Here is a 461,373-nt window from a genome sequence, read left to right on the forward strand (position 1 = left end):
TCAAGCGCGAGGGCCACAAGTGGTTCGTCGTACTCACCGCCGAACAGGACCGGCCCCAACCGCTGCCCGCGACCGGCTCCGTGGCCGGGATCGATGTGGGCATCGCTCACTTCCTCGCCGACTCGAACGGCGCCTTCGTACCCAACCCGTGCCACGGCCGTCGTGGGGCCGCGAAACTTCAGGTGGCGCAGCAGGTCTTGGCCCGTTTCCCGCGCCGCAAGGCCAAAGACCGTACCGCCAACCACCGGCGCGCGGTGGACAAGGTCGCCCAGCTCCACGGCAAAGTCCGGCGTCAGCGGCTGGACCACGCGCACAAGACCGCGCTGAGTTTGGTCCGCGCACACGACTTCATCGCGCACGAAGACCTCAAGATCCGCAACATGAACAAGGCCCCCGCACCCCGGCCCGACCCCGGCCAGGCAGGCGCGTTCTTGGCCAACGGGGCCGCCGCGAAGGCCGGGCTCAACACGTCGATCCACGATGCCGGATGGGGGGTTTTCCTGACGATCTTGCACGCCAAGGCTGAAAGCGCCGGACGGGAAGTGATCGCAGTGGACCCCCGCAATACCTCCCGCACTTGCCCCGAATGCGGGCACACCGCGAAGGAGAACCGGCCCACACAGGAAAAATTCCACTGCCTCTCGTGCGGCCACACCGCGCACGCCGACACGGTAGGAGCTACCAACGTTCTACGGGCCGGGCTGGTCCGTCGCAACGCCAACCCGGCGTAACGAGAAGCCCCCGGCTTCAACCGGAGGAGGAGTCACGGCCAGTACGGTAGCGCTCGCCGTGTCGGCGCGGCGCGCCCACCAGGGGAGCCGGCGCCGCACCGGACGAGCGGGAACCGCTGGTTGCGTACGCGCTCGACCTGGTCGTCGGCCAGTCCACGACGTGAGCGAGGTGGCAGGCCGCGCGGTCGGGGCGACAGGCCGCGCCACGGGGGATGGCAGGCCCCTTAAGAGCGCGTAGGGCGCGGGATGGTTGCCGCGTCGCGTTGTTACCGTGGCCTATGGCCAGCGAATCTTCTGGGGCGGCGCGTCATCGCCGCGAGCAGCTCCGTGAGTTTTTGCGTACGCGGCGGGCGCGGCTCACGCCCGATGACGTCGGCATGGTGGCTGTGGGCAGGCGCCGGACGCCGGGGTTGCGGCGTGAGGAGGTCGCCGCGCTGGCCGGGGTGGGTATCTCTTGGTACACGTGGCTTGAGCAGGGTCGTGACATCAACGTCTCGACCGAGGTGCTCGATGCGATCAGCGGCGCGCTACGCCTGACCGAGCCGGAGCAGGCACACCTGTATCTGCTGGCAGGCCTCAATCCGCCGCTGGGCGGCGGGGCACGCGGCGCTGCGGTGGCCCCGGAGTTGCGGCATGTCCTCGATGCGTGGATGCCGCGGCCCGCAGTGCTTCAGGACCGGTACTGGAATCTGATGGTGGTCAATGACGCGGCGCGTACGGTGTTCGGTTATGGAGCCGGTGACCACAACTGCCTGGTCACGTTCTTCACCAATGCCCGATACCGCGGCATGCAGACCCACTGGGCGTCGGTCGCGCCCGTCGTCGTAGCGGCCTACCGAGCCGACGCGGCACACTTCCCCAGCGACCCCGAGTTCGACCGGGTGGTAGCCGAACTGAGCGCGGTGTGCCCTGAGTTCGTCGAGCTGTGGGCGCGCCACGATGTGAGCGCCCACATCCCCGCGGTGAAGGCCGTGCACCACCCCGAGGCCGGTGATCTTGTCTTCGACAAGACGACCCTGACCGTGGCCGACCGCAAGGACCTGCATCTGGTGCTGTACAACCCGCGGCCAGGCACCGGAACCGAGGATCGGCTCGAACGGCTGATGCGCGTCAGGCTCGCCGCCACGGCCTGAGCAGCCGCCGAACGTGGTGGTGCCACACCCTGGATAGGTGCGCCCTGTCCGTTTCACGCGCCGGTTGGCACGCTCAGTCGCATGACACACAGCACCCCCCGTATTTCCCGATTCGACGACAAGACCGCGCTGGTCACCGGCGGTACGAGCGGCATGGGACTGGCCGCCGCGCGGAGGTTGCTCACCGAGGGCGCGCAGGTGGTCATCACCGGCCGCGACACGGCCCGGCTGGACGCCGCGGTGACAGACCTGGCCGGTGGGGACCGCGTTCTCGCCGTACGCGCCGACGCGGCGAGCCTCACTGACCTCGATGCGCTGATGGACGCGGTCCGGGGCCGGTACGGGCGGCTCGACGTGGTGTTCGCCAACGCGGGCGTCGCGTCGTTCCAGCCGAACGCCGAGACCACCGAGGCCGAGTTCGACCGGGTGGTGGACATCAACTTCAAGGGGGTGTTCTTCACCCTGCAAAAGGCCACCCCGCTGCTGGCCGATCATGCGGCGGTCGTGATCAACGCGTCGTGGACGCTGCACCGCGGCCTGCCCGGCGCTTCTGTCTACTCGGCGACCAAGGCCGCGGTGCACAACCTGGCGCACACGCTCGCGGCGGAACTGGGGCCCAGGGGTATTCGTGTGAACTCCGTGAGCCCCGGCTACATCGAAACCCCGATGTTCCACGACGCCGTACCCGCCGCGGAGCAGCCGGCCATCGTCGCCGATGTGGCCGCCGGCCGTGTGGGTACCGCGGATGAGGTCGCCGCTGCGGTCGCGTTCCTCGCGTCCGGCGAAGCGTCGTACGTCAACGGGCAGGACCTGATCATCGATGGCGGCCTGGTTGCCGCCATCCCTGGTGCTACGGGCTAGCTGACGCCGGCTGGGGGCGGCGCAGGGCCGTGCCGAGGGAGGTCGGTTACGGCGAGGTGAGCGGCTCGGCCTCGTACGCCTGGTGCAGCAGTTCCAGGAAGGCCGGCGCTTCGGGCAGGGAAGCGTCGCCGAGCTGACGTACGGCCACACCAGGCGTCCAGGAGTTCATGACGACGGCGCCGGCCAGGGACGGCAGCTCGGCGGGCGTGATCTCCTGGGCGCGTTGCGGAACGCCGAGGCGATCCAACTGCCGGCGCACGATGCCCATCGTGGTGCCGCCCAGCATCTCGGCGAGCGGCCACACCACCGCGGTGCCGTCCCAAAAGGCCAGGTTCCAGATCGTCGCTTCGCTGAAGCGGCCCTGGCGGTCGAGGAAGGCGGCGTCGTCAAAGCCTGTCCCCTGGGCCTGACGTATGTAGTACGTCTTGGCCACCTCGCCGACGTGTTTCACGGTCGGAAGGATGCGTTCGTACTCGACCGTCGCCAGCGCCAGCGGGCCCTGTGGCCCGTATGCGGCAGGTCCCGTACGCACCAACACCTCGGGCCGCACGCCCGCTTCGGGCGCTGTGAACTCGCCTGCCGCGTGGTACATCGTGGCCGTCAGCGAGAGGTCGGGGGGACCGGCCTCCAACGCCGCTCGCAGGTGGGACAGGAGGCGGTCATCGGGCAGCGCCTGACCGAACAGTTCGTGTGAGGCGTACCGCAGTCGCTCCAGATGGAGATCGAGACCGCGGATCTGGCCGCCGCGTACCTGCATGGCCGTGAAGTGGGCGTAGCCCGCGAAGGCGAGCGGCGTTAGCTCCTCGGTGGTCGCGGGCTGACCGTTGCGGTGGACGACGAACGAGGTCATGTATCTCACTCCAGCAGTACGACATCGGGTGGGGGAGCAAAGGGCCGGCCCCGGCCATGGTGGCCAGTTGGCAGCCCCGCGTGGGGTTCGCTCTTGGAGGGACGTTAATCCCTGACATCGATGAGAGGGTCAAGTCCGGGCGGGGTACGGAGGCCGATGACCAGCGCACCGCCCGTGGGGCGCCGCCGTCGCGGCAGTACCGCCGAGCCAGCACCGTTGCGGCAGGGCGGGGCTACCGTCGTGTCATGGATGCGATAGTGCCGTTCCTGTTGATCGTCGGATTCTTCGCCGCCAGCCTGGGCTGCTGTGTGTGGTTGGCGGTGCATGTGCGGCGCCGCGGTACCGCTGGCGGGGCCATCAGCGCGGCCATGGCCTCGTACGACGAGGCGTTCAAGGTGACGTCGCACGAGTCGTACTACGAGATCCAGGCGCTCACCCAGCGCAAGGCGCCCCTTTTGTCGCCCGACGAGGAGTGGCGGACGGAGCGGGGCGCGGCCGGTCGGCTGGGCTCGCGGGACCGCCCGCTCGCGGTGCGGCCTCGCCGCCTGCGCCGCGGGCTTGGACGCCGCATCGCGCGCCTGGGCCGGCGCGGCCGTTGAGGGAGCGCGAGGGCGACAGCAGCCCCAGCGGCCGGGTATCGCGGCAGCAGCCCAGCAGCCCAGCAGCCCAGCAGCCCGTAGCAGTTCCTGGCAGTTCCTGTGGCCCTCAGCGATCGAGCAGGGCCAGGTCGAGACCGCGCAGGCGGGCGGGGTCGGCGATCACGTCATACGCGGTGACCTGGTCGTCCTGCACCGTGACGGCCACGGCGAGGAGCAACCTGCCGTGCGGGGCCACGACGATGCCCACGGCCCCGTTGATGAGAGCCGGCGCCCCGAACTTCGACTTTCGGCCGAAGGCCAGCGTGTGCTTCGCCACCGCCTGCGCGCCGCGGACCTCCGTCTGCGCGCCCGGTGGCAGGACGGCGGGGTCGGCCCTGCGTACGACGTCGGGGGCGAGCACGGCGAGGAGCCCGGCCATGTCGCCACTGCGTGCGGCGGCGAGGAACGCGTCGAGGACATGCCGGTGCCGGGCGAGCTCGGCAGCGGACACGACGGGGGTGCCCCGCACCTTGTGGCGGGCGCGGCTGGCGAGCTTCTTGGTGGCCGTTGGCGAGCGTTCCACGATGGGTGCCACCTGCTGAAACGGCACGGCGAACAGGTCATGGAGCACGAAGGCGATCCGTTCCGCCGGGGTCAGCGTGTCCAGGACCACGAGCAGCGCACGGCCCACCGAGTCGATCAGTAGCGCCTCGTGTTCGGGGTCGTCGCTGGGCCGGTTGTGAGCGCCGCCCTGGTCGTTGTCGGGGTGGTGGAGGTCGTCGGGGAGTTGCTGCCCGACCAGGTCTTCGCGCCGCGCCGCTCGGGCGCGCAGCATGTCGAGGCAGATGCGGGACACGACCGTCGTCAGCCAGCCGGCCAGGTTGGCGACCTCGCTGGTGTCCGTGCGGCTGAGCCGCAGCCAGGCTTCCTGAACGGCGTCGTCCGCGTCGCTGGACGAGCCGAGCATCCGATAGGCGATGGCACGCAGGTGACTGCGGTGTGGTTCGAATCGTTCCGCCAGCCGGCCCTGCTCGTCCATCGGTCACCTTTCGCTGTGCGGCCCCGTCACCTGGATGACGTACGCACTCAGGCCGAGGTGACACGAGCCTGCCGCAGGCTATGCGCCGGGCCGCCGACGAGGAGAGATTTGCCATGAGCACAGCCCTTTTGAGCGCACTCGATCAGCCATTGCTGCGGCGAGCGGACCTCGGGGGCCTGTCCCTGCCCAACCGGGTCGTGCTGGCCCCGATGACGCGGGCCAGGGCGGCCAATGCCGCTCTGGTGCCGACCGAGCTGCATGCCGCGTACTACGGCCAGCGGGCCGGTGCGGGGCTGATCATCACCGAGGGGACCTGGGTCAGCGAGCAGGCGATTGGCTTCGTCAACGTTCCCGGCATCTACAGCGAGGAGCAACTGCTCGCGTGGCGGCGGGTCACCGATCTGGTGCACGCCCTGGGCGGTCGCATCGTGCTCCAGCTCTGGCACACCGGTGCCGCCTCGCACCCCGACCACCACGGGGGTGCGCTGCCCGCGGGCCCCTCGGCGATCAATCCTCGGGTGCGAACATTCACCCCCGGCGGATTTCGGGAAACCGTCACTCCTCGCGCGATGACGCGGGCCGACATCGTCGCCACGGTTGCCGACTTCCGCGCCGCTGCCGAGCATGCCCACCGTGCGGGCTTCGACGGGGTCGAGGTCGGCGCCCTCGGCTCGTCCCTGATCGCGCAGTTCCTCAACCCGCGGATCAACGAGCGCTCGGATGAGTACGGCATCGATCGCACCGGCCGGCGGCGCCTGCTGTTGGAGATCATCGACGCGGTGGCCGAGCCGTGGGGCGGGCAGCGCGTCGGCGTTCGACTCTCGCCGTACTGGACCGAGGGCGACTACTTCACCGCGGCCGAGGCCGTCCTCGCCGACTACGACGAGCACGTGTCGGCGCTGGGTGACCACCCGGTGGCGTATCTGCATCTGCGCGGACGCGACGTCGCTATGCCGGACGACGCCCCCGATCTGGACGCGATCGCGCGCTACCGCCGACAGTTCGACGGCCCCCTGATCGCGAACAACGGCTTCGATCAGGCGACGGGGAACGCCATCATCGAGGCCGGCGTCGCCGACGCCGTGTCGTACGCCAGGCACTTCGTCGCCAACCCCGATCTCGTGACCCGGTTCGCGCTAGGGCGGGAGTTGACGGTCGGCGACCCGGACACCTACTACGGCGGCGGTGTCGGCGGCTATGTGGACTACCCGATGGGCGCTTGGGAAGACGCGGCCCGGTAGCGCGCCACGGCCGCGGGCGGCAGTTGCTGCGGGGGTGGGGTCAGGGGCGCGGCGGGGCCGGGTGAGGCCGTAGTGTGCGGGCCAGTTGGGCCGGGGTGGGTGGTGGTCGGGGCCGTCGCGGGTCGCTTTGGTTGTCGGTGCCACTGCGTACTCTTCGTTCATGCCTGAGCTTCAGCGTCTGCGCCCCGATCACGCCCCCGCCCTGCTTGCGTTCGAGCGCACCAATCGGGCCTACTTCGCCGCATCGATACCTGACCGAGGCGACGCGTACTTCGCCGAGTTCGAGGCCCGGCACCAGAGCCTGCTCGCGGAGCAAGCGACCGGGCTGATCCTTTTCCATGTGCTGGTGGAAAGCGATGGCGAGGTGGTGGGGAGGGTGAACTTGGTGGACGTGGCGGACGGTTCGGCCGAACTCGGCTACCGGATCGGCGAACGAGCCGCAGGCCGGGGCCTGGCCACCGCGGGCGTCCGACAGGTGTGCACCCTCGGCGCCACGGAGTACGGCCTGACCACGCTGCGGGCCGAGACGACGCTCGACAACGCGGGATCGCGCACCGTGCTCACCCGTACGGGATTTGTGCCAGTCGGCGAGATGACGTTGGACGGGCGCCCGGGCCTGCGCTTCGTACGGTATCTACGCGAGGAAGCCGCCGCGAACCCCGCGCCGTAACAGTGCGGAGGACAATGCGGCACAGCGCGCGGACCCGTGGTGAGGCGCGCTAAGGACACGGAGAGGGAGGGGCATCGCATGGAGAGTCCGCATCAGGGGCGTGGGCAGGAACCGGAGCATGAGCGGGCGCAGGGGGCCGAGCCACAGGAGGTGCAGCGGAGATTCGCTGCACTGACGACGGCCCATCTGGCCGACGCCTGCGTTCGCGCCCGCTTCCCGGTGCGCTGCGCACCGGCGGCCATGCAGGCTGTGGAGCCGGGGAGTCGGCTCGTGGGTCGGGTGCTGCCCGCCCGGCACGTCGGCAGCGTGGACGTCTTCTTGGAGGCGTTCGAAGCGGCGCGACCGGGCGATGTGCTGGTGGTGGACAACCGCGGGCGGATAGACGAGGCGTGCGTCGGTGACCTGGCGGTGCTTGAGGCACAGGCCGCCGGTGTCTCCGGGGTCGTGATCTGGGGGCTGCACCGCGACACGGCCGACATTCGGGCCATCGGACTGCCGGTCTTCAGCCTGGGCGCCATCTCCACCGGCCCGCTGAGCGTGGGGGACCGTCCGCAGGGTGCGCTGGAGTCGGCCACCGTGGGCGAATGGACGGTGGGGCCCGACGACCTGGTGCTCGGCGACGACGACGGGGTGCTGTTCGTGCCGGCCGAGCGTGCCGATGACCTCTTGACGCTCGCGGAGACGATCCGCGACACGGAGCGACGCCAGGCCGAACAGATCCGCGCCGGCGTTTCGCTGCGCGCCCAGGTGCAGTTCGACACCTACCTCGCGCAGCGCCGCCAGACGCCATCGCTGACCTTCCGCGAACACCTGCGAGCCGTCGGCGGCGCGATCGAGGAGTGAGCGCCTTCGCCTAGTGCGCGGGACCGTACAGCGGGCGAGTTCGCTGAGCGCGTGGGTCCGCGGGATGAACATGCGCAAGGGGTCAGCGTGTTCACCGAGCGGGGCGGCGCGTTCGAACGGTGAAGCGGCGCGTTGGGGGGTCGGGTGCCGGTTGCGTCACCGGGACGCTGCCGGGCCGGACCGTGTAGTTGGTGTTGGTGTTGGTGTTGGTGCTGGCGGGGGCGGGGGCGGGGGCGGGGGCTTGGGCGCGAGGGGGGCGTTGCCTGCTGCCGCCTGCCGCAGGGCCTGTCGGCAGGCACGAACGGCCGGGTGATGGCTGCTTCCACGGCGAACGGCCGTGAAGAGGCGGCGCGCTCGCTGGCCGCGAGGCAGCTCCCGTACCGGCACGGTCGGCTCCTGGTCGCTCCACACCAGATCGGGCAAGAGCGCGGCGGCGTGGCCCTGCTCCACGAGTCGCCGATGCAGCAGCAGGTCAGTGGACTCGTACCGTACGTCGGGCTCGAAGCCCGCAGTGCGACACAGGGTCAGGGCCCAGTGCCGGGCGGCCGTGCCACCCGGCTCCATCACCCAGGGGTGCCCTGCCAGCGAACGTAGCGCCGCCTGCGGGCCATCAGCGATATCCACGGGCCGCTGCGGCAGGGCGAGGCGCAGCGGATCGTCACACAGGTCCTCCTGCTCCACACCGTCGGGCCGGGGGTTGGGATTGCCTGGATATTCCTCGGCCACCACGATGTCGAAGTCGCGGGCGAGCAGCGCCGGCAGGGCCTTCTCCGGTTCCCGTTGGGTGATGTGCAGGCGCAGTCGCGGATGCGTGGCGCGCAGCAGCGTCAGCGCCGTTGGCACCAGGGCGAGGGCCGCGGTCTGGAAGGCCGCCACGCGGAGCGTGCCGGTGAGGTCGGTGAGCGAGGTGGCGATGTCTGCCTCGGCGCGCTCCAGGCGTTCGAGTACCGCCTCGGTGTGGGCCACGAGGATCTCGGCCTGTTCCGTGAGCCGCACGCGCCGCCCGACCGGTTCCAAAAGCGGCACGCCGACCTCCGCCTCCAACTGCGCGAGTTGTTGCGAGACGGATGAGGGGCTGTACGAGAGGGCCGCGGCGACGGCCGCGAGGGTACCTCGGTGCTTGAGCTCGCGCAGGAGCCGCAATCGGTGAAGATCAAACATCGGCCTGTCCTTCGGCGGTGTGGACGAGGCCCGCCGTTTGGTTGGTTTTCCTGATGGATATAGGTCGAAAACACTCGCTGGACCGAGGACAGGGCGCGGTCGCAGGCTGGTGGCATGTCTGAGACCTCCTCTTCCGAACCGGCCTTTGCCGATACATCGTCTTCGGGGACGCCCTCGGCTGATACGCCGCACGGCGCCTCGGCAGTTTCCCGTACGTCCGCATCCTGGCCACGCACATCGGGCGCCGGTACGGCCTCTTTCGGTGTGGCTGGTGCGGATATGGCTGGTTCGGATGTGGCGGGTTCCGGTACAGCGGGCTCCGGTACGGCGGGTTCGGGTGCGACGCCGTCGCGTTCGGCCGCCGCCCGCGCCCGGCCGCCCGGTGCTCCGCTTTGGTACGCGCGGCCCGCCGGCAGAGGGTGGAGCTGCGCACCCGCGCCCGCCGATGCGCGGGAGTTCCACGCCGCGCTGTCCGATTACGCACCCACCCGACTCGTCGAACTCCCGAGCCTGGCCGCGGAGTTGGGTGTCAGGCGGGTCTTCGTCAAGGATGAATCGTCCCGATTCGGGCTCCCCGCGTTCAAGGCGCTCGGCGCGTCCTGGGCGCTGCACCGGGTGCTCGCCGAGCGGGCCGCGGCGTCCGCGGCGGACGGCCAGGGGACGGGCCGGCGAGTGGCGGCCCAGTCCGGGACCGGAATTGGGGGCGGAAGCGAGACAAGAGCCGGGGTTGGAATCGGGGCCGCGGCCGGTGAGCCGGTCACGTTCGTCACCGCGACCGATGGCAACCACGGCCGGGCCGTGGCCCGCATCGCCCGCCTGCTGGGCCAGCGTGCCCATGTCTTCGTATCGCAGGGCGTGCACCCGGAGGCTGTGGTGGCCATCGCCGCCGAGGGAGCCCGCGTAACCCGGGTGGCTGGACCGTATGACCAGGCAGTACGAGAGGCGTCCGAGACCGCCGGGGCCGCCGCAGTACCCGAGACAGCACCCGCGGCAGTGGCAGCCGGTCCGGCCGGCGGGGACGGCGGGGCGAACGCAACCGGCGGGGCGAACGCAGCCGGCGGTGTGGGCCCAGATTGCGGCATGGCCGGAGCGGTAGGTGTGGGCGGTGGCGCGTCGCGCTCGGTCCTCGTACAGGACAGTGGGCGGCCCGGCTATGAGCGGATTCCTGGCTGGATCGTCGAGGGGTACTCCACGCTCTTCACCGAGATCGATGCCCAACTGTCCGCGGCCGGAGCCGATGGCCCGGACCTCGTCGCGGTGCCGGTCGGCGTCGGCTCGCTCGCGCAGGCCGCCGTCACGCACTACCGCGCTCGCCCGGTGGATGGTGCCGCGTCCCGCAACCCCCCGGCCGGTGCCGCTGCCTGCGCACTCCTTGCCGTCGAACCCGAGGCCGCGGCCTGCGTGTTGGAGAGCCTCCTCCAGGGCGAGCGGGCCAGCATCGAGACCGGACATACGGCCATGGCGGGCCTGAATTGCGGTACGCCCTCAAGCCTTGCCTGGCCCCTGCTGCGGGACGGGCTTGACGCTGCCGTCGCCATCACGGAAGCGGAGAGCGCCCGTGCGGCGCGTGACCTCGCCGCGCTCGGGGTGTCCTCCGGCCCGTGCGGCGCTGCCTCGCTCGCCGGCGTACGCGCCGCTCTCACCGGCGAGGGGGCCGCTGACCGCCGCACGGCGCTGGCCATCGGCCCCCTGGCAACCCTCGTCCTGCTGAACACCGAGGGCGCCGCCGCCAATCCGCACGGGCCGCAGCTCGGTACGTAAAGCGAGCGCGCTCGGGCCCTACCGCTCCAGCATCAGCAGCAGCTGGCCCGGCTCCAGGTGGTGGGTTGAGTCGGGCTGCGCTATGCGGTGGAAGCCGCAGCGCTCCAGTAGACGGACCGATGCGACGTTGCTCTCGAACGGGTCGGCGTACAGCGGCCGGGTGGGGACGAGATCGAGGAATTGGGTGAGGGCGCGGGTGCCGATGCCGCGGCCCCAGAACGAGCGGCCGAACCAGTAGCCGACAAGGCGATGGCCGCCGTCCTCCCACGACACGATGTTGCCCGCGTTCTCACCGTCCACGATGACCGTCTGGATGATCCCCGTGGGATCACCCAGCACTCTGTTCTCCCAGTGCGTCATGAACCGCTCGCGCTCCCGGGGCTTGAAAACGGCACGGCGGGCGGCCTCTTGGTCTTGCTCGTAAGCGAAGAAGACCTCAAGGTCGTCCCGCTCCACCGGACGGAGGCGTACCTCCTTGGCCCGAGTGACCACTCCGTCGCCTGGGGCCCCGGCTGGGGAGGTGTCTTCGCTGGTCATTTGGGGTCTCCTCGCGTCGATCGCCGCGGGGGCCATCCCCAGCGACTACCTGCCACCGAGTCTTGCACCACCCTCTGACATCGCCCCGGAACAGCAGCCTGCGGCAGCGCCCCAGCGCCCCAGCGCCCCCGGCGGGCCGAACGCCGCGCGTAGCCGCGACTCCTCCCCAGGCCCGACTCGTACCCCCCAGCCCTCGCCCCCCACCTCCCCCGGCCCCGGCCCGGCCCGGCCCCGGCCCGGCCCCGGCCCAGCCCCAGCCCCCGACCCAGCCCCCGCCACGACCCCCACTCCGGCCTCTACCTCCGCACCGCCGGGCGGATGTTGTGGTTGAGGCGGAACAGGTTCTGCGGGTCGTAGACCGCCTTGAGCGCGCGCAGCCGCTCGTAGTCGTCGGGCCGGTAGGCGCTGCGTACCAACTCCTCGGCCGCATCGGGACCCGCCTCGCCCGCGTGTTGCCCGCTGGGGCCCATGAACGCCAACGGGCGGCCTACGGTCGCCGGGGCCGCGACCGCGAGCAGGCTGCGGTGGATGGGGCGTACGACATCCGCGGTCAACGGGCCGCGCAGGGGCGACAGGACGCCCAGCAGGTACGCGGCATCGCGCAGGCCCACGGAGTTCGCCGCACCGGTGCGGCGGGTGAGCGCACCACCCAGGTGCCGTACCTCCACGATGCACGGCACGTCGCCCGACCCCGTCACCTCCACGATTGCGTCCAGTGTCTCCTGCGTCAGCTCACCGAGCAGCACGGTGTCCCCGTCGTACGGCATGGGGTTGGTCGGCTCCGCGAAGATGGAGGCGCACGCGGTGTACGGCATGTCCGCGAGGCTGTCCATCAGCCGTGGCCCGACCGCGCGCAGCGGCTCCACCAGGCGCTCACCCTCCTCGACCGAGCCCGTGTACGCGACCCGTACGTGCACCACAAGCCGGCCGCGCAACGGCGCCGGCACGGCCTCGATGTCGGGGGCGGGGAACAACGCGATGGACGACGTCAGCTCCTCGGGGAGGTCGGCCGTCCATGCGCGATAGGCGCGCAGAATGTCGGCGCCCTGGGTGGCCCCGTCGAAGTACAGGCCGCCGCCGTACAGCCTGGTCACCGGGATCAAGTCGATCTCCACGCGGGTGACCACACCGAAATTGTCCCGGCCGCCGAGCAGCGCCCAGAACAGGTCGGGCTCACTGTCGGCGGTGACCCGGCGCACCACCGCGTCCGGCGTGACCACCTCGATGGTGCGTACCCGGTCGGCGGCGTAGCCGTACTGCCTGGCGAGCAGGCTGATGCCGCCACCGAGGAGGTAGCCGACCACGCCGACATGGGGGGCTGAGCCGTTCAGTGGTGCGAGGCCGTGCTGCGCCGCCTGGGGAACGACCTCCTCCCACCGCACACCCGCCGCGACCCAGGCCGTTGCCGCCTCGGGGTCGATGCTGACGCCGCGCAGCCTGCGGGTGTTGATCAGGATTCCGCCCGCGCTGGCGATCGCCTGCCCGTGCCCGGTGGCCTGCACCGCCACCGGCAGCCCGCGGGCCGCGGCGAACGCCACCACGGCACACACATCGGCCGCGTCTGCCACCCCGGCGATCAGGGCGGGGCGATGCTGTACGGCGCTGTTGAAGGTGCCGCGCTCCGCGTCGTACCGCTGGTCAGCGGGCCGCAACACGGAGCCCTTGAGCACGGTGGCCAGGGCGTCGATCGCTGAGTCGAGCGATCCGCCCCCGTCTACCGCGCCGGCCGCGCTGCCGGCCGCTGCCGCACTCACCGCGTCGGTCGAAGCACTCCACTTCGCGTGGCGACCGAGCCAAGCCGCCAACTCTTCGTACGCGTCGGCACCTTCCGGCGCCGGGCGAACGGGCCCGAAGGGCGTAGGCGCGCCCCTGCGCTCAGGCGGCAGCATGCGGTGGGCGGCCTCCAGCGTGCAGCCGGCAAGTTCCTGATCGAGCTCGCGGCGGTCACCGATGGCCCGCGCCAGGTCCCACGCGTGAGCGACGGCGTCCAGCACCCCGGCCAGCAATACATCCCGTCCCGGCAACTCTCCCCACGGCACCCGCATGAGCGCATCCAGCGTCGTGTCATCGGCCCAGGCCGCGGTCAGTTGGGCGCGGGCCTGCGCGTACGCCGTGACCCAGCCGTCATCCGGCACGTCATCGATGGCGGTCTCCCATCGGCTGCCACCCGTCCGCTCGCCCATGGCGTCGGGCCCAGCCTCGGCCCGGGCGCCCGTGGCGGCAGCCGCGGCAGCCGCAGCCCCCATCTCCGCGAACGTCCGTGTTCCCGCCACGACATGGCGTACCAGTTCGCGTACGTCGAACTCGGAGCACGGCGTCGGGCCGGTCCACTGTTCCGGGCGTACGGCGTCGATCAGGGCGGCCAACTGGTCGGCGGCGCGCTCGTAGAAGGGGCGCGGGTCCGGCAGCACGTTCAGTTCGGTCACGGGGGCACTCCGTCCGGTCATACCAACAGTCATCTCTCGGTCGGCGAAGCGCTGGGGCGCGGCACAGGCCCGAACCCCGCGCACGGGGCTAGGGACGCGGATGCGCACCACGGCCGATGGCCGCCACGCGCTGTCGCTGATCTCATGACGGAGCCTCTCGTAAAAACTTGACACCTACCGTCAAGTTTTCCTGCGCCGGCCTGGGAAACTTCCCGCATGAAGTCGGACCGTCTGCTCTCGATCCTGCTGCTGCTCCAGACCCGCACCCGGGTCCCGGCGGCCGAGCTGGCCGACCGGCTTGAGGTATCGGTACGCACCATCTACCGCGACGTCGAGTCCCTGTCGGCCGCCGGCGTGCCCGTCTACGCGGAGCGCGGCAGACACGGCGGCATCGCCCTGCTCCCCGGTTACCGCACGGACGTCACCGGGCTCACCTCGCACGAGGCGCGGGCGCTGTTCGTCCTGACCGCGCCCGGCGCGCACAGCGCACTGGGTCTTGATGGCGCGCTCGGGTCCGCGCTGCGCAAGGTCATGGCCGCGCTCCCCGCACCGCACCGCCCCACCGCCGAGCTGACCAGCAGACGCATTCTCATCGACCCCGACCGCTGGATGACGGGGCCGCGCCCGGCCGTTGACCTCGACGTGCTGGAGACGGCCGTCTTCACCGACCGCAGACTGCGCATCCGCTATCGGCACAGTGGCGCGACGCGCCCCCGTGCGTACACCGTCGATCCGTACGGGCTCGTCGCCAAGGCGGGGACCTGGTACCTGGTGGCCGACCGGGGCGGCGAACCGCGGTTGTTCCGGGCGGACCGCATCGCGGCGGCGACCGTCACCGACGAGCCGGTGCGCCGCAGGGCGGGCACGGAACTGGCCGACGTCTGGGAGGCCCTGCGGCGCGAGGTGGAAGAGCGCCCGGTGGCGGTACGGGTGCGGGTACGGGTGCGGCGGTCCCGCCTTGACATGTTCGTACGGATCGTCGGCTCGCTGCTGTCCACCCGGGTGGAGTTGGTGCCGGAACCGGTACGCGAACCCGGAGCGGAGACGGAGCAGAACACGGAACGGGCCGCTCAGGAACGGGCCGCTCAGGAACGGTCCGTGCAGGAACCGGCTGATCAGGACAGGGAAGCGGGCGAGCAGGGGGAGGAGCGCGGCGGGAGCGAGGAGTGGGCCCTGGCAGAGATTGGTTACGCGGTGCTCGGCGCCACGCGGCAACTCCTCCAGTTCGGCGCGGACGTCGAGGTCATCGACCCACCCGAGGTCCGCGCGGAACTGGCCCACGCCGCCGCATTGATCGTGGCCCTGTACGCACCCACGGAGGAGCGGGCACCATAGGCCCGTCAGGGCGAGAGCCCCCGGAGCGCGTGGCTGGTTACGGCTTACGGTCATGGCTTACGGCTATGGCTTTACGGCTACGGCTACGGCGGGGCGGGCCCGGGTGAATGCGTGGCGGGTGTGGCGGGTGTGGCGGGCGTGACGGGTGCGGTGCCCGGTGACTTTGAGGTAAGCACCCACTTTTTTGTACGTACTTGTCGGGTGGAGTGGGGCGGGAGACGCTGAGGGGGCGCGCCGGGCAGGACCCTCACCACCGGCTCACCACACCGGAGGGCCGATGGTTTGCCGGGCGCGCGAAGGCGGGAGCTGACGCTGCATCAGCTCCGCTGCCGCCTCACGCCGACCCATCCCTTCGCACCCGAGGACCGTCCGTGTTCCGCCACCGCCGTACGGCGCGATCTCCGCGCACCACCATCTCCCGCGCCCCGACGCGCTCGCCGTAACGGCAGGCGCCCACTGGACGCTTGGCCCCGTCCGCACATCTGACCCGGACCAGGAGCCATGCCGGACCCGAATCGGATTGCCTGGCAGGGGCGCCGGCACACGCCGCTGATCAGGCCATCGAAGCAGGCACCGCCTGCTGCTCCGGCTGATGCCCTATCTGGTGCTCTGTCCGGTGATCCAGACACAACTCCGCCATCCGGCGGCTGCCCCAGGCGCCGAGCGGGCCCAGCGCGGCATTGAGCGCCGTGCCCGATTCGGTAAGCGAATACTCCACCTTGGGCGGAACCTCGTCGTACACCCGGCGGTGCACAACGCCGTCCGCCTCAAGCTCCCTGAGCTGTTGGGCGAGCACCTTTTCGCTGATGCCGGGCAGTAGCCGCTTGGTCTCGCCGAAGCGGCGCGGCTGGTCGTGCAGGGCCCACAGGATCAGGACCTTCCACTTGCCGTCGATGACGTCCACTGCGGCGTCGAGACCGCATACGTACGGTCGATTCTTCTTCGTCAGCAGTTGATCGCTCATACCCACCTCACCGTTGCCGTCATCTCCGCAACGCGCCGTGGGCCCGCGCTGTTCCAACCACCCCACCGGCAACCCCCTCAACCCGGCATCGCTTCCCTCTCTTCGCCCCTCTTCACTCCTCTTCTCCCCCTGTTCCCTGCTAGTCGCCATCTTCAGCGCTGCACCCCACTTCACTCCCAAGGAGCCTTCCCATGCCTTCGACCACTCCCTCGAACACCGCGGTGCCCGTGACCGTACTCGGACTCGGACCGATGGGGCGGGCGCTGGCCGCCGCCTTTGTACAGGGCGGCCACCCGACGACGGTGTGGAACCGCACCGCAGGCAAGGCCGATGAACTGGTCGCCCAAGGCGCCACGGCCGCGGCCTCGGCGGCGGAAGCGGTCGCCGCGAGCGAGCTGGTGATCATCTGCGTGATCGACTACGACGCCGTGGACAGCATCTTGGAGTCGGCGAGCGCCGCCATCAAGGGCCGCACGCTGGTGAACGTCACCGCCGACTCGCCCGAGCGAGCCCGTACCACCGCAGCATGGGCGGCTGAGCAGGGCGCCGACTACCTCGACGGCACGATCCTCACCCCGACCGTCACCATCGGCACGCCCAACGCGGTGTTCCTGTTCAGCGGCCCGGAGGCGCTGTATGAGCGGCACCGCGATGTGCTCGCGAGCCTGCGTGGCACCGCGACCTACCTCGGTACGGACTTCGGCCGCTCGGCCGCGTACGACGTGGCGCTGCTCGACTTCTTCTGGACCTCGGTGAGCGGGTTGATGCACGCGTTCGCGCTGGCCAAGAAGGAGAACATCGCGGCGCGCGAGCTGGCGCCGTTCGCCCTGGGCATCTTCAACATCCTGCCGCCGATCATGGAGTTGCTCGCGGGCAACGTGGACGACGGCATATACCCGGGCGAGGATTCCAACGTCGCATCGGTGGCGGCGGGCATCGACCACATCATCCACGCGGCCGAGGAGCGCAACATGGACACCGGTGTGCTGCGCGCCGCCCGGGCGGTGGCGCAGCGGGTCATCGATGAGGGCAACGGCACCGATGGCATCGAGCGGTTGGCCGAGGTGCTGAGCCGCCCGGCGAAGTAGCCGACCTCCCGTCAGGGGCCCGGCCGGTGCTCGGGAGGCCACCACGGTGCACGAACAGGGGCCCGACCGCGAAGGGTTCGACCGCCCGATGACGGGCGGCCGGGCCGGGCCCCCACCAGGCACCGAGCCCGGCCCGGGAATCCGCCCGGCCCGGGCGGGCGTTCCGCGAGAGCGGCGGGCCGCTGAGGGTGCGCGCCGCCCGACTCGTGTCGTAGCCGTGCACTAGGCCGCGTACGGCTGGTCCTCCTTGGCGTTGCGCAGCGCACGGCCCCACCACACGAGCTGGTCGAACAGGGCCTTGGCGGCGGCGTTGGGCCCCTCCGGGCTCTTAAGCTGGCCCTCTCCGTCGAAGAGGTTGCCCGCCATGGGGAAGCTGACCGTGTCGCGGATGGTGACCGCATGCAGCTCGGCGAAGACGCCCCGCAGGTGTTCCACGGCGCGCAGCCCGCCGGAGATCCCGCCGTAGGAGACGAATCCGACCGGCTTGGCGTGCCACTCCGCGTTGTGCCAGTCGATGGCGTTCTTCAGGGAGGCCGGGTAGCTGTGGTTGTACTCCGGAGTGATCACGATGAACGCGTCGGCGGCGGCGAGGCCGGGGGTCAGTTTCGCCAGCGCGGCGGCTGCCTGCGGGCCGGGTGCGGCACCGTAGGGGGGCATCTCGTTGGGCAGCGAAATTTCCGCGAGGTCGATGACGTTAACGTCCAAGTCGCCGTGCTGGCGTGCCTGTTCGGTGATCCAGTTGGCGACGACCGGCGCGAAGCGGCCACCGCGGGTACTGCCGACGATGATGGCCAGTTGGAGGGCGGTGCGAGACATGGCGGACTCCTTGAGGGGCGGGCGAGCGGTGGCGCCGTACGGGGATGCGGCTGTACGCGTGGGTCGGTACGGCGTGCATGACGTACGGCAGTGCGGCTTGCACGGCTGGGTTGACGGAGCTGAGCTGCCGCTCTCCCGAGCCGTTACGTAGAGCCTCTGACTTAAACAATGGTTGAAGTCAAGCTACGGTGGTCGGCATGACCCAACTTTCAAGGAAACGCTTTGAGCTGACGGTCGGCGAGCTGTCCGAACGCAGCGGCGTGCCCGCGTCCGCACTGCGCTTCTACGAGCGGCAGGGGCTCATCACCAGCCGCCGTACCAGCGGAAACCAGCGCCGGTTCAGCCGGGACACGCTGCGCAGGGTCGCCTTCGTGCGGGTCTCGCAGCGGGTCGGCATCCCGCTGGCGACGATCCGCAATGTGCTCGGTTTGCTCCCCGAGGAGCGCACACCGGACCGCGCGGACTGGGCGAATGTGTCCCAGTGCTGGCAGGAGGACCTGAACTCCCGCATCCGCCAGTTGGAGAAGCTGCGGGACCACCTCACCGACTGCATCGGCTGTGGCTGTCTGTCCATGGACCGCTGCGCCTTGGCCAACCCGTACGACCAGTTGGGCGCCGAGGGCAACGGCCCTCGCAGGCTCCTGGCGGAGGAGTGTGCCACGGACCCCGCCTCGACCGGCCCCGCCCCGGCCCCGATCGCCTCGGCTGCCCCAACCGCCTCGGCGCCGGCCGCGTGCGAGCCGGCCACCTGTGGAGAAGCCGCGCATGCGGCACTCGCCTGTTGCGAGCCCGCGCCCACGGCAGCCTCACCGGCGGCCACCATGCGGGAGGCGGCGGACCACGCCCGCGCGGCCTGCGAAGAGGCGGTCTGAGGAGGCCGCGGGGCGGGCGAGCGCAGGCAGGGAGCGGGGGAGGTACGAGCGGGCAGGTGCGAGCGGCTGCCCGCGGAAGGCCCGGCGGGCAGCCTCGGAAAACCAGGCCCGGGGCGGGCAGCCTCGGATGGCCAGATCTGATCAGATCTGATCAGATCGAATCTGATCAGATCAGGCCAGGTCCGCGCAGCTCAGAAGACGTCGGGGCACCAGGGGCGGCGTGCCGTACGGAAGAGGACGTCGGCCAGCGCCGCGGCACCAACGCGGTGTTCCTCGATACGGCCGATGCCGGTCAGTCGGGTCGCCGACTCGTCACCGAGCCAGAGCGTGCCCAACTCCCCGATGTCCATGGTGAGGTCGGCGTCGCGGGTGGTGGGCGCGCAGCTCGCGCCTGCGGGCCCGGCGTCCAGCGCGAAGCGCCCGCCGGCGAGACCGGCGGCGTCGTGCAGCTCAAGCACGAGGGAGCCCTCGACCGGGTACGTACGAGCCGCCAGCAAGCTGGGCACGTCCAGGGGGCGCACCCACATCCAGTCGGCGTGGGCCCTTATCTTGGCCGCCCGGGGATCGCCGAGCAGCAGCGGCAGCACGTCGTCAGGGGCCCGGTAGCCGCTGGCGATCCGGGCGACCCAGTCCACCGAGAACAGGAAGTGCCATAGCGCGCTCTCCGCCTCGGGTGACACGGTGAGCAGGGAGCGCACGGTGGCCGTGTTCTCCGGCAGCTTCGCCGTCCACAGATCGCCGGCGCTGTAGGAGACCAGCCCTTCCACGGTGCCGTCTGGTGCGCGGTAAAGCGCGTGGTACGGCTCCTGCCACGGGGCGTCGGGGTACCGCAGGTCGCCGGTTTCCAGCCGCCACATCCGCTCGTCGCGTGAGACCACGCCGTGCTGCCGGGCCCGCAATCGGTCGTGCAGCGCCGGGCCCACCGCGCGTATCTGGGCACCATCGACCATCTCGACCTGCCCACCGGCGTTCGCGATCTGCGCGAACCCGCCCTTGGCCGACCGCAGCGCGCGGTCACCGGGCCGGGCGTAGCTGGGGTTCAATCCGGCCCTGGCGATCTCCACTTCCCACTCGCTGACCCAGGTGGCGGGGCCAAATCCGTACCGCCCGTAAATGGGGTACTCCGCGGCGATCAGCGTGGCGACGGCGTCACCGCGCTCCTTCGCGTTGCGCAGGTCGCGGCCCATCATCTGGCTGAGCAGCCCGCGGCGGCGGTGGGTGGGAACGATGCTGACGTTGGTGACGGCGTTGGCCGCTACGGGGGCGCCGCCCACCGCGGTCAGCTCCTGCGAGAAGCTGCGGAAGCAGCCCACACACTGGTCGCCGTCGAAGGCGCCCTGCGTACGCTCCAGATCCAACCCCGGCCGTCGTAGCTCCACTTCCTCCTTGCTGACCGCGGGAGATGAGAGGAAGCCAATGTTGCGGGCGCGGAGCCAGTCGGGGAGCTCGGATTCGGTGATGGTGCGGATATCGATGGCCATGTGATCACGCTAGGTACCGCCGCCTTCGAGCGCACCGGGATTTTGCGGTGTCCCCACCCCGCAGCACCCACGCCAGCCCCTGCCTGCGCCGATTCGGGCCCCACCCCGCGGCTCAAAAGGCCGCGCGCACCTCGCCAACCCGCTCGCCACCGCCGAGCAGGGGCGCGTCCGCGATCCGCGCGAGGACCGGCGCGTCCACCCCCATCCGGGCCAGCGCGCGGGCCAGCACGGGGCCGAGCGCCCGTACCCCGCCGTCATCGAGCTTGAACGCCAGCGCTCGCCCGTCCGGCAGCGCCACCGCCTGCACCGCCTCGGCACCCATTTTGGACAGCGCCCCGGGCACCTCGCGCATCAGCCAGGTGTCCGGGCGGCGGGTGCCCGCCACGTACTCCGGGTGGGCCCGCATCGCGTCCGCGACCCGGCGTTCGGCCGTGCCGGGGGCCGCGAGAACGAAGGAACGGAAGGCACGGGCGAGACCGGTCAGCGAGATCGCCAGCAGCGGAGCCCCACAGCCATCGACGCCCACCCGCGCCACCTGCTCGCCGCTGGCGTCCTCCACCACCTGCTGCACGAGCTGCTGCAACGGGTGTTCCGGCGCCAGATACGTCTCCAGCGGCCATCCGTTCAGGGCACAGGCGGCGAGCATCGCGGTGTGCTTTCCGGAGCAGTTCATCGTGATCCGCTCCCTGCCGCGCCCTGAAGCCAGGTACGCCTCCGCCTCGATCGGGTCGAGCGGCAGGTCAGGCGGGGTCTGGAGGGCAGTGGCCGGCAGGTTGGCCTCGGCCAGCATGGTGTGCACCAGGTCCAGGTGGAACGCCTCGCCGGAGTGGCTGGCCGCGGCCAGGGCCAGCCGTTCGCCCGCCAGGTCAAGGCCGGCGCGCAGCACGGCCGCCGCCTGCATCGGCTTGTTGGAGGACCGCGGGAAGACCGGAGCGTCCGCATCGCCGAGCGCCCAGTCCACGGTGCCGTCCGCCGCGAGCACCACGAGGGAGCCACGGTGCCGGCCCTCGACGAAGCCGGAACGTACGACTTCAGCGAGGGCCGGGGGTATGCCGGGAGACGTGGTGCTCGCGGCGGTGGCGAAGGAGGTCATCGTCGGCCTTCCTACTTCCTACGAAGATGCGTACGGGGAAGCGTGACCTCCCCGGACGCTCACGGGAGTAGGTCGTCTACTTGTGCTTCCCCCTCACGGTACCTGCGGGTGATCTCGGTGCCGCAATCGTCCGCCGTCCGCTGGAGCTGCTGCCGCCGCCCGGAAACCCGCTGCTCATAGGCGATGAGCCGGCCCATCGCGCGGTCGAGCTCCTCGTCCGTACGGGCCTCCAAGTCCGATAGCTCGACCTCGGCCAGCGTGTCCTCGGCCAACTGTCGGTACTCGGCGCTGCGGGGCGTGCCCAGCGTGACGTGTCGGGCGGATGAGCGGTGCCGCGCTGGGCCGTCGGTCAGGATCTCCGAGAGCCGGTCCACGAGCGTCGCCCGGGGCGGGCCCGCGACGGGCGCGGCCCCTCGGGGCGAGGCGCGGCGGGTCAGCTCGGCACGGATGATGTCGATCCTGCCCTGGAGCAACCTGCGCACATAGCTGAGGTCTGCCTCCTCTGCCTGTGAGCTGCGGCGCAGCTCACGTAGCTCGGTCAGCCGCAACCCGTCCAGGGCCAGCACGGTGGCGGTCGCGTCCACCAGGTGCCCGGAGCGCTGGCTCGGCGGACGGGCCTGCGCTGCTTCCGCTGCCCGCACGAACCAGGCGTCCCGCGCCGGGTCGGCGACGGCCTGCACCGGATGTGACGGGAAGGCCGGGGGTTTTGGGGTCGCCGCCGTGGACGACGACCGGGCGATCGGTACGGGGCCGGGAGACTGTCCGGCGCCGGGTGTACTCATGCGTTTCCGTCCCCTCAAACGGTGCGCGAGCTGGTCGCGTTGTCCACATAACGCACCGCCTGCACGCATCGTGCCACTCTGTGCTGTCCGTCCGCAGCGGGTGGACACCTGAACAGCCCAGATGGCGGCAGGGCATCATGGTGCACATGCGTGCTGTGGTGCAGAGAGTCGATGGAGCAAGCGTCGCCGTTGGCGGCGAGACGGTCGGGGAGATCGTCGGCGAGGGACTGTGCGTCCTGATCGGCGTCACGCACGATGACACTCCTGCCAAGGCCGCGCAACTCGCCCGCAAGCTGTGGTCGGTGCGCATCCTCGAAGGTGAGAGGTCCTGCTCGGACTCGGGCGCTCCGCTCCTGGTGATCAGCCAGTTCACCCTCTACGGCGACGCCCGCAAGGGCCGCCGCCCCACCTGGAACGCCGCCGCGCCAGGAGAGGTCGCCGAACCCCTGGTCAACGAGGTCGTCGCGGCCCTACGGGCGCTGGGCGCCCAGGTGGAAACGGGCCGCTTCGGCGCGGACATGAAGGTGTCCTTGACGAACGACGGCCCGTTCACGGTGCTCGTAGAGGTCTGAGGCTGCGAGGCCCGAGGCCGCAGAGGCCGGGGAGCGCCGGCTCAGGCGCGTCCCCAACGACTCTGGTGGGGCCTGAGCCCAGCCGGCTGAGGCTGGGGTGGGCCGGACGGGCGGTCGTGGGCGCGCGGTACGTGCGTGGTACGCGACGCGGGCCGCATCTCGCCCGAAGCCAGCCCCCCACCCCACACCGCTAAAGCCACCCCTACGGCTCGACCACGACCTCCTGGGCCGCGGCCGTGGTATCGGCCAGGAGGTCCGCGTCTACGGGGACGTTTCGCTTGATGAGGGCCAGGGCGATGGGGCCCAGCTCGTGGTGGCGGGCTGAGGTGGTGATGAAGCCGAGTTGGCGGCTTTCGGGGCCTTCCGACGCGCGGCGGATCGGCGTTCCGTGGGGCGGGAGGTGCACCTCGCTGCCGTCCAGGTGGAGGAAGACCAGGCGGCGCGGCGGCTTCCCCAGGTTGTGGACACGGGCGACCGTCTCCTGGCCCCGGTAGCAACCCTTTTCCAGGTGGACCGCGGTGCCGAGCCAACCCAGTTCGTGGGGGATGGTGCGGTGGTCGGTCTCCAGGCCGAGCCGGGGGCGGTGGGCCTCCACGCGGAGCGCCTCGTAGGCGAGGATGCCGATCGCCGGGCCGTAGGCGTCGGCGGCGGCAGCGAGCTGGTCGCGCGGTAGGAACACGTCGCGGCCGTGCGCCGCCTCTCGTGCCATCGTGTCCGCCGGGATATCGACGATCGAGCCGGCGGGCAGGTGCACGACCGCGAACTCCTCGGTGCGGTCGTGGACTTCCACCCGGTAGAAGAACTTCATGCTCTCCAGGTAGGCGATCAGTTCGCCCTGGGTTCCCGGTTCCACATGGGCCCAGACCGTCGTCCCGTCGTCCACGAGATACAGCGCGTGCTCGATGTGGCCGTTTGCGGAGAGGATCAGTGACTCGGTGGCCTGGCCCACCGGGAGATCGCTGACGTGCTGGGTGAGCAGCAGGTGCAGCCAGCTCAGCCGGTCGTCACCGGTGACGGTGATGACGCCGCGGTGGGAGAGATCGACGAAGCCGGTGCCGTTGGCGAGTGCGCGCTGTTCGCGGAACAGATCGCCGTAGTGCCCGGCGACCCCTTCATCGAGGCCCTCCGCCGGTACGGCGCCGGGCAGCGACAGTAGCGGACTGGCGAATGATGGTCGCAGCATGACCCCAGCCTACGGCGCCTGCGCTGGCTCCTCGCCGGGTTCCCCCTGGCCGGTGCACTTCGCACACCGGCCAAAGATCGCGAAGTGCTTCAAATCGGTATCAAAGCCAAAGGTCTCCCGGAGCTGCCGGGCGAACGGCTCGGCGATCGTCTGATCGGCCTCCAGCACGTCCGTACAGTCTCGGCACACCAGATGCAGATGGTGGTGCCGCTCCGCAAGGTGGTAGGTGGGTGCGCGGGTTCCCAGGTGGGCGTGGCTGACCAGGCCGAGCTCCTCCAGCAGCTCCAGCGTCCGGTAGACGGTGGAAACGTTCACCCCGCTCGCGGTGCGACGCACCTCGGTGAGGATGTCGTCCGGAGTGGCGTGCTCCAAAGTGTCCACGGCCTCCAGGACGAGTTGGCGCTGCGGGGTCAGCCGGTAGCCGCGGGCCCGCAGGTCAGTCTTCCAGTCGGTTGTCGCCACGCCGCCAGTGTAGGTGTCTTAGGTCTCCCTTACCTCGGGTCGTGTCAACCGTGCCGTGCCTCGCGCAGGTATTCGGCCAACGCGGTGACCGCCGCCGCATTGCGTGGGCTCTCCACCAGATCCACGTAGTCGAGGACGAAGATCTGCTTGTTCTTGATCGCCGCCACGTCGGCCAGCGGCGGGTAGGACAGCAGGAACTTCTTCTTCTGCTCGGCGCTGACGTCCCCGTAGTTGTTGATCACGATCACATCGGGGTCGCGTTCGACGACCGTTTCCCAGCCGACCGTGACCCACGAGTCCTTGAGGTCCTTCATCACGTGGTCGCCGCCCGCCTTGGTGATGATGTCGTGCGGCCCGGCGAACGTCCCCGACGTCAACGGCTTGTCCTTCCCGTCGTCGTAGAGGAAGACCTTCGGCCGCTCCTTCGGCGCCTTCACCTGCGCGTCCGCGATCTGTTGCTGGTACGTCCGTACCAACTGCTCCGCTCGGTCCTCGACGTGGAAGATCTTCCCGAGCGTGCGCAGATCGGTGTAGAGCGCGTTGAGCGGCGACATCACGCCGCGCGCCTTGCCGTTGCCGTTGCGGCAGGACTCGGTGAGCAGGTACGAGCCGACGCCGAGCTTCTTCAGCGCGGCCGGAGTGAAGGCCTCCGACTCGCGGAAGCCGTAGTTCCATCCGGCGAACACCAGGTCCGCCTTGGCGTCGAGCACCAGCTCCCTGTTGATCTCCCGCTTGGACAGCCACGGCACCTTGTCGTACGCGTCCTTGTACGGCACGGCGTCCAGATCGCCCTTGTCATCGGGCATCACATAGCCGGCCATCCGGTCCTCAAGCCCGAGCGCGAACATGATCTCGGTGATGCCGACGTCGTTGGTGACCACGCGCTCGGGTGCCTTGTCGTACGTCGTCTTCGTGCCGCAGTTGGTGATGGTGACCGGATAGTGGCCGCCGCCCTGTTCCTTTCCGGCCGCGGTGCTGTCCTGATCTTGGCCCTTGTTCTCGTCGCGGCTGCCGTCATCGGAGACCTTGGCCCCACAGCCGGTGACGGTGAGCGCGAGGGCGAGGGCCGCGGCTATGGCGGCGGGGGCGCGGAAGGGGGATAGGCGCACGGGAGACATCCTCAGTGGGTGGGAGCGGCGGGGGCAGTGGGAGTGGTGGAGGCGAGGCGGGCCGCGTTCGGGGAGGCGCGGGGCGCGGGTGGTCGCGGGAGGCGGTCGAAGAGCAGTTGCAGGGCGCCGCTTTCTGGGTGCCGCACCCGGTGCGCGCGGACCTGGAAGATATCGGCGAGCAGTTCGGGGGTGAGCACGTCGTGCGGGGCGCCCGATGCGGCGATGCGGCCGTGCGCGATGACGTACAGCAGGTCACAGTGCAGGGCCGCCAGGTTCAGATCGTGCAACGCGGTGAGCACGGTCAGCCCGGCCGGCGCGCCAGCCGCGGCTGCCTCTGTCGCGGCTGTCTCTGCTGCTTCTGTCGTGCGGCTGCCGGTTGCCTTTGTCGCGCCGGTGGCGGCTGCTCTTGTCGCGCCCATAGCGGCTGCTTCTGTCGCGCCGATGGCGGTTGGTTCTGTCGCGCCGGGGGCTGCTGGTTCTGTCGCGCCGGTGGCTGCGACCTGTGCCGCCGCATCGGTGGCGGCGTTGCCGTGGTGCGGGGTTTCCGCGTCGGCCCGTAGCAGCGCGAGCACCTCAAGCTGCTGGGCGATGTCCAGGTGGTTGGTCGGCTCGTCCAGGATCAGGATGCGGGGCTGCTGGGCCAGCGCGCGGGCGATCAGGACCCGCTGCTTCTCACCACCGGAGAGGGTGAGGAAGCCCCGGCCAGCTAGATGGCCCGCGCTCACCCTGGCCAGCGCTGCCGCGCAAGCCCGCGCATCACCGTCCGACGCGCGCCCGGTCGCGCTCTGATGCGGCATCCGGCCCATCGCCACCACCTCGGAGACGGTGAAGTCGAACTCGCTGGACGACTCCTGCGGCAGCGCGGCCAGCCGCCGGGCGCCCTCGCGCGGACTCATCGCATGCAGGTCATCCCCGCCGAGCAGCACCGCCCCGGCGCTCGGCCGCAACGCCCGGTACGCACAGCGCAGCAGCGTGGACTTGCCACTGCCGTTGGGACCCACGAGGCCGACCACCTGGCCGCTGCCCACCCGCACGGTGGCGTCGGCGACCAGGCGCGCCCCGGCGATGTCCACGGAGAGGTTCTCGATGTCGATGCGCATCAGGCGCCTCCGCTGACGTGGGTGTGAGTGTGGGTGTGAGTGCGGGCGTGGGTGTGCGCGTGGTGGGAGCCGTGGGCGTGATGGGGGCCAGCGGTGCGGCAGGGGCCGGTGGCGCGGCAAGGGCCTGTTACGCAGCGAGGGCCTGCGGTGCGGCACAGGCTCTTCCGCATCAGGAACCTCCGAAGGTGTAGCCGCGGCGTCGCATCAGCAGCACGAAGCAGGGCACGCCGACGACGGCGGTGATGACGCCTACCGGCAGCTCCACGGGCGCAAGGAGCACCCGCGACAGGATGTCCACCCACACCAGGAGCACCGCGCCGAGCAGGGGCGCGACCGCGAGCACCCGCCGGTGATCGGCGCCGACCAGCATCCGTGCGAAGTGCGGCACCATCAGGCCGACGAAGCCGATAGCCCCGCTGACGGCAACCACCGCGCCGGTCACGGCCGCGGTGACCAAGAACAATTCGCCGCGCAGCCGCCGGGCGTCCACGCCCAGGGCCGCCGCGGTCTCGTCGCCCATCGCCAGCCCGTTCAGCCGGCGGGCCGACCACACCAGATGCGTCAGGCCAGCGGCCACGGCACAGGCGGCGATCGGCACCGAGTCCCAGCTCGCGCCGCCCAGGCTGCCCAGGAGCCACATCATCGCGGAGCGCGCCGCCTCGCCGCGCTCGGCGCTGGAGACCATCAGGGTGGTGAGGGCGGAGAAGCCGTAGTACATGGCCGTGCCGGTCAGCACCAGCCGCAGCGGGGTCAGCCCCTGCGGGGTGCGGGCCCCCGCGTACACCAAGGCCATCGACAGCAGCGCGGAGCCGAACGCGGCGGTGGAAAGCGCCCAGATCCCGAGGCTGCCAAAGAGCCCGAACAGCAGCACGGCGTTGGCGCCGACCGCCGCACCGGACGAGATGCCAAGGACGAACGGGTCGGCCAGCGCGTTACGCACCATCGCCTGCACGGCCACGCCGACCCCGGCGAGGCCCGCCCCGACCACCGCCGCGAGCACCACCCGCGGGAACCGCAGCTCCCACACGATGGTGTACGAGGCGACCTGGTCAGGCGCGATGGTGCCGCCGGTCAGCCCGGCGCGCAAAAACCGCAACACCTCGACCCAGGAGAGCCCGGCCGAGCCGAAGGCGACGCCGCACACCAGTGAGATGGGTAGTGCGACGGTGAGCACGATGATCAGCGGTATGAGTGGCACCCGGCGCTCGGGGCGCCGCGCGCCGGGCGCGTGGGGGCGGTCGCCCGCGCGGGGCGGGGCAGCATCGTCGGTCGTGGTCGCCACGGGCGGCTTCCCCTTCGCCTCGGGCCGCGACCGTACGGTGAGGGAGTGGCCCGGAGCATGGCGCCAGCCGGGGGCTTCCTCTCGCAGTCCGCGGCGAGTTGTTCAGGAACAGCGCCACCACGGGTGATCGGGCTCGCGGCGCCCCGCGTCCATGGGAAGGACCAGGGCTCCGCCTACCGTTGCGGGTCAGCGCCGGACTCTCACCGGACTTTCCCCGCGGGGCGCATATGCAGTTGTAACCGAAGGCCGAAGGCCGAGAACCGAAGACCGAGAACCGAAGAACTAGCGAACTGCGGAGCTGGGGAACGGCGGACAGCAGCGGGCTACTTGAAGAAGGCGATGCCGTCGTCCGGGAGGTCCTTGAGGTCCTTGGCCCATTCGCTGGGGTCCACGACCTTCTTCAGGTGCGCCGACATATACGGGCGCAGCGGCACCTCGGGGGTGGCCTTCTCGCCGACCCACATCAGGTCGCTCTTGACGTACCCGTACAGCCGCTTGCCGCCGGTGTAGGGACCCGCGGATGCGGTGCGCGCGATGGCGTCGGTGACCAGGTCGATCTGCGGCTTCTTGTTGGCCAGCTCGCCGTACCAGATTTCCACGACGCCCTGATCGCGGGTCATGACGACCTCGACCTTGCGGTTCTTGTCGATCCGCCAGTACCCGGACTCGGACTCCAACGGGCGGACCTTCTTGCCCTCGGCGTCCAGCTCCCAGGTGTGCGAGACGTACTCGATGAAGTCGCGGCCGTCGTGCGTAAAGGTCGCCTCCTGCCCGAAGTTGCACTTCTCGGAGCCGGGGAAGTCGTAAACGCCCGCGCCCTCCCAGTTGCCGAGGAGGAAGACGAGGGGTACGAGGTCCGGATGAAGGTCGGACGGGATCTCGATCATGGGCTCAGGCGATCTGTAGTGCGGACGGGAGACGGCGCGAGAGGCCCGCGCGTGCCGGGTGCGGCCGGGGACTTCCGGCGGGGACCGCGACTGCCGCGCGGACCGGGCGGGGACGGCGGGACCGTCAGCGCTGGCCCTGGTACAGCTTGAAGAGCGTGAGCCCCGCGAAGCCGGCGATGCACGCGGCCATCAAGGCCATCAGCACGGTGAAGACTGTCTCAAGCACGAGCGCGCTCCTCGGACACAGTGTGGTGTAACGGACCGGGCCCGAGTCTAGTCCGCGCCGTGCCGGGCGGCGCGGTGAGGTCCGCCGCCCTGCACGCTCGCCCGGTACGCCCCCTTGTCCGCCCACCGCGTAGGCCCCGGCCCGTGCGCCTGCCGCGTACGCCTGCCGCGTACGTCTGCTAGGTCCGTCGCCCAGTCCCGACGGTGCCGCGCAGCGGCCCGCATACAGTGAGCGCATGGCGAAGAAGCTCGTGATCAAGGTGACGGCTGGGGCGGACGCGCCCGAACGGTGCTCGCAGGCGTTCACGGTGGCAGCCGTCGCCGTGGCCAGCGGCGTCGAGGTCTCGCTGTGGCTGACCGGCGAGTCCTCGTGGTACGCGCTGCCGGGTCGGGCGGCCGAGTTCGAGCTGCCGCACGCGGCGCCGCTGCCCGACCTGATCGACGGCATCCTCAGCGGCGGTGGTGCGATCACGGTCTGTACGCAGTGCGCGGCTCGCCGCGACATCGAGGAGTCGGACCTGATCGAGGGCGTACGCATCGCCGGCGCGCAGCTCTTTGTGAGCGAGATCATGCCGGACGGCGTGCAGGCCCTGGTGTACTGACGACGTGCGGGCCCTCGTGTGCCGATCGGCCGGAAGGTGGCCGGCCGGGGAGTGGCTGTCCTCAAGGGTGATGCTTGCCGTCGAGCTCGTCCCACCACGCGTCGGACTGCTTGTCTCCGGTGCGCGCCCCGCGGCGGGATGACGCGGTGCCGCCAGTGCTGGTGCCGGTGTCTGTGCCGCCGCCCGGCCCGGAGTTCGGTGGGGGCGGCTGGTCGCAGGCCGCGTCACGGGCGGGGTCTGGCCAAAGGCTCAGGCCAGGGGTCGGGCCTGAGTGCGTAGCCGAGGGAGAATCCGGCGGGGCCTCCGCGGGAGAGCCCGATATGGGGTCACCGGGCCGGTCCGGTGGGTCTGGCCCCGGCTCGTCGAACCACCGCTCCTCCGGCCCGCGCCGGTTGGCCACGATCGCCGCGAACGGCGGTATCACCATGGCCACCACGCACATGCCGACCGCCACCGGTATCGACCACAGCCGTACTACGGACCATGCCAGGACGAAGAGCGTCAGGCATGCACCCATCATGAGGAAGTAGCCGCGTCGCCGCCGGGCGTACATGACTCCAGCGTACGACTGGCCAGCGGGCCGCACCTGGTGTGCGACCAGACTGGTGCGGGGTCACTTCCCCTCCCCGCACCGGACCGCGCCCGCGCGCTGCCCGCCCCGTGCGGGCAGCGCTGCGGCCACGCAGGTGCCGGCGTGGCGCCGTACCGCGTGCGCCGCAGATGCGCGCAGGGCCGCATCCCAGCCATAGGCGTCCAACCCCTGGGATGCGGCCCTGCGGCCGTGCCGGCGCGTAGCGTCAGACGGCGATGGCGACCTCCGCCAGGCCGCCCTGCTGGGCGACGACGGTGCGGTCGGCGGTCGCGCCCGGCACCAGCGCGCGCAGCGTCCAGGTGCCTTCGGCGGCGTAGAAGCGGAACTGTCCGGTCGCCGATGTGGGCACCTCGGCGGTGAACTCGCCGGTGCTGTCGAGCAGTCGGACGTAACCGGTGACGGGCTGGCCGTCGCGCGTCACGCTGCCCTGAATGGTGGTCTCACCAGGCTTGATGGTCGCCGCATCGGGGCCACCGGCCTTTGCTCCACACATGGATGTCTGTCCTTACGTCGGGAAGTTCGGGGGACCAGGAGCGCCAGCGGGGAGGGCGGCGCGCACCTGAAGAGAGGGCGAGGGGGTGAGGAGGGGCGGAGCCGGGTCAGGCGTTGGCGCCGAGCTCGATCGGCACGCCGACCAGCGAGCCGTACTCGGTCCACGAGCCGTCGTAGTTCTTGACGTTGGTCTGGCCCAGCAGCTCGTGCAGCACAAACCAGCTGTGCGCGGAGCGCTCACCGATACGGCAGTAGGCGATGGTGTCCTTGGCCAGGTCCACGCCCTCACCCTCGTACAGGGCCTTCAGTTCTTCGTCCGACTTGAACGTGCCATCGTCGTTCGCCGACTTCGACCACGGGATGTTGCGGGCGCTGGGCACGTGGCCGGGGCGCTGCGACTGCTCCTGCGGGAGGTGGGCCGGGGCGAGCAGCTTGCCGGAGAACTCGTCGGGCGAGCGTACGTCCACGAGATTGAGCGAGCCGATGGCGGCCACGACGTCATCGCGGAAGGCGCGGATCGAGCTGTCCTGCGGCTTGGCCTTGTACTGCGTGGCCGGGCGGTTCGGGACCTCGGCGACCAGGTCGCGCGAGTCCAGCTCCCACTTCTTGCGGCCACCGTCGAGCAGCTTGACGTCCTGGTGCCCGTACAGCTTGAAGTACCAGTAGGCGTACGACGCGAACCAGTTGTTGTTGCCGCCGTAGAGGACGACCGTGTCGTCGTTGGCGATGCCCTTGGCGGACAGCAGCTTCTCGAAGCCGGCCTGGTCCACGAAGTCGCGGCGCACCGGGTCCTGGAGGTCCGTCTTCCAGTCGATCCGGATGGCGTTTTTGATGTGGTTCTTGTCGTAGGCGGACGTGTCCTCGTCTACCTCGACAATGACCGTCTTCGAGTCGTCGATGTGGGACTGGACCCACTCGGCGTCCACCAGGACGTCGCTGCGGCTCATGCTGTTCTCCTCCGGGGCAGTTGCGGATGGTGCACGGTTACGCGGATGGCGCACCGGCAGGCGGCGACGGGGATGCGCGCGGCGCTGCACGGGGGGTGGATACGAGGCCTGGCCCCGCGTTCGGGCGGTGGGGCGAACCTGCGACACAGGCGCGGTGCGGACCCAGCGAACCTAGCGAAGGGGCTCGTTCAGCAAGGGCGACAGAGCATGGCGGCGACGCGGCACAGGTCTACTGCCCGCCGCTTCGTGAGATCCGCCTGTCGCTTCATGCATTCGATCGTAAGGACGGCGGGCTGACGTGTCACCGGCGTGTCAAATACTGAGACAAGAATGTCTGTCATGTGAGACAAGTGAGAGGTTGGACGAGTCCCACGGCCAGCGCGGCGGGGACTTTCCGTGCCGGGCATCTGCACTGCGGACGGCGACGTCTCAGTGGCTGGACGTGCGGGGTTGCCTCGCTGGTGGGGCAGCCTCTCGCCCCCCCGGGAGGGCGAGGGTCGGGCGAGGGCTACGGAAGTCGGTGCGTTCCTCAGCCCGTCAGCCCGTCAGCCCGTCAGCCCGTCAGCCCGTCAGCCTCTCAGCCTCTCAGCCCGTCAGCTCGACCGCGTGCCCCTCGGCCTCGACGTCGATCCCGTCCGGGGTCGTTTCGATCGTTTTCAGTTGCAGTCCGGTCGGGAGCCCATCCACCTTGCGGTCAATGTCGGTCCGCTGCCGTACCTTGCTCTCCCAGCCGGGCACGGTCCCGCCGGGGATCTTCTCGGCGCGCAGCCGGATGGTGTCGCCGTTGGCCACGGTCACCGTGCCGTACGCGCTGACCTTCACGCCGAGCAGTGCGCCGCTGATCTTCACCCGGCTCTTGCCCTCGGAGTCCTTGCCCGCGTAACTCACGGTGATGCCGGGGCCAGCCGCCTTGGAGAGGTCTTGGTAGCTGACATGCGCCTGTCCTGTCGCATGCTCTGCGATGGCGGAGGAGAAGTTGCTGGAGACCTTGACGTCACGCATCGTCGCGGACATCTCGCTGATGTGGATGACCCTGCCATTGTCCTGGCTGGTCAGCCCGTCGGACTTGACCTCGATCTCGTCGAACTTCTTGTCGAGCACCTGGGTCAAAAACGGAAAGCCCTTGATCGATACCTCGGGTGTACCGGTCAGGTTCTCCTTGCTCTTGATCTTCTTGGCCGCCTCGGACTCCACGACGTTGACCGCGATCCGATCGGCAGCCACCAGCAGTCCGCCGAGGATCACCAGGAGGATCAGGGTGATCCGCAGTCCGCGCCCCCGCCTGCGCCGCCGTGGGGGATGGGCCGGACGATCGTCGTAGTCGTCGGCGTAGCCGCCGCCGTAGCCGTAACCGTCCTGGCCGTTGTATCCGTCGTGCCCGTATCCGTTGCTCTGCCCACCGGGCCCCTGGTGATACGGCGCGCCGCCCGAGGCCCCTGCGCCGCCTCTGTTCGCCGCGTCAGTATGTGCCGCGTCCGACATGCTTCGTCCCCCAAGCTCTCGGTGAGGTCCATCCTGTGGTGGCGAGCCTAACCATAGAGGTCCGATATCGGCCGAACGCGCGAGCGTATCCGGTTGTTGCCCCTCTGCGGCCCGGCCATCAGCTGAGGGCTCGTCCGAGTACGTACACGGCCGGAGCCGCCGCCGTCAGCGGCAGCGCCACCCCGGCCGTGAGGTGCACGAACCGTGACGGGTAGTCGTAGCTCGCCACCCGCAGCCCGATCAGTGCACACGCCCCTGCTGCCAGCCCGAGCACCGCCCCGACCGCACCGAAGTCCGTGGCCTGCCCGGCGGCGAAGCCTGCGCCGGCCGATGCACCCAGCGCGAGCACGACCGAGACGATGCCCGGCAGGGGCAGCGCCCGCACCAGCGCCGCGACGCCGACACCGGCCGCGCCGATCACCACCGGGTCCGCCGCGGTGGCCAAGTGCCCGGCCGCGACCACGGCGAGCGCGGCTGAGGTGGCCGTGGCGGTCAGCCCGTACAACCGCTCATCGGGCGGGCTCAGGTTGCGCAGTTGCAGCACGATCACCAACAGCAGCCACCCACCGAGGGTGCCGAGCAACACGGTGGACGCCTGGTCGTGGTCGGTGACGAGTAGCCCGATGTCGGCCGCGACGCCGGCGAGGAAGGCGAGGGCGATGCCCTGCCGCGCGGGCCACATGCCGTTCAGCCGGAACCAGCCGGCCGCCGTCACCGCCTGCAAGAGCACCACGGCCACGGCGAGCGCGGGCTCCGCCAGCGGCGCGGTGATCGCGAGCAGCCCGGCGAGTACCGCGGTCAGCAGCGCGGGTTGCAGGCCGGGCCCGAGGATCTGTGGGCGGCCCTCCGCCCGTGCTCGTTCCGCGGCGGTCAGTGGTACATCGGACACCTCGGAGTCCCCTTCTTCGGGCCCTGCCCCGTTGCCGTTGCCGTCGCCGACATGGGTTTCAGCATGGGTTTGAGCATGGGTATGGGCGCCGGCATGCGGCGCGGGGGCTGCATGGGCACGGGTGGCCTCGCCGTGCGCGGCATGGCCGTAAGGCGCCTGGGGGCGCGGGGCGTTGCCGTATGGCGCGGTGCCGTACGCCGGGTCGCGTCGTGCCGCGTCGGCGTACGCCGGGTCGCCGTACGCCGGGTCGCCGTACGCCGGATCTCGCTGCGCAGCACTGCCGTACGCCCCACTGCCGTACGGCTCGGTGCCGTACGCGTTATGGCCGGTGCCGTGCCCGCCTCGCTGGCCCTCGCCCTGGTCGTACGCCCCGGCGCCGTACGGCTGCTGTTGCCAGGCGCCGCCGTCCGTACCCTGCTGGGCCGGTTGCTGCCACTGCTGCGCATGGCCGTCGTTTGCCGCGTAGTCGCTGGGCTGCGCGTAACCACTGGGCTGCGGGTAGCCGCCGGGCGCCGGGTGGGGCGCCGGTTGCTGGGGGGCGTGCGGGGCCTGGTGGGTCGGGGGGTGGGCTGAGGGGTGGGTCAGGGGGTAGGGCTGCGGCGGGTGCTGGGTGCGCTCGTCGTCGTACGAGGGCCAGACCGGTTCGGCCGGGTACGCCGCGTACCCGCCGTGCCCGGGGTCGGCGCCCGGGGCGCCGCGGTAGCCCTCGGCAGCGCCGGAGTCGCCATAGCCCGCGAAGCCGCTGTAGTTCCCGTCGTGCCCGTCCTGCCCGCCGTGCCCGTAGTCGCCGTGCGCGGCCGGTGGCTGCTGGGCGTACGGATCGGGGGCGTACGGGTCGGGAGCGTACGAGCCCGGGGTGGCGGGGCCGGCGGAGTAGGGGCCCTGGTCGCCGTGGTTCGGGTCGTACGCGGGGTTGGGTGCGGTGGGGGAGTGTCCGGCGTAGCCGCTGGCGGGATCGGCCGACGCGGCGGGTGCCGCGGGGTCCTGCGCAGCGTCGTACGGGGCCCCGTACGCGGTGGCCGGGTCGGCGAGCGAGGCCGGATCGTAGGCGTCGTAGGACGGGTACGGCTCGCCCGTCCGGCGCTGCTCTTCGTACGGCTCGCGCGGGTACTCGTCGCGCCGGTACTCGTCCTGCGGGTACTCGGCGTTCGGATAGGGGTCGTGCGGCTGATCGCTCATGCTCGGCGGGTCACCCTCCCGCGAACGGCGGGAGCACCTCGACCGTGCCGCCGTCCGCTAGTTGGACCGTGTGGTGGTCACGGGTGCCGACGGGGTCGCCATCGACCAGGAACGAACAGCGCAGCAGCACCCGAGCGAACTCCGGCTCCGTGCGGTGCCGGGCGCGGGCCGCGTCGAGCGCATCCGCGAGCGTGCGCGCGGCGTACGGCTCCTCCGCGGTGCCCGCCGCCGCCTTGGCCGCCGCCCAGTACCGAAGGGTGCCGGCGGGCGGGCCCACCGTGTCCGTTGCCGCCATGGGGCTCCCTTTGTCTCGGTCTTTCTCGGCTGTGCTCGGTCGGCTGTTCTCGCGGGTGCCCGCGTCGCCCACGCACCGTACGCGGGCAGGGGCCGCACGCTCGCCCGCGGGCGCGAGCCGCCCTCCATGATGACGCCTGTCAGCCACCGGCCCCGCCGCGCCCGTCCACCGGAGCCCCGCGCATCCGCCGTGCCGCGCCCACCTGCCGGCCCCGCGCATCCACCCGCCCCACTGAATCCAGGATGCGGGGCAAAGACCTGGCCCTGACCGGGTAAATCGAAAGCTCAGCGAGTGACACCTCGCATAGGGTGCGCGATGTGTTGGTCCGACTATTGCGGGCGTATCTGCGACCCTATGCGCGCCCGATCGCTGTGATCGTGGCGCTCCAGTTCATCCAGACTCTGGCGACTCTCTATCTGCCGACCCTGAACGCCGACATCATCGACGACGGTGTCGTCAAGGGGGACACCGACTACATCCTGCGCATCGGTGGCGTCATGCTCGTGGTGACGCTGCTCCAGATGGTCTGCGCGATCGGGGCCGTGTACTTCAGCGCCCGTACGGCGATGGCGCTCGGGCGCGATGTGCGCGCCGCCATCTTCGACCACGTGCAGTCCTTCTCCGCCCGCGAACTGGGCCACTTCGGCGCACCCTCGCTGATCACCCGAACCACCAACGACGTACAGCAGGTGCAGACGCTGTGCCTGATGACGTTCACGTTGATGGTGACCGTGCCGATCATGTGCTTCGGCGGCGTCGTGATGGCGCTCAACCAGGACGTGCCACTGTCCGCGCTGCTCTTGGTCATCGTGCCGGTCCTAGGCGTGATCGTGGTGCTGATCGTGCGCAGGCTGCGCCAGGTCTTCCGCGGTGTGCAGGAGAAGGTGGACACGGTGAACCGGGTGCTGCGCGAGCAGATCACCGGCATTCGGGTCATCCGGGCCTTCGTGCGCGACCGCTACGAGCAGGAACGGTTCGCTGACGCCAACACCGAGCTCATGGGCGTGTCGCTGCGCGCCGGCCAGTTGATGTCGCTGCTGTTCCCGGTCGTGCTCGTGGTCATCAACATCTCCAGCGTCGCCGTGGTCTGGTTCGGCGGCCAGCGCATCGACGACGGCGGCATGCAGATCGGCGCGCTGACCGCCTTCCTGTCCTACCTGATGCAGATCCTGACGGCCGTGATGATGGGCACCTTCATGCTCATGATGGTCCCGCGCGCCGAGGTGTGCGCCGAGCGCATACAGGAGGTGCTGACGACCGAGAGCAGCGTCGCCCCGTCGTCCGCGCCCGTCACCGCGCTGAGTCAGCGCGGAGAACTGGAGCTGCGCGACGTGGAGTTCCGCTACCCCGGCGCGGAGGAACCGGTGCTGCGCGACGTCTCGCTCACCGCGCGGCCCGGCCTCACGACCGCCGTCATCGGCAGCACCGGCAGCGGCAAGTCCACCCTGATCAACTTGATTCCCCGGCTGTTCGACGCGACCGGCGGCAGCGTGCTGATCGACGGCCACAACGTACGGGACCTCGACCCGGAGCAGACCGGGGCCCGTGTCGGCCTCGTACCGCAAAAGCCGTACCTGTTCAGCGGAACCGTGGCCTCCAACCTGCGGTACGGGAATCCGACCGCCACCGACGAGCAGTTGTGGCGGGCCCTGGAAATCGCGCAGGCCAGCGACTTCGTCGCGGCGATGGACAAGGGTCTGGAGGCCCCGATCGCCCAGGGCGGCGGCAATGTATCGGGCGGCCAGCGACAGCGTCTGGCCATCGCCCGTGCGCTGGTGCGCGAGCCGCGGATCTACCTCTTCGACGACTCGTTCTCCGCGCTCGACTACGCCACCGATGCCCGGCTGCGCGCCGCGCTCAGCCGGGAGACCGGCGATGCGACGGTGATCATCGTCGCGCAGCGGGTCAGCACCATTCGGGACGCTGACCAGATCGTCGTCCTGGACGAGGGCCGGGTCGTTGGCACCGGCACCCATTCCGAGCTGATGGCCTCGAACGAGACCTATCGGGAGATCGTGCTCTCCCAGCTCACCGAGCAGGAGGCGGCATGAGTTCCCCCGAGCCGGATTCCCGGCCCCCTGGTTCGGCGGACGGTGCCGGTGCCGGTGCCGGTGCCGCGGACGGTGCCGGCCCCGGGGCAGGACCCGGTGCCGATAACGGTGCCGATGCCGCGCCCAGCAAGGCCAAGGCCGCGCCCAGAGGCCCGGGGCCTGCTGTGGGGGCCGCGCGGTTCATGGGAGGCCAACCCGCCGAGCGGACCATGGACTTCCGCGGATCGACCCGCAGACTCCTTGCCGCGCTGCGGCCCGAGCGGCCCATCATCGCGCTGATCATGACCATGGCCGTCGCCTGCATCACCCTGAGCGTCATCGGCCCCAAGCTCCTCGGCGACGCCACCGACCTGATCTTCACCGGCGTCGTCGGCCGGCAACTCCCCGATGGGCTCAGCAAGGCGGAGGCCGTCCAGCGGATGCGGGACCACGGCGACGGCAAGGTCGCCGACGTCGTCGCCGCGATGGACGTCACCCCGGGGCAGGGCATCGACTTCGACGCGGTCGGCACGACCCTGCTGTGGGTACTGCTGATCTATGTGGTGGCCAGCGCCTGCTACTTCGTCCAGGCCAGGTTGGCTACGCATGTCGTCCAGCGCGCGGTGTTCCGCATGCGCGCCGATGTGGAGGAGAAGCTGGCGCGGCTGCCGCTGCGTTACTTCGACCAGCAGCCGCGCGGCGAGGTGCTCAGCCGCGCCACCAACGACATCGACAACGTCGGGCAGACCCTCCAGCAGACCTTCAGCCAGATCATTTCCTCGCTGCTGACGATCGTGGGCGTGCTCGCGATGATGTTCTGGATATCGCCCCTGCTCGCGCTGGTCGCACTCGTCACGGTGCCGATCTCGGTGCTCGTCGCGATTCGGATCGGCAAGCGCGCGCAGCCGGAGTTCGTACGCCAGTGGAAGACGACCGGCACCCTCAACGCACACGTCGAGGAGATGTACACAGGCCACTCGCTGGTCAAGGTCTTCGGACGGCAAAAGGAGTCCGCCGAAACCTTCCGCGAGGAGAACGAGCAGCTGTACGCGTCCAGCTTCCGCGCGCAGTTCATCTCCGGGATCATCCAGCCCGCGATGATGTTCATCGGCAACCTCAACTACGTCCTCGTCGCCGTCGTCGGCGGGCTCCGCGTCGCCAGCGGGTCCCTGTCGATCGGCGATGTGCAGGCATTCGTGCAGTATTCGCGGCAGTTCAGCCAGCCACTCGGCCAGCTGGCCAGCATGGCCAACCTGATTCAGTCGGGCGTCGCCTCCGTCGAACGGGTCTACGAACTCCTCGACGCGGACGAGCAAGAGCCCGATGTGCAGCGCACCGGGCCCGCCCCGCAGCACGTGCGCGGGCAGGTCGCCTTCGACCGGGTCTCCTTCCGCTACGAGAGCGACAAGCCGCTGATCGAGGACCTGTCCCTGTCGGTCAGCCCCGGCCAGACGGTCGCCATCGTCGGCCCGACCGGTGCGGGCAAGACCACCCTGGTCAATTTGCTGATGCGGTTCTACGAGGTCAGCGGCGGGCGGATCACCCTGGACGGCGTGGACATCGCCGCCATGCCCCGCGAGGAACTGCGCTCGCGGATCGGCATGGTGCTCCAGGACACCTGGCTGTTCGGCGGCACCATCGCGGAGAACATCGCCTACGGGGCGCCCGAGGGGCTGCCCATGGACAAGATCGTGGCGGCGGCGAAGGCGACCCATGTGGACCGTTTCGTACGGACCCTGCCCGATGGCTACGACACGGTGATCGACGAGGAGGGCGCGGGCGTCAGCGTCGGCGAGAAGCAACTCATCACCATCGCCCGGGCGTTCCTCGCCGAGCCCGCGATCCTGGTCCTCGACGAGGCGACCAGCTCCGTCGATACCAGGACCGAGGTCCTCATCCAGCAGGCGATGGCCTCCCTGCGCACGGGGCGTACGAGCTTCGTCATCGCGCATCGGCTCTCCACGATCCGGGACGCGGACTTGATCCTGGTGATGGAGGCGGGCGCGATCGTGGAGCAGGGCACGCACGCGTCACTGCTCGCGGCGGACGGAGCGTACGCCGGCTTGTACGCGGCCCAGTTCGCGGGCGCCCCCAGCGCCGACCCCGAACCAGCGTTCGGCGGCTGACCGATCGTCCGCAAGCGGGCGGCTCCTGGCCCGTGTCAGGAGTGGCCCACAGGGCCTTGCCTTGACGTGGGCGTCAACGTCTAGCGTCATGACCATGCGCATCGGCGAACTCGCGGAGCGGGCCGGGGTCAGTACCCGCACGCTGCGCTACTACGAGGCACGCGGCCTGTTGCCCACCCGGCGCGGGGACAACGGCTACCGCGTATACGGGGACGAGGACCTGCGGCTCGTGGAGCAGATCCGCACGCTCCAGGACTTCGGGTTCGGCCTGGAGGAGACCCGGCCCTTTGTGGAGTGCCTGCAAGCGGGGCACCCGGCCGGGGACTCCTGTCCCGCCTCGCTCGATGTGTACCGACACAAGCTCGCTGAACTCGATCAGCTCATGGACGAGTTGCGGGCGGTACGCGAGCAGGTGGGTGCGCAGTTGATGAGGGCCGAAGCACTGCTGCCGGGCGGACCCGAGCCGCGGTGCGAACTGAGGGGATGACGGATGATTCAGGCTGCGGGCGTGGCGGAGGTCACGGATGTGACCTTTGCGAACGAAGTGTTGACGGCGGACCTTCCGGTGTTGGTGGGATTCACCGCCGACTGGTGCCCACCGTGTCGCCAGATCGCGCCGGTGCTCAGCGCGATCGCCGCGGAGGAGAGCGACCGAATCAAGGTCGTGCAGCTCGATGTGAATAGCAGCCCAGCGACGACCGCCGCGTACGGCGTACTGGCGATGCCCACGCTCATGATCTTCCGCGCCGGCGAGCCGGTGGCGTCGATGGTGGGCGCCCGGCCCAAGCGCCGGCTGCTCCAGGAGATCGACGACGCGCTGTAGGGAGCGACGGCCGGTTGGTGGGCCTACGGGCCGACCAACCGGTGGTCCCGGGCCGCCGGCTGCCCTTGCCAGCGGCATGGCCGGCGGGCAAGGTAAGCGCGCACGCGCATCTGTGCGCCCCCCGCGCCTCCATCCGTTGCACGGCTGGAAATCGCCGTCCTTCCCGTACGTCTTCGGGTGCCTTCGTACCTCTCCGTACGCTTCGTAGGTCGGGGAGCGCGCTGCGTAGCGGCGCCGGATGGGCGCCTGAGCGGGGCGTTCGGCTGTTCGAGTGCCCCTCTGTGCGCGGGTTGCGCGGAGCCTACGAAGATCGCGTGCGACGTACCGTAGGCCGCGGACGGTGGCGCTCCAACCCCCGAATAAAGCCCAAATATCCGCTAAAAAACGCCCGGCGTCGCGCGCGGGAGCCCATGCCGTGAGACCGCGCGTCGCGGCCCGGAACGTGACCGAGGGAACAACGGAAGGTGCACATCCGGCCCGGCCGGCTGTCGATGGGTGGGCTATCCTGCTGTGCACAGGACCTGGGCAACGCAGCCCCCAGGTCCTTTTGTGCTTTCGGCCACGCACCCTCGCGGTCGATCGCCACCGTACGAAGCAGGGCCGCAAACTCCCCCAGGTCGCTCCTGGGAAGTGCCCCACGCAGGGACCGAGGAGGAACCGACGTCATGGGCAAGCGAAGCGAGCAGAACGACAGTACGAGCAGGGCGATGACCGGCGGCAACGAGGCAGGTGGTCGTGGATGAGTTCCCTCCTGCTCTTGACGAATGCGCTCCAGCCATCGGCCGAGGTGCTTCCCGCGCTCGGCCTATTGCTGCACGGCGTGCGGGTGGCGCCGGCCGAGGGGCCCGCGCTGGTGGACACCCCAGGCGCCGATGTGATCCTCATCGACGGGCGCCGTGACCTGCCCCAGGTGCGCAGCCTGTGCCAGCTTCTACGATCCACCGGGCCCGGTTGTCCGCTGCTGCTCGTGGTGACCGAGGGCGGGTTGGCGGCCGTCACCGCGGACTGGGGCGTGGACGATGTGCTCCTGGACACCGCAGGCCCGGCTGAGGTCGAAGCACGGCTGCGGCTGGCGATGGGCCGCCAGCAGATAGTGAGCGACGACAGTCCGATGGAGATCCGCAACGGCGATCTCTCGGTGGACGAGGCGACCTACAGCGCCAAGCTCAAGGGTCGGGTCCTCGACCTGACCTTCAAGGAGTTCGAGCTCCTGAAGTACCTGGCCCAGCACCCGGGGAGGGTCTTCACCCGGGCACAACTCCTCCAGGAGGTCTGGGGCTACGACTACTTCGGCGGCACCCGCACCGTGGACGTACACGTGCGGCGGCTGCGCGCGAAGCTCGGTCCCGAGCACGAGTCGCTGATCGGCACCGTACGGAACGTCGGCTACCGCTTCGTCGTCCCGGAGAAGGTCGAGCGCGCGGCCGAGGAGGCCAAGGCGAAGGCTAAGGCCAAGGTCACAGGTGGTTCAGGTGGTACGGGTGACATGCGTGGGGCCGCTGATGTGGGTGGGCCGAACTCGCGCGGCGACGCCTCCGGTCGTTCCCGCCCGGAAGACAGCACGAAAGCAGTGGTCGCACGCCCGGTAAACGGCTAGGGGGACCCGCGTAGACTGCCGCGCGTGGCCAAGGTGACGCGGGATGATGTAGCACGAGTTGCGGGGACGTCCACCGCGGTTGTCAGCTACGTCATCAACAACGGACCAAGGCCGGTTGCCCCGGCCACGCGCGAGCGGGTACTCGCCGCGATCAAGGAGCTCGGCTATCGGCCGGACCGGGTCGCGCAGGCGATGGCGTCGCGGCGCACGGACCTGATAGGGCTCATCCTGCCCGACGCCCGGCAGCCCTTCTTCGGCGAGATGGCCCACGCCGTCGAGCAGGCCGCGGCCGAGCGCGGAAAGATGGTCCTGGTCGGCAATTCCGACTACCTGGACGAGCGCGAGGTGCACTACCTCCGCGCCTTCCTCGGCATGCGGGTCTCCGGCCTGATCCTCATCAGCCAGGGCCTCAGCGAGAACGCGGCGGCCGAGATCGAGGCGTGGGACGCCCGCGTGGTGCTGATGCACGAGCGGCCCGAGGCGATCGATGACGTGGCAGTGGTCCTTGATGACGTGGGCGGTGCCCAACTGGCCGTGCGCCACCTCCTGGAGCACGGCTATCCGTACGTGGCCTGCATCGGCGGTACGGAGGAAACTCCTCCGGTCGGCGACCCGGTCACTGACCACGTCGAGGGCTGGCGCCGGGCGATGCTCGAATCGGGCCGCTCCACCGAAGGGCGCCTCTTCCAGGCCCCGTACAACCGCTACGACGCGTACGAGGTGGCCCTGAAGCTGCTGGCGGGCCCGGACCGGCCGCCCGCGGTGTTCTGCTCGACCGACGACCAGGCCATCGGTGTCCTACGCGCCGCGCGCGAGCTGCGCATCGATGTGCCGCAGGACTTGGCCGTCGCCGGGTTCGACAACGTGAAAGAGGCCGGGTTGACCGATCCGCCGCTCACCACGGTCGGCTCCGACCGGCCCGCGATGGCCCGCGCGGCGGTGGACCTGGTCCTGGACGACGGGCTGCGGGTGGCCGGCTCCCGGCGCGAACGGCTCAAGCAGTTTCCTTCGGCGCTGGTGGTACGGCGCTCCTGCGGCTGCGGCTAGGAAGCCGTTTCGGCGGGATGGATGCCGTTTCGGCGGGGTGGACGATCCGTCTCGTAGGGGGTGGGCGGCCCGGCGGCTCGGTTCGGCGGGGCGGAAGCCGTTTCGGCGAGGTGGATGATCCGTCTCGGTGGGGCGGGCGGCCCGGCGGGCTGGCTCGCCGGGTTGGCTTGCCGGGGTTTTATGGCGGGCTTACGAGGTTCTGTTGGCCTTCTCAGGCCGTCCTCAGAAAGTTCTCATGATCGGGCCGCACAGTCATAGGTATGACCGAGAACATCCGCCGCGACGGCGACCACGCAGGCTCCGCTCACTCAGCAGACTCCGCTCACCTCGCCGCCCCCGCGGCGGAGCACACGGCGTCGTATGGAACGTCGGGAGCGCAGGCCCCGGCCGCCACGCCGCCTCCTGGTCGCACGCCCCCGCCGCCCGCGCCGCCGGTATGGCCCGCTGAAGCGGAGACCGGTGGATACGGCAGCCCGTCCGGCAGCACGCAGGACGGGCGGGGCGGAGATACGTACGGCGGCTCGTACGGTGGCGCGGATGGCGGCTCGTTCGGCGGTGCCTACAGTGGCGCGGGCGGCGGTTCGCACGGTGTCGGTACGGGGGGCTATGCGGCGTTCGGTGCGGATGCTCCGCCCCCGCCGCTTGGCGCCCACGCGGCTGGTGGGGCTGCTGATGGCCCCGCCCGTCCTCGGGGGCGTCGTACCGGGGTGCTGATCGCGGCGGTCGCGCTGGTGTCGGCCGTCGTGGCGGGCGCGACCGGTGCGCTGGTCGGCAGCCGGCACGACGGGGGCTCAAGCAGCACGTCATCGGCCTCGGTCGTGGCCGCCGGCGCCACATCGGGGGCGAGCGGTGATGTGTCCGCCGTCGCCAAGGCCGTCAGCCCCAGCATCGTGGAGATCGCGGCGACCACGGCCCAGGGGCAGTCGCTGGGCTCCGGCGTCATCATCTCCGGCGACGGCGACATCGTCACCAATAACCACGTGGTAGCCGGCTCCGATGCCATCACCGTGACCCTCAGCGACGGCACGCGCAAGAAGGCGTCGGTGGTCGGCACGGATGGCTCCAAGGACCTGGCCCTGATCAAGCTGGAAAACGCCAGTGGACTGCGCGCCGCCAAGCTCGGTGACTCCAGCGCGGTCAAGGTGGGCGACCAGGTCGTGGCCATCGGCTCGCCCGAAGGCCTGACGGGCACGGTCACCAGCGGCATCGTCTCCGCGCTCGACCGCGAGGTAACGGTCGCCAACGCAGACGAGCAGGAACAGCAGGGGCAGCAGCCGGGACCGCAGAGCGACGGCGGCTGGCCGTTCGAGTTCGAGGGCCGCGAGTACAACGGTGACGTGGGCTCCTCCAAGACGACGTACAAGGCCATCCAGACGGACGCCTCGCTCAACCACGGCAACTCCGGTGGCGCGCTTATCAACATGCAGGGCGAGGTCATAGGCATCAACTCCTCCATCTCTTCGCCCGCTTCGGCGGCAGGTGGTTCCGGCGGCAGTGTCGGGCTCGGCTTTGCGATACCCAGCGACACGGTGAAGAAGGACCTGGGTTCCCTGCGGGGCGGCGGCACGAACGCGTAGCGCCGCGCCGTGCCGCGGTGCGCATGGTGTGGTCGGTGGCGCCGCGGTGCCGACGGTGGTGGTGCGGACCGCGGCTCCGCGGTCGGGTGGCGGGCCCGTGGTGGCGACGGGGCCTGGTGGCGGCTCGTGCGACGCTGAGGGGCGGCTACGGGCTGGCCGAGGCCCGCCGCCCGTAACCTGCCCGTCACCTCGTAGGCCATGGCGCGCAGCCCGCGCCCGTACCCCTGAAGGAAAGCGCCGATGAGTCCCGCCGAGCATGGTGAGCGTCCCGCCCGCATTCTGGTTGCCGATGACGAACCCGCTGTGCGGGAGGCGCTGCGGCGCAGCCTCATGTTCGAGGGGTACGAGGTCACCGAGGCCGTGGACGGCCTTGAGGCGCTGGAGAAGGCCGAGAGCTGCACGCCGGAGCTGATCGTGCTCGATGTGTTGATGCCCCGGATGGACGGGCTGACGGCGGCCAGACGGCTGCGCGCCGCCCAGGTGACCGTGCCGATATTGATGCTGACGGCGCGCGACACCGTGGGCGACCGGGTCACCGGGCTTGACGCGGGCGCCGACGACTACCTGGTCAAGCCGTTTGAGCTGGACGAACTGCTCGCCCGCATCCGCGCGCTGCTGCGCCGCAGCGCGTACGCCACGGCTGGTGGCGGAGCCGAGCCGAGCGCGGGTCAACTCTTGGAGTTCGGCGATCTGCGCATGGACCTGACGACGCGCGAGGTCACCCGGGGTGGCCGTCGAGTGGAGTTGACCAGGACCGAATTCACGCTCCTGGAGCTGTTCCTCGCCCACCCCCGCCAGGTGCTCACTCGGGAGCAAATCCTCAAGGCGGTATGGGGTTTCGACTTCGAACCGTCGTCTAACTCGCTCGATGTGTACGTGATGTACCTGCGCCGCAAGACCGAGGCAGGTGGCGAGCAGCGGTTGGTGCACACGGTGCGAGGCGTCGGCTATGTGCTGCGGGCCAACGACCATGCGTATGAACGTGGAGCCGCCGAGTGAACACCGCTGCCCCTCAGCCGAACGGCGACGGCGGCTCGCCCGCCTACCCGACCGGGCCGCCGGCCCCCGCGACCCCACCCGCTGGAATGGGCAGCACCGTCAGCACCGGCAGCCCCGCTGATACCGACAACTCCAGCAGCCCCACCGGAATCGAATGTCCCATTAGCCCCAGCAGCCCCAGCAGCTCCACTAGAACCGGCAGCACCGCGGCGCCGTTGGCCGGTGTCCGGCGCTCGTTGCGCTCGAAGCTGCCGCTGCGGTCCCGGCTCGCGCTGCTCACCGCCCTCGCGGTGGCCTTCGCCGTAGCCCTGTCCGCCGTGGCCTGCTGGGTGATCACACGGGAGCAATTGCGCGACGAACTCGACAAGTCGCTGCGGAACTACCGCGTCAACGTGCTGTACCTGCGCGACACGTTGCAGCAGTGTCCGCAGATCGAGACGGCGCCGAGCCGGGACGCCGGGCCCAGCGTGGCGTACGTACAGACCGTGAACGCCGACGCCGGCCGGTGCGTGGGCACGGGAGCCAAGCCGGTGCGGGTCAGCGACTCGGACGTCAACGTGGCACTCGGCCTGGAGAACGACGTGGTGCGCGATGGCCGCACCGATGGGGGCACGCCCGTACGGGTGCTCACCAAGTCCTACGTCATAGGCGACAGCGTCTTCGCCGTCTCCCTGTCCCGGCCGCTGACCGAGACCGACAGCGCCCTTGACACCCTGGCCCTGGTGCTTGCCGTGGTCGCCGGCATCGGCGTGCTCGGCGCGGCGACCGCGGGACTCGCCGTCGCCCGGGCCGGGCTGCGCCCCGTGGACCGGCTCACTGGCGCGGTCGAACACATCGCCCGTACGGAAGACCTGGCCACCACCATCCCGGTAGAGGGCCGGGACGAGATCGCCCGACTGTCGCGGTCGTTCAACTCGATGACCGCCGCGCTCGCCTCGTCCCGCGACCGGCAACAGCAGCTCATCGCGGACGCCGGGCACGAGCTGCGCACTCCGCTCACCTCGCTGCGCATGAACGTCGAACTCCTCGTCCGCAGCGAGGAGACGGGCCGCGCGCTGCCGCCCGACGACCGCCGGGAACTGCTGGCCAGCGTCAAGGCGCAGATGACGGAGTTGGCTGCGCTCATCGGCGACCTCCAGGAACTGTCCCGCCCCGACGCCCCGCCCGGCAGCGGCGCGCCCCGGATCGCGGCGCTGCACGAGGCGGCGAGCGCCGCGGTGGAGCGGGCCAGGCTCCGCGGCAAGGACCTGGCGATCACGGCCCGGCTGACCTCGTGGTACGTGCCCGCCGAGCCCTCCGCATTGGAGCGGGCCGTGATCAACCTGCTGGACAACGCGGTGAAGTTCAGCCCACCGGGCGGTGCCGTCGAGGTCACGCTCAGTGAAGGCGTCTTGACGGTACGGGATCATGGGCCTGGCATCCCGTCCGACGAACTCCCTCATGTCTTCGACCGCTTCTGGCGCTCCCCCTCGGCCCGCAGCCTGCCGGGCTCGGGCCTTGGCCTGTCGATCGTGGCCCGCACGGTGCAGCGATCCGGTGGGGAGGTCAGCCTGCGGGCGGCCGATGGCGGCGGAACCGTCGCCGTCGTACGGCTTCCGGGAGCGCCGCACCCGCCGCCGGAAGCGGAGCCGTCGCAGGGCGGCCCGGCGGGCGGGGGGCCCGCGTTCCGCGCGCCCGAGCCGTGATCGCTCACGCTAGCGGGGGCCGCTCTCGATGGTGACGCGACGGGCTGCTCCCCACGGTGCAGCGCAGCGCTAGCGGGGTGTGGGAGCGCGGGGAACCCGATCGCGGCATCCGGACAGGTACGAGGCGAGGGTGCCCACCGGCTTCCTCCCGGCCGTACCTGTCACCGCGCTCATCGACGGATACGGGCGGCAACTCATCGCGAAAGGTCACACGTTGACGTTGCCTACCATGGTTCATCGCGTACGCTCCGGGTTCGTTCTCGGAGCGGTACTGCTGGCCACCGCCACCGGGTCCGCCACCGCCACCGCTTCCCCGGCGCTCGCCACCGCCTCGTCCCCAACCCCGGCAATGGCCCAGGTTTCGGCTCAGGCCGACTCCCGCACTCAGGCTGGCCTTCGCACTCAGGCCGTCCCCCGTACCCAGGCCGTCCCCCGTACCCAGGCCGTCCCCCGTACCCAGGGCGGGCCGCAGGTGGGCCCGCTGGCCGCGCTCGCCGGTGGTCCGTCCGCCGCAACCGTACGAGCCGCCGCGTGGCAGGAGACGCCGGTGGCCAAGGAGTGGGCCACCGGCATTGGCCTGGCGCGGCCCGACGCGCACACCACTTGGGTGTCAGGGATGCGCCTTCAGCCCCGTGGGAACTCCCTCACCTTCCTCCCCACCCTGTGGGAACGCGACGACCGCCAGGGCACGAGCTGGAAGGAGCGGCCCACCGCGCCCGCGCCCGCGCCGTACGACGGCCGATGGAACGATATCGACGCCGCGTCAAGCAAGAACGCCGTCATGGTGGGGGACTACGCCGAAGACGAAAGCATCGGCGGCGTGCTGACCCAGCACTGGAATGGGCGGACGTGGAAGAACGCCGTTGCTCCGGTGCCGAAGGGCGCCTTTGGGGCCTGGTTGCTGTCCGCTGACGCCCGTACGGTGCGGGACGCCTGGGGCGTCGGCGGGGCCCAGGTTCCCACCGACGACCCGGACGACAGCCGAAACGTCGGGCTGATCGAACACTGGGACGGCAAGCGCTGGACGGCGGCGAAGCTGCCCGACGTGGGCGATGAGGAGGCCGGTTGGAGCTTCGACGATGTCACGGCTTTGGCCGCCGACGATGTGTGGGCAGTGGGATCGGCCTACAGCTCATCCGGCACGCGCCCGCTGCTGATGCACTACGACGGCAGGAACTGGAGCGAGGTCAGCGGGCCCAGCCTCGGTAGCGTACGCGCCGGCCTGGAGACCGTGGCTGTCGGTGCACGCGGCCAGGTGTGGGCGGGCGGTAAGGCTCAGGCGGCGGACGGCACCGAGTCGGGACTGCTCCTGCGCTATGACGGAAAGAAGTGGTCGACAGCGGCCCTGCCCGCTGGCACGGGACCGGTAACGGAGCTCACTGTCAACCGGGGCAACCTCGTACTGCTGGTGGAGAAGGGCGAGGGGGCCATCGACGCCCTGCGCGGCGGGAAGGACGGACGCTGGACATCGCTGGGTCTGCCGTCGTCACCTGGTGCTCCGCTCAGCGGCCTCAACATGCTGGCGTCCGGTAACACCATCGATGTGCTGGGCATCCGCCCGGAAGCGGTCGGCGGGACCTGGCGCCCGGTCACCCTGACCGCCACCGTGCCACCGGCATACGCCGCGCGCCCGCTTCGTGGTGTGTTCCGGGTGGGCCGACGATGAAGGTACGCGGGGTAGGGATGGCTGCATCAGGCCCCCGCACGGCGGCCCCATCGGACGCGCGTTTACCGGGAGTACGGCGCTGAGCTGGCATCCTTCCGACCCAACCCGGTCAGGCCCCGGCCGCGCAACAGCCCGTCAGCGGAGAGTGCGCCGGGCCCGGTGAAGACGAAGAGCAGGAAGCCCCAGCAGTAGATGGCCGCTTCCTCGCCGCCGTTTTGGATGGGCCACAGTCCGGTGGGCTGGTGCATGTCGAAGTAGCCGTAGGCCATCGACCCGGAGCAGATCAACGCCGCGATGCGAGTGCCGAGGCCCAGCATCAACAGCCCACCGCCGACGATTTGGATGGCTCCCGCTGGTCCCATGGGCCATTCGGTGAGCTCCGTTTTGCCCCCTGCTCCGCCGGGTGCCTCGGGGAGGTCGAAGAAGCCGGAGGCGCCGTGGCAGGCGAAGAGCAGCCCGAAGACGACGCGTGCGGCGGCGATGGCGTACGGGCCCATCGCGTCCCGGAGTTCGGCTGCCTGGCCCGCGATGCTGAAGCGGCCACTGCCCTGGCTGTGCCGGCCAAGGCGGTCGCGGCGAAAGAGCCGCGTGGTACCGGAGTCCTCCGGTGGGGTGGATAGCGAAGGGGGAGAGGACATGACGAACCTCCTTGGAGTTCGGACGGTGTTCGGCTGCGCGAGTGGCCGAGTGACACAGGGGGCCCGGCCACGAGTGAGACCGAACCGACTGGCCTCCACCCTCCTGGGACTCCGCTACACAGCGCGTCGTCCACCGGGCGGCTGCTGTCGTGCTTCGCAGGCAGTACGAAGGCGCGCGTAAACGGGTCCACGGGGCGCAGGCCCCGTGGGCCGCGTTCGCCGTGAGTGGTGCGGGAGCGGTGGCTGGCCAACCGGTGGGGAAGCGGGCCGGCGCGTATGGGTCGTGCGGGTACACAGCGCCACTGGCGCCGCTTGGCGCCACTCCGCGACAACTTGGCGCCGAGAAATATTCTGCCCTCTTACGCGCCGTTGACCTGCAACAACAGGCGTATCTGCCACCTCGAAATCCACACCAGGCGCCATGTGGCGCCAGGTGGGGCTTGCCAATGGCGCCACCATGGCGCCATTATTGCGTCATGGACCTCACGCCGTACGTCGAAACACTCCGCCGGGACCTGGCGGTGGCCGCTGCCGCCGGGGGTGACGAAGCCCGCGAACTCGCCGAGCGGTTGACCACGCCGCTGGAGTCGGCCGCCCGCCTGACCCTGCTCAATGTGCTGTCCGCGGCCATGGGCGAGATCACCCGTGACCTCGCCCCAGGATCGGTTGACGTACGACTGCGTGGCCTCGACCCCGACTTCGTGGTCGTGCTGCCGCAGCACGAGGGCCGCGCCGAGCCGCTCGACGCCCCGGCGCCCGCGCCGGCACCGACATCGGCACTGGCCCCGGCGCCTGCCGACACGGACGAAGGTGGCACCGCCCGCGTCAATTTGCGTCTGCCCACCCACCTCAAGACCCTCGCCGAAGAGGCTGCGGGCAACGAGGGCCTGTCGGTCAACGCATGGCTTGTGCGCGTCGTGTCTGCCGCGGTCAGCGCGGGCCCCGCCGCCGCTCCCCGCGCCCCCGAAAAAACCAGGGCCGGCGGCCAGGGCTTCACGGGCTGGGTGCGTTAACCAGCCCCTGGAAACGCCTTCATCCACACCACGTCCCACCAGCGGGGACGCCACGAACATTCATGAAGACCCACGAGGACGGGACAGCCATGCCTTCTTTCGAGACTCCCCAGCCGATTTTGGTCAACGCTCACGTGGACGCGGGATCTATTCGGTTCGTCGCGGCTGACCGCACCGACACCGTCGTGGACGTAGCTCCCCGCGACCCGAAGAAGGACCAGGACGTGCGGGCCGCCGAGCAGACCGACGTCACATACTCGGGCGGCAAGCTGCACATCAAGACGCCCAAGCCCAACCTTTTCGGGCGCACCGGCACCGCCGACATCACCGTCGAACTGCCCACTGCCTCCCGGGTGGAGGCGACCGGCGCGTGGGCCGAGGTGCGTGGTGACGGACGCCTCGGCGAGGTCCGCGTGAAGACCTCGTCGGGCGACGTCCGCTTCGACACAACCGGCCCGCTGCACCTGACCGCGTCCCACGGGTCCATCTCCGTGGACCGTATCGAGGGCTCCGCCGAGATCACCACCAGCTCCGGCAGCATGCGTGTCGGCACGGTCACGGGCGACGCCGTCTTGAAGAACTCACACGGCACCACCAGCGTCAGCGACGCCACCGGCGACCTACGGGTCAGCGGCGCCAACGGCGACATCATCATCGAGCGCGCCCGGGCCTCCGTCGCGGCCACCACCGCGCACGGCACGCTGCGTGTTGGTGAAGTCGCCCGCGGGACCGTCCGGTTGGAGACCTCCTACGGTGCCATCGACGTAGGCGTGCGCGAGGGGACCGCCGCCTGGCTCGACGTCAGTTCGGGCTTCGGGAGCGTACACAACTCGCTGGCCGCGTCCGATGGCCCGCAGAAGTCCGAGGACACCGTCGAGGTCCGCGCCCGTACGCGCTACGGAAACATCGACGTCCGCCGCGCCCGCGCCTGAAAGCCCACCTTCCACCCCAGTCCAGCCTTCGAACGGGAGGGCCCCATGCCTTCATCTGTCATGCCCACGTCCAGTCTCGGCGCCGGCCAGGAGCCGCCCGTCGCCGTCTCCACCATCGGCCTGCGCAAGTCCTACGGCGACAAGCTCGTCCTCGACGGGATCGACCTGCGCATCCCGACTGGCACGGTCTTCGCACTGCTCGGCCCGAACGGCGCAGGCAAGACCACCGTCGTCAAGATCCTCTCCACCCTCATCACTGCCGACGCCGCCTCCGGCGACATCCGCGTCGGCGGCCACGACCTGGCCGCCGATCCGCAGGCCGTGCGCGCCGCGATCGGTGTCACCGGGCAGTTCTCCGCCGTCGATGGCCTGATCACCGGCGAGGAGAACATGCTCCTCATGGCGGATCTGCACCACCTGTCCAAGCGCGAGGGCCGCCGCACCGCCGCCGAACTCCTGGAGCGGTTCGACCTGGTGGAGGCCGCATCAAGGCCCGCCTCCACCTACTCCGGCGGCATGAAGCGCCGCCTGGACATCGCCATGACGCTGGTCGGCAACCCAAGGATCATCTTCCTGGACGAGCCGACCACCGGCCTCGACCCGCGCAGCCGCCACAACATGTGGCAAATTATCCGCGAGTTGGTCTCCGGCGGCGTCACCGTCTTCCTCACCACCCAGTACCTGGACGAGGCCGACGAACTCGCCGACCGCATCGCAGTCCTCAACGACGGGAAGATCGCCGCCGAAGGGACCGCCGATGAGCTGAAGCGACTCATCCCGGGCGGACATATACGGCTGCGCTTCGACGACCCGTCCGCGTACCAGTCCGCCGCCGTCGCCCTGCGCGAGGTGACCTTGACCCAAGCTCTCAGCGCCGCCCGACCAGGGGGCGCCTTCAACGACGACGCCCTGTCGCTACAGATACCAAGCGACGGCAGCCAGCGCGAGCTGCGCTCCATCCTCGACTGGCTGGACGCGGCCGGCATCGAGGCGGACGAGCTGACCGTGCATACCCCCGACCTTGACGATGTGTTCTTCGCCCTGACCGGCGACACCACCGTCCCCCACCAGTCCAAGGAGACCGTCCGATGAGCTCCCTGCCCCTCGCCGTACGCGACTCGGCCACGATGCTCCGCCGCAACCTCCTGCACGCGCGGCGGTACCCGTCCCTCACCCTGAACCTGCTGCTCACGCCGATCATGCTGCTGTTGCTCTTCGTCTACATCTTCGGCGACGTGATGAGCGCGGGCATCGGCGACGGCGCGGACCGCTCCGACTACATCGCCTATCTCGTCCCGGGCATCTTGCTCATGACCATCGGCGGCACTGTGGTCGGGACCGCGGTGTCTGTCTCCAACGACATGACCGAGGGCATCATCGCCCGCTTCCGCACCATGGCGATCCACCGCGGTTCGGTGCTCGTGGGGCATGTCGTCGGCAGCGTCCTCCAGGCAATGTTGAGCGTGGTCTTGGTAGGCGTCGTCGCCGTGGCCATCGGCTTCCGGTCCACGGATGCGGGCGTCTTGGAGTGGCTGGCGGCATTCGGGCTGCTGGTGCTCTTCGCCATGGCGCTCACCTGGGTCGCGGTCGGCATGGGCCTGATCAGCCCCAATGCCGAGGCCGCCAGCAACAACGCGCTGCCGATGATCCTGCTGCCGCTCCTGTCCAGCGCCTTCGTCCCGGTGGACGCGATGCCGGGCTGGTTCCAGCCGATCGCCGAGTACCAGCCGTTCACCCCGGCCATCGAGACGCTACGCGGCCTGCTGCTCGGCACCGAGATAGGCAACAACGGGTGGCTCGCGGTCACCTGGTGCCTCGGCCTCGCGGTGCTCGGCTACTTCTGGTCGGTCTCGAAGTTCAACCGCGACCCGAGGTAACGATCATGACGACGCGGTAGCCCCCGCGACTCGTCCCGCCCCAGGGCGCGTACTCCGACACCGCGTCGGCCTACGCCGCCCTGTCGGCGTGCTCGGCCCCTCCGACGAGCCCAGGTCCGGCTGCGGACATCGTCGGCCGGAACTCGCGTCGCGCCCACAGCCGTTCGGCCAGTGTGAGCAACCGCGCCGCGGATCGCATACCAGGGGAGCGATTCGGCCCGGGCCGGACTATCCGCAGTGGAACGGCCCGATGGCGGGCTACCAGTGCGCGGGCCGCGTAAGCCCCGGCGGCAGCACCGTGCGCTCGTCGCCATGCGCCGCGTTGAGCTGGGCCTGCGTGAGGAAGATCGCCCCGGTGAGATCGGCCCCGCCGAGCTTGGCATCGCGCATATCGGCGCCGATCAGGTCGGCCGCCCGCAGATCGGCACCGCTGAGATCGGCGGCGATGAGCAGCGCCCCACGCAGATTCGCGCCCCGCAGCTTGGCTCCCGTCAACCGCGCCCCAACGAGATCGGCGCCGCGGTGGTTCCTCTTGCGGCCGGGGACCTCGTTACGTACGAGCTCGCTGGTACGCAGCAGCAAGGTGTTCACGGACTGACGCAGCGCGGGAACGTCCAGCTCGGCAAGGGCCTCGGCCTCAGCACGGGTAAGCCGCTCGGTCCGGTCAAGGGCCTCCCGCAGTTCGCCGCGCAGCGAGCGTGCGGGCGTAAGGCCCAACGCCTCGGTCAGATACCAGAGCAACTCATGCAACTGCCGCATCACCGGAAACACGCTGAACATCTGCTGCGCGGTCTCCGGAGCCTGCCGCCAGTCCCGTCCGCCAAAGGTGACCTGGGACACCTGTTGCCCCGCGCCAAAGCAATCGAAGACCGTACAGCCGGAAAAGCCCTGGCCACGCAGGTTCGCATGGATGCCGCAGCGGAAATCGGAGCGCAGATGCGTACAGGGTTGCCCCGCGGCCTTGTCCTTCGCGAAGTCGGTAGAAGCGGCGAAGGGAAGGGCGACGCAACACAGCCCGAAGCAGTTCCCACAGTCGGCCCGCAGGGCACTGCCAGCCCCACCCGAAGCGCCAGCCTCCGCCGGTTCGGCGGAAACGCCATGGCGCCCCGAGTCGCCGGGGGCGGACGGTGCGTCGTGCTGCTGTGACAACGTGGGTGCTCTCCTACCAGGAACGTCTGGTGCGCCCTAGCCCGCTAGACGGGAAGCGGCCCGCTGGGTGGGCCGCATCGATCGGGCAGTGCCTATTGTCCCCCGCGCCGACGTGGCGGCCGACCCACGGGTGGCGTCAGTCGGTCCATCGCCTCCAGAAGCGCGGCGGCCCGCCCGCGATCCCGGCGGCTGCCGGAACCTCGGGCGAAATGATCGCGTGGGTAGCCAGCGCCGTGGCCGTGCGGGAGAAGTGACGTTCCCGGAATCGTCGTAGTGGCCACGACCTCTCCGTCGCGGGCGTTCATAGCGGCTGCGAAGGCTGCGAAGGCTGGGGTGTTCGACGCGCTCGTTCCCATCGGGTGGGGAGGGGCGGTGTGCCTGGCGTGCCGCCTCCGTGAGGTAGCGATGATGACTGCTCCCTAGCGGGACCGCTTCGAGCGCTGTGGTTCTGGGTGGGCGTCAGCGCGGGGGGACGTCGATGGTTACCCCTGAGCTCGCTGAGGCTGTTTATTTCGCAGTTCAAGGCGGACGGGTTCATCCGCCTTTCCTGGTCCGCCGGATAGCCGACCGCGCAATGCTTTTGCAGGCGGTGCGCTGGCAAGGGAGACTCATAAACAGTTAATCACTCTTTACGATCAACCGATCTTTAGGGGCTGCCCCGGGCTTGTTTGGTGCGCTGCCTCGTTGTGCGTGCTCCCTCGCGCCGTTGTGGTGACGGCGCTTTCCGCTGTGCAATCAAACCGGTCGCCTCGACCGTTGGTGACCTGCGGGCAAGGTTCCGAGGGGGGACATGGTAGACGGCATCCGCATGGCTCTCGCCGCCGTGTGCGGTCTGTGTTGGACCGTGGCATATGTGCTTGCGATTCGGGTGGGCGTTCGAGATAAGACCTATGCCATTCCGGTCGTGGCACTGGCGATGAACATCTGCTGGGAATTCCAGTTCGTCTTCTTCCGGTCCTCCGACCATATGTCCGGCAGCAACTCGAACGTAGACGAAGCTGAAATCCTCATCGGCGTGGTGTGGCTCATTATTGACTGTGGGTTGCTCTATACCGTCCTGCGCTTCGGCCCCAGTGAATTCCCCTACCTACAGCCGCGCGTGTTCTACGCTGGCTTTATCGGCGTGCTGGGCCTGGCATATGCGGGGATCGAAATCCTGTCCCGGGAGTTCGACGACGGGGACGTGGTCCTCACCAGCTTCGGCATGAACGTGGCCATGTCCGGGCTATTCCTGGCGATGCTGGCCTCCCGTAGATCCAGTCACGGCCAGTCGATGGGTATCGCCGTTGCGAAGCTGGTCGGCACCGCGGCCACCTGCCTGGCCTGGTTCTTCGATACCTCGGTCTACCCGGGCCCGTGGCTGCCCTACTGCACGGTGGCCTGCGTGTCGCTGGACATCGCGTATGTGCTGGCACTCGCCACCGTTATGCGTAAGGAGAAAGAGCGCGGTCGGAGTACCGGCAACCAGTTTGAGCGCAGGGACCTCGAAAGGAACGCTTCGCTGTGACGAATACGCACCCTCCGGCGGTCGTGCCCAAGTTCATCGCCGAACCCTTGACGGAGAACTGCCGAACCGTCTGCTCTAGAGGCGAACACGTCCTCATCGGGGTATCTCCAGGAAACAGTTATTTCAGCCCGCAAAGACTCACCGAACTGCTGAGTTGGGCCGCTTCGCTGTTCCGGCGAATCGACGTCATGATCCCTGACTCCGCTCAAGTACATACCTGGCTGGCGCTCGGTTACGCGGCCAACCGAGCGCGGCGCAAGGCTTATGGAGAGGGGTCACGTCTCTTCAACCGGGCCACCCGTGCTTGGGAGGCTGTCGAAGCACCCGGGGTGGCATTGCAACTGCACCGACTGTCTGAGATTGAGACCAGGCCTGCATACCAGGCCCTGCTGCGAGAGAGCGAAGAGGCCATCGCGGGCGACACCGACACACGCGAGAGCTACGGTCAGGCGGTGCGGCAGGTGTTGCGGAATCATCTACACGGAGCCGAGCCCACGGCCGCGCAGACCGAGCAGGCCGCGCGGTATCTGATCGCCGAAACGCCCTTTCTGATCAATACGCCCAAGATCATCGGCGTGGAGAGCTCCACCGCGGTCTATCAGCACCGAGTGGCGTTCATTGACCGCATCTACGCCGGAAAAACCTCCCTGTACAAGGCCGACCAGCAGGCGTTCGTCGTCGCCCGGCCCGCGGCATGACGCCAGCGCAGGAACTAGACGCGGCGGACGTACGCGATCCGCGCCTGCGCGAGGCGTACGCCCTGTGCGAGACGATCCTCCAACACGACAACCACGCCTCACACACCTGGATGCGGGGCCAACTCCAGCCGGGGAGTCGCCCCTACTGGGACGCTATGATCGCCTTCTGTGGGTACGCCGACGATCTGGCCGATGCGCTGGACGTCCCCTTGGCCGAACGGATTCGGCGCTACGACGCGTTCACTCACACGTTCTTCCGCATGCTGCACAACGCGAGCGTCCCCGTGCCCCGATCCGGTCCCGATGAGGCCCACGCCGAAGGTGAACGGGCATACCTCGTCTCGCTGGCCTTCTGCGACTTCGTCCACACGTGGCACCTGAGCGAGGCGGGCATCCGACAGGCAAGCCAGGCCCTGCGGACGGACATGAGCACGGAAGCGTACGACACGCTGACCGCGTTGGAGCGCTACATGCACGGCGTCAGTGGCGAGCCCGCACGCTGGCTCGCCGCTCTGCTCGGGCCACGCGGGCAGACCCCGGGCGATGGCGCCGCGAACGCGGCGACGGCTTGGAGCTTCGGCCTGCAAACGCTCGACTTCGTCCTCGACCTTGAGGAGGACGTGCGATTGGGCAAGCTCTACGTTCCCCTCGACGATCTGCGTCAGTGCGGCCTCCAGCGCGCCGACATGGAACGGGCGGTCGCCGCTCGCGAGTCCCCGCAGGCCCTGCGTGATGTGGTCGCGTGTCAACTGGTCCGAGTACGCCGCTACTTCACCGCCGCTGAGCGGTGGATGGACAGCACCCGCCCGCTGGGATGGGAGGCCATTCGGGAATCCCTCATCGAGGGCTGGGCGACCGTTGATCGCATAGCACGCAGCGGTCACGACATCTTCGCCGTGACTGCGGAGCCGACGTAGCAACCGCGCCCATCCCCTCCGCAACACCTGCCACTGCGCCCCCGGCACGCCTCCCCCGGGGGCGCAGTGCTGTCTCGCTAGGCAATCCCTACACCCCGCCCGAGCCCGCCCCCGCTCCATCCCCGTAAGTCACCGTAAGTCCGTGCATGTTCCTGTACGTCCCGCCCTCGCCCGTGACCCGCGCTCTGCTATGACCCGTATTCGTACGGTGTCGTCGTGCTCAAGTGGGTGAAGCCCAGCCTGGCCAGGATGGGGCGGCTGTCGTCGGATGCGTCAACCTGGAGATAGCGGTAGCCGCGCTCGGCGGCCAGGCGGGCGCGGTGCGCGATCAGGGCGCGGTAAATGCCTCGGCCGCGCCAGGCGGCCACGGTGCCACCGCCCCACAGGCCGGCGAAATCGGTGCCGGGGTAGAACTCCATGCGCGCCGCGCATACCGGCTCATCGCCGGCCATGACGAGGAAGGCGGCCATCGCGTCGGTGCCGGCTGCCAGTTGTTCGAGGATGCGGTTGCCGAGGCGGGTCGCGTCCGTCCCGAACGCCTGCTCGTGGACCTTCGCCATGAGGTGCACATCGGCCGCGTCGCGTACAGGGCGCAGTACGACGCCGTCCGGCAGCCGGGCGTCGGTCGGTAGCGCGCCGATCTCCGCCACCATCAGCGCCTCCGCGGGTTCGGCTGTGAAACCCGCCGCTACCAGCCGCTTCGCGAGATCGGCCGGTTCGTCGTGCGCGTACAGCTTCCACTCGAAGGCGTGGCCAAGGGCACCGAAGTGCCGCACCTGCTCCGCGATGGCCGCGTCGGCGGAGTGCTGGTCGAGCCGCGACCAGAGCACGCCGTTCCAGCCATCGGCGGTGCTGGTCTGCCGTACGACGTCACCCACTCGCTCGACCCGGGCCCCGGGGCCATCGGGCGGCACGCTCTCCCTAAGCTGCCGGTCGAACTCCGCCAGCATGCGGGCGCGCCCCACCGCGCGGTCCTCGGGGGCCGCCTCCGGCGCGGGGTTCGTACTGTTGGGCGCGCCGTGCTGAGCAGGGTGCGCCTTACCGTGATCCATGCGGCACACTCCAGCACCGGCCACCGCGTTTAGCAACGGCGTTTCCTGCGAGGCGAGGCGAGGCAGAGCAGGGCGGGGCAGGGCGAGGAGGGGCAGGAGCAGGTACGGAGCCGCCCGGATAATTCGCGGGAGGTCGCCGGTTGCCCTCTGTTACGGTCTTCGGCATGAAGCGCGCTGCCAGCACGACGACGCCGGAGAGTGTCCCGGCGCGCTGACCGTTGTTGTGAGTCAAAGCCCCGGGGCGAGTGCCCCGGGGCTTCGCCGTGGGGTGTCCCGGCCGGTGGCCGGGGCGGTCACTCGCCCGATGACCTGCGAGGAGCCCCCCGTGCATGATCACCGCAAGCTCGGCCGCGAGCTGAACCTCTTTGACACCGATCCGCTGATCGGCGCCGGGTTGCCGTACTGGCTGCCCGATGGCGCGACCGTACGGCACGCTCTGGAGGAGTACATCCGCGGTGCCGAACGGCGGGCGGGCTACCGGCACGTGTACTCGCCGGTGCTCGGCAAGCGGGAGCTGTACGAGATCTCCGGCCACTGGTCGCACTACAGCGACCACATGTTCCCGCCGATGGACGTCGGCGGTGAGCAGATCGTGCTGCGGCCGAGCTTGTGCCCGCACCATGCGCTGATCTACCGATCGCGCTCCCACAGCTATCGTGAACTACCGCTGCGAATGGCCGAGTTGGGTGGCATGTACCGCTCGGAGCTGTCCGGTGTGCTCGGTGGACTCACCCGGGTCCGCGCCATCCACCTCAACGACGCGCACATCTTCTGCACCCTGGACCAGGTGGCCGACGAGGCGCAGGCGGCCCTGTCGATGATCCGCCGCGCGTACGAGGTGCTCGGCATCACCGCGACCCGATACCGCCTCTCCCTCCCCGGCCCTGGCGGGAAGTACGTCGCTGCGCCGGAGCTGTGGCAGCGGGCCACCGCCCTGTTGCGCGATGTGCTCGACCGTTCGGGTCTGCCGTACGAGCAGGCCCCGGGGGAGGCCGCGTTCTACGGGCCCAAGATCGATGTCCAGATCTCCGATGGAGCCGGCCGCGAATCGACCCTGTCCACCGTCCAGGTCGACTTCCACCAGCCCGAACAATTCGATGTGCACTACATCGGCGCGGACGGTGGCAAGCACCGACCGGTCATGGTGCACCGCAGCATCATCGGCAGTGTCGAGCGGGCCGTGGCCCATCTCATCGAGGAGCACGGCGGCGCGTTCCCCGCCTGGCTCGCTCCCACCCAATTGGTCATTCTTCCGATCTCCGAGGGCGAGATGCCGCATGCCGCAGCATTCGCCCAGCGGTGTACCGACCGCGGACTACGGGCCGACATCGCGGGTCCTGAACGCGGCACCTTGGGCGCCCGCATTCGAGAGGCCCGACTGGTGCCGTACCAAGCCGTCATCGGCGCGAGAGAAGCTGCCCATGACCACGTTGCCCTGCGCCTACGGGATGGCCGGCGCCTTGACCCGCAGCCCGCTGCCGAGGCCATGGCCAGCATGGTCGCCCGTGTCGAGGCGTACAGCACCGGGCTATGGGAAGGGTGACCGGCGCGCAACCGCACCGCACAGCGCATCGGCGCGCACCGCACCGCACCGCACAGCACAGCGCATCGGTGCGTAACGCGCCGCACCTACCGCGCGACCAGCCCCACCGCACCGTGGCGCCACCGCACCTCCACGTAACGAAGGGCCCGTATCCGCCGGTTGCGGACGCGGGCCCTTCGCGTAACGCGGGCCCTTCGCGTAACGGCGGCGCACGGTGGGGACTTCGCGCTGCCGCGCGCCCCTTCCCGCCACCGCGTGCGTTACTTCATCACTTCACGATCGTGATGCGGTCCGTCTTCGGCGGGGCAAGTGGCGCGTCTGGCTTGGAGTGCGCCCCCAGGTAGGCCGTGAAAACGTCCAGGTCGGAGGGCCCGACCAGCTTGTTCTTGCCCTCCTTCAGCACCGGGAAGCCATCGCCGCCGCCGGCGAGGAACTCGTTCACAGCGACCCGGTAGGTCTTCTTCGGGTCGATCGGCTCACCGTTCAACCGGACCGAGTCCGCGGCGATCCGATCCGCTCCGGCCTTGGTGAGGTCGAGCGTGTACGAAAGGCCCTTGGATACGTGGAGAATCCTCGGCTGCTTCTCGTTGACGCCACTGACCTGCTGCCGCAGCACGGTCAAGACCTGCTCACCGGTCAGGTCGAGCACGTTGGTCATGTTGGTGAACGGCTGCACGGTAAACGCCTCGCCGTACGTCACCACCCCATCGCCCTCGCCGCCCGACGCCTTGTGCGCCAGGTCGGAGCGGACGCCGCCCGGGTTCATGAAGGCAAGCTGTGCACCGCCCTTGTCGGCCGGGGCGAGCGCTTCGACCTGCGCGTCACTGATGACGTTGCCCAGCGGCGTCTCGTACGCGTTGAAACCGCGGCCCGGGATATCGGCCGAGATATAGCCCACCGGCCGGTTGGCGACCGGCGCGGCCAGCTTGTTCCAACGCTTGATCAGCGCCGTCATGTCCTTGGCCCGCGGCTGCTCCCGGTCCACCACATGGTTGGCGGACTCAACGCTGGTGCGCACGATGTCGCGGGTGCGGCGGTCGTACGTCAGTGTCGTGTCGGTGTACAGCCGGCCGAAGGACGCGGCGGAGGTGACGGTGCGCGGCACGCCCGCCGGGTCCGGGATGGTGCACGCGTACGCCTGGTGGGTGTGACCGGTGACCAGCGCGTCCACCTGCGGGCTCACGTTCTTGGCGATCTCCACGATCGAACCCGAGATGCCGTCACCGGGGCCGGGGCTGTTGCAGTCGTAGTTGTACGAGCCGGAGGCGGGCAGGCCGCCTTCGTGGATGAGCGCGACGACCGACTTCACGCCCTTGCGGTTGAGCTCCCGGGTGTACTTGTTGATCGTCTCGACCTCGTCGTGGAACTTCAGCCCCTTGACGCCTTCCGCCGTGACGATGTCCGGGGTGCCTTCGAGGGTCACTCCAATGAAGCCGATCTGCACGCCCTTGTGCTTCCACACGGTGTACGGCTTGAGGACGGGCTTGCCGGTCTTCTCGCTGGTCACGTTGGCCGCGAGGTAGGGGAAGTCCGCGCCGGGGAACCGCTTGCCCTCCTCGTAGCAGCCGTCCTTCGGGTGGCAGCCGCCGTTCTGCATTCGGGCCAGTTCCTCGGCCCCCTCGTCGAACTCGTGGTTGCCGACCGCCGAGACGTCCAGGCCCAGCTTGTTCATCGCCTCGATGGACGGCTCGTCGTGGAACAGGCCCGACAGCATCGGGCTCGCGCCGATCATGTCGCCACCTGCCGCGGTCACCGAGTGCCGGTGGCCCTTGCGCGCCTTACGCAGCGAGGTGGCCAGATACTCGACACCGCCCGCCGGAATCGCCTTGGTGGTGCCGTCCGGCAGGGTCTGGGTGACGTTGCCCGACGAGCCCTGCGGGGGTTCGAGGTTGCCGTGCAGGTCGTTGAAAGAGAGCAACTGGACATCCACGGTCCGGCCCGTCGCGTCCCGATCGGAGCCGCGCGCGGTGCTCTCGGACTCGGCGCCCGCGGGCAGAGCGGCCGTGAGCAGGCCCGCCGCCGCGGCCAGGACCGCCGCCGTGGCGGTCAGTCTGCGCGCCGCGCGACGCCGTTGAGGTATGGCTGCTGACATGGGCTTCCCTTCGCAAACTGCGGTGCACCCGCGGTGCGGCCCACGTGCCGCGTACGGGCCGTGCACCGCGCATGGTCGGGGCGCAGCTTACGGTTGACGCGCGTAGCACGTCAGGAGGGTTGGGGTGACGAGCTGGTTGCCCTTCGCTGTACGAGCAGGCCCATGCGCCTTCTCTGTACGAGCATGCCGATGTGCCTTCGCTGTACGAGCAGGCCCACGGCAGGCACCGGCCGGCGCCGCGGGACAGCGGCCAGCACCAGCCGGCCCCGCAGGCACCGGCAGACCAACGGGGGAGGTCACGGCGCACGCTGTGACCACCCGCGGGACGCCAAGTCGTAGGCTCAGCGCATGACTGACGTAGGGCATGAGCCGGGCCAGGCGCGGCGGATCGACATCGTGGACGAGTTGACGCCCGATGTGGCGAGCGAGGTACTTGAGCTCATCGCGGAGGCGGCCAGGGCCGATGGGCAGCCTGCGGTTTCGGAGCAGGGCAGATTGCGGCTACGGAGCGGCAGCCGTACGGGCGTACGGCACCTGGTGCTGCGCGAGGAGCCCGACGCGCTGGCCGGTTACGCCCAACTGGAGGACACCGATCCGGTGGAGGCCCCGGCCGCCGAACTCGTGGTGCGCCCCGGTTGGCGCGGCCTTGGGCACGGCAGGGCGCTGGGCCATGCGCTGCTCGGCGAGTCGGGCAAGCGGCTGCGGGTGTGGGCCCACGGCGGGCACGCCGCCGCCCGCCATCTGGCCCAGGTGCTCGGCCTCTCGCTCTTTCGTGAGCTGCGCCAGCTCCGCCGCCCGCTCGGCGAGCGGGCCGCCGCGGAGATCGCCGAGCCGACGCTGCCGCCGGGCGTGCGCGTGCGGACCTTCCGGCCAGGTGAGGACGATGCGGCCTGGCTCGCGGTGAACGCCGCGGCCTTCGCCCATCACCCAGAACAGGGCTCCTTGGCCCAGCGCGACCTGGACGACCGCAAGGGCGAGGAGTGGTTCGACCCAGCAGGCTTCTTCCTCGCCGAACGTGACGGCCGCCTGGTCGGCTTCCACTGGACGAAGGTGCACCGCGAGGAGGGCCTTGGTGAGGTGTACGTGGTCGGTGTGCACCCCGATGAGCAGGGCAGCGGCCTCGGCAAGGCACTGACCGCGATCGGCCTGCGGCACCTGGCGGGTTGCGAACTGCCGACCGCAATGCTGTACGTGGATGCGGACAATGTGGCGGCCGTGACGGTGTACGAGCGGCTTGGCTTCACCACGTACGAGACGGACCTGATGTACCGCACGGAGACCTGAGCCCCGGCCACCATTTCCCGGCCGTCACTTGCCGGCCTTCCCTTGCCGGTAGTCATCCCCGGCCGGCACTTCGCGGTAGTCGTTTCCCGGCCGTCACTCCGCGGCCGTCACGCCCCGGTCTCCGCTAGGCGTACGAAGTACGCACGCGCCAGGCGCCCGGGGAGCGAACCCGTCAGCCGCACACCCGTACAGCGAACGAGCGAGCCCGCTCAGCGTACGGAGTGCGACAAAACAAGCCCCGGGCCCCGGGGGCGCCACGGCGCGCGAGCCCGGGGCGTCGGGGGCGCCCGGGCACGGGCTGGAGCCGGCCGGAGGGGCTGGAGCGGAACTCGGAAGAGCGGCACGGCCACCCTGGCGAAGGGACCCGCTTGCCTGACAGCCATGTGCCCGTTACCGGCGATTCAATGTCGCTTGCGAACATCGCTGAATGCAGCCCGCTGTGCCCAATGCCCCGAACCGGAGGCTTCACGGAGTTCCGCCTCCGTCTTCTTCCGCCGCGCCCATGGGGCTCACCGCGCGGGAGAATAGGGACATGCAGCAGTCTTCCGGGGAACCTGCCCCGTATCCCCATGAATCCAGTGCCCACGACCAGTCCCGGCCGCAGGCCCGGGGGACGGCCGAGGAGACCTCTATGCGCGGTACGGATGGGCCGTCGGTGCGTAACGCACGCGGCGCCCGCGGTAAGAGCGGCGCACAGCCCGCTCGGAAAACGGACCCGAACACGGCACCCGACACCAGTACCGGTATCGGCACCGGTATTGACACTGACATCGGCACCGCTACTGACATCGGCACCGGCACCGGTATTGACGCTGACACCGGCACCGAGACCGACGCCGGTACGGAAACCGGTGCCGAAACCGGCGCAACCCCACCAGGCGCCGCCGGCCCGCACGCCATCACTCCCCACGCAGTACCTCTGACCGAGGGAGCACTGGCCATCCACGGTACGCGCGATACCGACCACGACGGACGCCCCGCTTCCCAACCCACCATCGGTTCGATAGCGGCCCACCGCCCGCACGCGGTGGGCGTCCCGCCGGTGCCGGAGCTGGAGCCGGACATCGATGCCGACCTCGACGCGTACGAGGCGCAAGACGGGGACGAGCTCCCCCAGGGCCGGTTCCTGGACCGGGAGCGAAGCTGGCTGGCCTTCAACGAGCGGGTGCTGGAACTCGCCGAGGACCCCGCGACGCCGCTGCTTGAGCGGGCGAACTTCCTCGCGATCTTCGCCAGCAACCTGGACGAGTTCTTCATGGTCCGCGTCGCTGGCCTCAAGCGCCGCATCCACACCGGCGTGGCCACTCGTTCCGCCTCCGGCCTCCAGCCGCGCGAGGTGCTGGAACTGATCTGGCACCGCACCCGCGAGCTCATGGCCCGGCATGCTGCCTGCTACCAGACGGACGTGGGCCCCGCACTCGCCGACGAGGGGATTCACCTCGTCCGCTGGCGCGAGTTGACCGAGAAGGAGCAGGAGCGGCTCACCGCGCTCTTCAAGCAGCAGATCTTCCCCGTGCTCACCCCACTGGCGGTGGACCCGGCGCACCCCTTCCCGTACATCTCCGGCCTCTCGCTCAACCTGGCCGTCGTCGTGCGCAACCCGATCAGCGGTCATGACCACTTCGCCCGGGTGAAGGTGCCGCCGCTGCTCAATCGATTCCTCGAAGCATCGCCGCAGCGCTACGTGCCGCTGGAGGACGTCATCGCGGCGCACCTGGAGGACCTGTTCCCCGGCATGGACGTGCTCGCGCACCACATGTTCCGGGTGACGCGCAACGAAGACCTTGAGGTCGAGGAGGACGACACCGAGAACCTGCTCCAGGCCCTGGAGAAGGAGCTCATGCGGCGCCGCTTCGGACCGCCGGTGCGCCTTGAGGTCGAGGAGACCATCGCCCCGTACGTGCGCGATCTGCTGGTGCGGGAACTCAAGGTCTCCGAGGCCGAGGTGTATCCGCTGCCGGGGCCGCTCGATCTGACCGGGCTGTTCGGGATCGGTGCGCTGGATCGGCCCGAGCTGAAGTACCGGAAGTTCGTGGCCGGGACGCACCGCGACCTCGCCGAGGTCGAGTCGGCCTCGGCGCCCGACATCTTCGCGGCGCTGCGCGAGCGTGACGTACTGCTGCACCACCCGTACGACTCGTTCTCCACCTCCGTACAGGCATTCCTCGAACAGGCCGCTGGCGATCCCGACGTGCTGGCCATCAAGCAGACCCTGTATCGGACCTCCGGTGACTCACCGATCGTGGATGCGCTGATCGACGCGGCCGAGGCCGGCAAGCAGGTGCTCGTTCTCGTCGAGCTCAAGGCGCGCTTCGACGAGCAGGCCAACATCAAATGGGCCCGCAAGCTAGAGGAAGCGGGTTGCCACGTCGTCTACGGACTTGTCGGCCTCAAGACGCACTGCAAGCTGTCGCTCGTCGTGCGCCAGGAGGGCGAAGCACTCGTCCGCTACTCGCACGTCGGCACCGGCAACTACCACCCCAAGACGGCGCGCCTGTACGAGGACTTGGGGCTGCTGACCGCCAATACCGACGTCGGCGCCGACCTCTCCGACCTCTTCAACCGGCTCTCCGGTTACTCCCTGATCGAGGACTACCGACGGCTTTTGGTCGCTCCGAAGTCGCTGCGGGACGGGTTGATCAAGCGGATCGCCAAGGAAGTGGCGAACCACCGGGCGGGTCGGCCCGCGTACGTCCGCATCAAGGTCAACTCGATGGTGGACGAAGCCATCATCGACGCGCTCTACCGGGCCTCGCGCGCGGGCGTGACGGTGGATGTGTGGGTGCGCGGCATCTGTGCGCTGCGCCCTGGCGTCGCCGGACTCTCGGAGAACATACGGGTGCGTAGTGTGCTCGGCCGGTTCCTGGAGCACTCCCGTGTGTTCATCTTCGGGAACGGTGGCGAGCCCGAAGTCTGGCTCGGTAGCGCCGACATGATGCACCGCAATCTGGACCGGCGGATCGAGGCGCTGGTCAGCATCATCGACCCGGCCCACCGGGCCTCGCTCGACCGGCTTTTGGAGACCGGAACAAAGGACTCCACAGCATCCTGGCATCTGGGCCCGAGCGGCGATTGGACCCGGCACGCCGTTGATGCTGACGATCGGTCGCTGCGGAACGTTCAGGAGATGCTCATCGACGCCCGGAGGCGCCGGCGTGGTTCAACAGCGACATGACCTGGCGGTCGAGGTTACGGGGGCCAGGCAGGGTCCCGTCACCGGTACCGCCTCCGGTACCAGGGGACACGAAATGACGGACTACGCCATGGGTTCAGCGGCCACCAGCAGCGGCCAGGGCCGGGTGACGGTGACGACGACGGCGACAGCGGGCGAGGTGCTCTCCCGCTATCTGCACGCGCAGGCGGGGGACTTCCTACGAAGTCTGCGGCTGCACCGCGAGAGCGGCTCCGACGCGGAGGAAGCGGTGGAGGCGGCCCGGCTGCTGCGCCAGTCCGCGCGGCGGATCAGCGGTGTGCTGTACACCTACCGCTCGTTGACCGACCCGGCCTGGGCCGACCAGCTCAGGGCCGAACTGGCCTGGCTGTCGGGGGTGCTGGCGCGCGAGCACGCGTACGCGGCCCGGCTGGCCCGGTTGCGCGGCGCCCTGCACCGGCTCTCCGGGGCCCCGGTGCCGGAGCAGCCCATCGACGCGCTGAACGGCCCGCCGTTTGGCGCGGGCGGCGCGGGGAACGCGGGCGGCGCGGGCAGTGCTAACGGTGCGGGCGGTGCGGGTACGGGTGCCGGCAGTGGAATCGGCGGCACCGGTTCCGCCGCCGATCGGATGCAGCCGCGCGGCACGGACAACGGCATCGGCGGCCCCGGAGCGGGCTCGGGGGAGGCCGCCGGCGGCCGAGCCGGGCGCGGCGCCCGCGCCCATGGCGCATCGGCAGCGGGCGGCGCATCCGCCGTCTCGGCGAAGCTTCCCGGGGACGGTACGAGCGGCCGTTCGGTCCGGGCCGGCCGGCTCGGCGAACAGCGCCCCCGCGACTCGTCGGCCACGCGCAACGGCCGCGATGGCAGAGACGGCCGCGATGGCCGGGACAGCCGGGACGGGCGTGATGGCCGGGACGGGCGCGCCGCCGATGTGGCGTCCCCGCGGGACGGCGGCGCGGATCGCCCGAGTTCGTCCCGCGGCGGCGCCGACCGTATGGCGCCCCGCAGCAGCGCAGACCGCACCGGGACCACTCGCTCCGCCGGGCGTGGCGCGGGCCTTTCCACCGGCGGTACGGGCGCTGCGGGCGGAGCCGTTGGCGCCGGCGGCCCGACCGGCTCGCGAGGCAACGCCGAGCGCGAGGACACCCGCGCGGGCGCCCTCACCGTGGGCGCGGCCCGCGCGGGCGCGCTCCTCGAACGCCAACTCACGCTCGCCAGAACCCGCGCCCACACGGCGGCACTCCAAGCCCTTGGCTCCTCCCGCTTCCACGCGGTGGCCGACGCGGTAGCGCTTCTCGCCTCCGAGGTCCCGCTAAACCCGGCCACCTCCGAACAGCCCGCAGACATGACGCTGCCGCCCCTCGCGGAGCAGGCCAACCGACGCCTGAGCGAGGCCATCGACGCCCTGCCGCTGAGCCGCGCCGGGCACCCGTACAACGCCGATGCACTGACCCACGGCCTGGCCGCGACTCCCACCGCCGACGCCCCACCGGCAAGCGAGGCCCAGGACACCCCGTGGCACCAGGTCCGCAGGCTGGTACGCATCGGCCGCTACGCACTCGAAGTCCTAGCCGAGCACCAGCCGCTCGCCGCCGGCCCCACCGAGACCGAACCCACCCTGGCGGTACGCCTCCTAGCGGCAAGCCAGGCCCTGGAACGGCATCGCGACGCCGCCGAGGCAGCCGCGGCTGCCGCCGCCGCGGCCCGCACCCCACGCATCGCCCCCGCCACCGCGTACGCCCTCGGCATCCTGCACGCCGACCAGCGCCACGAGGTGGAGGCGGCCCGCTACGCCTTCGGCCGCATCTGGCAGCGAGCGGCGCCACCGACGTGACCGCGGCCACCGACGTGACCGCGCCCCAAGGTCATACGTCGCGGAACAACGCGCTCCGCAAGCTGCCGACGCCGCAGCGCTAGCGCTCGGACGACAGCCCGCCCTTGCCATGAGGGCGGGCTGTCGGTCTGCGGTGGTTTTCTGTGCGCGTAGTGCCTCGCTGACATGCTGTACTGCGCCTCCGTGGCGGCGTGATCGTCAAGGGCTCGTACCGTTTTCGCCGTATGGGAAGCGACGGCAGCCCGGGGCGCTCACCAAAGCGGCGCTCAGAACGGTAGGGCTTTCGCACCACCTCGTAGGACGAGGTCCTGGGTTTGCCGAACCTGGGCGGCGGCTTCAGGACCGCGACCCACGATAGCCAGGGCCCGAGCACGCGTTACGGCGAGAAGACTTTCCGTCGCCGGATCTACTAGGCCGCGAACGCGTGCCCATGCAGCCTCCGCTAGGTCCAGCGTGTGTTCGGGCTGCCGGATATCCATCCCGTTGTGCGCGAGGATGCGCAGGATGAAGGCACCGTGGATATCGTCGCCAGCCTCTCGTGTCAGTGCGAGAGCCTGGAGGTAGTAGCACTGGGCGAGTCCGTGCTCACCGGTTATCTCTGGTTATCAAGTCTCTGGGCTGGTCATGGCCTTGTTCGACGTGCAGGGACGTTAGGCATGTCGCTAGACGATGGGCTCCCGGTTGTTGTGAAGCGAAGGCAGCCCGGCTGCTCTGGCCGAGGCTGCCGGGACTGCGTGCCGACGATTGTTCAGGGACGGTTGAGTGCGCGGACGGTCCAGCCGGCTTTGCGCCAGGTGTCGGCGTCGAGGGTGCCGCGGCCGTCGATGACCTTCGGGGTGGCGGTGCGGTGGGCGAGGCGGTGGGGGGCGATGTGAGTGAACTGTGGCCACTCGGTCAGGTGCAGGAGGAGGTCGGCGTCCTGGACTGCGGCGATCGGGTCGTCGGTGTAGTCGAGTTCGGGGTGGGTCTTGCGGGCGTTGTCGAGGGCCTTGGGGTCGGTGACGGTGACGATGACGCCGAGTTCGTGGAGTTTGTGGGCGACGGCGAGGGCGGGTGAGTCGCGGATGTCGTCGGTGTTGGGCTTGAAGGCGGCGCCCCAGATGGTGATCCGCTTGCCCATGAGGTTGCCGCCGAGCTGTTCGCGGGCGAGGTCGACCATGCGTTCGCGTTGCCGGTTGTTGATCGCGTCGACCTCGCGGAGGAATGTCAGGGCCTGGTCGGCGCCGAGCTCACCGGCACGGGCCATGAAGCCGCGGATGTCCTTGGGGAGGCAGCCGCCGCCGAACCCGAGACCAGGCCGCATGCCACGGTGGCCGATGCGTGCGTCGTGGCCGAGGATGTCGGCGAGCTGGCCGACGTCGGCGCCCGCTGCCGCACAGACTTCGGCCATCGCGTTGATAAACGAGATCTTCGTGGCGAGGAAGGAGTTCGCGGAGGCTTTCGCGAGTTCGGCGGTGGCCCAGTCGGTGACGATCGTCGGTGTCCCGGCCTCGATGATCTTCCCGAAGCACTGCCGCAGGACGGCTTCGGCCCAGGAGCGCTCGGACTCGAAGCCAAGGACGAGCCGGTCGGGGCGGAGGGTGTCCTCGATGGCGAACGACTCGCGCAGGAACTCCGGGTTCCAGGCGACCTCGACCTCATCGCCCGCCGGAGCGAACTCCTTCAGGATCTTAACGACGCGGGGCGCGGTGCCGACCGGGACGGTCGACTTGACCGCGACAACGGCCGGGCTCTTCAGCCGGGGTGCGAGCTGGCGGACCGCGGAGAACAGATGGGTGAGGTCGTAGGCGTCCTCTCCGGCTCGCTGCGGGGTGCCGACGCCGATGAAGTGCAGTGCGCCGTGGGCGGCGGCTTCCGCGTAGGAGGTGGTGAACTTCAGCCGTCCTGTCGCGGTGTGCTTGGCCAGCAGGACGTCGAGGTCGCGTTCGAAGAACGGGGCCTTGCCGGAGTTGAGGGCGTGGACCTTATCCATGTCGGCGTCCATGCCGATCACGTCGTGTCCGAGTTCGGCCATGCAGGCCGCGTGGGTGGCGCCGAGGTAGCCACAGCCGATGACGGTGAGCTTCACGAGCGGGTGTTCCCTTCGGGTGGGGCCGCCTGCGCGGCCCCACCCCTCACCGCCCGGAAACGCCGGGGTGATCAGGCGGGCCGGGCGGCCAGATAGCGGTTGATCCCGTCCCGGATGAACAGCGGGATCGTGAGGATGTCGAGGTGTTCGGGGGCGAAGAACTGGAGCTTGACGCCCTCGGCGAGAGGCAGCTGTGTCTCGTCGCCGTCCCAGGTTCCACAGAAGAACGTGATGAGCTGGCCGGAGCCGTAGATATCGCGGATCTCGAAGAGTTCGGCGAGGTCGGCGACGGTCAGGCCGGCTTCTTCGTCGAGCTCACGGATGACCGCGGCGGCCGGAGTCTCGCCGTCATCCGCGCCGCCTCCCAGCAAACTCCAGTGGCCGGGCCAGGCGATGACGCCCGGTAGGTCGTCACGCAGGTGCAGAAGGAGTTCACCGCGCCGGTTGGCGATGACCGCGACCGCTCCGCGGGCGGTGGACGACTGTGGGGAGGTGGTGGTGTCGGATTGCATCCGACCACCGTAGTAACGGAGTTGAAGATCATGCGGCAGCCCTCACCGACGGGGCGCGAAACCAGGCGGCTGCCATCAGGGCCTGCATCCGGGTGCGGTCGAACCGGCCGCTGGGCTTCAGCCCGCCCTCCAGCAACGGCCGCCAGGCCGCCGGGGCGTCCGTGAGGGCGATGCGGATCTGGTCGTCGGCCCAGGTGGCGAGGGGTCCGTTGAGCCAGGCGGGGACGGGACTGGCGAAGCCGAGCTTGTCCCGGCTGCCCCAGACCTCCCGCGGCAGCCCCAGGGCCTTCGCGGCGTCCCGCAGAATCCGCTTGCCCTCGGCCGGGTCACAGATCTTGTGCTCGGCCGGCAGCCGGTAGGCCAGCTCGACCAGGTCGCGGGCGAGGTAGGGCGACCGGCGTTCGAGGCCGAAAGCGGAGGCGAGCTTGTCGCTGGTCATCACCAGTGGCCGCCAGGCCGTGGCCAGGTCGGCCAGCGTCAGCGCGCGGGCCAGATCCCCGCCGGCTCGCTGCATCGCACTGCCGACGAGGTCGCGAATCCGCCCCTCGGGGTCGGGGCCGCGCAGGATGAGCCGGGTGACCGCCTCCGCCGAATCCAGGCTCTGCCCGGCGGTGTGCATCAGCTTCGCGGCCAACGGCCGGTATGCCTCCAGCCCTGCGGCCAGGACGTCGTCGGGGCCGAAGAGGACGAGTGCGTGACGGACATAGCCCATCAGCAACTCGTCCGGTCCCAGACCGCCGGCGACGACCTTCAGGCCGAGGTCGGAGGCTTTGCGGTAGGCCATGTACTCCGAGAATGTCGAAGCGTTGCCCATCGGATAGTCCAGAGCGGCGACCATGTGCGGCAGCACCGTCGTGAAGTCCGCGGAGTCGGGCTCGACCACCACGAGCTCGGCGCCGATGTCGCGGGCGACCGTGGCGGCGATCTTGGATTCGTCGAGGCGGTCCTGGCCGGGATAGCGGACGGTGATGCAGACCGGCGGACGCATCAGGTAGGCCAGCGCCGAGGAGTCCAGGCCGCCCGACAACAACAGGGCGAACTCGCCTGACGGGGCCCGCAGCGGGACCTGCTCGGCCAGTACGACCGAGAACCGGGCCAGGGCCTCCGTGTAGGTCCCCTCGAACGGCTGACGGTTCTCCAGCGACCACCAGGTGTGCTGGTCGAGGGAGCCGGTGGCGGTGTCGAAGGCCATCAGGGTGGCGGGGGCCAGCAGCTGGATGCCCTGGAAGGGGGTGTCCGCGCCGGTCGGGGTCTCGATGGAGACCATCTCGGGCCGCAGGACCAGCGGGGCACTGCCGTAGCCGGACAGGGTGGTGACCTCGGAGGCGAACGCGAGCCGGCCGCCATCCAGGCGCCAGTAGAGGGGCTTCTCGCCGAGCCGGTCCCGGGCGAGGAACAGCTTGCCGACGCGCGGGTCATAGACGGCGAGGGCGAACATGCCGTCCAGCCCGTTCAGGCAGGACGGGCCGATCTTCGCCCAGGCCCGCAGCAGGAAGTGGGCATCCGACTCGCGTGCGGCCAAAGGGATGCCCCAGGCTTTTGCCTGCTGGTGGAAGTTGTAGATCTCGCCGTTGAACGCCAACAGCACCCCGGTGGGGCGGTCGAGATAGGGGCCGGGCATGGCCTGCGGGTCCACGATCAGCAACGTGTTCATCGCCAGCACCGCCCGCCCGTCGATCGAGGCGGCGTGCACCGTGCCGTCCGGTCCTCGATGAGCCTGTGAAATGCCCATCGCGCCGACCGTGCTTTCGTGCCGGGAGGCGTCGCCTCCGGCCAGTCCTGCGATTCCGCACATCTGGTTCACCCCCGAGGGTGGTTGGGATGCCTTGGCGGCGGCCACCGCCGGAAGGAGACCGGTTTCGGTTCCGGCGCCGGCCTGGGCTCACATCACAGCCGCCCGCGAGGAGCGGGGGGAGGGCTCGCAGGGGGGCTTACAACTCGCAAAGACGGTTCACGGCCGGCGGCGGAGGAATATCGTTACTGACCCAACACGCGGACCCCGTACGACTCCTCGTCCACAGTCGAGTACGGATCTCTCGTGCTCCACCAAGTGCGGACGTACCTACTCAACTGCTTGTTCGAGCCGTGCGTGGTCTGGTCACTGGCAAAGGGGAGAGTCGTGGCATCGACCACTCGCCGGACCCATCCGCCCAATGCGGACCTGGCCCGGCTCATCGAAGCCAGCGGAGCGAGCCACAAATCCCTGGCGCTGCGCGTCAACCAACTCGCACACGCTGCCGGGATAGAGACTGACTATTCGCACACGTCCGTGGCGAACTGGTGCAAGCGGGGGATGACACCGAAATGGCCGGTCCCCAAGCTGTTGTCGCAGGCCATCAGCGAGAGGCTCGGCCGGCCCGTCAACCTCGGCGAGATCGGTATGGGCGAGGCGGAGACAATCGACGCGAATGTGGGGTTGGATTTTCCGCGAGACCCCGCCGACGCCGTCCGCGTCGCCACTTCGTTCTGGAGCTCCGTGAACCGCCGAGATTTCCTGGCCGGCTCCGGCTTCGCCGCGTCCGCCTTCACCACCCCCGTCACCAGATGGCTCGTCACCCCCGCCGACGAGACCGCCGACCACGCTGGCGGGAAGCAGGTCGGGCGGGCCGACCTCGACGAGCTGCGTGACGCGGCCGACGACGCGAGGCGGTGGGACTCCAAATACGGCGGTGGGAACTGGAAGGCGAACTCCGTCACCGACTGCCTCGACCACCGTGCGGGCCCGCTTCTGCGGGGCAGTTTCTCCGACGGCATCGGCCGCGAACTCTTCAGCGTGACTGCTGAGTTGTCGAGGTTGGCCGGGTGGACGGCGTTCGACGTTGGCGAGCACGACGCCGCCCAGCGGCACTTCATCCAAGCCCTCCGCCTCGCCCGGGCAGGCGGTGACGTGCAGCTGGGCTGCTATGTGCTGACCACCATGGCCATGCAGACCCTGATGCGCGGGTTTGCGTCCGAGGCCGTCGATATGGTCCAAGGTGCCTTCAACCGGGCGAAGGGCCATGCCGTCCCGAGGGTGCTGGCGTTCACCAAGCTGATCGAGGCCCGCGCTCACGCCCGCGAGAACGACCCCAGGGCCGCCTCACGGGCCCTGAAAGCCTCCGAGGACATCCTGGGTCAGGCGAAGGACGACAGCGGTGACGAGCCCGCGTGGATCGACTTCTATCACCATGCCCGCCTCTCCGCGGATGCCGCCGAGGTCTTCCGCGACCTGAAGAACCCCAAGGCCGCCCTGGCCTGGAACCAGCAGGCCACCGCGATGCCGACCGGGGTGTTCACCCGTTCCGTCGGCATGCGACTCGCCATCGTCGGAACCGCCCACCTCCAGGCCAGAAACCTGGATCATGGTTTGGAGCTGGGCAACCGCAGCGTTGACATCCTCGCCCGTGTCCAGTCGAGCCGGGCCAAGGACTACGTGCGCGAGTTCACCACCGCCCTCGCGCCCTGGCGGCGCGAACCGGCCGTCCGTGACTTCATCCGCCGCACCCGCACCGAACTCGGCGTCGCCGCCTGAGTGGGAATCCGAAACCTGCGGCGGCTGTCAGGCTGTCCGGTTGGTGTCCCGCATCATGTTCCGCAGCGCGGCGCGGCCCGCGATGACACCGTCCTGCGACTCGGCTGGCGGTCCGCAGGTGGTCGCGCTCGGCTAGCACCGCGGTCAGGGTCTCTTCGCGCTGCCGGAGCTGGTCGTCAGCTCGTTGATACGGGCGATGAGGTCGGCGGCTCCGGCCTGGTCGGCCTGCTGGCCGAGCCCGCGTTGCACGGCGGCTTCGAGGTGGTCCCGGTCCTCGCGAACACTTATGACGCGGTGCGAAGACGGCGAACGGACACAAGAGGCAGACCCAGGGTCGAGCGGGGCAAGGTGTGCTTGCCGGGCCGTGCTGGCCCGAGAGGGGGTCGGCGCATGCCGCGACGAAGACATCGCGCTGACCTCCGGTGAGTTCGGCGATAGCCGCGTCGTCGAGTTCAAGCTCCTTCACCAGCTGCGGAAAACTCCCGGCGAACCCGCCACCCGGCCACCCCCTCCGCCGGCCGCCCCCGCCACCAGCCCCGCCCCCCGGCATCACCCCGGCGCCAGTGCCTCCCAGCGGACCGTGATCTCGCCCTGTCGCCAGCGGGTGGGGCCATCGGTGAGGGGCCAGTCGGTGGCGAGTAGGCGTACGGAACGTAGCCATCGCTGCCGCGCGCTCAGCGCTCCGTACGGTGCCATTGCCGCCCACGCGCGGTCGAAGTCGCGGAGGAAGGCGTGCACGGGTTCGCCCGGGACATTGCGGTGAATCAGTGCCTTTGGGAGCCGTTCTGCCAGGTCAGAGGGGCGTTGTAGGGATGCGAGCCGGGTTGCGAAGGTGATCGTGTGAGGACCGGTGGGGCCGAGCGCCACCCAGACGTGGCGTCGCCCGATCTCATCGCAGGTCCCCTCCACGAGCAGCCCACCGGGCGCCAGCCGTGCGCACAACCGCGCCCACACGGCCGCGACCTCGGCCTCCTCGTACTGCCGCAGCACGTTCGCCGCTCGGATCAGCACCGGCGCCCGCCCATCGGCGCCGGGCAGCGGGACCTCGAACCCGCCGTGTGCGAAGCGCAGCCCCGCCCGTTCGTACGGTCTGGCCGCTGCCACCCGCGCCGGGTCGATCTCGACGCCCACCACCTCGGCGTCTGTCCGGACCGTACGCAACCGACTCAGCAACTCCACGGCGGTCCACGGCGCGGCCCCATAGCCCAGGTCAACCGCCACCGGATCATCCGTACGCCGCAGCTCCCGCCCATGGATGGCCACGATCCAGCGGTCCATGCGCCGTAGCCGATTGGGGTTGGTGGTGCCCCGGGTGACCGTCCCCAAAGGGCGGTGCGGGGTACGGGGCGGCATGGGCCTGAGCCTATCTACCGCCGCGCCGGACCGTGGCGTGGGCCACCGCGGTAGGCGCCGGTAGGCGCCTTCGAGAAAGTCCGCACGTAACATCTTGGCAAAGCGGAAATGGGAGCCACACATTCCGCTGTTGCACTCCTGCGGAGGACCTCACGCCGTCTAAGGAGGCCACGCGCGGTGAGTCAGCACGTATCCCGGCAAGGCTCCCGGTCACCGTTCCCCAAGCCACGCGGTGGCCTATTGGGCAGGGCGGCGGCGGCCCGGCGACCGCGAACACTGGGGCGCGCCATGCCGCGCCGGATCGCGATGCTCAGCGTCCACACCTCGCCGCTCCACCAGCCGGGCACCGGCGATGCGGGCGGCATGAACGTGTACATCGTCGAATTGGCCAAGCGGCTGGCGGCGATCAATATCGAGGTGGAGATCTTCACCCGGGCCACCACCGGCGCCCTCCCGCCCGCCGTCGAACTGGCCCCCGGCGTTCTCGTACGCCATGTGGACGCGGGCCCGTACGAGGGTCTTGCCAAGGAAGAGCTGCCCGCGCAGCTGTGCGCCTTCACCCACGGCGTGATGCAGGCTTGGGCGGGCCAGCGCCCCGGCTATTACGACCTGGTGCACTCCCACTACTGGCTCTCCGGCCACGTCGGCTGGCTCGCCGCCGAACGCTGGGGCACGCCCCTCGTGCACGCGATGCACACCATGGCCAAGGTCAAGAACGCCGCCCTCGCCGCCGGCGACACCCCCGAACCCGCCGCCCGAGTCATCGGCGAAACGCAGATCGTACGGGCCGCCGACCGGCTCATCGCGAATACCGCCGAGGAGGCGGGCGAGCTGATACGGCACTACGAGTCGGACCCGGACAAGGTCGCCGTGGTCCACCCTGGCGTCAACCTCGATCGCTTCCGCCCGGCCCCGCCCCACACCCTCACCGCCCCGGACGCGGCCTCGCCCGACCTGGTGCCCGAGGTTCGGACGGGTGGGACCGGGGCCAGCCGCGTTTCCTCCGCCCGGCTGTCCCGCCCACGCACGCTGCCGCAACCCTCCTCGCTGGTCCCACCGGGCCCGTCCAGCGCGCTGCCCCCGCCGGACCTGAGCCTCGCCGCCGTGGCTGCCAGCCGGGCCGCCGCCCGGGCCCGGCTCGGGCTGCCGCAGCACGCGCTGATCCCGCTGTTCGCCGGCCGCATCCAGCCCCTCAAGGCCCCTGACGTCGTACTTCGGGCCGTGGCCCATCTGCTCACCGAACAGCCGTCGCTCCGCGACCGCGTCGTGCTGCCGGTCGTCGGCGGCCCGAGTGGAAGCGGCCTTGCCAAACCGGAGGGCCTACAGAAGTTGGCCGCCCGCCTAGGCATCGCCGACCTGGTCCGCTTCCGTCCGCCGGTTGGCCAAGACCAGCTCGCTGACTGGTATCGGGCGGCATCCGTGCTGGTCATGCCCTCGTACAGCGAGTCGTTCGGGTTGGTCGCGGTCGAGGCGCAGGCGTGCGGTACGCCGGTGATCGCGGCGGCCGTGGGGGGTCTGCCCGTCGCCGTACGGGACGGCGTCAGCGGATTCCTGATCGACGGCCACAATCCCGCCGACTACTCGCGGGCGCTGCGCCGCTTCGCCGCGGACCCGAACCTCGCGACGACGATGGGCGCGTCCGCCGCCCGGCACGCCCAGTCCTTCGGCTGGGACACGGCCGCCGCCGCGACGGCGGATGTCTACGGGGCGGCACTGCACGAGCGGCGCGGTCGCCTACGATCTACGCATGGGTAACCACGCGGAAGCCGGCCCGGTCAACGACGCGGAAGCCGTCATCGAGCGCACTCTCCGCGATGCGGAGCTGTCGTGGGAACGGGCATCCGACGGCGCGTACGTCGTCACGCTGCCCGGCACCCGCAAGCTGTCCACCACCTGCTCGCTACGGGTCGGCAAGCACTCGCTATCCGTCAACGCCTTCGTCGTCCGGCACCCCGACGAGAACGACGCGGCGGTGCACCGCTGGCTCCTGGAGCGCAACACCCGTCTGTACGGGGTGAGTTACGCCATCGACAAGCTCGGTGACATCTACCTGGTCGGCCGCCTCCCGCTGGCAGCGATCACCCCGGACGAGCTCGATCGCCTGCTGGGCACGGTCCTGGAAAACGCAGACGGCAGCTTCAACACCCTGCTTGAGCTCGGCTTCGCATCGGCGATCCGCAAGGAGTACGCCTGGCGCACGGCGCGGGGCGAGCCGACCCGTAATCTCGCGGCCTTCGCCCACCTGACCGGCGAGCCATCACGCCGCACACCGGATGCGCCCGAGCGGGATGCGCCCGAGCCGGACATTCCCCAGTCAGACAGCCCCCAGTCGGACGCCCTCCAGCCGGACGCCTCGGAGGCTGGCCAGCCGAAGGCGGAAGATCCGCGGCCGTGAGGCGGCTGGAAGGCCACCGTCCGTCCTTCCGTCCGTACGACGGCCATGTGGAACATCGCCGTCCGGAGCCGGTTGAGGGGGCGCGCGCCGTACCGACGCCCCCACGAGCGGAACTCTCAGACGTCGGCCGCCGGAGCCGCCGGAGTGACCGAGGCCGGTGTGGCAGCAGGGGCCGACGTTGCGGCCGGGGCCAGCATGCCCTCAGCCTCCGCGGCGGTCGGCGAACCGTCAGCAGGGCCCGCCTCCGGAGCCGCCGCTGTTGCCATGTACACATCGGACGTCGGAAGCCCGCGCATCAGCAGCCAGTACCCGAGCGCCGCGATCGTGCCGACCAGCGCGCAGCCGGCCCACAGCCATTCGGCGCCGTACTGGTCGATGACGTGACCCGCCATCAGCGGGGCGGTCAGCGCCGCCAGCGCCCATGACAGCGTGTACATGCCCTGGTAGCGACCCCGGCCGTGAGTTGGCGACAGCCGGACGACCAGGCTCATCTGGGTGGGGGAGTTGACTATTTCGGCGAGCGTCCAGACGCAGACGGTCAGTGCGTACACGCCCAGCGACCCGGCGAACGCGGTGAGCCCGAAGCCGTACCCGGCGAGCAGCGCGGAGATGATCAACAGCCGTTGTGGATCGCGGTGTTCGATGTATCGGGTGACCGGAATCTGTAGGGCCACGATCAGTAGGCCGTTGACGCCGATCGCGATGCCGAAGTCCGCGCTGGAGAAGCCGTCCGCGCCCATGGCCACCGGCAGCGCCACGTAACCCTGTTGGAAGATCAGCGCGAGCAGGAAGGACAGTCCGACGACGCCCATGAAGCGGCCGTCGCGCAGGACCGCGCCGAGCCCGGGCTCTGGCTCGGCCGCCGCGCCCGAGGCGTCGTACACCCGCACCGGCTTGGACTCGGGCAGCTTCATGAACACCACGATCGCGCAGATCAGAGTCATCACGGCCTCGCCGATGAAGCCGGCTCGGTAGCTGTACTCGGCGATGAAGCCTGCGCCCATGGCGGAGAAGGCGAAGCCTAGGTTGATGGCCCAGTAGTTGAGTGCGAAGGCCCGTACGCGATCTTCGGGACGCACGATGTCGGCCATCATGGCCTGCACGGCGGGGCGCGAGGCGTTGCTGGCCATGCCTACGACAAAGGCCACCGCCGCGATGGCGATCGGATGTGTCATGAAGCCAAGTACGGCTATTGACACGGCGGTTGACAACTGCGCGATCAGCATGGTGGGCCGTCGTCCGAGCCGGTCGGCCATCACACCGGCGCCCAGCGAGGACACCACGGAGCCAAGCCCGTGCAGGGCGGCGACCAGACCGGCGAAGGTGGCCGAGTAGCCGCGCTCCAGGGTCAGATACAGAGCCATGAACGTGGCGACGAAGCCGCCGAGCCGGTTCACCAGGGTGCTGGTCCACAGCCACCAAAACTCCCGGGGCAATCCCGACACGCTCTCGCGCACGGCCCGTCTCATCGTGGCAACGGACATGGCTTTCCCCCGGGATATGCGAACGACCCATGTAAGAGTCTCTAGCGGCATGTGTAGATTACGTCTCGACGGTTCCGGGCTGCTAGTCATTTGGCGGAAACCGTCAACTGTTGCGCTGGTCACGCGCCTAAACGGCTGGTGCTCCGACTGCTCGTACGGGCGTCTTGCGTCGGTCCATCGGCGTCCCCACCGTTGCCCCGACCGGTGCCCGATGCGCAGGCAGAACGGCGGCCCGAACAGCGGCCCGGGCGGCGGGCCGGCAGCCGCCGGCGGTCTATTACGCTCGGGGGCATGGCCGACGCACCGTACAAGCTGATCCTCCTCCGCCACGGCGAGAGCGAGTGGAACGCGAAGAACCTGTTCACCGGCTGGGTGGACGTCAACCTCACCGACAAGGGCGAGAAGGAGGCGATCCGCGGCGGCGAGCTGCTGAAGGATGCCGACCTGCTGCCCGACGTGGTCCACACCTCGCTCCAAAAGCGCGCGATCCGCACCGCGCAGCTCGCCCTGGAGACCGCCGATCGGCTCTGGATTCCCGTGCACCGCTCCTGGCGACTGAACGAGCGGCACTACGGCGCGCTCCAAGGCAAGGACAAGGCCCAGACCCTCGCCGAGTTCGGCGAGGAGCAGTTCATGCTGTGGCGCCGCTCGTACGACACCCCGCCGCCCCCACTGGAGGACGGCGCCGAGTTCTCGCAGAGCGGCGACCCGCGCTACGCCGACATCCCGAGCGAGCTGCGCCCGCGCACCGAGTGCCTGAAGGACGTCGTCATCCGCATGATGCCGTACTGGTACGACGGCATCCTCCCCGACCTCCTGACCGGCCGCACCGTCCTGGTGGCCGCCCACGGCAACAGCCTCCGCGCCCTGGTCAAGCACCTGGACGGCATCTCCGACACGGACATCGCGGGCCTGAACATCCCCACCGGCATCCCCCTCTCCTACGAGTTGGACGCCGACTTCCGCCCCCTCAACCCCGGCGGCACCTACCTCGACCCGCAGGCCGCGAAGGCCGCCATCGAGGCGGTCAAGAACCAGGGCAAGAAGAAGTAACCCTCGCTCGAACGGCCCTCCACCTGCGTTTTCCCTCAGGCGGGGGGCCGTTCGCCGAACCGGCCCTGAGCGCGGGCACCAACAATGCGCCGACGTGCCCCGCCGACGTGCCCAGTCAACGCTCACGCCCAACTCATCGGCCGTCGAGGTCGCTGCGAGTAAATACAGCTAGCGCGGAACTGCTAGGGCCAGACACGTCGCACTGGTCCGCTGGGGTGTGGCCTAACTCGCTGAGTCTGGCTCAGCGGAGGACAACTCCAAGAGAAGATGGCTGCGATGCTCTCGCCCGCCGGGGGACCGGGCCGTAAGGGTATGTACGTCCGCGATTACCTGCCGCTGTGCATACGTGGCGATAAGCGGGGGCACGTCATTCTTCTCCGTGCGAATAACGACGACGCGCCCATCAGCCATCTCTAGCTCAATGACGCCCCGCAGTTTGCTGCCTCCGACTACGGTCCCGGTCAGCCGATCGCTGCTGTCTTCGACCTGGGCTGATTCCAGCGCCTTGCGGCAGTTAGCCGCGCTCGCTGTGGTGAGGCGCGAAACACGGTGCTCTGTCACCTGGGACTGCCAGGTGAGCGTGACACTGGTGCCCGTGGACGCAAGCACGTCTGAGAGTTCCGACAGATGGTTGATTGCACGGCGTCCAAGCGGCAATGCTGCTGACCACGCCACCCCACCCGCACCGTTCCGCACACCCCCTCGCGCCCCCAACCACACTCCTCAAAACCGCCCCGCCACCCGCCCCGCCACGGCAAAGGCCCCGACCGGGTGCCGGACGCTGTGGGGCCGGGTGTCGGTCGGGGCCGTGGCGCAGGTGGTGGCCTTCGGTTCGGTGCTAGTCGTTAGCCGTTAGCTGCAACCGCCGGAGCAACTGCACGGGCCGCCGGACTGGCAGCCGCACTGGCAACTGGAGCCACACCCGCAGTTTCCGAGCACCGGGCGGGCCGGAGTCGGGACGGTCGGCTGTTCCGTCGGTGTCGGGTTCGGCGTCTCTGGCATGGAATTCCTCCTCGGAGGCGTACCGCAGGACCTCCAGTGGACCCCCCAGGGGGCGAGGTACGGAACGGCGTGTAACCGGCGCATAGGCGCATCACCGTCGGTACGCCGCTAAAGCGCGTACGCCCCCTTATGACACGACGAAAGCAGCGCCCCTGCGCCCCGCTCTCCAAGTACCACTGCGGCCCCCCAGCTTTCCAGAGCGCCCCTGCACCCCCCACTCTCCAGGGCGCCCCCGGCCCTCTAGGTGCTCCCGCGCCACTGCGGCGCCCCCGCGCTCTTACTCCCCGTCCACCGACGTTGCCGGCGTCAGCTCGTCCGCGTGCTCGCCGGTGACCAGGTACACCACGCGCTTGGCCACGGACACCGCGTGATCCGCGAAGCGCTCGTAGTAGCGGCCGAGCAGGGTCACGTCCACGGCCGTCTCGATGCCGTGCTTCCAGCGGTCGTCCATCAGGTGCTGGAAGAGCGTGCGGTGCAGCATGTCTATGGCGTCGTCGTCCTGCTCAAGCTGGAGCGCCAGGTCCACATCCTTGGTAATGATCACCTCGGCGGCCTTGGCCATCAGGCGCTGTGCGAGCTGGCCCATCTCCAAGATGGTGGCGGCCAGATCCCGGGGCACCGGCGACTCCGGGAAACGCAGCCGGGCGAGCTTCGCGACGTGCTGCGCGAGGTCGCCCGCGCGCTCCAGGTCGGCACTCATCCGCAAGCTGGTCACCACGATCCGCAGATCGGTGGCGACCGGCTGCTGACGCGCGAGCAGAGCTATCGCTCGCGCCTCAAGGTCGTGGTGGAGGTCGTCAACCTTCGCGTCGGCGGCGATAACGCTCTCCGCGAGCTTGAGGTCAGCGTCGAGCATCGCCGTGGTGGCCCGGCCGATGGCCGAGCCGACGAGCCGGGCCATCTCGACCAATCCTTCACCGATCGAATCAAGCTCCTCGTGGTACGCGTCCCGCATCACTGACCTTCTCTCGCTGGGGGTCCCGTAGGGCTGTCAGCCCCACGTTCCCACGGTGTGGCCGAAACGCGTCCGGTTCCGGCCTCTCGAGTAAACCCGTCCCGACCTGCGGGTGAACTCTCGGCAACCCCCATGGTCCGGGCGGTGTCGAGCAGAACGGCCTCGGGCGTCGATAGTGAACCAATCAAGGCTCCACGGTGAACTCTCGGTAACGTCTGATCGCGGTGACCCCCATTCGGCTGTGGAGGGGTCTCGACAGGCGCCTAACCTGGAGACATGAACGTGGACGCGGCAATCGCCGCAGTGGCAGCGATCGCCGGGCTCTGTACCGGTGTCATCGCCATGCTGGCGTTCCGCTGGAGTGAGCGCGACCAGGCGAAGCCCACGCGCTCCTCACTCCACACCGACGCTGTGCTGCCGCCCGGTGTGGACACCGTGCTTTCCGTACTGCGGTCATCCGCGGTCGTCCTCGACGAGGAAGATGCGGTGGTCAAGGCCAGCTCGGCGGCGTACGCACTCGGTCTGGTGCGCGGCGGAAAGCTCGCGGTCGAACCGATGCTGCTCATGGCTCGTGACACCCGCCGCGACGGTGAGATACGCCAAGTGGAGCTCGATCTGCCACGCCGCGGTACGGGCCGGGGCGAGGCCCTGGCGGTGTCCGCGCGGGTCGCCCCGCTCGGCTCCCGCCTGGTGTTGCTCCTGGTCGAGGACCTCACCGAGGCCCGCCGCATCGAGGCCGTACGGCGTGACTTCGTCGCCAACGTCAGCCATGAGCTCAAGACTCCAGTCGGCGCCCTGTCGCTGCTCTCCGAGGCCGTGATGGACGCCTCGGAGGACCCGGAGGCCGTCACCCGCTTCGCGGGCCGGATGCAGATCGAGGCCACCCGGCTGACCAGCCTCGTCCAGGAGCTGATCGATCTCTCCCGGGTGCAGAACGACGACCCGCTGGAGGACGCCGAGCCGGTCCGGGTGGACGAACTCGTCGCCGAGGCGATCGACCGCTGCCGCCACCAGGCGGGCACCAAGCAGATCACCATGGCCGCCGGCGGCACCGCCGAACTGCATGTCTGGGGAAATCGAGGTCAGCTTGCCGCAGCCCTTGGCAACCTCGTGGAAAACGCGGTGAACTACAGCCCGGCACGTACCCGTGTCGGCATCGCTGCTCGGCGGATCGCGGCACCCGGCGGCGATCTCATCGAGGTGTCCATCACCGACCAGGGCATCGGCATTTCCGAGAAGGACCGCGAACGGATCTTCGAGAGGTTCTACCGAGTGGACCCGGCGCGCTCGCGCGCCACCGGCGGGACCGGCCTCGGCCTCGCCATCGTCAAGCATGTGGCCGCCTCGCACGGCGGGGAGGTCACGGTGTGGAGCGCTGAGGGCCAGGGCTCCACCTTCACCCTCAAGCTCCCGGAAGCCGGTGGCGTACGCGACCGAGTCGAGGCCGCTGCCGCCTCCGGACGGCGCAAGGGCGGCAACTCCTTGATTGAGCCGGACGACCTCGACGACGAGGACCCCGACCGTTCCTATGAGACCTTCACCAATGAACCCCCTCCCGTCGCCCACCACCCGTAGCTGGAAGGCGCTTCGCGCCCCTGAGTTCGCCCCGGAGGTCCTTCCGTGACCCGAGTGCTCGTTGTCGAGGACGAGGAATCGTTCAGCGACGCTTTGTCGTACATGCTCCGCAAGGAGGGTTTTGAGGTCGCCATCGCGACAACGGGCCCGGAAGGGTTGGACGAGTTCGAGCGCAACGGTGCCGATTTGGTGCTGCTCGACCTGATGCTGCCCGGTCTGCCCGGCACGGAGGTCTGTCGCCAGTTGCGCGGGCGCTCCAACGTCCCGGTCATCATGGTGACCGCCAAGGACAGCGAGATCGACAAGGTGGTCGGCCTGGAAATAGGAGCCGACGACTATGTGACCAAGCCGTTCTCGTCGCGGGAACTGGTGGCCCGCATCCGCGCGGTGCTCCGCCGCCGTGGCGAGCCGGAGGAGGTCGCCCCGGCCGCCCTGGAGGCGGGCCCGGTACGGATGGACGTGGACCGGCACGTGGTCACCGTCTCCGGCGGCAAGGTGGAGCTGCCGCTCAAGGAGTTCGACCTGCTGGAGATGCTGCTGCGCAATGCGGGCCGGGTGCTGACCCGCATGCAGCTCATCGACCGCGTCTGGGGCGCCGACTACGTGGGCGACACCAAGACGCTCGACGTTCACGTGAAGCGGCTGCGCGCCAAGATCGAGCCCGACCCGGGAGCGCCCCGTTACCTCGTGACGGTGCGTGGCCTCGGCTACAAGTTCGAGCCGTAAGCCATCCCGCAGCCCCGCAGCCACGCCGCACCCAGGGGCCCCGCCCAGCTCTACGCCGCGAGGGCGACCCCCGACGATCGGGGATCGCCCTCGCGGCGTATGCGGTGATGAACCCCCGGCAGCGGGCGGTGACAGCGTGCGGTCGCGTGAAGGGAAGCTGCTGGATTCGTTCTCCGCGGGAGCGGGTCTACGCCGGAGCCGGTTGGTGCCGGCCTCAGTGGCGTACGGGATCGGCTCGGCCCGCCTCGGCCGCTAACCGGTGCCGAGCCCTAGCCGGGGTGCTGCGGCGGCTGCTGGCCCCAGCTCGGCCTACCTCGACCGGCAAGAGCCTCTTCTACGGCGAGGAGCCCCGGCCTGCTGGCACAGGCGAGGGCTCCCTACTGGCTGGGGCCCCTACCGGAGCCCCACGGCTCAGTGGCCCGGCGGGACGGGCTCGCCGCCCTGCTCGCCTGTGTTGTTGGCGTTGGCTGTGTTATCGGTGTTGTCAGCGTTAGCGGCGTTGCCGCCGCCACCCGTGCCAGTCTCCGCGCCCGACGTGGTCGGGGAGCCGCCGGCGGGCGTCTCGTCGCCTTCGTCGGACGCGTCGGGGGGCCCGTCCACGGAGGACGACTGCTTGTCGGAAGGATTGTCCCCAGGGTTGTCCGACGGCTTGCCAGACTTATCCGGCTTGCCAGACTTGTCGGGCTTGGCGGTCGGGCTCGGCTTGGGGCTCGGGCCCCACTGTGCGTACTCGCCCTTGGCCGGGACGACGAAGGCGCGCATCTCCACGTCACCTGTCTTGCTGAAATCGAAGACGACCCTCTGGGCGTCACCCAGCTTGGCCGCCTCGTGGCCACCGACGATCTCGGCGGACGCGTTGCCCTTACCCCCCAGGGTCAACGAGCCGCCCTTCGGGACGACAACGGTCTTCGACCCCTTGGCCGGGGCGAGCTTGACCTCGGTGTTCTTGCCCTCGATCCGGATGGCGTTCAGCACCTGGTCGGAGGAACCCTCGTTGAAGATCTTGGCGGTGAGGGCGGCGGGGCCCTCGTCGTCCAGCTCCGGCGGAGTGATGACCGTAGCGTTCTGAATCTTGATGTGGCCAACGGTCTTCGCGGCGTTGTCCGGCTTGACCTTCATCGTCTGCGAGTCGTTCCCGGCCGCACAGGCGGAGAGTGGGGCGATCGAGAGCGCGAGGGCGGTGGCGGCGAGGACGCCGCGTCGAAGGCTGCTGCTCACGGCGGCGGCATCTCCTAGAACGAGCTTCGGCGGCCGAACGGTCTGCCCGGTCGCAAGGGACGGCAAGGGCGGCGGTGGGCTGCCCGCAAAGGATCTATCAGCGCGCTTAGGTTACCGACCCGCCGTCGAGAGCACGCACCCGACCCGCCTCCGACCCATCTCCGACGCGGCTCCACAGCGCCGCGGCGCTGTGGCTGCGTCGCGCTGTGGGGCTGCGCAGTGCTGTACGGGGCTGTACGGGGCTGTACGGGGGTTACGCGGGGCGCGCCACCAGCCCGCAGCCCTCCGCGCGGCCCCCGTTCGGCGAACACGCCCGTGAACAGTGTCTGAACACGTACCTGGTGAGCCGCTCGCAATCGCTACCGCGCGCTCTTCGACGAATATCGGCCGATGCCGGTGCGGGCAAATATCGGCGAGGAATGCACGCGATCCGTACGGCCTCGTGAATTGATCACGAAGGTGATCAACTCTGGCCTGATCAATTCGCGAAAACGGTCCGGAGTGGCCACGGCGGGCCCGAACGGAGTAGCGGAACTCGCACGCCTGGACTCCGGCAAACCGGGACGTACGGTCGGTCGCGCGGGGTTGTCGGGGTAGGTAACGTGCACGTTTCGCCTTGCCCGAACAGTGGCTCCCACCTGCGAATTCCTACTTCCAGAGGGCGCTCGAAGCACGTTCCGAGTGCTGTTGTCAAGCCCTGAGATATGCCCTGACCTGCGAAAACGCCATTCAGAACGGGACGTTCCCGTGTTACTCTGGATAGCCACGGAAGGGGTACCTGTCACATGACGTTCAAGGTTGGCGACACCGTGGTCTATCCCCATCACGGGGCCGCGCTGATCGAGGCTATCGAAACTCGCCAGATCAAAGGCGTGGACAAGACCTACTTGGTGCTGAAGGTCGCTCAAGGCGACTTGACGGTTCGTGTGCCAGCGGACAATGCGGAGTTCGTCGGTGTACGCGATGTGGTCGGCCAAGACGGGCTGGAGCGGGTCTTCGAGGTGCTGCGCGCACCGTATGCCGAAGAGCCTACGAACTGGTCCCGTCGTTACAAGGCAAACCTGGAGAAGCTCGCGTCCGGCGATGTGATCAAGGTCGCCGAGGTTGTGCGTGACCTGTGGCGTCGTGAGCGTGAGCGCGGCCTTTCCGCCGGAGAAAAGCGGATGCTCGCCAAGGCTCGGCAGATTTTGGTGAGCGAGCTCGCCCTCGCGGAAAACACCAACGAAGACAAGGCAGAGGCCCTGCTCGACGAAGTCCTCGCCTCCTGAAGTATTTTCGCGGACCCATGAACACGGGACCGTTGTCGTTGGCCCTGACGTTCTGACGGACGTACACATGCCGCAGTGCCCGAGTGGCGGTCGCGTCCCGATGACGCGGTCCCTGCCGCCGGGCGCTGCGGCATCTGTGACGGCGGGCATTGCCTGATGCCCGTGGGGCGACGCCTGTAGTGGCGTGTGTGGAGTGGCAGTGGCGATGCGGCATAGCCACCGCGCTGGCGGCTCGCTCGCGCCCTGGGGTGGGCTGTTATGGACATACCGTCATCCGCGCGGATGCGGGGCCTGACGCGCTGACCAGGCTGCTCGCTCGATTCGGTATGTGATCCGTAGTGCTGGTCGTGCACGGCACCGTATGAGCACGCCTGGACGGATACGCATGCGGATGCACCGACCCGAGCCGTGAGACCTGCGCGGTCAGGCGGTGGTGGGGGGCGGGCAACTGGCAAGTTCTTGCGCTTCGCTTCGACGCACTGCGTGCTGTTACATCACGGTGTGCAGCGATTGGTGTGCCGGGCTCGGGCACTGGCTCGACCAGTCGTCACGGAAGGGGCTGATCGGGCCATCGCGCCCGGCACGCTCTGGCCATACCCAACTCGGCCGAGGAAGCAAACCTGAACGCCATCGCAATGTCCGCATCAGACCGCGCCGAACCCCCCGGTGAGCGCCCTGTGCGCACCGCAGCCGTCATTCCCGCGGCCGGCCGCGGGGTCAGGCTTGGCCCCGGCGCTCCCAAGGCGCTGCGCGCCCTGAACGGCACTCCCATGCTGGTCCACGCCGTGCGTGCGATGGCTGCCTCCCGGGCCGTCTCGCTCGTCGTCGTGGTCGCCCCCTCGGACGGTGCCGCCGAGGTTCGCCGACTACTCGACACGTATCCGCTGGCCGGAACCGTGGCGGACAAGACAGAGGTCCTGGTCGTCCCTGGTGGTGAGACGCGCCAGGAGTCCGTGCGGCTCGGCCTCGTCGCGCTGCCCGATGACATCACCGTCGTACTCGTCCACGACGCGGCCCGCCCGCTGGTACCGGTGGATGTCGTGGACACGGTGGCCGCCGTCGTACGAGGCGGGGCGCCCGCCGTCGTACCGGCGCTGCCGCTCGCGGACACCGTCAAGCAGGTCGAGCCGCGCACCGGCGGCGAGCCGGAACCGGTCGTCGGCACTCCGGAGCGGGCCAAGCTGCGTGCGGTGCAGACCCCGCAAGGCTTCGACCGGGCCACGCTCGTCGAGGCCCATGAGCGGATCGCCCTTGAGGGTGAGGGCGCCACCGACGACGCGGGCATGGTCGAGCGCATGGGCCGAAGCGTCGTCGTGGTCCTGGGGCACGAGGAGGCGTTCAAGGTGACCCGACCGCTGGATATGGTCCTGGCCGAGGCGGTACTCGCGCGCAGGAGGGCCAACGATGGCTTCTGACATGGTGCTGCCCCAGGTCGGCATCGGCAGCGACACCCACGCCTTCGAAGAGGGCCGCGAACTGTGGTGCGCGGGCCTGCTCTGGGAGGGCGAGGGTTCCGGGCTGGCGGGCCACTCCGACGCGGACGTCGTCGCCCACGCGGCGTGCAACGCGCTCTTCTCCGCGGCCGGGCTCGGTGACCTTGGCGCCCACTTCGGCACCGGCCGCCCCGAGTGGGCCGGTGCGGCAGGACTGACCCTGCTCACCGAGGCCGCCCGGATCGTCCGCGCGGCGGGCTTCACCATCGGCAACGTCGCCGTCCAGGTGATCGGCCCGCGTCCGAAGATCGGCAAGCGCCGGGACGAGGCCCAGAAGGTGCTCTCGGCCGCGGCCGGCGCACCGGTCTCGGTCTCCGGGGCCACTACGGACGGCCTTGGCTTCCCCGGCCGCGGCGAGGGTATTACGGCGATCGCGACGGCCCTCGTCGTCCGCCACTGACCTCTACGGACGTGCCCCCGGCCCCGGCTCCTGTGCTCGGCCTTGCCTCGGCCCCCTGGCCCGCCTTCGGCCGCTCCTGCGTGGGCCCGGGGCCTTGGCGGCGTAAGCCCACGGGGCCGGGAACATCCCGTGGCGTACGCATGGAGCGCGCTGCTCCGCAAGGGCCATGGGCGCGCGGGGAATGCGCGTCGGGGTGCGGGCGTTGGGTACTCATCGAGGAACGTGTTAGCCCCTTGATCAACTGCCGCTAGCTGCCAGTGATCGCCGTGACGGAAGGACCCGACGTGTCAGCCGCGCTCTCCGATGACCTCAAGCGTCTCCTCGACACTCCAGTCTTCGTAACCATCGCGACCATCCAGCCTGATGGGAGCCCGCAGCTCTCGGTCGTCTGGGTCAAGCGGGACGGCGACGACCTGCTGATCTCCACCGCGGTCGGCCGCCGCAAGGAGAAGAACCTGGCTGCTGACCCGCGCGTGACGGTGCTGGTCAACCCGGCGGACGCGCCGTACACCTACGCGGAGATCCGCGGCACCGCGACCGTCACCACCGAGGGCGCCCAGGAGCTGATCGACGAGTTGTCGCGTAAGTACACAGGCAAGGACTATGCGGAGTTCAACCCGCGTGCGGGGGAGGACAACGAGCGAGTTGTCATTCGCGTGACACCCCGGAAGGTCGTCGGCGGGGTCTGAGCAGTCAGCGGCGCCTTTTTCCGCGCGCCAGAAACGTTATTGACGCTGGTCCCGAGGCGACCGGCGTGGGCTGAGTGTCACGCTTGTGTTTCCCTGCTGTCCGCGGGGTCGCGGTGCACCACCCTGTTCCGACTACCCTTGGAGCGTGACCATTCGCCTGTACGACACCAGCGCCCGGCAGACACGTGACTTCACCCCGCTTACACCGGGCTGTGTCTCGATCTACCTCTGTGGTGCAACCGTGCAGGCCGCACCGCACATTGGGCACATCAGGTCGGGGCTCAACTTCGACATCATGCGCCGTTGGTTCAGCTACCGCGGCTATGAGGTGACGTTCGTGCGCAACGTCACCGACATCGACGACAAGATCCTCGTGAAGGCCGCCGACAGCGGCGAGCCGTGGTGGTCCATCGGCTATCGCAACGAGCGTGCGTTCAACGATGCGTACGAGGCACTCGGCTGCCTGCCGCCCACCTACGAGCCGCGCGCCACCGGGCACATCCCGGAGATGATCGAGATGATGCGCGGCCTCATCGAGCGCGGCCACGCCTACGCCGTGGAGGGCAACGTCTACTTCGACGTACGGTCCCTCGCCGGGTATCTGCGGCTGTCCAACCAGGAGTTGGACAATGTGCCGAACGCGGGCGACGCGGGCGATGGCAAGCGAGACGGCCGCGACTTCGCGATGTGGAAGGCGGCCAAGCCAGGCGAGCCGAGCTGGGAGACGCCGTGGGGCCGAGGCCGGCCCGGCTGGCACCTGGAGTGCTCGGCCATGGCCCACAAGTACCTGGGCAGCCACTTCGACATTCACGGCGGCGGCATCGACCTAATCTTCCCGCACCACGAGAACGAGATCGCGCAGGCCGTGGCGTACGGCGATGACTTCGCCGCGTACTGGGCGCACAACGCCTGGGTGACCATGAGCGGCGAGAAGATGAGCAAGTCGCTCGGCAACTCGGTGCTCGTGTCCGAGATGGTCAAGCGCTGGCGCCCGATCGTGCTCCGCTACTACCTGGGCACCCCGCACTACCGGTCGATGATCGAGTACAGCGAGGAGGCACTGCGCGAGGCCGAGTCCGCGTTCGCGCGGATCGAGGGCTTCGTTCAGCGCGTGGTGGAGAAGGCCGGACCGGTCGAGCCCGCCACCGAGGTGCCGCTCGCCTTCGCCGAGGCGTTGGATGACGACCTCGGTGTCCCGCAGGCACTCGCGATCATCCACACCACCGTCCGACAGGGAAACTCCGCGCTGACGGCCGACGACAAGGAGTCGGCGGTCGCCCGGCTGGCCGAGGTGCGGGCCATGCTGGGGGTGCTGGGCCTTGACCCGCTGGACGAGCACTGGTGCGACGACGGCGAGCGCGGTGATGACCTGCATGGGGTGGTGGACTCGCTGGTACGCCTCGTACTGGAGCAGCGGCAGGCGGCGCGCGCCCGTAAGGATTACGGGACGGCGGACGCCATCAGAGACCAGCTGCAGCAGTCCGGACTGGTGATTGAGGACACGCCGGCCGGTCCGCGCTGGGAGCTGGGACCCCGCTGACCTGGAGTGGAGCGCCCACCCCGCAATCGCTCATGGTGCCGCCCGGCGCGCCGGGCGGCACACTTTCCGTAGTATGGACTTTTTTGCTAAGCAGTATGGGCTGAGCAGTGAGCAGTAAGAGACAGGTGACCCATGGCCGGTAACAGCCAGCGCAGGAACCGCCGTACCGCCAACAAGAAGGGTGCCGTCGTCGGCAGCGGCGGCAAGCGGCGCCGGAGCCTGGAAGGCAGGGGCCCGACGCCGCCCGCCGAGATGCGTAAGGGGCACGCCAAGCAGCGCGTCGCCAACGCCAAGACGCGCCAAGCGGCCAAGCGGCCCGCGCCGCGCCGCGGCGGCCCCAAGGGCACCAACGAGTTGGTCGTCGGCCGCAATCCGGTTGCCGAGGCGCTGCGCGAGGGCGTGCCAGCGAACACGCTGTACGTGCAGCAGTTCATCGACAACGACGAGCGGGTGCGCGAGGCGCTCCAGCTCGCGGCCGAGCGCGGCGGCATCAACCTGATGGAGGCGCCGCGCCCCGAGCTCGACCGCATGACGAACGGACTCAACCACCAGGGCCTGGTGCTCCAAGTACCGCCGTACGACTACGCGCACCCCGAGGACCTGGCCGGCGCGGCCTTCGACGCGGGCCAGGACCCGCTGATCGTCGCCCTCGACGGAGTCACCGACCCGCGTAACCTCGGCGCCGTCGTCCGCTCCGTCTGCGCCTTCGGCGGGCACGGTGTGGTAGTGCCCGAGCGGCGCGCGGCGGGGATGACCGCGGGGGCGTGGAAGACCTCGGCGGGCACGGCCGCGCGTACGCCGGTCGCCCGCGCCACCAATTTGACGCGCGCGCTGGAGGGCTACCAAAAGGCCGGCATCACGGTCATTGGCCTGGCCGCGGATGGCGAGGCGGAGCTCGGGGACGTACAGGCGCTGGACGGCCCGGTCGTCATCGTCATCGGCAGCGAGGGCAAGGGCCTGTCGCGACTGGTGAGCGAGACCTGTGACATGCGGGTACGCATCGCCATGCCGGGCGGCGCGGAGTCGCTGAACGCCGGTGTCGCAGCGGGCGTGGTCCTGTACGAGGCGGCCCGGCGCCGCGCCTGAGCTTGACCAGGCGCATTGGGCGGGCCCTGCATCTTGGCCCGGTACGGGGTGGCGCGGCTGACTCCTTTCCTGATACGGGGCGGGGCGGCCGGCCGCCACCTGCCAGTCAGTAGGCAGCCGACGCCCGTAGGGCATCGCCGTACCGAGCCGGCCCGTTGGCCGTCCAGAGGGCGTTGGCGTGGCCGTACACAGGGCGTCAGCGTCGGGGTACGGCAGTGCCCGGCACGCCGCTGAGCTGCGGCCATGTGGGCTAGCGGGAGTTGGAGATCATGGCTTGACGGGCCTCGGACAGTCCGGCGCAGTCAAGGCAGTGTCTTAACCGCGGGTCACTCGGTTAGATGAGCGTGGACACCAGAACACCCCGCACACCTCCGGGGGGACGCTCACCGGGATTTGACGACGAGCCGCGCCTGAACATGGCGAAGGTGCTGAGCGACCCCGCACAGGTCACCGCCGCGCACGCGAGTTTCCGCGTGCAGCTCGCCACCCCCGTCAGGAGCAGGGCACTAGCGGAGACGGCGCAGATCCCCGTGCTCGCCGGAGCTGGTGCAGGTCCAGAGGCCCGCGGCGGTCGGCGTCGCCCCCCGGTGGTGTGGAGCGGGCGTACGAGTCCGGGCGATGGCGCGGCCCAACTCCTCCAGGCCGTACGGCAATCCGAGGCCAGCCTGGCCGCTACGGCCGCGGCCAGTGCGGCCGGCACGGTACGCACCGCGGGCGGAGCGGTGGCCCGCCCCGGGCACGACGGGCCGGGCAGCGGTTCCGGCGGTGATGCGGGCGCCACTCAGGTACTGCCGCGTATCACCGCCCAAGACGCTCAATCCGCCACGCAAGCCCTGGTCATCGGGCCGCGCACGCCGCACGGCACGGGCGAGGCCCCGCCCGGCGGCCCGCGGTACACGCACGGCTGGTCCGAGGGCGGCTCGGCTGTCGAAGGGCCGGGCGACGGCAGCGACACCGGCGAACACACCACTGTGATGGGCACCATGGGCGCATTCGGCGACGGCACTGGCCGGGCCGATGGCGACGGCACACACTGGCCGACCGCCGGCTACCCCGCGGTCGATGAACAGGACACCGACCCGGATACGGTCCGGGCGGCGTACCGTACCGACGAGGCCGAACAGCCGCGCAAGCGCCGTAACACCGACTCCGTACGGCACGCGTACTACCCCGGGCGCCGGATGAACCTAGGCGTCGTGCTGCTCCCGCTGCGCGTCTTCCTTGGCTTCATCTCGATCTACGCGGGCATGGGCAAGCTCTGCGACCCGGTGTACTTCGACGGCGGCAAGCGCGGGTCCATGGTGATCTGGCTACAGTCACTGCACCCGTGGGCCGTGGCATCGCCGTTGCGGAACTTCGCACTTGAGCACCCGGTAGGCGCCGGGCTGACCATTGCGTTTCTTCAGGTCGTGGTCGGTGTCCTCACCGTATGCGGGCTCTGGCAGCGGGTCGCGGCGGCGTTCGGGGCGCTGTTGTCGGCCGCGCTGCTGGTGACGGTGAGTTGGCGGACCGTACCAGCGTACGACGCGCCCGACATCATCTACCTGGCCGCTTGGAGCCCGCTGATCATCGCCGGAGCACCGGTCTACTCGATGGATGCCCGGCTGGCAGGAGAGGCGTGGCGGCGGCTCGGGCCCCGGGTCGGGGTTCGCGACCTGCGGCGCCGGGTGTTGCGCCGGGGCTCGGTGCTGGCGTCGGTGATCATCGGCCTGACGTTGCTGGTTGGCTCGATGCTGGGCGGGGCCGTGCGCTCCTCCGACACCGTGCGGGTGCCTGGCCCCAGCGACCCGCCGATCAACCATCTGCCGGGCGAGCGGTTGCCGGGCACCTCCGGCGAGAGCGCACGACCGGATACGCGGGCCCCGGAGAGCGGCCGAACCGGTTCGCCGTCCGTGGACGACCGGGTCCCCGATCCGCCCACCTCGGCTCCCAGCGCTGGGAGCACACCGGGCGCCACCGGGCAGGAAGCGCCACCCGGAAGCATGGACGCAGGCCCCAGCCAGCCCCAGACACAACAACAGGGCCAGGTCAGCGGCGGTCAGAGCAGCAGCCAGACCTCGGGGGTACAGACCGCCCCGCAGGCACCGCAGCAGCCACCGCAGTCGGCACCACAGCAACAGCGGCAGGCCCCGCCGCCCGAAAGCGACAGCGAAAGCGAGAGCGAGACCAGCGGCGGCGGCACGGGCGGCAATACGGTACGCGAGGGTGCGCTGGGCGGCCTGTTCGGCTGAGCGGGGCGCTCGGCGCTCTGCCGCGCCTCCCGATCTGCTGCCCCGCTGGCTCCCCTGTCTCCTTGGCTCTCCTGGGCCACTGGCTCGCTGAGAAGGGGCGGGGCGGCAACGGTGGGCTGCGGGCCGTGGCTCTCTTCCGTCAGCTGGTCCCGGTGGTCCCGGTGGTCCCGCCGCCTGTGGCGAGTTCCTTTGCGGCCTCGGTGAGGTCCTTGGCGGTGTCGATGGCCCGCCAGTACGCGCCGTGTGGGAGCGGATAGCCGGCGAGGCGGCGCTCTCGGGCGAGACGGGGGAAGGTGGTGCGCTCGTGGTCGCCACGGTCCGGCAGCAGGTCGGCGAAGTCGGCGGAGAACACGTAGACGCCGGCGTTGATGAGATACGGCGACGGCGGTGCCTCGATGAAGTCGAGCACATGGCCGAACTCGTCGGTCTCCACCGCACCCCAGGGGATGCGCGGCCTGGCCAGGGCGAGCGTGGCCGCCGCGTCGCGCTCATGGTGCAGGCCCGCCATCTCGCGCAGCGAGAACCGAGTCCAGATGTCGCCGTTGGTCGCGTACCAGGGTTGATCGGGGTGGGGGAGGGAAGCGGCGGCGTACTTCAGGCCACCGCCCCGGCCCAGGGGTTCGCTCTCGACGACCGTGGTGACGCGTAGCGGGAGATCCGCGCTGGCCAGCCAGGACTGGAGCACCTCGGCGAGGTGGCCACAGGAGACGACGGCGTCGGTGACGCCCTCGGTGGCCAGCCAGGCGAGCTGGTGGCCGATGATCGGGGTGCCGGTGCCGGGGATTTCGACCATCGGCTTGGGGCGGTCGTCGGTGTACGGACGCAGCCGTGAGCCCTGGCCGCCGGCGAGGACGACGGCTTGGGTGGGAGCGATGAAGTCCGCGGCGGGGCGCGGACGGCGCTCGGACGACGGCGCGGCCACGTTCCCGTAGGTCGCGCTCGCAGAGGAAGCGGGAGCGGCCTGGGACGTACTGCTGGGCGCCGCACCGGGCCGCCCCGTGCTGGGCGCAGCACCAGACGCGGCCCCGGAAGCGGGCCAAGACCCGGACGTGGGTGGGCCCGCGGAGGCGCGAGCTGAAGCGGCCGGCGCAGCGCAAGCGGAGATAACTGCTGACGCGGGCACGCTACGCGCCGCGGGCAACGGTGCTGACGGGCCGTGGCCTGGGAGCGGCGCCAACGGCCCGTGGCCAGCGGCGGGTACGGCGAGGGTTGCGCCCGGTGCAAGGTCAGTGGACGCGGAAGAGGAACGGGATGGGTTGGACGAACGGGATGGGCGGGATGGCGCGGAGGGTGCAGAGGATGTCGTGGGGTGAGCAGGTGTTGTGGGGTGAGCAGGTGTCGTGGGGCGAGCAGGTGTCGTGAGGTGGGCAGGTGTTGTGGGGTGGGCAGGTGTTGTGGGGTGGGCGGGGTCTTCGGTCATGGTCCGCACGATAAGTGCTGGCCGACGCGGACGCCGACCAGATGCCGGACCTCAGTTGGCGTGGGCGACGCCGGACGCGAAAGAGGTGTCGCAGACAGGCCGGGAGAAGGCGTGCGCGCGGTGGGCGGCGCCGCCGTACTTGGTGACAGCGGCGCGGCCGAGCGCTCGGGCGATGGACGCGCAGTGCCGGGCGAGCGAGGGCCGTTCGGTGGTCGCCTCCTGGAGATGGGTCAGGGCGACGTTGGGGTCCTTCTCCTGGAGCTCGGCCAGCAGTTGATCGCGCAGCACCTCATGCGGGGCGCGGTGGCTGGCACGGGTGGAGGCGTCTCCGGACGAGGCGGTGAGCACCGAGCCGTCGGACTTGTTCCCGGCCCACGGGACGGCGGTCACCGCGAGGGAGCCGGAGAGGATGAGAACGACGGGAAGGACGAAGGCGAGAGTTCTGCCGATACGGCGGGCGGCCTGGTTCATGCCCGCGATCGTAGCGAGGGGTGATGATTTGGCGACATTTAGTCACCCTGTTGAGGGATGGTATGGCGCCTGCATTCGGTTTAGGTGTTGACGTACACGGCTCGAAATGCCCGGTATGTCAGGGTATTTCACGTGACGACGCCGCGCATCCATGGTGCGGCGGATGCGCGGCGCGTCGGGTTCAGACGTCGGCGTGCCCGTGTCTCCTGTGTCTCCCGTAGCTCCCGTGCCGTCTGTGGCTCCTGTGCCCTCGCGGGCTCCCGCGCCGTCTGAGGCTGCTCCCGTACGAGAACCCGATCCCGTACGAGAATCCGCCGTACGGGGACATGTCGTACGAGATGTCCCCGTACGAGCTGCCCCGTACGTCATGGTGCGGTGACCACGTGCAGTGACCACGTGCGGGGCCGGGAAGGCTGCGGGGCCGGGCCAGGCTTTGCGCGGTGAGGAGAGCGGCCGGTCGGGCCGAGTGCGGCCTTGGGGCGGGCTAGTTGGTGAGGCGCTCGCCGGTGGAGGTGGCGAAGACGTGGGTCTCGCCCGCGCGCGGGATGACGTGGACCAGGGAACCCTTCTCCGGCACCTGGCGGCCGTTGACGCGTACGACCAGGTCCTTGACGGAGCCACCGACGTCGGCGGAGCCGTAGACGTAGCCGTCGGCGCCGAGTTCCTCGACGACGTTGACCGTGACCGGCAGGCCGGCCGGCGCGTCGCTGGTGGCCTTGGTGAGGGTCTTGGCGGCGGCGCTGTTCTGTTCCACGACGTCGAAGTGCTCCGGGCGGACGCCAACGGTGACGGTCGTGTCACCCTTGTCGGCGGCGATCGCGAGGGCCGCGCGGCTGACGGGGACGACGCTGTTGCCGAACTTGACGCCGCCGTCGGTGATCGGGACCTCGATCAGGTTCATGGCGGGGGAGCCGATGAAGCCCGCGACGAAGAGGTTGACCGGACGGTCGTACATGTTGCGCGGAGAGTCCACCTGCTGGAGCAGTCCGTCCTTGAGCACCGCCACCCGGTCGCCCATGGTCATGGCCTCGACCTGGTCGTGGGTGACGTAGACGGTGGTGATTCCGAGACGGCGCTGAAGGCTCGCGATCTGGGTACGGGTCTGGACGCGGAGCTTGGCGTCGAGGTTGGAGAGCGGCTCGTCCATGAGGAAGACCTGCGGCTCACGTACGATCGCTCGACCCATTGCGACACGCTGGCGCTGACCACCGGAGAGGGCCTTGGGCTTGCGGCCCAGGTACTCGGTGAGGTCCAGGATCTTCGCCGCGTCCTCGACCTTCTGCCGGATCTCGCTCTTGTTGACGCCGGCGATCTTGAGGGCGAAGCCCATGTTGTCGGCGACGGACATGTGCGGGTAGAGCGCGTAGTTCTGGAACACCATGGCGATGTCCCGGTCCTTCGGCGGAAGGTGGGTGACGTCGCGCTCGCCGATGCGGATGGCACCGCCGTTGACGTCCTCAAGACCCGCGAGCATCCGCAGCGAGGTGGACTTGCCGCAGCCGGAGGGCCCGACGAGGACGAGGAACTCGCCGTCCTCGATCGCGACGTCCAACTGATCGACGGCGGGCTTGTCCTGCCCCGGGTAGACCCGCGTTGCCTTGTCGTACGTGACCGTAGCCATGGTGCGTTTCCCTTCACCGGCAGGAACGTGCCGGACGATCCGAGTAAAGGTGAGCCGAACCTTCCGCACACCGATGAGGCGGGGAAGGGGTCTAGTCCACTGACCAGACTTGCCGTGACGGTACCTGGCCAGGGGCTCCGTGTCAGTAGCCGCCGTCCTGCGAAATCATGGAGGCGGCGCGCGCTTGGCCGGGTGCGGCTTACGGAGGAGCGCGGGGCGGTGGCGGGTTTGGGGTGGCGGGGGGTTCGGGCTACGGGGCGCGGGCTCGGGGGCGCGTGCCCGGGGCGTGCGGGTCGCGGGCGTTCTCGCTCCGGGGTGGGGGCTCCGGAAGTTCGGACTCTGGGGCGTGCGGGCCCGGGGCGTTCTGGGCAAGGGATATTCGATCGGGTCACGTCTCGGGCGCGGGTACACTTCTGGAGACGCGCCGACTTAGCTCAGTTGGTAGAGCACCGCTCTTGTAAAGCGAAGGTCGTCGGTTCGAATCCGACAGTCGGCTCTGTGCGCTGACCAGCGCGAAACGCCCCGGACCTGGGTTGGTCCGGGGCGTTTGACGTGCGTTGACATCCACGATTGACATCAACGCGGGTGAACGGCCCTGGTCAGGCGTGGTCGTCAGGGCGACCGGGGCGGCGCTTCAACAGCCGGTCCATGTGGTTGATGGCCTCGCGCTGCGTGTCCTGTGTGACGTGCGTGTACACGTCCATGGTCATGCTGATCTGGCTGTGGCCAAGGATTTCCATCAGCACGCGGGGCGCCACCCCGGCGGCGGTGAGCAGGGTCGCGCACCCGTGCCGGGCGTCGTGCAGCCGGATCGGGCGGAGGCCGGCGGTGGCGGTGAGCCGGGAGAACGAACGGTTGAGGTTGCGGGGCTCCACCGGGCGACCCGTACGCGTGGTGAAGACCAGCCCGGCCGGGTCCGGCTTCCGGCCGTACTTCGCCGCGTCGGCGGCCTGCCGCAACCGGTGCCAGCGCAGGGCGGCCAGGCAGATGAGCGGCAGCGGCACCGGGCGGGCCTTCCCTGTCTTGGTGGTGCCCTGGTGCAGCTCGCCGCCGATGCGCTGCACCTGGTTGCTGACCCGGATGAACCGCTGGTCCAGGTCCACGTCCGACCAGCGCAGCCCCAGTACCTCACCACGCCGCAGACCCATGGCGATGGCGAGCACGAACGCCGCGTACAGCGGGTCGCGGCGGGCGGCTTCGAGGAACGTCAGCGTCTCGTCCAGCGTCCACGGCGTCAGGTCCCGGCTGATCACTTTCGGTGCCTCCACGAGAGCTGCGACATTGCGCGTGACGAGTTCTTCCCGGCAGGCCGAGGTGAGCGCGGTCCGGAGGACGCGATGGGCTTCCTTGGCCGTCGCCGCGCTCCTCCTGCGGGTCACCTCGGCCAGGAACGTGCGGACCTGTCGCGGCCCTAGAGTCTCCAGCCGCTTGGCCCCGAGTAGGGGCACCAGGTACAGCCGGACGTGCATGGCGTACTTGCTGTACGTGGAGCGCTTGCGGTTGGGCCTGATGACGTGATCCAGCCAGTACGGCAGCCATTCGGCGAGCTTGGCGGACCGGGTGGGTACGGGGATGCCGTTGGCGGCCTTGTCGAGCAGTGCGCGGCGCTTGGCGTCGCATTCGGCCCAGGTCTTGCCGTAGGCGAACTTTCGGGCGCGAGTGCCGTCCGGTTGGGGGACGTAGACGGCGGCCTGGTAGCGGCCGTCCTTGCGCTTGGTGATGGTGCCCGCGCCGTTGGGGTTGCGCTTGCGCTGGGGTGGCATCAGGCGGCCTTCCCGATCTGGTGGTCGATGAAGTCGCGCAGCGCTCGGGCGGGGACGCGGCGGGCGCGGCCGATGGTGAGCGAGGGCAGGCGCCGCGAGCGGATCAGGTCGTAGACGGTGGAGCGACCGAGCCGGAGCCGTGCCATGACCTCCGGGATGGTCAGCAGTTCGTCAGCCATGGGTGGGCTCTCCTTCCGTTCCGGGGGCGGGGGCGAGGGTGGTGGTTAACCATTCCTCGGTGGGGGTGAGGCCGGTTCCGGCGTAGGTCCAGTGGGCGAGGACGAGGGTGGTGTGTTCGTCGTTGTCGGGGGCCGGTGGGTGGGGTTGGGCTTGGGCGCGGCGCCAGGCGGTGCGGGTGTCGCGGAGGGCTGTGAGGGTGGTGGAGTAGTGGCGGGACTTGGTGGAGAAGTGGCCGCGGAAGCCGAGCATGTGGGCCCAGGCGCGCAGGCGGAGGTGTTCGAGGTCCTTGCGGGCGTCGAGGGCCCAGGCGGTGCGGATCAGGCGTTCGGTGTGGGGGCTGAGGTTGTGTCGGGCGAGTTCGGCGAGGAACCTCAGCGGTCGGTCGAGAGTGCCCGTCGCTGTCTCGGCGCCCTTGGTGGCGTATTTGGCGATGTACGCGGCGACCGCGCGGTCCGTGAGGGCCGTGCCGCCGTCGAAGTCCGGGCCGTGGATGGGCCGTACGTCGAGCTGGTCGCCGAAGGCGAAGGTGTGTTCGCGGCCGTTGACGGTCGGGCCGGTGACGCGTGCCTTGGTGGCAGCGGCGTGGATGGCGTCGGTGAGCAGCTCGACGGTTGCCCAGGGTGGGGGTGGGGTGTGGCCGCCGGTGGGACCGTCGAGGCGGATGACGGCGTGGAAGTGGACGGCGCCGCGCTTTTGGTACTCGGCGACCTTGGCGAAGGACAGTCGGGCGTGGTGGCGCAGGGCGCGTTGGGTGAGCGCGGCGCGCTTGGCGATCTCGCGGCGCAGGTAGATGGAGAAGCGCCGCCACAGGGGCCCGGCGTGCGCGTTCCACAGGATCGCGGCTTCGTAGTCGTAGCGGTCCGGGTCGAGTGGGGCGCCTAGTTGGGCGTCGTCCTGGTCGTGGCGGGTGCCGCAGCGGCAGGGACGGGTGGTGCCTGCCGGGCCTTTGGGACGGTTGTGGACGGGGCCGAAGCCGGGGGCGGTGAAGGTGGCGAAGACGCGGGGGTGGGTGGCGACGGTGTCGGGGGTGCCCTTGCCGCCGCGTAGTCCTGCGGTGATCAGGTGGAAGGTGTCGCGGCGGTAGGTCTCGGCGCAGGTGGGGCAGCGGGTGGTGCGGCGGTTGTTGCAGCGGGTCAGGAGGTGGCCGGCGGGCAGGTCGGCGGAGTGGAGGTGGCGGAGGACGTTGCCTATCTCGCCGGTTGTGGTGTTGAGGTGGTGTTCGGTGCGGTGGCCGTCGAGGCGGATGGGGTGGGTGCAGCCGCCGAGGCTGGAGAGTTGGCGGAGTAGGGCGGGCAGGGTGCCGTGGGCGGCCAGGTGGCTGAGTTCTGGCAGCGGTGGTGGGGTGGTGCGGGTGATGATGGCTGTCTCCTCTTGTGGCTTCGGTCGTGAGGGGGGTTGGTTGCCGGGGCGGCGGATGCTTGGCGGTATCGAGGCCGCCCCGGCAGTCGTGGGAGTTGGTTGGGGCTCAGCGGTGGCGGTGGTGCTGGCCGGTGAGCAGGGTGCGGATGACGACGGCGGCCAGGGCCACGGACACGGCCGCGATGGCGACGGCGGCCAGCAGCGCGGTCAGCACGATGCCGATGGTCACCACGGCGGCGACCGTTCCGGCGCCGACGCTGAGTGAGGGTGCGATGCGGCGGGCCGGTGAGGGCGGGGCGGGTTGCTGGCAGGAGCAGGCCGGGGCGCGGTCGCGTCGGGTTGCGTGGTCGATCGCGTACGAGGTGGGCGACGCGGGAGGCTGCGGGTACTTCGGACGGAACATGGAGATCACCTCTCAGCTACTCGTCTAGTCATGTGTGCCGTTGACGACATCCACGCCGGAGCGCGTGCCGTCCTCGATGGAGGGGGCGAGCATGGTCTTGGAGAGCCAGAAGCCGAACAGGGCGATGACGACGGCGACCCAGAGGCGGACGCCCAGGAATTTGATCGCGGCCCAGACGATGACTCCGAGGATGAAGACCAGGGGCAAGCTGACGGTCACGGGCGGAACCTTTCAGCGGGACTTTCAGCGGATGGGGCAGCGGTGGGTGCGGGCGGCGAGTTCGGCGGCGGCGCGGCTGTCGTAGTCGGCGCAGAAGTCGCAGCGCGGGGCGGTGCAGGCCACGGTGTGCTTTTCTCGGCCGCGCTGGTCGTAGGCGGTGCCGACGCGTACGGGGCCGATGCGGGTGACGTTGCGGAAGCGGCGGGGCATGGTCAGTTCTCCTGACGCGGGGTCGGGCCGGGGAAGTGGCGGAGGATGCGGGCCGCCTCGGTGGGGTTGGCGGTGTGGTCGGCTGCCTCCTCGGCGAGGAGCCGGGCCAGGGCCGGGCGGCCGGAGTCGGCCATCTCGCGGGCGCCGTTGAGGAGTTCGGCGGTGGTGAGGTGGTGTCCGGTCATGGTTCGGGTGTCCCTTCAGGTGAGGTGAGCGGCGATGGCGTCGGCCAGGGGCGCGGGGACGCCGAGACGGGCGCGCAGGGTGTCGGGGTCGATGGGTGATCCGGTACGGGCGAGGTGATCGTCGGCGAGCTTGCGGGCGTGGGTGACCAGCGCGGCGGGGACGCGGGGCGCGGGCAACGGGTCGGCGACCGGGGGCGGGGCGAGGGCTGGCGACGATGGTTCGGCCACCGGTTCGGTGTCCGTGGGGACGGCTGCGGGTTCGGCTCGTGCAGAGGGTTCGGCCACCGCGGGTTGTGCGGTGGTGTGGGCCAGCAGCGTTCCGCCGAGGAAGGCGACGGCGGGCCACCCGGCGACGAGGATGCGGAGCCAGGCCGGTACGTCGCCGAGGTCGAGGAGGCCGGCGGTGGCGATGTTGGCGCCCAGTGATGCGGCCAGGGCGATGAGGAACCAGCACCAGCCCGCTGTCTTGGCCGGGCCCGAGCCCGTACGCAGGCGTCGCCAGGCCGCTACCAAGAGCAGGTCCACGGAGACGGGGTAGGCCCAGGCTTTCCACCCGTGTTGACCGGCCGCCGAGGCGAGGTCGTGCAGGTGGGCGAAGGACAGCGCGGCGGCGATGACCGCTTGCACGAGCACCGCGTCAATCCGCGCCAGGTGAGCTCGCACGGGCAGTCTCCTTCCGGGATGCGGGCATGGCGGGGGTAGGGAGGTGGCGTACGGAGCGGTTACGCCAACCGGCAGCGGGTGTGGATCAGTCGGCGGCGGGGCGCGGCTTGAGCAGCGGTACCGGAGTACTCGCGGGCGGTGCGGCGATATGCGGCCGGGAGGCTTTGAGCGCGGGCAGGTCGGGCGCCAGGTGGGCGAAGTCGCGGCAGGTGGCGGCGGCTTTCGCGAGGGAGAGATAGGGCGTGCGGATGCGGGTCCAGCCGCCGGAGGTGTCTCCGGCGACGGCCAGGCCCGGCATGTCGGGGGCGATGGAGCAGGCCGCGCCGACCGCTTCGGGGGCGATGTCGCCCAGCGCCATCTTGGCCGAGGCTTCGTCGTTGACGCGGTGGCAGACGCGGCCGGTCAACTGGGCCCGCAGCATCGTCGCGCCCTTGCCCAGCTCGGCGCCGAAGCGCTGCCCGCACACCTCCAGGTAGATGCCCGCCGCGCGGCCGAGTTGGGCGAGGCGGATGAGCTGGGTGACCATCTCGTCCCGGCGTTCCTCGTCCTTGCGGGAGGCGACGAGGAAGAGTTCCGCCACCTCGTCCACCAGCAGCACCACCGGAACGGGCCGCTCCTCCTCCGGCAGGCCCCACACATCGGAGGTGATCTCCTCATCCGGGGTGGTGGGGGCGATGCTCTGCCGGGCCTTGATCAGGTCGTAGCGGTCCTCCATCAGGTTGATCAGCGCGGGCAGCAAGTCGCCAGCCTGTGCCGGGTCGGTGGCCAGCGCGGACAGACGCGGGGCGAACGGGGCCAGCTCAACGCCGCGCTTGCAGTCGATGCCGACCAGCGCGACCGGTTGCCGGGCCAGGCCGGATATCAGATGGCGCAGGAACATCGACTTGCCCGACAGCGTCGCGCCGAGCGTGAGCCCGTGCGGAACGGCCCGGTAGTCCCGTACGAAGGGCGTCGCGTCCTCCCGCAACGCCACCGGCACCGACAGCAAGCCGTCGTCAACCTCGCGCGGCATGCGGACCTTGCGCAGTACGTCGTAGCCGACCAGCCGCAACTCCACCACGCCCGGCTTGAGCGTGGAGACGTAGACGGCGTGCACGCCCCAGGCGTGGCGCAGCCGTTCGGCGGAGGCGGCGACGTCCGCCGGTTCCTGGCCCGGTGCCAGGCGCAGCCGCAACCGTAAACCGGTCGTGGACGGGTGGAGCATGCCCCGCCGGGGCGGGACAGGCCGCACCTCGCGGCGGGTGAGCGTGTGCGTGGCCCAGGCACGCAGCCGCGATGGCGGTACGGCCAGCCCGCAGGCGTCCATGACTGATCCGTATGTGCTCATCACTCGGGCGGCGGAGAGCGGCAGGCCGAGCGTGGACCAGTACGCGGCCGGGTGCTTGGCCCGGAGGTAGGCGGCGCCGCCTACCGTCGCGGCCACCGGTCCGCCCACCTCCATCAGCGTCGTCACGTCAGCCATGGGACTCAGGCCGCCTCGTGCGTGCTCAGGGCGGCGGCGGGGGCGATGGCGTCGGCCCTGAAGGCGATCCCGTGCCGCTGCTGCCCGTTGAACACGCTCTCCCACGGCCGGGCGACCAGCCCGATCAGCGTCACGGGCGCACCGAGCGCCAGCCCATCCGTGACCCCGCTCTCCGGCACGGTGACCTGCACCAGGGACGACTCCCCGCCCGCGATGTAGACCACGCCGAGCTTCACCAGCGCCTCACCGCTGACCGCGTCCTTGGCGATCTCACCGGTCTGCCGATCCTTCACCTTCGGTTCCGGTGCCTCGGTCAGCAAGATCGTGGCACCGGACGTCTCGACTCGAATGGAACGCACCTGGTTTCTCCTCTGTCTCGCACGCAATCGCGGGCATCTAGTTGTCTAGATGAGTGGCGGTTTTGAGCCGGCGAATGCCGGGCCCGCGAACCACTGTGCCACACGACTTACCCACTCGTCTATACGAGTATGCGTGATTGGGTGTACGAGTCAGAAGGGGCGGGCGAGGCCGCCACGGGGCGTCAGGTGGCGGGCAGTTGGTAGGCCAGGACGTAGGCGTCCGCCGCCATCACGGTGTCGCACACCTCCACCGCTCGCCCATCGACGTCGTACGCGGTCCGCACCAGGTGAATCACCGGGACGCCGGAGGCCAGCCGGAGGGTGCGCACCTCGGCCGGGGTGGGCATGCGGGCGCGGATCTCCTCGTCGAAGTGGTCCAGGCGATGGCCCATCTCCTCCAGGCGGGCATAGATGCCGCCAGGGCCGGGGTTCGGCTGAGCGATGGGAGTGTTACGGGCCAGGTCCAGCGGCAGATAGGAGGTGGCGAACTCCACCGGCCGGCCATCGAGCAGATACCGCCGACGGCGGGCCAACACCTTGCGGGGCGAGCCGAGCCGGGCGGAGATGTCGGGTGAGGGGCGTTCCTCCTTCACCTCCAGGCCGTCCACCTCTGGGCGACTGCCCGCGGCTTCCGCCTCCACCGTGAACGCCGATTTGCCCTGGTCACGGTGGCGCCGGGCGAACCGGTCGGAAGCCAGCCGCCGCACCGGGGGCCGAGGCCGGACGTAGACGCCCTTGCCGTGCTCGGACACGGCCAGCCCTTCTTGCTGGAGCAGGGAAAGGGCGTTGCGGACAGTCATCCGCGAGACGCCGAAGTGTTCCACCAGCTCCGTTTCCGAAGGCAGCTTGTCGCCCTCCCGGAAACGGCCCTTGTCGATGGCTTCGCGAAGCTGGTCGGCGATCTGCCGGAAGACCGCGCGGTCACTGGTCGGGTCCAGCGCGCCCAGAAGGCCCGAGGCGAGAGGAGGCATGATGCGTACTCCTTTAGGTATCTAGACGAGCGGCTGACCCGTGTTGCTACGGTGGAGAGCCTAGTCAGCCGAGAGGGCAGAGCAACGTGAGCCTTGAGCGCCCGCACTCCGTGAGCGTCGCCGGAGTCATCGTGGACGACGCGAGTCGCGCCCTGCTGATCAAGCGGCGGGACAACGGTAAGTGGGAACCGCCCGGCGGCGTGCTCGAACGCGAAGAAACGATCTCCGACGCACTGCAACGCGAAGTCCTCGAAGAGACCGGCATCAAGATCGCACTCCCGGCGACCTTGACCGGCATCTACAAGAACATGACCGGACTGATCGTTTCTCTGGTCTTCCGGTGCGAGGCGATCGACGGCGCTCCGACCACCGGAGCGGAGACCCGAGCCCTGCGCTGGGCCACCCGCGAAGAGGTAGCCGAGCTGGCTGACGAGGCGTACGCGATCCGCGTCCTTGACGCACTCGACAACGCTTCCCCGCCAGCCGTCCGCGCCCACGACGGCATACGACTCATCTAGCACGAACCCACCGCATATGGCCGCCCACCAGCATGGAGGAACTTGTATGGACGAGTATATGAGTGAACCGCGAGTGTGGGGCCGTATCTGCCCAGGTTCACGAGAAGAGGTCACCCACGCCCGCCAATGGACCCGGGACATACTGCGCGGCCACCCCTGCGCTGACGACGCCGTACTCATCGTCAGCGAACTCACCACCAACGCCCTCACCCACACCGACAGCGGCACCCACCTCGGCGTCTTCCACATCACTCTCACGCTCACATGCCACCGGGTCAGCATCTCGGTCACCGACACCGGCGGAGGCACCACACCGCCCCACCGCGCGAAGGCACCCGCAGGAGCCACCCACGGCCGCGGACTGGACATCGTCGCCATCCTGGCCCGCCACTTCCACGTCACCGGCAACCAGAACGGCCGCACCGTCACCGCCGAACTATCCGCACCCATCCCAGGCGAACGCGGCGGCGACCACACGCCCACGACACACGAGGCGACCCGATGACAACGAACCCCACCCCACACAACGACGGCGAGCAGGACGAACTGCACCGCTACGAGCTCACCGTCTCCATGAACTGGGTCATCCGCACCTGCCAGGACATCATCCGCAACCACAGTCACCGAACGTTCTGGACACCGACCGGAAGCGCCGAAGGAGCAGCATCCACAGACCACTTGATCCGCTCAGCCCGCGAGGACGTACTCAGCAGACTCCAAGCCCACCTGGACGGGGCGCAGGCCATCCTGGCCGCCATCGAACACGAACGCGCCAAGCGCCACCCGGAGCCGCGGAGGGATGAGTAACAACCTTCTCTACAGGTTCAAGGCGCCACGCAAGCGCGGCGCACGCGGCCCGGCTCCCCGGGCCGCCGCTCCTGTCTGCGCCCCGCTCCAGCCCGGTCCACCAGGCCGCGCGACAGCGGCGAGCGCTTTGGGCTGAGGAGACGAGGTCCGTTGTGGCTGGGGGTCGGCTCCACGGCTTTACCCACCTCCCCGATTCGGGTCCCGCGTCGGGCAAGGCCAGGGGGCCACTCGTTCAAATTCCGGGCAGGTCCACAGCCTGCCCGAGTTGCCGGCCAGCGTACGGCCCCCTGACCATGCCCGACCCCAAACCGGGCAGGACACCGGCCAAAGCCGCTCCGCCGACCTCGCGAGCGTGCACCTTCTGGAGCCTCAGTCTTGAGTGCTAATGCGTGGCGTTGACTCCATGACCAGGCCCGGCAGCGCGACAATGGCGATCAAGCCAGCAGGCGCGGTCAACCACCACCACGCGCCCCCGTTGACGGCAGCTGCCGCGATCAAACCGCCTGCGATGAGAAGCATAACGATGGCCAAGGCGACGCTGAATGGATCGTGGTTACGGCTGTCTTCAGCGATCATCTTTCTGATGGTCTCATCGATGTGCCGCGTCAGCTCGTCTTTCATGGTGCTGCTATCCGGAAGGGCGGCGAGGAGTTCGGCATCATGCTTAGCTCGTTCCCGGCTCCGCAGTTCCCTCTTCCTCGCCTGCCAGAGGCCACCGAAGATGGTAAGGACCGCGATTACAAGCGAGACGATCAACTCTGCCGACATGGGCCGCTCCTTCGTGTCTCTTTGCACAAAGTGCGTAGTGATCACGGCGACAGGAGGCGACCGCCGCGCAGCCAACCACGCGGCCCCCGACCTCCTGCCGCGGGCCACTCGCACGTGGTGTTTATGTCTTCGCCCGTGTGTTCTCGGGGCGACACCTTCCTGGAGGCCGTGGAAGTGGACCGACTGTCCACAGGGCCCTTTGGAGCCCTGTCTGCATCCTGGAGTTGTTGGCTGCTGACATCCGCACCTGACATCAACGAGGCCGGACGGCGGCGCACGTTAACGCACCATCCTGACCGCAGTGGCAGCAGCCTACGATGTCCAGCCGTCCCCGTGATCGAACTTGTAAAGCGAAGGTCGTCGGTTCGAATCCGACAGTCGGCTCTGTGCGCGGTTGCGTCGTTGAGCTGCGCTAACGCCCCGGACCGGGTTGGTCCGGGGCGTTTTTGTGGTCAGGTGGGTGGTGGGTCAGCTCGGCCAGGGGCTTCGCGCTGGGGGTTATGCAGGCTGGGGGATGTAGGCCATGCCGTGTGCGCCGGGCTCGGCGCGCTTGGTGACTTCTAGCTGGCCGACGTTGCGCAGCGACTCCAGGTCGATGATGTCCACCGTGGAGGAGACGACGCAGGCAACGTAGCCGAACCGGCCGTCTGCCGATGACGTGATGGTCAGCGGCAAGTGTCCGACCTCGACGCTGCCCAGCCGGTCATGGCTGTCCGCCGCGAACACGGTGAGCCGTCCCGGGGCGTGTCGGCCGAGTGGGGACTCGGGCGTGGTCTCCATGCGGGGCTCCCCGACGAGCAGCCTGCTGGTGGTTGCGTCGGCACCGGCGTCGGCACCGGCGCCGGTGGTGTGGACGGGGATGGCGATGTGGTCGGTGGGGAGGGTGTCGGTGATGGACATCGTCGCCGTGTCGATGACGCGAATGCCGGTGGTCGTCGGCCGCGGGCTGGGTCCGGCGGGGTTGCTTGGCTCGTCGGGCTTGCCGCCGAACGCTGCGTACGGTGCGGCGACGAATACCTTCGATCCATCGGCCGAGACCGCGAGGCCCTCGCTGCCCGGCACCTCGACCTTGGCGGTGAGCGTGCCTCGGTTGAGGTCGACAACGGAGACAAAGGGCGCCTCCTTGTTGCTGGCGTAACCCGTTGTGCCTGTGGGGTCGATGACGAACCAGTGTGGGCCGGGGGCGTCGGTGTCGATGCGCCCGATGGGGCGGCGGGTCGTGGTGTCCACGACCACGACGCCGCCGGGACGGTGGTCGGAGCCTTCGACGCTGACGTAGAGGCGGCCGTGTGCGGCGTCCAGCGCGAGGCCGTGCGGACCGTGTTCGGGGGCGAGGTCGATGACCTCCACGATGCTGCGGGTGGCGGGGTCGATGACGGTGAGTTCGCTGCGTCGGCCGCTGTTGGCGTGGTAGTAGCCCGAGTGGTAGGTGGTGGCGCACCACAGGAGGCGCTGGGTGGGGTCGAAACACAGTTCGTGGGGTTCGGCGGGCACCTCGATGGTGCCGAGGTGCCGGTCGGTACCGGCGTCGAAGAACGACACGGTGGGCCCGCTTTGGCTGACCACCGCCAGGACGTCGCCTTCCAGATGGGCACGGACGGACTGCTGCACGGTCTACTCCCGGTGATGTGGGTGTCCCGCTCTTACGCCGGACAGGACCACTCTCGAAGCCGCACCACCCTGCAAGCAATGCAAAGATAGGCATGGTGTTGTTGCGCTGAGTGGAATAACGGTGCCGGTGTCGGGGAGCGCCCATGGATCTGAATCTGCTACGGGCGTTGGACGCCCTGCTCCAGGAGAACAGCGTTACCCGGGCCGCCGAGCGGCTCGGCACCTCGCCCGCCGCAGCCAGTCGCATGCTGGCGAAGCTTCGCCGGGCCGCGGGTGACCCTCTCCTCGTACGGGCTGGACAGGAGATGGTTCCCACCCCGCGGGCCCTGGAGTTGCGGGACGAGGTCAGCGCGCTCCTCCTGCGCTCCGACGCGCTGTTTGTCCCCTCGGCCTCGTTCGACGTGGCGGGGCTTCACCGTACGTTCACCATCCAAGCGAGTGACCTGTTGCTCACGGGTCTCGCCGCGACGCTGATTGACCACATTCACGCCGAAGCACCGCACGTCAACGTGGTCTTCCTGGCCGAGACGATGGAGGGCGGGCCCGCTCTGCGACAGGGCCACGCCGACCTTGAGTTGGGCGTGCTTGGCCATCTCGATCCCGAGACCCGGGAGGAGACGTTGACGCGGATGCGGATCTTGGCTGTTGCGCGCCAAGGGCATCCCCTGTTTGACGCCCCCATCGACGCGCGCCGCTTCGCCGAGGCCGACCATGTCGGGATCTCCCGGCTTGGCAAGCGCCATGGGCCGATCGACACCGCCCTCGCTCAGCAGGGGTTGCGGCGGCGCGTGTCCGTCGTGGTGCCCAGCTACACCAGCGCCATGCTGCTGGCAGCGAACAGCGATCTCGTCTCGCTGACGCTGGGCGAGTGGTTGGTCGAGACGATCACCGCTCTCGGCCTGTGCACCTTTCCCATTCCGCTGGCTCTTCCCGTGGTCGAGATTGGCATGGCCTGGCACCCGCGGAACACCGCCGACCATGCCCACCGATGGTTCCGCGACCACGTCAGGGCCGTGGTTCTTGGGTCGATGGATGGCGGTATGTGAGGGAGAGCTGACGGCCGAGGTGCGAGCCTTGGCTGGTTGCTGGTTGCTGGTTGCTGGTTGCTGGTTGCTGGTTGCTGGTTGCTGGTTGCTGGTTGCCCGTTGCCCGTTGCCCGTTGCTCATTGCTCATGGAGCGGGCCGCATGGGGCGAGCGGGTCAGGTGGGGCGGGAGAAGTTGGTGGGAGGCGGTGGAAAACCGTTCGCTGGGGTGCGTGAGCGCATGCCACGCTGCCGATGACCTGTCGGTCGTTGCCGGTTGCCGGTCGTCGTGGGTTGCGCGGGCGTCTAGCTCGTTGGTCGTCCGTCTGCCTCCGGTGGTCTTCCATTTCGCTGACCGTTCGCCGTGTTTTTTTGCCTGGTTTTCCCTAGATTGCCTGTATCGCGAGGAGTTCGTCGTGGCCCGTGCCGTCACCCTCATCCGTTCGTCGTCGCTCTCGGACGTCGCCGAGTACGCGTACGCCGCCACCGCTCCCGCCAACGCGCGGCTGATCTTTCTCGCCGGCGCTTGCCCGCTCCACGCGGACGGAAGTACGGCAGCGGTGGGGGACTTCGCGGGCCAGGCGGCCAAGGCCCTGGAGAATCTGCGGGTCGCGCTCAAGGACGCGGGCGCGACGCTTACGGATGTGATCAGTACGCGGGTGCTCGTCGCCTCCGACCGGCAGGCCGACCTGGTGGCAGCCTGGGGAGTGGTCAGGGATGGGTTCGGTGACCACGATGTGCCCAGCACGCTGATGGGCGTCACCGTCCTCGGTTACGACGACCAACTCGTGGAGATCGAGGCCGTGGCCGCCGTGCTCGACTGACGCGGTGCCGGGATGAAGCAGTGCTGGGATGAAGCGGTGCTGGCGTGGCGCGGTGGCTGCCTTGATGCGCGCCGGCGAGCAGGTTCTTATGGCTCACGGGTCCGCTGCTCGGCATCGCCGTCGTCTTCGTCGTAGCTGAGGGCTCTCACCGGCTCGCCGAGCAGGTGCCCGGCGATCGGCACCGTTGTCTCTCACTTCATCTCTTCGTCGCTGACTGTCGTCGTGTTGCCGGTCGTCTCGTACGGCTCGTACGCGTGGTGACGTACGCCACAAAATCCGCCCGCAACTCAGGAATCCATGCTCATACGGGCCGAAACCCTTCACCGCGCAGGCGTTCGGTACCCCGTGGCGGTCCATCCATATCGTTTTCCGAGGGTCGAAGACCCGTCGTTTCCTGCTGGGTGAGGCGATGGCTCATTGGCGGAAGATCACCGTCCGTGGTGGGCGCACCGGGAGCGTGCCGGAGGAATCGCCATCCGTGCTGGTCGCGGACGGTAGCGGCGGCGTGCGGCGGTATGGCTTGACGCCGGGGAGTGATGGGTGTGGGCGCCCTCGTTCATGGCTCCCCGGTGGTGGTCAAACTTGGCTGAAAACCATTCGGCACTGTTCCCTCACTCCGCGTCAGGCACTAGCCATAAGAAGGGCGGGATTTGCCTGCCCTCGTGAGAGACGAGGTGTCATGACCGGTGCACGAGTGGATGAGAATGACGGACTGAGAGGAAAGGCCCGCTTTGACGAGATCTACAATTTGCCTGATCCCCGAGGGTACTTTCGGACGTTGAGGCCACTCGCCTACCAGATTCCACAGCATGCGCAAGAGGTCTTTCAGCAACTACTGGCCGCACGCGTCCTGGCCGATGCGTCCGCCGGGCAACCCGCCGAGCGTCCGCCGACCGTGGTGGACCTGTGCTGCTCGTACGGCATCAATGCCGCGCTGCTGAACCACAAGGTGACTCTGGACGAGCTCTACGAGCGCTATACCGACCCCCAGATAGCCGACCTCACTACGGCACAACTCATCGCTAAAGACCGGGAGTTCTTTGCCGAGCGACGGTTGCCGGACGCTGCGCGGGTGGTTGGTCTTGATGCGGCGGGCCGGGCCGTGACGTACGCCCGTACCGCCGGGCTCCTTGATGAGGCGTTCGGTGAGGACCTGGAGCGTTCGGACCCGGGGCCCGCCCTGCGGCGCGCCGTGTCCCGCGCGCAACTGATCACGGTCACCGGCGGCATCGGGTACGTCACCAGCCGCACCGTTTCCCGATTGGTCGAGGCGGCCGAGGAGTCGGTGTGGGTGGCGGCGTTCGTGCTACGCGGCGTGCCGTACGCGCCGGTGGCGGAGGCGCTGCGCGAGCTCGGGCTCGTCACCGAGACCGCGGGTGCCGAACGCACTTTCCTCCAGCGACGGTTTGCCGATGTCGCGGAGCGGCGGCATGCGATCGCCGCTGTCGTGGCGGCGGGCGGTGACCCGAGTGGCAAGGAGGACGATGGGTATTACCACGCGCAGTTGTACGTATCGCGGCCAGCTGCGCACGCGGCTGCGTACCCGTTGGAGGACTTCGTCGGAGACGGCGGCGCCTCACCCAGGTGAGCCAAATCCCCGCCTCTGCCGCCTCTGCCGGCTTTGTCTGCGCCTGACGCACCTGCTTCTGCCCTGCCCACACCTGTCCAATCTTCACTTGACCGGGCCACACCTGGCCGGATGGCTACCTGACCAGGCCGAGTCCGACCAGGTCGGGTCCTCAAGACCGAGCCCGACAGTCCGGGCTCGTACGCACCACACCTGACCGCACCACACACCTGACCGCACCCGACCAGACCTGACCGCACCCGATCACTCCCGCCTCGCTGTTCGCTGCGGGTTACTCGTTCCGCCGGCCCCCGCTCGTCTCGACCTAGCGGCCCTGCTCGGCCTGTGCCGTCCCGTCGCGCTCTGTCAGGAGTCGGCGGGGCTGGCCGGGGCTGGTGCCTTGGCTGGCGCGTCTGGTGGGGCTTGTGGGGCCGCTGGGGCGGGGGTGGAGCCCGTCAGCCCCACAGAGCCCGTCAGCCCCACACGGTGCGGGCGATGGCCGCGCCGGCGAAGGCGGCGCCGAGGCCGGCGAGCAGTGTGGCGGCGACATTCGCGGCGGCGATACGCCGATGTCCGGTCTCCGCGAGCCGCAACGTCTCGTACGAGAAGGTGGAGTACGTGCTGAGCGCCCCGCACAGTCCCGTACCGAGCAGCGCTTGGAGCCGTGAATCGGCCGCACCCGCCGCCACGGCGCCGGTAACCAGGCCGAGCAGCAGACTGCCCACCACGTTGACCAGGAACGTCCCCCAGGGGATGACGGTGGTGTACCGGGCGCGCACTTGTTGGTCGGTCAGATAGCGCAGGGGTGCGCCCACCGCCGCGCCGATCATGACGAGAAGCCAGGTCATGCCGCTGATCGCCGCCCTCTGAGCGCCCGGTCGGTGGCTGCCACCGCGCACCACACGGCGATCAGGGCCGCTAGCGGGGTGAGCGCCAGGTAGCCGACGGCGGTGCTGGTCTTGCCGTCGTGGATGAGTCGCTCCACGTCCACGGCGTACGTGGAGAAGGTGGTGAAGCCGCCGAGCACGCCGGTGGCGGCGAAGGGCCGCACGAGCGCGGGTGCCTTCCATGCCTCCTGGAGGACGACGAGGAAGACGCCGATCAGCGCGCAGCCGATCACGTTCACGCTCAGGGTCGTCCAGGGAAAGCCGCCACGCGATGTCGGCCAGGCCAGCGCGGCCCCGTATCGGGCGGATGCCCCCACCACGCCCCCGGCGGCGACCACGGCGAGCACTTCCCACCGGGTACCTGCCCGGGGCCGCCCGAGGAAAGGGGGCAGGGGAGCGGGCTCGCCGGCAGTCTGCGCCCCATGTGGGGCGTCCGGCGGGGCCGTGTCCTCGGCTGGCCTGGTTGCGCCATCGTCGGGCGGGGGCGGTGGTGGGGTGGGTGGCCCGCCCAGCGGGGGGTGGCGGGGGTCGTGCACGGGCTGTCTCCTCCTCATCGGGCCGAGCGCCGTGGGCCCGGGGGACGGTGGGCCCGTCGCCGGGGTGGTTCATCCCGGGTCGGACTCGCCCGGGTCTGCCACCAGCAGCACCCACCAGAGCATGTGCCACTCAGCTGTGGCTCTAGCGTGGAGATACCGTGGCGCCGGCCGTGCGCGGGCGCGCCGAACGGGCGCGGGGAAGCATTTCGCGCCACCGGACTGCGCATGCTCGGGCAAGGCCGAGTAAGAATTCCGTAACTGACACTTACTTGCCAATCTGGCAGTGCAGCTGTCCACAAGCGGACAGTCCAGAGGTCAAAGATCACTTAGCGTAGTGATGCGTGTGTGTCATGTGGATGTTGGGGCGTCTCGTGGCACACGTTTCGGCCGTCAGCGGCAGGTTGCTGACAGGCGCGTTGCGCCTTCGGGGCGGTGCCGTGACGGACCCGGTACACAAGGGCGTCTTTGCCATTTCTTTGCCTTTTGGTGTGCGTTGACTGGGTCGCGGCCAGCGAACTAATCTCGCGGCGCAGTGGGTGGGTTTTCCCCGTCACGAAAGTAGTCCCGCTCCTGGCTGAGTTCATGGCTGCGTTCATGGGCGAGTTCATGGGTGAGTTCATGAAGAACGAGTGGCGCACAGGTGGACGCGAAGGCGGATTGGATCACGCAGCCCGTCATTGCACTTTCAATCATCCGGTATCTACTGTCACTGCGGCTGATTTGATCAGCCTGCGTGTTCGAAGCGTTCTCGACGCGTCTCGACGCGTTCGAATGAGTGCCGCGCCGCGCATCGCATGGGGGAGTCATGGCAGAACTGGCGACGATGTCACAGAGCACGGATACGAGCCCATATACGAGCCCGCTCGAAAGCCCACCGCCAAGCCCACAGCCACATCAGCAGCCACATCCGCAGCCGAACTTGTATGCGGGCCCGCAGCCCATCCGGTCGGCAGGCCCGCACTTGAGTGTCGCCAACAGAGCGCGTGGCGGCTCGTACGCGCACCCCACCAGTGGCCTGCTGCCCCACCCGCCCCCGGCGCTCCATCCGGGTTCGCAGGGGGACCCGATCTCGGGTGTGCACAGGCGGTTGACCGTCATCCCGGACGCGGGCTGTGCGGCCCACTCGGGCGCGGCTGTGCGCAGCGGGGCAGCGACGGAAGCGGGCCCCGGGTCCGCGGCGGCGGCCAGCGAGGCGGAACGGGAGGTCGCTGGTGCCGCGTACGCGCATCCCGCGGACGCACCGCGCCGCCTGGAAGGCGTTTCGCGTGACCGTGCCGACCGGGTGCGTGGCAACCGACTCCGGGCCGACCTGTCCGTCCTCGACGGCGGTGCTGACGGCCGCCACGAGGGCTTGAGGGAAAAGAGGGGCAAGCAGTCCGACCGGCTTGTTGGTGGCCGGTGGGATATCGACCGCCGCGATGGCGACCGATCCGCTGGCCCGGACGCCGTGGAGGTCGCGCTGCGGCAGGTCTGCGAGCTGATCGAGTCGGCCGTTTCGATACACCGGCGCAGCGCTGATCAGCCCACTCCGGTGGTGGTCGCCAACGATGGACCCGTCGTACGGCACACCGTCGAGCAACTGCTCGCCGGCGCCCAGCACAGTGTGAGCGTCACCGTGTCGAGTTGCCCGGAGCGGGCCCAGCTCATCGCTCCGTTGTTGGACCAACTCGCCATCGCCAGCGAGCGGGGCGTCACGGTGCGCATGCTGTGTGCCGCGGACTCGCTGGATTCGCTGGGCATCACGGCGGCGGTGCGGCGCGGTTTGGTGAGCCATGAGGTACGCGTCGAGACCGGTGACCTACAAAGCGGGGTGATGGTGGACGGCAGGACCGCGTTCGTCCGCTCGGGCCCCGAGCGGACGGAGCGCTACGCCTCGGTGATCGAGGACCCCGCGTCCGTGCGCGTCCTTGACCTGATGTTCGCCGCCGCCTGGCGCACCGCGATGCCGGTCGCCGAACACCTGCGACTGGCCGAGCGGCTGCGCTCCGATTCGGTGCGCAAGATTCTCGACCGGCTGCGCGCCGGGCGTACGGATGACGTCGCGGCCAGGGAGATCCAGGTGTCGCTGCGTACGTATCGCCGTCATGTTGCCGCGATCATGCGGGATGTGGGGGCCAACTCCCGTTTTCAGGCGGGCGTGCGGGCCTACGAACTCGGGCTGCTCGGCCCGGCGTGATGAAGGTGTGCCACCGGTTGCCGCTGGGGGATGGCGAGGCTGGTGTTCGCGCCCGCCTACCTGTCCGCAGCATTGGGTGTGTTCGCGTACGTCTACCCGTACGCGAACCTGGGCCTGTTCATGGTCGCCGGCCCATACGTAGATTTCGGGGTATTCGGGTGCGCATACCCGGACACCCATGTATATCGGTAGGAAAACCCGTATGCGTACGGGAGGCTGCTCGCCGCGGGTGCGTACGCGGAGAAAAAACCGTCGGTCCTTCGCATTAACGAGCGAAACTCACGGGTTCAATTCACGGGGGTGAATGAGTTGAGGGAATTCGCACATGCCGTACCCGGCGCCAGCCCACAGCCGGAAGAAGGCGACCTGGCGCAGGAACTGCTCGCAGTGCGGGCACTTGTCGAGTCCACGGTGATGAAGCACCGTGAACGGCAGTCACGCAATGCCTGGTTGGCGGCGGTCAGCGCCCAGGACAATGAAATTCTGGTGACCGCGAAGAAACTGATTGATGAGGCGCAAGAAAGCATCGATATTGTGCTGGCCACCGACTCGGCACCATCGCATGTGCTGTACTCGGCGCTCGGTGACTGGATGGTGTCGGCGTCCGTTGGTGTGCGAGGCATCGGTGCAGGTGGAGCGGTAGACACGGCGGCCGGGAGCGACGGCGCCGAGGTGGCGGGCCTGGCCCCCGCCGGCAGCGCCGGCGCCGAATCGGAGGCCATGGCCGGTTCTCGCGCCTTGCCGGGGGCCGACACCGGGCCGGGGGGCGGGCCCGCGCCGGGCTCGGGGCGGCGCGCGGTGCGCACCCGGCTGCTGTGCACCCCCAGCGCGCTCGACTGGCAGTTCATCCAGCGGCACTCCGGGGGACCCATGCCACTGGAGGTCCGAGTGGCCAGGATTCCGCTGCTCGCGGCCGTCCTCGTGGATGGTAAAGCGGCTTTGGTCTGCGCGGATTCAGCGGTCGGCCGGCGTGCTTCGACCATCAGGGACCCGGGGGTCACCGAGGCCCTGCGGACCCTCTTCGCCGGCATCTGGCGCAAGTCGCTCGCGGCATCGGAGCGCCTGGACGTCGGTGACCGAGGCCGCAAGGAGATGCTCCAACAGATCCTGGAATGGCTCCGGCTCGGCGTCACCGACGAAGTGGCCGCGCGCGAGCTGTCGGTCTCGGTCCGTACGTACCGACGTTACGTCGCCGAAATGATGTCCCTGCTAGGCGCCGACTCCCGCTTCCAAGCGGGCGTGCGAGCGGCCGAGTTGGGGCTGCTACCAGCGGCTTCTACTCAGGACATCCGCTGAACAGGGCCACGGCGCGACCTTGGAGGGAAGTGGCGAGGCCGGCCGGGGGGCCGGTTGAGGTGTCGATGGGGCGCTCTCGAAGAGGGGGTTGCGGGGTCGTGTGGAAGAAGCCGATACAGACAAACCGCGCTGAGGTTGAGCGGAAGCCAAAATGAGCGAAAGACAAACTATTGCTGGGTGCCACGTGCGGCTGGCAGCTTCCTGTAGTGGTCATTGCGGGCGTTCGAGCCGGACGGATAGACATGTCAGTGGGAATTGGAATCCGTACCGGCTTAAGGGTGCGGAATCTCACCGGTGGCCACTCCTCCCGGAGCGCCAGCGGTGTCGGAGGTTCGGCAGTCTTCCCCCGGTCACGTCGAACCTCCGCCCGTTAACGCTCGACATCCGCAACGAAGCCGTGGTTGTGGGCGGTCCTGGCATACCGCGGGACCGGTCCGATGAGGAGACACACGCATGACGACGACTAGTCCCGAGAAGGCACTGTCCGCTGAGCAGACGCTGAGCGGGGTCGGTGTCCTCGACAAGGCCTCGCTGCTCCTTGGGGTCCTGGAAGCCGGTCCGGCCTCATTAACGAGGCTGGTGGCCGACACCGGCTTGAAGCGCCCAACAGCCCACCGGCTGGTACTCGCCCTGGAACGGCTGCGGTTGCTGGCCCGAGACAAGCACGGGCGGTTCATCCTGGGGCCGCGACTGGGGTTGATGGCCGTGCAGGCGTGCCAGGACCGGTTGTTGACGGTGGCCAACCCGGTCCTTTCCGAACTGCGCGACCTGACCGGGGCGAACGCCCGCCTCTACCGCCGCAGGGGTAACTTGCGTATCTGCGTGGCAGCGGCTCCGGCCCCCTCGTACGACTCGACAGGCCCCTACGACTCGGTGCCCGTTGGCGCGGCCTTCCCGATGAACGCAGGGCCCACCTCGCAGGTGTTGCTCGCCTGGGAGGAGCCCGAGGTGCTGCACGAGATGCTGCGGGGTTCGCGGTTCACCGCCGCCACCCTCTCCAGCGTCCGGCGGCAGGGGTGGGCGCAGAGCATCGACATCCGCAAGCGCGAGGGCGCGGAGGTGGCGGCTCCGGTATACGGGCCGGGCGGGCGGGTGGTCGCCGCGCTCTCCGCGTACTGGCCGGGCGGCAGAATGCCGAACAACGCTGGGCGCATGCATGTGAGCGAATTGGTGGACGCGGCGGTACGGATCGGGCGCGGCTTTCCCGAGTAGGGCTCGGCTGCTCGGGGAAGCCGACCGGCTTCCCCGACGCATCCGTGTTCATCCCTCCTTCTCGCTTGCCATCTCGCGACCGGAGGCGGCCTGCGCGATCATGAGGGGGCTCGGTACCCGTCGTCGAGCAGCCGCCCGGAGGAGAGATATGGCCGTCACCGCTGACCAGCCCGCGCCCATCACCCGCGAGGACTACGCCGCCCGAATGGCCCGAGCCGCCCGGGCGGCGCTTGACGCAGGTCTCGCCGGGCTGATCGTCACGCCGGGGCCCGACCTCGCCCACCTGTGCGGCTACCACGTTTCGGCCACCACCGAGCGGCTGACCGCCCTGGTCATCACCCCGGATCGGGCGCCGCAACTGCTGGTGCCCACGCTGGAGCGGCCGGACGCCGCGGCGGCGACCGGTGCCGGGGCGGTCGAGTTGATCAGTTGGACGGACGGCGACGACCCGTATGCAGCGACGGGCGAGCTGTTGAACCCGCGGGGACGTTACGGCGTCGCCGACTCGGCCTGGGCGCTGCACCTGCTAGCCCTCCAACGCACCCTCCCCGACACGACGTACAGCTCCCTCACCGAGGTGCTGCCGATGCTGCGTGCGGTCAAGGACGCACACGAGGTGCAGCGGCTCGCCGCGGCGGGTGCCGCGGCGGACGCCACGTACGAAAAGATCACCAAGGTGCGCTTCGCCGGCCGCAGGGAGTGTGACATCGCCGCCGACCTGGCCGACCTGCTGCGCGAACACGGGCATCGTCAGGTGGACTTCACCATCGTCGGCTCGGGCCCCAACAGCGCCAGCCCGCACCATGAGGCGGGCGAGCGGATCATCGAGGACGGTGACATGGTCGTCCTCGACTTCGGTGGCCTCAAGGACGGTTACGGCTCCGACACCAGCCGCACCGTGCACGTCGGCGAGCCGACGTCGGAGGAGCGCAAGGTGCACGGGATAGTCCTTGAGGCGCAGCAGGCGGCGTTCGACGCGGTACGGCCCGGGGTCGCCTGCCAGGAGATCGACCGAGTGGCGCGCCGGGTGATCACCGAGGCCGGGTACGGCGAATACTTCATCCACCGCGTCGGCCACGGCATCGGCGTCACCACCCACGAGCCGCCGTACATGGTGGAGGGCGAGCATCTGCCGCTGGTGCCGGGCATGTGTTTCTCGATCGAGCCGGGCATCTACCTCCGCGGGCGCTTCGGCGTCCGCATCGAGGACATCGTGACCTGCACGGACACCGGGGGCCGACGGTTGAACAACACCTCGCGCGAGCTTCGCTTGGTGAACTGACCTGCGGCGAACGGAACTGGCCTGCGGTGTAGGGGGTTTGTGCTGGGACGGGATCGCGCTGGCGTGGCTGGTGTTGCCGTAGGTCTGGCGCGTACGCGGCATCGGTCCCACCGGTTACGGGTGGGGCCGATGCCGCGGCGGTAGCCAGGCGCGGGGGCGTTACGGGATCAGCACGACCTTGCCCATGGTGCCGCGGGTCTCGATCGCGTGGTGTGCCGCCGCGGCCTGCGCGAGTGGGAAACGGTGCACGGTCGGGACCAGCTTGCCTGCCACGGCCTGCGCCATGGACTCCTCCTCCAACTTCCGCATCCCCGCCATGCCACCTATCCGGTCGAGCATCGGCTTGCCGACGACCTGCTGCGAGGTGATGCCGCGGCGCTTCAGGTCCTCGTCGGTCAGCTCCAGCGGGCCGTCCGCGGCCCAGCCGTAGACGATGTGATGCCCGCCTGGTCCGAGCAGGTCAACCGCGCCGAGCCCCAGTTCGCCGCCTACGGCGTCGAAGACGACGGTGGCAGCGCGATCGCCGATGGCGGCACGGGCGCGCTCGGTCCAGCCGGCGGCGGTGTAGTCGAGGGCGATGTCCGCGCCCAACTCCCGTACGTGCGCGACCTTGGCTGGCCCGCCCGCGAGGCCCACGACGGTGGCGCCTGCGTTCTTCGCGTACTGCACGAGGAGCGAGCCGATGCCACCGGCAGCCGCCGTGACGATCACCAGGTCATCGGCGGTGAGCTCGGCGAAGCGCAGGATGCCCATGGTCGTACGGCCGGTGCCGATCATGGCGATGGCGTGGTCAGTGGGCAACGCGTCGGGGAGTTGGTGCAGCTTCTCGACGGCGACGACGGCGAGTTCGGCGTAGCCGCCGGGCACCAACCCCAGGTGCGCCACCACCCGCCGGCCGAGCCACGCGCCGTCCACGCCCGCACCGAGCTTGTCGATGGTGCCGGCGACCTCACGCCCGGGGATCGTGGGCAACTCCGGCAGGTCGTAGGGGATCTTGGGATCGCCCGAGCGGAAGGTGGTGTCGATGACGTGTACCCCGGCCGCCGCGACCTTGATGCGGACCTGGCCCGGGGCGGGCTCGGGGTCGTCCGTCCGCTCGTACGTGAGGTTCTCGGCCGGCCCGAAGGCGTGCAGACGAATGGCGTGCATGGCGATCTCCATCGGTAAGGGCCCTGGGGGCCGCGTCATGCGACCAGCGTCCAACTTCAACCATTGTTGAAGTCAACCTAGGTTGGCCGGTTGGCCTGTTTGGCTGGCCGGCTGGTTGGCCGGTTGGCCCGTTCGGCTGCCTGGCCGGCTGGCTGACGGAGATCTCCGAGGTGTGGGTGAACCGGTGCCGTGGCTGAGGGGCGATGTCAGACCCTCGGTGCACGATGGGGTGTGCCGGAGTGATGGGCGGCGCGGATGGGACGGGGAGAGGGGTGCGAAAGGTGCGAGTGGTGGAGCGGGCGCAGCGGCGGGCCGGTGGGACGGGTGGGACGGGTGCGGGAGGGCACCGGAAGGCGAGCGGCGGGGCGCGGGAGCCGCGGCGCCCCACGGTGTCGCTCCCTGCCCTGGCGCCTTACGCGGAAGGTGAGTTGGAGCCGGAGGGCGATTACGACGGGTGGGAGTTCGCGGATCTCGATCTACGAGACCAGGCGGCGCGCGGCGCCCGGTTCCTGGATTGCGCCATACGCCGCTGTGCGCTGGACGAGACGATGCTCAGCAGCGCCCGGTTCATCGACAGCGTCCTTGAGGGTGTGCACGGAGTGGGCACGGACCTGTCGGCGGCCTCGCTGCGCGATGTGGAGCTGACGGACGCCCGGCTGGGGGGCACCCAGATGCACGGTGCCTCGCTGGAACGAGTCCTGGTGCGCGGCGGCAAGATTGACTATGTGAACATGCGCCGCGCCAAGCTCAAGGACGTCACCTTCGATGGCTGTGTGCTGGTGGACGCCGACTTTGGCAACGCCACGTTGGAACGGGTCTCCTTCGCGAACTGTGTGCTGCGCCAAGTGGACTTCAGCGCGGCCCGGATGAAGGAGGTGGACCTGCGCGGCGTCACCGAACTCGGCATCGCGCGCGGTCTGGACGCCCTGGCCGGCGCCGTCATCAGCTCGCCGCAACTCCTCGAACTGGCCCCGGCGTTCGCCTCACAGTTTGGAGTCCAGGTCGAGGACTAGCAGGACGGCCCGGAGGGATGAGACAGCAGGGGCCGGGGCGGGCCGGGGTGAGGGGAGGCGAGGGGAGGGGCAAAGCCAGGCCGAGCGAGGGCGGCGGGGCTGGGGCAGCTGGGCGGAGAGGGCGGCGCGGATCGCAGGGGCGGGTGGTGCGCAAAGGGCGGTGCTGAAGGGGGCGGCGCGCAGGGGAATCACGTGCGGGGGAAGCGGCCCTGCACGTCCCAGACCACGGGGTTGTCGGCCAGTCCCTCGTGCATGTCCGCCAGATCCGCGATCAGGTCGTGCAGAAAGTCGCGGGCCTCGCGGCGTAGCGCCCGATGGTTGAAGTTCAGCGGTGGCTCTTCGGGCGGCACCCAGTCAGCGGTGACGTCCACCCAGCCAAAGCGGCGTTCGAAGAGCAACCGATCGCTGGACTCGGTGAAGTCCAGCTCGGCGTGGATCGGCCGGGCGGACCGGTTGCCGCGCGGATCGCGGTCGAGCTGCTCCACGATGTCGCACAGTGCCCACGCGAAGTCGAAGACCGGCACCCATCCCCAGGCTGTGGACAACTCCCGATCCGCCTTGGTGTCGGCGAGGTAGACATCACCGGAGAACAGGTCGTGCCGCAGCGCGTACGCATCGGCGGTGCGGTAGTCCGTCTGCGGCGGGTCGGGAAAGCGATGGGAGAGGGAGTAGCCGAGGTCGATCACGTTGTTTATGGTGTCACGGGTACGGCATGCGCTCCGCGGCACGTCGCCGCCTCGCCCGCCCCGTAGCCGCCGGCCGGTTCACCGGCCTAACTCCGCTGGCCTTACTTCGCTGGCCTTATTCGGCCGGCTCGCACTCGGCAGGCTCTCACTCCTTGAGTCTCGGGACGCCTTCTTGCCAGCCGCCGGCTCCGCTCTCCACTGGGTGCCTCTGCTGACCCCCTGAGTGGTCCCGGAACCCCCCCCCGCCCTGTGTGATCCCGGGCCCCCGGGGCTCACGGGTCTCAGCGGGCCCTCGGAAGCCCGCGGTCTGTATGGCCTCACCTCTCGCGCACGTCGTCGCGGTCCACCGCCGATGCGTTTCTGGCGCACGTCATCCCAGCCCATGCGGCACTCCCGTCGATCGCGATCCCCGCGGTCGGCGGCTCGCACAGCAAGCGGACCAGGCGAGCCCGGGGCGTTGGCCGGACGCGTACGTAGCAGGTCGGGAGGCTCGAAGCGCCCACCGCTCGGACGCGCGTTGGTGGCGGACCGGTGCGTCACCGGGAGGGAAGCGCGATGACACCGGGCCATCGGTGGTGGACGGCCAGGCGGCCGGATGGTGAAGAACTGGACGACGGCGAAGGTGAGCGCGCGGGCGCGGGAGGAGCGCGAGGTGCCGCGTATCCGGCGCGTCGGTGGGTGCTCGTCTCGGTGGCCCTCGCGGTCTTCTGCGTACAGCTGGACGCGTTTGCGCTGAACCTGGCGCTGCCTCGGATCGGCGCTGACCTAGGGGCCGACCTAGGGGCCGACCTAGGGGCCGATCTAGGGGCCGGTCTCGGGGCCGGAACAGCAACCGGTACGGATGGCACGCGGTGGGTGGTGAGCGGCTATCTGTTGGCGGCGGGCTCGCTGATGATGGGGGCCGGGCGGCTGGGCGATCTGCTGGGGCGGCGGCGGATGGTGCTGCTTGGTCTCGCGTTGTTCGCGGTGGCGTCGGCGGGGTGCGCGCTCGCGCTCACGTTGCCGATGCTCGTGGCGGCCCGGGTGGCGCAGGGCGCCGGTGGTGCGCTGCTCATGCCGTGCGCCCTGGCGTGGCTGACCAGCGCCTATCCGGCGGAGTTGCGCGGGCGCGCCACGGGGTGGGCTCTTGGCCTCGGTGGCGTCGCCACGGCGTGCGGCCCGTTCGTGGGCGGAGCCCTGACGCAGGCCGTGTCATGGCGGGCGATCTTCTGGCTCAATGTGCCGCTGGCCGGATGTGCTGCTCTCGCCGCGCTGGCCGCGCCCGGCGGGAGCAGCGGCGGAGGCGGAAGAGGCGTACGCCACCGTAGGAGCTGGCGAGGTGGGTGGGGCCGATGGGGCCGGCAGAGACAGCGGGGCAGCCGGTCCGGCCGGGGTCCGCACGACCGCCGGGCCAGCCGAGACCTGCCAGGCCGCCGGGGCGGTGTTGGCCCGCGGGGGCGGCTGGACTGGCCCGGGCTGGTGACGGGTACTACCGCGCTCGCCGGGTTAGCGCTGCTCGCCGACCGGGGCCAGGCATGGGGGTGGCTGTCGGGCGCGAGTGTGGCGACGCTCGTGGGGTGCGGGGCGGCGCTGGCCGCCTTCGTACGGAGGGAGTACACGGCCCTGGACCCGCTGGTGGACCTGGCGCTGTTCCGTAACGGTCGCTATGTGGCGCTGACTGGTTCCGGGGCGGTGGCCAACGCCGCGACGGTGGTGTTTCTCTTTGTCGTCCCGCTGACGTTGCAGGGGCCGTGGGGGCTGTCGGCGGGGGCGGCGGGCGGTGCGTTCCTCGCTCCCGCGACGGCGATGGCGGTGGCGGGTGTGGTCGCGGGGCGGGTACGGCCGCCGCTGGCGGTTGCGGTCATGGCCGGGTGCCTGGCCGCGGGGGCGGTGACGCTCTGCGCGGTGGCGGTGGCCGGCACCCTGCCGCTGTACCTGCTCGCGGCCACGGCCACCGGCGCGACCCTGGGCCTGGCCAACGCGTTGACGCTCACCGCCACCCAGGCGGTCATTCATCCCGACCGAGCGGGCGAAGCGTCCGGGATCACCAAGACGGTGATCACCGTGGCGGCGGGCGTCGGCGTGGTGCTGGCCGGCCCGGCGGCAAGCCAGGCGGCGGCGGATCGGGCCCTGTTGTTGGCGGCGGTGGCCTGCGGAGTGGCCTGTGGCGTGTTGTTGGCCTGGCGCTGTGTCCTGCCCAACCGCGGCTAGTAACGCCGCGGCTAGCGTCGCCGCGAGGCCGCGTCCCGCCTGCGGGGCGAGCGGGGCGATGGAGGGAGTGCCTCGCTCCGCCCTGCGACGTAACGTGCCCTCATCGCTGAAACCGTTACTGCGGCACAGTGACTATTACTGCGTGACGCTCACCGCGGGAGGGTGACTTCGCTGCGAGGGGCCAGCTGGTCGTCCTCGGGCAGGCCGCCGTCATCGACCGGCTCGGGACGGAGCCGGCCCATCGGCGCCGCGGCCTGGGCGACTTCGTGATGCGTACCCTCATCGACGACGCGGTAGCGCAGGGCGCGACCCTCGGCGTCCTGGGCGCAACCGATGACGGGCGCGCGCTGTACCAGACGCTGGGCTGGAAGCGGCACGCCCCGCTCGCGGCGTGCGTCTACCGCCCGTAGCCCGGCCGTTGAGCCTGTGGTCTCGCCTGTTTGGCGGCGATGGGCTGGCAGTGAAGACGTCCGCTGGGCGGCGTCGAGCCCCCGCAGGTTCGCCTTACGCGGGAAGTCCGGCCCCTGGCCTCTGTTCCGGCCCTGCCCCTTGCCACGGCCCCTGTCCCTGGGCGATCAAGCCCGTGACCTCGGGCAAGCGGAAGCCCCGCCGGTTGCGAGAGGCAACCGGCGGGGCGTCCTGGCCGGGGTGACTGGCTGCCACGATCACTGGCTGGCTGCCAGGATCACTGGCTGGAGAGCGCTGCTAGACCAGTGGGGGTCAGCCCACGGCGTTGCTCGGAGTGCGGAACTTCTTCGGGAAGACCTGGTCGCAATTTTTGACGGTGCCTGTGGCATCCGACCACTTGCCGGTCACCCACTGCTCCTTGCCGCGGAGCTTGTACCAGACGACGTCGCTCTCGATGTTCTGGGCGCGGACCTTACAGTCGATTCCGAACTGCGCCTTGTTGCTGAGCACGCCGACCGGGCTGGAGTCGATGCTCGGGTACATCCGCACGACGAGCTCCTTGCCGCTGATGGTGTTGACCGTCCCGTACGGCTTCGCCGGGGCCGCGGCCTTGGCCGGGCTCGCGGCCTGGGCCGACGTCGCACTCATCCCGAATGCCACACCGCCCGCCGCCACGCCGAGGGCCAGGGCTGCTGCCGTCGCACGTGCGCGGCGCGTCCTTGTGGTCATCTCACTCAACTCCTTATGTCGCGTGCCCGGCCCGGTGGGCGCTGGGGCACAAGAGTGGGGATTACATAAGCGAGGACGCGACGACTTGGGGGAAAGGTTCTGGTATGTCCAGATTTTTTTGTATTTTTCTCTCCGAAGTCGAGTACGACCGGGAACGACAAGCACGGGCCCGCCGGGGGAGCCTCCCCAACGGACCCGCGTGCGGTGCTCTGGCCTTCGCTCGTGACGCCCGGCCGCAGCGGGCGCGCCGCCCGCTGCGGCGACACGGGTCCGCTCAGCCGGCGTGCGCCTGCCCCGCGCGGTGCGGCTCAGTGGCCGCGCGCTAGCCACTCCTCCAGGTGCGGGGCCTCCGCGCCGATCGTCGTGGAGTCGCCGTGGCCGGTCCGTACCACCGTCTCGGGCGGCAGCGTGAGGAGCCGGTCGCGGATCGAGGCGATGATCGTCGGGAACGAGGAGTACGAGCGGCCGGTGGCGCCGGGCCCGCCCTGGAACAGGGTGTCGCCCGAGAACAGCGTCCCCACGCCCGGCACCCCGTCCTCGTCCGGTGCCCCCGCCGTCAGCGTCGGCGCGTACAGACAGACCGCGCCCGGCGAGTGCCCGGGGGTGTGCAGCACCCGCAGCTGCGTACCGGCGACGGTGAGTACGTCGCCCTCGGCGAGTTGGCCGTCCGGCGCGCGGTCTGGGTGCCGCATCCGCCACAGTGCCTCGTCCTCCGAGTGCAGCAGGATGGGCGCGCCTGTGGCGTCGGCGACCTCGGGCGCGGCGTCGATGTGGTCGTCGTGGCCGTGCGTGCACACGATGCCGAGCAACCGCCGGTCACCGATCGCCGCGAGGATGGCGTGCGCGTCGTGCGCGGCGTCGATGACGAACACCTCGCTGTCGTCGCCGACCAGCCAGACGTTGTTATCCACCTCCCAGACGCCGCCGTCCAACGAGAACGTGCCGGAGGTGACCAGGTGATCGATACGGGCGTACGCGGTCACAGGATCACCACCGAACGCAGCACCTCGCCGCGATGCATCTTCGCGAACGCTTCCTCAATGCCGTCAAGTTCGATCGTCTCGCTGACGAACGCGTCGAGGTCGAGCCTCCCCTGCCGGTAGAGGTCGATGAGCATCGGGAAGTCCCGGGACGGCAGGCAGTCGCCGTACCAGGACGACTTGAGGGCGCCGCCGCGGCCGAACACGTCAAGGAGCGGCAACTCCAGCTTCATCTCCGGGGTGGGCACGCCGACCAGCACGACGGTGCCGGCCAGGTCGCGCGCGTAGAACGCCTGTTGGTACGTCTCCGGGCGGCCGACCGCGTCAATGACGACATCAGCGCCGTTGCCGTCCGTAAGACCGCGCACGCTCTCCACGACGTCCGCCGTCCGACCGTTGATGGTGTGCGTGGCGCCCAGCGTGCGGGCCTGCTTCAGCTTGCGGTCGTCCAGGTCCACCGCGATGATCTTCGCGGCCCCGGCCAGTTGCGCGCCCGCGACGGCCGCCATTCCGACACCGCCACAGCCGATGACGGCAACCGAGTCGCCCCGGCCGACGTTGCCGGTGTTGATGGCGGCGCCGAGGCCCGCCATGACGCCACAGCCGAGCAGTCCCGCGGCGGCCGGCGAGGCGGTCGGGTCCACCTTGGTGCACTGGCCCGCCGCGACCAGCGTCTTCTCGGCGAACGCCCCGATGCCGAGCGCGGGCGTCAGCTCGACACCGGCCGCTGGGCCCTCGCCGATGGTCATCTTCTGCGTGGCGTTGTGCGTGGCGAAGCAGTACCACGGGCGGCCCCGCTTGCAGGCCCGACACTGGCCGCACACCGCTCGCCAGTTGAGGATGACGAAGTCGCCGGGCGCCACGTCGGTGACCCCGTCGCCGACCGACTCCACTACCCCGGCCGCCTCGTGCCCGAGGAGGAAGGGGAAGTCGTCGTTGATGCCGCCCTCGCGGTAGTGCAGGTCCGTATGGCACACCCCGCACGCCTGGACCTGTACGACTGCCTCCCCCGGCCCCGGGTCGGGCACCACAATGGTCTCCACCCGGACCGGTTGGCCCTTGCCCGGGGCCACGACGCCGCGCACCTGCTGTGCCATGCGAGCTACCTCTCTCTACGTATCGCGCCTGCCCGGTTCCACCTCCGCGCTGCGCGGCCTCCACTCTCGTACCTGGGGCCCCCACCGTCCAACCGACGCGGCCCACGACCTGCGCCGGGACCGGCCTGGCAGGGGCGGGGCTCAGGGCGGCGCGTCGTCGCGCACCCGGCCTGGTGAATCGCCGGTCGCGTCGCCAATCGAGTCGCCGGTTGCGACGTCGGCCGCGTCGTCCGTTGATTCGTTGGCCGATTCGGCCGTGGGGCAGTCGGTCGCGGTGCAGCCGGCCGTTGCGCAGTCGTCCATCGGGTACGTGGTCAGCCGCTCACCTCGGCAGGCGGCGATGCGTAGGGCCCGATCCGACGACTGCACGAGTTCGTCCACGGCGAAACGAAGCTGATCCACCGATGGGGTGCCGCGCAGCATCGTCCTGGCGTCCTCGGCCACCGACGCCACCTGATCGAGCGCGCCGTCCTCCATGGTCTGCATGAGGCAGGCCAAGGCCCCTCGCTCATCGTCACTGGCCAAATAGCACGAATGGCCATGAGGCCCCACGTACCGCCTAGGGTGCTGCCACGCTGTGTTTCCCAACAGGGCAGCCACTCCCTGCCTCTGCTCGCCTTCATGGCTCACGGGCCGCGCCCTCTCATCCCGGGAAGTCCGCACACACCAAGGCAGTTGCCCATATCCCGACGAGGACCGCAACCACCAGGGTGGCCACCCGGGCACGGGGAGTGGCACTCCGGGCCCTACATACCGGTGCCTTTCCGGCCATCTGACGGCGGAAGCCCCCGGATCGCTCCGGGGGCTTCTCACTTCATACGGTTCAGGCCACTTGCGCAGCCATGGACTCGTACGGCATAGGCAGCGACGCGTACTTAGACGGTGACGCCGAAGTCCTGCGCGATGCCCGTGAGGCCGGACGCGTAGCCCTGGCCCACGGCGCGGAACTTCCACTCGGCGCCGTTGCGGTAGAGCTCACCGAAGACCATGGCGGTCTCGGTCGCGGCGTCCTCGCTCAGGTCGTAGCGGGCGAGCTCGGTGCCGCCAGCCTGGTTGAGGATGCGGATGTACGCGTTACGCACCTGGCCGAAGTTCTGGCTGCGGCTCTCGGCGTCGTAGATGGAGACCGGGAAGACGATCTTCTCGACGTCGGCGGGCAGGCCCGCCAGGTTGACGTTGATCTGCTCGTCGTCGCCCTCGCCCTGGCCGGTGACATTGTCACCGGTGTGCACGATCGACTGGTCCGGCGTCGCCTTGTTGTTGAAGAAGACGAAGTGCTGGTCCGAGTAGACCTTGCCGGCCGGGTTCACAGCGATCGCACTGGCGTCCAGGTCGAAGTCCTGGCCGGTGGTGGTGCGGACGTCCCAGCCGAGGCCGACCGTGACGGCGGTCAGGCCCGGTGCCTCCTTGGTGAGCGAGACGTTGCCGCCCTTGGACAGGCTTACAGCCATGGGGTGTCCCTTTCGTGTACGGGTTGGTGATCGGGCTTCGTGTTGACCACGAAGCTACCGTCACCCCTCACAACGCCATGAGGGGACCATGAGGTTCCAGCCCGCTTTACTTTCTTTGCCAAACGCTGGCGGTGTGGAACATGGCCTTCCGTTCACCGGCGGGGGCGGGCCGTTGCTGGGTGGACGTACGGATCGGCAGTCCGGGCCGAAATGCGGGTGACGGGGGCGCGTCAACGCGGGACCATGGGGACATGTCCGGGCCCTATGTCATCCGTGGTTCGGTCTCCTTGCCGGAGGCCGAGCTGATGTGGCGTTTCTCCAGGTCCTCCGGGCCCGGAGGACAGCACGTCAATACCAGCGACAGCCAGGTGGAGCTGCGGTTCGACCTGGCTGCGACCGAGGCGCTGCCGCCGGTGTGGAAGGAGCGCGCGCTGGAGCGGCTGGCCGCACGGCTGGTGAACGGCGTCGTGTCGGTGCGCGCCTCGGAGCACCGCTCCCAGTGGCGTAACCGCGAGACCGCCGCGGTCCGGCTCGCCTCCCTCCTCGCGGAGGCCACCGCGCCGCCACCCAGGCCCCGGCGACCCACGCGGATTCCTCGGGGCATCAACGAACGGCGGCTGCGCCAGAAGAAGCAGCGCAGCGATACGAAGCGCGGCCGTTCCGGGGACGGCTGGCAGTGAGCGGGCGCCTCCCGACGACAGGCGGCGGGGCACGGTGGGGTGAGATGCCGGGGGGCGTCAGGGAGCCACCCACTTCCACCATTGGTTGCGGATGCGCTCATCGCACGGGAGTTGCACGACAAGCCGCTCCACCGCGGCATCTCCCTGCACCGCCAGGCAGACATCGCCGGTATGGCGATTGCGGATCATAAAACGCCCGCTGCCCTTGTCGCCGAAATCCACGTACCATTCTTGGTCCGACCACTTCTGGCATGCGAACAACCGTGCGTCCTGGCCGATCCTGCCGGTCACACACTTACCGCGGCTGCCATGAACGTTGCGCAGCGCGTAGCTCGTTCGCGCGCCTGATTCGAAAGCCCAATTCTGATCGTTCCAGTTCTGGTCGGGATTCGCGCACGTCGTCGCGATGACCGGTTGCTCGTTGGCCTTGCCGCGCGCGGCTATGCAAGTTGGTTGTACTCATTGCGAATTGCCGCTGTTTTACCGCGCAAGGATGCGTCGCGCTGTCCACCCGCCCGGCCGGGCGGCTTGGACGTATGCCACGACGGGCCTTTCGCAGACGGTGCGTTGGGGGCGCTCGGGGCGTTCGGGGCGTTTGATGGGTCCGATGCGGAGGGCGATGTCTGCCGCTGTACGGGGTCGGGGCGCGGCGTACGGCGAGGAGCCTCACCACCACCACCGCGGCGGCGACGGTCGCGAGCAGCAGCCGGCGCTGCTTCGTGCGACCGGCCGGTGATCTTGGCGTCGGAGTGGTAGTCGCTCCAGCTCGTTTTTCCTGTGTGGTATCGCTCGGCGAGCTCCCGCACCGTACGGCCTTTGCATGAGCTCGCGTAAGAAGGCGGCCAGTTCGTTGGCCTGCGTGGTTCGCCCCCCGGAGCGCCTTGCGGGCGTCCCGGTTATGCCACCGTCATCCCCCTCATTGTCCGCGGACAATCCTCTTGTCCGCGGCTCAACAGGCTTCTCCCACCGTACTGTTGACGTCTCGTCAGGTCATCCTGCACCGTGAGTTTCCAGCGCTCCCCAAGCAACCGTGCGGACCTCATGCCGGAAACCGCCGACGCCGCGGACGGCTCTGCGGGGGGTTCGGGCGCTCAGGTATCGGAAGACGACCCGAAGGAAGCGCACATGATCGGTGCCGTGGCACGGGGCTTCACGCCCAAGTACGTCTTCGGGCAGTACCCGGGGTCGATTCAAGCGGCACACGCCCTGCGCGGGGTGATCTTGCTCGCCATCACGGTTTTCGCGGGACGGCTCGCGCTCCCCGACGCTGATCGGACCATGTGGCATGTCTCGGTCACCGTGGTCATCGTCGCCATCGTGCTGCCGCTGGCCTGCACCGTCCTGGTCATCGCGGCCGGGCAGGATCGCCGGGGATGGACGATGCGGTGCGCGCTGCGGCCGTTGGGCGCGCTGATTCGCGTCTCGGTGCTGCTCGGCCTGCTCTGGTGGCTCGCCGCGCACCTGGAATCCGGCAGCGGCGGTGGGCTGATCCTGCGCTACCTCGGGGCCCTGGCCCTGGCGGTGTGTTGCCTCATCGCCTTGACCCTCGTCTACTTCCACCACTTCAACGCGGTGGATGGCCACCCACTTCTCCCCGCGCTGATCGGCCCGTGGCCCGTCGTGGTGCTCGCGTACATGGACGCGGATGGCACGTTCCTGGCCTGGCTGCCCGCGCTGCTCACCACGGGTGTCTCGCTGTGGGAGATTACCTGGCTGTCCCGGGTCGGCATCACGTTCACCAGCGGTGCCCCCGATCTCGCCAGCGCGCCCGAGAGCGTTTGATACCGCCGCACTGAGGGGGCCGCGTCGCTGAGAAGTGCGGGAGTGCGGGGGCGTGCGGCGAGGGACGCGGGGCGTGCGGTTCAGCCCAGTTGCCGGTACCGGCCGCGGAAGTACAGCAGTGGCCCACCCTGCGTGCCCTGGGTCGCCGCCGTCAAAACGCGCGCCACCACCAAGGTATGGTCGCCCGCCGTCACGCGCTGCTCCGTGCGGCACTCCAACGTTGCCAGCGCCCCGCCGACCAGCGGTGCGCCGGAGGCCTCGCCGCGGGTGTACGCGATGTCGTCGAACAGCAGCCGGTCGCTGATCCGGCCCTTCATCGCGAAGCGGCCCGCGATGTGCCGCTGGCTCTCCGAGAGGAGCGACACCGCCCACAGCGGTTGTCGCTCCAGCACGTCGTCCATCCGCGACTCGTTGCGAACGCTCACCATCACCAGCGGCGGCTCAAGCGAGACCGACAGAAACGCCGTCGCCGTCATCCCGACGTCCTCGCCGCGTGGGCCGTCCTCCTCGTCGTACGCCGTCACCAACACCACACCGGCGGCCAGCCGCGACAGCGCGGTCCGGAACTTATCGTCACTCACCCCTCCAGCATGGGGGACAGCCGCCCCCGGCTCTGCTGGAGCCGCGGCGCCTGGGGCGCCTGGGGCGCCGGGGGCGTCGGGGACATCAAGGGGTGAGCCCGGAGCGGATGAGGTGCGAGAAGAGACCGATGTTTGCCACACGTCTTCGACGCTAACCGGCCGGCCCGACACACCGCATCGGGCTCTCGGCTGAGAGCGGCCCTAGGTCGTTGGGCGGAGCTCAGCCGAATACGTACCGATATTCGATTCAGCCTCTCGGCTTAAACGTAATCCCATTCCGGATTTGCTTTCAGGAAATATCGCGGTAGCGCGGAAGGCGCCGAGTATGGCCTTTATCACCAACGCGACCACGCGCTGTGACATGAGTCACAACGGGCAGTAATTGTTGACCCTGTGTACCGAGTGGACAGCTCGCTGTGATTCAGTGACCGTGGCAGTGAAGAGGACGACGAGAAATTCTGGAGTTGCTGTCGAGGCCTCGGGGGAGAGCGATCGATGGAGACCGAGTCGGAGCCGTACATCCGTCTTGCGACCCTGCGGCAGCTACATCAAGTGGTCGCCGAACTGAACACCGCGCGCAGCCTGGCAGAAACCCTGCAAACCGTCGCCGACGGAGTGACCCAGGGGCTTGGCTATGAGCTGTCGGCCGTGAATCTCGTCCGGCCCGATGGCGATCTGATGGTCGCGGCGGTGAGTGGCAGCCCCGGAGCCGAGGCCCTCATGTCGGGCCGGATCGGCTCCCGGGAGTCCTGGGAGCGGCGGCTGACCATGGGCGAGCGTTGGGGTGATTTGCGGTTCATCCCGTACACCGAGGGCTGGGTGCTCGACGACGACGACGTCCCGCAGTGGCACGTCGCCGGGCCGGCCCCGCGCTTCCCCGACGAGTGGCACCCCATGGACCGGCTCTTCGCGCCGATGCACGCAACGGGATCGACCCACGGCGAACTGCTCGGCGTGATCTCCGTGGACAAGCCCCGCAACGGCCGCCGCCCCGGCGCCTGGGGCCGCGAGGCGCTACAGATGTACGCGTTCCACTCGGCCATCGCCATCGGCAACGCCCGGCTGCGCGCCAACATGCAGCGCGCCCTGGTCCGGCTCGAACGCGACCAGCAGGCGCTGCGGGCCAGCGAAGAGAGCTTTCGGCAGGCATTCGAGTACGCGCCCAGCGGCATGGCCATCGCGGAGATGGGCGGCGACCAGCACGGGCGGCTGCTGCGCACCAACGACGCACTGTGTCGGCTGCTCGGCCGCTCGGCCACCGCGCTGCGCCGCTACTCCTTCTCCGACATCGTGCACCCCGAGGACATGGGGACCCTGCTGCGTACCTCGGCCGAGGGAGGCCGCGCCGAGCTGCGGCTGGCCCGGCGGGACGGGACGTACATGTGGGTATCGCTGCGAAACTCGGTGGTCGCGGACGCTGCCATCGGGCCGCGCTTCCTGCTCACGCACGTCGAGGACATCGAGGAGCGCAAGCGGCATGAGTTCCAGCTCGCGCACCGCGCCAGCCACGACTCGCTGACCGGGCTGCCCAACAGCGCCGAGCTGCGCTCCCGGCTCAGCGCCCGCCTTTGCGGTCGCCCGCCGCAGCCCGCCTACATGGGCGCGGACGCCGCGGGGCCCGGCCTGGACGGCGCGCATCCTGCGGGTGCGGCCATCAAGGGTGCGGCGTTGGTCGGGGGCATCGAGCCGGACGCGTACGTGCAGGGCTTTGGCCTCGATGGGTTCGACGGCACCTCGGTGGACCTCGGCGACCTGGGTGCCTTGGTCGGCCTGGCGGGGACCGAGTCGTTGGGGGGCCTCCCCGGTGGGGCCGATGCCAGCCTGTTCGATCACCACGTGCACACCTTCGCGCCCGCCGAAGGCGAAGAAGACGATGGCACCAAGGGGCTCGCGGTGCTCTTCTGCGACCTCGACGGCTTCAAGTCGATCAACGACAGGTTCGGCCACCACACCGGTGACGCCGTGCTCATCGAGGTGGCTCGCAGGCTCTCCCACGGCGTACGGGACGGAGACACGGTGGCCCGGCTCGGCGGCGACGAGTTCGTGGTCCTAGCCGATGGACTAGGCCGGGCCGATGCGCAGGATCTCGCCGTACGGTTGCGGAATGCGATCATTCCGCCGATTCGTTTTGAGGGCCGAGCGGTACGGGTAGGCGCGAGTTTCGGCATTAGTTGGGCCGCCTGCGGGATGTCGGCCGAAGAAGTGCTGCAATCCGCTGACCAGCGAATGTATGTGGAAAAGCGGTCGCGTTCGAAGGCGAATCGGCGCGCTGGATAGCGCGGGCGCAGTCTGCGGGCAGTGCCGGGGCGGTGCTGGCCTGGTGCCGGGATAGCGTCGGAGATGGCGTGGAATGGCGCCCGGCCTTGAGGGAAGGGGCATGACCGGCCGCGCGTGAGTTGCGGGGCGGGGTAGGCTGCGCCGGTCGGCACAGCCGCCGAGAATGAATCGATTGTGAACATTGGCCATCTGGACAGCGCACGGCTATTTCGGCCGCCCCGGCCCTGATAAGAGCTGTTCTGGCACCTTGAGTGCCGCAGCGCGGATGACCATCAGGGAAGAAGTGGGAGTGACCAGGGGATGACGGCCGGCAATAACGGCTCTGGGGCGCAGCAGGACGACGACCCGTTCGCCTATCTGTACCGCCAAGAGGGCGGCGACGAGGGCGCGGGCCAGGGCACCTCAGCCACGCCACGCACGGGCGGTTACGGCTATCCCGGACCGCAGCAGCCAGGCGTTCCCCGTACCTCCTACAACCATGTTCGGGCGGTCGGTGAGCGGCAGTACGGGCAGCACCAGCAGCAGCCCCCCGCCCAACAGGGCGGCTACGGGTATCCGCCGCAAGCTTCCCAGCAGCAGGGTGGCTATGGCTACCCGCAGCACAACGCCCACTACACCGCCCCCGAGGCGCTGCCCCAGCAGACTCGGCAGCGGGTGCACGCGGGCCAGGCGCCCGGCGGTGTTCCGCCCCGCCAGCCCGCTCCCGGGTACGGCGGTCACGGTGGGCCCGCGGGGCACGGCGGTGGCGGTGGTGGTGGTGGCGGCCGGGGGCCCAACAGCAAGGGCCTGTTGATCGGTGCCATAGCCGTGGTCGCGGTCGTCATCGTCGGCATCTTGGTGGCGATCATCTCCAACAGCGCGGGCAAGGACGACAAGGCCGACCCCGCGAAGGACGACCGGCCAACGGCGGCCCAGAGCGTCAAGCCCAGCGATACGCCAAAGCCCGCCAAGAAACCGACCAAACTGCCCACCGAGGACGCGTCGGTGATGCGGCTTGAGGGCGGCACGACCCTCGCCACGGACATCCCGGGGGCGGAGGCCAAGGGCGGTACGTACGTCGCGGGCATCAGCACGCCGGGCGCTTCCGCCACCTGGAACGTGGACGTGGAGAAGGCGGGCCAGTACCGGCTGTACGTCAGCTACGGGGTGCCCGGTGAAGATCAGGACCTCGCCCTCACGGTGAACAGCAAGCAGGACCCGCGCCCCCTCAACATGGAGAACTTCGCACACGCGAAGAAGGGCGACTGGGCCAAGGGCTGGACCCACACCTACTCCATCGTCAACCTGAACAAGGGGACGAACACGGTGCGGCTGTCCTGCGAGACCGGAAACAAGTGCAACGTCAACCTCGACCAAGTGTGGCTGACCCAACGCCAGGGCTGAGCCGCTAGGCGGCGCCGAGTTCCCCACTCGGCGCCGGCACGGCGATCGGCCCGCTACCCGGCCACGACCGCCAGGAAGCGCGCCACCGTCTCGGCCATCGCGTCCCGGGCCGGGCCCACGTACTTGCGTGGGTCCACCATCGTGGCATTGGCCGCCAGCTCATCGCGTACCGCGCCGGTGAAAGCCGTGTTCAGGGCCGTGCCCACATTGATCTTCACCATGCCCGCCGCGACGGCGCGACGGATCTCCGCGTCCGGCACGCCCGATGACCCGTGCAGCACCAGCGGCACCGACACCGCGTCCCGCAGCCTGGAGATCAGCTCGTGGTCGAGTGCGGCCGTGCGCTCGGTCATGGCGTGCGAGCTGCCGACCGCCACGGCCAGGGCGTCCACGCCGGTGTCCGCCACGTACGCCGCGGCCTCCGCGGGATCGGTGCGTACCCCAGGGGTGTGTGCGTCCAGGGGCGCCTCGCCCTCCTTGCCGCCGACCTTGCCGAGCTCGGCTTCCACCCAGATGTCCCGTTCGTGACCCCAGCGCACGGCGTCGGCGGTGGCTCGCACGTTCTCCTCGTACGACAGCTTCGACGCGTCGAACATCACCGAGCTGAACCCTTCGGGGTGCGCCGCGTACAGCAGTTCGGTGCTCTCCACGTGGTCCAGGTGGAGCGAGAGCGGGGCGGTGGAGGCGCGGGCCACGGCGGCAGCGGCGGCGGCGATCGGGGCGAGCCGCCCGCCGTGGAACCGCACGGCGTTCTCCGACACCTGGAGGATCGCGGGTGCGCCCGCGGCCTCGGCGCCGGCGGCTATCGCCTCGGCGTGTTCCAGCGAGATGACGTTGAACGCGGCGAGCGCGCGACCCGTGACGCACGCCTGCGCGACGAGTTCACCAGTGCTGACGAGTGGCATGTGGTCCTCTGTCCCGGGCCGGGCACGGCCCATCGTTCTCGCGTCGGATGGCCGCGGCGCCCGCGCGGTTGCGCGGGCCCTAGCGACCGGCCCCGCGGCCGAGCGGTGTTCTCGCGCCGGGCAGCGGCCCGGCGTGTCGTGCACGCGACTGCGGCGCCGTTGCCGATCGCGGAACTGAAGGGTGCGGGGCGGGCCCCGCGTGGGAGCGCGTTGTGCCGGGTCACGCCGCTGCCGGGTGCGGGCTGACGCGGACCTGGGGGAGGAGCTGCGCATAGGTGGCCTCGTCGTACTCGCCGGCCACCGGCGCGCGCACCGTCGCGGCCGACAGCGCTACCGCGCGGGCCAGCCGATCCGGCCACGGCAGCCCCTCCGCGAGGCCGGAGAGCAGCCCGGCCACGGCCGAGTCGCCGGCGCCGGTCGGGTTGCCCGCGATGCGGCTCGGCGGGGCCGCGCGCCAGGCGCCGTCCGGCGTGATGGCCAGCAGCCCCTCGGGGCCGAGCGAGGCGGCGACCGCGTGCGCGCCGCGGCGTCTGGCCTCGCGCGCGGCGCGTACCGGCTCGGTGGAACCGGTCAGCGCGGCCAACTCGTCGGCGTTCGGCTTGATGACGTCGGGCCGGGCGGCGATGCCGCGGCGCAGCGGCTCGCCGCTGGTGTCCAGGAGGACGGGAACGTGCGCGCCGTGCGCCGCGCGTATCAACTGGGCGTACGCGCCGACCGGCACCCCTGGTGGCAGGCTGCCGCACAGTGCGACGGCCGCGGCGCCATCGAGCAACTCCGCGTACCGGTCCGCGAATGCCGCCCACTCGGCGGCGGAGACCAGCGGGCCCGGCTCATTGAGCTGGGTCGTGTCCCCGGTGGACGCGTCCACGACACCCACCGTGCGCCGGGTGGTGCCCGCGATGGGCACGAACGCGTCCGCTACTCCCGGGTACGAGCCGAGTTGGTCGCGCAGCGCGGCGCCGGTCGCCCCGCCGATCAGGCCGGTGGCGACCGTGTCGTGGCCGAGCGTGGCCAGCACCCTTGCGACGTTCAGACCCTTGCCGCCCGGCCGTTCGATGGCTTCGGTGATCCGATGGCTGTGGTGAGCGCGCAGGCGCGGCACGCGGTAGGTGATGTCGAGGGCAGCGTTGAGCGTCACGGTCAGGATCACTGCGGGCTCCCCCTCCCCGTTGGTGGTGGTCGTGCCGGTGCCCTGAGCGGTGCTGGCGGCCGGGTGGCGTCCGCTGTCCGGGGGCCCGGAAGGCGGTCTTGCTCGCCGGGCCCGTGCTGCGTGGTGTGACGCTCGGAGCGGTTGGCTTACTGGCAGCGATCATGCCAAAGGTGGAGCGGTTGGCCCACCCCTGTGGGCCAACCGCGATGATCTGTCGGCTTATGGGCCGTTGTTGGCGGATTCCGCTGTGGTGCGTGGGCGGGATGGTGCCCATGAGCCCGGCCCCGGCTCGTACGAGAGGCGTACGGGCCGGGGCCGGGTTCACGCGTCCGCGGCCGGGGGGTGGTCGGCCGGGGCGGGGCGGGGCTCAGCCCGTTTGCGGCCGTACGACCCACTCACCTCGGCGCATCACGCCCACCAGCGCGAACTGCTCATCGAGCACCACCAGGTCCGCGTCCTTGCCCGGCTCAAGGGAGCCGGTGCGCTCAGCGAGGCCAAGCACGCGGGCGGGGGTGGTGGACAGGGCGCGTACCGTCTGCTCGACGGACAGCTCATCGACGGTGACCGCGCGCCGGAACACCTGGTCGAGGGTGAGCGTGGAGCCCGCGATGGAGCCCGCTGTGGGGCCGTCGCTGATGCGCGCCACCCCCTCCTTGACCTCGACCTGCATCGGGCCCAGCGGGTAGGTGCCGTCCGCCATGCCGGCCGCGCCCATCGCGTCGGTGATGAACGCGACGCGGTCGGCGCCCGCGCTGCGGAAGGCCAACTCCAAGGTGGCCGGGTGCAGATGGGTGCCGTCGTTGATCAGCTCGACGGTGATCCGCTCGTCCTCCAGGAGGGCGGCCACCGGGCCCGGCGCGCGATGCAGCAGCGAGGGCATCGCGTTGAAGAGGTGGGTCGCCACGCTCGCACCGGCGGCGATGGCCTCGTGCGTCGCGTCGTACGTCGAGTCCGTGTGCCCCACGGCCGCGATGACCCCACAGTCCACGAGCAGCCGCACCGAGTCCAGGCCGCCGGGCAGCTCCGGAGCCAGCGTCATCATCTTCGCCGTGCCGCGCGCCGCGTCGATCAGCTTGCGCACATCGGCCGGGTCCGGGTCGCGCAGCAGCGTCGGCTCGTGTGCCCCGCAGCGGTGCGGCGAGATGAACGGGCCCTCGAAGTGGACGCCGGCCAACTCGCCCTGCTGGACCAGCTCGGACAGGGTCTGTGCCTGCTGGGCGAGCTCGTCCAGGTCGCCGGTGACGGTGGAGGCGAGCATGGTGGTGCTGCCATGCCGCCGGTGCGTGTCGATGACCCGTAGCGCCTCGTCCGCGGTGCCGGACGAGAACGAGGCGCCTCCGCCGCCGTGCACATGCATGTCCACGAAGCCGGGCACGATCCAGTGCCCGGTCAGGTCGAGGTGGCGCGCGCCATCGGCTGCCGGCGTGCCCTGGGCGGCTGCCCCTGGCCCGGCGTCCGGGGCCACCGTGCCAGGGCTGGCCGCCCCGGCGGTGACGATGCGGTCGCCCTCGACCGTCACCACTGCGGACTCGACGACTCCGGTCGGCAGGACGACGCGGGCGCCCGCGAGAACTGTTCGTTCGGCCATCAGGCGGATACCTCCGTAGCGAGAAGATCCCAGGCGAGCAGACCCGCGCCCAGGCAACCGGCGGTGTCCCCGAGGGCCGCCGGGACGATATCGGGGAGCTGTTGGAACGTGACCCGCTCGGCCACCGCCGCGCGCAGCGGCACGAACAGCGTGTCGCGGGCCTCGGCGAGCCCGCCGCCGATGATCAGCAGACGCGGGTCGAGCAGGGTGATGGCGACGACGAGCCCATCGGCGAGCGCGTCCACGGCGTCCTGCCACACCGCGAGCGCGCGCGGGTCGCGCGACTCGACGGCCTTCGCGCAGTCGGCGGCGTCCGCCTCCGGATCGCCCACGGCCGCCGCCCATGCGCGGCTGACCGCGGAGGCGGAGGCGAGAGTCTCCAGGCAGCCGCGTTGGCGGCAGCCGCAGATCGGGCCGCCGGGGCGCACCACGATGTGCCCGATCTCGCCGGCGTAGCCGTGCGCTCCGGACTCGACGCGGCCGTCAATGCCAATCGCCCCGGCGATGCCGGTGCCCAGCGGTATGAACAGGAAGCGGTCCGTGCCCTCACCTGCGCCGATGCGCCCCTCGGCGAGGCCGCCGGTGCGCACGTCGTGGCCCAGGGCGACCGGTATGCCGTCGAGGCGCTCGGAGAGCAGGGCGCGCATCGGCACGTCGCGCCAGCCCAGGTTGGCCGCGTACACCGCGATCCCGTCCGCGTCGTTGACGATGCCGGGCACGGCGACGCCGGCCGCCGCAGCGCACTCGCCGTACTGCTCGCTGCCGATCGCGCGGAGCTCGGCCGCGAAATCAAGGATTCCGGCTACTACGGCGTCGGGTCCGCGCTCGCGTTCCGTTGGCCGCCGGGCGGTGTGCAGCAGCTCGCCCGCCGCCCCGACCAGGGCGGCCTTCATTCCGGTGCCGCCCACATCCAGGGCGATGACGTGTTTCACGCGGGCTAGTCTCGCGCGCTTTCCCACTAGAGGTCTAGGCCACTTCCCGATCGCGGAGTGTCGCGTTGCGGTTACTCGGGTTCGCTCGGGGCTTATCCGAGGCTTATCCGGGGCTTGTTCGGACCTCCGTGAGACTCCCTGTGTGGCGAGCGGGGTCGCCGTCGGGGCCGGCCGCTGCGCTGCGTAGTCGTGTCGTGGCGGGCGCGGGGGCGCGTGTGGCGGCACACGAGGGACGCGGAGGTGGGGCGGCCGGTTGTGAGACCGCACACGGTGGCGGGGCAGGGCGCCGGAATGGCCCGTGTATCACCCCGTATGGACTTGCGTGATGGTCGGTTATGCGGCGGGTGCGCCCGGTCGGCGAGCGGGGTCGTGCTTACGCTGAACGGGTCCTGGCGGTATCACTTCGCAGCCGTACATCGTGGGCGCCCTAGCTGATGCAGATGACACCCAGGTGACTACAGGTGATACCGAAGCGAGACCAGGTGTGGTGTAGACCTTAGAGGGGGCGGCGGGGGAGACTCGCAACTCGTGTCGGAGAGTGACACTCCGGCAGATTCCGGCGGATGTTGAGAGCGCGAGGGTGGGTACTGGTTGTGCAGCGGCGGCGGTTCTTGAGTCTGACAGCGGCAGGGGCTGCGACAGCGACGATGGCCCCTACGCTCACCGCCTGTGGCAGCGGCTCGGGCTCAGATGATGTGCGGCTCAAACTGGTCGCGGCCGACTACGGCGACACCAGCGCCAACAGCTCCCTGAACTACTGGGGCGACCTGGCCCGCGCGTTCGAGACGAAGAACAGCGGCATCAAGATCGACGTCAGTGTTTACGCCTGGGCCGAGATCGATAAAAAGGTCGCCGAGATGATCGAGGCCGGCGACACCCCGGACCTGGTCCAGTTCGGCACCTACGCGGACTTCGCCGCCGCCGGCAAGCTCTACCGAGCCGACCAACTCCTGTCCATCCCCACCCAAGCCTCGTTCGTCTCCTCCATCGCGCACGCGGGCGAGGTGAAGCGCGTGCAGTACGCCATGCCCTTCGCCGCCAGCTCCCGGCTGCTCTTCTACAACAAGAAGCTCTTCGACCAGGCGGGCATCTTCGAGCCACCCACCGACTGGGACGAACTCCAGGCCGCGGCCGGCAAGCTCAAGGAAGCCGGGGTGAAGATCCCGTACGCGCTGCCGCTGGGCCGCGAGGAGGCCCAGGCCGAAACCCTGATGTGGCTGCTCAGCGGCGGCGGTGGCTACACCGATGGCAACAGCAGCTACACGCTCGACTCGCAGGAGAACGTCGAGACCCTGGAGTGGCTGCGCGACGAACTGGTCGGCAAGGGCCTCATCGGGCCGCGCCCACCGGGCCGGGTCAACCGCCAGGACGCCTTCAACGCCTTCACTCGCGGCGAGGTCGGCATGCTCAACGGCCACCCGACGCTGATGCAGCAGGCCACCGGGCACCGCATCGACTACCGCGTCGCGCCGCTGCCCGGGCGCAACGGCCCATCCCAGTCCACCATGGGCGTGGCCGACTGGATGATGGCCTTCAAGGAGAACGGCCACCGCGAGCAGATAGGTCGCTTCCTCGACTTCGTCTACAGCGAGCGCAACGTCGTGGGATTCGCCGGAAAGTACCGGCTGCCCCCGGTGACCGTGCAGGCCTCAGCGGCCATGCGCCGCGATGACAAGTACAAGGACCTGTGGCAGTTCCTCGACGGTCTGGACACCGCGCAGTTTTACCCCTTCGACAAGACCTCTTGGACCAAGGTGTACGAGTCCATCCGCGAAAAGGTGGGCGACATGGTCATGAAGGGCAGCGACCCGGCGACGGTGCTCGGCGAGATCCAGCGCCAGGCCGAAGCCACGGAGAACGCGGCGCGTTAGGTTGGGCAGCGTGACACAGCCCGCCGAGCCCGACCCCACCTCGAACGGCTCCCCCTCCGATTCCGGCCCCCTCTCGAACGACCCGGCTGGCTCCGCCACGGTGGACTCCGCCGCGGACGGCTCGGCTGCGGATGGCGGCGGTGGTGCCGCCGCCACGCATGGGCTTTCCGAGCGGGATCTGGCCGTGCTGGCCGCGGAGCGGCGCGGCTGGCCGGGGCCCGGCGCAAAGGAGCGGGCGATTCGGGAGCGGCTCGGCATCTCGCCCACCCGCTACTACCAGCTGCTCAACGCCCTGCTCGACGACCCGCGCGCCCTGCGGCACGACCCTGTGACGGTCAACCGCCTCCGCCGCATACGCGAAGCCCGCCGCGCGCGTCGCTGACGGCCCTGCGGTCCCATCGGCGCTGCCGGCCCTATCGGCTGTGGTGGCTGTGGTGGCTGTGGTGGCTGTGGTGGCTGTGTTGGTCGTGTTGGTCGTGTTGCGCCCATCAGTCCCACCGGCAGTCCCACGAGCGGCCCCGTTTGCAGCCCCACTGGCCGGCTCGCCCCGCGCCAGCCGGCCGGTATCCGCCGTTTCGCCGCACCGGCTCCGGCGTGGCCGGCCGGCCCCGGTATGGTCGCCGCATGGGCATCCCCGTCCCCTCCACCGCCGCGGGCCGCGATGGCCTCGCCGCGCTCCTTGAGCGACCCGAACGGGCCGTCATCGCACTCGACTTCGACGGCACGCTCGCCGAGATCGTGCCCGACCCGGATCAGGCCCGCGCCCACCCCGCCGCCGTGCCCGCGCTGGCCGCGATCGCGCCGCTGGTCGGCACGGTCCTCGTCCTCACCGGCCGCCCGGCCGGGGTCGCGGTCCGCTACGGCGGCTTCGCCGACGTGCCAGGGCTTGAACACCTCGTCGTACTCGGCCACTACGGCGCCGAGCGTTGGGACGCGGCCAGCGGCGCACTACACACCCCCGAGCCCCATCCGGGCGTGGCCGCCGCGCGGGCCGAGCTGCCCGACGTACTTCGCGCGACCGTTGCCGCGCAGGGCGCCTCGCTGGAGGACAAGGGGCGCGCCATCGCCGTCCACACCCGCCGGGCCACCGATCCGCAGGCAGCGTTCGATGCGCTCCGCGCGCCCCTGCACGCGCTCGCCGCCCGGCACGCACTCATCGTGGAACCAGGCCGCCTCGTGCTAGAGCTGCGCCCGCCCGGCATGGACAAGGGCGTGGCGCTCGCACAGTTCGTACGGGATGTGAACGCGGAGACCGTGTTGTACGCGGGCGATGACCTGGGCGACCTCGCGGCCTTCGGGACCGTGGAACAGCGCAGGTCAAACGGCCAGCCGGGGCTTTTGGTGTGCAGTGGGAGCGCGGAGGTCACCGAGTTGGCGGACCGGGCCGACCTGGTGGTGGAAGGCCCGCGCGGCGTGATCGACCTGCTGTCGGCCCTGGCGGGCGCACTGCGCTGACCCGCGCGGGCGTCTCGCGTCGCGCGGGCGCCGCGCGCCCCGGCGCCTTCGGCCAGCCTTGGCGTTGGTCAGCCGCGGCCCCCAGCCGGAGCCGGGGGCCGCGCGAGCTAGCCGCCCAGCGCCCGCAACTGGGCCAGGAACCATGCCTGGGGTGGCAGGGCCGTGGCCGCTGCCGCCAGCCGCTTTGTACGCTCGGCGCGCTCGCCCCGGTCCATCAGCAGTGCCTCGTGCAGCGCGCGTGCCGTCGCCTCGATGTCGTACGGGTTGACCGTCAGTGCGTCATCGGCCAGTTCGGCGTATGCCCCGGCCTCCCGCGAAAGGACCAGCACACAGCCCTCTTCCGAGACGACCGGAACCTCCTTGGCCACCAGGTTCATGCCGTCCCTGATCGGGTTGACCAGCGCCACATCGGCGATCCGATACGCGGCGAGGGAGCGCGCGAAGTCGTCCTTGACGTGCAGCACCATCGGCTGCCAGCCCGCCGTTGCGAACGTGTCGTTGATCTGGTCGGCGACCCGCTGCACCTCCGCGGTGTACTCCCGGTACACCGCGAGGTCCTGCCGCGAGGGGTAGGCGAAGGCGACGTGCACGACCCGCTCGCGCCACTCGGGATGGTCCGTGAGCAGTCGCCGGTAGGCGTGGAGGCCGCGCACGATGTTCTTGGACAACTCCGTACGGTCCACGCGGACGATGACCTTCCGCCTACCAGCGGCCTCCGCACCGCTGTTCGGTCCGCCGCTGTTCGGTTGGCCGCCTGTCGTGGGTTGGCCGTCGATCTGCTCGCGAAGCGCGCTACGGCGTTCCTCGACATCATCGGCCCACGACCGGCTACGGAGAAACTCCGCGTCCGCGCCCAGACCGTGCACCCCAAGCCGCGTCGTCCGCCCGTCCAGGGTGACGGCGAACTCGCCCGTCTCCTCATGCCGCGTGACGCGCGCGCCGAGCACCCGTACGCAGCAATCCGCGAACGCCTCGGCCCAGCGTGCGGTCAAGAACCCCGCGCGGTCGCCGCCGAGAATGCCGCGCAACACGGCCTCGGCGATGTCATCCGGCAGTAGCCGGTAGTAGTCCGGCGGGGCCCACGGCGTGTGTGAGAAGTGGCCAATGCGCAGGTCGGGGCGGCGCTCGCGGAGCAGCGCGGGGACCAGCGTCAGGTGGTAGTCCTGCACCAGGACGATCGCGCCCGGCGCCGCCTCGCGTGCGAGCGCGTCAGCGAACGCGGCGTTGTACGTCTCGTAGGCGGCCCACTCCCGTCGAAACGCGTCATCAAAAACAGGCTCAAAAGGCGTCTGGTACAGCAGATGGTGGATGAACCACAGCACGGAGTTGGCGACGCCGTTGTACGCGGCGGCGAAGACCTCCGGCTCGATGTCCAGCATCCGAACCCGCTGGCCACCGCTGTCGGCGGTGTCGAGCAGCGCACCGGCCTGACCGCCGGGGTTCGGGTCGCCCTGGCGGTGTGCGGTCGGTGGTTGGCTGCGGGCCGCGGCCTGCCGGACCGCTTCGCGGTCGCCGTCGCCGAGTGCGGCGCAGACCCACACCGCGTTCGCGTCGGCGCCGATCGCGGAGAGGCCGGAGACCAGCCCGCCGCCGCCGCGCTTGGCGGTCAAGGCGGGTGGCTTGTCGGGGGCGCCGGCTTCCGGTGTTCGCAAGGGCGAACGCGCTGACGGCGACGCCAGCGCATAGGAAACGGGACCGCGGTTCGACGCGACCAGGACCTGGGCGCCAGGCGCTGGGTCAGCACCTGGCACGCGGTCGGCGGCGTCCTGCTCAGAGTGCGCGGAGACCATGTCGCGAGCCTAGCCAGTGCCGGAACCGATCAAACGTACGGACGCGTCACATTCCACCCGCTCGGACCGCTCCCGCTGCGCTGCCTTCGGGTTGCACGCTGATGCCGCGGATGGCGTCGGTTACGCCGCCCAGCGCTCCGCGTACTCCTGGATTTCGATCATCGGGGGCCGCTCCTCGGTGTCCACGGTGTGGGTGCGGGGCTCGAAGCCACCGTCCGCGCCGCGCGCGAACTGGGTGAGTCGCGGACGGATCAAGTGGCCCCGAGTGAGCCGGAGTTGGGCCGTACGGTAGATCGCCGCCGCCATCCGGCCGAGCGCCTGGCCGTCCTGGTGGCGATGCTTGCGTACGCCGACGTCCACCTGTGCGAGCGCATCGAGCCCCACCGTGTGCAGGGCGTCCACCAGCAGGCCGAGTTCCACGCCGTAGCCGACCGGAAACGGCAGCCGCTCAAGGAGCGCACGGCGCGCCGCGTACTCGCCGCCCAGTGGCTGGACGAAGCCGGCGAGCTGGGGCCAGTGGAGGTTGAGCAGTGGCCGCGCGACCAGCTCGGTCACCCGGCCGCCCTGTCCGATGGGCCCGATCCCGCCCACCGCGCTGTCACTCGCGGCAGCGGCAGCGGCACCATTCGTACTAGCTACCGCACCGGCACCGTCTACACCGGCACCGGCACCGTTTTCGGGTGGGCTGCCGCTGTCCAGCGGGTACAGCGGTCGGTCGTACATCGCCTTCACCAACTGTGTCTCCGGGTGCGTCAGCAGCGGGCCGACGATCCCCGAGACGAAGGCGGAGGAGAAATCTCGCAGGTCAGCGTCCACAAAGCACACGATGTCGCCGCTGGTGGCCAGGAGTGACCGCCACAGCACCTCGCCCTTGCCCGGCACGGCCGGTATCCGAGGAAGCAGGCTGTCGCGGTGCACCACGCGCGCCCCCGCGGCGCCGGCGACCGCGGCCGTACGGTCCGTCGAGCCGGAGTCGAGCACCACCAGCTCATCGACCAGCGGCGCGGCCAGCATCAGGTCCCGGCGGATGGCGGCGACGATGGCACCGACCGTCGCCTCCTCGTTGAGCGCGGGCAGCACCACGCTGACGCTGTTCCCGCCGGCTCGCTTCGCCGCGAGGAGTTGGTCGAGCGACGGTCGGTCGGCAGCGGACCAAGACCGGCTGCTCAGCCAGCGCTCCACCTCTTCCAGCACCTGCGTGACTCCTTTGCGCGCCGAGCGGCGCTCGATGTTACGTTCATCTCGTGGTTCGGACGCCCCTCTCGGGCGTCCCAACCTTCAGTTACAGTCTTGAACAACGCGGATGGCCCTCGCATGCCGGGGTCATCTCGCAAACAAACGCCTGGCTCCAAGGAGCCGGTGCCATACCGCTCATCCAGAGGGGCAGAGGGATACGGCCCGTTGAAGCCCCGGCAACCCTCCAGCCGGTTTCTCGCTCCGCGAGGCTCCCGGTGGGGAAGGTGCCAATTCCGTCTCGTGGCGAAATGCGTCGCGGGGAAGATGAGGAGAAAGGGCCTCGCCTCCATGGCTGTGCAAGTCACTGAAAGCCCCAAGGGCACCGCTGTTCCCACCGCCCCGGTCACGCCCGCCGCGTCGGGTCCGGTGGATCTTGGTCCCGCCGCCGCCCTGTCCTGCCGCGAGTGCGGTCAGCGCTTTGACCTCGGACCGATCTTCGCCTGTGCGGAGTGTTTCGGGCCGCTGGAGGTGGCGTACGACCTGCCGACCGGCGACCCGCATGCGTTGCGCCAGCGCATCGAGGCCGGCCCGAACAACATCTGGCGGTACGCCCCGCTGCTGCCGGTGCCCGCGGACGTTGCGGCCAAGCCCAACCTGAACCCCGGCCTCACCAAGCTCGTCCAAGCCGACCGGCTCGCCCGTGAGCTCGGCGTCACCGGCGGCCTGTACGTCAAGGACGACTCGGGCAACCCCACGCACTCCTTCAAGGACCGGGTCGTGGCCATCGCCGTCGAGGCGGCCCGCGCCTTCGGCTTCACCACCCTGTCCTGCTCGTCAACTGGCAACCTGGCCGGCGCGGTTGGCGCCGCAGCCGCCCGGGCGGGCTTTCGCTCCTGCGTGTTCATCCCGCATGACCTGGAGGCGGGCAAGGTCGTCATGGCCGCGGTCTACGGTGGCGAACTGGTCGGCATCGAGGGCACGTACGACGACGTCAACCGGTTCTGTAGCGAGCTGATCGGCGACCCGCTGGGCGAGGGCTGGGGCTTCGTCAACGTCAATCTGCGCCCGTACTACGGCGAGGGCTCCAAGACGCTCGCGTACGAGATCTGCGAACAGCTCGGTTGGGAGATCCCGGACCAGATCGTCATTCCGGTCGCCTCCGGATCGCAGCTCACGAAGATCGACAAGGGTCTGAAGGAGCTGATCAAGCTCGGCCTGGTCGAGGACAAGCCGTACAAGATCTTCGGCGCGCAGGCCGAGGGCTGCTCGCCGGTCTCCCGCGCCTTCAAGGACGGGCATGATGTCGTACGGCCGGTGAAGCCCGACACCATCGCCAAGTCGCTGGCCATCGGAAATCCGGCTGACGGCCCGTATGTGCTGGACATCGCGCGGCGTACCGGGGGAGCGGTCGAGGACGTCAACGACGAGCAGGTGGTCGAGGCGATCAAGCTCCTGGCCCGTACGGAAGGCATTTTCGCGGAGACGGCGGGCGGGGTGACGGTCGGCGTCACGCGAAAGCTCATCGAGTCCGGGCAGCTCGACCCGACCCTGACGACCGTCGTCCTCAACACCGGTGATGGCTTGAAGACGCTGGACGCCGTGGCACCCACGACGGGGCCCACGGCGACGATCAAGCCGAGCATCGACGCGTTTCGCGCGGCGGGCCTGGCGAGCTGACGTCAGCCACTGGCGCCACCGCAAGCGCCTGAGTAGCAAGCGATCAGTACGCGACAGCAAGCTTCCACCCCAGCTCTTTCATGAAGGTGATACCCCCTATGAGCGTCAACGTTCGCATTCCGACCATTCTGCGCACCTACACCGGCGGCAAGGCCGAGGTCAGCGCCGAGGGTGCGACCCTCGGCGAGGTGCTGGCGGACCTGGAGAAGAGCCACCAGGGCATCGCCGCGCGGGTGCTTGACGATGAGGGAAAGCTGCGCCGCTTTGTCAACGTGTACGTCAACGATGACGATGTGCGCTTCGACAACGGGCTTGAGACGGCGACGCCTGACGGTGCCGGCATTTCGATCATTCCGGCGGTCGCCGGAGGCTGACCGGTTCGTTCCGCTTCGCCAGATGGCTGAATTGCCCCGTCCGCAGGAAATTCGGACGGGGCAATTCCGCTTTAAGAACCGGGATACAGTTGGGCTTGATCCCCCCTCGCTTCCCACGGGCATGTGCGCCGAGCGCATAGTGGGAACCCGTCAAAATGCGCGTGAAATGTGGACATGATTTGTCGGGTTGATCCCGCCATGTCCGGCCCGACTTGACCAGCAATCACCGGAAATCTCCCTGTGGCGCCTATGAGGCATGCCCAGAATTCTCGTCCGATTGACCTGTTGCTCTGGGCATCTGGGCAGATACATTCAGCGGCGGTCAACGCGTTCCGGCGCACGCCCCTCGGGGTTCCCCATGCCGAAGGTAAGGGGTTTCTCGTGGGGTGAGGTCTGACCCGGGTCCGCGGAGTGCGGTCCTGCGCAAGGGCCAGCAATAGGGGAGTTAGGAATGGCTCAGGGCACCGTCAAGTGGTTCAACGCGGAGAAGGGGTACGGCTTCATCGCGGTCGACGGTGGTGCGGACGTGTTCGTCCACTACAGCGCGATCCAGATGGACGGTTACCGCACCCTTGAGGAAGGCCAGCGGGTCGAGTTCGAGATCTCGCAGGGCCAGAAGGGACCGCAGGCGGACATGGTCCGTGTGGCCGGCTGAGCGCCGACCGACTGCGCGCGAATGAAGGGCCCGCACCCTCGGCAGGGGGGTGCGGGCCCTTCGCGTGTCCGGTCGGTGGCTGCCGTGGACTCGTGGCGGGCTGGGGCGTAAGTGGGAGAAGGCTGGTGTGCCGGCATGTAAGGGCAGGTGCCAGGGTCGTGGCCGGCACGCATACGGCTGGAGCACGGCGAGGGCCGCGCTGGGACGCGACAAGGGCCGCGCTGGGACGCGGCAAGGGCCGCGCTGGGGAGGGGCGGGGGATGTGCGGGCCCTGCGGGGGCGTCGAGAGGTTCCTGGCCGCCCGGTGGCTGCGTCTCGGCGTTTCCTCGCATTGCGAGTGCGTACGGCGATGTACCGGGAGATGCGGGTGACGTAGAACTCCAGCGTCGGCAGCACCGCCGCCCCCTCCCGACTCGCTGACGCTCCTGCGGAGCGGCCCCGCGCCCCCTCTGTTACCGCTTCTGTCACCGCTAGGGGAGCCCCCGCCCGACCACCGCCCCTCATCGATACACCTGCGGAGCGGCCCCGGTTTTGTGCGTCCCCGACCACCGCCCCTCATCGACGCTCCTGCGGAGCGGCCCCGGATTCGTGCGTCCCCGACCACCCCCCCCTCATCGACGCTCCTGCGGAGCGGCCTTGCACTCTCGGGGGTCGAGTGCTAATTATTGGCGTTAGCACTCTGATGTCGAGAGTGACAGCAGGACCGGGTCGGTGAGGCCCGCAGGCCAAGCGGGGCAAGGAACCGCATGGCAGGCAGGCCGTCCGTCGCGGGCGCCGCGCGCGGTCCGGAGTATCCACCCTCCCCCAGCCACAGGCCGGGGGGACCCCCAGTCCTGGGAGGACCACTTCACATGGCCAAGATCATCGCGTTCGACGAGGAGGCACGGCGCGGTCTCGAGCGCGGGATGAACCAGCTCGCCGACGCCGTCCGGGTCACCCTCGGTCCCAAGGGCCGTAACGTCGTCCTTGAGAAGAAGTGGGGCGCGCCCACGATCACCAACGATGGTGTGTCCATCGCCAAGGAGATCGAGCTCGAAGACCCGTTTGAGAAGATCGGTGCTGAGCTGGTCAAGGAGGTCGCGAAGAAGACGGACGACGTCGCCGGTGACGGCACGACGACCGCGACTGTCCTGGCCCAGGCCCTGGTCAAGGAGGGCCTGCGGAACGTCGCCGCGGGTGCCAACCCGATGGCCCTCAAGCGCGGCATCGAGCGTGCCGTCGAGGCCGTTTCCGCTCAGCTTCTTGAGCAGGCCAAGGACGTGGAGACCAAGGAGCAGATCGCTTCCACTGCTTCCATCTCCGCCGCCGACACCCAGATCGGCGAGCTCATCGCCGAGGCGATGGACAAGGTCGGCAAGGAAGGCGTCATCACCGTTGAGGAGTCGCAGACCTTCGGCCTTGAGCTTGAGCTCACCGAGGGCATGCGCTTCGACAAGGGCTACATCTCCGCGTACTTCGCGACGGACATGGAGCGTATGGAGTCGTCCCTGGACGACCCGTACATCCTGATCGTCAACTCCAAGATCTCCGCGGTGAAGGACCTCCTTCCGCTGCTGGAGAAGGTCATGCAGTCCGGCAAGCCGCTGCTGATCATCGCGGAGGACGTCGAGGGCGAGGCGCTTTCCACGCTCGTCGTCAACAAGATTCGCGGCACCTTCAAGTCCGTTGCCGTCAAGGCCCCGGGCTTCGGCGACCGTCGTAAGGCCATGCTCGGCGACATTGCCATCCTCACCGGTGGCACGGTCATCTCCGAGGAGGTCGGCCTCAAGCTGGAGAACGCCGGTCTCGACCTGCTGGGTCGCGCCCGCAAGGTCGTCATCACCAAGGACGAGACCACCATCGTCGATGGTTCTGGCGAGAGCGACCAGGTCCAGGGCCGCGTCAACCAGATCCGCGCCGAGATTGAGAACTCGGACTCGGACTACGACCGCGAGAAGCTTCAGGAGCGCCTGGCGAAGCTGGCCGGCGGCGTGGCCGTCATCAAGGCCGGTGCCGCCACCGAGGTTGAGCTCAAGGAGCGTAAGCACCGCATCGAGGACGCGGTGCGTAACGCCAAGGCCGCCGTCGAGGAGGGCATTGTCGCCGGTGGCGGCGTCGCCCTGCTCCAGGCTGCCTCGGTCTTCGACAAGCTGGAGCTTGAGGGCGACGAGGCCACCGGTGCCCAGGCTGTGCGCCTGGCCCTGGAGGCCCCGCTCAAGCAGATCGCGGTCAACGCCGGCCTTGAGGGCGGCGTCGTGGTGGAGAAGGTACGCAACCTGACCCCGGGCCACGGCCTGAACGCTGCGACCGGCGAGTACGTTGACCTCGTCGCCGAGGGCATCATCGACCCGGCCAAGGTGACGCGCTCCGCGTTGCAGAACGCCGCGTCGATCGCCGCGCTGTTCCTCACCACCGAGGCCGTCATCGCTGACAAGCCGGAGAAGGCCGCTGCGGGCGGCGCTCCGGGCGGCATGCCGGGCGGTGACATGGACTTCTGATCCGCTCGCGGATCGGCTGTTCCTACGAACGAGGGCGGCACCCCCAGTGGGTGCCGCCCTCGGGCGCGTTCTGGCACGTTGTGCCGCATGCTGCGTGGGGGTGCGTGGGCGCGGGGGTACGCGGGGTGCGCCGGTGCGTAACGAGGCATTTGCGCGGGGGCCGCGGGCCGGGTGCGTATCAGGTGGTACGTGCGGCGCTGAGGGCCGCGCGGAGGTGGCCGTCAGCGGCGGTGAGTAGGCGATCGGCCGTTGGGGGGTCCACGTCCGTGAGCAGGGTGAGGATGGCGTTCTTCACCTCGCCGTCCGTGGCTGCCAGGGCCACCTCGATCGCCTCCTGCGGAGCGCCGGTGGCCAGCGCGACGATGCGGCGCGAGCGGGCCCGCAGCTTGTCGTTCGATGCGCGCACGTCCACCATCAGGTTTCCGTAGGTCTTACCCAGCCGGATCATGGTGATCGTCGAGATCATGTTGAGTACGAGCTTTTGCGCCGTGCCCGCCTTCAGCCGGGTGGAGCCGGTGAGCAGTTCGGGACCGACGACGACCTCGATGCCGTGCTCGGCCGCCGCCGCCAGCGCCGAGCCCGCGTTGCACGACAGGCCCACGGTCAGCGCGCCGCGGGCGCGGGCGTGCTCGACGGCGCCGATGGCGTACGGCGTACGCCCCGATGCCGAGACGCCGACGACGCAGTCCCGGTCGGCCAGCTCCAGTGCACGCAAGTCATCGGCGGCCAACTCCTTACTGTCCTCGGCGCCCTCCACCGAGGTCACCATCGCGGCGGGGCCGCCCGCGATCAGGCCGATGACCTCCTCCGGTCGCGTGTTGAAGGTTGGCGGGCACTCGCTCGCGTCCAAGACGCCGAGGCGGCCCGCGGTGCCCGCGCCCGCGTAGATCAGGCGGCCTCCACCGGCCATGCGGGCGGCGATGGCGTCGATTGCCGCCGCCACGCGCGGAAGCTGACCGGCGATGGCGGTGGGAACGGTGGTGTCCTCGCCGTTCATCAGTCGGGCGATGGCGAGCGTGTCGAGCTGATCGATCTCCGCGAGTTCGGGCCGGAACGCCTCGGTGGTGAGGATGTCGAGCTGGGCTCGAAGTTGCTCGGATGGGTGCCGGTGCTTGTGCTGTTGTTCCTGTTGTTCTCGTTGTTTCTGTTGCTCTGGTTGCTCTGGTTGCTCTGGTTGCTCTGGTTGTTGTGGCTGTTGTGGCTGTTGTGGCTGTTCGGGTTGTCCGTCGTCGGCGCTCGTGTTCATGGCGGCGATCTCTCTTGGTGCGGGTGCGGGTGCGGGTCCAGGGGTGGCGGTTGCGGCGGTTGCGGGGGCGGGTGCCGTGGGTGGGCGACGGTTCAGCGGGCCGGGCGGGGGTTGTGGCGATGGGCCAGTGCCTCGTACGAAGCAGACAGCGCCGGGGCCGCCGTTTCGTAAGTGTGCTGCGCTACGCCGATGAACAGGCAGTCCACCACGAGGAGTTGGCTCGTACGGCTGGACATCGCCGCCGGTCGCAGCTCGCTCTCGCGGGCGGTGGACGTGGTCAGCACCAGATCCGCGTACTGCGTGACTTCGCCGTCCGGATGGCCGGTGATCGCCACCGTCGTCGCACCCCGGTCGAAGGCCGTACGCAGGGGCTCGATGACGTCGGTGGTGCGTCCGGAGTGGGTGATGGCGATGGCCACGTCTCCCGGTCGCAACTGCACAGCGTTGGTGACGGCGAGATGGGGGTCCGTGTGGGCGTGCGCGATGAGTCCGATGCGCAGCAACTTCTGGGCCAGGTCCTGGCCTACCAGGCTGGAGGCACCGACGCCGTACACATCGGTGCGTCGGGCGGCGACCAGCGCCGCCACGGCCGCATCGAGCTGACCGGTGTCCAAGGTGGCGGCGGTGTCCGCCAGGCACTGCTGTTCTTCCTGCGCCAGCTTGGCCACGACGTCGGCAATCGGGTCATCGACCGTGATGTCGGCGGTTACGGCGGGTGCGTGGCCGGCCGCCTGATGGGCGGCGAGCGCGGCGAGGGCCAGACGCAGATCGCGGTAGCCGGGGTAGCCGAGGAGGCGTGAGGCGCGCACCACGGTGGCCTCGCTGGTGCCGGTGCGCTCCGCGAGGCCCGTGACGGTGAGCGCGGCGCAGCCGGCGGGGTCGGCGGCGACCGTTTCGGCGACCCGTTGCATGGAGCGGGTCATGGACGGAGCCAGGGTGCGCACCTTGGCCATCAGGGCGGCCGGAGCCGGGGGCGTGGCAACGCCGGGGACACCGTAGAAAGTTTCCTTCAGCTTGCTGCTCACCCTGTGAAAGGTATTTTCAGCCGTGGCGGGCGTCAACCCTCGGTGAGCCTGACAATGGGGGTATGGAGCTCGAAAAGACACTGCACATGGCGCGGGCACTGGTGCTCGCGGACCTGTCGGCGGGAGATGTGGCGCGCGCGGACGTGGTCTCGCTCGTGGAGGACGCGGTGGCGCACCGGCGGTGGTGGGTGGAGCAGTGGCCGCAGGGAGCGCAGTTCGTGACGGGCCTGGTGGCCCAGGACGTACAAGACGCACTGCTCGAACGGTACGGGCGGTGGCCGCTGTGTCCGGTGTGCGTGGGAGAGGGCGACCCGCACGCGCTGGAGGTGGAGCCCGAGTTGGGCGCCGACCCGCACTGGGTGTGCGCGAAGACCGCCGTTGCGGTGGCCCGGGTGGGGACGCTCGGCGCGGTCGGGGCGGCCGGTGGCGGCGGTGGAAGCAGCGGAAGCGGTGGCGGCGGTGGCGGCGGCCAGGGTCGCGGGCACGAGAGTGAGAGCGAGCACTGATGGCCGTGTATATCGACCCACCGGTCTGGCCTGGCCACGGGCGCATGTGGTCACACCTGGTGAGCGATGTCTCGTACGAGGAACTGCACGCCTTCGCCGAGCGCATCGAAGCCCCGCGTCGCAGCTTCGACCAGGACCATTACGACGTGCCCTCCGCCAGCTACGCGCTCGCGGTGGAACTCGGTGCGATCGAGGTGGGCAGCAAGGAACTCGTCCAGCGGCTCACGCAGGCGGGGCTGCGGCGGCCCCGGCAGACGGCGGGTGACTCGACGACGCAGAGCGACGACAGCTTGGGTGGCCCGGGATCGGCGGGCGGGGCCGCCCCGTAGATCACCCGTCAATCACCCGTGCGTCACCCCCGGGGCCGCGGGGGTGGGCCGGCGCCGGGGCCGGGCGCGCAGCGGGTGGTGAGTCAAACACGGCGATTCAGGCGACGGATCAGGCGACGGATCAGGCGGCGAATCGGGCGGCGAATCGGGCGGCGAACCGGGCGATGGATCAGTCGACGGATCAGGTGGTCGCGCAGGACTCCCGCGCTTCGGCCTGGGCTTGGGTCGGGACGCTGTCGTGCGGCGATGAGCCGGCCACCACGAGCGTGGTGGGCGCCGGGGCCGGAGTCTGCTGGTGGATGCGGGAGGCGATGGCCGTCATGCCGACCGCGAGCGCGGCCAGCGCGGCGGCGGTCCAGGCGACGGCCGGATAGCCCCAGCCCGCGCCGATGACCAGGCCGCCCAGCCAGGGGCCGAGCGTGTTGCCGATGTTGAAAGCGGAGGTCGTGGTGGCCCCGGCGAGGTTCGGCGCGGCGCCCGCGACGTTGAACATCCGGGCATTGAGCGCGGGCGCGGTGGTGAAGGCCGTGACGCCGAGGAGCAGGGCCAGGGTGACGACGGCGATGGGCTGGTGGGCGGTGAGCGCGAGGACCGTGAGCACGATGGTGGAGGCCGTGATGCCGGCGTAGATGGTGCCGAAGAGGTGCGCGTCCGCTATGCGTCCGCCGATGGCGGTGCCCACCAGGGCGCCGACGCCGAACAGGCCAAGGACGTAGGGCACCCAGCTCTCCTTCATGCCGGCCGTCTCGGTGAGTAGCGGCGCGAGGTAGGAGAAGAGCGCGAAGACGGCGGCGCCGTTCAGCGCCGTGGTGATGAGGGCCAGCCAGACCTGCCGGTCGCGGTAGATGAGCAGTTCCCTGCGCAGCGAGGGCCGGTCGGCGCCGGTGGCGGGCTTGGTACTCGGGACCAGTGCAATGACGCCGACGAGCCCGAGCACGGAGAGCCCGGCCACCGCCCAAAAGGCGGAGCGCCAGCCCGCGTGCTGGCCGAGGAAGGCCCCGGCGGGGACGCCCGCGATGTTGGCGACGCTCAGCCCGCCGACCATCACGGCCATCGCCCGCGCCCGCGCGGTAATGGGCACCAGCGAGACGGCCACCGCGGCGCCCACCGCCCAGAACCCGGCGCAGGCGAGCGCGCTGATCACCCGGGAGACGAACAACACGTTGTACGAGGGGGCGACGGCGCCGGCTACCTGGCCGAGGCCGAAGATGGTGAGCAGGGCGATCAGGGTCGTACGGCGGGGCAGCCGCAGCGTCGCGGCGGCGAGCACCGGCGCACCGACGACCATGCCGACCGCGAATGCGGAGACCAGCAGTCCGGCCTTGGGAATGGAGACGCCCAGGTCACGGGCGAGCGGTTGGAGCAGCCCGGACAACATGAACTCGGAAGTACCAAGTGCAAATACGGACAAACCCAACACATAGACCGCAATCGGCATCCGCTGGGTGGTGGCGGGGGAGTCCGTGCTGGTGGGTGTGGGGGTGCGCGGAGAAGTGGGATGAGTGGGGGCGGGCATGACAGGCATGAACAGATCTATGGCACCTGACATTCCCGCTGTGCGGCAGCTACCTGGCGTTCTTCGCTTCGACGTGCCGCCGCCCTGGATCTGTGACGCGCGGCCGACCGGGCGGCGGTGCTGCCGTGGAGCCGGCGGGGCGGGTTACGCGGAGAGGAGGTCGAGTTCGGTGGCGAGGTTGCGGCGGGCTAGGTGCTCCCAGCGGCCGTACCCGGTGGGGGTCTTGAACAGCCGCTCCAGCGCGAGGAGTTGACGCAGTACGTCGGCGCGCCCGGCGCGGAACGTGTCATCGGGGACGAAGGCGTACTCCTCGCGAATCGCCGCCGCGTAGGCCGCGTACTCCCGGGGCCCTGCGGCCAAGATGGCGAGATCCGCGTCGCATAGCGTCGCGCCGTTGTGGTCTCCCTCACCCGCATCGTGGCTGATGGTCAGCCGCACGAGCCGGGCCACCTCAGCGGTCTTGGCCTCCGATACGCCGGCCTCCGACAGTGCGCGCTCGGCGAGCCGGGCGCTGCGCTCCTCGTTGGTGGAGCGGTTCGGGAGATAGACGGCGTCATGGAACCAGGCGGCGAGCCGTACCGCGGCGGGGTCATCGGCGTGATGGGCCAGTTCATCGACGCGATCGAGTACGTGGATGAGGTGGTCGATGGTGTGGTACCGCCGCTGCGGCTCGGCCCAGCGGGCGAGGAGGTTGCGGGCGTATGGAAGCGGGCTGGGGTGGCACGCGCCGTCGCGTGCGCTGTTGAGCAGGTGCGTCCAGTGCGAGAGGAGCGCGTCGGTTCCGCGATGCGCGGGCGCCGCCGGAGCGCGCGCGGCGGGAGAGTCAGGATCGCTGGGCTCGGTGAGGCCGGTTTGCTCCGTGGGATCGACAGGCCGGCTGGGCTCGGTGGGGTCAACGGGAGCGGTGGGGTCGGTGCGTCCGGCGCGTCCGATGGGGGACGTATCGGAGTGAGGCGGGCGCTCTGGGCCGGTCGGGTGGGATGGAGAGACGGGCATAAGCCAATTGTGAGGTACACCTTCCGGTCCTGGCCGGGCGTATGGCAGGCTTCGCTATATGTCTAGACCAATTCTTGAGGTGATCGCCCTCGGCGTGGACGACGCGGTCGCGGCCGAGGCCGGAGGGGCTGACCGTCTCGAACTGGTCACCGACATGGCGGCCGATGGGCTGACTCCCACGCTTGCCGCATTCGGTGCAATCCGGGCCGCTGTCGGCATCCCGCTACGGGTGATGTTGCGGGCCGAGGACGGCTTCGCGGCAGGCGGGGCGACCGAGGTGGCCGCGCTCTGCGCGAGCGCGCGGGCGCTGCGGGCGGAAGGGGCGGAAGAGTTCGTCTTCGGCTTCCTCAACGACGCCGGCCAGCCGGACCTCGCGACCGTACGCGCCCTGGCCGAGGCCATCGAGGGCGCGCCATGGACCTTTCACCGCGCCATCGACCGGGCCGCCGACCGCGACCTAGCCCGAAAGCGTCTGGCCGGGTTGCCCGGCCTCGACACGTACCTAACGGCGGGAGCCGCAGCGGGCGTGGACGCCGGGCTGCCGACCCTCCAGGGCGAGGCGGCGCGCGGTGCGACGGGCGAACCCGGGTACGCATCGCGCATCCTCGTCGGCGGCGGCCTGCGCCTCGACCACCTGCCCGCACTGCGCGCGGCGGGCATCGACGCCTTCCACATCGGCGGCGCGGCCCGCCCGCGAGGCTGGGCCGGGCCGGTGAACGCGGAGGCGGTCGCCGAGTGGCGGGTGGCGCTGGATGCGCCGGTGGGCGTCGCTGGCTGAATGACGCTGAGCGACCGCGCGCCGGGCCGCCGCGGCCGAAGCGGACCATTGCGGCGCCGCCTACACACGCCGGCCCGGCCGCGACCGGGCTGGGCCGAAGTCGCTTCGCTATCAGCCGTACCAGTGCTCCATCAATTCGCACACGGCATGCAGCAGCACGGCCTTCCGAGGAGCGTCCGCATTGCTGCTGGATATGTGCTCGTGCAGGGCCTCAAGTCGGGCGAGAGCGTGCACATCGCCCTCCTGCATTTCATCGACCGACGACGGTGAGACGACGGCGAAATACGCACGCAAAAGCGCGCGAGTTGCTGCGTCGCTTTGCGTTTCGGCGGCCTCAGCTCGTCGCCGCCGAGCCATAGCCAGTCGGAGCTCCCCGATGTCACACGCGCGCACTCTTCGCGCCCTTCGGCGTTCCGGTAGCTCCCCACGGCCACGCACGAGCCGCTGAGCGAGAAGCGAGGAATGTGAGTCACGATGTTCTCGTGCAGTGTGACGGTGACCGCGTCGGTAAGGTGAAGGCGCACCCGCACTCCCAAAGGGAAATGGGGTTGACTGCTGGGGTCAATGGGAGTGGCTGGGGGGGCATTCTGAGTGGTTCCAGCGAAGTAGCGGATCGATGCGCGGGCGGCCGGACCCGCAAGGCGCAGCCACGATGTGTGTGATCAGTGGATTCCGGCGCGTCGTCATCACAGGACTCGCTCGATCTCGGTGAGCCAGCGCTCACACGTTTGCCTGTTGCCCTGAATAGAATAGTTCGGGCGTAGAAATCTCGAAGAGAAGCTGAATGAGGAGATCGTCGAGTTCCTGCATCTCTCCTTCGCCCCTTACCCCGGATGCGATAAGACCAGTTCTAGGCGGAATTGCTCGCCTGTGCGTACGGTCACAGCGGCCCCGCCTGCGAAGGCGATGCGCGTGCCGACCAGCTCGGAGTGTTGATTGTAGGCGGGCGCCACTTTCCGGAACCTCCCCAATGCCGAGGGTATAGCGTCGAGTTCCAGCGCGGACCAGCTCTGAGGTGGGTAACACCATCCCGGAAGGTCTGGCCAGCTCCCTTCCTCGATTCTCAGGGTCCAGTCCGTACCCGAGGTGAGAACCACAGAGCCGCCGTCCGGGAGGATTAACTCCAGTGCCTCCCATGACGCTTCAGCCTTCCGGGGCATAGCGGATTCCGACGAGCCTCATGGCGCTGAGGGTGCGCAGTCTCGTGACACGAGCGCTGGTTTCCCCGGCCTCCCGGCGAGCGTGTGGGGGGTCTCCCGTCATCGCATTCCCGTGATCGCGCTTCGCATACGCGCCATGCCTGACTCGCTGCACGCCAGGATCACCTGGAACCTCGCTACAGCACTGCCGTCAGGTCGCTCGGCATAGGCCCAGCGCTGCCCAGTCCGTGCCAAGATGTTGAGGATATCGGGCAGCGTTTCGGGTTCTTCGCACAGTATTTCTTGCGCTTCCTCGATGACGATCACGTAGTGATCCGCGGGCAGCCAGGTGAGGTCGCTTAGGCAGTCGTCAAACGCAGGGAGATTCCAACCGAAGTAGTCCGGCAGCTTGAACTCGTCCCAGAACTGCTGGAACAGTCCGTCCAGGTCTCTCATCTTGCGGCCGTTCAGCCAAGCGGTGAAGGTGAGGCCGGGTAGCGGAAGAAGGTCGCGGATCGATGCGTGGGCATCTGGGCCGGTGAGGCGGAGCCACGCTTCCGCACTCACCCGGGACGTGGTGGATGCGCCTGCTTGCCGTGCATCAGGGCGTTGTTTCATCATCCCACCCACACGTCAGAGCCTGTATCGCGTCATCGATCTCGACGCCTCGGTAACCGGTCCGATAAAAGATTTCCCGCTCGCCCAGGGCGGCAACCGTATATCTCAGGAGAGTGGGCCACAGGAGAGCCAGACGCCGCGGAAGCAGCGCGACGTGCTCGGTCGGTGGAGATGCCGACTGCTGCCCCGATCATCTGAGGCGAGTGTCAACGTAGCGTTTCCGCTTCCGCACGGTGCGGACCTTGGGGGCGTGCGAGGCCAACGCGCTCGCCGCACCGGTGAACCGTCGCGGGCGGCCGAGCGCGCCGTGAGGACTACGCCGCCGACTCCCGGCCCGCCTCCCCGCGTGTCAGTTCCGCCGGCAACGGCCGCGCGTGGACGATGGTCAGGCCCGATACGGCACGGGTCAGCGCGACGTAGAGGCGGCGCAGGCCGGTGCGGTGGGCGGGCACGGGCGGCTCCTCCGTAACAGGGCCCGCGGCCTGCGATGCGGCCTGTTGGGCGGCATCATCCGCGCCCCAGCCTGCCGCCTGCTCGGCGGCATCGCCCGCGCCGCCGGCCCGGTGCGGTGTCGCTCGTGGCTGGGCCGTGAGGAGGGGTTCGCCGTCCACCACGGCGGCCGGTTCGTCCAGCACGACGTAGTCGTATTCAAGGCCCTTGGCCAACGTCGCGGGGACCAGCGTCAGTCGGGAGTCGGCCGAGGTCTCCTCGCCGGGGGACAGATGGCTGAGCCCAGCCGCCGCCAGGGCTGCCACCAGCGCCGGGATGCGGGCCTCGGCCGCGATCAAGCCGACCGAGCCCTCCCGCGTCAGGGCCTCCTGGCAGGCGGCGACCACCTCCGCGTCCAGCGCGACAGCCACCTCCGCGTCCAGCGCGACAGCCACCTCCGCATCGAGCGCGGCCCCCGCCCCGCCGACCGGGCGGAACTCCAGGGAGCCGGGCGCCTCTCGTACCGAGGTTGCCTCCGCAAGCCCGGGGGCGATCGACGGGAGGAGCCGGGACGCGTACGCGATGACCTCACGCGGTACGCGGAAGCCGCGCGTCAACTCTTCCACCCTGGCGTCCTCCTTGCCCAGGTGGCGCAGTGCCTCCGGCCAACTGCCGGTCGCCCAGGGCGTCGTGCCCTGCGCGATGTCGCCCAGCACCGTCGCCGAGCCCGTCGTGCAGCGGCGGCCCACCGCGCGGTACTGCATGGGGGACAGGTCCTGTGCCTCGTCGAGCACCACATGGCCGAGCGAGGGGGTGCGCTCGATCAGGTCGGCGGCCTCATCGATCAGTACGGCGTCGGCGGCCGACCACTTCGCCGACTTGGGGCCGCGCGCCGGCTTCTCCCAGAGCAGCGTGCGCTGCTCGGCTTCGGTGAGGATGCCCGCCGCGTACTCGGCCAGCGCCTCCGCGTCGGACAGCAACCGCAGCACCAGCTTCGCCGGGTCCACCAGCGGCCAGATCTCCTTCACCGCAGCCTTCACGGCCGCGTTACGGGCCACCGCGTCCTGCACCCGGTCATCCGGGGCCTCGCCCGCCTCCTCCATCCGTACCAGTACGGCGTGTGCCACCCGCTGTGGAAGGGCCGCGCGGGCGGCGCCGTATCGGATGTCGCGCTCCAACAACTGCCGTACGATTTCCTGCACTTCGTACGCCGGCACGCGCCACCGCCGCGACCCCCGCACCACCACCACCGGTTCCTGAGGCATCCGCACCCCCGCTCGCAGCGCGCGCCGCAGCACATCGGCCATCCGTGCGTCACCCTTGATGCGGGCCCGCTCGGCGCTGTCCGTGCCGCGCACCTCCACATGCGCCACCAGATCGGCCACCGTCGCCTGCTTGACCTGGAGTTCACCGAGCGCGGGCAACACCTGCTCGATGTAGTGCAGGAAGGATTGGTTGGGGCCGATGACCAGGGTGCCGGTGCGGGCGAGCCGCTCGCGGTGGGCGTAAAGGAGGTACGCGACACGGTGCAGGCCCACGGCGGTCTTTCCGGTGCCGGGCGCGCCCTGGACGCACACCGTGCCGCCGATCCCGGCCCTGACCAGCTCGTCCTGTTCCGGCTGGATCGTCGCGACGATGTCGCGCATCGGCCCGACGCGGGGCCGCTCGATCTCGGACTGGAGGAGTCTGCTGGTCTGTTCGCCGGCGGGCGCGGCCGGCCCGGTGAGCGGCTCGTCCTCGTACGCGGTCAACTCGCCGCCCGTGTACCCGAAGCGCCGCCGTAGCAGCACATCCATCGGCCTCTTCGGGGACGCCTGGTAGAAGGGTTGCGAGATGGGTGCCCGCCAGTCGATGACCATGGGCTCGCCGTCCGCGTCATGCACATGCCGGCGCCCGATGTAGAAGCGGTCGCCGCCGGCGTCGCCCTCGTCACCGGCCAGCGCGGCCTCGGTGGGCGGCGCGGTGGAACCCGTAGGGGTGTCGGCGGCGGTGTGGTGGGCGTGCTCGTAGTCGAGGCGGCCGAAGAACAACGGGGTGTCGGTGAGGTCGGCGAGCGCCTTGATCCGCACCTCTATGGTGTGCCGCAGTGCCTCGGCGTTGACCCAGTTGGCCGTGGTGTCGGCGATGTCGAGCGACTCCGCGTCCGCCCGCATGGCGCGCAGCGCGGACCGGGACGCCGCCAGATGCGCCTGCTCCCGAGCGAGCGGGCCCCCGCCATCGGCCGCGGCGTCCGCGATGTGGGGGCGCTTTGGTGGGGAGACCGGTGTATCGGCGCTGGTGCGGGGCGGTGCGGTGGGTTTGGGGGCATGCGACGACACGGTGTTGCCTCCGGCTGTGTACAGGGGCGTACGACGGCGCGCGCGAGCGCACGTCGGCGTACGACGCCTATGCGCGTGAGTGAGCGAAGGGCCGACCGGTTTCCGTCCGGACGGCGGCGCTCCCTGGCGGAGAGGGAGGCGGGGGAACCCCGGTGAGGCCGGGAAGAGCGAGAGTTTAGCCAGCGGGACGACGGGAAGCTAACGGTTTTTCGCCCGCACGCGGCGCGGGGTTCATGCTGCGGCGATGTTGGGCCGTTACGAAACGGACTACGAAACGCACTGCGAAATGGACTACGAAGCGGACGGGGAGCGGGAGCGCGTTCTCAGGGTCGGACTCCTCCTCCCGTAGGGGATGCCATGAGCCTGGAGGCGGAGGGCGGCCCGTCGTTGTTTACTCCGGCAGGCCGATGCCCGGCCGCCCTGCGGAATCGATGATGGAGTACATGAGCCCCGCGACGATGACCTCCGCACCGCACGCCACCTGTGCCACTTCCGCCACTCCCGCTACCCCAGCCGTTTCCGGCCGCACGACCAGCGGCTACGGTTCAACCGCGCTCCCCGCCGAGGCCGCAGCCTGTGCCGCGGCCTCCGCCCCGCGCTCCGGCACCGACTCCCCGGCCCGCCGCCCCCTGGGCGCCGCCCTGCACGCGGTGAAGGTCTTCACGACCGCCGCGTTCAGCGTGGCCGTCATGGGCGACTACGAGGACGCCGGCGTACGCAGGAGGTAGCCGGCGCCGCACACCCCCAACCCCACGTGCCTCGTACGACCTTGCCCGCGTGCACGACACTCATCCCACGTGCCGTACGACCTAGCCCGCGTGCACGACACTCACCCCACGCGTCTCACACGTCCTCGCCCGCGAGCAGCTCGGTCGCATCGATGATCCGGTACGCGTAGCCCTGCTCCGCCAGAAAGCGCTGACGGTGCGCGGCGAAGTCCTGATCGACCGTGTCGCGGGCGACCACCGAGTAAAACCTGGCCTCGTGCCCGTCCGCCTTCGGCCGCAGCACCCGACCGAGCCGCTGGGCCTCCTCCTGCCGTGACCCGAACGTGCCCGACACCTGGATGGCGACCGTCGCCTCTGGCAGGTCGATGGAGAAGTTCGCCACCTTCGACACGACGAGGACGGACAACTCGCCCGCCCGGAAGGCGTCGAACAGCCGTTCCCGCTGCGCGTTGGTCGTCTCGCCCTTGATCACCGGTGCGTTGAGATGCTCGCCCAACTCGTCCAGCTGGTCGATGTACTGCCCGATGACCAGCGTCTGCTCCCCCCGGTGCTTGTTGACCAGGGCCTCGGTAACACGCCGTTTGGATGCGGTAGTTGCGCAGTAGCGGTACTTCTCCTCCGGCTCAGCGGTCGCGTAGGTGAGCCGTTCGCTGTCGGTCAGGTTGACGCGCACCTCGACGCAGTCGGCAGGCGCGATGTAGCCCTGCGCCTCAATTTCCTTCCACGGGGCGTCGAACCGCTTGGGCCCGATCAGCGAGAACACGTCCGACTCGCGGCCGTCCTCCCGTACGAGCGTTGCCGTCAGGCCGAGCCGGCGCCGGGCCTGGAGGTCCGCGGTGAACTTGAAGACCGGCGCGGGCAGCAGGTGCACCTCGTCGTAGATGATCAGTCCCCAGTCGCGGGAGTCGAAGAGTTCCAGGTGCGGGTAGATGCCCTTCCGCTTGGTCGTCAGCACCTGATACGTGGCGATCGTGACCGGCCGGATTTCCTTCCTCGTACCGCTGTACTCACCGACCTCTTCCTCGGTCAGCGAGGTGCGCCGCACCAGTTCGTGCTTCCACTGCCGGGCAGAGACGGTGTTGGTGACCAAGATCAACGTGGTCGCCTGGGCCTGCGCCATCGCACCCGCGCCGACCAGCGTCTTGCCCGCCCCACATGGCAGCACCACCACGCCGGAACCGCCGTGCCAAAAGCCCTCCACGGCCTGCTTCTGGTACGGGCGCAGCGCCCAGTCCTGCTCGTCGAGCGCGATCCGGTGGGCCTCCCCGTCCACGTAACCGGCGAGATCCTCGGCGGGCCAGCCCAGCTTCAGCAGCGTCTGCTTGATCTGGCCGCGCTCGGAGGGGTGCACCACGACGGAGTCCGCGTCGAGGCGCGCCCCGACCAGCGGCTGAACCTTCTTCGAGCGGAGGATCTCCTCCAGGACCGGCCGGTCGGTGCTCTCCAGAACCAGGCCGTGCGTGGGGTGCTTGAGCAACCGCAGCCGCCCGTAGCGGGCCATCGTCTCGGCGACATCCACGAGCAGGGCATGCGGCACGGGGTAGCGGGAGAATTCGACGAGCGCGTCCACCACCTGCTCGGCGTCGTGGCCCGCCGCTCTGGCGTTCCACAGCCCGAGCGGGGTCACCCGATAGGTGTGAATGTGCTCCGGCGCACGCTCCAGCTCCGCGAACGGGGCGATCGCCCGACGGCAGGCGTCCGCCTGGTCGTGATCCACCTCCAGGAGGAGTGTCTTGTCGCTTTGGACGATGAGAGGTCCGTTCACGCGCCTCGCCCTTTCCACTAATGACCGGCTGGCAACGACAGCCGCCCGAGCTTCGGGCCGCGGCGGCCAAACCCCCAGTGTCGCGCATCGGGCGCCGATACCGGGTGGGCCTTGTCACAGCCGGCATCGGGGAGGTACGCGAGCGCAGCACGGAGCACCGCGGTCGCCGTACGAAGAGGCTGGTGGGAGCCGTGCGCCGAGGTGGGCGGGCGGTGGCCGAAGAGGCTGGGCCGCGCTGGTCAGAGGGAGTCGTCGGCCAGTTCGGCGACGCCCGTGATGCGGTGTAGCGGATAGGTGCGGACCTCGTCGGCGGTGTGGTCGTACCCGGTGACGAATCCGCCCTCGACGCGCACCGGCGCGATGACCCGCTGGGACGCGGCGCCGTCCACATTGACGTAACCGATCCAGACAGCCGACCCGGTGAGCACCGCCGCCTGCATGGTGGCCAGGGTTTCGGCCGATGTGGTGCGGGGGAGCCGGCCCGGCCCGACGCCCCCCGCCGCGGCGGAACCGGCCGCCACCCCGGTGGCGGCCTCGGCGTCCGCGCCCGCCGTGGGGTCTTCCTCGTCCGGTGCCTGTTCCGCGCCCGGCACCGCGGTGCTGGGCTTGTGCGCGGCCGTCGCTGCCAGGTCTCCGGCCCGGATCGCCCGTACCGCCGCGTTCAGCAACCTGTCGTCCGGCACCGGCGGGCCGTCAGGCACGGGGGTGGGCGCGGTACGGGGCGGAGTGCGGTACGCATCGGCGCGCGTCACCATCACATCGCCCTCGGCGGACTCGGCCGCCGGCGCGTACCCCATCTCGCGCAGCCGCTCCAGCAGGACGTCCGGCGCCGCCTGGGCGGCCAGCACGGTCGGCGCGAGGCGGCGCAGCCGTAGGCCCGAGGAACGGCGGTCGGCCAGAATCTCGGCGAGCAGCGCGTCATCGTCACACCGGACATACGCGGAAGCCGCACCGACCCGCAACTGACCGTGCCGGCGCGCCACATCGTCGATCAGATACGTGAGCGGCTGCGGAATCGACGTACGGGAGTGCTCGGCCAAGAAGGCGTGCAGGTCGGCCGCCGCGCGGCCGGTGTCAAGGGCGCGGCGCACAGAGGCGGGCGTGAAGCGGTAGACCGTCGCGCCGCCCTTGGACTCAACGTCGGCGAGGACACCAAGCAGGTCAGCGAGGTGGCGTTCGAGCGGCCCGGGCGCCACGGCCGTCAGGTCGGCCTGGAGCAGCACATGGTTGAGCGGCTGCGGGAGCAGTGGCGCCAGCAGCCGGGCGGCGGCTGCGCCGGCAGCGGCCAACTCGGCGGCGGACGGCGCGGGGAGCGAAGGCGCGGGCAGCCAGCCTGCCTCGGAGCCCTGGCCTGCCTGGGCGCCTATGCCTGTCGTGGTGGCCTTGCTCGCCGGGGAGCCCAGGCCCGGCTCGGTGGCCTTGCCCTTTCCGGCGGTCTTGCCCGTTTTGGTGGCCTTGCTCGTACCGGTGGCCTCGTTCGTCTCGGTGGCTTGGTTCATCTCGGTGCCCGGGCCGGGAGCCTGGGCGGCCGTGGAGCCGAGCAGGGCGCGACCGTGCGAGGCGAGTGCGCCGCGGCCCGTGACGCCGAGCGTTTCGGCCTCGGTCAGCGTCCAGCGGGCGAGCCGGGAGCGGAGATCATCGTCGGGGCCGGCGGCGCCATCGGCCGCGCCGCGCAGCGGGCGCTCCCAGCGCAGCCGGTTCAGCAACACATCGGTCGGCACCGAGGCCCCGGCCGGCAGCGCGGCGAGCAAGCCAAGGGCACGGCGCCGCACCTCGGGCGCCGCGCCCCGGTCCAGGTCGGGGCCGAGCGCCGAGAGCGTACGACCCTTCGCGTCCCGGACCCCGACCAGCCCCGGCGCCCGGGTGGCCGTCAACCAGGCCGTGGCCAGCCGCGCCCACCGCTGCTCGGCGGACAGCCGCAGCCACTCGTCGTACGCGGGCGTCGGCGCGAACCGCTCGTCCGCCTCACCGTCCGAAGCCAGCAACCCCGCGGCGTACGCCAACTCGATCCAGAAGGCGGCCATCGACTCCGTCACATCGAGCGCCGCGGCGGTCCGCTTGAAATCGCGCACGCTCAGCCCGCCCGCGCGCAACACCGCCGGGCCACCGGCCTGCCACTCCTTGAGCAACTCCTCCACGGTCGCCAGCGCGGTGAACGCTTGCCCGGCGGCTGCGGCATCCACAGCCTGTGGACGGCGTTCGGTCAGCGGAACGAGCTGCGGAACGAGCGGCTCCACCGTGCGATGGGCCCGCCCACCGCGCAGCTGTAGCGCGACCTCGCGGGGCAGGACGACATTGCGCGGCCCCGCGGGCAACAGCAACCCACGCGCCAACAACCAGCGCAAATGCGGCGCGGGCCCGGCCTGCTCGGCAGCCCTGGTCCGCTCCCGTACGTCCCCCACCGCCTGCCCACCCGCCACGCGTTCCGCATCCGTGTCCGGCGCGGCGCCTGCCGACTCCGCCGTCGCGGCGGACACGGCACCGTACGGCGGGCCCCACAGCAGCCTGCGCAGGGCGGTCAGGGCCTCCGGCGGGGCCTGGTCGAGGAGCGCCGCCATCCGGGCGCGGTCGGTGAACAGGCGGGTCAACGCGGCGACAGCCGTCACCGGATCATGCGTGGGCGGCAAACCTGCCGCCGCGATGACCTCTTGCAACCGCCCAGGCGACATGCCCGCCGTCGCCTCCGCGACAGTGGGCCCAAGCCCGGTCGGCGAGGGCCGGGTCGCGGAGGGGGCCAGCAGCTCACGGGCGGTACGGATCAGGCGAAGCCGGTCATCGCCGCCCCAGAGCAGGGCCTGCTGGCGCAGCGTGGCCACCGCACGCGGCAGCGCGGCATGGATATCCGCCACCGAGGCAGCGGCGACGCCTTCACCGGCGCCCACGTCGGAGGCAGGGACGGCCCACGAGGCCGTATCGGTACCGGCGTGAGTCGCCGCGTTCATGGCCGTGGGCTCCGCGCCCGCGGCCGGACCGGCGTCCACCACCGCATCGGGGTCGCCCGTCATGAGGATGCACAGCGTCTCGTACGGGCACGGATCGGGCGCCACCGCCAACGCCTCGGCAACTTGAAGCGCAAAGCGGTCAAGCCGTTCCACCGCCCGCACGACCGACGCCCGGGTACCGGCCCGAGTGGCGAGCTGGGTGAGGTCGTTCGGCACCGGATTGAGAAGGTCAGGACGGGCCCGCAGCAGCGTCGCGAGCGCGCCATCAGGGCGTACCCGCAACTCCTCAGCGAGCGTGCGGGGCGCCCCGCGGTTGCTGCCGCTGCTGCCGCCGCTGCGCCCGTTCTCTCGGGTCATCCGCGCCGCCCGATCCCGCGAGGTGGTCATTCGGACCACGGTACCGGCTCACCGCCCCACACCCCCATGCGTCGTGCCAAGCCGCTGGGGGCGGCTTGGCACGGGTGGGGGCGGGGGCTGGGGGGCGGGGGCTGTCGCGGGGGCTCGGGGGGTGTGGGTGGTGTGGGTCCGGGGTATCCCCGCACGCGCGGGGGGCATACGTGGACGAAAGCGCCCAAGACAGCCACATGGGGACCATTCCCCCGCATGCGAGGGGACCATCCGTGCGTTCGGCATACGCCACGACATCCGCTGGGTCCACCCCCGCGTGCGCGGGGACCATCGATACCCGCGGAAGCTGAGGACACCTGCCGGGGGACCACCCCCGCGTGCGCGGGGACCATGGTGAGTGATGCGGCGTCATCGTGAGGGTCGGGGGACCACCCCCGCGTGCGCGGGGACCATCACGTACGACGAGGACGGCGAGGTCCTGGACGAGGGACCACCCCCGCGTGCGCGGGGACCATACGTGGAGAACGGGCGCGGGCGCCGACAGGCGAGGACCACCCCCGCGTGCGCGGGGACCATGGCCGTCCGCCAAGATGAGACGGGGCCACGCAGGGACCACCCCCGCGTGCGCGGGGACCATGGCGAAGCAGGCAAGCGACACCTACGACCTGCAGGACCACCCCCGCGTGCGCGGGGACCATGGTCCAGGCTGGGGAGAGCGGCTGCGCGTGTCGGGACCACCCCCGCGTGCGCGGGGACCATAGTTCGTGACCTGCGGGTTTACGGCGCGGGAAGCCGGTTTTTACTCACTTCCGCGGATTCCGGCATAGCGCTCGTACGGCGCATATCTATCACGGTCCTCCCGTCAGATCGCTCCGATGGAGAATCTACCGCTCACGCCTCGCCCTCAACGCGTCACCCGCACATGGCGCCCTGAGGTCAGCGCTCGGGCCCTGCCTCGTATGGAACGGGCCAGGTGCGAGAGTTAGGCGCGGCGTCGTCCCCCGATGCGGGCAGTGTTGGTGGTGGCCTGTTGGGCGCAGGTTGGGTGCATCAAATACTCGCTGCCGTCTGTGTCGATGCCGGGGGCGGCTTGGTCGCGGTAGACGGGGCCTCCGCATACGCAGCGGATGGAAGCTGGCCGAGCAGTCACTCCCACCCATCCAGTCCGGTTAGCACTCGCCCCAGCAGCATCGAACCGACCGTGTGATCCCGGGGCCGGGGTTCGCCGGCCTCCAGTAATGAGTCGCTGGTTGGCTGGACGCCCACCTCGGCCCAGACGATCTTCCCCGGCCGGGCCTTCGGGCGGTAGTAACCCCAACGAATGGCCATGGCCTCTGTGAGGAGCAGACCTCGGCCGCCCGTCGCGGTGCTGTCCGGCTCACGACGGACAGGCGGGCGGGGGTCCCCGTCGCTGACCAGGATGAGCACACTCGATCCGACCAGGTGGAGCCTGACAGAGATCATTCCGGTGTTGCATCGGGAGGCCGCGGCCGAGCCAGTCGCTGGGCGGGCATGCTCCACCGCATTCGTCGCGAGTTCGGAGATAAGGAGCCTGGCTGTTTCAACGACGTCGCCCTCCGGCCTCCATCGGCGCAGAACATCGACCGTGTGACGCCGAGCCCAGGCGGCCGTACTCGGCGCAGTGGCGAGGGTGAGATCGCTGACGAGCTGGTGGCCCTGATTCACGGGAGTGCCTCCCGGTGGGGACGACTGGATAGGGGTGTGTGCCTGTGGGCGGGCGCGGACCGCTGCAGGGTTGGGTGATATCCCCTGCGTTGCGCCCACCACCCGAGACGAGCACCAGATCGCTACTTCGTCGCGATGACGTAGACGCTGCCCCATCGGCGCTTGGGGTTGGCCAGAGCAGGGTCGAAGGTCCAGGGCTCGACGGTCGTGAAACCCGCCTCGGTGAAGATCTGGACCAGCTTTTCGTGGTCGTAGGCCCACAGGTGCGGGGTGTACCTGAGGTCGTCGTCCTGGTCGCGGAAGAGCAGGTTGACGAGGTCGAGATAGGTGTTGATGTCTCCGAGGCAGTCCCGTTTGCTGTACCAGCGGCTGATCATCTCGTCGGCCTCGCGCAGTGGCCCGGGGTACTGGTTCAGGACGAACCCGGCGTCGGGGACGCCGGTGATGATCCGGCCACCCGGTGCGAGTACCCGGTGGGCCTCGCGGACGTAGTTCTTGGCAGAGCGGGGGTAGTCGATGTGCTCCAAGAAATGCTCGGAGAAGATCAGGTTCACCGTGCCGTCGTGCAGAGGGATGCCTTCGCGGATGTCCCAGAGGAGATCGGCCGGCGGGACGAGGTCGATGTTGTAGTAGCCGTCGGCGAGGTGGGCTCCGCCGCCGATCTGGACGCGGGCGGGCTTCTCGTCGATACGGCCGCTGGGCCAGGCACGCTGGCTGGCATGGTGGTAGCGGTGGAGAACAAGCTCCTTGGCCGCCGCGCGCAAGGTGCGGGCCAGACCGTGGGTCGTCGTGGGTTCGGCCAGGACGGTGGCGATCTGCTCGCCGAGGAGGTCGGTGGAGGGCATCGAGATGTAGCTCATCGCGGGGTCTCCTACGCGTGAGGCTGTTCAGGGGCGGGGAATGTGTCCGCAGAGGGTGGCGCTGGTCAGGCAGCGCTGGGGGCCGGTGCGGCCCACTGGTTGTTGCGCATCAGGGTGTACTTGATGTCCACCAGCCGCGGGGCGATCGTCAGCGAGAGCTGCTCGGTCGGGTGGAGGCGGCCAGCATCGTCCTGCTCGGCCCTCCATACGCGGTAGTCGAGGTTGGGGTAGGCGGGATTGATGCCGACCTCGCCTTTGGGCATCGTGCCGTTGAAGGGCACGACGATGTCCATGTGGTTCCAGTAGTTCCAGGCTTGCAGCGCCTTGTACTGGTCGAAGTAGAAGTAGAAGTCTGGATAGCGGCCGAAGGTGCGCAGTTCCCGGTGGATGAGATGGCCGAGGAGAGGCCCGAGCGGGGTGGCCAGGTCGTCGAATTCCCAGCGTGTCCGGTGCCAGCCATCGGGTGCCTCGCCGGGGGCGAGTAGCCGGGCGGCGACGAGGTAGCTGATCCGCTCGACCAAGTAGGTGCTCGCGTGGTCCGCGTCGATGGTCGGGTCGACCTGATGCAGGAGCACGGCGAGCTGCTCAGGGCGGGGACGGAACTCCGCCAGATCGAACTTCCCCGCCATGGCGGGGAAGGAGGCGAAGAGCATTTCCTTGTAGAGCCAGTTGTTGAGCTCTCCGAGTTCGGCCAGCCGCTGTGTATGCCGTGACGTCGAGTGGAGCATCAGGTACTCCGCTACCGCCTCGAAGTACAGGTAGCCGAGGATCGGCAGGCGCGGGATGGTCTCGTCGAGCTGCCGGAAGAACGGCTCGGGGGCGACGCGCGTCCCCTGGTAGGCCACGGAGGCGGCTGTGGCGAGGAAGGCAGCCGAGTTCTTGACGCGGCTGACGACGGTCTCGCGCAGGTGGTGGCGTTCGGTCTTGCTCAGCAGGTATTCGAGGTGGCTGTAGATCTGCAGGTGAATGAGGCCCAGCCGCAGATAGTCCACTCCGGCGAGTCCTTGGTACGCCTGCGGCGGCGGATCGACCTCGAAGATGAGAGGGGTGGGGACGCGGTCGGTGACGCCGAGCTTGGCCAGGAAGGCCGGCGCCTCCTTGGTGAGGACGTAGGAGGCCAGGTTGTGCATGCGGAAGCCCTGGCCGGTCTCGGTGAGCGGTGCGCAGTAGATGCTTCCGACGAGGCAGCCGCCGGACGGGTACAGCACTCCCTGTCGGCTGATCTCCTCCAGGGCGTGTGTGACATGGAGCAGGTGCAGTTTGCCCTTGCCGCTGAGGGCGTCGAAGAGGGCGTTCTGGCGGAGCAGCCCGCCGTTGGGCGTCTGCTCGGCCAGCCGCTCGTCCCAGGCTTCGGTCTGCGCCGCCAGCGGATCGCTGATGTGCGCCGGGCTGGGGACGAGCGCGGAGCCGAAGAAAGCGTGAGCGTCGGCCCACAGGTGATAGGCGTCGAGGAAGTCCACAGGTCACACCAGCCCTGTTTCCGCCAGCGCGTACCGGACGGACTCGGTTCCGCTGGCACCGGCCAGGTGTGCCGTTTCGGAGATGACCACGAGATCGAAGGCCAGGGCCCTGAACCGCTCGAAGGCAGGTACCCGTACGTGCCGGGCGTTGGGCCACCAGGTGAGCTTCGGCAGGCGGTAGCGGTCGAGAGCGTCGGCGGCCTTGACCACGTCGCAGATACGCTCGGTGCGCTGGTGGTCGGTCCGATCGTCGGCGCTGAAGGCGTCGTACGGCACATCGTGCAGCCGGACGGCCGTGGCCGCCCGCACGATCCGGCTCGGCACGGCGGTGAGGCCGAAGTGGCCCCACACCGTGTCCGCGTTCGCCGCCAGCCACAGGGCGGCACGGGCACCGTGGCCGCGGTCGTCCTTGTCATGCAGCCGCTGCCAGTCATGGACAGCGGCGGCCACCACCGCGGTAGCGGTGTCTTCGTCGTCCAAGCCCTGTTCCTCGGCCAGCAGGGTGGCGAGCGTTGTCACCCGCATGCTGTGTCTGACGCCGTGGATCGATTCGTACACATGCGGCTCGGCCAGCCACCTGGCCGGTAACGCTGCCTGCCGAAGGAGTTCCTTCGAGGCCGGCCGAAGGGTGATGCTTGGTACCGAGCTGAGGTCGGGACGATTTTCCCTGATCCAGTCGATGGTCGCCCGGTCCATGTACTGGTGGAGCGGCAGTCGGTCCTGGGCCGCCAGGTCGATCAGGCTTGCGGTCGCTGAGGTCGTGCTCATCTGTGCCCACCCCCTTTGGTGGTCTACCGCTGTGACGTGCTCCTACCGGAGAGGCGCTGCCTGCTGCTCCCGCTCCTTGCGCTCCTTCTCGGTGGCCTCGAAGGCAGCTGTGAAATCGGCCAGCTCCTGCTCGGTCATCAGCGCCACGCCCAGCTCGGCGGCGACATCGGCAATCCGCGCCGCTGCCTCGGTACGGGCCGCGTCCGGCGCGCCGTCGTCCAGCAGCACCTCGAACTCGGCGTGGTACCCCCATGCTTCGCTCCACTTGACCGCGATCTCCACCCCGCTGAAGCGGAAGTTGTGGCGCAGATTGAACGCCTCGTGCATCGCGGTATCGAATCCGAGCGCGTTGAACACCTTCACCGCCGCAGCCACGTCGGCGGGCGCGATGGCGAATTCGGTCTCCTCGAAGGCAGCGCCCTGGCCGATCCTGCTCCCCTTGAGGGTGATCTTGGCGGTCCCGGCGGCGGTGTTGTCAGTGACCTTCAAGAGCTGGTCGGGGAGGACATAGAAGTGAATGTGCTTGTCGTCCTGCCCAAGATCCTCGCCGCCCTCTTCGAGGCGGGCGACGAGTCGGTCGTGGACTTCCTTGTCGAAGCGGGCGCGCATCTCGATCTCGACTGCCATGGGGCGTTTTCTCCTCGGTTCGGGCATGGAGGTGCCGGCCGAATCGGGGCCCAGTGGCCCGCTCGGTTTCGACGGCGCGTGTGGAATCGGTGACCAGGGAGGGTGACGCGGCCGTCCGGCACCGCAGCCGCATCACCCGAGGTGGATCATCGGACGGGTCAGGTCAGGTCGCCGAAGCGGCCCTTCACCACACCCGAGTGCAGGTAGGTCGGCAGCGGGACTCCTCCCACGGACGTCCGGGTCGCGGCCACCTGCTCCTCCGTCTCGCTGGGGAAACCCTTCAGCAGCCGGAGGCACTGCTCCACCCATTCACGGGAGGCGGGCCAGTCACCCAGGTCGCGATGGCGGACCGCCAACGCGTACGAGGTCTCGACCGCCGCCCACCGATCGGTGGCCAGCTCACGCTGGAAGATCGACTCCAGCTCCTCGGCGGAGGCCGGGCGGGTCTGGTTGGTCATGGTGCCCTCTCGAATCAGACGGTTTTACCCCAGGAGTGATCAACGCGCAGGCGCCCCCGCGGTGACGCCGTGAACCACCGCTAGTAGGTGTAGATCTCGGCCAGCGTCCGATAGTCCTGCAGTTCTTCCTTCTCGAACCACAGCTCGACTTCCTGCTTCGCCTCATCCCGGTTGCCGGAGGCATGCACGAGGTTGGCCACGGCCTTTCCGGACGCGATGCTGGCCGCAGAGCTGTAGTGGGAGAAGTCGCCGCGCACCGTGCCGGCCGGAGCCTGGTTCGGATACGTACTGCCGACGATCTTCCGCACGGTGGCAATAGCGTCGAACCCTTCCAGCACCAGGGCAATGACCGGCCCCTGCTGCATGAACGTCGAGGTGACGCTGTAGACCTCCGAGCCCAGCCGCTCTTCGAGGTCGAAGTAGTGGCGCCGGGTGAACTCCGCGTCCATCTGCTTCATCTTGACGCCGACGACCTTCAGGGCCGCGTCTTCGAAGCGCGAGATGATCCTGCCGGCCAGGCCGCGCACCAGCGCGTCGGGCTTGAGCAGGACGAGCGTGCGCTCGGCGGTCTGTGCTTGATCCTCGGCCATTTGTTCCCTTTCGCCTTACTGGCAAGCTGACATGACGGACGCTCAGCCGTCATGTGCCGAGGTTACCGGCGCAGAACCGGCGGCTCGGGCGGCCGGTCGTTCCCCCGAACTGACGAAGCGGGGGAACGCTGTTGGACAGCACCGAAGGGATGGCGTACGAGCCAAGTTCTCCGTCTTCCCTATCCGCTGTTGAACCTCACCTAAGATCTCCCTGGGCTCGTTCAGCACCTGTACCTACTCCGCGCGTGGCCGCTTCAGGCACCGGGACGGTCCACCGGATGGCACCGCGCACTCGATGGCATTGATTCTCCCCAGGCGCTGTCGGTACGACCATGAAGTGCCAGTGCAGTGACAGTGCATCTTCGGCGCGCGAGTCCCGCACCGAGTGCAACGGCGCCGGAGGGGCGAAGGTGGACGTGATCAAGGTGTGGAACGGTCACTACGCCTGTCAGCTGCAGTCCGCTCTACGTCTCACCAATGAACAGTTCGCCGCCCAGCTCGGTGTAGCCGTCAGAACGGTCGCCACCTGGCACTCCGATCCAGCCGTCGTGCCCCGCAGAGAAATGCAGCAGCTTCTCGACACGGTCCACGAGCAGGCCCCGCCGCCGGCCAGACGGCGCTTCTCGCTGCTGGTCGCAGGCAGGAGCGACGGGGGCGGTGCGGGGACGGCCGGCGCTCAAGCGCTTCGTGTCGCCATCGCTGTGGTCACCCGCGAGGACAGCGTCCTGCTGGTCTGCCGCCGGGACGATGATGCGACCGGCATCACCTGGCAGTTTCCGGCCGGTGTGATCAAGCCCGGGGCGAAGGCCGAGACGGCCACCGTGCGGGAAACGCTGGATGAGACCGGTGTCCACTGCGCGATCAGGCAGCAGCTCGGAACCCGGCTGCACCCCGTGACCGGCGTGCTCTGCGAGTACTTCCTGTGCGAGTACCTCGCAGGTGAAGCCACCAACAGCGACACCGTCGAGAACATCGATGTGATGTGGGTGCCCAGAAAGTCGGTGACCCGCTTTATCCCCGTCGATACGATCTTCCCACCCATCTTGGCCATCCTGGAGGAGCAGACGTGACACAGCAGAACGCTGACGAGCGGCCCGGGATCGCCGCGGCCATCGTCGTACACGACAGCCGAGTGCTGATGGTGCGGCGTCGGGTCAGCGAGGGCCAACTCTCCTGGCAGTTCCCCGCCGGGGAGATCGAGCCCGGTGAATCGCGCGAGAACGCCGCTGTACGGGAGACCCACGAGGAGACCGGGCTGAAGGTGAACGCTCTCAAGCTGCTCGGCGAGCGCGTCCACCCGGCGACCGGCCGACTGATGTCCTACACCGCCTGTGAAGTGGTCAGCGGCACCGCACACGTCGCTGACGCCGAAGAGCTGGACGAACTCGCCTGGGTCGCCCACGCCGACATTCCCCAGTACGTCCCGTACGGACTGTTCGAACCGGTCCAGCAGCACCTGGACGCCACACTGGCCTGACCTCGCCACCAGCCCATCGTGCATCAGTAGGCCGGAAGCGGCTGAATCGGCGGAGCCTTGCACTGTGTCGCTTCAGCCGCTTCTTCTGGGCTTGGCACCCAACTGCAGGAGCGGGCCTATCGATGCCTGTGGTGCAGGTCTTGAGGGCTAGCGGACCGTCCGACCGGTCGTGAGGTAGGTCGGGAGGTGGCCGGGCCGCCGATTACGGGCAGGTTGGTCGCGTCGGCGGGCAGGTCGTCGGCGCGTCGCAGGCGCCAGACGAGAACTTCGCTGCTGGGTTCGGCTGTGCCGAGTTCGCGGTGGGCTGCGGATTCCGTGAGCAGGGTGGTGGGGTCGTGGCCAGGGGCCTCGGCGTCGGCGAGGGTCGCGGCGAGAGCGGTGCTCGAATCGGACCACCCCCGCATGCGCGGGGACCATATAAGTTAAGCAAAACGAATTAAGGAAATGATGGGACCACCCCCGCATGCGCGGGGACCATTCCGACGCGTGCGCTTGGGCTTTTCCTCATCGAGGACCACCCCCGCATGCGCGGGGACCATAGTTCGTGACCTGCGGCTTTAGAGCGCGGGAAGCCGGTTTTTACTCACTTCCGCGGATTCCGGCATAGCGCTCGTACGGCGCATATCTATCACGGGCCTCCCGTCAGATCGCTCCGATGGAGAATCTACCGCTCACGCCGCGCCCTCAACGCGTCACCCGCGCATGGCACGCCTGGGGTCAGCGCTCGGGCCCTGCCTCGTATGGAACGGGCCAGGCGCGAGAGTTAGGCGCGGCGTCGTCCCCCGACCCGGGCGGTGTTGGTGGCGGTGGCCTGTTGGGCGCAGGCCGGGTGCATCAGGTATTCGCTGCCGTCGGTTTCGGTGCCGGGGGTGGCTTCGTCGCGGTAGACGGGGCCGCCGCATACGCAGCGGATGGGGAGGGGGCCGCAGGTGGTGAGGGTTGCGGGGGCGAGGTCTCCCGCCAGAGTGATCGCGCACGCGAGGTAGCGCGGGCTGCCCTGCGCCCCCGCGGGGCGAACCCAGTGGGGGCCGGGGCCGGCGGTGCGGTCGGTGTGTGGGATCAACGCCTGTCCGCTGGTGGCGACTTGAACGTAGCGGGTGAGGCGGGCGTAGGACCAGGGTGAGCGCTTGGCGTGTCCTACGGGGATGAGCCAAGTGCAGTGACCGGTTTCGGGGTTGGCGATCATGGCGTCGCAAAACGTGTCGCGTAGCAGGTGCATGCCCGTGGTGAGGGGGGCTTGTACGAGGTCGAAGTGGTGGCCGATGGGTAGGAGGGAGTGCCCGGTGCCGGGTGGTGGTGTCCACGCGTACGTCATGGGTGGCTCCAGGCACGTTCGTCGGCGGTGGGTCCGATGTCTTCGGCGGGGGTGATCAGCCATCCGAAGGTCACGTTGGCGGTGTAGTGCAGGTGGCGGCCGCCGGGATGGTCGATGGCTGCGTGGGTGCGGCACCAGCGTTGGGCTTGGCTGTGTTGGCCGGTTGGGCCTTGGTCGGATTCGGGTTGGGGGGATCGTTCGCCGCAGGCGGTGCAGGTGGCGCGTACGGCGTAGGGCGCGCCGTGGGGGTCGGGGCCGATGGTCATGTCTACGAACCGGTAGGTGCTGCGGGTCATCGCGTGGCTCCCCGGGGGGTGCGGGCGCAGGTAGGTCCGACACCCTGGGAACTACTCGGTAGCGGGCCGTTCCCGCAGGTCACAAAGGGTCTGACATGGCAACCGCCACCCTCACGCGCACCGATGGGCAACGCTCGCTCCCCACAAAGACCATGGAAACGAACACTCCGGGCGTGTGCCCGTGCCATGGCCGCCCGTGGGTGGACCTGTTGCTACGTAAATCCAAGATCGTGCGCGAGGGTGAGCGCGCGTTGTCCATCCGTGCGCAGGAAGAACGGGGCCGCGCATGGGCCGACGAACACGGTTACTGTGTTCGGAAGGTCTGGAAAGAGAACCTGTCCGCGTGGTCCGACGTACGGCGACCCAAGTACGACGCTGCCATGTCGGCCGTCCTCGCGGGCGAGGTTCCCGCGCTGTGGTGCTACGCGCTCGACAGGTTCAGCCGCAAGGGTGCGGAAGCGGTGGTGCCGATCCTCGGTAAGGCTCGCGTGATCTTCGATTACGAGCGTCTTGACTCGATGGACGAGCGCGACCGCCGATGGATCATCGACCGTGCCGAGAACGCCCGCGAATACTCGCAGCGTCTTTCCCACAACGTTCGCGTAACCAAGGATCGGCAGCGCAACGAGGGTCGTTGGCTCGGGAGGGCACCGTTCGGCCTGGTCGCCCATCGGGAAACTCGCCGCCTCTCCCCGAACCGCACGCCGTACACGTGCCTCATCAAGGGCCGCCGGGAACTCACTCCGTGGGAAGTGGTGACCCGGATTTTCAAGGAGATAGCGGGGGGCACGTCCTTGCATGCTCTTGCCCGGAAGCTGAACGAGGAAGGCATCCGGTCGAGCACGGGCAAGTTTTGGCGTGCGGACAGTATCCGGGCAATTGTCGTCCACCCCGTTTACGAGGGTTGGTTGACTGTCGCCCCGGGTGGAAGGTCGCACAAACGATCCGTGCACTACATCAACGACCAGGGCGAAAAGGTGCGCTGTGTTGATGCTGCCGAGTTGCCCGAGATGATTCCGGCGGACGTGGCTGCCCGTGCCCGTCGCGTGATGAGCGGGAATCAGATCATAGACAGCACCAGAATTGAGGGTCGGGCCGTTCACGCGCTTAGCGGGAAGATGCGGTGCGCGTCGTGCACCGGTGCCATGGTCATAGGCGGTACGTCGTACAACTGTCAGTTTCGTAGGGCTGGTGGTGCCTGCCCTGGTCCCGCGTCGGCATGGCGGGAAGCAATAGAGCGGTACGTGGTGGACGCGTGGTCGGCGCGGCTGCACTCGGCCGAGGATGACGACCCGCTGTTGCTCGCCGTTGCCGAGCGGTGGCAAGCTCTGTCCCGCCCCGACGAAAGCGAAGAGATCAAGGAAGCGCGCGCCGAACTCAAGGCCGCGCAACTCAAGCTCGACAAGTTCCACGCGGACGACGCAGCCGACTTCTACGAGGGCCGGTCCGCGCGGTACCGCATCCCCCACAAGGTCGCTGCGGAAAAGCGGCTCGACGCTGCCGAGAAGCGCGTGAAGGAACTGGCCGGCGGGGGGCGCGTAGACATCACGTTCCTGATCGAGGGACACGCGGCCAAGACATGGCACAACGCGGACCCGCAGCTACGGCGGGACTTGCTCGGCCTCGCCATCGACACCGTGATCGTGACCAAATCCCCCGGACAGGGGAAGCCGTTCAAGGGTGAGGAGCGCGTGTCCATCGTGTGGGCGGCCCCCGAGACAGACGAGTACGAGCAAGCGGCATAGCGCCGTACGGCCCGAGGAAGCCCCGGTTGGTCCCCGTGACCGCCGGGGCTTTCTGCTGCCCGCACACGGGCGCGTGGGGCCCTCGCCGGCTCGCCCTCGGGCGAGGCCGCTGCACAGCGGTGGTGCGAAGAGTGTTGAAGTGACGATTTTTTGCACTTTTTTAGAACCCTAAGAAAAACCTAGAGAGAAAAGAGATTGGGGTCTCTGGCGACACCGCGTCACGGCGAGGGGCACGGGCAACCCTCGCTCCCCACAGAAAGTAGGAAGCGGAAATGCCCCGCTCGCTCTCAGCGGCTCCGGGCAACCTTCGCTCCCCACAGTAAGTAGAGGGGGAAACGGTCGAACTCACCGCACGGTGACTACGGACTCCCTTCCGCTACTTCCGAGAGCGGGATTACCGCGCGCCCACCCAACACGGGGAACCTGGCGGACTGAGTGCCTGACTCTCGGAACAAGCGTTGCCCGTGGACCACTCGCCCCCGTTGTTCGGGTGGCCGCGAGGGTCGTAGGGCAGCGCGTGCGGGGACCGCACCGCCCACCAGTAACCGCCCCTCGCGGGCGCTGAACGGGGTTGTAAGACCGTGCGGTCCCCAAGTCGTCCCGACGTTCGCCCATGAGCGCCAGGACGACGACCAAGCCCGCTGACCCAACGGCTAGAGGTGCGCGGTACCGGCCCCCTCGCGGGGAGATCCGTACGCAATCCGCAGAGTTCCCCGGTTCGAGTCCGGGGGCGGGCACAACGACGAACACCACAGAGGGGGCGCGCATGCGCTGTATCGACTGCACCGAGCCCGCCACGCACCGCGGACGCTGCAAGACCCATCACGAGGCGTACGAGGGACGTCCCAACGTCCGTTCCCGACGAGCACGGGGCCGACGACGGGCGAACCGTATAGACGCTGCCGCGAGGCTCCGCCGGCGGGTGGACGAGCGGGGCTCCGCGTGGTGCGACTGGTGCTTGGGTGATTACCCCGTGGACGGGGTGGACGTGGACCATGTGCGCCCGCTGTCCCTCGGCGGGGAGGACATTGACGGCAACGTGCAGGTGTTGTGCCACGGGTGCCACCAGCTCAAGACGAGTGCGGAGTTCCGGGCGGTAGGTGCTGGAACGTAGGAAGCACGTCTACAAACGTATTAGTCCGCGGGGGCATATGAGGTTGGCACATCAGCCACCATTTCCATACTACGGCGCCAAGGGCAAACTAGCGCCCTGGATTGTCTCGCACATCCCGGAACACAAAGCGTACGTCGAACCCTTCTGTGGGTCTGCCGCGGTTTTGCTTGCTAAGGAGCGCTGCCGGACGGAGGTTTTGAACGATGCGAACGGCGATGTGGTGACGTTTTGGCGTGTGTTGCGCGATCAGCCCGACGCGCTTGTTGAGGTTCTGCAAAGGACTCCCTATGCGCGGGACGAATACAAGGCGTCTCTTACCTCTTACGGTGGCCTGCCAGAGTTGGAGCGAGCACGCAGGTTCTTCGTTCGCTGTTGTATGGCGTTCAATGCCTCAACCCGGAAGGTCGGGTTTTCGTCTTCCGCACCTGGCCGGACGGGTAAGGCACAGACGTTTGCAGCGCGTATTGACACGAGGTTGATGGAGGTTGCGGAGCGCGTCAGGGGTGTGGAGATAGAAAATGTTGATGCCTTGCGATTGGTGGACAGATGGCGCCAACCGGATACCGTTCTCTATCTGGACCCGCCGTACCTAGCATCCACACGCAAGAGTAAGCGCGATTACGCAACTGAGAGCAACACGGACGAGTTTCATGCATCCATGCTGCACACCGTGGCAGACTTCCCGGGAACAGTTTTGATTTCTGGTTATATGGGCGGTCCGTACGAGTCTCTGGGGTGGCGTTGTGAGCGTCGTGAGGTACCGGCGCACGTCTCGAACGCCGCGGGTGCACGACGAGTTGAGTGTTTGTGGATCAATCGCTGATAACTGCGTCATCGGTTCGTCCACCAGGTGAGTCCCGACCCCCATCGCGGTGGTCACCGCAACGAGCCATCCGGGAACGCGCTGGAGCGACTGTGCGTGCTGCTACCTAGCCGTTGCCGTAGGTGGTAGAGCCGTCCGGCTTCCATGGTTCGCGCTGCAAGCCCCGGTAGTTCATGTCGAGATGGCGTGCCCATCGTGTGAGTTCGGTCCATGCTGCGTCAGCCTCGCGTGACCATTCGGCGGGCGCGTTTTCCACGATGTCGAGCGCCATGGCGACCCGCTGTTCTGCCGTGCCGAGCTGGTCCCGAACGCCCTCGGGCAGCATGTCCCCGCGGGCGTCGAGCATGGCGCGCAACCGTGCGCAGCACTGCGTCAGATGGTCACGGATGGCAGCGACGTTTTCGCGGGTGGGCCGGGGCGGTACGCACTGATCGAGGAACAGTCCTGCGGCAAGGTCGCACCAGTAGTGCGCTTCCCTGTGCAGCTCACTGCGCTTGGAGTCCGACAGGCCCGAGTAATACGGGGGCGGGTGCTCGCCGGCCGCTTTAGCGTTCACGCGCTCTTGCCTGGCCCACTGTTTCACCAGTCCTGTCACGTCTGCCTGTGTGTAGTCCGCTGCTGTCATATCTACCCCCCTTGGTGGCTTGGTCCCAGGCTTGCTGACTTACGCGCTTTCGTCTGCGCCGCAGGGACAGAAGCCGTGTTGCGCGGGCCACACTCGTTCACCTCTGCGTGAGCCACGCTGTGAGCCCGCTTCCTGTGGCCGTGGCGAGTGCTGCCACGAGCCATCCGGGGACGCGTTGAATCGTCAAGTGCAGTCCTGCACAACGGAGTTCAAAAGCGGCTGAGGGCTTGGCCTTGGTGCGGTTGTCTGCCATGCCCCTATCCGACAGGCGGTGCCGTCAGTGCTACAAGCGTTCCCAGAGGCGGAAGTGGGTAAAGTGCGTAAAGATCATTTACAGCCACATGGTCTCGCCTCTTGCGGCGCTGACCCCCATGCCCCGTAGACCCCGGCCCCCGTGCTCTGTCCCCGGGTGTCCCGAGCTGACTGCCCGTGGTGGCCGCTGTGCCGCGCACGAGCGTGAGGCGAACGCCGACCGTGCGTCGCGCGGTGGAGCCGTCTACACGACCCGTTGGCAGCGCATCCGGCGCGCGTACCTGTACGCCAACCCGTGGTGCGTGCTGTGTGGTCAGCCGGCGAACGTCGCCGACCATTTCCCTTTGTCCCGACGAGAGATGATCGCGCGGGGCGAGGTGAACCCGGACGCGGCGAAGCACCTTCGGCCGTTGTGTATCGGGTGTCACAACCGCGAGACCGCGCGCAATCAGCCGGGCGGGTTCGCTGCTGAGGCTCGTTCGCGCCGTGAGGCGTCCGAGCGTCCGCCGTTCTGACCAGGGGGGTACTCCCGCCCCCGCCGCTGGCTGAGCGGCAGGGAGGCAAAAAACTCGCATGGCTCATTGGGCCGTTTCGGTGGAGGTGACTTAGCGTGGCAATTCCCGGGCAGAAACCCAAGCCCCACATTCAAGCGGTCCGCGAGGGCACGTTCCGCCCCGACCGCAATTGCGAGGGTGCGACGTTCGCCCCGCTCTCCCCTGTCGAGCCCGATTGGGCCGAGCTATTTCCGGGGGACGCGTCGGACGACGTGCGGGGGAAAGCGGCTGACGTGTGGGCGAGGACGGTTCCCGCCCTGGTGTTCTCCGCTGGTCTCACCGACCCGCAGCGAGAGACAGCTATCGAGTATTGCGTGACGGTCGCCCGACTCTGGCAGGCCGAGCGCGAGTTGAGCCGTTCCGGCCTGGTGGTTGAGACGGAGCGCGGGAACGTGAAATCCCCGTGGGTGACGATTGCTGGTCAGTACCGAAGTCACTTCCGGTCGTTGGTCGGTGAACTCGGGCTCAGTCCCGCGTCAGCCACCCGGATTACCCCGCCGGAAAGCGGGGGCGACGATGACGGAGTCTTTGACTGACGGGCTGCCGGTCCCGTATGACGCGCTGCTAGAACTCGGGGTGACACCCGAGGAGATATCCGCGGCGCTCGCCTCGCGGCCCCTGGTGGTCGCTGCGCAAGCTGCGGCAGCTCCGGGCGCCTACTTCGATGTGTCTGCCGCTCGGCGTGCCATCGACGCTATCCAGTCGTTCAAGCACACCAAGGGTCGGTGGGGGCGGTCACGACTACGGCTCGACCCTTGGCAAATCGTGTGGGTTATCGCCCCGGTTTTCGGGTGGCTCGCCCATGACCCCGAGTTGGGGCGCGCGGTGCGGATCATCCGCTCGGCGTGGATTGAAGTACCGCGTAAGAACGGAAAGTCAACTCTTTCATCGGGTATCGGGTTGGTGCTGCTGCTTGCCGACCGCGAGATAGGCGCCGAGGTATACGCGGCTGCTGGCAGCCTGCCACAGGCCGAACGCGTCTTTGATGACGCTAAGCGTATGGCGTTGACTTCCCGCGCCGTACGGGGCCGCGTAGAGGTCTTGCGAGGTCTTATACGCGTTCCTCGTACGGGCGGTATTTTTCGCGCGCTGTCCAAAATCGCCGAGACCGCGCATGGGCTGAACGTTTCCGGCGCGATCGTTGATGAAGTTCACGTGCATAAGCGGCGTGACCTGGTGGACGCGATCGAGACAGGAACGGGCGCACGTGACCAACCCTTGGTCGTATTCATCACGACGGCTGATGAGGGCGTGGAAGGGTCCATCTACGACGAGAAACACACGTATACGCGGCGGTGTGCGGACGGCATTGTGTCCGACCCTGGTCATTACGGGGTCATCTGGGCTGCCGAAGAATCAGACGACCCTTTCAGCGAGGCGACATGGCGTAAGGCCAATCCCGGATTGGGTGCGTCGCCCTCGCTGGCCTACATGCGCCGTGAGGCGAACAAGGCGAAGTCCACGCCGAGCTATTTCCCTACGTTCTGCCGGTTGTCTCTCAACAGGCGTATGCGGGCCGCTAGTCGGTGGCTGACGCTCACGCTGTGGGATGCGAACAACGGGCCGGTCAATGACAAGGCGTTCCGCTATCGGCGGGCATGGGGCGGGGTGGACCTGTCCGCGGTGTCCGACCTTTCGGCGTGGGTTCTGGTGGTCGAGTCCCGGAAACCCGGGGTCGAGCTGGAAGTGATATCGCGCTTTTGGCTGCCCGAGGAACGCATAGACGAGCTAGAGGCACAGCTACAGGTCCCGCTTAAACAGTGGGCGGACGACGGGCTGTTGACGCTCACCGAGGGCGACGCAATCGACTACGGGGCGATTGAGAAACAGATCATTGCGGACTGTCGTCGGCTCGACGTACAGCGAATCTCTTACGACCGCATGTTTGCCGGGCAGCTCGTCCAGCGCATCGAACAGAAAACCCGCGGCGTGGACGTGGTGCCCGTCGCGCAGACCTATCTAGGAATGAGCCCCGGCAGCAAGGAACTTGAAAGGCTGCTCCGCGAGAGCCGAATACACCACGGCGGAAACCCGATCCTCCGTTGGAATGCAAGTGTGGTCGAGGTATACCGGGACGGCAACGACAACTTGCGCCCCGTGAAACCTGACCGCGGGAAGTCGAGCGCCCGTATTGACGGTATCGCCGCTGTGGTCATGGCGCTTGACGGGTATGTCCGCCGACCGCTTAAGCGTGCCCGTGCGGCGAGCGCTTAGCACAAGGGGGGAAGCATGGCGGAAACACCGCTACAGATGACGGAACGGCTGCACGGGAAGCTACAGCGCCGCAGGCACCAGGCCAAGAAATGGAGCGACGCGTACGAGGGGGAACGCCCGCTGTTGTTCACGTCGCCGGAATTCAGCACGCAGACCGGCGGACTCTTTGACGATTTCTCCGACAACTGGTGCGCCGTGGTGCCCGATGCGACCGTTGAACGGCTCATGCCGATTGGTTTCCGTCTGGAAGACGGGTCCATAGACAAGGATGCCGGTAAGGCGTGGAAGCGCTCAGAATCCGATGTTGAGATCGGTCTTGCGCTGCTGGAAGCGCTGATTACAGGGCGCTCTTACGCCCTGGTCTGGAACAACGCCGATGGCAGTTGAGATCACCTTTCAACACGCCGGAAGCGCGATAGTCGAGTACGTCCCTGGTCGTCGCCGGCTCCGTAAGGCGGGGCTCATGACGTGGCGAGACTGGGATACGGAGTTCGCAACCCTTTTCACGCCGACCATGGTTTACCGGTGGCAGCGTCCGACCCGCGAGGGCGGAAGGTGGACCGGCCGCACTGCGGGACTTGCCCGGGGCGAGCCGAGCCACATTCCGAATCCGCTCAAGGTGGTGCCGCTGGTTGAGTTGCCGAACCGCTCGCGGTTGCACGGTAAGCCACGGTCCGAGATTGCGACGGTCCTTCCGCTACAGGATGCGGTCAATACGCTGTGGGCTCACCTCATGACCGCATCGGACGGTCTGGCCCTTCCGGCCCGTGCGGTGCTCGGAATGGACCGGCCCGTCCGCGAAATCGTGGACCCCGAGTCGGGGGAAGTCGTCGGCGAGGAGGATCTACCGCTAGACCGTTTCCGGTCGGACCGTCTGCTGTGGCTTGAGAAACAGGGCGCGCAGATTGCCGAGTTCTCCGCCGCTGATCTTGAGAACTATCTCAAGGTTATTGAGGTGGCGGTGCAGCACATCGCCGCGCAGACCCGCACCCCGCCAAGCTATCTAGCGGGGCAGCTCGTCAATGTGAGCCCTGACGGGTTCGCCGCATCGGAAGCGGGGCTGATTGCCAAAGTGTCCGAGATGCAACGGCACTTCGGATCGGCGCTGCGCGAAATTATGCGCCTTGAGGCCATAGCGCAGGGCGAGGCTCGGCGCGCGGAATCGCTTGCGCTCGGCTCCGTGGTGTGGAGAGACCCGCAGTTCCGCAGCGATGCGCAATACTCCGATGCGCTGGTGAAGTTGAAAAGTATCGGTGTGCCGGATGAGGCTCTGTGGGAACGCATACCCGGGGTGACCCCGGATGAGATCGGACGTTGGAAGACCATGCGTACGGATGCCGCGGGTGCAATCCTCGGCGGGGACATGTCCGGGCTGTTCGGCGTGAAGCCCGACCAGGCCGAGGACGACGACCAGGCCGACGAACCCGAGGACGCCGAGGGGGCCGCCTAGTGTCCCGTATGGCGGAGTTGGCGGCCGAGCGGTACACCCAAGTCCAGGACATTTCCCGGGCCGTTGTGGAGGCGATACAGGGGCTTTGGAAGGACGTTCCCGCCGACCGCATTCTGTCCGCCATGCAGGGCGAGGCGGGGCGGACAATCCTCGCCGCGGTGACCGCCGGACAGCTCTCCGCCGTACAGGGTGCCCAACTGTTCGTCGGTGCGTCCATGGCGGCCCAAGGTGCCATTGCGGCCCCGCTCGGCACGCTCGACACCGCGGCCCTGGTCGGCATCGCTGCGGACGGCCGGCCCCTCGCCTCACTGCTGCAACTGCCCGCCATTACCACGGCTCGGGCTCTAGCAGCCGGCGAGAGCGCCGAACTCGCGGCGGCCCGTGGGCTTACCCAAATGGCCATGATGGCAGCGACACAGATAGCCGACGCGTCCCGTACGGCTACGTCCATCGGCATGGCAGCACATCCGCGCTGTATCTCGTATGTCCGCGTTGTGCGGCTGCCCGCGTGCGCTCGGTGCATCATCCTGGCGGGCCGTCAATACATCTATTCCACGGGCTTCAAACGGCATCCCCGCTGTGACTGCGGAATGGAGCCGATGACCGATGCCGAGTGGAAAGCGAGCAAGTCCCCCGAGGACTTGTTCCGTGAGATGAGTCCCGCCGAACAGCGGAAGCGGCTCGGGGAAGCGGGCGTCATGGCCCTTGAGCGCGGGGCGGACCTCGGGCAGATCATCAACGCCCGCCGAGGAATGGCAACCGCGGTAACCGGTCGGGGCCCGATGCGCGTCACGACCGAGGGCACCACCAAACGCGGTATCGGGGCCAAGGCCATGGGTGCCGCGTTCGAGAAAGTCTCGGGCCAAAAGTACGCACGGGCCCGCGAGGCGCGGCTAACGCCAGAGACCATTTTCAAACTCGCGGGAGAGAACCGCGAGCACCAAATAGCGATGCTCAAGAAACACGGATACATCGTGTGAACCAGGGGGACCACCTATGGCAAACGACCCGCAGAACACCCCGGACAACGGCCCCGAGGACAAGCCCGAGGGTGCGCCCGGTACGGCTACCGGCAGCGAGCGCCAGGGCGAGGCGGGCAAGGGGCCCGAGGGCGACCAGGCCGACGCGGCGAAGACCGCCGAGACTGCCCGAGCGGCTGCCGAGAAGCGCGCCACCGACGCGGAAGCGGAAGCGGCTCGGCTCCGCCGCTCGAACGCGGCGACCCGGGGCACCGACCTTGACGCCATGCGCGCGGAGATCCGGCAGAAGTTCACGGAACAGCTCGTCCGCGCCGAGCTGCGCGCCGCTGCTGCGGGCAAGCTCCGTGATCCCGCGGACGCCCTCGCGCTGCTGGACGTGTCCTCGCTCGCCGGCTCCGGGGGCGATATCGACGCTGCCGCGGTGGCTGCTGCCGTGGACCAGCTCGTCAAGGACAAGCCCTATCTTGCGGTCGCAGAGACCGACCCCGCGCGGTCGTGGGGTGACGTGGGCGCGGGTCCGCGTGAGACCGCCGAGCCCGAGCCGGCAACCCCGCTTGACCGTCTGCGCCGCGCGTACGACGCGTAAGGAACCATTCCGCAGAGACGTTCCGGCAACCCATTCCAGGGGACGCATCTAAATAGGTGCCGTCCCCTTTTTCATGCCCAAAATCAGGGGGAATTCAACACATGGCACTGACTCTTCCCGAGGCTGCCAAGCTCAGCACGACCGATCTTCAGCGGGGCGTTATCGAAACGTTCGTGCAGGAGTCGAGCATTCTTGACCGGCTGCCGCTGCTGACCATCGAGGGAAATTCCTACGCGTACAACGAGGAAGCCACGCTGCCGGGCGTCCAGTTCCGTTCCGTGAATGAGGCTTACGCCGAGAGTACGGGCACCGTGAACCAGAAGTCCGAAAGCCTGGTAATCCTCGGTGGCGACGCGGACGTTGACAAGTTCATCGTTAAGACCCGCGGCAACCTGAATGATCAGCGCGCCATTCAGACGCGCATGAAGGTCAAAGCCGCTGCGTATAAGTTCCAGGACGCGTTTTTCAATGGCGACGTTGCGGCCGAGCCCAAGGGCTTTGACGGTTTGCGTAAGCGGCTCACCGGTAACCAGGTGGTTTCCGCGGGCACCAACGGCGCCCCGATTGTGGGTACCGATGGCAAGGACTCGCACGCGTTCTTCGACCTGCTCGACGCGCTCGTTGCACAGGTCCCGGGCCTGACCAACGCGAATGGCGCTCTGTACGCCAACCGCGCGGTTATCGCAAAGATCAAGTCCGCGGCTCGCCGGATCGGCGGTTACGAGATGGTCCGCGAGGCCCTTACCGGAAAGTACGTCGCCACCTACAACGGCATTCCGCTGCTCGACCCGGGGCAGACTGCCGCGGGCGCTGACATTCTCCCGCAGACCGAGACGCAGGGAACGGCCGTTGACGCGTCGTCCATTTACGCCGTGCGTTTTGGTCAGGCCGAGGACGACCGCGCGGTGACCGGGCTCACCAACGGCGGTATTCAGGTTACGGATCTCGGCGAGCTGGAATCCAAGCCCTCTTACCGCACCCGCATTGAGTTCTATACCGGCCTCGCTGTTTTCGGTGGCCGTGGTGCTGCCCGCCTCAACGGCGTTCTCGCCAAGTAAGGGAAGGGGACGGAATGCCACCGCGCAAGCGGGCAGCGTCCGCCCCGAAGATTCCGCACACAAATTCCTGCGGTGCCCCGGAACGGGTCGAGAGCTTTCCGGTTCTCGATTCCTCCGGGGCCCCGCGGACCGTGGCGCGGTGTCTGGCGTGCGGCGCTCAGACAGTCACATAGCAAGGGGAGGTAACGCGCATGGCACTCCCCGCATTGGCCACGGTGGACGAGCTTGCGGCGTGGATGCAGCGCGAGCGGGACGAGCTGCCCGAGGGGGCCGCCCTGGTGCTCGACACCGCGTCCGCCATCGTCCGCAGCGAGGCACGGCAGCGCTTCACCCGAGGGACGAGCACCGTTGCTCTCTCTCCTCGGGGACAAGGGGTCGCGCTGCCCCAACGTCCAGTTGTAGCGGTTGAGTTGGTCCGCGCGGGTGGTCGAGTGCTGCGGCCGGACGAGTACCGGTTGTGGCGTGATGATCTGTGGCTACGTGCCCTCGGGTTCGGGCCCGTGGTCGTCACGTACACCCACGGCTACACCGAGGTTCCCGCGACCGTGCGCGCCATCGTGCTCACGCTCGCCGGCCGAGTGCTGACCAACCCGTCCGATCTTCGGCAAGAGTCGGTCGGCTCGGTGTCGGTGACCTACGCGGCCGAGACCATCGGCGCGAGCCTCGCCCCCATCGAGCGGGACCAACTCGCCCGGTACCGCCCTCGCGCTGTTGTCGTGCAGCTCGGGAAGCGGGGCCCCTGGTGACGCTCCACTACACACAGACGGTCGTGATCGTGCGGGCCCCGTTCGTGGCGGACCGGTACGGCAACGAGACCGCCGAGCGGGATTGGTCGAGCGCCACCAGGACGACCGTCCGCCGCGTATCGGTCCAGCCGGACACGTCCACCGAGGACGACGGAGACCGCCCTGCGGTGACCACGGGCCTACGGCTGACCACGCGCCGCGGGGTCGATATCGACCTGATACCGGGCGACCGCGTGGTTGCCGTGGGCCGGCTGTTGGAGACCGACGGATATGTTGCGCGGTGGGTCGTCGGGGGGCGACTGCACCACGCCGAAGCACGGTTGAAGGAGGTGAACGGATGAGATTTCGACCCAACCGCAGCGGCATTAACTCGCTCATGAAAAACCCGGAAGTCGGACGGGAAGTCGAGCGCATCGCGGGGCGCATCGCTGCGAGTGCAGAGGGCGACGGGGGCGACTACCGGACCGACTCGGCTCTAGGTGCCCGACGTTGGCGCGCGGCTGTGATCGGCAATTACAACAAGCACAACGACGCCGAGGGCACACGTAGCGCGCTGCTGCGCGGAATGGACGGCGCCTAATGGCCCGTCCGCTGGTGCTCATGCCGGACGCGGTGGCGGTGGTGACGGGCTATCTCCGGGGCGCTCTCAAGGCCCGTGGTCGGCCCGTCCCTGTCGTCTCCCGCGTCCCTACTCCGCGGCCCCCGGTATTCGTCCGGGTGCAGCGCATCGGGGGCACGCAGCAGACCCCCGTTTCCGACCGTCCTCGGCTTGATATTCACTGCTGGGCCGAGAGCGAGTCCGCGGCTCATGATCTCGCGGCGCTCTCCCGCGCACTGCTCGGTGACATTCCCGGGGTGCGCGACGGAGTGACCGTTTACCGGGTGTCGGAAGTCGGGGGCCCGATGTGGCTGCCCGACGACCAGACCAGCGCCCCGCGCTTTGCGTTCGCCGTGGAAATCCACATGCGTGGACGGGCGCTCTAAACACCACTTTCATTTACTACGGGGGACACCCATGTCTCTAAACGCCAACGCCGTAAGGGTGGCGGTCACTGGTGCTGCCTATGTGGCACCGCCAAAGGCAACGCTACCGACTGACGCCGGAGCCCCTTGGGACGCAGCGTTCACGGATATCGGTTGGATCTCGGATGACGGGATTACCGAAGCCAACTCGGCGGACACCACGGAAATCAAGGGATGGCAGGGCGGCGCTACCGTCCGGAAGGTCATTTCGTCCAGCGAAATGTCTTTCTCCTTTACCGCCATCGAGACGAGTAAGACCGTCCTTGAGCTGTACCACAAGGGCGCAAAGGTGGCGACGACTTCCGGCAAGTCGGTGCTTGCCATTAAGGCCCCGGGCCCGGACCGTCGCACGTTCGGTTTCGACGTGATCGACGGCAACAGCCATATCCGCATTGTGGTGCCGGACGGCGAGGTCACCGAGACCGGAGACATTACCTACAAGGGCGACGAGGCGGTTTCTTACGAGCTGACCATTACCGCCTATCCGGGTGCTGACGGAACGGTCGCAATCAAGTACAGCGATGACCCCGCGTGGGGCACAACTCCCGCCGCGTAAACCCGCGTAAAAACGTACCGTCTATATCAGTAAGAGGCACAGCACATGGGTAATGCATTCGACCTTGACGTGTGGGTCAAGGAAGCCCGAAAGGAACCTTTCCGGTTCACCCTTGCCGGTCTGGTGTTCACGATGCCCGCAGCCGGCGAGCTGGATAAGGCCATTCTCAAGGCCGTGAACGTGGACAACCCGAGCGCCACGGATATTGAGACCCTGCTTAAGCACGGGCTCGGAGACCAGTGGAAGCAGTTTGACGACGTTCCGGCCCCGCTCGCTGCGCTCGGTGAGCTTTTCCGGCAGTGGCAGAAGCACGAGGGTACGCCGCTGGGGGAATCCTCGGCCTCTGCCGACTCCTGAATGAGTACGGCGAGGCCATAGAAGCGGATATGCAGCGGTATTACGGTACCGATCTGCGCGACCTGTTCCGGCCCGGATCGGGCCTTACGTGGCGCCGTTTGCGAGCCCTGGTGACGGGTCTTCCGGCCGACTCTGCATTGGGTCGGGCGATTGCCGGCCCGGATTCCGTGTGGACGCTGGAAACGCAGCTACTCGCAGCGGTGCATGACCGCTTGAGCGAGGGCAATTGGCAGCGCGGGAACGCGGGCTCGAAATCGCCGAGTAGGCGCCCGCAACCCATTCCCCGCCCGGGTGTCCGTACGGACCGGATCGGCGGGACACGCCGCGACGTCCGCGAGGTCGCTACCTACCTTGCGCGGTTGCAGCCGGGGAACGGGGGGTGATCCGGTATGGCTGTTGAAGTGGGAATGGGCTATGTGTCCATCGTCCCGGAGGTGGAAGGCTTTGCCGGTGAACTGCAAAGGCAGGTAACCGGCCCGGCACAAGCCGCCGGAAATGAAGGTGGGCAGGCAGCCGGCGAGGGCTTCACCGGGAAAATGGGTGGAGTCCTAAAAGGCGGGCTTGCTGCTATTGGTCTCGCTGCTGCGGCGGTCCTGACCAAGGGTTTCATGGATGCTCTCGACCAGGGAGCCATCAACGGCAAGATCCAAGCACAGCTAGGAACGACCCCCGATGAAGCGGCCCGATACGGAAAAGCCGCAGGACAGCTTTACGCCCACGGAGTCACGGATTCGGTAGAGGAAGCGGCCGATGCGATATCCGGTGTCATGCGCTCGGGTATTCTCCCGCCGGACGCCACCAACAAACAGATCGAGTCCATAGCCGGAAAGGTCACCGACCTTTCGAAAACGTTTGAACTCGACCTAGGCCAGACTAGCAATGCCGTTGGGCAAATGCTCAAAAATGGGCTTGCCAAGGACGGTACAGAAGCACTCGATATTTTGACCGCCGGCATGCAAAAGATGGGTCCGCGCGCCGATGACATGGCGGACACCATGAACGAGTATTCCACGAAGTTTCGGGATCTCGGATTGTCCGCGGCGGACGCTATGGGACTCATGTCTCAAGGTATGCAGGCAGGTGCCCGGGATACGGATACTGTCGCCGACGCTTTGAAGGAATTTCAGATCAGGGCGACGGACGGCAGCAAATCTAGCAAAGAGGCGTATGAGGCTATCGGCCTCAATGCTGAAGCGATGACCAAGAAGATTGCCGCGGGTGGTCCTGGTGCCCGTGAAGGGCTGCAACAGGTTCTTGACGGGCTCAAGTCCATGAAGGACCCTGCCGAGCGCAGCGCCGCAAGCGTCGGACTTTTTGGCACGAAAAGCGAGGACCTCGGCCGGGCCTTGTATGCGCTCGACCCGAAGACTGCTGTAAAGGCCCTTGGGGACACCGCCGGGGCAGCCGAAAAAATGGGCGACGCGCTGCACAACCATGCGGGTGCCAGGATTGAGCAGTTCAAGCGCGGGCTTGAAGTTGGGGTGACCAACTTCATGGGTGGCAGGGTGATACCCGCGCTTATGTCGTTTGGTAGCTTCATTGGCACGACATTCGGACCCGCGCTGAGTGTCGGTAAAGACCTGGTGACCGGTTTTTACGGATCTTTCGCCAGTTCGACAGGCGGGTCCGCCATCGATGTGTTCGGGCAGTCGCTTGCCGTCGTTGGGGGGACGCTGAAAGCCGCGTTCCTACCTGGTTTGCAGTCGCTCGCGTCACTGGTACAGACGACCGTTCTTCCAGCCTTTCAGGGGCTCGGCAGTGTGCTCATGAACCAGTTCGTTCCGGCACTCATGACGCTCTATACCGCCGTGGTCAGTGCCGTGGCGCCCATTTTGGCGTCTCTCGGCCGCATTCTCCTTGAGGTCATTTGGCCAGCCATGATGCGGGTGTATGCGGCGGTAGCCGAGAACATGCAGCCCATCTTGTCGGCCCTTGCCCAGTTCATCGGTTCGCGGGTGGCTCCGGTAGTGCAGTCGCTCGGGAGCCGACTATCCGACGTGGTGACCAAAGCGCGTCCCCTGATTGAGGTGGTGGCGTCTTTGGTGGCGTGGCTCGCCCGGCTTGCCGCGGACGTGCTCGGAGTGGTCGTGCCCGTACTCATCCGGTTGGCGGGTCCGGTGTTCTCTGCGCTATTCGGGGCTCTCGGCACCGTGATTGGGTGGATCGGTACCCTGATTGGGTGGCTGAGTAAGGGCGCGACGAGCGTACGCGGGATGGCGAATGCGGTCACAGGCTTCACGGGATCGGCGCGCGTCAAGTTCGGTGAGTTCATTGACTGGATGCGCGGTCTACCGGGGCGGGTGACATCGGCTGTTGGAAACTTCCGATCCCTTCTCAGAGGGAAGGGCGCAGACCTTGCGCGGGGCATCCTAGATGGAATCCGGTCAATGGGTGGCTGGCTCGCCAGCGAACTCAAATCTTGGGCGAAGTCGGCCATTCCCGGGCCTATTGCGGATGCGCTCGGTATCAACTCGCCATCGACGGTCATGCGCGATGAGGTAGGCCGATGGCTGCCCCCGGGCGTGGTGGATGGAATCGACGCTGAGCAGTCCACGTTGGATGCACGTATTCAGTCGATGGTGACCATGCCGTCTTTCGACCCTGCACGACTGGCCGGGCCCGTGCGATCACCGACGATATCCGCTGCCCGGGACGCGACGGTTGCTGCGCTGCTGCGGGCCTTGGATGCCGAGCGGGCGCGGGAAATCGTCCTCCGTATCGGTGAGACGGACATAGCCCGCGCCGTTGCGTCCGGGCAGCGTCAACTGGCAAGGAGGTAAGGGTAGTTGGGTATGTGGATTGGGCGCCCTGGATCACTGCGTGAGATCACGGACGGCGCGTCATCGTTCGACCGAAGTCCTGACCTCAACGTGAGTGAGTTCCGCTCTCTAGCGGGGGGTGTCACCACGTGGGCGCCGCTCGTTGCCCCTCGCCGGCTCAAGCTCGCATGGGATGCGATGCAGCGAGACGACGTGCGGCACCTCGATCGCCTCGCGCGTCGGCTGGACCAGCTCGGGCCCGTTGCTGTGCTGGACCCGCTCGCGGGGAATCTGCTAGGCGGTGGGCAGGCTGCCGGGCTCGGTAACCCCGCGCGGTGGGCGGTCACCTCGGCATCCGGATCAAGCGACCTCATTTTGTACGGCGGTGACTACGGCGAGCACGTCCCCAACACCGTGTCAGTGGAAGCAATCCCCCCGTCGAACGGGCCGGACCTGTTCTTTCAACATCCGACGTGGACGGGCTACCCGGTGGCCCCGGGCACTGCGGTGACCTGGTGGGTGCCAGGACTGCTCGCCGCGGGCGCGGCACTTTCACAGCTTCGTATCGAGTGGTACGACGTGGCGAACTCACTGCTGTCCGCGGCGGCGACGAATACCCCGCTGGTGCCAATGGTGCACACCGTGCCAGCCGGGGCCGCGTATGCCCGCCCCGCCGTGCGGTTCTCCGCGAAAGGCATGTGGGTCATGGGGGAATCCGTGCTCGCCCTCGGCGACGTGTCCGCCGCACTGCTGGCCGGTGACCGCCCGACCGGCGAGGGCTGTCCCAGCTACAGCATCACGCGGTACAGCCATGCGGCCATGGCCGGGGACGGCGCGTTCCGGGACATCGGCCTGGAACTGGTGGAGGTGAGCGGACCATGAACGCAGGCGACCCAGCCCTGTCTTCTGCTTCGGCAGCCGGCGAGCGGTACGCCACTCACACCACCAGACTCGGCGGCCGGGATGTGTCAACTCAGGTAGAGAGCTGGTCACTTGAGCGCGCCTACGCCACCGACCTACCGGACGCCATGCGGGCTTTCAACGGGTCCACCAGTGCCCAACTGGACGTGACCGTGACCGGGACCGGGGGCCGCTCGGCGCCTGCCCTATACGGGCCGTGGGCCCCGCGCTCGTCCGGTGATGTGGCCCGTCCGGGGCAATCGGTCGTGGCGGGGTGGGGCATCAACGGCGGGGTCGTTGACGCGTTCCGCGGCACGGTGCGCAACCGCTCTGCCCAGTCCGGTACCGACCTGGTGCGGGTCTCCGCGCTGGACGGTGCCGAGCGGGTCCGGCAGCCCGCCGCGCTTCCGCGCCCGGACGGTGCGCTGTCCGATCGCAACGGCAAGTGGACCGGGGCAGCGTCGCCGGTATGGGTGGTGGACCACCTGCTACGAGGCGCGGGAATTCACACCGCCCCGCCCCCGCGAGCGGGCAGCATCCTTTATGCCTCGCTGCATGGCGGTGCTGCCGCGAACGTCGGATATCTGGAAGGGATGAACGGGGATAGCGGCTTTTGGCAGAAAACGGATGCCCCGTTTGAGAGCGCGTTGGAGGGCGGTTTCAGCTCTCCGACAACCATCACATACATTCCGGCGCTGCTGCCGGTCAACCGGCGCTCGGATGGACTTTGGTTCGAGTTCTGGGCCAACACGGACGCCAACCTGTTCAGTGAACAGACCGTTAGAATCCAAACCGAATGGCTCGCGGGTGCCACCCCGCATTACGTCGCCATGGACGTCAACTTCACCACGGCCAAGCTCACCGCGTGGTCCGGGACCAACATCGACCCGACGAAGAACCAGGCGTTGCAATGGACGTGGGACAAACTCACGACCCGCGGCACATTCCATATCGGCTGGTGGTTCACCTGGTCCACCACGGGAGTTCCCACGCTCGCCCCGGTCATCACGCAGGCAGGTTCCGTGATGAGCCCGGACTTTTTGTCAAACGGCACATTCGGCACGGTTCCCGCGGCAGCCGGCGCGCTCTACTCCGTGAGCTTCGCGGTGCAAAACATGCGCACCGAGTGTTACCAGGTGTCGCAGATGACCGCGAAGCCGTCGAACCTCGCCGCGGCGACGCAAGACGGGACATGGAAGCGCACGGCGGCATTGGACATGCCCGTACTTCCGATGCGGGCTATCCCTGCGGTGAGCGGGTCCGCATGGGATGTGATCACCGAGATAGCCCGCGCGACCCTCGCAACAGCCGAGTTCGACTCGGACGGGTTCTTTCGCTGGCGCAATCACACCAGGTGGGCCACTGTCCCGACAGTTCCCGATGTGGTGGTGACTTCCGCACGCGAACTCGGTTCGCTCACGATGACCGAGGAAATCGACGCGTGCCGGAACCACTGCACTGTCAAATGGTCGAACTGGTCACGCGTAGAAGCAGACGGCATTACCGAGGTCCAGGAGTACCCGTCACCGGTCGCCATTGCCGCCGGGGCGACCCTTACGCGGACACTGCTGGTCGATGTGGACATGTACGACCCGCGCGCCCCCAAAACGGCGTACTCGGCGGACACCGGTTCCCCGAACCGGCTGGTCATCCGGGCTGGGTCCGCTGCATCGTCCGCCACGGTGGCCGGGGCCGTGGAGATCAGCGTTCGCCGTAACGGTGGGGCAGTCACGATCACCATGCGGAATCGGTCGGCGAGCACGGTCTATTACCACGGTGTTTCGCTTATCGCCCTGGTGCACGCTGCCCGGCATGACCCGGTTCCCTCGCTGTGGTCGGCGCGGGACACGGTAAGCCAGTCCTATTACGGCGTGCAGGTTTACGAGCACGACGCGAAAGTATGGGTGCAGGACACCACGTCGGCAAGCACACTCGCGGTAGCGCTTCGGGAAGCCGGGGTGTATCCGCCCCCGCTGTTGCAGTCCGTGGAAATCCTGCCCGATCCCCGAATTCGCCTCGGCGACGTGGTGCGGGTGGTGGACAGCACAGGGGCTCAACTGGACACACTGGCTTGGGTCATTGGCAACAAGGCCCAAGGGAGCGGCGGGAAGATCACGCAAACGCTCACCCTCCGAGGCACGAAAGCCAACGGCGTACCAAAGGATTCGGGACTGACACCCGATCCGCCCACGCGTCCGAACGCGCCCCTACCGACCTAAGCCTAGGGGGGACATGGAAGACGAGCGGGGCGACCCGTTGGGCGTCCGTATCGGCGCCCGTGAAATCTATGACGAGGTTGTTGGGCTCCGCGGTGACGTTCAGCGGCTCGGACAACAGGGGGAAAACGTGGACGAGACGCTAGAGGATCACGAGTCGCGTATTCGCGGGCTTGAGAGCGAGCGGGGCAAGTTCGTCTTGCCCGTCGCGCTGATTACCGCGGTGGCGACCGTCGTTGCGGCGGGACTGACCGTCGCACGCCTCGCCGGCTAGAGATCCGACCAGAACCACCAGCCCCGTTCCGGGCTTACCGGACGGGGCTTTTTCATGCCTGAAACCAGGGGGATTCAATGTCAGGTGTTGACGCCATGCTGTCCGCTGCTGCTGCGGACGTTGGCTATAAGGAGGGCCCGAGCAACAAGACCAAGCACGGTGCTTGGTACGGGCTGGACTACAACCCGTGGTGCGACATGGCGGTGAGCTACTGGGCGCACAAGAGCGGTAACGCTGCGGTCGTCGGGCGGTTCGCCTACTGCCCGAGCCACGTGAATTGGTTCCGTGCGCGGGGCCAGTGGGTGAGTAAGAATGCGCCCGCAAAGCGCGGGGACATTGTGTTCTATTCGTGGGACGGCGGACCGGTCGCCGATCACGTCGGCATCGTCACCGAGGACGCCCCGGCGGGCGGGACGCTGCGCACCATCGAGGGCAACACGTCCGCGGGCAACGCGGGCAGTCAGGGCAACGGCGACGGCTGCTATCGGCGCACCAGGTCCCGGGCGTCCGTCCTCGGGTTCGGCCGCCCCGCCTACCCGGGCAGCTGGAACGGGGGCAGCTCGTCCCCCTCGCGGGCCCGGGTGACCATCGGCGGTCTGTCGTACGGCTACGGGGCCAAGGGTGCCCACGTGACCCGGGTGGGTCAGGCCCTGGTAAAGCGCGGGTTCGGCAAGCACTACGCCGAGGGCCCGGGGCCCCTGTGGTCCGACGCGGACACGCTCAACTATCGGGACTTTCAGCGGTCGTTGGGCTACCGCGGAGCCGACGCGGACGGGGTGCCCGGACCGACCAGTCTTACGCGGCTGCTCGGCTCGACCGGCAAGCCCGCCGCCCTCGCGCCCTTCCCCGGGGCCGCGTGGTTCAAGAAGAACCCGCGGAGCCCGCTCGTGACCGCCATGGGTCGCCGCCTAGTCGCCGAGGGGTGCGGCCGGTACGTGTCCGGCCCGGGGCCGCAGTGGACCGACGCGGACCGCAAGAGCTACGCCGCGTGGCAGCGAAAGCGCGGGTTCTCCGGGGCCGACGCGGACGGCTGGCCCGGCAAGACCACGTGGGACGCGCTCAAGGTCCCGGCGGTCTGACCACGGCCCGTAACAGCGGTCCCCCTCGGCGGGGACCAGCTCGGGAACGCAAACGCGGACCCGTTCACACTCAGCAACTTTCAGGGGCAACACCCATGCAGTTCATCAAGACCCATCCGGCCCGTATCTACGCCGTTGCGGTCGCCGCTCTGGCCCTGGTCGCCCACTACGTCCCCGAGCTGCCGAGCGCGCTCGTCCTCGGCCTGGTCGCCGCGGTGCTCGGTACCGGTGAGGCGGTGCAGCGCGCCGAGGACCGTAAGACCGCCGAGACCGCATCGGCCGGCGAGGGCGGCCCGCTCGACGAGCGCCAGGGCGACGACCAGGCCGACGCCGACGAGCTGTCCGCGTGAGCTATCGGCACGTCGCACTCATGGGCCGGGCGGGGGCAGGGAAGGACACCGCCGCCGCTCGGCTCGTGAGCCGGTACCAGTTCGTTCGGGTGGCGTTCGCGGACCCGCTCAAGGACTCCGCCCTAGGGCTGGACCCGATCGTTGGGGCCGAGAGCACGTCTTACGGCTCGCTCCCGATCCGGCTGTCTGACGTGGTGCGCCGGTACGGGTGGGACCGCGCGAAGAACAGCTATCCCGAGGTACGGCGCACCTTGCAGAACCTCGGCGAGACCGTCCGCACGGACGACCCGGATTTCTGGCTCCGTATGGCGCTGGACAAGGTGCGCACCGCCGACCGGAGGTCCCTGTCCGTCGTCGTCTCGGACGTGCGCTACGCCAACGAGGCGGACGCGCTGCGGTGCGCGGGGGCCCTCATGGTCCGCATCGAGCGGCCCGAGGCGACTGCCGGGGGCGAGGCCGCGCGGCACGTCTCCGAGCTGGACCTAGACGCGTACCCGGCGGACGTGACGATCCCGAACACAGGCACGGTCGCCGACCTTGACGCCCTGGTGGACGCGCTCGCGGTCCGCCGCTGACCAGCGGGTGACGGGGTGGTGAAAGTGCCCCCTGTCTTTCTTTCTCTCGGTTTTTTCTTGTTCACCAAAAAAGTAAGGCTATTTCGTCACCTCATCACCCCTCGCCCCGCTGGTCGCACCCAAGCACAGCAATACGAGAGGGAACCAATGCCCGGAGCTATCCGGACGATTCAGCGCGGGGGCTCACGGTGGTACGTGGACCCGGTAACCGCGATCAAATACCCGGGCGTGACAAGCGTGGTCGCCATGCTGCCCAAGCCTTTCCTTGTCTGGTGGGCTGCCCGGATGACCGCCGAAACCGCGGTTGCCAACCTTCCAGCTGTGGCGTCGATTGCCGAGCGGGACGCGACCGGGGCAATTGATTACCTGCGTAATGCTCACAGCCGCTATACCCGTCTGCGGGCGAAGGTCGGCAGTGATGCCCACGACCTCTTTGAGCGCATGATCCGAGGAGAGATGGTCGGGCGGGTTCATCCCGACCTAGAGCCGTACCGCGGAGGATTCGCCGAATTCCTTGACGTGGTGCGCCCCGAGTTGGTCCGCGCGGAAGACATTGCGTGGTCCGACTCGCACGAGTACGCGGGCAGCTTTGACGCGATCCTGCGGGTTCGGCTCGGCGAGGACGGAAAGCCCGACCACGTGTCCGGCGAGTGGCACACGCTGATTGTCGATTGGAAGACGAGCAAGAGCACGTATCCCGATGTGGCGTTGCAGATGAGCGCTTACGCGCACGCCGACAAGATCGTTGCCCCTGACGGGACTTCCGAGCCGATGCCGGCATTCGACGGGGCCGCCGTTCTCCACATTACCCCGGAAGGTTGGGCGTTCAAGCACGTTCGCATCGACCGCGAGGTTTTCGACACCTTCCTGACGCTGCGGCGCGTTTTCACGTGGGACCGAGAAACGTCTAAGTCCGTGATCGGCCGAGCAATCGCCGAGAGCGCCCGCCGACTCATCACCGGTACGCAGCGGCGCGCATAGGCAACAGCACTAGCGGGCGGAGTCGCATTCCAGCGGCCCGCCCTTTTTCATGCCCAAAACCAGGGGGATTCACAGCATGGCGCTGCGTATTTTCGAGACTGACCCGGACGCGATGCCGAAGGGCACGTTTTCTGATGACACCGTTGGCCGCTTCCACTCGGGCCGGTCCGTCAACGGCATCCCGGAAGCACTTCCGGAATGGAAGGTGACGACCGGTGACCCGGAGGTTGCCGCGGCTATTGCTCAGCTCATGGGCGGGCAGCCGGAAGAGACCGAATCGCCAAACGAAAACTTCATCGAGATCATGACCGCCGCGAAGCGCGTAAAGGTCGTCCTGTCTGGCTCGGGCGCGATTACGTCGGACATGAAGCTGTGGAACGGCAACGTTCTCATTCACCACTGTGACGGGGTGGAATTCCTTTCCCCGGAGTCGGATAAGGGAATTGAGTGTGGCTGCCCCCGGCTGATGGAGGACCGGAAGGCTAACGCCAAGTCCAAGCGTGGCCCGTCACCCTCGATTCAGGTCATGTTCCGGCTCGCCGAGGATTACGACCTTGGCCTTTTCCGTTTCCAGACTTCCTCTTGGAAGCTCGCCGAGATGTTGCACGAGATCAGTAACGCCCTGGACAAGGTGGGCGGCGAAGCTCTCGCAGATCTGTTCATTGAGCTGGTGGAGTATACGACCAAGAAGGGCCGGGATGTGTCCTACTTCAAGCCGGTTATCAAGGTTGTGAAGTCTTGGAACGATGCCGTGGCAGGCGCGTAATGGGAAAGCGCGGCGTGGTCACGGATTACAGCGGAGACGAAATCTATCGCGGGGACCTGGTGGCCTACGCGGCGCGGCAGGGAAACCGTGTACGAATGGCGGACGCCATCGTTGACAAGGTGACTGCGCGACTCGTTGACGGCCGTTTGCGCGCCATGCTGCGCGTCATGCCGACTGGTATGGAGTCCGGATTCACCAAGCGTCGTTCGCTCCGGAAGGAATGGATTTCCGCTGAACACGTCCGGCTGATCGTGCCGGATGTGGCCGGCGAACGCAGCTAACACGAGCGACCAGGCAAATGGGCCGGGCGACCGAAACGGGTTGTCCGGCCCTTTGCTGTGTGGGGGACGCATGACTCTAAAAATAACCGCCGAGTACGCACCACCACTCGGGGATGTGCGCGAACTTTCCGAGGGTGACGAACTGACTTTGTGCGACGGGTGGCGACAGCGCCCGGATTGGGTGCGCTATCTCTCTGCGGCAGCTCATGCCATGGGCCGTGGATGCACTGTCCGGCAGGGGGCCGACCTTGGCTAACCCGAACAAGGTCAGGGGTACCGCGTGGGAATCCGCGGTGCGCAACTTCCTTAACGCCTATTTGGACCTGGTGGACGACGAGGGGCTATTCCTGGACCCCTTCGACGGGCTGAACGTCCGCCGACCCGCACAAGAGGGCTCGCGGGATATCGGAGACGTCCACGCCGTGCCGTTCATCCTCGAATGCAAGGACGTGATGAACCCGGCTGTCCCGACGTGGCTACGACAAGCCACCGCGGAAGCCGTCAACGCGGGATTCCCGTACGGGGTCGTCGTGCACAAGCGGCGCGGGCTCGGCGTCCGTGCGGGACGTGTGCATTTTGACGTACGGACGTGGACCCGGACACGTACAGCCCTCGGCTTGTCCAGCCGACACATGGTCGAGCGGTACGGGTTCACGACCACCGTGCGCGGTCTCGACGCGGACCGCTGGTACCTGACGACGAACGTCGAACGGTTCGCCGCGCTGCTGTCCGACGTGCGGGCAGGGGTGAGCCGTCGTGCTGCTCTCTGATCTGCTCGCCCGGTTCGACCAGGTGGCGGACGAGCCGGACGGCGGGTACTCAGCACTGTGTCCAGGCCACGCAGACAGCCGGCCAAGTCTGCGCCTGTGGCGGGGCGAAGACCTGAAATTGCGGCTCACGTGCCGGGCGGGGTGCGAGACAGCCGACGTGATCCGCGCGGCTCGGCTGTCCTGGTCCGATCTATTCGACGTGTCCGGCCCCGGCAACACGGTCTCCGCCGAGCGTCCCGAGCTGGTGCCCGCGCGACTGGTCGCAGGTCTCGCCGCGTACATCGACCGCACGTCGGCAGCGCTCGGTAACTACGCGTCCGAGTGTGCCGGAAAGGCTCGGGCCTACCTCACCGACCGGTTCGGCCTCGATGTGGAGACCGCCGCGGAACTCGGTATCGGCGTGGACCCCGGCGACCAGGCCGAAGACTTCCCTTATCTCTCCCGGCAGTACCGCGCGCATCTCCGTGTGACGGTCCCGCTGTACGGATGGGACGGAGCCGCGCGAGGACTTCAGGGCCGGGACCTATCGGGCGACTGTCCGGCACGGTGGCTGTCCCTGGTCAACCCCCGCAAGCACCGGTGGAGCCCGTACGGCGTCTTTCGCGGGGCGGGCGGGTACGGCACGGTTCTGGTCTGCGAGGGACCAGGGGACGCGCTCACGGCCGTTGCGTGCGGCTATGACGCCGTGGCGATTCGCGGGGCTTCCCTCGCAGGTTCGCCCGAACTGGTTGCCGAGCTGGCCGAGGGTCTGCGAAGTTCGCTCGTCATCCTCGCCGGAGACAACGACGTAGCCGGGGCCGGGTTCTCCGCCCGCCTCGCCGCGGGTCTCGCCGAGCACGGCGTTACCGCGTTCGCGCTCGAACTGCCCCGCGTCGGGTGGGACTTGACCGATTGGCGCGAGGACGACCCCGAGCGGTTCGCGGCCGAGCTTCACCGCGCGGTCAAGGCTGCCCGACCCGCACTCGCACCTGCCGAAGCTCAAGAAGCAGCGCGGGCAACAGAGTTGGCGACCCGTACGGGTGCCGATTCGGTGTCCCGGGACCAGGGCAGCGAGGCCGCGCGCATCCTGTCGGACCTGGTGGGCCAGTACGGCGAGAGCGACGCAATGAACGCTCACGCGCTGGTCGCGTTCACCAACGGCACGATCCGGCACGCTTCGGGACTTGGGTTCTACACATGGAACGGCCGAATATGGGTCCGAAGTGACATGCGGGTCCGGCAGGAAATCCACCGCATGGGGGCCGCTCTCGTCCTTGCAGGCCAAAATCAGTTGGCGCGCGGGTTCACCATGACCAGCCGGATTGACGCACTGCTTACCGAGCTTTGCTCCGTGCCGAGCGTGTCCATTAAGGCCACGAATTTTGACGACCGCCCCGACCTGCTGAACTTCAAGAACGGGACCGTGGATCTCCGCACGGGTCTTATACGCCCGCACGACCAGGCCGACCTACTGACGTACGGGCTCGATATCAACTACGATCCCAACGCGACGTGCCCCCGATGGGAAGCATTCCTGGGCGAGATCTTCCCCGGCATGCCGGACATGCCCGCGTACATGCAACGGCTGGTCGGATACGGCATTACCGGACACACCACCGAACAGTCATTTGGTGTGCTATGGGGCAAGGGCGCCAACGGCAAGAGCGTGCTCGTGGAAACCCTTACATCGGTGTTCCGGGCGATTGCCCGAACGACCCCATTTAACACGTTCGAGGAACGCAAGAGCAGCGGCATCCCCAACGATATTGCGGCACTCCGCGGGGCACGACTCGTCATGGCATCCGAAGGCGAGTCCGGAAAGCCTATGTCTGAATCAATCCTTAAGCGAGTAACCGGTAAGGACATGATCTCAGCAAGATTCCTCCGACAGGAATTCTTCGAGTTCCGACCGTCGTTCCTGCTGCTGTTGGCGACCAACCATAAGCCGAAATTCAAGTCGCAGGACGAGGGCCTTTGGCGACGCGTCAAATTGATCCCGTTCAAGCGCTGGTTTTCCCCTGCGGAGCGAGACCCCGCGCTAGATAGAAAACTGCTCGCTGAGGCCGAGGGAATCGCCGCGTGGGCGGTGCGCGGGTCGGTGACCTGGTATCGCGAGGGACTGAGAGACCCGCAGGTCATCGTAGGTGCGTCACAGGAGTACCGCGAGACCTCGGACCCGCTCGCGGGTTTCCTGCCAGGCGTTCTCGCATGGGCCGACGACTTGGTGACCATGAGTGGAAACGATTGCTTCAACACGTATTTGCAATGGTGCGAGGAAGAGAACTTGCCCGGTAGGGAACGGTGGACGCGGCAGGCTTTTTATTCGGCCATGGAGGAACGCGGCGCCACTAAAAAGCGCACCAACAAGGGTATTTCCCTCGGTGGTTTGCGCCTTGCCGACGAGAGCCCCGAACAGACCGGCCCGGGAATCTTCGGCACGTAGCCCAAACACACGCGGGGCCGTTCACCTGGAACAGGGTGGGCGGCCCCCTTTTTTTGGCTTTCGGGGGAAAGTGTGATCGAACTACGGCATGACGTAGCCGGCGACCTGGTGACCGTCCATGTGCCCGAAACAACGGAAGACCTAGCCGAGTTCTGGAAATGGCTCTACCGTGCACGGGAGCGGGGCCCTGTCGCCATCGACACCGAGACCACAGGGTTGGACGTATTCAGCCCCGTGTTTCGGCTCCGCACAGTTCAGTTCGGCGACGCGTCCGACGCGTGGGTGATCCTGTACGAGCGGGGCGGATATCACGCCTCTTACGCCCGTGACGCGCTAATCCGGCTCCGGGGAATCCTGATTCACAACGCGTCGTTTGACTGGCTCGTCCTCGGACAGAGCGCGGGCATTTCGCTGGAAGACCTCGCGCCGTGGACGACAGACACCCGCATACTTGCGGCGCTCTGCGATCCGAGGCAGCCCCAAGAGGGTGGAACAGGAACCGCGCTCAAGCCCCTATCGGCGAAATGGGTGGACCCCGCGGCCCCGGATACTCAGGGCGGGCTTACCAAGGTTTTCAACTCACTCGGATTCACCAAAGAGACCGGATGGGCCGGAATCCCGCTGACCAATCCCACATTTTTGCTCTATGCCGGCCTCGACGTGGTCCTGACGGCTCGGCTCGCCCCGATGCTGCGGCGGGAACTCGCGCGCCTGGACGTGCGCCCCGAGCTGGTCACGTACGAGCACGAGATAGCGAGGCTCTGCGCGGTCATGCAGCGCACGGGGCTGCTGGTGGACCAGGACTACGCGGCCCCGCTCGCCCGCCGGCTCGCCGAGGAAGCCGAAAAGCACGGGGCCATTGCTGCCCGCTACGGGGTCACCTCGGTTGGCAGCCCCGCACAGGTAGCGGAAGCCCTCGCGGCCATGGGCGAGCCCCTGACCGACCGGACCAACGCGGGCGCGCTCAAGGTGGACAAGCACGTCCTGTTGCCCCTCGCGGACCTTGACCGAGACTGGCAGCGCATCGGGGCCCGCACGCCAAACCCGTTGGCCTACGCGGTACTTCGGGCCAAAAGGGCGGCGAAGTGGGGCGGGACGTACGCCGAACGGTTCATGACCAAGCTGTCCGCCGCGGGACGGCTGCACGCCACGATTTCGCCGCTCGCCGCGAGGACAGGCCGTATGTCCGTCACGGACGGGCTGCACCAGCTCCCGTCATCCGATCACGTGATCCGCCGCGCGATCCTCGCCGAGCCCGGACACGTCATGGTGTCCACGGATTTTCAAGCCGTGGAAATGCGGGTTCTGGCCGCCCTCGCCAAGGTGCGCCGTATGACCGAAGGTTTCGTCAACGGTGGCGACGAGTTCGACATTCACGCCTATACGGCGAAGCTCATCAAAGGCGGCAAGGCCACCCCGCGAGACAGAAAGGTATTCAAAGGCGCGGGATTCGGAAAGGTTTATGGGGGTGGTATTCAAACCATCGCGAGGCAGACCGGGGCTACCGAAGCGGAGATTGCGCAAGCGGTAGCCGCGTACGACCGAGCTTTCCCGGAGATCAAACGCGCGTCCTCGCGGTGGCAGCGGCAGGCTTACCAGAACGGCATGGTTTTCATCTCGGCGACCGGCCGCCGGCTCCCGCTGGATCGCGACCGAAGTTACGCCGTGGTCAACTACGCATGCCAATCAGCGGCACGGGATGTTCTTGGGCAAGCCATGCTGAATATCGAAGCAGCCGGATTGCTCGAATACTGTCGCCTCCCGATTCACGATGAGCTTTTGGCGTCGGTGCCGAAACGGGAAGCCGCGGATATCGCCCGAGAAATTGAGCGATGCATGACGATGGATCTCTATGGTGTGCCCATTGTGGCCCATGCCGAGATAGGCGGACGCTCATGGGGCTCGCTGTATGGGGCCGACTACTAGTCACAGTCCGTCCCGCCGACTGCTCTAACCGTTACGCACAGCATTCGCGGAAGGGCCTTTTACTTAGACCCACAAGAGGCCACGCGAGTTGCACGGCCGCGGGTTACGGCTGCGTCCCGCTCGGTGATCATTCTCCTCCCACAGGATGACGCCGCCGCATCTGATCGCGCTGCGCATACTGCGTCTGCTGTATGCCCGAGTCAACAGCGTGACGCTGCGCGACGCTTTATGTCAACACAGTGCGCAACCATGCCCGACCTGTTGGTCTATCACCCTAAATAATCAGTAATACACGCATTGCCGTTCGCTGTTGGCCTTTCTAAATTCGACGCCACGCAGCGATAAAGGCAATGCGCAAGCCCCGTCCTGCTAACCCGGGACGGGGCATTTCTATGCCCTTTTCTAATGCGCATTGACCAGGGCGACGGGCCCTTTGTGGACCCCGTGCGCTCCGTTCCGGGCAACCTCCGCTCCCCACAAGGAGCAGAGCCCCAACCAGCGGAGCGATGCCCCCATGACGTACCTGTCCACCAAAATTATTTCCGCCGCCAAGCAAAATGACATCGACGCGGTGAGCGCCGTAATAGCAGAAACGGAAAAGCTCGTCAGTCAGCGGGCCCACGGCTACGCGACGGGAGCCGGCCGAACAGATCACCACTTGGCCGAAGATCTCGCGCAAGCAGGGCGCATAACCGTCTGGAAGTGCCTTTCAACGTTCAAGGGCGAGACAGGCGCAAAGTTCATGGCCTACATAGAACGCGAACTGCACACCACAATGCGGGACCTCCGACAGCAGACCCTTAACCCCGGGGTCAGCGAACAGACCGCGAAGGATTTCGAACTTGCCCTGGCCCTCGCACTCGGCGACCCGTACGACGCGGTACGCGTCGCGACAACCGAGGAAATGGGACCGCGCAAGATGAGCCCCGGGCGGGCACATGCGGCGCTGCTCTCCTGGCTCGGCGTGGACTCTCTCGACCGCCCCCACGGTGTGGACGAGCACGGCGACGACATGACCATGGGGGACGTGGTGGCAGCAGTGGCGAGCGTCCCCGCCGATCTGCTCGACACGCGCGACTACGAGACCACCAGGTGCACGGTGATTCGAGACCAAGTCCACTGCGCGCTAGGTGCGTTGGGGGAACGGCAGCGTCACGTACTCAAGGCAAGCCACGGCATATCACCGGTTGCCGACTACAGCGAACGCCCGGATGTGGAACTTGCCGAGGACATGGGCGTCACCGTCAAGGCAGTGAAGGAAGCGCGCGCCAAGGGGCAGAAACGATTCTCCGAGCTGTACCGGGCGGGCGCACGCACATGGTGACCCTGACGACCAGCGACGGCGGAACCGTCGAAATCACGCAGTGCGGGGCCCTGGTGGACATCCACGTCCGGGGCGCCGAAGGGCGGACCGTCGCCACCGTGACCCGCCGGGCAGGCGAAGCTGCCGCGTTGCTGAACGGGTGGCGGACGCCTCGCGATCCCCAGACGGACGGCCGGTAGCAATCCGGGCAATCGACGCATGTGAGTCCGATCACGTGTTCAGGCCACTGGCCGGAAACGTGTGGTACACGTAGTTCCACAGTTCACAACTGCCTGAAAGATCAAAAAATATGCGCATGCCATATTCGAACCCACGTACTATTGTAGTCGAATGATCACACACCGCGTTCTGCATGTGCGGACCACCGTGATCGTGCCAGGGAGCACGATCGGCGACGGTTGGTCCCCTTGCCCCGAACTGCCCGAGACGTTCGGAGACGACCGCGTGCCCTGTGGCGTGCTCGGCCTACTCGTCGGCTCACATGCCGGCATCGCGTCCCGACTCCTGCGCGGACACCACGGGTTCCGGCTGCTCGCCCGCGATGGCCGCGGCAGCATCCGCGCGTTCGTCGAGTGGATTCGGGACGCGGACACGGGCCTATGGGAGCCGGTATCTGACCCGTGGACCGCCTGCACCCATGAGCAACCTGAGACGTGCGTGGGGTCTGACGCGCACTTACGTGCCCACTACCGCATAGCGGCATAAGCACACCAGTAACCCGCACGCAAGGAAGCGCACCATGCAAGACCCACGCCCCAAGTCACCGCGCATAGACCTGTACGTCGTAGTCGCCAGCACCATGGATGCCGCACCGATCTGGATATCACCGCGGGCAATCGGACTGGACATTCCCGACCCCGCCACCTGGACGGACGCCTACACCTGCGCAGAACTGCGACAAGCCATGCTGGCGCTCGGGGCTACCTTCATGCGACTGACAACACCGCAGGAAGCCCCGCGTTTCCGGGTCATCGCTCGCGGCCCCGGCGACCTCGTAGAGCACATGTACGGCATGGGCTGCTGGCAAACCAAGGGCAGTATCTGGGTGTCCAGCGGCGTTCCGTGGACCCGCTGCGACCGGCTCCGCGAGCCCCGCCACATCTGCCCGAACAACGTGCTCCCGCACGTGCTGTAGGCAACAAACAGCCCCGTCACTCTCTAACGAGTGGCGGGGCTCTTTGCGTGTTGGCGGGTCAGGCGCCGAACTCGCCCGCCTTGATGCCGGCGACGAACGCCGACCAGGCCGCCGCGTCGAACGCGAGGGCGGGGCCGTGCGGGTCCTTGCTGTCACGGACGGGGACGGCGCTCGGCACACCAACGCCCATTTCGATGCAGTCGCCGTTGCTCGCACCGCTGTAGCTGCTCTTGCGCCACGTCGTCACCCGCAGACGCGCATCGTCACTGGTCATCGCTGAAACTCCTCCGCCGTCATCTCCAACAGACTCATCGACTCGTCCGCCGACAGGGCATCTCCCAAGGCCAAAGCATATGCAGCCCGGCAGTCATCGACCACCCCCGGCTCGTCTAGCAACCGTCCCGTCCGCAGACCTTCGACGTACGCAACCCCGGGGTCATCTGAGAAGTCCAAGAGGACGAGCATGCTTTCCAACAACGCGTGCGCGCCCCGGTCGAAGGGGAGCACGTGAACTCGCACACGACCTCGGCGACCGAGATCGGCGATGTGTTGAAGCTGCTCCGCCATGACGGCCCTACTCCCCACTTGTCGGCGGATCACGGCTTCATCCAGCATGGCCCACACGATCGGCCCATCTGGCTCTCTGATCAGGCTGGCGCGCTGTATCCGGTCGTCCACAAGCTTTTCGATTGCACGGGGGTCGGGATTGGCGCTTCCTGCCCGATAGACGGCGCGGGCGTACTCCGTCGTTTGGAGAAGCCCCGGGACTAGCGTGATCCCGTGCAACCTGATAAGGGTGGCTTCCCCTTCCAGCTCAGCTGCCGCGTTGAAGTGGTCCGCGAAGCGCGACTCGACCAGGTCGCGACGCATCCGATAGAAGAGCCCGTCAGTCCCCAGCACCTCATCAAGTCGCCGCGCATCTTCCGCTCGGGGTCGTCGTCGCCCTGCCTCCCAATGGGCGATCATCTGGGCCGAGATAAAGATGCGCTCAGCCAGGCTTTCCTGCGTGAACCCCTTCGCCTCGCGACGTCGTGCCAGCTCCTTACCGTAGAACTCCTGTGGAGACAGCCCCGCATCTGCTGCCGCCGCCGTCGTGGCTGAGCTCACATCAACACCCTCTCCCTACACCGCTACTTGGAGAGCCGGACCCCCCTGTATGAGCCAAAGATACCGGCAACGCTGTAGGGGAACGATCACACTTGGTGATCACAGGCGCGGCGAGGGGTGCCGGCAATGGAACACGCGATGAGCATGAAGATCTACCGCAAGCGCCCCGGTGAGGATGCGCCTAGGGACTGTCGAGCGACGGTGGTCACCATCAACTCCGACGACGTGGACGCTCAGTGGCTCGATGATCAATACCCGTTCCGGTGGCCGGAGTGCCGGTGCCCCGACTGTCGCCGTGAGGGGAGCTGACTGTGGAGAAACCTAATCACTGGCCCCCCGCGCCCGAACCGGCAGACATGAAGTTGACCCAACTCGTTGCCAAAGTTGACCAGTTGGAGACCAGGGTGGGTCTCTGCGACGCGGACAGCGAGCACACAGCCGCCCCGGCACAGACGATCCCGGGCGCCCCTCACGTCCGCGTGAGTCTGATGGTGTGGAAACCGCTGGACCCCGAGGCCCCCGATGACACGACCCGCGGTTTGCCGCAGGTCCTACTGACCCGCGAGGGTGCGACCTCATGGCAGGTGCCGGGCGTCATCCTGCGCCCCGGCGAGCTGCTGTTATCCGCGGCAGCGCGGGCTGCGTACGCGGTCGGGCTGGAACTGCCGAACTACCAGCGCGTACTTGCCACCGACTTTCGCCCCGAGCGCATGACGTTGGTCGTGGACGGCGGGTGGGTCTCGGGTGTGGATGCGCGGATAGCGGACGGCGAACTGAGCCCGTGCCGTTGTCACGCCGTGCCGCACAGCAGGCGGTGGGCCGCCCGGACGGAACTGGGCGACGTGATGACGCGCGCCCTGTGTGCCGCGGTGACCATCCCGCCAGGGAAGGAGAGCCGCTGATGATCCCCTTGCCGCGCCGCTGGAAGACCCACACCCACGGATACGCCGCGTTCTGTCTTGGGGATGGTGACGAGTGCGAAGCCGAGGCGGACGAGAGGCTGACCATCGCCGAGGTAGACGTGTGGATGGCCACCCACCGAGCCCACAGCGGACACGCCCGTTTTCACGTATCCGCCTTCGGTACTGCTGACCTTTGCGAGGACCAACCGCCGCTCCGCCTGCCCACCGCCGCCCCCGCGTTGCGCCTTTTGGTAACCGCTGCGCTGACACAGATGAACCACTTGTGGACCCGCCACTACACACACGCCCTCGCACGCTTGAACAAGCAGGCGTCATGACAGGTAGGCAACTGATCCGGCAGGTGGTAGATGTGCGCCTAGCGCGTGCCGGGGACTGCATCACCCTCGGTGAGCTGGTGCGGACCATCCAAAAGGTGCGGCGGACTGAGACCGGGACCACGCTCGTACTCCGAGACGGGTCCGTGACCCTCCTGCACGGCGTGCGGATCACGGTGCAACGGGGTGGCAGTTGGCCGTGATGACGTTGCAGTGCACAGCCGTCGGCATCGCTAATGTCCCTGACGCCGGGACCGCTTATCTCTGCGAGTTGGGCGAGTTACACGATGATGACCATGCCTCTCTCGTCCACGACCTAGACCCCTGGGGTGCCGTTTACTACCGCTGGTCAGAGAGCGGCTACCGCTTCGAGGCCCATCGGTGGTGCGCAGTTGTCGGAGGGCCTGGCGAGCACGCGTGCTCCTTCTATGTGACCCACCGCGGCCCCCACCAGTGGGCAGTCACGGACCCCACCGATGAGGCTGCACGCGCCGCAGCCGAAGAGGAGTTGTTCGAGCGGTGGCCGCACCTGTTTCAGCGTAAGCCGGCATCGGACTAGCGCCCGCCCCCGCCATCTTCCGATCACCCCCGCAGTGTTCATGGGGCGTGGATGACCCCGAGTGTGACGCGATTACGGCGACTACCCACTAGCCCCCGTCCGGCCGCCCTTTGGAACGACCGGTGGCAGTCGGACGGGTCCAAGTACCGCCCAACGACATGGGAGGAACACAGCATGACGACGCTCATTGAGCCCCCGACCCGCGAACCGGTTGCCGGAATCCAGTCCCTTGAACTGGAGATCACGGGTAAATGCCAACTCACGTGCACACACTGCCTGTCTGAGTCCAGCCCCCAAGCGTCCCATGGCACCATGTCGCCCGAGGACTGGCGAGCGGTCATCATCGACGCTGCCGGACTCGGCATCCGTACCATCCAGCTCATCGGGGGTGAGCCGACCGTTCACCCGCAGTGGCGCGGGTTCGCCGAACTCGGGCTCTCGCTCGGGCTCCGCGTGGAGATTTACAGCAACCTGTTTCACGTCGCCCCCGACTGGTGGGACCTGTTCGCCCGCCAGGGGGTGACGCTCGCGACGAGCTACTACAGCGACGAGCCCGCCGAACACGACAAGATCACCGGGCGTCAGGGTAGCTACGTCCGGACCCGGTGCAACATCCGGGGAGCGGTCAACCGTGGCGTCACGCTGCGGGCCGGAATCGTGGACATCCTGCCGGGCCAGCGCGTAGCCCAAGCGCGTGCCGAGTTGGAATCCATGGGGGTCCAGCGCATCAACACGGACCGGGTGCGTGCGGTTGGGCGTGCGGCACTGCCCGGGTGGAAACCGACTCTCGATGAGATGTGCGGGCGGTGCACCCGCGGACGGGCTGCCGTTCTGCCCAACGGTGATCTCGCCGGCTGCGTGCTCTCGCGCGACTTCCCGGCGGGCAACGTGCGGGAAACGCGACTCGCTGACCTACTCGGCGGGGAGCATTGGGCACAGCTCGCCGCGAGTGTCCCGCTTCCGGTAAGGAACGCGTGCACGCCCGACGACTCCGGAGACTGCGACCCGGCGAACACGCCATCATGCGACCCGCAGTGACCCGCACTCACAGAAAGGTTGCCGCATGAATTGGCAACAGCACGCGGTACGTCTCGCCGACCAGGTAACCGACCCGGATTCTCGGTGGCGCGCGCCAGTAGCAGCGACACCCCGCCATGACCTCGTGCCCCGCTGGTGGGAACGGGACGGAAACGGAGGGTGGCACTTGCGGGACGGGGCCGGCGACCACACACGGTGGATGGAAGCCGCGTACGCGGATCGCTCCCTGATCACACGCGTCGGTCCGCACCACGCCGACCACGCAAAGCCCGGCGACCAGCCCCAAGGAATGACCACATCTTCCGCCACGCTGCCGAGCCTGGTCGTGCGGATGCTTCGACATGGGCGGCTCGGGGACGGGCTTTCGTTCCTCGATCTGGGCACCGGAGCGGGCGGGCTCACCGCCTATGCGGCACAACGCATAGGAGACCGAAACGTGACCAGCCTGGACGTGGACCCCTACTTGACCAGTGCGGCAGGTGAACGGCTCGCACGGCTCGGGCTGCACCCCACATTCGTCACAGCGGACGCAACGGATCACGTGCCCGGCACGTACGACCGGATCGTTTCCACGGTCGGGCTGCCCGCCGGCCCCGGGCTCGCCCCCGTTGTAGCCGCACTGGCACTGGGCGGAAGGATCGCAACCACCATCGGGCGTACCTGCCTGATCCTCACGGGGTGGAAGCGCTCAAACGGTGACGTGGTGGGAGTTGTCGAGCGCGATACCGCCGGGTTCATGCTCACGCGCTCGGGCGACGACTACCCGCCGGCCCTCACCGAGCTGTTCGCCCTCGCACGGAGCGCGGAAGGCGACGACCGCAGTACGGGCAGCTATCCCGTGGTGGACATGCCGAACGCGTGGGAACTGGCTTCCATGCTCCAAGTCACCGCCCCGGGGGTGGAGTTGGGCTACGCCGAGGAAAGTGGAACCCGCACCGCCTACATGGTTCACGCGGACGGATCATGGGCCCGAGCATCTGCCAAGGGAACCACCCTGCCGGAAGTCCACCAGGGCGGACCGCAACGACTGTGGACGGCGCTAGAGCGCATCCGTGACCGCCTGAACGCGGAAGGGCTGCTGCCGCTGCTCGGAGCGCGATTGCGCATCACACCGGACGGTGTCTGCCATCTCTCCCGTGGGAACTGGCGTGGCGCTCTAGGCGACCGATAAGCCCCGTCCGCCCGTCCGGCACCCGTGAGCCGGCGGGCGGGCGGTTCCCCCGACCGGATACGCACACCTCGAAGCCCCCGCCCCTTCTCCGCTGGACGGACCGCGGGGTCGGGGTGGGCCAATTTCAATGCGGCCCCGGCACATCCCATGCCCCTCACTACGCACGCGAGGCAGCCGAGCCGGGGCCCGCGTAGCAGGCAAGGCACTGCCCCTCAATCGGCATTACCCGACTCGGTGGGCTCGCACCGCTCGCGGACGAATGTCCCGCGCTGCGGAAGCGTATAGACGTACCCCTCATCTCGTAGATAGCTCACGGCATGCCGAGCCGTGTTACGAGCTACCCCGTACATCTGCATAAGCGCGGATTCGCTCGGCACCCGCCGATTCACGGCCAAGTTGCCGTTCTCTATGTCCGCGATCAGGTCCGCGGCAATCTGCCGATACGGCGGGTCGGGGGACTCGTAGTCGATCACGCTCGTCGGCATGGGCCGAGCCTAGACGCCCGCGTACGTCCCAACCCGTCCGAGCACGTCTGAGAACGTATCTAGACGTACCTATAGGAGATGACTAGCGTTGCCAACGAAAGCGCCCCGACAGACCGCGTAGGACCGGTCCGCCGAGGCTCGCCGAAACAGCTTTCAAGGAGCTGAAACGACTATGCGAGACCTTATATCCCGCGCCCTTATATGGGTGCTGCGGCTACTGCTGCCCGCCCGGGGGCGACACACAGCACTCCACGCGCCCGCCTCCGAGCCGGTGACCCTGCCCCCCGTCATCTGCGCCCCGACAACCCCGATCCCCGTTCACGTCCTCGCTCGCTCGATTCCGTCGCCGTGGCGCCACCGCGTCGGGCCATGGCTACTCGTGCGGGAAGCAGGCCAAATCCGGGAACGCCGCCGCGCCGTCGAGTTCGCCACGCTCGGCCAAGATCACCCGTACACCTACCCCGGCGCCCCCTTCCCGAGGTCGGCGTTCACAGACTGGGTGAGCGCATGACCGCCGAGAGTCCATCCAGCACGCCGCAGAACGGGCGCAGCGCCACCTGCCTACGGTGCAAGCGCCTCACGTACGCGCCGATAGAAGTTCGCTACACCGAGCGAGCAAGCGGCCCCGGGGTGGCCCTGTACGCCTGCCCTGACTGCGCACCGCGCTATGTGCCCAGCCCGAGCCCAGACGACGAGATAGGCACCATCTAACACCCCACAGACAGGCAAGAGCCCCGTTCGGCCACGTGCCGGGCGGGGCCCTTTCTTGCGCTGACCTGGTCTTTTCTAAGTTGACAGGGTGTAGGGTCTACTCAGGTGGGGTGGACGGTGAGCTGACTTGTTACGGGGTCGTTGGGGTGGCGGCGGCCGGTGATCTTTACCGCTGTTGCGCGGTCTACTTCCTGGTCGCATAGGGGGCATAGGAGCGTGAGGGCTTCGGGTCCGTGGGTGTGGATGACGGCCGGGGCGAGGAAGGAAGCCAGGAGGTAGGGGTGGGCCAGGTAGTGGCCGGACCAGTTGTGGGGGATGCGCCAGTGCAACCCGGCGCCGAATCGGCGGTGGGCGGGTGGTACGCCGACGTAGTGTTCGGCCGGTTCGCCGGTGATGAGGGTGACGTGGGGGCGTAACCGTTGCCAGGAGGTGAGGGTGGCGCGTGGGGCCGTGCCTTTGGGCGTGAGCCAGTAGACGCAGTCGCGGACCGGGTCCATGATCGCGGCGCTGTTGTCCTCGCCGCCGTCCAAGAACTCCAATGCCCACTCGGCGACCGCTGTGCTGGTGCGGATGGCGTCCCATTCGCGGCCTGCGGGCAGCATCATCACTTCATCGCAGGGCGGGGGAAACCATGTGCTGCTCGATGCCGTCATGCCACACCCCCAGTAGCCTGATTGGTCTGTCCAGCGCGGGTGGTGGTGATGGCGTCGGCGAGGTGGCTCGCGTCGGTGAGTAGGCGCTTGGGGGTGGGCTTGACTCGCCACCACACCAGGTCGGTTCGGGTCATGCCGGGTACGAAGACGTACGAGCTGTCGTCACCGGAGATGGTGATGTTGTCGTCGTCGTACAGGTGTTGGAGGGCTGGTGCGTTCGGCTCGGTCAGCCAGGTCATCTGGCGGCCGATGTCCTCTTGGATGACCGCACCGCTCGCTTCGCCGAGGTGGGCGAGGACGCGGTTGCCGAGGTAGGTGGACAGGGTCAGCGTGTGCCAACCGAGGTCACCGACCCTGGACCAGTGCACCCCGCCACCGGACGGAATCCAGTCATGGGGCGGGACGGTGGACGTGCTGATTTCGGTGGGCATGATCGCTCCAGTAACAGGCGCTGTTCGGTGCGGGCGTTTCCCCACGCCCGTAAGCAGCCCCTCGCGAACGATGTATCCGCGTAACGAAGTTGGGGCGTTCTCTGACCGTAGGGCCGCAAAACGCCTGGAGCGGGGACAGGGCGTCCCCCCTGATTTAGGGGGACGCCCTGTCCCTTTTCCTGTCCACCGTGTGGGTTACTCGCTGGGCTGTGAAACCGTGTCGGCCAGGCTCCGGGCGACGCCTGCGAGTGGGCCGGTGATGGTGCGGGCCAGGTCAGTAGCCAAGGCTCGCCCGGACGGCACAAACCGCACGGCTTCCGGCGATGTTTCGTGCGCGAGGCGCAGGTACTGCAAAGCGGACGGCAGCTCGCGCCGGGCACGCTCGGCCTTCGCTGCGTCGAGATACAGCCGAGAGCGACGTTCCGTCGAGGGAATGCTCATCGGGTCTGTGACGTCTTCCAGGCGCCGCAGTGCGGTGCCCGGTGTCCGTAGCTGTGCGCCGAGTGTCACAGCGTGGACCGCCACGTTGCCACTGCCGAACACGGTCCAGGGATGCGCGTACCCGCGCGGCAGCGTCTTGGCTACGCGGGCCGCCTCATCGTGCTCATGCCATGCCTCCCCCTCCCGGGCGTCCTCCGCCGCGGTGACCGCAGCATGCAGGCACAAGGCGCCGTACATCGCCCGAGTCTGGTCGTCACCAGTCTCCAGCAGGTCGCGCAGCCCGGAGGCGGCGCTCCGTGCCATGCGCAGGGCCTCGTCAGTGTGTCCCTGCGCCCGCAACCCGTGGCCCACCACCCACGCCGCGCCTGCCAGGGTGAGGGGGTCGTCCGCCTGTTCAGCCCACATACGCGCCCGGTCCACAATGATCCAGTACAGCTCTGGTTCCGTGGTGTACGCCGCGTACTGCTGGGCCAGTGCGTATGTGGCGGTGAGCGTCGCTGCTACCTGACGGCGCTGGGGGCTGTCGTCGCGCACGGTGCGTTCGAGGGCGTGTCCAGTAGTGATCAGGCTGGGCAGGATTTTCGAGATTTCCGTACGCTGCCGCCTGGCCCGGTGCCAGATCTCCCAGCCCAGTTGGACGCGTCCGGCGTACTCGGCGGGGCTGATGTCGCCAAGTGCGGCGTCGGTGTCGGCGGAAAACGCGCCGAGGGGAGCCTCAACTATCGCGCGCCGAAGTGCTAGCACGCCTGGGTGAGTCACCTTGCCGCCGTCGAGCACCGGTACGGACGCCCCGCCCGTGAGTTGCGCGAGATCCTGGCATCCCAGCGCGCGGGCCAGGCGCAGGAGAAGCACCAGCGATCGTAAGTCGCGCTCGCCTCGCTCAATCTTCTTCACCCAGTCGGGCCCGCGACCCACGAGTCCGCCCAGAGCGGTGCGTGTCAGGTTGCGGCGTTCACGGAGGTCGCGGACACGCTCACCAAAGGTCATGTCTGCGGTCATTTCTGCATGAAAGTCCGGCACTTGAGCCCCCTTTTCCAGGGATATACCCGCCAGGGTAATGATTCCATGAGAGGCATGGGGTGAGTCCTCAGCGTGGTGCGAGGGCCCAGACGAAGAGGGCCGAGCCAAGCAGTCCGACCAGCCCCGCATGCGCGGGGACCACAGCCCGACCGATCACGGGGCGGTGCACAGCGCGGGACCACCCCCGCACGCGCGGGGGCCACGAGGAGCGGCCGGATGCGCGCGACGCACCGGAGGGACCACCCCCGCACGCGCGGGGACCACCTCGCGACGAAGGACAAGCTCGCGGCGCAAAAGGGACCACCCCCGCACGCGCGGGGACCACGTCGGAAGCTACATTCGAAACCTGATTTTCGTGGGACCACCCCCGCACGCGCGGGGACCACAGTTCGCCACCTGCGACGTTACCGCGCCATAGCCCAGTTTTTACCCACTTCCGCGAACTCCGACATACTGCCCCACCGCGACATACCGCCCCGCCCCCTCCCGCGCTCAGCGTCAACGTCGCGCCCATGTGCGCTCGCTCGCCTTACGCCTGCGCCCATGCTCCCACCCGTCTACCCGCCCGGGGCCCCGCAGGTAAGCGCGGCCCACTATGCGGGAGTTGTCGGGCTGCGGCCCGCCGCCGCTCTGCCGCAAGAAATGACGCGCGGCGCGCGGGCCAGCCCAGCCGAAGCCCCGCCGCATGCGCGCCGAAGCCCGCCCCAGGCGGAAAACGGGCTAGCTCAGAGGTGCGGCTGAGCCGCCGGAGAGCGGATAGAACGGTAACGTCGGAACCGTCCGGGGCGCCAACATTGCGAGTTCGCTGGGGTTTTGGTGGGGATCGAGAGCGATCAGCTCGTTTATGACTATCTGGGCAAGGTCGGCGACCTCGCCCAGCGGCAAGGGCTGCTGTCCGGTGACCGGGTGCGGCTCGTTTCTGAGGTGCGGGCCGATATCGACCGGCGTCGTGCCGTCGCGCCGGGTGGTGACAGTCCCGCCGCCGTGAAGAAGCTGCTTGCGAAGATCGGTACCCCGGCGGAGGTGGTCGCGGCGGCCGGTGGTCGGTCTGCTGGGGCCGCTGGAGCCGCCCCGAGCGAGGGAGCGGGCGCGGACGTCGGCCCGGCGCAGGGTTCCGGTTCGGGGTACGCGGGTGTGGGGCATGCCGCCGACAGTGGCAGCGGGCGCGCCGGGGGTGAGGCCAGCCCCGACCGCGGTGGGCTCGCCGGGCTCTCCTCGGTGGCCGATCAGGCGGCGCGCGCCGCTCGGGAGAAGCTGTCCCGGCTCACCGAGCGCGGGTCCCTGACTGGTGGCCTGACCAGCGGCCTGACCGGCAGGTTCACCTCCTCGCCGCGCCGCGACGCGGGCGGCTCGCCCGGGCAGACCGTACGGCCGGCGACCCCTGACCCGTGGGCCGAGCAGCCCACGGAACAAGGGCGCGAGGGGCGGCGCGGGCCTGGACTGCGCAAGACGAGGCCCGGCGAAGCCAGCAAGACAGACGGGGCTAACGCGGCGGGTAGGGCCAGCGAGGCGGACGGTGCGGGGCGGGGCGGGTTCGCCGCGTCGCCGCGGGTGCCCGCGCCGCGGCCACCGGTTCGGCCGCCCAACGCCGCCTCGCCGCCGCATCTCGCGGGTGAGGACGAGTTGGGCCCGCGCCAGTCAGCCCCTGACTGGTGGCGTACGGAACCGGGGCCGCTGGACATCAGCCCGTTCGACGGCAGCGGGCCCTTCGCGCCGCAGGGGGCCGGGGCCGGTTACATGGACGGCTTCGTCGGCGGTATTGAGCTGCCCGAGCTCCTTCATCCCCCCACCGACCCGGGCCGACAGCCCGTCGAAAAGGTCCCCGCCGAGGACGAGGACGCCGAAACGGTCGAAGGCGCGGATGACGGCGCGGCGGTCGATGAGGGGGGCGGCAAGCGCCGTGGGCTGGTGCGGCGGATGCTGCTGCCGCGGCGTGGCGGCGGCGCGAAGGCGAAGGGTGACAGCGGTGCGGGCGGCGGTTCGGTTGCCTGGCTGCCGGTGGTGGCCGCGCTTTCCCTGGTCGGTGGTGCCGCGTTCGGTAGCTGGATCGCGCTCGGAGTGGGCTGGGTGCTCGCGTACAACACCCGCAGCCTCTCCCGTAACGAGGCGAAGTTCGCCGCGATCGGCGTTCCCAGCCTCGCGGTGTTCGGCGGCCTCGTGTGGCTGTGGGGGCGCTCCGAGGGGCGGTGGGGTGCGGCCATCGCGGAGGGCGGCATGGATGACGCCCTTGACGGTACGACCCCGGGCGTCATCCGGGCCGCGGCGATCGGGTCGGCGCTGTATCTGGTGTGGCGCGCTCGACGGCGACCGGTCGGGTGACTTCGAACCCCACGGTTTCAGATCCCAGGGCTTCCCCGACCCCGAAGCACCAGGCACCAGGCACCCCGGTACGGGTACTCGCGGGCCTGCGGTTAGGTGACGCTCAGTGCGGGCGGCGTGCCACGGCAGAATATCGGCCATGCCCTCGAACCCGCACCAGCGCCGGCAGCCCGCCCCGCGGCCGTCCCCACCCTCCCAGCCGAGCCCGCGGCAGCCCACCGAGCAGCGGACGAATCCGCAACCGAATCCGCAGCCTCAGAGCCCGCAGCCCCAGAGCTCGCAACCCCCCAGCTCGCAACAGCAAAGCCCGCAACAGCAAAGCCCGCAACAGCGAAGCCCGCAGACCCCCAGCCCGCAACAGCACAGCCCGCAGCCGCGCCCAGGCGGCCCCGTTCCGGTCCTCACAGTCGGCTTTGACCTTGATATGACGCTCATCGACTCCCGCCCCGGGATCAAGGCGGCCTATGCGGCGCTGGCCGCGGAGACCGGCACGTTCATCGATGCGGACCTCGCCATCACCCGGCTTGGCCCGCCGCTCGAACAGGAGCTTGCGCACTGGTTCCCCGACGACCAGATTCAGCCAGTCGGCGACCGCTACCGCGAGCTCTATCCCGCCCACGCCATCGGCCCTACCCCGGCACTGCCGGGCGCCCACGAAGCCATTGCCGCGGTCCAGCAGTACGGCCCCGGCGGCGGCGCGGGTGCGGGCGCCAGTGGCGTCGCTGTCGGCGGTCGGGCGATCGTCGTCACGGCCAAGCACGAGCCCAACGCCAAGCTGCATCTGGAACACCTCGGCATCCGGCCCGACGCCGTCATCGGCTGGCTGTGGGCCGAGGCCAAGGCGGAGGCGCTGCATGAGTACGGCGCCAGCGTGTACGTCGGTGACCACATCGGAGACGTACGCGGCGCCCACACCGCCGGGGCGCTCGCGGTCGCGGTCGCAACCGGCCCTTGCGACGCGGACGAGCTGCGCGAGGCCGGGGCCGATGTGGTGCTCGCGGACCTGACTGAATTTCCCGCTTGGTGGCGTGGTTACGTGGCTGACCTGGCCTGACGTCGCTGTGCGGCGATCGACGACAGCAGGCCGCCGGTCGCGATCAGGAAGCCGACGCCCATCAGCATCGACACGAAGTAGGCGGGCGTCGGCAGGCGGTCGAGCCCGAGCAGCAGCGGGGTCACTGTGGCCAGTGTGCCCACCGCGCCGACCAGGAAGACGATGGCGCCGATGCGGACCAGGAGATCCCCAGTTCGGGAAGTTTCATTACTCACACGACCAGGGTAGGTCCCCTACCTGCGACGGCGGGACCCTGTCGGGTCATTACGGAGCAGGAACGACCCGGGTACGTCTTGTCACCAGGCTCCGGACCATTAGCCTTGGTGACGGCGGGTCTTGCGACCCGCTGTAGTGCTATCCAGAGCTGTTTTCCGTAGTTTCCCGACGAGTTACGAGGACGAGGACAGACGTGCCTACCGGCAAGGTCAAATGGTTCAACAGTGAGAAGGGCTTCGGCTTTCTCTCCCGTGACGATGGCGGTGACGTCTTCGTTCACTCGTCGGTGCTCCCAGAGGGCGTAGAAGCGCTGAAGCCAGGACAGCGCGTCGAGTTCGGGGTTGTCGCCGGAAACCGTGGTGACCAGGCACTTTCGGTGACTATCCTCGACCCCACGCCCTCCGTGGCAGCGGCCCAGCGGCGCAAGCCCGATGAGTTGGCCTCCATCGTTCAAGACTTGACGACATTCCTAGAGAACGTCACTCAGCAACTTGAACGCGGTCGCTACCCCGACAAGGCCCAGGGCCACACGATTGCGGGCATGCTGCGCGCGGTGGCAGATCAGCTCGACGTATAGGCAGATCGACAGGTAGGCGAGCAGCACTCATCGAGCCGGCTCCACGCGAGCAGCACTTATTGAGCCGGTTTCGCGCGAGCAGCGTTCATCGGACTGGCTCTCGAGCGAGCCCGTCCTTTCTCGGGCCCGGCGGCTGACCACAGCACGCCGGGCCCGTGCCGGGTCGCGGACCGGGCGCAGTGTTATTCGGAGAATCTTTCTCGTTTCTCGGCCATCGTCAGTGCGAGCACCCTTCGGTTAGATGGGTGGATGAACGCCCAGCCATCGGAGCTCCCGCGAGCCGCCCCGGCACGTCCGTCAGGCGGCCCGGCCCGCTCGTCAGCCTCCCCGGTCCGTCCGCCAGCCGGCCCGGCTCATCCGTCAGCAGCCTCGAAGGAGTGGCTGATCCCGTTGCGTCGGGAGCCGCGGCAACGCCGTAGCCGCGAGAAGGTGGACCGGATCTTGGACGCCGCCGTGGCGCTGGTGGTGCACGAGGGGTACGCGGCGGCCACCACCACCCGGATCGCTGAGCGGGCCGGGGTCGGCCTGGCCACGTTGTACGGCTTCTTCGCTGACCGTAGGGCGGTCTTCCGGGCGGCATCGGCCCGCAACCTCGATGTGTTCCTGACCCGGCTTGAGCGGTTGATGGAGGGCGCCGGATTCGCGCACTGGTGGGAGGCGGCGGCGGCCGGTTTCGACGAGTACGTACGGATGTCGCGGGCCGACGTCGGGTTCCGGATGGTGCTCTTCGGGGATGTGGCCGACGACCGGCTGTTAGCTGAGGGGCGACGCAATGACGAGGTGGTGGCCGACCGGCTGGCCGAGCTGGTCGGCGAGCAATTCGGGGTCGCCGTGGACGAGCGGCTGCGCACCGCGTTGCTGATGGCCGTTGCCGCGGGGGACGCCCTGGTCAAGCTCGCCTTTGAACGCGACCCAGACCAAGGTGATCCGGCCGTACTCGCCGAGGCGCGCCGCGTGGTGCAGGGCATCTTCGAGCGCGGCGCGAGGACCGGGGCGGCGGGCCCCGCGGCACACCCTGCGTGAGCCCCTGCGGCCAACCGCCCCCGGCCAGCCGCCCTCGGCCAACCGCCCGGCCGAGAAACGCCGGGACGCGGGGGAGTCAGGGGGCTGGATGCCCGATGGCGGAAAGTGGAGAAGGTTTTCAGGTTTCCCCTGACGCCATATTGACCCGGGAGTAACCACGGTCTCATTCTGGGCCGCAAGCGCCGGCCGGCGGTCCTTCCGGCCGTACGGGATTACCACCTCACCCCTCACAGTCAGGCACCGCGTATGTCCTTACGCACGTTGTGTCCGTCGTTCGGCCTGCGCCCTCGCGGCCCTCAAACCGGCCCCATGCGCAGCCGCCGCCATTCCCGGGCGATTGCCCGTAACGCGACCGTACGAGCCGTAATCGGTGGGCTGGTTGCCGCGCTCGTGGCCGCTACCGGCCTCGCGGCGGTCGGGCCAGCGGCGGCGGATGCGGCGCGGACGGAGCGCGGCCAGGCAACGCAGCAACAAGCCGCCGCTGACCGGGGATACCGGGTCGGCGTGGGCATCGCCGACATCACCGGAGAGGCCGCCGAGGTCGGCATGATGGGGTATGCCCGGCTGGATCAGCAGACCTCCGGCATCCACACCCGGCAATGGGCGCGCGCCTTCGTGGTGGAGCAACCGGGCGGTCAGCGCGCCGTGTTCGTCAGCGCCGACGCCGGGATGATCATGCAGGGCGTGCACCAGGAGGTGCTGCGCAGGCTCGCCGAACGCTTCGGCCCGCGCTACACCGAGAGCAATGTGACCCTCTCCGCGACGCACACGCACGCGGGCCCCGGTGGTCACTCGCACCACGTGCTCTACAACCTCACCACACTCGGCTATCAGAAGAAGACCTACGAGGCCATCGTCTCGGGCATCGTCGCCTCCATCGTCTCCGCCGACGCCCACAGCGCCCCAGGCACCGTGAAGATCGCGACCGGCGATCTGCACGACGCCAACGTCAATCGGTCGGCGGAGGCCTTCCGCCGCAACCCGGCCGCCGAACGGGCCCGCTTCCCCGGCGAGGTGGACACCCGGATGACCGTGCTCCGCTTCGAGCACGGCGGCCGGCCGATCGGCATGCTGAGCTGGTTTCCCACCCACGCCACATCCATGACCCCCGAGAACACGCTGATCAGCGCGGACAACAAGGGCTATGCCGCGTACCGCGTCGAACACGACGCCTACGGCGTGGACGCGGACGAGCGCGGACGGTTCGTCGCCGCGTTCGCGCAGACCAACGCCGGGGACATGTCGCCGAACCTGCGTGACGGCGGCGCACACGGCCCGACCGACGACGAGTTCGAGAACACGAAGATCATCGGGAAGCGGCAGGCCGATAAGGCACTGGAACTCTTCAACGGCGCCACGGAGGAGTTGCGCGGTCCCATCGACCATCGGCAGCGCTACGTGGACTTCTCCGCCGTGGATGTCGCGGGCGGCTACACCCCGGACGGCCAGCCGCACCGCACCTGCCAGGCGGCGCTGGGCCAGGCGTTCACGGCCGGCGCCGAGGACGGCCCCGGGCCCGACCTTGTGGAGGAGGGCGATCTCAGGGCCAACCCGCTGGTGGTCGGCCTCGGCGCGGTGCTCAATCCCGCGCCCGCGGAACTGCGCCGGTGCCAGGCGCCTAAGCCGGTCTTCTTGGCGACCGGGGCGCAACACCCGTCCTGGACGCCGCAGATCCTGCCCGTACAGATCGTGCGCATCGGACAGCTCACCCTCACGGCAGCCCCGGCCGAGTTCACCATTGCCGCGGGCCACCGGGTCACCGACACGGTCGCCGCGGAACTGGGCGCCGGCTCCGCGCGGCACACGGTCTTCGCGGGCTACTCCAACGCGTACAGCCAGTACGTCACCACGCCACAGGAGTACGACGCCCAGCACTACGAGGGCGCCTCCACCCACTTCGGCCGCTACACCCTGCCCGCGTATCAGCAGGAGTTCGCAAAGCTGGCGAGGGCGCTGCGAGACGGGGAAGCGACACCGAGCACGGTGCGCCCACCATGGCAGGGTGACCGCCAACTCGGCTTCCAGCCCGGCGTGGTGCTGGACACCCCGCCCGCGGGCAAGGCGTTCGGCGACGTACGTGACCAGCCGGCCGACAGCTACCGGCGCGGCGAGCGCGCCACCGCCACCTTCTACACCGGCCACCCCAAGAACGACCTGCATACCGAGGGCACCTTCCTTGAGGTGCAGCGCCGCGACGCCGCGGCCGACGCTGGCTGGCGCACGGTGGCCACCGACAACGACTGGTCCACCGTGTACCGCTGGAAACGTGCGTATCTGGCCGTCTCCACCGCCCAGTTGAGCTGGGACATCCCGAAGGACGCAGCGTCAGGCGAGTACCGCATCACGCACCACGGCGACGCCCGCTCACTCGGCGGCGACATCAGCCCCTTCACGGGCACGTCCCGAACGTTCACCGTCCACTAACCGCGCTCCCTGGCCACGTCGCTGACCGGCCTGCCCAGGTGGCCATCTGACCGGCCGCCGTCCGCACGAGAGTCGTGGTGGACGGAGGGGCCAGCCGCGGGGCGGGACTCCTGGCAGGGGGTCTCCCGCCCCGCGGCTTTTTCGCGGACCGTGACGCCCCGTGAGGCGCTGTGAGGCACCGCGAGGTGTGGGACACCGTGACGCCCCGTGAGACACCGTGACGCCCCGCGGGGCACCGCCGTCAGACGAAGTCGAGCGCACCGGGGGGCAGCGCGGGCACCAGGCCATCGGCCGCGGCCCGGGTGAGTAGCCCGCGGACGGCGGCGTAGCCGTCCTCGCCGAGGTCGGCGGTGAACTCGTTGACGTACAGGCCGATGTGCTGATCGGCGACGGCCGGGTCCATCTCCTGCGCGTGCGCCAGCACATACGGACGGGCGGCCAGCGGGTCATCCCAGGCCATCCGTACCGAGGTGCGCGCCGCTGCGGCCAGCGCCCGCAGCCGCTCGGGGCCCAGTGCGCGCTTGGCGATGATCGCGCCGAGCGGGATCGGCAGCCCGGTGGTGGCCTCCCAGTGCTCGCCCATGTCGGCGAGGCAGTGCAGTCCGTAGTTCTGGTACGTGAACCGCGCCTCGTGGATGACCAGGCCCGCGTCCACCGAGCCGTCCCGCACAGCGGGCATGATCTCGTGGAACGGCAACACCTTGATCTCGCCCACGCCCCCGGGCACCTCGGCGGCGGCCCACAGCCGGAACAGCAGGTACGCGGTGGAGCGCTCGCTCGGCACCGCGACCGTACGGCCGGCCAGGTCAGCGGCGCGCGCTGGTCCACCGGTGAGCACCAGGGGCCCGCAGCCACGGCCGAGCGCCCCGCCGCACGGCAGGAGCGCGTACTGGTCGAGCACCCAGGGGAGTACCGCGTACGACACCTTCAGTACGTCGAACTCACCGCGCTCGGCCATGCCGTTGGTGATGTCGATATCGGCGAAGGTCACATCGAGCGCGGGCGCGTCCGGGACGCGGCCGTGGGCCCACGCGTCGAAGACGAAGGTGTCGTTCGGGCAGGGCGAGTACGCGATCCGCAACGGGCCGTCGTCGCCGCGCTGGCCGCCCTCGCTGCGGTGGCTGTGTTCGAAGCGTGCGAAGCGTGCGAAGCGTGCAGAGCGTTCGGTGCCTTCGAAGCGTTTGGTGCCATCGAAACCTTCGCTGGTCACGGGGTCCTCCTCGCGCGGGGAGTGGCTACGGGGGCCGCGTTCGGCGGGCGTGCGGGGGCCGGCGGCAGGCACAGCAGGCACATCGGGCGTGGCGGGCGCGTCGCGCGCCGCCCGCGCTTCCGCCCTGTAGGGCGGTGTCCGCGCGAGCGCGGCGAAGGCTTCCGCGAGGGCGTCCAGCGCTTCGCCGATGCGCCAGGCGGGCCGATCGCGCGGGCCGACCGCGTTGGAGACGGCACGGACCTCCAGCGCGGGCACTCCGTAGGCGGTGGCCGCCTCCGCGACGCCGAAACCCTCCATCGCCTCGGCCACCGCGCGGGGGTGGCGGGTGAGGAGTTGGGCGGCGCGGGCGGCGGTCCCGGTGACGGTCGAGACGGTGAGTACGGTCCCGCAGACGGCCCCCATCGCCTCGGCGAGGGTCTGTACGAGATGCGGCGGCGGTACGTGCTCGACGGTGCCGAAGCCGAGCTCGGTAACGGCGGCGAACCCTTCGGGAGTGTCCGCCCCCAGGTCGGCGGCGACGATCGCGTCCGCGACGACCACGGTCGCCAGCCCAACGCTGGCCCCGGCCGCCGGCACCTCGGCTGCCGGCACCGCGGGCGAAGACCCCGCGGGCGAAGCCGACGTGCCGGACGCAGCCTGGTGCGTAAGGAAACCGCCGCCGATGCCCGCCGAGATGACGAGGTCGTACGGGGCGCCCTCGGCGATCGCGGTGGCCAGGGCGCTGCCGGTGGCGGCGGCCGATGCGGCCGGGCCGACTCCGGCCGCGATGACATCGGCCGTCAGCGCGTCCAGGGTCAGCGCGTCGGCGGCCCGCGGCATCGGAAGGGCCAGTCGGTGCCGCGTATAGCGGGGGGCGCCGGGCAGGGAGCGCTCGACGCCTTCGAAGGCGCCGGCCTCCCGAATGCCCCGCACCACCGCGTCACTTTCGGCCGAAACTGCGGTCACGATTAGCGCGCGCATGTGCTCACGCCCCTTGGTCGGTGCGATATGCGGGAGGTGTGGGGGTGCTGCTGGCGGTGCTGGTGCTGGTGGTGCTGGTGCTGGCAGTACGAAAAGGCTCTGCGGTCGGCAGTGGGGGGAAGAGGACCGCCGGGGAGGCGGGTAGCCGGGGCAGTCGTCCGGCGGGCAGCCGGCCTGCGGTTACTTCTCGCGCTCAAGCTCGAAGTGCCACATCGCCTTGGGGCCGTCCTTCTTCGTCAGCTCCACGACGGCGATGGTGACCTTCTTGCTCATACCGAGCGACTCGCCAGTTTGCGGGTTCTTTTGCTCGAAGAGGGTGTCACTGTCGAAGCTGCGGTAGTTGTCCTCGCTCGGTTCCTTCATGATCGGGTTGGACGAGACCATCACCCAGCCGGATTCGGCGATCTCCGGTTCCACGCCGATGCGCACCTTCTCGCCAGGCGCGACCTTGATCGACTTACCCGTCTTCTTCGACAGGCAGCCCTTGAGCTCCTTCTCGCTCAGCGGGTCACCGTCGCCGTTGCAGCCCTTGGTGGCCTCGGTGTGCACCGAGTCCGTGCCCACGGTCACGGTCGCGAGCGGGGTCGGCTTGTCACAGGCGGCAAGGGTGATCAGCCCGAGAGATACGGCACCGACGGCGGCGGCGACGCGGCGGCCCTTGCGCCAGGACGACATCGAAGCGCGGCTCCGCCGCGTGGCAGTGGTCATGCTGGCAGGCTATCGGGCGGGGTGGATCAGGCCACGCGCGGGTGCGGCGTGCCGCGCCTGGCTGACGCCAGTAGCCCCGGCACGGTGCCGAGCCAGCCCAGCGTAAGGAAGCAGCCCGCCGCCGCCATGCCGATGACGCCGTTGAGCGGCAGCAGGATGCCGATTGCGCCACCGGCGACCCAGGACATTTGGAGCGCGGTCTCGGAACGGGCGAACGCCGAGGTGCGGACGTTCTCCGGTACGTCCCGCTGGATCAACGCGTCTAGCGACAGCTTGCCCAGCGCTTGCGAGAGGCCTGCGATGGCGGCGAGCGCGGCCACGGCGACCTGGCTGAAGAGCACGGCGGCGGTGATCGCCGTGCCGAGCGCGGTGGTCAGCACGGCGGCGATGATCAGCTCGGGGCCGCGGGTCCGCAGCCCGGCGCCGATCGCCGTGCCGCACGCATTGCCCGCACCGGCCGAGACCGCCACGATGCCCAGCGACAGTTCGGGGCTAAGGCCGCCCAGCGGATGCTCGCGCAGCATGAACGCCAGGAAGAGGGTCAGAAAGCCGGAGAGCATGCGCAGCGTCGCATTGGCGGGCAGCGCATGCAGGACGGACGAGCCAACGGTGCGCAGCCCCGGCCGCCTGCCCTGCGCCCCGCCGCCGTTACCCGTGCCGCTGGTGCTGGTGCTGCCGCTGTTGCTGTTGCTGTTGCTGCTGCTGCCGCCGCCGCGGACGGCGATCTCCTGACCGGTCGAAGGGCCCGCACTGAGGCCGCTCTTGCTGGCGCTGCCTTCGATGAGGCTGCCCTTGGTGAGGCTGACTTCGCTGAGGCTGACCTCGGCGGGAACGGGAACGGACTCAGCGTCATCGGACCCGGCGTGGGCGGACGCCGCGTCACCGGTCCCCGCATCACCGGACCCCGTGTCACCGGGTTCTACGAGTGCTGGCCCGGGACGGTCGTACGCGTCGGCGGCATCCTCCCCGGCCGCACCCTCAGCCTCCGTCGCCTCCTTCGCGGTCCGCTCGGCTTCGCCGGCCGGGCTGGGGGCGCCCGGGCTCGGGGTGGCGTCCGGGGCCGTCGTCAGGTCCGTACCCGCGTCGCGTCCCGCACTCGGCTCGTGCTCGCGTCCTGGCCCTGGCACGGGTACCGGAACTAGCGCCGAGACCGAGCTATGGCGTGCTGCCACCTTCGCGACCGCGCCCCGGGGGAGGGCGGCCGATGCGGTGCGGTGCGGCGAGCGCTCGGAATCGGCTGCGGCAACGCCATCGGAGTCATCAGAACTAGTAGACCTGCTGGGACCAGCAGAACTAGCAGAACCACCAGAACCATCAGAATCACGGGAGTCGCCCGAGACATGCGGACTGTCCGAGTCATGGGAAGCGCCGGAGAGGTGTGCGGGCTCATGGCCGTGCGGCAGCAGGTGGGGCGGGCGCGGCAACAGGTGGGCGGTTGCCTCGCCCTTCGCCGAGTCCACCTTGTGCGGCAGGGTGAAGCACAAAATCGTGCCCGTCGTGAAGACGGCACACGCTCCGTACAGCGGCCACGCGGGCCCAATCTGGTGCAATCCGGCGCCGATGGGCGCGGCGAGACCGGTGGCGAGCAGCCCACCGAGCGTCACCCGCGAATTGGCCTTGACCAGCGAGAAGCGCAGGGGCAGCAGCCGGGGCACGACGGCGGACCGTACGACTCCGTACGCCTTGGACGCCACCAGCACGCCGAGCGCCGCCGGATAGAGCTCAAGGCCACCGCCCGAGACCGCGTCCGCCATCGTCAGCGCGAGGAGCGCTCTGGTCAGCATCGCGCTGGCCATCGCGGCGCGACGGCCGTGCGGAATGCGGTCGAGCAGCGGTCCGATCACGGGGGCTAGCAGGGCGAAGGGCGCCATGGTGATGGCGAGGTAGAGCGCGACCCGGCCGCGGGCCTCGTCGGTGGGTACGGAGAAGAAGACGGTTGAGGCGAGGGCGACGGTGATCATCATGTCGCCCGCGGAATTCACGGCGTGCAGTTCGATCAGCTTGCCGAGTCCTGACTCCCCGGCGCCCTGCGCGTGGGTAGCCCGACGCACGCCGCGTGCCGTGCTAGCGAACGGGCGGCGTAGCGCGTGGCCGAATGAGCGCCTCGATCTTCCGATCGGGCCGCTTTCGGCGAACCTTGTGCCTCTCACCACGACATCGTCTACCCAACATGGGCGTGCTACGCGACTTTCCGCCGCTTCTCCTCCGCGTTTCCCTCACACTCCGGGCCATGCACGGGGCCGCGGCCTGGGGCTGCGGCGTTCGGGCGAGGGGTATGGGGGGCTTACGGCGCATGCGTGACGGGGTACGCGGTACGGGTTAACCGGGTATGGGTGAGGGGCCCTTCGACGTTGTGGATGGCAGTGCGGGATGTGAGGGGCGGTGGTCGGGTATGGGGGCTGGGAGCGGCGGAATCAGTGGTTTTGAAGGTGCGTGGCCACGGGGCGGGCGAAAAGGTGCGGCCCGTGACCCAAGATGTGACCGCGAAAAATTCTGGGACCGGGAAGTGACCGCGAAAGCGAGGAAAGAAGGAGCGCGGTGGGTGGCACCTGCGCGGCCCAGGGCCAGCGCAGCAGCCGTAGCGGCCAGCGAAATGGCCGCAAGGGCGGCTGGGGGAGCGGCCGGGAGAGCGGTCCCGAAAGGGTGCTCTGCGGGCGGGAATCGGGGTGGCGAAACGTCGCGGCGCCGAGGCGGGGTGGGGAGGGTGCGTCTCGACAAGGTAGCGTGCCTAACGCGCCACTGGCGGTCGTTCTTGGCCACGCACCGGGTCACCGTCCCGCAGAATGGGACGTACTGGGTGCGCCCGAGGCCGTTCGGGCGCGGACGTCGAATGCGGTCCTCCGGTCCGCTCCGTCCGCTATTCCGGCCGCTGGGCTGGCGCGCTCGTGAGACGGCGTAGGAGAGAATCGATTCTTGTGAGTGCTGCGATGCGAAGCCGTACCCCGGACCGCTTGTGCGCCGATGCGGTCGATCTTGCCCGTGTGGCGGCGGAGGAGACGGCGCTCCCGGGACTCGTCGGGGAGCACGTTGCCACCGTTGCCGACGGGGACCGTGTGGTCACCCATTTCTTTGAGTGCGCGGAACCCGGCTACCGGGGCTGGCGCTGGGCGGTGACCGTCGCCCGCGCGTCCCGCGCCAAGCTCGTCACGCTCGATGAGGCCGTGCTGCTGCCCGGGCCCGAGGCGCTGCTCGCGCCGGAGTGGGTGCCCTGGAGCGAGCGGCTGCGCCCGGGCGACATGGGCCCTGGCGATCTGCTGCCGACCGAGGCGGACGATCTGCGCCTTGAGCCCGGCTTCACCGGCGAGGACAATCCGCCACCGAACTCCATCCTCGCGGACGAGGAGTCGCCCGTGCGCGCCATCGGTGACGCGGGCCGTGCTGGGCGTCCGGTGCTCTCCGGCGAGCTGGCTCAGCTCGCGGATGCCGAGGACGCGGACGTCACACCGGGTTCCCCGGCGGTGCAGCCCCCGGTCGTGGTCCCGGGCGCCGGTGGCTTGGTCGAGCCCGAAGCGGTGGACGCTGGCACGGAACTGCCCGTAACCGGCACGATCGCCGCGGTCGCCCAGGAACTGGGCTTGGGGCGCGCCCGAGTGCTCTCTCGTTACGGCCTGCACGTGGCCGCGGACCGTTGGGAGGAGTCGTACGGGGCGAAGACCCCGATGGCCCAGGCAGCCCCCGCTTCCTGCGTGACCTGTGGATTTTTGACGCCGCTCGCGGGATCGCTGCGGCAGGCGTTCGGGGTGTGCGCGAACGAGTTCAGCCCCGCGGACGGCCGGGTGGTCTCCCTTTCGTACGGCTGCGGTGGCCACTCCGAGGCGGCCGTCATGCCGAAGCCGCCCCGCCCGGCCCTGCCCGTCATCGACGAGACGGTTGTCGATCCGCTGACCCTGCGGCCCGATCGGACGGGCGGCTCGGTCGAACCGGACGGCCCGGCGGAGGAACTGGGTCATTCCTGACCCGCGCCCCCTGGCGCCGCTCTAGCCGGAGCCTGGTGCTCTAGCCCGAACCTGGTGCTCTAGTCCGAGCTGGGTGCGCTAGCCCGAGCTGGGTGCTCAACCTTGAGCTCGGCGCCGCTCCAGCGCGGGCGAGCCCTGGTTGCGGCCAGGTCGCTCCTTTGGCGTCGGCCGGCCCGTGTGTGTTTCCCGCGCCACCCGTAAGTGTTTCGCGTGCGACCTGTGCAGTTCACTGGGAGGGCGGGGGGAGTCCGGGGCCGCCGCCGGTTGACGGTACGTTCACCGAAGGACGCATCACCGCGGGCATGCCGCACGCACGGAGCGGGCGGGCCGCCAGCGGATCGGGACAGGGGAGACGACACGTGAGCAGCAGTACGGCGATGGTGCGCGGCGCGACGGGCGATGCCGACCCGTTCGGTACCGGGCGGCTGCGGCGCGGCGTACTGGACGCATGGTCCGCGTCGCCCGCTCGGTTCCGGGAGGACGCCAACGCTGAGGAGGACCTCGCGCTTGGCGGCTACCGTGACCGCCTCATCATCGAACTCGCGCAAAACGCCGCCGACGCCGCCGCCCGCGCCCAGGTGCCAGGGCGGCTACGGCTCACCCTGCACGGCCCCGAAACGACCTCCGACCCACGCGCCGGCGAGAGCGCAGGCCCTGCCGGCCCGACGCTCGCCGTAGCCAACAACGGTGTGCCGCTCGACGCTGCCGGTGCCGAGTCCCTGTCCACCCTGCGCGCCTCAGCCAAGCGCGACAGCCACCCCGCTACCGGCGCTTCCACCCATACCGAAAGCGGCGCCCATGCCGCAGCCGCCGCCGTACCAGCGGAGTTGGCCGTGGGCCGGTTCGGTGTCGGCTTCGCCGCGGTGCTCGCGGTCAGCGACGAACCCGCCATCGTGAGCCGCACCGGCGGGGTGCGCTGGTCGCTCGCCGAGGCGCGCGAGTTGGCGCACCAGGCGGCCGAAGCGAGCCCCGGGCTCGCCGACGAACTGCGCCGCCGCGATGGCCATGTGCCGCTGCTACGGCTGCCGCTGCCCGCCGAGGGCCAGGCCCCGGAGGGCTACGACAGCGTGGTGGTGCTACCGCTGCGCGACGGCGCCGCCGAGGACCTCACCCGCCGGCTGCTCGCTGCCATCGACGCCTCGCTGCTGCTCACCCTGCCCGGGCTCGCCGAGGTCGTCGTGGAGACCCCGGAGGGCGTACGGACGCTGCGGCGGCGCCAGGACGGCCCGTACGTGGTGATTGAGGACAGTGCGCACGAGAGCGGCGCGACGCGCTGGCGCGTGGCCCGCGCCGGGGGCCCGCTGACCGCCGACCTCCTCGCCGACCGCCCGCTCGAAGAGCGGCTGCGCCCCGCGTGGTCGGTGACCTGGGCGGTGCCGGTGGACGCGGACGGCGCGCCGGTACGCATCGACGGCGGCCCCGCCGCGGCGCTGTCCGGTCTTGGCGCCGGCTCGCTGGAGGCCGCCGGTACGCAGCGCAGCGGAGAGGCCGCCCGTGGTGGCGTGGCTCCCGTGGTGCACGCGCCGACGCCCACGGACGAGCCCATGGGGCTGCCCGCGCTGCTCATCGCCTCCTTCCCGTTGGAGCCCACCCGCCGCCGGGTCGCGCCGGGTCCGCTCACCGACTTTTTGGTGGCTCGCGCGGCCGACGCGTACGCCACGCTGCTTCGCGACTGGCACCCGGTGACCGTTGGCACCATCGACCTGGTCCCCGGGCCACTCGGCAAGGGTGAACTTGACGGCGCGCTGCGCCGCCTGGTCCTCGACCTGCTGCCGCGGGTCCCCTTCCTGCCCAGTGCGCACGCGGCGTACGGGGCTGGCCAGGGCACGGACGACGAGGCCGGGCTGGACGACGTAGCGGCTGCGGCCGACGCCGACCCGTACGGCATCGCGCCCGTCGATGAGGCGCCCGCCGTGCTGCGGCCGATGGACGCGGAGCTCTTGGAGGGCGCGGGCGCCGAGGCGGTACGGGTGCTCGCCGAGCTGTTCCCGCAGTTGCTGCCCGCCGGGCTTGAGCGGCGGGCCGAGCTGCGCGCGCTGGGGGTGAACCGGGTGCCGCTCGGCGAGATGATCGACCGACTCGCGGGCGCGGAACGCCGGCCCACCTGGTGGCGACGGTTGTACGACGCGCTGTCGGGCACCGATCCTGACCTGCTCACCGGCCTGCCGGTGCCGCTCGCCGGCGGCGCCCCGCAAGGGGCCGTCACCGGTCGTAGGCACGGCATGGACAGCGGGGCGGTACGGACCACGATCGGCCCCCGCCAGGTCCTGCTGCCGCTGCCGGACGACATCGCTCTCGGGGACACTGCGCTGGGGGGCACTGCTCTCGGGGACACCGCTTACGGGAACACTGCTTCCGGGAACACTGCTTTCGGAAACACGACTCCCGGAGGCACCGCTCTCGGGGACACCGCTTCCGGAGACACATCCCCCGGCTCCACCGCCGCGCGGCATCACCGCACGCTCGCCCGGCTCGGTCTGAAGGTCGCGCACCCCGATGCGGTCCATCCGCTGTTGGAGAAGCTGGGCGCGACCCCGGCCACGCCGCGGGCCGTGTTGACCACGCCGCAGGTGCGGGCCGCCGTCGCGGGTTCGCTCGATGCCGCCGACGACTTCGATGCGTACCTGGACGAGGACGCCATCGGCGGGCCGCCGGACAGCGACGCGCTGGCCGAGACGGTGCTCGCCCTGGTGCGGGACGCGCGGCTCGTGCCCGGGGACGAGCCCTGGCTCGCCGCCCTCGCGCTGCCCGACGAGGACGGCGAACTGGCGCTCGCCGGCGATCTGGTGGTACCTGGCAGTGACTTCGAGCAGGTCATCCGCGAGGGCGAACTGGCTGCCTGCGATGCGGAGTTGGCCGAGCGGTGGGGCGAGGAGACGCTGGCCGCGGTGGGCGTGCTCGCCAGCTTTACGCTCGTACGGGCCACCGATATCGTGCTGGACCCGGACGAACTGGAGCCCAGGGACAGCGACTTCCCCGAGTCCGACGACGTGGGCGTACTGGACGCGGTGGACGTGTGGTGCGAGGACCTGCTCGACGCGCTGCCGCAGACGTCCGTACCGCCGGTGGCCGCCGAGGTCATGGCCGTACGCGATCTCGACCTGGTGGACGACGACGCCTGGCCACTGGCGCTCGCGATGCTTTCCCAGCCGCCGCTGCGGGACGCGCTGACCACGCCGGTACGGGTGCTACTGCCCGGCGGGACCACGGAGACGGTGCGGCCGTATACGGCGTGGTGGCTGCGCGACCATCCGGTACTCGACGGCCGGCGCCCGGCCGGGCTGCGCGCCGCCGGCGGTGATCCGCTGCTCGCCGGCCTGTACGAGGCGGCGGACACGGCCGATGTGGACGCGCAGGTGCTGCGGGCCCTTGGCGTACGCACCTCGGCCGCGGCCCTGCTCGACGAGCCCGGCGGAGCGGCCGAACTCCTGGCCCGCCTCGCCGACGAGGCGAGCTCCGTCGGCCCGGCCCAACTGCGCGGCCTCTACGGAGCACTGGCCCGCCTCACACCGGATGAGGTCACCCTGCCGGATGAACTGCGCGCGGTGACGTACGGGCTCGCCACGGAAGCGGCCCGGGGCGAGAGTGATGCCGGTGCGGAGGCCGGGGCGGGTGCGGAGCTCGGTGCCGGGTACGCCGTGGAGGTGGTGGACGCCGCGGACGCGCTGGTCGCCGATGCACCGGACCTGATGCCGCTCGCCGTCGCCGAGTCCCAGCCCCTGCTGCCGGTGCCCCCCGGCCAGGCCGCCGACCTCGCTGAGCTGCTCCAGGTGCGGCGGCTGAGCGAGGCACACCCCGCGCCGGTCGTCTCGCACGGCGAGCCGCACGAGGTCGCCGCAGCGGTGCGGGAGCTGCTGCCCGGAGCGCCGCTGTTCTACATCGAGCACGAGGAACTGCTGGTCGCGGTGGGAGCCGGCGTCGGAACCGGCGTCGGGCAGACCAGCCCCGGTCATGGCAGCGAAAACGGCTCAGGACCCGCATCCGGCCCGAACGTGCGCCACTTCGAACTGGACTGGCGCTACGTGGACGGCACCCTGCACGCGGCCACGGTCGAGGGCGTGGCCGCGGGCCTGTCCTGGGCGGCGGGCCAGTGGGAACGCCGCTTCGAGGTCGCCGCCCTCTTGGAGGACCCCACCCGCACCGAGGAACTGGCCCAGTCCCGCTGGTTCGACGGCACCGCTTAACGGTTTCCGCCTGGCGGCTTCGATCTGGTGGGTGTGGTGGGTGTGGTGGGTGTGGTGGGTGCGGTGGGTTTGGTGGGTTCGGTCTGGTGGGGCCCGCCTGCTGGGCCGGCTCGGAGTAGGGCCGGCCCGTGGCGACACTGGCGGTATATGCGTGGCGCCCGGCCCCACCGCGCCCCGTCAGGAGACCTTGCGCGCGACGCCCGCGAAGAGGGACACCTCCGCGTCGATGACCTCCGTCAACGGTTGGTCGATCTCCGACTTCCACGCCGAAATCATCGTGACGCCGGGCTCCACCAGCTCCAGACCGTCGAAGAAGCGGGTCACCTGGTCCTGGGTGCGGCCGACGACCGTGATGCCGCTGCTGCGGTAGAGCTCGGTGACGCGCGCGGTGGTGACCGGATCGTCGTCGGGCGCGCCGTGCGAGAGCGCGAGGTAGCTGCCCGGCGCGAGCTGGTCCACGAGATGGGCGACCAGCTCGTACGGGCCCTTCTCGTCCGGCACGAAGTGCAGCAGCGCGTTGAGGGAGAGGGCCACGGGCTGACTCAGGTCGATCGTGTCGTGCAACACCGGCGCGTCGAAAATCGTCTCAGGGCGCAGCACATCGGCGTGCAGATACGCCGCACGGCCCGCTGGCGCGCTGCGCAGCAGGGCATCGGCGTAGGTGAGGACGATCGGGTCGTGGTCGGCGTACACCACCCGGCTGTCCGGGGCGACACGTTGCGCGATCTGGTGCAGATTGGGTTCCGTGGGCACTCCGGTGCCGATGTCGAGGAACTGTCGGATGCCTGCCTCGGCCGCAAGCCAGTGCGTTGAGCGGTGCATGAACGAACGGTTGGCGCGCGCCCAGACCTTGGCGCGCGGCCAGACCGCGAGGACCTTCTCGGCGGCCAGCGCATCCACCTCGTAATGCGTCTTGCCGCCGAGGAAGTAGTCGTACATCCGGGCCGAGTGCGGCTTGCTGGTATCGATGTCCTCGGCTCGGAAGATGTATCCCGCCATGCCGTGTGTTCCCCCATCGGTCACGCCGCCCCGTAACGGCCGCGTGGAGCGCGGAGTTGGGGCGGCTGAGCTGCTGTCGGCCCAGCGTACGTGCCCGGTTTCTGGCCACGCGCCGCCGACCCCCGGCGCTGGTTCCCGCCGCAGGCCACCCGTACCGGCAGCCGAACTCCGCCTCACGCGAGCAAGTAACTCGTGTGACTACAGAAACAGTTGTGGCCAGTTGGTGAAATACGTACAGTTGTTCCCGTCTGACTCCGTCATGTCATGGGACGCGACGGAGCCTCTTTTCATCCCATGGGGGATTCATGCGCAAACGCGCCACTTTTGTCGTGCTCGCCGCCGCCAGTGCCACCGCGCTGGCGGGTCTGTCCGCTACGTCGGCGCATGCTGCTGGCAGTGGTGACACGAAGGTCACCAAGGTGGTGGTCAACGGCGGCAAGAACGTCGTTATCGGCACCAGCGGCGCCAAGAAGTTCACCGTGGTGATCACGGCCCAGGACAACTCGGGCATCGAAGAGGCGGACATCAACATCGCTGGCCCGTCCGCCGGCTTCTTCCAGCCCGTCAGCAAGGTCAAGTGCACGGCCGGGACCACCGTCACCTGCACCGCCAACTTCACGGTGGACTCCAAGGTTGACCTGTACACCAACGCGCTGGCCGGCACCTGGTACGTGGACGCGACGGTGATCGCCAACGACAGCGACTACTTCATGTCCGACAAGGCCGCTTCCTTCAAGCTTCAGCGGTGGTCGAAGCTGACGGTCAACGCTTCGCCCGAGCCGGTGAAGAAGGGCAAGACCCTCACCGTCACCGGCAAGCTGACGCGCGCACACTGGGATGTGTTCGGCGACCACAAGTGGGTTGCCCACGGTGGCCAGTCGGCCAAGCTGGAGTTCCGTAAGAAGGGTGCCAAGACCTTCGCGGCCGTCAAGACCATCAAGACCGCCAAGAACGGCGACCTGAAGACTACGGTCAAGGCGTCGGTGGACGGCGACTGGCGCTGGAACTACGCCGGCAACACCTCGCATGGCGCGGTGGCGTCCGGCGTGGACTTCGTCGATGTGAAGTAACGTCGGCACGTAGTAGTTGGTCGGGCCCGTGCCGCATACAGCGGCGCGGGCCCGCTGGCGTAGCTGACATGTGGTGCGGCCCGCGTTGCGTGGCAACAGGCCGCGTTACGTGGGGAAGCGTCGTCCTACCCAGCGCCAGGACACCTCAAGCAGCGCCGAAGCGGCCACCGCGATGCCGACCGCAGTCCAGGGCATCGAGGTGCCCACCAGCTTCAGCGCGAAGAAGTCCTGGAGCCACGGCGTCACGACCACGACCACGAACCCGAGCGCCATCGTCAGCACCAAGCCGACGCGCCACCAGGTGTACGGCCGGGCGACGATCGCGAGGACCCACATCGAGATCAGGAACAGCGCCAGCGTCGCCGCGCTCGTCTCGGCGTCACGCGCGCCTTCGCCGGTGTAGACGTGCCGCGCGACGAGGTACGTAACGAACGTCGCCACGCCCGCGATGATGCCCGCCGGAAGCGAGTACCGCATCACGCGCCGCACGAAGTTCGGCCGTGCACGCTCCGTGTTGGGCGCCAGCGCCAGGAAGAACGCCGGCACGCCGATGGTCAGCGTGGACAGCAGCGTCAGATGTCGGGGCAGGAACGGGTACGAGACCTGTGAGCAGACCACGAGCAGCGCGAGCAGCACCGAGTACACGGTCTTGACCAGGAAGAGGTTGGCGACCCGCTCGATGTTGCCGATCACCCGGCGGCCCTCGGCGACCACCGAAGGCAGCGTCGAGAAGCTGTTGTTGAGCAGGACGATCTGCGCCACCGCGCGCGTGGCCTCGGACCCCGAACCCATCGAGACGCCGATATCGGCGTCCTTGAGCGCCAGCACATCGTTGACGCCGTCACCGGTCATCGCGACGTTGTGGCCGCGTGATTGCAGCGCGCCCACCATGTCCCGCTTCTGCTGTGGGGTGACCCGTCCGAACACCGCGCCGTCCTCAAGCGCGGTGGCCATCTCTTCGCGGTCGGTGGGCAGCCGGCGGGCGTCCACGGTGTGTTCGGCGCCCGGCAGCCCGAGCTTGCTCGCCACGGCGCCGACCGACACGGCGTTGTCGCCGGAGATGACCTTGGCGGCGACGTCCTGCTCCGCGAAGTACCGCAGGGTGTCGGCCGCGTCCGGGCGCAGTCGCTGTTCGAGGACGACCAGCGCGGTGGGGTGCACGCCGTGGGCGACCTCGGCGTCGCTCAGTTCCTTGTCCGTACGAGCCAGCAGCAGCACCCGCAGCCCCTGGGTGTTGAGGTCCTCGATATCCGCGAGCACCGGGTCGCCGTCCGGCAGCAGCACATCGGGGGCGCCAAGGAGCCAGGTGCTGGCCTTGCCGTCCGGGTCGTTCAGGGCCGCGCCGCTGTACTTGCGGGCAGAGGAGAAGGGCAGCGATTCGGTGCAGCGCCAGTCGGCACGGCCCGGGTAGCCGTCGATGATCGCTTGCAGGCTGGCGTTGGGGCGTGGGTCCGACGCGCCGAGCGCGCTCAGGGTCTGCCGTACGTACGCCTCGTCCACGGCCCCGCTGCCGCTGCTGCGGTCGGCGCCGTTGCCCTGGCGAGCGTCGGTGTTCAACAGCCGTAGCTCGGTGACGTCCATGCCACCCTCGGTGAGGGTGCCGGTCTTGTCCAGGCATACGACATCGACTCGGGCCAGACCCTCGATCGCGGGCAGCTCCTGCACGAGGCACTGCTTGCGGCCGAGCCGGATGACGCCGATCGCGAAGGCGACCGAGGTGAGCAACACCAGCCCCTCGGGCACCATCGGCACGATGCCGCCGACCATCCGGCGCACGGCCTCGCGCCAGTCGTTCTTCTCGACCACGCTCTGGCTGATGACCAGGCCGATGGCAGTCGGGATCATCATCCAGGTCACGTACTTCAGGATCTGGCTGATGCCGCTGCGCAACTCGGAGTGAACGAGCGTGAACCGCGACGCCTCCTCGGCGAGCTGTACCGCGTACGCCTCGCGCCCCACCTTGGTAGCCGTGAACGCGCCGCCGCCCGCGACCACGAAGGACCCGGACATCACCGGGTCGCCCGGCTTCTTGAGGACCGGGTCGGCCTCGCCGGTCAGCAGCGACTCATCGATCTCCAGGCCGTCCGCCTCGACGACCTCGCCATCCACCACGCACTTGTCGCCGGGGCCGAGCTCCACCAGATCGCCGAGCACGATCTCGGCGGTGGGAATCTCGGCGGCGACCCCGTCCCGGCGCACCGTTGGCCTGGCCTCACCGATGACGGCCAGGCTGTCCAGGGTCTTCTTGGCGCGCAGTTCCTGGATGATGCCGATCGCGGTGTTGGCGACGATCACGAAGCCGAACAGCGCGTCCTGGATGGGCGCGACGGCCAGCATGATCACGAAGAGCACGCCGATGATCGCGTTGAACCGGGTGAAGACGTTGGCGCGAACGATCTCAGCGGTGGAGCGCGAGGAGCGCACGGGTACGTCGTTGACCTCGCCCCGGCTCACCCGCTCCGCGACCTCGGCCGCGCTCAGTCCCGGGTGGTCGGACGCACGTGCCGCCGTGTCGGTGGAAGCGCAGGCCGCGTCGCCTTCCGGATCAGGTCCCTCGACTGCGGTCTCAGCCCGATACGTCATGACACGACGGTACGGGGGGAAGGCGAGACGCACCCCTCGAATCCACGGGGAAGAGTGGTGGCAGTTATCTCAGCGAGCGCGGCAACCCCAGGGGCGTTTGCTGCGTCCGGCCGACTCACGAAGCCGCCCTTTTCGGTCAGCCCTCGCGGCCCAGCGAGCCGGCTCTGTCGGACTTGTTTGTGGCTGTGTCTGGCGCTGCTGTATCCGGCGCTGCGGCATCGGCCGCGGAGGCCGCCCGGCGAATCGCTTCGTCACGCCCGCGTACGTACCAGATGCCGATCAGCCCGAGTCCGCCGCCCGCAAGGCAGGTCCAGACCCACCACAGATGGCCGTTGTCGTCGAACCAGCCGTAGAAGGGGAGCTGAGCCAGGAAGAGGACGAACCATACGACCGTGCCGCCGGTGATCGTGGCGACGACATTGCCCTCCAGAGGCTCGGGCGCCTCGTGCAGTGGTGTCCACTTCTTCATGTCTGCCAGCCTAGTCCGTCGCCCGCAGCCAGGAGCAATGCGGCCCGCAGGCCAGCGGCGACGCGGGGGCGGCGCGACCGCGAGAGATGGTCAGCAGTTCCCGGGGCTCTATCGGTCTACGCGCGGAGATAGCAATATTTCTCTTGTTTGTTCATACTGCAACGGTCCGGTTTCGTCCGGTCTTGTTCGTAGGAACATCCACATTGCTGGCCCGTAGGGTGTCGCCGTTCACGTCCCCGGCACTCGTCGGGCCCGATGGCGGGGCGGCGACAGCTCACCCCGCTCCCGGGCCCACACCTCCCCATCCCCGCCTCCCCCCAGGCCCGTACGACTGAGGTCCCGCATGTCTCCCTCGGCCACCGCTGCGGCTGACGCCAAGCAGCCGCCCCCACCCGAGCCGAAGAACGCGATCGACCGCTTCTTCCAGATCTCCCAGCGGGGCTCCACCGTCTCCCGCGAGCTGCGCGGCGGTCTGGCGACCTTCTTCGCGATGGCGTACATCATCGTGCTGAACCCGATCATCCTCGGCTCAAGTCACGACAAGTACGAGCACTACCTGGACAACGCGGAACTCGTCACCGCCACCGCGCTGATGGCGGGGCTCAGCACGCTGCTGATGGGCGTCATCGGGAACGTCCCGATCGCCATCGCGGCGGGCCTTGGCATCAATGCCGTCGTCTCGCTCCAGCTCGCACCGAAGATGAGCTGGCCCGACGCGATGGGCATGGTGGTGCTTGCGGGCCTGGTGCTCATGATCCTCGTCGCCTCCGGACTGCGGCAGCGCGTCATGGACGCCATCCCCGGCGGGCTGCGGCGCGCCATCGCCATCGGCATCGGCCTGTTCATCTCGCTGATCGGCCTGGTGGACTCCGGCTTCATCACGCGCAATCCGGACAAGGCGGATACCACCGTTCCGCTGGGCCTCGGCATCGAGGGCAAGCTCCAGGGCTGGCCGGTGCTGATCTTCGTGCTCGGCCTCGCGCTGACCTTCATCCTCGTCGTACGCAAGACGCGGGGCGCGATCCTCATCGGCATCACCGTGATGGCCTTTGTCGCGATCATCATCAACGCGATCGTGGACATTCCCGACAAGAGTTGGGGCCTGGGCGTGCCAACGGTGCCGGACAAGGTGGTGGACGCCCCTGACTTCGGGTTGATCGGCGAGATCAGCCTCTTCGGCGGCTTCCACGAGGTAGGCATCCTCACCGGCTGTCTGTTCGTCTTCACCGTTTTGCTGTCTGGCTTCTTCGACGCGATGGGCACCATCATCGGCGTCGGCGAGGAGGCCGGGCTGACCGACGAGAAGGGTCAGCTGCCCGGCATGGGCCGCATCTTGATGGTGGACGGCATCGCCGTCGCGGGTGGCGGCTTCGGTTCGGCCTCGGCCAACACCTGTTTCGTGGAGTCCACGGCGGGCGTCGGCGAGGGCGCGCGGACGGGCCTGGCCAACATCGTGACCGGTGGCCTCTTCCTGCTCGCCCTGGTCTTCACGCCCCTGGCCAAGGTGATCCCCTCGCAGGCGGCGACGCCCGCGCTGCTCGTCGTCGGCTTCCTGATCATGGCGGCCAACGTCAAGGAGATCGACTGGAACGATGTCACCATCGCCGTCCCGGCCTTCCTGACGATGATCGCGATGCCCTTCACGTACAGCATCACCAACGGCATCGGCATCGGCGTGCTGGCCTTCATCGTGCTGCGCGTCGCGACCCAGCGATTCCGCGAGATTCCCTGGCTGCTCAACGTCGTCGGCGTGTGCTTCCTGGTGTACTTCCTGCTCGATCCGATCGAGCAGGCGCTCGGTGTGAAGTAGCGCGCCGGTGGTCCACGCATGCTGCGTACACCGCGCACGCCCGGCCCGTACGCCTGGGTAGGTCGCGCCCGCCCCACTCGTACGTCGCACACGCCGCGTACGTCGCACGCGCGACGTACGCGGCGTACGTCAGTGAGGTCGGGCCCCCGACGGGGTACTCGGCTCGTCGTAAAAGGCGGCTGTCTCATCGACGGAGGCGTGGAAACGTTCGTCGAAGTCATCGCGGATGAGTGTCCTGACGACGTAGTCCTGGACACTCATGCCGCGTTTTCCGGCATGCTGCCTGATCCGGTCCAGCAGTTCCCCGTCGATTCGCAGGCTGAGCACCTTTGATCCCATGCGGACCAGCGTCGCGGTGGGACGGGTGGTGATCGTTCGGTTTTTGGCGCGAGACCACTCGTATGGGTGATTAAAACGGGAAACGCTTTTCGGGTTTCATTAGGTAGCGTAATGAGTTAGGCTAAGTACATGCCTGATCTGACCGGCGGCGACGCTGCCGCCGTGAACTCACTGCGATCCGCCGTGATGCGCCTTTCCCGACGCCTCAAGCACCATCCCCTCGTCGCCGAAGGCGGTCGCGGAGGACGGGTGGATGAGTCGCTCAGTCCCACCGAGATGTCGGTGCTCGGCACCCTGGCCCGCTGTGGCTCGGCGACGCCGGGCGAGCTGGCCCGCAAGGAGCATGTGCAGCCGCCGTCGATGACGCGCATCGTGGCGTTGCTCGAAGCCAAGGGCCTGGTCAGGCTGGAGCCGCACGCGGAGGACCGCCGCCAAAAAGTGGTCTCTCAAACGGAGCGAGCCGAGGCCATGCTCGACGAGAGCCGCCGCAAGCGCAATGCGTGGCTGGCCGAGTTGGCCGGACAACTCGATGAAGAGGAGTGGGCCGCGCTGCGCGCCGCCGCACCCGTACTGGAGAAGCTCGCCCATCTGTGACGTCCGCCCGCGACGTGCGGGCCCGTGTCCGCACGCCGCGCCTGGTTACTCGCACCGTAGAGCCGCGCCGATGGCGCGCGGACGAGAACTGGGCCGCCGCCCGCGGCGGCCTCGAACCGAAAGGAGGCGAAGCCGCTTTGAGTACGGGACCCGGAGCAAACTCCGCACCCGCACCAAAATCGCCCACAACGAAACCCACACCGACGCGCGGCACCACCTTCAGCTCGCTGAAAAACCGTAACTACCGGCTCTTCGCCACCGGCGCCGTCGTCTCCAACACCGGCACCTGGATGTCCCGCATCACGCAGGACTGGTTGGTGCTCCAGCTCACCGGCTCCGCCACCGCGGTCGGCATCACCACGGCACTCCAGTTCCTGCCGATGCTGCTGTTTGGTCTGTACGGCGGCGTCATCGCCGACCGCTACCCGAAGCGGCGCATCCTGCTCTTCACTCAGGCCGCGCTCGGGCTGTGCGGGCTCGGGCTCGCCACGCTGACCCTCAGCGGCCACGTCCAGGTCTGGCACGTCTACCTCATCGCGTTCCTGCTCGGCCTGGTCACCGTGGTGGACACCCCCGCCCGGCAGGCGTTCGTCATGGAGATGGTCGGCCCCAAGGACCTGCGCAATGCCGTCAGCCTGAACTCGGCCAACTTCCAGTCCGCCCGACTCGTCGGGCCTGCCGTGGCCGGTGTGCTGATCACCGCCGTGGGCAGCGGCTGGGCATTCCTGCTCAACGGCCTTTCCTTCGCGGCGCCGCTCATCGGCCTGCTGATGATGCGGACCAGCGAACTGCACCACATCGATCGACCACCGCGCGGCAAGGGGCAGTTGCGGGAGGGCCTGCGGTACGTCGCGGGGCGGCCCGAACTGATCTGGCCCATCGTCCTGGTCGGCTTCATCGGCACGTTCGGCTTCAACTTCCCCATCTGGCTCACCGCCTTCGTGGACGACGTCTTCCACGCCGGACCCGGTACGTACGGCCTGCTCAACAGCCTGATGGCCATCGGCTCGCTCGCTGGCGCCCTGCTCGCTGCCCGGCGCGTCACCTCGCGGATGCGCATGATGGTGGGCGCGGCGCTGCTGTTCGGCATCCTGGAGATCGTTGCGGCGCTCACCCCGTCGTTTTGGGCCTTCGCCGTGCTGATGGTGCCGATCGGCATCTTCGGCCTGACCTTCAACGTCACGGCGAACTCCAGCGTCCAACTCGCGACCGACCCCGCAATGCGGGGCCGCGTGATGAGCCTGTACATGATGGTCTTCGTCGGCGGCACCCCGATAGGCGGTCCGATCGTCGGCTGGGTCACCGATACCTACGGCGCCAGGACCGGCTTTGTGGCCGGTGGCGTGGTCTCCGCCCTCGCGGCGGTGGTCGTGGGCCTGGTCCTCGCCCGCGTCGGCGGTCTGCGCCTACGGGTGGACCTACGACGCGGCCAACAGCATCTACGGTTCGAGCCCAAAAAAGCGGCGAACGGCGCGGGATGCCCTGCGGACGGCGCCGCTTCCACGGCGGTGGCCACGCGTGAGGAAACCGTCGCGGACGGCTCGGCCGACCAGGACGCCGGCGGCTCGGGCGGTCACAGCTCTGAGGACTCAGCCGGCCAGGGCGCTGCGGGTGCTGTCGGCACCGCCGACCCGAGTCCTGATGGCCCGACCAGGCGCCCGCTCGCCGATTCCGCGTCCGCTCGGCCTCGCCCGTGAGCGAAGCTGACCGGATGAGACTCTTCGCAGCCGTACTGCCCCCGCCAGCGGCCACCGTGGAACTCGCCGCCGCCGTCGCCCCGTTGCACGCTCTGCCCGGTGCGGACCAGCTGACGTGGACCGGACGTGCGGGCTGGCACTTCACGCTCGCCTTCTACGGCGAGGTGGAGCCGGAGACGCTGCCCGAGCTGTACACGCGGCTCGGGCGCGCCGCGCACCGTAACGGCGCGTTCCAGCTGCGCCTCAAGGGCGGCGGCACCTTCAGCAACCGGGTGCTGTGGGCAGGCGCGTCCGGCGGCCTGCCCCCGATGCGCCGGCTGGCCGAATCGGCCGCGGCGGCGGGCCGCCGCGCAGGCGTCAGCATGGAGCAGCACCGCGTGTATACCCCGCACCTGACCATCGCCCGCAACCGCACCGACATCGACCTGGCACCGTACGCCGCGGCTTTGGCCACCTTCGAGGGCCAAGCATGGCGCGCCGGGGAGCTCAGCCTGGTCCGCAGCAACCCCCCGCAACCGGGCGTGCCCGGCGCCCGCCCCCGCTACGACACGCTCACGTCCTGGCCACTGGGGGAGTGACCGGGGGCGGCGAGGCGCCCGGCCCTGAGCATGAGCCGGGCCGGCCCATGAGGCCCGAGCTCGGACGGGCCCCATGGCCCCCCGAGCCGGGGGCACGGCGGCCCGGCTGCGCCCGCGCGGGGCGCTGCGGCTAACCTCGGGGCGTGGACCCGAAGACTCGAAGCCTGATCGTGAGCGGTGCGTTCATCGTGATCCTCATCGTGGTGGCGGTGGCCGCGCTGCTGGACTGATCTTCGCCATCCTGCCTGCGCAGCCCCCGCCCCACTCGCCCCGACCGGCCGGCCGGTCGGGGCTCGCCTGGTGCTACTTCCAGTGGATCTTGACTGGGCCTTCGGGAAGCTTGTCGGCGCCGGAGCAGTGGAGCGGGCCACGGGCCAGCTCACGGGCGGCGGTCGCGACGAAGGCGGCCAGCTTGTCGTCATGTTCGGTGGGCTGGGCGTCTTGGTCGCTGATGCTCAGCTCTGACCGCCTGGTCAGGGAGGATCCTGCCACGATGAGCATGCGGTCGCTTGGTTTGATTTTGACACATGGGACGTACAGCAGAATGGCGTGGCTGGACGACATGTATCCGTAGGCGTCGCCTAAAGAGACGGGAACGCCGCTCTTTTGCATCACGTCGCGTGGATAAATATATCCGGGGATGTAGAGATATGACAGATTTACGTCCTCGCCTCCGGCGGTGAGTTCGCAGTATCCGCGTTTGTGAATTACCTCAAAAGATTCCGTTTCCTCTTTGAACGATTCCCCCTTTTGCGGGAGTAGATCAGCAACGACGGCCCCGGAGACTCGTCCCAAGCACACCTTGTTCGGGACCTTGACGGCTTCGTCGTGTGACGAGTGGTCAGTAGTGGCCCACCAGATTCCCGTGCCTATCAGAAGTAGTGCCGCGATCGCGGGGAATAGGCGTTCGCGGAAGTTCCATAGCGGATTGAGTCGCGATGTCGATTGGCGCATTGACGTTCCGTCCATCGGTGTGGCTCGACTCGTTCGTTGGTCCACGGTGGTGAAGAATGGCCGGTCGGTTCCCGCCAGGTTTGTCTATCGGTTCCAATGAATCTTCGTGGGCCCTGCGGGCAGCTCGTCGGCGTAGGGACAGCGGAACCAGTTGCGGGCTAGCTCTCGGGATACGTTGGCGCTGAGGGTGGCTAGTTTGAGGTCGGTCTTGGCGGGTTTGGTTCCCTTTTTGCTGGCGGCTTTTTCTTGATTCGTCATTGATGAGCTAACCTTGACGACCAGTCGTTGCGTTTTTGCTACGACAACGCATGGTACGTGGAGGTGCATGGCGTGTGTATCTGACAGGTATCCATAGGCTTTCCCCAGGGATATGGGAATTCCTTCGGCTTCCACGCGCCAGCGCGGATATTCCATGCGTCGAAAAAGGGTGATGGAGATGCTGACTCTTTCTCCGCCAGCTTTTAGGGTGCAGTGTCCGACCATGCGTGTAACTCTGAACGAAGGCGCACGCTCTTCGAACTTCTTCCCTGTGGTCGGTAGTAGGGGGGCCACTGCCTGCCCCGAAATGTAGTTATTGCAGACTTTCGACGGAATGGTGATGGTGTCATCGGGTGCCGGATCGGTAGCGGCCCACCAGATTCCCGTGCCTATCAAGAGTAGAGCCGAGGCGGCAGCGATCGCACGGCCAACAGGCGATGTGAGTATCCACAGTGAGTGCGGCTTGGTAGGCGTCATCGGGTCTTCCCGTCCGAGTAGCCGCTGTTGATCGCGCGATAGACGTCGTCGGCCGCTCCGGCTCCGGGGGTGCCGGGCTCCGTGGAGATCCCTTGCTGCTTCGCGGCGTCGAAAACGGCTTGCTTGGCAGCCTGCGCGGACAGTTCACGCTGACTGTCCAGGTAGTTGTCTTTGTTCTCCTCAATCTGCTGGGCGGCCTCCTCCGAGTCCCTGTGGTAATACTTGAAGACTGCTTCTTGGGCATCTTCGGCCAGCCATGAATAAATATCCCCGGCCACTGGTATATGGTTCGCTGCCATTTCTGATAGGCGACTGGTCCACTTGGCGGCATCATCGAGTTTCTCGTTGTACTCCTCTATCTTTTTCACGCTGTCGTCAGCTGCCGCGATGGCATTGGCCTGGCCCTCCGCGGTAGCGCCCGCAATGATTCCCCCAGGGTTAGCAGCTCGCTGAGTTACATCACCAAGATCCTGCTCCCCGGGTTCGGCCATCGCCACCCGGATCGCCTCTGTGGTGACGGCCTGCTGAGCGTGGGTGATGGCGCCGTAAGCCTCGGGACTTTCGGCGGTCGCCTGTAGGAATTCCTTGAGATAGCCCTCTTCGCAGTCTTGAGGATCGAGGCGAACGCCGCGCTGCTCGAAATAGCCGCTGGCGTCGCCGCCGGCCATGATCCGCTGGATGTCGTACATGTACTCAGCGGACATGTTGCCCAAGCTCGGAGCGATCGCCTCCAGGTCACCGCCTGTCGTGATGAGTCCGGTGTTGCCTCCGAAGTGGTTGATCACATCCGTGTAGACCTTTACCTGCTCCCGCGTATGCGCCTGAATCGGCCCCTCATCCCCGTAAGGCCGTCCCGACGTCGCCGATTCCAAGGCGTGGCCGAAAGCCTCTTTGCCGGGGACACGGCTCTTGTCGTCGGGGTCGTCGTGGCCGCCCGCCTTGTCGGATGGCCACTCACGGGCGTGCTTGCCGTCATCGTCGCCGAGGAAGTATTCGAGGTTGCCGAGCCGCTTCAGGCCGCTGTCGCCGCCGCCCGTGGAGCCGTTGAAGAATGCGGTGGACGCGTCGGGGCTGCGGGCGAAGGCATCCATGAGACCGGCCATGGGGTCCCATCCGGGGCCACCCTTACCGGTGAGGTTGAGGCCGAAGTCGTGGTCACCGTTCTGCGGGTCAGGTGTGGGCCAATCGCCGCCCTTTCGCTCAAGGGCGATCATGTCCTCGGCGATGGGCTTCAGGAAGCTCTTGTCGTAGGTGCCGTGCCGCAGCAGGGAGCCGAGCGCCTGGTAACCGACGGGGTCCGAGCGGTTGAGCCCTAGGTCCAGCTGTTGGGTGCCCGCCTTCTTCAGGTCGGCGATCCACGCCTTGCCCAGGTAGGTGCGGTCTTCGCGGAAAGAGGTGAGGGGGTTGTCCTTGCCGGTGGGCGGGTCGGTGGCGGTCGCCAGGGCCAGGCCCATGTTCTTTTGGATGCTTTGGGCCAGCTTCAGCCGCGTCTTGTCGTCGCCCAATGACGCGTTGATGGCCATCAGCGCCTCGAACCGCAGCGCGTCCTTCGCGCCCATGTCGCGGTAGAGCCCGATGGCGAATGCCGGGGATTTCGCGTTGTCTGTCATGAGTTGCCCGAACTCAGCCAATTCAGTGGTGCTGAGCTCCTTGCCGTCCTGGTGCAACTTCAGGCTCTTCTTCGCGAGTTGGACCGTTCGCTCGCGCTGCGCGTCGTCGAGTGAGTCGTACTTCGCGTGGCCGAAGTTGTGGCTGTCGCTGCCGTGGATCTTCCCCAGGGCGCGGGCTGCCGAGCCCTCGATCTCGTCGGCTTGCGCGATGAGCTGGTTGAGCTGGTTTTCCAAGCTGTTCCGATAGGAGATTTGCTGCGGCGTGGGCGTGGCCTCATTGCCGCGTGCTCGTGCGAAGACACAGGCCACCGTGCCGTCTGCGCGGCCCGCTACCCGGATCTCGTGGCTCTTGGCATCCACGTCCACGACCTTTTTCAGGGCCCGCTGCACCTGCACCAGGTCCTTATGGGAATCGCGCAGAATGCTCCAGACGCTCCTGGCCTGTGTGTGTGCGTCGCTGAATTCTTCGCCGGTGGTGCGGATGAACGGCCGGGTGACACCGGCGTTCACGCCTTCCCAGCGGGCCCCGTCGGACTGTTTCACCATGCCGTCCATCGCATCGGTGGCCAGCTTGGCGAGTTGGTCCACCATCTCTTTCCAGTCGTCGGCCGCCGCGCCGAGGCTGGATAAGGAGACGTGGTAGAGGCCGTCGAAAGTCAGTTGTCCCATGGTGCGGTCACCTCACGCGTTCTCGTGCCCGTGCCCGTGCCCGGTTCCGTGCCCGGTCCCGGTTCTGTTTCCCTTTCCCGGTTTTGGCCCGTTTCCAGTCCCGTTAGCGGTAGTACCGGGATATCTCGGATACGGATGTGGCACTGCCGTCGCGGTGCGACATGGTGGCGGCGATTTTCTCGTCCTCGTGGGTGTGGGACTTCTTCGAGTAGTCGAGGTGGTTGGAGATGTGCGCGCACGCTTGGAGCAACGTTTTGACCTGGTCGTCCCAGGTTGTCGCCGTGGTGGTCAGGGCATCGCCCATGGTGAAGCCGTGCGCCGAAAGGGTGCTGGCCGCCTTGACCGTCGAGCCGTCTCCCGCGGCACCTCGGGTGATGTCGCCGGCCTTCTTGAGCCTGCTGTGGAGCTGGAAGGCCTCGTGGCCGACCTTGCCTAAATCTTCCTGATAGACGACCAACCGGTCCGCATCACCGCCGGATGTGCCGCCGTCCGCGCTGTTGAGCCGCGTCCCTGTGGCCGCCTCGCTGCGAATTTGGCCCCACTCTTGCTGGAACGACATGCTTCCCCCACTTCCCCCGAGTTTTTCAACTCGCTTACGTGTCCGAGCGATTACGGTGCGGAAGATTAGCAGGGTGACGTGTCGTGTCAGGGGTGCGAGGGGTCAGGATGCGCCACGGGGCGGGTCCGCGATCAGTCGCTCGGACCCGCCCCGTACGCAATCGGCCAGGCCAGTGGCCAGGCACTCGGTGGTTACCAGGCAAACGCCTCCGGCGAGGGGCCCGGGCCCGGGAAGATCTCGTCCAGGCCGGACAACACCTCGTCGCTCAGCTCAAGTTCCACCGCCCGCAATGCGGAGGCGAGTTGATCGGCGGTGCGGGGCCCGACGATCGGTCCGGTGACGCCAGGGCGAGTGAGCAGCCAGGCCAGGGCCGCCTCGCCGGGCTCGATGCCGTGCTTGGCCAACAGGTCCTCGTACGCCTGGACTTGATCGCGTACGGAGGTGGTGGCGAGCGCGTCCGCGGCACGGCCCGACGCGGTGCGTGCCGCGCCGCCCTCGTTCTCCTTACGGATCGCGCCGCCGAGCAGCCCGCCGTGCAGCGGCGACCACGGGATGACCCCGAGCCCGTACTCCTGCGCCGCGGGAATGACCTCCATCTCGGCGCGGCGCTCGGCTAGGTTGTACAGGCACTGTTCGCTGACCAGACCGAGCGAACCGCGCCGCCGGGCGGCCTCATTGGCCTGGGCGATGTGCCAACCGGCGTGGTTGGACGAACCGGCGTACAGGATCTTGCCCTGTTGTACGAGGACGTCGATGGCCTGCCAGATCTCGTCCCACGGCGCCGCGCGATCTACATGGTGGAACTGGTACAGATCGATGTAATCGGTACGTAGGCGGCGCAGGCTGGCCTCGACGGAGCGCCGGATGTTCACGGCGGAAAGCTTGTCGTGGTTGGGCCAGGGCGTGCCGTCATCGGCGGCCATATTGGCGTACACCTTGGTGGCCAGCACCACCTTGTCGCGTCGCCCGTCGCCCTGGTCGAACCAGGACCCGATGATTTCCTCCGTGCGCCCCTTTTTGAGGCCCCAACCGTAGGCGTTCGCGGTGTCGAAGAAATTGACGCCCGCGCCGAGCGCGGTGTCCATGATGGCGTGGCTGTCCGCCTCATTGGTCTGCGGGCCGAAGTTCATGGTGCCGAGCACCAGGCGGCTGACCTTGAGGCCGGTGCGGCCGAGCTGTGTGTACTTCATGCCAACCAGCCAACGCCTTGGAGCGGGCTCCAAGCAAGAGCACCCTGCCGATGGGGCTGCGCGCCGCCTGTGGGGCCGGTGTGTTCCGGGAGCGTAAGCCGGTCACGACCGCGACTGGGCGCCTCGTGTACTGGCGGCCAGGCCGGGCCAGGCCAGCCCCGCTCGTGGCAGGGGCGTCCTTGCCCCGGAGCAAGGACGCCCGCGCGCTCGCAGTGGGGTCGCAGGTGCCGTTACGCGTCGTTCTCCGGCCTGTCCTCGATGCGCCGCCGTGGGTCGATGGCGGTCAGGTCGAGCTCTACCGGGAAGGGCACGGCCACCTTCAACCGCTCGTGGTAGATCCCGGTCACGGCGTACGACCGCCGCGCGGGCTCCAACTCGTAGACGTAGACGACCGGCAGGCCGCGGGCCTCCTCGACCCGCCAGAAGTGTGGGATGCCGGCCGCGGCGTACTTCAGCGGCTTGGACTCCCGATCCCTGGCCTCGGAGTCCGCGGACACCACCTCTACGGCCAAGATCACGTCCTCGGGTTCGTAGCTGGTCTGGTTCAGGCCGGTATCCGCCTCGGCCCGTACGACAAGGACGTCGGGCTCCGGGCGGTCGCGGGGCCCGAGCCTGACCGTCATCTCCCGGCAGACCTCAAGGTCGGGCGGTGCTGTGAGCAAGAAGCAGTGCTCCAGTAGGCGCATGACTCGCATGTGAAACTTGGTCTGCGGGCTCACGAAAACAAGGCTCCCGTCAATCAGCTCCGTGTGCGGAGGCAGGTTGGGAAGCCGGTCCAGATCGTCGGCGGTGTACCCGCCCACGGGCGGGCGTGGCCACTCGGGCTGAGGCGCGACACTCATCATCAGTGCTCCCATGTTCGGGATTGTTGCCGACTACCTCAGCGTACCCAGATCATTCGCCGGGTTCTCATTCCTTTGGGGCGTTTACGGCGCGCGTGATTGACGATTGGCGATTGGCGACGGGGTGACGAGCTCGCTGGCTCGGGCCGCGTACAAGCGGATGCACGTCGGGTCGCCGCTCGCCGGGATGGCAGGCTTACGCCCATGGGTTCGCTTGCTCGCCTGGTCACCTGCGCTGTCGCTGCCGCGCTGTCGGTACTTCCCGCCGCTTCACTGGGGTCCGCCGGCCCCGCCGCTTCCGCACGCGCTCATGGGGACGCGCACGCCGAAGGGGGCAGGGCCGCGTACGCCGGTGGGCCGGTGCCCGCCTCGGTGGCGGCCCGCACCAATGTGTCTGCCCAGGCCGGGGGCGAGGTGGCGTCGTTCACCATCCAAGACCCGAGGATCACCGAGTCCAGCGGGCTGGCCGCGAGCCGGGCGCATCCGGGCGTCTACTGGACGCACAACGACAGCGACGACGGCCCCTACGTATACGCCGTGGACGCGAAGAGCGGCCGTACCGTCGCCACCGTGACGTTGCGCGGCATTGGCGATCCGCGCGATGTGGAGGCCATATCCGTTGGGCCCGATGGCACGGTCTACGTCGCGGACATCGGCGACAACCTGGGCGGCACCTGGCCGAAGGTGTGGATTTATGCGTTCCCCGAGCCCAAGCGGCTCGCGGACACCACCGTGACCGCGAAGCAGTACACCGTGCAGTACGACGGCGGCCCGCGGGACGCGGAGGCGATGATGGTGCACCCCACGACGGGGCGGGTCTACATCGTCAGCAAACACAAGCAAGACGGCGGTCTCTACGCGGGACCCCAGCGGTTGTCCACCACCGGCACCAACACCTTCAAGCGGATCGGGGGCGTGGACCAGTGGGTGACGGACGGCGCCTTCTCGCCCGATGGCGAGCAGTTGGTGCTGCGGAGCTATTTCGACGTCGCGCTGTACACATGGCGGGGCGGCAAGCCGAAGAAGCTCGGTGAGCCTGATCTCCCGATCCAGCAGCAGGGCGAGTCGGTGACCTACACCCTGGACGGTGGCACGCTCATGTACGGCACCGAGGGCGAGCACAGCCGCGTATCGGCGGAACGGCTCGATGACGACCTGGTGTCGGATGGGACGCGTAGGCAGCGGGAGAAGGACGAGCGGGCGAGCGGCGGCAAGGGCTCGGGCGCCGACTCGAAGGATGCGGACGCGAACACGGACAACTACTACCTCGGCGGCCTGATCCTCGTGGTGTGCACGGCCATCGGCATAGGCGGTCGCCGGTTGCTTCGCAGCCGGTGACTCGGCCTCTCGCGCAGTGCGGCGGGGGGCTGGGACGAGCGGGGCGAGGGGCAGGGCCGCCAGGCCCTGCCCCTCGTCCGGCCTTGCTCGCCTCGCTGCCGGTTACAGCTTGTCGATCACGTAATCCACGCACGCCGTCAGGGCCTCGACGTCCGCCGGAGCCACGGACGGGAACATGGCCACCCGAAGCTGGTTGCGGCCCAGCTTGCGGTACGGCTCGGTGTCCACGATCCCGTTCGCGCGCAGCACCTTGGCGACGGCCGCGGCGTCCACGGTGTCGGCGAAGTCGATGGTCCCGACGACCTGCGAGCGCTGCGCCGGGTCGGTGACGAACGGCGTCGCGTACGAGGACTTCTCCGCCCAGTCGTACAGCCGCGACGAGGAGTCAGCGGTGCGCTGGACGGCCCAGTCAAGACCGCCCTGCCCGTTGATCCAGTCGAGTTGGTCGGCGAGCAGGAAGAGGGTGGCGAGCGCCGGGGTGTTGTACGTCTGGTTCTTCAGCGAGTTGTCGATCGCGGTCGGCAGCGAGAAGAACTCCGGTACGTACCGCCCCGAGCCGTGCACTCGCGCGGCGCGTTCCAGGGCCGCTGGCGAGAACGCCGCCAGCCATAGGCCGCCGTCCGCCGCGAACGACTTCTGCGGGGCGAAGTAGTACACATCCGTCTCGGTGATGCTGACCGGGAGGCCACCCGCGCCGGAGGTCGCGTCCACCAGGACGAGCGATCCCTCGTCGGCGCCCGTGACTCGGCGCAATGGGGCCGCCACGCCGGTCGAGGTCTCGTTGTGAGTGAAGGCGTAGACATCCACGCCGCTCTCGGCGACCGGCTCCGGGTGAGTGCCCGGGGCCGAGTTGATCACCGTTGGCTCGTCCAGCCACGGGGCGAGCTGTGCGGCCTTCGCGAACTTCGCGGAGAACTCACCAAAGGTGAGGTGCTGCGACCTGCGCTCGATGAGGCCGTGCGTTGCGATGTCCCAAAAGGCGGTGGTGCCGCCGTTGCCGAGGACGACCTCGTAACCGTCCGGAAGGGAGAACAGCGCGCGCACGCCCTCGCGGACCCGGCCCACCAGGTCCTTGACCGGTGGTTGCCGATGCGAAGTGCCAAGCAGCGAGGTGCCGGTGGCAGCCAGGGCGCTGAGCGCCTCCGTGCGCACCTTGGAGGGGCCCGAGCCGAAGCGTCCATCGGCGGGCTTGATGTCAGCGGGAATCTGGAGATCAGCCACGGGTCGAAGCCTAGTCCGTTTCGCCCGGCGCTTCCGGTGGCGTCCACCGGATGAGACCGAAAGACGACGGATGAGACGGGACCGGCACGGATGAGACCGGGCGAGTGCGGAATGGGCCGCAGGTACGCCCCCGCCCCCGGTGGTACGCGGGTAGGCGCGCGGGAAACGCTGCCCCTGTGGACGGGGGAGTTGTCGCGTCCGGGCGCCGTGGAGGCTGCGGAGATGGCGCTTTGGCCGGTCCTAGTTCAGCAAGGGGCCGGACGGTCCGCGGGCCGGGATACTGAGGCGTCTCGGCCCGCGGCCGTGAGCTGAATGACCAGGTGGCACAGTGCAGGGCTCGACGTCACTCACGGATACGCTACGGGCTCATCGCGCCGGACCAGCGTGCTCCTGTCAACGAGTCATCGCCGCCTCAGCGGAACTCGTGGACCACCTGAATCTCGCCGACCATGTGGGCATTGAAGTCGTCGAGCTCCTCGGCCGGAACCCAGAGCTCAAGTATCGTCTGACCGCCCGCTTGCTGGATGGGATACCGGCTCAAGAACTCCGACTCGACCTCGAAGCGAGTGACGAAGCCGGCGCCATCGTGCCTCACGTTCCAGTCCCGCGCGATCCTGATCGCGTAGTCCTCGTTGAGGACCGGATAGAAGATCGGCTGCTCGGGCAGCCTAGGCGGCCATGCACGCCAGTGCAGCTCCCGCACCAGATCCAGCTCCTTGGGGCCGGTGGGGCGCCACAAGGTCGTCGTTGCTTGCTGGCTGGTCATGCGCATCGCTCTCTGACGTAGGCCGCTGGCACGGCGGGTCGGGAGACCGGACGTTACTGGCAGCGCGAACTCGGCAGCTACGGAGTTTCCGCACCCGAATCTCGTTCGTCCCCCGCGTCCAACGCGGGTCGCCTGTCCTCAGTGTCCTCAGTGTCCTCAGTGTCCTCGGCGGTTCGGCCGGGGCCACACGTCCGCTCGGGACGGCGGCCACGGCCGCGTGCGGGTTCACTCCTCGCCGGGGACCTTGCCCGTGCTCACCGCGATGCGGTTCCACGCGTTGATGGTGAAGATGACGCCGATGAGATGCGCCAACTCGGCCTCGTCGAAGTGCTCGGCGGCTCGCGCGTACACCTCGTTCGAGACGCCGTTGGGCAGCAGCGTCACCGCCTCGGTCAGCGCCAGTGCCGCCTGCTCCTGCGCGGTGAAGAAGGTGGCCGCCTCCTGCCACGCGCTGACCAGGTTGAGGCGCTCCTCGCTCTCACCCCTCTTACGGGCCTGCCTGGTGTGCATCAGTAGGCAGTACGCGCAGTGGTTGAGCTGGGAGGCGCGGATCTGGACCAGTTCGGCGAGGGTGGGATCAAGTCCCTCCTTGGCTGCGGCGGTCAGCTCTGCCATGGCCTTGGCGACCTTCGGGGCCGCCGTCGCGAGGTCTAGCCGTGCAGTGGGTTCTGTGGTCATCTCTTCACCCTAGGAGGGCAGCTGGCCGCGTGGCGGGTGCACCGCCCTGAGTCGTGCCGGCACCTTCCGGTCGTAGCGGGCTCATCGTCGTCATCGCCCTCGATCGTCCTCGATCGCCACGCTGCCGGGGCCGGTTCGGCCGATGGCCTCAGACCGGCCAGGAGTCGGCCGGGTCATCCACCCATGCGCTGTGGCCCTCCGCCGTCACGGTGAGCCCGAAGCGGTCATAGCCGGGCTTTCCCCTCCCCTCCCACCAGCGATAAGCCGACTCGGCCTCATCCCAAAGGCGGCGGGGTCCGGATTGCCACACCTGTGCTTCGGCTCCGTCCGCGAACATGACGCACGCCCATGAGCGGTCCGTGCGTCCGTAGAACCACACCGGTCGCGTACCGTCGCGCTTTTCGGCCACGACATGCACACACTCGCGGAGCTTGAGCCCCAGGGCGAACCGCTGGACGCTGAACCGTTCCCCCAGGAACTCGCTTTCCGTCAGCGCGGTTGACGTCTTGTCGCGGTCGCTCGCGCTGCCGCTGACGTACGCGGAATGCACGACGGGCGGCAGGCGTTGGGCTCGCGCCTTCATGAACTCCACCGGGCCAGTGAACGCCCCCGTGGCGCTCTGCCCATCGTGGGCGACGGTCAACCTGGCTACGGCGTCAGCGTTGCCGTAGTGAGTTCCCCACGGGGCCACGATGACCGCGCCCGGACGGCTTTGCTCAACCCACGCGAAGGGAACGCTCCGGAAGCCGCAGGTGGCGATGATCCGGTCGTAAGGCGCCCCTTCCGCGTAGCCCTTGAGCCCGTCGCGATGGATGACCGGGACCGCAAGCCCGAACCCCTTGAGCGCCGCCCGTGCCGCTGCCGCGACGGCGGAATCCAGCTCCACCGTCACGACGTTCTCCACCCCCAACCGGTGGGCCAGTAAAGCGGCGTTCCACCCGGTGCCGGTGCCGATTTCCAAGACGCGGTCGCCGGGCCGTACGTCCAGCTCGTTGAGCATCCGGAAGACGACGGATGGCATGGAAGCCGACGACGTGGAGACTGTGCCCGGTTCGAGGCCGGAATGTTGGCCGTCGTCCCATTGCGTGACCACGGGAACGTCTGCGTCCGCATACGCGTACCAGGTGTCCGGAGCTGCCGACCGCGCAACGGGAACGCTCTGCCCCGTCTGCATGTCGAAGGGCCACATGAGAGCTGGCAGAAACGAGGCACGGGGAACCGCTGCGAAGGAGGCGGCCCAATCCGCAGCGAGCACGCCTCCAGACAGCAACATGCGCCCCAACTCCTCGCGGCCGGGGCGCTCCTGGTGGGCGTCAGTCATCACAGCTCAAGCGGCCTTGGGCGGATTGGGGACGCCGGGGCCACCGTCCGGAGTAGGAGGAGGCGGCGGGGGCGCGGGCTCGCCTGGCAAACCGTCTCCGCCGTTGGACTCAATGATGCTGATCACTGTTTCCCTCTCGCCGGGCTCCCTGTGAACCGTTCGACCGACCGACCCGTCTGAAAGCGCAACGCGCACGCCGGTTCTCGGCTCAGTGGATGGCCATCCGTAGGTCTACTCCCGTGCGAGTGCGCGCGTCCACCGGGCCTCACTTGGGCCATCGGATGTGAGCGGCTTCCAGGCCAACAGACGACGTACGGCCCGACGCGGACTCCCCACCCGACGCACCACCCGACGCACCGTCCGGTGCGAGCCCGGACCCCACCCGACGCCCGAAACGACGCTCGGCGGGGCGTCGGACCGGGTCGAATAGGGGTCCGGTACAGTGGCGCGCTCCAGCAGTGGACGGACGAGGAGGTGAGCCCCATTACCGCTGTGTCAGGTCGGGTGCTCCCCACTCGCGAATGTGCGGTCCGTCGGGCATAGATGGACCCAGGGAGCCCCATCAGGCGTCCCGAGAGGTTCTCATGCCGGTTTCTTCTTCTCCCTTGTCCCCGTCTCTTTCTCGTTCCACCCTCGTCAGCAGGCTGCGAGCCGCTGGTTGCGTGTTCGCCGAGGACGAGGCGCGGCTGCTGTTCTCCACGGCCCGTACCCCGGACGAGCTCGATGCCATGATGCGACGGCGCGTCGCCGGGTTGCCGTTGGAGCACGTGCTCGGCTGGGCCGAGTTCTGCGGGTTGCGGATCGCCGTTGACCCCGAGGTCTTCGTCCCCCGGCGCCGTACCGAATTCCTCGTCCGGCAGGCCATCGCCCACGCCCACGCCCGCGCCCGCGCCTTGCGTGCCGCCGAGGCCCTGCCCAGCGCCGGGGCCGTGGTCGCCGCTGGCCGCACCGTCGTGGTGGACCTGTGCTGCGGCACGGGTGCGGTGGGTGCCGCGCTCGTCGCCGCGCTGGGGCCCGACGTTGAGCTGTACGCCGCTGACGTGGACCCCGTAGCGGTGCGCTGCGCCAGCCGTAACGTCTCTTCGTTCGGCGGCCGGGTCTACGTGGGCGACCTGTTCGCACCGCTGCCCGGTGCGCTGCGCGGGCGGATCGAGGTACTGGCCGCCAATGTCCCCTACGTACCCACCGGCGCGGTCGGGTTGCTGCCATCGGAGGCGCGTGAGTACGAGCCGCTGGTGGCGCTGGACGGCGGCGCGGACGGGCTCGACGTGCTGCGCCGCGTGGCCGCCGCCGCGCCAAACTGGTTGGCGCCCGGTGGTTGTGTGCTGGTCGAGACGAGCGAGGGGCAGGCCGCGGAGGCCGTGGCCGCGTTCGTACGCGCGGGGCTGACGGCGCGCGTGGCGACGTCGGACGAATTGACTGCCACGGTGGTCATCGGCACCCGAGCAGGGCCCGCGTAGGCGCGCCGCCCACGGGCGGCGGCTCCCGTGCGCCGCGCCCATGTTCCGGGGCACGCGGCGTTGGCCGGGGGGACCGTGCAGCGTCACCCCCGGCAAGAAGTCGGGGTCAGAAACCCGTGGGTTGATCTATGGCGGACACGCGCCGGCGTGCACGCTGGGGGCATGGCGCAGACGAGGAGAGAACCGGACGGGGACGGAGCCGGCGAGCGGCGGCCGGGCGGAGCCGGGGGCGAAGGCGCGGGCTGCGGAGGGAGCCAGGGCGCGGGCCGGGGCGGCGAACGGGGCACCGATGGGGCCCATGAGCTCGCGCGGGCGCTGCGCGCCGCCATGCGGGGTGAGGTGGCGTTCGACGCCACCGCCCGCGCGCTGACGACGATGGACGCGTCGAACTACCGCCGCGTCCCGCTGGCCGTCGTCGCCCCACGCGATGCCGACGACATCGCCGCGGCCCTGGCCGTCTGCCGCGAGCACGCCGTGCCCGTGGTGCCGCGCGGTGGCGGCACCTCGATCGCCGGACAGGCCACCGGCACCGGCGTGGTGCTGGACCTGACCCGGCATCTGAACCGCGTCATTCGCCTGGACCCCGAGGCCCGCACCGCCGTCGTCCAACCCGGCGTCATCTGCGATGACCTGCGGTCGGCCGCCGCCGCGCACGGGCTCACCTTCGGGCCCGACCCGTCCACCCACAGCCGCTGCACCATCGGCGGCATGATCGGCAACAACTCCTGCGGCTCGCACTCGGTGGCCTGGGGGACCACCGCCGACAATGTGCGGGAGCTTGAGGTGCTGCTGTACGGGGGCGAGCGGGTACGGCTCGGCCAGGGCAGCTTGGGCGCGCTACCCACCCGGCTACGCGACGGGCTGCGTGCCCTGGTGGACGGGGATCTGGCGCTGCTGCGGACGGGCTTTCCCGAGCTGCCGCGCCGTATCTCCGGATACGCGCTCGATGAGCTGCTCCCGGAAAAGGGCATCGACTTGGCGCGCGCCTTCACCGGCAGTGAAGGCACGCTGGGCGTGGCCTGCGAGGCGACGGTGCGCCTGGTGGCGGCGCCGCGGGCGCGGGCGTTGGCGATCCTGGGGTACGCCGAGGAGAGCAGTGCGGCCGACGCCGCGCACACGCTCCTTCCGTACGGTCCGCTGACCGTTGAAGGGATGGCGAGTGACCTGGTTGGGCCGCTCGCCGCCGCCTCCCTGCCCAGGGGCGGCGCCTGGCTGTTCGTCGAGGTCGGCGGGGACGACCCGAAGCAGGCCCGCGCGCACGCCGAAGCGCTGGCCCGTGGCGCTGCCGGGGCCTGCACCGGCACCGCCGTCATCACCGACCCCGCCCACCAGCGCAGCCTGTGGCGCATCAGGGAGGACGCCTCCGGCACGGCGACCCGCATGCCCGATGGCAGCGAGGCATGGCCCGGCTGGGAGGACTGCGCCGTGCCACCCGCCCAACTCGGCCGCTATCTCCGTGACTTCCGGTCCTTGCTCGCAGAGCACGGGCTCCGCGGCACCCCGTACGGGCACTTCGGCGACGGCTGCATTCACGTACGGATCGACTTCGACCTGCTGACCGCGCCTGGCATCGCCCGCTTCCGGCACTTCTCACAGGACCTCGCCCATCTCGTCGTCGCACACGGCGGCTCGCTCTCCGGCGAACACGGCGACGGGCAGGCGCGCGCCGAGTTGCTGCCGACGATGTACGGGCCGCGGCTGGTCGCCCTCTTCGAGCGCTTCAAGGACCTGTGGGACCCGGCCGGTGGCATGAACCCGGGCATGCTGACCCGACCGCACCGGATGGATGAGAACCTGCGGTTCGCGGTGCTGCCCAGTCGCCCGGTGGACGTGGCGTTCGGCTATCCGGAAGACGGCGGGGACTTCTCGGCCGCGGTGCGGCGCTGCGTGGGCGTCGCGAAATGCCGGGACACGAGCGTGTCGGGGTCCGCGGTGATGTGCCCCTCGTACCGGGCCACCGGCGAGGAGCAGCACTCGACCCGGGGCCGGGCCAGGCTGCTGCACGAGATGTTGGCGGGCGAGGTCATCGAGGACGGTTGGCGCTCCACCGAGGTGCGCGACGCCCTCGATCTGTGTCTGTCCTGCAAGGGCTGCCGCAGCGACTGCCCGGTGGGCGTGGACATGGCCACGTACAAGGCGGAGTTCCTGCACCACCACTACGCGGGGCGGCTGCGACCGGCCGCGCACTACGCCATGGGTTGGCTGCCGCTGTGGCTGCGGGGCGCGGCCACGCTACGGCTGGCCCCTGCGGCCAATGCGGCGTCCCGCGTCGCGCTACTCGCCGCGCTGGTCAAGCGGATGGGCGGCATCGCACCGGAGCGCAGTATTCCGGAGGTCGCCCCCGTGCCGTTCACCCGCTGGTGGCGGGAACGGGCGCGGCAGCGGGCGCGTACGGGGGCGGTTACGGATACGGGGGCGGTTACGGATACGGGCGCGCGCCGGTCCGAGGCGACCGTGGTGCTGTGGCCCGACACCTTCACCAACCACCTCTCCGCATCCGTTGGTCGGGCCGCCGTCGCGGTACTGGAGGACGCGGGGCTACGGGTCGTGGTGCCACCTGGTGGTGGCGGTGGTTCGCTGTGTTGCGGGCTGACCTGGGTTTCCACCGGCCAGCTCGACCGGGCCAAGAAGGTGATGCGTCGCACCCTGGACATCGTCACCCCGGCCCTGGAAGCGGGGCTGCCGCTGGTGGTTCTGGAACCGAGTTGCGCGGCGACGCTGTGTAGCGACCTGCCCGAACTGCTGGGTCCCGATGAGCCCCGCGCAGCCCAACTTGCTTCTGCTGTACGCACGTTCGCGCAAGCCCTCGATCAGTACGCCCCCGACTGGCAGCCGCCGCGCGTGGATCGGCCCGTCGTCGGACAGACCCACTGCCATCAGCACGCGGTGCTCGGCGATGCGGCCGAGCGCACGCTACGCGAGCGGGCCGGGCTGACCGGCGAACTCAGCGGCGGTTGTTGTGGCCTCGCCGGCAACTTCGGTTTCGAGGTCGGGCATTACGAGGTCTCGGTGGCCTGCGCCGAGGAGGCGCTGTTGCCCTCCGTACGGGAGCGGCCGGGCGATGCTGAGGTGCTGGCAGACGGCTTCTCCTGCCGTACGCAGCTTCAGCAACTCGCCGGGCAGCGGGGACGACACCTGGCCGAGGTGCTGGCGGAGGCATTGGCCGAGGGGCGGGGAACCGCACCACGGTAAGGGGCGGAGTCGTGTCGGTGGGGCGCTCACGCAGCGGGGGCGTGGGGACGCGGCGCTCGCGCAGCGGGGGGTGCTGGCGGAGTAGCCGAAGGGTGCTGCTGAGTCGGCAAGTTGGCCGGATGAGGTGGTGGCCATCGTCTCCGCCGGTGGGCAGTTGACTTCAACCAGGGTTGAACTTTCAGGATGGTGAACCCCCGCACCCCGTGCCCCGCGGCCCCACCCGAATGCGCAACCGGTGGCACACCGTCCTGACGACGAGGAGACCGGCGATGACCGCAGACGTAAACGCAGACGTGAACACAGGTGCAGACGCAGGTACAGACGTAAGCGCAGGCACAGGCACGGGCGGGGCGCCGACTCAGGCGAAGGGGACCGGCTCCGGCTCTGATTCCCGGTACGCCCTGCCGGACGTCACCAGGCTCGATGCCGAGTTGGTCACCTTCAGCACCTGGGGGGTGGGTACGCCCGAGCGGCAGCGTGCGGCCGTGGAGGCCATTGCCGCCACCTGGCAGCGGTTGCCGTGGCCGACCCCCGACTTGCTCAGCTACACCGTCTACACCGCCACCGATGGCGAGACGCTGGCGCACTTCGCGCAGTGGACGAACGAGGCGGCACGCGCCGCGTATGTCAGCGCCGGGCAGCAGGTACCGCACGCGAAGGAGATCGACGCCGCGGTGCCTGGCATCGAGCGCAGCGGGGTCACCCCGTACCGCCGCTACCGCAGCGCGTTCACACCCGAAGCGGACGGCGTGGGCGCCCCGGTGCCGGGGTGTGTCATCGCCGTATCGATCGAGTTCGACGGCCCGGACGAGGAACGGCTGCGCCGCTGGGTGGACGGTTGGTTCCATGGCGACGAGGCCGAACTCGATGATGCCTTCAATGGCCTGCTTGCCGCGCACTTCCATGTGAGCACCGATGGCACTCGGGTGCTCAACTACGCGGAGTGGGTGAGCGAACAGGCGCACATCGATGCCCTCGCCGGCGTCCACGATACGCACACCGAGAGCCCGGAAGAGTCGGCGGAAGACGACCAGTGGCGAAGTCAGTTGACCTTCCCCGGCCTCAAGGCGACGGGGTTCAAGCGGTACCACCTGAGTTGGAGCGGGACGCCCCAACGGTGACTGGGGTACGCGGCGGCTGAGGCCGACCCGGGGAGCGGACCCAGTCCCCGGATCGGCCCGAGCCCGTCCCCCTGTACCCCCGTCCCCCTGTACCCCCGTCCCCGGGCTCAAGCCGGTTGGCGCGCGACCGGTGGCCGGTCACCGGTCACGGTCACCGGGCACCGTTTGTGCGCTCCATGTCTCCCGCGTGAGCTCGTACTCGACGTCGCCGTGCTCGGCGCCCTCCAGGTACTCCGGCCACTCCACGAAGAACGTACGCACCAGTGACAAGCCGGTCTTTTCCAGCACCCGCCGGGAGCCGGCGTTCACGGTCATGGTGGTGGCCACCACCCGGTCCAGGTTCAGTTCCGTGAAGCCCCGGCGCACCAGCGCTCGTGCGCCCTCGGTCGCGTAACCGTGGCCCCATACGGCGTGGCGCAGCCGGTAGCCGAGTTCGGTGCCACCTGTGAGTCCGACGCTGGAGGCCGGCCGCAGCGAGACCCAGCCCAAGAAGACCCCGCTCTCCCGCTCCTCCGCAACGAACCGGCCCATGCCGTTCGGTAGTTGCCCGTACTCCTGCAAAATCTCGGGCAGGATCTCCTGCGTGATGACGCTGCGTGGCTCCGGATCGTCGATGTAGCGCATGACCTCTGGGTCACCGTGCAGGGCGGCGAGATCGTCGGCGTCGGCTTCGGTGAAGCGGCGCAGCCGCATGCGGGCAGTCTCCATGGCGTTCACGCCCTGATTCGAGCACCGCAGCCCAGCCGCCGACAACTGGGTTTTCCTCAGCGCCGCCAACCGAGTTGCTGCCGAAGCGCCGCCGACCGCCGCGCTCCCCGCGCCCCTGCCGTGTGGCGCGCCCGCCTGGCCCCGTTGCGGCATGCCACGACGCGGCATGCGTACGGGCCGAGCCCGGCGGTCAATCGCCGAGTCCGGCCCGTACGCCATCACTTGTGCACGGCGGTAAGCCCGTACGCCATCACGTACGCACAGCGGCACGCCCGTGACCGCACGCCGATGACGGCACGTCCGTGGTTATGCCGTCACTCGCTCGCGCTCCGACTCCGCTGCCCCTTTTGCGGCCTCTTTGGATGCCGTGGGAGTCCCTTTCGGTGAGGTTTCTTCCGGTGGGGTGCCGGCGTGCTCGGCGCTCGTGGTCTGCGAGTGGTCCGGTCGCGCGCCGGTCACCTGCGTGCCTGCCGCTATCCGGACGGGGACTGTTCCCTCGTCGTTGTGCCGCTCGGCCCAACTCGTCAGAGCCGTGCTGCACGCGTGGTCGAGGTGGCGCAGGCCCGACAGGTCGAGCTCGATCGGGCGGTCCTTGGGCAGCGCCTCCAGGGTGTCGAGCATCTTCGGGAGCCGGAGGAAGGTCGCGTTGCCGGACAGGGTGACGCGGATCGTGCCGCTGGGTGTGTCGGTGGACGTGGTGTGGATGTGGGAGGTCTCCCACGCCGTCTTGATCACGGACAGGGCCAGTCCGATCAGCACGCCCTCGAACATGTTGACCGTGACGATCGCCACCGCCGTGACGCCAAGGATGATCGCCTCGCCCCGATGCTCACGCCACATGGGGCCCAGATGTCCCAGGGGCAGCAGCTTCCACCCCGCGTGCACCAGGACGCCGGCGAGCGCCGCGATGGGGATCAGGCCAAGTACCGCGGGCAGCAGGGCGGCGAACAGCAGCAGCCACACGCCGTGCAGCACCCGGGACGCCTTGGTGACGGCCCCGGCCTGGACGTTGGTGGCGCTGCGTACGATGACGGCCGTCATCGGCAGGGCGCCGAGCGCACCACAGACCGCGTTGCCCGCGCCCTGCGCCATCAGCTCCTTGTCGTAGTCGGTCCGCGGACCGTCGTGCAGTCGGTCCACCGCCGCCGCGCTGAACAGGCTCTCGGCGGACGCGATGAGCATGAACGCCACGATCGTGCCCAGCATCCCGATCTGTGCCAGGTCACCGAAGTCGCCCGCGCCCGGTACGTTCACCGAGTCGGCCAGACCCTGCACCTTCACCTTGGCGATCGGCAGGTTCGCCAGCGCGGTCACGCCGGTTGCGAGCAGAACGGCGGCCAGCGCGCCGGGCACCACGCGCACCTTGGCGGGCAGATACGGCCAGCCGACCAGGACCGCGACCACGGCGGCGCCGACCGCGAAGGCCGTCAACGCGTCACTGCTTCCGGCGATGTCGCCGACCAGCCCCGGCAGCCCGGTGATCTTCTCGATGCCGGTCTTGGGGGCGGAGAGGTCGCCCATCGCGTACAACTGGCCGGCGATGATGACCAGGCCGATGCCGGCGAGCATGCCTTCCACGACGGAGACCGAGATGGCGCGGAACCATCGGCCGCAGCCCAGCGCCCCGAGCGCCAGTTGCAGCAACCCGGCCGCCAGCACGATGACACCGAGCGCGCCGAGCCCGTAGGTCTCGACCGCTTCGTAGACGAGCACGGTCAGCCCCGCGGCAGGGCCGCTGACCTGGAGGCTGCTGCCGGGGAGCAGCCCGGTGAGAATGCCGCCGACGATGCCGGTGATCAGCCCTACTTCGGCTGGGACGCCGGAGGCGACCGCGACGCCGACGCAGAGCGGCAGGGCGACGAGAAAGACGACGAGGGAAGCGGCGAAGTCACGCCGCAGGGTGAGGGCAGTGGGGCGCATGGTGTCCTCGCGATGCGGTGGGTCGTGGCTCGGGAGTTGGGAATGGGACGTTGTGCTTGGACCTGTTGGAGCAGCGGGACCGGTCAGGTCAGCGGGGCCGATCGGGTCGGTGGGGCGGTCGGGAGGCCCAGTTGAGTCAGTGGCTGCCATCGGGGGCTCACAGGGGGAGGAAGTCGTCGATGGCAGGTTGGTGCGCGAGCACGGCGCCCGTGTGCACCTCGTAGAACCAGCCATGCAGCGTGAGCTCGCCCGCTGCCATGCGGCGCGTGACGCAGGGGTAGCCGCGTAGCCGCTCAAGCTGGGCCCGTACGTGGGCCTGCACCGGGCGGGCGACCTCCGGGCCGTGGTCGCCGGGCTCCAGCGGACCGTCGGGGCCGGTTGGTGAGGCCGCGGCGTGCGCGAGCCAGCCGGAGACCGCGGGAACGGCGGCCAGGTCGTCGCCGCGTACGAGTGCTCCCACTGCGCCGCAGTGCGAGTGGCCGCACACGATGATGTCCGCGACGCGCAGCACCTCCACCGCGTACTCGATGGTGGCGGTCTCGCCACTGGGGCGCTCGGGGCGGTACTCGGGCACGATGTTGCCCGCCGTACGGAGTTCGAAGAGCCCGCCCGGACGGGCGCCGGTGATGAGCGACGGGATGACCCGGGAGTCGGAGCAGGTGATGAACAGCGCCTCCGGCGACTGTCCGGCGGCCAGCGGGGCCAGGTGTTCGCCGCGCTGCTTGAGTTGGTCCTGGAAGGTACGGGCGTGGTCGATGAGGGATTTCATGTCAGTTGCCTCCTGCGCTGGTATGAGGGTGCGCATCGGTACGAACTGGCGGGTGGTCACACACGGGGGAGCCCGAGACGGGCCGTCCCCAAGCGAGCGATGACGCGGCCGAAGACGGGGCCGAAGACGACGGCCGAAGACGGCTGTCTCACACGACGGCCGCATGCGACTGCCGGACACGACGGCCATACATGGCGGACGAAAGGGAGCAGTCCGAGCAAGACCATCGAGGTGAAGGCCGAAGGTTGGTGCCATCCTTGCTGGTCGCTACCGCGCCCGGGATGGGGCGTGAGGTGCCACTGGAGGCACGCGGTGGCATGCCCGTGGCGCGCGCGGCGCACGAAGGTCTCGCTGCTCGGGAGGTGGTTCGGGAGGTGATTCGGGCGGCCGGGCCGACGACGAGGAAACAGAAGGAAGCAGCCGAGCCGCCGTCCCTACCCGGGGCAACGCGTGATCGCTGTACGGGCCCTAGGTGGCCCGAGTGATGCGTGCGGGTGTGCGCCGGATGAACGCCGGGTCAGGCCGGTCCGTACGCTTGCGCCGGTCCGGTGGTCTGACGCTGTTGTCTAGCAGCGAAAGACTTGCAGCATGGTCGGCAGCACCGCACTGTGCTGTCTGCGCTGCCCCAGGGATGGGCAGTTGGGCCCACCTGTTCCCCGTGCGTCAAAGGGGAGGTCAATCGTGGCCAGGGGCGTCGAGCCGCCGTGCCGCATCTTCAGCGGCGAGCTCTGCGTGGTGCCGTGTCGGCCACCTGCGGAGGACCTGGCGGGCAACTCTTCTTGCCGCGAAACCTCCTCGCACAGCTTCGGGGCTTCCACGGTCACCCCCGCGCTCGCGCTCTGCGGAGCCGAGGGCACGCTCTCGGCTGCCTGGGCGGTGGGAGCACCCAACAGCACGACTAGCAGCGTGCTGGCGACCATGGCCGCCAGTGCGCCGCGTGCTGCCCAGATTCGTCCCACTGCTTCGCCCTTAACTGAGATCAGGTGATCTGTCGGAAACCACCGGCTTGGTAAGGGGTGGCCCCGGCTCTCGCCCAGGACGATCAGCGTATAGCGCGACAGTCGAGAGCGCGGGGACGCTGAGGTAAACGTCATGTTTCCGAGGTGGGGAGAAAAACCCGGAATACGCACGCGTAGAGCGCTGGTGACCTGCGCTTATGGCATCGGGCGTAGATCAACATGCGTACATATCGGGTCAGTTGGCGCGTAACCGCTTGGGTGCGGTAGGGCGTAAGTGGGCCGTGACGTCGCTCACCTGGCGTTATTCGGCCATGCAATTCGCCCGAATCTTTTCGCACGGCTTCATTTAGGGGGCGGCAGGGGGAGTGGTAGGGGGCGTGTGGTGTTCACCGTTTGCTCCGGTCGGGTGAACCTGACGATCTGAAAATAATGCAATCACGCTTGCTTGTTTCTTTTGGTGCTGCCACGCTCGTTCTCGCCGGGGGACTCACGCCCCGCGGCGCACGCCGTACTGCGGGCCGTCACGGCGCGCAGGGCGGGCCCCTCCCGCTGCCGGTACGGACCGCTGCCGGTACGAACCCCGTTGCCGGTACGAACCCGCCGCCCGCACGGGCCGATGCCGAAGCCGTGACGAGGAGAGCGCACCGTGGCCGATACTGCAGCCCTACTCGACGATCTACGCGCCGAGGGCGACGCCCTGGACGCGCTGGTCGCCGGGCTCGATTCCGACCAGTGGGCCAGGCCCACGCCCGCGGCGGGTTGGACCATCGCGCACCAGATCGCCCACCTGGCCTGGACCGATGACCGCGCGACCGAGGCTGCTACCGCGCCCGAGGCGTTCGCGCGGGAGGTCGAGAAGTCCCGCGCGGAGCCGGAGCGCTTCGTAGCCGCGGGCGCCGAACAAGGCGCGGCCGAGCCGCCTGCCGCGCTCCTCGCCCGCTGGCGCGCCGGCCGGGCCGCGCTGCTCGACCTGCTCGCCGCGCAGCCGGAGGGGGTGAAACTCCCCTGGTACGGGCCGCCGATGGGGGCCGCCTCGATGGCAACCGCCCGGCTGATGGAGACCTGGGCGCACGGCCAGGACGTGGCGGACGCGCTCGACGTGTGGCGCGCACCCACCGCACGGCTGCGGCATGTGGCCCATATCGGCGTACGAGCCCGCGACTATGCCTATCTCGTACGCCAACTCCCCCAACCAGTCGAGGAGTTCCGCGTCGAACTGGTCGCCCCCGGCGGCACCCTGTGGACCTACGGGCCCCCCGGCGCCGCCCAGCGCGTCACCGGGCGCGCCCTGGACTTCTGCCTGCTCGTCACCCAGCGGGCGCACCGCGACGACCTGGCGCTACGGGCCGAAGGGCCCGACGCGCGGCGCTGGTTGGAGATCGCCCAGGCGTTCGCGGGCCCACCGGGCGCGGGCCGCCCCGCCGGGCAGCGTGCGGCAGCGGCGACAGCCGGCGGCAGCGGCGGCAGCAGCGACAGGGCGGTGGGGCAGCCGACATGGCCCAGCGCGGACCAGCCGCCAGCACCGGACGCGACCCAGCCAGCGGGCCGAATGGCGCACGAGCCAGCGCTTCCACCAACGACCCAGCCAGCGGATCGGATGCCGAGCCCCGCGGCCACGCGGCCAGATGGTCAGGAAGGTGCCGGCGCATGAGCGCGAGGGCAGTGTGGGAGCCGGCGCAAGAGTCGGCGCACGGCGGGGGCAGGCCGCGGGTGGCGGCACCGCTGCGGATCGGGAACGCCTCGGGGTTCTACGGCGACCGCTTCGACGCCCTGCGCGAGATGCTGACCGGTGGCCCGCTGGACGTGCTGACCGGGGACTACCTGGCCGAGCTCACCATGCTCATCCTCGGCAGGGACCGGTTGAAGGACCCCTCGCGCGGTTACGCCAAGACCTTTCTGCGGCAGTTGGAGGAGGGGCTTGGGCTCGCGATCGAGCACGGCGTACGCCTCGTCACGAACGCGGGCGGCCTCCATCCGGCCGCGCTCGCCGATGCCATACGCGAACTCGCCGACCGGGTCGGGGTGCCGGTGCGCGTTGCCCATGTGGAGGGCGATGACGTGCTGGCCCGCGCGCAGCGCGAGGGCTGGGGCGAGGGCGCACTCACGGCTAACGCCTACCTCGGCGGCGCGGGCATCGCCGCCGGTCTACGCGGTGGCGCCGACGTCGTGGTCACCGGCAGGGTCACCGATGCCGCGCTGGTCAGCGGTCCGGCCGCCGCCCACTTCGGCTGGGCCGACGACGACTGGGACACGCTGGCCGGGGCCGTGGTCGCCGGCCACGTGCTGGAGTGCGGCGCACAGGCCACCGGCGGCAACTACGCGTTCTTCACCGAGCACATCGCCGTGCCCGCACCCGGAGCCGTGCCCGCATCCGGAGCCGTGTCCGCGCCCACACCCGCACCCCCGTGCGGCCCGCGCCGCGCGCGCAGCGGCCCGTACCGCCCCGGCTTCCCGCTCGCCGAGATCCACGCAGATGGCTCCTGCGTGATCACCAAGCACCCGGGCACGGGCGGCGCCGTCACCACCGAGACCGTCACGGCGCAACTCCTGTACGAGACGCAGGGCGCGCGCTACGCCGGACCCGACGTCACCGCCCGGCTCGACACGCTGCGCCTCGCACAGGACGGGCCCGACCGGGTGCGAATCACGGGCGTGCGCGGCGAGGCGCCGCCGCCCGACCTCAAGGTGGGGCTGACCCGGTTGGGCGGCTGGCGTAACGAGGTCGTGTTCGTGCTGACCGGCCTCGACATCGAGGCCAAGGCCTCCCTCCTACGGGAGCAGATCGAGGACGCGCTCGCCGGACAGCGGCCCGCCGATGTGCGGTGGACCCTGGCCCGTACCGACCGCGCCGACGCCGCCGTACAAGAGGAGGCCAGCGCGCTGCTGCGGCTCGTGGTGCGCGACCCGCAGCCGGACTCGGTGGGGCGGGCGCTGAGCGGGGCGGCCGTCGAGCTGGCCCTCGCCAGCTATCCCGGCTTCCAGGTGAGCGCCCCGCCCGCCAAGGGCGCCCCGTACGGCGTCTTCGAGGCCGCGTTCCTGCCCGCCGACAGCGTCGAGCACACCACCGTGTTGCCCGATGGGCAGCGGCTGGCGATCATCCCGCCCGCGCTGACCCGGGCCCTGGCCGACGTCGAACAGCCGCCGCTACCCGAGCCGTTGCCGGCCGGGCTGCCCACCCGGCGGGCCCCGCTCGGGCTGATCGTCGGCGCCCGCAGCGGCGACAAGGGTGGCAGCGCCAACGTCGGGTTGTGGGCGCGCACCGATGACGCCTGGCGCTGGCTGGCCCATGAGCTGACCGTCGAGCGGCTGCGTGCCCTGCTGCCCGAGACGGCCACACTGCCGATCACCCGACACGTACTGCCCGAGCTGCGCGCGCTCAACTTCCTCATCGACGGGCTGCTCGGTGAGGGCGTCGCCGCGCAGGCCCGGTTCGATCCCCAGGCCAAGGCCGTAGGCGAGTGGCTGCGCGCACGGCAACTGGACATACCGGAGGTGTTGTTGTGACCGTCCTCGCGTCGGCGCTCGATGTGATGAGCGCCGAGTACGCCGCCAACAAGGAGGCGATGCTCGGCAAGCTCGCCGACGTCGAAACCGAACACGCCAAGGCGATCGCCGGCGGCGGCGAAAAGTACATCGCCAGGCACCGGGGGCGCGGCAAGTTGCTGGCCCGCGAGCGTATCGAGCTGCTCACCGACCCCGACACACCGTTCCTGGAGCTGTCCCCGCTGGCGGCCTGGGGCAGCGACTACGCCATCGGCGCCGCGCTGGTCACCGGCATCGGCGTCATCGAGGGCGTCGAGTGCCTGATCACCGCCAACGACGCGACCGTACGCGGCGGTGCCAGCAACCCCTGGACGCTCAAGAAGGCGCTGCGCGCCAACGAGATCGCCCGCGCCAACCGGCTGCCGTGCGTGGCGCTCGTCGAATCGGGCGGCGCCGATCTGCCCAGCCAAAAGGAGATCTTCATCCCCGGTGGTGCCCTGTTCCGGGACATCACCCAGTTGTCAGCGGCCGGCATCCCCACCCTTGCCGTGGTGTTCGGGAACTCGACGGCCGGCGGCGCGTACGTCCCCGGCATGTCCGACCACACCATCATGGTCAAGGAGCGGGCAAAGGTCTTCCTCGGCGGCCCGCCGCTGGTCAAGATGGCCACCGGCGAGGAGAGCGACGACGAGTCGCTGGGCGGCGCCGAGATGCACGCCCGCACCTCCGGGCTCGCCGACTACTTCGCGCTGGACGAACTGGACGCGTTGCGCCAGGCCCGGCGCGTCGTCGCCCGCCTCAACTGGTCCAAGGCGCACGCCGATCCGCCACCCGCGGCCCCACCGAAGTACGACGAAAACGAACTCCTCGGCATCGTCCCCGGCGACCTGAAGGTCCCCTTCGACCCGCGCGAGGTCATCGCCCGGGTCGTGGACGGCTCGGACTTCGACGAGTTCAAGCCGCTGTACGGGCCGAGCCTGGCCACCGGCTGGGCCACGCTGCACGGCTATCCGATCGGCATCCTCGCCAATGCGCAGGGCGTGCTGTTCTCGGCCGAGTCACAAAAGGCCGCCCAGTTCATCCAGCTCGCCAACCAGCGCGACATCCCGCTGGTCTTCCTGCACAACACCACCGGTTACATGGTCGGCAAGGAGTACGAGCAGGGCGGCATCATCAAGCACGGCGCGATGATGATCAACGCGGTGTCCAACTCCACGGTCCCGCACCTGTCCGTCCTGATGGGCGCCTCCTACGGCGCCGGCCACTACGGCATGTGCGGCCGGGCGTACGACCCCCGCTTCCTGTTCGCCTGGCCCAGCGCCAAGTCCGCCGTGATGGGCCCGCAGCAGCTCGCGGGCGTGCTGTCGATCGTCGCCCGCGCATCGGCCGCAGCCAAGGGCCAGCCCTACGACGACGAGGGCGACGCCGCGCTGCGCACCATGGTGGAGCAGCAGATCGAGTCCGAATCGCTGCCGATGTTCTTGTCCGGGCGGCTGTACGACGACGGCGTCATCGACCCCCGCGACACCCGCACCGTCCTCGGCATGTGCCTGTCGGCCATCCACAACGCGCCGGTCGAAGGCGCGCGTGGCGGCTTCGGCGTCTTCCGGATGTGAGGCACCAGTGACCGGATCTGAGGCATCAGTGATCAGCACCCTGCTCGTCGCCAACCGCGGTGAAATCGCCCGCCGCATCTTCCGCACCTGCCGCGAACTCGGCATCGCCACCGTCGCGGTCTACTCCGACGCGGACGCCGACGCACCCCACACCCGCGAGGCGGACGCGGCCTTCCACCTGCCGGGCAACGCCCCAGCGGATACGTACCTACGCGGCGACCTCCTCGTAGCAGCCGCCCTGACCTGCGGTGCGGACGCCGTCCATCCTGGCTACGGCTTCCTCTCCGAGAACCCCGACTTCGCCCGCGCCGTCACCGACGCCGGGCTGATCTGGGTCGGCCCACCCCCCGCGGCCATCGCGTCGATGGCCTCCAAGACCCGGGCCAAGGAGATCATGGCGGACGCCGGCGTACCGCTCCTCGCGCCCGTGAGGGCCGAGGACGCCACCGCCGCTGACCTGCCGCTCCTGGTCAAGGCGGCGGCCGGTGGCGGCGGGCGCGGCATGCGGCTCGTACGCGAACTCTCCAACCTGCCAAGCGCGCTGGCCGCCGCCAGCACCGAGGCGGCCTCGGCCTTCGGGGACGGCGAGGTGTTCGCCGAGCCGTACGTGGAGAACGGGCGCCATGTCGAGGTGCAGATCCTCGCGGACGCGCACGGCACGGTGTGGGTGCTCGGCACCCGCGACTGCTCGCTCCAGCGCCGCCACCAAAAGGTCATCGAGGAGGCCCCGGCGCCCGCGCTCCCGGCCGCACTGCGCGCCGCGCTGCACACGGCCGCCACCGAGGCGGCCGAGGCGATCGGCTACCAGGGCGCGGGCACGGTCGAGTTCCTGGTCGCACCCGGCGGCCGGGGCTACTTCCTGGAGATGAACACCCGCCTCCAGGTGGAACACCCGGTCACCGAGTGCGTTTACGGCATCGATCTGGTGGCCCTGCAACTCCGGGTAGCCGAGGGCCATGCGCTGCCCGCCGCACCCCCGGAGCCCACCGGGCATGCGGTGGAGGCCCGGCTGTACGCGGAGGACCCTGCCCGTGACTGGCAACCGCAGACGGGCGTGCTGCACCGGCTTGAGGTGGCCGGGGCGGGGGTGCCGGAACTGTCGGGGCCACTGGTGCCGGCGGGGCTGTCGGGGCTGTCGGGACTGCGCGTTGACTCGGGGTTCGGCGCCGGGGACACCATCGGCATCCATTACGATCCGATGCTCGCCAAGGTCATCGCCTGGGCCCCCACCCGCGCTGAGGCCATTCGCCGTCTCGCCCACGCCCTGGAACGCTCCCGGGTACACGGCCCGGTCACCAACCGCGAGCTGCTCGTACGGTCCCTGCGGCACCCCGAATTCATCGCCGCCCAGCTGGACACCGGCTTCTACGAGCGCCACCTCGACGCGCTGACCGCGGCCCCGGACGACAACGAGACGCGAGTGGCCGCGCTCGCCGCGGCGCTGGCCGACGCCTGCGGGCGCTCCCGCTTCGGCGGCTGGCGCAACGTCCCCTCCCAGCCGCAGACCAAGACCTACCGCCTGGAGCCGGACGGCACGGAACACGAGATCCGCTACCGGCACACCCGCGACGGCCTCACCGCCGATGGACTGCCCGACGTCCACTGCCTCTCGGCGACCCGAAGCCTGGTCGTGCTCGAAGTGGGCGGCGTGCGGCGGCAGTTCGCTGTTTTCGCGTACGAGGACGGCTCGGTGTACGTGGACGTGCCGCGGCTGCCGGGCGGGGCCACACAGGGACCGGGCTCGGGCTCGGACCCCGGGGCGGGCCCGAGCCGGGGCGCGGGCGGCCGGGCTCCTTCGTGCGCCTCGTACACCTCGTACACCGCGTACACCTCGTACGTCTCGTATGCCCTCACCCCCCTCCCGCGCTTCCCCGACCCCACCGCCCGTACCGAGCCGGGGTCGCTGCTCGCGCCCATGCCGGGCACGGTCATCCGGCTCGCCAATGCCGCCGTGGGCGACGCCGTGCAGGCCGGGCAGCCCCTGCTGTGGCTGGAGGCGATGAAGATGGAACACAAGATCATCGCCCCCGCCTCCGGAACCTTGGCGGCGCTGCCCGTCGCCCCGGGCCAGCAGGTAGAGGTGGGCGCACTCCTCGCCGTCGTATCCGACTGACCCCGGCCCCACCGCACCCCGCACACCCCGCACCCCGCACCCCGCACACCCCGCACACCCCACACCCCGGGCCCCAACCCCACCTGAACCCGTACCGAGGAGGACTTCGTCCCATGAGCAACGCCCTGATCGAATCCGAAGAGCACCGCGCGCTGCGTGCGGCCGTGGCCGCCTTGGGCGCCCGCTATGGCCGCTCGTACATGGAAACCGTCGTCCGCGAGGGCAAGCACACCGACGAGTTGTGGGCCGAGGCCGGCAAGCTCGGTTACCTCGGCGTCAATCTGCCCGAAGAGTACGGCGGCGGAGGCGGCGGCATAGCCGAGCTGTCAATCGTCCTCGAAGAGTTGGGCGCAGCAGGCTGCCCGCTGCTCCTCATGGTCGTCTCGCCCGCCATCTGCGGCACCGTCATCGCCCGCTTCGGCACCGAAGACCAAAAGCGGACGTGGCTTCCGGGCCTGGCCGATGGCTCCCGCAAGATGGCCTTCGGCATCACCGAGCCCGACGCGGGCTCCAACTCGCACCGCATCACCACCACCGCACGCAGGGACGGTGACGACTGGTTGCTGACCGGCCGCAAGGTCTTCATCTCGGGCGTGGACATCGCCGACGCGACCATGATCGTCGGCCGTACCGAGGACTCCCGCACCGGCAAGCTCAAGCCCTGCTTGTTCATCGTCCCGCGCGAGGCCCCGGGGTTCGGGTACCGGCAGATCCCGATGGAGGTCTCGGCGCCGGAGAAGCAGTTCGAGCTGACCATCGACGAGGTGCGGCTGCCCGCCGACGCGCTCGTCGGCGACGAGGACGCCGGCCTCCTTCAACTCTTCGCCGGGCTCAACCCCGAGCGCATCATGACCGCGGCCTTTGGCCTCGGTATGGCGCGTTACGCACTGACCACGGCCGTCGATTACGCCACCACACGGCAGGTGTGGAAGACCCCAATCGGCGCCCACCAGGCCATCGCCCACCCGCTGGCCCAATCACACATCGAGCTGGAACTGGCCCGGCTGATGATGCAGAAAGCGGCCTTCCTCTACGATGCGGGCGACGACATGGGGGCTGGGGAGGCGGCCAATATGGCGAAGTACGCGGCAGGGGAGGCGACCGTAAAGGCCGTCGATCAGGCCGTGCACACGCTCGGCGGCAACGGCCTCGCGACGGAGTACGGGCTCGCCTCGCTGATCACCGGCGCGCGGGTGGCGCGCATCGCACCGGTCAGCCGAGAGATGATCCTGAACTTCGTCTCCCACACCACGCTTGGCCTCCCCAAGTCGTACTGATCGACCACGCGCGTACGGGCCCTCCCGGCACGCCGCGGGTGTGCCGGGAGGGCCCGACAGACGAGGAAGGAGGCCGGCGTACCGATGAGCAACGCGCCTGACCAGCGAAACAAGAAGGACCAGCGGGACACGGGGAACCAGCCGAGCCAGGGGGACTCAGCGGCGCCGGCCAGCGAGCAGCCCGAGCCCCCAGCGCCGCAGCCCCTCGTACACCCCGAGCCCCTCGTACGGCGCGGGCACGATCGTGGCATCGCCACGCTCACCCTTGACTCGCCGCACAACCGCAACGCCCTGTCGGCCCGCCTGGTGACCGAACTCCTCGCGGGGCTGCGGGCCGCCGCCGCTGACCCGAACACCCGGGCGGTGCTGCTGAGCCACACCGGCAACACGTTCTGCGCGGGCGCCGACCTGAGCGAGGCGGTATCTGCCGGGGGCACCGGGCCTGCCGGGGGCGCTGCGCCTGTGGGGGCCGCTGTGCCCGCTGGGTCCGCTGGGGGAGCCGTGCCCGCTGGGGGTGCCGCAGCCGACGCAGCCGTCCCCGTAGCGGGCCCGCTCGGCCTCGCCCACCTGATGCGCACCATCGTGGAACTGCCGGTGCCGGTGGTCGCCCGGGTCACCGGACACGTACGGGCCGGCGGCCTCGGGTTGCTGGGCGCGTGTGACATCTCGGCGGCGGGCGACGCGGCGAGCTTCGCTTTCACCGAGGCCAGGCTGGGCCTGGCGCCCGCCGTCATCTCCATGCCACTGCTGCCCCGACTCGACCCACGGGCGGCGGGCCGCTACTACCTCACCGGCGAGCGGTTCGACGCGGCGGAGGCGGCCCGAATCGGCCTGGTGACCCTGGCCGGCGACCCGGACCAGGTCCTTGCGCCGGTCCTGGACGGACTGCGGCGCGGTTCCCCGCAAGGGCTCGCCGAGTCCAAGCGCCTGGCGACCGCCGAGGTGGTACGGGCCTTCGACCGGGACACCGCGGCGCTGGCGCGGCAGTCGGCGCGGCTCTTCGGCTCGGCCGAGGCCCGCGAAGGGATGACCGCGTTCCTGGAACGCCGCGACCCGGCGTGGGCGGTCGCCGCCACGGCCCACGAACCCGCCACACCGCAGACACCACCGGCAGCGTCCGCCACACCGCCGGCGCCGCCGCACGCTGCACCGCCGGCAGCGTCCGCCACATCACCGGCGGCGCCCGCATCGCAGCCGACAGCCTCCGTACCGCAGGCGTCGGTTTCCGCAACCACCGCGGAGGAATCCCGTTGACCACTCGCCCCGCCCTGCGCGACCCGAAGCAGGACCGTAGCCGCGCCACCCGGCAGCGGTTGCTTGAGGCCGCCGTTTCCTGCCTGGCCGAACACGGCTGGGCGGGCTCGACGGTGTCGGTGGTCGCCGAGCGTGCGGGTGTGTCGCGCGGCGCCGCGCAGCACCACTTCCCCACCCGCGAGGACCTGTTCACGGCGGCCGTCGAGCATGTGGCCGAGGAGCGCTCGGCGGCGCTGCGCGCGTTGCTGGCCCACGCCATGAACTCCCCGGACCGCGACGGCCCCGAGCGCACCCATGCCGTCGTGGACGCCCTGATCAGCCTCTATACGGGGCCGCTGTTCCGGGCCGCGCTCCAACTGTGGGTAGCGGCATCCAACGAGCCACAACTGGGCTTCCGAGTCACGGCACTTGAGGCGCGCATCGGCCGCGAGAGCCACCGGATGGCGGTGGAGCTGCTGGGCGCGGACGAGGGCGTTCCGGGCGTACGGGAGACCGTGCAGGGCCTCCTCGACATGGCCCGGGGCTTGGGCCTGGCCAACCTCCTGACGGACGACGCCTCCCGCCGCGAGCGCGTCGTCACCCAGTGGGCCCGGCTGATCCACGAGGTGCTGACGCGGAGTTGAGCGGCGGGCCGCAATCACGGCAACGCGCCGGTAGGCCGCCATGTCGTCTCCACCACGGCACGGCACGGCACGGCGCCCGGCACCGTCACAGGAACGGTGATCCTCCCGCCTGACGTGCGGGCCACCCGGCACGGCCACCCAGCGCCGCCGCGGAGCGGGCACCACGCACGACGGACGAAGCGAGCGGGCGTCACGCACGGCGTACGAAGCCAGTAGGGTGCGCGAGGTGAACAGTGCACCCCAACTCGCCAGTACCTTCCGCCTGATCGTCACCGGAGGAGGCACCGGGGGCCATACCTACCCCGCGCTCACCGCGATCCGCACGCTGCAAGAGCGCCTTTCGGCCGATGGCAGAGCTCTCGACGTCCTGTGGATCGGTACGGCTGCGGGCCTGGAGGCCCGTGTCGCCCCGGCCGAAGGGATCGCGTTCGCCACCGTCGCCACGGGCAAGATCCGCCGGTCCAGCAACCCGCTGAAGATGTTGTCCGCGGCCAACATGAAGGACATGGCACGCGTCCCGCTCGGCGTGGTGCAGGCGAGGAAGCTGGTTGCCGACTTCCGGCCTGACGTCGTACTCGCCACCGGTGGCTACGTCGCCGTACCCGCAGGGCTCGCCGCCCGGATGTGCCGGCGCCCGCTGGTGCTGCACGAGCAGACGGTGCGCTTGGGCCTGGCCAACCGGAAGTTGGCCGGCTCGGCGACGCGGATCGCGGTGTCGTCGGAGTCCTCGCTGCCGCTGCTGCCGGAGGCGGTGCGCGGCCTCGCGGTGGTCACCGGGAACCCGGTGCGCCCGCAGGTGCTGACCGGGCACGCGGACAAGGCAATCGACGCGCTGGGGCTGCACGGCTTCGACCGCCGGCTGCCAACGGTGTACGTCACCGGCGGCGCCCAGGGTGCCCAGCAGATCAACGGCGTCGTCAGCGAAGCGCTGGCGTGGCTGCTGGAGCGCGCGAACGTGATCCACCAGTGCGGCGGGGACAAGGTCGAGGGCCTACGCGAGCACGCGGCCGTACTGCCGCAGGCGCTCCGTAACCGGTACTACCTGACGGGATTCGTCGGGCCGGAGCTGCCCGACGTCCTGGCGCTCGCCGACGTCGTGGTCTCCCGTAGCGGGGCCGGCACGCTCGCCGAGCTGACCGCGCTGGGAAAGCCCGCGGTGTTCATCCCGCTCGCCACATCGGCCGGCAACGAACAGGCGCACAACGCCCGCCACCTGGAGGAGGCCGGCGCCGCCGTCGCCCTGCTCGGTGACGTCACCGCCGACCGGCTGAAAGACGCGCTCGGCCCACTGCTCACCGACGCCGCGCGACGGGAGGCGATGGCGCTACGGGCCCGTGCGCATGGGCGACCCGACGCGGCGGACAGACTCGTGGACGTGATCCTGTCCGCAGCCTCCGACTGACCGCCTGCCCCGTCCGTTACGGGCGCCGTTGGCCGATGCGGGGTGACCCGCGGGGTGTCGGAGCCTGCCGCGCCGCGATGTGCGGACGGCTACGACGTCCGCACATCCGCCCGTTCGCCCGTCCGCTGGGGGCGTGCCGCGCCAACTGGCGGGTTTTCCTGATGTACGCGTCCGGGCGCGCCCGGTATCATCGCGGACACTGTCAGTGATGTGGTGAACACCGGAGGCAGCAGTGGCCCGCGCATGGGAAGCCGACCCGTCTGCGTTATTCGTCAAGCGCCTCGGTAAGTCGGCGGCGGAGCTGGGCAACTCCAAGGATCACGACGAGTGCCCGGACATCTGGCAGCTCAGCAACGGTGACGTTGCTGTGATCGGCCGCGATCTCACCGCGCACTACCGGTCGTGCCTGCCGGCCGAGGTGAAACTGGGGCCGGACGAGCGGTTGGTCGTCATCCCGGGCAACATGCTGAGTGCGGCGAAGGCGGACATCCCTCATGCCTGATCTCCTTGCTCCTGGCCTTCCGGACAAGCTAGGTGAGCGGCTCACACGCGAGGACTACAAGCGGGACTTCCGGGAGCAGCGCGCGGCGATCCGCGAGGGAGAGTCCTGGAAGCTGGAGCGGTTGCAGCACTTCGAGGAGACGAACGACGACAGCCGGGAGGCACTGCGTCAGGGGGACTGGCCAGCAGTGTTGCGGCTGTTCGAGGCCGACCGTGACGCCTTGCTTCGAAGGGCCAGGGACGAAGCGTCGCAGGGGACGGTCTTTCATCGCATTCGTGTGGTGGAGGAGCCGCTGACGCCGTATGTGCAGTGGGAGCTGCACTGGCTACGACTGAGCGCGGAATGCGGGCATTCCGTTCGCGTCCTGCCCGCTGCCGCGGTCGCTGCCGCGGAGGGAGATGCGCTGCTGCCGGAGTTGATTCTTCTGGACAGTCGGGTTCTCTACCGTGTGCTGTACACCGCTGCCGGTCAACCGAACGGGGCGCTCCGCTTCACTGATCCCCACACCGTGCGGAACTGGGCCGCGCATCTGCCGGACCTGTACGCGGCTGCGGAGGACATCCAGCCGTACTTCGACCGTGCCGTGGCCAACCTGCCTCCGCCACCTGCGGCTTGACAGGGCGCATCGATCGACGTGCCTACAGAGGGCGACAAGCGCCCCGGAGACTCGCAGAACGACCTCTCCGGGTCGTCTCGCGATGTCGTACAGGCCGGAAGCGTCAGTGGCGACATCCACTTTCATCAGGTCGCCGCCTCGGGGCCATCGGGGCCCGTCCCACGCCAGCTCCCAGCCGACCTGAACACCTTCGTCAACCGCTCCGACGAACTGGGACAGCTGAACGCGGTGCTTGCCGACCGGAATGGCGGGCGCATCGTCGTCTCCGTCCACGTGGTGGCCGGCACGGCGGGCGCGGGCAAAACCTCGCTGGTCCTGCACTGGGCGCACCAGGTCAAGGACCAGTTCCCCGACGGCCAGCTCTTCGTCAACCTCCGCGGGTACGATCCCGGAGAACCAGTCACAGCCGCGCAGGCACTTCAGCGCTTCCTGCGGGCCCTGGGCGTGGCCCCGGCCGAGGTTCCCCAGGACGTGGACGACGCAGCAGCGATGTATCGCTCACTGATCGCCGACCGCCGCGTCATGATCTTCCTGGACAATGCGGCCACAGTCGGCCAGGTCCGGCCGTTGCTCCCCGGCGGTGGAGACAGCCTCGTGGTGGTCACCAGCCGCAGCCGCCTAGCGGGTCTCTCGGTGCGTGACGGCGCCCGCAGGATCACCCTTGGCACACTTCCGGAGCCGGAGGCAGTCGCTCTGCTGCGCGCGGTCACGAGGGGCTATCGACCCGAGGAAGACGGCGATCAACTGGTGGAACTGGCGCGCCTGTGCGCCCGTCTGCCGCTTGCCCTGCGGATCGCCGCCGAACGGGCCGCCAGTCACCCGCACATGCGACTTGACGATCTCATCAGCGATCTGCGTGATGAATCCGCCCTCTGGGACGCCCTCAGTACCGGAATCGATGACGAGGCCGAAGCCATCCGTACGGTCTTCACCTGGTCCTACCGCGCTCTACCCACGCACTCGGCCCGCCTCTTCCGCCTCCTTGGCCTGCACCCTGGAGCGGCGTTCAGCCTCCCCGCTGCCGCGGCCCTCGGCGAAGCCACACCCAGCCGAACACGCCAGCTACTCGACGATCTGGTCGGTGCCCACCTGCTTGAGCAGACTGCCCCGGACCGGTTTCAGTTCCACGACCTCCTACGCGCGTACGCGACCGATCTCGCGCAGGCAGAGGAGTTGTCCGACCAAAGGCAAGCCGCGCGACGACGCGTCCTGAGCTGGTACCTCCACACCGCCGACGCCGCCCAGACGTGGCTCTATCCGTCAGAGGACCACCTGCCACTGCCTGGACCCTTGCCGCAAGTGACGCCCCTCGTTTTCACCGACTACAACGCCGCCGCCGACTGGTCCGAACGAGAACAAGGCAACTTCCTCCCTGTCGTGCGCGCCGCCGCGCGAGACGGAATGGACGAGACGGCTTGGCAGTTGGCCACCATCCTGTGGTTCGCACGTCCCGCCTCCTCGTCGGAGCGGGACTGGCTGGAAGTGGGCCGAGTCGGATTGGAGGCAGCGACGAGACGAGAAGACCAAAGAGCACAGACTCGTCTGCTCATCAACATGGGTATCGCGCACAGGGCTCTGAACAATTTCTCCGAGGGCTTGGACGCTTTGGAGCGGGCCGTCACGTTGGCTCACAGCTCGCAGAGCCGGTTCGACGAGGCCCAAGCCCTCAACCTCATAGGACTGATCTATCTACGACAGCGCGAACTCGACCTGGCAGAGGCGCATTTCGGTCGGGCCATGTTCGCCTTCCGAGACCTGGCACATGTTCAACGAGCCGCCACCGCACTGTCCAACATCGCCAGCACTCGCCTGAGCGCCGGCCGCTTGCCTGAGGCTGCCTCGGTCATCGACGAGGCGCTTGCCGCACACCGGGCCCTGGCCGATCGTGGTGGTGAAGGCAACCTCCTTCGGATCGCAGCCGCCCTGCGACTCGAAGAAGGCGACGCGGATGCTGCCCGGCGATCCATCGACCAGGCTCTCGACATCGCGCTCGCCCTCCGCGACCACACCAGGGAAGGCTTCTGGCTCCTCACCCTCGGTGACATCCAGCGCACCACCGCCGACTACGGCGACGCCCTGACCTCCTACCAGCGCTCCGCCATGCTCCACCGACGCCTTGGCGACCGCAGCCGCGAGGCGCTGGCCTGGCGCGGCACGGGCCAGACGTATGCCGCGATGGACCGCCACGGCGAGGCCACCGCCTTCCACCGCCAGGCCATGGCCGTTCACCGCGACCTAGGGGACACCTGGCAACTCGCCCTGGAACTCGACCACCTGGCCGCAGCCGCTCACCCGGAGGACTCGGGGACTGCCCGTGGCCACTGGAGCGAGGCCCTGACCCACCTGACCCCCTACACCGACCCCCGGGCCACGTCCCTCCGCTCCCGCATCCAGGGGTTGCTGACCCAAGCTGCCGGTTGACGGCGTCGCTGCTCTACCGCACCAATGGGGCTTGTACGTGCGTGAGGGGGGCTGGAGGGCGTACGGGCAAGCGGCCCCCCCACCCCTCCCAATCGACAGAGGTAGGGCCCGTGCACCGCCCTCACATCACTCACGCCGCGGAGCGCTCGGTGAGGGGGCGGCGCCGCAAGGCGGTCTCGGCCAGTGTTCGCGGGGGGAATGAGGCCATGGGGTTGTACAGGTTCGTCCCGGGCGGCACGATTTTGTCGATCCGGTCGAGGGCCGCATCGTCCAAGGTGAGCGCGGCGCCCTTGAGTAGCCCCTCCAACTGCTCCATGGTCCGCGGTCCGATGATGGCCGAGGTGACGGCGGGATGGGCCACGGTGAAGGCCACGGCGAGCTGCGGAAGGGTACAGCCGATGCTCGTCGCGAGTTCGACGAGCTGTTCTACGGCGTCGAGCTTGGCGGTGGTCGCGGCGAGCTCGGGATCGAACAGAGCCGGTCGGAGCGCGGCGCGGCCGACGCCCAGGTCGATCGGCTGGCCCTTGCGGTGCTTGCCGGTGAGGAACCCGAAGGCGAGGGGACTCCAGACCAGTACCCCCATCCCGTAGCGCTCGCAGACGGGCAGGAGCGAGGTTTCGATCCCGCGGGCCAGAATCGAGTAGGGCGGCTGGCCGGTACGGAAGCGTCCGAGGCTGCGACGCTCGGAGGCGTGGTGCGCCTCGACGATCTCGGCGGCCTGGTAGTTCGAGCAACCGAAGGCGCGGATCTTCCCCTGGCGCACGAGGTCGCTGAGTACCGAGAGCGTCTCCTCGATGTCAGTGGAGTGGTCGGGGAAGTGGACCTGGTAGAGGTCGATCCAGTCAGTGTTCAGGCGCCGGAGGCTGTCCTCGACCGCCGTGAGGACCCAACGCCGTGAGTTACCACGGCGGTTGCGGCCCTCGCCCATCTGAAAGTGGACCTTGGTGGCGAGTACGACGTCGTCGCGGCGTTCCCGCAGCGCCTTTCCGACGATCTCCTCGGACTCGCCCTGTCCGTACATGTCGGCGGTGTCTATGAAGTTGATTCCCTGGTCGAGGGCCGCGTGGATGATGCGGACACAGTCGTCGTGATCGGGGTTGCAGCCGTCCTGGAACATCATGGTTCCAAGACAGTGGACGCTGACCTCGATACCGGTTTTGCCCAGAGTGCGATATCGCATGGTGATGCCCCTTACTCGTTCAACTCAACACGCAGAGCGACAGAAGAGCCGGTCGCACGAGGGACCCTAGAATCTAGACCCGGCTCTAGATCAACCCCGTTACCCTGACCGGCATGGTGGAGAGCGCAATGAGCCTGAGCATCGGACAGGTCGCCGAACGCACCGGCTTGAGCGTCCACGCGCTGCGCTTCTACGAGCGTGAGGGCCTCTTCGTCAATCCCGTGCGACGCGGACCCAGCGGGCGCCGCATCTATAGCGAGGACGACGTCGATTGGCTGACCGTCTGCATCATCCTCCGCGCATCAGGCATGCCCCTGCCCGTGCTCAGCCGCTACGCCGACCTCGTCAGAGAGGGCGCCGGTACCGAGGAAGAACGCCTCACCCTCATGCGTGAGCACCAAGCACGTGTCACCACCCAGATCGGCAGGCTCACCGAGTCCCTGGACCTGATCAGGTTCAAGGTCGCGGTGTACGAGGACCTCGTGGACCAAGGCGCCGCCGCCCACCAATGTCACGCCCCTTCCCCTGCGGCGGGCGAAGAAGGCACGCCACTGCTTCGTCAGGAAGCAGTGGTCGAGTGACTGGCGGGCGTTGGCCAGTTACGCCGCATGGTTACGCGTCGAAGTTCCCGGCCTTTACGTCGGCCACGAACGCTGCCCAGGCTGGCGTGTCGAAGGCCAGGGCGGGGCCGTGGGGGTTCTTGCTGTCGCGGACGGGGATGGTGCCGTACGTGGCGAGGTTGGCCGCGACCTCGACGCATTCGCCGCCGTTGCTGGAGTAGCTGGACTTGGTCCAGCGGGGTTCGGTCATCACGGGGTGCCCTCTCGTCGGTTCCGGGTCAGGGTCACGGACGAGGGCTGGGAGCGCGCGTGCCTCGGCCTGTGACTGAGGTTAGGCCGCCGGTGGGGGTGTCGCGGAAGTGGTCTACCGGCCCAACTGGTCGCGTATGCGCGCGCGGTCCGGCGCGTACGGGCAAGCGAAAGCCCCCGCCTGTCTCAAACCGAGAGCGACGGGGGCCTGTTGCGCCGCATGGTTACGCGTCGAAGTTCCCGGCCTTTACGCCGGCAACGAACGCCGACCAGGCCGCCGTGTCGAAGGCCAGGGCGGGGCCCTGCGGGTCCTTGCTGTCGCGGACGGGGACGGTGCCGTGTGCGGCGAGGTTGGCGGCGACCTCAACGCAGTTGCCGCCGTTGTCGCTGTAGGAGGACTTGATCCAGCGGGGGGTGTCGGTCGTCACGAAGCGCCCTTTCGTACCTGGTTGATCATGGCCACAGATTCGGCCTGCGACAGGCATTCGGCCTGTAGCCGATGGTAGTCCGCCAGTGCGGCCAGCACGAAGCCGCTTTCGCGCTCCAGGTGTCCTTGAGCGTGGGACTCCATGTACGCGACCATGCTCCGGTCCGACAGTGTCAGCAGGTTGATCGGCAGGTTGAACGGTCGCCGCTCACCGATGATGTACGGGGCGATCTGGAGCATGGAGTTCGGCAACGCGGCGAATCTCACCAGGCGCTCAAGTTGCTCGCTCATCACCTCGTCGCCTGCGACTGGACGACGAATGCAGCTCTCGTCCATCACCACCATCATCGTAGGCGGACGGTTCCGTACGAGCGCCGCTTGTCGCTCTGCCAGGAATGAGACGCGCTCGGTGGCGTGTTCGGGCGTGATGGTGCCCCGTCGCACGTGACCGTTCGCCAGCGCGCTCGCGTACCCGGGTGTCTGAAGTAAGCCCGGAATGATCCCGATCTCGAACAGCCGGATCTCGACCGCGCGTCCCTCCAAGCCGATGTACTCCGGAAACCCTTCCAGCAGCGCCCCATGCCGGATGTCGCGCCACTCGCGCTCGAACGACTCGGCGGTGTGGGCCACGCCGAAAGCACTATCGGCTTTGCGCGAGAACGGAAGGGTCGGCGGTTTCCTCGCAGTTTCCACAGCCGAAATATGCTGGCTGGAACATTCCAAGCGCTCGGCGAACTGCTCCTGCGTCCAGCCGCGATTCTCCCGCATCCTTCGCACGCGGGCCCCGAAGGCCGCTCGCGGGCTGCTCTCGGGGTTCAGTTCCTTGCGGTTGACCATGACCGCCCCATTCCTTCCTTCGCTTCGGATTACTTGAAGGGTTACTCAGCGTGGGCCACGCTGATGCCCCCCGGTAGTGATGTCGCTACGGAGAGGAGCGGTTCCTCTATGTCTTCCACCCCTGCCCCCACACCGCCCGATGCCAAGCTGGCCGCGCTGCTCGCCCAGCACGACCGCGCGGCCCGGGAAGCCCCGCAGTCAGCCGTGCGGCCAAACCCGCAGGCACCCCCGCAGCCCAAGATGCAGCCAAACATGCAGGCCAACTCCCTAGCGGACGAGCTCCGTTCGTGCGTGAAGTGCCGCGCCACTCGGATGGTTGCCGAACAGGCGAAGGCGCTCCGAAGCACCATTCAGCACCGTATGGCCATCGAGGCCCTGCATGTCCACCGGAGTCGCGAACACCCCCCGAACGAGGGTGATTTCGCGTGATCACGCACCTGATCTTCGAAGGCACGCACCGTGTCGTCGTGCGCGGCGTCGCACTCCGCTTCTTCCGATGGACCGACGACGCCTGGGCGCCGGTCACCGACACCGAGTTCCAACAGGCCTACGAGATTGCCCTCTTCGACCCGCAGGCACTGGCTAAGGACGTACTGCGCCCCAACGCGCGACGCGTCGAGCGAGCAACCACTGAAGGCTGGTTCTGGTGGGACGGGGGCCACTCGGCCGGGCTGTGCACCTTCGACGACAGGAGCCCCGCGGAATGCGCCGGAATGACCCTGATCATGGACGAGGCGAGCCCCTGATGCCCAACCAAGTCTGGGTCCACCTGCTGGTGTGGCATCCCGCCGACCCGTCCAACCCGCTCGACGTCAGCCAGTCCTGGCCCCGCGTCCTCCAGGTCGTCAAGGACGGCGCGATCGGGCCCCCGGGCGTCACCCTCCAACCGGGCGAGGCAATTCCGTACGCTGTCGGCCGCGTTGCCACAGCTCTGGGGCTCCAGTCTCCGGAACCGCCCCGACTGCTCGCCGTAGACCAACAACCGGCCGAACATGGCCTGTTGGAGCAGGTGGCCATGGTGTTCGACGGTGGCTGGCTGGCCGTGGACCCGCCGCCTCGCGGAAACTGCGGACGGTCCCACACGGTGTGGACGCCCATGCACGAGGTCGGCCGCGTCGCCCTGGTCCACGCGTTCCGCGGCCTGCGGGCCGGTGGGTGCACGTCAACGGTGCTGTGGCGCGGGGACATGCCCACCGGGCGCGGCGGCAGAACCCGGCCGCACCCCAGGTCAGCGCCGAGCCCGGGCTGGGGGCTGGGGCCGGGGCCGGGCCAGGTGTGAACCGGGACCGGGGACCGGGCACGCGGCCTTTGGACGCCCCGGACTCAGACCGGAACGACCCGGCCCCCGGACCCGAACGATGCACCCGCACCCGCACCCGTACCCCAACGCGCGGCCCCGCTGGGCCACCCGCTCACAGCCCGGCGAGCGTGATCTCCACCGTCTCCAGGAATGCGTCCCGGTCGTCGCTCGCCTGCGCCAGCACTCGTAGCCCGTAGTACGTGCTCTGCACCTGCCGGGCCAGGGCTCGCGCGCTGCGATCGGAGCGGATCTCCCCGGTGCCCTGCCCGAGCGTCAGCACGGCACACAACTCGTCTTCTACGCGGGCGAAGTTGTGCCGTACCTCGTCCCTGATCTCCGGGTCGAACGCGGCCACCTCGACGGCGGAGTTGACGGCGAAGCAGCCGCGCGGCTCATCGGGGGCGAGGTCGGCGTCGATGGCCTGGAGCATCAGGGCGCGCAGCCGAGCCCGTACGGGCCCTGGCTGCTGGAGTACCTCGACCTGGCGCGCGGTGGCGGTCTCGCAGTATCGGTGCAGCGCGCGTACGTAGAGCTGCTGCTTGCCGCCGAAGGTGTTGTACAGGCTCGACGGGCCGAGCCCGGTGCGCTGGCTCAGCTCGCGGGTCGAGGTGGCCTCGTACCCGTTGCGCCAAAACGTCTCCATCGCCGCGTCAACGACACGTCCCTCGTCGAACCCACGTGGCCTGGCCATGACCTCACGTTAAGGGTTGTGGAGCGGCCGTACAAAACATGTAGGTACGGTCCCTGCTCGGGCGGTCGGGCATCGGTCAGGTACCCGTGTGGGTCAGCGCGGCGCGGCGCGGGCCCCCGGCGGGGGTGCTGCCGGTGTCGCCTGGGACCGGGGGAGAGGTGACCGCCGGTGCCGGGGTACGGCCGCTCAGCCGCCACGCCCAGAGCGTGGCGAGGCATCCGGTGGCGGCCAGCGCGACACCCACCCAGGCCACCGAGGCGAAGCCGTGCCCGGTGCTGATGACCAGGCCGCCCAGCATCGGGGCCAGCGTGTTGCCGACGTTGAACGCGGCCGTGTTGGTGGCGCCGACCAGCGTCGGGGCCTCGGGCGCCAGGGCGTACACGCGCGCCTGGAGAGCCGGGTTGGTGACCCAGGCGACGAAACCGAGGAAGAAGACGAGGACGACGGTGACCGCCGTATGCCGCGCCGTGAGCGCGATCAGCGCCGAGACGATCATGAGTCCCACCAGCCCCCAAAGAAGGGTGCGCAGCGGATGCGTCTGCGCCCACCGGCTGCCGAGCGTGATGCCAAGCAGCCCGCCGACACCGAACAGCGCCAACACGCCGGGCACCCAGGCATCGGCGAGCCCGCTCACCTCGGTCAGCACGGATGCCAGATAGCTGAAGGTGACGATGACCGCGCCGAAGGTGAACGCGGTGATCGCGTACGAGAGCCAGAGGTGTGGCCGTTTCATGCCGCGCAGTTCGGCCCGCGCCGAGCGCGGCGGTTCGCCGTCCGCCCGGCCGCCCGGGATGGCGAAGGCCGTCCACAGCAGGCTGACCATGGTCGCCGCCGCCACCGCCCAGAACGCGGCGCGCCACCCCGCGTACTGGCTCAGCAAGGTGCCCGCCGGCACACCGACGATGGTGGCCAGGGTCAGCCCTCCGGCGACGGTGGCGACGGCCTTGCCGGTGGAGCCCGGCGGTACCAGGCTCACCGCCGTGGCCAGCGCGACGCCGAAGCACCCGGCGTAGACGAGGGCGCTGATCACGCGGGTGGCGAACAGCAGCTCGTAAGTCGTCGCCATGGCGCCCACGATGTGCGCGAGGACGAAGACGCCCTGGAGGGCGACCAGGGCGGTGCGGCGGGGCCAGCGGAGCGTGGTGATCGCCAGCAGGGGCGCGCCGATGACCATGCCGACGGCGAAGGCGGAGATCAGCAGTCCGGCAGCGGGGATGGAGACGCCCAGGTCATCGGCCAGGTCGGGAAGGAGTCCGGAGAGCATGAACTCCGAAGTTCCCTGAGTGAATATGCCAAAGCCGAGGACGTAGACGGATAGTGGCATGGCGGGTCCTTTGGTGGGTCCGATACGAGGTGGGAGCGGCGGCCTGAGTTGTGGAGCGTGCGCTTCAAAAGGTGGGTGCGAGGGTGCGCCGCCCGTGCGCCGGTTCGGACCTTAACATGTTCTGTAGCGTGCGCTTCAAAATCCCTGGGTCGGGATGCGCCGCTCCTGGACGTACAGCGGCGGACCCCGCCCGTGGCCCAGCGCACGGCGGGCGCCGGCCACGCAAAGGGCGGCGCACCAGCAGGTGCACCGCCCGGGCGTAAGGCCGTGGCGCCGTGGCGCCGTAACGCGGGGCGCCGTAACGCGCAGCGCCGAAGCGCCGTCGCGAAATGGCTCAGCGCGAGATGTCGGCGTATCCGACGATGTCGCGCGGGCTGCGCGAGCTGGGTCCCGTGTAGAGCGCCGAGGGCCGGACCAGCCGCCCGGTGCGCTTCTGTTCCAGGATGTGCGCGCTCCATCCGGCCGTACGGGCACAGGTGAACATCGAGGTGAACATGTGCGCCGGAACCTCCGCGAAGTCCAGGACGATCGCGGCCCAGAACTCGACGTTGGTGGCTAGCACCCGGTCGGGCCGGCGCGCGTGCAGTTCTTCAAGCGCGGCCTTCTCCAGCGCCTCGGCCACCTCGAAGCGGGGTGCGCCCAGCTCCCTGGCCGTGCGGCGCAGGACGCGGGCGCGCGGGTCCTCGGCGCGGTAGACCCGGTGCCCGAAGCCCATCAGCCGCTCGCCGCGGTCGAGCGCGCCCTTGACGTACGCGGTCGCGTCGCCGGTGCGCTCGATCTCTTCAATCATGCCGAGCACGCGGGAAGGGGCACCGCCGTGCAGCGGGCCCGACATGGCGCCCACCGCGCCGGAGAGCGCCGCGGCGACGTCGGAGCCGGTGGAGGCGATGACGCGAGCGGTGAAGGTGGAGGCGTTCATGCCGTGCTCGGCGGCCGACGTCCAGTACGCGTCCACGGCGGCGACATGCTTGGGGTCGGGCTCGCCGCGCCAGCGCTTCATGAAGCGCTCCACAACGGTCTCGGCCTTGTCGATCTCCTTCTGCGGCACCATCGGCAGGCCCTGGCCGCGTGCCGACTGCGCCACGTACGACAGCGCCATCACGGCCGCGCGCGCCAGGTCGTCGCGGGCCTGCGCCTCGTCAATGTCCAGGAGTGGTTTAAGGCCCCACACCGGCGCCAACATGGCCAGCGCGGACTGCACATCGACGCGGATATCACCGGAGTGGACCGGGATCGGGAACGGCTCGGCGGGCGGCAGCCCGGGATTGAACGCACCGTCCACCAGCAGGCCCCACACGTTCCCGAAGGAGACTTGCCCCACCAGGTCTTCAATGTCCACGCCGCGATAGCGGAGGGCGCCGCCTTCCTTGTCGGGCTCGGCGATCTCTGTTTCGAACGCGACGACTCCTTCAAGTCCGGGTACGAAGTCGGACATCAGGCGGCTCCTCTGGTGTGGTGGACAACGCGGCTTGTGACCAAATTGTCATTGTTTCAACATGTAGGAGAGCCGGGACGACTCCTCGGCCGCTCGGCGCGGCTCGCGGTCCGTATCGGCTGCCCCTGGCAGTGGCCCCGAGCGACCTGGTGGTCACCCAGTCGTGCGCGGAGTCAGGCCAGGAAGGTGTGTGGTGCGGCTCTGTGCGGAACCGGACACGATAGCTGGTGGTATCCGGAGGCCACAGTGGGCCAGTCGATGATTTTGGCGGGTTCGTCACCTGCGGGGAAGCGTGAGAAGAGGCACACTCCCCCCTTCCACCCGGGAGGGTTACGCGGACGCGAGCCGGGGCAGCGTCAAGGGGCGTTCCGGGGATGCTGCAAGATATGCGCGTGTCCCATGCCGACCCGCAGCAGCAGCGTGTACATGACCCCGCCGACATGCGCGAGCAGTACCGCGGCGCGGGGCTCTCGGAAACCGACCTCGCGACCACCCCCTTTGCCCAGTTCACCCGCTGGTTCGAGGAGGCGGTGACCAGCGGACTGCACGAGCCGAACGCGATGGTCGTCTCCACCGTCGATGCGGCGGGGAGCCCGCACTCTCGTACGGTCCTACTGAAGGGCTACGACGAACGCGGCTTCGTCTTCTTCACCAACTACCGCTCTCGCAAGGGCCGCGAACTAGCCGCCAACCCCGCCATCTCCCTGCTGTTCCCGTGGCACTCGCTGGCCCGGCAGGTCATCATCACCGGCGTCGCGGAGCGCACCGGGCGGGACGAGACGGCGGCGTACTTCCGTACCCGGCCACACGGCTCCCAACTGGGCACCTGGGCGAGCAGACAATCCGAGGTGATCGGCTCCCGCGCCGAACTCGACCGGATGTACGCCGAACTCGCCGACCGCTACCCGCCCGACGAACAGGTTCCGGTCCCCACGGAATGGGGCGGCTTTCGCGTCATCCCCCACACGGTGGAGTTCTGGCAGGGCCGCGCCAATCGCCTCCACGACCGTCTGTGCTACCTCCGCGACGCCGCCCAACCCTTCACGGCACCCGGTGAATCCGTCGCGACACCTGCTGAACCCGCCGATGCCGTCGCCCGCGCCAACTCCTGGCGTACGGAACGGCTTTGCCCGTAGCGATTCTTCCGTAACGGTGCTGCCGTAACGGCGCTCCCGTAACAGCTCTCGCGTAACGGTTCTCCACAGCGCCGAGCTGGCCGGGTCGGGCGCGCGCCGAGCGGGCTCGGCCACCCGGCGGGACGCCAAGACGAGAGAGCCCGACCATCCGCGGGACACAAAAAAGCGACCCGCGAGTCGCTTCCCGGTGCGCCTGGTGACGCACCGGGGCCGGTCGGACGAACCGGCGACTCGCGGGTCGGGTGACTGCTCGGGATTGGCCAGCCGCACACAGCTCTCGCGTGCGCGTCCGGCATTGCGCTGCTTCCCCCACCGCGCTCTGCGCAGCGAAGGCGGGGGGAAGACGGATGCGACAGCGGACGACTAGCCCGCAGTCACCTCACGCGTCCGGATCTTGTACATCGGCCGAACCACCTCCCTTCTCGTGTGCTCCACAGCTTAGGAACCGTCCCTGCGCCCTCACAACCGAATTTCCGGCAGGCAACGATTTCGCCGAAGGTGGTGTGGTGCGCGTCACGTTCGAGTTCAATATCTGGTCGTGCGGCAGTCGTGCCCCGGTCGTGCGGTACGTAGCGTGCCGCGCCCGCCACGCGCGTCGTTCGGCTTAAGCAGCCACGTCCAGCAGGGGGTGTCCGGTGACCGCTTCGCAACGTTCCGACCCCGCTCGTCCCTCGGACTCTTCGGGCTCATCCGGCCCCTTGAGATCCTCGGGTTCCCCACACGCGTCCGACTCCGCCGACGATCCACAGGCCAGTTCCGCCACCAGTTCACCCGGCGCCGCGGGGGCCGAAACCGCCGACCAGGCCCAGAGCGCGACCGATCGCGACGACTCCGACCTACTCGCCGCGCTGCTCGACGGCATGGACGCCGCCCTGTGCGCGTTCGACGCGGCCGGCGTCGTCACCCACTGGAACCGCGAGGCCGAGCGCATCCTCGGCTGGTCGGCCGTCGAGGCGATCGGCCGGCGCGGCCTGGCGGACTGGGCGGTACGGGCGGCCGACGCCCACGACGTGCAGTCGCGACTCTTCGGCGCCATGCACGCACCGGGCCGCCAGGTGCACGAGTTCGCGCTGCTCACCAAGGACGGCGGCCGGGTCCTGGTGCGTACCCAGTCTGCCGCCGTACCGGGCCCCGGTGGCGCGGTCGTCGGGGTGTACTGCGCCTTCAGCGAGGTACACACCCAAATCGACCTGGAACGGTCGATCGCGCTGAGCGAGGCCCTCTTCGAGGACGCGTCGTGGGGCGTAGTGCTGATGGACGCCGACCTGCGCCCCGCCGTCGTCAACCGGCACGCGGCGCGCTCGCTGCGCACAGGGCGCACGGCGCCGCTCGGCCGCCCGCTGGGGGAACTACTCGACCAGGGCATAGAGGAGGTGGAAAGCGCCTTCCAACACGTGCTGGCGGAGGGGCCGCCGCCCGCGCCGACCGAGATCTGGGTGACCGTACGCGGCGAAGGCGCCGACCTCGGGCAGCCGCCGACGCGCCGCTGTTGGCGCAGCGGTTTCCTCCGCCTGGCGTCGCCGCTGGCCGAGGAGCCGGTGCCACTCGGCGTGGCCTGGATCTTCCGTGATGTGACGGAGACGAAGCGGGCCGAGCAGGAGAGCGCCCGGATGCGCTTTCGGAGCAACCAACTGCACCGTGCCGCCCGCGCCGCGGCCGAGAGTGAGGACCCGGTTGAGGCGGCCACGGTCTATCTGGACTTCGCCCTGGCAGGCTTCGCCGATCACGCGCTGATCGACCTCGTACGCGAGCCGTCCCCCGCGTCCCACGGCACATCACGGGAGGCGGCCGACGGCGCGGGGGAGGCCGGGCCGGTAGCCGGGCACGAGGGGGCCGGGCCAGCGGCCGAAGCGGACGCACCGCCTACGCCCACCGTGCTGGTGCGGGCGGTGGCGGCGCCGGCCGGGGCAGCCACGGGAGCGGGGCCCGCCATTCCGGTCGGCACCGCGGACGGCATCCCGGTCGCGTACCCGATGGGCCATCCCGCGCTCCAGGCCGCAGACCGCTGCGGCTCCGTACGCGCCAGCGCGGGTCGTACGGACGAGGAGGGCAGCACCCAGTGGGCCCAGGCCCGCAAGTGGCCCGCTGGCACGGTGCACGGCCTGTGCGCGGTACTCCGCAGCCGGGGCCGCACGCTGGGCGTGGCGTCCTTCCTCCGCGGATCGAACCGGCGGGCGTTCGACCGCACGGACGCGGCGTACGCGGAGGACGTGGCCGTCCGCGTCGCAGCGGCGATCGACCTGGCCCAGCATGTGCGGTAGCTGCGCCGGGGCGGGGGTGGGGCGGGGTGGGGATGGAGCGGGCGCCGAGGCGGGCCGGGCCGGGTGAGCGCCAGGGGGCGGGCCGGTTAGCGCCGGTACCGGTTAGCGCTGGTACTGATTAGCGCTCGTACCGGTCAGTGCCGGTAGAAGACGCGGTCCGCGTACTCGGTCATCACGCGCCCGTTCCACTCGTGGCCGCCGTCCACATTGCCCGAGCGCAGCATCGGTGGATCGATGCCCCGGGCGGCCAGTTCCACGGCGGCCGAGGCCATCACCGCCTGCATCAGGGCGCTGGTCACCACCGTGGATGCCGGGGCGAAGGGCGCCGCGACGCCGTCCGCGGTCAACTCCGCGTCACCGATGGAGATCTTGCTGTCCAGCACAAGATCGCAGTGGTCCTTGAGGAACGTTCCCGACGTGTGCCGGGACTTGGTCTCCGTCGCATACGCGACCGACGTCACGCCGATCACCTTGAGCCCCAGCGCCCGCGCGTTCAACGCCATCTCCACGGGCAGCGAGTTGCGCCCGGAGAGCGAGATGATCACCAGCAGATCGCCGGCGACCGCCGGGCTGGTGTCGAGCACCGCGCCCGCCAACCCGTCCACCCGCTCAAGGGCGCTGCCGAGCGTCGCGGGCATGACATCGACGCCGACGACGCCCGGAACCTTGAGCAGATTCATCAGCGCAAGGCTCCCGGCGCGGTACACGACGTCCTGGGCGGGCAGCGAAGAGTGCCCCGCACCGAAGGCGAACAGCCGGCCGCCCGCCTGCACGGTGTCGGCGATCAGCGTGCCCGCCTCGGCGATATGGCCGGCCTCCTCGTCTCGGACCGTGCGCAGCAGGGCGATGGCGGCGTCGAAGTACCGCTCGGTCAGATCGGCGGGGACTGACCGCGTGCTCTCGCTCATCGACGAGGGGCCCTTTCCGTCGTTTTTCTCTCGTTATTCGGCTGTTGTCGCTGTAGTGCGCGCACGGCCGCGCACTCTTTTCCCACATCTGTTGGGGTGCGGCGGAAGTGCGTGGCGCGGATCACGTTGCGGTCTGGACCAGCGCCCTGTCAATACACGGAACGCGGTGGAATCAAGCTTCTGCAAGCCAGCGGCGCTCGGTTGTCAGTGGGATGCGTCAGAATTGAGTCCAGGGCCACCGCACGACACATCGAGGGGCACGCACATGTCCGGTTTGATCGATACGACGGAGATGTATCTCCGCACCATCCTGGAGCTCGAAGAAGAGGGTGTGGTCCCTATGCGCGCCCGGATTGCGGAGCGGCTCGATCAGAGCGGCCCCACGGTCAGCCAGACGGTGGCGCGCATGGAGCGCGACGGCCTGGTGACGGTGGCCGGTGACCGTCATTTGGAGCTGACCGAAGAAGGCCGCCGCCTGGCCACCCGCGTCATGCGCAAGCACCGGCTCGCCGAGTGCCTGCTCGTTGACGTCATCGGCCTGGAATGGGAGCAGGTGCACGCCGAGGCGTGTCGCTGGGAGCACGTGATGAGCGAGGCGGTGGAGCGCCGCGTACTGGAGCTGTTGCATCACCCCACCGAGTCGCCTTACGGCAACCCCATCCCGGGTCTGGAAGAGCTGGGCGAAAAGACCGAGGTCGATCCGTTCCTGGACTCCGGCATGGTGAGCCTGCTGGAGCTGGAGCCGGGTGCGGAGGGCAAGACCGTGGTCGTGCGCCGGATCGGTGAGCCGATCCAGATGGACTCCCAGCTCATGTACACGCTGCGGCGGGCCGGAGTGCAGCCCGGCGCGGTGGTGAGCGTGACGGAGTCGGCCGGCGGCGTGCTGGTCGGCAGCAGCGGCGAGGCAGCCGAACTGGCATCCGCCGTCGCCTCGCATGTCTTCGTCGCCAAGCGCTAGGACCCCCGTCGAGCACCTAGGCCCGGGTCCCCAGGCATAAGACCTGGGGCGACCTTCACGCGCACAGGGCGCCGGCCCCCGCATCGGGGGCCGGCGCCCTGTTGGCGTGGTGCGGGACCGCGCGGAGCGCGTGGACCGCGTGGACCGCGTGAGGTAACACCGGGACGATCACCCTTCGCCCGTCTGCGGCCCCTTCGCCAGGTCCCGCACCGCCCGCTCCAGTCGCTTCTGCCGAGTCTCCGGCGTCGTGGCCTGGAGCAGCGGCAGCATCACGAGGTAGCGGGTGGTCCGGTCGAGTGCGTCGAACGCCGCACGCGCCGCCGGGTCGCCGGCAAGCGCCGCAGCGAGGTCGTCCGGGACGACAGCTGTCGCTTGCGATGCGTACGCGCGATCCCAGCGGCCGTCCTCCTTGGCCCGTTGCACCTCGGCGAGGCCGGGCTCTCGCATCCGGCCCGCCGCCGTCAGCGCCGCGACCTTCTCGACATTCACTCGCGACCACAGGCCCCTCGGTCGCCGTGGCCCGTACTTCTGTAGGTAATACCGGTCGTCCAGGCCCCGACGCTGCCCGGAGATCCAGCCCCAGCACAGCCCCACATCGACCAGTTCGTCATCCGTGACCGACGCGATCCCCGACGTCTTCTTCGCAACCTTGACCCACACGCCCTCGCGGTGGGTGTGGTGCTCGGCCAACCAGTTCTCAAAGGCCGCCGCATCCGAGAACGCGACGACTTCCACCCCGTTGGACTCCTCCATGAGGCCAGGCTAGCCCGGCCATGTCCCGCGGGGAACCGTCTCGGTCACAGCACGAACGGCCAGCCAGCTGCGCGTGGGCGCGCTGCTTGACCTCGGCGACGACGAGGGGGCCAACTCCTCACCGCCGAGGGGCGCGGTTTGGCGCCGAGGGCCTGGCTGGGCAACGAGGAGTGCGGCTCAGCAACGACGAGTTCGGCTCGCCGCCGAGGGGCCTGACTCGGCAACGAGGGGCCCGCTTGGCGAATGAGGGCCCGGTTCCGTGTACGGGGGCCACCTACCGAACGTATCCATGCGGCGCCTGTGCGCCGGCTGTGTCGGCTGCCTACGGCAACGAGCCCTCCCCGTAGCGGAGTTAACGGAAACCGAGCGCTCACGCCCGCGCCGTGCAACGCTGTCGCTGACGCATATGCGCGGAGTTGCGTTGAGAAACGGGGGTGTAGGAGGGGTGTGGGACACGCGGGTCCATTCCGGGTGTCTCCCCAGAGCTGGGGAGGGAGACCGATGGGCCTGTCGAGAACGCAGGGCACGCAGAAAACACAGCGCACGCAGAGAACGCAGAGAACACAGGGCACGCAGAGAGCGGGCGCGCCAACGCTGAACGGCGTGCGGCCGATGGCCGGTAAGGGCGAGCGGCCGATGGTCGGCAACGGTGTGCGGCCGATGGCCGGTGACGGCGTGTGGCCGATGAGCAGCGGGTATCAGACGTACGTCACACGAGTGTGTTGCCACCGGCGCGCGATCACCACCACCCAACGCGAGCGGCGGTCCGCACGCCGCGGGCCGGGCAGCGCCGTAAGTGCCGCGCGAGGCGGGCGAGGCGCGCGAGGCGCACAGTGCAAGGGCCCCAGCGGCCTGAGCTGCCGCCGGGGCCCTGCTTCCCCAACCCCCCGTGGCGACCTGGAGCCCCGAGCTCTCAAGGTCGGCCGAGGCGGACTCCCTTCCCCGAGCAGTCCGCCCCCGTGTAGCTGTCTCCCCCCGGCGACGGCGAACAATCCTCAAGGCCAGTCACTCGAACGAGGGGCGTTACCGCAGATAGCTACTTGTTCGAATATGAGTTCGATACGGTGGAGCTGCTCTAGGGAGGAATGGAGGTGCCAGGACACATGGTGCGGCGCACGGACGTGACCGGGGCCCATGGCGTGCGACTTGCCGCTTGGGAGTTCGCCGACCCGCCAAAGGCGGGCAGTGGCCAAGCCGGCGAGCAGGACCCGGGAGTGTTGTTATTGCACGGGCTGATGGGCCGCGCCGCGCACTGGGCGGAGTCCGCCCGTTGGCTCGCCACCCGGTACCGCGCCGTAGCGCTCGACCAACGGGGGCACGGCCGCAGCGAGAAACCCTCGGACGGTCCGTACACGCGCCAGGCGTACGTGGACGATGCCGAGGCCGCCATCGAGCAGCTCGGTCTCGCCCCGGTCACCCTCATCGGGCACTCCATGGGTGCCCTGACCGCCTGGCAGCTCGCCGCCCGCCGCCCCGACCTCGTGCGGGCGCTGGTCATCTGCGACATGCGCGCCTCGGCGCTCGGCGCCGCTTCGCAGCACGAGTGGTCGGAGTGGTTCAAGTCCTGGCCGGTCCCCTTCGCCACGCTGGCCGATGTCCGCAAGTGGTTCGGCGAGGACGACCCCTCGCTAGAGCGTCCCCGCCCGGCCCGCGGCGACTTCTTCGCCGAGGTGATGGCCGAGCGTGCAGACGGCTGGCGCCCCGTCTTCTCCCGGCGCCAGATGCTCATGGCCCGTGAGACCTGGGTGCACGACGCTCACTGGGAGGAACTCGCCCTCGTGCAGTGCCCGACGCTGGTCGTGCGCGGCCTGGATGGCGAACTGGGCCGCGCGGAGGCCCAAGAAATGGTCCGAGTGCTGCCGCGCGGCATATATGCGGAGGTGCCGGACGCCAGTCACCTCGTCCACTACGACCAACCCGAGGGCTGGCGGCGCGTGGTTGAGCCGTTCTTGGAGACGGCGCTGCCGGCCTGACGCGGCAGCCCCGCCCGGAAGCACGGCGACCCACCGGGGGACACGACGTATCGGCACAGGAGGCGCCGCGCCAGGCATAACCGGACGAGAGATGAGAACTGGTGCATACCGCGCGAGCGTTGGACGGTCGTGTGGCCGATCTCATCGCGGCTGGCTGAGCAGGCGCTTGCCCCCGCAGGAGACGTCTCAGATCATCGACCGCATGTACCGTGAGCGGCCTTCGAAGGTCTGGACCCTGATATGCCTCACTATCTACGTCGTAGGCGTCGCATGGATGGGAGTGGACTCGGCCCCCGATGACCTTGGCCCGTGGCTGGCGGTCTCCGCGCTCTTCCTGCTCCTGCTGTTCGCCTTCATCAGCGTGCCGATCTCCAAGTTCTTCTACAACCGCATCGACATCGCAGGCGGAACGCTGCGCGTCGGCCGCGAGCGCTTCGCCCTAACGGAGCTTGACCCGGCATCGGTCACCGCCGCCCTCCAGGCGGCAAGGCCCTCGGCCGGGCAGCAATTCGCCACGTCGATGAACACCACCGACGCCCCGCTCCCTGGCCTGCGCGCCGGCCAGGGAGCACCCCGCCTGGTAGGCGGCGGCTGGGCCGTTCCCATGGGCATGGACAGCGTCACCATCACCACCCGGCGCGGCGAATCACTGAACATCCCCACCCGCGACCGGGAGGCGTTCTTGACGGCCCTGGAGCGGGCCCTCACGGCAGGACACCCGGCGTAACTCGCCTCACCTGCTACGCACGCGCTGCGCGCAGCCCCCGGCCCACCTGTCCGCTCAGCAGATAGCCTCAAGAACTGACGAGCGAGATCGGCCGAGCGGCGCCGATGGGGAGGAAGGCAGCCATGCGTGTCCTGGTGACGGCTGTACGGGCGGGGGCCGATCCCCAGGACGTGGTGATCACGGCGGATGACGCGGCTACGGCCGCGGATGTTGCCGAGGTGCTGACGGCGGCGCTTGGCTCGGGGCGCCCGCAGGGCCGAGATGCGCTGCCTGGCCGCCCCCTGCCTGTTGAGTGGACCACTGATGCCCCAACCCGCAGCGCGGACCGCGGCTCTCGCGGCACAGCGACGCTGTGGGTGGACGGCCATCGGTGCGCACCCGGAGATGACGCCAGCACGGTGCTCCGAGACGGCATGCGGGTCTCGGTCGATGACACCATCGGGCCGCTGATGCGCACCGGCGAGCCGGCCGGACGATACGAGTTGCGCGTAGCAGGCGGGCCCGGCGCTGGACGGGTGGTGCGGCTGGCCGCGGGAGTGGCGACCATCGGCTCACACACCACATGCACGCTAGCCATCGCAGACCCTTTCCTGCCGCCCGCAGCGGCCCGGATCACGGTGCACGCTGACGGTCAGGTTCGCGTCACACCACATCCCGAAGCCCAACTGTCCCTGGACGACGAGCCGTTGGCGGCCGAGCGGGAGTGGCCGTGCGGTGGCCTGCTCAGGGCGGGCGACTCACTGTTCGTCCTCGATGAGCCGGCCGAACCGGACGCCCACCTGTCCGCGACCGGTGAAGGCGGCCTCGCGTACAACAGGCCCCCGCGGCTGTCGCCGCTGCGCCCGCGTGCCCGGCTCGTGGTACCCGCCAGGCCCGGCAAGGCAGAAACGTCTCGCTTCCAGATCTTGTCCTCGCTCGTCCCGCTTGTCTTCGGCTTGGCCATGTACTTCATGACCAAGCAGGTCTACATGCTGCTGTTCTGCCTCATGAGCCCGATGATGATGGTGGGGCAGTGGGTGAGCGACGTGCGGTACGGACGTAAGCAACACCGCAAGTCCATGAAGCAGTACCGGGCCGAAATAGCCGAGCACGCCGTGCGGGTCCGCGAGGTCGGAAAGCAGGACCAGCGCAACCGCCGCATCGCGTCCCCCGACCCCGCGGAGGTCCTGCTCTTCGCCACGGGGCCACGGCGCCGGCTGTGGGAGCGCCGGATCACGGACCCCGACGCCATGCGGTTGCGGCTGGGTGTGGCGGACCTTCCCGCGGACATCGAACTCGTCATGGCGCGCGGCGGCAGCTACGAGGAAGAGGAACAGCCGGAGCCGCCCCAACTCACCGATGTGCCCGTGCCACTGCCGTACGCGGAACTCGGCGTCGTAGGCGTTGCCGGCGAGCGTGAACGCGTGCTGAGCACGGCACGCTGGCTCGCTGTGCAGGCCGCTGCGCTGCACAGCCCACGTGATCTGTCGTTGGTCGTGCTTGCCGACACGGCGGCGGCCGGGGCCGCCTGGAGCTGGGCACACTGGCTGCCGCACACGGCGCCCCAACTAGGGCAGGACTGTGTCGCGTTGCTCGGATCGGACTCGGAAGCGGTCGCGCGGCGCGTCAACGAGCTACTCAATGAGCTGGAGCGCAGAAAAGCGGCCAGCCAGCACCACAGTGCGATGGGCGCGCTGCGCCCCGACCCCTACGTACTGGTGGTCTTGGACGGCGCCAGGCTGCTGCGACGGATGCCAGGCGTGCCCCAACTCCTCCAGGAAGGCCCACGGCACGGCATCTTCGCGCTGTGCCTCGACGCCGATGAGCGGCTACTCCCAGAGGAGTGCAGCACCGCTATCTGTTGGTCACCGGAGTCCCCCACGCGTGCGTATTTGCGCGGCTCCGGTCTTGAATCGATCGGTCCGGTACTCGTGGACCAGGTGGCGCTTGACTGGTGCGAGTTGGTGGCACGCTCGCTCGCGCCAGTACGGGACGTCAGCCGCGACGACGCCGACAGCGCGCTACCCACCGCCGCCCGACTGCTGTCCCTGCTCGGCATGCCGGACCCCACCGGCGCGGACATCGAGCGCATTTGGCGCGCCGGCGGCTCCACCACGGAAGCCCCCATCGGCATCGCCGCAGACGGCCCCTTCACACTCGATATCCGGCGGGACGGGCCACACGCCCTGGTCGCGGGAACCACCGGCGCCGGTAAGTCCGAACTGCTCCAGACGATCATCGCCTCGCTCGCCGTCGCCAACCGCCCGGACGCCCTCAACTACGTACTGATCGACTACAAGGGCGGCAGCGCCTTCATGGACTGCGCCCGGCTGCCGCACACCGTCGGCATGGTCAGCGACCTCGACGCGCACCTGACGGAACGCGCACTGGCCTCGCTCGCCGCCGAACTCCACCGGCGCGAAGAGATCCTGTTCAACACCGGCACCAAGGACATCGAGGACTACAACGACACCCGCAAGCTCCAACCGGAGCTTGAGCCGATGCCCCGCCTCGTGCTGATCATCGACGAGTTCGCCTCACTCGTCGCCGAACTGCCGGACTTCATCGCGGGCCTGGTGGACATCGCCCGCCGCGGCCGTTCACTGGGCGTGCATCTGGTCTTGGCCACCCAGCGCCCGGCCGGCGTGGTCAGCGCCGACATCCGCGCCAACACCAACCTGCGGATCGCGCTGCGCGTGACGGACGGTTCCGAATCCTCCGACGTCATCGACGCACCCGATGCGGGCGCCATCTCCAAATCGACACCTGGCCGCGCATACGTCCGCTCCGGAGCGCAGTCGCTCGTCGGCGTGCAGTCCGCGCGCATCGGCGGACGACGGCCGAGCACCGGTCAGCTCGGGCCCAAGGCCACGCTGACGCCCCTCGCGCCGTCCGCTTACGGCCGGCCGTTGCCCAAGCGCGCCGAGGCAGCCGACGACGGCACGATGGTCACCGACCTCGCCGTGCTCGTCGATGCGGTACGCGCGGGAGCCCAGGCGATGGACTTTGCAGCGCCCCGTAGCCCCTGGTTGCCGCCGCTGCCCGATCTCGTGAGCCTGGCCGAGTTGCCCGAGCCCCACGCGGGAAAGGCGGGCCAGGACGTACGCCCCGCCCCCTTCGGCCTCACCGACCTGCCCGCCTCCCAGGCCCGCGCGGCGTTCGCACTCGACCTCGTTGACGGCGAACACACGCTCCTCGTGGGAGGCCCGCGCTCCGGTCGTTCGACGGCGTTGCGCACCCTCGCCGGGTCGCTGGCCCGCGGCACGTCCCCGACCGATGTCCATGTGTACGCCGTCGATTGTGGCTCCAACGCGCTCCTCCCGCTGGTGGCCCTGCCACACGTGGGCGCCGTCGTCACGCGCGATCAGCCCGACCGGGTACGCCGACTCATCGACCGCCTACTCGCGGAGATCTCCAGGCGACAGCAGATGCTGGCCGTGCAGGGCGCCTCCAGCGCGGCCGAGCAACGCGCCTCGGCCCCGGCGGAGGAACGGCTGCCGTGGATGGTCGTTCTCCTGGACGCCTGGGAAGGCTTCACTGCGGCGTTCGAGGGCTACAACTACGGGCAACTCATCGAAGCCATGCAGCGCATTTTCCGCGAAGGGTCCGCTGTTGGCGTGCGCGTGGTGATGACGTCGGACCGCAGCGGTCTCACCGGTCAAGTGGCGTCCGTCTTCGGCGAACGCATGGTGCTGCGCCTCGCTGACCCCAGCGACTACTCCACGGCCGGCTTCCGGGCCAAGGACGTCCCCAAGCACATGCCGCCAGGCCGCGCGCTTCGGCTGGCCGACAACGGTGTACAAGAAACCCAACTGGGCCTGCTCGACCCGGACCCGTCAGGCCAAGCACAGGTCGCGGCGCTGCGCCGACTCGGTGCGGAGGCCCGGGAGCGGCAACCCCAACAAGCGAGGTCGCTGCGGCCCATGCGGGTGGATGCTCTGCCCACCCGCATCTCCACTCCGGACATGCTCGCACTGGACCCCGACCACGTTGCTCCCTCCCCGTTGTGGACCCTGCTCGGGGTCGGTGGCGATGAGCTTCAACCCATCGGTGTGGACCTACGCGAGACAGGGCCCGGCGTCGTCATCGCCGGACCTCCGAAGTCAGGCCGCTCGACCATGCTGCTCGGAGCGGCGCGTGCGCTTTTGCGGGCGGGGACGCCAGTGGTGCTCATCACCCCGCGTCGATCGCCGCTACGGGAACTGGAGGGTGCGGCCGGCGTGTTGGGGATGCTCGGCGTCGATGGCAAGGAAGAGGACCTTCAGGCTCTGATCAGTAAGGCGGAGGGGCCGTATGTCGTCCTCATCGATGACGCCGAACTGCTGTATGACGAGCCGCTGGACGAGGCGTTGGAAGCGGTCCTTCGTAGTGGCATGGACGGAGACCACGGACTGGTCGCGGCCGGCACCACGGACACCTTGTCATCCCAATATCGGGGGTTCGTGACCGAAGCGCGAAAGACGCGCAGCGGCGTCCTTTTGACGCCACAAAGCTCCTCGGACGGCGAGCTGTTCAACATTCGGCTGCCTGCTAATAGCGGCACTGGCTCTCCCGGCAGCGGTTTGCTGATTCGAGGCGGCGGAATGATGCCAATTCAGGGAGTTATCGACTAGCAACTGCCAGGTGCAGTGACGTAACAAAAAACTGGGGCGTCCACCTGTTGGGTGGACGCCCCCAGCCTCTTCATTCGCAGCACGGCCGCGCAGTACGAGGCTCAGGTCGCGCGCTCGATGTTGTCGTGACTCGTCCTGGCCGACTTGCTGGCGCTGTGCAACGTCTCGACGAACTTGTCGAACGTCGGCTTCACGTTGCCCCATTCGTCTCGGAAGCTGTTCGCCTTGGGGCCCTTCCAGTAGCTCTCGCTACCGGTCGTCTTGGTGTTCAGCGCTTTGACGAGGGCGGCGAGCTCTCCGGCCTTCTTGTCGAAGTCCTCGTACAGCGACTTGAGCTTCTCAAGACTTGCGCCGCGGTCCATGTCACCGGACATAGCGTTCCTCCCCGTATGGCAGCGGCAAACGGACGTCCCGTCTGCACGTCTGGGACGCTACCGCACGGCCCTTCGATCGTGTAGCTGGCACAGACCCTTGTAACGGACCTGATGCAATGCCAACGCAGGCCAACGGCAACCGGCGACGTATCGGGCCATGGGGCTATGCTGAGAGCGTCATGTGATAGGGGGCAGAGAGTCATGGCCGATCCGGAAATTGAAAAGCTCACGCAGCGGGCAACACAGCTTCGGTCGCTAGCTGACCACATTGACTCACTGGTCACGAGGCCCAAGACGCAGAGCACTACGCAGATGAAGAAGTGGGCCGGGCCCAACGCCGAGAAAGTGCGCGGCGATCTGAAGTCGTGGCATACGAAGTGCACCGCAGTCGCGACCAAACTGCGCCAAATGGCGACTGACTGTGACAAGACAGCTGAAGAAGCGAAGAAGCCGAAAGACAAGTAAGCCAGCCTGGTTGCTGAGTTCACGGGGAGAAACTGAGAGAAATGCCTTCTTATGACAGTTCGAGAGCGCGTCTCCGCCTGGCGGACCGGCATGTGGCCGTTTTTGCGCATCTGGTAGACGGCGAGACTCCGCCCGATGAACTGTGGGACTCGCTGACAGAGCTCCAGGCGATCGGGCTGGTGGGGGCGGAGGGCGAGCTCGCCCCCTTGCTCAAGGAACTTCTCACCACGCTCGCTTCTCCCATTCTGCTGCTATCAGTGGAGATCACCGGGGAACACGGCACGGTGAGCCACGGCATCGTCGTCGGACAGGAAGCCGTCATCGCGCACGAGGGCTGGCCCGGAGACGAGGAGTCCGAATACCTCTCCATTGATGCGAATACGATCGTTTGGGAGCTCTCCCGAATGGTCAACTTGCACCGCGGTGAGCCCGAGGAGTTCGAGACCTCCCGCATCGAAACCACGATGGGCGCACTCGACGCAGCCTTCAGCGCACTCGATGAAGCACAGGGCGATGAGGAAGCGGCAACCGAGCTGACGCGTAAGGCGCTGAGCGAGGTGGGTGGCCTCAAGGGTGCCGAACTGGCCACGCTGAGCGACCTTGTCTTGGGCATGAACGCGATGTGGCGCATCACCTCTGCCTGGGACGGCCAGCACGAGGGAGAGCGCTCTGCGATGGTCCGCGCCCTTGCGGTCTGGGACTGCGGTCCGCTGGGCTATTGGGTCAGGGAAAAGCCGGCGGAGCCCATCGTGGAGGGCCAGGTCGGGCCTGACAGTGAACTGCACCTGGTACGGGTGACACCCGGAAACGTATGGGAACGGATCACCGATCTCCTGCCGGACAAGCATGAGTTGATCAACGAGTCGTAGCGGTCTCTTTCCGCTTGCCCCCCCGGCAACCGCGGTTAAGAGCCGCCCCCATCGGTTTGCCGCTGCAAGAAGTTGAGCGGGGCCATCACCATCGCGCCGCCGAGCGTTAGCGACGAGGTATCCACCGCCTCGAAGATGATGGCAATGGCCAGGTCCACAGGGTCTGCGGGGCCTTGGACCTGGCCGGCTGTCACCAGTCCCTTATGCGGGTCATCGACACGGCGACCAGGGCCCACGGTGATCTTTACTCCCGTGCGGCACAATTCCGCTTCTTTGCCGACGCCCGCGGACGTATAGGTGTGTGAGCGGTCGCCCTGCGTGAGACGCAGGGCTCGCGCACTCCTGCGCAAGCCCCGCGCGTTGTAGCTGAGTTCGACTGGCTCGCCACCGACGAACATATGGGCCTTGTGCAGAGTAGGCATTCCCGGCCCCGATCCACGGAACAGGACATCGGGGAAACCGTCACCGTAGAGACGGGCCTGCCCGATCTTCTCCTTCGGTGACACCGTCCGCTCGTAGTGCACCGTCACCACGCCGAAATCGCCGACGGGTCCGGTCCATCCGTCATGTGCGGGATGGGTGAACGGCAGCAGCTCGAAGGAGTATTCCGACACGTCGATGCCTCTCAAGCAGTATGCGGCGTAAGGGACGGGATGGCTGTTCGGTTCCTGCCTCAGAACCATTTCTTCGGATTGAGCTTCTTCCCCACGCTCTTCGCCTTGTTGACGGCTCCGGAGCCAAACTCCTTCGCCTTGTTGCCGGTCCAACTCGCGGCCGTGGAAGCGCCGCCCTTGATGTCATCCCAGTGCTCGACTACCTTGGCGCCTCCATACACGAGGCCGGTGCCCAAGGCCAACCCGATCGTCACCGGGTTGGGTGCCACCATGGCCGCGGTGAGAGAACCGTTGAAGCCCACCTCGGCAACGTCCGCGATGTAACCGGCGCCTTCTTTCCGGCTGTCGAACTTCTTCCGTGGGTCCTGGGACGCCACATTGGCAAGGCTGTACACGGTCGAGACGGCGCCTCCGACGACCCCCGCTCCGCGGAGGAAGCCCGCCGTCTTGCCTGCCGTGGAGAGGCCGACACGCCATGGGCTGCTCGTGCCCGGGGATAACCGCAGGGCCTGCGCGAAATGCTCGGCGTTCTTCGCCTTCGTAAAGACATGCAGCAAGTTCGCCTGCCCCGCACGCACGACAGGCTGCCCCGAATGCGTAACGCCCCCGTAGATCTTGGCGAGTTCGTCGGAGCCGACCAGGAAGTTGATGCCCCGGTTGACGCTCATCCCCCGCCAGGTGGCATTCATAAAGCCGCGACTGCGAAGGGAATCGAACCCGGTGCCCCACAGGTCGCCGCGCAGGCCCCCCGTCAGCGGGATGCTACTGAGCTGCTGGTACCGGGCGCTTCTCGTGGCCGCCCACGCACCCAACTGCCCCGGGAGCCAACTCCCGGGCGCCGCGAGCGAACGTATCTTCGGCGACCACTGTTCTAGCTTTTGCCCGGCGGTCACCAACTTGCTGCTGTTCCTATTCTTCAGCATCTCGGCAAGCGAGGTCTTCACCGTCGCGCCCCAGCCCTGCTTGAACGAGTTCCCGCCCACGGTCTGGACGAAAGAGGTGCCCTGAAAGGACACCACTCCGGCCACCGTGGTGAAGGTCGCCACGTCACCGCCGAGCCTGATCAAGCTGGCCAAGGTCTCCTCGTGCGGCATCAGGCCAGGGATCTTGCTCATGACATGGGCTTCGAGGCGTGCGACCCAGTCGGTCAACGACTCTTCTGGCTGCCGTTGGAACTCGTCAGCCTTCGGGTCATCGCTCTTGGCGACAGAGCTCGCGAGCAAGAGCGTGCCGGGCGCGATAGGGCCCTCGTAGTTCTTGAGATCCTCCGGCGTGAAGCCCGCTGCCAGCACGCCGGCCTCCGGGTCCCCATCCTCAAGGCGAGCGAACGCGGCCCGCTTGCGTAGATCCGGAGCGGTGTCGGTGACCCAATTATTCAAGGGCTTGAGCGCTGCCAACTCGCCAGTGACGTTCAGCGTTGCCGCACGGGTGAACGCCTCTTTGAGCTGATCCGCCAAGCCGCCCGTGCCGTCGATGAGCTTAGCGAGTTGTTCCAGGTCCCCCGGATTGACATTGCGCACGCCTTCCCCCTTAGCGTCCCCGACTAGCGGGTGCCCGCGCCCGGCACGAGCACTTCAGGATACGACGTGCCAGTTTTTAGCCACCGACAAACGACCAAGGGGTGATCACGTATGCACCAAGGGATGGAAAGTTGGGCAAATGCATCCCAGGGGATCAATAGGTGCACGGCGCGCCGGATGAGATGTGCCGGGGGTGGCGTCATTGGTCACCGCTGCTGTGCGGCGCTGCCATCCGCGACGAGTAGCTGATCGGTGTCTGGGAGCAAGTCGGTGATCGCACGCCAAAGCCCCTTGGCGGACGTGCGGCGCACGCACAGTTCGGAGTGCTGGTTAATCGCGCCCTCCGCAATGGGTTCTGCCGGCGCCGTACGCACCCAGTAACCTTCGATGCCGCAATCCCATACTGCCAGCGCGGCAATGTGCGGGCTCGCGTCGCCGTGGGTCTGGTCTCCAGGCCATACGACGGTCATGCGCCACATCGCATTGAGCTGGGCCAGGATCTCGGCGAGCCGCACCGGGGCGCCGCAAGCCGCGGCGACGTCCGCGTAATCTTCGCGCTCGTGAGCCGCCTTAGTCTCGAACCGTTCCAGGAGCGCGTCAAGCGGCCCCATCATTGAGGAGATCTGCTCGTCGGCGTCAGGGAATTCACATGCCTCGGTGTGCAGGTCCACCATTCTGGCGAGCTCCCACACGAGCATCGAGGCTTCGACGGGAGCGTATTCCGACTCCTCTTCGTCGGGCCATCCCTCATGTGAAAAAGCGAACTGGTCGCCTACGACGACACCACTGGAAACGGTGCCCTGTGGGCCGCTGATTTCCAGGCGCACGATCACACGCGGCGACATGAGTGTCGATATGAGCGGGTAGAGTTCCCCGTCGATGGTTCCCTCATCGTGGACAATTCCCGCTGACCGAAGTTCGGTCAGGGGCTGGGAGAGCGTCGGGGGAAGTTCTTCTTCTGCTACGAGGAGTCCAAGAGCACTGATATGTGCGTCCGACAAGCGGAGCCGACGACGTCCGGCATCGATGGAGGGCATGCACGATCTCCGATGGCGTTGTGGTGAACTGTGGTGCGGGTGTCCTTAGGGTCGCGACGCGACTGCTGGCTACATCACGATGAGATTTCATTCATGAAGCGTCCAATGGAAAAGAAAAAGGCGCCTGGCCAGGATAGGTCCCTGGTGTACACGCCTTCCAGCAGCAGGGCGATGCCGATGTCTGTGGCGTCCACCGTGCCGTTGGCCATGCCCCGTATGGTGCGCGGATTCTTCCAAGTTGAGCGCGTCATTTGCACACTAGCGCGGTCGCGAGTGAGGGTGTGTTTGCGCTTGCCGCCGGTTTGAGCATATAGATATTCTCGGCCCGCTACGGTGATATGCAGTGTGCGGGCCTTGCGAGTGAGCCCGCCGGATCGCCGGGAGAGTTTGGCGGGGTCGCCGGCGAAAGTGAATTCTACATCGGTAAGAGTGGGGCGACCGTTGTGCTGTGCCGCAGAGTAGGCGGCGATGTGGGTTCCGTTTCTCGCCGCTGACGCCACGACGCGTGACTGCACGACGTCTGTGGGCTCCTGCGGATATTTCATCTCGAAGGTCCCCAAGCCGCCGACGTCACCCGACCACGAGAAAACTTGCTTGCTGAGCATGATTTTATTTGTTGAACCAGTGCGCATAAGCTCGAATGGGAATGACGTCATGGCCGTTCTCTCCTTTTTATGCATGAAGATCCGATCAGTCGAACGGATTGACGGCACTGCCGAACTTCTTTGCTCCGCCCACGGCCTTGTCCATCCCATCGGAGACCTTGTCCTTGGCCCACTTTCCTGCATCCTCGACCTTACCGGGGCACTCCGCAACGGTATCCCAGCTTCGATCACCAAGGCGGTACCGTAGACGCCTTAGATTCCATTCATAAAGCGTCCGATGGAATAGAGAAAGGCGCCTGGCCAGGATAGGTCCCTGGTGTACACGCCTTCCAGTAGCAGGGCGATGCCGATGTCTGTGGCGTCCACCGTGCCGTTGGCCACGCCCCGTATGGTGCGCGGATTCTTCCAAGTTGAGCGCGTCATTTGCACACTAGCGCGGTCGCGAGTGAGGGTGTGTTTGCGCTTGCCGCCGGTTTGAGCATATAGATATTCTCGGCCCGCTACGGTGATATGTAGTGTGCGGGCCTTGCGAGTGAGCCCGCCGGATCGCCGGGAGAGTTTGGCGGGGTCGCCGGCGAAAGTGAATTCTACATCGGTAAGAGTGGGGCGACCGTTGTGCTGTGCCGCCGAGTAGGCGGCGATGTGGGTTCCGTTTCTCGTCGCTGACGCCACGACGCGTGACTGTACGACGTCTGTGGGCTCCTGCGGATATTTCATTTCGAAGGTCCCCAAGCCGCCGACGTCGCCCGACCACGAGAAAACCTGTTTGCGGAGCACGAATTGATTTGTTGAACCAGTGCGCACAAGCTCGAATGGGAATGACGTCATGGCCGTTCTCTCCTCTTTGTGCATGAAGGCCCGATCAGTCGAACGGATTGACGGCACTGCCGAACTTTTTTGCTCCGCCCACGGCCTTGTCCATCCCATCGGAGACCTTGTCCTTGGTCCACTTTCCTGCATCCTCGACCTTACCGGGGAACTTCTTGACGGTATCCCAGTTATCGATCACCAAGGCGGTACCGTAGACGGCTCCCGTGACCACGGTCGCGCCGATCGTCACCGGGTTAGGAGCCACCATCGCGGAGGTGAGTGAGGCGTTGAACGCGACGCCGGAAACGTCTGCTACATAGCCCGCCTTGTCTTTCTGGAACGCCTTGACCGGGTTGCCCTTCTGGTACAGCTCATAAGCTCCCGCCCCGGTTGCCGCCACGCCGCCGACGACTCCTGTGGTGCGCCAAAAGCCCGCAGTCTTCAGTGCGGCTCCGGTGCCCGACGTGAGCTGGACGAGTTTGCTGGCCCCCGCAATCTTTTTGGTGTCGGCCACACTCTTTCCGACCTTGAGGAGGTTCGCCTCCCAGGCCCACACCTTTCCATTGTCCAGCGCCGCCAGGCTGTCTTTCCCCGTCAGTGCATCCAGCACGGGGGCGGGCGTTCGGGCACCGATGCTGACCGCCATGCGACGGATACGTTGAGGAATCATGGTAGACCCCTCGCCCTTGAGGAGCTGGGCCAACGTAGTTCCCGGCGCCTTAAGGGCCACGCCACCTTTGAAATACTTCGTCAGATGCACGGTGCCGACAACCGCCGACTTGAACGCACCTGGCACCTCCGATGCGAAAGCAGTCAGCTGAATGTAGTCGCTGACGACCTCGCCGAGGTTCTTGTTGCCCGATATCTTCCCTACTGCGTCGCCCTTGACCCGAGTTCGCCATTCCTCGATCGATTCGTTCGGTTGGCGTTTAATCCATTCGAAATCACGCTCGCCGCTGGCTGCTGCGGCTCCCGCCAGCAAGGCAAGGTCTGGGTTGAGCGCGAGTTGCTGAGCCTCTTTCAGGGAAAAGCCGGCCCATAGGAAGCCACCCAGTGGGTCACCGTCTTCGGCACGAGCTATAGCAGCGCGCTTGCGCAAGTCGGGTGCCGTGTCCGTCACCCACTGCCGCATCGGTTTGAGGGGCGCCAACTGGGTGCTGACGTTGAGTGCTGAGGCCCTGGTAAACGCCTCGGTCAGCTTGTCGCTCGTACCGCCCTTGCCGTCGATGAGCTTGGCGAGCTCCTCCAGATCCTTAGGATTGACATTGCGCACGAACTGCCCCCTCTGTGTCCTCTGAGCGCCCGGTCCTGCTGTGCCGAGCGTCATTCAGATTAGGTAAAGGATAGGCAATCACTGGGTGAGCTGTCCGGAGAATTAGAAGCTACTGTAGCGACTAATATGGCCTTATAGGGTGCGTTAGCGCGTACACGCTTCCGCGCTTGGACGCCGGTCGGCGCCTCAGTGTGGGAAGCGCGTGTGACGTTGTGCAGACTGGCCGCCAGGCCGGTAACGGGGAAGGGAGACGCCGATGGGCGTGCGCAATCGGGTGCGTGAAGTGGGGGAGGCGGCGAGTTCCGCCGTGGTGAACTTGGGCAGGGGCGTCGTGGAGCGCGGTATCCATGCGCGCCGAGTAGGAGCCAACGCCTCCGGCGAATGGGTGCTCGGCGTGCTGGGCGCGCTGCCCGCGCCCGCCGCGCCCGCGTCCGAGCAGTGGGAGTTCTCGCTGGGCGCTTTGGTGTGCAAGCACCCGCGCGTGCCTGCGGTGACCGCGCGGGCGCTCCGGGCCTTCGACGGCATCGGCGCCCTGCGCTTCGGTCCGGAATCCGTGGGCTTCGAGGGCGAGGACATCCCGTGGAAGAAGGTGACCGGGCTGCGCCTGCACGACGCCTTCAGCGCCATGACGACCGACGCACTGGACACCGAGGCGGATCGCATCCGGGAAGTGCTGCCACCGCTTCCGGGACGCAAGTGGGCCGTAACGAAGGTCGTCGAGGGGCTGGCCACGGTCATGTTGGCCGCCTTGGAGCAGGCCAGCGAGCAGCGACTCAACCATGTGAACGTCGCCTGCGAGGTGACGTATCGCGGGGCGCTCGGCCGGGAGAAGTCACTGCGCGCCAACCTGTTCACCACCGCACTCCTGGCCCACCAACTCGACGTCGCCCACAGCCTGGTCGTCACCGCGCAGGAGATGGGGGTACCGGTGCTGCCCGCCGACCCGGCAGGGGCACCGGTGCAGGCCATGGAGCGGGTACGCGCACTGCGGGAACGTACGGATGCGATGGCCGCGGACCTCGCGGCCCGCGACGAGGACGATCCCGGGCGGGAAGCAGACGGGAGCACGCGTACGGGAGGGGACGCGGGACACCGTGCCGGCCCAGACCCGGGAAGCGACGGGGCGGGTGACGGCGGGCCGAGTAGGGGCTGAGCTCGGCGGGGGCCGACCGGGCGTGCTCCACTGGGGCGCGAGTCGGTAGTTGGTGATACGGCCCGGCGCCGGGCACAGTCCCCCAACTCGCGACCTCGCGGCTCACACGGACACGGGTGGCCCTTCTTGGTTGGTCTCGTCGGTCTCGCTGATCTCGTCAAGCAGCAGTCGCGCGGCCACCATCGCCCCATCGCTGCGGATGGTGCCGGCCACGGCGCTCGCTCGCGCGCGGGTCTCGGGGGCCAAGGCCGTCCCCAGCGCGGCCGACAGGGACTCGGTGGTCGGAGTCGGGCCCTGGTGCGCCACGCCAATGCCCAGGTCGGCCACCCGGCCTGCCCAGTACGGCTGATCCACCGCTTGGGGCACCACCACCTGTGGCGCGCCGGCTCGGGTGGCGGTCGTCGTGGTGCCCGCGCCGCCGTGATGCACCACGGCGGCCACTCGGCCGAACAGTGCCTGCTGGTTGACCTCACCGACGATGAAGCAGTCGCCCCGGTCGTCGATCAGGGCCAGATCGGCCCAGCCGCGGGAGATGACCGCGCGACGGCCCTGCGCGCGGACCGCCTCGATGGCCACCCGGGCAGCGTTCGCCGATGTGTGCATGGGCATGCTGCCGAAACCCACGTACACCGGTGGTGTGCCGGCGTCCAAGAACGTCAACAACTGGGCCGCGAGGGGCTGAACATCGGGCAGCACCCACGCACCGGTCTGTACGACGTTCAGGCCCGGCGTCTCCTGCCACGGGTCCAGGATCGGGTCCGTGGCCAGCCACGGCTGGTCGCCGATGACGTAGTCGCGGACGTTGTCCACCGGTGGCAGGCCGACCGACGCCCGGTTCGTGTTGAGCGCCGCACCGAACAGCACGTTGATGCTCTGGGCATCCAGCTCCCACAGCACCCGGTTGTCGGTCACCCCTGGCGGGAACGGCCGGCCCGGGTAGGCCAGCGGCGGGTGGTGCGGCGACGGCAGGGTGAGTTGCTGGAAGGTCACCGAAACGGATCGAATGCCCAGTTTCTCGGCCACCGACCGCGCGCCGGCAGCGGCCGGCATCACGCCGGTCGCCACCACCACATCGCACCCCTCGGCCGCCGCAGTGACCGCCTCAAACTGGCTGGCGATCAACTCGGCCGCGCGCTCGGGAAGGGATGACGGCGACGGTGCCTGGGTCGTCAGCGCACGCGCCGACTGGCCGACCGGCACCAGCGGCACACCGACACCGGCCAACCGCCGCGCGAAGTCCTCGTCCGGCGGCGCGCACACCCGCACCTCAACACCGCGGGCCCGCAACTGCACCGCAAGTCCCACCAGCGGCTCGACGTCCCCGCGCGAACCGTACGTAGACAACAACACACGCATTTCGGGTCTCTCATTTCCGTGGAAGCTGGCCTAGGTCGGCGATTCTGCGCCACGACCCGGGCCTTGCCACAAGCCCCCCGGTACGCTATAAGTTGAGAGTGGCAAGGAGCGGATAGACTCCTTGCCTTCGTCTTTTCTCGCCCGACTTCGGCTCACGCTTGTCAGGGGAGCCGGCGAAAGAGCCGAGTCAAAACCAATTCTTCGGGTTGGCTTTCTTGGCGAGGCTCTTTCCCTTGTTGAGCGCGCTTGAGCCGAGCTCCTTGGCCTTGTTCCCGGTCCACTTGGCTGCCGTGGACGCACCGCTCTTGACGTCGTCCCAGTGCTCAACGACCTTGGCGCCCACATAAACGCCACCGAAGACGACGGCGGCTCCGATCGTGTACGGATTAGGCGCGACCATCGAAGCGGTCAGCGAGGCGTTGAAGCCGACCTCAGCAACATCGGCGACATACCCCGCACCATTGCGCTGGAACGCCTTGACGGGGTTGCCCTGGGAGATGACGTTCGCGGCGCTGAAGCCGGTAGAGGCAACACCGCCCACCACCCCAAGACCACGCAGCGCACCGGACACCTTGCCAGCTCCGGCCAACCCCTTCACTAGTGCGGTGCTCCGCGTCCAACCAGCGGCACGGCCCCGGGTGAAAACGTTCTTCGTGACCTTGTACAGGCTTGCGTTGGCCGCTCGCGCGACAGGCTGGCCAGAATGCGTAAGCCCTGCGAAGCGCGCGGCTAGCGTGTCTGACCCCACAATGGCGTTGATGGCCTTGTTGGCGGTAAGGCCCCGCCATATCGGCGAGTTCATGAAGGGCAGCCGACGGGCAGCATCGAATGCCTGGCCCGTACGGTCCGCGATCATGCCGGAAGTGCCAGGGACCCGGTTGGCCCACTGAGTCAGCTTGCTGGGGAGCCAACTTCCTGGCGCGCTCAGCGAACGTATCGGCAATTTGAGCTTGACGAGCGCGTTACCCGCCTTTTGGATGTGGCTGTTTCCACTCCCTCGCAACGCCACGCCTAGACGTGTCTTCCACGTCCGCAGAGCACCCTTGGTGATCGAATTGCCCACGAGTACCTTGGTGAGCACCGCAGATTGGATCGTGATGACCGCCGCGGTGCCGTTGACTGACTTCCAGTCACCGTAGAGACCGATCATGGTCTGGATCGTGGATTCGTGCGGCTGAAGGCCCGGAATCTTCCCGATGGCATGAGCCTTGATGCGATCGAGCCAGTCGTTCAGCGACTCATTGGACTGGCGCTCGAATGCCTTGGCCTGTGGATCGTTGCTGGCCGCAATGGAGTTGGCGAGCAGCAAGGCGTCGGGGGTGAGCCCTTCGTCCTTGTACTTCTTGAGATCCTCGTCGGTAAAACCCGCCCACCGCAAACCAGCTTCCGGGTCGCCGTCTTCGAGGCGGGCAAAGGCCGCACGTTTCCGTAGATCTGATGCCGAGTCTGTGACCCATGTCGTCAGTGGTTTCAAAGCCGCCAGTCTGTCGCTCACACCGAGCGTCGTCGCCCGGGTGAATGCCTCCCTAAGTTTGTCGTCTACACCGCCTCTACCGTCGATCAGCTTGGCTAGATGTTCGAGATCTCCTGGGTTGACATTGCGCACGCTGCGCCCCCGTGTTCGCTCTTGCAGGTGCCTGCACCTTGTGAAAATCGGTTCCGCCACGGCCCGCCACGTACTCAGGGCCGTTTAGCCGCCAAACGAGGCTAGTCGTCACCAATGAGGGCGAAGGCGAACGCGAGACGGCGATCCATCCAATCCGCCTTGATCGTTACCCATTTACTGCCCTGGGACACCATCACCACATGCCCGTCAGAGCGCCATTCCAGCGTGCGTCCGGCGCCCTCGGAGTGGTCGCTGCTCTCCGACCCCAGGGACGTCACAGCGGATTGCAGAGCACCCATAAATACCTTGGTGACCCCATGTTCCACGATGTCTTTGGTGTCTCCGCTGGCCCACTGATTACGGCCGATGATCTCCGGGTGGCCCACTTGCTCTATGCGCCATGTGTGCTTGAAGATCCGCTTCGATGGCGGCAGGCGATGGATGGTACCGATGGTGTCGCCCTGGCCATCCCGGACGTGGTAACCCTGCCCACCTTCCGCTTCCGCCCCCTTGTCAACGGAGCAGAGCAGCCGCTCTGCCGCCTCATCCTCGTACAGCCAAGGGCCGGTACTGTCGGGCGGAGCGGGCCGGGAGGCGGGACGGCAAAACGCGCATGGCGCGTACACGCGATAGTCCTTTCCACCCTTGGGGACCCGGATCGCCCGTGGACCGCGCACGGAGCGCTTGCGTTTGGGCGTAACAGGCCGCTCCACGCCCCCGATGGTGAACTCTCTTACGTTCGCCCACTCGACGGCCGTCACCGCAGGTTCTCGCCCGGCTGTGTCTCTACCGAACGCCACTGCGCTCTCCTTTCGTTGCCCCCAATGCCGTCTGCTCTGCCAGCAGGTCTTGCCGACTGGTATTCCGTACCCAGCACCTGCTCAACAGCCTGCCACAGGACGAGAGACGGCCTGCTTTCGGGGCAACTAGGGCTCACGGCGAGACGGCAATCCGCACCCAACGAATGCTGACGGCTGTGGTGGTGCACTGGGGGGATAACGGCGCTGCCTTACCGGTTGATCGACTGCACCTCGCCAACGGTGACGTTCGTGGTGGCGCCGAATGTTCCGGTGGGAAGGTCACCACCTTCGCCGGTGCTGCTTGACCAAGAGATTTCCCAAGCGAGGGTGGCCTTGAGTGGGTGTGGGCCGGTCTTGTTGGTGGCGCGGAGGTAGGTCACGCCACAGGGCGGGGTCTGGTTCTTCTTGTCGTTCGTGTAGGGGGTGCCGATGCTGCCGTCCTTTGCGAAGCGGCATTCGCCGGAGGAGGGGTGCAGTTCGGCGTCCGCGGTGCCCGGCTCGATGGTGAGGGCCACGGGTTTGGCGGTTGTGGTGGCAGAAAGACCGGTGCCGGGCAGGCTTGCGGTGACGGAGACGGGTTGGAACTTGGCCTTGTCGAGCCATACCCAGGTGTCGAGGTTGACGGTCTGCTTCCCGGCCGGATTCATGGTGATGTCGGTGTCAGGCACGGGGAGTTTGTCGTAGGCGTACTCGGCCAGAATCCTCGTTGAGACGGCGAGCGGTTCGTTCGGCGTCGCGCCCTCGTCCACCCAGAAGGGCGGGTTGTCGCACGACATGGCTTCCGGTTCGTCCTTGCGGTTCTCGTTGACGACCGATACCCAGAACTGGCCCTTGCCTTGTTTCTCCATGTTGTAGTCGTCGTACTTTTCGGTCTGGAAGATCCCTTTGAACGCACCGGCGATCATGGGGCCGATACCCATGAACTCGATGTCCTCGAAGCCCTCGATCATGGATTTGAGCTCTTTGGGGGTGTACTTGGGCTCGTACCAACAGGCGGGTGGCTTCCAATTGGTGTTACGGGGCGTGAGGTTGCCCTTTTTTGTGGTGCCGGGGTTGCCGTTGACGGTGGTCTGCACGCCGGATACGTGGACCTCTGCGGCGACCGTCTGTTCTCCGGCGGAGCCCTGGCCGTCCCCTACCCGCCCTCCACCCTTGCCACCTTTCGGCTCCTCAGCGTGAGCAGTTATCGGGCCGGTCGTGAAGAGCAGCGCTATAGCAATGACGGTTGTACGTCGAAGGCCGGAACACCTCATGCCTGGCATTTCTCTTTCCCATCCCCCGAAATGACCTTTGTAGTCTGCCAAACACCCGATGCATTCTTCGTGAGTCGGCTAGTGTAGTAACCGTAATCTAGAGGTCCCGGCGTGTGCTCCTTGACCTTCTGTGTTTTGCGATCCTTGCTGTTTGCCTTGGACTCGTCCGAACAGTAGTTGACGACCGCTGAGCCGTTTTCGAGGAACGTGACCTTTCGGTCGTAGTAGCGCGTGGTGCCGGTGAAAGTTGTGCCAGCTTCGTAATAGCCCTGGATGTACTGCAAAGCTGACATAAGGCCATCGGTTTTCAGGTAAAACCTGAGCGCCGGCCGATCGGTCTTCCCGCTCGTGACGGCCTCATCGATCGCGTTGATGCCGTGTGCGCTGTCCGCCAGCACCGCGTCCTTCTTCGCATCGCCCGTCTTGCTGTCCTCGAAGACGTTCTTCACATCCTCTGGCAGTTTGATGTCAGGTCGGTCAATTCCGTCATCCGAGGGCGATGGGCTCAGCGAGTTATTGGGCGTGGCTGACTGTGACGACTGCTCGGCGCCCTTGATCTTGTCCTTGCTGTCCGCGTTGGAGTCCGAGTCTGAGTCGCCTCCGCAGGCCGTCAGCGCCAACGATGCGGCTACGAGCAGCGCGATGCCCGTACCGGTGCGGGTATGAGTGTTCAACGTACGTATCTCCCGTTGGTGTTCGATGAGAAACGCCCCGATGATGACATGGATGCACTAGGCAATGTTGGCGGTTCCATTGCGGCCGGATAACGGCGAGCCTGACGAAGTGGCAGGTGCCGGCAATGTGCCTTGAGGCGGCTATAGCCTGCTGATACGGTGCGATGACTTGACAGTCTCTTAGTCTGCCGGTTAAGCGTGCGACAGCGACTGTAGCGGGCAAATGCCTGAATACGGACATAACTTGCGGGAGCAGTGGCGTGAAGATCCAAGAGCGCACGGGGGCGGGCAGCGGTAGGGCTTCCGTGCCTGGTCAGCCAGTGGGGGTGAGGCTCCCTTCCGCACCTCGCGAACGGAAACCGGCGCTCGCCGCGCTTGCCGTCCTGCTCATCCTCGTTGGCGCACTTGGAGCAACTGTCTTGGTACTGCGCGCTGGTGACCGTATTGAGGTGGTGAAGATTACGGAGAAGGTGAGCGCGGGTAAGCCGATCCCCACCTCCGCCATGAAGCCGGTGATGGTTGCCGAAGATACCGGCATCGATTATGTGAAGTGGAAGCAGCGGAATGCGCTCTCCAGTTACCGTGCCACCGCCGACATTGTGGGAGGTTCACTTCTTGTTGGCCCGATGCTGACCGACAAGAAGGGACTGCCCGAAGGCAAGGTCGTAGTTGGGCTTTCGCTCAAGGATGGGCAGTATCCGCGGGGCCTGAAGACCGGTGATGTCGTTGCCGCCTACCGGGTAGGGGACGTCAAGAGCAACTCCGCTGGTTCCACTGGGGATAGTGACGCGTCGAGTGGCGATCGCGGCCTGTTGGTGCGTAACGCCACCGTGGACAGCGTGACCAGCGCCAACGACGGCAGCGGCGGTGACCTTCCCGTCGCCGTGGTGGTCAACCAGGACGAGGCGCCCGCGCTGACCCAGTCGGCTGCCAATGGTGAGGTCTCCGTGGTCAAGGTGTCCGGCACCGACAGCGGTAACTGAGCACAGCGCCAGGGGACGAAGGACGTAGGAGAATATGGCGCTCATCGCTCTCGCCGCCGACAAGGGTTCGCCCGGGGTCACCACGGCCGCCGTTGCGATATCCGCCGTCTGGCCGCGGCGCGTGCTGCTGGCCGAGGCGGACCCGGCCGGCGGGGATCTCGTCTACCGCGGTTCCGCCGCGCATGGGGGACTGCTGGACCCGAACACGGGCATGTTGTCGATCGGTGCGACCGCACGCCGGGGCCTGGTTCCCGATCAGTTGTGGGACCACGCCCAGCCGATGTCGGGCGGCCTCGATGTGCTCGTTGGCCTCGGCAGTTCGGAGCAGTCGGCCGGGCTCGCCGGGCTGTGGCCGATGTTGGGCCGGGCCTTCGCCGGGCTCGGCGACTCACCGCATGGGCCATCCGACGTGATCGCCGACTGCGGCCGGATCGGCGCCGATTCGGTGGCGGTCGAGATGTTCCCGTACGCCTCGATCGTGCTGTTGGTCTCGCGTACGGAACCGGAGCAACTCGCCCGGATCAGGGACCGGGCCGCCGCCCTGTCGAGCAGGTTGCACGGGGTGCAGCGCGGCTCCGCCCAGTTGGGCACGCCGTTGATCGGCGTCCTCTTGGTGGCCGATGCCGGCAGCGCGACTCGCATCGTCGCGCAGGTCAATGACATGTTGGTGGCCGCGCAGGCGGGGGCCCGCGTCGTGGGGGTCATTGCTCAGGACGCCTCCGGCGCGGACCAGTTGGCGGGCCGCAAGCGCGGCCGGCTGGACAAGTCGCTGCTCATCCGTTCGGCGCGCAAGGTCGTCGGCGATCTGCACGAGCAGTTCGGCGCGGCCTTCGCAGGAGCGGCCCGTACGGAGCCGCGTACCGGTGCGGGAGGTGGCCCTGGCCCCGGTGCAGGCCCCGGCGGCCGAGCCCCGCGCGGTGGTGTCGGCGGAGCCGGTCGCGTACCCGGAACCGGAGCGCGACCCGGCGCCCAGCCGGAGCCATCGGGCTACCCAGGGCAGCAGGGGCAGCAGGGTTACCCGGCGCAGTCCGACCAGCCCAGGCAGCCCGGCCAACCGATGCCGGATCAGCCCACGCCCGGCCAGCCGATGCCCGGTCACCCCACGCCCGGCCAGCCGATGCCCGGCCAACCGGACCAACGCGGCCAACAGCCCTCGCAGAGCCAGCAGCAGCAACAAGCCCCGCAGCCCCCGCAGAACCGCCAGGCCCCGCAGAACCAACAACCCCCGCAGAACCAACAACTCCCACCCGCCCAGCGCCCTCAACAAGCCCAGCACTCCCAACGAAACGAGCGCACCCAGCAACTCCACCAGCCGCTCCGCCCCACGCAGCCGCAGGAGGGCGCGCAGCCGCCGCGGACCGGCTCGTACGGACAGGGGACCCCAGGGACACCGGGGACTCCAGGGACACCGGGGGCACCGGAGACACCGGGGGCACAACGCACGCAAGCCGTACAACGCACGCAAGCCGCACAGGGCACACAAGACACACGGCCCGCCCCGCATGAGCCCCAGGCTGGCGGGGGAGCCGGCTGGTGAGTACCGTCGATCACCAGCTCGTCAAGCGCTTCCGGCAAGAGGCCGGCGACCGGATCGCCGATCAGCGCCGGCTCGACCAGGCCGCCGGCGCCGCACCGATGACCCCGGAGGACGAGCGGCAGTACGCGCGGGCCGTCATCGCCCAGATCCTGGAGGACTACGCCCGAGCCGAGATCAACTTCGGCCGGACGCCGCTGGACGCCGAGACCGAGGAGCAGTACGCGGCAGCCGTGCACGCCGCGCTGTTCGGTGTGGGTAGGCTTCAACCCCTCCTGGACGACCCCGAGGTCGAGAACATCGACATCAACGGCTGTGACCAGGTCTTCATCGGGTACGCGGACGGCAGCGAGGAGCAGGGCGAGCCGGTTGCCGAGACCGATGAGGAACTGATCGAGCTGATCCAGGTGCTCGGTGCGTACTCGGGTCTGTCGTCGCGGCCGTTCGATACCGCCAACCCCCAACTCGACCTGCGGTTGCCGGACGGCTCGCGGTTGTCGGCCGTCATGGACGTCACCCGGCGGCCGGCGTTGTCCATCAGGCGGGCGCGGCTCGGCAAGGTGTTCATGGCCGACATGGTGGGCAACGGCACGCTCACCCCGGAGCTGGGCAACTTCCTGGCGTGCGCCGTGCGGGCCCGTAAAAACATCATGATCGCGGGCGCCACCAACGCAGGAAAGACCACGTTGCTTCGGGCCCTGGCCAACGAAATACCGCCCAGCGAGCGCCTGATCACCGTGGAGCGGGCGCTTGAGCTGGGGCTCGACCAGTTCCCTGAGCTGCACCCCAACGTCGTCGCGTTCGAGGAGCGGCTGCCCAACTCCGAGGGCCAGGGCACGATCGGCATGGCGGAGCTGGTGCGGCGCTCGCTGCGTATGAACCCTTCTCGGGTCATCGTCGGTGAGGTGCTCGGCGACGAGATCGTCACCATGCTCAACGCCATGTCGCAGGGCAACGACGGCTCGCTCTCGACCATCCACGCCAACAGCTCAAGCGAGGTCTTCAACCGCATCTCCACCTACGCGCTCCAGGCGAACGAGCGGCTGCCCATCGAAGCGACCCACATGCTGGTGGCGGGCGCGATCAACTTCGTCGTCTTTGTCGAGCGCCGCAACGAATACCACATCGGCGGCTCGCTCAGCCGCCGCGTCACATCCGTACGCGAGGTCAACGGCGTGGACGGCCGGGTGCTCTCCAGCGAGGTGTTCATCGAGACGGCCGATGGTCGGGTCGTGCCGCATGCGCCGGTCACCTGCTTGGAAGAGTTGGCCGCGTTCGGCTACCGCCCGACCGGGGCCTGGGGGTAGGGCCGTATGAATGGAGTCACGTCGATGGGCGGGTTTTTCTCGCTGCCCACGCTGTACGCCCTGCTGTCCGGCGTGGTCGGTGGCGGCGGCGTCGCGCTGCTGATCATCGCGATCCGGGGGCTGCCGCCCAAGCCCGACCACGAGAAGGCGAAGGCGGGTGAGCGCGCCGCGGAACTCGCACGGTTCGCCAGCCGCCGCGGCTCGCTCGCGGTCGGCGTCGGCCTGGTCGTTTTGCTGCTGACCCGTTGGGTCGTGGCGGGCGTCGCGGCGGGCGTGCTGGTCTTCGTGTGGGACCGGCTGTTCGGTGGCGCCGCCGAGGAACGGGCCGCGATGCGCCGGGTCGAGGCGCTCGCCGCCTGGACCGAGTCGCTGCGCGACACCATCGCCGGCGCGGTCGGCCTGGAGCAGGCCATCCCTTCATCGGCGCGGGCGGCGGCGCCCGCGCTGCGCCCGCACCTGGATGCGCTGGTGGACCGGTTGCGGGCGCGTACTCCGCTGCCCGATGCGCTGCAACACCTCGCCGACGAGATCAATGACGCATCCGCCGACATCATCATCGCCGCCCTCATCCTCAACTCCAAGCTGCGCGGCCCAGGGCTGCGCGAGGTCCTGGGCGCGCTCGCCAAGTCGGCGCGCGAAGAGGTGGACATGCGCCAACGGGTCATGGCGCAGCGAGCCAGCACCCGGCGCAGCGTGCAGATCGTGGTGGGCGTTTCGATCGCCTTCGTCCTGGGGCTTTCCATCTTCAACCGGGACTTTGTCGAGCCGTACGGGACGGCGGTGGGGCAACTCGTGCTCGCGTGCGTATGTGCCCTGTTCGCGATGGGCTTTTGGTGGCTGCGCAAGTTGTCCAGCATCGACACCCCGGACCGATTCCTGACCCGGGATGAGATGCCGGTGCGTACCGTACGACCGCGCGTGGGCGGACAGCCGGGCGCGCCGGGCCCGTACGGGCAGACCGGTTCGGGTGACTCCGGCGGGCCGTCTCGTTCGGGCGGCCCGCCGGCTTCCGTGTACGGCGATGGGGTGACCCCGCGATGAACAGCAGCTTCACCATGCCGGTCCTGGTCGGAGCCGTCTTCGGCCTCGGCGTCTACGTGCTGATACGGGCCCTGATGCCCAGCAAGCGCGGCGCTGTGGCCCGGGTCGCACAGATCGACGCGCTACGGGCGCGCGGCTCGGGGCACGCGGCTGCGGATCGCGGCCTCGCGCCGGGTGGCGCGCCGGCGCCCGAGGGTTGGCTTGACGCCGCCAGGTCTCGGGTCGGGCGGCGGGTTGCCGACCTGTATCTCCAGCAGGGTTGGGAACAGCGGTCGCTGCGGGCCGATCTGGCGGTGCTTGAGCGCGGCTGGGAGTCGTTCTTGGCGACGAAGGCGCTACTGGCCGCGGCTGGTGTGTTCTTCGGCCCGTTCGTGTTCGTCATCGTGTGGACGCTGGGCTTCGGCAGCAGCCCGATCATTCCGGTATGGATGGCGCTGCTCTTTGGGGCCGTCTTCTTCATGCTGCCTGACCTGGAGGTACGCAGGGACGCCGCGGACAAACGGCGGGATCTGCGGCGGGTGATCGGCGCGTACTTGGACCTGGTGGCGATGAACCTCGCGGGGGGCCGCGGCCTGCCCGAGGCGCTGATGGCGGCGGCCGACGTCAGCGACGGCTGGGCGCTGCGGCGGATCAAGAACGCCCTCGCGGACGCGCGGATCACCGGTACCAGTCAATGGCAGGCGCTAGGGAACCTCGGTGAGGAACTCGGCGTCGATGAACTCAAGGACCTCTCGTCGTCACTCGCCTTGGTCGCGGACGACGGCGCGAAGGTACGTGAATCCCTCGGGTCGCGCGCGGAAACGATGCGGCACCGAGAGCTCGCGGAGATCGAAGGGAGCGCTGGAGAGAAGTCGCAGTCGATGCTGGTGGCACAACTGCTGCTGTGTGCGGGGTTTCTGGTCTTCCTCATCTTCCCGGCCGCGATGCGTGTCTTCGAGGTCTGACCATGCTGCCGACACCGCCTTCTTTCCACGGTCTGTCTTCCCTCGCTTCTCTCCCCACCACCTGAAAGGACACTCACCACCATGAACTTTGGATCTCGCTTCAGCCACCCGGCTGTTGATCTGCTGCTCGCCTTCGTACGCGGGCGCGTGGAGCGCGCCCGCTCGGGCGAACTCGACCGCGGCGCATCCGCCGTCGAGTGGGTCATCATCTCGGCCGTCGTGGTCGCGATAGTCGGCGTCGTCGCCGCGATCATCAACGCCGCCCTCAGCGATGGCGCGGACAAGGTAGGCGACTGCATCAAGGGCGCGGACGCCAGCAAGACCTGCTGACGCCGCACCGCTCGCGCACGGCCCGCAAGCCCGGCCGGCGGCGGGGCGGTGCAGCGGCACAAGGGCGCAGCACCGGGCTCACCGGCCCAGCGGGCGGGGCGAGCAACGGGGACTGACGGGACGACGGGGATGACGGCATGAGACGAACCGTGGACGGCGCGCTGCGCCGTGGCGTACGCCGCAGGCTGGACGCCATGCGCGGCGATGGCCGCGCACGCGCCAGAAAGCGCAGCGGTACGCGCCGTGCCAGCGGGGGCCGGATGAGTGACAGCGGCATGACCGCGATCGAGTTCGTGCTGCTCACTCCCGTGCTGTTCTTCATGATCTTCGCGACCGTGCAGTTCGCTCTCTACTTCTTTGCCGACCACGTCGCCCAGGCGGCGGCGCAGGCGGGCGCGCGCAAGGCGCGGGCCGAGGCGGACGAGAACCCCGGCGGCTGGGGCGGCAAGGCGCGCGGCACGGCCGACAGCTACATCCAGCAACTCGGCCCGAAGCTGCTGATCAAGCCGAAGGTCACGCTTCTCACGCCGCGGACCGACACGGTCGGGGTACAGGTGGAGGCCGATGTGCCCACCGTCTTCCCCGGCATGACGTTTACCGTGCACGCGCGGTCGCAGGGCCCCATCGAGCGGTTCGTCGAGGACAGGGGCTGACACGGTGCGGCCTGCTGACCAACGAAAGACCGCAGTGCGGCGCTGCGGCACGCTCGCCCGGCTCAACCCCGCGCTGACCGGGCGGATGGCGGGCGTCGCACGCCGGGCGCTGCGGACGCGGGGGGCGCGCGCCGGCGACCGGGGTCTTTCGACCGTCGAAGTGGTCATCCTCGCGCCGGTGATGATCCTGTTCATTTTGGTACTCGTCGGCTTCGGCCAGCTGGTGGACGGCCGGGGCGCGGTGGACGGTGCCGCGCGTGACGCCGCGCGGGCCGGTTCCATCCAGCACGACTACGGGGTGGCCATGAGCGAGGCCCGCAAGGCCGCCGCCGCCGACCTGGAGGACGTGTGCGTGGGCTCCGTGGACGTACGCATGACCGGCTCCCGCTTCGAACCGGGCGGCTTCTTCAAGGTCGAGGTGAGTTGCGAGGTGCGCGGGCTCGACATGATCGGTCTGGACATCGGCAGCACGGTCAAGGCCACCGCAAGCTCACCGATCGACCCGTACCGGAGGGCGTCGTGAAGGCCCGACACACGCGGCGCAGCTGCGGCGTTGCCGTGGGGCCTGGCGAGGTCCTCCCCTCGCGGCGGAGCCGCTTCCAGATTCTGCTGCCGGGCCGTGCCCAGCGTGCGCTGCTGCGGCGTGCCCAGCGTGCGCTGCCGGGCCGGGCCCAGTTTGCGGGGCCGGGCCATCTGCCGCCCTCGGCTCGTCCGCCGTCCTCGGGGGTGGCCCGGTTCGCCGATCGCTGTGCGTGGCGCATCGGTGACCGCTACGCCACGCGCCTCGCGGATCGTGGCTCAGGCGCGGCGGCCGTCATCCTCTTCGCGTTTGTCTTTCTCGCGCTGGCCGCGTTCGTCGTGGACGGCGGGATGTCCATCTCGCAGCGCGAGCGTGCCGCCGATATCGCCGAGCAGGCGGCCCGGTACGCGGCGCAGGACATTGACGAGAGCGCGCTGCGCGACAGCGGCGGCCAAAGGGCCCCCATCAACTACGAGAACTGTGGAGCGCGGGTGAAGAAGTTCGCACGCGAGGCCGGGCTATCCGGCCCGGACGTTGCCGCGTCACGCTGCGTGTCGGCCAACGCCGAACAGGTCGAGGTGGAGATTCGGCTCACCTACGAGCCCGTACTGACCGGCCTGTTCTACAACGGTTCCTTCACGGTGCGGGGTGCGTCGAAGGCGGAGTCCCATGTGGGCTGAGCAGCGTCGCGTACGCGCACTTGAGCGGCCCCGGCGCCCCCGCTGCCCGCTGCCGCCGCGGCAGCCCCGTCCCCTTCGGCCCGTTCAGCGTCCGTCGCCCACCCGGCGACCACCCAAGGCTTAGGAATCCCGCCCATGGCGCGCACCGCCCGCCCCACCCCAGGTCCGTCCGGCTCGCAGCCGCAGCCGAGGCCGCTGCCCGTGCGTACCCGTACGGCAGGCAACTTCGTCAAGGCGTTCTTCGCGTTCATCGCGCTGGCTGCCCTGCTCATCGGCGTACCCGCGGCGCTCGCGTACTTCGTCGGATGGCCCCTGCCGCATGAGGTGCCCACGCTGGAGACGGTGCGGCAGCCGATCACCGCGAGTGTGTTCGTCGATGTGCTCACCGCGGTGGTGTGGCTGGCCTGGGCGCAGTTCGCCGCGTGCGTGCTCGTCGAGGGCAAGGCGGAGCTGTCCGGGGTCGGCATGCCCTCGCGGGTGCCGGGCGCCGGGCCGAGTCAGTTGCTGGCCAGGCAACTGGTGGCGGCGCTGCTGCTGGTTGGTGCGACCGCGGCGAGCCTTACGCCCGGACTGTCCCAACTGAGCAATGCGTACGGCGACAACACCCGCTCCTCCGTCGCCACCGCCCAGCAGACCCCCGGCCAGCAGGGCGACCACGCCGGGCCGGGCGGCGCGAACCATCCGGCCGCCCAACACCAGCGCATGATCGACCCCTCCGGGCGCGGCTCGGGGAACGCGCGGGTGGGTGAGGAGCAGCGGCAGACGAAGTTCTACCGCATCCAGCCGCCCGAGGGCCGGCACCACGATTCGCTGTGGGAGATCGCCGAGCGGCATCTGGATGACGGCCGCCGGTACAGGGAGATCTACCAGCTCAACAAGGACCGGGTGCAGCCCGACGGTTCCAAGCTCTCACAGGCCAGCTTGATCCGCCCCGGCTGGATCATGGAGATGCCCGCCGACGCACACGGCGGCGAACTGGTCGAAATGCCCGACCAGGCCCCGGAGATCACCACGGATCTACGGGAGCAAATCCGCGCTTACGACAAGTCCAGCCGCACCCCGCACCGCGAGCTCGACACCGAACGCGCCGACCAGGCCCAGGACATCGCCGCCCAGCAGCCCATCCAGCCCTCGGCACCCGACCAGCCGCGGCCCGCCCCGCCGACCAAGGCAACCGATGCCGCCGAAGGCTCCCCGTTCGGCCTGTCGGAGGCGCTGATCGGCGCCCCGCTGCTGGCCGCCGGGCTGCTGGCCGCGCTCGGCCGGCGCCGTAGGGCCGCACTGTGGCAGGCCGCCATGTCGGCGGTGGGCCTGGGCAGCGGCATCGACCTCACGGCGACCGGCCCGGCTGCCCGCATCGAGGACGCGCTGCTCGTGGGCGCCGACCCCGAGGCCGTACGCGACCTGGACAGCTCGCTGCGGGGGTTGTCCGCGGCACTGGCGGAAGCCGGGCGTAACCTGCCCATCGTCTACGCGGCCTGGCTGACCGGCACCGAGATCCACCTCCAACTCGCCGCACCGTCCGACGAACCGCCGCTGCCGTGGCAACTCGGGCAGGACCAGACGTTTTGGCGGGTGCGGCGCTCGGCGATCACCACACACGAGGACGACGGCACCGCCGCCCCCTACCCGGGCCTGGTCAGCCTCGGCACGCTCGACGACGCACGGTTGCTCCTCAACCTGGAGGCGGTGCCCGGCATCGTCTCGCTGACCGGCGCGGAGGCGGACCGTACCGCCGTCTTCGCATCGGTTGCCGCGGAGTTGGCCACCAGCGGCTGGTCCGATCGGCTGACGCTGACCCTGGTCGGATTCGGCGCCGAACTCGGGGCCCTCGCGCCCACCCGCATTCGACACCTGGACGGCGTCGATGCGCTGGTGGAAACGATGGAGGCGGAGACGTCGCAGCGGCGCGCGGCACTGGGCGTAGCGGGACACGACTCGGTGCTCACCGGCCGCACCGGACAGGCCCAGCACACCCAGCGCGCCCCCCATCTGGTACTCCTCGCGGCCGAACCCACCAGCGAGCAGTCCGCGCAGCTCGCCGAACTCGCCGCGGACTCCGGACGACTTGGCATCGGCTACCTCGTGGGCACCACACAGGAGCAGTTCCCCGGCGCCACCTGGGAGCTGGACATCACCGCCGATGGGCGTCTGCGCGCCCCGCTGCTCGGCCTCGAACTCACCGCCCAGAAACTGCCCGATGACCAGCACCGCGCGGTCGTCGAACTGTTCGCCGCCGCCGACCCGGACGATGGCGCAGCCGGTGGCGCCGCGGGCCCCGGCACGCGACGGCCACCGTTCTTGGTGGACATCAGTGAGGCCGGCCGCCCCGCGGTGTACGCGCGACTGCTCGGCGACTACGAGATCATGGGCCTGGACACGCCGGACGATCAGCGCGCCGCGCTGCTGCACGAGGCGTTGGCGCTGCTGCTGCTGCACCGCGAGGGTGTCCACCCGCGCGTCCTGGCCTCCGCGCTGTGGCCGCGCGGCGCCACCGAGGACGTGCGGTACGCACTGGTCGAGCGGCTACGCGAGTGGCTGGGCGACGACCCGGGGACTGGGCCAGCCGCCGGCGCAGTGGCGGGAGCGGGCGCCGGGACGGGGGCTGGTGCTGCTGTCGGGGCCGCTGCCAGTGCCGCGGGTACGACCGCGCCTCGGCTGCGGGCCGATGCGACCGGCCGCCTCACCCTCGCCCCCTCTGTCGTCTCCGACCTGGATGTCCTGCGCACCCTGCACCACGAGGCCACCCAGGGCCGGGGCGCGCGCAGCGCACAGATACGCGAGCGCCTGTTGACCGACGCGCTCGCACTGGCCCGCGGCCCACTCCTGGCGAACCGCCCGCAGGGCCGGTACGGCTGGCTGTCCCACGAGATCGTCGAGGCCCAACTGCCGCTCCTGGTGGCCGATGTGGCGCTCGCCCTCGCGGCCCACCACCGCGACGCTGAGCAGCCGCGGAAGGCCATGGAAGCCCTCAACGGAGCGCTGGCCTCTGCCCCGGCGGACGAGCGGCTGTGGAACGAACTACTCCGCGCCGCCCACGCCACCGGCGACACGGACCTGCTGGCCGCCACGGCCACCGGCCTCCTGGACCGCAACGCGGCCCTCAGCGGCGGCGCCCGCGGCCTCCCACCGCGCACCGAGGCCCTGCTGGACGAACTCCTGCCCACCTGGCGGGGTGGTGGCCGGGCGGTGGCGAACTGATGCGGGCCCGCTGTCGGCGCAGTCGGACCGGTTCCGGCGGTGGTGCCCAAGCGCCGCGACGGCCGGTTGCGCGCGGCCGGCCGTATTACCCCTCACGGGCTACGGCCTTGCGGGCGCCGGCTGCCCAGTCGGCTACGACTGGAGTGGAACCGGCAACTTTGCGCGGACGAGGTGCAGTTCGACCGATGCCCGGGATACTGGTGGGCATGCCGGACGATGAGAAAGGGTGGCGGCCCCGGGGGTACAAGGGGCCGGGTTGGGAACCGCCTAGGGATTTGCCCACCGGCCCGCCCCGGGACGATGAAGGCGACTCCGGAAGGCGGTCGCGGTGGAGCCTGCCGGGTGTGGCGGCGGTTATCGCGTTCGCGATCTGGTCCCTCCTGGCCTACCAGTGGACTGAGCAAAACGACTGCGAGGTGATGAAGTCGTACGGCCTGGTCCTCTCCCACGGCACCCCAGATCCCTGGGAGCAGTGTGGAAACTAGGGGCTGGGAAGGGGTGAGAAGCAACCTCGCCGCCCCTGGTGTCGAACCGTCGAACCCCATACGCCCACCACTCCGTGAGTCGTATCAGGCGCGAGAAAATCGCAATCTCTGCGAATCTTCAGAAGACTCGCAGGTCAGCCCCCTGGGCCGATGAAGCCCCCGCCTCACAGCCGCTATCGTGAGCGTCAACCGAGCCGCCCCATTTCCCGCGTCCGGCCCGTTGGCCGATGCCCTGGACGGCGCGACGCGCATACCGTCGCCAGTTCGCATCAGAGGCAATTGGCGGCAGATGGAACATCGGTACAGCGGTTAACGCCAAGCCAGTGACCGCGGCGCCCAGCACAGGAGACAGGCATGGCGACGACGTTGGGTGGAAGGTCCCTGAGTGGCTCCGGGCGCCGATAGCTTCACGCTGATGCCAGTGGAGTTGCTGACCGACGAGCAGGCGGCGTCGTACGGCACGTTCAATGAGGGAGCCGACCCGGCCGGAGCCGAAGACGCCGGCGGGCTCTCGGTTCTCAAAGCTGGAGCGGCTGCGCCGGCCGCCGGCGCGGGCAAAGGCATCGCGCACGCTCGCACGGGGTGGCGACGGTGCTGTTAGAGAGCTGGAGCTGTCGAGGAACACGGCACGGACCTGGACGTGGCCGCGCTGTGTGCGGCGTCGGAGGAAGTCGCCCCGCGCGCCGCCGTGATGACCGCCGCGGCCACGGCGGTCTCGCTGCTGCCCGAGGACGAAGGCTCGGCCGAGGCCGTGATGAGGGCCGTGCTGGCGCCCCGGTACACCACGGTGCGCCCATTCCTGTCGCTGCCGCGTAACCGGGACGCGTACGCGGTGTGCGCGCTGGAACAACTGCACCGGGCCCTGAACAACCGCGACGTCTTTGCCTCGCCCTCGCACCGCTGATCCAACCCGCGCGCCCGCCTGCTGGACGGGCTCGATGGGGACGCGGTCGAGGAGACGTGCTGGCCGGGCCGAGCCTGGACATGCCCGTGCCGGAGCAACTGGCGGAGCCGGTGTGGGACCTGACGCAGGATGAAAGCAGCTCGCCGACCGGCTTCAGGAGGTGGGCCCGACTGGGACGTGAAGACCTGGCTCAGCAGGTCACCCATCGCGCCGGGGATATGTGCCAACCGCTACCACGCTATTCCGTGCTGTGCGCCGACAGTCGCCGTGTGATCCGGTCGAACAGCTCCGTCAGCGGCTCGCCGACGTCCCGGCCGAACTCGGTCAGCCCGTAGGTGACCCGGGGTGGCGTCGCCGGCTCGACCTCCCGCCAGACCAAGCCGTCCTGGACCAGCGCGCGCAGGGTCTGGGCGAGCATCTTCTCGCTGATGCCCTGGATGCTTTCGCGCAGTTCATAGAACCGGAGGTCGTTGCCCCGCAAAGAGATCAGTACCCAGATGCCCCACCTGCTGGTCACATGGTCGACCACATCGCGCGCGGGGCAGACCGTGTGAAGCACGTCATACCGCTTGCCCGCCTCGGCCCGTGTGAACTGCACGCCTTCCGCCACGTGATGAGCTTACCTTAAGGTATGCCCTTACCAAAAGTTAGCCCTTGCTCCTAGCGTGACGGCCACACAGAACATCTGACAAGGAGCTGGACCATGATCGTGGTAACCGGGGCTACCGGCAATATCGGCCGGCCGTTGACGCAGGCGCTGGCCAAGGCGGGCCATCAAGTGACGGCAGTTTCCCGGCACACGGCGGCGGTGCCGAACGGCGTCCGCCACGTGGTGGCCGACCTGGCCAAGCCGGCCAGCCTCAAGCCTGCGCTGGCCGGGGCGAAGGCGCTGTTCCTGCTGCTGTCCGGCGACCTGCACGCCACGGGAGCCAACCCTGCCGACATCATCAGCGAAGCTGCGGCCAGCGGGGTCCGCCGGGTCGTCCTGCTCTCCACGCTGGGCGTGGTGACCAGGCCCTCCGGCCAAACACGGATCGCGATGCGCGCACTGGAAGACACGCTGCGGGAGTCCGGCCTGGAGTGGGCCATCCTGCGGCCGGGTGGCTTCGCCTCCAACGCCCTGTGGTGGGCCGAGTCCGTTCGCACGCAACAGGTCGTCGCCGCGCCCTTCGGCGACGTCGGGGTGCCGATCATCGACCCGGCGGACATCGCCGCGGTCGCGGCAGCCTGCCTGCTGGAGGACCGACACACCGGCGGCGTCTACGAGCTGACCGGACCGGAGGTGATCACTCCGCGCCAGCAGGCGGAGGCCATCGCCGCCGCGCTGGGCTCGCCAGTGAGGTTTCACGAGCTCACCCGCGACGAGGCCAAGACCGCCATGTCCCAGAGCATGCCGGCGGAGCTCGCCAACGACACTTTGGACATCCTCGGCTCCCCGAGCCCGGCCGAACTGCGCGTCAGCCCGGACGTGCAGCAGGTACTCGGCCGCGCCCCGCACCCCTTCGCCGAGTGGGCCACCCGCAATGTCGCCGCGTTCCGCTGAGACTGGTCAGCGCCGCTGGCACTGCCCTTCGTGCTCGGCCATCCACTGCTGACAGCCGAGGGATCTGACCCGAAGCTGACGCCGACATGGCCCCAGCCGGGCCGGAACCGACGCGGTAGCCACAGTGAAGCGACGTGCAGCCGAACCCGTTGGCCTTGTGTGTCTAGGAACATGGTGATCAGCCCCGCCCTGTCGGCAGACGATCGTTTGCCGACAGGCGGGCGACGCGTCCTATGAACCCGTGCGATCCGGGGGTTCGCGGCGGCCCGAATCCCATCAGATTCGACGGTGATTACTGACAGGGTTTGACGACAGTGACGACGGTGACGACAGTGACGACAGGTAAGGCCCGATCCGCCCGTGCGGCATACGCGGGCACGGGCGGCCCTTTTCGACTGACTGACTGACTGACTGACTGACCGACCGACTGACCGCGCCGCGCAGCGCAGCGGATTCCGCGCCCCACGAGCCGCCCCCCACGAGCCGCGCCGCCGCAGCGGCAGCGATCCTTCAACTCGTCGGTGCTCCGTGGCTGGTTGAGGCCGAGGGAATCGAGCGAAGCGGGCAGCGGAAGAATCACCCCTTGCTCACCGCGGTGAGGATTTCCGGCAGGTGCGAGGCCGTGTAAGGGGCCGCGAGGCGGAGCCCGGCCTGGGCTAGGGCGAGGCTGTAGGCCGCGCCCGCGGGGAGGATCAGCCACAGCAGGCCGTGGTGGCCGGCGAGGTGGAGCCACATGGTCAGGGCCAGGAGTGGGGCGCACAGCAGGGCGCCCACCAGCATGCCGCCGATGACGGAGAGCGTGGCTAGGCCCGTTTGGCCTGGAACGACGTTCTTGTAGCCGCTGTCCTGCGGGATGGAGTACGGGTAACGGGCCGAGGCCACCGCACCCGTTGCCAGCAGCGCGCCGAGGAGGGCCAGCGATAGGCCGAGGGTCCCTGGGAAGGCTGCCCAGTCATCCATGAGGGCGGCGGAGCCGAGTACCACCACGGTTACGTACGGCAGGGCGACCAGGGCCAGCGCCAGGGCTCGGCCGCGTAGTTCGAGGTAGGCCGCGCGCGGGGTGTCGATGGTCTGGGCCACCATCCAAAACGCCGATGTGTCCTGCCCGAACTGGTTGTACATCTGAAGCCCGAGCAGTCCCGCGGCCCAACACGCCGCGTACACGCTGCCATTGCCTTGCGCCACGGTGACCACTGGCAGCAGCAGCCCGATGCCGAGCGAGGTGGCCCAGCCGGCCTTGGTCTTCGGGTCGCGCCACGCGTAGCGCAGCGTACGCAGCATCACCGTGCCCGTTCGGCCGGCGGGCAGCAACCTGACCAGGCCGGGTGTGCCTGGGCGGCCCGTACGCTCCTCGACCACCTGGAGGGTTGAGGAGTCAGGCGAGGTCATCAGCGTGGTGAGGCCGCGCTGCCAGGACCACATCAGGCCCGCCAGAAGCGCGGCGGTGAGCGCGAGTTGAGCCGCGGCGATTCCGTACGCGCCGTCGCTCGCCGACCACACCGCGTCCACCGCGGCGCACGGCGGCACCCAGCGCAGCACGTCCGCCACCGGCTCCAGGGAGGAGAGCCCGCCCGCGCCGGACAGCTTTTGCGTGCCGAGGTTCACCGCCTGCGCTCCGATCGCGATGAACAGCCCGCTCAGCAGCGCGAGATCGCGTCCCTTGCGGCTGGTGAGGAGCCTGATGTTCGCGGTCGCTACCGCACGCGCCAGCGCCACGCACACCAGCATCGTCAGCAACACGGCGAGTACGGCGACGGCGGTGGCCGCGGCCCCGTGCGCGATGGCGATCACCGAGCCGACCGCGAGGGTCAGCGTGAACAGCGGCCCGATGCCGACCAGCGAGGACACCAACAGGGCCACCACCAGGGCGCCCGGGCGCAACGGCAGCATCACGAGCCGCGTCGCGTCCAGCGTCTCGTCCCCGCCGGGGAAAAACAGCGGCATCACCGCCCAACCCAGCGCGACGACCCCGGCCAGCATGACGACCAGGGCCGCCGCGTGCTCATGCCCACGCAGCGCGACCAGGCCGAGGAGTTGCAGCACGGCGAAGAGGCCGACGAGCACGATCGAGGAGATATACGCGAATCGCCGCCCGCTCGACTGCCGCAGCCCATTGCGTAGCAGCGACAGCTTCAACGTGACGAAGACCGCAGTCAGCGCGCCGGTGGAGGGCGGAGCAGGCGGCGAGGAGACCACCGGGGGTGCACTCGCGGCGGTGACTCCCGCGGCGGCGATTCCCGCAGCGGTGACTCCCGCGGGGGAGGGCGCCGGGTTCGGTACCGCTGGCGGGTCGGAATGAGCCGCCGTGCCGGAAGGATTCTGCTGTGGGCTCATCGGGCGCCGCCGCCCAGCCAGTCGAGGTCGTGGCGCTGGTCCCTGTCGTGCGCGCCCACCAGCTCCAGGAAGGCGTCCTGGAGGGAGGCCGCGGCGCCCCGTACCTCCGCCAGCGGGCCGTGTGCGCGGATGCGCCCGCCGGCCATCACGGCCACCCAGTCGCACAGCGATTCCACCAGCTCCATCACATGGCTGGAGAACACGACGGTGGCCCCGGACACGGTGTAGCGCTCCAGGACGCCCCGGATGGTCTGGGCGGAGACCGGGTCCACGCCCTCGAACGGCTCGTCGAGGAAGAGCACTTCCGGGTTGTGCAGCAGCGCGGCTGCGAGTCCGACCTTCTTGCGCATGCCGGTCGAGTAATCGACGACCAGCTTGTGCTGGGCGCCCGCGAGGTCGAGCACGTCCAGGAGCTGGGTGGTCCGCTTGTCCACCTCGTCACCGTCCAGGCCGCGCAGCCGACCGGTGTACGCGAGGAGTTCACGCCCCGACAGCCGCTCGAACAGCCGCAGCCCCTCGGGGAGCACCCCGATCCGCGCCTTGATCGCCACGGGGTCGCGCCATACGTCATGCCCGGCGATCTCGACCTGGCCCAGATCAGGCCGCAACAGGCCGGTGATCATCGACAGGGTGGTGGTCTTGCCCGCGCCGTTCGGACCCACGAGGCCGACGAACTGTCCGGCGGGCAGCGCCAGATCGATGCCGGCCACGGCCACCTGTTCCCCGAACCGCTTCCAGAGCCCGGTTACGCGCACCGCGGGGGGCCGCCCGGCGTCCGTATCGCCGGCTGCTCCGGTTTCGGTGTGTTCCTGGGGGCTGGAGCCGAGTTCAGTCCCGACTTCGGTCTCGATCCCGGTTCCAGGCTCGGTTTCGGTTCCGGCTCCGGTCGTGGTGAGGGGGAGCGGCTCTCCTGCCGTTGTCCCCGAGCTGGTGTGCCCTGGCTCCGATGCCACCGGTGTGCCTTCCGACGTCTCACGGAGGTCCGTGCCGCCCCCGCTCACCGCCCACCCTACGGCCGCACGCCCGGGCCGACTGGGGCCCGGGCGTGCGCGGCGACGTAGGCCCTGACCTGCTGAAGAGGACCTGTCGAAGAGGAACACCCCGCCCATCAGCGGGGCGAGCACCATCCGAGGCGAGCCGCAGCGTCAGCGCGTCCAGGTGCGGGCGAGCCGTAGCGGGGCGCGGCCTAGCGCTGTCTGGACGTTGCGGCCTCGCGTCCGGACGCGTACGCCAGGGCGCTCACCAGTTCCTCCGCGTCCGGCAACCAGCGATTGGCCATGGTGGGCTGGCGGGCCCACAGCACCGAGCCTTGCAGGCCGATGCGCGACGGCGGCGCCACCACGTAGTCACCCTCGCCGCGCGGGATCAGGTCCAGTGCCGCGGATGGCCAGCCGACCTTGCGCACCAGGTCCGGCATCTTCTGCGCACCGCCAGGCAGCACCCAAAAGAGCATCCGCCGGGCTGGTGTGCAGGTGATGGGGCCGAGCGGTACGGTCATGCGTTCCATCCGGGCGAGCGCCAAGCAACCCGCCGACTCGGACACTTCGATCGCATCGAAGCTGCGCCCGGTGGGAAGCAGGATCGAGGCCCGCGGGGTCTTGCTCCACAGACGCCGTGCGGCGACGGCGCTGCCGGTGGCCTGACTCGCCCAGTCGGCCCGTACCGGATGCGCCCCAGGGGCCGGGCAGTCGGGCCGCTGGCACGAGCACTGTTCGCCCCCTTGTACCGCCTCAAGCCAGGTACCGGGGTGAACATCCCAATGACGCTCTTCCGCATACCGTACTGCCGCGTCGAGCAGCGGTTCATCACACTGCCGAGGGATTTGCGCACTTGCTGTGACGTCCAAGGTCTCCTTCACGTTGAACACAACTCGCCCTGTCACCAAGGGTTACGGCCAGGCCGAAGCCGAGAAGGGGAACATCGCTACGGCACGCGGGGCGCATCGATGCATGGGTGGGGGCGCGTACGAGGAGTGGGGCCGTGTGCGGGTAACCACCTTGCGTGACGGGCGCGCTCCGGTGCCCGGTGACCGCGAAGGTGCGCAGGACATGGGGGTCCGGCAGCCGCCGCGGTGGACTAATGCGGGCAAGTGTCGCATTTCCCGCATTTGCGCGGAGCGAAGATCACGAAGGACCGGCGTTCGCCGATGAACGCATCGCAGTAACTGGGGGTACAGCATGGCCGCTAGGCCGCTCGTAGCGCGGCAGCCGAACGAACGGTTGCAAGCGCTTATTCAGGAAGCAGGCTGTTCCAACGCCGGCTTGGCGCGCCGGGTCAATATGTGTGGCGCCGAGCACGGCCTCGACCTGCGCTACGACAAGACGTCCGTGGCCCGCTGGCTCCGTGGCCAGCAGCCGCGCGGCCGGGCCCCGGCCATCGTCGCCGAGGCGCTGGGCCGCAAGCTGGGGCGCACGGTGACCATCGACGAGATCGGCATGGCCAACGGGAAGAATCTGGCCTCCGGCGTGGGCCTCCAGTTCTCGCCCACCGTCCTTGGCGCCATCGAACAGGTCTGCGAGTTGTGGCGCAGCGATGTGGGCCGGCGGGACTTCCTGAGCGGTTCGACGGTCGCCGCTTCCGCGCTGGTCGAACCGAGCCGGGACTGGCTGATCACCAGCGCCGACCCGCAGGTCGCGCGCACGGCGGGCGCTCGCGTCGGCGCGGCCGACGTGGCGGCCGTGGCGGCGACCACGGAGGCCCTGGTCGAACTCGACCATCGGTACGGCAGCGGCCATGTGCGCCCGGTCGTTGTCCACTATCTGAACAGTGTGGTGTCCGGGTTGCTCGCCGGTTCCTACCGCGAATCCGTTGGCCGTGACCTGTTCGCCGCCGTCGCCCGGCTCACCGAACTCGCCGGCTACATGGCCGTTGACACGGGCCAACCGGGGCTCGCCCAGCGTTATTACATCCAGGCGCTGCGGTTGGCGCAGGCCGCCGGAGACCGAGGTTACGGCGGGTACGTGCTGGCCGCGAGCATGAGCCATCTCGCCGCCGCGCTGGGCAACCCGCGGGAGATCGCACAGCTCGCGCGGGCGGCACAGGAGGGCGCGCGGGGGCAGGTCACGCCGCGCGCTTGCGCGATGTTCCACGCGGCCGAGGCCCGCGGGCACGCGCTACTCGGCGACACCAGGGCCTGCCAGACGTCGGCGGACCATGCGGTCACGGCCCTGGAACGGGCCGCTGACACCCCCGACTCCGGTGACGACCCGGTGTGGATTCACCACTTCGACCACGCCTACCTCGCCGATGAACTCGCCCACTGCCACCGGGATCTAGGCCAGGGAGAGGTGGCCGCGCAGCACGCCCGGGAGGCCATCGACGGGCATCCCGAGACCCGCGGCAGGCGGCGCGCCATCGGCCTGCTGCTGCTGGCCGCGGCGCAAGTGCAGCAGCGCGAGGTGGAGGAGGCGTGCCACACCGGGACCCGCGCCGTGGAGATCCTGAGCGGGCTGCGCACCAACCGGGGCACGGAGTATCTGGACGACTTCCAGCAGCGGCTTGAACCCTTCCGGGACGCGCCGGTGGTGCGGGAGTTCAGCGCCCGGCTTGAGGTGGCGGCGGCGTAGCGGCCCGGCGAGCGAACGGTTGACACCCCGCCTGCCCGCGGTGGGCGGGGTGGTGGGGAAGGGCGATGGGGGAGGGCGATGGGGTGGTGTGCGGCGGCGTACGGGGGCCGGGGCTGCGGTGGCTCTGCGGGGATGGGCCTTGCCGTGGCCCGGGCCGCGCGGAGACCCGGTAGCGTGACGGGCGGTTCCGTACTTCCGTATATCTCATAGGAGTCCCGGTGACGCAGAGCGGACAGGGAAATGAGCCGCAGCCCCCTGCGGCCCCGCCCGCGCATGAGGGTGTGGTCATGCCCTCCGCTGGCCTCCGGCATGGTGGCGCGCAGGGCGACCCGTGGGCGGCCGAGCAGGCCGCCCCGGCGGAAGGGCAGCCGTGGGGCGACCCTTGGGGTCCCGACGTGGCCCGCCCGCCGCAGGGCCCGCCGCCCGGCGCCCCCGGGGAGCCGACCCAGATGATGATGCCCGCAGAGCCCGTGCCGGGCCAGGCGCTGCCGCCCGCCGGGTACGGCCAGGACGCCGGTCGCGATGCGGAGGCGACGCAGCTCATGCCGCCGGTCGGTGGGCCGATACCGGGTGCGCCCATGCCGGGCGGCGCGGGCCCGATGCCCGGGCCGATGCCCAGCGGGGGCATGCCCGATGGCAGCGCACCCGCGGGTGCGCTGCCGCTGCCCGCCGAGGGGGTGCCTTTCTCCAGACCCGAAGCGCCCCCCGGAGCGGGATACGGCGCGCAGGGCCTGCCGCTGCCCGCCGAGGGCCAGCCCTTCCCTTATCTCCAGCCGCACCAGGGCCAGCAACAAGCCCATCAGCAGGGCCAGCACGGCCAGCAGCCCGCCCACCAGCAGGCCCAGTCGCCGCGCCACCCGGAGTACCCGCACCCCGGCCCGGCGCCCGGGTATCCGCAGCCCGATCAGGCATCGGCCTACCCGCCCCACCACGCCCCGCCGGCCCCGGACCAGCAGTGGCCCGAGCAGTCGGGCCAGTACCCGCCTCAGCAGCCCCACCCCGATCAGTTCCCCGCCGACCAGTCGGCCGGATATCCGGGGCAGCCCGACCCGTTGGGCTCCTACCAACCACAAGCGGAGCAGCCGGCTCCGTATCGGCAGCCCGAAGCACAGCCGCACACACAGATCCTCCGCGCCCAGCCGCCGGCGCCCTCGCACGAGCAGGGGCACACCCACATCCTCCGGCCGCAGCAGCAGCCCCCCTCTCAAGGGGCGGCGCATACCCAGATCCTGCGTCCGCAGCCGCCGGCTCCCGATCAACAGCAGCAACCAGCACAGTACGGACAGCAGTACGGACAGCAGCACGGGCAGCAGCCGTACCAGCAGCCCCAGGAGCCCCAGGAGCCACAGTCGGGGCAGCGGCAGCCGCAGCCCGAGCTGCGCAAGCGGCCCGAGTCGCCTGCCGAGTCCACCACGATGCTGCGCATGCCGGACTTCGGGGACGGCCCGCCGCCGGCGGGCCCGGGGACGGGCGATGAGACCCAGGTACTGCCTGGCCCGATCCCCTCGGCTGCCGCGGGGCAGCCGCAGCACCAGGGTGGAGCGCAGTACGCCGTGCGCCCCGGGACACCGGGCGAGCGGCCACCTCCGGCGGAGTTCGACAGCCTGTTCCGCTCGGATGAGAGGGCCGAATCCCCGGACTCGACACAGCAGTTGCCGCTGTACAACGACGGCGCCCCCGGCCCGCAGCCCGCGCAGCAGGGCCCGTATCCGCCGCCCGGCTCGTACGGCCAGGGCCAGCAGCCCTCCTTCGGCCAGGGGCCGCAACCCTCCTTCGGCCAGGGGCCGCAGCCTTCCTTCGGCCAGGGGCCGCCGACTGCCGGCTACGAGCCGCAGGGCACGGCCGGTGACGGCGGCGGTGGGCGCCGGCGCTCCCGGCGCGGGGTGGTCATCGGCGCCGTCGTCGCGGCCTGTGTCGTGGCTGGCCTCGCGGCGGGTGCCGCGATCAGCCTGGGCGGCGACGACAAGAAGGATGGTGAGGACGAGTCGAGCAAGTCGGACAAGGATGTGGTGGCGAGTGACTCTCCGGCGCCATCGAAGCAACCGACCAAGGCGCCCGACCCGGCCGAGCCGCAGGCGAAGGCGCTCGATGGGCTGCTCAAGGACAGCAACAGCAGCCGTGCGTCCGTGATCGCCTCGGTGAACAACATCAGGTCCTGCAAGGCATTGCCCACGGCGGCGCGCGATCTGCGGGCGGCGGCGCGCCAGCGCAATGCCCTGGTGACCCGGCTGGGGCAGATCTCCGTGGACAAGCTCCCCCAGCACGCGGAACTCACCCAGGCGTTGACCAAGGCGTGGAAGTCGTCCGCGTCGGCCGACGCGCATTACGCGGCGTGGGCCGATGAGGCCAGCAAGAAGAAGGGTTGCCACAAGGGCAAGGCCCACAACACCGGGCACACGGCCTCGGGCAACCGGGCCAGTGGCGAGGCGAGCGCGGCCAAGAAGCAGGCGGCGGAGCTGTGGAATCCGATCGCGCGGAAGTACACGCTTGCGGAGCGCAGGGCCGAGCAGCTCTAGGGCACGCCAAGCCTACGGAGGCGAAGGTGCCGCGCCCAGGTGCGGGCCGACCGTGTGCGAGGCCGGCCGGGAGCCGCAGCCCGGGGAACGGGACCCGGCCGGGCGCGGGTGGCGCGACCTGGTCTCGGCGCGTTGCTCGGGCTGCGGGGCTGCGGGGCTGCGGGGCTGTGCGGAGCTGCGGGGCTGTGCGGCTGGCGTTACGCCGTGTCCTTGCGCTTGACCAAGGTCTGGGCCACATCGACGAATCCCTGCCGAACCGCCACCAACTTGCCGTCCCGTACCACCTGATAGGTGACATTGGCGTTCACGATCCGCGGGTAGTCGCGGATCGGCAGCAGATCCTCGTAGCGCCAACGGAGCTTGGGGGTCAGACCGCCGGTGTCGGTCGAGTGGCCGCGATCGAGCGCGGTGCGCACCGCGCGGGCGCTGATGTCGCCCGGGTCGAGCGAGGTGAGAACGGACTTGAGCACCGTGTACGCGATCCACGTGGTCTGCGCGCCGGGGTCGGCGAGGTCGATGCGGTTGTCGTCGAAGGCGTAGTCCTTGACGACCTTGCGCATCGGTTCCCAACTCGGGTCGTCAGCCACCGGGTACCAGCCGGTGGCGTACGTGCCCTCCAAGGCGCTGTTTCGGCCGCCTGTGCTGTCCACGAGGGACTGCTGCACACTGCCCAGGATGGAGGCGATCCGCACCTGCGAGTTGTCCTTCTGCACGCGGCGGAAGGAGTCGAAGAAGGTGTTGGTCCGCTTTTCGAGCGCGGCGGTCACGCACGATGCGCTGTTGCCGCTCGCCGTACTGGTCCTGGTCCCCGTGCCGGTACTCGTGCCGGTGCCGGTGCCGGCACCGGTGCCAGTGCCGGCGCTCGGCCCCGCTGCCAGGCTGTCCTCGGCCGCGCCTGCTCCGGTCAGCGCCTCCTGGGCCTGCCGGGTGTAGTCGCTGGCGTCCTCCGGGGCACGGACATCGGTGGCCGGCTCGCGGTGGCTCTCGACCAGCCCGGCATCGAGGAGTTCAGGCAGCGCGTCGCCGGCGATGGTGTCGGGGCGTACCAGCGCCACCTGGTTGCACACGCTCGCCAACTGGCGCCCGTTGCCGGCAAGGAGGGTCGCCTGACCGCCGTTGACCGGATACGAGAAGGGGCTCGTGAACTCCTCTTCGGAGAGCCCGTAGCCGCCTATGTATGGGATGCCCATGACTTCGAGCGGAGGCATGAAGGAGCGGCCGTGCTGGCTGTACGAGCCGACGACGGCCACGGCCTTCTCGTCGGCGGCGCGCTGCGCGCAGTGGGAGGCGGTGATCGAGTCGTTGCGCTCGTTGCAGGTGAGGACGCGCAGTGGGCGCCCGTGGATGCCGCCGTTGTCGTTGACCCAGCGGGCGTAAGCCTGCGCCATTGCCGGCATCCCCGGCATATTGGTTGCTTTGGTCTCATTGGGGGCCCAGGTCATGACGGTGATGGGCTGATCCCGGGAACCCCCCGAGGACCCTGGGAGCGAGCCGCACCCGCTGACCAGCAGCGCGCCGGCCGCCGCGCACGCCGCCACGAGTGCGGTATTGGAGGGACGAGGGAAGGGACGTCGCCGACCGTTCATGGACAAAGACCCTTGCGCCTCGCCCGGAACGCGCGAGTGTTGTGGTGAAAACGAGCAGTGTATTCAAGGTGAATTACGGGGGTGTGTGTGAGAGGCCCGGTCCGGAACGTACGATCGATTACTGTGCAAGGTTCGGAGAAGACTTCCCGTCGCAGCCGCCGCTCGACCACCATGGGCGCTATGCCGCTCACTGACATGCCGTGGTGGCGCTGGCGCAGCAACGTGCGCTCAGCGCTGCACATGCTCTCCGACCCCGCGTTCCAGCGGGACTGCTGGCTCGCGGGCCAGGATGGATACGGAGATGTGACCGATGCCGTCTACCGGCTGGTCGAGGACACCTGGCTGGATAACTGGTCCGCCGAGAAGTACGTCGGAACGATCTTCCGCGACTCGCAGGAGGCGGCGATGGTCGATGTCGCCGTGCTGCGGGTGCTGCGGATCATGCACCAGGTCGGGGCGGACGCGCCCGTCTCGGCGTACATGGAGCACCACGGTTGGCCGGAGGCGGTACGAGCCGCGCGGGAGGCACACGTCCGGCTCGCCACCAACGACGGTGACGAGCCGGACGCACCACCGCGCTCGCTCCAGGCGCTGACGCTGCTGACGCAGGCCGTCTGAGTGGCTGGCTGCTGACCGAGCGGCTCAAAACCCTCCTGCTCCTGCCCGCCGTCCCGAGGCGAAGGCTAAAGCTGTCATTCGGTGCTGGTGCTGGTGCTGGTGCTGGTGCTGGTGGCGGTGGCAGTGCTGGTGCTGATAGCGGTGGCGGGTGCGTCGTCCCAGGCCAGTGAGGACATCCTCCACCCGGCCGGAGTGCGGACGAACTGGGTGGTCTTGTGGCCCGAGCCCTCGAACCACTCGCCGTGGTGGAAGCCGGACTTGCGGTATTCGCTGAACCGGTGCGCGATCGAGCCGAAGATCTCGGTCCGCTCGGCGACCTCCCACTCCCTGAACTCCGTCAGCGTCCCATCGGTGAGCATCCGCTGCCGGGGCTCGATGAAAGCGTCGAGGTCGTAGATCACGGGCTCGTCCCCGACGTTCGCGATGATCCTCCCCTGCGGAATGAACACGTCGCGGATGACCCCGAGGTCCGGCCGGCTGTTGCCGGTGTTGGTGAAGGCGCCGACGAACACGCCCATCAGCCGATCGAGCTCGGCCTGGACGCCGGCCCCGGACACCTCCCCGAGAGGCGGCCATTCTTCGGAAAGGACCGACCAGATCTCGCTGTCATGCCGCGCGCCTCGGTACGAAGAATGCTGTCGCAGCACGCCGTCGCGGGTCATGCCCAGTCGGCGCGCGACGGCGATGCTGCGGGTGTTGCCCGCCGCGACCCACCATTCGGCGCGGCTCATCCCGCGTATCCGAAAGGCCCAGTCGATCAACACTCGGCAGGCCTGGGTCACCAGGCCCCGCCCCTCCCCGGCCTGCTCCAGCCAGCAACCGATCTCGCACACCCCGGAGACGCTGTCGAAGCGGGTGAACATGGCGCCGCCGACCAGCGTGCCGTCCAGCCAGATCCCGTACACCCGGCCGGTGTCCTGGGCCAGCCGGTCGGCGTAGCGCTGGAGGGTGGCCGTGGCCGAGTCGAGGTCGGTGCTGTACGTCGCCCAGGGTATCCACGGGTCCACAACGACCCGGGCGCGGTCGATATGGGCGAGGAACTCCTTGGCCTGCCAGGGCTCCAGAGGGCGGAGTTGGGCATGGTCGCCGAGCGACAGGGTGAACATGGGGACCTCGTTCTGTGGGCTTGTGTGGGGCTATGGGGCTGTGTGGGGTTCTCTGGGTTCTCTGCGCTGGGTGCGCTGTGCGTAACAAGTGTTCGGTACGTAAGCTGGCAGTATGCCGCCCGCACCCGGAGACCGTGAAGCCCGCCGCGAGGACGTATCCGAGGCGGTGTGGCAGGTACTCGCCGACAAGGGGTTCGGCGGACTGACGCTGCGTGCCGTCGCCGCTGCGATGGGGGTCTCGACCGGGATGCTCATGCACTACTTCCCGACCAAACGGGCCCTGCTCACGCACGCCTTGGACCTGCTGGAAAAGCGCACCGCGGAGCGACCCCGGCGCGTGCGTCCCGCCGCGGGTCTCGCCACCGTGCGCGCCATGCTCCTGGACATCCTGCCGCTGACCCCGGGCGACACCGCCCGCAATCGCGTCTGGGTCAGCTCCTGGGACCTTTCCCTCGCCGATGACGGACTGGCCACGGAGCAGGCCGACCGCTATACCCGGCTGCGCGCGACGATCCGCCCGCACCTCGAAGCCGCACGCGACCTTGGCGAGCTCCCCGCAGCCGCCGACCCGGACCAACTTGCCGCCACCGCCGTCGCCTTCACCCACGGACTCGTCGTCCAGGCCCTCTTCGACCCCGACCGTTTCTCCCACGACGTACAGATCGCCATGCTCGACGACTTCCTCGTCTCGACCGCGCTGCACCGGCCCGACGGTGGCAGCCGACCGGGCCCTGACAGCGGTGTACGGCCTTAAGGCGGCCGGGCCGGCCGGCTGGCTGGCTACTCGTGCCGGCTGTGCCAGTCAGCCAGGCACACCGGCTGTGCCAGCTGTGCCGGCTGTACGGGCTACGCAGGCCATGCAGACGGGGTGCAGACGGGGGCCCGGGGCCCGGGGGCTCACGTAGGCGGTCTGAGTGGCCGGTGGGGTGTGCGACGCTCTTGGGCTATGAACGACTCGCACCCCGCACCGCCGCCCGCCCCCCAGCAGTTCGTGCTCACGCTGTCGTGTCCCGACAAACAGGGCATCGTGCACGCCGTGTCCAGCTTCCTCTTCATGACCGGCTGCAACATCGAGGACAGCCAGCAGTTCGGCGACGGTGACACGGGCCTCTTCTTCATGCGGGTCCACTTCACCGGCGGACACCGGGACCGCCCAAGCGGCCCGAGCCCGCGCCCCGAGACGCCGGTCACCCTGGAGAAGCTACGGGCGAGCTTCGCCGCGGTGGGGGACTCCTTCGCCATGGACTGGCAGCTCCACCGGGCCGACGAGAAGATGCGCGTGGTGCTGATGGTGAGCCGGTTCGGGCACTGCCTGAACGATCTGCTGTTCCGCTGCCGCATCGGCGCGCTGCCGGTGGAGATCGCGGCCGTGGTCTCCAATCACCCGGATTTCGCCGAGCTGGTCGAGTCGTACGGGGTTGCCTTCCACCACATTCCGGTGACCAAGGACACCAAGTCCGCGGCGGAGGCCCAGCTCCTGGAGCTGGTGCGCGCGGAGGGTGTCGAACTCGTGGTGCTCGCCCGATATATGCAGGTGCTCTCCGACGATCTGTGCAAGCAGCTCTCCGGACGAATCATCAACATCCACCACTCGTTCCTGCCGAGCTTCAAGGGCGCCAAGCCGTACCACCAGGCGCACGCGCGGGGCGTGAAGCTGATCGGTGCGACGGCGCACTATGTGACGGCCGACCTCGATGAGGGACCGATCATCGAGCAGGAGGTCGAGCGGGTCGGCCATGAGGTCACACCGGACCAGCTCGTGGCCGTGGGCCGCGATGTGGAGTGCCAGGCGCTGGCCCGTGCGGTGAAGTGGCACAGCGAGCGCCGCGTGCTGCTCAACGGGCGCCGGACCGTGGTCTTCGGGTAGCCCTCACAGCCGGGAGAGCGAAGCCGTCGCGTAGAGAACATCGCGGATCGCCTCACGGTCGCCGAGTTGCCCGACCGCCGCGTCGAGCGGTGGCACATGGCCGGCGACCAACTGGTAGAAAGCCTCCCGATCCAGTGCGATGTGCGCCACCTGTTCCTCGGCGGACGCGGACGCGGTGGGTGAGTCGAGCGCGATGTACCAGTGGCCGCCGCCGTGCCCCTCGATCTCCAGATGCAGCGTGCGGTTCGGCACTCCCTCCTGCCCGAAGTGGCGCGGCGGACTCGCGAGTCCGGCCTGCCGGCGTTCGGCGAGCGCACGAGGCAGCAGCCGCGCGCACAAATCGAGCATCAGGTTCAGATGGGCGGCGGCCGGCGGGTCGTATGGATAGTGCACCGCATCCGCGATGTCCCCGGCGTGTACCCAGCACTCCAAGGCACGGTCCAGGAACGAGTCACGCAACGGCAGCGCGAACTCGCCGTAAGGAACCGAGAGTTGAGAGATGCCGCGGTCGGCGAACGACACCGTCCGTATCAGTGCGTGTCCCTGCTCGCGCCAGGGCACGCGGATCGCATCCGCCGGCGGCCCGGCCCGCGCCGGCTCCCCGGGCCTGGACAGAGCCGGCCGTGTCGTGGGGCGCGGCGGCCGGGTGCCGTGTGGCTGGTCACCGTGCCGGGCGAGGCGGGCAAGGTGCGCGGACTCATCGCGCCAGTACGCCTCGGTGCGGGACATGGAGTCCTTGAGTGCGCCGGCGCCAAGTGGGTCGGGCAGTCCGATGGCGGTGGCGACCATGCCATCCACGGCCAGCAGATGGCCGATGACCCCGGCGACCGTGGTGACGCGCACGCGGGCCCGCTCGCCGTCGAACCAGCGCAACTGCACCGGCGCGCGCCACTCCGCCTCGCCCATGTCGCGCAGCAGCGCGTCCAGCCGGGCGGCTTCCGCATCGTAAGGCGCGGCCCATTCGGGTACCGGGATGCGCGCGGGGCGGCGCCCGAGGCAACCCGCGAGCACGCGGGACCTGAGCATGGGGTTGAGGTCGAGGTTCTCCTCGGCATGCAGCAGGCCGACCGCCCTGCGCAACCGCACCGCTTCCTCGGCACACGTGGGGCACCTGCTGAGGTGGTACTCGACCGTGGCGGTCTCATCATGCGAGCAGGCGGCCAGCGCCCACGCGCCGAGTAGCGACTTGAGCACCCCGTGGGAGGGGGCGCTGTTCATCGGGGCCGGCGATCCGGACCGCGCGTCGGAGCCCGCCCGCTCCGGACCCGTCTGCGCACTCACTGCGTCGCCCTCCGCGCTTGCTGGCGCAGGTGCCCCGGCTCCGGTTTTCGTAGGGGGTTCGGCATCTGCCTCGATCTCCGCATGGGGTATCTCGGTATCCGCTCTCGCCGTCCCGTCCGACGTGCCCGTTTCGCCCGGTGTGAGGGGCGCGCCAGGCGGACCCGGTGCCTCGCGCCGCCTGGTGGACGCCCGGCCCGGCCACTGGCCGCCGTCCTCGGCGGGAGCGCGCGGCGACGGTATGCGGGGACGCCTGGCGGGACCGGGCTCATTGTTGTCGTCGGGGCCAAGGCGGCCCGGCTCCCCCGGCCCGCTCATCGCGTCCGTCCGTAACTGGGCGGTGGGACGGCGCGGGCGGGAACGTCGTGCGCTGTGGAGAGCAGTTGCAGCCCGAGCCGAAGCCGTCGCCTTGCTTCGTCCTCGGTGACGCCCAGCGCGATGGCGGCCTGCCGGTAGTCGCGTCGCTCGCGGTAGGCGAGTTCGAGCGCGTCGCGCAGCGGGGCCGGCATGGCGGTCACGATGTAGTCCGCACGGGCGGCGGCGGAGGCGCTGAAAATCGTTCGTTCGTCGTCCTCTGACATACCGCCCCCGTGGGGTCCATCGCTGGTCACGGCCTTGGACTGGCGCAGCCGGTGGACGGCCTGCCGGTGGGTGAGCCCGGCGATCCACGAACGCAGCGGGCCTTGTCTGGGGTCGAAGGCGTCCGGGTTCTCCCAGATATACGCGAAGACATCGCGGGTGATCCGGTCGGCCGCCTCCTCCTCGCCAAGGACGCGGTACGCGAGGTGGTGCACGAGTGACGCGAAGCGGTCGTACAGCTCACCGAGCGCAGCCTCTTCCCCGTGGGCCAGCCGCTGTTGCATCTTGCGGTCCCAGCGAGGCGGTGCTTCGTGCGTCATACAGGCCCCCCAACATCCCCGATTCTTGTTCCGGTCGTGTGCCCACCGTCCCCCTGAATGTAGTCCGGGGTGCTGACACTGGACCCGTATTTGAGGCAAGGTCCACTCTGTGAGTGGTTGCGGGTGGTATAAGGCCGATTACTTTGGGCCAGAAACCGCTGATCGATACCGGTCGTTCGCGTCCGAATGTGTCGATGTGTTATCTGCGTGTGACCGGATTTATGGGGCTCATGTGCTGTAGCGGGGCATAGGGTCGAGAGTGCCGACAGGTTCGACTGGTGTCCTGGGGTTTCGTGGGGTGGCGCACGGGCAGCCGTTTGAATGCTGGGCATTTTCGGCAAGCGCGTTCCGGCAAGCGCATTCCGGTGGGCGGACGAGCGAAGGGCTTCGGGCGCGTGACATTGAAGGTGTTGGAGGTTGAGCAAGGGGGGTGGGCCGTGCTGCGGGTTTCCGGTGAGATGGACCTGGTGACCTCGCCCGCTGTCCGGCAGCACGTACACGATGCCGTTGCCGAGGGCCGCCGAAGTCTGGTGCTCGACCTCGGTGAGGTGCAGTTCTGCGACTCCAGCGGGGTTGGCGTGCTGATCGCCGCCCGCCGCCTGATGCGTTCTTGCTCCGGTCGGCTGCGCCTCATACTCCCCGCCCAGGGCGCCGTGGACGGCTCCCACGTCAACCGGGTACTGGCCGCCCTTGGCGTACGACGCCTCTTCGAGGTCTACCCCGACCTCTCGACGGCGATCGACGAGGCCGCCGAACCCCTGTCCGCGTAACTGCCCGCACTGCCCGCACTGCCCTCACTGCCCTCGCCGCTGCCAGCCGCCCGGCAGCACGGCCTCACGACGTCTTGCGCGACGGCCCCGCGCTCCGGGCCGACAACCTGCTCAGTCGCACCGTTCCGCGGCGAATGGAAAGTGCGCGCTCACCACGAACCCACCGTCATCGGTGTGCCGCGCGCTGAACGTCCCGCCCAGGAGCTGGGCCCGCTCCCGCAGCCCGACCAGGCCATGGCCGCCGCCGGGCAACTGGGGCGCCATGGCCGCCGCGTCCGGTGGTCCGTTGCGCACCTCGACCCGCAGCCCCGGCCGGCCGCCCTCGCCGCAGGCCCTGGCCTCGGCCACGCTCGCGCCTATGGCCTCGGCCTCACCGTTCACCTCGGCGTTGACCTCACCGTTGGCATCAGCGGTGCTGAGGCGCGTCCCGCGCGGGGCGTCGGGCGCGGCATCTTCGGCAGCTGTGGGCATCTCGCTGTCGGGTGCGGGCGTCTCGCTGATGCGGACCCGCACCCGGGCGCCCGGCGCGTGCTTGCGTACATTCGTCAGCGCCTCCTGCACCGTGCGGAAGGCCGCGCGCTCCACCGCCTCCGGGGGTTGCGTCGCCGGGCGCGGGGGCCCGGTTGCCGGGTCGGCGGGTTCGGAAGGTTCGGCGGGTTCAGCCGCGTCGTAGTCCACGTTCAGGGCGCTCACCTCGATCAACCGGGGGAGGTCGGCCAGCCGGGGCTGGGGCGTCAGCCCATCGGGCTCGCCGCCGGCGGCGCGTAGCACGCCGACCATGTGGCGCAGCTCGTCGAGGGTGCGTACGGCCAGTTCGCGCACCGCGCGGGCGCCCTCGCGAGCCGCGGCGTCGTGGGTGCTGATCTGCACGGCACCCGCTTGCAGGCTGATCAGACTGACCTGGTGGGCGACGACATCGTGCATCTCGCGGGCGAGCCGGGCACGCTCGGTGCCCACCACTCGCTCGGCCAACAGCTGATCGGCATGCCGGCGGCTGCGGGTGAGGTCACCGATGCGCGACGCCAACTCGCCACGGGTGGCGACCAGCAGACCGAGGGCCGTGGGGCCGATGGAAGTCAGCAGCGCGTCGATGAGGGCGAGGGCGTTCTCCCGGTACGCGGTGGGGTCCAGCTCGGAGACTGGGTACGGCACGAAGTGCGCGGCAGCCAGCAGCAGCACCGACACCGACAGCACCGCGCGGCCCGGGCGCGCCGCCGCCACCGTGTAGATGGCGATCATCGGCGCGAACCACACATAGCCGATGAAGATCCCCGGCAGCGTCAGCAGGAAGACGAGCAGCGGGAAGCGGTGCCGCAACGGCAGTACCAGCGCGGCGACGAGGGAGAGGTTCAGTTCTAGGCCCCGGTCGTCCCAGTTGACCAGCAGCGCATCAGCCAGCCCCAGGATCACCGGCACGAACAGCGTCACCCAGCGCGGCGGCCGAAAGGCCCGGGCGGCGCAATGGTGTGCCTTTTTGTCCTCGCCCTGCGCGCGCCCCTCGTCGTCGTCCGCTGCGAAGGCACCACCCGGGCAGTCCTGGCAGCCCGGGCAGGCCGCGTGGCCCGGGTGGCCCGCGTGGCCCGGGTAGGTCGGACGAACCGGGTGGCTCGGGTGTTCGGTCAAGGCGTGCCGTCCGGTGATGTCGCGGTGTGGTGCGGCGGTCTGCGGTGGGGGCGCAGGGGCTCGGGGCGTACGGCGTTGGGGAGTGCAGCGTCGGCGCGTACGGCAGCGGCGCGTACGGCATCGGCCGCGTACTCCCGGCCGTCGGAGTTCGCGCGCCCGGCCAGCAGGCCCGCCCGATCCGCGAGGATCGCGGCCTGCACCCGATTGAGCCCGCCGAGCTTGGCGAGTACGGCCCGCACGTGATCCTTGACGGTGCTGAGCGCCAGCCCCAGCCGGTCGGCGATCTGCGGGTTGGCCAGACCCTGCCCGAGGAGGACGAGTACCTCGCGCTCGCGCGGGGTCAGGCCCGCCACGGCGGCCGACGCGGTGGTCTCGGCCTCGGCGGCGAGGTAGCCGTCGATCACAGCGCCGGCCACGCCCGGGTCGAGCAGCCGGCCGCCGTTGGCGAGGGTGTGCACGGCGCGTACCAACTGCTCGGGGTCGGTGTCCTTGAGCAGAAACCCGGCCGCGCCATCCCGCAGCGCCGCTGACAGATACTCCTGAGCGTCGAACGTGGTCAGCATGGCGACGGTCGGGGGACAGGGGAGGGCGCGCAGCCGGCGCAGCACCGTCAACCCGTCCACGTCAGGCATCCGAATATCGAGCAGCACCACGTCCGGGGCCGCCGCGCACAGCGTCTCCACGGCTGCGGCGCCGGAGCAGTCGGCGACGACATCGATATCAGGAGCGGAACCAAGGATGAGCCGGAGTCCCGAACGGACGAGTTGCTCATCGTCCACCACCGCTACTCGGATCACCGTCCGGTCCCTCGTCTCTGCTGTGTCGGGTGCTGCCAGGTGTTGCTGTGCGTTGCTGTCTTTTTTGCCGGGTGCTGCTGTGTTGCCTGGTGTTGCCGGGTGTTGCCGTGTGCGCTTGTGTCGTGAGTGTGCGGGCGCGGTGCCTGGGGTGGATGCTTGTGTCGGGAGTCGGCGGGGTTGTCTGTGCGGGAATGTGCCTGTGTGGGAATGTGCCTGTGTGGGGATGTGCGGAATAGTAAGTTCCGCACGATCGGTGGGTACACCCCCGCCGATCGGAGGGGGTAACGGGAGACCAGCGGCGGATTCCGTTGTGGGCCGTTGACCGGCACAGTTTCCACCATGCTGCACCATCCCGCAGGGGCCAGGACGAGGCCCGTCCGCCGGCTCCGTCGCCATGCCCCGGTGCGCCGGGCGTGTGCCGTAGCGCAGCCCGGGACTCGCCCGGCGCAGATGGCGGGTCGCAGCTCCCTGGCTCAGGCCGCCGCGCCCCCCCCACACGCGGCGGCCTGATTGCGGCCCGCGCGCCCTCCTGGCGGGGCGCCGAGGGCGAGCGGGTGGACCCACGACGCGGGCCGGGACTTCTCCGGGCCCGCGTCGCGCAGGACCAGCCGCTGATCGGCCCCTAACGGGGGGAGGGGCTGATCCGGCGGCGGGGCACGCCGCGGGGCTCGGAAGCCGAAGCCGCGAGGTATGCGCTGACCACGCACCTCAAACCGGCGGCTTGGCGGGGGCGGGCCCCAGCGTCGTGGTGCCGGGCGCGGCCCGGTGGCCGAGTCCGATGCGGTAGGCGTCGAGCGCCGCCTCCACCCGGCCCGCACGGCGAAGCAGATCGCCAAGTAGCCGACAGAGATCGGCGAGATCTCCGGCCGCGCCAGTGCGCTCCAATAGGTACAGAGCGGCGCAGTAGTGCGCCTCCGCGGCCTCCTGATCGCCGCGCTCCTCAGCGATCAGCCCGAGCAGTCGGTGCGCCCCGCCCGCATGCACGGCACCCCGCTCGGCGTTCAGCTGACGCCCGGGTTCGGGCGCGCGACGGCCATCAGGTTCGGGCCCGCCGCGGCCCCCGAGGTTGGGTTCGCCACGGCCGCCACTATCGGGTTCCGGCTGGGCGGCGGTGAGCAGGGGGCGTAGCAACTCTTCCGCCTCCGCTGTTTTGCCGCGGCGGCGCAGCACGTCCGCCAACTCCACCTCCACCTGCACGGTGAACAGCGCTGCGCGCTTGGAGGCCAGCATGTCGCGTGCGGTGCGTAGTTCGGCCTCGGCGCGGGCCAAATCGCCGTCCTGGGCGTGCACATAGCCGCGCATCCAGTGGCAGTGCGCGAGGTCGGTGTGGATGCGTAACTGCTGGTAGAGCTCTTGCGCCTTGGCGAGCGAGGCGTCCGCCTCGATGGTGCGCCCCGCCGCGATGAGCGTGCGGGCTACGCCCCGATGCATGCCGGCGACCAGTGCCGGATCACCGACGCGCGGAGCCAGCGCCAGCGCGAGCTCGGCGGCCTGGGCGGCTCGTGCATGTGCGCCCATGTCCATATACGGGGCGATGGAGGCGGTGTATAGGAGGAGCAGCGCATCGGGATCGTGCAGCCCGGAAGCGTTGAGCTCATCGAGCGTACTCTCCAACAGGTAGCAGGAGTAGCGGAGTTCGCCGGCCAGCAGATGGGCGGTGGCCCGGCCGCGGATGGCCGGAACGCGGCGTGGGAGCGGCTCATCGGACAGCAACTGTTCGGCCGCCTCAAAGCGTTGGCGTGCCTCGAAGAGTTCACCGCTCTCCAGGGCGCAGTCACCGAGCCCGAGCAGGGCGGTGGCCTGTTCGGCGGGGAGGTCGAACTGCCTGGCCTGGTCGAGCAGCGTGGCGAAGGCGTCGGCGGCGTCGGACGCCGTGCCGGTCGCGAGGGTCCGCCTGGCGTCGGTCAACGCCATCCGCAGCTCCGTGGCGGCCCGAGGGGAGCGGCCGGTTGCCAACTCTTCGGGGCTGGTGCCGAGTCGCTCGGCGAGGTGCCGTAGGGCGGCGTCCGAAGGCCGTACCTTGCCCGCCTCCAGCGTGGAGACGTAGGCGGCGCTGTACGCGGGCTCGGCGAGTTGCCGTTGGGTGAGGCCACGTTCCGTACGCAGCCGCAACACCCGGCGCCCGATAGCGCTGGGCCCGACAGCGGCGGGCCCGATCGCACCGGGCGCGCTCACACCAGGCTCGGTTGGCCCGGCAACGGCGTCCGCGATCTGAGCAGTGGCCGCGCCTGTCGAAGCGCGGGCGCGGCTGCGGGTGGGGTCCGCGCCATGGGGGCGTGCCGCGTCTCCTGCGGTCTTGGCGCTCTTGTCGGCCACCGTGTTCTCGTCTCCCGCGGGTAGGTTTATTGCGGAGCTAAATACATTTATCTAGTGGATTTACGTGAGGATGGGAAGATGCTGAACGCCGTCGATCCTGGTGCTACCGTTCGCCAGCCGGGGCTCGTCCTCACTGATCACTTCTTCGATGTACCGCTGGATCACGCGCTCCCCGATGGCGAGCACATCCAGCTCTACGCCCGCGAGGTCGTCGCCGCCGACCAGTACGCGCACCGGGCCACGCTGCCCTGGTTGCTGTACCTCCAAGGCGGCCCCGGCTGCGCCGCCGACCGGCCGGTTGGCCGAAGCGGCTGGCTCGATCGGGCCTTGGACGAGTACCGGGTGCTCCTCCTCGATCAGCGCGGCACCGGACGCTCGACGCCCGCCACCCGGCAGACCCTGCCACTGCGCGGGACCGCAGCCGAACAGGCCGCGTACCTGAGCCACTTTCGCGCCGATGCCATCGTGCGGGACTGCGAGGCGATCCGCCCCCGCCTGACCGGCGGCGAGCCATGGACGGTGCTCGGTCAGAGCTTTGGCGGCTTCTGCGCACTCACCTACCTCTCGTACGCGCCCGATGGGCTCGCCACGGCCCTGATCGCCGGCGGGCTGGCCAGCCTGGACGCGGACGCCGACACGGTCTATCGCGCCGCATACCCGCGCATGGAGCACAAAACGCTCGCGCACTACGCCCGTTACCCCGGCGACGCCGAGGCCGCCGCGCGCATCGTCGATCACCTCGCCACCTGCGATGAGGTGCTGCCCGATGGCACCGTGCTGACCCCCGAGGTATTCCAGCAACTCGGCATCCTGCTCGGCAGCGGCGACGGTTCGCATCGACTGCACTACCTGCTGGAAAACGCCTTCGTACCGACCGTCGCCGGGCCGCGGCTGAGCGATGAGTTCGGTGACCATGCCGCCGCCCTGCTCAGCCGCACCGCCAACCCGCTGTACGCGCTGCTGCACGAATCCATCTACGCGCAGGACGGCCGCCCCACCAACTGGTCGGCGCACCGGGTGCGTGCGGAGTTCCCGCGCTTCGACGCGGCCAAGGCGGTCGCCGACAACAACCCGGTGCTGTTCACCGGCGAGACCGTGCACCCGTGGATGGTGGACGCGCTGCCCGCGCTGCGCCCGCTGCGGGAGACGGCGGACCTGCTGGCCGCGCGCACCGGCTGGGGCCCGCTCTACGACCCGGAGCAGTTGGCCCGTAACACCGTGCCGGTGGCGGCCGTGATCTACCACGACGACCTGTTCGTAGAAACGGAACACGCGCTGCGCACGGCCCGCACCGTCCAGGGCCTGCGCCCCTGGGTCACCAACGAGTACGAACACGACGGAGTGCGCGCCCGCGGCCGGGTGGTCCTGGACACGCTGCTGCGCATGGCGCGCGACGCGTAGCCCGCCCGGACGCGGCCGGGCGGGCGGATTGGAGCGGGACCCGGGCGGGACTTGGGCGGGACCCGGGCGGGATTCAGGTGGGACCCGGGCGGGACCCGGGTGGGCCCGGGCCGCCGGAGCCGCGGCGGGATGGACTGCGGCGCGGGGCCGCGGTGCCGGCGCACCGGGCCAAGGGTGATGCCGCCGCGGCTCACCGGTTGACCTACCTCTCCTCGCCAGCTAGCTCTCAACTCCGCACGCTAGCAGCGCTGTTGTCAGCCTGCGGGTGCGTCGTCCCCCATCGGCGCAACCCGCACTCCGCAACCCACAGCCGGGCTGGGCGGCGAGTGGCTGAGTGGAGTCGGTGCCCGAGCCGGGGCCGGCCGCGCAGGGGGGCCGTGCGTGGGGGCGGTCGCGGTGCCGGCTTCGCGCTCGGGTCGCCGCGCGGCTCGCATGTCGCCGCACATGGGTTCGTACGAACTCCTGCCCGACCCATTGTCTGGTGTCCCCCGCGCCTCTACGTTGAGCGGCGACTTAATTCGGCTTAACTAGCCGTTTACGTGACCGGCTTCGGGAGAGCTGCCATGCCCAGACGTGTTCGAGCCCGTTTCCGTACCACCGCCATAACCGTTGGTGTTGCCGCCGTCGCCGTGCTGACCGGCACCGCTACCGCGGCCACCGGCGCCTCGGATCAGCGCCGCTCCGCGGCGGAGCGGCGCCCCGCGGTGGCCGCCGAACGCACCCATGAGGTGGAATATTTCACCGGGCCGAACGGCCACGGGCGACACACCACGGTGCCGGCGGCGACGCCCGAGCGCATCGCCCGTGCGCAGCATCCGCTCTCGCCGGCCGAACGGGCCGGGGACGGCGATGTCACCCCGATCGTGGAAAGCGGCTCAACCGCCGACAAGGTGGATGTGGTAGTGATCGGCGACGGCTACACCGCCGCCCAGCAAGGGGACTTCCACGCCGACGCCCGCTCGAAGTGGCAGCAGATCTCCGCGGTCCAGCCGTACGCCTCCTATCGCGAGCTGTTCAACGTATGGGCGGTGGACGCGGTCTCCAACGATTCCGGCGTCTCCGGCGATCCGACCCAGTCCGTAGTCAAGGACACCGCGTTGAGCTCGCGCTTTTGGTGCGACGGGCTGGAGCGGCTGCTGTGCGTGGACACTGACAAGGTGGAGTCGTACGCGACAAAGGCGCCCGCTGCCGACCTGGTCATCGTGCTCAGCAACGCCGCGAAGTACGGTGGCGCCGGCTACAACGACGTCACCTCGCGGCCCGGCTACGACGGCATCGCCACCGCGTCGTCCGACCACCCCGACTCCGACCAGGTCGCCGTGCATGAGACCGGGCACTCGCTGGGCAAGCTCGCGGACGAGTACGTGTACGAGGAGTACGGCACCTACACCGGGCCAGAGCCGGCCGACTCCAACATCAGCACGCTGAGCACATCGGCCATGGCGGCGCAGCGCACCAAGTGGTACCGCTGGCTCGGCCAGCAGTCACCGGACGGCGGCTCGGTCGGCGCGTACGAGGGTGGCGGCTACTACCCGCGCGGTCTGAACCGTCCCACCCGGAACTCGATCATGCGCACGCTCGGCCGCGAGTTCAACCTCCCCGGGCGGGAGGCGATGATCGCGGGCTTCTACCGGCACGCGAGCGTGCTCGCCAGCGACACGCCCGCTGACAAGACGCTGACCAGGCGTGAGCGGGTGAGCGTCGAGGTGCCGGCGTCGGCCACGGTGCGCTGGTACGTGGACGGCCGCGAGGTCCGCTCGGCGCGCGGCAAGCTGTCGGTTACGCCCAGGTCGCTCGGCGTTCCGGTGTTCGGCCACGGCCACCACATCACGGCCCGCGCCACCGATGGCACGGACGCGGTACGCGACCCCGAGCTTCGCAACTTGCTGACCGATAGCCGTAGTTGGCGCGTGCGCGGCTGACCTCCGCGAGACGGTAGGGGCGGGTTGCCGGGGTGCCGACGCACATTGCCGGGCGGCGCCGGGGTGTTAACGCAGGCTGCCGGACGCTGCCGCACGCTGCCGGATGTCGTGCGCGTGGTCCGTCCGTGCGGTTCGTCCGTGCGGTTCGTGTGGTCTACGCGTCCCATGCGGCCGGCGTGGTGCCGCGTAACTGGCATGGCCCGGTATGGCGACGGTGCGGCATGGCGCGGTACGGGGCGGCGGCGCGGGGCGAGGCAGGCGGCGCGGCCGACGCAGCGCGGCATGGTGCGGTGACAGCGGCGCGGCGGCTGGCGCGGCCGGCGCGGCACCACACCGGCTGTCTCTCCCCGCCCTGACCTGGGCTTCGTTCCGTCACAAGGCATATAGCCATCAATGCGTGTAAATTGGGGCATCGTGAGCAGTCACCGGTAATGGTGACGACGTCTACTTGAGGAGGCAATCACATGCTTGCTCAGAACACTGCACCTCTCCTAGCAACCCCGACGGATGAGGCAGCCGTCGGCTACCTGATGGTTGAGCAGGAGGCGCCGCTGAGCGACGCGCCGCTCTACACGCCACAGGCATCGGGCAAGCTGCTGCTGCTGCTGTTGGCGTCGCCGAAGGAGCCGAAGGACAAGTGAGCCCCGATCGGCCGCAGACGGCCTATGCCGAATCGGCGGCCGACCTGGCTCGTCGTGTCCTCGGCGCCCTGCGGGGCGCCGGGGGCACGGCCCTGGTCGCCGAGCATGTCGAAAGCGCGGCCGACCCCAAGACCGCGCTGGCCGCCATCCGGGTCGTCGGGGCCGACACCTTCGCTCCGTACCTTCTGGGCGACAGCACCTTTCATCCACAGGACGCGGCGGCGCTCGCCATGTCCTTCACCGTCTTCCCGCCCCCGGTCAGCCCGCCCCAGCCGCCCCCCGATGGCCCCGTTGAGCCCTGGGTCGTCGCCTGGCGCGACTGGGCCATGGCCGCCCTTCTCGGCCACTTCGCCGCGGCCAGCGCGCCCGGACCCGCCGAGGTCGCCGAGGCAGCCGCTGCCGCCGACCCGGCGAGCCTCGCGGAGGTAGCCGCCGCAGCCGAAGCCGCCGAGGCCGCAACGGTGTACGCGCCCCAGCCACAGGGCGCCCCGCTGCTTGCCGATGATCGGCTGCGCGCGGCGTACGCGGCCGGCAGCGCTCCCGCGCGCGAGGAAGCAAACGGCGTCCCCGGGGCCTCCGAAGGCTCGTACGCCGCCGACCCGTTGCACGCCGCCGGCCACACCGCCGCCGCCGCCGAGCGACCGTACGCAACCGACGGCGCCGCCACCGCCGAGGCCGCCGGCCTGGACTGGCAGCGTTGGTCGGTGCGGATGGGGCAGCTCTCGCCGCTCGCGCTGCCGGGCCTCGAAGGGCCCGTGCACGCGGCGGCGCGCGGCGCGCCGCTCGCCCTCGCGCGTGGTGCCAGCCGCGCCATGCTGCGCCGCGACTATCCCACCGCGATTCACATCGTCCGCTGGTTGGCGCTGCTCAGCGCCGAGGGCGTACGGCTGCCGCTCGAACTACCCCCGTTGCTCGAACACCTCGAACTGCTCGGCGGCGGTGGACCCCGGCTTGCCCTTGACCTGGCCATCGCCCGCCACCTGCTCGCCCTGGAGCCCTTCGCATGACGGTGTCCGTGACCCAGACCGCGCACCAGGTCAGCACAAAGGCGCTGGCCTGGCTGCACAACCATCACGAGCGCGGTGCGCTGCCCGAGGGCACCACCACGGACCTCGGCGACCCGGACAGCGTCTACAAGCCACTGGGCGAAACGGCGCTCGCGGCCACGCTCGTGCTGCGCGAGGCCGCGGCCGGAACCACCGAGCTCCGGGTCGCCCGTGACCTACTCGACTACTGCTGGCGGCAGTTCGGCGAGGGCGACATGCTCTACGAGCGGCTGCTGCGCTACCCGATGATGAGCGACCCGATGGAGACCTACGCCCACTTCACGGTGGGCGGCTACCGGCACGAGCCGCTGGAGCGGCTGCTCGCGCACACCACCGGGCTACGCACCGTACGCGGCCTTGAGCAGCAGCCCAACCGTAAGCTCGCGGTCGCCAACGCCGCCCGGCTCATCGGCCTCGACCACGGGCGGCGCGCGTACGACTGGGACACGCTCACCCGCGCCACCTGGCTCGGCGGCACCCCCGAGCCCTGGCTCATCGACTGGATGACCGGCTACTCCCTCACCCACGCGGTCTTCCACCTGACCGACTGGGGCGCCCGCCCCGGCGACCTCTCCGCCGAGCTGACCTCGTACGTCGCCACCTGGCTACCGGTGTGGATCGACATTTGGGCCGAGGTCGAACAGTGGGACCTGGTGGCCGAGTTGATGATCGTCGGTTGCTGTCTAGAGCGCCCGTACTGCGACGCGGCGGACTGGGAACTGCTGGCCCGAGTCCAGCACGACGACGGCCTGCTGCCGCGCGACGGCGACCCGGTCTCCGCCGACCCCGACGAACGCTTCCTCCACCACCAGCACACGGCCGTTGTCGCCGCCGTAGCGGGCACTCTCGCGGTCTCCCGCACGTTGGGCGGCGGCTCAGCGCAGGTGGCCGACCAGTGACCCGCGGACGCGACCGGCGCCCGCGAACCCAGGGCGCAGGCCCTGCGGGGACCGCGGGAGTTGAGGGGGCCGGGGGAACTGCTGGGACCGCTGGGGCCCATGCGCAGCGGCCAGCCCGGGCCGCGGGGCATGTCGAGAGAGAACGGAGCGGCGTGCGGCGAGGTGCGTGGGGCGTACGTGGCTTGCGGAGCCCGAGGCGTACGCACGGTCGCGGCGGCGCGCGGCAGGCGCCCGCGCCGGTCGGCGCCGAACCGACCTGGGCCACCGAGGCGCTGGTGCCGTTGCTGCACGCCGCGCCGGGGGCCAGCGGTGTCGCGGTCGCCGCACGCCGAGGCGAGGATCGGGTCTTCCTCGCGGACGGGCGCACCGCCCGGCACGGCGGGCGGCCGGTGGACGCCGACACCCGCTTCGAAATCGGCTCGCTGACCAAGCCGTTCACCGCGCTGCTGCTCGCTGAGCTGGTGGCGCGGGGCGAGGTGCGCTACGAGGACCCGATCAGCCGCTTCCTGCCGCGCGTCGCCGCCCCGCACGTACCCGGTGGCCCCATCACGCTGCTCCATCTGGCCACCCACACCTCCGGGCTGCCCCGGCTGCCGCCGGGACTGGCCGCGCAAGCCGTGCCGCGGTTCTTCACCAACCCGTATGGCACCCTCCACACCGAGGACCTGCTGGCCGCACTCGGGCGCACCCACACGCGCATCCGCCCCGGCACCCGCTTCCACTACTCCAACTTCGGCGTGGGGCTGCTCGGCCATCTGCTGGCCCGGGCCGCGAGCCCCGGACACGGCTCCTACGGCGACTACGGCGAACTCCTGGCCAGCCGGGTGCTGCGCCCCCTTGGGCTGCGCCGTACGGGCTGCGCCCCCGACCTCCCGCAGCCCCAGGCCACCGGCTACTGGCACGGCAGGGCCCGGCCGCCCTGGCAGATGCCCGGGCTGCCGGGCGCCGCCGCCGTCCGATCGAGTACGCGCGACCTGCTCGACTTCCTCGACGTACTCGCCGACCCCAGTACGGCCCCCGACGCCGCATCGACCCGGCTCATCACCGCCCTCACCGATGTGACCAGACCCCGGCTCGTGGTGCCGCGCAGCACCAGCAGGCTCGCCCTGATCTGGAACATCCGCCCGCGCCCAGGACACGACCTCTACCACCACTCGGGCGGCACCCGGGGCTTCACCGCCTTCGCCGGCTTCTGCCCGCAGACGGGCGTCTCGCTGGTCGCCTTGGCCAACCGGGCGCCCGCGCCGAACGGGGCGTTCATCCAGCAGGCGTACAGCGCGCTGCGCGGGTTGGCGGCGGGGGGCGCGGGGAGCAGCGCGTAGCGCCCCGCGCCGTGCCATTCGCCTGTGCGGCCCCTCGCGCCCGCGCTGAACGGGAGGTCCAACCGGCAGGCGTACGGCGTGTTTCCCCTGCCCGTCCGCGAGTTGCGCCGCGCATGCGGAAGTCGCCGCGTCACCCGACGTAGCCGGTGGCGTCGTCCCCCAGGGAGGGAAGCGGCAGGGGCGGCGCTCAGGACGACGGCGGCGTCCGTCGGACGTATGGCCTGAGTTGGGACGAGAGTGGCCAGATGCATGACGTGTGGGTATCGGCCCCGGTAGGGGAAGAAGTCGAAGGAAAGCGGCATTTCGATACTCTCCTCGACACCTGCGACCGCCCCGGCGACAGTAACTGACGTAGGCCGCAACGGCTTTGTCACCATCGTGCGCGGGGCCCCGAGCCCGCTGGTCACCCGACAGCGGCGCGAGGTAATGATTAGGCCATGACGAACCATGGGGGACGAGAAAACGAGCCCACCAGTTATGGGCTCCAGCCACCGCGGAGAGCGCAGCCCCCAGCCGCCCCCGGCCCGGCCCCCGCGCCGGTGCCGCAACAGGGCGCTGGGCAGGACGCACATCAGGGCCGCCACGCCGCAGGCGAGCGCCCAGCCGAGCAACGTGCCCCGCACCAGGCGTACGCCCAGCAGCAGGCCGCGAGCGAGCACCAGGACCAGCCGTACGGCCAGGCACCCGCCCGGGGGCCTGGCCAGGCCCAGGGACGCAGCCAGGCCCAGGCCCACAATCAGGACCAGAATCAGGCTCAGCCGTACGGCCAGGGCCACGATCGGCCGCCCACCGGACCCGCACCCGCACCCGCACCCGGACACGGACACGCTCCCGGGCAGGGACATGCCTATGACCCCACCCAGTTCGGCAACCGTCTCGGCACGGGAGCGGGTGCCGTCGTCACCACGGGAGCGGAAGCCGCCGCCGGTGCCGAGGCTGCCTGGTCTGCTGCTTCCGCTGCTTCCGCTGCCTCCGCTGCTGGCGCCGTCGCCGACCCGGACGCCGGGCGGCTGATCGGCGGGCGCTACCAGTTGACCTCCCGGCTCGGACACGGCGGCATGGGCACCGTATGGAAGGCCCACGACCAGATCGTTGGCCGGGATGTCGCCGTCAAGGAGCCGCGCATACCCGACCATCTGCCCGAGCGCGACCGGCAGACCGTCTATCAGCGGATGCAGCGCGAGGCGCGCGCCGCGGCCAGGATCGATCACCCTGCGGTCGTCACCGTGCACGACGTGGTCGTGGAGGACGGCCGTCCGTGGATCGTCATGGAGTTGGTGCGCGGCCGGTCGTTGGGCGATGTGCTCGCCGAGGGCACGCTCGACCCGCGCGAGGCGGCCCGGATCGGCGTCGAGGTGCTGGGGGCCCTGTCCGCTGCGCACGAGGTGGGCGTGCTGCACCGCGACGTCAAGCCCGACAACGTACTGCTCGGCCGCAACGACCGGGTCGTCCTGACCGACTTCGGCATCGCCCAGGTGGAGGGCGAGCAGGGGCTCACGGAGACCGGCGCGTTCGTGGGGTCGCCCGAGTTCATCGCCCCGGAGCGAGTGCTCGGGCAGCGGCCGGGGCCCGAATCCGACCTGTGGTCGCTCGGAGTTGTGCTGTACGCGGCGGTCGAGGGCATGTCCCCGTACCGGCGCTCTCACCACCCCGCCACGCTCCAGGCCGTGCTGTCGGCCGAGCCGCAGATGCCCGCGCGCGGCTCCGGCGCCCTGGGCATGCTGATCATGCAGTTGCTCCGCAAGGAGCCATCGGCACGGCCCACGGCGGCCGAGGCCAGGCAAACGCTGGAGTCGGTGGCCCGTCCGGCCCCCGCGCCCCCGACCCTGCTCGCGCCCCAACCTGGCGGCGGCGCATCCGCCACTGGCGGCGGCGCATCCTCCTCCCGGTTCCCCGCGTGGCTGCGGACCAACCGGAAGGCGCAGGTCGGCCTGGGTGGTGGGGTGTTGGCGGCGGCCGTCGCGCTGATCCTTGTGGTCGCTGACCCGTTCGGCGGCGGCAGCGCGGATGACGCGCCGGACGGCTGGAAGACGGTGAACGCACAGGAGCGGGTACGGGCCGAGCTCGCGGCCCCGAAGGACTACGCGCTCAGCGAGAACGACGACGAGATCAAGCTGCTCGACCCCGGCAAGGTCTTCTCGGTCACCCTGCGCCGGGACCCGGTCACCGACGAGGACGACAAGCCCACGGCGCTCCAGGAGGCCAACGCCCACCTCGCCAGCTACAAGGAGGACTACTACAAGTACAGCTGGGCCGATAAGTCGGTGAGCGGCACGGTGCGGGAGACGAAGTACCACGGCGAGCGTGCCGCCGAGATGACGGCCACGTACACCACCAACGACTCCACCAACCCGGTGAGCCTGCGCCGCCGCGAGTTCCACTACATGAACGACAACGACGTGCAGTGGCAGCTGGTCGTGGAGATGCCCGCCAAGGGCAAGCCGCGCGATGAGGGCGAGCGCCTTTTCAACGACATGGTGAAACACCTCACGATCAAGGACCTGTGACCCGGCGACCCGCCGCGGCGGGGCAGGCCCCGGAAAGTGGCGGCACTGGAAGACGACGGGCAGCCCCGGAAGACGCCGGGGCAGGCTCCGCACATTGGCGGGGCAGCCCTCGGACATTGACGGGGCCGGTGCACGGCAGCGACGAGGCAGGGGGCGGAAAGCGGTGGCGCAGCGGTGGACCTAGGGCGCCGCTCGCGGTCACCGCACCAGTTCCCCCGGGGCCTTTCGCTCCCGGCTAGCTCCGCGCCCGTCCACCTCGACATCTCCGTCCGTCCCCCCGATCTGCGGGTGCAACGCCCCTGACCAGCCCAGATGTCGCCAGCGTTTACTGGCGCGATGTAGGCCGCCGGGGCCGCCAGGTGAAAAGGGGTTACCGCCGGGTACCCAAACGGCCGCGGCGGGAATACGCTCACCCGCATGACGGACGTGAAGGGCACCACGCAGGCCACAGTCAGTTCCCTCTCAGGGGCCGCGGGCAATCCGGTCTTCGCCGCGCCGGCGGGCACCCGTACGGCGGCCGATGTGGTGACCCCCGAGCTCGTGGCCCGGCTCACCCGGGATGTGGTCGGCAGCGGTAGTACGCGTAATCACGCGCCCTTCACCGGCGAGCAGCTTGCCCAACTGCCCGAGTCCACGCCCGAGGACGTAACCACCGCCTTCGCCCGCGCCCGGCAGGCGCAGAAGTTGTGGGCCGCGACCCCGCTGCGGCAGCGGGCCGCGGTGCTGCTGCGCTTTCACGACCTGGTGCTCCGGCGGCAGTCCGAGGTGCTCGACCTCATCCAGCTGGAGACCGGCAAGGCCAGGCTGCACGCCCATGAGGAGCTCCAAGCAGTCAGCGTCTCCGCCCGGCACTACGGCCGCAAGGCGTCCGCTTACCTCGCCCCCAAGGGCCGTGTTGGCGTCATGCCGACGCTCACCAAGGTCACCGAGCTGCGCCAGCCGCGCGGCGTGGTCGGCCAGATCTCCCCGTGGAACTACCCCTTCGAGCTGTCCGTGGGTGACGCGTTGCCCGCCTTCGTCGCCGGCAACGCCGTGGTGATGAAGCCGGACACGGAAACCGCGCTGACCGCGCTGTGGGCCCGTGAGGTGCTGATCGAGGCCGGCCTGCCGGCGGGCGTGTGGCAGGTCGTGCTGGGGGAGGGGCCCGTGATCGGGCCCGCCGTCGTCGAGCACGCCGACTATGTCTCGTTCACCGGCTCCACCCCCACCGGCCGCCAGGTCGCGCAGGGCGCCGCCGCCCGGCTCGTGGGCTGCTCGCTTGAGCTCGGCGGCAAGAACGCCATGCTGGTCCTGCGCGACGCCGATGTGGACAAGGCCGCGGCGGGCGCCGTGCGCGGTGCGTTCTCATCCGCGGGGCAGCTGTGCATCTCCATCGAGCGGCTGTATGTGCATGAGTCGGTGGCCGACGCGTTCGTGGAGCGCTTCGCGGCCCGCACCCGGGCGATGCAACTCGGCGCCGACCTCGCCTATGGCGCCGACATGGGCTCGCTCGTCTCCGAGCGGCAATTCGACACCGTGGTACGGCATGTGGACGAGGCCGTGGCCAAGGGCGCCACCGTCGTCGCGGGCGGGCGCGCCCGGCCCGACATCGGCCCGTACTTCTACGAACCCACCATCCTCGACGGTGTGGAGTCGCCGATGGCGGTCTGCGCCGAGGAGACCTTCGGGCCCGTCGTGTCCATCTACCGCTTCACCGACGAGGACGAGGCCATCTCGCTGGCCAACGGCACTCCGTACGGCCTCAACGCGAGTGTGTGGACGAAGAACGGCGCCCGGGGCCGGGCCATCGCCAGCAAGCTGCGTGCGGGCACCGTCAACGTCAACGAGAGTTACGCCGCCGCGTACGGCAGCGCCCAGGCGCCGATGGGCGGCATGGGCGACTCGGGCCTTGGCCGCCGGCACGGCAGCGAGGGCGTGTTGAAGTACACCGAGGCGCAGACCATCGCCCAGCAGCGCCTGGTGCCGCTCGCCCCCTCCTTCGGTCTCTCGGACGAGCAGTACGCCCAGCTCATGACCCGTGGCCTGCGCGCCATGAAGGCAATGCGGCTCCGCTGAGCCGCCAGTTCCTACGGAGGTACCTCAGTGTCACGGGACGACTCTGCCCACCCTGGCTCCGTCAAAGGCTCTGCTAACGGGTCCGCCAACAGGTCCGCCAACAGGTCCGCCGGCGTCGGCTCCGAGCACGACGCACCCCACGCTGTATCTGCGGACGGGGCAGCTGCCGATGGGGTGGATGCGGGCGCGTACGACTACGACGTCATCGTCGTCGGCTCCGGCTTCGGCGGCTCCGTCAGCGCGCTGCGACTGAGCGAGAAGGGCTACCGCGTCGGCATCCTGGAGGCTGGTCGCCGCTTCGCCCGCGAGAGCCTGCCGAAGAACTCATGGGATCTGCGCAACTACCTGTGGGCGCCCGCACTCGGCCTCTACGGCATCCAGCGCATCCACCTCCTGGGCAAGGTGATGGTCCTTGCGGGCGCCGGCGTCGGCGGCGGTTCTTTGAACTACGCCAACACGTTGTACGTGCCGCCACCCGCGTTCTTCCAGGACCCGCAGTGGGGCCACATCACGGACTGGCAGGACGAGTTGCGCCCGTACTACGACCAGGCGCAACGGATGCTCGGCGTGCGGCTCAACAAGACGCTCACCCCCTCCGACGTCCATCTCAAGGACGCCGCCGAGAAGATGGGCGTGGGCGACTCGTTCCACATGGCGCCGGTCGGCGTCTTCTTCGGTGACGGTGACGACGCCAAGCTGGAGGGTGCGGCCGATGGCGTACGGGCCACGCCGGGCGCGACCGTCGCCGACCCGTACTTCGGTGGCGTGGGACCCGATCGCAAGGCCTGCACCGAGTGTGGTGAGTGCATGACCGGCTGCCGACACGGCGCGAAGAACACCCTGAACGAGAACTACCTGCACCTCGCCGAGCGCGCCGGAGCCGTCATCCACCCCATGACCACGGTGGTGGGCCTGACCGACCACCCCCAGGGCGGCTACCGGGTGGCGACCGTCCCCACCGACCAGCGCCGCAAGGCAAGGCCGCAGTCGCTGCGGGCCCGACAGGTCGTGGTCGCCGCCGGCACGTACGGCACCCAGACCCTGCTGCACACGATGCGCGACCGTGGCGATCTGCCGCGCCTCTCGCCGCGGCTCGGCTCGCTGACCCGTACCAACTCCGAGGCCATCCTCGGCTCACAGACCACCGACCGCCGCTACGAGAAGATCAGCGGTGAGCGCCGGGTGGACTTCACCAAGGGCGTGGCCATCACCTCGTCCATCCACCCCAACGCGAACACCCACATCGAGCCGGTGCGGTACGGCAAGGGGTCCAATGCGATGGGCTCGCTGTCCATCCTCCAGTTCCGGCACCGGGAGCGGGTGCCCAACTGGGTGAGCTTCCTCGCCGCCAACCTTCGGCACCCCGCTCTCGCCGCCCGCGCGCTGTCCAACCGACGCTGGTCCGAGCGCACCATCATCGGCCTGGTCATGCAGACCCATGACAACTCGCTGACCACCTACCGCAAGGCGAAGGGTCTCGGAAAGGGCCTGCTCACCGCGCGGCAGGGGCACGGCGCGCCCAACCCGGACCACATACCCGAGGGCGAGGAGGCGGCGCGCCTGGTGGCGGAGTCCATCAACGGCTTCGCCGGCACCAACGTCGGTGAGCTGATGGGCACTCCGCTCACCGCCCACTTCCTCGGCGGCTGCCCGATCGGCACCGGGCCTGAGCACGGCGTCATCGACCCGTATCACCGGCTGTTCGGCCACCCGGGCATCCATGTGGTGGATGGCGCGGCGATCACCGCCAACCTGGGCGTCAACCCGTCGCTGACCATCACCGCACAGGCGGAGCGGGCGATGTCGCTGTGGCCCAACAGAGGCGACCACGACCCCCGGCCGGCCCAGGGCCAGCCCTACCGACGTCTGGCGCCCATCGAGCCGCGTACCCCGATCGTCCCCAAGGAGGCGTTCGGCGCGCTGAACCTGCCGTTCGTGCCGATGCCCACGATCCCGCCCCGGGCCGCGCCCGTGGCGGGGTCCGCGCCCGCGGCCATGGCGCAGGCCACCCCGGACGCCGTGCCTCCGGCCGATCCGCGGACCGCGCCCGGCGCGTGAGGCTGTGGTCTGCGCGTGAGATCGCGCTTTGCGCGTGAGACAGCGCCCGGCGCGTAAGGCTGTGCCCTGCGGGTAAGAACGCGCCTGGCGCCTGAGCACGTGCGAGGGCTGGGTGGGCTGGTGTGTGCCAGTCCACCCAGCCCTCGGGGCCGTTCAGCGCGGCCCGCCGGCCGCGTCGTCAGGGCTTACGCGGCGGCTTCCGCCCTGCGGCGGCGTACCACGAAGATGGCGCCGGCGCCGGCGACCATCGCCACGCCACCGATCATCGCGATCGTCGGCAGGTTGGAGTCGGAACCCGTGGTGGCGAGCTCGCCCTGCGGGTGGATCGCCTTGTTGCCGGCCGGCCTCAACGGCAGCGGCAGCGGCTTCTTGCCACCCTGCGGCTTGGCGTCGGGCACCTCGGACTCCTTGCCGCCGGGGAGCTGGGCCGCCGACTTCACGACCTCGAACTCGTAGTAGTCGCCGGAGGAGAAGACGCAGTTGCCCTCCTCATCCGCGTACACGCCGATGGAGATGGCGTAACCGAAGCCGTCCGGGGCCTTCTTGGCGACGCTCAGCCGCAGATCCAAGTTGAGCTTCTCGTGCGCCCGCACGGAGGTGTAGCCGACGTACCCGTGGCTCTCGTTGTCCGCGTCGGTGGAGATGTTCTCCCAGAAGCCGGTGTCCGGGTTCTTGAACTGGAGGGTCAGGTACTTGCCGGTGCCTTCGGGGGCGTTGGCGTGCGCGGTGCCCGCCAGGATGCCGAGGTCAACGCGCTGGAACGCGCGGTTCGTGTCGTTCTTCACAGTGAAGGTGAACCCGTGGTAGCCGCTGCCAGCGACGACCTTCGTCGGCAACCCGACCAGCGTGGTGCTGAGGTCGGGGTCCTCGGCGTAGTGGTCGCTGTCCTCGCACGGCGCGGGCGGCTCGCTCTCGCTCGCACTCGGGCTCGCACTCGGGCCATCGGTCGGCGTGCCGGTCGGCGTGCCGGTCGGCGAGGCCGTGTCCGAGGGCGAGGGGCTGCTGCCGGGCGTGGTCGTGGTGACGCTCGGCGAGGGCGAGTTGGTCGGCGGAGGCGTGGTGCTCGGCGTGCCCGAGGGCGCCGGCGTGGTGGGGCTGTCGGACGCCGTCGGCGTGCCGGACGGCGTGGGCGTCCCGCTCTCGCTCTGCGTGCTGGTCGGCGTGGGCGTACCCGAGGGCTCCTCGGCGAACGCGGCGGGGGCGGCCAGCAGCGTCGCGGGGAGGATGGCCGCCGTGGCCGCGGCGGCCGTGAAGGCGCGGCGAAGCTTCATGAAGACCTCTTCTGGGTCCGTAGGACGCCGCTGGAGACCAGCGGCGTCCGCGTGGGAAGGCCGTCGCGCTGGGGCGCGGGCTGGCCGTGCGTTTGCACGTACATGACCAGTCGTCCGCGAGAAAGGTTGCGCACAAAATGATCACATTCTGCCGTGATCTGGCTCACGTTCCAGTGGGGTGCTCGGCGGGGGCTCTTGGCGGCAGGGACGCGCTCAGTCGATAAACGGCATCAGGGGCGGGCCGTCCGACTCCGCGGCAACAGCGATCTTCCGCAACAGGACCACAAGATGTTCCCGCTCCGCTTCGGACAGCGGCGCCAGGAGTGCGCGCTCGGTCGCCTGCTGCTCACCGATCGTGGCCGACCAGGCCGCATGCCCCTGCTCGGTCAGCGTGACGAGCAGGCTCCGGCGGTCCTGCGGAGCGTACTCCCGCGTCACGTAGCCGGACTTCGCCAGCCGGTCCAGCCGATTCGTCAGTGTCGCAGGATGCACGCCCAGGCCCTCGGCCAGCCGCGTCGGCGTCATCCGGTACGGCTCACCGGCGGAGCGCAGCCGCCACAGGATCTCGTACTCCCACATCTTCACGTTGCGCTGGGCGAGCCCTGCTTCCTTGCGGCGCTGGAGATGGCGCACCAGCATCTGCATCCGCGTGACGGCGCCCTCGATCGTGGGGTCGAGGTCGGGAACCTCGTGTCCCCAGTGCGCGATGTGCCGGTCGATCGAGTCGGCTGCGGGGGCCGCGCCGTGCGGTGTGTCCATCGCGCCAGCATACGGCCCGTAATTCCGTTTCATATATTTTGAAACCGTAGTAACGTCGCGCTTCCGCTCCCCAGGAGGCTTCTGTGAACCCGTGGCCCACCCCGCTCGCCGGCCGCATCGACGAGCACGTCATCGACAGCGCTCTGCTGCGCGACAACCCCCTAGGAGACCCAACGGCAAGGCCGCTGTGGGTCTACACCCCACCCGGCTACGACGCCGACCCCGGGCGCCGCTACCCCGTCACCTACATGTTGCTCGGGTACGCAGGCGCCCTCCCGGCCTGGCGCAACCGCACCCCTTACCGGCAGCCAGTGCCCGAACTCATCGACGGAATCTTCGCCCGTGGCGAGGCCCCGCCGATGATGTTGGTGTTCGTGGACGCTTGGACCGCGTACGGCGGCAGCCAGTACGTCGATTCGCCGGGGACCGGCCGCTACCACTCGTATCTTTGCGAGGAGGTCGTGCCGTGGGTCGATGCCCATTACCGGTCGCTTGCCGACCGTGAGCACCGGGCGCTGGCAGGAAAGTCGAGCGGTGGACTCGGCGCGATGATCACGCCGATGCTTCGGCCCGACCTGTTCGGCGCCTTCGCGACCCATTCGGGCGACTCCTTGTCGGAGGCCCAGTACCTCCCGCATTTCTTCCTGGCAGCACGTCACTTGCGCAGCTACGACGGCGACATCTTCCGCTGGTGGGACGACTTCCGCTCGCGCGTGGCCTTCACCAAGGACGAGGACATGCGGCTGCTCGAACTGCTCGGCGTCTCCGCCTGCTTCTCGCCCGCTGCGGACGGCACGCCACAGTTGCCGTTCGACCCGCGTACCGGCGCGCTGCGCCCGGAGATCTGGCAGCGCTGGCTGGACTGGGACCCGGTGCGCATGGCGCCCCTGCACGCCGAGGCGCTGCGCTCCCAGCGGGCAATCTGGATCGACGCGGGCACCCGCGACGAATGGTTCCTCGACCTGGGCGCACAGGCGTTTCGCGATGCACTCGCCGAGGCGGGAGTATCGCAGGACGTCATCCACTTCGAGCTGTTCGACGGAGGACACCACGGCGTGGAATACCGGATGCCGCCCGCACTCGCCTGGCTTTCACAACAGCTGGCGCACCCGTAACAAACCGGTAGGGGCGCGCTTGACGATCGGGCGGCTGGCGGGCGGCGTGCTCTGGGGGCGTACGCGGGCGCAAAAAGGCGAGAGCCTCGCGGACGCCGCGGGGGGAGGGCGTCCACGAGGCTCTCGGCGGTCAGCATCGGCGTCAGGGCGGCGCCGGTGCTGAGAGGCGGCGCCGGGGGGGGTGGCGCCGCTGGTCATGAAGTCGCTGTTGTCCGATCCACCGCTGTGCACCGGCCACATGGCTCCGAGGGCTGGTCAGGCCGTCGGTGGCGGGCGAGCCCCACACAAGACGAGCAGTGCGGTACGGGGATTCCTGCTCTGCATCGTGGTGGATATGCCCCATCCGGCGCAACCGTTTCGACCGGATGCGGTCGGCCCCAGGCGTCCCCGGGACCGACCGTTGGTGTGGCGACCGGGCTGCTGTCCCCTGCTGACCGATCACCTGGCCGAAGCGAGGTCCCACGACGTGCCCCGACTGCGTCACCACGGGGAGCACGTCTCATCGCTTCGGTGTCTCCGTCCTGCCGCTGCGGGGCGCCCGATGAACAGGTACGGAAGCCACGCGTGGAGGCGGGCCGCTCCTGGCTGGCGCGGACACGTGGCCCAACGACACGTCGCGCGAGCCGGTCACGCGCCGTACGGGTGACGGCTCGCCACGCAGGGCGATCAAACGATTCGGCACAGGGCTCGGAACTCCCCGGCAAGCGCCTCATCACAACAGGCGCACGCCGGCGCACCGGCCTATGGGCTCAGGGGGGTCAGACGCGGCCTCGGCACAGTTCGAGGAGCGTCATCGCGAGCGCGGTACCGGGCTGGCCGAGCTGATCCCGGTAGTGGTTGAGGACCTCCAGTTCGCGGGCGAGGTTCACCCGGCGCCCACCCGAGGCGATCCGCTCGCTTTGGATGGCGGCCGAAACGGCGGCGCGCTCCTGCACCAGGCCGATGATGTGGCCGTCGAGGTCGTCGATCCGGTGGCGTGCCGTATGGATGGCGCCCGCCGCCACGTCGGCTGCCCCAGGCAGGGGGCCAGGCTCGGCCGAGGGCGGGGTGGTGGCTCGCGCGGTGGGGCCGCCCGGCCCGGCGGGGGCGGCGGTACGGGCGGCGGCGTTGGACGGGGCGCTGGCGGTGTTCATGTCCGTGTCTCCTGGTCCTGGAATTGCTGGCCCGCAGGCCGGCCCGTAGACCCGGTACAACGCACGACGCCCCGGGCCTTTGCCGGCCCGGGGCGCCTGGGAAGTCGCTTTAGTGGTTCAAGCAACACGACCATGGCAGCCGGACGGGCCGGTGCCATAGGTAAAGACGAAGGTCATGTGCTTGGACATGGGCGAGAGTATGCGCCCGTTAGGATGGAAAGTCCAACCCCCTGTACCACCGCCGGAAGGCCGCCCCAGTGCCATCAGCGACCCCACCTGCCAACGAAGCCCACGCCCCGGACCCGGTCCTCGTCGTTGACTTCGGCGCGCAGTACGCACAGCTCATCGCCCGCCGCGTGCGTGAGGCGCGGGTGTACAGCGAGATCGTTCCCTCCACCACGCCGGTGGCCGAGATGCTCGCCAAGAACCCGAAGGCGATCATTCTCTCCGGTGGCCCCTCGTCGGTGTACCAGGAGGGGGCGCCCGTCGTTGATCGCGCCCTGTTCGAGGCCGGGGTCCCGGTCTTCGGCATGTGCTACGGCTTCCAGCTGATGGCCACCACCCTCGGCGGCACCGTCGATGACAACGGCGCACGGGAGTACGGGCGTACCCCGCTATCGGTCTCCAAGTCCGGCTCCACGCTCTTCGAGGGCACTCCGGACGAGCAGACCGTGTGGATGTCACACGGCGACGCGTGCTCGGCGGCGCCCGAAGGCTTCACCGTCACGGCCTCCACCGGCGTGGTGCCGGTCGCCGCCTTCGAGAACGACGAGCGCAAGCTGTACGGCGTGCAGTACCACCCGGAGGTCATGCACACCACGCACGGCCAGCAGGTCCTTGAGCACTTCCTCTACCGGGGCGCGGGAATACAGCCCACGTGGACCACGAGCAATGTGGTCGAGGAGTCGGTCGCGGCCATCCGCGAGCAGGTCGGCAGCAAGCGCGCCATCTGCGGGCTATCCGGAGGCGTGGACTCCGCCGTCGCCGCCGCCCTCGTCCAAAAGGCCATCGGCTCCCAGCTCACCTGCGTCTACGTGGATCACGGCCTGATGCGCAAGGGCGAGTCCGAGCAGGTCGAGAAGGACTTCGTGGCCGCCACCGGCGTGCAGCTCAAGGTGGTTGACGCCGAGGAGCGGTTCCTGACCGCGCTGGCCGGGGTCAGCGACCCGGAGCAGAAGCGAAAGATCATCGGCCGGGAGTTCATTCGGGTCTTCGAGCAGGCACAGGCCGAACTGGTCGCCGAGGCGGGCGAGGCCGGGGAAGACGTCGCCTTCCTGGTGCAGGGCACGCTCTACCCCGACGTCGTCGAGTCCGGCGGCGGCACCGGCACCGCCAACATCAAGTCCCACCACAACGTCGGCGGCCTCCCCGAGGACATCGAGTTCGAGCTGGTGGAACCGCTGCGCCGGCTGTTCAAGGATGAGGTCAGGATGGTCGGCCAAGAGCTGGGCCTGCCCGAGGACATCGTGCAGCGGCAGCCGTTCCCCGGCCCCGGGCTCGGCATCCGCATCGTCGGCGAGGTCACCAAGGACCGGCTCGACCTGCTGCGCGAGGCCGATGCCATCGCCCGCGAGGAGCTGACGGCCGCCGGGCTCGACCGGGACATCTGGCAGTGCCCCGTCGTACTCCTGGCCGACGTCCGCTCGGTTGGCGTGCAGGGCGACGGCCGCACCTACGGTCACCCGATCGTGCTGCGCCCGGTCTCCTCCGAGGACGCGATGACGGCGGACTGGTCGCGACTGCCGTACGAGGTGCTGGCGAAGATCTCCACCCGCATCACCAACGAGGTGGACGAGGTCAACCGCGTGGTCCTGGACATCACCAGCAAGCCGCCGGGCACCATCGAATGGGAGTGACCTCCCCTCCTGTCGCACGGCCGCGCCGCCCCCACAAGACCGGGGGGCGGCGCGGCCGTTGCTAGGTGCGGCCCCCGGCCGTGGGGCCGGCGGGATCGTTGGGACCAGCTGAGTCGGTGGGGCCGGCAGGGGCAGCAGGGGCAGCAGGGGCCGTACGCAGCGCCTCGTGGCCCTCGCGGAACCAGTCCATGGGGAGGTCGCCCAGCGTGCTGGGGTCGGGCGCGGACGCCCGCGCTTGCTCGGCGCGGCGCGTACGGCGGCGTACCGCGTGGGTCACCGCCGTGATCAGCGCCGCGAGCACCAACCCTGCGGCGAGGACCGGCAGGAGAACGAACGGCGGCGGATTCCACTTCTCGGCCGCGTCGAGCGCGTAACCGGCTCCCACCGCCAGCGCCGCGACCCCGGCGACCAGGCGACCCGGTTCAAAGGTGTGCCGTCTCATTGCCGCACCACCGCCACCTGTCCCACGCCGACATCGAGGTCGAGCACCAGCGTGCCGCGTGTCTTCGCCGCGGGCAGCGGCTTGCTGCCCGCCATGGGCCGGACGGTCACCTCGCGCGAGCGGCGGGGCGCGACGTCCACATCGTCCTGCTGCTCACCCGGGAGCTGGAGGTCGCCCAGCCCCACCTGCACCGACAGCCGCAGCGTCACGTCTGTGGGCACGGTCACCTCCAGCTTGCCCGCGCCTACCGAGGCGCGTGTGGTGAGCGTACGGTCCCGCCCCGGGCGCAAGCTGGCCAGGTTGAGCGTCGCGTGTCCGGTGCCCAACTCATACCGAGGGCGCAGGTCCGCCGCTTTGACGGGCCGCCATGTCCGCTCCTGCCAGTCGGTGGTCACCGACTTCGGCAGCGCGGCAGCACTCGCGAGCAGTGCGGCGGTCAGCACCACCGAGACGATGGTGCCGCCGCTGGTACGCCCGTACAGACTGCTGACCGTGAGCGCGATGCCGAACACGGCCAGCGCACAGGCGAGTCCGACCTCCAGGCTGGTGCCGAGTGGCTGGGTATCCCACGTGCTGCCGGTGCCGATCGCCGCCGCGCACAGCGCGAGCAAAAACGTCCGACCGCCGATCGCGTCGCCGCGAGGCACCGGTGGCGCGGCGACGGAGGAGCCCGTGCGAGGCTCGTACGGGGTGTCGTCGGGACCCCACAAGTAGCCGGCGGCCGGCGCCGGGCGCGCGGAACGGGGCAACCCCGTCGTGCCGTCCTTGACGATCGGGTCGCGCCACCACGACGGGGACCCCGGCACGGGCGGCGCCCGGGTCTCCGGGGGCGCGTCCGCCACTGCCTGTGCGGTCGCGGGGTCCACTGCGCCATCGTTCTCCGCGTGCCGCCTGTGCCGCGACCAGTACCCCGCGCCCGCGGCAGCGAGGGACAGCATCATCGAGAACGCCACCACGCTGCCGTTGTTGAGCATCGACAGAAACAGCCCGCAGCCCACCAGCGCGGCCAACACCGCCGTCAGCGCCGAACCCTCGACACGCCCGGACAGCAGCCGCCTGCCCTCGTTCTGGTCCTCGCCGGCGAGCGGGATGAGCAGCCAGGCGAAGCCGTACACGATCAGACCAACACCGCCCGCCGCGCCGAGCACGGCGAGCACAACCCGGAAGAGCACCGGGTCAAGGTCGCAGTACCGCCCGAGGCCCCCGCACACTCCAGACACCAACTTGTGCTCGCGGCTGCGCCGCAACGGCGGGCGCGCCGGCTGCGGCGGCTCTGTGGCTGTGGCCGTGGCTGTAGCCGTGGCGCCGCCAGGCGCCGCCGGGGGGCGGGTGGCGCCGTCCTCGGCGGCGGGTGCATCGGTCATGCACCTATGGTGTCAACCCGGCCCCCGAGCCGGTATCCGCCATGACCCTGGACGTTCCCTGAGATCACGCTCGGGTTGTCCCTGAGATCCGTGAGTCTTCCGTTCCGCCCGCGTTGCGTATGTATTGCCCCCAGGACGGGGGCACCTCGCGGCGCGGCGGGGGCGTTCTTGTCGTGTGGGGCGGGGCGATGTGTTGTGCGGCGCAGAGCCCTGTGTTGTGCGGCGCAGAGCGTCACAGGCCGCCTCAACGAGGGAATACAGCGGCAGGGCAGCTATCGTGGCCGTTCGAACGGTACCGGGGGAAGCAGAGGGGTGTGCGGTGTCGGACGAGGGGCGGCTGGTCGCCGAGCGGTACCGGTTGGTGGAGCGGATTGGCCGGGGCGGCATGGGTACCGTGTGGAGAGCCGCCGATGAGCTGCTGGGCCGTCAGGTCGCCATCAAGCAGTTGCACATCTCGCCGTACCTGGCCGACGACGAACTGGCAACGTTGTACGAGCGCACGCGGCGCGAGGCGCGCAGTGCGGCCCGCATCGCGCATCCCAACGTGGTTGTGGTGCACGACGTCGTGGACGATCGCGGCGTGCCGTGCATCGTCATGGAGTACGTGCCCTCGACCACCCTCGCCGACGTGCTCAAGCGCAAGGGCCGCATCGCGCCCGACGAGGCGGCCAGGATCGGGCGAGGCATGATCGCCGCCCTACGGGCCGCGCACGCGGCCGGCGTGCTGCACCGGGACGTCAAGCCCGGCAATGTGCTCCTCGGCACCGCAGGCAGCCACCAAAACAGCAGCTACCACGGTCATGGTGAGGACCGAGACAGCGATGGCAGCGCGCCCGGTGTGCACGGCGATGGGTGGCACGGCGGTCGGGGCGGCGCGGCTGCGGCAGCCGATACGGACGGCGGCCGAGTCGACGGCCCGCTGGGGGATGGCCGGGTGGTCCTCACCGACTTCGGCATAGCCGTCGCCTCCGGTACCTCGACCCTGACCAAGACCGGCGAACTGGTCGGCTCCATTGACTACGTTGCCCCCGAACGCGTCAGAGGCGGTAAGCCAGGGCCCGCATCCGACCTGTGGGCACTGGGCGCGACGCTCTACCAGGCGCTTGAGGGGCGGCCCCCGTTCCGTAAGGACACCGCGTTCGAGACGGCGTACGCGATTGCCACCGACGACATGCCACCGCTGCGCTACGGCGGCATCCTGGCGCCGCTCGTCGAGGCGCTGCTCGCCAAGGACCCGGATGCGCGACCGTCTGCCGAGGCCGCGGAATGGGCGCTGCGGGCTGCCGCCGCCGAGGCCGAGACGGAGCTGATGCGCTCCTCGTCGCTGCTTTCGGAGCGGGACCGTGCGCGACGGAACGCGCCTGACGGGGCGGCACCTTCGCCCACCGGACCGGCCACGGGGCCCACATCGGCCGCGGTCTCCGCCGCTGCCGGTGCCATCGCCGCGCCGAACGCCCCGGCCACCACTTCGGATGCGCCCCAGACGCCGATCGCGACGCAGACCCCTACGCCTACGCCACATGCAACGCCTACGCCTACGCCGCAGCCGGCGCCGCTCCCGCGTCCGGCGGCGGCTGGCGGGGATGCGTCGGGCGTCGGTGGTGCGGGCAGTCTGACCGGGGGCGCGTCGCCATCGGCGCAGGTCGCCGGGGCCCCGCCCGCCGAGGGCGGCACCGCTCCCACGCACTGGCGCGCCACCCCCCAGCGGCAGCACCCGCACCAACAATCGAGCCGGCACCAACAGCCCCATCAGCCCAACCAACAACGCAACCAGCATCAGCCGCCCCATCAGTACCAACAACCCGATCAGGACCAACAGCAGCACCCTTCGCCCGCGCCGATGGGCCACCGTCACCCAGCCGAGCACACTCCAGCCCCCGGGGGCGCCTCCGGGCCCACCACGGCGACGCGCACGCTCACGACGGGCCGGTCGCAACGCAGCCGGGCGACGCTGTGGAGCGTGGTGGCCGTGACTCTGCTCGCGGTCGGAGCGGGCGCCCTGGCCGTCTACCTGGTGGCCGACGAGGACGGTGCTAGCAACGGTGCACGGCCCAGTACGAAGAAGACCGCGCCCAGCACGCCAGGCGAAGGCAACAAGGCAAGCAAGGCGCGACCGGGCCAGAGCAAGCCCAAACCGAAGCCGTCCCCCGTGCCGGATGGCTACCACCTGGTCCACGAGGAGGATTTGGGGGTCGCCTTCCCGGTGCCGGATGGCTGGACCCGCAAGACGGGCACCGGCGAGCAGGTCGATTACGTGGACCCAACCGGCAAGGTCGGCATAAAGATCAATGTGCTGGACTTCGCCTCCTCCGACCACTTGGCCCACTTCGAGGAGGTCGAGGAACAGTGGCGCGAACGGGAGCCCACCCTCAAGCGGCTGCGTATGCAGCGCACGACGTTCCGCGGCAACGCCGCCGCCATCTGGGAGTTCTCCTTCCGCGGTTCGGCTCGGGAGTTCCGGGGCATTGACCTCGGCTTTGGCCAGGAGGGCAAGGAGGAGTACGCGATCTACGTGTCGGCCCCGAGCGAGCAATGGTCGGAGTACCGGCCCATCTTCGACGTCATCAAGGACAGCTTCCACACGGCTGACGATGTGAAGAACGCGCAAGGCAACACGTCCGGCTAGCCGCGTCAAGGCGGCGTCCTCGCACGCCCCGCCCCCCAGGGGGCCCGCGGGTTAGGCCCACTGCTGGATTCGCGCGCCTTAGGGGACCCCTGCGGGCCTTGGTCAGGGGTGATCAGGGTTCAGCCCTGATGCCCGGAGCGCGGCGATCGTGTGACGATCTGCGTATGACCGCCGCCGCGACTCCTACCGAACCCCCCCTGCGCAAGCTGTACCGCAGTGCGGAAGGTCGGATGCTGGGCGGTGTCGCCCGGGGCTTGGCAGGCCACCTGGGGCTGCCGGTCTCCTGGGTGCGGATCGTGTTCCTGGCGCTGCTGATGGCAGAGGGCTTCGGCGTGCTGCTGTACGCCCTCTTCTGGTTCGTCGTGCCGCTCGGCGTCGGCGGGGTGGAGGCGCCCCGGCCCGCGCCCGTCACGGGCCCCGACGGCAAGCGCAGACTGCTGGCCCGTAAGCCGGAAAAGGGGCAGATCTTCGCCCTGATCGCGCTCGTGGCGGGCATGGCCCTGTTCGTCAGCAACTTCCAACTCGGCCGGGCCAACACCTATATCTGGCCGCTGCTGTTGATCGGCGCGGGCGTGGCGCTGGTCTGGCGGCAGGCCGACAACTCGCGGCGCGCCCAGTGGGTGGAGCTCAGTCGCCGCAAGCGGGTGCTGCCGATCGCGCGCGGCGCGGCCGGCGTCGCCCTGGTGTGCGCCGGGGTGACCGGCATCGTGGTGATGCAGGGTTCGGCCCGACACCTGGGTGCCGTGCTCCAGGCGGCGCTGGCCGTGCTGGTCGGCATCGCGCTGCTCGCCGGGCCCTACCTGGTCCGGATGGCGCAGGACTTGTCCGAGGAGCGGCTGATGCGCATCCGGGCTCAAGAGCGGGCCGAAGTCGCCGCCCATGTGCATGACTCGGTGCTGCACACGCTCACCTTGATCCAGCGGAACGCGGAGGACTCGCGCGAGGTCACCCGGCTCGCCCGCGCCCAGGAGCGGGAACTGCGCGCCTGGCTCAACCGACCGGAGGGCAGGGGCAAGGACGAGGCCGACGAACCGGCGACCCTCGCCGACGCCGTCAAGCACACGGCGGCGGAGGTCGAGGACCATCACGGGGTGCCGGTCGAGGTGGTGTGCGTCGGCGATTGCCCGCTGGATGAACGGCTGGGGGCTCAGTTGCAGGCCGCACGCGAGGCGATGGTCAACGCCGCCAAGTACGGTGGCGAGGGCGGCGCCGTGCAGGTCTTCGCCGAAGTCGAGGGGCGTACGGTCTTCGTGTCCGTACGGGACCGGGGTCCTGGCTTCGATCTGGACGCGGTACCCGATGACCGGATGGGCGTGCGCGAGTCGATCATCGGCAGAATGCAGCGCAACGGCGGCACGGCACGGCTGCGCTCCGCGCCGGACGGGGGCACCGAAGTGGAACTTGAGATGGAGAGGGTCGCGACATGACCGAAGGCGTTACGGACACCGGCGGCAGTGGCGGCGGCAGTGTCGCCGAAGGCGACCGACATGTCAGGGTTGTCCTGGTCGATGACCACCGCATGTTCCGCACCGGCGTGCAGGCCGAGATCGGCCAGACCGACCGCACGGGCGTGGAGGTGGTCGGCGAGGCGGCCGATGTCGATCAGGCCGTCACGGTCATCACGGCCACCCGCCCCGAAGTGGTCCTGCTGGATGTACATCTGCCCGGCGGCGGCGGCGTCGAGGTGCTGCGCCGCAGCGCGGCGATGATGGGCGACGCGTCGCAACCGGTGCGGTTCCTGGCGCTGTCGGTCTCGGACGCGGCCGATGACGTCATCGGCGTCATCAGGGGCGGCGCCCGCGGCTACGTCACCAAGACGATCACCGGCACCGACCTGGTGAACGCGATCTTCCGGGTACGGGACGGCGACGCGGTGTTCTCGCCGCGCCTCGCGGGCTTCGTACTCGACGCCTTCGCCTCCACGGACGCGCCCCCGGTCGATGAGGACCTGGATCGCCTGACCCAGCGCGAGCGCGAGGTTCTCCGGCTGATCGCCCGGGGTTACGCGTACAAGGAGATCGCCAAGCAGCTGTTCATCTCGGTGAAGACGGTCGAGTCACACGTCTCGGCGGTACTGCGCAAGCTCCAACTCTCCAACCGGCACGAGCTGACCCGCTGGGCCACGGCACGACGGCTGGTCTGAACCGGCAGCCGTACCGACCGGCCAAGCGCGAACCGGGACCAAAACCAAAACCGCAACCAAAACCGGAGCCGGAACCGGAACCCAGGGTGGGGCGGGGTGACCGCTCAGGGGCGGTAGACCTCACCGGGTTTGGGCACGGCCGGTGCCATGAGCTGAGGCACGGTCACGAAGGTGAACCCCCGCTTGTGCAGGGCGTCGATGATGCCGGGCACGGCGGGCACCGTCCCGTCGTATATGTCGTGCAGCAGGATGATCCCGTCCCGGTCGGACTGGTCCAGGACGCGCTTGGTGATCAGCGCCGAGTCCGTCGTCGAGAAGTCCTTGGCGGTCACGCTCCACAACACCTGGGACAGCCCGAGCTCCTTGCTTACCTTGGAGACGTCCTTGTCCGTACGACCCTGAGGCGGACGCATCAAGGTCGGCTTGTGGCCGGTGATCTCCGCTATGGCGTCCTGGGTGAGGGACAGTTCCTTACGCGCCTCGGCGGGCTCCAGATCGGTCAACCGAGGGTGCGACCAGGTGTGGTTGGCCACCTCGTGCCCCTCCTTCGCGATCCGGCGTACGAGGTCGGGGTGCTTCTTCACATGGTTCTTGCCGAGCAGGAAGAACGTCGCGGGGACCTTCTTGTCCTTCAGCGTGTCCAGCAACTTGCCGGTGTCCTTGCCGGGCCCGGCATCAAAGGTCAGTGCAATGCACTTGGCCTTGGCGCAGTCGGCCGCACCGATCTTCCCCTTGGCATCGTCGCCGGCCTTGGACCGGGCGGACGCGGGAGACGTCGCATCGCTCTGCTCCGACGAGCAGCCGCTCAGCGCAAGGGCCAGGGAGAGCACACCGGCGACGGCGCCGACCGTACTCGACGCCCGCAACGGCCCCCGGCCACGCGCACGGCGGGAAGTGGGGGCGGACGCGGCGGAACCCGCTTTGTGGGTGGCATCGGCAGCGTCGGCGGACGCGCCGGATATGGGAGGTTCAGACAGCATGCGGAGCACTGTACATGCCGTGTATACACGGAGTTCATACACCCCCCATGAGGCGTTCTCCCACCACATTAGGGGGAGCGTTGGAGGCGGCGTACGGCGGGGGAGCGTACGGCCCGGGCCGAGCACTTCGCGTTGGCCCGGGTGGACGTCGAACAGGTACCACAGGCACCGGCGCAAACACCGGCACCCAGCACGAGCGTCCGCGCTGGCCTCGGTGCCGCTTCCTTCATCGCCCTCAGGCGCGGTGGTCAAGGCGGCTGCGGGGGCGGCGGCCCGTGCCGCTGTCGCCCGGCGGCATCAGGGTGGCGATGGCCCCTGCGCCGATGTTGATGAAGAAGGAGACGATCTGTAGGACGGTCGAGGCGATCAGCGGGCCGTCACCGCAGGAGGGGTGGTCGCCCGTGTTCGGGGTGGTGATCGACCCGAAGCCGATGAACAACCCGGCCAGCAAGCCAATCGCCGCAGACGAGCGACGCGGACGCCAGGCGATGAGCTCGTGCGGGCGCCCGGAGGACATCATCATCACGATCTGATCGCCGACGATCTCGTATCCGACGAAGGGAATCAGGGGCGTGCCGGGCCAACTCCTCGCCCGTCTCCCGCATGTGCGCGTAGTCCATGGCGGCACCGCCTGTGCACCGTGGGCTGGCCCTGTTGCGCGGCAACATCAGCCCACTCATCGGCCTGGTGAGCAGGCAGCGCACCAGCTTTTCCCCGGTGTTTCCATGAGGGGCGCCGGCCGGCCCCTGGGGGCGGTTTTACGCGCCGGTCGTCAGCCTTCGCCGCGCCACAGGTCGGGCCCGAAGACCTCGTAGTGAATGTCGTCCGTGGGCATGCCAAGGGCGCGGAGTTGGTTGTGGGTCGTGCACAGGAAGGGGAGCGGGCCGCACAGGTAGGCCACGCTGTGGCGCGGGTCGGGTAGGGGCACGGCCGACAGCTCGACACGGCCCGTGCGGTGGGCGGGCCAGGGGGGTGCCGGCTGCTCGTACCACACGTGTGCGGTGGCGTCCGGCAACTTGCGTACCAGCTCGCCCAGTTCGGTGCTCAGGGCATGGGTGCGCTGGGTGCGGTCCCCGTGGAGGGCGACCACTCGGCGTGGTGAGCCGGTCGCCACCAACTGGTCGAGCATCGCGATCATCGGCGTACAACCGATGCCGGCGGAGATCAACAGGACCGGTCTGTCGTCGCCTTCGTCGAGCGTGACGTCTCCGAAGGGCACGCTGATGCGCAGCACATGACCCGCGTGGAGGTGCGTGTGCAGATGCGTGGAGACCTCGCCGTTCGGGGTGGCGCCGGTCGGGTCCACGATCGCCTTCACCGTGAAGTGCAACGCTTCGGAGCGGGCCGAGCTCAGGCTGTACTGGCGTATCTGCCGTGCCCCGTCGGGCAGTTCCACCTGCACCGATACGTACTGACCTGGTCGAAATAACGGGGGCGGCGTGCCGTCGAGTGGCCGGACGAGAAAGCTGACGACATCGTCGGCTTCCTGCGTGCGGCCGACCACGCGGTAGTCGCGCCAGACGTCACCGGCTGGGGCGTCGGCCTCCGCGTAGAGCCGACGCTCCATGGAGATCAAGGTGTTGGCGAGGAGCCAGTACACCTCGTCCCAGGCTGCTGCCACCTCGTCGGTGACGGCGTCGCCCAACACCTCGGCGATGGCCGCGAAGAGATGGGTGTGCACGATCCGGTACTGGTCGGGGGCGATGCCGAGTGAGGCGTGCTTGTGGGCGATCCGGTCGAGCATCGCGGCGGGACGGGCCTGCGAGGGAGCCACCAGCGCCGAGGCGAAGCCGGCGATGGCGCCCGCCAGCGCCTGCTGCTGCGCGCCATTGGCCTGGTTGCCCCGGTTGAACAGATCGCGCAACAACTCGGGATGGGCAGCGAAGAGCCGGTCGTAGAAGCACGCACTGATCTTGTCGATGGCGCCGCTCACGATGGGCAGCGTGGCACGGACCGTCTCGGCTGAAGTGTCGGACAGCATGTATCCACCTCAAATTCGTATCTCAAACTCGTCTTTACGGGCGTGGGGGGACACGGCCCGGCGGGCGGGGTGGTGGGGGCGAGTGATGCGCGGCTGCCCTTTTCGGCGTCGGATAGCCGGCACGCCGCGCGGGATGCGGTGCTAGGTGGGACGCGGCGAGAGGCCCAGCAGGATCGGGCCGGTCGGGGCCGTCACGAGGTCATCGATGGTCTGGGGATCGAGCGCCGCGTAGAACGCTTCCTGCGCCTGCCGCAACGCCGTACGCAACCGGCACGCCGACCGCAAGGGGCACGGCAGCTCGTCCTCGCAGCCGACCACGTCACCCACCCCTTCGAGTTCGCGAACCAACCAGCCGAGCGAGGCGGTGTGCCCGGCCGGTGTCAGGGCCAGGCCGCCGCCCCTGCCGCGCCGAGCCTCGACGACGCCGAGGTGGCGCAGTCTGGTGACGACCTTCGCGGCATGGCTGTACGGAACGGCGACGGCGTCGGCCACCTCGCGAGTGGTCGGCGCGCTGTCCTCGTCCAGCACCGCGAGGCGCATGGCGATGCGGAGCGCTACATCGGTGGCCTTGGTCAATCGCACACGAGGAGTCTATTTAATACGCATCTTTGAATCCACTTTGGGGTGGGCTTTCGGCTCTCCGCAGCACCCCGGGCTCCATTCGCCCAGGTCAGGCAGGTCGCAGTCGCGCGTAGTGGGTCAGGCCGGCCGTATGCTCCCGTAGATCGGCATGGAGAAGATCGACTCGATCCGTACGCTCGCCCCCGGCTTCGGTGCGTGGATCATCATGCCGCTGCCTAGGTAGAGGCCGACATGGCTGCTGTCGCGATAGAAGAAGACCAGATCACCGGGGGTGAGGTCGGAGGTCGCGACGCGCTTGCCGATCTTCACCTGGTCCCAGGTGGTGCGCGGCAGCAACACTCCGGCGGCCCTCCAGGCACCCTGGGTCAGCCCGGAGCAGTCGTACGAGGTGGGGCCGGTGGCGCCCCATACGTACGGCTTGCCGAGCTGTGCTCGTGCGAAGTCGATCGCCTGCTGAGCCTTGGCGATATAGGAGGGGTCGGCGGGACCGGTGATATCCCCCGAACCGTTCCCCGGCAGCTCACCGCTTTCGGAGTCGGTCCCCCCGGTCTTGGCCCCGCTGCCGTTGCTGGATTGATCGTCACTGCCCGAATTATCGGCGTTCTCGCGGCGTCGCCGCTCGCGCTCCGCACGCTCCGCACGCTCCGCACGCTCCTTGCGCGCCGCGTCGGCCTGCTGGCGGGCCAGCTCATGGGCCTTCCGCTCGGCCTCGATCTTCTTCTTCCGCTCCAGCTCCAGCAGCCGGGCCTGCTCCTCGGCGGTCAGCTCCGACAGCAGTCTCCTGGCCTCGGTCAGCTTGGTCTGGACGGCCTTCTTCTTGGTCTTGAGATCGTTCTGCGCGGTAGTGAGGGACCCCAGATTTCGGGACGCCTTGGCGCGCTCCTTCGTAGCGGCCGACTGCTGCGCTTGATAGGTCTTCAGCGCCTGCTGCTGCCGCCCGGTCATCCGGGCCAACAGATGGGACTGGTCGAAAAAGCTCTGCGAGTCGGAGGCTAGAAGCAAGGTCGCGGTGGTGCTGATGCCGCCGGTGCGGTACTGGGCGGTGGCGAAGGCGCCGAGCTTACGGCGTGCCTCGTTCACCTTTCTGGTGCGCTCGGCCACGTCGCCGAGCAGCCCCTCGACGCGGACCCGCTGCTTGTCGGTGTGCTCCTTGGCCCCGTTGTACGCCTGGGTGGCGCTACCGGCCTCCTGATAGAGCGTGTCCACCCGCTCCTTCACGGCCTCGATCGAGGGGCGCGGCTCGGTGGGCGCGGCGTGCGCCGGTGGCGCGGTCTGTGCGAGCAGGGTGAGCGAGGCGAGTGCGGCCATGGTGAGACCGATGGCGGTACGGCGACCCGATGGCATATTCAGCCTGCGGTGCGACGCCATGGGAGGCGACTCCTTCCGTGGACCGCCTACCGGGTTAGCTGTCGGGTTCGGGCTGTCCACGCGGACGTCAGGGCTGGAAGATCGCTGACGGCTGAGGGGAAGGAAGTTTTGCCCTACGGTCCGCACGGGGGGTCACGGCCCGATTCACCCCGGTGGTACTTCCCCGCCTCGCGGGAGGTGAGGAAAGGTGGGTCCCCGGCTCCGGCCGCCTTGTGGCGAACCGAACTCGGCGCGGGCCACCCGTTGCCGACGCTCTCGCCGACGGGGATACGGGGTGCCTTGGCCAGGCACCGTAGCCAATGAGCGGGGCGACTGTGAAGACGGATGTTCGATGTGTCCGGAAGGGCTGTGCGGGTTGTCAGTGGTGCGCCCTAGACTCGGTACGCGATGAGCAGCCTCTTTGATGACAGTTTCCTGGCGGACCTTGAGAACGCGGGCGGGGAACCTCCGCCCGACGATCATGAGACCCCCGAGGACGACCCGGGCCACTCCGAAGGGCCCGCGGGCCCGGCCTCGGAGCAGGTCCCGCACGACTTGTTCGCGGGATGGGACCACCAGCACTCCCAGGGTCACGGCCCAGGCGGGGCTGCCGCTAGCTTCGGGGCAGCCGCCGCTGGCTTTGGCGAGCGCGCCGGGTTTGCCGCGAGCCCCGAGGCGTACGAGGAGCCCGGCTCGTACGCGTACGGCGAGCGGGAGGCGTACTACCGCGACGGCGCGCCCCGCCCCGTCGTGGACCCCGTCGCGCTGCTGGAAGGGCTGAACGATCAGCAGCGGGCCGCCGTCGTGCACGCGGGCGGCGCACTGCTCATCGTCGCCGGCGCCGGCTCAGGTAAGACCCGGGTGCTCACCCACCGCATCGCCCACCTGCTGAGCGCGCACCGTGCGCACCCCGGCGAGATCCTCGCGATCACCTTCACGAACAAGGCCGCGGGCGAAATGAAGGAGCGCGTGCAGGAGCTGGTCGGCCCGCGTGCGAACGCCATGTGGGTCTCCACGTTCCACAGCGCCTGCGTGCGCATCCTGCGCCGCGAGTCCAAAAAGCTGGGCTTCACGTCCTCGTTCTCGATCTACGACGCGGCCGACTCAAAGCGCTTGATGGCGCTGGTCTGCCGGGATCTGGATCTGGACCCGAAGCGGTTCCCGCCCAAGTCCTTCAGCGCCAAGGTCTCCAACCTCAAGAACGAGCTCATCGACGAGGAGGCCTTCGCCGCGCAGGTGAGTGGGGACAACGCGGGGTCCGGGGGCGGCTTCGAGAAGACGGTGGCCGAGGCGTACACGATGTACCAGGCTCGGCTGCGCGAGGCCAACGCACTCGACTTCGACGACATCATCATGACCACGGTGCACCTGCTCCAGGCGTTCCCCGAGGTCGCGGAGCACTACCGTCGCCGATTTCGGCATGTGCTGGTCGATGAGTACCAGGACACCAACCACGCTCAGTACACGCTGGTGCGTGAGCTGGTCGGCCCGGCCGACTCGGCGGCCGAGCTGTGTGTGGTGGGCGACGCGGACCAGTCGATCTACGCCTTCCGCGGTGCGACCATCCGCAACATCCTCCAGTTCGAAGAGGACTACCCGAACGCGACGACGATCCTGCTTGAGCAGAACTACCGCTCCACTCAGACCATTCTCAGCGCCGCCAACGCCGTCATCGAGCGCAACGAGAACCGCCGCCCCAAGAACTTGTGGACGGACGCCGGCGCCGGCGCCACGATCACCGGCTATGTCGCCGACACCGAGCACGACGAGGCGCAGTACGTCGCCGACGAGATCGACCGGCTGACGGACACGGGCGACGCCCGCACCGGCGATGTGGCCGTCTTCTACCGCACCAACGCCCAGTCCCGCGTCTTCGAAGAGGTCTTCATCCGCGTCGGCCTGCCGTACAAGGTCGTCGGCGGCGTCCGCTTCTACGAGCGCAAGGAGGTCCGCGACATACTCGCGTACCTGCGGGTGCTCGCGAACCCCGAGGACACCGTGCCGCTGCGGCGCATCCTCAATGTCCCCAAGCGCGGTATCGGTGAGCGCGCCGAAGCGATGATCGACGCGCTCGCGCAGCGCGAAAAGATCTCGTTCGCGCAGGCGCTGCGCCGGGTGGACGAGGCGTACGGGATGGCGGCGCGTTCGGCCAACGCGGTCAAGCGCTTCAATGTGTTGCTTGAGGACCTGCGGACCATCGTCGAATCCGGCGCCGGACCGGCAACGGTTCTCGAAGCCGTCCTGGAGCGCACCGGCTATCTGGCCGAGCTCCAGGCGTCCACCGACCCGCAGGATGAGACCCGGGTGGAGAACCTTCAGGAACTCGCGGCGGTGGCGCTGGAGTTCGAGCAGGAGCGCGGCGCGGCGACGGATGAGCCCACCGACACCGAGCAGCCGGCCGACACTGGGCAACTGGCCGACACCGAGCAGCTGGCCGACGCCGCGAAGACGGCCGACGCCGTTGAAGCGGTAGAGGCTGCCGCCGCGGTGGAGGAGGCCGCCGCCGCGGCAGCCCGGGGCGCGGGCGGGGTGGGTGCTGGCGCGGGTGCGGATGCAGACGCGGGTGCTGGTGAGGTTGCGGAGGTTGTTGGTGCTGGCGGGGACGCGGACGCTGGTGCTGGCGGGGACACCGGTGCTGGCGGGGGTGCCGTGACGGGGACGTTGGCCGAGTTTCTGGAAAGGGTGGCCTTGGTCGCCGACTCCGACCAGATCCCCGATGACGACTCAGAGGGCACGGGCGTCATCACGTTGATGACCCTGCACACCGCGAAGGGCCTGGAGTTCCCGGTCGTCTTCCTGACCGGCCTGGAGGACGGGGTGTTCCCGCATATGCGGGCGCTCGGTCAGGCCAAGGAACTGGAGGAGGAGCGGCGGCTGGCGTACGTGGGCATCACGCGCGCCCGCGAGCGGTTGTACCTCACCCGCTCGACCCTGCGCAGCGCCTGGGGCCAGCCCGCCTACAACCCCCCGTCCCGCTTCCTGGACGAGATCCCCGACCAGTACCTGACGTGGAAGCGCACCGGCCCGGCGACACCATCGGCCTCGATGGGCTCAGTGGCCTCTTCACTGTCCTCGTCCATGTCCGCATCCACCCGCTCCGGTGGCCGGGGCACCACCAACGCCTTTGCGACGCGCCGGGTCAAGGACCACCCGGTGGTCTCCCTGACCGTGGGCGACCGGGTCACGCACGACTCGTTCGGCCTGGGCACGGTGGTAGCGATCAAGGGTAGCGGCGATGCGGCCGAGGCGACGATCGACTTCGGCGAGGAGAAGCCCAAACGGCTGCTGCTGCGGTACGCACCGGTGCAAAAGCTGTAGCGCTGGGCGCTGCGCCCCCGACGCGGTGCCGCTCGCGGAAGACCGGCACCGCTGATCGGCCGGGCGTGCGGTCGGCTCGGCGTGCGGTCGGGCCGGCGTGCGGTCGGGCGGGCCGCCCTCTGGTGAGGGTGAGCGCCGGGTGCTGGGTGGTTTAAGTGGGGTCCAGCCCGTGGCCGCGGAGCCAGGACAGCGGATCGACGGCCGACCCACCGCCGGGCCGTACCTCGAAGTGCAGGTGCGGTCCAGTGGAGTTGCCTGAGTCGCCCGAGTACGCGATCGTGTCGCCCGCCTGAACCGACCCGGAACGGAACTTCGTGCTGCTCAGATGGCAGTACCAGGTCTCGGTGCCATCGGGCGAGGTCACTATCGCCATGTTCCCGTAGGCGGTGTTGAACTGCGTACGCACCGTGCCATCGGTGGCGGCCATCACCGGCGTACCTTGATCGACGGGAAAGTCGATACCGGTGTGCACCGACATCCAGTTGATGCCCGCCTGTCCGTACATGGCGCTGAGCCCATGCTGCTGCACCGGGAGTGCGAACTTCGGCCGCATCGCCTCCTTGCGTGCTGCCTCCTGCGCCTTGCGCTTCTTCTCGGTGGCCTGCCGCTCCTTGAGGTCGATGCGCTCTTGGGTACGGCTGGCGCGATCGGCGAAGTTGTCGGCCTCAGCGGTGAGCCCGGCGAGCTGGGTGTCCAGCTTGCTGTTGGCGGCGGTGGGCTGCACCGTGGGCCGATCGGGCGCGGCCTGCGTGGTCGCTTCTGCCTTCTTGTCGCTGTCGCTGCCTACACCGCTGACGGACGCGGCGGCCACGGCCGCAACGCCCATGACGGCGACGGACGGTACGGCGACGGTGAGGAGTGCGGAGCGCCGGGACCGCGTGGCCGGGCGACGGCGGCCACGGCCGCCGCCATCTCGGCGCAGCGGCGGCGCCGTGGCAGTGGCGGCTTCGGGCTGCTGCTGCCGGCGGCGTGCGGCGCGGGTGCTGGGTTCGGCGACTGCGGTCGTCGAGTGGCCGGGGGAGCGACTGCTGAGGGGGGGCGTATCGCCCGGGTCGGCGTCGAGTTCGTACGGTGCCTCGTCGGGGTTGGTGTCGAGTCCGTACGGTGCGTCGAGGTCCGCTTCGTCCACGACGGGGAAGGTGGCGGTGCGTTCAGGCTCCGCTTCGGGCGCGGGTTCGAACGCCTGCTCGTGCGCCTGAGCAGGCTCATCACGCGGCTGCTGCGGCTGCTGCGATTGCTGGTACGGCTGTGTGTACGGTGACGCATCGGCGGCGGTCGTCTCGTAAGAGCCGGTGTCCCACTGTGTAGTGCCGTACTGCCCGAGTTCGTGCTGGCCCGTGTCCCACGCCCCGACGTCGTGCTGCCCAACGGCGGCGTGCTGCCCGGTGTCCCACTGCCCAGTATCGAGCGACCCGGTTTGGAACGAACCAGTATGGAACGATCCGGTGTCCCACTGCTCGGCGTCGTGCTGGCCTGAGTCGCGGGGACTGATGGGGTGCGGACTGGCGGCGTGTTGCCCGGTGCCGAAAGCTCCGGTGTCGCAAGACCCGATGTCAAAAGACCCGGTATCGAATGATCCAGTGGTGAACGACCCCGTGGTGAACGACCCGGTGTCGAACGCTGCGCCGTTCCACTGCCTGGCGTCGAACTGACCTGAGTCATGCGGACCGTCCGCGAAGGGCCCGACGTCGAAAGTGCCCGTCGCGAACTGTCCCGTATCCAACTGGCCGGTGTCCGCAGGCCCATTGAGGAACTGGCCGGCTGCACTGTGGTTGGGCTCAAACTGCCCCGGGTCGGCCTGGCCTGTGCTGCCCCAGGCGTTCGTGTCCCACTGGCCGGATGTGTCGGCATCCACTCCCGCATACGGGCCACCCGCCATCTGCGGATAACCAGTTGCGGTGCCCCAGGTGCCGGTGGTGTGGTGGCTGCCGGTGTCGTACCCGCCGGATTGATCGTCGTACGCGCCACTCCACTGCCCGGCGTCGTACTGCCCAGCGTGCCCAGCGGACTGCCCGTCGTACGGGTCGGCAGGCTGCCCGTCATACGGTCCGCCGTCGTACGTGACGCCAGCGTCGGTGTCGGTGCCATGGGCGGCGTGCTGCTGGCTGCCGTGCTGGCTGCCGGGGAGCGTGCCGTACAACGGGTCGCCGACTCCATCGGCTTCGCCGTAGCCGGCGGAAGGGTGGTCAAAAGTATCGAAGGTGCCGGTGGCGTAACCGTCATACCCGGTGTGGCCATGCTGTGCACTCTGCTGGTCATACGACCCGTAGTGCGCTGATGAGGCATCTGGTGCGGGGGCCGCCGGGTCTGAGCTACCCGACGGGTGACGGTTGTTCACCACCAACTTCTCTTTCGCCTCGACAGCAGGAGAATTAGCGGCGACTGTACCCGGCAGTACGCGACGCCGACAATCTTCCGCTGGTTTCGTGCTCGAAGAGAACGGGCATTTGGTCGCCTTTCGGCGCTTCGATCGGCATTACTTGGCCGTGCGTTCGAGTCTTGTTCGAGAGAAAGAGCGGCGACCGCGCAACCGAACGTGCCGCTGACGCGTCTGCGCCCCCTTCATCGGTGTCCGCTTCGGCCGTACTTCGGTGCGGGTTACGCCGCACGCCGGAAGATCGAGATCTTCGGTGTTACCGATGCGCGTGTTGTGCGCGAGGTGCTGAGCTTCTAACTGATCAATAGGCGCGGACCATACGGGATTCAGTGCCGGGCTCGGCGCTGCAATAACCCGCGAATTGAGTGCAGTAATCCGGCGCGGCCCCGCGTAACTCCATGATCAGCACGGCGGACACAGCCCCGGCCCGTGCCCGGATACGCATCCAGTCGGCCAGCGCGTCAGCTGGCGGGGTGCGGGTGTGGGAGTGATGACCCTCGCCGTGGTGTTGCGGTGGCCGCTCGGCGGGCTCGCGGCGGGCTCGGCGCGTACCGTACGCAGTGACTCACGTGTGATTTCCCCCTCGCTCTCCACCGGGGGACGGTCGCTTACGAGATGCTGGCGATAACGTGCGTTCACACCTATGGCCGATGACGGCAGTCGTGCGTGGTACGTGCGGGTCGCAGGCGGAAGCGTGCGGCCAGGAATCCATAACAGCATGGAGGCAGTGATGGGAGTGACCGGTCCGATCCGCGTGGTGGTGGCCAAGCCGGGGCTCGACGGCCACGATCGCGGGGCGAAGGTCATCGCGCGTGCGCTGCGAGACGCTGGTATGGAGGTCATCTACACCGGACTGCACCAGACCCCGGAGCAGGTCGTGGACACCGCGATCCAGGAGGACGCCGACGCGATTGGCCTGTCCATCCTGTCCGGTGCGCACATGACGCTCTTCGCCAAGGTTCTTGAACTGCTGCGTGAGCGCGAGGCAGCGGACATCAAGGTGTTCGGCGGCGGCATCATCCCCGAGGCGGACATCGCTCCCCTCAAGGAGCAGGGGGTGGCCGCGATCTTCACGCCGGGCGCTCCGACCACCGCCGTGATCGAGTGGGTACGGGCCAACGTACGGCAGCCCGCCGAGGCGTAACCCCATCCCGGCCCTTAACCCGGCCCCGAGCTCAGCCGCGACCCCCGGTGCACGGTGCGCCAGGGGTCCGGTGCGTCGTTGGCCCGATGGTTGGCCGGGGAGCGGGCGCCTGTTCGGGCCCCGCGGCACTCTGCCCCCGGCCATCTCGGCCCCATCCCAGAGCCCCCGGCCCATTCGGGACGACCAGGGCTGGGGCGGGGTGTCTGACGGCCTAGCCGGGTTGGCCTTCTCCCGGCTTGTCGGCCAGTTCCGCCTGTATCGTCGCGCGAAGTCGCAGCGTGCCGACTAACCGCTGAAACGCCTCCGACCAGTAACCAGTCGCCCCCGGCGCGCCGTCGCGTGGTTCCTCCGCCAGCGCCGTCAGGATCTCAAGTCGGTCGGCCAGCGCGGGGTCCAGGCACCGCTCGGCCAGGCCCATCACCCCGCTGAAACTCCACGGGTAGCTGCCCGCGTCACGAGCGATGTCGAGCGCGTCCACGACCGCGCGGCCCAGCGGTTCGGCCCAGGGGACCGCGCACACGCCCAGCAGCCGAAAGGCATCGGACAGGCCGTGGGCGGCGATGAACTCCGCGACCCATACGGCCCGTTCCTCCGGCGGCAGCACCGCGAGCAGCTTGGCCGGGTCACGCCAGGAGGGGCCTTCGGCCGATGCGAGCGGCCGACCGCCGAGCGCGGCCCGTACGGCCGGCGCACTGCCATGGGTGTGGGCGGGCGCCGATGCGGTGGGTGTGGGGGGCGATGCGTTGGGCGGAGGAACGGTAGCGGGCGAAGGCGCGGGCGGGGGCGGGGGCGGGGGCGTTTGAGCGGGGCCGGTGGCCGGGGTGGCTGGAGTCCCCGCTGGACCGGATGGTCCGGCCGAGGCGGGTCCTTGCGGTGTCGGGGTGGCCGGTGCGCCATGGCCCGGGCTCGGGTCGAGGCTGGCGAAGGCCAGGGCCGCGCGGGCTGCGAGTCCCGTGGGGGCGGCAGACGTATCGCCGCCGACCGGGGTACTGAGCAGGGCGCGCGCCCAGGCGGCGTCCCGTTGCCGCACGGCGGCGCGGCTCCATGCTGCGTGGAGTTCCGCCTCCCAGCCATCGGCGACCGGGACCGCCAGGATGCGCGCGGGAGTACGCCCGCCGAACTGTTGGGACCAGGTCGCCAGCGGCGTTGCCTCCACCAACTGGCCCAGCCACCAGGCCCGTTCTCCGCGGCCGGACGGCGCCTTCGGTACGACTCCATCGCGCTGCATTTCGCTGTCACAGCTCCGCGGCGGATCGATGACCACCTCCGTTTGGCCGGCTGCCTCCTCCCGCAGGGTGACGCAAGCCCGAGAGCGTGTGGCCATCCGGGCGGCCAGGGCGGAGCCGGGGAGGGCCGAAAGGAGCTCGGCCGCCGTGGAGCGGACATTGCGGCTGCGGTCGGACAGTGCCTGCTCGATGAACGGCTCGTCGGCAGACGAGAGCCCCTCGCGCAGCGAGTCGAGGAACATCAGCCGATCCTCGGCCCGCTCGGTCGGCCAGGTACGACAGAGGAGGTCGAGCGCGGCAGCCGGGTCCCGACGCCGCAGCGATGCGAGCAGCGCGACCCGTTCGGCGAACAGCCCCTCCTCCCAGAGGCGGTTCGCCGCCCCCTCATCGAGCACGGCGCCGGGGGCCGCCCCATCGAAGGCGCCGCCTGCCGGGCCGCCGCGTAGGGCGAACCTCCAGTCCGGGTTGAGCCGTGCCAACCACAGCGCACGCGGCCCCGCGAGGGTGAGCGCTGCCGGGCGCAGGTCCGTCCGGGCGCGGGCCGCATCGATGAGGGCGGGCAGCAGTGACGAGGGCGCGCGGTAGCCGTACCCGTTGGCGGCGGAGAGCCACTGCGGCAGCAGTTCCGCCAGGTCGGGCGCGGTGCGCGGACCGTTGCCACCCGTACCAGCGCGGTCGGTGAGCAGCATGGCCAGCCGCAACCGGGCGGCGGGCGGCAACGTCGGCCTGGTGTCGTCGGGCGCGGGAACCGGCCGGGGCCTGGCGGCGGCGGGCAGCAGCCCCGCGCGGCGCCGCACCGTGCTGACCGCGGCAGCCTCCAACAACGCCATCGGGGCATCCTGCCCCGGCCGCGCGGCGACGGGCGGGGTGCGCCGATCCGTACCGAGCAGGGCGGCGGCCAGCAGGTCGTCCCAGCCGACGGGAGGGTTCGCCGTGTGGGGGCTCGCGGCGCTGGGGTTCGCCGTGTGGGGGCTCGCGGCGCTGGGGTTCGCCGTGTGGGGGCTCGCGGCGTCGGAGGGCGTTGCGGCGGGGGTGACCGGGGTGTCGGTCAACGTCACGGTGTGCCTCCAGGGGCCGGGAGGTGGCTGATCATGGGCGGCGATGGGCTCGGCTCGATGCGCGTGGCGGCGTCGCGAGAGAGCGGCGTCGTCATGATGCCGCTCGGCGGTTGCCCGGCGACAGCGATACGGGCGTTTCGTCCCAGGCCGTGAGAGGGACGAAACCGCGGTGCCCGCACTCGCCGAAGACGGTGAGGGGAGCACCACCCGATATCGAGGCGAGCTGCCACAGGTTGGTGGGGCAGCGGGGGTCGATGGGCAGGGCGAGCCCGGTATCCGCGTCGGCGAGCTGCCAGCCCTTGGCATCGGCTCGCGCCGCTACTGCGGCTTCGCCGCTGCCGCCGGCTGGGCTGCCGGTCGGGCTGCCGGCGCTGTGGGCGCTACTGCCGCTGCCACCGGGCGTACTGCCGCTGCCGCCGGGGGCAGCGCAGTTGCCGTCGCCCGTACCGCCGCGCGCGGTGCCTGTGGTGGCGAGCGCGGCCACGGCTGCCGCGTCGGGTATCGGAACGACGCGGGAGAGGATCACCGGCCAGGCGTCGAGCCAGGGATCGTCCCGTAACGCAGTGCCGTACGCAGCGAGAGCGGTGGATACGTCCACTCCGGGCGGAGCAGAGACGGTCGCGCCGGCCGGCACCCCGTCGTGGGCGTCCGCCCGAGTGGCAGCGGTGGTGGCAGCGGTGGCGGCGGCGGACGGCTGAGAGGGGCCTGGGCCGGACTGGCCCGTGGTCTCATCGGCCTGGGCCGTGGCTACTGCGCTCCGGCCGTCCCTAGTAGCTGGCGCGGCCGTCTCCCGAGCTTCATGCGCAGCAGTCGTGGCTGCCCGGTCCTCGGGCGCCGGCGCTTGGGGCTGGGGCTGGGGTCCTGCACTGCTCACCGTCCCGTAGCACGTGCCGAGCGTGGCGCGCAGGAGGCGGGCAGCGGGGTAGTACGCGAGGTCGGCGTCCAGCACGAGGCCGACCGGCAGGGCCAGCTCGGGGGCGCGGCCCGCGGCACCGAAGGAGAGAAGCATGGCCATCCGGCCCGTCCGCGAGCCGCGCAGCCATACGCGCCGAGTGGTCAGCTTGCCGTCGTCGCTGTCCTGGCGAGCGAGGACCAGCCAGTGATCCCGGACGGGGTCGGCCGTGGCCAGCAGTTCGGCCGTGTCCGTGGTCAGCCCGATGCGCGTACGAGCCGTGGCGGCCAGCGGCGCCGGGAGATCGGCCACTCGGAGGAAGCCCTCAGTGAGGAGGTGCAGCAGTGCGCACTCCTCAAGCAACCGGGACGGCCAGTCCGGGCCGGACGAGGCGATCGTGCCCAACTCCCGTGCCCGAGAGGCAAGACCGGGTGCCTGCGCGTCCACCATGCGGGCGGCTGTCTCATCCCACTGGGTATAGCCGGACCGGTCGGCTCCAGCCAAGCCGTCCCGGAGGAGATCGGCGAGCCGCTGCTCCAATTCCGTAGCGCCTGCGGCGATGCGGCGCTCTCGTTGCTCGACGCGCTCCGTGCGCCGGCGCGCCGGCGCATCGCCCCGGGCACCCTGCGTGCCCTCGCCGGCATCATCCGGCCCCCGCATGCCGTCCGCGCCGGCACCACCGGCCGAAGCCACCACCCGCTCCGCGCGCTGGCGTCGGCTGCTCAGCCACTCGTCGGCCCACGGCGGCGGCACGGCCTCGCGCACGGTGTCTCCCGCGGCCCATAGCAGCAGCAACCCCAGGGCGTGCTTGCACGGGAACTTACGGCTTGGGCAACTACACCGGTACGCCGGCTCCGTAAGGTCGATCACGGCTTGGTACGGCTTGGTGCCACTGCCCGCGCACAGCCCCCACAAGGCACCATCCTGCGTCCCGCTGCCTGACCACGGCGCGGGCGTCGCGAGCCTGCTGCCCGCCTTTTGTGATGAAGCGTCAGGAGCCAGCGCGAGCACCTGTTCCGCCGTCCATCGTTCCCCCTGCACATCCATGTCTACGACGTTAGGCCACCCCTCTGACAATCGCTCTGACCTGCGGGTTCGGTCGGCCAGGACGGATTGTCAGAGGGGTGGTGCATGGTGGAGAACGTCCCCGGCTGAGGCAGCCGGATGGGCGTGCGAGGAGGGGGATTTGTGACCGTGTTTGGGACCGCGAAGACCATGCCGGGAGCCGCGAAGGCCGCGCCTGGAGCCGCTGGGACGGGCGAAGCCGCCGATACGGCGGGAACTCCTGCAACTGTTGGAGCCGCGCACGAGACCGAGGGACGCGCGGAGGTGCTTCGGCCACATGCCGAAGACACGTTCGCCGATGAACTGGCCGCGCTCGCCGCGGCCGACGATCGGCCGCGGCCGGCCCGTTGGCGGCTCTCACCGTGGGCCGTTGCCACCTATCTGTTGGGCGGAACACTGCCGGACGGCACCGTGATCACGCCGAAATACGTGGGACCGCGCCGCATCGTTGAGGTGGCCGTGACGACGCTGGCCACCGATCGTGCGCTGTTGCTGCTCGGTGTTCCGGGCACCGCGAAGACCTGGGTGTCGGAGCATTTGGCGGCGGCGGTGAGCGGAGATTCGACGCTGCTGGTACAGGGGACGGCGGGCACGCCGGAGGAGGCCATCCGGTATGGCTGGAACTATGCACAGCTCCTGGCCCACGGGCCGAGTCGGGACGCGCTGGTGCCAAGCCCGGTGATGCGGGCCATGGCAGACGGCATGACCGCGCGCGTCGAGGAGCTGACCCGTATTCCGGCCGACGTACAGGACACGTTGATCACCGTGCTGTCGGAAAAGGTCTTGCCCATCCCGGAGTTGGGCGATGAGGTGCAGGCGGTACGGGGGTTCAATCTGATCGCCACCGCCAACGATCGAGACCGCGGCGTCAACGAGCTGTCCAGCGCGCTGCGTCGCCGGTTCAACACCGTGATATTGCCGCTTCCTGCGACGCCCGAGGCCGAGGTGGACATCGTCGCGCGCCGCGTTGACCAGCTCGGGACGTCGCTCGACCTGCCGTCCGTGCCCGAGGGCCGCACGGAAATCCGGCGCGTCGTGACGGTCTTTCGCGAGCTGCGTGAGGGGGTGACCGGCGACGGCCGTACGAAGCTCAAGTCCCCGTCCGGCACGTTGTCCACGGCGGAGGCGATCTCCGTGGTCACCGGCGGCCTCGCACTGGCCGCGCACTTCGGCGACGGCGTGTTGCGCGCGGGCGATATGGCAGCGGGCATTTTGGGCGCGGTGGTGCGGGACCCGGCCGCAGACCGGGTGATCTGGCACGAATACCTGGAAGCCGTCGTGCGGGAACGTGACGGCTGGCAGGACTTCTACCGAGCCTGCCGAGAGGTGAGCGCGTGAGCACGCTGGGCGAGCGGGCGCGGTCCACGCAGGCCGCGCCGAACGAGACCACCGACGCGGCCGACCTGGACAACGCGGCCGACCTGGACAACGCGACCGACCTGGACAACGCGACCGACCTGGACGACACGACTGACCTGAACGACGCGGACAACGCGACCGGCCCGAGCAAGACGGCGGGTACGGCGGGTACGACCGATACGGCGGGTACGACGGATGGCGCGGGCGCTGGGCCGCTGCTCCTGGGCGTACGGCACCACGGTCCCGGCTCGGCGCGCGCCGTACGAACGGTTCTTGAACGGTGTGTGCCCAAGGCCGTGTTGATCGAGGGCCCACCAGAGGCAGACGCGTTGCTGCCGCTGGCCGCGGACCCGGACATGCAGCCCCCCGTCGCGCTGTTGGCCCATGTCGCGAATGAGCCCGGCCGAGCGGCCTTTTGGCCGCTCGCGGAGTTCTCACCGGAGTGGGTGGCGATCCGGTGGGCGGTGGAGCGTGGGGTTCCGGTGCGGTTCATCGATCTGCCGGCGGTGCACACCTTGGCTCTCGCCGGGACGGACCTGGAACCCGCCGCGGGCCAGCCGGAACAGGAGGAGCCTGCTGGACCGTCCGCAGACCTCCCCGCTGAGGAGCGGCCAGGCGGGGACGGGGACGGGGCGAGTTCAGGGACCGCCGATGTGCGGATCGATCCGTTGGCGGTGCTCGCGGGGGCGGCAGGGTACGACGACCCCGAGCGGTGGTGGGAAGACGTCGTAGAACATCGAGGCGCGCACGTGCATGGTGATGACGGGCATCGGGGCGCGCCTGCACGCGGCGGTAACGATGACGAACACGCCAGCATGGCGCCCCCCGCCGAGCGAGCCGAGCCGCGCGCCTCGGGCGGGCGCGCCGGCGGGCCGGGGGAGGCCGAGCGCCAGGATGGAGGAGGCAAGGACGGCCACGCGACGGCTGCCGTGACGGTGACGGCCGCTGCGACGGCGGCCGGGCGGGCTCAGGCCCTCGCCCCGTTCGTCGCGGTCGGCGAGGCCATGGCCGCGCTGCGCGACGAGTACGGGCACGGCGGACACGGGGCCGACGCGGCGCGCGAGGCGCATATGCGGCTGCGGTTGCGGGAGGCGCGGCGGGAGTTCGGTGATGAGGTCGCTGTCGTCTGTGGTGCCTGGCACGTGCCGGCGTTGTCCGCCAAGACGACGGTGGCGGCGGATCGAAAGCTGCTGCGTGGGTTGCCCAAGGTCAAAGCCGAGCTGAGTTGGGTGCCGTGGACACATCGCCGGCTCTCTCGGCGCAGCGGGTACGGCGCGGGCATCGCCTCGCCCGGCTGGTACGGCCATCTCTTCAGCTCGCCCGATCGGCCGGTGGAGCGGTGGATGACCAAGGTCGCGGGGTTGCTGCGAGAGGAGGACTACCCCGTATCGACCGCGCATGTGATCGAGGCCGTGCGGCTCGCGGACACCCTTGCCATCATGCGTGGCCGCCCGCTCGCGGGGCTCACCGAGACCATCGACGCCATCCGATCCGTGCTCTGTGAGGGCTCGGATGTGCCACTCGCCCTGGTGCGGGACCGGTTGGTGGTGGGGGACGACATCGGCGAGGTGCCCGATGCGGCCCCCGCGGCGCCGCTACAGCGCGACCTCACCCGGGCGCAGCGCGCGCTGCGCCTCAAGCCGGCTGCTGGCGAACGGGAGTTGGACCTCGATCTACGAAAGGACACGGACGCGGAACGTAGCCGGCTGCTGCACCGTGTGCGACTCCTTGGCGTCGAATGGGGCGTGCCATCGGACCGCGCCCGCGCGGGCACCGGCACGTTTCGCGAAACCTGGCGGCTGAGCTGGGAGCCCGAACTCGCGGTGCGGGTCGCCGAGGCCGGTATCTGGGGAACGACCGTGCTGTCCGCCGCGACCGCGAAGGCGGAGGCCCTGGCCGTGGACGCGCGGGGGCTGGCAGCCGTCACCGAGTTGGCCGAGCGCTGCTTGCTCGCCGGGTTGCCCGACGCTCTCCCAGTGGTGATGCGGGTGCTCGCGGACCGTGCGGCCTTGGACGCCGATGTAGGGCACTTGGCGCAAGCGCTGCCGGCGCTGGTGCGGTCCGTGCGGTACGGAGATGTGCGGGGGACGGACGCGGCGGCGCTTGGCGAGGTGGCGGCCGGCCTCGCCGAGCGGGTTTGTGTCGGACTGCCGCCCGCATGCGTCGGCCTGGACGCGGACGGTGCGGGGGAGATGCGCGAGCACCTGGACGCGGCCCACCGGGCCATCGGCCTGCTGGCCGAGACGCGTGGCCAGACCGTGGTGTCGTCGGCAGCGGACCGGGGCGCCGGCGGCACCACGGACGGCGCCGTGGACGATGCCCCGTCCAGCCCCGACGCCGGTGGCGGCAGTAGTGGCAGCGGTGCTGGCGGTGGAGAGGCCGGCCGGCCGGACAACGCCGGCGCAGGCCCGGGCGAGCTGGGGTTGCGGGCGCGGTGGTCCGCCGTGCTGCGAGTCCTGGCGGAACGTGATGGCACGCCGGGGCTGATCCGGGGTCGGGCTGCCCGACTACTCCTCGACGATGGGCGGCTGGCCGAAGGAGAGGCCGCCCGGTTGATGGGCCTGGCGCTGTCACCCGGCACCCAGCCGGTCGCGGCGGCTGCCTGGATCGAGGGGTTCATCGGCGGAGGCGCTGGTGGCGGCATGCTCCTGGTCCACGACGAGCGGCTGCTCGGCCTGATCGACGGTTGGCTGTGCGGCGTCGCGGCCGAGGCGTTCACCGATGTGCTCCCCTTGCTGCGCCGTACCTTCTCCGCGTACGAGGAAGGAGTACGCCGCACGCTAGGTGAGCTGGTGCGGCGCGGCCCCGCCGGCGGCCCTGCCCATGCGGGCGGCCCCTCCATCACCGCTGTGGCCCCGGGCTTCGCTCCGGAGACCGACCCCGAGCGTTCGTCAGCCGTGTTGCCCACCCTGTGGGCGCTGCTCGGGGTGGCGGACGAACAGCGGCGCGCTGACCCGCGTACTGACCCGCGCGCCGAGCGTGCGCTGGCGGCGCGTGCGCGGGCAGGCGCAGGGTCGGTGAGTGGGTCGGTGAGCGAACCAGTGACCGGAGCCGCGGTGGGGGCGGCGGTCCTGGCAGACAGCGGCACTGCTGACGAGCCCGGTGGGTCTGCCACGGGGGGAGCTGTCACTCCGGCGGCCAGCGAGGTCGCCGTACACGCCGTATCGGACGCGGAGCGGTTGCGGCGGTGGCGGCTGGTGCTCGGTGGTGGGGAGGGTGCAGACGGCACGGGATGCGCGCTCGGTGGCAGGGACGCGGCCATGGACCGGACGCTGGAGGCGCTGTACGGGCAGCGTGGCGGCGATGGCGCGAGGGGCACGGGTGGGCGCGGCAAGGGCGGACAGTCGGGACAGCGCTCCGCAGGTCTTGGCGATTCGGCTCCGCGTGTGGCCCGCTGGCTCGGCGACATCCGTACGTACTTCCCCACCTCCGTCGTCCAGGTCATGCAGCGCGACGCGATCGACCGGCTCGGTCTGTCCACACTGTTGCTTGAGCCGGAGATGTTGGAGGCGGTCGAGGCGGACGTTCATCTCGTGGGGACGCTGCTGTCCCTCAACGAGGCGATGCCGGAGACCACCAAAAGCACGGCACGAGCCGTGGTGCGTAAGGTCGTTGACGATCTGGAGAAGCGACTGGCGACCCGAACGCGCGCCACCCTCAACGGCGCACTCGACCGTTCCACTCGCATCAATCGCCCCCGCCACCGGGACATCGACTGGAACCGCACCATCCGCGCGAACCTCAAAAATTATCTGCCCGAGCAGCGCACGGTGATCCCGGAGCGGCTGATCGGGTACGGGCGCGCCGCGCGCGGAGTGCAGAAGGACGTCATCCTCTGCATCGACCAGTCGGGGTCGATGGCCGCTTCCGTCGTCTACGCCTCGGTGTTCGGAGCCGTGCTGGCATCCATGCGTTCGCTGGCTACCCGGTTGGTCGTCTTCGATACCTCGGTCGTGGACCTCACGGACCAGTTGGACGACCCGGTGGACGTGTTGTTCGGCACGCAACTCGGCGGCGGCACCGACATCAACCGGGCCCTCGCGTACTGCCAGTCGCAGATCACCAGGCCAGCCGACACCGTCGTCGTGCTAATCAGCGATCTCTACGAAGGGGGCATACGGGACGAGATGCTCGGGCGAGTGGCGGCGATGAAGGCGTCGGGCGTGCAGTTCGTGACGCTGCTGGCGCTGTCCGACGAGGGCGCGCCGTCGTATGACCGGGAGCACGCGGGGGCGCTCGCGGCGCTCGGTGCGCCGGCCTTTGCCTGCACACCTGACCTATTCCCCGAGGTGATGGCGGCGGCGATTGAGCGGCGACCACTGCCCATACCGGACAAGGAGCCGCATCGGTGACTTCGGTGACCGAGGGCTTGCGCGGCCCCCCGCACAGCGTGCAAGGATCACCTACACGCCGATGCACCTCTCCACCCGTGGGGGAGGCCCTTCCTCGCGCCATGTGCGTTGCGTTCATCGCGTGCCGTGTGTGCGGTTCGTGCGGCGTGTGGTGCGTGCGGTTCGTGGGGTGTGTGCACCGCGTTGATCGGGGATGCCCGTCTCACCGCTGTGTGCACGCAGCGCGCAATGACCGCACGACGGTGGTGGTGGCACTGCTCGCCGGAGTAGCCTTTCTGGTAAGGGAGTTCGTACTCGGTAACCACGCTCTTGCGTCGGCGCGCAGGGCTCAATGCGGACCGGACGCCGTGACCACCACCGGCGGCCCCGCCCCCTCGAACCGCCGGAGAGCACGGGCTCCGCCAGGCCCGTGCTCTCCGGCCACCACCGGCCGAATGCACCGCCGCACCAGGGCAGTTCACGCCGACCGCGAGGCGGCGCCCCGCCGCTACCCCCTTCGTATGCCCTACGCGCCCCCGCTCCTGCCCTCGCACCACCGCACCTTTAGGCATCACTGCATCACTGCATCACTGCGTTTCAAGGCACCACCGCCGCCCAGCCTTCGCGTAGCGCCGCCGCGCCGCAGCCCGCGCCACCCACCCGACCCGCAGCGCCCGCTACACCCAGCACCGGCTCGGACCCCGCAGCCCGCTGCACCCGAGCGCCGGCTCGGCCCGCACTGTGCGCCTTGTCCGTATGCCTGCGCCGCGGGCTTGGGGGCGGCCGTCCTCGCTAGTGTCTCTCCGGCGGGCGTCGGCGCGAGTCTCTACCCGCCCCGCTGCTCGCGCGGCTCCTCGCAGCTTCCCGCACCCACTCGCGTACCCGAGACCTGACGAGGGAGGCGGGTGTCACCTAAGTCCACTTTTGTCCCTAGTGGTTCTTCTGGGGCGCTACCGCCTGACAGTGAGGGTTTCGACGGCGTGAACGTCTGGGGCCTGGCATCGGAAGGTCATCGGACGGCTGGGGGCCTATATCGGCTGACCGGGTGGTCTCCCATGGTGCTGGGACACCCGGTCGTAGGGATCTGTGACTGTTATCACCGCCCAAGTGTGATCTGCGATTTAGGGCGGCCAGGCCTGCGGCGATAACCTGCCAGGCGGACATGCCGCGTACCCGGCTGACGCGTCCAACCTCCTAGCGATCTGTAGCGACCTTGGTGACCGCGTCGTCACGCTGCCCTTCGCGGCACGCCCGCGCAGACAAGAACCGCGATCACTCAGACCGCTGGTGTAGTTGAGAAGCAAAGGGACGGACGCGCGTGGACCTGTTCGAGTACCAGGCGAGGGACCTCTTCGCCAAGCACGGTGTACCGGTGCTGGCCGGTGAAGTCATCGACACGCCTGAGGCGGCGCGCGAGGTGACCGAGCGTCTTGGCGGCCGAGCGGTCGTTAAGGCGCAGGTAAAGGTGGGTGGCCGCGGCAAGGCCGGTGGGGTGAAGCTGGCCGCTGACCCGGCCGACGCGGTAGAGAAGGCCACCCAGATTTTGGGTATGGACATCAAGGGCCACACGGTCCACAAGGTGATGCTGGCCGAGACCGCGGACATTGCGGAGGAGTATTACGTCTCCTTCCTCCTCGATCGCACTAATCGCACCTTCTTGGCCATGGCCTCCGTCGAAGGCGGCGTGGAGATCGAGGTCGTTGCGGAGCAGAACCCCGACGCGCTGGCCAAGATTCCGGTCGATGCGATCGAGGGCGTCACCGACGCCAAGGCCCGTGAGATCGTCGCCGCGGCGAAGTTCCCGGCCGAGCTCACCGACCAGGTTGTCGAGGTTCTCAAGACGCTGTGGACCGTCTTCATCAAGGAAGACGCTCTCCTCGTCGAGGTGAACCCGCTGGTCAAGACCGGTGCAGGCAAGGTCATCGCGCTGGACGGCAAGGTGTCCTTGGACGCCAACGCCGAGTTCCGCCAGCCGGACCACGCCGCGCTTGAGGACAAGGCCGCGGCCAACCCGCTGGAGGCGGCGGCCAAGGCCAAGGGCCTGAATTACGTCAAGCTTGACGGCCAGGTCGGCATCATCGGCAACGGCGCGGGGCTCGTCATGAGCACCTTGGACGTCGTCGCGTACGCAGGCGAGGCCCACGGCAACGTGAAGCCCGCCAACTTCCTCGACATCGGCGGCGGCGCGTCCGCCGAGGTGATGGCCAACGGCCTGGAGATCATTCTCGGCGACCCGGACGTCAAGTCCGTCTTCGTCAATGTCTTCGGCGGCATCACCGCGTGCGACGCGGTCGCCAACGGCATCGTGCAGGCCCTTGAGCTGCTGAAGTCGAAGGGCGAGGACGTCACGAAGCCGCTGGTCGTGCGCCTCGATGGCAACAACGCGGAGCTGGGTCGCAAGATCTTGACGGACGCGAACCACCCGCTGGTTCAGCAGGTGGACACCATGGACGGTGCCGCAGAGCGGGCCGCCGAGCTGGCTGCGAAGTAAGGGACGAGGACACCAGTAACCATGGCTATCTTCCTCACCAAGGAAAGCAAGGTCATCGTCCAGGGGATGACCGGCTCCGAGGGCCAGAAGCACACCAAGCGGATGCTTGCCTCGGGCACGAACATCGTCGGTGGCGTCAACCCGCGCAAGGCGGGCACCACCGTTGACTTCGACGGTACCGAGGTACCGGTGTTCGGCGGCGTTCAGGAGGCCATCGAGGCCACCGGCGCCGACGTCACCGTCATCTTCGTTCCGGAGAAGTTCACCAAGGACGCGGTCATCGAGGCGATCGACGCCGAGATCCCGCTGGCCGTCGTGATCACCGAGGGCATCACCGTCCACGACACCGCCAATTTCTGGGCGCACGCGGGCAACAAGGGCAACAAGACGCGCATCATCGGTCCGAACTGCCCGGGTCTGATCACCCCCGGTCAGTCGAATGCGGGCATCATTCCGGCTGACATCACCAAGCCGGGCCGCATCGGCCTCGTGTCCAAGTCCGGCACGCTGACGTACCAGATGATGTACGAGCTGCGCGACATCGGCTTCTCGTCCTGTGTCGGCATCGGCGGCGACCCGATCATCGGGACCACGCACATCGACGCGCTCGCCGCGTTCGAGGCCGACCCCGACACCGACCTGATCGTCATGATCGGTGAGATCGGTGGCGACGCCGAGGAGCGGGCCGCCGACTTCATCAAGGCCAACGTCAGCAAGCCTGTCGTCGGCTACGTGGCCGGCTTCACCGCGCCCGAGGGCAAGACGATGGGCCACGCCGGCGCCATCGTCTCCGGCTCCTCCGGTACGGCACAGGCCAAGCAGGAGGCTCTGGAGGCCGCGGGCGTGAAGGTCGGCAAGACGCCGTCCGAGACCGCCCGTCTTGCGCGCGAGGTCCTCGCCGGCTGATCCCGCCCTCTTGGGGCGGTTGCTTTGCGGTCGGCTGACCCGGCTGGTTCGCTGATCCGCCGAACGGCTGTTTTACGGGCGCGGGCCCGCATCCTTCCCGGGTGCGGGCCCGCGCCCGTTGCCGTGACTTCAGTTGTCGCCTTCGCCACCCTCCGTGTCCCCTTGGGCGCGCGGCCGTTCCGCGCCGGGGCGCGGGGCGTCGGCCGATGATGTCGCCGGTGTGATGGCCGAGGGCGCCCCCGGCGCGGACTCGCCAGGGGAACGGGTCGTCACCGGGGAGCGCGTGGGCTCGGTGGCTGGCGTATCGGAGTCCGAAGTGGTCGCGAGGGTCAGCGCCGTCGCGGCGGCGATCAGCGCGGTGAGCCCCACGGCCGCCCGTACCAGCAGCGTCGTCGTTCGCTCGCTGCCGCTTCGTACGAGTTCCGCCGCGCGAATACGCACCGGCTGCGCCACCGCGAGCACACCGAGCCGCTGATGCAGAACGGCACCGAGTTGCTCCGGCGGCACGCGCCGCAACTCCGGCAACCGCTCCACCAGCGCCTGTCTGGCGTGCATGAGCCGACCCGCGGTCGCGGGCGTGCTGGCTTCCGTCTCGGCGGCGGTCTCCGGCAGATCGAGCCCGACCCCGTCGTAGAGCAGCAGGGTGCGGCGGTACGAGTGCGGCAGGCTCAGTAGCGCGCTGAGCAACGCCGGATCGCCGGGCGCGGCGGCACCGGGCCCGGTCTCGATGGCGGCGCGACGCATGGCCCGCCGCAGCGTGGACGGTTTGTCCTGGCGCGGGCGGGAGCGTCCGCCCGGTTGTGCGCCGGGCGCGTTGTTCGCGCGCGCGCCGGGCTGGTGGTGCGTAGGAGGCGCAGGGGGCGCGTCCGTAGGTGAGCCGAAGCGCCGATCATGGTGGGCCCGGGCCCACCGTTCCTGACGCGAGCCGTTGCCGCTGCTTGTGTCCCTGCTCGCCCCGCTGCTTGCATCGCAGTCTGAATCGGTGTCCGGGTGCCTTCGGACGCCCTTGACCAGGCCCTTTTCGCCGGCCCTGTGCTGCGCCTTGTCCTGTGTCTTTCTCTGGGCCTTGGCTGCGGACCGGCTCTTGCGCCCGTTGCCGACGTAGCTTTGGCCAGGCTGGGGCGGCTGCTGGGGCGGTGGTGGAGGTGTGGCGGGTGGGGCCTTTCTGCGCTCCGGCCGCAACCGGTGCCAGGGCGACAGCGCGAACTCGTACGCCGCCGCCCGTATCCAGCCCGCCGGGTCGTGATCAACGGCGACTTCTGGCCAGCGCTGCCATGCGAGCTGGAAGGCGTACTCGACGGCTTCCTCGGCGAGCTGCGGCTTTCCCGTGAGCAGATAGGCCTGCCGGATGAGGGCGGAGGCATGGTGTGCGTAAAGAGCGTCAAACGCGGCAGAGGGGCTGGTCAGCGGGCCGATGCCGGGGGCGAGGCTGGCAGCGCGGCCCGTGCTGGGCCGGGGATTGGGGCGGGCCGTGGCGCCGGGCCTGGCCCCGGCGCTGGTGCCCATCCTGGGGCCGGTGCCTGATCCGAATTCGGTGCCTGGCCTGGAGTCGATGCTCGCTCTGGGGCCGGTGCCTGTCGGGGGGCCGGGGTGGCCGGGGTGGCTGGGGGTGGCCGGGTTTGCTGCCGCGGTGCTAGCTGCGGGTCGGGCTCGAGTGCTGCCGGCGACCGTGGCTGGTGCGGCCCCCTCCCGGGCGGGGGCCCCGCTTCGGCTGGTGAAGGGCGCCGCTTGGTCCATCTGGGCGATGCCATTCGGTTGGTTTGGTTGGTTTGGTTGGATTAGGTGGTGTGACTGGTGCGGTTTTTGTGACCGGTGTGGTGGATGCGGTTGTTCCGGTGGATGCGGCTGGTGCTGTTGGGCTGGTTGCGGTGGCTGGGCCGGCCGTTGCGTAGCGGCTACTGACCGTGGCGGGTCCGCGGGTATTGCCGCCTTTGCCGCGTGCACAGTTTCCACTGCTTTTACAGTTCTTGTGGCTGGTTTTGTTGCCTTGACGGGGCGGGCCCGGCGGGTGGATATCTCCTCCGGCACGCCGTGCACGGTACGAGCTCCGCCCGCCACGTTCTCGGCCCCCATGCCCCGCCTCGCACCGGACTCGCCCGCCGCTGCCACGGGCGCCCCCTTCGCCGTCTTCGCATGATCAGGCTCTGCCTTTGGGGCGCCCCTCGGAGTGGACTTCGAGGCGGCCTTTGTGCTGTCCCTGGCAGTCCTTCTGGGGGCATCGGCGGCGCCCGGTGGGATGTCATCGCTGCTCGCGGTGGGGACGTCCGCACGGGGTGCCGTCGTGTTCTGACCTGGTCCGCTGCTGGTCCGTTGGCGCTTTCGCTGCGGTGCTGGGGCGTCTGATGACGCCTGGGGAGCGTCGGCCTTGCGATGTGTCATGCCCGCCGCTCCACTTCATCCGCTCTCGGGCCAGCCGGCTTCGTACGATCGAACTGGATCAAAACGCGCATACGAATATATTGGGCGACACGGCGACCATGTGCCCGCTACATGGACAAAACGGGTGTTATTGGCAGCATGGCCGCGTGACCCAAATGACCGATCGCAGCCTGTCGTTGTCCTCGCGGGGCCGCGCCACGGCCCGGCACTCGCCCGGCACCGGACAAGCGTTCCTCAGCGGTGTGGTGGCTGCCGGTCTTGGGCTCGGCGTGCTCGCCGTCATCGTGCTGCTGTTGTGGATCATCTCGCCGTTCCCGGAGAGCGGACCCGACGGTGCTCTGCGGGTCGCCGCCGGCCTGTGGCTGCTGGCGCATGGAGCTGAGCTCGTCCGTACCCACACGGTGACCGGGGGGCAGGCCCACGTGGGCCTCACTCCGCTGCTGCTCACCGTTTTGCCGTGCTGGTTGCTCTATCGGGCCGGGGGTCACGCGATCGAGGCGGACGGGGAGCGGGAGCCCGGGCCGCAGAAGGGCTGGGGTTCGGAGAGCGGCTGGGAGGGCGGTTCGGAGAACGGCCGGGTGAGCGCGGGCCAGACCGCTGCTTATGCGGCTAATTCGTACGGCGATGCCCTCTATGGCGATGCCCCCTACGGAGGACGCCTGTACGCCGAGGGCTCGTCCACGGAGGACTTGCGCGCTGAGGGTTCGTACGCTGAGGACTCGTACGCCGAGGGTCCGTATGTGACGGGCTCGCATGGCGAGGGCTGGCAGTCGCGTCCAGGGCTCGCGGGCCGCCCCAGGTTGCCGGCGCGTACGGCGATCGGGCTGGTGGCTGGTGGATACCTGCTGGTCAGCGTGGTGGCCATGCTGTACGCCGGCTCGGGCGCGCTGCCCGTCGAGCCCGTCAGCGTTCTGCTGCGGCTGCCGATCATGGTGCTGACGGCCGTGACGGCCGGTGTGTGGGTGGCCAGCGACCGGCCGATGTGGCCGCTGCCCGCCGCGGCCCGCCGCACCCTCGACCGCATTCCCGCGGTGGTACGCCGCGGCCTGCCGCTATCCGTGTTCGCGGCTGCGCTGCGCGCCGCCGCTGTGGCCACGGCCGTGCTGCTCATCGGGGGCGCGCTGCTCACGGCCGCGTCGCTGCTGGCCAATGCCGGGGCCGTGGGCGACGCATTTCCACGGCTGACGAACGAGTGGTCGGGGCGGTTCGCGGTGCTGTCGCTGAGCCTGGCGCTGTTCCCCAACGCGGCGGTGTGGGGGGCGGCGTACGGCCTCGGGCCCGGTTTTACGGTGGGGGCTGGCAGCGTCATCGGGCCGGTCGAGACGACCGCGTACCCCGTACTGCCACACTTCCCGCTGTTCGCCGCGTTGCCCGACCCGGGGCGGGGTGGTCCGCTGCTGTGGGCGGCGATCGGGGTGGTGCCGGTTGCGGCCGGGGTGGTGATGGGTCGCCGCGTCGCTGCGGCGGCGGGTTCGCGGTGGCGGCACGACGGCGTAACGGTCTGGGGCTGGTGGCGAACCGCGCTCACGGCGATCTTTGCCGGGCTCGCCTGCGGGCTGGCGATGGCCCTGCTGGCCTGGACGTCCGGCGGGTCGCTTGGCACGGGGGCGCTCGCGGGGCTCGGCCCCGCGCCCTTGTGGACCGGGCTGACCGCGTTGACCTGGACGGTTGCGTTGGGCGTACCGGGCGCTGTGAGCGTGCGCTGGTGGCGCAACCGGGCGCAACCGCCGGGCGCGAAGCGAGCCGCACGGCTGCGCCGAAGGGCTTCCGCGCGCGAGGAGCGGCGGGCCAGCGCTGACGCAGCGGCCTACGGCGGGCAGACGGCCCCCGAGGAAGCAGCGGACCGCGAGGGAGGGCCGCACAGTGAGGGAGGGGCGGACCGCGACGGCTCGGATGGCCGCGGCGAGGCGGGTAGCCGTGGTGACTCGGGTAGCCCTGGCGGGGCGGCGGGCCCTGTCACCTCTGGAGCCCCGGTGGTACCGGGCCCGCTCGCGGCCCCGCGCCGTCCTACGGCTTCGAGTTCGCTCGCGGCTCCGCGCTCTCCCGCCGCGCCGGACTTCCCCGTGACCCCGCGCTCTCCTGCCGCCCCGAGTTCCCCCGTGGCTGCGGACTCCGCGACGACTTCCGGTACTCCGTCTGGGTTGTCTGTGCCACCTGTGCCACCTGTGCCACCTGTGCCACCTGTGCCACCTGTACCGCCTGTACCGCCTGCGCCACCTGTGCCGCCTGTGTCGGGCTCCCCGCAGGGTCAGACCCCATCGGCGGCGCGACCGGTGCAGCCGCACGTGCCGCACTCCGCGCACGAGGGCGGCCCCACACACGAGGGCGACTGCACGCCCGCCGGTTGGCGGCGGCTCGTCAGGGCCCCCGGTGCCTGGTGCGCGGCGCTGTCGTCGTTCGGGCGCGGTCGGACCGCGCAGCCGAAGGCGCCGCTCAGGGGCAGGGAGCGTCATCCCGCTCCCGACACCGCCAGCGACGCCTGGCACACGACCGCCGCCCGGCAGACACGCTGGGCCGCGCTGCGGGACTCATCGGGCGGGCTCATGACCGACTTCGAGCCGACCGGGTCGCACGACACCAGTAGCCCGTACGACCCGTACGACCCGTATGACCCGTACGGCCCGTACGACGGGCGGAGTGCGGACGATGGACGGAGCGCGGACGGTGGCCATGGCACGCACCAGTTGTATGACCCGTACGACGCCCGTGGCCCGTACGACGCCCGTGGCCCGTACGACGCCCGCGAGCCGTGACGCAGCGCCCGCGTCCGCCGGTCAGCTCAGCCCCCTGAGACCGAGCGCCTGTTGGGCCGATCGAGCCGGCAGACATGCAGCCAGTCATCGGCGTTTGCGGGTGTTTCCGTCACAAGCTTTCCGTCACAGGCTTTGCGTCGTCGATGTTCAGTCATCGGCTTTCAGGAACGGGTGAAGCGGCTCCGGTAGGTGGGTGTCGCAGGACTCGCGCGACGACTTGGTCAGCGCGTCGTCCGCACACTCGTAGTAGTCGCTGTACACCAACTGGAAGGTGTACGTCGCGATGACGATGGCCAGAGCGATGCCGCCGGTCACCACGCCGCTGATGGCCGCCGTTGAGTGCTGTCGCGAGCCGTTGCCGTTCTTCGGAGCGGGCAGCGGCGCGGTGGCGGCATCGGGTGCGGGCGGCGGGCCGTCCACGGCCGCGGCCGTAGGCTCGGGCTGCGGCCGGTGCCGCTTGGCCCGCAGCGCGCTGATTCCCCAGTACAGGGCCAGCGCACCGAGCAGCAGGGCGATTTGCGGCAGGCTGAACAGCGCGAAGAAGAAGGCCCACATGCCGGAGAGCAGCGAGTAGCGGGCGCGCCGCTGTGCCGGGTCGGTGGGGTCCCATCGAGACCCTCGACCATTCCCCTTCTGACCTTTTTGTCCGTTCTGGTTGTTTTGTTCATTCTGGTTGTTTTGGTTGCTTGGGTGGTTTTGATCGCGCGCGGTGCCGGACCGGTTGCCGCTGGAGCTCGCGCCGAAGCTGCTTCCGCTGCTGCGACTGGGCTGACGGCTGCTCCACTGGCTGCCCCACGCGGGGGGCTGCCCGCCCTCGCCCTGACCTTGACCGTCATCCTGGCCCTGGCCCTGACTGTGCCTCTGGTCCTGGTCCTGGTCCTGGTCCTGGCTCGGCGGTCGCGGGCCCCAGGCGGGGCCCGCTCCCGTACCGGTGGGCTGCTGCTGCCCGCCGTTGCCCCGCGGGTCTTCGCCAGTGGGTTGGCTGCTGCCAGGCCCCCAACGGGCCCAGCGGTCGGGCCTGCGCCCTCCGCGCTGCCGTCCGCTCGAACCGCCAGCAGCGCTCGACCCACCGGCTGCGCCCCCGGGTGCAGGGGGTGCGCTGGGCTCGGGCGGGTTGGGTGGCGCCGGCGGCTCGCTGGGCGCGCTGGGCCGCTCCGGCACGGAACTCTTGCCTGAGCCGCCGCCTGAGCCATCGGAGCCTTCGCCTGAGTCGGCGCCCGAGCCCTCGCCCGAGCCGTCGTCTGAGGCGGCGCCAGCGTCGGCGCTCGTCTGCTGCCCGCGGCTGTCACCACCGTTGTCGTGCTCGTCGTGCTTGCCGTGTTCGTCGGAATCTTTGGGACGGCCGTTGTCGCCGTCCGTGCCCCGTTGGGCATCGGGCGCGTCGCTGCCGGCGGCGGCCTGGGGCTGCTGCCATGGGCGGTCGTCGGTGTTGTCCGGGCGCGGGGTCAAGGAGTCGTCTTCCTGGCCGCCGCCGTGGGGTGTGGAGGATGACGGTGGCCGCTGGTCACGGAGCAGCGGTCGCACGCGCGGCGTATCGGCGTACCTCATCGCGACCCCCCGATGCGGAAGGAGGAGAGTGGGAAGCGGTGAGCCGCGCGGCGGCATGGGTCCGGCATATGGAGTGTGTCTTCCCCTTGTGTCGTCGTCCCGCACGCTGGGCCTGGTGGCCCGGCTGGTGCCGTCCGGCCTGGGCGCGGGCGGGACTGTTGTTCCCACGTCATCAGCTAATCCGAGCGAACCCCACGGTCGATCCGGTCGGACTCGTGCCCCTTGGCAACCCCGGTTGCCCGGGCGTTTCCCGGTTTCCGGGGGCATTCTCCGGATTTCCCGGCGGATTCGCAGTCCAGACGCTACCTCCCGCGCGCGCCCCCGTCCCGTGGGGGCCGTTCCGTGTGCCGGTATCGTTGCCGACGGTCGGCCCGTTCGTAGAGTTCCCTGGAATTTTGGGTTCCGCGATCTCGTACGACCACACAAAGTCCGGGCTACGGTACAAAGCCCAGGTCATCCGCTGTAAGTGGCTCAGGCCAACCGCATATCGCTCCACCCCGCACCCCGCACCACGCGCCCGGCGCCCCGCGCCCGCTCCGCACGACGACGTGCGACCCGCGCAACCCCGCATAACCCCGCACAACCCGGCATCACCGCACGAGTACGCACCACTGCGCGCGACGCACCACCCGCACGACCCGCGTGAGGAACCCCGCATTCGCCTGCGGGAACCGCCCGCGCACCACGAGAAAGAGACCGCTGTGGCCTCCCCGCCCCCCTCCGCCTCAGCCGGCGCCGCTCAGACCGGCACCGCCCGCGCTGGCGCTTCCGCTCCCGGTGGCTCTGCCCCCGGTGCCCTCGGTGCGTCCGACGCCCCCGATGCTTCCGATGTCTCCGACGCTTCCGCCAGCCCCAGCGCCGATCGCGGAGGTCGGGCACACGCCGCAGGTCGGACAGGTGCCGTGGGCAAGGCAGGGCACGAGGGCGTCGAAGGGGGCGCGAGGCACGAGGCCAGCGACGCCCCCGCGGGACGCACGTCCACAGCGCACAACGTCACACCCGCCGCGCGCGCCGTCGCCACTACAGCGCACGCCGTCGCCAACACAGCGCACACCGTTGAACGGCGCCCCGGGCAGCGCCCCGCGCGGCTCGTCGTGCTGGTTTCTGGCTCCGGTACGAACCTGCAAGCGCTCCTCGACGCCATCGCCGCCGACCCCTCCGGATATGGCGCCGAGGTGGTGGCCGTGGGTGCGGATCGGGGCGGGATCGTTGGGCTTGAGCGCGCCGAGCGCGCCGGGCTGCCCGTGTTCGTATGCCGAGTGAAGGACCATCCGACCCGGGCGGAGTGGGACCTGGCGCTGACAGCCGCTACCGCCGCGTACGAGCCCGATTTGATCGTCTCGGCGGGCTTTATGAAGATCGTGGGCAAGGAATTTCTGGCCCGCTTCGGGGGGCGGCTCATCAACACGCACCCCGCTCTCCTGCCGAGCTTTCCGGGCGCCCACGGGGTGCGCGACGCGCTCGCGTACGGAGCGAAGGTGACCGGCTGCACCGTCCACTTCGTTGATGACGGGGTGGACACCGGCCCGATCATCGCCCAGGGCGTGGTCGAGGTCCGGGATGAGGACGATGACGACGGGGGAGCCGCTCTACATGAGCGGATCAAGGAAGTTGAGCGCAGGTTGCTCGTCGATGTCGTGGGGCGTTTGGCCCGTAACGGCTACCGCATTGAGGGACGAAAGGTAAGAATTCCGTGACCGTCGAAGGTACGAAGCGGCCCATTCGCCGCGCGCTGGTCAGCGTCTACGACAAGACAGGGCTTGAGGAGTTGGCACGCGGCCTGCACGCGGCGGGCGTCCAACTCGTCTCGACCGGCTCGACGGCCGCAAAGATCGCCGCGGCAGGAGTGCCGGTGACCAAGGTGGAGGAGCTGACCGGGTTTCCGGAGTGTCTCGACGGGCGCGTGAAGACGCTGCACCCCCGCGTGCACGCGGGCATCCTCGCCGACCAGCGCCTCGAAGCGCACCGCGAGCAGCTCGCGGAGCTGGGCGTCGAGCCGTTTGAGCTGGTGATCGTGAACCTGTATCCGTTCGAGGAGACCGTCGCCTCTGGCGCGGCCCCGGACGAGTGCGTGGAGCAGATCGACATCGGTGGCCCGTCCATGGTGCGCGCCGCCGCCAAGAACCATCCGTCAGTGGCCGTGGTCGTCAACCCGGACCGCTACCCGCAGGTGTTGGCCGCCGCGGCCGATGGCGGCTTCGACCTCAGTGTGCGCAAGCGGCTGGCCGCCGAGGCGTTCCAGCACACCGCCGCGTACGACACGGCGGTGGCGGGTTGGTTCGCCGCCGATTACGCGTCCGACGGCGCGGAGTTCCCCGGCTTCATCGGCGTCACGTACGAGCGTAAGAACGTGCTGCGCTACGGCGAGAACCCGCACCAGGCCGCCGCGCTGTACACCGGCGGGTGCGGTGGTCTCGCCGAGGCCGAGCAGTTGCACGGCAAGGAGATGTCGTACAACAACTACGTGGACACCGACGCCGCCCGCCGCGCCGCCTACGATCACGGCGTGGACCAGGCGTGCGTGGCGATCATCAAGCACGCCAACCCGTGCGGCATCGCCGTGGGCGCGGATGTCGCTGAGGCGCACCGCAAGGCGCACGCCTGTGACCCGCTCTCCGCCTTCGGCGGCGTGATCGCGGTCAACCAGCCGGTCACGCGGGCGATGGCCGAGCAGGTCGCCGAGATCTTCACCGAGGTCATCGTCGCGCCGAGCTACGAAGAGGGCGCGGTCGAGGCACTGGCCAAGAAGAAGAACATCCGCGTGCTGCGCTGCCCGGATGCGCCCAGCACCCCCGCGGAGTTCCGTCCGATCGACGGTGGCGGCCTCGCCCAGCTCAAGGACGTCTTCCAGGCCGCTGGCGACGCCCCGGCCAACTGGACGCTGGCCACCGGCGAGGCGCTGGATGCGGCCGGGCTCGCCGAGTTGGCGTTCGCCTGGCGCGCGTGCCGCGCGGTGAAGTCCAACGCCATCTTGCTGGCCAAGGGCGGCGCAACGGTCGGCGTGGGCATGGGGCAGGTCAACCGGGTGGACTCGGCGCGGCTCGCGGTGCAGCGGGCGGGTGAGGAGCGGGCGGCGGGCGCGTACGCGGCGTCGGACGCGTTCTTCCCGTTCCCCGATGGCCTTGAGGTGCTGACTGCGGCTGGGGTCAAGGCCGTCGTGCAGCCGGGCGGTTCGGTCCGCGACGAACTGGTCATCGAAGCCGCGAAGGCGGCGGGCGTCACCATGTACTTCACGGGCACGCGCCACTTCTTCCACTGAGTGTCGGCTCTCCCCTGAGCTTCGGTCACTTGCCGCTGGGCCCGGCCGGCCGCCGTCGAGCCTTCGGGGCTGCGGGCGGGTTACGTCGGGCCCCGCGGGGCCGCTGGGCCCGACGCGTTGCCCCGTCAGCTCCCGCCCCAGTCAGCTCCCGACCCCGTCAGCTCGCCGCACGCTCGCCGACCACGTACCCGCGTTCGCCGAAATCCATAGCCCGCATCGGGTTCAGCTCCCGCCGTCCGGCCGCGTGCCGGACCCTGGGGAGAACCGAACTCCGCTTATCCAGGAGGATGGGTCCATGACCGCCCAGATTCTCGATGGCAAGGCCACCGCCGCCGCGATCAAGTCCGCCCTCGTCGCCCGTGTGAAGGCGCTCCAGGCCAAGGGGCTCCAGCCCGGCCTAGGGACCCTGCTGGTGGGCGATGACCCCGGCAGCAAGTGGTACGTGGCGGGCAAGCACCGCGACTGCGCGCAGGTGGGCATCGCCTCCATCCAGCGCGAACTGCCGGACACCGCCACCCAAGAGGAGATCGAGGCGGTCGTACGGGAGCTCAACGAGAACCCGGAGTGCACGGGCTACATCGTGCAGTTGCCGCTGCCCAAGGGCATTGACACTAATCGGGTCCTTGAGCTGATGGACCCGCTCAAGGATGCCGATGGGCTGCACCCGATGAGCCTGGGCCGTCTCGTGCTCGGCGAGAGCGGCCCGCTGCCCTGCACGCCGTACGGGATCATCCAGCTCCTGCGGCATCACGGGGTGGAGATCAACGGCGCGCATGTCGTCGTCGTCGGGCGCGGCATCACCGTTGGCCGCTCGATTGGCCTGCTGCTGACCCGTAAGTCCGAGAACGCGACCGTCACCCTGTGCCACACCGGCACCCGCGATCTGTCGGCTGCTCTACGTCAGGCCGACATCATCGTGGCGGCTGCGGGCGTGGGCCACCTCATCAAGCCGGAGGACGTCAAGCCGGGCGCTGCGGTGCTCGATGTGGGCGTGAGCCGGGACGGCGAGGGCAAGATCGTCGGAGATGTGGCCCCCGGCGTCGCCGAGGTCGCCGGCTGGCTCTCCCCGAACCCGGGCGGCGTCGGGCCGATGACCAGGGCCCAACTCCTCGTTAACGTTGTCGAAGCCGCCGAACGCGCGGCGACCGGAGCGCAGGGCTGAGCCGGGAAGCCGGAGAGAGGGGCGGTCAGCCATGAGCGTGCACGCGAGCGGTGAAGGTGGCACGGGGCCGGCCGCGGCCGTGGCCATGTCGGAACCGCAACCGGGGCCGCGGGCCGGGACGCAGGCGCAGCGTCACTCCGGCTCGGGGCGCGGCTCACGCCGCTTTCCGTCGATCACCAGAGACACCGCCCGGCCCGAAGGCGGTGGCCGAGCGGCGGGTGGTCGGGCGCCGGCGCCCGCCCGGCAGTGGCCGCTGCTCACGGTCATGGCCGGGGTCGGTGCGGGGCTGCTGATCGTCGCCCTCGACGAGCACCGAGCCGGCACCCTGGTGATCGGCTTCTCGCTGCTGCTCGGGGCCGTGCTGCGCTGGATGCTGCCGTCTGTGGGGATGCTCGCGGTGCGGTCACGCTTCACCGACATGGTGACGTACGGGCTGCTCGGCACCCTGATCGTGCTGCTGTCGATGATGACGCAGCCGGACCCATGGCTTGAGCTCCCGTTCCTGGAAGACGTGGTCCACTTCACGGTCCGCTGAGGCGGGCTCGGGCGCTAGGCTGCCGGGCCCGCTGAGGCTGTCGGGGCCGTCGGGTCTGTCTGTCGGGCCTGAGACGGAGCGGTCTGAGGTGGCGTTCTGAGGTCCGCATCGCTGATGGGCTGAGAGCCGCTGGGCTGAGATCGCCGTGGAGTTGAGCTGACGTGCCAGGGCGTACGAGGCCGCAGTGTGACGGCAGCTCGCCCCCCACCCCCGTAGGAGGACAAGCCGCCGTTCGTTGCGCCCGGGCCAACGCTCGCTGGCGCCACGAAAGTGACGGCCACTGACGCGCGGCACAGCAGTGTCGCGCTGATGTCGTGGTCTCACGCTGGTGTCGCACTGGAGCGCGGGTTTGTTCCCGGTACGCGATCCGAACTGTGTACGAGCATCACCGCAGAGCCGGGGTGGATCAAGCGCAGGATGCGGGCTGTGGCCCAGAGGTGACTGTTCCGGTACGGCGTTGCAGTTATGCAACGAGACCGCTCCAAGCTGGCGTTTTCCGGCCGGGGTGACGGGCGGCGCGAGCACGGGCGGGCGCGTGAGCGCGGAGAGGCGACCGTCGCGTGGGTGCGTGGGTGCGTGGGTGCGTGGGTGCGTGGGTGCGTGGGTGCGTGGGTGCGTGGGTGCGTGGCGCGCGGGGGCGCGGTTACCGGTGGATGGGGGAGGCCGGCGGTGTGGGGCGGGCGGGTACGAGGGGCGGCGCGGGGGCCGGCGGTGGGGAAAGAGGCGCAGGGCGTGGCGGATGAGGCGCGGGTGGGGGAGCGTCGTCCGGTCCTGGGCGGGCAGGGCCAACTGATGTCGTACGCGAAGCGGTCCGACCTGCGCCGCTCCGATGCGCCCTGTATCCGGGAACTGTCATTCTTAAGAACAGCCTGCGCAGGGAGGGCCTACGGCCTGCGCAGGGTGGATGGACAGGGGCCGCAGGTGTCTCGGTGGGGACGAGACGGCGGAGCGGGCCAGACGATGGATGTCGGGGGATAGGGGGAACGATGCCTCGCTGGAGGGAGCTTCCGGAGGAACTCGATCCGCAAGTGCGCGAGTTCGTCGAACGGTTGCGCCTACTCGTGGAAGGCGGCGAGCTGGACATGGCCACGCTCGCCGACCGCACCGGCTACGGCAAACCGTCGTGGGAGCGCTATCTCAACGGCAGACTGCTGCCGCCCTGGAGCGCAGCGGAGGCGTTGGCCGGAGTAACCGGAGCCGACGCCGATCAGCTGGCCATGCTGTGGGAGTTGGCCGAACGCGCCTGGAGCCGGTCCGAGATGCAGTACGACGTCACGGTTGAGGCGATCCGTGTGGCGCGAGCGCGGGCCATCTTCGGCATGACGGCCAGATCTACCAAGAAGCGGCTCTGGGGCCTACGGGGCCCGGTACGCCGCCCGAAGGCGCCGACACGCAGGGCCATTCCGCCCCCGGCAGGCCCCCGTCCGAGCGGACCCGCGACCGGCTCAACCGTGTCAAGCGGAACCGCGACCGGAACCGCGCCGGAAACCGCAGTCGCGTCCGCGACCGAGCCGGGAGCCGGAACTGGCACAGGGCCTGGAAACGGAATCGAAGCCGGAGCCGGAGCCGGAGCCGAAGCCGGAGCCGGAACCGGAGCCGGAACCGGAGCCGGAACCAAGAACGGAACCAAGGCGGGAGCCGGCCCAGGCGCAGCCGAGCCCGGTGAGCCGGGGCCCGGCGCGGGCGTGGTGAGCAGTGGTACGAAAGCGGGCGCGACGAAGCGCATGGGTACAGATGTGGGCACGGAAACGGCAGGGTGCGGTACAGGCATGGATGGGCGTACGGGTACGCGCACGGGCGCGGACGCAGATACGGGCACGGGCACGGGCATAGGCACGGATACGGGCGCGGGGACTGACTCGGACGGGCCAGGCGTTACGGCAGGGAAGGGTACATCGGCCGGACAGCGTAGGCCGAACAAGAAGAGCATCCCGAACAGGCGCGGGGCACCGGGCAAGTGGCCAGTGCTCGACAAGCACGCTGCGCTGTCGGGCAACCAGGCGGTACCCGAGGGCAAAGCCGAGCCGGAGGAGCCGGTTGCGGCAGGAGAGTGGAATGCGCCGGACGGGAGTGGGGCGCCGGACGAGACCGGTGAGCCGGGAGGACGTGCTGAGCCGGGTGACGGGGCGGACGTGGCCCACCCCGGGCATGAGGCCGCCCCCGACCCCCTCGCACCTGACCACCTCGCGTTGGGTGGGCCGACTGCCGAGAGCGACACCTCGGGCGGGCGGGCAGTGGGCAACGGTGCGCGAGGTTCGGCCGTTGGCTCGTCAGCCGAGCGGCCCGCATGGCTGGTTGGGGCCAGTGGGTTGCCCGATCTGAACGCCATGCCGTACGAGGACGACGAGGCGCCGCCGCGACCCCGGTTGGCCTGGCCGCGCAACCTCGTGATGCCGACGCCGAGCCCGGTCATACCACCGTCCACCGCCCCCGGCACGCGCCTGCCGCGGAAGCCACGTCCGTACGTGCCGCCGGAGCGCGTGACGTTTCCGTACAAGCCAACCGATGCCACTGCCACCACCGCCACCACCGGCTCGCAGGGGGCACCACCGGCGCAGGCAACAGCCGCATCATCCGAGTCATCAGAACCATTAGAACCAGCCGCATCGGCCGTGCCCGGTGCCTCGGCCCCGGGAACCTGGGCCGGCGGGCCGATGGGTCGTGGTGGGCCCGGCTCCGCCACGGCCGGCCCTGCCGCGGCTGGCTCCGCGGTGACCGCAGGGCCCGCCTCGCCCGTCGCGACGGGTGGGCGGTGGCATCGGCTGGCGATATTCGCGGCGGGCGTCGTGAGCACGCTGCTCATCGTCGCGGCCGTGGTGGTGATCCTCGACCTGCGCGGCGGTGATGACCAGGCGAAGGGCCACGGTCCTACACCGTCGCCGAGCGTGAAACTGCCAGCGGGTGTGAAGTGCACGGGGGCGGCGTGCAACGGCAAGGACCCGGAGGCGATGGGGTGTAGCGGCTCGCATGCGAGCACGACCGCGGACGCCGTCGTCGGCACCGCGTATGTGGAGGTCCGCTACAGCAAGGTGTGTGGCGCGGCCTGGGCCCGGATCGCCCGAGCGGGTGCGGATGATGAGGTGAGCGTGACGGGAACGAAGAAGGGGGCGACGCGGGCCCCGGAGCGTACCCAGACGGTGGATGCGGATGGTGACGCCTACACCGCCATGGTGACCGTGCAGCCCGGGACGCTGGCCACGGCCTGTGTGACGCGGGCATCTGGTGAGCACGGGTGCACTCGCCGCTGACGAGCGTCGGTGATCAGTGTGGGCAGTCTTGACAGCGGCCCAGCGGCCCAGCGGAACGGCTAGTTGGCCCATTTGCCCCGATCCGTAGGGGGAATGCGTAGGGCCAGTGACCGTTCGGTGATGGTGTGAAACCGCAGAGCATGCGCACGCCGAAGCTGGGCAGGCGACTGTTAACCCCCCACGGGTACGGCAAGGTCGCAGGCGGCCGTTCGCGCTTCCCTCCTGGGCGTGAACGGCCGCCGCGGGCCACGCCGCGACCAGGAGCGCGGTGCCGGCGCCGAGGGTCGGCAGCCGCCCAGCCGCCCAGCCGCCCAGCCGCCCAGCCGCCCGGCGCGGCGCCCGCGCCGGCCCCCGTCCGTGAGCCGAACCGCGCCCTGCGCCACGCGTCCTTGCCGCGCAGTGGACCCAGCCCGGTCAGATGCCGACCGTCATCCCACCGATGTGCCGAACCGACGCCTTTGGGCAGGCGGGGCCAGTCGTCGCGCGGCCGGTGAGGTGGGACATACCGGGTCGCGGAATAGGCGTACGCCGCGTCGGATAGCCTGACGCCGTGTCTCTCGATACCAAGAGACCTCGGAAAATGGGCAGGGACACCCACCGCTAGCTCGCAGCAGGAGATCGCCATGACCCGCACTCCCGTCAATGTCACCGTTACCGGCGCGGCCGGCCAGATCGGCTACGCGCTGCTCTTCCGTATCGCTTCCGGTCACCTTCTCGGCGCGGATGTGCCGGTCAAGCTTCGCCTCCTGGAGATCCCGCAGGGCCTCAAGGCTGCCGAGGGCACCGCCATGGAGCTGGACGACTGCGCCTTCCCGCTGCTGCGGGGCATCGACATCTCCGATGACCCGAACGTGGCTTTCGATGGCGCCAACGTCGCCCTCCTCGTCGGCGCCCGCCCGCGCACCAAGGGCATGGAGCGCGGTGACCTGTTGGAGGCGAACGGCGGCATCTTCAAGCCGCAGGGCGCGGCCATCAACGCGCACGCCGCGGACGACATCAAGGTCTTGGTCGTGGGCAACCCGGCCAACACCAACGCGCTGATCGCCCAGGCCGCCGCGCCCGACGTCCCGCGTGAGCGCTTCACCGCAATGACGCGCCTCGACCACAACCGCGCCATCTCGCAGCTTGCGCAGAAGACCGGCGTGCCGGTCAGCGAGATCCGCAAGCTCACCATCTGGGGCAACCACTCGGCGACCCAGTACCCGGACATCTTCCACGCCGAGGTCGCGGGCAAGAACGCCGCTGAGGCCGTGAGCGACGAGCAGTGGCTGGCCGACACCTTCATTCCGACCGTGGCCAAGCGCGGCGCAGCGATCATCGAGGCCCGTGGCGCGTCCTCGGCCGCTTCGGCCGCCAACGCTGCCATTGACCACGTCCACACCTGGGTCAACGGCACCGCCGATGGCAACTGGACCTCCATGGGCATTCCCTCGGACGGTTCGTACGGCGTGCCCGAGGGGCTCATCTCCTCCTTCCCGGTCACCACGAAGGACGGTACGTACGAGATCGTGCAGGGCCTGGAGATCAACGACTTCTCGCGGACCCGTATCGACGCGTCGGTCAAGGAGCTGGAAGAGGAGCGCGAGGCCGTGCGCGGTCTCGGCCTGCTCTAAGTCCGACACCATGCGCACCACTCGCCACTCGCCTACCGTCACGTGCCATGCGTCACCGGCCATCTGCCATCTCGTCCCGTGCCGTTGCGCACGAGATGAACAGGGGCTGTGCTGCCCGATGCGGTAAGCGGAGGATGAGCCCCAGCGGGGGCTGACCTGAGCGAGAACCGAAAGGCCGTTCCCCGGTCACGCACCGGGGAACGGCCTTTCGTCATATGAACGTCTGGCCATCCGGGAAGAGATGGCGAAGTTATCCACAGGTTTGTTCGCTGACTGTGGCGGTGCGTCAGTTTCCCTTACGGTGAAGGCAATTCACGCAATCCTCGGGGGGACGCATGAATCAGGACAACTGCCCACGTGCGCATGCGACGGCACCACCACCTCGCTCACCATCGTCCGGCCCCGTCAGTGGCCCACCCGAGCCGGATCAGTCCAACTCCACGGCCACTGCGACCACCTCACCGCCAGGTGCGGCCTCCCCGTCGCCGAGTGGGGCCTCCCCCGCGGCAGCACCCCTGGCCGGTGCAGCGCACCCCGCCACCCGTACCACCGGGGCGCCCGTGCCCGATCCCCGCGGGCCCCAGTTGCCCGGCTCGCCCGGCGGCCGGGCGCCCCGGCGCGCGGGCTACGCGGACAGCGAGGCCACTCGGCTGCTGTGCGCCGGCACCTACCTGGACGACGCCTTCCGGGACGCCATCGTGCAGGAGTTGTACGTCCACGAGGAGCGGGTCGTGGCGCCCTCGCTCGGCATCGACGCATCCCGAGTCCTGGCACATGCGCTGCGGGCCCGCAGGATGGAGTCGGGCGCGGCGCTGCTGCTCGTTGTGCTGTGGCTGGCCCTGCTCCTCGCCACCCCGTTGCTCGGCGCCCTCTTTCTGCTCGCCTGTGTCCTGGTGGCCTGTGCCTCGTGGGCTGGAGGACGCTCCTACGGGCCGGTGAAGACGGACTATCCCGGTGCCGACGCCACCCAAGAGCGGCGCCGCCGGATAACGATCATCTTGTGGCTGTTCAGCGGCATGCTGCTCGTGCTGTACGCGATCATGCTCATCGGCGTGACCGCCATGGGCGAACGGACGGTTGATCCCGGCATCGGCATGGTCGGCATGGTCGGCGCGAGCGGTGGTGTGCGGCTCTACGAGGGTTGGGCCGGCCTGGTGGTCCCGCTGGCGATGGCCGGAGTGATTCTGTACCGGCGCCACCAGGTCATCGGCGCGCTCACGGTGGAACTGTCCCCCGAGACGTTCGCCAGGCCGGAGCCGGATGTGGCCGAGCAGTACGAGGGCACACGGTTTCGGCGCGTGCGGGACCTCGTCAACCGGGAACAGCACTCGCCGCTGATCATGTACCACGCGCAGCATCCGTTTCTCGGCGCGGGCAGCCCGTACGAGCCCTGGACCCTGGCAGTCCAACTGCGGCCACGGGAGGGGCAGGAGCAGACGCGGCTCGACAACCGTGTCGTGCTGGAGAAGGTCGCACCACTGGTGACCAAGCTGCGGGTGCCCGCGGCTCAGGGGCCGCCACACCTCCCCGTCGAAGTGCGCGACCGGTTGCGCGGCCTGGAGCTTGATGAGTGTGTGTTTGTACAGGCCGAGGGGTTGCGGCAGCGGTCGGCCGCGCCCTACGGGCCGGGGGAGTTCACGCGCCAACAGGCCGAGGCCGTCGAGGAAGGCGGTGAGACCCGCCGGCATTTCCTCCGCATCCGCGTCGGAGCCTGGCGCGAGGAGGTTGTGGTCACCGTCTTCGTGCGGGTGCACACCCAAGGCGGCATGCTGATGCTGGAGTTCGCGCCGCACGTGCTGCGCCCGATCCGTCCCGCCTTCCGCGCCATTGACCGCATCGCGGACTCCGCCCGGCGCAGCCGGGCTGCCGGCAGGGTGGTCTCGGCCTTCCTGGAGATGCCAGCGGCGGCGGGCCGGGCGTTGCTCTATCCGTTCCGCCAGGTCGCGTTCGCCTGGCGGATATATGTCGGGGCCTATGACCGGGCGGTGCCGGATGGGCCATGGGCGTCGGTGCGGGAACTGGGCAGCGACCAGAGCGCTTCCCGCTTCCAGGAGATGGACGTCAGCCGCTACCTCAAAAGCGTGGAGGACCGGGTGGCGGGCGGCGTCCGGCAGGCGCTCGCGGAGGCGGGCTGGCAGACCGGCGAGTTCGAGCAGAAGGTCATCAACGTCAGCGGGGGCGGCGTCTTCATCGAGTCGGCGCGCGACAGCGCCATCGGCATCGGCGACAACCACACGATCAGCAACGTCAGGCCCGCCCCCGGCGTGGGTCTGGGTGGCGGCGCAGGAGGGGACGGCAATGCGACCGGCTGACGCGGGGACGGCACGGGCCCCGGCGATCACGTGCCAACCGCAACCCTGGCGACGAGGATCGGGGCCGCGGCGACCCGGGCGGTGCTGACGGATTGCGTGCGAGCAACGCCGCGAAAGGTGACGATCGGATGGCAGCGGTTTGGACCGCGGCGAGTTCGGACCAGCGGTTCGGACAGCAGCGTCACGGATGACGGCGGTTCGGGCGGCACTGACGTGGATGACAGCGGTACGGGACAACGGAGGCACGGCCCACAGCGCCACGGATGACGGCGGTTCGGATGGCAACAGCGTGGACAACAGCGGTTCAGACGGCACCGACGCGGAAGGCAACGACGTGGAAGGCACCGACTCGCACAACACCGACTCGCACAACACCGGCTCGGGCGACACCGGCTCGGGTGATGCAGGGAGCGCCAGCGCGGACGCAGGCACCGGGAGCGGTTGGCGAACCGGCTCCATCCGGCTCGGCAATGTGCACAACAGCGCCGTGGGCATCGGCAACCACCACCACATCGAGACCGTCCGGCACGAGGCGACGCCCCGCGACCCGGCGTACGAGCGGCTCTCCGAGGCGATCCAGCAGCTCGGGGAGGACCTGGCGCGAGTCGTGCCAAGTTCCCAGACCGTGGCGCTCGCCGATGAACTGTCCGGCGCCCAGGACGAGATCCAGCGCACCGGGCAGGCCAGTCCCGGCCGGCTCGCCAGGTTGCGGACGCTGCTTCAGGACGCCAGTGCCAGCATCGGCATGCTGGCCTCCGGGGTGGCGGTCGGCCAGGCGATTGGACCACTCATCGGGGGCTGATCGCGAGGCCGAGCAAGGTCCCCGCGGGCTGGGACCGGCGCTCGCGATGCCGTGACCTGACGTGACGTCAGGAACGGCGTCAGGAGCGGTTGCCAAGCGCTGTGGAGGAGGTGAAGCTGTGCGCACGGTGGGCGGTGGCACGAGCCACATCAACGGTGTAGGCGTCAACGGTCAGCCTGCCCGTGGACGCCTTGAGCACCATGAAGCCGTGCTGGGAGAAGTCCTGCCAGCGCGCTGGGTGGTTGTCGTGCGCCGCGCCGTCGCCCTTCTTGCCCGCGGCCCCGCTCACGATCTGTCGGGTGCCCCGGGAGCGCTTGGTGGGCTCCAGGATCTGCTGGGTGTGGTCGTGCCCGGACAGAATGAGGTCGGCCCGGCCGCACACCACCTCCTCGTACAGCTCTTTCAGGTGCACGCCGCTGGTGTAGTGGCCGATCGTGAAGCCGTCGTAGGAGCCCGCGCTGCCGTGCTTGCCGTTGTTCACATACGGGTGGTGGCCGATGACGATCTTCCAGGTGGCGCGGGATGCGGTGAGTGCCGAGTCCAACCAACGGCGTTGCTCACGCATGTACGGGCCGTCCCACCGGAAGTACGGGTCGAGCTGGGTGACGGTCGAGGCGACTGGGTTGGTGTCCAGTGCGAAGAACTCCACCACGGGCGCAGCCTTGCCGCTGCTCCCCGCGGGCAGCGCGGCCGAGTAGTAGCGGGCGGGCATGTGCCAGCGGCGGGACGTCGTCGCGTACGCCACTTCGCGGTCGCCGCGCGAGGGGTCACCGCCGCTGCCGGGGATGAGTCCGGAGCAGTCGTGGTTCCCGAGGACCATCAGCCACGGTACGTCGATGCCGGCGTTGGGCCGTTCGAACTTGGTGTCGAACTCGTCATCGTGTGCGGACTCGGGTCCGTTCTCATAGAGGTTGTCACCCAGGCCGATGGCCAGCCCGACGCCCTCGGTGTGGCACACCTGCTTGGCCGCCTTGGCCACGGCGTACTGCGCCTCGTTGCCGGTGCCCGCGTCGCCGGTGACCAGCACCGTGTACGAGCCCTGCGGCCCCGGCCTGGTGGGGAGCGGGAATTTTTGGACGGGAGCGCCGCTCGCCGCCCGTGCCGCCTGCGGCAGCAGGGCCAGCGCGGCGGCCCCGGCCACCGCGCCGCCCAGCATGGTGCGCCGGCCCACGCCCGTTCCCACGCCTCCCGTGCTGCCTCCGGTGACGGGTGCCGGTGCCGGCCGGCCGGTGGTGGTGATGCCGCCATCGAGGTCCAGCCACTGCCTCTCGGTGAGGTCGGGGCGCGGTGGGGTGTATTCGTCATCGCACATGTCAGGTTTCTCGCAGGTAACTTCTGCGCGCTGGTGGAGGTCCGACGAACACCGTGTGAAGGTCTGCGGTCTGTGCCGTAGGCACGTACGAGATGAGGTGGTGGAGATGACCGGTCAGAACGGGGGGCCGCGGTGGGACGAGGCCGCACAACGCTGGGTCGGCCCCGGTACGGAGCCCGTGACCCCGGTACGCCGAGCTGTTCGGCCGCCCGACCCGAACCGTGGCGCGGCCCTGGTCGCGGCCCTGGCCGTCGTGGTGATCGGTGGCATCGGGGTGGGCGTGTGGCAACTGGTGAGTGATGGTGACGACGGCAAGGGGGGTGGAAAGGCGGGTGGCGCGAGTACCTCGGAGTCGGTGGACCAGCAGAGCCCGCAGGCGTCATTGAGTGACACTTGGCCGGGTGGCTCCACGGACTCCGCCGGTGTGAACGGCACGGGCGGTACGGACATCCCCACTGCTCCGACCGCCTCACCTAGCGCGCAGACGCCGCCCGTTGGGTACAAGGAGACGCGCGACCCGGAGGGTTTCGGGGCCTATGTGCCCGACGGCTGGGAGCGGGAGAAACGCTCCAACGGTGTCTTCTACACATCGCCCGACGAGTCTGCCCTCATCCAGGTCTTCGCACTGCCGCCGTCCGCCAACACGCCGACCCCGCTGGAGGCGTTGGCGGAGACGGAGCGCTCCCTGAGCAAGGAGCGCGACTCCTATCAGCGGTACCGACTAGAGCGCGTCGGCTCGACAGTGGGCGGCACCGCACTCGGAAGTGCGGACCCCGGCGGCGGCACCCTCCCCGCTGGCGCCGACGCGGAACTTGAGTACGGGTACGTGAGCGACACGGCCGGGCCGCGCCGCGTCATCGACCGGGCGTTCACGGCCGAAGACGGCAACCAGTACGCCATCTTGGTCATGGGCCCGGCGTCCGCCTGGCCGGAGCAGGTGGACCAGCTGCGTACGACCTTCGAGTCATTTTGCCCCGAAGGGCACTGCGTCACGGGCTGAACTCCCTTGGTTTGACGGGCATCCGGGTGTCTCGCCCGCGGCTCGGAGGTCGCGCACTCCAGCCCCACCACCCCCGCCCCGAGGTACGCCTACGGCCTGGCCCGGGGCGGTGCGACGGGCCAGGCCGTAGGGGTTCGGTGGCGCGCGGGCGCTGACCGGGGACACGGCCACCAGGAGGGTGCCCGACGAGCACGCGAGGGTTACACCTTCTCGAACGCTTTCTCGATCTTGGCTACGTCGAGGGCCTGGTCCGAAGGTGGCGGCGTGGGGGATACGGGCTTCCCGTAGTCGCTCATCTCCGCTGTGCCGGACATACCGCCGCCCTCTTCGACGATCTTCAGCGGATACGGCGTGCCGGTGGCCGAGACGTACACGGTGACCTTCTCGTCGGCATTGGCGCCCGAATCGATGATCGGCACGACGAGTTGGCCATCGATGTGTGTCGGCTCGCCCTTGGCCAGATGTCCGATCGGGCCGTCCTGTGACGTCATGCCGGTTTTCAGGGACGAAAGGCTGCACCACTCGGCGAAGGGCGCCAACATCTTGTGATCCTTATGGCCGTAGAGATAGCGGCCCTTGAACAACTCGGCCACGGCGCCGCCGCTTGTGCCCGAGCGCTCGCGCGACTTCCAGTACTGCTCGTTCGGCTTCACCCAGAGCTGTTCGCCAACTTCGATCACTCGCATTTGGGCTCCCCGGCCGTCGTCGATGGTGCCGACGCAGTCGCCACCGCTGCCGCGGGTTAGGTCGGTCCGCAGGGTCGTGGTGCCGGTCGTCTCGCTCGTCTTCACGCGCAGGGATACGGCTTTGCGGAGCACATCGATCGACGTGTCGTAAATCTGCTGTGCGGTCAGGTCGGCCAACTCGTTCCTGGGCTTCGGCACCGAGTGGGCCCAGCTGTCACCATCCCCCCTTCCCAAGCCACAGCCGGCGACTGCTAACGCCGCAACCGCACATGCCATCGCAGCGAGCACGCCGCACTTCCTCGTCATCACGAGGCCCCATCCCTTAATTGATCAACTAGGGGAATTTAACAGCAATTTGCTAGGCAAAGCAGGGTAAATCTGGCCACGCGGATGAGGATGATCGCTTTCCATGGGCGGTAGCGCCGACCTTCGCACTGTTCGGGGAGAGGTTTGTGTTGCTGGTGTGACTAACGGTGGAACGTTTCCGCGCAGTTGGGGTACGGGACCGACGCGCCGACGATCGCACCCGCGACGGCGGCGACCCCGGCCCGCTGCCAGTTGCCGACTCGGACTGGCAGCCCCGCAGGGCCCGGGCCCGTCGCTAAGACACCGATGGCCTGGCCCGTAGTGATGCGACGGGTCAGGCCATGGAGGCGCGTCGGCGAGCGGCGGGTCGCTCAGCAAGCGCGGTCGTGAGCAGTGCATCGGCGCCCGGGGCGCCGCTGGAAGAAGCGCGGCCGTGCGGAGCGATGCCCGCAGGCGCTCCACGTGGCGCTGCCCGTAGACGGTGTCCGCAGACGTTTCGCAGCCGTTCCGTAGGAGCAGCGCGGGCGCGAAGAGGCAAAGGGCAGGGGTGCGCGCGGGGTTACTTCGCTGCGAACTGCTCTTCCAGCTTTGCCACGTCGATGACCTGGTCCTTGGGCGGCGGCGTCGTGGACACCGGCTTCTCGTACTCGCTCAACTCCACCGTGCCGGGCTCGCTGCCGCCCTTGGTGACGATCTTCAGCGGGTACGGGGTACCGGTGGCGGCGACATAGATGGTCTGCGTCTCGCCGGAGGCCTCGCCCGGGCCGGAGAGCGGCACGATGAGTTGGCCGCCGAGCGTGATCGGCGCGCCCTTGGTGAGCTTCTTCTCGGAGGCGTCGTCCGATTTCATGCTCGCCTGCATCGCGGACAGATCGCACATGTCGGCGTTGGCCTTGAGCATCTCGTCGGACGTGGTGCCGTAGATGTACCGGCCCTTGAACAACTCGGCCGCCGCCGCGCCGTCCTTGTCGCCCGCGACGTCGGGCTGCTTCCAGAACTGTTCGTTCGGCTTCATCCAGACCTTGTCGCCGGCCTTGATGAGCTCGGAACTAGCACCCTGGCTCACGCCCACGGTGCCGTTGCAGTTGCCCTTGTTGTCCAGGGCTATGTTCATGCGAAGGGCCTGGGCGCCGCTGCCCTGATCCATCTTCATGCGCAGGGACGTGGCCTTGAGGAGGGCGTCCTTCGCCTTGTCCGATATCTGCTGCGCGCTGAGGTCGGCCAACTCGTTCTTGGGCGCTGCTTTCTTGCCGTCGCCGTCCTCGCTGCCACAGCCCGTGACACCCAGCACCGCGACCACACACGCCGTCGCGGCCAACATGCCGTATTTCCTCGTCATGGCGAGATTCCTCCCCCTCGGTTGTCTTGCGGGAGGGAATTTATCAGTTCTTTACTGGGTGAAGCTGTTCAAGTTTGATTACATTAAGTGATGTAAGCCACTTTCCTTGAATGATGATGCATACATTCGCGCCCTCCGGGGAGGGGTTCCGGTTGCTGGCATGACCAGCAGTGAAGCATTTCAGTGCACCGGAAGGTAGAGGCAACGTGTCGGCGACCGAGACCATCCATATTGACGGAGCGTGGCGGGCAGCCATGTCTGGCGCCCAACGCGAGGTGCTTGACCCGGCAGATGCGACCATCCTCGCGCTGGTGGCCGAAAGTGATGCTGCGGATGCGGATGCGGCCATCTCCGCGGCTCGTCGGGCCTTCGACTCCGGCCCCTGGCCTCGTACGCCGGTCGGCGAGCGTGCCGCGCTACTGCGCCGGGTCGCCGACCTCCTCCAGCGGGACCGCGAGGCGATCGCGCTGACCGAGAGCCGGGACACCGGCAAGACCTTGGCGGAGGGCCGGGTGGACGTCGATGACGTCACTGCCGCCTTCCGCTACTTCGCCGACCTGGTGATGATCGAGAGCGGCGGCCGGGTCGTGGACGCGGGCAGCCCCGAGGTACATAGCGTGGTGGTGTACGAACCGGTGGGCGTCTGCGCTCTGATCACCCCGTGGAACTACCCGCTGCTTCAGGCGAGTTGGAAGGTCGCCCCGGCGCTGGCCGCGGGCAACACCTTCGTCATCAAGCCCAGCGAGATCACCCCGTTGTCCACCGTCCACCTGATGCGGCTGCTCGCCGAGGCCGGGTTGCCGGCCGGTGTCGCGAACCTGGTGACCGGCGCCGGCGACCCGGTGGGCGCGCGGCTGTCCGAGCATCCGGACGTGGACCTCGTCTCCTTCACCGGTGGCCTTGCCAGTGGGGCGAAGGTGGCCCAGGCCGCCGCGCCCACCGTCAAGAAGGTCGCCCTCGAACTAGGCGGCAAGAACCCCAACGTCGTCTTCGCCGACGCCTGCGCTACCGAAGAGGGCTTTGACACCGCCGTGGACCAGGCGCTGAACGCGGCGTTCATCCACAGCGGGCAGGTCTGTTCGGCGGGCGCACGCCTGATCATCGAGGAGTCCGTGCGGGATCGTTTCGTCTCCGAACTCGCCCGTCGCGCCGAGCGGATCAGGCTCGGCCGTGGCACGGAGGACGGCGTCGAGTGCGGCCCGCTCGTATCCCAGCAGCAGTGGGACAAGACGCAGGCGTACGTGGCCTCCGCGCTCGCCGAGGGCGCGGCCCTGCGCTGCGGCGGCGGCCAGCCCGAGCCCGCCGCGAACCGCCCGGCCACCGGCTACTTCTTCGCCCCCACCGTGCTCGACCAGTGCCACCGCGAGATGCGCGTGGTGCGCGAGGAGACCTTCGGGCCCATCCTCACCGTGGAGAGCTTCCGTACGGAGGATGAGGCGGTGGCGCTGGCCAACGACACCGAGTACGGGCTCGCGGGCGCCGTGTGGAGCTCGGATGCGGGCCGCGCGCGTCGGGTCGCCGGACTGCTGCGGCACGGCACCGTGTGGATCAACGACTACCACCCCTACCTGCCGCAGGCCGAGTGGGGCGGATTCGGCAAGTCCGGCGTGGGGCGCGAGCTCGGCCCCTCGGGGCTGGCCGAGTACCGCGAGGCCAAGCACATTTACCAGAACCTAAGCCCCCAGCCCGTCCGCTGGTTCGCGGGTTGACGCCGGTCGCGGCGGGTCGGTGCCTGCCGTAGCGGGCCGGCGCCCGCCGAAGTGAGTTGCCGCTTGGCGCTTGCCGCTTGCCGCTTGGCGCGACGGGCCGGCATCTGCCGTAGCGGGACCAATGGCTGCCGCGCCGGACCGACACTTGCCGCAGCGGTCCGGCGCCCGTCCCCACGGGCGCGCGTCAACCTGCCCGTGCGCAACCTGCCCGCTCACGTCCCACGTTCACGCACGTACCTTGCAAAAGGAGCGACCTCCCATGCCCGTATACGACTACGTCGTCGTCGGCGGCGGCACAGCCGGCTCGGTGATCGCGTCCCGGCTGACCGAGGACCCGGACGTCACCGTCGCCGTCATCGAGGGCGGCCCCACCGACATCGACCGCCCCGATGTGCTCACCCTGCGCCGTTGGCTCGGCCTGCTCGGCGGTGACCTTGACTACGACTACCCCACCACCGAGCAGCCACGCGGCAACTCGTACATCCGGCACAGCCGCGCCAAGGTGCTCGGCGGTTGCTCCTCGCACAACACGCTGATCAGCTTCAAGCCGCTGCCGGGTGACTGGGATGAGTGGGCCGCGGCCGGGGCCGACGGGTGGGACGCGGAGTCCATGGACCCGTACTTCTCCCGGCTGCGGAACAACATCGTGCCCGTGGACGAGAAGGACCGGAACGCCATCGCCCGCGACTTCGTCGCCGCCGCCGAGGCAGCCCTGGACGTGCCGCGCATCGAGGGCTTCAACAAGGCGCCGTTCCACGAGGGTGTGGGCTTCTTCGACCTGGCCTACCACCCGGAGGACAACAAGCGCTCCTCTGCCTCCGTCGCCTATCTGCACCCGCACATCGAGGCGGGCGACCGGCCGAACCTCACGCTGCTCCTGGAGACGTGGGCGTACCAGGTCGAACTCGATGGTGACCGGGCGACCGGCGTCCGGGTCCGTACCAAGGACGGCGCGCAGCAGCTCATCGAGGCAGCGCGCGAGGTGTTGGTGTGCGCCGGCGCGGTGGACACTCCGCGGCTGCTGATGCACTCCGGTATCGGCCCCCGGGGCGACCTGGAGGCGCTGGGCCTCCCCGTCACCCACGATCTGCCGGGCGTCGGCGAGAACCTGCTCGACCATCCCGAGTCGGTCATCGTGTGGGAGACGGACGGCCCGATTCCGGAAAACTCGGCAATGGACTCGGACGCCGGCCTGTTCCTGCGCCGCGACCCGGGCTCGCGCGGCCCCGACCTGATGTTCCACTTCTACCAAATCCCGTTCACCGACAACCCGGAGCGGCTCGGCTACGAGAAGCCCGAGCACGGCGTGTCCATGACCCCCAACATCCCCAAGCCGCGCAGCCGTGGTCGTCTCTACCTCACCAGCGCCGACCCGAACGTCAAGCCCGCGCTGGACTTCCGCTACTTCACCGACGAGGACGACTACGACGGCCGCACCCTGGTGGACGGCATCAAGATCGCCAGGCAGGTCGCTCAGCAACAGCCGCTGGCCGGTTGGCTCAAGCGGGAGGTGTGCCCCGGGCCCGAGGTCACATCGGACGAGGAGATCAGCGAGTACGCACGTAAGGTCGCGCACACCGTCTACCATCCGGCCGGCACCTGCCGCATGGGCGCCGTCAGCGACGAACTCGCCGTGGTGGACCCGGAATTGCGCGTGCGAGGGTTGCGCAATCTGCGCATAGCCGACGCGTCGGTCTTCCCGACGATGCCTGCTGTGAACCCGATGCTCGGTGTGTTGATGGTGGGCGAGAAGTGCGCCGAAATGCTGGTACGCACCCGCACACCGGGAGGTGAGGCGTGATGAACACCAACGACCCCGCGCAGGTGCCCGGGCAGCAGTCAGCCGCCCCCGCGCAGGTGCCCGGAAAGCAGAGCGCGAAGCAACCAGGCCAGGCGGCCGAAGCCACCTCCCCGCACGTCTCGACCCCTCCCGCATCGGCGGCCTCCGCGGCGACCTCGGTCTCTCCGGTGTTCTCCGTACGCGAGTTGTGGAAGGTCTTCGGGCCGCGGGCCGATCGGATACCCGGCAGCCCCGAGGCCCACTTGCCCGCCGCGGAACTGCGCGAGCGCACCGGCTGCACCGCCGCTGTTCGCGGCGTCAGCTTCGACGTCCACCAGGGCGAGGTGTTCGTGGTGATGGGCCTGTCCGGGTCCGGAAAGTCCACCTTGGTGCGTTGTCTGACCCGGCTCATCGAGCCGACCAGCGGCAGCATCGGCATGGATGGTGAGGACGTGCTCGCCATGGACCGCACCCGGCTGCGCGACCTGCGCCGGCACCGTGCCGCCATGGTCTTCCAGCACTTCGGACTGCTGCCGCACCGCTCGGTGCTCGACAACATCGCGTACGGGCTCGAAATCCAAGGCGTCCGCAAGGCGCAGCGACGCGCCAGGGCCGCCGAGATGGTGGCCAAGGTCGGCCTTTCCGGCATGGAGCACCGCCGCCCGGGGCAGTTGTCCGGCGGTCAGCAGCAGCGCGTGGGGCTGGCCCGCGCGCTCGCGGTCGATCCCGAGGTGCTGCTGTTCGACGAGCCGTTCAGCGCCCTCGACCCGCTGATCCGGCGCGATATGCAGGAGGAAGTCGTCCGCCTGCACCGCGACGAGGGCCGCACGATGGTCTTCATCACCCACGATCTGAGCGAGGCACTGCGGCTCGGCAGCCGGATCGCGCTCATGCGCGACGGCGAGATCGTGCAACTGGGCACGCCCGAGGACATCGTGGGCGCCCCGGCGGACGACTATGTACGGGACTTCGTCCGCGATGTGCCGCGCGAGCAGGTGCTCACCGTGCGCCGCGCGATGCGCCAGGCTCGCGACGGCGAGGCCGGCCAGGGTCCGGCGCTGGCGCCGGGCGCCACCGTGGCCGAGGCCATCGAGGCCGTGGCCCGCTCCGGTGGCCCGGCCCGGGTGATGGACGCCGGCCGCTGCCTCGGCGTGGTCGATCACGCCTGCCTGCTCGACGTGGTCGCGGGCCTGGACCGGGCCCCGCAGCCGAGCCCAGATGAGCGTACGGACGCGGACGGGAGCGCGGGAAGGCGCGCGGGCGCGCGGGAGAGCGCGAAGGAGGACGGGGGCGCGGACGGGCGTGCGAACGAGGCGCCCGACGAGTGTGCCGACAAACCCGCGCCCGGCGGGCAGCAGCCCGGCAGCGATGAGGCGGTGACGGCATGACCCGTACCCGCTGCCCCCGTACTGTCCCTGCCAGCTCTGCCCGTTCTGCCCGTTCTGCCAGCCCTGCCGCCGGCACGGCCATGAGTCCCCGCCTCACCGCGGCCCGTGCCGTCTCCATCGGGGGCCGCGTATGAGTACCGCCACCGCGCCCGCCACCGGGCCCACACCGACTGCCGCGGACGGCGACAAAGGCGGCAGTATGCGCGCCCTGATCCGCCATCGAGGCGTACGGAAGCTTGCGGTGCTTGCCGTGCTGGCTGCCGTGTTGGTGCCGCTCGCGCACGCCAAGTGGGCCAGCGGAAGCTGGCCGTCCGCATTGACCGTCGATCTGACCGACCCACTGACCGACGTCAACGACTGGATCATCGACAATCGCGACAGCCACCCGCTGTTCGTCTACTTCTTCGGGCACATCAGCAACGCCATCGTGTTGTCGGTACGCGGCGTTTACCTCGTCCTCCTCGCCCTTGGCTGGGTCGGCGTCACCGCCGCCGCTACGCTCGTCGCCTGGCGCGTCGCGGGTGCGAAGACCGCGCTGACCAGCGCCGTGTCGTTCGCGCTGTGCGGGCTGCTCGGCATGTGGGTGCCGACCATGCAGACGCTCGCGCTGATGGTTGTCGCGGTGGCGCTGTCCATCGCCATCGGCGGGCTGCTCGGCCTGGTCGGCGGCCTGTCCGAGCGCGCCTTTCGGGTGCTGCGCCCGGTGCTCGACACCATGCAGGTGCTGCCTGCCTTCGCGTACCTGCTGCCCGTCGTTTTGGTCTTCGGGATCGGCGTGCCCGGCGCGGTGCTTGCCACCGTGATCTACGCGGCGCCGCCGATGGCCCGTCTGACCGCGCTGGGGCTGCGCGGCGCCGACGCCGAGGTCCTGGAGGCCGTTGACTCGCTGGGCGCGGGCCGCTGGCAGCGCCTGGTGACCGCCCGGTTGCCGCTGGCCCGTAAGGAGCTGCTGCTCGGCGTCAACCAGACGATCATGATGGCCCTCTCGATGGCCGTCATCGCCTCCATGATCGGCGGCGGTGGCCTCGGTGACCGCGTCTATCAGGCGCTGTCGTCCGTCGATGTCGGGGCCGCGTTGGCCGCCGGCATCCCGATCGTGCTGTTGGCCGTCGTCCTTGACCGTACGACCGCGAACGCCGGCGCACGCTCCGGCGGCACCCCCGTGGCCCCGCGCTGGCTGCGCGGCCTTGATGGCTGGGTGGTCGCCGCTGCCCTGGTGGCCGGACAGCTCGCGGACTCGCTGACCTGGCCGAAGAGTTGGACGGTCGAGATCGCGAAGCCCGTCAACGACGCGGTTGACTGGATGACCGATCACCTCTATTCGGGCGTACCGGCGATCGGCGGCACCGCCGACTGGGCCGGGCACTTCACCTCCTGGGTGCTTGATCCGCTACGGGACGGGTTGCAAGGACTGCCGTGGTGGGCGGCGCTGCTGATCGTCGCCGCGTTGGCGTGGCTGATCGGCACCTGGGGCACGGCCCTGACCGCCGTGCTTGCGCTGGCTGCCATCGGAGTGCTCGGCGTCTGGGACGAGTCGATGAACACCCTCTCCCAGGTCCTTGCGGCCGTCGCCGTCACCCTCGTCATCGGCTTCGCCACCGGCATCGCGGCGGCCCGCAGCGCGCGTGTGGAGCGGCTGCTGCGGCCCGTCCTCGATGTATTCCAAACAATGCCGCAGTTTGTGTATCTCATCCCGGTGGTAGCGCTGTTCGGCGTCGGCCGTGCCCCGGCCGCTGCCGCCGCCATCGTGTACGCGCTGCCGGCAGTCATCCGGATCACCACCCAGGGGCTGCGCCAGGTGGACCAGGCGGCGATCGAGGCCGCACGATCCCTCGGCGCGACCCGGGGCCAGCAACTCCGCCAGGTCCAACTCCCGCTCGCCAAGCCATCGCTGCTGCTCGCGGTCAACCAGGGCGTGGTCCTGGTGCTCGCCGTGGTCATCATCGGCTCGTTGGTGGGCGGCGGGGGACTCGGCTACGAGGTGCTGCTGGGCCTGGCCCAGGGGGACCTGGCCACCGGTCTTGTCGCAGGCGCGGCCATCGTGTGCCTGGGCCTGATGCTCGATCGCGTGACGCAGCCAACCGGCCGCCGCGCACGGAAGGGGGCCTGACATGACAGCCCGTACGCATACGCGTATCCGTACTCGTGCTCGTATCCGCGCCCATGCTCGGACGCGGGCCGCAGGCACCGCCGGTGGCCACGCCGGTGGCGCTGCCCGTTGGTGGCGCGCCCGTGGCACGGTGGTCGGGGTGTTCGCCACAGTGGCGGCGCTGCTGGTCCTCACCGGCTGCGGCAAGGCCGACATGACCAAGCAGTCGTCCCCGTACGCGAACGTCTCCGGCGCGAAGACCGTCACCCTCTCCGTCCAGTCCTGGGTCGGTGCCCAGGGCAACGTGGCAGTGGCGAAGCACCTGCTCGAACATGAGCTGGGCTACCGCGTGGACACCGTGCAGGTGGACGAGGTCCCCGCGTGGGACGCGCTGAGCCAGGGCCGAGTTGACGCGATCATGGAGGACTGGGGACACCCGGAGCAGGAGAAGCGGTACGTCGAGGACAAGAAGACCATCACCCGTGGTGGTGATCTCGGCGTTACCGGCCACATCGGCTGGTGGGTGCCGAAGTATTTCGCCGACGCACACCCGGACGTCACCAACTGGGAGAACCTCAACAAGTACGCGGGCCAACTGCGTACGGCCGAGAGCGGCAAGAAGGGCCAGTTGCTCGACGGCTCCCCGTCCTACGTCACCAATGACAAGGCACTGGTGAAGAATCTCGACCTCGACTATCAGGTCGTCTTCGCGGGTTCCGAGGCGGCGCAGATTACGCAGATGAAGCAGTTCGCCAAGAACAAGAAGCCATATCTGGCTTATTGGTACGAGCCGCAGTGGCTTTTCAACGAGGTCCCGATGGTGGAGGTGAAGCTGCCTGCGTACACGGACAAGTGCGCGGCCAAGGGCGTGGCTGACCCGAAGTCGATCGACTGCGCGTACCCCACGACCCCGCTGCAAAAGTACCTGAATGCCGACTTCGCGAAGAAGGGCGGCAAGGCGGCACAGTTCCTGAAGAACTTCCACTGGTCGCAGAAGAACCAGAACGACGTCTCGGAAATGATCGCCTCCCAGGGCCTGTCGGCCGACGAGGCAGCGAAGCGCTGGGCCGCGGCGAACCCGAGCGTTTGGAAGCAGTGGCTGCCGTAAACCCACGATCGCCCGCGCCTTGGAAAGAACGGACAGGCCCGCCTGGCCACCATACGAATGGGCCCGCCGAACCGGGATACGCATGAGACGGCGAGACCGCGTTCCGGAATGCTAGCCACCTGACCGCGATGGGGATAAACACCCGTGACCGTGACGCGGAAAGGCCGCCGAAATGCATAAGCATTTCGGCGGCCCGCCGCAGCGCCCCCGTGCGCCACGGCCCCCCGTGCAGCCCCGCCGTCAGATAAACGGCGAGACGTCCCCGTTGCGCCGCGCCGCTCTCGCGAGTGGCGCGGCTCCCCCGTGCGGCCCCGCCTCCCGCAAAGAGTGGCGGACCATCCCCGTTGCGCCCGCCGCCCGATACGAGCGGCGGGGTTGACCCCCGTTACGCCGCGCCCCCCGTAGAAGACGCGACGCCCCCGTTACGCCGCGCCCCATGCGAGCGACGCGACGCCCCCGTTCAGCCGTGCCACCCCCGTGGTGACGCGGCTCCCCCGTCCTCGCCCCGTCGCCCCCGTACGACGCGGCCCCCCGTACAGCCGGGCCGTGGAGCCCGGCTCCCCCGTACAGCCGGGCCCTGGAGCCCGGTTTTCTCTGGCCGCACTGCACGACTGGTCGTACAGCCGCGGCTTTCGTGCACCGGGCCCGTGCGGCCGTGGCCTCCTGCGGCCACGGCCCGGGGTGGCGGGGCGCCCCCGTAACGCCCCGCTCCCGGTTTCCGGCCAATGGGACGGCCCCCGTTCGTGCATCCGTCCCATCGGCCCGCTGTGGGCCCCCGCCACGGGGGAGCGTGGCGGGGGCGAGAGGCGCCAGAACCCCCGTGTCCGGCGCCTCTGGTGTGTGGCTACGTACGCGGCTGGGCCGAGCGCACCCGCTCGGACAGCGCCCGTAGCGACTCCATCGCCTCGTGGAACATGCCAGGCCCGAACGTGACCCGCGCTACACCCAGTTCGCCGAGTTGTGCCGGGGCCGGGCCGCCGGGCATGAAGGCCACGTTCAGCGGCGCGTCGATGCCCTGCGCGAGCTCCGTGACCAACTCGGTCGGGGCCAGCAGCGGATAGATCACGTCCGCGCCGGCGCCGATGTACAGCTTGGCCCGCTTGATCGCGCCATCCGTGGTGGTCTCGCCGCGCAAGAACGTGTCCACACGAGCGTTGATCACCAGTCGCTTGCCTGCCTCCTGCCGCACCTGCGCCAGCCAGTCGGCCTGCTGCTGCGGGTCTTTGAGCTGCCCCGTCGCGAGGTCGGTGTCCTCCAGGTTGCAGCCCACCACGCCCGACTCAAGCAACCGCTCCACCAGTTCGGCGGGGGCCAGCCCGTAGCCATCCTCGATGTCGGCCGAGACCGGGATGTCCACGACCCGGCAGATCCGGGTGATCGCCGCGAACATCTCGTCCACTGGCGTGCCGCCGCCATCCTCGTACCCGAGCGATGCCGCGATGCCCGCGCTCGGCGTCGCCAGTGCCGGGAAACCCACATCGGCGAAGATGCGTGCGCTGGCCGCGTCCCAAGGCCCGGGAAGGATCAGCGGGTCGCCGGGGGCACGGCCCTGGTGCATGGCCAAGAACGCCTCGGCGGTGTTGGCGGAAGACATCACAGCTCCTCAGAAGGCGGGTTGCCAGGGGACATCCGCGTGGTCACGCTGATCCGGTTCCACGCGTTGATCGCGATGATCAGGCTGACGAGTTGGGCGAGCTCGGCGGATTCGAAGTGTTCGGCCGCCCGGTCGTACACCGCATCCGGCACAAACCCGTCGGTCAGGACCGTCACCGCCTCGGTGAGCGCAAGTGCTGCCTGCTCCTTGGCGGTGAAGTACGTCGGCGACTCCTCCCACGCGTTGAGGAGATAGAGCCGCTCCTCGCTTTCCCCCTCAAGCCGCGCGTCCCGGGTGTACATATTGATGCAAAAGGCGCAGTGGTTGATCTGCGACGCGCGAATCTTCACCAGCTCAGTCAGGGCGGGGTTGAGCCCCCGCCTGGCCGCCGCGTCAAGATTGATCATGGCCTTGTAGAACTCGGGTGCGAGGGTGGGTAAGGCCATCCTCAGCCCGCGCTTCTGGGCCGTTTCGCTTGTCGCCATGGCCCTCACGCTACGGGGGCAGTAGCCCAGGGGTATGGTCCATTTCTATGGCAGATTCTTGGGCCACTGAGGTGCCGTCCGATGAGACCGCCGACTTCGCAGTCGGCAGTGACCTCCATCTGGAACTGAGCGGAACGGGAGGTGTCCGGGCGTCGCTGATGAGTGCGCTGCGTGACGCCGTACGGTCCGGTCGGCTCGCTCCCGGCACCCGCCTGCCCTCTTCCCGCAGCCTTGCCTCCGACCTCGACATAGCCCGCAACACGGTCGCCGACGCCTACGCAGAACTCGTCGCCGAGGGCTGGCTCACCGCACGCCAGGGCTCAGGCACCCGTGTTGCCGAACGCGCCGTCGCCTGCGAGATCCGAAGAGAGCCACCGGCCCCCGTACGCCGCCCGACAGTGCGCCCGGCACCCACCCCGGTGTACGACCTGATGCCCGGCTCGCCCGACGTCTCCTCGTTCCCACGCGCCTCCTGGCTGACGGCCGCACGCAAGGCGCTCACCAACGCACCCAACGACGCCTTCGGATACGGCACGCACGTCGCGGGCCGCCCCGAGCTGCGCCGCGCGCTCGCCGACTACCTCGCCCGCGCCAGGGGCGTACGCGCTGCGCCCGAGCGCATCCTCATCTGTTCGGGTCTGTCCGAGGGGTTGCGGCTGGTCGGCGAGGTGCTCGGGGCGACCGCGCGCATGCCGGGCGCGGCGCCCGGCGCCGACCTGGTGGCCGTCGAGTCGTTCGGCCTGGACATTCACCGCGATCTACTCACCGGCTGCGGCCTGCGTACCGTGGCTGTGGGCTTCGACGAACAAGGTCCGCGCACCGAAGAGTTGGCGGCGACCCGCGCCAGGGCGGTGCTGCTCACCCCGGCGCACCAGTTCCCGTTCGGCGTCGCGCTGCCGCCCGAGCGGCGCGCAGCAGCCGTCAAGTGGGCGGTGGAGACCGGCGGCGTGGTCTTGGAGGACGACTACGACGGCGAGTTCCGCTACGACGGGCAGCGGGTGGGAGCCGTGCAGGGTCTCGACCCGGAACACGTCGTCTACATGGGCACCGCAAGCAAGAGCCTGTCGCCCGCACTGCGCCTTGGCTGGCTGGTCCTCCCGGAGCGGCTGTTCGCCGCCGTCGCGGAGCTCAAGCGCCGCCCCGGCTTCCAGACCAGCGGTCTGGACCAGCTGACGCTGGCGGAGTTCATCGCATCGGGGGCGTACGACCGGCACGTACGCGGCATGCGCCAGCGCTACCAGCGCCGGCGCGACCAGCTCATCGCCGCCCTTGCCGAACGCGCCCCCCACATCAAGGTCGGGGGCATCGCAGCGGGTCTGCACGCGGTGCTCGAACTCCCGGCCGGCACCGAGCAATCGGTCATCAACGGCGCCGCCTGGCAGGGGCTCGCCCTGGACGGCCTGCGCCGCTACCGGCTGGGCGCGGGCACCGGCGGCGACGCGGCTCCGTACGACGACGTCATGGGCGACGCCCTGGTGGTGGGCTACGGCACCCCGCCGGACCACGCGTACACGGGCGCACTGGACGCACTGTGCAGGGCGCTGCCGTAGGGCGCTGTCGTAGGGCGGCCTGCTCTGGCGGCCTGCTTGGCCCTGGCGGTCGGCGTACCGCCAGGGCCTGTCGCCTGTTGTTCTGCTGCTTCGTCCGGCTGCTAGGTCCGCGACTGCGGGCCCCCTCAGCCCTCCAGGACGGCCCGCAGCTGCTCAAGCCCCCAGTCGAGGTCTTCCTTGTTGATGACCAGCGGCGGGGCGATGCGAATGGTGCTGCCGTGGGTGTCCTTGACCAGGACTCCGCGGGCCATCAGCCGTTCGGAGATCTCCCGTCCCGTGCCGCGTGCGGGGTTGATGTCCACACCGGCCCACAGCCCGCGCCCGCGCACCGCGGTCACCGCGTCGCCACCGGTCAGCAGGGCGAGTTCGCGATGCAGATGCTCACCGAGTTCGGTCGCCCGCCGCTGGTACTCGCCGCTGCGGAGCATCGCGATCACCTCCAGGGCGACGGCGCAGGCCAGCGGGTTGCCACCGAAGGTGGAACCGTGCTCACCGGGACGGTGGACGCCCAGCACATCGCGATCGGCGACCACTGCCGACACGGGCACGACACCGCCGCCCAGCGCCTTGCCCAACACGTACATATCGGGCACGACGTCCTCGTGCTCGCAGGCGAAGGTCGCCCCCGTACGCCCCAGGCCCGACTGGATCTCATCCGCGATGAACAGCACGTTCCGGGCCCGGGTCAGCTCCCGTACGCCGGGCAGATAGCCGGGCGGCGGCACCAGCACGCCGGCCTCGCCCTGAATCGGCTCGATCAGCACGGCGACGGTGTGCTCGTCGACGGCGGCCTCAAGCGCGGCCAGGTCGCCGTACGGCACGATCTCGAAGCCTGGCGTGTACGGACCGTAGTCGGCGCGTGCCTCCGGGTCGGTGGAGAAGCTGACGATGGTCGTGGTGCGGCCGTGGAAGTTGCCGTCCGCGACGACGATCTTGGCCTGGCCGTCCGGCACCCCCTTGACCCGGTAGCCCCATTTGCGGGCGGTCTTCACGGCGGTCTCGATGGCCTCGGCGCCGGTGTTCATCGGCAGCACCATCTCCTTGCCGCACAGGGCGGCAAGCTCCGTACAGAAGTCCGCGAACCTATCGTGGTGGAACGCCCTTGAGGTCAGGGTGACGCGTTCCAACTGGGCCTTCGCGGCATCGATGAGGCGCCGGTTGCTGTGCCCGAAGTTCAGCGCGGAGTATCCGGCGAGCATGTCGAGGTAGCGGCGCCCCTCAACATCGGTCATCCAGGCGCCCTCGGCAGAGGCGACGACGACGGGCAGCGGGTGGTAGTTGTGCGCGCTGTGCGCCTCTGCGGCGGCGATGCTGCGTTCACTAGCGGTCACGTGCGCTCCATCCTTACGGAGTCGGGGCGGGCTCAGGCTTCTTTCTATCGTTGCTCGGGCGGAATGCGAAGAAAAATTCCTCGTCGGGTAGACATGCGACGCCTGTTGCCGACGTTTCGGAGCATTGACAACAACGCTGAGCGTGCGCCGGTGCCTGCCGCAGGGTGCTACTCGCTGCCCGATGTCCGCTGCGCACCGAGTTCGGCGACCGGGGCCCGTGGATTCCCGTACACCTGAGAGAATGGGCGGCATGGCCCTTGACCGTCCTCGTGCGCTCTCCGGTATCCAGCCCACAGCGGGCTCTTTCCATCTCGGCAACTACCTTGGCGCGGTCCGCCAGTACGTTGCCCTCCAGGAAACCCACGACGCCTTCTATATGGTTGTTGACCTGCACGCGATCACGATTCCGCAAGATCCACAGGAGCTGCGCGCGAACACCCGGGTTGCCGTGGCGCAACTCCTCGCCGCCGGGCTTGACCCGGACCGGTGCACGCTCTTTGTGCAAAGCCATGTGCCCGAGCACGCACAGCTCGCCTGGGTGATGAACTGTCTCACCGGCTTCGGCGAAGCATCCCGTATGACGCAATTCAAGGATAAATCGACCAAACAGGGCGCCGATCGGACGACCGTTGGCCTCTTTACTTACCCGGTCCTTCAGGTTGCCGACATCCTGCTCTACCAGGCGAGTCAGGTCCCGGTCGGTGAGGACCAGCGGCAGCACATTGAGCTGACCCGGGACCTCGCCGAGCGGTTCAACAGCCGCTTTGGCCATGCCTTTACGGTGCCTTCGGCGCACATCGTCAAGGAGACCGGCAAGATCTACGACCTCCAGGACCCGTCGATCAAGATGAGCAAGTCGGCATCGACGCCGAAGGGCATCATCAGCCTCCTCGACGAGCCCAAGGTCTCCGCGAAGAAGATCAAGAGCGCGGTGACGGACCTGGAAACCGTGGTGCGGTTCGACGAGGAGAGCAAGCCCGGCGTGAGTAATCTGCTCACCATTTACGCCACCCTCACCGGCGTCAGCATCGCGGAGCTGGAACGCAAGTACGAGGGCAAGGGCTACGGCGCGCTGAAGACCGACCTGGCCGACGTCATGCTCGACTGGGTGGCGCCGTTCCGAGCCCGCACCCAGGAATATTTGGACGACCCCGAGACGCTGGACAACATCCTGGCCAAGGGCGCCGAGAAGGCGCGCACCGTCGCGGCGGAGACCCTGGCCCTGGCCTACGACAAGGTGGGCTTGCTCCCCGCCAAGCACTGAGCGGCGGGCGCCCTCGTGACGCGGCCCCCGACCGGGCAGCGGGTGAGGGCGCCAACCCTGCCAAGGAGGGCGGGGGCGCAGACGGGCCCGTAGGCGTGCTCGCCGGCCCGTGGGCGCGTGCCGCTGCCCACCCGGGTACGCTCCGCGGGGCCGTGCGGAGCTTTGTGTCGGGGTCGGGCGCTTCACATCGGGGTGCGGGATCGGCTCGGCCCGATGGGCCGGGGGTTGTTGGGCCCGGACCGTTGGGCCCGAGCCTGCGGACCGGAGTATCTAGCCGTGACGGCCGGGGAGCAGTCACACTGGCACGGGTCGCGGACGGGGACGGCGAGGACGCGCGGGCGTGATGGACAGCTTGACCAGACAGTGGTGCGGAAGGGAGAACGCAGTGGGGACCGTAACGATCGGCGTTTCGATCGCGGTCCCGGAGCCGTACGGCAGCTTCCTTCAGGAGCGGCGCGCGGGCTTCGGAGACCCTTCCGCGCATGGCATCCCCACGCACGTCACGCTGCTGCCGCCCACCGAGGTGGATGCCGCGGCGCTGCCCGGGATCGAGCGCTACCTCGCGGAGGTCGCGGCCGGCTGCGGCCCCTTCCCGATGAGGCTGTCCGGGACGGACACCTTCCGACCGCTGTCACCGGTGGTCTTCGTGAAGATCGTGGAAGGCGTGGCGGAGTGCACCGCACTCCAGGAGCGGGTCCGGGCGGCCTCCGGACCGTGCGCACGTGAGCTGCAATTCCCGTACCACCCGCACGTCACCATCGCGCACGGCATCTCCGAGGAGGCGATGGACCGCGCGTACGCCGAGCTGAAGGACTACGAGGCGGCGTGGACGATCTCGGGCTTCGCGCTGTACGAACAGGGCGCTGACGACGTGTGGCGACTGGAGCGTGAATACCCTTTCGGGGCCGCGGGAGGCCCGGGGCGTAGCCCGGTCTTCCCGCACCAGTCGCCGCATCATGGGCCCCTGTTGGACGAGTCATCAATGTAACCGAGTAAAAAAATATCCCCAGAGTCACTTCTAACTGGGTTGCGTTTTTGCTAGTCTGGTCGCATGGACGGTCAGACGAGCCTTCGCGAACGCAAGAAGCGGCGGACCTATCAGGCGATCTCCGACGCCGCGATCGGGCTCTTCCTTGAGCAGGGCTTCGATCAGGTCTCGGTGGCCGAGGTGGCCGCCGCGGCCATGGTGTCCAAGCCAACCCTGTTTCGGTACTTCCCGGCCAAGGAGGACCTCGCGCTCTATCGGTTCGCCGACCACGAGGACGAGGCGAGCCGGGTGGTCCGGGAGCGCACCGCCGACCAAGCACCGCTGACGGCGCTCCATGCTCACTTCCGCGCCGGCCTGGACCGCCGCGACCCGGTCACCGGCCTGTGCGACGACAGCAGGGTGCTGGCGTTCCACCGCCTGTTGTACGGGACGCCAAGCCTGGTGGCGCGGCTCTACGAGTACACGACGCGCGCCGAGGACGCGTTGGCGCGCACGCTGTACGAGGTGGCGCGTGATCCCGGCTCCGCGGCCTCTGCGGGAGCGCCGTCGCGGACTGGCGGGGAGGCCGAGTGCCGCAATCCGTCGTTTGACGAGCTGCCCGACGAGCTGCCTGACGGGCTGCCCGGCGGCCCCGCGGACACCAGAGCGACCTCGACCAGCACGGCCGCCCCGGACGGCGCCGGCGACACGGTGGCCGCCCAGCTCGCGGAGGCAGGGCGCGCAGCGCGGCCGAGTCGCACAGCGCAGCCGAGTCGCACAGCGGGGGCGAGTCATATAGCGCGGTTGGGCTATGTAACGGGGGAGGGCCAGGCGGCGGCACCAGGCCCAGCCGCCGAGTCGGAGGCTGGTGCGGCGGGTGATCGGCCCCGCACGCCGGGCCAGGACGCGGCACGCGATCGGATACCGACGCCAGTCGTGAAGGCCAGGCAGGGCCTCGCAAGCATGGAGGAGGGCTCAGGGCTGGAGGCGCTGACGGCCCGCCTTGCCGCCAGCCAGATCATCGCCGCACAGCGGATTCTCGCGCTCGAAAACTGGCGCCGGATAGCCGATGGAGAGAGCGCGGACGCGGTGTACCCGGCCGCCGTCGTCGCCGCCGACCATGCCTTCGCGGTGCTCGGTTCCGGCCTGTCCCCGCACTACTGACACTGCGGCGCCTCCCCAACTACCACGCCCTGAGACCTGATTGACGGGCGCTGCGCCGCTCACCCCGATCACCCCGCGAAGAGGGGTCACTCGCCGCTGGCGGCGAAAACAGGACCGATGGCGCGCGCTGCGTCGTGCTGTGTGTGCTGTGTGTGCTGTGTGCGGGGGTGCACGAACCAACCGTCCGACCGGCCGACACGAACCGCGCTCTCGTGGGACTGCCCTGGCCGGCCCATCTCCCGCGGACGCGTCGCTGGAGGCCTCCGCCCGCAGGCACCGTGCCCCCAACTGGGGCACGCTCCCACGCCCGAACCCGACCAGCGCCCGCGGTCGCTCCCGATCCCGCGGTCGCTCTCGATCCCCGATCCCGCTTCCGAACTCGCCCCGCATCCGAGCCAACTTGTCGCCGGGTGCTGCTGACGTGCGAAAGGTGTGCCGAAATGACCTCAGACTCCCGGGGAGCGGCCGACGCCTCGCAGACTCCGGTCAGGGCCGCGCGCGGCCCCGGCGCCTGCACGGCCACCGACACTCTGGCCGGCGAACTCAACGCCGAGCGGGCCCATATCGATGACTGCCGCGCCATATTGGCCCGGATGGTCGCGGCAGCCCGACAGCAGGTGGTTCTCGGCGAGGACGTCTCCGGTGACGGCGCGAGTGCGGAGGTGCTCGGCCGCTATCTGCGCAGCTACGCCCGGCAGTTGGCCGAGGAGCCGGAGGGTCCGCTGTTCTTCGGCCGCCTGAACTTCGGCAGCGGGCCCGACGCCGGCGACCACCGGGGACAGCGGTACTACATCGGGCGTCGCCATGTCTCCGCCGATCCCACCGCGACACCCCTGGTGATCGACTGGCGCGCGCCGGTATCCCGCGTCTTCTACCAGGCATCACCACGCGACCCGCAGGGCGTGGCGGTGCGCCGCCGGTTCGGCTGGGCAACGTCGAGCAAGGGCGCGTCGAGCGACCTGACCAGCCTGGAAGATGAGCAACTAGGCGCGCCGGCCACCACCGCACACGGTGCTGCCGGGATGGGCGAGGGGCATGCGGGGAGCGGTGGCGGCAGCCGCATTGTGGCGGCCGAGATCGAACGCCCTCGGGTGGGTCCAATGCGGGACATCGTCGCCACCATTCAGCCCGAGCAGGACGACCTGGTCCGGGGCGAGTTGGGCGACTCGGTGTGTGTGCAGGGCGCACCGGGGACCGGAAAGACGGCCGTTGGCCTGCATCGCGCCGCGTATCTGCTGTACACCTATCCGCAACGGCTCCAGCGCGGCGGGATGTTGGTCGTCGGCCCTAACCGGACGTTCCTGCGCTATATCGCTGAGGTGTTGCCCGCGTTGGGAGAGATCGACGTTCGGCAGTGCACGGTCGATGACCTTATCGACCGTTTCCCGGTGCGAGGCCAGGACACCGTCGAGACGGCGAGCGTCAAGCACGACCCCCGCATGGCCGACGTGCTCGAACGAGCCCTGTACCAACGGGTGCGGCCACCCCGCGAATCCCTCGCCATTCCGGACGGTACCTACCGCTGGCGGGTGGACGCCGACACATTGGCCGAAGTCGTCGCGCAGGTGCGGCAGCAGACGCTGCCCTATGCCACGGGCCGGGACTGGGTTCGTGCGCGCACCATGGAACTGGTCCGTCGTCAGGTCGAGCGGCGCGCGGGCCCGCCGCCCTCTGAATGGGTCCGCCGGATGGCTAGGTCCCGTGCCGTTAAGGCGTTCCTGGACGAGACCTGGCCAGCGGTGCGACCGGCCGAGGTGGTTGCCGAGTTGCTGAGTGACCTCGACACGGTCCGGACGGCCTCGGACGGGTTGCTCACCGAGGCGGAACAGAAGGCGCTGTGCTGGGCCAAGCCGCCACGCTCGACCAAGAGCGCCCCGTGGTCGTTGGCGGATTTGATACTCATTGACGAGGTGGCAGGCCTCATCGAGCGGCCGGGCGGCTACGGCCATGTGGTGGTGGACGAGGCCCAGGACCTGTCACCGATGCAATGCCGAGTGCTGGCCCGACGCAGCGACTTCGGCTCATTGACCGTGCTGGGCGACTTGGCACAGGGCACCACGCCGTGGGCCGCGCGGAGTTGGCCGGAACATCTCGCGCACCTGGGCAAGCCGGATGCCGCGGTGGCGCCGCTCACCACCGGGTTCCGGGTCCCCGCCGCCATCGTGGCGGTGGCGAACCGGCTCCTGCCGCACCTGGACGTACGAGTGCCGCCCGCGCGGTCGCTGCGGGGGGACGGAAAGCTGCGGGTCCGCCCGGTGGCCCAGGCCGCCACCGGCGTGGTGGCTGCGGTGCGTGCAGCGTTAGACGAAGACGGCTCGGTCGGTGTGATAGCCGCCGAATCCGATATGCCGGCGCTGTGCCAGGCGCTGACCGACGCGGGCATAGCCTCGGCGGCGGCCGGGGAATTGGACACGGCGCGGCGGGTGACGGTGCTACCTGCCTCGATGGCCAAGGGGCTTGAGTACGACCATGTGGTGGCCGTCGAGCCAGCGGCCATCGTCGATGCCGAGCCGCGTGGGTTGCACCGGCTCTATGTCGTGCTCACCAGGGCGGTCTCGCGGCTGGACATCGTCCACGCCCGTCCGCTGCCCCCGGCCCTCCAGCCCCTGATCCAGCCGATGGCGCCCGCCTCGACCCCTGCGGAGCAAACGCCTACGGAGCAAACGCCTATGGAGTGAACGCCTATCGAGTAAACGGGGTTAGGCCGAGTGCGGAGAAGGGAGGGGGCTCAGGAGGTCCGGCGGGGTGTGCGGTTCTTGCCGGGTGGCGGGGCATAGGCCCGGGGTGGTGCGGAGCGGTATGCAGTCCGTGTCACGGCAGCCTGCGGAGGAGTCCGAGGCGCGTTGGCTCGCGCTACGGGCGAGGCTTGTGCGGGGTGGCCGGGGTGGCCGGGGTGGCCGGGGTGGCCGGGGTGGCCGGGGCGGTGCGGTGCGGGCTGCGCAGTGTGCCCTGGGGCGTGCCGAGGGGGTGGGCCTGGCTGCGCTGGCTCGCCTGGGGTGGTTCGCCGGACGGCTTGTCCTTGGGGTGGCTCGTCTGGGTCACCCAGGCGCTAACTGGCGGCTCGCCTCGCCCGTCTGTCTGGTTGCCGTGTTCGCAGGGCCCGGCGTGATCGGCGCGGGATTCGGCGTAATCGTGATCTGCGGGGGCTCGGTGCAATCCGCGCGGCTTCGTGGGCGATTGGGCTCAGTGTGACTGGCTTGCGGCGGGGCAGGTGCTGTGGACGCGCACTCGGATGCGGGCCTGCAACCGAGGGCGCGACCGGACTCGAACCCGATGCGGAGCACACCGTTCGCAGACTTCCAACGCGGACACGCACTCGTGCCCGGACCTGGTCCTGTACCTGGACCCGGACGCGGACCTGTGCCCGGACTCGCACCCGGGCCCGAACGCGGACACTCACCTGGACCGGATCTGTGCCGGTGCTTGGACGCAGAGCCAAACGCGGGCCCGGGCGCGCCGCCGGGCTCGGGCCGGCGGGCCCCGCTGGGCCCGGGTTCGGACCTAACCGCGAGTGCGAGCGGGTGCGGGTGCGATTTGCGGGACGGGCGGGGCTCGCGGGGATGAGGTGGAGAGTGGTGGGGCGGGGGTGGGGAAGGGGTGGGGGAAAGGGTAGAAGGGGAAGACAGCGGAACGCGGCCAGGACGGGCTGTGTGGCCGCGGCGGGCTGACCTAGTCCGTGGCGTGATGTGATCACAGTGAGTGACACAGGAATGAACGCGGAGATAAGGGTAGAAAAGGCCCATGGACTGGTTGACCCGACTGCCTTGGATCGGCCCCGTTGTGGCGCGGCTGATGCGTACTCACGTCTGGCGCACCTACGAGACCCTGGAGCGGGTCCACTGGACGCGGCTCGCCGCCGCGATCACCTTCATCAGCTTCCTGGCGCTGTTCCCCCTGATCACCGTGGGAGCGGCGATCGGTGCCGCGGTGCTCAGCGACGCCAAGATGCGCGACGTGGAGGGCAAGCTCGCCGACCAGGTACCCGGTATCTCGGGGCAACTCGACCTCAGTGGATTGGTGGACAACGCCGCCACGGTCGGGGTGCTTGCCGGTGCGGCGCTGCTGTTCACCGGTATCGGCTGGGTCGGCTCGCTGCGCGAGTGCCTGCGCGCCGTGTGGGAGCTGGCGGACGAGCACGACAACGTGTTGCTGCGGAAGCTGAAGGACGGAGGCATCCTGCTAGGGCTCGGCGGGGTGGCGCTCGGTTCGTTCGCGGTCTCGGCGTTTGCGGTCACCGCTGTCGGTTGGGCGGCCGAAAAGCTGGACATCCCCGAGGGCGGAGCGGGGAGTTGGCTGCTACGGCTTGCGGCCTTCGCCGCTGCGGTCGGCGCCGACTTCCTGCTGCTGTGCTACGTCCTGACCTGGCTTCCGGGCCTTACGCCGCCGCGTCGTGCCGTCGTGGTCGCGGCACTCATCGGCGCGATCGGCTTTGAGCTGCTGAAGTCGTTGCTTAGCGGTTACATGCAGGGAGTGGCGGCGAAGAGCATGTACGGGGCGTTCGGCACCCCCATTGCCTTGCTGTTGTGGATCAACTTGACGGCCAAGTTGTCGCTATTCTGCGCGGGTTGGACGGCAACCCCGTCCAAGGCCCACGAGATCCTGGCGCCCGACGAGGAGTCCGACGAGGAGTCCGACGAGGAGCCTGACGCGGCTCCAGAGGAGTCCCCCGAAGCGGAGTCGGGGCGCGCGGAGAGGGCACACGGCCAGCGTCTGCCCGGCGAGCCGGGCAGGGGAGTGGCGACCCCCGCGGAGGCGACCCCGGCGAAGGCGCTTCCCGTGGAGACGGCCGATGCGCCGGCAGGGCGCCAGCCCGGGGCAGACGTTGCCGGGGAGCGCCACCCCGCGGCTCACGTGTCCAGGGCCGACGTGTCCAGGGCCGACGTGCCGGGGGGCGAAACCCGGGGCACCCACGTTGCTGGCGCCGCCATGTACGAGGCCGATGTTTGTGGGAAGCGTCGGTCTGCGGCCGGCGATGTTCCGCGGGCCCATGAGCCTGGAGCGCGAGCCCGGGACCGGTGAGCGTGGGCCGGCGGGGCGCCGAGCGCCACCGCCGCGATTGCCTCGGCCCGCCCGTGCCCCCAAGCCCGCCCCGCCCGTTGCCCCCGGCGACCCGGCGACCCGGCGACCCGGCGACCCGGCGACCCGGCGACCCGGCGACCCGGCGACCCGGCGACCCGGCGACCCGGCGACCCGGCGACCCCCGCAAGAGGGCCGGTGTGGGTAGGTAGGGGTGGGCCTGGCCGGGGCCGGTCTGGCCGGGTCAGTCGCGGGGGCGGCGGCGGATCATGTCGGGCAGGGGCCAGCGGCGGCGTACCGCGAAGGCCGCTGCCGCCAGGAACGCTACCGAGCCGCCCGCGATCCCCACGGCCGTCCACGCGCCGCCGCCGGAGTCGTCGTCGCCCGCGACGGAGGCCTTGGCCTGCTGCTGGTGGCTGTTCTTGCCGCCGCCGGCCGCTCCGTCTTCCTCGGCCACGGCGAGTCCTTCGGGGCCCGGGGCGACAAGGGTGCCAATCGGTTCGACCGCGTTGGCGGCCTTGAAGCCCCAGTCGAAGAGCTTCGCGGTCTCCTTGTAAACCTCGTTGTGCTCCTTTTTGCTGGGGTTCATGACGGTGACCAACAGGACTCGGTCGCCCTGCTCGGCGACGCCGGTGAAGGTGGCCCCGGCGTTCGTGGTGTAGCCGTTCTTGACTCCGGCGGTGCCCTCGTACGGGGTGAGGTCCGTGTCGCCGGTCAGCAGCCGGTTCGTGTTCTGGATCTCGAAGTATTCGCGCTTGGACTTCTTCGTCTTCTTGTCCTTTTTCACTTCCCCGGGAAACTTCGCCTGCGCCGTGGACGCGTACTCCCGGAAGTCCGCCTTGCGCAGTCCCGAGCGGGCGAAGAGCGTGAGGTCGTACGCGCTGCTGACCTGGCCCTCTTCGTCGTAGCCGTCCGGGCTGACGACGTGCGTGTCGCCGGCGTTCAGCTCCTTGGCGTGTGCCTGCATGTCTCGTACGGTCTGCGGTTTGCCGCCGTTCATGGCGGACAGGACGTGGACGGCATCGTTGCCGGAGCGCAGAAAGACGCCGAGCCATAGGTCGTGTACGGAGTAGGTGTACTTCTCCTTGAGGCCGACCAGGCTGCTGCCCTCACCCATGCCCGCAAGGTCGGACAACTCGACCTTATGGGTCTTTTCCTTGCGGAACTTCGGCAGCACGGTGTCAGCGAACAGCATCTTCAGCGTGCTGGCGGGAGGCAGTCGCCAGTGTGGGTTGTGTGCGGCCAGGATCTCGCCGGATTCGGCGTCCGAGACCATCCACGACCGCGCGGTGAGCCCCCCAGGGAGCGGCGGCGCGCCCGCCTTCAGCCGCACCTGGGTCCCGGGCTTGCCCAGTTGTTCCCCGCCCACGGTGGACATGACGGCGGGCGGCTTGGGCTCCTCTTCCCTCTTGGGCCCTTCATCGGCCTGCGCGGGATGCACGGTGGCGAGCAGGCAGGGCAGCAGCAGCGCGGCCGTGGCCACAGCGCGTCCGTGTCCGCCGGGGAGGTTGGGAGAAGTGCGCGCGGCACGGAAGGTGCCGGCGGTACGAGGGGGGCGGAAGGAACGCGGAGTCGTCGGCACGTGGGTGAACGTATCGGTAGCCGCGTCGGGCGCAGGCGCCGCCTCGGGTGAAGACGACCCTGCCGGAGGTTTCGCCCAGCGGTTCCGCATACTGGAAGTCATGAAGCTCAGCCGCCCCGTGTCTTGGTTCCTGCTCGCGTTCGGGGTCTGGAGCTGGTGCATTTGGTTCACCTTTGTGAAAAACCTCTGGAAAGACTCAAGCGGGCTTGCCTTTAACGACTCCGGCGACCCGACCACATACTTCTGGGTGCACCTCACGCTCGCGATCACCTCGTTTCTCTTGGGGACGGGGATCGGGTTGCTCGGGTTCCGTGGACTGCGTGCTCTTCGACGGCAAGACGCTTCGGCGTAAGGGGAGGTTCGGGGGATGGTCGCCGTCTTTGTGCTGGTCGCGCTGCTGATCGTCGCGCTGCTTGGGGCTGTGCACTGGTACGTGTGGCGCCGAATGGTGCGGGACATCACGGTGCCCGGCGGCCTGCCACGGCGCGTCGGCACCTGGGCGGTGATCGCCCTGCCGCTGCTCAGCGTGGGTGCCCTGGTAAGCGGGCGGGCAGGCGCGCCGTTCGCGGTCGAACGGGTACTTGCCTGGCCCGGTTATATGTGGCTTGCGACGCTGTTGTATCTGACTCTCGCGCTGGTGGTCGGCGAGGCGGTCAGGCCACTTCTGCGGCGCGGCCTTGAGTGGCGCGCCCGCCGTATCGCGGCGTCGGCCGCCGGCCCGCTATCGGCCCAGCCGACCGACCCCGGCCCGGCTTCGACCGGCCCGGCTTCGACCGGTGCTGCCCTGGCGAAACCCGCCACCGCCACCAGCCCCGCCACCTCCATCAGACCCATCGGCACCACGGCAGGCTCCTCCGGCTCTCCCCGCTCCACCATCACCACTGGCACCGGCAGCACCGCGACGCCAGGCGCCCCCGTGTCCACCGGCAGCACAGCCGCCGCCACCGCCGCGACCACCACCTCGACATCGACCTCCACCTCAACCTCCACCTCGACCTCCGCCTCGTCCACCACATCCACGTCCACCACATCCATGTCCACCTCTACCAGCGCTGACGCCAGCACTAGCACCGCTGCCCCTGCTCCCACTCCGCTGGCTGACGCGCCCGCTGCCGCCGCCGCGACCTCGCGGCGGCTGTTCGTCGCGCGGACCGTGGCCGCCGGTGCGGGGGCCGTGGCTGCTGCCACGGTCGGGTACGGCACGTACAGCGTCTTCCGCGGTCCGCGCGTCAAGCGCATCACCGTGCCGCTCGCCAAGCTGCCCCGGCAGGCGCACGGCTACCGGATCGCGGTCGTGAGCGATATCCACCTGGGGCCGATCCTGGGCAGGTCGCACACCCAACGCGTGGTGGAGACGATCAACCGGGTCAACCCGGACCTCATCGCCGTGGTCGGCGACCTCGTGGACGGCAGCGTGGCCGATCTCGGAGCCGCCGCCGAGCCGCTGCGGCACCTTCGGGCGCGCGACGGTTCCTTCTTCGTCACGGGCAACCACGAGTATTTCTCCGGCGCCGAGGAATGGGTGGACCACGTTCGGGAGCTGGGGCTGCACCCGCTGGAGAACGCGCGCACCGAGTTGCCCGGCTTCGACCTCGCCGGGGTCAACGACGTCGCGGGCGAGGACGAGGGGCAGGGCCCGGACTTCCGGCGTGCGCTCGGCGATCGCGATCGCTCCCGCGCCTCGGTGCTGCTCGCCCATCAGCCCGTGGTCATCCATGACGCCGTGAAGCACGGCGTTGACCTCCAGCTTTCCGGGCACACCCACGGTGGTCAGCTCTGGCCCGGCAACTACCTTGCGGAGCTCGCCAACCCCACGGTTGCTGGACTTGAGCGGTACGGCGACACGCAGCTATACGTCTCTCGCGGCGCGGGCACATGGGGCCCGCCGGTACGCGTGGGCGCGCCGCCGGACATTACGGTCGTTCAACTCGCCGCCACCAGCGCCTAATCGGACCCAGGACCCCACCGCCGGGGCCCTCCGCCACGTGCCTGATCGACCTCTGAACCCCACCGCCGGGCCACTATGCCGGTGTGATTCCATCCCTCCGCGGTCGCCTGGCCGTGGGCTGGGTGAGCGCATCGGAAAGACCCTTTTCGCTGGTGAGCCTCTTACCACTGGGTGGGTTCTGTGGTGTACGCGTGTGTAAAGCGGTCAAATCCTCAATGATAAAAGGAGGTTGCTAGCGTACGCGTCGGCCGTGTGGTTGGGTAATGCGCACTGTTGGGGCGGGAAGCAGGGTTACCTCATGTGGCTGCGACTTTTTCCCCCGTGAAGTCAGGTGCTGGAGGGGGCGCGGGGGATGCGATGGGTTGGCAAGCGATGGCTTGCACTGGGGTGCGTTTGTGGGGCTGTGGCGGCCAGTTGGGGAGTTAGCGGCTGCGATGTGCTGTCCTCTTCGGGGGACGACGACAAGCCGATCATGGTGGGTACGGCCGACCCGGTGAAGACGCTCGACCCGGCCGGAGCGTACGACGCGGGCTCCTGGGGGCTGTACAGCAACATCTTCCAGTCGTTGCTGACGTTCACGCCCGCCGCTCCCAAGCCGGTGCCCGACGCGGCCAAGAAATGTGGCTTCACCAGCGATGAGTTGCTGACGTACGTCTGCGAGTTGCGGTCGGGCCTGCGCTTTACCAGCGGTCGCGACATCACGGCGCAGGACGTGAAGTTTTCCTTCGACCGGATCGTCGCCATTCACGACCCGGGCGGCCCGATGCCCCTGCTCAACAGCCTCAAATCGGTCGAGGCCAAGGGCGCGAACAAGGTGGTCTTCCATCTCAGTTCGGCGGATGCGACGTTCCCGTACAAGATCGCCACGGGCGCCGGTTCCATCGTGGACCGTGAGAAGTACAGCGCGAGTAAGTTGCGCACCGGCGACGATGTGGTCGGCTCGGGCCCGTACGTCCTCAAGAAGTACGAACACGAAAAGATCGCCGAACTACGCTCCAACTCCCGCTACAAGGGCGCACTGAAGGACACCGGCAAGCCCGTCACCGTCCGCTACTTCAAAGACGCTGAGAAGCTACGGGATGCCTGGAAGAAGCGAAATGTCGATGTTGCCGCGCGGCAGTTGCCTTCCGCGTATCTGAAGTCGCTGTCTCCCTCCGACTCCTCGGTCCGAGTGATGAACAACCCCGGCGCTACCACGGGCAACTTGGCATTCAACGTGCGTACGGGTTCGGCGATGAAGAACCCGGCGGCGCGGCGGGCTATTGCGGCTGTGGTCGATCGCGGTGAGCTCATTAGCATCGCCCACAGCCGCACCGTCGATTCGCTCTACTCGCTGATCCCCAAGGGCGTCACCGGCCATAGCACCGCCTTCTACGACGCCTACCCGAAGCCCAGCCCCGACCGTGCCCGCCGCATACTCCGTGATGCGGGCATCACCACGCCGGTCAACTTCACCATGGCGTACCCGTCGGGCTCGGCGGCGAAGGCGGAAGGAGCGGAACTCAAGGCCCAGTTGGAGGAGACGGGCCTGTTCAAGGTGACGTTCAACCAGTACGACTGGAACACATTCCAGAACGGATTCAATAAGGGCGCATACGATGCGTACGGCATCATCTGGTACCCGGACTTCCTCGATGCCGACACCTTCATCAGCCCGTTGGTCGGCGCCGAGTCCACGTTGCACAACGGATACAGCAATGCCAAGGTGGACGGCCTGATTCGCGATACGCAAAAGAGCCCACAGCGGGAACGGGTGGTCGGGGACTTCCGCGAGATTCAGCGCATCGTGGCCCACGACGTGCCGCTGCTGCCGCTATGGCAGGGCAAGGACACGGTCGTCAGCAAGGACTCCATATCCGGCACGCAGTTCCTGTCGGAGGGAACCGGCATGTGGCGGCTGTGGGAGCTGGACCGCATTTAGGGGCCCTGCACTGAGCCCCCGCCAATACCTCGTCCGGCACTCGCGGCGTCATGTCTCAACGGCCATTGCCGCCTGCTCCTGAAGCGCCTGGATCAGCGTCGCCACCGAGGCACAGGCGTTCCGGCGCAGCACGGCTACGCCAATGTGCCGAGTGGGGGCCGGCGGATTGATGGGAACGGCCCGCAGGCCCGGGATCTCTGGGGCCAGCGCGATGGAGGGGATCAGCGAGATGCCCACGCCGGCGGCGACGAGCGAGCGGGCGAAGAAGTAGTCGGTCGTCGTGCCGCGTATCTTCGGGGCGAATCCCGCGCGCTCGGCGTAACGCAGCAGGTAGACCTCCGTCTTGAGGCAGCCGAGCACCCAAGGTTCGTCCGCCAGTTCCGCGATGTCGAGTGCCTGGCAGCCGGCCAGCGGGTGTGCCTCGGGCAGGACGACGTGCAGGGGGTCCGCCAGCAGCGCGGTCCATTCCACGGCGGAACTCTTGCCCGACCGGCCGGGCAGCGGCCCGTCGAAGTGGTAGGCGAGCGCGATATCCACGGCACCTTGGCGGACCAGAGGCAGGCTGTCCTCGGGTTCGGCCTCCCTGACGTGGACCACGGTGTCGGGATGGGCGGCCGTCATGCGGGTGAGGGCGCCGGGCAGCAGGAGTCGGCCGCCGCTGGTGAAGGTGGCGAGGGTGCATTGGGTACGACCGGTGCCCAGCCGGTCGATCTGCCGTTTGGCGTGCGCGAGTTCCGCGGCTACCGACTCAGCGGCCCCCACCATGATCCGGCCGGCCTGGGTGAGGGTCGTCCCTCGGGTACTGCGTTCCACGACCTGCACGCCGAGGCTGCGCTCCAGGGCCGCGACGTGCTGCGAGACGGCCGAGGGAGTGAGT

General features: G+C 69.4%; 383 protein-coding genes, 1 tRNA gene, 12 pseudogenes, 1 CRISPR repeat array and 2 riboswitches (1 of these 399 only partly in view). Of the genes and pseudogenes, 224 read left to right on the forward strand and 172 right to left on the reverse strand.

All coding sequences use genetic code 11. From position 1 onward, the window contains the following. The 3 genes from FHS42_RS06815 to FHS42_RS06825 form a co-directional block, all read left to right on the forward strand. A partial coding sequence (locus FHS42_RS06815) for an RNA-guided endonuclease InsQ/TnpB family protein (protein WP_184569870.1) occupies window positions 1-731 on the forward strand: 731 nt, incomplete at its 5' end. Between the two features lie 278 nt (window positions 732-1,009). Further along, window positions 1,010-1,864 (forward strand): helix-turn-helix transcriptional regulator, encoded by an 855-nt coding sequence (locus tag FHS42_RS06820; RefSeq protein WP_184569872.1) that lies wholly within the window; start codon window positions 1,010-1,012, stop codon window positions 1,862-1,864. Window positions 1,865-1,945: 81 nt separating this feature from the next. Further along, window positions 1,946-2,725, forward strand: a complete 780-nt coding sequence (locus FHS42_RS06825; protein ID WP_184569874.1) for a glucose 1-dehydrogenase — start codon at window positions 1,946-1,948, stop codon at window positions 2,723-2,725. Between the two features lie 46 nt (window positions 2,726-2,771). Here FHS42_RS06825 and FHS42_RS06830 read toward each other — a convergent pair whose 3' ends face one another. Next, the gene (locus FHS42_RS06830) at window positions 2,772-3,575 is read right to left on the reverse strand and encodes an aminotransferase class IV family protein (protein WP_184569876.1); all 804 of its coding nucleotides are present in this window, start codon (window positions 3,573-3,575) and stop codon (window positions 2,772-2,774) included. A gap of 245 nt (window positions 3,576-3,820) precedes the next feature. Between FHS42_RS06830 and FHS42_RS06835 the strand changes: the two genes are divergently transcribed. Then, entirely contained in the window at window positions 3,821-4,174 is a 354-nt protein-coding gene (locus FHS42_RS06835; RefSeq protein WP_246494354.1) for a hypothetical protein, read from the forward strand. 106 nt (window positions 4,175-4,280) lie between these two features. Here the strand turns inward: FHS42_RS06835 and FHS42_RS06840 are convergent, their stop codons facing one another. Further along, entirely contained in the window at window positions 4,281-5,192 is a 912-nt protein-coding gene (locus FHS42_RS06840; protein ID WP_184569878.1) for a sigma-70 family RNA polymerase sigma factor, read from the reverse strand. Between the two features lie 113 nt (window positions 5,193-5,305). Between FHS42_RS06840 and FHS42_RS06845 the strand changes: the two genes are divergently transcribed. The 3 genes from FHS42_RS06845 (at window position 5,306) to FHS42_RS06855 (ending at window position 7,946) form a co-directional block, all read left to right on the forward strand. Beyond that, entirely contained in the window at window positions 5,306-6,433 is a 1,128-nt protein-coding gene (locus tag FHS42_RS06845) for an oxidoreductase (protein WP_184569880.1), read from the forward strand. A 160-nt stretch (window positions 6,434-6,593) separates the two neighbouring features. Beyond that, a complete protein-coding gene (locus FHS42_RS06850) occupies window positions 6,594-7,103 on the forward strand; it encodes a GNAT family N-acetyltransferase (RefSeq protein ID WP_184569882.1) in 510 nt (169 codons plus the stop codon). 78 nt (window positions 7,104-7,181) lie between these two features. Continuing rightward, window positions 7,182-7,946, forward strand: coding sequence for an RraA family protein (locus tag FHS42_RS06855; protein WP_184569884.1), 765 nt, complete (start codon window positions 7,182-7,184; stop codon window positions 7,944-7,946). A 156-nt stretch (window positions 7,947-8,102) separates the two neighbouring features. Here the strand turns inward: FHS42_RS06855 and FHS42_RS06860 are convergent, their stop codons facing one another. Further along, window positions 8,103-9,107, reverse strand: coding sequence for a LysR substrate-binding domain-containing protein (locus FHS42_RS06860; protein WP_184569886.1), 1,005 nt, complete (start codon window positions 9,105-9,107; stop codon window positions 8,103-8,105). A gap of 279 nt (window positions 9,108-9,386) precedes the next feature. Here FHS42_RS06860 and FHS42_RS06865 point away from each other — a divergent pair, with 279 nt between their 5' ends. Beyond that, window positions 9,387-10,868 carry a pyridoxal-phosphate dependent enzyme gene (locus tag FHS42_RS06865; RefSeq protein WP_184569888.1) on the forward strand — a complete coding sequence of 494 codons (1,482 nt, stop codon included), beginning with the start codon at window positions 9,387-9,389 and terminating at the stop codon, window positions 10,866-10,868. A gap of 18 nt (window positions 10,869-10,886) precedes the next feature. Here the strand turns inward: FHS42_RS06865 and FHS42_RS06870 are convergent, their stop codons facing one another. Continuing rightward, entirely contained in the window at window positions 10,887-11,405 is a 519-nt protein-coding gene (locus tag FHS42_RS06870) for a GNAT family N-acetyltransferase (RefSeq protein WP_184569890.1), read from the reverse strand. A 296-nt stretch (window positions 11,406-11,701) separates the two neighbouring features. After that, window positions 11,702-13,831, reverse strand: coding sequence for a TIGR03086 family metal-binding protein (locus FHS42_RS06875; RefSeq protein WP_312866762.1), 2,130 nt, complete (start codon window positions 13,829-13,831; stop codon window positions 11,702-11,704). Window positions 13,832-14,047: 216 nt separating this feature from the next. On the opposite strand from FHS42_RS06875, the gene FHS42_RS06880 reads away from it, so the two are divergent. Then, window positions 14,048-15,166 carry a helix-turn-helix transcriptional regulator gene (locus FHS42_RS06880; RefSeq protein WP_184569892.1) on the forward strand — a complete coding sequence of 373 codons (1,119 nt, stop codon included), beginning with the start codon at window positions 14,048-14,050 and terminating at the stop codon, window positions 15,164-15,166. Window positions 15,167-15,719: 553 nt separating this feature from the next. Here FHS42_RS06880 and FHS42_RS06885 read toward each other — a convergent pair. Continuing rightward, window positions 15,720-16,130 (reverse strand): winged helix-turn-helix transcriptional regulator, encoded by a 411-nt coding sequence (locus FHS42_RS06885; protein WP_184569894.1) that lies wholly within the window; start codon window positions 16,128-16,130, stop codon window positions 15,720-15,722. A 191-nt stretch (window positions 16,131-16,321) separates the two neighbouring features. Here FHS42_RS06885 and FHS42_RS06890 point away from each other — a divergent pair, with 191 nt between their 5' ends. Continuing rightward, window positions 16,322-17,218, forward strand: coding sequence for an NAD(P)-dependent oxidoreductase (locus FHS42_RS06890; RefSeq protein ID WP_184569895.1), 897 nt, complete (start codon window positions 16,322-16,324; stop codon window positions 17,216-17,218). A 222-nt stretch (window positions 17,219-17,440) separates the two neighbouring features. On the opposite strand, the gene FHS42_RS06895 is transcribed toward FHS42_RS06890, so the two are convergent. Continuing rightward, a complete protein-coding gene (locus FHS42_RS06895; RefSeq protein ID WP_184569897.1) occupies window positions 17,441-18,034 on the reverse strand; it encodes an NADPH-dependent FMN reductase in 594 nt (197 codons plus the stop codon). A gap of 197 nt (window positions 18,035-18,231) precedes the next feature. On the opposite strand from FHS42_RS06895, the gene soxR reads away from it, so the two are divergent. Then, window positions 18,232-18,906 (forward strand): redox-sensitive transcriptional activator SoxR, encoded by a 675-nt coding sequence (gene soxR / locus FHS42_RS06900; protein ID WP_246494355.1) that lies wholly within the window; start codon window positions 18,232-18,234, stop codon window positions 18,904-18,906. Window positions 18,907-19,097: 191 nt separating this feature from the next. On the opposite strand, the gene FHS42_RS06905 is transcribed toward soxR, so the two are convergent. From FHS42_RS06905 to FHS42_RS06915, 3 genes are all read right to left on the reverse strand, one after another. Further along, entirely contained in the window at window positions 19,098-20,387 is a 1,290-nt protein-coding gene (locus tag FHS42_RS06905) for a GNAT family N-acetyltransferase (protein WP_184569899.1), read from the reverse strand. A gap of 112 nt (window positions 20,388-20,499) precedes the next feature. Beyond that, entirely contained in the window at window positions 20,500-21,480 is a 981-nt protein-coding gene (locus FHS42_RS06910; RefSeq protein ID WP_184569901.1) for an asparaginase, read from the reverse strand. A gap of 59 nt (window positions 21,481-21,539) precedes the next feature. After that, window positions 21,540-22,262 carry an RsiG family protein gene (locus tag FHS42_RS06915; RefSeq protein WP_184569903.1) on the reverse strand — a complete coding sequence of 241 codons (723 nt, stop codon included), beginning with the start codon at window positions 22,260-22,262 and terminating at the stop codon, window positions 21,540-21,542. 146 nt (window positions 22,263-22,408) lie between these two features. Between FHS42_RS06915 and dtd the strand changes: the two genes are divergently transcribed. Then, window positions 22,409-22,834, forward strand: coding sequence for a D-aminoacyl-tRNA deacylase (gene dtd, locus FHS42_RS06920; RefSeq protein WP_184569905.1), 426 nt, complete (start codon window positions 22,409-22,411; stop codon window positions 22,832-22,834). Window positions 22,835-23,036: 202 nt separating this feature from the next. On the opposite strand, the gene ygfZ is transcribed toward dtd, so the two are convergent. The 6 genes from ygfZ to FHS42_RS06950 all read right to left on the reverse strand — a co-directional run bounded on the left by ygfZ (window position 23,037) and on the right by FHS42_RS06950 (window position 28,857). Then, a complete protein-coding gene (ygfZ, locus tag FHS42_RS06925; protein WP_184569907.1) occupies window positions 23,037-24,017 on the reverse strand; it encodes a CAF17-like 4Fe-4S cluster assembly/insertion protein YgfZ in 981 nt (326 codons plus the stop codon). Window positions 24,018-24,026: 9 nt separating this feature from the next. Continuing rightward, window positions 24,027-24,479, reverse strand: a complete 453-nt coding sequence (locus FHS42_RS06930; RefSeq protein WP_184569909.1) for a Fur family transcriptional regulator — start codon at window positions 24,477-24,479, stop codon at window positions 24,027-24,029. A 44-nt stretch (window positions 24,480-24,523) separates the two neighbouring features. Beyond that, on the reverse strand, window positions 24,524-25,588 hold the full coding sequence (locus FHS42_RS06935) for an ABC transporter substrate-binding protein (RefSeq protein ID WP_312866763.1): 1,065 nt from the start codon (window positions 25,586-25,588) through the stop codon (window positions 24,524-24,526). A gap of 11 nt (window positions 25,589-25,599) precedes the next feature. Beyond that, a complete protein-coding gene (locus FHS42_RS06940) occupies window positions 25,600-26,688 on the reverse strand; it encodes an ABC transporter ATP-binding protein (protein WP_184569913.1) in 1,089 nt (362 codons plus the stop codon). Between the two features lie 169 nt (window positions 26,689-26,857). Next, complete coding sequence (locus tag FHS42_RS06945; RefSeq protein WP_312866788.1) at window positions 26,858-27,886, reverse strand: FecCD family ABC transporter permease; 1,029 nt, start codon at window positions 27,884-27,886, stop codon at window positions 26,858-26,860. 407 nt (window positions 27,887-28,293) lie between these two features. Then, entirely contained in the window at window positions 28,294-28,857 is a 564-nt protein-coding gene (locus FHS42_RS06950; RefSeq protein WP_184569917.1) for a heme-binding beta-barrel domain-containing protein, read from the reverse strand. Window positions 28,858-29,318: 461 nt separating this feature from the next. Here FHS42_RS06950 and FHS42_RS06955 point away from each other — a divergent pair, with 461 nt between their 5' ends. Then, a complete protein-coding gene (locus FHS42_RS06955; RefSeq protein WP_184569920.1) occupies window positions 29,319-29,684 on the forward strand; it encodes a DsrE family protein in 366 nt (121 codons plus the stop codon). Window positions 29,685-30,027: 343 nt separating this feature from the next. Here the strand turns inward: FHS42_RS06955 and FHS42_RS36665 are convergent. The 6 genes and pseudogenes from FHS42_RS36665 to FHS42_RS06985 all read right to left on the reverse strand — a co-directional run. Next, window positions 30,028-30,237, reverse strand: a pseudogene (locus FHS42_RS36665) (DUF3099 domain-containing protein); the annotation flags it as partial. Window positions 30,238-30,481: 244 nt separating this feature from the next. Continuing rightward, a complete protein-coding gene (locus FHS42_RS06965; RefSeq protein ID WP_184569924.1) occupies window positions 30,482-30,769 on the reverse strand; it encodes a DUF1416 domain-containing protein in 288 nt (95 codons plus the stop codon). A 106-nt stretch (window positions 30,770-30,875) separates the two neighbouring features. After that, window positions 30,876-31,715, reverse strand: coding sequence for a sulfurtransferase (locus FHS42_RS06970; RefSeq protein WP_184569926.1), 840 nt, complete (start codon window positions 31,713-31,715; stop codon window positions 30,876-30,878). A gap of 585 nt (window positions 31,716-32,300) precedes the next feature. Continuing rightward, window positions 32,301-33,197 carry an LmeA family phospholipid-binding protein gene (locus tag FHS42_RS06975; RefSeq protein ID WP_184569928.1) on the reverse strand — a complete coding sequence of 299 codons (897 nt, stop codon included), beginning with the start codon at window positions 33,195-33,197 and terminating at the stop codon, window positions 32,301-32,303. A gap of 118 nt (window positions 33,198-33,315) precedes the next feature. Next, on the reverse strand, window positions 33,316-35,265 hold the full coding sequence (locus tag FHS42_RS06980; RefSeq protein WP_376772538.1) for a hypothetical protein: 1,950 nt from the start codon (window positions 35,263-35,265) through the stop codon (window positions 33,316-33,318). Between the two features lie 10 nt (window positions 35,266-35,275). Further along, the gene (locus FHS42_RS06985; RefSeq protein ID WP_184569930.1) at window positions 35,276-35,560 is read right to left on the reverse strand and encodes a MoaD/ThiS family protein; all 285 of its coding nucleotides are present in this window, start codon (window positions 35,558-35,560) and stop codon (window positions 35,276-35,278) included. A 317-nt stretch (window positions 35,561-35,877) separates the two neighbouring features. Between FHS42_RS06985 and FHS42_RS06990 the strand changes: the two genes are divergently transcribed. The 10 genes from FHS42_RS06990 to FHS42_RS07035 all read left to right on the forward strand — a co-directional run bounded on the left by FHS42_RS06990 (window position 35,878) and on the right by FHS42_RS07035 (window position 49,110). Next, entirely contained in the window at window positions 35,878-37,611 is a 1,734-nt protein-coding gene (locus FHS42_RS06990; RefSeq protein WP_184569932.1) for an ABC transporter ATP-binding protein, read from the forward strand. A gap of 182 nt (window positions 37,612-37,793) precedes the next feature. Further along, entirely contained in the window at window positions 37,794-39,716 is a 1,923-nt protein-coding gene (locus tag FHS42_RS06995) for an ABC transporter ATP-binding protein (RefSeq protein ID WP_184570645.1), read from the forward strand. A gap of 94 nt (window positions 39,717-39,810) precedes the next feature. Further along, window positions 39,811-40,203, forward strand: a complete 393-nt coding sequence (locus tag FHS42_RS07000) for a MerR family transcriptional regulator (protein WP_184570647.1) — start codon at window positions 39,811-39,813, stop codon at window positions 40,201-40,203. A gap of 3 nt (window positions 40,204-40,206) precedes the next feature. Beyond that, window positions 40,207-40,539 (forward strand): thioredoxin family protein, encoded by a 333-nt coding sequence (locus FHS42_RS07005; protein WP_221476214.1) that lies wholly within the window; start codon window positions 40,207-40,209, stop codon window positions 40,537-40,539. 739 nt (window positions 40,540-41,278) lie between these two features. Then, a complete protein-coding gene (locus FHS42_RS07010) occupies window positions 41,279-42,136 on the forward strand; it encodes a response regulator transcription factor (RefSeq protein WP_246494356.1) in 858 nt (285 codons plus the stop codon). Between the two features lie 24 nt (window positions 42,137-42,160). Beyond that, on the forward strand, window positions 42,161-43,183 hold the full coding sequence (locus FHS42_RS07015; RefSeq protein WP_184569934.1) for a LacI family DNA-binding transcriptional regulator: 1,023 nt from the start codon (window positions 42,161-42,163) through the stop codon (window positions 43,181-43,183). Between the two features lie 260 nt (window positions 43,184-43,443). Beyond that, window positions 43,444-44,760 (forward strand): S1C family serine protease, encoded by a 1,317-nt coding sequence (locus FHS42_RS07020; protein WP_184569936.1) that lies wholly within the window; start codon window positions 43,444-43,446, stop codon window positions 44,758-44,760. Window positions 44,761-45,000: 240 nt separating this feature from the next. Further along, the gene (locus tag FHS42_RS07025; protein WP_184569938.1) at window positions 45,001-45,759 is read left to right on the forward strand and encodes a response regulator transcription factor; all 759 of its coding nucleotides are present in this window, start codon (window positions 45,001-45,003) and stop codon (window positions 45,757-45,759) included. Then, window positions 45,756-47,444, forward strand: coding sequence for a sensor histidine kinase (locus FHS42_RS07030; RefSeq protein ID WP_312866764.1), 1,689 nt, complete (start codon window positions 45,756-45,758; stop codon window positions 47,442-47,444). Before FHS42_RS07025 ends, FHS42_RS07030 begins: the two co-directional genes overlap by 4 nt. A 229-nt stretch (window positions 47,445-47,673) precedes the next feature. Beyond that, window positions 47,674-49,110, forward strand: coding sequence for a hypothetical protein (locus FHS42_RS07035; protein ID WP_184569940.1), 1,437 nt, complete (start codon window positions 47,674-47,676; stop codon window positions 49,108-49,110). A gap of 62 nt (window positions 49,111-49,172) precedes the next feature. Here FHS42_RS07035 and FHS42_RS07040 read toward each other — a convergent pair whose 3' ends face one another. Beyond that, window positions 49,173-49,748, reverse strand: a complete 576-nt coding sequence (locus FHS42_RS07040; protein WP_246494357.1) for a DoxX family protein — start codon at window positions 49,746-49,748, stop codon at window positions 49,173-49,175. Window positions 49,749-50,224: 476 nt separating this feature from the next. Between FHS42_RS07040 and FHS42_RS07045 the strand changes: the two genes are divergently transcribed. The 4 genes from FHS42_RS07045 to FHS42_RS07060 all read left to right on the forward strand — a co-directional run bounded on the left by FHS42_RS07045 (window position 50,225) and on the right by FHS42_RS07060 (window position 53,570). Beyond that, window positions 50,225-50,761: a hypothetical protein gene (locus tag FHS42_RS07045; RefSeq protein WP_184569942.1), complete on the forward strand. Its 537-nt coding sequence runs from the start codon at window positions 50,225-50,227 to the stop codon at window positions 50,759-50,761. Window positions 50,762-50,850: 89 nt separating this feature from the next. Then, window positions 50,851-51,693 carry a DUF4097 family beta strand repeat-containing protein gene (locus tag FHS42_RS07050; protein ID WP_184569944.1) on the forward strand — a complete coding sequence of 281 codons (843 nt, stop codon included), beginning with the start codon at window positions 50,851-50,853 and terminating at the stop codon, window positions 51,691-51,693. A gap of 60 nt (window positions 51,694-51,753) precedes the next feature. Beyond that, window positions 51,754-52,785, forward strand: coding sequence for an ATP-binding cassette domain-containing protein (locus tag FHS42_RS07055; protein ID WP_184570663.1), 1,032 nt, complete (start codon window positions 51,754-51,756; stop codon window positions 52,783-52,785). Next, entirely contained in the window at window positions 52,782-53,570 is a 789-nt protein-coding gene (locus tag FHS42_RS07060) for an ABC transporter permease (protein WP_184569947.1), read from the forward strand. Before FHS42_RS07055 ends, FHS42_RS07060 begins: the two co-directional genes overlap by 4 nt. A 258-nt stretch (window positions 53,571-53,828) precedes the next feature. Here FHS42_RS07060 and FHS42_RS07065 read toward each other — a convergent pair whose 3' ends face one another. Then, window positions 53,829-54,614, reverse strand: coding sequence for a pentapeptide repeat-containing protein (locus FHS42_RS07065; RefSeq protein ID WP_246494387.1), 786 nt, complete (start codon window positions 54,612-54,614; stop codon window positions 53,829-53,831). An 895-nt stretch (window positions 54,615-55,509) separates the two neighbouring features. On the opposite strand from FHS42_RS07065, the gene FHS42_RS07070 reads away from it, so the two are divergent. Genes FHS42_RS07070 through FHS42_RS07080 form a run of 3 tightly spaced genes read left to right on the forward strand, consistent with a single transcriptional unit; the run spans window position 55,510 to window position 57,841 of the window. Further along, window positions 55,510-56,226, forward strand: a complete 717-nt coding sequence (locus FHS42_RS07070; protein WP_184569951.1) for a transmembrane-type terpene cyclase — start codon at window positions 55,510-55,512, stop codon at window positions 56,224-56,226. Beyond that, a complete protein-coding gene (locus tag FHS42_RS07075) occupies window positions 56,223-56,924 on the forward strand; it encodes a tRNA-dependent cyclodipeptide synthase (RefSeq protein WP_184569953.1) in 702 nt (233 codons plus the stop codon). Before FHS42_RS07070 ends, FHS42_RS07075 begins: the two co-directional genes overlap by 4 nt. Then, window positions 56,921-57,841, forward strand: coding sequence for a squalene/phytoene synthase family protein (locus tag FHS42_RS07080; RefSeq protein ID WP_184569955.1), 921 nt, complete (start codon window positions 56,921-56,923; stop codon window positions 57,839-57,841). Before FHS42_RS07075 ends, FHS42_RS07080 begins: the two co-directional genes overlap by 4 nt. A 188-nt stretch (window positions 57,842-58,029) precedes the next feature. Here the strand turns inward: FHS42_RS07080 and FHS42_RS07085 are convergent, their stop codons facing one another. Continuing rightward, on the reverse strand, window positions 58,030-58,791 hold the full coding sequence (locus FHS42_RS07085) for a GNAT family N-acetyltransferase (protein WP_221476239.1): 762 nt from the start codon (window positions 58,789-58,791) through the stop codon (window positions 58,030-58,032). Between the two features lie 427 nt (window positions 58,792-59,218). Here FHS42_RS07085 and thrS point away from each other — a divergent pair, with 427 nt between their 5' ends. Then, entirely contained in the window at window positions 59,219-60,436 is a 1,218-nt protein-coding gene (thrS, locus tag FHS42_RS07090) for a threonine--tRNA ligase (protein WP_184569957.1), read from the forward strand. Between the two features lie 268 nt (window positions 60,437-60,704). Here the strand turns inward: thrS and FHS42_RS07095 are convergent, their stop codons facing one another. Then, the gene (locus tag FHS42_RS07095; RefSeq protein ID WP_184569959.1) at window positions 60,705-62,528 is read right to left on the reverse strand and encodes a bifunctional metallophosphatase/5'-nucleotidase; all 1,824 of its coding nucleotides are present in this window, start codon (window positions 62,526-62,528) and stop codon (window positions 60,705-60,707) included. 348 nt (window positions 62,529-62,876) lie between these two features. On the opposite strand from FHS42_RS07095, the gene mshD reads away from it, so the two are divergent. The 3 genes from mshD to FHS42_RS07110 all read left to right on the forward strand — a co-directional run bounded on the left by mshD (window position 62,877) and on the right by FHS42_RS07110 (window position 68,797). Beyond that, the gene (gene mshD, locus FHS42_RS07100) at window positions 62,877-63,812 is read left to right on the forward strand and encodes a mycothiol synthase (protein ID WP_184569960.1); all 936 of its coding nucleotides are present in this window, start codon (window positions 62,877-62,879) and stop codon (window positions 63,810-63,812) included. A 532-nt stretch (window positions 63,813-64,344) separates the two neighbouring features. Continuing rightward, window positions 64,345-66,987, forward strand: coding sequence for an RNA degradosome polyphosphate kinase (locus FHS42_RS07105; RefSeq protein ID WP_246494359.1), 2,643 nt, complete (start codon window positions 64,345-64,347; stop codon window positions 66,985-66,987). A gap of 73 nt (window positions 66,988-67,060) precedes the next feature. After that, entirely contained in the window at window positions 67,061-68,797 is a 1,737-nt protein-coding gene (locus FHS42_RS07110; RefSeq protein WP_184569962.1) for a CHAD domain-containing protein, read from the forward strand. 266 nt (window positions 68,798-69,063) lie between these two features. On the opposite strand, the gene FHS42_RS39485 is transcribed toward FHS42_RS07110, so the two are convergent. From FHS42_RS39485 to FHS42_RS07125, 4 genes are all read right to left on the reverse strand, one after another. After that, entirely contained in the window at window positions 69,064-69,393 is a 330-nt protein-coding gene (locus FHS42_RS39485; protein ID WP_512700936.1) for an NsdA family TPR-like regulatory protein, read from the reverse strand. Between the two features lie 152 nt (window positions 69,394-69,545). After that, window positions 69,546-70,865: a UDP-glucose dehydrogenase family protein gene (locus FHS42_RS07115; RefSeq protein ID WP_184569964.1), complete on the reverse strand. Its 1,320-nt coding sequence runs from the start codon at window positions 70,863-70,865 to the stop codon at window positions 69,546-69,548. 71 nt (window positions 70,866-70,936) lie between these two features. Beyond that, the gene (locus FHS42_RS07120) at window positions 70,937-71,377 is read right to left on the reverse strand and encodes an NUDIX domain-containing protein (RefSeq protein WP_184569966.1); all 441 of its coding nucleotides are present in this window, start codon (window positions 71,375-71,377) and stop codon (window positions 70,937-70,939) included. Window positions 71,378-71,405: 28 nt separating this feature from the next. Beyond that, a complete protein-coding gene (locus FHS42_RS07125) occupies window positions 71,406-73,172 on the reverse strand; it encodes an asparagine synthetase B family protein (RefSeq protein ID WP_184569968.1) in 1,767 nt (588 codons plus the stop codon). Between the two features lie 324 nt (window positions 73,173-73,496). Between FHS42_RS07125 and FHS42_RS07130 the strand changes: the two genes are divergently transcribed. Further along, a complete protein-coding gene (locus FHS42_RS07130; protein ID WP_184569970.1) occupies window positions 73,497-74,888 on the forward strand; it encodes an NsdA family TPR-like regulatory protein in 1,392 nt (463 codons plus the stop codon). A 549-nt stretch (window positions 74,889-75,437) separates the two neighbouring features. On the opposite strand, the gene FHS42_RS07135 is transcribed toward FHS42_RS07130, so the two are convergent. Beyond that, on the reverse strand, window positions 75,438-76,241 hold the full coding sequence (locus FHS42_RS07135) for a class I SAM-dependent methyltransferase (protein ID WP_184569972.1): 804 nt from the start codon (window positions 76,239-76,241) through the stop codon (window positions 75,438-75,440). 177 nt (window positions 76,242-76,418) lie between these two features. Here FHS42_RS07135 and FHS42_RS07140 point away from each other — a divergent pair, with 177 nt between their 5' ends. Continuing rightward, window positions 76,419-77,996 (forward strand): glycosyltransferase, encoded by a 1,578-nt coding sequence (locus FHS42_RS07140; protein ID WP_184569974.1) that lies wholly within the window; start codon window positions 76,419-76,421, stop codon window positions 77,994-77,996. Continuing rightward, window positions 77,989-78,495: pseudogene (locus tag FHS42_RS07145) on the forward strand (type III secretion system chaperone family protein); the annotation flags it as partial. The gene FHS42_RS07140 and the pseudogene FHS42_RS07145, both read left to right, overlap by 8 nt. 257 nt (window positions 78,496-78,752) lie before the next feature. Here the strand turns inward: FHS42_RS07145 and FHS42_RS07150 are convergent. After that, entirely contained in the window at window positions 78,753-80,120 is a 1,368-nt protein-coding gene (locus tag FHS42_RS07150; RefSeq protein WP_184569978.1) for an MDR family MFS transporter, read from the reverse strand. Window positions 80,121-80,411: 291 nt separating this feature from the next. Between FHS42_RS07150 and FHS42_RS07155 the strand changes: the two genes are divergently transcribed. Then, a complete protein-coding gene (locus FHS42_RS07155) occupies window positions 80,412-81,173 on the forward strand; it encodes a phosphoglyceromutase (RefSeq protein ID WP_184569980.1) in 762 nt (253 codons plus the stop codon). A gap of 1,279 nt (window positions 81,174-82,452) precedes the next feature. Here the strand turns inward: FHS42_RS07155 and phoU are convergent. After that, a complete protein-coding gene (phoU, locus tag FHS42_RS07160) occupies window positions 82,453-83,130 on the reverse strand; it encodes a phosphate signaling complex protein PhoU (RefSeq protein WP_184569982.1) in 678 nt (225 codons plus the stop codon). Between the two features lie 276 nt (window positions 83,131-83,406). Here phoU and phoR point away from each other — a divergent pair, with 276 nt between their 5' ends. Both phoR and phoP read left to right on the forward strand, forming a co-directional pair. Next, the gene (phoR, locus tag FHS42_RS07165) at window positions 83,407-84,705 is read left to right on the forward strand and encodes a two-component system sensor histidine kinase PhoR (protein WP_184569984.1); all 1,299 of its coding nucleotides are present in this window, start codon (window positions 83,407-83,409) and stop codon (window positions 84,703-84,705) included. Window positions 84,706-84,759: 54 nt separating this feature from the next. Continuing rightward, on the forward strand, window positions 84,760-85,431 hold the full coding sequence (gene phoP / locus FHS42_RS07170; protein ID WP_512700937.1) for a two-component system response regulator PhoP: 672 nt from the start codon (window positions 84,760-84,762) through the stop codon (window positions 85,429-85,431). A gap of 411 nt (window positions 85,432-85,842) precedes the next feature. Here the strand turns inward: phoP and FHS42_RS07175 are convergent, their stop codons facing one another. Then, entirely contained in the window at window positions 85,843-86,649 is an 807-nt protein-coding gene (locus FHS42_RS07175; protein ID WP_184569988.1) for a DUF461 domain-containing protein, read from the reverse strand. Between the two features lie 785 nt (window positions 86,650-87,434). Between FHS42_RS07175 and FHS42_RS07180 the strand changes: the two genes are divergently transcribed. The 7 genes from FHS42_RS07180 (at window position 87,435) to FHS42_RS07210 (ending at window position 95,356) form a co-directional block, all read left to right on the forward strand. Then, window positions 87,435-87,917, forward strand: coding sequence for a CarD family transcriptional regulator (locus tag FHS42_RS07180; RefSeq protein WP_050374646.1), 483 nt, complete (start codon window positions 87,435-87,437; stop codon window positions 87,915-87,917). A 635-nt stretch (window positions 87,918-88,552) separates the two neighbouring features. Then, a complete protein-coding gene (gene ispD / locus FHS42_RS07185; RefSeq protein WP_184569990.1) occupies window positions 88,553-89,332 on the forward strand; it encodes a 2-C-methyl-D-erythritol 4-phosphate cytidylyltransferase in 780 nt (259 codons plus the stop codon). Continuing rightward, window positions 89,322-89,810: a 2-C-methyl-D-erythritol 2,4-cyclodiphosphate synthase gene (gene ispF, locus FHS42_RS07190; protein WP_184569992.1), complete on the forward strand. Its 489-nt coding sequence runs from the start codon at window positions 89,322-89,324 to the stop codon at window positions 89,808-89,810. The genes ispD and ispF overlap by 11 nt, the downstream gene beginning before the upstream one ends. A gap of 284 nt (window positions 89,811-90,094) precedes the next feature. Continuing rightward, window positions 90,095-90,499, forward strand: coding sequence for a PPOX class F420-dependent oxidoreductase (locus FHS42_RS07195; protein ID WP_184570669.1), 405 nt, complete (start codon window positions 90,095-90,097; stop codon window positions 90,497-90,499). 145 nt (window positions 90,500-90,644) lie between these two features. Then, entirely contained in the window at window positions 90,645-92,039 is a 1,395-nt protein-coding gene (cysS, locus tag FHS42_RS07200; RefSeq protein WP_184569994.1) for a cysteine--tRNA ligase, read from the forward strand. A 132-nt stretch (window positions 92,040-92,171) separates the two neighbouring features. Beyond that, on the forward strand, window positions 92,172-93,125 hold the full coding sequence (gene rlmB, locus FHS42_RS07205) for a 23S rRNA (guanosine(2251)-2'-O)-methyltransferase RlmB (RefSeq protein WP_184569996.1): 954 nt from the start codon (window positions 92,172-92,174) through the stop codon (window positions 93,123-93,125). Between the two features lie 425 nt (window positions 93,126-93,550). Further along, a complete protein-coding gene (locus FHS42_RS07210) occupies window positions 93,551-95,356 on the forward strand; it encodes a DoxX family protein (protein WP_376772539.1) in 1,806 nt (601 codons plus the stop codon). A 139-nt stretch (window positions 95,357-95,495) separates the two neighbouring features. On the opposite strand, the gene FHS42_RS07215 is transcribed toward FHS42_RS07210, so the two are convergent. The 3 genes from FHS42_RS07215 to FHS42_RS07225 all read right to left on the reverse strand — a co-directional run bounded on the left by FHS42_RS07215 (window position 95,496) and on the right by FHS42_RS07225 (window position 98,868). Beyond that, window positions 95,496-96,278 carry a nucleotidyltransferase family protein gene (locus tag FHS42_RS07215; RefSeq protein WP_312866765.1) on the reverse strand — a complete coding sequence of 261 codons (783 nt, stop codon included), beginning with the start codon at window positions 96,276-96,278 and terminating at the stop codon, window positions 95,496-95,498. A gap of 549 nt (window positions 96,279-96,827) precedes the next feature. Continuing rightward, window positions 96,828-97,247 (reverse strand): hypothetical protein, encoded by a 420-nt coding sequence (locus FHS42_RS07220; RefSeq protein ID WP_184570000.1) that lies wholly within the window; start codon window positions 97,245-97,247, stop codon window positions 96,828-96,830. Between the two features lie 484 nt (window positions 97,248-97,731). Continuing rightward, window positions 97,732-98,868, reverse strand: coding sequence for an ABC transporter ATP-binding protein (locus FHS42_RS07225; RefSeq protein WP_184570002.1), 1,137 nt, complete (start codon window positions 98,866-98,868; stop codon window positions 97,732-97,734). A gap of 423 nt (window positions 98,869-99,291) precedes the next feature. Here FHS42_RS07225 and FHS42_RS07230 point away from each other — a divergent pair. After that, window positions 99,292-99,364, forward strand: a tRNA-Thr gene (locus tag FHS42_RS07230). A 103-nt stretch (window positions 99,365-99,467) separates the two neighbouring features. On the opposite strand, the gene FHS42_RS07235 is transcribed toward FHS42_RS07230, so the two are convergent. The 11 genes from FHS42_RS07235 to FHS42_RS07285 form a co-directional block, all read right to left on the reverse strand. Then, window positions 99,468-100,631 carry a tyrosine-type recombinase/integrase gene (locus FHS42_RS07235; protein ID WP_184570004.1) on the reverse strand — a complete coding sequence of 388 codons (1,164 nt, stop codon included), beginning with the start codon at window positions 100,629-100,631 and terminating at the stop codon, window positions 99,468-99,470. Further along, window positions 100,631-100,810: a helix-turn-helix domain-containing protein gene (locus FHS42_RS07240; protein ID WP_184570006.1), complete on the reverse strand. Its 180-nt coding sequence runs from the start codon at window positions 100,808-100,810 to the stop codon at window positions 100,631-100,633. The genes FHS42_RS07235 and FHS42_RS07240 overlap by 1 nt, the downstream gene beginning before the upstream one ends. Beyond that, complete coding sequence (locus FHS42_RS07245) at window positions 100,803-102,107, reverse strand: replication initiator (RefSeq protein ID WP_184570673.1); 1,305 nt, start codon at window positions 102,105-102,107, stop codon at window positions 100,803-100,805. Before FHS42_RS07245 ends, FHS42_RS07240 begins: the two co-directional genes overlap by 8 nt. Before the next feature lie 169 nt (window positions 102,108-102,276). Continuing rightward, entirely contained in the window at window positions 102,277-102,573 is a 297-nt protein-coding gene (locus FHS42_RS07250; protein WP_184570008.1) for a hypothetical protein, read from the reverse strand. Window positions 102,574-102,597: 24 nt separating this feature from the next. Beyond that, on the reverse strand, window positions 102,598-102,792 hold the full coding sequence (locus FHS42_RS07255; protein WP_184570010.1) for a hypothetical protein: 195 nt from the start codon (window positions 102,790-102,792) through the stop codon (window positions 102,598-102,600). Window positions 102,793-102,816: 24 nt separating this feature from the next. Then, on the reverse strand, window positions 102,817-103,008 hold the full coding sequence (locus FHS42_RS07260; RefSeq protein ID WP_184570674.1) for a mobile element transfer protein: 192 nt from the start codon (window positions 103,006-103,008) through the stop codon (window positions 102,817-102,819). Further along, window positions 103,005-103,187 (reverse strand): hypothetical protein, encoded by a 183-nt coding sequence (locus FHS42_RS07265; RefSeq protein WP_184570012.1) that lies wholly within the window; start codon window positions 103,185-103,187, stop codon window positions 103,005-103,007. Before FHS42_RS07265 ends, FHS42_RS07260 begins: the two co-directional genes overlap by 4 nt. A 15-nt stretch (window positions 103,188-103,202) precedes the next feature. Beyond that, complete coding sequence (locus FHS42_RS07270; protein WP_184570014.1) at window positions 103,203-103,850, reverse strand: DUF2637 domain-containing protein; 648 nt, start codon at window positions 103,848-103,850, stop codon at window positions 103,203-103,205. Window positions 103,851-103,935: 85 nt separating this feature from the next. Next, complete coding sequence (locus tag FHS42_RS07275; protein ID WP_184570016.1) at window positions 103,936-105,312, reverse strand: FtsK/SpoIIIE domain-containing protein; 1,377 nt, start codon at window positions 105,310-105,312, stop codon at window positions 103,936-103,938. 5 nt (window positions 105,313-105,317) lie between these two features. Beyond that, on the reverse strand, window positions 105,318-105,671 hold the full coding sequence (locus FHS42_RS07280; protein ID WP_184570018.1) for an SCO3933 family regulatory protein: 354 nt from the start codon (window positions 105,669-105,671) through the stop codon (window positions 105,318-105,320). A gap of 182 nt (window positions 105,672-105,853) precedes the next feature. After that, window positions 105,854-106,642, reverse strand: coding sequence for a GntR family transcriptional regulator (locus tag FHS42_RS07285; RefSeq protein WP_184570020.1), 789 nt, complete (start codon window positions 106,640-106,642; stop codon window positions 105,854-105,856). Between the two features lie 110 nt (window positions 106,643-106,752). Here FHS42_RS07285 and FHS42_RS07290 point away from each other — a divergent pair, with 110 nt between their 5' ends. The 3 genes from FHS42_RS07290 to FHS42_RS07300 are packed head-to-tail and all read left to right on the forward strand — an operon-like array spanning window position 106,753 to window position 107,967. Next, window positions 106,753-107,160: an NUDIX hydrolase gene (locus FHS42_RS07290; protein WP_184570676.1), complete on the forward strand. Its 408-nt coding sequence runs from the start codon at window positions 106,753-106,755 to the stop codon at window positions 107,158-107,160. Between the two features lie 58 nt (window positions 107,161-107,218). Then, the gene (locus tag FHS42_RS07295) at window positions 107,219-107,665 is read left to right on the forward strand and encodes an ATP-binding protein (RefSeq protein WP_246494360.1); all 447 of its coding nucleotides are present in this window, start codon (window positions 107,219-107,221) and stop codon (window positions 107,663-107,665) included. After that, window positions 107,662-107,967: a hypothetical protein gene (locus tag FHS42_RS07300; RefSeq protein WP_184570023.1), complete on the forward strand. Its 306-nt coding sequence runs from the start codon at window positions 107,662-107,664 to the stop codon at window positions 107,965-107,967. The genes FHS42_RS07295 and FHS42_RS07300 overlap by 4 nt, the downstream gene beginning before the upstream one ends. Window positions 107,968-108,336: 369 nt before the next feature. On the opposite strand, the gene FHS42_RS07305 is transcribed toward FHS42_RS07300, so the two are convergent. Both FHS42_RS07305 and FHS42_RS07310 read right to left on the reverse strand, forming a co-directional pair. Then, the gene (locus tag FHS42_RS07305) at window positions 108,337-108,735 is read right to left on the reverse strand and encodes a hypothetical protein (RefSeq protein WP_184570025.1); all 399 of its coding nucleotides are present in this window, start codon (window positions 108,733-108,735) and stop codon (window positions 108,337-108,339) included. A gap of 498 nt (window positions 108,736-109,233) precedes the next feature. Beyond that, window positions 109,234-110,346, reverse strand: coding sequence for a YncE family protein (locus FHS42_RS07310; RefSeq protein WP_184570027.1), 1,113 nt, complete (start codon window positions 110,344-110,346; stop codon window positions 109,234-109,236). Between the two features lie 143 nt (window positions 110,347-110,489). On the opposite strand from FHS42_RS07310, the gene FHS42_RS07315 reads away from it, so the two are divergent. The 3 genes from FHS42_RS07315 to FHS42_RS07325 all read left to right on the forward strand — a co-directional run bounded on the left by FHS42_RS07315 (window position 110,490) and on the right by FHS42_RS07325 (window position 113,781). Next, the gene (locus FHS42_RS07315) at window positions 110,490-111,392 is read left to right on the forward strand and encodes a LysR family transcriptional regulator (RefSeq protein ID WP_184570029.1); all 903 of its coding nucleotides are present in this window, start codon (window positions 110,490-110,492) and stop codon (window positions 111,390-111,392) included. 393 nt (window positions 111,393-111,785) lie between these two features. Next, window positions 111,786-112,193 carry a RidA family protein gene (locus FHS42_RS07320; RefSeq protein WP_184570031.1) on the forward strand — a complete coding sequence of 136 codons (408 nt, stop codon included), beginning with the start codon at window positions 111,786-111,788 and terminating at the stop codon, window positions 112,191-112,193. 778 nt (window positions 112,194-112,971) lie between these two features. Then, window positions 112,972-113,781 carry a hypothetical protein gene (locus FHS42_RS07325; protein ID WP_246494361.1) on the forward strand — a complete coding sequence of 270 codons (810 nt, stop codon included), beginning with the start codon at window positions 112,972-112,974 and terminating at the stop codon, window positions 113,779-113,781. A gap of 452 nt (window positions 113,782-114,233) precedes the next feature. Here FHS42_RS07325 and crcB (FHS42_RS07330) read toward each other — a convergent pair whose 3' ends face one another. Both crcB (FHS42_RS07330) and crcB (FHS42_RS07335) read right to left on the reverse strand, forming a co-directional pair. Then, entirely contained in the window at window positions 114,234-114,608 is a 375-nt protein-coding gene (gene crcB / locus FHS42_RS07330) for a fluoride efflux transporter CrcB (RefSeq protein WP_184570041.1), read from the reverse strand. Then, a complete protein-coding gene (crcB, locus tag FHS42_RS07335; protein WP_376772540.1) occupies window positions 114,605-115,183 on the reverse strand; it encodes a fluoride efflux transporter CrcB in 579 nt (192 codons plus the stop codon). Before crcB (FHS42_RS07335) ends, crcB (FHS42_RS07330) begins: the two co-directional genes overlap by 4 nt. A gap of 961 nt (window positions 115,184-116,144) precedes the next feature. Between crcB (FHS42_RS07335) and FHS42_RS07340 the strand changes: the two genes are divergently transcribed. From FHS42_RS07340 to FHS42_RS07355, 4 genes are all read left to right on the forward strand, one after another. Then, entirely contained in the window at window positions 116,145-117,359 is a 1,215-nt protein-coding gene (locus tag FHS42_RS07340; protein ID WP_184570045.1) for a helix-turn-helix transcriptional regulator, read from the forward strand. Window positions 117,360-117,659: 300 nt separating this feature from the next. Then, the gene (locus FHS42_RS36675) at window positions 117,660-118,655 is read left to right on the forward strand and encodes a helix-turn-helix transcriptional regulator (RefSeq protein ID WP_312866766.1); all 996 of its coding nucleotides are present in this window, start codon (window positions 117,660-117,662) and stop codon (window positions 118,653-118,655) included. Between the two features lie 453 nt (window positions 118,656-119,108). After that, on the forward strand, window positions 119,109-119,867 hold the full coding sequence (locus FHS42_RS07350) for an IclR family transcriptional regulator (RefSeq protein ID WP_184570047.1): 759 nt from the start codon (window positions 119,109-119,111) through the stop codon (window positions 119,865-119,867). 148 nt (window positions 119,868-120,015) lie between these two features. After that, window positions 120,016-121,149, forward strand: coding sequence for an aminopeptidase P family protein (locus tag FHS42_RS07355; RefSeq protein ID WP_184570049.1), 1,134 nt, complete (start codon window positions 120,016-120,018; stop codon window positions 121,147-121,149). A 159-nt stretch (window positions 121,150-121,308) separates the two neighbouring features. On the opposite strand, the gene FHS42_RS07360 is transcribed toward FHS42_RS07355, so the two are convergent. After that, window positions 121,309-122,298, reverse strand: coding sequence for a zinc-binding dehydrogenase (locus FHS42_RS07360; RefSeq protein WP_184570051.1), 990 nt, complete (start codon window positions 122,296-122,298; stop codon window positions 121,309-121,311). A 272-nt stretch (window positions 122,299-122,570) separates the two neighbouring features. Between FHS42_RS07360 and FHS42_RS07365 the strand changes: the two genes are divergently transcribed. Beyond that, window positions 122,571-123,311: a pentapeptide repeat-containing protein gene (locus FHS42_RS07365; protein WP_376772541.1), complete on the forward strand. Its 741-nt coding sequence runs from the start codon at window positions 122,571-122,573 to the stop codon at window positions 123,309-123,311. 188 nt (window positions 123,312-123,499) lie between these two features. Here the strand turns inward: FHS42_RS07365 and FHS42_RS07370 are convergent, their stop codons facing one another. Continuing rightward, window positions 123,500-123,997, reverse strand: a complete 498-nt coding sequence (locus FHS42_RS07370) for a hypothetical protein (RefSeq protein ID WP_184570053.1) — start codon at window positions 123,995-123,997, stop codon at window positions 123,500-123,502. A gap of 555 nt (window positions 123,998-124,552) precedes the next feature. Between FHS42_RS07370 and FHS42_RS07375 the strand changes: the two genes are divergently transcribed. Together FHS42_RS07375 and FHS42_RS38530 are read left to right on the forward strand one after the other, a co-directional pair. After that, entirely contained in the window at window positions 124,553-126,187 is a 1,635-nt protein-coding gene (locus FHS42_RS07375; RefSeq protein WP_184570055.1) for an MFS transporter, read from the forward strand. Between the two features lie 179 nt (window positions 126,188-126,366). Further along, window positions 126,367-126,597: pseudogene (locus FHS42_RS38530) on the forward strand (GNAT family N-acetyltransferase); the annotation flags it as partial. 310 nt (window positions 126,598-126,907) lie between these two features. On the opposite strand, the gene FHS42_RS07385 reads toward FHS42_RS38530, so the two are convergent. From FHS42_RS07385 to FHS42_RS07405, 5 genes are all read right to left on the reverse strand, one after another. Then, the gene (locus FHS42_RS07385; protein ID WP_184570057.1) at window positions 126,908-127,324 is read right to left on the reverse strand and encodes a hypothetical protein; all 417 of its coding nucleotides are present in this window, start codon (window positions 127,322-127,324) and stop codon (window positions 126,908-126,910) included. A gap of 308 nt (window positions 127,325-127,632) precedes the next feature. Continuing rightward, window positions 127,633-128,307, reverse strand: coding sequence for an MBL fold metallo-hydrolase (locus FHS42_RS07390; RefSeq protein WP_184570059.1), 675 nt, complete (start codon window positions 128,305-128,307; stop codon window positions 127,633-127,635). Next, window positions 128,304-129,401, reverse strand: a complete 1,098-nt coding sequence (locus tag FHS42_RS07395) for an S-(hydroxymethyl)mycothiol dehydrogenase (RefSeq protein WP_184570061.1) — start codon at window positions 129,399-129,401, stop codon at window positions 128,304-128,306. The genes FHS42_RS07390 and FHS42_RS07395 overlap by 4 nt, the downstream gene beginning before the upstream one ends. Window positions 129,402-129,542: 141 nt before the next feature. Further along, window positions 129,543-129,887: a hypothetical protein gene (locus FHS42_RS07400; RefSeq protein ID WP_184570063.1), complete on the reverse strand. Its 345-nt coding sequence runs from the start codon at window positions 129,885-129,887 to the stop codon at window positions 129,543-129,545. Between the two features lie 389 nt (window positions 129,888-130,276). Next, window positions 130,277-130,852, reverse strand: coding sequence for a TerD family protein (locus FHS42_RS07405; RefSeq protein ID WP_184570065.1), 576 nt, complete (start codon window positions 130,850-130,852; stop codon window positions 130,277-130,279). Window positions 130,853-131,103: 251 nt separating this feature from the next. Between FHS42_RS07405 and arfB the strand changes: the two genes are divergently transcribed. Then, on the forward strand, window positions 131,104-131,532 hold the full coding sequence (gene arfB, locus FHS42_RS07410) for an alternative ribosome rescue aminoacyl-tRNA hydrolase ArfB (protein ID WP_184570067.1): 429 nt from the start codon (window positions 131,104-131,106) through the stop codon (window positions 131,530-131,532). Between the two features lie 57 nt (window positions 131,533-131,589). On the opposite strand, the gene FHS42_RS07415 is transcribed toward arfB, so the two are convergent. Further along, window positions 131,590-131,976 (reverse strand): RICIN domain-containing protein, encoded by a 387-nt coding sequence (locus FHS42_RS07415; protein ID WP_184570684.1) that lies wholly within the window; start codon window positions 131,974-131,976, stop codon window positions 131,590-131,592. Window positions 131,977-132,657: 681 nt separating this feature from the next. Between FHS42_RS07415 and FHS42_RS07420 the strand changes: the two genes are divergently transcribed. Continuing rightward, complete coding sequence (locus tag FHS42_RS07420) at window positions 132,658-133,314, forward strand: hypothetical protein (RefSeq protein ID WP_184570069.1); 657 nt, start codon at window positions 132,658-132,660, stop codon at window positions 133,312-133,314. An 80-nt stretch (window positions 133,315-133,394) separates the two neighbouring features. Here FHS42_RS07420 and FHS42_RS07425 read toward each other — a convergent pair whose 3' ends face one another. Beyond that, entirely contained in the window at window positions 133,395-133,895 is a 501-nt protein-coding gene (locus tag FHS42_RS07425; RefSeq protein WP_184570071.1) for a flavin reductase family protein, read from the reverse strand. 495 nt (window positions 133,896-134,390) lie between these two features. Here FHS42_RS07425 and cdgB point away from each other — a divergent pair, with 495 nt between their 5' ends. Further along, the gene (gene cdgB / locus FHS42_RS07430) at window positions 134,391-136,172 is read left to right on the forward strand and encodes a diguanylate cyclase CdgB (RefSeq protein ID WP_184570079.1); all 1,782 of its coding nucleotides are present in this window, start codon (window positions 134,391-134,393) and stop codon (window positions 136,170-136,172) included. 300 nt (window positions 136,173-136,472) lie between these two features. Continuing rightward, on the forward strand, window positions 136,473-137,555 hold the full coding sequence (locus tag FHS42_RS07435; RefSeq protein ID WP_184570081.1) for a carbohydrate-binding protein: 1,083 nt from the start codon (window positions 136,473-136,475) through the stop codon (window positions 137,553-137,555). Window positions 137,556-137,608: 53 nt separating this feature from the next. On the opposite strand, the gene FHS42_RS07440 is transcribed toward FHS42_RS07435, so the two are convergent. From FHS42_RS07440 to FHS42_RS07455, 4 genes are all read right to left on the reverse strand, one after another. Beyond that, window positions 137,609-138,460, reverse strand: coding sequence for a class II fructose-bisphosphate aldolase (locus FHS42_RS07440; protein ID WP_184570083.1), 852 nt, complete (start codon window positions 138,458-138,460; stop codon window positions 137,609-137,611). Window positions 138,461-138,680: 220 nt separating this feature from the next. Continuing rightward, window positions 138,681-139,610, reverse strand: a complete 930-nt coding sequence (locus FHS42_RS07445; RefSeq protein ID WP_184570085.1) for a 1-phosphofructokinase family hexose kinase — start codon at window positions 139,608-139,610, stop codon at window positions 138,681-138,683. Window positions 139,611-139,977: 367 nt separating this feature from the next. Next, window positions 139,978-141,198 (reverse strand): N-acetylglucosamine-6-phosphate deacetylase, encoded by a 1,221-nt coding sequence (nagA, locus tag FHS42_RS07450; RefSeq protein ID WP_184570087.1) that lies wholly within the window; start codon window positions 141,196-141,198, stop codon window positions 139,978-139,980. Further along, on the reverse strand, window positions 141,198-142,130 hold the full coding sequence (locus FHS42_RS07455; RefSeq protein ID WP_184570089.1) for an ROK family protein: 933 nt from the start codon (window positions 142,128-142,130) through the stop codon (window positions 141,198-141,200). Before FHS42_RS07455 ends, nagA begins: the two co-directional genes overlap by 1 nt. A 647-nt stretch (window positions 142,131-142,777) precedes the next feature. Here FHS42_RS07455 and FHS42_RS07460 point away from each other — a divergent pair. The 3 genes from FHS42_RS07460 to otsB all read left to right on the forward strand — a co-directional run bounded on the left by FHS42_RS07460 (window position 142,778) and on the right by otsB (window position 145,456). Further along, a complete protein-coding gene (locus FHS42_RS07460) occupies window positions 142,778-144,001 on the forward strand; it encodes an extracellular solute-binding protein (protein ID WP_246494362.1) in 1,224 nt (407 codons plus the stop codon). Between the two features lie 10 nt (window positions 144,002-144,011). Continuing rightward, window positions 144,012-144,383, forward strand: a complete 372-nt coding sequence (locus FHS42_RS38115) for a DUF3263 domain-containing protein (RefSeq protein ID WP_376772542.1) — start codon at window positions 144,012-144,014, stop codon at window positions 144,381-144,383. A gap of 242 nt (window positions 144,384-144,625) precedes the next feature. Continuing rightward, the gene (gene otsB / locus FHS42_RS07470) at window positions 144,626-145,456 is read left to right on the forward strand and encodes a trehalose-phosphatase (protein ID WP_184570098.1); all 831 of its coding nucleotides are present in this window, start codon (window positions 144,626-144,628) and stop codon (window positions 145,454-145,456) included. 107 nt (window positions 145,457-145,563) lie between these two features. Here otsB and FHS42_RS07475 read toward each other — a convergent pair whose 3' ends face one another. Together FHS42_RS07475 and FHS42_RS07480 are read right to left on the reverse strand one after the other, a co-directional pair. Then, window positions 145,564-147,246, reverse strand: coding sequence for an alpha,alpha-trehalose-phosphate synthase (UDP-forming) (locus FHS42_RS07475; protein WP_184570100.1), 1,683 nt, complete (start codon window positions 147,244-147,246; stop codon window positions 145,564-145,566). Window positions 147,247-147,366: 120 nt separating this feature from the next. Then, on the reverse strand, window positions 147,367-148,440 hold the full coding sequence (locus FHS42_RS07480; protein ID WP_184570102.1) for a glucosyl-3-phosphoglycerate synthase: 1,074 nt from the start codon (window positions 148,438-148,440) through the stop codon (window positions 147,367-147,369). A gap of 174 nt (window positions 148,441-148,614) precedes the next feature. Further along, window positions 148,615-148,753: riboswitch (SAM riboswitch) on the forward strand. A gap of 17 nt (window positions 148,754-148,770) precedes the next feature. Between FHS42_RS07480 and thrC the strand changes: the two genes are divergently transcribed. The 4 genes from thrC to groL all read left to right on the forward strand — a co-directional run bounded on the left by thrC (window position 148,771) and on the right by groL (window position 153,605). After that, a complete protein-coding gene (gene thrC / locus FHS42_RS07485) occupies window positions 148,771-150,099 on the forward strand; it encodes a threonine synthase (RefSeq protein WP_184570104.1) in 1,329 nt (442 codons plus the stop codon). 98 nt (window positions 150,100-150,197) lie between these two features. Beyond that, a complete protein-coding gene (locus tag FHS42_RS07490) occupies window positions 150,198-150,473 on the forward strand; it encodes a ubiquitin-like small modifier protein 1 (RefSeq protein WP_184570106.1) in 276 nt (91 codons plus the stop codon). A 451-nt stretch (window positions 150,474-150,924) separates the two neighbouring features. Beyond that, complete coding sequence (locus FHS42_RS07495; protein ID WP_003986833.1) at window positions 150,925-151,128, forward strand: cold-shock protein; 204 nt, start codon at window positions 150,925-150,927, stop codon at window positions 151,126-151,128. Window positions 151,129-151,979: 851 nt separating this feature from the next. After that, window positions 151,980-153,605: a chaperonin GroEL gene (gene groL, locus FHS42_RS07500; RefSeq protein ID WP_184570108.1), complete on the forward strand. Its 1,626-nt coding sequence runs from the start codon at window positions 151,980-151,982 to the stop codon at window positions 153,603-153,605. Between the two features lie 178 nt (window positions 153,606-153,783). Here groL and murQ read toward each other — a convergent pair whose 3' ends face one another. Both murQ and FHS42_RS07510 read right to left on the reverse strand, forming a co-directional pair. Further along, window positions 153,784-154,851, reverse strand: a complete 1,068-nt coding sequence (gene murQ, locus FHS42_RS07505; protein WP_184570110.1) for an N-acetylmuramic acid 6-phosphate etherase — start codon at window positions 154,849-154,851, stop codon at window positions 153,784-153,786. A 92-nt stretch (window positions 154,852-154,943) separates the two neighbouring features. After that, entirely contained in the window at window positions 154,944-155,876 is a 933-nt protein-coding gene (locus tag FHS42_RS07510; protein WP_184570112.1) for a MurR/RpiR family transcriptional regulator, read from the reverse strand. 62 nt (window positions 155,877-155,938) lie between these two features. On the opposite strand from FHS42_RS07510, the gene FHS42_RS07515 reads away from it, so the two are divergent. Further along, the gene (locus FHS42_RS07515; RefSeq protein ID WP_184570114.1) at window positions 155,939-156,382 is read left to right on the forward strand and encodes a DUF8819 family protein; all 444 of its coding nucleotides are present in this window, start codon (window positions 155,939-155,941) and stop codon (window positions 156,380-156,382) included. Then, a complete protein-coding gene (locus FHS42_RS07520; RefSeq protein ID WP_184570116.1) occupies window positions 156,382-156,711 on the forward strand; it encodes a DUF4031 domain-containing protein in 330 nt (109 codons plus the stop codon). The genes FHS42_RS07515 and FHS42_RS07520 overlap by 1 nt, the downstream gene beginning before the upstream one ends. Before the next feature lie 181 nt (window positions 156,712-156,892). Here the strand turns inward: FHS42_RS07520 and FHS42_RS07525 are convergent, their stop codons facing one another. Further along, window positions 156,893-158,149, reverse strand: coding sequence for a Cmx/CmrA family chloramphenicol efflux MFS transporter (locus tag FHS42_RS07525; RefSeq protein WP_184570690.1), 1,257 nt, complete (start codon window positions 158,147-158,149; stop codon window positions 156,893-156,895). Between the two features lie 222 nt (window positions 158,150-158,371). Then, a complete protein-coding gene (locus FHS42_RS07530) occupies window positions 158,372-158,977 on the reverse strand; it encodes an HD domain-containing protein (protein ID WP_184570692.1) in 606 nt (201 codons plus the stop codon). A gap of 304 nt (window positions 158,978-159,281) precedes the next feature. On the opposite strand from FHS42_RS07530, the gene FHS42_RS07535 reads away from it, so the two are divergent. Then, window positions 159,282-160,001: a copper homeostasis protein CutC gene (locus FHS42_RS07535; protein WP_184570118.1), complete on the forward strand. Its 720-nt coding sequence runs from the start codon at window positions 159,282-159,284 to the stop codon at window positions 159,999-160,001. Between the two features lie 111 nt (window positions 160,002-160,112). Here the strand turns inward: FHS42_RS07535 and FHS42_RS38120 are convergent, their stop codons facing one another. From FHS42_RS38120 to FHS42_RS07545, 3 genes are all read right to left on the reverse strand, one after another. Next, window positions 160,113-160,235: a hypothetical protein gene (locus FHS42_RS38120; RefSeq protein ID WP_281392709.1), complete on the reverse strand. Its 123-nt coding sequence runs from the start codon at window positions 160,233-160,235 to the stop codon at window positions 160,113-160,115. A 1,025-nt stretch (window positions 160,236-161,260) separates the two neighbouring features. Next, on the reverse strand, window positions 161,261-161,707 hold the full coding sequence (locus tag FHS42_RS07540) for a barstar family protein (RefSeq protein WP_184570120.1): 447 nt from the start codon (window positions 161,705-161,707) through the stop codon (window positions 161,261-161,263). Between the two features lie 365 nt (window positions 161,708-162,072). After that, window positions 162,073-164,505 carry a HelD family protein gene (locus FHS42_RS07545; RefSeq protein ID WP_376772543.1) on the reverse strand — a complete coding sequence of 811 codons (2,433 nt, stop codon included), beginning with the start codon at window positions 164,503-164,505 and terminating at the stop codon, window positions 162,073-162,075. Window positions 164,506-164,948: 443 nt separating this feature from the next. On the opposite strand from FHS42_RS07545, the gene FHS42_RS07550 reads away from it, so the two are divergent. After that, entirely contained in the window at window positions 164,949-165,233 is a 285-nt protein-coding gene (locus FHS42_RS07550) for a hypothetical protein (protein ID WP_184570814.1), read from the forward strand. A gap of 115 nt (window positions 165,234-165,348) precedes the next feature. Here the strand turns inward: FHS42_RS07550 and FHS42_RS07555 are convergent, their stop codons facing one another. The 9 genes from FHS42_RS07555 to FHS42_RS07595 all read right to left on the reverse strand — a co-directional run bounded on the left by FHS42_RS07555 (window position 165,349) and on the right by FHS42_RS07595 (window position 176,737). Continuing rightward, a complete protein-coding gene (locus FHS42_RS07555; RefSeq protein WP_184570122.1) occupies window positions 165,349-166,998 on the reverse strand; it encodes a DNA repair helicase XPB in 1,650 nt (549 codons plus the stop codon). Window positions 166,999-167,237: 239 nt separating this feature from the next. Then, a complete protein-coding gene (locus FHS42_RS07560) occupies window positions 167,238-170,297 on the reverse strand; it encodes a helicase C-terminal domain-containing protein (protein WP_184570694.1) in 3,060 nt (1,019 codons plus the stop codon). Between the two features lie 294 nt (window positions 170,298-170,591). Beyond that, window positions 170,592-171,047: a CRISPR direct-repeat array (repeat unit 28 nt; unit sequence GGACCACCCCCGCGTGCGCGGGGACCAT). A gap of 387 nt (window positions 171,048-171,434) precedes the next feature. Beyond that, window positions 171,435-172,130, reverse strand: a complete 696-nt coding sequence (locus FHS42_RS07565) for an ATP-binding protein (RefSeq protein ID WP_246494363.1) — start codon at window positions 172,128-172,130, stop codon at window positions 171,435-171,437. Beyond that, window positions 172,097-172,834 carry a class I SAM-dependent methyltransferase gene (locus FHS42_RS07570; protein ID WP_184570126.1) on the reverse strand — a complete coding sequence of 246 codons (738 nt, stop codon included), beginning with the start codon at window positions 172,832-172,834 and terminating at the stop codon, window positions 172,097-172,099. Before FHS42_RS07570 ends, FHS42_RS07565 begins: the two co-directional genes overlap by 34 nt. A 65-nt stretch (window positions 172,835-172,899) precedes the next feature. Next, window positions 172,900-174,294: a hypothetical protein gene (locus FHS42_RS07575; protein WP_184570128.1), complete on the reverse strand. Its 1,395-nt coding sequence runs from the start codon at window positions 174,292-174,294 to the stop codon at window positions 172,900-172,902. A gap of 3 nt (window positions 174,295-174,297) precedes the next feature. Continuing rightward, the gene (locus FHS42_RS07580; RefSeq protein WP_184570130.1) at window positions 174,298-175,062 is read right to left on the reverse strand and encodes a hypothetical protein; all 765 of its coding nucleotides are present in this window, start codon (window positions 175,060-175,062) and stop codon (window positions 174,298-174,300) included. A gap of 42 nt (window positions 175,063-175,104) precedes the next feature. After that, window positions 175,105-175,689 carry a hypothetical protein gene (locus FHS42_RS07585; RefSeq protein ID WP_184570132.1) on the reverse strand — a complete coding sequence of 195 codons (585 nt, stop codon included), beginning with the start codon at window positions 175,687-175,689 and terminating at the stop codon, window positions 175,105-175,107. A 158-nt stretch (window positions 175,690-175,847) separates the two neighbouring features. Continuing rightward, window positions 175,848-176,147, reverse strand: coding sequence for a hypothetical protein (locus tag FHS42_RS07590; protein WP_184570134.1), 300 nt, complete (start codon window positions 176,145-176,147; stop codon window positions 175,848-175,850). Window positions 176,148-176,227: 80 nt separating this feature from the next. After that, entirely contained in the window at window positions 176,228-176,737 is a 510-nt protein-coding gene (locus tag FHS42_RS07595) for a nucleoside-diphosphate kinase (protein WP_184570136.1), read from the reverse strand. 410 nt (window positions 176,738-177,147) lie between these two features. Here FHS42_RS07595 and FHS42_RS07600 point away from each other — a divergent pair, with 410 nt between their 5' ends. Further along, a complete protein-coding gene (locus FHS42_RS07600) occupies window positions 177,148-177,807 on the forward strand; it encodes an NUDIX hydrolase (protein WP_184570138.1) in 660 nt (219 codons plus the stop codon). Next, entirely contained in the window at window positions 177,804-178,214 is a 411-nt protein-coding gene (locus tag FHS42_RS07605; RefSeq protein WP_184570140.1) for an NUDIX hydrolase, read from the forward strand. The genes FHS42_RS07600 and FHS42_RS07605 overlap by 4 nt, the downstream gene beginning before the upstream one ends. Window positions 178,215-178,330: 116 nt before the next feature. Here FHS42_RS07605 and FHS42_RS39345 read toward each other — a convergent pair whose 3' ends face one another. From FHS42_RS39345 to FHS42_RS07615, 3 genes are all read right to left on the reverse strand, one after another. Continuing rightward, entirely contained in the window at window positions 178,331-178,618 is a 288-nt protein-coding gene (locus tag FHS42_RS39345; RefSeq protein ID WP_446696872.1) for a hypothetical protein, read from the reverse strand. 359 nt (window positions 178,619-178,977) lie between these two features. Beyond that, on the reverse strand, window positions 178,978-179,529 hold the full coding sequence (locus tag FHS42_RS07610; protein ID WP_184570142.1) for a hypothetical protein: 552 nt from the start codon (window positions 179,527-179,529) through the stop codon (window positions 178,978-178,980). After that, window positions 179,526-179,825 carry a DUF7848 domain-containing protein gene (locus FHS42_RS07615; RefSeq protein WP_184570144.1) on the reverse strand — a complete coding sequence of 100 codons (300 nt, stop codon included), beginning with the start codon at window positions 179,823-179,825 and terminating at the stop codon, window positions 179,526-179,528. The genes FHS42_RS07610 and FHS42_RS07615 overlap by 4 nt, the downstream gene beginning before the upstream one ends. Window positions 179,826-179,920: 95 nt before the next feature. Here FHS42_RS07615 and FHS42_RS07620 point away from each other — a divergent pair, with 95 nt between their 5' ends. The 3 genes from FHS42_RS07620 to FHS42_RS39030 all read left to right on the forward strand — a co-directional run bounded on the left by FHS42_RS07620 (window position 179,921) and on the right by FHS42_RS39030 (window position 183,507). Then, a complete protein-coding gene (locus tag FHS42_RS07620) occupies window positions 179,921-181,570 on the forward strand; it encodes a recombinase family protein (RefSeq protein WP_184570146.1) in 1,650 nt (549 codons plus the stop codon). 958 nt (window positions 181,571-182,528) lie between these two features. After that, window positions 182,529-182,684: an HNH endonuclease gene (locus FHS42_RS36680; protein ID WP_246494364.1), complete on the forward strand. Its 156-nt coding sequence runs from the start codon at window positions 182,529-182,531 to the stop codon at window positions 182,682-182,684. A 37-nt stretch (window positions 182,685-182,721) separates the two neighbouring features. Beyond that, window positions 182,722-183,507 carry a DNA adenine methylase gene (locus FHS42_RS39030; protein WP_376772544.1) on the forward strand — a complete coding sequence of 262 codons (786 nt, stop codon included), beginning with the start codon at window positions 182,722-182,724 and terminating at the stop codon, window positions 183,505-183,507. Window positions 183,508-183,613: 106 nt separating this feature from the next. On the opposite strand, the gene FHS42_RS07635 is transcribed toward FHS42_RS39030, so the two are convergent. Beyond that, a complete protein-coding gene (locus FHS42_RS07635) occupies window positions 183,614-184,132 on the reverse strand; it encodes a hypothetical protein (RefSeq protein ID WP_184570152.1) in 519 nt (172 codons plus the stop codon). Between the two features lie 862 nt (window positions 184,133-184,994). Between FHS42_RS07635 and FHS42_RS38540 the strand changes: the two genes are divergently transcribed. From FHS42_RS38540 to FHS42_RS07780, 29 genes are all read left to right on the forward strand, one after another. Beyond that, window positions 184,995-185,474, forward strand: coding sequence for a P27 family phage terminase small subunit (locus tag FHS42_RS38540; protein ID WP_184570154.1), 480 nt, complete (start codon window positions 184,995-184,997; stop codon window positions 185,472-185,474). Continuing rightward, window positions 185,455-187,152, forward strand: a complete 1,698-nt coding sequence (locus tag FHS42_RS07645; RefSeq protein WP_184570156.1) for a terminase large subunit — start codon at window positions 185,455-185,457, stop codon at window positions 187,150-187,152. The genes FHS42_RS38540 and FHS42_RS07645 overlap by 20 nt, the downstream gene beginning before the upstream one ends. A gap of 15 nt (window positions 187,153-187,167) precedes the next feature. Continuing rightward, window positions 187,168-187,539 carry a hypothetical protein gene (locus FHS42_RS07650; RefSeq protein WP_184570158.1) on the forward strand — a complete coding sequence of 124 codons (372 nt, stop codon included), beginning with the start codon at window positions 187,168-187,170 and terminating at the stop codon, window positions 187,537-187,539. A gap of 76 nt (window positions 187,540-187,615) precedes the next feature. After that, window positions 187,616-188,602: a phage portal protein gene (locus FHS42_RS07655; protein ID WP_221476219.1), complete on the forward strand. Its 987-nt coding sequence runs from the start codon at window positions 187,616-187,618 to the stop codon at window positions 188,600-188,602. Between the two features lie 8 nt (window positions 188,603-188,610). Continuing rightward, window positions 188,611-189,582: a VG15 protein gene (locus FHS42_RS07660; RefSeq protein ID WP_246494365.1), complete on the forward strand. Its 972-nt coding sequence runs from the start codon at window positions 188,611-188,613 to the stop codon at window positions 189,580-189,582. Window positions 189,583-189,598: 16 nt separating this feature from the next. Next, entirely contained in the window at window positions 189,599-190,168 is a 570-nt protein-coding gene (locus tag FHS42_RS07665; protein ID WP_184570162.1) for a hypothetical protein, read from the forward strand. 101 nt (window positions 190,169-190,269) lie between these two features. Further along, window positions 190,270-191,226, forward strand: coding sequence for a major capsid protein (locus FHS42_RS07670; protein WP_184570164.1), 957 nt, complete (start codon window positions 190,270-190,272; stop codon window positions 191,224-191,226). A 191-nt stretch (window positions 191,227-191,417) separates the two neighbouring features. Next, complete coding sequence (locus FHS42_RS07675; RefSeq protein WP_184570166.1) at window positions 191,418-191,972, forward strand: hypothetical protein; 555 nt, start codon at window positions 191,418-191,420, stop codon at window positions 191,970-191,972. After that, on the forward strand, window positions 191,969-192,313 hold the full coding sequence (locus FHS42_RS07680; protein WP_184570168.1) for a hypothetical protein: 345 nt from the start codon (window positions 191,969-191,971) through the stop codon (window positions 192,311-192,313). The genes FHS42_RS07675 and FHS42_RS07680 overlap by 4 nt, the downstream gene beginning before the upstream one ends. Beyond that, window positions 192,310-192,552, forward strand: coding sequence for a hypothetical protein (locus FHS42_RS07685; RefSeq protein WP_184570170.1), 243 nt, complete (start codon window positions 192,310-192,312; stop codon window positions 192,550-192,552). Before FHS42_RS07680 ends, FHS42_RS07685 begins: the two co-directional genes overlap by 4 nt. Next, complete coding sequence (locus FHS42_RS07690) at window positions 192,552-192,956, forward strand: hypothetical protein (RefSeq protein WP_184570172.1); 405 nt, start codon at window positions 192,552-192,554, stop codon at window positions 192,954-192,956. Before FHS42_RS07685 ends, FHS42_RS07690 begins: the two co-directional genes overlap by 1 nt. Before the next feature lie 31 nt (window positions 192,957-192,987). After that, the gene (locus FHS42_RS07695) at window positions 192,988-193,551 is read left to right on the forward strand and encodes a phage tail tube protein (RefSeq protein ID WP_184570174.1); all 564 of its coding nucleotides are present in this window, start codon (window positions 192,988-192,990) and stop codon (window positions 193,549-193,551) included. A gap of 45 nt (window positions 193,552-193,596) precedes the next feature. Continuing rightward, window positions 193,597-193,908 carry a hypothetical protein gene (locus tag FHS42_RS07700; RefSeq protein WP_184570176.1) on the forward strand — a complete coding sequence of 104 codons (312 nt, stop codon included), beginning with the start codon at window positions 193,597-193,599 and terminating at the stop codon, window positions 193,906-193,908. A gap of 389 nt (window positions 193,909-194,297) precedes the next feature. Further along, window positions 194,298-196,688, forward strand: coding sequence for a phage tail tape measure protein (locus FHS42_RS07705; protein WP_184570178.1), 2,391 nt, complete (start codon window positions 194,298-194,300; stop codon window positions 196,686-196,688). A 177-nt stretch (window positions 196,689-196,865) separates the two neighbouring features. Next, the gene (locus FHS42_RS07710; protein WP_184570180.1) at window positions 196,866-197,549 is read left to right on the forward strand and encodes a hypothetical protein; all 684 of its coding nucleotides are present in this window, start codon (window positions 196,866-196,868) and stop codon (window positions 197,547-197,549) included. Beyond that, window positions 197,546-199,786, forward strand: a complete 2,241-nt coding sequence (locus FHS42_RS07715) for a hypothetical protein (protein ID WP_184570182.1) — start codon at window positions 197,546-197,548, stop codon at window positions 199,784-199,786. The genes FHS42_RS07710 and FHS42_RS07715 overlap by 4 nt, the downstream gene beginning before the upstream one ends. A 13-nt stretch (window positions 199,787-199,799) precedes the next feature. Beyond that, window positions 199,800-200,057 (forward strand): hypothetical protein, encoded by a 258-nt coding sequence (locus tag FHS42_RS07720; protein WP_184570184.1) that lies wholly within the window; start codon window positions 199,800-199,802, stop codon window positions 200,055-200,057. 77 nt (window positions 200,058-200,134) lie between these two features. After that, on the forward strand, window positions 200,135-201,136 hold the full coding sequence (locus tag FHS42_RS07725) for a peptidoglycan-binding protein (RefSeq protein ID WP_221476220.1): 1,002 nt from the start codon (window positions 200,135-200,137) through the stop codon (window positions 201,134-201,136). A gap of 95 nt (window positions 201,137-201,231) precedes the next feature. Next, window positions 201,232-201,486, forward strand: a complete 255-nt coding sequence (locus FHS42_RS07730; RefSeq protein ID WP_184570186.1) for a hypothetical protein — start codon at window positions 201,232-201,234, stop codon at window positions 201,484-201,486. Then, window positions 201,483-202,061 carry a deoxynucleotide monophosphate kinase family protein gene (locus FHS42_RS07735; RefSeq protein ID WP_221476221.1) on the forward strand — a complete coding sequence of 193 codons (579 nt, stop codon included), beginning with the start codon at window positions 201,483-201,485 and terminating at the stop codon, window positions 202,059-202,061. The genes FHS42_RS07730 and FHS42_RS07735 overlap by 4 nt, the downstream gene beginning before the upstream one ends. 195 nt (window positions 202,062-202,256) lie before the next feature. Then, on the forward strand, window positions 202,257-203,042 hold the full coding sequence (locus FHS42_RS07740) for a hypothetical protein (RefSeq protein ID WP_312866767.1): 786 nt from the start codon (window positions 202,257-202,259) through the stop codon (window positions 203,040-203,042). 76 nt (window positions 203,043-203,118) lie between these two features. Further along, complete coding sequence (locus tag FHS42_RS07745) at window positions 203,119-203,808, forward strand: recombination directionality factor (RefSeq protein ID WP_184570190.1); 690 nt, start codon at window positions 203,119-203,121, stop codon at window positions 203,806-203,808. A 14-nt stretch (window positions 203,809-203,822) separates the two neighbouring features. Next, window positions 203,823-204,089 carry a hypothetical protein gene (locus FHS42_RS07750; protein WP_221476222.1) on the forward strand — a complete coding sequence of 89 codons (267 nt, stop codon included), beginning with the start codon at window positions 203,823-203,825 and terminating at the stop codon, window positions 204,087-204,089. 248 nt (window positions 204,090-204,337) lie between these two features. Next, entirely contained in the window at window positions 204,338-204,859 is a 522-nt protein-coding gene (locus FHS42_RS07755) for a hypothetical protein (RefSeq protein WP_184570194.1), read from the forward strand. Then, entirely contained in the window at window positions 204,846-207,281 is a 2,436-nt protein-coding gene (locus FHS42_RS07760) for a phage/plasmid primase, P4 family (protein ID WP_184570196.1), read from the forward strand. Before FHS42_RS07755 ends, FHS42_RS07760 begins: the two co-directional genes overlap by 14 nt. Before the next feature lie 72 nt (window positions 207,282-207,353). After that, the gene (locus FHS42_RS07765; RefSeq protein ID WP_184570198.1) at window positions 207,354-209,207 is read left to right on the forward strand and encodes a DNA polymerase; all 1,854 of its coding nucleotides are present in this window, start codon (window positions 207,354-207,356) and stop codon (window positions 209,205-209,207) included. A gap of 514 nt (window positions 209,208-209,721) precedes the next feature. Continuing rightward, entirely contained in the window at window positions 209,722-210,531 is an 810-nt protein-coding gene (locus FHS42_RS07770; RefSeq protein ID WP_184570200.1) for a sigma-70 family RNA polymerase sigma factor, read from the forward strand. Between the two features lie 330 nt (window positions 210,532-210,861). After that, a complete protein-coding gene (locus FHS42_RS07775) occupies window positions 210,862-211,236 on the forward strand; it encodes a hypothetical protein (RefSeq protein WP_184570202.1) in 375 nt (124 codons plus the stop codon). Window positions 211,237-211,270: 34 nt separating this feature from the next. After that, entirely contained in the window at window positions 211,271-211,666 is a 396-nt protein-coding gene (locus tag FHS42_RS07780) for a hypothetical protein (protein ID WP_184570204.1), read from the forward strand. Between the two features lie 58 nt (window positions 211,667-211,724). On the opposite strand, the gene FHS42_RS07785 is transcribed toward FHS42_RS07780, so the two are convergent. Next, window positions 211,725-211,940: a DUF397 domain-containing protein gene (locus FHS42_RS07785; RefSeq protein ID WP_184570206.1), complete on the reverse strand. Its 216-nt coding sequence runs from the start codon at window positions 211,938-211,940 to the stop codon at window positions 211,725-211,727. After that, on the reverse strand, window positions 211,937-212,773 hold the full coding sequence (locus FHS42_RS07790) for a helix-turn-helix domain-containing protein (RefSeq protein ID WP_312866768.1): 837 nt from the start codon (window positions 212,771-212,773) through the stop codon (window positions 211,937-211,939). The genes FHS42_RS07785 and FHS42_RS07790 overlap by 4 nt, the downstream gene beginning before the upstream one ends. Window positions 212,774-212,911: 138 nt before the next feature. On the opposite strand from FHS42_RS07790, the gene FHS42_RS07795 reads away from it, so the two are divergent. The 7 genes from FHS42_RS07795 (at window position 212,912) to FHS42_RS07825 (ending at window position 216,778) form a co-directional block, all read left to right on the forward strand. After that, window positions 212,912-213,082, forward strand: a complete 171-nt coding sequence (locus FHS42_RS07795) for a hypothetical protein (protein WP_184570208.1) — start codon at window positions 212,912-212,914, stop codon at window positions 213,080-213,082. A 47-nt stretch (window positions 213,083-213,129) separates the two neighbouring features. After that, window positions 213,130-213,675, forward strand: coding sequence for a hypothetical protein (locus FHS42_RS07800; protein WP_184570210.1), 546 nt, complete (start codon window positions 213,130-213,132; stop codon window positions 213,673-213,675). Beyond that, complete coding sequence (locus tag FHS42_RS07805; RefSeq protein WP_184570212.1) at window positions 213,675-214,013, forward strand: hypothetical protein; 339 nt, start codon at window positions 213,675-213,677, stop codon at window positions 214,011-214,013. The genes FHS42_RS07800 and FHS42_RS07805 overlap by 1 nt, the downstream gene beginning before the upstream one ends. Further along, on the forward strand, window positions 214,010-214,213 hold the full coding sequence (locus tag FHS42_RS07810; RefSeq protein ID WP_184570214.1) for a hypothetical protein: 204 nt from the start codon (window positions 214,010-214,012) through the stop codon (window positions 214,211-214,213). Before FHS42_RS07805 ends, FHS42_RS07810 begins: the two co-directional genes overlap by 4 nt. Beyond that, window positions 214,210-214,569, forward strand: a complete 360-nt coding sequence (locus FHS42_RS07815) for a hypothetical protein (RefSeq protein ID WP_184570216.1) — start codon at window positions 214,210-214,212, stop codon at window positions 214,567-214,569. The genes FHS42_RS07810 and FHS42_RS07815 overlap by 4 nt, the downstream gene beginning before the upstream one ends. 174 nt (window positions 214,570-214,743) lie before the next feature. Then, the gene (locus FHS42_RS07820; protein ID WP_184570218.1) at window positions 214,744-215,607 is read left to right on the forward strand and encodes a radical SAM/SPASM domain-containing protein; all 864 of its coding nucleotides are present in this window, start codon (window positions 214,744-214,746) and stop codon (window positions 215,605-215,607) included. Between the two features lie 289 nt (window positions 215,608-215,896). Beyond that, complete coding sequence (locus FHS42_RS07825; RefSeq protein WP_312866769.1) at window positions 215,897-216,778, forward strand: methyltransferase domain-containing protein; 882 nt, start codon at window positions 215,897-215,899, stop codon at window positions 216,776-216,778. Window positions 216,779-216,990: 212 nt separating this feature from the next. Here FHS42_RS07825 and FHS42_RS07830 read toward each other — a convergent pair whose 3' ends face one another. Further along, window positions 216,991-217,263 carry a winged helix-turn-helix domain-containing protein gene (locus FHS42_RS07830; RefSeq protein WP_184570222.1) on the reverse strand — a complete coding sequence of 91 codons (273 nt, stop codon included), beginning with the start codon at window positions 217,261-217,263 and terminating at the stop codon, window positions 216,991-216,993. Between the two features lie 172 nt (window positions 217,264-217,435). Between FHS42_RS07830 and FHS42_RS07835 the strand changes: the two genes are divergently transcribed. After that, the gene (locus tag FHS42_RS07835) at window positions 217,436-217,774 is read left to right on the forward strand and encodes a hypothetical protein (RefSeq protein ID WP_184570224.1); all 339 of its coding nucleotides are present in this window, start codon (window positions 217,436-217,438) and stop codon (window positions 217,772-217,774) included. After that, a complete protein-coding gene (locus FHS42_RS07840) occupies window positions 217,771-217,974 on the forward strand; it encodes a hypothetical protein (protein ID WP_184570226.1) in 204 nt (67 codons plus the stop codon). Before FHS42_RS07835 ends, FHS42_RS07840 begins: the two co-directional genes overlap by 4 nt. A 101-nt stretch (window positions 217,975-218,075) precedes the next feature. On the opposite strand, the gene FHS42_RS07845 is transcribed toward FHS42_RS07840, so the two are convergent. The 3 genes from FHS42_RS07845 to FHS42_RS07855 form a co-directional block, all read right to left on the reverse strand. Continuing rightward, window positions 218,076-218,579, reverse strand: coding sequence for a hypothetical protein (locus FHS42_RS07845; RefSeq protein WP_184570228.1), 504 nt, complete (start codon window positions 218,577-218,579; stop codon window positions 218,076-218,078). A 44-nt stretch (window positions 218,580-218,623) separates the two neighbouring features. Further along, complete coding sequence (locus FHS42_RS07850; protein ID WP_184570230.1) at window positions 218,624-219,058, reverse strand: hypothetical protein; 435 nt, start codon at window positions 219,056-219,058, stop codon at window positions 218,624-218,626. A gap of 195 nt (window positions 219,059-219,253) precedes the next feature. Continuing rightward, a complete protein-coding gene (locus FHS42_RS07855) occupies window positions 219,254-220,498 on the reverse strand; it encodes a helix-turn-helix domain-containing protein (RefSeq protein WP_184570232.1) in 1,245 nt (414 codons plus the stop codon). An 837-nt stretch (window positions 220,499-221,335) separates the two neighbouring features. On the opposite strand from FHS42_RS07855, the gene FHS42_RS07860 reads away from it, so the two are divergent. Further along, entirely contained in the window at window positions 221,336-222,838 is a 1,503-nt protein-coding gene (locus tag FHS42_RS07860; RefSeq protein WP_312866793.1) for a hypothetical protein, read from the forward strand. Between the two features lie 424 nt (window positions 222,839-223,262). Continuing rightward, the gene (locus FHS42_RS07865) at window positions 223,263-223,892 is read left to right on the forward strand and encodes an HAD family hydrolase (RefSeq protein WP_184570236.1); all 630 of its coding nucleotides are present in this window, start codon (window positions 223,263-223,265) and stop codon (window positions 223,890-223,892) included. On the opposite strand, the gene FHS42_RS07870 is transcribed toward FHS42_RS07865, so the two are convergent. Then, a complete protein-coding gene (locus FHS42_RS07870) occupies window positions 223,871-224,107 on the reverse strand; it encodes a hypothetical protein (protein WP_184570238.1) in 237 nt (78 codons plus the stop codon). The two genes, FHS42_RS07865 and FHS42_RS07870, sit on opposite strands and share 22 nt — an antisense overlap. 194 nt (window positions 224,108-224,301) lie before the next feature. Between FHS42_RS07870 and FHS42_RS38130 the strand changes: the two genes are divergently transcribed. From FHS42_RS38130 to FHS42_RS07885, 3 genes are all read left to right on the forward strand, one after another. After that, window positions 224,302-224,685, forward strand: coding sequence for a cold-shock protein (locus FHS42_RS38130; RefSeq protein WP_184570240.1), 384 nt, complete (start codon window positions 224,302-224,304; stop codon window positions 224,683-224,685). Window positions 224,686-225,075: 390 nt separating this feature from the next. Further along, window positions 225,076-225,708 carry a TetR/AcrR family transcriptional regulator gene (locus FHS42_RS07880; protein ID WP_184570242.1) on the forward strand — a complete coding sequence of 211 codons (633 nt, stop codon included), beginning with the start codon at window positions 225,076-225,078 and terminating at the stop codon, window positions 225,706-225,708. A 309-nt stretch (window positions 225,709-226,017) separates the two neighbouring features. Further along, window positions 226,018-228,132 (forward strand): neutral/alkaline ceramidase, encoded by a 2,115-nt coding sequence (locus tag FHS42_RS07885; RefSeq protein WP_184570244.1) that lies wholly within the window; start codon window positions 226,018-226,020, stop codon window positions 228,130-228,132. Window positions 228,133-228,373: 241 nt separating this feature from the next. On the opposite strand, the gene FHS42_RS36695 is transcribed toward FHS42_RS07885, so the two are convergent. The 4 genes and pseudogenes from FHS42_RS36695 to FHS42_RS36705 all read right to left on the reverse strand — a co-directional run bounded on the left by FHS42_RS36695 (window position 228,374) and on the right by FHS42_RS36705 (window position 233,061). Next, on the reverse strand, window positions 228,374-229,213 hold the full coding sequence (locus tag FHS42_RS36695; RefSeq protein ID WP_246494409.1) for a 1,4-dihydroxy-6-naphtoate synthase: 840 nt from the start codon (window positions 229,211-229,213) through the stop codon (window positions 228,374-228,376). Between the two features lie 279 nt (window positions 229,214-229,492). Continuing rightward, window positions 229,493-230,302 (reverse strand): annotated as a pseudogene (gene mqnB / locus FHS42_RS36700) (futalosine hydrolase); the annotation flags it as partial. 180 nt (window positions 230,303-230,482) lie between these two features. Beyond that, on the reverse strand, window positions 230,483-231,010 hold the full coding sequence (locus FHS42_RS07895; protein ID WP_246494366.1) for a hypothetical protein: 528 nt from the start codon (window positions 231,008-231,010) through the stop codon (window positions 230,483-230,485). 26 nt (window positions 231,011-231,036) lie between these two features. After that, a complete protein-coding gene (locus FHS42_RS36705) occupies window positions 231,037-233,061 on the reverse strand; it encodes a hypothetical protein (protein ID WP_376772545.1) in 2,025 nt (674 codons plus the stop codon). Window positions 233,062-233,937: 876 nt separating this feature from the next. Here FHS42_RS36705 and FHS42_RS07905 point away from each other — a divergent pair. Beyond that, window positions 233,938-234,966: a DUF3027 domain-containing protein gene (locus tag FHS42_RS07905; RefSeq protein WP_184570250.1), complete on the forward strand. Its 1,029-nt coding sequence runs from the start codon at window positions 233,938-233,940 to the stop codon at window positions 234,964-234,966. A gap of 377 nt (window positions 234,967-235,343) precedes the next feature. Then, window positions 235,344-239,150, forward strand: a complete 3,807-nt coding sequence (locus FHS42_RS07910; protein ID WP_184570704.1) for a molecular chaperone Hsp90 — start codon at window positions 235,344-235,346, stop codon at window positions 239,148-239,150. 177 nt (window positions 239,151-239,327) lie between these two features. Here the strand turns inward: FHS42_RS07910 and FHS42_RS07915 are convergent, their stop codons facing one another. Beyond that, window positions 239,328-240,149 carry an SAM-dependent methyltransferase gene (locus tag FHS42_RS07915; RefSeq protein WP_184570252.1) on the reverse strand — a complete coding sequence of 274 codons (822 nt, stop codon included), beginning with the start codon at window positions 240,147-240,149 and terminating at the stop codon, window positions 239,328-239,330. Window positions 240,150-240,454: 305 nt separating this feature from the next. On the opposite strand from FHS42_RS07915, the gene FHS42_RS07920 reads away from it, so the two are divergent. Further along, entirely contained in the window at window positions 240,455-241,219 is a 765-nt protein-coding gene (locus FHS42_RS07920; RefSeq protein ID WP_184570254.1) for a calcium-binding protein, read from the forward strand. Window positions 241,220-241,324: 105 nt separating this feature from the next. On the opposite strand, the gene FHS42_RS07925 is transcribed toward FHS42_RS07920, so the two are convergent. Both FHS42_RS07925 and FHS42_RS07930 read right to left on the reverse strand, forming a co-directional pair. Further along, a complete protein-coding gene (locus FHS42_RS07925) occupies window positions 241,325-243,802 on the reverse strand; it encodes a cation-translocating P-type ATPase (RefSeq protein ID WP_184570256.1) in 2,478 nt (825 codons plus the stop codon). 136 nt (window positions 243,803-243,938) lie between these two features. Continuing rightward, the gene (locus tag FHS42_RS07930) at window positions 243,939-244,271 is read right to left on the reverse strand and encodes a DUF2530 domain-containing protein (protein ID WP_184570258.1); all 333 of its coding nucleotides are present in this window, start codon (window positions 244,269-244,271) and stop codon (window positions 243,939-243,941) included. A gap of 343 nt (window positions 244,272-244,614) precedes the next feature. Between FHS42_RS07930 and FHS42_RS07935 the strand changes: the two genes are divergently transcribed. Then, window positions 244,615-246,081 carry an NCS2 family permease gene (locus FHS42_RS07935; protein WP_184570259.1) on the forward strand — a complete coding sequence of 489 codons (1,467 nt, stop codon included), beginning with the start codon at window positions 244,615-244,617 and terminating at the stop codon, window positions 246,079-246,081. 129 nt (window positions 246,082-246,210) lie between these two features. On the opposite strand, the gene FHS42_RS07940 is transcribed toward FHS42_RS07935, so the two are convergent. Next, a complete protein-coding gene (locus tag FHS42_RS07940) occupies window positions 246,211-246,420 on the reverse strand; it encodes a ribbon-helix-helix protein, CopG family (RefSeq protein WP_184570261.1) in 210 nt (69 codons plus the stop codon). A 129-nt stretch (window positions 246,421-246,549) separates the two neighbouring features. Here FHS42_RS07940 and FHS42_RS07945 point away from each other — a divergent pair, with 129 nt between their 5' ends. From FHS42_RS07945 to thpR, 3 genes are all read left to right on the forward strand, one after another. Continuing rightward, complete coding sequence (locus tag FHS42_RS07945; protein ID WP_184570263.1) at window positions 246,550-247,014, forward strand: MarR family winged helix-turn-helix transcriptional regulator; 465 nt, start codon at window positions 246,550-246,552, stop codon at window positions 247,012-247,014. Between the two features lie 137 nt (window positions 247,015-247,151). Then, window positions 247,152-248,711 (forward strand): MFS transporter, encoded by a 1,560-nt coding sequence (locus FHS42_RS07950; RefSeq protein WP_246494367.1) that lies wholly within the window; start codon window positions 247,152-247,154, stop codon window positions 248,709-248,711. 14 nt (window positions 248,712-248,725) lie between these two features. Further along, window positions 248,726-249,289, forward strand: coding sequence for an RNA 2',3'-cyclic phosphodiesterase (gene thpR, locus FHS42_RS07955; protein ID WP_184570265.1), 564 nt, complete (start codon window positions 248,726-248,728; stop codon window positions 249,287-249,289). Window positions 249,290-249,592: 303 nt separating this feature from the next. On the opposite strand, the gene FHS42_RS07960 is transcribed toward thpR, so the two are convergent. The 6 genes from FHS42_RS07960 to FHS42_RS07985 form a co-directional block, all read right to left on the reverse strand. Further along, complete coding sequence (locus tag FHS42_RS07960; protein ID WP_184570267.1) at window positions 249,593-250,243, reverse strand: hypothetical protein; 651 nt, start codon at window positions 250,241-250,243, stop codon at window positions 249,593-249,595. A gap of 84 nt (window positions 250,244-250,327) precedes the next feature. Next, window positions 250,328-250,978, reverse strand: coding sequence for a hypothetical protein (locus FHS42_RS07965; RefSeq protein ID WP_184570270.1), 651 nt, complete (start codon window positions 250,976-250,978; stop codon window positions 250,328-250,330). Continuing rightward, entirely contained in the window at window positions 250,975-253,257 is a 2,283-nt protein-coding gene (locus FHS42_RS07970; RefSeq protein WP_184570272.1) for a hypothetical protein, read from the reverse strand. The genes FHS42_RS07965 and FHS42_RS07970 overlap by 4 nt, the downstream gene beginning before the upstream one ends. Before the next feature lie 103 nt (window positions 253,258-253,360). Further along, window positions 253,361-253,816: a hypothetical protein gene (locus tag FHS42_RS07975; protein ID WP_184570274.1), complete on the reverse strand. Its 456-nt coding sequence runs from the start codon at window positions 253,814-253,816 to the stop codon at window positions 253,361-253,363. Between the two features lie 191 nt (window positions 253,817-254,007). Further along, window positions 254,008-255,006, reverse strand: coding sequence for an aldo/keto reductase (locus tag FHS42_RS07980; RefSeq protein WP_184570276.1), 999 nt, complete (start codon window positions 255,004-255,006; stop codon window positions 254,008-254,010). A gap of 230 nt (window positions 255,007-255,236) precedes the next feature. Continuing rightward, the gene (locus tag FHS42_RS07985; protein ID WP_246494368.1) at window positions 255,237-255,863 is read right to left on the reverse strand and encodes a Uma2 family endonuclease; all 627 of its coding nucleotides are present in this window, start codon (window positions 255,861-255,863) and stop codon (window positions 255,237-255,239) included. Window positions 255,864-256,052: 189 nt separating this feature from the next. Here FHS42_RS07985 and FHS42_RS07990 point away from each other — a divergent pair, with 189 nt between their 5' ends. After that, on the forward strand, window positions 256,053-257,186 hold the full coding sequence (locus FHS42_RS07990) for an SdiA-regulated/phytase-like domain-containing protein (protein ID WP_246494369.1): 1,134 nt from the start codon (window positions 256,053-256,055) through the stop codon (window positions 257,184-257,186). A gap of 102 nt (window positions 257,187-257,288) precedes the next feature. Here the strand turns inward: FHS42_RS07990 and serC are convergent, their stop codons facing one another. From serC to FHS42_RS08010, 4 genes are all read right to left on the reverse strand, one after another. Beyond that, the gene (gene serC, locus FHS42_RS07995) at window positions 257,289-258,407 is read right to left on the reverse strand and encodes a phosphoserine transaminase (RefSeq protein ID WP_184570278.1); all 1,119 of its coding nucleotides are present in this window, start codon (window positions 258,405-258,407) and stop codon (window positions 257,289-257,291) included. 412 nt (window positions 258,408-258,819) lie between these two features. Continuing rightward, the gene (locus FHS42_RS08000; RefSeq protein WP_184570280.1) at window positions 258,820-259,179 is read right to left on the reverse strand and encodes a hypothetical protein; all 360 of its coding nucleotides are present in this window, start codon (window positions 259,177-259,179) and stop codon (window positions 258,820-258,822) included. A 219-nt stretch (window positions 259,180-259,398) separates the two neighbouring features. Then, a complete protein-coding gene (locus FHS42_RS08005) occupies window positions 259,399-259,851 on the reverse strand; it encodes a carboxymuconolactone decarboxylase family protein (RefSeq protein ID WP_184570282.1) in 453 nt (150 codons plus the stop codon). A gap of 148 nt (window positions 259,852-259,999) precedes the next feature. Next, entirely contained in the window at window positions 260,000-261,172 is a 1,173-nt protein-coding gene (locus FHS42_RS08010; protein WP_184570284.1) for an rRNA adenine N-6-methyltransferase family protein, read from the reverse strand. Between the two features lie 584 nt (window positions 261,173-261,756). Here FHS42_RS08010 and FHS42_RS08015 point away from each other — a divergent pair. The 3 genes from FHS42_RS08015 (at window position 261,757) to FHS42_RS08025 (ending at window position 266,945) form a co-directional block, all read left to right on the forward strand. Then, window positions 261,757-262,632: a putative protein N(5)-glutamine methyltransferase gene (locus tag FHS42_RS08015; RefSeq protein WP_184570286.1), complete on the forward strand. Its 876-nt coding sequence runs from the start codon at window positions 261,757-261,759 to the stop codon at window positions 262,630-262,632. Between the two features lie 327 nt (window positions 262,633-262,959). After that, on the forward strand, window positions 262,960-265,824 hold the full coding sequence (locus FHS42_RS08020) for an FAD-binding and (Fe-S)-binding domain-containing protein (protein ID WP_184570707.1): 2,865 nt from the start codon (window positions 262,960-262,962) through the stop codon (window positions 265,822-265,824). A gap of 269 nt (window positions 265,825-266,093) precedes the next feature. Continuing rightward, complete coding sequence (locus tag FHS42_RS08025; protein WP_184570288.1) at window positions 266,094-266,945, forward strand: antibiotic biosynthesis monooxygenase; 852 nt, start codon at window positions 266,094-266,096, stop codon at window positions 266,943-266,945. Window positions 266,946-267,083: 138 nt separating this feature from the next. Here FHS42_RS08025 and FHS42_RS08030 read toward each other — a convergent pair whose 3' ends face one another. From FHS42_RS08030 to FHS42_RS08045, 4 genes are all read right to left on the reverse strand, one after another. Then, on the reverse strand, window positions 267,084-267,653 hold the full coding sequence (locus tag FHS42_RS08030; protein WP_184570709.1) for a GNAT family N-acetyltransferase: 570 nt from the start codon (window positions 267,651-267,653) through the stop codon (window positions 267,084-267,086). Window positions 267,654-267,959: 306 nt separating this feature from the next. Further along, complete coding sequence (locus FHS42_RS08035) at window positions 267,960-269,573, reverse strand: SulP family inorganic anion transporter (protein WP_184570290.1); 1,614 nt, start codon at window positions 269,571-269,573, stop codon at window positions 267,960-267,962. Window positions 269,574-269,730: 157 nt separating this feature from the next. Next, window positions 269,731-270,342 (reverse strand): carbonic anhydrase, encoded by a 612-nt coding sequence (locus FHS42_RS08040; RefSeq protein WP_184570292.1) that lies wholly within the window; start codon window positions 270,340-270,342, stop codon window positions 269,731-269,733. Between the two features lie 566 nt (window positions 270,343-270,908). Continuing rightward, the gene (locus tag FHS42_RS08045; protein WP_184570294.1) at window positions 270,909-271,301 is read right to left on the reverse strand and encodes a hypothetical protein; all 393 of its coding nucleotides are present in this window, start codon (window positions 271,299-271,301) and stop codon (window positions 270,909-270,911) included. Window positions 271,302-271,947: 646 nt separating this feature from the next. On the opposite strand from FHS42_RS08045, the pseudogene FHS42_RS08050 reads away from it, so the two are divergent. The 11 genes and pseudogenes from FHS42_RS08050 to FHS42_RS08100 form a co-directional block, all read left to right on the forward strand. Next, window positions 271,948-272,718: pseudogene (locus FHS42_RS08050) on the forward strand (TIGR03084 family metal-binding protein); the annotation flags it as partial. 293 nt (window positions 272,719-273,011) lie between these two features. Then, a complete protein-coding gene (locus FHS42_RS08055) occupies window positions 273,012-274,805 on the forward strand; it encodes an acyclic terpene utilization AtuA family protein (protein ID WP_312866794.1) in 1,794 nt (597 codons plus the stop codon). Next, entirely contained in the window at window positions 274,802-276,400 is a 1,599-nt protein-coding gene (locus FHS42_RS08060; RefSeq protein ID WP_184570300.1) for an acyl-CoA carboxylase subunit beta, read from the forward strand. Before FHS42_RS08055 ends, FHS42_RS08060 begins: the two co-directional genes overlap by 4 nt. Window positions 276,401-276,428: 28 nt before the next feature. Next, complete coding sequence (locus FHS42_RS08065) at window positions 276,429-278,513, forward strand: acetyl/propionyl/methylcrotonyl-CoA carboxylase subunit alpha (protein WP_184570711.1); 2,085 nt, start codon at window positions 276,429-276,431, stop codon at window positions 278,511-278,513. A 113-nt stretch (window positions 278,514-278,626) separates the two neighbouring features. Next, window positions 278,627-279,790: an acyl-CoA dehydrogenase family protein gene (locus tag FHS42_RS08070; protein WP_184570302.1), complete on the forward strand. Its 1,164-nt coding sequence runs from the start codon at window positions 278,627-278,629 to the stop codon at window positions 279,788-279,790. Between the two features lie 249 nt (window positions 279,791-280,039). After that, a pseudogene (locus tag FHS42_RS08075) lies at window positions 280,040-280,858 on the forward strand (enoyl-CoA hydratase-related protein); the annotation flags it as partial. Window positions 280,859-281,040: 182 nt separating this feature from the next. Continuing rightward, window positions 281,041-281,667: a TetR/AcrR family transcriptional regulator gene (locus FHS42_RS08080; protein WP_184570304.1), complete on the forward strand. Its 627-nt coding sequence runs from the start codon at window positions 281,041-281,043 to the stop codon at window positions 281,665-281,667. 226 nt (window positions 281,668-281,893) lie between these two features. Further along, on the forward strand, window positions 281,894-283,069 hold the full coding sequence (locus tag FHS42_RS08085) for a UDP-N-acetylglucosamine--N-acetylmuramyl-(pentapeptide) pyrophosphoryl-undecaprenol N-acetylglucosamine transferase (RefSeq protein ID WP_184570306.1): 1,176 nt from the start codon (window positions 281,894-281,896) through the stop codon (window positions 283,067-283,069). A 232-nt stretch (window positions 283,070-283,301) separates the two neighbouring features. Continuing rightward, window positions 283,302-283,571, forward strand: a complete 270-nt coding sequence (locus FHS42_RS08090; protein ID WP_184570308.1) for a hypothetical protein — start codon at window positions 283,302-283,304, stop codon at window positions 283,569-283,571. Then, on the forward strand, window positions 283,564-284,187 hold the full coding sequence (locus tag FHS42_RS08095) for a DUF6879 family protein (RefSeq protein ID WP_184570311.1): 624 nt from the start codon (window positions 283,564-283,566) through the stop codon (window positions 284,185-284,187). The genes FHS42_RS08090 and FHS42_RS08095 overlap by 8 nt, the downstream gene beginning before the upstream one ends. An 18-nt stretch (window positions 284,188-284,205) precedes the next feature. Next, complete coding sequence (locus FHS42_RS08100; protein WP_312866770.1) at window positions 284,206-286,608, forward strand: ATP-binding protein; 2,403 nt, start codon at window positions 284,206-284,208, stop codon at window positions 286,606-286,608. 130 nt (window positions 286,609-286,738) lie between these two features. Here FHS42_RS08100 and FHS42_RS08105 read toward each other — a convergent pair whose 3' ends face one another. Further along, complete coding sequence (locus tag FHS42_RS08105) at window positions 286,739-287,788, reverse strand: aldo/keto reductase (protein WP_184570325.1); 1,050 nt, start codon at window positions 287,786-287,788, stop codon at window positions 286,739-286,741. Between the two features lie 113 nt (window positions 287,789-287,901). Between FHS42_RS08105 and FHS42_RS08110 the strand changes: the two genes are divergently transcribed. Further along, window positions 287,902-288,369, forward strand: a complete 468-nt coding sequence (locus FHS42_RS08110; RefSeq protein ID WP_184570327.1) for a MerR family transcriptional regulator — start codon at window positions 287,902-287,904, stop codon at window positions 288,367-288,369. A 31-nt stretch (window positions 288,370-288,400) separates the two neighbouring features. Here the strand turns inward: FHS42_RS08110 and FHS42_RS08115 are convergent, their stop codons facing one another. The 3 genes from FHS42_RS08115 to FHS42_RS08125 form a co-directional block, all read right to left on the reverse strand. Beyond that, window positions 288,401-288,598 carry a DUF397 domain-containing protein gene (locus tag FHS42_RS08115; RefSeq protein WP_184570329.1) on the reverse strand — a complete coding sequence of 66 codons (198 nt, stop codon included), beginning with the start codon at window positions 288,596-288,598 and terminating at the stop codon, window positions 288,401-288,403. Window positions 288,599-288,821: 223 nt separating this feature from the next. Continuing rightward, window positions 288,822-289,025, reverse strand: a complete 204-nt coding sequence (locus FHS42_RS08120) for a DUF397 domain-containing protein (protein WP_184570331.1) — start codon at window positions 289,023-289,025, stop codon at window positions 288,822-288,824. After that, the gene (locus FHS42_RS08125) at window positions 289,022-289,861 is read right to left on the reverse strand and encodes a helix-turn-helix domain-containing protein (RefSeq protein WP_184570333.1); all 840 of its coding nucleotides are present in this window, start codon (window positions 289,859-289,861) and stop codon (window positions 289,022-289,024) included. The genes FHS42_RS08120 and FHS42_RS08125 overlap by 4 nt, the downstream gene beginning before the upstream one ends. 108 nt (window positions 289,862-289,969) lie before the next feature. On the opposite strand from FHS42_RS08125, the gene FHS42_RS08130 reads away from it, so the two are divergent. Genes FHS42_RS08130 through FHS42_RS08140 form a run of 3 tightly spaced genes read left to right on the forward strand, consistent with a single transcriptional unit; the run spans window position 289,970 to window position 291,140 of the window. Beyond that, window positions 289,970-290,290: a hypothetical protein gene (locus FHS42_RS08130; RefSeq protein WP_184570335.1), complete on the forward strand. Its 321-nt coding sequence runs from the start codon at window positions 289,970-289,972 to the stop codon at window positions 290,288-290,290. Then, window positions 290,287-290,607, forward strand: a complete 321-nt coding sequence (locus FHS42_RS08135; protein ID WP_184570336.1) for a hypothetical protein — start codon at window positions 290,287-290,289, stop codon at window positions 290,605-290,607. The genes FHS42_RS08130 and FHS42_RS08135 overlap by 4 nt, the downstream gene beginning before the upstream one ends. Then, window positions 290,607-291,140, forward strand: a complete 534-nt coding sequence (locus FHS42_RS08140; RefSeq protein WP_184570338.1) for an NUDIX hydrolase — start codon at window positions 290,607-290,609, stop codon at window positions 291,138-291,140. The genes FHS42_RS08135 and FHS42_RS08140 overlap by 1 nt, the downstream gene beginning before the upstream one ends. Window positions 291,141-291,273: 133 nt before the next feature. On the opposite strand, the gene FHS42_RS08145 is transcribed toward FHS42_RS08140, so the two are convergent. The 3 genes from FHS42_RS08145 to FHS42_RS08155 all read right to left on the reverse strand — a co-directional run bounded on the left by FHS42_RS08145 (window position 291,274) and on the right by FHS42_RS08155 (window position 294,611). After that, window positions 291,274-291,852: a TetR/AcrR family transcriptional regulator gene (locus FHS42_RS08145; protein WP_184570340.1), complete on the reverse strand. Its 579-nt coding sequence runs from the start codon at window positions 291,850-291,852 to the stop codon at window positions 291,274-291,276. A gap of 76 nt (window positions 291,853-291,928) precedes the next feature. Further along, window positions 291,929-293,176 carry a Cmx/CmrA family chloramphenicol efflux MFS transporter gene (locus FHS42_RS08150; protein ID WP_184570342.1) on the reverse strand — a complete coding sequence of 416 codons (1,248 nt, stop codon included), beginning with the start codon at window positions 293,174-293,176 and terminating at the stop codon, window positions 291,929-291,931. Window positions 293,177-293,510: 334 nt separating this feature from the next. Further along, window positions 293,511-294,611: a citrate synthase 2 gene (locus FHS42_RS08155; protein WP_184570344.1), complete on the reverse strand. Its 1,101-nt coding sequence runs from the start codon at window positions 294,609-294,611 to the stop codon at window positions 293,511-293,513. A gap of 386 nt (window positions 294,612-294,997) precedes the next feature. Here FHS42_RS08155 and pdxH point away from each other — a divergent pair, with 386 nt between their 5' ends. Together pdxH and FHS42_RS08165 are read left to right on the forward strand one after the other, a co-directional pair. Then, entirely contained in the window at window positions 294,998-295,747 is a 750-nt protein-coding gene (gene pdxH, locus FHS42_RS08160) for a pyridoxamine 5'-phosphate oxidase (protein ID WP_246494370.1), read from the forward strand. 860 nt (window positions 295,748-296,607) lie between these two features. After that, window positions 296,608-298,008: a PAS domain-containing protein gene (locus tag FHS42_RS08165; RefSeq protein ID WP_376772553.1), complete on the forward strand. Its 1,401-nt coding sequence runs from the start codon at window positions 296,608-296,610 to the stop codon at window positions 298,006-298,008. Window positions 298,009-298,142: 134 nt separating this feature from the next. Here the strand turns inward: FHS42_RS08165 and FHS42_RS08170 are convergent, their stop codons facing one another. Continuing rightward, window positions 298,143-298,916 (reverse strand): SIS domain-containing protein, encoded by a 774-nt coding sequence (locus FHS42_RS08170; protein WP_184570354.1) that lies wholly within the window; start codon window positions 298,914-298,916, stop codon window positions 298,143-298,145. 265 nt (window positions 298,917-299,181) lie between these two features. On the opposite strand from FHS42_RS08170, the gene FHS42_RS08175 reads away from it, so the two are divergent. Then, entirely contained in the window at window positions 299,182-299,874 is a 693-nt protein-coding gene (locus FHS42_RS08175; RefSeq protein ID WP_184570356.1) for an iron-dependent transcriptional repressor DtxR, read from the forward strand. 168 nt (window positions 299,875-300,042) lie between these two features. On the opposite strand, the gene FHS42_RS08180 is transcribed toward FHS42_RS08175, so the two are convergent. Further along, window positions 300,043-300,627, reverse strand: a complete 585-nt coding sequence (locus FHS42_RS08180; RefSeq protein ID WP_184570358.1) for a YdeI/OmpD-associated family protein — start codon at window positions 300,625-300,627, stop codon at window positions 300,043-300,045. 1,103 nt (window positions 300,628-301,730) lie between these two features. On the opposite strand from FHS42_RS08180, the gene FHS42_RS08185 reads away from it, so the two are divergent. The 3 genes from FHS42_RS08185 to FHS42_RS08195 all read left to right on the forward strand — a co-directional run bounded on the left by FHS42_RS08185 (window position 301,731) and on the right by FHS42_RS08195 (window position 307,919). Then, window positions 301,731-302,600, forward strand: coding sequence for an alpha/beta fold hydrolase (locus tag FHS42_RS08185; RefSeq protein ID WP_184570719.1), 870 nt, complete (start codon window positions 301,731-301,733; stop codon window positions 302,598-302,600). 202 nt (window positions 302,601-302,802) lie between these two features. Then, window positions 302,803-303,327, forward strand: a complete 525-nt coding sequence (locus FHS42_RS08190; protein WP_184570360.1) for a hypothetical protein — start codon at window positions 302,803-302,805, stop codon at window positions 303,325-303,327. A gap of 122 nt (window positions 303,328-303,449) precedes the next feature. After that, a complete protein-coding gene (locus FHS42_RS08195; RefSeq protein WP_184570362.1) occupies window positions 303,450-307,919 on the forward strand; it encodes an FtsK/SpoIIIE domain-containing protein in 4,470 nt (1,489 codons plus the stop codon). A gap of 101 nt (window positions 307,920-308,020) precedes the next feature. Here FHS42_RS08195 and FHS42_RS08200 read toward each other — a convergent pair whose 3' ends face one another. After that, window positions 308,021-308,293: a WXG100 family type VII secretion target gene (locus FHS42_RS08200; protein WP_246494371.1), complete on the reverse strand. Its 273-nt coding sequence runs from the start codon at window positions 308,291-308,293 to the stop codon at window positions 308,021-308,023. Window positions 308,294-308,494: 201 nt separating this feature from the next. Between FHS42_RS08200 and FHS42_RS08205 the strand changes: the two genes are divergently transcribed. Further along, a complete protein-coding gene (locus FHS42_RS08205) occupies window positions 308,495-308,758 on the forward strand; it encodes a WXG100 family type VII secretion target (protein ID WP_184570363.1) in 264 nt (87 codons plus the stop codon). A gap of 41 nt (window positions 308,759-308,799) precedes the next feature. Then, a complete protein-coding gene (locus FHS42_RS08210; protein WP_184570365.1) occupies window positions 308,800-309,627 on the forward strand; it encodes a hypothetical protein in 828 nt (275 codons plus the stop codon). Window positions 309,628-309,662: 35 nt separating this feature from the next. On the opposite strand, the gene FHS42_RS08215 is transcribed toward FHS42_RS08210, so the two are convergent. The 6 genes from FHS42_RS08215 to FHS42_RS08240 form a co-directional block, all read right to left on the reverse strand. After that, window positions 309,663-310,241 carry a hypothetical protein gene (locus tag FHS42_RS08215; RefSeq protein ID WP_184570367.1) on the reverse strand — a complete coding sequence of 193 codons (579 nt, stop codon included), beginning with the start codon at window positions 310,239-310,241 and terminating at the stop codon, window positions 309,663-309,665. Window positions 310,242-310,300: 59 nt separating this feature from the next. Beyond that, window positions 310,301-311,761: a PE-PGRS family protein gene (locus FHS42_RS08220; RefSeq protein ID WP_184570368.1), complete on the reverse strand. Its 1,461-nt coding sequence runs from the start codon at window positions 311,759-311,761 to the stop codon at window positions 310,301-310,303. Window positions 311,762-311,967: 206 nt separating this feature from the next. Next, entirely contained in the window at window positions 311,968-312,798 is an 831-nt protein-coding gene (locus FHS42_RS08225; RefSeq protein ID WP_184570370.1) for a hypothetical protein, read from the reverse strand. Between the two features lie 74 nt (window positions 312,799-312,872). After that, entirely contained in the window at window positions 312,873-313,454 is a 582-nt protein-coding gene (locus FHS42_RS08230) for a hypothetical protein (protein ID WP_184570372.1), read from the reverse strand. A 201-nt stretch (window positions 313,455-313,655) separates the two neighbouring features. Further along, on the reverse strand, window positions 313,656-314,231 hold the full coding sequence (locus tag FHS42_RS08235; RefSeq protein ID WP_184570374.1) for a hypothetical protein: 576 nt from the start codon (window positions 314,229-314,231) through the stop codon (window positions 313,656-313,658). 34 nt (window positions 314,232-314,265) lie between these two features. Continuing rightward, entirely contained in the window at window positions 314,266-315,486 is a 1,221-nt protein-coding gene (locus FHS42_RS08240) for a mucin-2 (RefSeq protein WP_184570376.1), read from the reverse strand. A 256-nt stretch (window positions 315,487-315,742) separates the two neighbouring features. Here FHS42_RS08240 and FHS42_RS08245 point away from each other — a divergent pair, with 256 nt between their 5' ends. Beyond that, complete coding sequence (locus FHS42_RS08245) at window positions 315,743-316,639, forward strand: hypothetical protein (RefSeq protein WP_184570378.1); 897 nt, start codon at window positions 315,743-315,745, stop codon at window positions 316,637-316,639. 102 nt (window positions 316,640-316,741) lie between these two features. Here the strand turns inward: FHS42_RS08245 and FHS42_RS08250 are convergent, their stop codons facing one another. From FHS42_RS08250 to FHS42_RS08270, 5 genes are all read right to left on the reverse strand, one after another. Continuing rightward, window positions 316,742-317,995, reverse strand: coding sequence for a glycosyltransferase (locus FHS42_RS08250; protein WP_184570380.1), 1,254 nt, complete (start codon window positions 317,993-317,995; stop codon window positions 316,742-316,744). Window positions 317,996-318,182: 187 nt separating this feature from the next. After that, entirely contained in the window at window positions 318,183-319,601 is a 1,419-nt protein-coding gene (locus FHS42_RS08255; RefSeq protein WP_184570382.1) for a PE-PGRS family protein, read from the reverse strand. Window positions 319,602-319,702: 101 nt separating this feature from the next. Beyond that, entirely contained in the window at window positions 319,703-320,314 is a 612-nt protein-coding gene (locus FHS42_RS08260) for a hypothetical protein (RefSeq protein ID WP_184570384.1), read from the reverse strand. Window positions 320,315-320,610: 296 nt separating this feature from the next. Beyond that, the gene (locus tag FHS42_RS08265; RefSeq protein ID WP_312866771.1) at window positions 320,611-321,477 is read right to left on the reverse strand and encodes a hypothetical protein; all 867 of its coding nucleotides are present in this window, start codon (window positions 321,475-321,477) and stop codon (window positions 320,611-320,613) included. Window positions 321,478-321,650: 173 nt separating this feature from the next. Continuing rightward, window positions 321,651-322,328: a hypothetical protein gene (locus tag FHS42_RS08270; RefSeq protein WP_184570386.1), complete on the reverse strand. Its 678-nt coding sequence runs from the start codon at window positions 322,326-322,328 to the stop codon at window positions 321,651-321,653. Between the two features lie 260 nt (window positions 322,329-322,588). Here FHS42_RS08270 and FHS42_RS08275 point away from each other — a divergent pair, with 260 nt between their 5' ends. The 13 genes and pseudogenes from FHS42_RS08275 to FHS42_RS39035 form a co-directional block, all read left to right on the forward strand. Continuing rightward, window positions 322,589-323,311, forward strand: a complete 723-nt coding sequence (locus FHS42_RS08275; RefSeq protein ID WP_184570388.1) for a hypothetical protein — start codon at window positions 322,589-322,591, stop codon at window positions 323,309-323,311. Window positions 323,312-323,345: 34 nt separating this feature from the next. Next, window positions 323,346-324,215 (forward strand): annotated as a pseudogene (locus tag FHS42_RS08280) (hypothetical protein); the annotation flags it as partial. A 629-nt stretch (window positions 324,216-324,844) separates the two neighbouring features. Then, window positions 324,845-326,152, forward strand: coding sequence for a TadA family conjugal transfer-associated ATPase (locus tag FHS42_RS08285; RefSeq protein ID WP_184570390.1), 1,308 nt, complete (start codon window positions 324,845-324,847; stop codon window positions 326,150-326,152). A gap of 6 nt (window positions 326,153-326,158) precedes the next feature. Further along, the gene (locus FHS42_RS08290) at window positions 326,159-327,193 is read left to right on the forward strand and encodes a type II secretion system F family protein (protein ID WP_246494372.1); all 1,035 of its coding nucleotides are present in this window, start codon (window positions 326,159-326,161) and stop codon (window positions 327,191-327,193) included. Then, on the forward strand, window positions 327,190-328,137 hold the full coding sequence (locus tag FHS42_RS08295) for a type II secretion system F family protein (RefSeq protein WP_184570392.1): 948 nt from the start codon (window positions 327,190-327,192) through the stop codon (window positions 328,135-328,137). Before FHS42_RS08290 ends, FHS42_RS08295 begins: the two co-directional genes overlap by 4 nt. 81 nt (window positions 328,138-328,218) lie before the next feature. After that, complete coding sequence (locus tag FHS42_RS08300; protein WP_184570394.1) at window positions 328,219-328,467, forward strand: hypothetical protein; 249 nt, start codon at window positions 328,219-328,221, stop codon at window positions 328,465-328,467. A gap of 137 nt (window positions 328,468-328,604) precedes the next feature. Next, a complete protein-coding gene (locus tag FHS42_RS08305; protein ID WP_376772546.1) occupies window positions 328,605-329,120 on the forward strand; it encodes a TadE family protein in 516 nt (171 codons plus the stop codon). Between the two features lie 85 nt (window positions 329,121-329,205). Continuing rightward, window positions 329,206-329,643 carry a TadE/TadG family type IV pilus assembly protein gene (locus FHS42_RS08310; protein WP_184570752.1) on the forward strand — a complete coding sequence of 146 codons (438 nt, stop codon included), beginning with the start codon at window positions 329,206-329,208 and terminating at the stop codon, window positions 329,641-329,643. Between the two features lie 236 nt (window positions 329,644-329,879). Then, window positions 329,880-330,320, forward strand: coding sequence for a Tad domain-containing protein (locus tag FHS42_RS08315; RefSeq protein WP_184570754.1), 441 nt, complete (start codon window positions 329,880-329,882; stop codon window positions 330,318-330,320). A 135-nt stretch (window positions 330,321-330,455) separates the two neighbouring features. Then, a complete protein-coding gene (locus FHS42_RS08320; RefSeq protein ID WP_184570396.1) occupies window positions 330,456-333,521 on the forward strand; it encodes a bacterial transcriptional activator domain-containing protein in 3,066 nt (1,021 codons plus the stop codon). A 344-nt stretch (window positions 333,522-333,865) separates the two neighbouring features. Next, window positions 333,866-334,006, forward strand: a complete 141-nt coding sequence (locus FHS42_RS08325; RefSeq protein WP_184570398.1) for a hypothetical protein — start codon at window positions 333,866-333,868, stop codon at window positions 334,004-334,006. 415 nt (window positions 334,007-334,421) lie between these two features. Next, window positions 334,422-334,607: a hypothetical protein gene (locus tag FHS42_RS08330; RefSeq protein ID WP_184570400.1), complete on the forward strand. Its 186-nt coding sequence runs from the start codon at window positions 334,422-334,424 to the stop codon at window positions 334,605-334,607. After that, window positions 334,519-335,079, forward strand: a pseudogene (locus tag FHS42_RS39035) (Tn3 family transposase); the annotation flags it as partial. The gene FHS42_RS08330 and the pseudogene FHS42_RS39035, both read left to right, overlap by 89 nt. A 69-nt stretch (window positions 335,080-335,148) precedes the next feature. Here the strand turns inward: FHS42_RS39035 and FHS42_RS08340 are convergent. Continuing rightward, a complete protein-coding gene (locus FHS42_RS08340) occupies window positions 335,149-335,520 on the reverse strand; it encodes a winged helix-turn-helix transcriptional regulator (RefSeq protein WP_184570404.1) in 372 nt (123 codons plus the stop codon). Window positions 335,521-335,613: 93 nt separating this feature from the next. Here FHS42_RS08340 and FHS42_RS08345 point away from each other — a divergent pair, with 93 nt between their 5' ends. Further along, window positions 335,614-336,453, forward strand: coding sequence for an SDR family oxidoreductase (locus FHS42_RS08345; protein ID WP_184570406.1), 840 nt, complete (start codon window positions 335,614-335,616; stop codon window positions 336,451-336,453). 576 nt (window positions 336,454-337,029) lie between these two features. Here FHS42_RS08345 and FHS42_RS08350 read toward each other — a convergent pair. From FHS42_RS08350 to FHS42_RS08360, 3 genes are all read right to left on the reverse strand, one after another. Next, window positions 337,030-338,787, reverse strand: a complete 1,758-nt coding sequence (locus FHS42_RS08350; protein WP_246494373.1) for a transporter — start codon at window positions 338,785-338,787, stop codon at window positions 337,030-337,032. Next, window positions 338,784-339,542, reverse strand: coding sequence for an ABC transporter ATP-binding protein (locus FHS42_RS08355; RefSeq protein WP_184570758.1), 759 nt, complete (start codon window positions 339,540-339,542; stop codon window positions 338,784-338,786). The genes FHS42_RS08350 and FHS42_RS08355 overlap by 4 nt, the downstream gene beginning before the upstream one ends. A gap of 431 nt (window positions 339,543-339,973) precedes the next feature. Further along, window positions 339,974-340,633 (reverse strand): bifunctional DNA primase/polymerase, encoded by a 660-nt coding sequence (locus FHS42_RS08360; protein ID WP_246494374.1) that lies wholly within the window; start codon window positions 340,631-340,633, stop codon window positions 339,974-339,976. Window positions 340,634-340,964: 331 nt separating this feature from the next. Here FHS42_RS08360 and FHS42_RS08365 point away from each other — a divergent pair, with 331 nt between their 5' ends. Together FHS42_RS08365 and FHS42_RS08370 are read left to right on the forward strand one after the other, a co-directional pair. Next, window positions 340,965-342,353 carry an NsdA family TPR-like regulatory protein gene (locus FHS42_RS08365; protein ID WP_184570410.1) on the forward strand — a complete coding sequence of 463 codons (1,389 nt, stop codon included), beginning with the start codon at window positions 340,965-340,967 and terminating at the stop codon, window positions 342,351-342,353. A gap of 287 nt (window positions 342,354-342,640) precedes the next feature. Continuing rightward, on the forward strand, window positions 342,641-344,869 hold the full coding sequence (locus FHS42_RS08370; RefSeq protein ID WP_246494375.1) for a hypothetical protein: 2,229 nt from the start codon (window positions 342,641-342,643) through the stop codon (window positions 344,867-344,869). A gap of 197 nt (window positions 344,870-345,066) precedes the next feature. Here FHS42_RS08370 and FHS42_RS08375 read toward each other — a convergent pair whose 3' ends face one another. Beyond that, complete coding sequence (locus tag FHS42_RS08375; protein ID WP_184570412.1) at window positions 345,067-346,455, reverse strand: ABC transporter substrate-binding protein; 1,389 nt, start codon at window positions 346,453-346,455, stop codon at window positions 345,067-345,069. Window positions 346,456-346,572: 117 nt separating this feature from the next. On the opposite strand from FHS42_RS08375, the gene FHS42_RS08380 reads away from it, so the two are divergent. Next, a complete protein-coding gene (locus FHS42_RS08380; RefSeq protein ID WP_184570762.1) occupies window positions 346,573-347,073 on the forward strand; it encodes an SCO4402 family protein in 501 nt (166 codons plus the stop codon). A gap of 74 nt (window positions 347,074-347,147) precedes the next feature. On the opposite strand, the gene FHS42_RS08385 is transcribed toward FHS42_RS08380, so the two are convergent. After that, window positions 347,148-348,179 carry a GNAT family N-acetyltransferase gene (locus FHS42_RS08385; protein ID WP_246494376.1) on the reverse strand — a complete coding sequence of 344 codons (1,032 nt, stop codon included), beginning with the start codon at window positions 348,177-348,179 and terminating at the stop codon, window positions 347,148-347,150. Window positions 348,180-348,291: 112 nt separating this feature from the next. Between FHS42_RS08385 and FHS42_RS08390 the strand changes: the two genes are divergently transcribed. Together FHS42_RS08390 and purU are read left to right on the forward strand one after the other, a co-directional pair. After that, window positions 348,292-348,933, forward strand: coding sequence for a TetR/AcrR family transcriptional regulator (locus FHS42_RS08390; protein WP_184570414.1), 642 nt, complete (start codon window positions 348,292-348,294; stop codon window positions 348,931-348,933). A gap of 192 nt (window positions 348,934-349,125) precedes the next feature. Then, entirely contained in the window at window positions 349,126-350,046 is a 921-nt protein-coding gene (gene purU / locus FHS42_RS08395) for a formyltetrahydrofolate deformylase (RefSeq protein WP_184570416.1), read from the forward strand. Between the two features lie 3 nt (window positions 350,047-350,049). Here purU and FHS42_RS08400 read toward each other — a convergent pair whose 3' ends face one another. Together FHS42_RS08400 and FHS42_RS08405 are read right to left on the reverse strand one after the other, a co-directional pair. Continuing rightward, window positions 350,050-351,642 carry an immediate early protein gene (locus tag FHS42_RS08400; protein WP_184570418.1) on the reverse strand — a complete coding sequence of 531 codons (1,593 nt, stop codon included), beginning with the start codon at window positions 351,640-351,642 and terminating at the stop codon, window positions 350,050-350,052. Further along, entirely contained in the window at window positions 351,639-352,223 is a 585-nt protein-coding gene (locus FHS42_RS08405; RefSeq protein ID WP_184570420.1) for an RNA polymerase sigma factor, read from the reverse strand. Before FHS42_RS08405 ends, FHS42_RS08400 begins: the two co-directional genes overlap by 4 nt. Before the next feature lie 395 nt (window positions 352,224-352,618). Between FHS42_RS08405 and FHS42_RS08410 the strand changes: the two genes are divergently transcribed. Then, a complete protein-coding gene (locus FHS42_RS08410) occupies window positions 352,619-352,993 on the forward strand; it encodes an STAS domain-containing protein (RefSeq protein ID WP_184570422.1) in 375 nt (124 codons plus the stop codon). 111 nt (window positions 352,994-353,104) lie between these two features. Here the strand turns inward: FHS42_RS08410 and FHS42_RS08415 are convergent, their stop codons facing one another. From FHS42_RS08415 to FHS42_RS08425, 3 genes are all read right to left on the reverse strand, one after another. Next, window positions 353,105-354,616: a sensor histidine kinase gene (locus FHS42_RS08415; RefSeq protein WP_376772547.1), complete on the reverse strand. Its 1,512-nt coding sequence runs from the start codon at window positions 354,614-354,616 to the stop codon at window positions 353,105-353,107. Next, entirely contained in the window at window positions 354,613-355,413 is an 801-nt protein-coding gene (locus tag FHS42_RS08420; RefSeq protein WP_184570424.1) for a response regulator, read from the reverse strand. The genes FHS42_RS08415 and FHS42_RS08420 overlap by 4 nt, the downstream gene beginning before the upstream one ends. A gap of 708 nt (window positions 355,414-356,121) precedes the next feature. After that, the gene (locus tag FHS42_RS08425; RefSeq protein WP_312866795.1) at window positions 356,122-357,588 is read right to left on the reverse strand and encodes a helix-turn-helix domain-containing protein; all 1,467 of its coding nucleotides are present in this window, start codon (window positions 357,586-357,588) and stop codon (window positions 356,122-356,124) included. A 219-nt stretch (window positions 357,589-357,807) separates the two neighbouring features. Here FHS42_RS08425 and FHS42_RS08430 point away from each other — a divergent pair, with 219 nt between their 5' ends. From FHS42_RS08430 to FHS42_RS08470, 9 genes are all read left to right on the forward strand, one after another. Next, window positions 357,808-359,130 carry an alpha/beta fold hydrolase gene (locus FHS42_RS08430; protein WP_184570426.1) on the forward strand — a complete coding sequence of 441 codons (1,323 nt, stop codon included), beginning with the start codon at window positions 357,808-357,810 and terminating at the stop codon, window positions 359,128-359,130. 563 nt (window positions 359,131-359,693) lie between these two features. Beyond that, the gene (locus tag FHS42_RS08435; RefSeq protein ID WP_184570435.1) at window positions 359,694-361,052 is read left to right on the forward strand and encodes a M64 family metallopeptidase; all 1,359 of its coding nucleotides are present in this window, start codon (window positions 359,694-359,696) and stop codon (window positions 361,050-361,052) included. 464 nt (window positions 361,053-361,516) lie between these two features. Next, window positions 361,517-361,693, forward strand: a complete 177-nt coding sequence (locus FHS42_RS08440) for a hypothetical protein (RefSeq protein ID WP_184570437.1) — start codon at window positions 361,517-361,519, stop codon at window positions 361,691-361,693. Then, window positions 361,690-362,700 (forward strand): hypothetical protein, encoded by a 1,011-nt coding sequence (locus FHS42_RS08445; protein ID WP_184570439.1) that lies wholly within the window; start codon window positions 361,690-361,692, stop codon window positions 362,698-362,700. The genes FHS42_RS08440 and FHS42_RS08445 overlap by 4 nt, the downstream gene beginning before the upstream one ends. After that, window positions 362,697-363,638: a DUF6895 family protein gene (locus FHS42_RS08450; protein WP_184570441.1), complete on the forward strand. Its 942-nt coding sequence runs from the start codon at window positions 362,697-362,699 to the stop codon at window positions 363,636-363,638. Before FHS42_RS08445 ends, FHS42_RS08450 begins: the two co-directional genes overlap by 4 nt. A gap of 182 nt (window positions 363,639-363,820) precedes the next feature. After that, window positions 363,821-364,960, forward strand: coding sequence for a serine hydrolase domain-containing protein (locus FHS42_RS08455; RefSeq protein WP_184570443.1), 1,140 nt, complete (start codon window positions 363,821-363,823; stop codon window positions 364,958-364,960). Between the two features lie 1,010 nt (window positions 364,961-365,970). Continuing rightward, a complete protein-coding gene (locus FHS42_RS08460) occupies window positions 365,971-367,467 on the forward strand; it encodes a serine/threonine-protein kinase (RefSeq protein WP_446696873.1) in 1,497 nt (498 codons plus the stop codon). A gap of 417 nt (window positions 367,468-367,884) precedes the next feature. After that, on the forward strand, window positions 367,885-369,522 hold the full coding sequence (locus FHS42_RS08465) for a succinic semialdehyde dehydrogenase (protein WP_184570445.1): 1,638 nt from the start codon (window positions 367,885-367,887) through the stop codon (window positions 369,520-369,522). A 174-nt stretch (window positions 369,523-369,696) separates the two neighbouring features. After that, complete coding sequence (locus tag FHS42_RS08470; RefSeq protein WP_184570770.1) at window positions 369,697-371,580, forward strand: GMC oxidoreductase; 1,884 nt, start codon at window positions 369,697-369,699, stop codon at window positions 371,578-371,580. A 185-nt stretch (window positions 371,581-371,765) separates the two neighbouring features. Here the strand turns inward: FHS42_RS08470 and FHS42_RS08475 are convergent, their stop codons facing one another. Together FHS42_RS08475 and FHS42_RS08480 are read right to left on the reverse strand one after the other, a co-directional pair. Continuing rightward, window positions 371,766-372,851, reverse strand: coding sequence for an LAETG motif-containing sortase-dependent surface protein (locus FHS42_RS08475; protein ID WP_184570447.1), 1,086 nt, complete (start codon window positions 372,849-372,851; stop codon window positions 371,766-371,768). 213 nt (window positions 372,852-373,064) lie between these two features. Continuing rightward, window positions 373,065-373,610, reverse strand: coding sequence for a MarR family winged helix-turn-helix transcriptional regulator (locus FHS42_RS08480; protein ID WP_184570448.1), 546 nt, complete (start codon window positions 373,608-373,610; stop codon window positions 373,065-373,067). A gap of 83 nt (window positions 373,611-373,693) precedes the next feature. On the opposite strand from FHS42_RS08480, the gene FHS42_RS08485 reads away from it, so the two are divergent. Continuing rightward, window positions 373,694-374,725, forward strand: a complete 1,032-nt coding sequence (locus tag FHS42_RS08485; protein ID WP_184570450.1) for an alpha/beta hydrolase — start codon at window positions 373,694-373,696, stop codon at window positions 374,723-374,725. A 758-nt stretch (window positions 374,726-375,483) separates the two neighbouring features. On the opposite strand, the gene FHS42_RS08490 is transcribed toward FHS42_RS08485, so the two are convergent. Next, complete coding sequence (locus tag FHS42_RS08490) at window positions 375,484-375,858, reverse strand: chorismate mutase (RefSeq protein WP_184570452.1); 375 nt, start codon at window positions 375,856-375,858, stop codon at window positions 375,484-375,486. A 257-nt stretch (window positions 375,859-376,115) separates the two neighbouring features. Between FHS42_RS08490 and guaA the strand changes: the two genes are divergently transcribed. Next, window positions 376,116-377,714, forward strand: a complete 1,599-nt coding sequence (guaA, locus tag FHS42_RS08495) for a glutamine-hydrolyzing GMP synthase (protein ID WP_184570454.1) — start codon at window positions 376,116-376,118, stop codon at window positions 377,712-377,714. Between the two features lie 61 nt (window positions 377,715-377,775). On the opposite strand, the gene FHS42_RS08500 is transcribed toward guaA, so the two are convergent. Continuing rightward, entirely contained in the window at window positions 377,776-378,156 is a 381-nt protein-coding gene (locus FHS42_RS08500; RefSeq protein ID WP_184570456.1) for a hypothetical protein, read from the reverse strand. Further along, window positions 378,153-379,520 (reverse strand): PspC domain-containing protein, encoded by a 1,368-nt coding sequence (locus FHS42_RS08505; protein WP_184570458.1) that lies wholly within the window; start codon window positions 379,518-379,520, stop codon window positions 378,153-378,155. The genes FHS42_RS08500 and FHS42_RS08505 overlap by 4 nt, the downstream gene beginning before the upstream one ends. 319 nt (window positions 379,521-379,839) lie before the next feature. Here FHS42_RS08505 and FHS42_RS36710 point away from each other — a divergent pair, with 319 nt between their 5' ends. From FHS42_RS36710 to FHS42_RS08525, 3 genes are all read left to right on the forward strand, one after another. Continuing rightward, complete coding sequence (locus tag FHS42_RS36710; RefSeq protein WP_312866772.1) at window positions 379,840-382,146, forward strand: protein kinase domain-containing protein; 2,307 nt, start codon at window positions 379,840-379,842, stop codon at window positions 382,144-382,146. Between the two features lie 164 nt (window positions 382,147-382,310). After that, entirely contained in the window at window positions 382,311-383,573 is a 1,263-nt protein-coding gene (locus FHS42_RS08520) for an ATP-binding protein (protein WP_184570460.1), read from the forward strand. Further along, on the forward strand, window positions 383,570-384,289 hold the full coding sequence (locus FHS42_RS08525) for a LuxR C-terminal-related transcriptional regulator (RefSeq protein ID WP_184570461.1): 720 nt from the start codon (window positions 383,570-383,572) through the stop codon (window positions 384,287-384,289). Before FHS42_RS08520 ends, FHS42_RS08525 begins: the two co-directional genes overlap by 4 nt. Window positions 384,290-384,393: 104 nt before the next feature. On the opposite strand, the gene FHS42_RS08530 is transcribed toward FHS42_RS08525, so the two are convergent. The 5 genes from FHS42_RS08530 to FHS42_RS08550 all read right to left on the reverse strand — a co-directional run bounded on the left by FHS42_RS08530 (window position 384,394) and on the right by FHS42_RS08550 (window position 389,200). Beyond that, window positions 384,394-385,269, reverse strand: a complete 876-nt coding sequence (locus FHS42_RS08530) for a polysaccharide deacetylase family protein (protein WP_184570463.1) — start codon at window positions 385,267-385,269, stop codon at window positions 384,394-384,396. A 235-nt stretch (window positions 385,270-385,504) separates the two neighbouring features. Next, window positions 385,505-385,792 (reverse strand): hypothetical protein, encoded by a 288-nt coding sequence (locus FHS42_RS08535; protein WP_184570465.1) that lies wholly within the window; start codon window positions 385,790-385,792, stop codon window positions 385,505-385,507. 249 nt (window positions 385,793-386,041) lie between these two features. Continuing rightward, window positions 386,042-387,250 carry a globin domain-containing protein gene (locus FHS42_RS08540; RefSeq protein WP_184570467.1) on the reverse strand — a complete coding sequence of 403 codons (1,209 nt, stop codon included), beginning with the start codon at window positions 387,248-387,250 and terminating at the stop codon, window positions 386,042-386,044. A gap of 141 nt (window positions 387,251-387,391) precedes the next feature. Further along, complete coding sequence (locus FHS42_RS08545; RefSeq protein WP_184570469.1) at window positions 387,392-387,832, reverse strand: RrF2 family transcriptional regulator; 441 nt, start codon at window positions 387,830-387,832, stop codon at window positions 387,392-387,394. A gap of 117 nt (window positions 387,833-387,949) precedes the next feature. Continuing rightward, entirely contained in the window at window positions 387,950-389,200 is a 1,251-nt protein-coding gene (locus tag FHS42_RS08550; RefSeq protein WP_184570471.1) for a C40 family peptidase, read from the reverse strand. A gap of 8 nt (window positions 389,201-389,208) precedes the next feature. After that, window positions 389,209-389,428, reverse strand: a riboswitch (cyclic di-AMP (ydaO/yuaA leader). A gap of 159 nt (window positions 389,429-389,587) precedes the next feature. Here FHS42_RS08550 and FHS42_RS08555 point away from each other — a divergent pair. Then, window positions 389,588-392,497, forward strand: coding sequence for an ATP-dependent DNA helicase (locus FHS42_RS08555; RefSeq protein WP_184570473.1), 2,910 nt, complete (start codon window positions 389,588-389,590; stop codon window positions 392,495-392,497). Between the two features lie 151 nt (window positions 392,498-392,648). Here FHS42_RS08555 and FHS42_RS08560 read toward each other — a convergent pair whose 3' ends face one another. After that, on the reverse strand, window positions 392,649-394,838 hold the full coding sequence (locus tag FHS42_RS08560) for a M23 family metallopeptidase (RefSeq protein ID WP_312866773.1): 2,190 nt from the start codon (window positions 394,836-394,838) through the stop codon (window positions 392,649-392,651). Window positions 394,839-395,604: 766 nt separating this feature from the next. Between FHS42_RS08560 and icmB the strand changes: the two genes are divergently transcribed. Continuing rightward, window positions 395,605-396,018 carry a coenzyme B12-dependent isobutyryl CoA mutase small subunit gene (icmB, locus tag FHS42_RS08565; protein ID WP_184570475.1) on the forward strand — a complete coding sequence of 138 codons (414 nt, stop codon included), beginning with the start codon at window positions 395,605-395,607 and terminating at the stop codon, window positions 396,016-396,018. Window positions 396,019-396,229: 211 nt separating this feature from the next. Here icmB and FHS42_RS36715 read toward each other — a convergent pair whose 3' ends face one another. After that, complete coding sequence (locus FHS42_RS36715) at window positions 396,230-398,302, reverse strand: DUF5691 domain-containing protein (protein WP_376772548.1); 2,073 nt, start codon at window positions 398,300-398,302, stop codon at window positions 396,230-396,232. A 91-nt stretch (window positions 398,303-398,393) separates the two neighbouring features. Further along, complete coding sequence (locus FHS42_RS08580) at window positions 398,394-400,241, reverse strand: SWIM zinc finger family protein (protein WP_184570477.1); 1,848 nt, start codon at window positions 400,239-400,241, stop codon at window positions 398,394-398,396. A gap of 168 nt (window positions 400,242-400,409) precedes the next feature. Between FHS42_RS08580 and FHS42_RS08585 the strand changes: the two genes are divergently transcribed. The 5 genes and pseudogenes from FHS42_RS08585 to sucD all read left to right on the forward strand — a co-directional run bounded on the left by FHS42_RS08585 (window position 400,410) and on the right by sucD (window position 409,346). After that, window positions 400,410-401,597 (forward strand): ATP-binding protein, encoded by a 1,188-nt coding sequence (locus FHS42_RS08585; protein WP_246494422.1) that lies wholly within the window; start codon window positions 400,410-400,412, stop codon window positions 401,595-401,597. Window positions 401,598-401,833: 236 nt separating this feature from the next. After that, a pseudogene (locus FHS42_RS36720) lies at window positions 401,834-404,548 on the forward strand (DUF5682 family protein); the annotation flags it as partial. 714 nt (window positions 404,549-405,262) lie between these two features. Beyond that, a pseudogene (locus FHS42_RS36725) lies at window positions 405,263-405,970 on the forward strand (VWA domain-containing protein); the annotation flags it as partial. Window positions 405,971-407,267: 1,297 nt separating this feature from the next. After that, window positions 407,268-408,440, forward strand: coding sequence for an ADP-forming succinate--CoA ligase subunit beta (gene sucC, locus FHS42_RS08595; RefSeq protein ID WP_184570481.1), 1,173 nt, complete (start codon window positions 407,268-407,270; stop codon window positions 408,438-408,440). A gap of 21 nt (window positions 408,441-408,461) precedes the next feature. Further along, window positions 408,462-409,346 carry a succinate--CoA ligase subunit alpha gene (gene sucD, locus FHS42_RS08600; RefSeq protein ID WP_184570483.1) on the forward strand — a complete coding sequence of 295 codons (885 nt, stop codon included), beginning with the start codon at window positions 408,462-408,464 and terminating at the stop codon, window positions 409,344-409,346. A 129-nt stretch (window positions 409,347-409,475) separates the two neighbouring features. Here the strand turns inward: sucD and FHS42_RS36730 are convergent, their stop codons facing one another. After that, entirely contained in the window at window positions 409,476-410,852 is a 1,377-nt protein-coding gene (locus FHS42_RS36730; RefSeq protein WP_246494378.1) for a SigE family RNA polymerase sigma factor, read from the reverse strand. A gap of 1,028 nt (window positions 410,853-411,880) precedes the next feature. Here FHS42_RS36730 and FHS42_RS36735 point away from each other — a divergent pair. After that, complete coding sequence (locus tag FHS42_RS36735) at window positions 411,881-414,478, forward strand: cell division protein PerM (protein WP_246494424.1); 2,598 nt, start codon at window positions 411,881-411,883, stop codon at window positions 414,476-414,478. Between the two features lie 147 nt (window positions 414,479-414,625). Here the strand turns inward: FHS42_RS36735 and FHS42_RS08615 are convergent, their stop codons facing one another. Then, window positions 414,626-416,026, reverse strand: a complete 1,401-nt coding sequence (locus tag FHS42_RS08615; protein ID WP_221476228.1) for a hypothetical protein — start codon at window positions 416,024-416,026, stop codon at window positions 414,626-414,628. Between the two features lie 1,094 nt (window positions 416,027-417,120). Here FHS42_RS08615 and purN point away from each other — a divergent pair. The 8 genes from purN (at window position 417,121) to FHS42_RS38550 (ending at window position 428,957) form a co-directional block, all read left to right on the forward strand. Further along, a complete protein-coding gene (gene purN, locus FHS42_RS08620; RefSeq protein WP_184570778.1) occupies window positions 417,121-417,723 on the forward strand; it encodes a phosphoribosylglycinamide formyltransferase in 603 nt (200 codons plus the stop codon). Beyond that, entirely contained in the window at window positions 417,720-419,285 is a 1,566-nt protein-coding gene (gene purH / locus FHS42_RS08625; RefSeq protein WP_184570487.1) for a bifunctional phosphoribosylaminoimidazolecarboxamide formyltransferase/IMP cyclohydrolase, read from the forward strand. The genes purN and purH overlap by 4 nt, the downstream gene beginning before the upstream one ends. Before the next feature lie 295 nt (window positions 419,286-419,580). Further along, window positions 419,581-420,447 carry a bifunctional methylenetetrahydrofolate dehydrogenase/methenyltetrahydrofolate cyclohydrolase gene (locus FHS42_RS08630; RefSeq protein WP_184570489.1) on the forward strand — a complete coding sequence of 289 codons (867 nt, stop codon included), beginning with the start codon at window positions 419,581-419,583 and terminating at the stop codon, window positions 420,445-420,447. A gap of 31 nt (window positions 420,448-420,478) precedes the next feature. Beyond that, on the forward strand, window positions 420,479-420,982 hold the full coding sequence (locus FHS42_RS08635) for a DUF3017 domain-containing protein (RefSeq protein WP_184570491.1): 504 nt from the start codon (window positions 420,479-420,481) through the stop codon (window positions 420,980-420,982). Window positions 420,983-421,968: 986 nt separating this feature from the next. Beyond that, window positions 421,969-424,230 (forward strand): helix-turn-helix domain-containing protein, encoded by a 2,262-nt coding sequence (locus FHS42_RS38545; protein ID WP_184570493.1) that lies wholly within the window; start codon window positions 421,969-421,971, stop codon window positions 424,228-424,230. Window positions 424,231-424,853: 623 nt separating this feature from the next. After that, window positions 424,854-425,843, forward strand: a complete 990-nt coding sequence (locus tag FHS42_RS08645) for a malate dehydrogenase (RefSeq protein ID WP_184570495.1) — start codon at window positions 424,854-424,856, stop codon at window positions 425,841-425,843. Between the two features lie 560 nt (window positions 425,844-426,403). Next, entirely contained in the window at window positions 426,404-428,155 is a 1,752-nt protein-coding gene (locus FHS42_RS08650; RefSeq protein ID WP_312866775.1) for an AbeC-like domain-containing protein, read from the forward strand. Window positions 428,156-428,342: 187 nt separating this feature from the next. Then, window positions 428,343-428,957 (forward strand): hypothetical protein, encoded by a 615-nt coding sequence (locus tag FHS42_RS38550; RefSeq protein WP_312866776.1) that lies wholly within the window; start codon window positions 428,343-428,345, stop codon window positions 428,955-428,957. Between the two features lie 79 nt (window positions 428,958-429,036). Here the strand turns inward: FHS42_RS38550 and FHS42_RS08660 are convergent, their stop codons facing one another. Next, entirely contained in the window at window positions 429,037-430,269 is a 1,233-nt protein-coding gene (locus FHS42_RS08660; RefSeq protein ID WP_184570497.1) for a metallophosphoesterase, read from the reverse strand. 106 nt (window positions 430,270-430,375) lie between these two features. Between FHS42_RS08660 and FHS42_RS08665 the strand changes: the two genes are divergently transcribed. Next, window positions 430,376-431,269, forward strand: a complete 894-nt coding sequence (locus FHS42_RS08665; protein ID WP_221476229.1) for a serine/threonine kinase C-terminal domain-containing protein — start codon at window positions 430,376-430,378, stop codon at window positions 431,267-431,269. Window positions 431,270-431,469: 200 nt separating this feature from the next. On the opposite strand, the gene FHS42_RS08670 is transcribed toward FHS42_RS08665, so the two are convergent. Together FHS42_RS08670 and FHS42_RS08675 are read right to left on the reverse strand one after the other, a co-directional pair. Further along, the gene (locus FHS42_RS08670) at window positions 431,470-432,153 is read right to left on the reverse strand and encodes a hypothetical protein (RefSeq protein WP_184570499.1); all 684 of its coding nucleotides are present in this window, start codon (window positions 432,151-432,153) and stop codon (window positions 431,470-431,472) included. Between the two features lie 667 nt (window positions 432,154-432,820). Continuing rightward, on the reverse strand, window positions 432,821-433,600 hold the full coding sequence (locus FHS42_RS08675; RefSeq protein ID WP_184570501.1) for a hypothetical protein: 780 nt from the start codon (window positions 433,598-433,600) through the stop codon (window positions 432,821-432,823). A 206-nt stretch (window positions 433,601-433,806) separates the two neighbouring features. Here FHS42_RS08675 and FHS42_RS08680 point away from each other — a divergent pair, with 206 nt between their 5' ends. The 5 genes from FHS42_RS08680 to FHS42_RS08700 all read left to right on the forward strand — a co-directional run bounded on the left by FHS42_RS08680 (window position 433,807) and on the right by FHS42_RS08700 (window position 441,674). Next, a complete protein-coding gene (locus FHS42_RS08680; RefSeq protein WP_184570503.1) occupies window positions 433,807-435,309 on the forward strand; it encodes an aldehyde dehydrogenase family protein in 1,503 nt (500 codons plus the stop codon). Between the two features lie 259 nt (window positions 435,310-435,568). After that, the gene (locus FHS42_RS08685; protein WP_184570505.1) at window positions 435,569-437,110 is read left to right on the forward strand and encodes a GMC family oxidoreductase; all 1,542 of its coding nucleotides are present in this window, start codon (window positions 435,569-435,571) and stop codon (window positions 437,108-437,110) included. Further along, window positions 437,110-438,477, forward strand: a complete 1,368-nt coding sequence (locus FHS42_RS08690) for a quaternary amine ABC transporter ATP-binding protein (protein ID WP_184570507.1) — start codon at window positions 437,110-437,112, stop codon at window positions 438,475-438,477. Before FHS42_RS08685 ends, FHS42_RS08690 begins: the two co-directional genes overlap by 1 nt. Before the next feature lie 130 nt (window positions 438,478-438,607). Continuing rightward, complete coding sequence (locus FHS42_RS08695) at window positions 438,608-440,587, forward strand: ABC transporter permease (RefSeq protein ID WP_184570509.1); 1,980 nt, start codon at window positions 438,608-438,610, stop codon at window positions 440,585-440,587. 1 nt (window position 440,588) lies between these two features. Further along, window positions 440,589-441,674, forward strand: coding sequence for an ABC transporter substrate-binding protein (locus tag FHS42_RS08700; protein ID WP_184570511.1), 1,086 nt, complete (start codon window positions 440,589-440,591; stop codon window positions 441,672-441,674). 844 nt (window positions 441,675-442,518) lie between these two features. Here the strand turns inward: FHS42_RS08700 and FHS42_RS08705 are convergent. Together FHS42_RS08705 and FHS42_RS08710 are read right to left on the reverse strand one after the other, a co-directional pair. Beyond that, window positions 442,519-443,268, reverse strand: coding sequence for an isocitrate lyase/PEP mutase family protein (locus FHS42_RS08705; protein WP_184570513.1), 750 nt, complete (start codon window positions 443,266-443,268; stop codon window positions 442,519-442,521). After that, window positions 443,268-443,753 (reverse strand): carboxymuconolactone decarboxylase family protein, encoded by a 486-nt coding sequence (locus tag FHS42_RS08710; RefSeq protein ID WP_184570515.1) that lies wholly within the window; start codon window positions 443,751-443,753, stop codon window positions 443,268-443,270. The genes FHS42_RS08705 and FHS42_RS08710 overlap by 1 nt, the downstream gene beginning before the upstream one ends. Window positions 443,754-443,800: 47 nt before the next feature. Between FHS42_RS08710 and pdxR the strand changes: the two genes are divergently transcribed. Continuing rightward, window positions 443,801-445,303 (forward strand): MocR-like pyridoxine biosynthesis transcription factor PdxR, encoded by a 1,503-nt coding sequence (gene pdxR / locus FHS42_RS08715; protein ID WP_184570517.1) that lies wholly within the window; start codon window positions 443,801-443,803, stop codon window positions 445,301-445,303. A 125-nt stretch (window positions 445,304-445,428) separates the two neighbouring features. On the opposite strand, the gene rocD is transcribed toward pdxR, so the two are convergent. Further along, window positions 445,429-446,634 carry an ornithine--oxo-acid transaminase gene (gene rocD, locus FHS42_RS08720; RefSeq protein ID WP_184570519.1) on the reverse strand — a complete coding sequence of 402 codons (1,206 nt, stop codon included), beginning with the start codon at window positions 446,632-446,634 and terminating at the stop codon, window positions 445,429-445,431. A 250-nt stretch (window positions 446,635-446,884) separates the two neighbouring features. On the opposite strand from rocD, the gene trpS reads away from it, so the two are divergent. The 4 genes and pseudogenes from trpS (at window position 446,885) to FHS42_RS08740 (ending at window position 452,707) form a co-directional block, all read left to right on the forward strand. After that, window positions 446,885-447,898, forward strand: a complete 1,014-nt coding sequence (trpS, locus tag FHS42_RS08725) for a tryptophan--tRNA ligase (RefSeq protein WP_184570521.1) — start codon at window positions 446,885-446,887, stop codon at window positions 447,896-447,898. Between the two features lie 385 nt (window positions 447,899-448,283). Then, a complete protein-coding gene (locus FHS42_RS08730) occupies window positions 448,284-448,886 on the forward strand; it encodes a 2'-5' RNA ligase family protein (protein WP_184570523.1) in 603 nt (200 codons plus the stop codon). 63 nt (window positions 448,887-448,949) lie between these two features. Continuing rightward, window positions 448,950-449,384 (forward strand): annotated as a pseudogene (locus FHS42_RS08735) (TetR/AcrR family transcriptional regulator); the annotation flags it as partial. A 1,085-nt stretch (window positions 449,385-450,469) separates the two neighbouring features. Then, the gene (locus FHS42_RS08740; RefSeq protein ID WP_184570525.1) at window positions 450,470-452,707 is read left to right on the forward strand and encodes a HelD family protein; all 2,238 of its coding nucleotides are present in this window, start codon (window positions 450,470-450,472) and stop codon (window positions 452,705-452,707) included. A gap of 175 nt (window positions 452,708-452,882) precedes the next feature. Here the strand turns inward: FHS42_RS08740 and FHS42_RS38140 are convergent, their stop codons facing one another. Beyond that, entirely contained in the window at window positions 452,883-453,071 is a 189-nt protein-coding gene (locus FHS42_RS38140) for a hypothetical protein (protein WP_184570527.1), read from the reverse strand. A gap of 699 nt (window positions 453,072-453,770) precedes the next feature. On the opposite strand from FHS42_RS38140, the pseudogene FHS42_RS08750 reads away from it, so the two are divergent. Next, window positions 453,771-454,685, forward strand: a pseudogene (locus FHS42_RS08750) (YihY/virulence factor BrkB family protein); the annotation flags it as partial. A 604-nt stretch (window positions 454,686-455,289) separates the two neighbouring features. Here FHS42_RS08750 and FHS42_RS08755 read toward each other — a convergent pair. Next, window positions 455,290-456,729, reverse strand: coding sequence for a D-alanyl-D-alanine carboxypeptidase family protein (locus tag FHS42_RS08755; RefSeq protein WP_376772549.1), 1,440 nt, complete (start codon window positions 456,727-456,729; stop codon window positions 455,290-455,292). On the opposite strand from FHS42_RS08755, the gene FHS42_RS36760 reads away from it, so the two are divergent. The 3 genes from FHS42_RS36760 (at window position 456,728) to FHS42_RS08765 (ending at window position 460,496) form a co-directional block, all read left to right on the forward strand. Next, complete coding sequence (locus FHS42_RS36760) at window positions 456,728-456,979, forward strand: SCO4848 family membrane protein (RefSeq protein WP_246494380.1); 252 nt, start codon at window positions 456,728-456,730, stop codon at window positions 456,977-456,979. The two genes, FHS42_RS08755 and FHS42_RS36760, sit on opposite strands and share 2 nt — an antisense overlap. A 15-nt stretch (window positions 456,980-456,994) precedes the next feature. Further along, entirely contained in the window at window positions 456,995-458,575 is a 1,581-nt protein-coding gene (locus tag FHS42_RS08760; protein WP_184570531.1) for a metallophosphoesterase, read from the forward strand. 352 nt (window positions 458,576-458,927) lie between these two features. Continuing rightward, window positions 458,928-460,496: an ABC transporter substrate-binding protein gene (locus FHS42_RS08765; protein WP_184570533.1), complete on the forward strand. Its 1,569-nt coding sequence runs from the start codon at window positions 458,928-458,930 to the stop codon at window positions 460,494-460,496. Window positions 460,497-460,544: 48 nt separating this feature from the next. On the opposite strand, the gene FHS42_RS08770 is transcribed toward FHS42_RS08765, so the two are convergent. Continuing rightward, window positions 460,545-461,373 carry the 3' portion of a LysR family transcriptional regulator gene (locus FHS42_RS08770; RefSeq protein WP_184570535.1) on the reverse strand. Its footprint extends 80 nt past the window's final position, so the window shows 829 of its 909 coding nt (coding positions 81-909); its start codon lies off the right edge, out of view; its stop codon occupies window positions 460,545-460,547.

The sequence above is a fragment of the Streptomyces zagrosensis genome (genome assembly GCF_014203645.1).
In the GTDB taxonomy this organism is placed as follows: domain Bacteria; phylum Actinomycetota; class Actinomycetes; order Streptomycetales; family Streptomycetaceae; genus Streptomyces; species Streptomyces zagrosensis.

Coding starts and splice junctions, on each gene's coding strand:
- FHS42_RS06820 (WP_184569872.1), top strand. CDS start 1,010: ATGGCCAGCGAATCTTCTGGGGCGGCGCGTCATCGCCGCGAGCAGCTC.
- FHS42_RS06825 (WP_184569874.1), top strand. CDS start 1,946: ATGACACACAGCACCCCCCGTATTTCCCGATTCGACGACAAGACCGCG.
- FHS42_RS06830 (WP_184569876.1), bottom strand. CDS start 3,575: ATGACCTCGTTCGTCGTCCACCGCAACGGTCAGCCCGCGACCACCGAG.
- FHS42_RS06835 (WP_246494354.1), top strand. CDS start 3,821: ATGGATGCGATAGTGCCGTTCCTGTTGATCGTCGGATTCTTCGCCGCC.
- FHS42_RS06840 (WP_184569878.1), bottom strand. CDS start 5,192: ATGGACGAGCAGGGCCGGCTGGCGGAACGATTCGAACCACACCGCAGT.
- FHS42_RS06845 (WP_184569880.1), top strand. CDS start 5,306: ATGAGCACAGCCCTTTTGAGCGCACTCGATCAGCCATTGCTGCGGCGA.
- FHS42_RS06850 (WP_184569882.1), top strand. CDS start 6,594: ATGCCTGAGCTTCAGCGTCTGCGCCCCGATCACGCCCCCGCCCTGCTT.
- FHS42_RS06855 (WP_184569884.1), top strand. CDS start 7,182: ATGGAGAGTCCGCATCAGGGGCGTGGGCAGGAACCGGAGCATGAGCGG.
- FHS42_RS06860 (WP_184569886.1), bottom strand. CDS start 9,107: ATGTTTGATCTTCACCGATTGCGGCTCCTGCGCGAGCTCAAGCACCGA.
- FHS42_RS06865 (WP_184569888.1), top strand. CDS start 9,387: ATGGCTGGTTCGGATGTGGCGGGTTCCGGTACAGCGGGCTCCGGTACG.
- FHS42_RS06870 (WP_184569890.1), bottom strand. CDS start 11,405: ATGACCAGCGAAGACACCTCCCCAGCCGGGGCCCCAGGCGACGGAGTG.
- FHS42_RS06880 (WP_184569892.1), top strand. CDS start 14,048: ATGAAGTCGGACCGTCTGCTCTCGATCCTGCTGCTGCTCCAGACCCGC.
- FHS42_RS06885 (WP_184569894.1), bottom strand. CDS start 16,130: ATGAGCGATCAACTGCTGACGAAGAAGAATCGACCGTACGTATGCGGT.
- FHS42_RS06890 (WP_184569895.1), top strand. CDS start 16,322: ATGCCTTCGACCACTCCCTCGAACACCGCGGTGCCCGTGACCGTACTC.
- FHS42_RS06895 (WP_184569897.1), bottom strand. CDS start 18,034: ATGTCTCGCACCGCCCTCCAACTGGCCATCATCGTCGGCAGTACCCGC.
- soxR (WP_246494355.1), top strand. CDS start 18,232: ATGACCCAACTTTCAAGGAAACGCTTTGAGCTGACGGTCGGCGAGCTG.
- FHS42_RS06905 (WP_184569899.1), bottom strand. CDS start 20,387: ATGGCCATCGATATCCGCACCATCACCGAATCCGAGCTCCCCGACTGG.
- FHS42_RS06910 (WP_184569901.1), bottom strand. CDS start 21,480: ATGACCTCCTTCGCCACCGCCGCGAGCACCACGTCTCCCGGCATACCC.
- FHS42_RS06915 (WP_184569903.1), bottom strand. CDS start 22,262: ATGAGTACACCCGGCGCCGGACAGTCTCCCGGCCCCGTACCGATCGCC.
- dtd (WP_184569905.1), top strand. CDS start 22,409: ATGCGTGCTGTGGTGCAGAGAGTCGATGGAGCAAGCGTCGCCGTTGGC.
- ygfZ (WP_184569907.1), bottom strand. CDS start 24,017: ATGCTGCGACCATCATTCGCCAGTCCGCTACTGTCGCTGCCCGGCGCC.
- FHS42_RS06940 (WP_184569913.1), bottom strand. CDS start 26,688: ATGCGCATCGACATCGAGAACCTCTCCGTGGACATCGCCGGGGCGCGC.
- FHS42_RS06950 (WP_184569917.1), bottom strand. CDS start 28,857: ATGATCGAGATCCCGTCCGACCTTCATCCGGACCTCGTACCCCTCGTC.
- FHS42_RS06955 (WP_184569920.1), top strand. CDS start 29,319: ATGGCGAAGAAGCTCGTGATCAAGGTGACGGCTGGGGCGGACGCGCCC.
- FHS42_RS06965 (WP_184569924.1), bottom strand. CDS start 30,769: ATGTGTGGAGCAAAGGCCGGTGGCCCCGATGCGGCGACCATCAAGCCT.
- FHS42_RS06970 (WP_184569926.1), bottom strand. CDS start 31,715: ATGAGCCGCAGCGACGTCCTGGTGGACGCCGAGTGGGTCCAGTCCCAC.
- FHS42_RS06975 (WP_184569928.1), bottom strand. CDS start 33,197: ATGTCGGACGCGGCACATACTGACGCGGCGAACAGAGGCGGCGCAGGG.
- FHS42_RS06980 (WP_376772538.1), bottom strand. CDS start 35,265: ATGAGCGATCAGCCGCACGACCCCTATCCGAACGCCGAGTACCCGCAG.
- FHS42_RS06985 (WP_184569930.1), bottom strand. CDS start 35,560: ATGGCGGCAACGGACACGGTGGGCCCGCCCGCCGGCACCCTTCGGTAC.
- FHS42_RS06995 (WP_184570645.1), top strand. CDS start 37,794: ATGGGAGGCCAACCCGCCGAGCGGACCATGGACTTCCGCGGATCGACC.
- FHS42_RS07000 (WP_184570647.1), top strand. CDS start 39,811: ATGCGCATCGGCGAACTCGCGGAGCGGGCCGGGGTCAGTACCCGCACG.
- FHS42_RS07005 (WP_221476214.1), top strand. CDS start 40,207: ATGATTCAGGCTGCGGGCGTGGCGGAGGTCACGGATGTGACCTTTGCG.
- FHS42_RS07010 (WP_246494356.1), top strand. CDS start 41,279: ATGAGTTCCCTCCTGCTCTTGACGAATGCGCTCCAGCCATCGGCCGAG.
- FHS42_RS07020 (WP_184569936.1), top strand. CDS start 43,444: ATGACCGAGAACATCCGCCGCGACGGCGACCACGCAGGCTCCGCTCAC.
- FHS42_RS07025 (WP_184569938.1), top strand. CDS start 45,001: ATGAGTCCCGCCGAGCATGGTGAGCGTCCCGCCCGCATTCTGGTTGCC.
- FHS42_RS07035 (WP_184569940.1), top strand. CDS start 47,674: ATGGTTCATCGCGTACGCTCCGGGTTCGTTCTCGGAGCGGTACTGCTG.
- FHS42_RS07040 (WP_246494357.1), bottom strand. CDS start 49,748: ATGTCCTCTCCCCCTTCGCTATCCACCCCACCGGAGGACTCCGGTACC.
- FHS42_RS07045 (WP_184569942.1), top strand. CDS start 50,225: ATGGACCTCACGCCGTACGTCGAAACACTCCGCCGGGACCTGGCGGTG.
- FHS42_RS07050 (WP_184569944.1), top strand. CDS start 50,851: ATGCCTTCTTTCGAGACTCCCCAGCCGATTTTGGTCAACGCTCACGTG.
- FHS42_RS07055 (WP_184570663.1), top strand. CDS start 51,754: ATGCCCACGTCCAGTCTCGGCGCCGGCCAGGAGCCGCCCGTCGCCGTC.
- FHS42_RS07060 (WP_184569947.1), top strand. CDS start 52,782: ATGAGCTCCCTGCCCCTCGCCGTACGCGACTCGGCCACGATGCTCCGC.
- FHS42_RS07070 (WP_184569951.1), top strand. CDS start 55,510: ATGGTAGACGGCATCCGCATGGCTCTCGCCGCCGTGTGCGGTCTGTGT.
- FHS42_RS07080 (WP_184569955.1), top strand. CDS start 56,921: ATGACGCCAGCGCAGGAACTAGACGCGGCGGACGTACGCGATCCGCGC.
- FHS42_RS07085 (WP_221476239.1), bottom strand. CDS start 58,791: ATGCTGGCGGAGTTCGACCGGCAGCTTAGGGAGAGCGTGCCGCCCGAT.
- FHS42_RS07095 (WP_184569959.1), bottom strand. CDS start 62,528: ATGTCAGCAGCCATACCTCAACGGCGTCGCGCGGCGCGCAGACTGACC.
- mshD (WP_184569960.1), top strand. CDS start 62,877: ATGACTGACGTAGGGCATGAGCCGGGCCAGGCGCGGCGGATCGACATC.
- FHS42_RS07105 (WP_246494359.1), top strand. CDS start 64,345: ATGCAGCAGTCTTCCGGGGAACCTGCCCCGTATCCCCATGAATCCAGT.
- FHS42_RS07110 (WP_184569962.1), top strand. CDS start 67,061: ATGACGGACTACGCCATGGGTTCAGCGGCCACCAGCAGCGGCCAGGGC.
- FHS42_RS07120 (WP_184569966.1), bottom strand. CDS start 71,377: ATGCAATCCGACACCACCACCTCCCCACAGTCGTCCACCGCCCGCGGA.
- FHS42_RS07125 (WP_184569968.1), bottom strand. CDS start 73,172: ATGTGCGGAATCGCAGGACTGGCCGGAGGCGACGCCTCCCGGCACGAA.
- FHS42_RS07135 (WP_184569972.1), bottom strand. CDS start 76,241: ATGCCGCCCCGTACCCCGCACCGCCCTTTGGGGACGGTCACCCGGGGC.
- FHS42_RS07150 (WP_184569978.1), bottom strand. CDS start 80,120: ATGTCCGTTGCCACGATGAGACGGGCCGTGCGCGAGAGCGTGTCGGGA.
- FHS42_RS07155 (WP_184569980.1), top strand. CDS start 80,412: ATGGCCGACGCACCGTACAAGCTGATCCTCCTCCGCCACGGCGAGAGC.
- phoU (WP_184569982.1), bottom strand. CDS start 83,130: ATGCGGGACGCGTACCACGAGGAGCTTGATTCGATCGGTGAAGGATTG.
- phoR (WP_184569984.1), top strand. CDS start 83,407: ATGAACGTGGACGCGGCAATCGCCGCAGTGGCAGCGATCGCCGGGCTC.
- FHS42_RS07180 (WP_050374646.1), top strand. CDS start 87,435: ATGACGTTCAAGGTTGGCGACACCGTGGTCTATCCCCATCACGGGGCC.
- ispD (WP_184569990.1), top strand. CDS start 88,553: ATGTCCGCATCAGACCGCGCCGAACCCCCCGGTGAGCGCCCTGTGCGC.
- ispF (WP_184569992.1), top strand. CDS start 89,322: ATGGCTTCTGACATGGTGCTGCCCCAGGTCGGCATCGGCAGCGACACC.
- rlmB (WP_184569996.1), top strand. CDS start 92,172: ATGGCCGGTAACAGCCAGCGCAGGAACCGCCGTACCGCCAACAAGAAG.
- FHS42_RS07220 (WP_184570000.1), bottom strand. CDS start 97,247: ATGAACCAGGCCGCCCGCCGTATCGGCAGAACTCTCGCCTTCGTCCTT.
- FHS42_RS07225 (WP_184570002.1), bottom strand. CDS start 98,868: ATGGCTACGGTCACGTACGACAAGGCAACGCGGGTCTACCCGGGGCAG.
- FHS42_RS07235 (WP_184570004.1), bottom strand. CDS start 100,631: ATGCCACCCCAGCGCAAGCGCAACCCCAACGGCGCGGGCACCATCACC.
- FHS42_RS07240 (WP_184570006.1), bottom strand. CDS start 100,810: ATGGCTGACGAACTGCTGACCATCCCGGAGGTCATGGCACGGCTCCGG.
- FHS42_RS07250 (WP_184570008.1), bottom strand. CDS start 102,573: ATGTTCCGTCCGAAGTACCCGCAGCCTCCCGCGTCGCCCACCTCGTAC.
- FHS42_RS07265 (WP_184570012.1), bottom strand. CDS start 103,187: ATGACCGGACACCACCTCACCACCGCCGAACTCCTCAACGGCGCCCGC.
- FHS42_RS07275 (WP_184570016.1), bottom strand. CDS start 105,312: ATGGCTGACGTGACGACGCTGATGGAGGTGGGCGGACCGGTGGCCGCG.
- FHS42_RS07285 (WP_184570020.1), bottom strand. CDS start 106,642: ATGCCTCCTCTCGCCTCGGGCCTTCTGGGCGCGCTGGACCCGACCAGT.
- FHS42_RS07295 (WP_246494360.1), top strand. CDS start 107,219: ATGAGTGAACCGCGAGTGTGGGGCCGTATCTGCCCAGGTTCACGAGAA.
- FHS42_RS07300 (WP_184570023.1), top strand. CDS start 107,662: ATGACAACGAACCCCACCCCACACAACGACGGCGAGCAGGACGAACTG.
- FHS42_RS07305 (WP_184570025.1), bottom strand. CDS start 108,735: ATGTCGGCAGAGTTGATCGTCTCGCTTGTAATCGCGGTCCTTACCATC.
- FHS42_RS07315 (WP_184570029.1), top strand. CDS start 110,490: ATGGATCTGAATCTGCTACGGGCGTTGGACGCCCTGCTCCAGGAGAAC.
- crcB (WP_184570041.1), bottom strand. CDS start 114,608: ATGACCTGGCTTCTCGTCATGATCGGCGCGGCGGTGGGCGCACCCCTG.
- FHS42_RS07350 (WP_184570047.1), top strand. CDS start 119,109: ATGACGACGACTAGTCCCGAGAAGGCACTGTCCGCTGAGCAGACGCTG.
- FHS42_RS07355 (WP_184570049.1), top strand. CDS start 120,016: ATGGCCGTCACCGCTGACCAGCCCGCGCCCATCACCCGCGAGGACTAC.
- FHS42_RS07360 (WP_184570051.1), bottom strand. CDS start 122,298: ATGCACGCCATTCGTCTGCACGCCTTCGGGCCGGCCGAGAACCTCACG.
- FHS42_RS07375 (WP_184570055.1), top strand. CDS start 124,553: ATGACACCGGGCCATCGGTGGTGGACGGCCAGGCGGCCGGATGGTGAA.
- FHS42_RS07385 (WP_184570057.1), bottom strand. CDS start 127,324: ATGACCACAAGGACGCGCCGCGCACGTGCGACGGCAGCAGCCCTGGCC.
- FHS42_RS07395 (WP_184570061.1), bottom strand. CDS start 129,401: ATGGCACAGCAGGTGCGCGGCGTCGTGGCCCCGGGCAAGGGCCAACCG.
- FHS42_RS07400 (WP_184570063.1), bottom strand. CDS start 129,887: ATGCAGACCATGGAGGACGGCGCGCTCGATCAGGTGGCGTCGGTGGCC.
- FHS42_RS07405 (WP_184570065.1), bottom strand. CDS start 130,852: ATGGCTGTAAGCCTGTCCAAGGGCGGCAACGTCTCGCTCACCAAGGAG.
- arfB (WP_184570067.1), top strand. CDS start 131,104: ATGTCCGGGCCCTATGTCATCCGTGGTTCGGTCTCCTTGCCGGAGGCC.
- FHS42_RS07420 (WP_184570069.1), top strand. CDS start 132,658: ATGATCGGTGCCGTGGCACGGGGCTTCACGCCCAAGTACGTCTTCGGG.
- cdgB (WP_184570079.1), top strand. CDS start 134,391: ATGGAGACCGAGTCGGAGCCGTACATCCGTCTTGCGACCCTGCGGCAG.
- FHS42_RS07435 (WP_184570081.1), top strand. CDS start 136,473: ATGACGGCCGGCAATAACGGCTCTGGGGCGCAGCAGGACGACGACCCG.
- FHS42_RS07440 (WP_184570083.1), bottom strand. CDS start 138,460: ATGCCACTCGTCAGCACTGGTGAACTCGTCGCGCAGGCGTGCGTCACG.
- nagA (WP_184570087.1), bottom strand. CDS start 141,198: ATGGCCGAACGAACAGTTCTCGCGGGCGCCCGCGTCGTCCTGCCGACC.
- FHS42_RS07460 (WP_246494362.1), top strand. CDS start 142,778: ATGGCCCCTACGCTCACCGCCTGTGGCAGCGGCTCGGGCTCAGATGAT.
- otsB (WP_184570098.1), top strand. CDS start 144,626: ATGGGCATCCCCGTCCCCTCCACCGCCGCGGGCCGCGATGGCCTCGCC.
- FHS42_RS07475 (WP_184570100.1), bottom strand. CDS start 147,246: ATGGTCTCCGCGCACTCTGAGCAGGACGCCGCCGACCGCGTGCCAGGT.
- thrC (WP_184570104.1), top strand. CDS start 148,771: ATGGCTGTGCAAGTCACTGAAAGCCCCAAGGGCACCGCTGTTCCCACC.
- FHS42_RS07490 (WP_184570106.1), top strand. CDS start 150,198: ATGAGCGTCAACGTTCGCATTCCGACCATTCTGCGCACCTACACCGGC.
- FHS42_RS07495 (WP_003986833.1), top strand. CDS start 150,925: ATGGCTCAGGGCACCGTCAAGTGGTTCAACGCGGAGAAGGGGTACGGC.
- groL (WP_184570108.1), top strand. CDS start 151,980: ATGGCCAAGATCATCGCGTTCGACGAGGAGGCACGGCGCGGTCTCGAG.
- murQ (WP_184570110.1), bottom strand. CDS start 154,851: ATGAACACGAGCGCCGACGACGGACAACCCGAACAGCCACAACAGCCA.
- FHS42_RS07515 (WP_184570114.1), top strand. CDS start 155,939: ATGGAGCTCGAAAAGACACTGCACATGGCGCGGGCACTGGTGCTCGCG.
- FHS42_RS07520 (WP_184570116.1), top strand. CDS start 156,382: ATGGCCGTGTATATCGACCCACCGGTCTGGCCTGGCCACGGGCGCATG.
- FHS42_RS07525 (WP_184570690.1), bottom strand. CDS start 158,149: ATGCCGATTGCGGTCTATGTGTTGGGTTTGTCCGTATTTGCACTTGGT.
- FHS42_RS07535 (WP_184570118.1), top strand. CDS start 159,282: ATGTCTAGACCAATTCTTGAGGTGATCGCCCTCGGCGTGGACGACGCG.
- FHS42_RS07550 (WP_184570814.1), top strand. CDS start 164,949: ATGAGCCCCGCGACGATGACCTCCGCACCGCACGCCACCTGTGCCACT.
- FHS42_RS07560 (WP_184570694.1), bottom strand. CDS start 170,297: ATGACCCGAGAGAACGGGCGCAGCGGCGGCAGCAGCGGCAGCAACCGC.
- FHS42_RS07565 (WP_246494363.1), bottom strand. CDS start 172,130: ATGGGGCAGCGTCTACGTCATCGCGACGAAGTAGCGATCTGGTGCTCG.
- FHS42_RS07570 (WP_184570126.1), bottom strand. CDS start 172,834: ATGAGCTACATCTCGATGCCCTCCACCGACCTCCTCGGCGAGCAGATC.
- FHS42_RS07580 (WP_184570130.1), bottom strand. CDS start 175,062: ATGAGCACGACCTCAGCGACCGCAAGCCTGATCGACCTGGCGGCCCAG.
- FHS42_RS07585 (WP_184570132.1), bottom strand. CDS start 175,689: ATGGCAGTCGAGATCGAGATGCGCGCCCGCTTCGACAAGGAAGTCCAC.
- FHS42_RS07590 (WP_184570134.1), bottom strand. CDS start 176,147: ATGACCAACCAGACCCGCCCGGCCTCCGCCGAGGAGCTGGAGTCGATC.
- FHS42_RS07595 (WP_184570136.1), bottom strand. CDS start 176,737: ATGGCCGAGGATCAAGCACAGACCGCCGAGCGCACGCTCGTCCTGCTC.
- FHS42_RS39345 (WP_446696872.1), bottom strand. CDS start 178,618: ATGCGGGGGTGGTCCGATTCGAGCACCGCTCTCGCCGCGACCCTCGCC.
- FHS42_RS07610 (WP_184570142.1), bottom strand. CDS start 179,529: ATGACGTACGCGTGGACACCACCACCCGGCACCGGGCACTCCCTCCTA.
- FHS42_RS07615 (WP_184570144.1), bottom strand. CDS start 179,825: ATGACCCGCAGCACCTACCGGTTCGTAGACATGACCATCGGCCCCGAC.
- FHS42_RS07620 (WP_184570146.1), top strand. CDS start 179,921: ATGGCAACCGCCACCCTCACGCGCACCGATGGGCAACGCTCGCTCCCC.
- FHS42_RS39030 (WP_376772544.1), top strand. CDS start 182,722: ATGAGGTTGGCACATCAGCCACCATTTCCATACTACGGCGCCAAGGGC.
- FHS42_RS07635 (WP_184570152.1), bottom strand. CDS start 184,132: ATGACAGCAGCGGACTACACACAGGCAGACGTGACAGGACTGGTGAAA.
- FHS42_RS07645 (WP_184570156.1), top strand. CDS start 185,455: ATGACGGAGTCTTTGACTGACGGGCTGCCGGTCCCGTATGACGCGCTG.
- FHS42_RS07650 (WP_184570158.1), top strand. CDS start 187,168: ATGGCGGAAACACCGCTACAGATGACGGAACGGCTGCACGGGAAGCTA.
- FHS42_RS07655 (WP_221476219.1), top strand. CDS start 187,616: ATGACGTGGCGAGACTGGGATACGGAGTTCGCAACCCTTTTCACGCCG.
- FHS42_RS07660 (WP_246494365.1), top strand. CDS start 188,611: ATGGCGGAGTTGGCGGCCGAGCGGTACACCCAAGTCCAGGACATTTCC.
- FHS42_RS07665 (WP_184570162.1), top strand. CDS start 189,599: ATGGCAAACGACCCGCAGAACACCCCGGACAACGGCCCCGAGGACAAG.
- FHS42_RS07670 (WP_184570164.1), top strand. CDS start 190,270: ATGGCACTGACTCTTCCCGAGGCTGCCAAGCTCAGCACGACCGATCTT.
- FHS42_RS07675 (WP_184570166.1), top strand. CDS start 191,418: ATGGCACTCCCCGCATTGGCCACGGTGGACGAGCTTGCGGCGTGGATG.
- FHS42_RS07685 (WP_184570170.1), top strand. CDS start 192,310: ATGAGATTTCGACCCAACCGCAGCGGCATTAACTCGCTCATGAAAAAC.
- FHS42_RS07690 (WP_184570172.1), top strand. CDS start 192,552: ATGGCCCGTCCGCTGGTGCTCATGCCGGACGCGGTGGCGGTGGTGACG.
- FHS42_RS07695 (WP_184570174.1), top strand. CDS start 192,988: ATGTCTCTAAACGCCAACGCCGTAAGGGTGGCGGTCACTGGTGCTGCC.
- FHS42_RS07700 (WP_184570176.1), top strand. CDS start 193,597: ATGGGTAATGCATTCGACCTTGACGTGTGGGTCAAGGAAGCCCGAAAG.
- FHS42_RS07705 (WP_184570178.1), top strand. CDS start 194,298: ATGGCTGTTGAAGTGGGAATGGGCTATGTGTCCATCGTCCCGGAGGTG.
- FHS42_RS07710 (WP_184570180.1), top strand. CDS start 196,866: ATGCAGCGAGACGACGTGCGGCACCTCGATCGCCTCGCGCGTCGGCTG.
- FHS42_RS07715 (WP_184570182.1), top strand. CDS start 197,546: ATGAACGCAGGCGACCCAGCCCTGTCTTCTGCTTCGGCAGCCGGCGAG.
- FHS42_RS07720 (WP_184570184.1), top strand. CDS start 199,800: ATGGAAGACGAGCGGGGCGACCCGTTGGGCGTCCGTATCGGCGCCCGT.
- FHS42_RS07725 (WP_221476220.1), top strand. CDS start 200,135: ATGTCAGGTGTTGACGCCATGCTGTCCGCTGCTGCTGCGGACGTTGGC.
- FHS42_RS07730 (WP_184570186.1), top strand. CDS start 201,232: ATGCAGTTCATCAAGACCCATCCGGCCCGTATCTACGCCGTTGCGGTC.
- FHS42_RS07745 (WP_184570190.1), top strand. CDS start 203,119: ATGGCGCTGCGTATTTTCGAGACTGACCCGGACGCGATGCCGAAGGGC.
- FHS42_RS07770 (WP_184570200.1), top strand. CDS start 209,722: ATGACGTACCTGTCCACCAAAATTATTTCCGCCGCCAAGCAAAATGAC.
- FHS42_RS07775 (WP_184570202.1), top strand. CDS start 210,862: ATGATCACACACCGCGTTCTGCATGTGCGGACCACCGTGATCGTGCCA.
- FHS42_RS07780 (WP_184570204.1), top strand. CDS start 211,271: ATGCAAGACCCACGCCCCAAGTCACCGCGCATAGACCTGTACGTCGTA.
- FHS42_RS07785 (WP_184570206.1), bottom strand. CDS start 211,940: ATGACCAGTGACGATGCGCGTCTGCGGGTGACGACGTGGCGCAAGAGC.
- FHS42_RS07795 (WP_184570208.1), top strand. CDS start 212,912: ATGAGCATGAAGATCTACCGCAAGCGCCCCGGTGAGGATGCGCCTAGG.
- FHS42_RS07800 (WP_184570210.1), top strand. CDS start 213,130: ATGAAGTTGACCCAACTCGTTGCCAAAGTTGACCAGTTGGAGACCAGG.
- FHS42_RS07805 (WP_184570212.1), top strand. CDS start 213,675: ATGATCCCCTTGCCGCGCCGCTGGAAGACCCACACCCACGGATACGCC.
- FHS42_RS07810 (WP_184570214.1), top strand. CDS start 214,010: ATGACAGGTAGGCAACTGATCCGGCAGGTGGTAGATGTGCGCCTAGCG.
- FHS42_RS07820 (WP_184570218.1), top strand. CDS start 214,744: ATGACGACGCTCATTGAGCCCCCGACCCGCGAACCGGTTGCCGGAATC.
- FHS42_RS07825 (WP_312866769.1), top strand. CDS start 215,897: ATGACCACATCTTCCGCCACGCTGCCGAGCCTGGTCGTGCGGATGCTT.
- FHS42_RS07830 (WP_184570222.1), bottom strand. CDS start 217,263: ATGCCGACGAGCGTGATCGACTACGAGTCCCCCGACCCGCCGTATCGG.
- FHS42_RS07835 (WP_184570224.1), top strand. CDS start 217,436: ATGCGAGACCTTATATCCCGCGCCCTTATATGGGTGCTGCGGCTACTG.
- FHS42_RS07840 (WP_184570226.1), top strand. CDS start 217,771: ATGACCGCCGAGAGTCCATCCAGCACGCCGCAGAACGGGCGCAGCGCC.
- FHS42_RS07845 (WP_184570228.1), bottom strand. CDS start 218,579: ATGATGCTGCCCGCAGGCCGCGAATGGGACGCCATCCGCACCAGCACA.
- FHS42_RS07850 (WP_184570230.1), bottom strand. CDS start 219,058: ATGCCCACCGAAATCAGCACGTCCACCGTCCCGCCCCATGACTGGATT.
- FHS42_RS07855 (WP_184570232.1), bottom strand. CDS start 220,498: ATGACCGCAGACATGACCTTTGGTGAGCGTGTCCGCGACCTCCGTGAA.
- FHS42_RS07865 (WP_184570236.1), top strand. CDS start 223,263: ATGACGCTCATCGACTCCCGCCCCGGGATCAAGGCGGCCTATGCGGCG.
- FHS42_RS07885 (WP_184570244.1), top strand. CDS start 226,018: ATGCGCAGCCGCCGCCATTCCCGGGCGATTGCCCGTAACGCGACCGTA.
- FHS42_RS07895 (WP_246494366.1), bottom strand. CDS start 231,010: ATGACCACTGCCACGCGGCGGAGCCGCGCTTCGATGTCGTCCTGGCGC.
- FHS42_RS07905 (WP_184570250.1), top strand. CDS start 233,938: ATGCGAAGCCGTACCCCGGACCGCTTGTGCGCCGATGCGGTCGATCTT.
- FHS42_RS07910 (WP_184570704.1), top strand. CDS start 235,344: ATGGTGCGCGGCGCGACGGGCGATGCCGACCCGTTCGGTACCGGGCGG.
- FHS42_RS07915 (WP_184570252.1), bottom strand. CDS start 240,149: ATGGCGGGATACATCTTCCGAGCCGAGGACATCGATACCAGCAAGCCG.
- FHS42_RS07920 (WP_184570254.1), top strand. CDS start 240,455: ATGCGCAAACGCGCCACTTTTGTCGTGCTCGCCGCCGCCAGTGCCACC.
- FHS42_RS07925 (WP_184570256.1), bottom strand. CDS start 243,802: ATGACGTATCGGGCTGAGACCGCAGTCGAGGGACCTGATCCGGAAGGC.
- FHS42_RS07930 (WP_184570258.1), bottom strand. CDS start 244,271: ATGAAGAAGTGGACACCACTGCACGAGGCGCCCGAGCCTCTGGAGGGC.
- FHS42_RS07935 (WP_184570259.1), top strand. CDS start 244,615: ATGTCTCCCTCGGCCACCGCTGCGGCTGACGCCAAGCAGCCGCCCCCA.
- FHS42_RS07940 (WP_184570261.1), bottom strand. CDS start 246,420: ATGGGATCAAAGGTGCTCAGCCTGCGAATCGACGGGGAACTGCTGGAC.
- FHS42_RS07945 (WP_184570263.1), top strand. CDS start 246,550: ATGCCTGATCTGACCGGCGGCGACGCTGCCGCCGTGAACTCACTGCGA.
- thpR (WP_184570265.1), top strand. CDS start 248,726: ATGAGACTCTTCGCAGCCGTACTGCCCCCGCCAGCGGCCACCGTGGAA.
- FHS42_RS07960 (WP_184570267.1), bottom strand. CDS start 250,243: ATGCGCCAATCGACATCGCGACTCAATCCGCTATGGAACTTCCGCGAA.
- FHS42_RS07965 (WP_184570270.1), bottom strand. CDS start 250,978: ATGACGCCTACCAAGCCGCACTCACTGTGGATACTCACATCGCCTGTT.
- FHS42_RS07970 (WP_184570272.1), bottom strand. CDS start 253,257: ATGGGACAACTGACTTTCGACGGCCTCTACCACGTCTCCTTATCCAGC.
- FHS42_RS07975 (WP_184570274.1), bottom strand. CDS start 253,816: ATGTCGTTCCAGCAAGAGTGGGGCCAAATTCGCAGCGAGGCGGCCACA.
- FHS42_RS07980 (WP_184570276.1), bottom strand. CDS start 255,006: ATGAAGTACACACAGCTCGGCCGCACCGGCCTCAAGGTCAGCCGCCTG.
- FHS42_RS07985 (WP_246494368.1), bottom strand. CDS start 255,863: ATGGGAGCACTGATGATGAGTGTCGCGCCTCAGCCCGAGTGGCCACGC.
- FHS42_RS07990 (WP_246494369.1), top strand. CDS start 256,053: ATGGGTTCGCTTGCTCGCCTGGTCACCTGCGCTGTCGCTGCCGCGCTG.
- FHS42_RS08000 (WP_184570280.1), bottom strand. CDS start 259,179: ATGCGCATGACCAGCCAGCAAGCAACGACGACCTTGTGGCGCCCCACC.
- FHS42_RS08005 (WP_184570282.1), bottom strand. CDS start 259,851: ATGACCACAGAACCCACTGCACGGCTAGACCTCGCGACGGCGGCCCCG.
- FHS42_RS08010 (WP_184570284.1), bottom strand. CDS start 261,172: ATGACTGACGCCCACCAGGAGCGCCCCGGCCGCGAGGAGTTGGGGCGC.
- FHS42_RS08015 (WP_184570286.1), top strand. CDS start 261,757: ATGCCGGTTTCTTCTTCTCCCTTGTCCCCGTCTCTTTCTCGTTCCACC.
- FHS42_RS08020 (WP_184570707.1), top strand. CDS start 262,960: ATGCGGGGTGAGGTGGCGTTCGACGCCACCGCCCGCGCGCTGACGACG.
- FHS42_RS08025 (WP_184570288.1), top strand. CDS start 266,094: ATGACCGCAGACGTAAACGCAGACGTGAACACAGGTGCAGACGCAGGT.
- FHS42_RS08030 (WP_184570709.1), bottom strand. CDS start 267,653: ATGGAGACTGCCCGCATGCGGCTGCGCCGCTTCACCGAAGCCGACGCC.
- FHS42_RS08035 (WP_184570290.1), bottom strand. CDS start 269,573: ATGCGCCCCACTGCCCTCACCCTGCGGCGTGACTTCGCCGCTTCCCTC.
- FHS42_RS08040 (WP_184570292.1), bottom strand. CDS start 270,342: ATGAAATCCCTCATCGACCACGCCCGTACCTTCCAGGACCAACTCAAG.
- FHS42_RS08070 (WP_184570302.1), top strand. CDS start 278,627: ATGAGCAACGCCCTGATCGAATCCGAAGAGCACCGCGCGCTGCGTGCG.
- FHS42_RS08095 (WP_184570311.1), top strand. CDS start 283,564: ATGCCTGATCTCCTTGCTCCTGGCCTTCCGGACAAGCTAGGTGAGCGG.
- FHS42_RS08105 (WP_184570325.1), bottom strand. CDS start 287,788: ATGCGATATCGCACTCTGGGCAAAACCGGTATCGAGGTCAGCGTCCAC.
- FHS42_RS08110 (WP_184570327.1), top strand. CDS start 287,902: ATGGTGGAGAGCGCAATGAGCCTGAGCATCGGACAGGTCGCCGAACGC.
- FHS42_RS08115 (WP_184570329.1), bottom strand. CDS start 288,598: ATGACCGAACCCCGCTGGACCAAGTCCAGCTACTCCAGCAACGGCGGC.
- FHS42_RS08125 (WP_184570333.1), bottom strand. CDS start 289,861: ATGGTCAACCGCAAGGAACTGAACCCCGAGAGCAGCCCGCGAGCGGCC.
- FHS42_RS08130 (WP_184570335.1), top strand. CDS start 289,970: ATGTCTTCCACCCCTGCCCCCACACCGCCCGATGCCAAGCTGGCCGCG.
- FHS42_RS08140 (WP_184570338.1), top strand. CDS start 290,607: ATGCCCAACCAAGTCTGGGTCCACCTGCTGGTGTGGCATCCCGCCGAC.
- FHS42_RS08145 (WP_184570340.1), bottom strand. CDS start 291,852: ATGGCCAGGCCACGTGGGTTCGACGAGGGACGTGTCGTTGACGCGGCG.
- FHS42_RS08150 (WP_184570342.1), bottom strand. CDS start 293,176: ATGCCACTATCCGTCTACGTCCTCGGCTTTGGCATATTCACTCAGGGA.
- FHS42_RS08155 (WP_184570344.1), bottom strand. CDS start 294,611: ATGTCCGACTTCGTACCCGGACTTGAAGGAGTCGTCGCGTTCGAAACA.
- pdxH (WP_246494370.1), top strand. CDS start 294,998: ATGCGCGTGTCCCATGCCGACCCGCAGCAGCAGCGTGTACATGACCCC.
- FHS42_RS08165 (WP_376772553.1), top strand. CDS start 296,608: ATGGACGCCGCCCTGTGCGCGTTCGACGCGGCCGGCGTCGTCACCCAC.
- FHS42_RS08170 (WP_184570354.1), bottom strand. CDS start 298,916: ATGAGCGAGAGCACGCGGTCAGTCCCCGCCGATCTGACCGAGCGGTAC.
- FHS42_RS08175 (WP_184570356.1), top strand. CDS start 299,182: ATGTCCGGTTTGATCGATACGACGGAGATGTATCTCCGCACCATCCTG.
- FHS42_RS08180 (WP_184570358.1), bottom strand. CDS start 300,627: ATGGAGGAGTCCAACGGGGTGGAAGTCGTCGCGTTCTCGGATGCGGCG.
- FHS42_RS08185 (WP_184570719.1), top strand. CDS start 301,731: ATGGTGCGGCGCACGGACGTGACCGGGGCCCATGGCGTGCGACTTGCC.
- FHS42_RS08190 (WP_184570360.1), top strand. CDS start 302,803: ATGTACCGTGAGCGGCCTTCGAAGGTCTGGACCCTGATATGCCTCACT.
- FHS42_RS08195 (WP_184570362.1), top strand. CDS start 303,450: ATGCGTGTCCTGGTGACGGCTGTACGGGCGGGGGCCGATCCCCAGGAC.
- FHS42_RS08200 (WP_246494371.1), bottom strand. CDS start 308,293: ATGTCCGGTGACATGGACCGCGGCGCAAGTCTTGAGAAGCTCAAGTCG.
- FHS42_RS08205 (WP_184570363.1), top strand. CDS start 308,495: ATGGCCGATCCGGAAATTGAAAAGCTCACGCAGCGGGCAACACAGCTT.
- FHS42_RS08210 (WP_184570365.1), top strand. CDS start 308,800: ATGCCTTCTTATGACAGTTCGAGAGCGCGTCTCCGCCTGGCGGACCGG.
- FHS42_RS08225 (WP_184570370.1), bottom strand. CDS start 312,798: ATGCCCTCCATCGATGCCGGACGTCGTCGGCTCCGCTTGTCGGACGCA.
- FHS42_RS08230 (WP_184570372.1), bottom strand. CDS start 313,454: ATGACGTCATTCCCATTCGAGCTTATGCGCACTGGTTCAACAAATAAA.
- FHS42_RS08235 (WP_184570374.1), bottom strand. CDS start 314,231: ATGACGTCATTCCCATTCGAGCTTGTGCGCACTGGTTCAACAAATCAA.
- FHS42_RS08245 (WP_184570378.1), top strand. CDS start 315,743: ATGGGCGTGCGCAATCGGGTGCGTGAAGTGGGGGAGGCGGCGAGTTCC.
- FHS42_RS08250 (WP_184570380.1), bottom strand. CDS start 317,995: ATGCGTGTGTTGTTGTCTACGTACGGTTCGCGCGGGGACGTCGAGCCG.
- FHS42_RS08290 (WP_246494372.1), top strand. CDS start 326,159: ATGAATGGAGTCACGTCGATGGGCGGGTTTTTCTCGCTGCCCACGCTG.
- FHS42_RS08295 (WP_184570392.1), top strand. CDS start 327,190: ATGAACAGCAGCTTCACCATGCCGGTCCTGGTCGGAGCCGTCTTCGGC.
- FHS42_RS08300 (WP_184570394.1), top strand. CDS start 328,219: ATGAACTTTGGATCTCGCTTCAGCCACCCGGCTGTTGATCTGCTGCTC.
- FHS42_RS08305 (WP_376772546.1), top strand. CDS start 328,605: ATGAGACGAACCGTGGACGGCGCGCTGCGCCGTGGCGTACGCCGCAGG.
- FHS42_RS08310 (WP_184570752.1), top strand. CDS start 329,206: ATGGCGGGCGTCGCACGCCGGGCGCTGCGGACGCGGGGGGCGCGCGCC.
- FHS42_RS08320 (WP_184570396.1), top strand. CDS start 330,456: ATGGCGCGCACCGCCCGCCCCACCCCAGGTCCGTCCGGCTCGCAGCCG.
- FHS42_RS08330 (WP_184570400.1), top strand. CDS start 334,422: ATGCCAGTGGAGTTGCTGACCGACGAGCAGGCGGCGTCGTACGGCACG.
- FHS42_RS08345 (WP_184570406.1), top strand. CDS start 335,614: ATGATCGTGGTAACCGGGGCTACCGGCAATATCGGCCGGCCGTTGACG.
- FHS42_RS08350 (WP_246494373.1), bottom strand. CDS start 338,787: ATGAGCCCACAGCAGAATCCTTCCGGCACGGCGGCTCATTCCGACCCG.
- FHS42_RS08365 (WP_184570410.1), top strand. CDS start 340,965: ATGGCCGCTAGGCCGCTCGTAGCGCGGCAGCCGAACGAACGGTTGCAA.
- FHS42_RS08370 (WP_246494375.1), top strand. CDS start 342,641: ATGCCCTCCGCTGGCCTCCGGCATGGTGGCGCGCAGGGCGACCCGTGG.
- FHS42_RS08375 (WP_184570412.1), bottom strand. CDS start 346,455: ATGAACGGTCGGCGACGTCCCTTCCCTCGTCCCTCCAATACCGCACTC.
- FHS42_RS08385 (WP_246494376.1), bottom strand. CDS start 348,179: ATGTTCACCCTGTCGCTCGGCGACCATGCCCAACTCCGCCCTCTGGAG.
- FHS42_RS08390 (WP_184570414.1), top strand. CDS start 348,292: ATGCCGCCCGCACCCGGAGACCGTGAAGCCCGCCGCGAGGACGTATCC.
- purU (WP_184570416.1), top strand. CDS start 349,126: ATGAACGACTCGCACCCCGCACCGCCGCCCGCCCCCCAGCAGTTCGTG.
- FHS42_RS08400 (WP_184570418.1), bottom strand. CDS start 351,642: ATGAGCGGGCCGGGGGAGCCGGGCCGCCTTGGCCCCGACGACAACAAT.
- FHS42_RS08405 (WP_184570420.1), bottom strand. CDS start 352,223: ATGACGCACGAAGCACCGCCTCGCTGGGACCGCAAGATGCAACAGCGG.
- FHS42_RS08430 (WP_184570426.1), top strand. CDS start 357,808: ATGCTGAACGCCGTCGATCCTGGTGCTACCGTTCGCCAGCCGGGGCTC.
- FHS42_RS08435 (WP_184570435.1), top strand. CDS start 359,694: ATGCCCAGACGTGTTCGAGCCCGTTTCCGTACCACCGCCATAACCGTT.
- FHS42_RS08440 (WP_184570437.1), top strand. CDS start 361,517: ATGCTTGCTCAGAACACTGCACCTCTCCTAGCAACCCCGACGGATGAG.
- FHS42_RS08450 (WP_184570441.1), top strand. CDS start 362,697: ATGACGGTGTCCGTGACCCAGACCGCGCACCAGGTCAGCACAAAGGCG.
- FHS42_RS08465 (WP_184570445.1), top strand. CDS start 367,885: ATGACGGACGTGAAGGGCACCACGCAGGCCACAGTCAGTTCCCTCTCA.
- FHS42_RS08475 (WP_184570447.1), bottom strand. CDS start 372,851: ATGAAGCTTCGCCGCGCCTTCACGGCCGCCGCGGCCACGGCGGCCATC.
- FHS42_RS08480 (WP_184570448.1), bottom strand. CDS start 373,610: ATGGACACACCGCACGGCGCGGCCCCCGCAGCCGACTCGATCGACCGG.
- FHS42_RS08490 (WP_184570452.1), bottom strand. CDS start 375,858: ATGAACACCGCCAGCGCCCCGTCCAACGCCGCCGCCCGTACCGCCGCC.
- FHS42_RS08500 (WP_184570456.1), bottom strand. CDS start 378,156: ATGAGACGGCACACCTTTGAACCGGGTCGCCTGGTCGCCGGGGTCGCG.
- FHS42_RS08505 (WP_184570458.1), bottom strand. CDS start 379,520: ATGACCGATGCACCCGCCGCCGAGGACGGCGCCACCCGCCCCCCGGCG.
- FHS42_RS08520 (WP_184570460.1), top strand. CDS start 382,311: ATGACCGCCGCCGCGACTCCTACCGAACCCCCCCTGCGCAAGCTGTAC.
- FHS42_RS08525 (WP_184570461.1), top strand. CDS start 383,570: ATGACCGAAGGCGTTACGGACACCGGCGGCAGTGGCGGCGGCAGTGTC.
- FHS42_RS08530 (WP_184570463.1), bottom strand. CDS start 385,269: ATGCTGTCTGAACCTCCCATATCCGGCGCGTCCGCCGACGCTGCCGAT.
- FHS42_RS08535 (WP_184570465.1), bottom strand. CDS start 385,792: ATGATGATGTCCTCCGGGCGCCCGCACGAGCTCATCGCCTGGCGTCCG.
- FHS42_RS08540 (WP_184570467.1), bottom strand. CDS start 387,250: ATGCTGTCCGACACTTCAGCCGAGACGGTCCGTGCCACGCTGCCCATC.
- FHS42_RS08550 (WP_184570471.1), bottom strand. CDS start 389,200: ATGGCGTCGCACCGCAGGCTGAATATGCCATCGGGTCGCCGTACCGCC.
- FHS42_RS08555 (WP_184570473.1), top strand. CDS start 389,588: ATGAGCAGCCTCTTTGATGACAGTTTCCTGGCGGACCTTGAGAACGCG.
- icmB (WP_184570475.1), top strand. CDS start 395,605: ATGGGAGTGACCGGTCCGATCCGCGTGGTGGTGGCCAAGCCGGGGCTC.
- FHS42_RS08580 (WP_184570477.1), bottom strand. CDS start 400,241: ATGGATGTGCAGGGGGAACGATGGACGGCGGAACAGGTGCTCGCGCTG.
- FHS42_RS08585 (WP_246494422.1), top strand. CDS start 400,410: ATGCCGGGAGCCGCGAAGGCCGCGCCTGGAGCCGCTGGGACGGGCGAA.
- sucD (WP_184570483.1), top strand. CDS start 408,462: ATGGCTATCTTCCTCACCAAGGAAAGCAAGGTCATCGTCCAGGGGATG.
- FHS42_RS36730 (WP_246494378.1), bottom strand. CDS start 410,852: ATGGGCACCAGCGCCGGGGCCAGGCCCGGCGCCACGGCCCGCCCCAAT.
- FHS42_RS36735 (WP_246494424.1), top strand. CDS start 411,881: ATGACCGATCGCAGCCTGTCGTTGTCCTCGCGGGGCCGCGCCACGGCC.
- FHS42_RS08615 (WP_221476228.1), bottom strand. CDS start 416,026: ATGAGGTACGCCGATACGCCGCGCGTGCGACCGCTGCTCCGTGACCAG.
- FHS42_RS08630 (WP_184570489.1), top strand. CDS start 419,581: ATGACCGCCCAGATTCTCGATGGCAAGGCCACCGCCGCCGCGATCAAG.
- FHS42_RS08635 (WP_184570491.1), top strand. CDS start 420,479: ATGAGCGTGCACGCGAGCGGTGAAGGTGGCACGGGGCCGGCCGCGGCC.
- FHS42_RS38545 (WP_184570493.1), top strand. CDS start 421,969: ATGCCTCGCTGGAGGGAGCTTCCGGAGGAACTCGATCCGCAAGTGCGC.
- FHS42_RS08645 (WP_184570495.1), top strand. CDS start 424,854: ATGACCCGCACTCCCGTCAATGTCACCGTTACCGGCGCGGCCGGCCAG.
- FHS42_RS38550 (WP_312866776.1), top strand. CDS start 428,343: ATGACGGCGGTTCGGGCGGCACTGACGTGGATGACAGCGGTACGGGAC.
- FHS42_RS08660 (WP_184570497.1), bottom strand. CDS start 430,269: ATGTGCGATGACGAATACACCCCACCGCGCCCCGACCTCACCGAGAGG.
- FHS42_RS08665 (WP_221476229.1), top strand. CDS start 430,376: ATGACCGGTCAGAACGGGGGGCCGCGGTGGGACGAGGCCGCACAACGC.
- FHS42_RS08675 (WP_184570501.1), bottom strand. CDS start 433,600: ATGACGAGGAAATACGGCATGTTGGCCGCGACGGCGTGTGTGGTCGCG.
- FHS42_RS08685 (WP_184570505.1), top strand. CDS start 435,569: ATGCCCGTATACGACTACGTCGTCGTCGGCGGCGGCACAGCCGGCTCG.
- FHS42_RS08690 (WP_184570507.1), top strand. CDS start 437,110: ATGAACACCAACGACCCCGCGCAGGTGCCCGGGCAGCAGTCAGCCGCC.
- FHS42_RS08695 (WP_184570509.1), top strand. CDS start 438,608: ATGAGTACCGCCACCGCGCCCGCCACCGGGCCCACACCGACTGCCGCG.
- FHS42_RS08700 (WP_184570511.1), top strand. CDS start 440,589: ATGACAGCCCGTACGCATACGCGTATCCGTACTCGTGCTCGTATCCGC.
- FHS42_RS08705 (WP_184570513.1), bottom strand. CDS start 443,268: ATGTCTTCCGCCAACACCGCCGAGGCGTTCTTGGCCATGCACCAGGGC.
- FHS42_RS08710 (WP_184570515.1), bottom strand. CDS start 443,753: ATGGCGACAAGCGAAACGGCCCAGAAGCGCGGGCTGAGGATGGCCTTA.
- pdxR (WP_184570517.1), top strand. CDS start 443,801: ATGGCAGATTCTTGGGCCACTGAGGTGCCGTCCGATGAGACCGCCGAC.
- trpS (WP_184570521.1), top strand. CDS start 446,885: ATGGCCCTTGACCGTCCTCGTGCGCTCTCCGGTATCCAGCCCACAGCG.
- FHS42_RS08740 (WP_184570525.1), top strand. CDS start 450,470: ATGACCTCAGACTCCCGGGGAGCGGCCGACGCCTCGCAGACTCCGGTC.
- FHS42_RS36760 (WP_246494380.1), top strand. CDS start 456,728: ATGAAGCTCAGCCGCCCCGTGTCTTGGTTCCTGCTCGCGTTCGGGGTC.
- FHS42_RS08755 (WP_376772549.1), bottom strand. CDS start 456,729: ATGACTTCCAGTATGCGGAACCGCTGGGCGAAACCTCCGGCAGGGTCG.
- FHS42_RS08760 (WP_184570531.1), top strand. CDS start 456,995: ATGGTCGCCGTCTTTGTGCTGGTCGCGCTGCTGATCGTCGCGCTGCTT.
- FHS42_RS08765 (WP_184570533.1), top strand. CDS start 458,928: ATGCGATGGGTTGGCAAGCGATGGCTTGCACTGGGGTGCGTTTGTGGG.